Annotated in this window: 416 protein-coding genes, 1 tRNA gene, 1 other RNA gene and 6 pseudogenes (1 of these 424 running past the window's edge); 215 read left to right on the plus strand and 209 right to left on the minus strand. The window is 66.2% G+C overall.

What is annotated here, in order from left to right; all coding sequences use genetic code 11:
- The first annotated feature begins 482 nt into the window (after positions 1-482).
- Genes dnaA through gyrB form a run of 4 tightly spaced genes read left to right on the plus strand, consistent with a single transcriptional unit; the run spans position 483 to position 6,720 of the window.
- Positions 483-2,042: a chromosomal replication initiator protein DnaA gene (gene dnaA, locus PKB_RS00005; protein WP_043247955.1), complete on the plus strand. Its 1,560-nt coding sequence runs from the start codon at positions 483-485 to the stop codon at positions 2,040-2,042.
- A gap of 37 nt (positions 2,043-2,079) precedes the next feature.
- Positions 2,080-3,186, plus strand: coding sequence for a DNA polymerase III subunit beta (gene dnaN / locus PKB_RS00010; protein WP_043247957.1), 1,107 nt, complete (start codon positions 2,080-2,082; stop codon positions 3,184-3,186).
- A gap of 10 nt (positions 3,187-3,196) precedes the next feature.
- On the plus strand, positions 3,197-4,303 hold the full coding sequence (gene recF, locus PKB_RS00015) for a DNA replication/repair protein RecF (protein WP_043247959.1): 1,107 nt from the start codon (positions 3,197-3,199) through the stop codon (positions 4,301-4,303).
- Entirely contained in the window at positions 4,300-6,720 is a 2,421-nt protein-coding gene (gyrB, locus tag PKB_RS00020; RefSeq protein ID WP_043247961.1) for a DNA topoisomerase (ATP-hydrolyzing) subunit B, read from the plus strand. The genes recF and gyrB overlap by 4 nt, the downstream gene beginning before the upstream one ends.
- Before the next feature lie 87 nt (positions 6,721-6,807).
- Here the strand turns inward: gyrB and PKB_RS00025 are convergent, their stop codons facing one another.
- The 5 genes from PKB_RS00025 to glyQ all read right to left on the minus strand — a co-directional run bounded on the left by PKB_RS00025 (position 6,808) and on the right by glyQ (position 12,142).
- Positions 6,808-7,608: an NUDIX hydrolase gene (locus tag PKB_RS00025; protein WP_052355129.1), complete on the minus strand. Its 801-nt coding sequence runs from the start codon at positions 7,606-7,608 to the stop codon at positions 6,808-6,810.
- 164 nt (positions 7,609-7,772) lie between these two features.
- On the minus strand, positions 7,773-8,540 hold the full coding sequence (locus PKB_RS00030) for a lysophospholipid acyltransferase family protein (protein WP_043247962.1): 768 nt from the start codon (positions 8,538-8,540) through the stop codon (positions 7,773-7,775).
- Between the two features lie 15 nt (positions 8,541-8,555).
- Positions 8,556-9,086, minus strand: a complete 531-nt coding sequence (gmhB, locus tag PKB_RS00035) for a D-glycero-beta-D-manno-heptose 1,7-bisphosphate 7-phosphatase (protein ID WP_043247964.1) — start codon at positions 9,084-9,086, stop codon at positions 8,556-8,558.
- Between the two features lie 54 nt (positions 9,087-9,140).
- The gene (gene glyS, locus PKB_RS00040; protein ID WP_043247965.1) at positions 9,141-11,195 is read right to left on the minus strand and encodes a glycine--tRNA ligase subunit beta; all 2,055 of its coding nucleotides are present in this window, start codon (positions 11,193-11,195) and stop codon (positions 9,141-9,143) included.
- A complete protein-coding gene (glyQ, locus tag PKB_RS00045; protein ID WP_043247967.1) occupies positions 11,195-12,142 on the minus strand; it encodes a glycine--tRNA ligase subunit alpha in 948 nt (315 codons plus the stop codon). The genes glyS and glyQ overlap by 1 nt, the downstream gene beginning before the upstream one ends.
- A 171-nt stretch (positions 12,143-12,313) precedes the next feature.
- Here glyQ and PKB_RS00050 point away from each other — a divergent pair, with 171 nt between their 5' ends.
- From PKB_RS00050 to PKB_RS00070, 5 genes are all read left to right on the plus strand, one after another.
- Positions 12,314-12,862, plus strand: coding sequence for a DNA-3-methyladenine glycosylase I (locus PKB_RS00050; RefSeq protein WP_043247969.1), 549 nt, complete (start codon positions 12,314-12,316; stop codon positions 12,860-12,862).
- A gap of 177 nt (positions 12,863-13,039) precedes the next feature.
- Entirely contained in the window at positions 13,040-13,927 is an 888-nt protein-coding gene (locus PKB_RS00055; RefSeq protein ID WP_043247971.1) for a lysophospholipid acyltransferase, read from the plus strand.
- A 17-nt stretch (positions 13,928-13,944) separates the two neighbouring features.
- Positions 13,945-15,258 carry an Nramp family divalent metal transporter gene (locus PKB_RS00060; protein ID WP_043247973.1) on the plus strand — a complete coding sequence of 438 codons (1,314 nt, stop codon included), beginning with the start codon at positions 13,945-13,947 and terminating at the stop codon, positions 15,256-15,258.
- A gap of 56 nt (positions 15,259-15,314) precedes the next feature.
- Complete coding sequence (locus PKB_RS00065) at positions 15,315-15,575, plus strand: PilZ domain-containing protein (RefSeq protein ID WP_043247974.1); 261 nt, start codon at positions 15,315-15,317, stop codon at positions 15,573-15,575.
- Positions 15,576-15,686: 111 nt separating this feature from the next.
- Positions 15,687-16,334: a 7-cyano-7-deazaguanine/7-aminomethyl-7-deazaguanine transporter gene (locus PKB_RS00070; protein WP_043247976.1), complete on the plus strand. Its 648-nt coding sequence runs from the start codon at positions 15,687-15,689 to the stop codon at positions 16,332-16,334.
- 77 nt (positions 16,335-16,411) lie between these two features.
- On the opposite strand, the gene PKB_RS00075 is transcribed toward PKB_RS00070, so the two are convergent.
- From PKB_RS00075 to def, 5 genes are all read right to left on the minus strand, one after another.
- Positions 16,412-16,729: a tetratricopeptide repeat protein gene (locus PKB_RS00075; RefSeq protein WP_043247978.1), complete on the minus strand. Its 318-nt coding sequence runs from the start codon at positions 16,727-16,729 to the stop codon at positions 16,412-16,414.
- Positions 16,730-16,742: 13 nt separating this feature from the next.
- The gene (trkA, locus tag PKB_RS00080) at positions 16,743-18,116 is read right to left on the minus strand and encodes a Trk system potassium transporter TrkA (RefSeq protein WP_043247979.1); all 1,374 of its coding nucleotides are present in this window, start codon (positions 18,114-18,116) and stop codon (positions 16,743-16,745) included.
- A gap of 148 nt (positions 18,117-18,264) precedes the next feature.
- Entirely contained in the window at positions 18,265-19,575 is a 1,311-nt protein-coding gene (gene rsmB / locus PKB_RS00085; protein WP_043247981.1) for a 16S rRNA (cytosine(967)-C(5))-methyltransferase RsmB, read from the minus strand.
- Positions 19,572-20,516, minus strand: coding sequence for a methionyl-tRNA formyltransferase (gene fmt / locus PKB_RS00090; RefSeq protein ID WP_043247983.1), 945 nt, complete (start codon positions 20,514-20,516; stop codon positions 19,572-19,574). The genes rsmB and fmt overlap by 4 nt, the downstream gene beginning before the upstream one ends.
- A gap of 56 nt (positions 20,517-20,572) precedes the next feature.
- Positions 20,573-21,079, minus strand: coding sequence for a peptide deformylase (gene def / locus PKB_RS00095; RefSeq protein WP_043247985.1), 507 nt, complete (start codon positions 21,077-21,079; stop codon positions 20,573-20,575).
- A gap of 137 nt (positions 21,080-21,216) precedes the next feature.
- Between def and PKB_RS00100 the strand changes: the two genes are divergently transcribed.
- The 3 genes from PKB_RS00100 to tsaC all read left to right on the plus strand — a co-directional run bounded on the left by PKB_RS00100 (position 21,217) and on the right by tsaC (position 24,068).
- Positions 21,217-22,242, plus strand: coding sequence for a LysM peptidoglycan-binding domain-containing protein (locus tag PKB_RS00100; protein WP_043247987.1), 1,026 nt, complete (start codon positions 21,217-21,219; stop codon positions 22,240-22,242).
- A gap of 139 nt (positions 22,243-22,381) precedes the next feature.
- Positions 22,382-23,467 (plus strand): DNA-processing protein DprA, encoded by a 1,086-nt coding sequence (gene dprA, locus PKB_RS00105; RefSeq protein ID WP_043247989.1) that lies wholly within the window; start codon positions 22,382-22,384, stop codon positions 23,465-23,467.
- A 43-nt stretch (positions 23,468-23,510) separates the two neighbouring features.
- Positions 23,511-24,068 (plus strand): L-threonylcarbamoyladenylate synthase type 1 TsaC, encoded by a 558-nt coding sequence (gene tsaC, locus PKB_RS00110; RefSeq protein ID WP_043247991.1) that lies wholly within the window; start codon positions 23,511-23,513, stop codon positions 24,066-24,068.
- An 82-nt stretch (positions 24,069-24,150) separates the two neighbouring features.
- Here the strand turns inward: tsaC and PKB_RS00115 are convergent, their stop codons facing one another.
- Entirely contained in the window at positions 24,151-25,128 is a 978-nt protein-coding gene (locus PKB_RS00115; RefSeq protein WP_043247993.1) for an NADPH:quinone reductase, read from the minus strand.
- A gap of 180 nt (positions 25,129-25,308) precedes the next feature.
- Between PKB_RS00115 and hemF the strand changes: the two genes are divergently transcribed.
- Positions 25,309-26,223 (plus strand): oxygen-dependent coproporphyrinogen oxidase, encoded by a 915-nt coding sequence (hemF, locus tag PKB_RS00120; RefSeq protein WP_043247995.1) that lies wholly within the window; start codon positions 25,309-25,311, stop codon positions 26,221-26,223.
- Between the two features lie 61 nt (positions 26,224-26,284).
- Entirely contained in the window at positions 26,285-27,109 is an 825-nt protein-coding gene (aroE, locus tag PKB_RS00125; RefSeq protein WP_043247997.1) for a shikimate dehydrogenase, read from the plus strand.
- Positions 27,110-27,194: 85 nt separating this feature from the next.
- Here aroE and PKB_RS00130 read toward each other — a convergent pair whose 3' ends face one another.
- From PKB_RS00130 to betC, 3 genes are read right to left on the minus strand one after another with little or no spacing between them, the layout of a single operon-like run.
- Positions 27,195-28,751, minus strand: a complete 1,557-nt coding sequence (locus tag PKB_RS00130) for a SulP family inorganic anion transporter (protein ID WP_043247998.1) — start codon at positions 28,749-28,751, stop codon at positions 27,195-27,197.
- A 7-nt stretch (positions 28,752-28,758) separates the two neighbouring features.
- Positions 28,759-29,682: a choline ABC transporter substrate-binding protein gene (gene choX / locus PKB_RS00135; protein WP_043248003.1), complete on the minus strand. Its 924-nt coding sequence runs from the start codon at positions 29,680-29,682 to the stop codon at positions 28,759-28,761.
- 35 nt (positions 29,683-29,717) lie between these two features.
- The gene (betC, locus tag PKB_RS00140; RefSeq protein ID WP_043248005.1) at positions 29,718-31,226 is read right to left on the minus strand and encodes a choline-sulfatase; all 1,509 of its coding nucleotides are present in this window, start codon (positions 31,224-31,226) and stop codon (positions 29,718-29,720) included.
- Between the two features lie 128 nt (positions 31,227-31,354).
- Here betC and PKB_RS00145 point away from each other — a divergent pair, with 128 nt between their 5' ends.
- Positions 31,355-32,260, plus strand: a complete 906-nt coding sequence (locus PKB_RS00145) for a choline sulfate utilization transcriptional regulator (RefSeq protein ID WP_043248007.1) — start codon at positions 31,355-31,357, stop codon at positions 32,258-32,260.
- Positions 32,257-32,601 carry a DOPA 4,5-dioxygenase family protein gene (locus PKB_RS00150; RefSeq protein ID WP_043248009.1) on the plus strand — a complete coding sequence of 115 codons (345 nt, stop codon included), beginning with the start codon at positions 32,257-32,259 and terminating at the stop codon, positions 32,599-32,601. Before PKB_RS00145 ends, PKB_RS00150 begins: the two co-directional genes overlap by 4 nt.
- 6 nt (positions 32,602-32,607) lie before the next feature.
- Here the strand turns inward: PKB_RS00150 and PKB_RS00155 are convergent, their stop codons facing one another.
- A complete protein-coding gene (locus PKB_RS00155; RefSeq protein WP_052355130.1) occupies positions 32,608-32,934 on the minus strand; it encodes an antibiotic biosynthesis monooxygenase family protein in 327 nt (108 codons plus the stop codon).
- Positions 32,935-33,239: 305 nt separating this feature from the next.
- Here PKB_RS00155 and PKB_RS00160 point away from each other — a divergent pair, with 305 nt between their 5' ends.
- On the plus strand, positions 33,240-34,181 hold the full coding sequence (locus tag PKB_RS00160; RefSeq protein WP_043248011.1) for an AraC family transcriptional regulator: 942 nt from the start codon (positions 33,240-33,242) through the stop codon (positions 34,179-34,181).
- Positions 34,182-34,269: 88 nt separating this feature from the next.
- Here the strand turns inward: PKB_RS00160 and gloA2 are convergent, their stop codons facing one another.
- The 3 genes from gloA2 to trpB all read right to left on the minus strand — a co-directional run bounded on the left by gloA2 (position 34,270) and on the right by trpB (position 36,790).
- Positions 34,270-34,653, minus strand: coding sequence for an SMU1112c/YaeR family gloxylase I-like metalloprotein (gene gloA2 / locus PKB_RS00165; protein ID WP_043248013.1), 384 nt, complete (start codon positions 34,651-34,653; stop codon positions 34,270-34,272).
- A 125-nt stretch (positions 34,654-34,778) separates the two neighbouring features.
- On the minus strand, positions 34,779-35,585 hold the full coding sequence (gene trpA, locus PKB_RS00170) for a tryptophan synthase subunit alpha (RefSeq protein WP_043248015.1): 807 nt from the start codon (positions 35,583-35,585) through the stop codon (positions 34,779-34,781).
- Positions 35,582-36,790: a tryptophan synthase subunit beta gene (gene trpB, locus PKB_RS00175; RefSeq protein WP_043248017.1), complete on the minus strand. Its 1,209-nt coding sequence runs from the start codon at positions 36,788-36,790 to the stop codon at positions 35,582-35,584. Before trpB ends, trpA begins: the two co-directional genes overlap by 4 nt.
- A gap of 131 nt (positions 36,791-36,921) precedes the next feature.
- Between trpB and PKB_RS00180 the strand changes: the two genes are divergently transcribed.
- The 4 genes from PKB_RS00180 (at position 36,922) to PKB_RS00195 (ending at position 38,819) form a co-directional block, all read left to right on the plus strand.
- Complete coding sequence (locus PKB_RS00180; protein WP_043248018.1) at positions 36,922-37,809, plus strand: LysR family transcriptional regulator; 888 nt, start codon at positions 36,922-36,924, stop codon at positions 37,807-37,809.
- Between the two features lie 94 nt (positions 37,810-37,903).
- Positions 37,904-38,119, plus strand: a complete 216-nt coding sequence (locus PKB_RS00185) for a dodecin (RefSeq protein ID WP_043248020.1) — start codon at positions 37,904-37,906, stop codon at positions 38,117-38,119.
- 84 nt (positions 38,120-38,203) lie between these two features.
- Entirely contained in the window at positions 38,204-38,428 is a 225-nt protein-coding gene (locus tag PKB_RS00190) for a DUF1161 domain-containing protein (RefSeq protein ID WP_043248021.1), read from the plus strand.
- 151 nt (positions 38,429-38,579) lie between these two features.
- A complete protein-coding gene (locus PKB_RS00195) occupies positions 38,580-38,819 on the plus strand; it encodes a DUF1161 domain-containing protein (protein WP_156957964.1) in 240 nt (79 codons plus the stop codon).
- A 1-nt stretch (position 38,820) separates the two neighbouring features.
- Here the strand turns inward: PKB_RS00195 and PKB_RS00200 are convergent, their stop codons facing one another.
- Together PKB_RS00200 and PKB_RS00205 are read right to left on the minus strand one after the other, a co-directional pair.
- A complete protein-coding gene (locus PKB_RS00200) occupies positions 38,821-39,255 on the minus strand; it encodes a PA0061/PA0062 family lipoprotein (protein ID WP_043248022.1) in 435 nt (144 codons plus the stop codon).
- Positions 39,256-39,321: 66 nt separating this feature from the next.
- On the minus strand, positions 39,322-39,747 hold the full coding sequence (locus PKB_RS00205; RefSeq protein WP_043248023.1) for a PA0061/PA0062 family lipoprotein: 426 nt from the start codon (positions 39,745-39,747) through the stop codon (positions 39,322-39,324).
- 63 nt (positions 39,748-39,810) lie between these two features.
- On the opposite strand from PKB_RS00205, the gene PKB_RS00210 reads away from it, so the two are divergent.
- Both PKB_RS00210 and PKB_RS00215 read left to right on the plus strand, forming a co-directional pair.
- A complete protein-coding gene (locus PKB_RS00210; protein WP_052355131.1) occupies positions 39,811-40,899 on the plus strand; it encodes an aminopeptidase in 1,089 nt (362 codons plus the stop codon).
- 104 nt (positions 40,900-41,003) lie between these two features.
- Positions 41,004-42,089, plus strand: a complete 1,086-nt coding sequence (locus PKB_RS00215; RefSeq protein ID WP_043248028.1) for an aminopeptidase — start codon at positions 41,004-41,006, stop codon at positions 42,087-42,089.
- On the opposite strand, the gene PKB_RS00220 is transcribed toward PKB_RS00215, so the two are convergent.
- Positions 42,086-43,621, minus strand: coding sequence for a 3-hydroxyacyl-CoA dehydrogenase (locus PKB_RS00220; RefSeq protein ID WP_043248030.1), 1,536 nt, complete (start codon positions 43,619-43,621; stop codon positions 42,086-42,088). The two genes, PKB_RS00215 and PKB_RS00220, sit on opposite strands and share 4 nt — an antisense overlap.
- 50 nt (positions 43,622-43,671) lie before the next feature.
- On the minus strand, positions 43,672-45,303 hold the full coding sequence (locus tag PKB_RS00225) for an AMP-binding protein (RefSeq protein WP_043248032.1): 1,632 nt from the start codon (positions 45,301-45,303) through the stop codon (positions 43,672-43,674).
- Positions 45,304-45,486: 183 nt separating this feature from the next.
- Here PKB_RS00225 and PKB_RS00230 point away from each other — a divergent pair, with 183 nt between their 5' ends.
- Complete coding sequence (locus tag PKB_RS00230; RefSeq protein ID WP_043248034.1) at positions 45,487-46,272, plus strand: IclR family transcriptional regulator; 786 nt, start codon at positions 45,487-45,489, stop codon at positions 46,270-46,272.
- 307 nt (positions 46,273-46,579) lie between these two features.
- Here PKB_RS00230 and PKB_RS00235 read toward each other — a convergent pair whose 3' ends face one another.
- From PKB_RS00235 to PKB_RS00255, 5 genes are all read right to left on the minus strand, one after another.
- Positions 46,580-47,710 carry an acyl-CoA dehydrogenase family protein gene (locus tag PKB_RS00235; protein WP_043256760.1) on the minus strand — a complete coding sequence of 377 codons (1,131 nt, stop codon included), beginning with the start codon at positions 47,708-47,710 and terminating at the stop codon, positions 46,580-46,582.
- 10 nt (positions 47,711-47,720) lie between these two features.
- A complete protein-coding gene (locus PKB_RS00240) occupies positions 47,721-48,917 on the minus strand; it encodes an acyl-CoA dehydrogenase family protein (protein ID WP_043248036.1) in 1,197 nt (398 codons plus the stop codon).
- Positions 48,918-48,927: 10 nt separating this feature from the next.
- Positions 48,928-51,009 (minus strand): 3-hydroxyacyl-CoA dehydrogenase NAD-binding domain-containing protein, encoded by a 2,082-nt coding sequence (locus PKB_RS00245; protein WP_043248038.1) that lies wholly within the window; start codon positions 51,007-51,009, stop codon positions 48,928-48,930.
- Positions 51,010-51,282: 273 nt separating this feature from the next.
- Positions 51,283-51,738 carry a GNAT family N-acetyltransferase gene (locus PKB_RS00250; RefSeq protein WP_043248040.1) on the minus strand — a complete coding sequence of 152 codons (456 nt, stop codon included), beginning with the start codon at positions 51,736-51,738 and terminating at the stop codon, positions 51,283-51,285.
- A 44-nt stretch (positions 51,739-51,782) separates the two neighbouring features.
- Positions 51,783-52,715 carry a LysR family transcriptional regulator gene (locus PKB_RS00255; protein ID WP_043248041.1) on the minus strand — a complete coding sequence of 311 codons (933 nt, stop codon included), beginning with the start codon at positions 52,713-52,715 and terminating at the stop codon, positions 51,783-51,785.
- A gap of 94 nt (positions 52,716-52,809) precedes the next feature.
- On the opposite strand from PKB_RS00255, the gene PKB_RS00260 reads away from it, so the two are divergent.
- Positions 52,810-53,091, plus strand: coding sequence for a DUF2218 domain-containing protein (locus PKB_RS00260; RefSeq protein ID WP_043248042.1), 282 nt, complete (start codon positions 52,810-52,812; stop codon positions 53,089-53,091).
- Between the two features lie 30 nt (positions 53,092-53,121).
- Here PKB_RS00260 and PKB_RS00265 read toward each other — a convergent pair whose 3' ends face one another.
- The 3 genes from PKB_RS00265 to PKB_RS00275 form a co-directional block, all read right to left on the minus strand.
- Entirely contained in the window at positions 53,122-53,787 is a 666-nt protein-coding gene (locus tag PKB_RS00265; RefSeq protein ID WP_043248043.1) for an RcnB family protein, read from the minus strand.
- 277 nt (positions 53,788-54,064) lie between these two features.
- Positions 54,065-54,346 carry a type II toxin-antitoxin system RelE/ParE family toxin gene (locus PKB_RS00270; RefSeq protein ID WP_043248044.1) on the minus strand — a complete coding sequence of 94 codons (282 nt, stop codon included), beginning with the start codon at positions 54,344-54,346 and terminating at the stop codon, positions 54,065-54,067.
- Complete coding sequence (locus tag PKB_RS00275) at positions 54,343-54,570, minus strand: CopG family ribbon-helix-helix protein (RefSeq protein WP_043248045.1); 228 nt, start codon at positions 54,568-54,570, stop codon at positions 54,343-54,345. The genes PKB_RS00270 and PKB_RS00275 overlap by 4 nt, the downstream gene beginning before the upstream one ends.
- A gap of 221 nt (positions 54,571-54,791) precedes the next feature.
- On the opposite strand from PKB_RS00275, the gene PKB_RS00280 reads away from it, so the two are divergent.
- Positions 54,792-55,547, plus strand: a complete 756-nt coding sequence (locus PKB_RS00280; RefSeq protein WP_043248047.1) for a phytanoyl-CoA dioxygenase family protein — start codon at positions 54,792-54,794, stop codon at positions 55,545-55,547.
- 11 nt (positions 55,548-55,558) lie between these two features.
- Positions 55,559-55,960: a GFA family protein gene (locus PKB_RS00285; protein WP_043248048.1), complete on the plus strand. Its 402-nt coding sequence runs from the start codon at positions 55,559-55,561 to the stop codon at positions 55,958-55,960.
- Positions 55,961-55,967: 7 nt separating this feature from the next.
- On the opposite strand, the gene PKB_RS00290 is transcribed toward PKB_RS00285, so the two are convergent.
- From PKB_RS00290 to PKB_RS00360, 15 genes are all read right to left on the minus strand, one after another.
- The gene (locus PKB_RS00290; RefSeq protein ID WP_043248051.1) at positions 55,968-57,929 is read right to left on the minus strand and encodes a DUF7844 domain-containing protein; all 1,962 of its coding nucleotides are present in this window, start codon (positions 57,927-57,929) and stop codon (positions 55,968-55,970) included.
- Complete coding sequence (locus PKB_RS00295) at positions 57,926-58,261, minus strand: DUF2388 domain-containing protein (protein ID WP_043248053.1); 336 nt, start codon at positions 58,259-58,261, stop codon at positions 57,926-57,928. The genes PKB_RS00290 and PKB_RS00295 overlap by 4 nt, the downstream gene beginning before the upstream one ends.
- A gap of 39 nt (positions 58,262-58,300) precedes the next feature.
- On the minus strand, positions 58,301-58,597 hold the full coding sequence (locus tag PKB_RS00300; protein WP_043248055.1) for a DUF2388 domain-containing protein: 297 nt from the start codon (positions 58,595-58,597) through the stop codon (positions 58,301-58,303).
- A gap of 116 nt (positions 58,598-58,713) precedes the next feature.
- Positions 58,714-59,031: a DUF2388 domain-containing protein gene (locus tag PKB_RS00305; RefSeq protein WP_043248056.1), complete on the minus strand. Its 318-nt coding sequence runs from the start codon at positions 59,029-59,031 to the stop codon at positions 58,714-58,716.
- A gap of 88 nt (positions 59,032-59,119) precedes the next feature.
- Positions 59,120-59,317 carry a DUF1127 domain-containing protein gene (locus PKB_RS29820; RefSeq protein ID WP_043256762.1) on the minus strand — a complete coding sequence of 66 codons (198 nt, stop codon included), beginning with the start codon at positions 59,315-59,317 and terminating at the stop codon, positions 59,120-59,122.
- 283 nt (positions 59,318-59,600) lie between these two features.
- Positions 59,601-59,807: a DUF1127 domain-containing protein gene (locus PKB_RS00315; RefSeq protein ID WP_043248058.1), complete on the minus strand. Its 207-nt coding sequence runs from the start codon at positions 59,805-59,807 to the stop codon at positions 59,601-59,603.
- A gap of 357 nt (positions 59,808-60,164) precedes the next feature.
- Positions 60,165-61,661, minus strand: a complete 1,497-nt coding sequence (locus PKB_RS00320; RefSeq protein WP_043248060.1) for an acetyl-CoA hydrolase/transferase family protein — start codon at positions 61,659-61,661, stop codon at positions 60,165-60,167.
- Between the two features lie 195 nt (positions 61,662-61,856).
- A complete protein-coding gene (locus PKB_RS00325; protein WP_043248061.1) occupies positions 61,857-63,293 on the minus strand; it encodes an NAD(P)(+) transhydrogenase (Re/Si-specific) subunit beta in 1,437 nt (478 codons plus the stop codon).
- A gap of 1 nt (position 63,294) precedes the next feature.
- Positions 63,295-63,615: an NAD(P) transhydrogenase subunit alpha part 2 gene (locus tag PKB_RS00330; RefSeq protein ID WP_043248063.1), complete on the minus strand. Its 321-nt coding sequence runs from the start codon at positions 63,613-63,615 to the stop codon at positions 63,295-63,297.
- Positions 63,616-63,682: 67 nt separating this feature from the next.
- Positions 63,683-64,801 carry a Re/Si-specific NAD(P)(+) transhydrogenase subunit alpha gene (locus PKB_RS00335; protein ID WP_043248065.1) on the minus strand — a complete coding sequence of 373 codons (1,119 nt, stop codon included), beginning with the start codon at positions 64,799-64,801 and terminating at the stop codon, positions 63,683-63,685.
- A gap of 633 nt (positions 64,802-65,434) precedes the next feature.
- Positions 65,435-66,070, minus strand: a complete 636-nt coding sequence (locus tag PKB_RS00340) for an SCO family protein (RefSeq protein WP_043248067.1) — start codon at positions 66,068-66,070, stop codon at positions 65,435-65,437.
- Between the two features lie 102 nt (positions 66,071-66,172).
- Positions 66,173-67,078, minus strand: coding sequence for a heme o synthase (gene cyoE / locus PKB_RS00345; RefSeq protein WP_043248069.1), 906 nt, complete (start codon positions 67,076-67,078; stop codon positions 66,173-66,175).
- 43 nt (positions 67,079-67,121) lie between these two features.
- Positions 67,122-68,195, minus strand: coding sequence for a COX15/CtaA family protein (locus tag PKB_RS00350; RefSeq protein WP_043248071.1), 1,074 nt, complete (start codon positions 68,193-68,195; stop codon positions 67,122-67,124).
- 47 nt (positions 68,196-68,242) lie between these two features.
- Positions 68,243-68,830: a hypothetical protein gene (locus PKB_RS00355; RefSeq protein ID WP_043248073.1), complete on the minus strand. Its 588-nt coding sequence runs from the start codon at positions 68,828-68,830 to the stop codon at positions 68,243-68,245.
- Positions 68,805-69,584, minus strand: coding sequence for an SURF1 family protein (locus PKB_RS00360; RefSeq protein WP_052355133.1), 780 nt, complete (start codon positions 69,582-69,584; stop codon positions 68,805-68,807). Before PKB_RS00360 ends, PKB_RS00355 begins: the two co-directional genes overlap by 26 nt.
- Before the next feature lie 29 nt (positions 69,585-69,613).
- On the opposite strand from PKB_RS00360, the gene PKB_RS00365 reads away from it, so the two are divergent.
- Positions 69,614-69,823 (plus strand): twin transmembrane helix small protein, encoded by a 210-nt coding sequence (locus PKB_RS00365; RefSeq protein WP_043248076.1) that lies wholly within the window; start codon positions 69,614-69,616, stop codon positions 69,821-69,823.
- Between the two features lie 46 nt (positions 69,824-69,869).
- Here PKB_RS00365 and PKB_RS00370 read toward each other — a convergent pair whose 3' ends face one another.
- From PKB_RS00370 to coxB, 4 genes are all read right to left on the minus strand, one after another.
- Entirely contained in the window at positions 69,870-70,757 is an 888-nt protein-coding gene (locus PKB_RS00370) for a cytochrome c oxidase subunit 3 (protein ID WP_043248077.1), read from the minus strand.
- A 22-nt stretch (positions 70,758-70,779) separates the two neighbouring features.
- Complete coding sequence (locus tag PKB_RS00375) at positions 70,780-71,337, minus strand: cytochrome c oxidase assembly protein (protein WP_043248079.1); 558 nt, start codon at positions 71,335-71,337, stop codon at positions 70,780-70,782.
- An 80-nt stretch (positions 71,338-71,417) separates the two neighbouring features.
- On the minus strand, positions 71,418-73,013 hold the full coding sequence (gene ctaD, locus PKB_RS00380; RefSeq protein WP_043248082.1) for a cytochrome c oxidase subunit I: 1,596 nt from the start codon (positions 73,011-73,013) through the stop codon (positions 71,418-71,420).
- Between the two features lie 10 nt (positions 73,014-73,023).
- Positions 73,024-74,148 carry a cytochrome c oxidase subunit II gene (coxB, locus tag PKB_RS00385; RefSeq protein ID WP_043248083.1) on the minus strand — a complete coding sequence of 375 codons (1,125 nt, stop codon included), beginning with the start codon at positions 74,146-74,148 and terminating at the stop codon, positions 73,024-73,026.
- Positions 74,149-74,519: 371 nt separating this feature from the next.
- Here coxB and PKB_RS00390 point away from each other — a divergent pair, with 371 nt between their 5' ends.
- Entirely contained in the window at positions 74,520-75,158 is a 639-nt protein-coding gene (locus PKB_RS00390; protein WP_043248084.1) for a hypothetical protein, read from the plus strand.
- A 92-nt stretch (positions 75,159-75,250) separates the two neighbouring features.
- On the opposite strand, the gene PKB_RS00395 is transcribed toward PKB_RS00390, so the two are convergent.
- The 3 genes from PKB_RS00395 to PKB_RS00405 all read right to left on the minus strand — a co-directional run bounded on the left by PKB_RS00395 (position 75,251) and on the right by PKB_RS00405 (position 79,066).
- Complete coding sequence (locus tag PKB_RS00395; RefSeq protein WP_043248085.1) at positions 75,251-75,967, minus strand: carbonic anhydrase; 717 nt, start codon at positions 75,965-75,967, stop codon at positions 75,251-75,253.
- Positions 75,968-76,208: 241 nt separating this feature from the next.
- Positions 76,209-77,267: a PA0069 family radical SAM protein gene (locus tag PKB_RS00400; protein ID WP_043248086.1), complete on the minus strand. Its 1,059-nt coding sequence runs from the start codon at positions 77,265-77,267 to the stop codon at positions 76,209-76,211.
- 173 nt (positions 77,268-77,440) lie between these two features.
- Entirely contained in the window at positions 77,441-79,066 is a 1,626-nt protein-coding gene (locus PKB_RS00405) for an inorganic phosphate transporter (protein ID WP_084166542.1), read from the minus strand.
- Positions 79,067-79,359: 293 nt separating this feature from the next.
- Between PKB_RS00405 and PKB_RS30050 the strand changes: the two genes are divergently transcribed.
- Positions 79,360-79,878, plus strand: a complete 519-nt coding sequence (locus PKB_RS30050; RefSeq protein WP_052355134.1) for a PAS domain S-box protein — start codon at positions 79,360-79,362, stop codon at positions 79,876-79,878.
- A complete protein-coding gene (locus PKB_RS00410; protein ID WP_242411204.1) occupies positions 79,866-81,782 on the plus strand; it encodes a putative bifunctional diguanylate cyclase/phosphodiesterase in 1,917 nt (638 codons plus the stop codon). The genes PKB_RS30050 and PKB_RS00410 overlap by 13 nt, the downstream gene beginning before the upstream one ends.
- Before the next feature lie 186 nt (positions 81,783-81,968).
- On the opposite strand, the gene PKB_RS00415 is transcribed toward PKB_RS00410, so the two are convergent.
- Positions 81,969-82,232, minus strand: a complete 264-nt coding sequence (locus PKB_RS00415) for a YheV family putative zinc ribbon protein (RefSeq protein WP_043248088.1) — start codon at positions 82,230-82,232, stop codon at positions 81,969-81,971.
- A complete protein-coding gene (gene prlC / locus PKB_RS00420) occupies positions 82,232-84,277 on the minus strand; it encodes an oligopeptidase A (RefSeq protein ID WP_156957965.1) in 2,046 nt (681 codons plus the stop codon). The genes PKB_RS00415 and prlC overlap by 1 nt, the downstream gene beginning before the upstream one ends.
- A 78-nt stretch (positions 84,278-84,355) precedes the next feature.
- Between prlC and PKB_RS00425 the strand changes: the two genes are divergently transcribed.
- From PKB_RS00425 to PKB_RS00510, 18 genes are all read left to right on the plus strand, one after another.
- Positions 84,356-84,898 carry a gamma carbonic anhydrase family protein gene (locus tag PKB_RS00425; RefSeq protein ID WP_043248091.1) on the plus strand — a complete coding sequence of 181 codons (543 nt, stop codon included), beginning with the start codon at positions 84,356-84,358 and terminating at the stop codon, positions 84,896-84,898.
- 354 nt (positions 84,899-85,252) lie between these two features.
- Positions 85,253-86,140, plus strand: a complete 888-nt coding sequence (locus PKB_RS00430) for a glycine zipper 2TM domain-containing protein (RefSeq protein WP_043248092.1) — start codon at positions 85,253-85,255, stop codon at positions 86,138-86,140.
- A gap of 13 nt (positions 86,141-86,153) precedes the next feature.
- Complete coding sequence (locus PKB_RS00435; protein WP_156957966.1) at positions 86,154-87,956, plus strand: hypothetical protein; 1,803 nt, start codon at positions 86,154-86,156, stop codon at positions 87,954-87,956.
- The gene (locus PKB_RS00440) at positions 87,953-88,999 is read left to right on the plus strand and encodes a hypothetical protein (protein WP_043248096.1); all 1,047 of its coding nucleotides are present in this window, start codon (positions 87,953-87,955) and stop codon (positions 88,997-88,999) included. Before PKB_RS00435 ends, PKB_RS00440 begins: the two co-directional genes overlap by 4 nt.
- A 137-nt stretch (positions 89,000-89,136) precedes the next feature.
- Positions 89,137-89,787, plus strand: coding sequence for an HAD family hydrolase (locus PKB_RS00445; protein WP_043248098.1), 651 nt, complete (start codon positions 89,137-89,139; stop codon positions 89,785-89,787).
- Positions 89,788-90,656: 869 nt separating this feature from the next.
- The gene (locus tag PKB_RS30440; protein ID WP_422613543.1) at positions 90,657-91,286 is read left to right on the plus strand and encodes a methyl-accepting chemotaxis protein; all 630 of its coding nucleotides are present in this window, start codon (positions 90,657-90,659) and stop codon (positions 91,284-91,286) included.
- A 173-nt stretch (positions 91,287-91,459) separates the two neighbouring features.
- Positions 91,460-91,825, plus strand: coding sequence for a response regulator (locus PKB_RS00455; protein WP_043248100.1), 366 nt, complete (start codon positions 91,460-91,462; stop codon positions 91,823-91,825).
- 132 nt (positions 91,826-91,957) lie between these two features.
- Complete coding sequence (locus PKB_RS00460) at positions 91,958-93,790, plus strand: chemotaxis protein CheA (RefSeq protein WP_043248101.1); 1,833 nt, start codon at positions 91,958-91,960, stop codon at positions 93,788-93,790.
- The gene (locus PKB_RS00465) at positions 93,777-94,262 is read left to right on the plus strand and encodes a chemotaxis protein CheW (RefSeq protein WP_043248102.1); all 486 of its coding nucleotides are present in this window, start codon (positions 93,777-93,779) and stop codon (positions 94,260-94,262) included. The genes PKB_RS00460 and PKB_RS00465 overlap by 14 nt, the downstream gene beginning before the upstream one ends.
- Positions 94,263-94,312: 50 nt before the next feature.
- Entirely contained in the window at positions 94,313-96,331 is a 2,019-nt protein-coding gene (locus PKB_RS00470) for a methyl-accepting chemotaxis protein (protein ID WP_043248103.1), read from the plus strand.
- A 151-nt stretch (positions 96,332-96,482) separates the two neighbouring features.
- Positions 96,483-97,331, plus strand: coding sequence for a CheR family methyltransferase (locus PKB_RS00475; protein ID WP_043248105.1), 849 nt, complete (start codon positions 96,483-96,485; stop codon positions 97,329-97,331).
- A gap of 1 nt (position 97,332) precedes the next feature.
- The gene (cheD, locus tag PKB_RS00480) at positions 97,333-97,920 is read left to right on the plus strand and encodes a chemoreceptor glutamine deamidase CheD (RefSeq protein ID WP_043248107.1); all 588 of its coding nucleotides are present in this window, start codon (positions 97,333-97,335) and stop codon (positions 97,918-97,920) included.
- Positions 97,921-97,930: 10 nt separating this feature from the next.
- A complete protein-coding gene (locus PKB_RS00485; RefSeq protein WP_043248109.1) occupies positions 97,931-98,977 on the plus strand; it encodes a protein-glutamate methylesterase/protein-glutamine glutaminase in 1,047 nt (348 codons plus the stop codon).
- Positions 98,978-99,120: 143 nt separating this feature from the next.
- Entirely contained in the window at positions 99,121-101,115 is a 1,995-nt protein-coding gene (gene siaA, locus PKB_RS00490) for a biofilm regulation protein phosphatase SiaA (protein ID WP_052355137.1), read from the plus strand.
- Positions 101,116-101,124: 9 nt separating this feature from the next.
- Positions 101,125-101,667 (plus strand): biofilm regulation protein kinase SiaB, encoded by a 543-nt coding sequence (gene siaB / locus PKB_RS00495; RefSeq protein WP_043248111.1) that lies wholly within the window; start codon positions 101,125-101,127, stop codon positions 101,665-101,667.
- A gap of 24 nt (positions 101,668-101,691) precedes the next feature.
- Entirely contained in the window at positions 101,692-102,072 is a 381-nt protein-coding gene (gene siaC / locus PKB_RS00500; RefSeq protein WP_043248113.1) for a biofilm regulation phosphoprotein SiaC, read from the plus strand.
- 4 nt (positions 102,073-102,076) lie between these two features.
- Positions 102,077-102,877, plus strand: coding sequence for a biofilm regulation diguanylate cyclase SiaD (siaD, locus tag PKB_RS00505; protein ID WP_043248115.1), 801 nt, complete (start codon positions 102,077-102,079; stop codon positions 102,875-102,877).
- A 187-nt stretch (positions 102,878-103,064) separates the two neighbouring features.
- Complete coding sequence (locus tag PKB_RS00510; protein ID WP_043248116.1) at positions 103,065-104,081, plus strand: IS110 family RNA-guided transposase; 1,017 nt, start codon at positions 103,065-103,067, stop codon at positions 104,079-104,081.
- Positions 104,082-104,590: 509 nt separating this feature from the next.
- Here PKB_RS00510 and gbdR read toward each other — a convergent pair.
- Positions 104,591-105,694 (minus strand): choline metabolism transcriptional regulator GbdR, encoded by a 1,104-nt coding sequence (gbdR, locus tag PKB_RS00515; protein ID WP_043248118.1) that lies wholly within the window; start codon positions 105,692-105,694, stop codon positions 104,591-104,593.
- Positions 105,695-106,058: 364 nt separating this feature from the next.
- A pseudogene (locus PKB_RS00520) lies at positions 106,059-107,436 on the minus strand (L-serine ammonia-lyase).
- A gap of 382 nt (positions 107,437-107,818) precedes the next feature.
- Between PKB_RS00520 and choX (PKB_RS00525) the strand changes: the two are divergent.
- The 4 genes from choX (PKB_RS00525) (at position 107,819) to choV (ending at position 111,920) form a co-directional block, all read left to right on the plus strand.
- A complete protein-coding gene (choX, locus tag PKB_RS00525; protein ID WP_422613544.1) occupies positions 107,819-108,694 on the plus strand; it encodes a choline ABC transporter substrate-binding protein in 876 nt (291 codons plus the stop codon).
- Between the two features lie 221 nt (positions 108,695-108,915).
- Positions 108,916-109,854, plus strand: coding sequence for a choline ABC transporter substrate-binding protein (locus tag PKB_RS00530; protein ID WP_043248121.1), 939 nt, complete (start codon positions 108,916-108,918; stop codon positions 109,852-109,854).
- Between the two features lie 41 nt (positions 109,855-109,895).
- Positions 109,896-110,735: a choline ABC transporter permease subunit gene (gene choW / locus PKB_RS00535; RefSeq protein WP_043248123.1), complete on the plus strand. Its 840-nt coding sequence runs from the start codon at positions 109,896-109,898 to the stop codon at positions 110,733-110,735.
- A gap of 6 nt (positions 110,736-110,741) precedes the next feature.
- Positions 110,742-111,920 carry a choline ABC transporter ATP-binding protein gene (gene choV / locus PKB_RS00540; RefSeq protein WP_043248125.1) on the plus strand — a complete coding sequence of 393 codons (1,179 nt, stop codon included), beginning with the start codon at positions 110,742-110,744 and terminating at the stop codon, positions 111,918-111,920.
- Between the two features lie 364 nt (positions 111,921-112,284).
- On the opposite strand, the gene PKB_RS00545 is transcribed toward choV, so the two are convergent.
- The 4 genes from PKB_RS00545 to PKB_RS00560 all read right to left on the minus strand — a co-directional run bounded on the left by PKB_RS00545 (position 112,285) and on the right by PKB_RS00560 (position 116,968).
- The gene (locus PKB_RS00545) at positions 112,285-113,295 is read right to left on the minus strand and encodes an alpha/beta fold hydrolase (RefSeq protein WP_043248127.1); all 1,011 of its coding nucleotides are present in this window, start codon (positions 113,293-113,295) and stop codon (positions 112,285-112,287) included.
- Between the two features lie 160 nt (positions 113,296-113,455).
- Entirely contained in the window at positions 113,456-114,316 is an 861-nt protein-coding gene (locus tag PKB_RS00550; protein WP_043256771.1) for a helix-turn-helix transcriptional regulator, read from the minus strand.
- Between the two features lie 41 nt (positions 114,317-114,357).
- The gene (locus PKB_RS00555; protein ID WP_043256773.1) at positions 114,358-115,776 is read right to left on the minus strand and encodes an aminotransferase; all 1,419 of its coding nucleotides are present in this window, start codon (positions 115,774-115,776) and stop codon (positions 114,358-114,360) included.
- An 88-nt stretch (positions 115,777-115,864) separates the two neighbouring features.
- Positions 115,865-116,968, minus strand: coding sequence for a polyamine ABC transporter substrate-binding protein (locus tag PKB_RS00560; RefSeq protein WP_043248129.1), 1,104 nt, complete (start codon positions 116,966-116,968; stop codon positions 115,865-115,867).
- 194 nt (positions 116,969-117,162) lie between these two features.
- Here PKB_RS00560 and PKB_RS00565 point away from each other — a divergent pair, with 194 nt between their 5' ends.
- The 19 genes from PKB_RS00565 to PKB_RS00650 all read left to right on the plus strand — a co-directional run bounded on the left by PKB_RS00565 (position 117,163) and on the right by PKB_RS00650 (position 139,947).
- On the plus strand, positions 117,163-117,798 hold the full coding sequence (locus tag PKB_RS00565; RefSeq protein WP_043248131.1) for a TetR family transcriptional regulator C-terminal domain-containing protein: 636 nt from the start codon (positions 117,163-117,165) through the stop codon (positions 117,796-117,798).
- 121 nt (positions 117,799-117,919) lie between these two features.
- Positions 117,920-118,663: a response regulator gene (locus PKB_RS00570; protein WP_156957968.1), complete on the plus strand. Its 744-nt coding sequence runs from the start codon at positions 117,920-117,922 to the stop codon at positions 118,661-118,663.
- Between the two features lie 11 nt (positions 118,664-118,674).
- A complete protein-coding gene (locus PKB_RS00575; RefSeq protein ID WP_052355138.1) occupies positions 118,675-119,442 on the plus strand; it encodes a substrate-binding periplasmic protein in 768 nt (255 codons plus the stop codon).
- A complete protein-coding gene (locus PKB_RS00580) occupies positions 119,439-121,643 on the plus strand; it encodes a hybrid sensor histidine kinase/response regulator (protein WP_043248136.1) in 2,205 nt (734 codons plus the stop codon). Before PKB_RS00575 ends, PKB_RS00580 begins: the two co-directional genes overlap by 4 nt.
- A 190-nt stretch (positions 121,644-121,833) precedes the next feature.
- Positions 121,834-123,243, plus strand: coding sequence for an amino acid permease (locus PKB_RS00585; protein WP_043248138.1), 1,410 nt, complete (start codon positions 121,834-121,836; stop codon positions 123,241-123,243).
- A 328-nt stretch (positions 123,244-123,571) separates the two neighbouring features.
- Complete coding sequence (locus PKB_RS00590; RefSeq protein WP_043248140.1) at positions 123,572-124,360, plus strand: enoyl-CoA hydratase/isomerase family protein; 789 nt, start codon at positions 123,572-123,574, stop codon at positions 124,358-124,360.
- Between the two features lie 16 nt (positions 124,361-124,376).
- Positions 124,377-125,537 carry an acyl-CoA dehydrogenase family protein gene (locus PKB_RS00595; protein ID WP_043248142.1) on the plus strand — a complete coding sequence of 387 codons (1,161 nt, stop codon included), beginning with the start codon at positions 124,377-124,379 and terminating at the stop codon, positions 125,535-125,537.
- 12 nt (positions 125,538-125,549) lie between these two features.
- Positions 125,550-127,640, plus strand: a complete 2,091-nt coding sequence (locus PKB_RS00600) for an acetate--CoA ligase family protein (protein ID WP_043248144.1) — start codon at positions 125,550-125,552, stop codon at positions 127,638-127,640.
- Positions 127,641-127,755: 115 nt separating this feature from the next.
- Complete coding sequence (locus tag PKB_RS00605) at positions 127,756-129,366, plus strand: 5-guanidino-2-oxopentanoate decarboxylase (protein ID WP_043248146.1); 1,611 nt, start codon at positions 127,756-127,758, stop codon at positions 129,364-129,366.
- Between the two features lie 54 nt (positions 129,367-129,420).
- Complete coding sequence (locus PKB_RS00610; protein WP_043248148.1) at positions 129,421-130,611, plus strand: pyridoxal phosphate-dependent aminotransferase; 1,191 nt, start codon at positions 129,421-129,423, stop codon at positions 130,609-130,611.
- Positions 130,604-132,022, plus strand: coding sequence for an aldehyde dehydrogenase family protein (locus PKB_RS00615; RefSeq protein ID WP_043248150.1), 1,419 nt, complete (start codon positions 130,604-130,606; stop codon positions 132,020-132,022). Before PKB_RS00610 ends, PKB_RS00615 begins: the two co-directional genes overlap by 8 nt.
- Positions 132,023-132,067: 45 nt before the next feature.
- Positions 132,068-132,772, plus strand: coding sequence for an NAD(P)H-dependent oxidoreductase (locus PKB_RS00620; RefSeq protein WP_043248151.1), 705 nt, complete (start codon positions 132,068-132,070; stop codon positions 132,770-132,772).
- A gap of 374 nt (positions 132,773-133,146) precedes the next feature.
- Positions 133,147-134,082, plus strand: coding sequence for a LysR family transcriptional regulator (locus PKB_RS00625; protein ID WP_043248154.1), 936 nt, complete (start codon positions 133,147-133,149; stop codon positions 134,080-134,082).
- Positions 134,083-134,200: 118 nt separating this feature from the next.
- On the plus strand, positions 134,201-134,401 hold the full coding sequence (locus PKB_RS28895) for a hypothetical protein (protein WP_084166543.1): 201 nt from the start codon (positions 134,201-134,203) through the stop codon (positions 134,399-134,401).
- Between the two features lie 524 nt (positions 134,402-134,925).
- Positions 134,926-135,783, plus strand: coding sequence for a MurR/RpiR family transcriptional regulator (locus tag PKB_RS00630; RefSeq protein ID WP_043248155.1), 858 nt, complete (start codon positions 134,926-134,928; stop codon positions 135,781-135,783).
- A 2-nt stretch (positions 135,784-135,785) separates the two neighbouring features.
- Positions 135,786-136,427, plus strand: coding sequence for a cysteine hydrolase family protein (locus tag PKB_RS00635; protein ID WP_043248156.1), 642 nt, complete (start codon positions 135,786-135,788; stop codon positions 136,425-136,427).
- Positions 136,428-136,441: 14 nt separating this feature from the next.
- Positions 136,442-137,773, plus strand: coding sequence for a glutamine synthetase family protein (locus PKB_RS00640; protein ID WP_043248157.1), 1,332 nt, complete (start codon positions 136,442-136,444; stop codon positions 137,771-137,773).
- Positions 137,757-138,500, plus strand: coding sequence for an N-formylglutamate amidohydrolase (locus PKB_RS00645; protein ID WP_043248158.1), 744 nt, complete (start codon positions 137,757-137,759; stop codon positions 138,498-138,500). Before PKB_RS00640 ends, PKB_RS00645 begins: the two co-directional genes overlap by 17 nt.
- A 103-nt stretch (positions 138,501-138,603) precedes the next feature.
- Positions 138,604-139,947 carry an APC family permease gene (locus tag PKB_RS00650; RefSeq protein WP_043248159.1) on the plus strand — a complete coding sequence of 448 codons (1,344 nt, stop codon included), beginning with the start codon at positions 138,604-138,606 and terminating at the stop codon, positions 139,945-139,947.
- Between the two features lie 188 nt (positions 139,948-140,135).
- Here PKB_RS00650 and PKB_RS00655 read toward each other — a convergent pair whose 3' ends face one another.
- Together PKB_RS00655 and PKB_RS00660 are read right to left on the minus strand one after the other, a co-directional pair.
- The gene (locus PKB_RS00655; RefSeq protein WP_043248160.1) at positions 140,136-141,470 is read right to left on the minus strand and encodes a sigma-54-dependent transcriptional regulator; all 1,335 of its coding nucleotides are present in this window, start codon (positions 141,468-141,470) and stop codon (positions 140,136-140,138) included.
- Positions 141,467-143,224: a sensor histidine kinase gene (locus tag PKB_RS00660; RefSeq protein ID WP_043248161.1), complete on the minus strand. Its 1,758-nt coding sequence runs from the start codon at positions 143,222-143,224 to the stop codon at positions 141,467-141,469. Before PKB_RS00660 ends, PKB_RS00655 begins: the two co-directional genes overlap by 4 nt.
- A gap of 104 nt (positions 143,225-143,328) precedes the next feature.
- Between PKB_RS00660 and PKB_RS00665 the strand changes: the two genes are divergently transcribed.
- Entirely contained in the window at positions 143,329-144,207 is an 879-nt protein-coding gene (locus PKB_RS00665) for an alpha/beta fold hydrolase (protein WP_043248162.1), read from the plus strand.
- A gap of 1 nt (position 144,208) precedes the next feature.
- On the opposite strand, the gene PKB_RS00670 is transcribed toward PKB_RS00665, so the two are convergent.
- Entirely contained in the window at positions 144,209-144,667 is a 459-nt protein-coding gene (locus PKB_RS00670) for a DUF3301 domain-containing protein (RefSeq protein ID WP_043248163.1), read from the minus strand.
- Between the two features lie 125 nt (positions 144,668-144,792).
- On the opposite strand from PKB_RS00670, the gene pdxY reads away from it, so the two are divergent.
- Positions 144,793-145,662 (plus strand): pyridoxal kinase PdxY, encoded by an 870-nt coding sequence (gene pdxY, locus PKB_RS00675; RefSeq protein WP_043248164.1) that lies wholly within the window; start codon positions 144,793-144,795, stop codon positions 145,660-145,662.
- 91 nt (positions 145,663-145,753) lie between these two features.
- On the opposite strand, the gene ybaL is transcribed toward pdxY, so the two are convergent.
- From ybaL to PKB_RS00700, 5 genes are all read right to left on the minus strand, one after another.
- Positions 145,754-147,436 carry a YbaL family putative K(+) efflux transporter gene (ybaL, locus tag PKB_RS00680; protein ID WP_043248165.1) on the minus strand — a complete coding sequence of 561 codons (1,683 nt, stop codon included), beginning with the start codon at positions 147,434-147,436 and terminating at the stop codon, positions 145,754-145,756.
- 183 nt (positions 147,437-147,619) lie between these two features.
- A complete protein-coding gene (locus tag PKB_RS00685; RefSeq protein ID WP_043248166.1) occupies positions 147,620-148,123 on the minus strand; it encodes an acyl-CoA thioesterase in 504 nt (167 codons plus the stop codon).
- A gap of 171 nt (positions 148,124-148,294) precedes the next feature.
- Complete coding sequence (locus tag PKB_RS00690; RefSeq protein ID WP_043248167.1) at positions 148,295-149,053, minus strand: SDR family NAD(P)-dependent oxidoreductase; 759 nt, start codon at positions 149,051-149,053, stop codon at positions 148,295-148,297.
- Positions 149,054-149,226: 173 nt separating this feature from the next.
- Entirely contained in the window at positions 149,227-150,594 is a 1,368-nt protein-coding gene (locus PKB_RS00695; protein ID WP_043248168.1) for a glutamine synthetase family protein, read from the minus strand.
- 79 nt (positions 150,595-150,673) lie between these two features.
- On the minus strand, positions 150,674-152,068 hold the full coding sequence (locus tag PKB_RS00700) for an aspartate aminotransferase family protein (RefSeq protein ID WP_043248169.1): 1,395 nt from the start codon (positions 152,066-152,068) through the stop codon (positions 150,674-150,676).
- A gap of 251 nt (positions 152,069-152,319) precedes the next feature.
- Here PKB_RS00700 and PKB_RS00705 point away from each other — a divergent pair, with 251 nt between their 5' ends.
- Positions 152,320-152,985, plus strand: coding sequence for a GntR family transcriptional regulator (locus PKB_RS00705; RefSeq protein WP_043248170.1), 666 nt, complete (start codon positions 152,320-152,322; stop codon positions 152,983-152,985).
- 5 nt (positions 152,986-152,990) lie between these two features.
- Here the strand turns inward: PKB_RS00705 and PKB_RS00710 are convergent, their stop codons facing one another.
- The 5 genes from PKB_RS00710 to PKB_RS00730 form a co-directional block, all read right to left on the minus strand.
- On the minus strand, positions 152,991-153,203 hold the full coding sequence (locus tag PKB_RS00710; RefSeq protein WP_043248171.1) for a YgdI/YgdR family lipoprotein: 213 nt from the start codon (positions 153,201-153,203) through the stop codon (positions 152,991-152,993).
- 101 nt (positions 153,204-153,304) lie between these two features.
- Positions 153,305-153,706, minus strand: a complete 402-nt coding sequence (locus tag PKB_RS00715; protein WP_043248173.1) for an SMI1/KNR4 family protein — start codon at positions 153,704-153,706, stop codon at positions 153,305-153,307.
- A 146-nt stretch (positions 153,707-153,852) separates the two neighbouring features.
- Positions 153,853-154,710, minus strand: coding sequence for a Tim44 domain-containing protein (locus PKB_RS00720; RefSeq protein WP_043248175.1), 858 nt, complete (start codon positions 154,708-154,710; stop codon positions 153,853-153,855).
- A gap of 128 nt (positions 154,711-154,838) precedes the next feature.
- Positions 154,839-155,609 carry an ABC transporter ATP-binding protein gene (locus tag PKB_RS00725; RefSeq protein ID WP_043248178.1) on the minus strand — a complete coding sequence of 257 codons (771 nt, stop codon included), beginning with the start codon at positions 155,607-155,609 and terminating at the stop codon, positions 154,839-154,841.
- A gap of 8 nt (positions 155,610-155,617) precedes the next feature.
- Positions 155,618-156,373, minus strand: a complete 756-nt coding sequence (locus PKB_RS00730; RefSeq protein WP_052355139.1) for an ABC transporter permease — start codon at positions 156,371-156,373, stop codon at positions 155,618-155,620.
- 124 nt (positions 156,374-156,497) lie between these two features.
- On the opposite strand from PKB_RS00730, the gene PKB_RS00735 reads away from it, so the two are divergent.
- Genes PKB_RS00735 through PKB_RS00755 form a run of 5 tightly spaced genes read left to right on the plus strand, consistent with a single transcriptional unit; the run spans position 156,498 to position 161,024 of the window.
- Positions 156,498-157,235, plus strand: a complete 738-nt coding sequence (locus PKB_RS00735; protein WP_084166544.1) for a sulfotransferase family protein — start codon at positions 156,498-156,500, stop codon at positions 157,233-157,235.
- A gap of 18 nt (positions 157,236-157,253) precedes the next feature.
- Positions 157,254-158,177, plus strand: a complete 924-nt coding sequence (locus tag PKB_RS00740; protein ID WP_043248179.1) for a glycosyltransferase family 2 protein — start codon at positions 157,254-157,256, stop codon at positions 158,175-158,177.
- Positions 158,174-159,178, plus strand: a complete 1,005-nt coding sequence (locus PKB_RS00745) for a glycosyltransferase family 2 protein (RefSeq protein WP_043248181.1) — start codon at positions 158,174-158,176, stop codon at positions 159,176-159,178. The genes PKB_RS00740 and PKB_RS00745 overlap by 4 nt, the downstream gene beginning before the upstream one ends.
- Positions 159,179-159,210: 32 nt before the next feature.
- Positions 159,211-160,269 carry an acyltransferase family protein gene (locus PKB_RS00750; protein ID WP_084166545.1) on the plus strand — a complete coding sequence of 353 codons (1,059 nt, stop codon included), beginning with the start codon at positions 159,211-159,213 and terminating at the stop codon, positions 160,267-160,269.
- Positions 160,269-161,024: a class I SAM-dependent methyltransferase gene (locus PKB_RS00755; protein WP_043248185.1), complete on the plus strand. Its 756-nt coding sequence runs from the start codon at positions 160,269-160,271 to the stop codon at positions 161,022-161,024. The genes PKB_RS00750 and PKB_RS00755 overlap by 1 nt, the downstream gene beginning before the upstream one ends.
- 44 nt (positions 161,025-161,068) lie before the next feature.
- Here PKB_RS00755 and PKB_RS00760 read toward each other — a convergent pair whose 3' ends face one another.
- Both PKB_RS00760 and PKB_RS00765 read right to left on the minus strand, forming a co-directional pair.
- Positions 161,069-161,887, minus strand: a complete 819-nt coding sequence (locus PKB_RS00760) for a 2OG-Fe(II) oxygenase (RefSeq protein WP_236658347.1) — start codon at positions 161,885-161,887, stop codon at positions 161,069-161,071.
- The gene (locus PKB_RS00765) at positions 161,884-162,687 is read right to left on the minus strand and encodes a 2OG-Fe(II) oxygenase (protein WP_052355140.1); all 804 of its coding nucleotides are present in this window, start codon (positions 162,685-162,687) and stop codon (positions 161,884-161,886) included. The genes PKB_RS00760 and PKB_RS00765 overlap by 4 nt, the downstream gene beginning before the upstream one ends.
- A gap of 187 nt (positions 162,688-162,874) precedes the next feature.
- Here PKB_RS00765 and PKB_RS00770 point away from each other — a divergent pair, with 187 nt between their 5' ends.
- The gene (locus tag PKB_RS00770; protein WP_043248187.1) at positions 162,875-164,035 is read left to right on the plus strand and encodes an acyltransferase family protein; all 1,161 of its coding nucleotides are present in this window, start codon (positions 162,875-162,877) and stop codon (positions 164,033-164,035) included.
- 45 nt (positions 164,036-164,080) lie between these two features.
- Positions 164,081-165,946 (plus strand): sulfatase-like hydrolase/transferase, encoded by a 1,866-nt coding sequence (locus PKB_RS00775; RefSeq protein ID WP_052355141.1) that lies wholly within the window; start codon positions 164,081-164,083, stop codon positions 165,944-165,946.
- 10 nt (positions 165,947-165,956) lie between these two features.
- Here PKB_RS00775 and PKB_RS00780 read toward each other — a convergent pair whose 3' ends face one another.
- Both PKB_RS00780 and uvrD read right to left on the minus strand, forming a co-directional pair.
- On the minus strand, positions 165,957-166,538 hold the full coding sequence (locus PKB_RS00780) for a methyltransferase domain-containing protein (protein ID WP_084166546.1): 582 nt from the start codon (positions 166,536-166,538) through the stop codon (positions 165,957-165,959).
- Positions 166,539-166,570: 32 nt separating this feature from the next.
- On the minus strand, positions 166,571-168,751 hold the full coding sequence (gene uvrD, locus PKB_RS00785) for a DNA helicase II (RefSeq protein WP_043248188.1): 2,181 nt from the start codon (positions 168,749-168,751) through the stop codon (positions 166,571-166,573).
- A gap of 176 nt (positions 168,752-168,927) precedes the next feature.
- Between uvrD and PKB_RS00790 the strand changes: the two genes are divergently transcribed.
- The 3 genes from PKB_RS00790 to PKB_RS00800 all read left to right on the plus strand — a co-directional run bounded on the left by PKB_RS00790 (position 168,928) and on the right by PKB_RS00800 (position 174,799).
- The gene (locus PKB_RS00790; RefSeq protein ID WP_052355142.1) at positions 168,928-171,792 is read left to right on the plus strand and encodes an EAL domain-containing protein; all 2,865 of its coding nucleotides are present in this window, start codon (positions 168,928-168,930) and stop codon (positions 171,790-171,792) included.
- Between the two features lie 81 nt (positions 171,793-171,873).
- Positions 171,874-174,069, plus strand: a complete 2,196-nt coding sequence (locus tag PKB_RS00795) for a PA5441 family protein (RefSeq protein WP_043248190.1) — start codon at positions 171,874-171,876, stop codon at positions 174,067-174,069.
- A 7-nt stretch (positions 174,070-174,076) separates the two neighbouring features.
- Positions 174,077-174,799, plus strand: a complete 723-nt coding sequence (locus tag PKB_RS00800; protein WP_043248192.1) for a DUF3142 domain-containing protein — start codon at positions 174,077-174,079, stop codon at positions 174,797-174,799.
- A 107-nt stretch (positions 174,800-174,906) separates the two neighbouring features.
- Here the strand turns inward: PKB_RS00800 and trhP are convergent, their stop codons facing one another.
- Complete coding sequence (gene trhP, locus PKB_RS00805; protein WP_043248194.1) at positions 174,907-176,262, minus strand: prephenate-dependent tRNA uridine(34) hydroxylase TrhP; 1,356 nt, start codon at positions 176,260-176,262, stop codon at positions 174,907-174,909.
- 192 nt (positions 176,263-176,454) lie between these two features.
- On the minus strand, positions 176,455-177,921 hold the full coding sequence (gene zwf, locus PKB_RS00810; protein ID WP_043248196.1) for a glucose-6-phosphate dehydrogenase: 1,467 nt from the start codon (positions 177,919-177,921) through the stop codon (positions 176,455-176,457).
- Positions 177,922-178,028: 107 nt separating this feature from the next.
- Here zwf and hexR point away from each other — a divergent pair, with 107 nt between their 5' ends.
- The gene (hexR, locus tag PKB_RS00815; protein ID WP_043248198.1) at positions 178,029-178,913 is read left to right on the plus strand and encodes a transcriptional regulator HexR; all 885 of its coding nucleotides are present in this window, start codon (positions 178,029-178,031) and stop codon (positions 178,911-178,913) included.
- Between the two features lie 112 nt (positions 178,914-179,025).
- Positions 179,026-179,238: a PA3496 family putative envelope integrity protein gene (locus tag PKB_RS00820; protein WP_043248200.1), complete on the plus strand. Its 213-nt coding sequence runs from the start codon at positions 179,026-179,028 to the stop codon at positions 179,236-179,238.
- Here the strand turns inward: PKB_RS00820 and PKB_RS00825 are convergent.
- Entirely contained in the window at positions 179,192-180,127 is a 936-nt protein-coding gene (locus PKB_RS00825) for a LysR family transcriptional regulator (protein ID WP_156958106.1), read from the minus strand. The two genes, PKB_RS00820 and PKB_RS00825, sit on opposite strands and share 47 nt — an antisense overlap.
- Positions 180,128-180,367: 240 nt before the next feature.
- Between PKB_RS00825 and PKB_RS00830 the strand changes: the two genes are divergently transcribed.
- From PKB_RS00830 to PKB_RS00840, 3 genes are all read left to right on the plus strand, one after another.
- The gene (locus PKB_RS00830; RefSeq protein ID WP_043248204.1) at positions 180,368-181,783 is read left to right on the plus strand and encodes an acetyl-CoA carboxylase biotin carboxylase subunit; all 1,416 of its coding nucleotides are present in this window, start codon (positions 180,368-180,370) and stop codon (positions 181,781-181,783) included.
- Between the two features lie 16 nt (positions 181,784-181,799).
- The gene (gene oadA / locus PKB_RS00835) at positions 181,800-183,608 is read left to right on the plus strand and encodes a sodium-extruding oxaloacetate decarboxylase subunit alpha (protein ID WP_043248206.1); all 1,809 of its coding nucleotides are present in this window, start codon (positions 181,800-181,802) and stop codon (positions 183,606-183,608) included.
- A 135-nt stretch (positions 183,609-183,743) separates the two neighbouring features.
- Positions 183,744-184,082, plus strand: a complete 339-nt coding sequence (locus PKB_RS00840; RefSeq protein ID WP_043256789.1) for a zinc ribbon domain-containing protein YjdM — start codon at positions 183,744-183,746, stop codon at positions 184,080-184,082.
- A gap of 68 nt (positions 184,083-184,150) precedes the next feature.
- On the opposite strand, the gene PKB_RS00845 is transcribed toward PKB_RS00840, so the two are convergent.
- From PKB_RS00845 to PKB_RS00855, 3 genes are all read right to left on the minus strand, one after another.
- A complete protein-coding gene (locus PKB_RS00845) occupies positions 184,151-184,987 on the minus strand; it encodes an acyl-CoA thioesterase (protein ID WP_043248208.1) in 837 nt (278 codons plus the stop codon).
- 71 nt (positions 184,988-185,058) lie between these two features.
- The gene (locus PKB_RS00850; protein ID WP_043248210.1) at positions 185,059-186,090 is read right to left on the minus strand and encodes a DUF5924 family protein; all 1,032 of its coding nucleotides are present in this window, start codon (positions 186,088-186,090) and stop codon (positions 185,059-185,061) included.
- Positions 186,091-186,352: 262 nt separating this feature from the next.
- Positions 186,353-187,267 (minus strand): LysR family transcriptional regulator, encoded by a 915-nt coding sequence (locus PKB_RS00855; protein ID WP_043248212.1) that lies wholly within the window; start codon positions 187,265-187,267, stop codon positions 186,353-186,355.
- Positions 187,268-187,434: 167 nt separating this feature from the next.
- On the opposite strand from PKB_RS00855, the gene PKB_RS00860 reads away from it, so the two are divergent.
- The 7 genes and pseudogenes from PKB_RS00860 to PKB_RS00885 all read left to right on the plus strand — a co-directional run bounded on the left by PKB_RS00860 (position 187,435) and on the right by PKB_RS00885 (position 195,226).
- A complete protein-coding gene (locus tag PKB_RS00860) occupies positions 187,435-188,232 on the plus strand; it encodes a carbon-nitrogen hydrolase family protein (protein WP_043248214.1) in 798 nt (265 codons plus the stop codon).
- A 158-nt stretch (positions 188,233-188,390) separates the two neighbouring features.
- Positions 188,391-189,881 (plus strand): aldehyde dehydrogenase, encoded by a 1,491-nt coding sequence (locus tag PKB_RS00865; protein WP_043248215.1) that lies wholly within the window; start codon positions 188,391-188,393, stop codon positions 189,879-189,881.
- 43 nt (positions 189,882-189,924) lie between these two features.
- Positions 189,925-189,998: pseudogene (locus PKB_RS30445) on the plus strand (hypothetical protein); the annotation flags it as partial.
- A gap of 39 nt (positions 189,999-190,037) precedes the next feature.
- Entirely contained in the window at positions 190,038-191,420 is a 1,383-nt protein-coding gene (locus PKB_RS00870; protein ID WP_043248217.1) for an aspartate aminotransferase family protein, read from the plus strand.
- Positions 191,421-191,608: 188 nt separating this feature from the next.
- Positions 191,609-192,652, plus strand: a complete 1,044-nt coding sequence (locus tag PKB_RS00875) for an ABC transporter substrate-binding protein (protein ID WP_043248219.1) — start codon at positions 191,609-191,611, stop codon at positions 192,650-192,652.
- Between the two features lie 61 nt (positions 192,653-192,713).
- Positions 192,714-194,105 (plus strand): purine-cytosine permease family protein, encoded by a 1,392-nt coding sequence (locus PKB_RS00880; protein ID WP_043248221.1) that lies wholly within the window; start codon positions 192,714-192,716, stop codon positions 194,103-194,105.
- Entirely contained in the window at positions 194,102-195,226 is a 1,125-nt protein-coding gene (locus PKB_RS00885; RefSeq protein WP_043248223.1) for a class II histone deacetylase, read from the plus strand. The genes PKB_RS00880 and PKB_RS00885 overlap by 4 nt, the downstream gene beginning before the upstream one ends.
- A 501-nt stretch (positions 195,227-195,727) precedes the next feature.
- On the opposite strand, the gene PKB_RS28900 is transcribed toward PKB_RS00885, so the two are convergent.
- The 9 genes from PKB_RS28900 to glyA all read right to left on the minus strand — a co-directional run bounded on the left by PKB_RS28900 (position 195,728) and on the right by glyA (position 208,141).
- Positions 195,728-196,168: a lysozyme inhibitor LprI family protein gene (locus PKB_RS28900; protein ID WP_156957969.1), complete on the minus strand. Its 441-nt coding sequence runs from the start codon at positions 196,166-196,168 to the stop codon at positions 195,728-195,730.
- An 11-nt stretch (positions 196,169-196,179) separates the two neighbouring features.
- Positions 196,180-198,771 carry an EF-hand domain-containing protein gene (locus PKB_RS00890; RefSeq protein WP_052355143.1) on the minus strand — a complete coding sequence of 864 codons (2,592 nt, stop codon included), beginning with the start codon at positions 198,769-198,771 and terminating at the stop codon, positions 196,180-196,182.
- 355 nt (positions 198,772-199,126) lie between these two features.
- On the minus strand, positions 199,127-200,326 hold the full coding sequence (gene fdhA, locus PKB_RS00895) for a formaldehyde dehydrogenase, glutathione-independent (protein ID WP_043248226.1): 1,200 nt from the start codon (positions 200,324-200,326) through the stop codon (positions 199,127-199,129).
- A 196-nt stretch (positions 200,327-200,522) separates the two neighbouring features.
- Positions 200,523-201,380, minus strand: a complete 858-nt coding sequence (gene purU / locus PKB_RS00900) for a formyltetrahydrofolate deformylase (protein WP_043248228.1) — start codon at positions 201,378-201,380, stop codon at positions 200,523-200,525.
- A 60-nt stretch (positions 201,381-201,440) separates the two neighbouring features.
- Entirely contained in the window at positions 201,441-202,076 is a 636-nt protein-coding gene (locus PKB_RS00905) for a sarcosine oxidase subunit gamma (protein ID WP_043248230.1), read from the minus strand.
- Between the two features lie 92 nt (positions 202,077-202,168).
- Positions 202,169-205,189, minus strand: a complete 3,021-nt coding sequence (locus tag PKB_RS00910; protein ID WP_043248232.1) for a sarcosine oxidase subunit alpha — start codon at positions 205,187-205,189, stop codon at positions 202,169-202,171.
- A gap of 2 nt (positions 205,190-205,191) precedes the next feature.
- Entirely contained in the window at positions 205,192-205,515 is a 324-nt protein-coding gene (locus PKB_RS00915) for a sarcosine oxidase subunit delta (RefSeq protein WP_043248234.1), read from the minus strand.
- 13 nt (positions 205,516-205,528) lie between these two features.
- Positions 205,529-206,779: a sarcosine oxidase subunit beta gene (locus PKB_RS00920; RefSeq protein WP_043248236.1), complete on the minus strand. Its 1,251-nt coding sequence runs from the start codon at positions 206,777-206,779 to the stop codon at positions 205,529-205,531.
- A 108-nt stretch (positions 206,780-206,887) separates the two neighbouring features.
- Positions 206,888-208,141, minus strand: a complete 1,254-nt coding sequence (gene glyA / locus PKB_RS00925; protein WP_043248238.1) for a serine hydroxymethyltransferase — start codon at positions 208,139-208,141, stop codon at positions 206,888-206,890.
- 384 nt (positions 208,142-208,525) lie between these two features.
- On the opposite strand from glyA, the gene PKB_RS00930 reads away from it, so the two are divergent.
- Entirely contained in the window at positions 208,526-209,542 is a 1,017-nt protein-coding gene (locus PKB_RS00930) for a GlxA family transcriptional regulator (protein ID WP_156957970.1), read from the plus strand.
- 59 nt (positions 209,543-209,601) lie between these two features.
- On the opposite strand, the gene gabP is transcribed toward PKB_RS00930, so the two are convergent.
- The 10 genes from gabP to PKB_RS00980 all read right to left on the minus strand — a co-directional run bounded on the left by gabP (position 209,602) and on the right by PKB_RS00980 (position 221,334).
- Positions 209,602-211,017 carry a GABA permease gene (gene gabP, locus PKB_RS00935; protein WP_052355144.1) on the minus strand — a complete coding sequence of 472 codons (1,416 nt, stop codon included), beginning with the start codon at positions 211,015-211,017 and terminating at the stop codon, positions 209,602-209,604.
- Positions 211,018-211,074: 57 nt separating this feature from the next.
- Positions 211,075-211,860, minus strand: coding sequence for a creatininase (locus PKB_RS00940; protein ID WP_043248242.1), 786 nt, complete (start codon positions 211,858-211,860; stop codon positions 211,075-211,077).
- 42 nt (positions 211,861-211,902) lie between these two features.
- The gene (locus PKB_RS00945; RefSeq protein WP_043248244.1) at positions 211,903-212,991 is read right to left on the minus strand and encodes an ABC transporter ATP-binding protein; all 1,089 of its coding nucleotides are present in this window, start codon (positions 212,989-212,991) and stop codon (positions 211,903-211,905) included.
- Positions 212,992-213,028: 37 nt separating this feature from the next.
- Complete coding sequence (locus tag PKB_RS00950; protein WP_043248246.1) at positions 213,029-213,820, minus strand: ABC transporter permease; 792 nt, start codon at positions 213,818-213,820, stop codon at positions 213,029-213,031.
- A complete protein-coding gene (locus PKB_RS00955; RefSeq protein ID WP_043248248.1) occupies positions 213,817-214,731 on the minus strand; it encodes an ABC transporter permease in 915 nt (304 codons plus the stop codon). Before PKB_RS00955 ends, PKB_RS00950 begins: the two co-directional genes overlap by 4 nt.
- Before the next feature lie 22 nt (positions 214,732-214,753).
- The gene (locus PKB_RS00960) at positions 214,754-215,881 is read right to left on the minus strand and encodes an extracellular solute-binding protein (protein ID WP_043248251.1); all 1,128 of its coding nucleotides are present in this window, start codon (positions 215,879-215,881) and stop codon (positions 214,754-214,756) included.
- 289 nt (positions 215,882-216,170) lie between these two features.
- Complete coding sequence (locus tag PKB_RS00965; protein WP_043248252.1) at positions 216,171-217,514, minus strand: MFS transporter; 1,344 nt, start codon at positions 217,512-217,514, stop codon at positions 216,171-216,173.
- Between the two features lie 276 nt (positions 217,515-217,790).
- Positions 217,791-219,002 (minus strand): M24 family metallopeptidase, encoded by a 1,212-nt coding sequence (locus tag PKB_RS00970; protein WP_043248253.1) that lies wholly within the window; start codon positions 219,000-219,002, stop codon positions 217,791-217,793.
- Between the two features lie 228 nt (positions 219,003-219,230).
- Positions 219,231-219,947 carry a GlxA family transcriptional regulator gene (locus PKB_RS00975; RefSeq protein WP_043248255.1) on the minus strand — a complete coding sequence of 239 codons (717 nt, stop codon included), beginning with the start codon at positions 219,945-219,947 and terminating at the stop codon, positions 219,231-219,233.
- A gap of 10 nt (positions 219,948-219,957) precedes the next feature.
- A complete protein-coding gene (locus PKB_RS00980) occupies positions 219,958-221,334 on the minus strand; it encodes an L-serine ammonia-lyase (protein WP_043248257.1) in 1,377 nt (458 codons plus the stop codon).
- Between the two features lie 168 nt (positions 221,335-221,502).
- Between PKB_RS00980 and PKB_RS00985 the strand changes: the two genes are divergently transcribed.
- Together PKB_RS00985 and PKB_RS00990 are read left to right on the plus strand one after the other, a co-directional pair.
- Positions 221,503-222,153 (plus strand): hypothetical protein, encoded by a 651-nt coding sequence (locus PKB_RS00985; protein WP_043248259.1) that lies wholly within the window; start codon positions 221,503-221,505, stop codon positions 222,151-222,153.
- A gap of 315 nt (positions 222,154-222,468) precedes the next feature.
- Positions 222,469-223,515 carry a threonine aldolase family protein gene (locus PKB_RS00990; protein ID WP_043256793.1) on the plus strand — a complete coding sequence of 349 codons (1,047 nt, stop codon included), beginning with the start codon at positions 222,469-222,471 and terminating at the stop codon, positions 223,513-223,515.
- A gap of 191 nt (positions 223,516-223,706) precedes the next feature.
- Here the strand turns inward: PKB_RS00990 and PKB_RS29490 are convergent, their stop codons facing one another.
- A complete protein-coding gene (locus tag PKB_RS29490; protein ID WP_156957971.1) occupies positions 223,707-223,871 on the minus strand; it encodes a hypothetical protein in 165 nt (54 codons plus the stop codon).
- Positions 223,872-224,298: 427 nt separating this feature from the next.
- Here PKB_RS29490 and fusA point away from each other — a divergent pair, with 427 nt between their 5' ends.
- Both fusA and PKB_RS01000 read left to right on the plus strand, forming a co-directional pair.
- Complete coding sequence (gene fusA / locus PKB_RS00995) at positions 224,299-226,347, plus strand: elongation factor G (RefSeq protein WP_043248260.1); 2,049 nt, start codon at positions 224,299-224,301, stop codon at positions 226,345-226,347.
- A gap of 71 nt (positions 226,348-226,418) precedes the next feature.
- Positions 226,419-226,631 carry a DUF3079 domain-containing protein gene (locus PKB_RS01000; RefSeq protein ID WP_043256795.1) on the plus strand — a complete coding sequence of 71 codons (213 nt, stop codon included), beginning with the start codon at positions 226,419-226,421 and terminating at the stop codon, positions 226,629-226,631.
- Here the strand turns inward: PKB_RS01000 and PKB_RS01005 are convergent.
- From PKB_RS01005 to zur, 8 genes are all read right to left on the minus strand, one after another.
- Positions 226,628-227,275 (minus strand): gamma-glutamylcyclotransferase, encoded by a 648-nt coding sequence (locus PKB_RS01005; protein WP_043248261.1) that lies wholly within the window; start codon positions 227,273-227,275, stop codon positions 226,628-226,630. The two genes, PKB_RS01000 and PKB_RS01005, sit on opposite strands and share 4 nt — an antisense overlap.
- Before the next feature lie 296 nt (positions 227,276-227,571).
- The gene (locus tag PKB_RS01010) at positions 227,572-228,354 is read right to left on the minus strand and encodes a MetQ/NlpA family ABC transporter substrate-binding protein (protein ID WP_043248263.1); all 783 of its coding nucleotides are present in this window, start codon (positions 228,352-228,354) and stop codon (positions 227,572-227,574) included.
- Positions 228,355-228,406: 52 nt separating this feature from the next.
- Positions 228,407-229,072: a methionine ABC transporter permease gene (locus tag PKB_RS01015; RefSeq protein WP_043248265.1), complete on the minus strand. Its 666-nt coding sequence runs from the start codon at positions 229,070-229,072 to the stop codon at positions 228,407-228,409.
- A complete protein-coding gene (locus PKB_RS01020) occupies positions 229,069-230,079 on the minus strand; it encodes a methionine ABC transporter ATP-binding protein (protein WP_043248267.1) in 1,011 nt (336 codons plus the stop codon). Before PKB_RS01020 ends, PKB_RS01015 begins: the two co-directional genes overlap by 4 nt.
- A gap of 198 nt (positions 230,080-230,277) precedes the next feature.
- Positions 230,278-230,658: a hypothetical protein gene (locus tag PKB_RS01025; protein ID WP_043248269.1), complete on the minus strand. Its 381-nt coding sequence runs from the start codon at positions 230,656-230,658 to the stop codon at positions 230,278-230,280.
- Between the two features lie 37 nt (positions 230,659-230,695).
- A complete protein-coding gene (gene znuB, locus PKB_RS01030) occupies positions 230,696-231,484 on the minus strand; it encodes a zinc ABC transporter permease subunit ZnuB (protein WP_043248271.1) in 789 nt (262 codons plus the stop codon).
- On the minus strand, positions 231,477-232,283 hold the full coding sequence (gene znuC, locus PKB_RS01035) for a zinc ABC transporter ATP-binding protein ZnuC (protein WP_043248274.1): 807 nt from the start codon (positions 232,281-232,283) through the stop codon (positions 231,477-231,479). Before znuC ends, znuB begins: the two co-directional genes overlap by 8 nt.
- Positions 232,283-232,786 carry a zinc uptake transcriptional repressor Zur gene (zur, locus tag PKB_RS01040; protein WP_084166548.1) on the minus strand — a complete coding sequence of 168 codons (504 nt, stop codon included), beginning with the start codon at positions 232,784-232,786 and terminating at the stop codon, positions 232,283-232,285. The genes znuC and zur overlap by 1 nt, the downstream gene beginning before the upstream one ends.
- Before the next feature lie 70 nt (positions 232,787-232,856).
- Here zur and PKB_RS01045 point away from each other — a divergent pair, with 70 nt between their 5' ends.
- The 3 genes and pseudogenes from PKB_RS01045 to PKB_RS01055 all read left to right on the plus strand — a co-directional run bounded on the left by PKB_RS01045 (position 232,857) and on the right by PKB_RS01055 (position 236,873).
- On the plus strand, positions 232,857-233,777 hold the full coding sequence (locus PKB_RS01045; RefSeq protein WP_043248275.1) for a zinc ABC transporter substrate-binding protein ZnuA: 921 nt from the start codon (positions 232,857-232,859) through the stop codon (positions 233,775-233,777).
- 188 nt (positions 233,778-233,965) lie between these two features.
- Positions 233,966-236,175 (plus strand): annotated as a pseudogene (locus tag PKB_RS01050) (adenosylcobalamin-dependent ribonucleoside-diphosphate reductase).
- Between the two features lie 11 nt (positions 236,176-236,186).
- Positions 236,187-236,873, plus strand: coding sequence for a TSCPD domain-containing protein (locus PKB_RS01055; RefSeq protein WP_043248278.1), 687 nt, complete (start codon positions 236,187-236,189; stop codon positions 236,871-236,873).
- Between the two features lie 255 nt (positions 236,874-237,128).
- Here the strand turns inward: PKB_RS01055 and PKB_RS01060 are convergent, their stop codons facing one another.
- A complete protein-coding gene (locus PKB_RS01060; RefSeq protein WP_043248279.1) occupies positions 237,129-238,079 on the minus strand; it encodes a homoserine kinase in 951 nt (316 codons plus the stop codon).
- A gap of 34 nt (positions 238,080-238,113) precedes the next feature.
- Positions 238,114-238,404, minus strand: a complete 291-nt coding sequence (locus PKB_RS01065) for a DUF2782 domain-containing protein (protein ID WP_043248281.1) — start codon at positions 238,402-238,404, stop codon at positions 238,114-238,116.
- 74 nt (positions 238,405-238,478) lie between these two features.
- Between PKB_RS01065 and polA the strand changes: the two genes are divergently transcribed.
- A complete protein-coding gene (gene polA / locus PKB_RS01070) occupies positions 238,479-241,220 on the plus strand; it encodes a DNA polymerase I (RefSeq protein ID WP_043248283.1) in 2,742 nt (913 codons plus the stop codon).
- Positions 241,221-241,483: 263 nt separating this feature from the next.
- On the opposite strand, the gene yihA is transcribed toward polA, so the two are convergent.
- Entirely contained in the window at positions 241,484-242,152 is a 669-nt protein-coding gene (gene yihA / locus PKB_RS01075; RefSeq protein ID WP_043248285.1) for a ribosome biogenesis GTP-binding protein YihA/YsxC, read from the minus strand.
- A 188-nt stretch (positions 242,153-242,340) separates the two neighbouring features.
- Here yihA and PKB_RS01080 point away from each other — a divergent pair, with 188 nt between their 5' ends.
- From PKB_RS01080 to PKB_RS01130, 11 genes are all read left to right on the plus strand, one after another.
- Complete coding sequence (locus PKB_RS01080) at positions 242,341-242,631, plus strand: c-type cytochrome (RefSeq protein ID WP_043256799.1); 291 nt, start codon at positions 242,341-242,343, stop codon at positions 242,629-242,631.
- A 43-nt stretch (positions 242,632-242,674) separates the two neighbouring features.
- A complete protein-coding gene (locus tag PKB_RS01085; protein WP_043248287.1) occupies positions 242,675-243,280 on the plus strand; it encodes a c-type cytochrome in 606 nt (201 codons plus the stop codon).
- Positions 243,281-243,434: 154 nt separating this feature from the next.
- The gene (locus PKB_RS01090) at positions 243,435-244,076 is read left to right on the plus strand and encodes a thiol:disulfide interchange protein DsbA/DsbL (protein WP_043248288.1); all 642 of its coding nucleotides are present in this window, start codon (positions 243,435-243,437) and stop codon (positions 244,074-244,076) included.
- A gap of 11 nt (positions 244,077-244,087) precedes the next feature.
- Entirely contained in the window at positions 244,088-244,948 is an 861-nt protein-coding gene (locus PKB_RS01095; RefSeq protein ID WP_043248290.1) for an endonuclease/exonuclease/phosphatase family protein, read from the plus strand.
- On the plus strand, positions 244,948-246,789 hold the full coding sequence (locus PKB_RS01100) for a GGDEF domain-containing protein (RefSeq protein ID WP_043248291.1): 1,842 nt from the start codon (positions 244,948-244,950) through the stop codon (positions 246,787-246,789). The genes PKB_RS01095 and PKB_RS01100 overlap by 1 nt, the downstream gene beginning before the upstream one ends.
- 250 nt (positions 246,790-247,039) lie before the next feature.
- Positions 247,040-247,810, plus strand: a complete 771-nt coding sequence (locus PKB_RS01105) for a DeoR/GlpR family DNA-binding transcription regulator (RefSeq protein WP_043248292.1) — start codon at positions 247,040-247,042, stop codon at positions 247,808-247,810.
- A 12-nt stretch (positions 247,811-247,822) separates the two neighbouring features.
- Positions 247,823-249,658 (plus strand): glutamine--fructose-6-phosphate transaminase (isomerizing), encoded by a 1,836-nt coding sequence (gene glmS / locus PKB_RS01110; RefSeq protein WP_043248293.1) that lies wholly within the window; start codon positions 247,823-247,825, stop codon positions 249,656-249,658.
- A gap of 309 nt (positions 249,659-249,967) precedes the next feature.
- Positions 249,968-250,966: an NAD-dependent epimerase gene (locus PKB_RS01115; protein ID WP_043248296.1), complete on the plus strand. Its 999-nt coding sequence runs from the start codon at positions 249,968-249,970 to the stop codon at positions 250,964-250,966.
- Between the two features lie 45 nt (positions 250,967-251,011).
- Complete coding sequence (locus PKB_RS01120; RefSeq protein WP_043248297.1) at positions 251,012-251,749, plus strand: glycosyltransferase family 2 protein; 738 nt, start codon at positions 251,012-251,014, stop codon at positions 251,747-251,749.
- Positions 251,750-251,752: 3 nt separating this feature from the next.
- The gene (locus PKB_RS01125; RefSeq protein WP_084166549.1) at positions 251,753-253,339 is read left to right on the plus strand and encodes an ArnT family glycosyltransferase; all 1,587 of its coding nucleotides are present in this window, start codon (positions 251,753-251,755) and stop codon (positions 253,337-253,339) included.
- Positions 253,340-253,398: 59 nt separating this feature from the next.
- Complete coding sequence (locus PKB_RS01130) at positions 253,399-254,373, plus strand: SdiA-regulated domain-containing protein (RefSeq protein ID WP_084166550.1); 975 nt, start codon at positions 253,399-253,401, stop codon at positions 254,371-254,373.
- Positions 254,374-254,412: 39 nt separating this feature from the next.
- Here PKB_RS01130 and PKB_RS30450 read toward each other — a convergent pair whose 3' ends face one another.
- Entirely contained in the window at positions 254,413-255,072 is a 660-nt protein-coding gene (locus tag PKB_RS30450) for a lipid-A-disaccharide synthase N-terminal domain-containing protein (protein WP_052355145.1), read from the minus strand.
- 199 nt (positions 255,073-255,271) lie between these two features.
- Here PKB_RS30450 and PKB_RS01140 point away from each other — a divergent pair, with 199 nt between their 5' ends.
- Positions 255,272-255,595 (plus strand): DUF2790 domain-containing protein, encoded by a 324-nt coding sequence (locus PKB_RS01140; RefSeq protein WP_043248299.1) that lies wholly within the window; start codon positions 255,272-255,274, stop codon positions 255,593-255,595.
- A gap of 10 nt (positions 255,596-255,605) precedes the next feature.
- Here the strand turns inward: PKB_RS01140 and PKB_RS01145 are convergent, their stop codons facing one another.
- Both PKB_RS01145 and PKB_RS01150 read right to left on the minus strand, forming a co-directional pair.
- Positions 255,606-256,988, minus strand: a complete 1,383-nt coding sequence (locus PKB_RS01145) for a heavy metal sensor histidine kinase (RefSeq protein WP_043248301.1) — start codon at positions 256,986-256,988, stop codon at positions 255,606-255,608.
- Complete coding sequence (locus PKB_RS01150) at positions 256,985-257,659, minus strand: heavy metal response regulator transcription factor (protein ID WP_043248303.1); 675 nt, start codon at positions 257,657-257,659, stop codon at positions 256,985-256,987. The genes PKB_RS01145 and PKB_RS01150 overlap by 4 nt, the downstream gene beginning before the upstream one ends.
- Positions 257,660-258,115: 456 nt before the next feature.
- Between PKB_RS01150 and PKB_RS01155 the strand changes: the two genes are divergently transcribed.
- From PKB_RS01155 to PKB_RS01165, 4 genes are read left to right on the plus strand one after another with little or no spacing between them, the layout of a single operon-like run.
- The gene (locus tag PKB_RS01155; RefSeq protein WP_156957972.1) at positions 258,116-259,342 is read left to right on the plus strand and encodes a TolC family protein; all 1,227 of its coding nucleotides are present in this window, start codon (positions 258,116-258,118) and stop codon (positions 259,340-259,342) included.
- Complete coding sequence (locus PKB_RS29495) at positions 259,342-259,491, plus strand: hypothetical protein (protein WP_156957973.1); 150 nt, start codon at positions 259,342-259,344, stop codon at positions 259,489-259,491. The genes PKB_RS01155 and PKB_RS29495 overlap by 1 nt, the downstream gene beginning before the upstream one ends.
- 26 nt (positions 259,492-259,517) lie before the next feature.
- On the plus strand, positions 259,518-260,690 hold the full coding sequence (locus PKB_RS01160) for an efflux RND transporter periplasmic adaptor subunit (RefSeq protein ID WP_043248305.1): 1,173 nt from the start codon (positions 259,518-259,520) through the stop codon (positions 260,688-260,690).
- A 15-nt stretch (positions 260,691-260,705) separates the two neighbouring features.
- Positions 260,706-263,837: a CusA/CzcA family heavy metal efflux RND transporter gene (locus PKB_RS01165; protein ID WP_043248307.1), complete on the plus strand. Its 3,132-nt coding sequence runs from the start codon at positions 260,706-260,708 to the stop codon at positions 263,835-263,837.
- A gap of 227 nt (positions 263,838-264,064) precedes the next feature.
- Here PKB_RS01165 and PKB_RS01170 read toward each other — a convergent pair whose 3' ends face one another.
- Complete coding sequence (locus PKB_RS01170) at positions 264,065-265,390, minus strand: OprD family porin (RefSeq protein WP_043248309.1); 1,326 nt, start codon at positions 265,388-265,390, stop codon at positions 264,065-264,067.
- Between the two features lie 643 nt (positions 265,391-266,033).
- Between PKB_RS01170 and PKB_RS01175 the strand changes: the two genes are divergently transcribed.
- Positions 266,034-267,329, plus strand: coding sequence for an MFS family transporter (locus PKB_RS01175; RefSeq protein ID WP_043248310.1), 1,296 nt, complete (start codon positions 266,034-266,036; stop codon positions 267,327-267,329).
- Between the two features lie 6 nt (positions 267,330-267,335).
- On the opposite strand, the gene PKB_RS01180 is transcribed toward PKB_RS01175, so the two are convergent.
- Positions 267,336-268,811 carry an MDR family MFS transporter gene (locus tag PKB_RS01180; RefSeq protein ID WP_043248312.1) on the minus strand — a complete coding sequence of 492 codons (1,476 nt, stop codon included), beginning with the start codon at positions 268,809-268,811 and terminating at the stop codon, positions 267,336-267,338.
- A 274-nt stretch (positions 268,812-269,085) separates the two neighbouring features.
- Between PKB_RS01180 and cfaB the strand changes: the two genes are divergently transcribed.
- On the plus strand, positions 269,086-270,270 hold the full coding sequence (gene cfaB, locus PKB_RS01185; RefSeq protein WP_043248314.1) for a C17 cyclopropane fatty acid synthase CfaB: 1,185 nt from the start codon (positions 269,086-269,088) through the stop codon (positions 270,268-270,270).
- Positions 270,271-270,364: 94 nt separating this feature from the next.
- Here the strand turns inward: cfaB and PKB_RS01190 are convergent, their stop codons facing one another.
- Positions 270,365-270,796 carry a hypothetical protein gene (locus PKB_RS01190; RefSeq protein ID WP_043248315.1) on the minus strand — a complete coding sequence of 144 codons (432 nt, stop codon included), beginning with the start codon at positions 270,794-270,796 and terminating at the stop codon, positions 270,365-270,367.
- A 76-nt stretch (positions 270,797-270,872) separates the two neighbouring features.
- On the opposite strand from PKB_RS01190, the gene PKB_RS01195 reads away from it, so the two are divergent.
- Positions 270,873-271,331: a GNAT family N-acetyltransferase gene (locus PKB_RS01195; protein WP_043248316.1), complete on the plus strand. Its 459-nt coding sequence runs from the start codon at positions 270,873-270,875 to the stop codon at positions 271,329-271,331.
- Here PKB_RS01195 and PKB_RS01200 read toward each other — a convergent pair.
- Genes PKB_RS01200 through folE2 form a run of 4 tightly spaced genes read right to left on the minus strand, consistent with a single transcriptional unit; the run spans position 271,328 to position 274,648 of the window.
- Positions 271,328-272,206, minus strand: coding sequence for a metal ABC transporter substrate-binding protein (locus PKB_RS01200; RefSeq protein ID WP_043248317.1), 879 nt, complete (start codon positions 272,204-272,206; stop codon positions 271,328-271,330). The two genes, PKB_RS01195 and PKB_RS01200, sit on opposite strands and share 4 nt — an antisense overlap.
- Positions 272,207-272,229: 23 nt before the next feature.
- Positions 272,230-273,093 carry a metal ABC transporter permease gene (locus PKB_RS01205; RefSeq protein WP_043248319.1) on the minus strand — a complete coding sequence of 288 codons (864 nt, stop codon included), beginning with the start codon at positions 273,091-273,093 and terminating at the stop codon, positions 272,230-272,232.
- Positions 273,093-273,758: a metal ABC transporter ATP-binding protein gene (locus PKB_RS01210; protein WP_043248321.1), complete on the minus strand. Its 666-nt coding sequence runs from the start codon at positions 273,756-273,758 to the stop codon at positions 273,093-273,095. Before PKB_RS01210 ends, PKB_RS01205 begins: the two co-directional genes overlap by 1 nt.
- Positions 273,755-274,648 (minus strand): GTP cyclohydrolase FolE2, encoded by an 894-nt coding sequence (folE2, locus tag PKB_RS01215; protein WP_043248323.1) that lies wholly within the window; start codon positions 274,646-274,648, stop codon positions 273,755-273,757. Before folE2 ends, PKB_RS01210 begins: the two co-directional genes overlap by 4 nt.
- Before the next feature lie 73 nt (positions 274,649-274,721).
- Here folE2 and PKB_RS01220 point away from each other — a divergent pair, with 73 nt between their 5' ends.
- Positions 274,722-275,642 (plus strand): N-acetylmuramoyl-L-alanine amidase, encoded by a 921-nt coding sequence (locus PKB_RS01220; RefSeq protein WP_043248325.1) that lies wholly within the window; start codon positions 274,722-274,724, stop codon positions 275,640-275,642.
- 12 nt (positions 275,643-275,654) lie between these two features.
- Here PKB_RS01220 and PKB_RS01225 read toward each other — a convergent pair whose 3' ends face one another.
- On the minus strand, positions 275,655-276,062 hold the full coding sequence (locus PKB_RS01225; protein WP_043248326.1) for a hypothetical protein: 408 nt from the start codon (positions 276,060-276,062) through the stop codon (positions 275,655-275,657).
- 125 nt (positions 276,063-276,187) lie between these two features.
- Here PKB_RS01225 and zigA point away from each other — a divergent pair, with 125 nt between their 5' ends.
- Positions 276,188-277,405, plus strand: coding sequence for a zinc metallochaperone GTPase ZigA (gene zigA, locus PKB_RS01230; RefSeq protein ID WP_043248328.1), 1,218 nt, complete (start codon positions 276,188-276,190; stop codon positions 277,403-277,405).
- 127 nt (positions 277,406-277,532) lie between these two features.
- Here zigA and PKB_RS01235 read toward each other — a convergent pair whose 3' ends face one another.
- Entirely contained in the window at positions 277,533-277,898 is a 366-nt protein-coding gene (locus PKB_RS01235; protein ID WP_043248331.1) for a hypothetical protein, read from the minus strand.
- A gap of 74 nt (positions 277,899-277,972) precedes the next feature.
- Here PKB_RS01235 and PKB_RS01240 point away from each other — a divergent pair, with 74 nt between their 5' ends.
- Positions 277,973-278,932, plus strand: coding sequence for a CobW family GTP-binding protein (locus PKB_RS01240; RefSeq protein WP_043248333.1), 960 nt, complete (start codon positions 277,973-277,975; stop codon positions 278,930-278,932).
- A 73-nt stretch (positions 278,933-279,005) separates the two neighbouring features.
- Positions 279,006-280,019: an energy transducer TonB gene (locus tag PKB_RS01245; protein WP_043248335.1), complete on the plus strand. Its 1,014-nt coding sequence runs from the start codon at positions 279,006-279,008 to the stop codon at positions 280,017-280,019.
- 58 nt (positions 280,020-280,077) lie between these two features.
- Here the strand turns inward: PKB_RS01245 and PKB_RS01250 are convergent, their stop codons facing one another.
- Positions 280,078-280,596, minus strand: a complete 519-nt coding sequence (locus PKB_RS01250; protein ID WP_043248337.1) for a nucleoside 2-deoxyribosyltransferase — start codon at positions 280,594-280,596, stop codon at positions 280,078-280,080.
- 2 nt (positions 280,597-280,598) lie between these two features.
- A complete protein-coding gene (locus tag PKB_RS01255; RefSeq protein ID WP_043248339.1) occupies positions 280,599-281,681 on the minus strand; it encodes a calcium:cation antiporter in 1,083 nt (360 codons plus the stop codon).
- Between the two features lie 245 nt (positions 281,682-281,926).
- On the opposite strand from PKB_RS01255, the gene PKB_RS01260 reads away from it, so the two are divergent.
- The 3 genes from PKB_RS01260 (at position 281,927) to PKB_RS01270 (ending at position 285,139) form a co-directional block, all read left to right on the plus strand.
- Entirely contained in the window at positions 281,927-283,012 is a 1,086-nt protein-coding gene (locus PKB_RS01260; protein WP_043248342.1) for a BMP family ABC transporter substrate-binding protein, read from the plus strand.
- 117 nt (positions 283,013-283,129) lie between these two features.
- Positions 283,130-284,089 carry an isopenicillin N synthase family dioxygenase gene (locus PKB_RS01265; protein WP_043248343.1) on the plus strand — a complete coding sequence of 320 codons (960 nt, stop codon included), beginning with the start codon at positions 283,130-283,132 and terminating at the stop codon, positions 284,087-284,089.
- Positions 284,090-284,188: 99 nt separating this feature from the next.
- A complete protein-coding gene (locus PKB_RS01270; protein ID WP_043248345.1) occupies positions 284,189-285,139 on the plus strand; it encodes an adenosine deaminase in 951 nt (316 codons plus the stop codon).
- 276 nt (positions 285,140-285,415) lie between these two features.
- Here the strand turns inward: PKB_RS01270 and PKB_RS01275 are convergent, their stop codons facing one another.
- The 6 genes from PKB_RS01275 to PKB_RS01300 all read right to left on the minus strand — a co-directional run bounded on the left by PKB_RS01275 (position 285,416) and on the right by PKB_RS01300 (position 292,587).
- Positions 285,416-286,945 carry an APC family permease gene (locus PKB_RS01275; protein ID WP_043248347.1) on the minus strand — a complete coding sequence of 510 codons (1,530 nt, stop codon included), beginning with the start codon at positions 286,943-286,945 and terminating at the stop codon, positions 285,416-285,418.
- A gap of 95 nt (positions 286,946-287,040) precedes the next feature.
- Positions 287,041-288,057, minus strand: a complete 1,017-nt coding sequence (locus PKB_RS01280; RefSeq protein WP_043248349.1) for a heme-dependent oxidative N-demethylase family protein — start codon at positions 288,055-288,057, stop codon at positions 287,041-287,043.
- Positions 288,058-288,071: 14 nt separating this feature from the next.
- The gene (locus PKB_RS01285; protein WP_043248350.1) at positions 288,072-289,040 is read right to left on the minus strand and encodes a PDR/VanB family oxidoreductase; all 969 of its coding nucleotides are present in this window, start codon (positions 289,038-289,040) and stop codon (positions 288,072-288,074) included.
- Complete coding sequence (locus PKB_RS01290) at positions 289,037-289,636, minus strand: dimethylamine monooxygenase subunit DmmA family protein (protein ID WP_043248352.1); 600 nt, start codon at positions 289,634-289,636, stop codon at positions 289,037-289,039. Before PKB_RS01290 ends, PKB_RS01285 begins: the two co-directional genes overlap by 4 nt.
- 399 nt (positions 289,637-290,035) lie before the next feature.
- The gene (locus PKB_RS01295) at positions 290,036-291,460 is read right to left on the minus strand and encodes a sigma-54 interaction domain-containing protein (RefSeq protein ID WP_043248354.1); all 1,425 of its coding nucleotides are present in this window, start codon (positions 291,458-291,460) and stop codon (positions 290,036-290,038) included.
- Positions 291,457-292,587, minus strand: coding sequence for a PAS domain-containing protein (locus PKB_RS01300; RefSeq protein ID WP_043248356.1), 1,131 nt, complete (start codon positions 292,585-292,587; stop codon positions 291,457-291,459). Before PKB_RS01300 ends, PKB_RS01295 begins: the two co-directional genes overlap by 4 nt.
- A gap of 296 nt (positions 292,588-292,883) precedes the next feature.
- Between PKB_RS01300 and PKB_RS01305 the strand changes: the two genes are divergently transcribed.
- Positions 292,884-294,530: a SulP family inorganic anion transporter gene (locus PKB_RS01305; RefSeq protein ID WP_043248358.1), complete on the plus strand. Its 1,647-nt coding sequence runs from the start codon at positions 292,884-292,886 to the stop codon at positions 294,528-294,530.
- A gap of 163 nt (positions 294,531-294,693) precedes the next feature.
- Here PKB_RS01305 and PKB_RS01310 read toward each other — a convergent pair whose 3' ends face one another.
- The 3 genes from PKB_RS01310 to PKB_RS01320 form a co-directional block, all read right to left on the minus strand.
- Positions 294,694-294,882: a ribbon-helix-helix protein, CopG family gene (locus tag PKB_RS01310; protein ID WP_043248360.1), complete on the minus strand. Its 189-nt coding sequence runs from the start codon at positions 294,880-294,882 to the stop codon at positions 294,694-294,696.
- A 122-nt stretch (positions 294,883-295,004) separates the two neighbouring features.
- The gene (locus PKB_RS01315) at positions 295,005-295,991 is read right to left on the minus strand and encodes a polysaccharide deacetylase family protein (protein WP_242411205.1); all 987 of its coding nucleotides are present in this window, start codon (positions 295,989-295,991) and stop codon (positions 295,005-295,007) included.
- An 11-nt stretch (positions 295,992-296,002) separates the two neighbouring features.
- Complete coding sequence (locus PKB_RS01320) at positions 296,003-296,539, minus strand: ester cyclase (protein ID WP_043248364.1); 537 nt, start codon at positions 296,537-296,539, stop codon at positions 296,003-296,005.
- 108 nt (positions 296,540-296,647) lie between these two features.
- On the opposite strand from PKB_RS01320, the gene PKB_RS01325 reads away from it, so the two are divergent.
- Positions 296,648-297,562: a LysR substrate-binding domain-containing protein gene (locus PKB_RS01325; protein WP_043248366.1), complete on the plus strand. Its 915-nt coding sequence runs from the start codon at positions 296,648-296,650 to the stop codon at positions 297,560-297,562.
- Positions 297,563-297,605: 43 nt separating this feature from the next.
- On the opposite strand, the gene PKB_RS01330 is transcribed toward PKB_RS01325, so the two are convergent.
- On the minus strand, positions 297,606-298,040 hold the full coding sequence (locus tag PKB_RS01330) for a CBS domain-containing protein (protein ID WP_043248368.1): 435 nt from the start codon (positions 298,038-298,040) through the stop codon (positions 297,606-297,608).
- 249 nt (positions 298,041-298,289) lie between these two features.
- Here PKB_RS01330 and PKB_RS01335 point away from each other — a divergent pair, with 249 nt between their 5' ends.
- On the plus strand, positions 298,290-298,496 hold the full coding sequence (locus PKB_RS01335) for a hypothetical protein (RefSeq protein WP_043248371.1): 207 nt from the start codon (positions 298,290-298,292) through the stop codon (positions 298,494-298,496).
- A 12-nt stretch (positions 298,497-298,508) separates the two neighbouring features.
- Here the strand turns inward: PKB_RS01335 and PKB_RS01340 are convergent, their stop codons facing one another.
- Both PKB_RS01340 and PKB_RS01345 read right to left on the minus strand, forming a co-directional pair.
- Entirely contained in the window at positions 298,509-299,234 is a 726-nt protein-coding gene (locus tag PKB_RS01340; protein WP_043248373.1) for a hypothetical protein, read from the minus strand.
- Positions 299,235-299,643: 409 nt separating this feature from the next.
- Positions 299,644-300,687 carry an LLM class flavin-dependent oxidoreductase gene (locus tag PKB_RS01345; protein ID WP_043248374.1) on the minus strand — a complete coding sequence of 348 codons (1,044 nt, stop codon included), beginning with the start codon at positions 300,685-300,687 and terminating at the stop codon, positions 299,644-299,646.
- 359 nt (positions 300,688-301,046) lie between these two features.
- Between PKB_RS01345 and PKB_RS30455 the strand changes: the two are divergent.
- Together PKB_RS30455 and PKB_RS30460 are read left to right on the plus strand one after the other, a co-directional pair.
- Positions 301,047-301,979: pseudogene (locus PKB_RS30455) on the plus strand (HAMP domain-containing protein); the annotation flags it as partial.
- Between the two features lie 261 nt (positions 301,980-302,240).
- Positions 302,241-302,837: pseudogene (locus PKB_RS30460) on the plus strand (methyl-accepting chemotaxis protein); the annotation flags it as partial.
- A gap of 395 nt (positions 302,838-303,232) precedes the next feature.
- Here PKB_RS30460 and PKB_RS01355 read toward each other — a convergent pair.
- The gene (locus PKB_RS01355; RefSeq protein WP_043248378.1) at positions 303,233-303,718 is read right to left on the minus strand and encodes a flavin reductase family protein; all 486 of its coding nucleotides are present in this window, start codon (positions 303,716-303,718) and stop codon (positions 303,233-303,235) included.
- Between the two features lie 576 nt (positions 303,719-304,294).
- On the opposite strand from PKB_RS01355, the gene PKB_RS01360 reads away from it, so the two are divergent.
- Entirely contained in the window at positions 304,295-305,698 is a 1,404-nt protein-coding gene (locus tag PKB_RS01360; RefSeq protein ID WP_043248380.1) for a purine-cytosine permease family protein, read from the plus strand.
- 483 nt (positions 305,699-306,181) lie between these two features.
- Here PKB_RS01360 and PKB_RS01365 read toward each other — a convergent pair whose 3' ends face one another.
- From PKB_RS01365 to ribBA, 5 genes are all read right to left on the minus strand, one after another.
- Positions 306,182-307,321, minus strand: coding sequence for an ABC transporter ATP-binding protein (locus tag PKB_RS01365; RefSeq protein WP_043248382.1), 1,140 nt, complete (start codon positions 307,319-307,321; stop codon positions 306,182-306,184).
- A 17-nt stretch (positions 307,322-307,338) separates the two neighbouring features.
- Positions 307,339-308,148: an ABC transporter permease gene (locus PKB_RS01370; protein WP_043248384.1), complete on the minus strand. Its 810-nt coding sequence runs from the start codon at positions 308,146-308,148 to the stop codon at positions 307,339-307,341.
- A gap of 6 nt (positions 308,149-308,154) precedes the next feature.
- On the minus strand, positions 308,155-309,111 hold the full coding sequence (locus PKB_RS01375; protein WP_156957974.1) for an ABC transporter permease: 957 nt from the start codon (positions 309,109-309,111) through the stop codon (positions 308,155-308,157).
- Positions 309,096-310,118 carry an ABC transporter substrate-binding protein gene (locus PKB_RS01380; protein WP_043248387.1) on the minus strand — a complete coding sequence of 341 codons (1,023 nt, stop codon included), beginning with the start codon at positions 310,116-310,118 and terminating at the stop codon, positions 309,096-309,098. Before PKB_RS01380 ends, PKB_RS01375 begins: the two co-directional genes overlap by 16 nt.
- Before the next feature lie 328 nt (positions 310,119-310,446).
- Positions 310,447-311,577 (minus strand): bifunctional 3,4-dihydroxy-2-butanone-4-phosphate synthase/GTP cyclohydrolase II, encoded by a 1,131-nt coding sequence (gene ribBA, locus PKB_RS01385; protein WP_043248390.1) that lies wholly within the window; start codon positions 311,575-311,577, stop codon positions 310,447-310,449.
- Positions 311,578-311,650: 73 nt separating this feature from the next.
- On the opposite strand from ribBA, the gene PKB_RS01390 reads away from it, so the two are divergent.
- Entirely contained in the window at positions 311,651-311,944 is a 294-nt protein-coding gene (locus PKB_RS01390; protein ID WP_043256808.1) for a DUF1330 domain-containing protein, read from the plus strand.
- A gap of 136 nt (positions 311,945-312,080) precedes the next feature.
- Here the strand turns inward: PKB_RS01390 and PKB_RS01395 are convergent, their stop codons facing one another.
- The 10 genes from PKB_RS01395 to PKB_RS01440 form a co-directional block, all read right to left on the minus strand.
- Positions 312,081-312,644 carry an NUDIX hydrolase gene (locus PKB_RS01395; protein ID WP_043248392.1) on the minus strand — a complete coding sequence of 188 codons (564 nt, stop codon included), beginning with the start codon at positions 312,642-312,644 and terminating at the stop codon, positions 312,081-312,083.
- A 4-nt stretch (positions 312,645-312,648) separates the two neighbouring features.
- Positions 312,649-313,401 carry a GntR family transcriptional regulator gene (locus tag PKB_RS01400; protein WP_043248393.1) on the minus strand — a complete coding sequence of 251 codons (753 nt, stop codon included), beginning with the start codon at positions 313,399-313,401 and terminating at the stop codon, positions 312,649-312,651.
- A 62-nt stretch (positions 313,402-313,463) separates the two neighbouring features.
- Positions 313,464-313,853: a carboxymuconolactone decarboxylase family protein gene (locus PKB_RS01405; RefSeq protein ID WP_043248395.1), complete on the minus strand. Its 390-nt coding sequence runs from the start codon at positions 313,851-313,853 to the stop codon at positions 313,464-313,466.
- Positions 313,854-313,940: 87 nt separating this feature from the next.
- Complete coding sequence (locus PKB_RS01410) at positions 313,941-314,426, minus strand: flavin reductase family protein (RefSeq protein WP_043248397.1); 486 nt, start codon at positions 314,424-314,426, stop codon at positions 313,941-313,943.
- A gap of 11 nt (positions 314,427-314,437) precedes the next feature.
- Positions 314,438-315,919 (minus strand): aldehyde dehydrogenase, encoded by a 1,482-nt coding sequence (locus tag PKB_RS01415; protein ID WP_043248399.1) that lies wholly within the window; start codon positions 315,917-315,919, stop codon positions 314,438-314,440.
- Entirely contained in the window at positions 315,916-316,749 is an 834-nt protein-coding gene (locus PKB_RS01420; protein ID WP_043248401.1) for an alpha/beta fold hydrolase, read from the minus strand. The genes PKB_RS01415 and PKB_RS01420 overlap by 4 nt, the downstream gene beginning before the upstream one ends.
- A gap of 25 nt (positions 316,750-316,774) precedes the next feature.
- Entirely contained in the window at positions 316,775-317,365 is a 591-nt protein-coding gene (locus PKB_RS01425) for an amino acid synthesis family protein (protein ID WP_043248403.1), read from the minus strand.
- Positions 317,366-317,548: 183 nt separating this feature from the next.
- Positions 317,549-318,742, minus strand: a complete 1,194-nt coding sequence (locus tag PKB_RS01430; protein ID WP_043248405.1) for an MFS transporter — start codon at positions 318,740-318,742, stop codon at positions 317,549-317,551.
- 144 nt (positions 318,743-318,886) lie between these two features.
- Entirely contained in the window at positions 318,887-319,792 is a 906-nt protein-coding gene (locus PKB_RS01435) for a LysR family transcriptional regulator (RefSeq protein ID WP_043248407.1), read from the minus strand.
- Between the two features lie 52 nt (positions 319,793-319,844).
- Complete coding sequence (locus PKB_RS01440) at positions 319,845-321,290, minus strand: SulP family inorganic anion transporter (RefSeq protein ID WP_043248409.1); 1,446 nt, start codon at positions 321,288-321,290, stop codon at positions 319,845-319,847.
- Positions 321,291-321,478: 188 nt separating this feature from the next.
- On the opposite strand from PKB_RS01440, the gene yecR reads away from it, so the two are divergent.
- The 3 genes from yecR to PKB_RS01455 are packed head-to-tail and all read left to right on the plus strand — an operon-like array spanning position 321,479 to position 323,043.
- Positions 321,479-321,958 carry a YecR family lipoprotein gene (gene yecR, locus PKB_RS01445; protein ID WP_043248411.1) on the plus strand — a complete coding sequence of 160 codons (480 nt, stop codon included), beginning with the start codon at positions 321,479-321,481 and terminating at the stop codon, positions 321,956-321,958.
- A 40-nt stretch (positions 321,959-321,998) separates the two neighbouring features.
- The gene (locus PKB_RS01450) at positions 321,999-322,406 is read left to right on the plus strand and encodes a hypothetical protein (protein WP_043248413.1); all 408 of its coding nucleotides are present in this window, start codon (positions 321,999-322,001) and stop codon (positions 322,404-322,406) included.
- Complete coding sequence (locus tag PKB_RS01455) at positions 322,399-323,043, plus strand: BRCT domain-containing protein (RefSeq protein ID WP_043248415.1); 645 nt, start codon at positions 322,399-322,401, stop codon at positions 323,041-323,043. Before PKB_RS01450 ends, PKB_RS01455 begins: the two co-directional genes overlap by 8 nt.
- Positions 323,044-323,130: 87 nt before the next feature.
- Here PKB_RS01455 and PKB_RS01460 read toward each other — a convergent pair.
- Positions 323,131-323,207: transfer RNA gene (locus PKB_RS01460), tRNA-Arg, on the minus strand.
- Positions 323,208-323,867: 660 nt separating this feature from the next.
- Here PKB_RS01460 and gabD point away from each other — a divergent pair.
- The 4 genes and pseudogenes from gabD (at position 323,868) to PKB_RS01485 (ending at position 329,640) form a co-directional block, all read left to right on the plus strand.
- Positions 323,868-325,319, plus strand: coding sequence for an NADP-dependent succinate-semialdehyde dehydrogenase (gene gabD, locus PKB_RS01465; RefSeq protein ID WP_043248418.1), 1,452 nt, complete (start codon positions 323,868-323,870; stop codon positions 325,317-325,319).
- Between the two features lie 195 nt (positions 325,320-325,514).
- Positions 325,515-326,795, plus strand: a complete 1,281-nt coding sequence (gene gabT / locus PKB_RS01470; protein ID WP_043248420.1) for a 4-aminobutyrate--2-oxoglutarate transaminase — start codon at positions 325,515-325,517, stop codon at positions 326,793-326,795.
- Positions 326,796-326,908: 113 nt separating this feature from the next.
- Positions 326,909-328,184 (plus strand): annotated as a pseudogene (locus tag PKB_RS28905) (IS3 family transposase).
- 187 nt (positions 328,185-328,371) lie between these two features.
- Positions 328,372-329,640: an HDOD domain-containing protein gene (locus tag PKB_RS01485; RefSeq protein ID WP_052355147.1), complete on the plus strand. Its 1,269-nt coding sequence runs from the start codon at positions 328,372-328,374 to the stop codon at positions 329,638-329,640.
- Positions 329,641-329,689: 49 nt separating this feature from the next.
- Here PKB_RS01485 and argH read toward each other — a convergent pair whose 3' ends face one another.
- Entirely contained in the window at positions 329,690-331,084 is a 1,395-nt protein-coding gene (gene argH / locus PKB_RS01490) for an argininosuccinate lyase (protein ID WP_043248425.1), read from the minus strand.
- A 230-nt stretch (positions 331,085-331,314) separates the two neighbouring features.
- Between argH and PKB_RS01495 the strand changes: the two genes are divergently transcribed.
- The 6 genes from PKB_RS01495 to PKB_RS01520 all read left to right on the plus strand — a co-directional run bounded on the left by PKB_RS01495 (position 331,315) and on the right by PKB_RS01520 (position 337,310).
- On the plus strand, positions 331,315-332,385 hold the full coding sequence (locus tag PKB_RS01495; protein ID WP_043248427.1) for a sensor histidine kinase: 1,071 nt from the start codon (positions 331,315-331,317) through the stop codon (positions 332,383-332,385).
- Positions 332,386-332,389: 4 nt separating this feature from the next.
- Positions 332,390-333,136, plus strand: coding sequence for an alginate biosynthesis regulator AlgR (algR, locus tag PKB_RS01500; RefSeq protein WP_043248428.1), 747 nt, complete (start codon positions 332,390-332,392; stop codon positions 333,134-333,136).
- A 107-nt stretch (positions 333,137-333,243) separates the two neighbouring features.
- A complete protein-coding gene (gene hemC / locus PKB_RS01505) occupies positions 333,244-334,185 on the plus strand; it encodes a hydroxymethylbilane synthase (RefSeq protein ID WP_043248431.1) in 942 nt (313 codons plus the stop codon).
- A complete protein-coding gene (locus tag PKB_RS01510; RefSeq protein ID WP_043248433.1) occupies positions 334,182-334,946 on the plus strand; it encodes a uroporphyrinogen-III synthase in 765 nt (254 codons plus the stop codon). Before hemC ends, PKB_RS01510 begins: the two co-directional genes overlap by 4 nt.
- A 22-nt stretch (positions 334,947-334,968) precedes the next feature.
- Entirely contained in the window at positions 334,969-336,087 is a 1,119-nt protein-coding gene (locus PKB_RS01515) for a uroporphyrinogen-III C-methyltransferase (RefSeq protein ID WP_043248435.1), read from the plus strand.
- Positions 336,084-337,310: a heme biosynthesis HemY N-terminal domain-containing protein gene (locus PKB_RS01520; RefSeq protein WP_043248437.1), complete on the plus strand. Its 1,227-nt coding sequence runs from the start codon at positions 336,084-336,086 to the stop codon at positions 337,308-337,310. Before PKB_RS01515 ends, PKB_RS01520 begins: the two co-directional genes overlap by 4 nt.
- 51 nt (positions 337,311-337,361) lie before the next feature.
- Here PKB_RS01520 and PKB_RS01525 read toward each other — a convergent pair whose 3' ends face one another.
- The gene (locus PKB_RS01525; RefSeq protein WP_084166552.1) at positions 337,362-338,453 is read right to left on the minus strand and encodes a PQQ-dependent sugar dehydrogenase; all 1,092 of its coding nucleotides are present in this window, start codon (positions 338,451-338,453) and stop codon (positions 337,362-337,364) included.
- A gap of 115 nt (positions 338,454-338,568) precedes the next feature.
- Between PKB_RS01525 and PKB_RS01530 the strand changes: the two genes are divergently transcribed.
- The 3 genes from PKB_RS01530 to PKB_RS01540 all read left to right on the plus strand — a co-directional run bounded on the left by PKB_RS01530 (position 338,569) and on the right by PKB_RS01540 (position 341,288).
- On the plus strand, positions 338,569-339,051 hold the full coding sequence (locus tag PKB_RS01530; protein ID WP_043248439.1) for a disulfide bond formation protein B: 483 nt from the start codon (positions 338,569-338,571) through the stop codon (positions 339,049-339,051).
- 245 nt (positions 339,052-339,296) lie between these two features.
- A complete protein-coding gene (locus tag PKB_RS01535) occupies positions 339,297-339,764 on the plus strand; it encodes an Rsd/AlgQ family anti-sigma factor (RefSeq protein ID WP_043248441.1) in 468 nt (155 codons plus the stop codon).
- 366 nt (positions 339,765-340,130) lie between these two features.
- Positions 340,131-341,288 (plus strand): AlgP family protein, encoded by a 1,158-nt coding sequence (locus PKB_RS01540; protein WP_043248442.1) that lies wholly within the window; start codon positions 340,131-340,133, stop codon positions 341,286-341,288.
- Here the strand turns inward: PKB_RS01540 and PKB_RS01545 are convergent.
- Positions 341,285-341,755: a TIGR02444 family protein gene (locus PKB_RS01545; RefSeq protein ID WP_043248444.1), complete on the minus strand. Its 471-nt coding sequence runs from the start codon at positions 341,753-341,755 to the stop codon at positions 341,285-341,287. The two genes, PKB_RS01540 and PKB_RS01545, sit on opposite strands and share 4 nt — an antisense overlap.
- A 47-nt stretch (positions 341,756-341,802) precedes the next feature.
- Here PKB_RS01545 and PKB_RS01550 point away from each other — a divergent pair, with 47 nt between their 5' ends.
- The 6 genes from PKB_RS01550 to PKB_RS01575 all read left to right on the plus strand — a co-directional run bounded on the left by PKB_RS01550 (position 341,803) and on the right by PKB_RS01575 (position 348,375).
- Positions 341,803-343,716: an ATP-binding cassette domain-containing protein gene (locus PKB_RS01550; protein ID WP_043248447.1), complete on the plus strand. Its 1,914-nt coding sequence runs from the start codon at positions 341,803-341,805 to the stop codon at positions 343,714-343,716.
- Positions 343,716-344,276, plus strand: a complete 561-nt coding sequence (locus tag PKB_RS01555; RefSeq protein ID WP_043248449.1) for a mechanosensitive ion channel family protein — start codon at positions 343,716-343,718, stop codon at positions 344,274-344,276. The genes PKB_RS01550 and PKB_RS01555 overlap by 1 nt, the downstream gene beginning before the upstream one ends.
- Before the next feature lie 36 nt (positions 344,277-344,312).
- Entirely contained in the window at positions 344,313-345,071 is a 759-nt protein-coding gene (locus PKB_RS01560; RefSeq protein ID WP_043248451.1) for a TerC family protein, read from the plus strand.
- Positions 345,072-345,252: 181 nt separating this feature from the next.
- Positions 345,253-345,882 carry a LysE family transporter gene (locus PKB_RS01565; RefSeq protein ID WP_043248453.1) on the plus strand — a complete coding sequence of 210 codons (630 nt, stop codon included), beginning with the start codon at positions 345,253-345,255 and terminating at the stop codon, positions 345,880-345,882.
- A 76-nt stretch (positions 345,883-345,958) separates the two neighbouring features.
- Positions 345,959-347,854, plus strand: a complete 1,896-nt coding sequence (locus tag PKB_RS01570) for a cytochrome c/FTR1 family iron permease (RefSeq protein ID WP_043248455.1) — start codon at positions 345,959-345,961, stop codon at positions 347,852-347,854.
- 68 nt (positions 347,855-347,922) lie between these two features.
- Entirely contained in the window at positions 347,923-348,375 is a 453-nt protein-coding gene (locus PKB_RS01575; RefSeq protein ID WP_043248457.1) for a YaiI/YqxD family protein, read from the plus strand.
- 22 nt (positions 348,376-348,397) lie between these two features.
- On the opposite strand, the gene elbB is transcribed toward PKB_RS01575, so the two are convergent.
- Entirely contained in the window at positions 348,398-349,051 is a 654-nt protein-coding gene (elbB, locus tag PKB_RS01580) for an isoprenoid biosynthesis glyoxalase ElbB (protein ID WP_043248459.1), read from the minus strand.
- Between the two features lie 138 nt (positions 349,052-349,189).
- On the opposite strand from elbB, the gene PKB_RS01585 reads away from it, so the two are divergent.
- Positions 349,190-350,428 carry a sterol desaturase family protein gene (locus PKB_RS01585; RefSeq protein WP_043248461.1) on the plus strand — a complete coding sequence of 413 codons (1,239 nt, stop codon included), beginning with the start codon at positions 349,190-349,192 and terminating at the stop codon, positions 350,426-350,428.
- Here the strand turns inward: PKB_RS01585 and PKB_RS01590 are convergent, their stop codons facing one another.
- Positions 350,429-350,992, minus strand: a complete 564-nt coding sequence (locus PKB_RS01590) for a DedA family protein (protein ID WP_156957975.1) — start codon at positions 350,990-350,992, stop codon at positions 350,429-350,431.
- A gap of 244 nt (positions 350,993-351,236) precedes the next feature.
- On the opposite strand from PKB_RS01590, the gene hemB reads away from it, so the two are divergent.
- Both hemB and ppk1 read left to right on the plus strand, forming a co-directional pair.
- Positions 351,237-352,250, plus strand: a complete 1,014-nt coding sequence (gene hemB, locus PKB_RS01595; RefSeq protein WP_043248463.1) for a porphobilinogen synthase — start codon at positions 351,237-351,239, stop codon at positions 352,248-352,250.
- Positions 352,251-352,269: 19 nt separating this feature from the next.
- Positions 352,270-354,468 carry a polyphosphate kinase 1 gene (gene ppk1, locus PKB_RS01600; protein WP_043248464.1) on the plus strand — a complete coding sequence of 733 codons (2,199 nt, stop codon included), beginning with the start codon at positions 352,270-352,272 and terminating at the stop codon, positions 354,466-354,468.
- A 138-nt stretch (positions 354,469-354,606) separates the two neighbouring features.
- Here the strand turns inward: ppk1 and ppx are convergent, their stop codons facing one another.
- Positions 354,607-356,109 carry an exopolyphosphatase gene (gene ppx / locus PKB_RS01605; protein ID WP_043248465.1) on the minus strand — a complete coding sequence of 501 codons (1,503 nt, stop codon included), beginning with the start codon at positions 356,107-356,109 and terminating at the stop codon, positions 354,607-354,609.
- A gap of 190 nt (positions 356,110-356,299) precedes the next feature.
- Between ppx and trxA the strand changes: the two genes are divergently transcribed.
- The 4 genes from trxA (at position 356,300) to PKB_RS01625 (ending at position 360,681) form a co-directional block, all read left to right on the plus strand.
- Positions 356,300-356,626, plus strand: coding sequence for a thioredoxin TrxA (trxA, locus tag PKB_RS01610; protein ID WP_043248466.1), 327 nt, complete (start codon positions 356,300-356,302; stop codon positions 356,624-356,626).
- A 240-nt stretch (positions 356,627-356,866) separates the two neighbouring features.
- Positions 356,867-358,129, plus strand: a complete 1,263-nt coding sequence (gene rho / locus PKB_RS01615) for a transcription termination factor Rho (protein WP_043248467.1) — start codon at positions 356,867-356,869, stop codon at positions 358,127-358,129.
- 106 nt (positions 358,130-358,235) lie between these two features.
- Positions 358,236-359,702 (plus strand): 4-hydroxy-3-polyprenylbenzoate decarboxylase, encoded by a 1,467-nt coding sequence (ubiD, locus tag PKB_RS01620; RefSeq protein WP_043248468.1) that lies wholly within the window; start codon positions 358,236-358,238, stop codon positions 359,700-359,702.
- Positions 359,703-359,715: 13 nt separating this feature from the next.
- Positions 359,716-360,681 (plus strand): CDP-6-deoxy-delta-3,4-glucoseen reductase, encoded by a 966-nt coding sequence (locus PKB_RS01625; protein ID WP_043248469.1) that lies wholly within the window; start codon positions 359,716-359,718, stop codon positions 360,679-360,681.
- Between the two features lie 45 nt (positions 360,682-360,726).
- Here the strand turns inward: PKB_RS01625 and PKB_RS01630 are convergent, their stop codons facing one another.
- Positions 360,727-361,626 (minus strand): LysR substrate-binding domain-containing protein, encoded by a 900-nt coding sequence (locus PKB_RS01630; RefSeq protein ID WP_043248470.1) that lies wholly within the window; start codon positions 361,624-361,626, stop codon positions 360,727-360,729.
- A 224-nt stretch (positions 361,627-361,850) separates the two neighbouring features.
- Here PKB_RS01630 and PKB_RS01635 point away from each other — a divergent pair, with 224 nt between their 5' ends.
- The 7 genes from PKB_RS01635 (at position 361,851) to PKB_RS01665 (ending at position 370,224) form a co-directional block, all read left to right on the plus strand.
- A complete protein-coding gene (locus PKB_RS01635) occupies positions 361,851-362,969 on the plus strand; it encodes an ABC transporter ATP-binding protein (protein WP_043248471.1) in 1,119 nt (372 codons plus the stop codon).
- Positions 362,970-362,985: 16 nt separating this feature from the next.
- Positions 362,986-363,912 (plus strand): ABC transporter permease, encoded by a 927-nt coding sequence (locus PKB_RS01640; RefSeq protein WP_043248472.1) that lies wholly within the window; start codon positions 362,986-362,988, stop codon positions 363,910-363,912.
- Positions 363,912-364,718 (plus strand): ABC transporter permease, encoded by an 807-nt coding sequence (locus PKB_RS01645; RefSeq protein ID WP_043248473.1) that lies wholly within the window; start codon positions 363,912-363,914, stop codon positions 364,716-364,718. The genes PKB_RS01640 and PKB_RS01645 overlap by 1 nt, the downstream gene beginning before the upstream one ends.
- A 26-nt stretch (positions 364,719-364,744) precedes the next feature.
- The gene (locus PKB_RS01650; RefSeq protein WP_043248474.1) at positions 364,745-365,779 is read left to right on the plus strand and encodes an ABC transporter substrate-binding protein; all 1,035 of its coding nucleotides are present in this window, start codon (positions 364,745-364,747) and stop codon (positions 365,777-365,779) included.
- Between the two features lie 130 nt (positions 365,780-365,909).
- On the plus strand, positions 365,910-367,367 hold the full coding sequence (locus PKB_RS01655; RefSeq protein WP_043248475.1) for an amidase: 1,458 nt from the start codon (positions 365,910-365,912) through the stop codon (positions 367,365-367,367).
- A 23-nt stretch (positions 367,368-367,390) separates the two neighbouring features.
- The gene (locus PKB_RS01660; RefSeq protein WP_043248476.1) at positions 367,391-368,692 is read left to right on the plus strand and encodes a malonyl-CoA decarboxylase; all 1,302 of its coding nucleotides are present in this window, start codon (positions 367,391-367,393) and stop codon (positions 368,690-368,692) included.
- 8 nt (positions 368,693-368,700) lie between these two features.
- Positions 368,701-370,224 carry a malonate--CoA ligase gene (locus PKB_RS01665; RefSeq protein WP_052355148.1) on the plus strand — a complete coding sequence of 508 codons (1,524 nt, stop codon included), beginning with the start codon at positions 368,701-368,703 and terminating at the stop codon, positions 370,222-370,224.
- 94 nt (positions 370,225-370,318) lie between these two features.
- Here PKB_RS01665 and PKB_RS01670 read toward each other — a convergent pair whose 3' ends face one another.
- Together PKB_RS01670 and PKB_RS01675 are read right to left on the minus strand one after the other, a co-directional pair.
- The gene (locus PKB_RS01670; RefSeq protein WP_043248478.1) at positions 370,319-371,269 is read right to left on the minus strand and encodes an IS110 family transposase; all 951 of its coding nucleotides are present in this window, start codon (positions 371,267-371,269) and stop codon (positions 370,319-370,321) included.
- Between the two features lie 275 nt (positions 371,270-371,544).
- Complete coding sequence (locus PKB_RS01675; RefSeq protein ID WP_043248479.1) at positions 371,545-372,522, minus strand: NADPH:quinone oxidoreductase family protein; 978 nt, start codon at positions 372,520-372,522, stop codon at positions 371,545-371,547.
- 157 nt (positions 372,523-372,679) lie between these two features.
- Between PKB_RS01675 and PKB_RS01680 the strand changes: the two genes are divergently transcribed.
- The 4 genes from PKB_RS01680 to PKB_RS01695 all read left to right on the plus strand — a co-directional run bounded on the left by PKB_RS01680 (position 372,680) and on the right by PKB_RS01695 (position 378,144).
- A complete protein-coding gene (locus PKB_RS01680; RefSeq protein WP_043256815.1) occupies positions 372,680-373,084 on the plus strand; it encodes a flagellar basal body-associated protein FliL in 405 nt (134 codons plus the stop codon).
- Between the two features lie 128 nt (positions 373,085-373,212).
- Positions 373,213-374,286 carry an HlyD family secretion protein gene (locus PKB_RS01685; RefSeq protein ID WP_043248481.1) on the plus strand — a complete coding sequence of 358 codons (1,074 nt, stop codon included), beginning with the start codon at positions 373,213-373,215 and terminating at the stop codon, positions 374,284-374,286.
- Entirely contained in the window at positions 374,283-377,015 is a 2,733-nt protein-coding gene (gene rbbA, locus PKB_RS01690; RefSeq protein ID WP_043248483.1) for a ribosome-associated ATPase/putative transporter RbbA, read from the plus strand. Before PKB_RS01685 ends, rbbA begins: the two co-directional genes overlap by 4 nt.
- Positions 377,016-377,019: 4 nt before the next feature.
- Positions 377,020-378,144, plus strand: a complete 1,125-nt coding sequence (locus PKB_RS01695; protein WP_043248485.1) for an ABC transporter permease — start codon at positions 377,020-377,022, stop codon at positions 378,142-378,144.
- Between the two features lie 100 nt (positions 378,145-378,244).
- Here the strand turns inward: PKB_RS01695 and PKB_RS01700 are convergent, their stop codons facing one another.
- Positions 378,245-378,700, minus strand: a complete 456-nt coding sequence (locus tag PKB_RS01700; RefSeq protein WP_043248488.1) for an EVE domain-containing protein — start codon at positions 378,698-378,700, stop codon at positions 378,245-378,247.
- 187 nt (positions 378,701-378,887) lie between these two features.
- Here PKB_RS01700 and PKB_RS30280 point away from each other — a divergent pair, with 187 nt between their 5' ends.
- Positions 378,888-379,019, plus strand: coding sequence for a hypothetical protein (locus PKB_RS30280; RefSeq protein ID WP_156957976.1), 132 nt, complete (start codon positions 378,888-378,890; stop codon positions 379,017-379,019).
- Between the two features lies 1 nt (position 379,020).
- Here the strand turns inward: PKB_RS30280 and PKB_RS01705 are convergent, their stop codons facing one another.
- From PKB_RS01705 to PKB_RS01715, 4 genes are all read right to left on the minus strand, one after another.
- The gene (locus PKB_RS01705) at positions 379,021-379,662 is read right to left on the minus strand and encodes a 5-formyltetrahydrofolate cyclo-ligase (protein ID WP_043248489.1); all 642 of its coding nucleotides are present in this window, start codon (positions 379,660-379,662) and stop codon (positions 379,021-379,023) included.
- Positions 379,663-379,672: 10 nt separating this feature from the next.
- Positions 379,673-379,851: non-coding RNA, 6S RNA (ssrS, locus tag PKB_RS28910), on the minus strand.
- A gap of 31 nt (positions 379,852-379,882) precedes the next feature.
- Entirely contained in the window at positions 379,883-380,197 is a 315-nt protein-coding gene (locus tag PKB_RS01710; protein ID WP_043248491.1) for a cell division protein ZapA, read from the minus strand.
- A complete protein-coding gene (locus PKB_RS01715) occupies positions 380,194-380,403 on the minus strand; it encodes a TIGR02449 family protein (protein ID WP_043248492.1) in 210 nt (69 codons plus the stop codon). The genes PKB_RS01710 and PKB_RS01715 overlap by 4 nt, the downstream gene beginning before the upstream one ends.
- Before the next feature lie 182 nt (positions 380,404-380,585).
- On the opposite strand from PKB_RS01715, the gene PKB_RS01720 reads away from it, so the two are divergent.
- The 10 genes from PKB_RS01720 (at position 380,586) to gcvP (ending at position 392,841) form a co-directional block, all read left to right on the plus strand.
- On the plus strand, positions 380,586-381,140 hold the full coding sequence (locus PKB_RS01720) for a UPF0149 family protein (protein WP_043248494.1): 555 nt from the start codon (positions 380,586-380,588) through the stop codon (positions 381,138-381,140).
- A 9-nt stretch (positions 381,141-381,149) separates the two neighbouring features.
- Positions 381,150-382,484 carry a Xaa-Pro aminopeptidase gene (gene pepP / locus PKB_RS01725; protein ID WP_043248496.1) on the plus strand — a complete coding sequence of 445 codons (1,335 nt, stop codon included), beginning with the start codon at positions 381,150-381,152 and terminating at the stop codon, positions 382,482-382,484.
- Position 382,485: 1 nt separating this feature from the next.
- Positions 382,486-383,670 carry a 2-octaprenyl-6-methoxyphenyl hydroxylase gene (gene ubiH, locus PKB_RS01730; RefSeq protein WP_043248498.1) on the plus strand — a complete coding sequence of 395 codons (1,185 nt, stop codon included), beginning with the start codon at positions 382,486-382,488 and terminating at the stop codon, positions 383,668-383,670.
- A 9-nt stretch (positions 383,671-383,679) separates the two neighbouring features.
- Complete coding sequence (locus PKB_RS01735; RefSeq protein WP_043248499.1) at positions 383,680-384,159, plus strand: DUF4442 domain-containing protein; 480 nt, start codon at positions 383,680-383,682, stop codon at positions 384,157-384,159.
- 23 nt (positions 384,160-384,182) lie between these two features.
- Positions 384,183-385,400, plus strand: a complete 1,218-nt coding sequence (locus PKB_RS01740) for a 2-octaprenyl-3-methyl-6-methoxy-1,4-benzoquinol hydroxylase (RefSeq protein ID WP_043248501.1) — start codon at positions 384,183-384,185, stop codon at positions 385,398-385,400.
- A 118-nt stretch (positions 385,401-385,518) separates the two neighbouring features.
- Positions 385,519-386,520, plus strand: a complete 1,002-nt coding sequence (locus tag PKB_RS01745) for an extracellular solute-binding protein (protein WP_043248502.1) — start codon at positions 385,519-385,521, stop codon at positions 386,518-386,520.
- Between the two features lie 100 nt (positions 386,521-386,620).
- Positions 386,621-388,267 (plus strand): ABC transporter permease, encoded by a 1,647-nt coding sequence (locus tag PKB_RS01750; RefSeq protein ID WP_043248505.1) that lies wholly within the window; start codon positions 386,621-386,623, stop codon positions 388,265-388,267.
- A gap of 73 nt (positions 388,268-388,340) precedes the next feature.
- Positions 388,341-389,423 carry a glycine cleavage system aminomethyltransferase GcvT gene (gene gcvT, locus PKB_RS01755; protein ID WP_043248508.1) on the plus strand — a complete coding sequence of 361 codons (1,083 nt, stop codon included), beginning with the start codon at positions 388,341-388,343 and terminating at the stop codon, positions 389,421-389,423.
- A gap of 51 nt (positions 389,424-389,474) precedes the next feature.
- On the plus strand, positions 389,475-389,864 hold the full coding sequence (gene gcvH / locus PKB_RS01760; protein WP_043248510.1) for a glycine cleavage system protein GcvH: 390 nt from the start codon (positions 389,475-389,477) through the stop codon (positions 389,862-389,864).
- A gap of 100 nt (positions 389,865-389,964) precedes the next feature.
- Entirely contained in the window at positions 389,965-392,841 is a 2,877-nt protein-coding gene (gene gcvP / locus PKB_RS01765; protein ID WP_043248512.1) for an aminomethyl-transferring glycine dehydrogenase, read from the plus strand.
- Between the two features lie 89 nt (positions 392,842-392,930).
- Here gcvP and PKB_RS01770 read toward each other — a convergent pair whose 3' ends face one another.
- From PKB_RS01770 to PKB_RS01795, 6 genes are all read right to left on the minus strand, one after another.
- Positions 392,931-393,260 (minus strand): DUF2388 domain-containing protein, encoded by a 330-nt coding sequence (locus tag PKB_RS01770; protein WP_043248514.1) that lies wholly within the window; start codon positions 393,258-393,260, stop codon positions 392,931-392,933.
- Between the two features lie 314 nt (positions 393,261-393,574).
- Positions 393,575-393,889: a DUF2388 domain-containing protein gene (locus tag PKB_RS01775; RefSeq protein ID WP_043248516.1), complete on the minus strand. Its 315-nt coding sequence runs from the start codon at positions 393,887-393,889 to the stop codon at positions 393,575-393,577.
- 100 nt (positions 393,890-393,989) lie between these two features.
- The gene (locus PKB_RS01780) at positions 393,990-396,395 is read right to left on the minus strand and encodes a tetratricopeptide repeat protein (protein WP_043248518.1); all 2,406 of its coding nucleotides are present in this window, start codon (positions 396,393-396,395) and stop codon (positions 393,990-393,992) included.
- A gap of 115 nt (positions 396,396-396,510) precedes the next feature.
- Positions 396,511-397,791, minus strand: coding sequence for a cytochrome c (locus PKB_RS01785; protein ID WP_043248520.1), 1,281 nt, complete (start codon positions 397,789-397,791; stop codon positions 396,511-396,513).
- A complete protein-coding gene (locus tag PKB_RS01790; protein WP_043248521.1) occupies positions 397,788-399,377 on the minus strand; it encodes a GMC family oxidoreductase in 1,590 nt (529 codons plus the stop codon). Before PKB_RS01790 ends, PKB_RS01785 begins: the two co-directional genes overlap by 4 nt.
- A 2-nt stretch (positions 399,378-399,379) precedes the next feature.
- Positions 399,380-399,898, minus strand: a complete 519-nt coding sequence (locus PKB_RS01795; RefSeq protein WP_043248523.1) for a sugar dehydrogenase complex small subunit — start codon at positions 399,896-399,898, stop codon at positions 399,380-399,382.
- A 305-nt stretch (positions 399,899-400,203) separates the two neighbouring features.
- Between PKB_RS01795 and PKB_RS01800 the strand changes: the two genes are divergently transcribed.
- The 4 genes from PKB_RS01800 to PKB_RS01815 all read left to right on the plus strand — a co-directional run bounded on the left by PKB_RS01800 (position 400,204) and on the right by PKB_RS01815 (position 403,564).
- Positions 400,204-400,998 (plus strand): thymidylate synthase, encoded by a 795-nt coding sequence (locus tag PKB_RS01800; protein WP_043248524.1) that lies wholly within the window; start codon positions 400,204-400,206, stop codon positions 400,996-400,998.
- A gap of 258 nt (positions 400,999-401,256) precedes the next feature.
- The gene (locus tag PKB_RS01805; protein WP_043248526.1) at positions 401,257-402,414 is read left to right on the plus strand and encodes an iron-containing alcohol dehydrogenase; all 1,158 of its coding nucleotides are present in this window, start codon (positions 401,257-401,259) and stop codon (positions 402,412-402,414) included.
- 8 nt (positions 402,415-402,422) lie between these two features.
- Complete coding sequence (locus PKB_RS01810; RefSeq protein WP_043248528.1) at positions 402,423-402,863, plus strand: acyl-CoA thioesterase; 441 nt, start codon at positions 402,423-402,425, stop codon at positions 402,861-402,863.
- The gene (locus PKB_RS01815; RefSeq protein ID WP_043248530.1) at positions 402,863-403,564 is read left to right on the plus strand and encodes a hypothetical protein; all 702 of its coding nucleotides are present in this window, start codon (positions 402,863-402,865) and stop codon (positions 403,562-403,564) included. The genes PKB_RS01810 and PKB_RS01815 overlap by 1 nt, the downstream gene beginning before the upstream one ends.
- Before the next feature lie 64 nt (positions 403,565-403,628).
- On the opposite strand, the gene PKB_RS01820 is transcribed toward PKB_RS01815, so the two are convergent.
- The 6 genes from PKB_RS01820 to yrfG form a co-directional block, all read right to left on the minus strand.
- Positions 403,629-404,048 carry a glycine zipper domain-containing protein gene (locus tag PKB_RS01820; protein ID WP_043248532.1) on the minus strand — a complete coding sequence of 140 codons (420 nt, stop codon included), beginning with the start codon at positions 404,046-404,048 and terminating at the stop codon, positions 403,629-403,631.
- A 109-nt stretch (positions 404,049-404,157) separates the two neighbouring features.
- Entirely contained in the window at positions 404,158-404,658 is a 501-nt protein-coding gene (locus PKB_RS01825) for a surface antigen (RefSeq protein ID WP_043248534.1), read from the minus strand.
- Between the two features lie 578 nt (positions 404,659-405,236).
- Positions 405,237-407,561 (minus strand): FdhF/YdeP family oxidoreductase, encoded by a 2,325-nt coding sequence (locus tag PKB_RS01830; RefSeq protein WP_043248536.1) that lies wholly within the window; start codon positions 407,559-407,561, stop codon positions 405,237-405,239.
- Positions 407,558-408,412, minus strand: a complete 855-nt coding sequence (gene fdhD / locus PKB_RS01835) for a formate dehydrogenase accessory sulfurtransferase FdhD (RefSeq protein WP_043248539.1) — start codon at positions 408,410-408,412, stop codon at positions 407,558-407,560. Before fdhD ends, PKB_RS01830 begins: the two co-directional genes overlap by 4 nt.
- Before the next feature lie 95 nt (positions 408,413-408,507).
- The gene (locus PKB_RS01840; protein WP_043248540.1) at positions 408,508-409,401 is read right to left on the minus strand and encodes a LysR family transcriptional regulator; all 894 of its coding nucleotides are present in this window, start codon (positions 409,399-409,401) and stop codon (positions 408,508-408,510) included.
- 37 nt (positions 409,402-409,438) lie between these two features.
- Positions 409,439-410,107 (minus strand): GMP/IMP nucleotidase, encoded by a 669-nt coding sequence (gene yrfG, locus PKB_RS01845; protein WP_043248542.1) that lies wholly within the window; start codon positions 410,105-410,107, stop codon positions 409,439-409,441.
- Between the two features lie 112 nt (positions 410,108-410,219).
- On the opposite strand from yrfG, the gene nudE reads away from it, so the two are divergent.
- The 5 genes from nudE to PKB_RS01870 all read left to right on the plus strand — a co-directional run bounded on the left by nudE (position 410,220) and on the right by PKB_RS01870 (position 413,551).
- Complete coding sequence (nudE, locus tag PKB_RS01850) at positions 410,220-410,786, plus strand: ADP compounds hydrolase NudE (RefSeq protein ID WP_043248543.1); 567 nt, start codon at positions 410,220-410,222, stop codon at positions 410,784-410,786.
- The gene (gene cysQ, locus PKB_RS01855) at positions 410,783-411,604 is read left to right on the plus strand and encodes a 3'(2'),5'-bisphosphate nucleotidase CysQ (protein WP_043248545.1); all 822 of its coding nucleotides are present in this window, start codon (positions 410,783-410,785) and stop codon (positions 411,602-411,604) included. Before nudE ends, cysQ begins: the two co-directional genes overlap by 4 nt.
- Before the next feature lie 50 nt (positions 411,605-411,654).
- The gene (gene mutM, locus PKB_RS01860; protein WP_043248547.1) at positions 411,655-412,467 is read left to right on the plus strand and encodes a bifunctional DNA-formamidopyrimidine glycosylase/DNA-(apurinic or apyrimidinic site) lyase; all 813 of its coding nucleotides are present in this window, start codon (positions 411,655-411,657) and stop codon (positions 412,465-412,467) included.
- Between the two features lie 76 nt (positions 412,468-412,543).
- Positions 412,544-413,122, plus strand: coding sequence for a lysophospholipid acyltransferase family protein (locus tag PKB_RS01865; RefSeq protein WP_043248549.1), 579 nt, complete (start codon positions 412,544-412,546; stop codon positions 413,120-413,122).
- Positions 413,123-413,206: 84 nt separating this feature from the next.
- A complete protein-coding gene (locus PKB_RS01870) occupies positions 413,207-413,551 on the plus strand; it encodes a hypothetical protein (RefSeq protein WP_043248551.1) in 345 nt (114 codons plus the stop codon).
- 84 nt (positions 413,552-413,635) lie between these two features.
- Here the strand turns inward: PKB_RS01870 and ggt are convergent, their stop codons facing one another.
- From ggt to PKB_RS01900, 6 genes are all read right to left on the minus strand, one after another.
- Positions 413,636-415,339 (minus strand): gamma-glutamyltransferase, encoded by a 1,704-nt coding sequence (ggt, locus tag PKB_RS01875; RefSeq protein WP_043248553.1) that lies wholly within the window; start codon positions 415,337-415,339, stop codon positions 413,636-413,638.
- 133 nt (positions 415,340-415,472) lie between these two features.
- Positions 415,473-415,724 (minus strand): YfhL family 4Fe-4S dicluster ferredoxin, encoded by a 252-nt coding sequence (locus PKB_RS01880; RefSeq protein WP_043248555.1) that lies wholly within the window; start codon positions 415,722-415,724, stop codon positions 415,473-415,475.
- Between the two features lie 123 nt (positions 415,725-415,847).
- Positions 415,848-416,327, minus strand: a complete 480-nt coding sequence (coaD, locus tag PKB_RS01885) for a pantetheine-phosphate adenylyltransferase (protein ID WP_043248557.1) — start codon at positions 416,325-416,327, stop codon at positions 415,848-415,850.
- A gap of 206 nt (positions 416,328-416,533) precedes the next feature.
- Positions 416,534-418,129: a GMC family oxidoreductase gene (locus PKB_RS01890; RefSeq protein WP_043248558.1), complete on the minus strand. Its 1,596-nt coding sequence runs from the start codon at positions 418,127-418,129 to the stop codon at positions 416,534-416,536.
- 46 nt (positions 418,130-418,175) lie between these two features.
- Positions 418,176-418,721 carry a hypothetical protein gene (locus PKB_RS01895; RefSeq protein ID WP_043248560.1) on the minus strand — a complete coding sequence of 182 codons (546 nt, stop codon included), beginning with the start codon at positions 418,719-418,721 and terminating at the stop codon, positions 418,176-418,178.
- A 33-nt stretch (positions 418,722-418,754) separates the two neighbouring features.
- Entirely contained in the window at positions 418,755-420,185 is a 1,431-nt protein-coding gene (locus tag PKB_RS01900; protein WP_043248563.1) for a coniferyl aldehyde dehydrogenase, read from the minus strand.
- Positions 420,186-420,423: 238 nt separating this feature from the next.
- On the opposite strand from PKB_RS01900, the gene PKB_RS01905 reads away from it, so the two are divergent.
- Positions 420,424-421,086, plus strand: a complete 663-nt coding sequence (locus PKB_RS01905) for a TetR/AcrR family transcriptional regulator (protein ID WP_043248564.1) — start codon at positions 420,424-420,426, stop codon at positions 421,084-421,086.
- Between the two features lie 7 nt (positions 421,087-421,093).
- On the opposite strand, the gene PKB_RS01910 is transcribed toward PKB_RS01905, so the two are convergent.
- The 5 genes from PKB_RS01910 to PKB_RS01930 form a co-directional block, all read right to left on the minus strand.
- Positions 421,094-421,504: a GNAT family N-acetyltransferase gene (locus PKB_RS01910; RefSeq protein WP_043248566.1), complete on the minus strand. Its 411-nt coding sequence runs from the start codon at positions 421,502-421,504 to the stop codon at positions 421,094-421,096.
- Between the two features lie 69 nt (positions 421,505-421,573).
- A complete protein-coding gene (locus PKB_RS01915) occupies positions 421,574-422,578 on the minus strand; it encodes a hydrolase (RefSeq protein ID WP_043248568.1) in 1,005 nt (334 codons plus the stop codon).
- A gap of 61 nt (positions 422,579-422,639) precedes the next feature.
- On the minus strand, positions 422,640-423,251 hold the full coding sequence (rsmD, locus tag PKB_RS01920) for a 16S rRNA (guanine(966)-N(2))-methyltransferase RsmD (RefSeq protein ID WP_043248570.1): 612 nt from the start codon (positions 423,249-423,251) through the stop codon (positions 422,640-422,642).
- Positions 423,251-424,747 carry a M16 family metallopeptidase gene (locus tag PKB_RS01925; RefSeq protein WP_043248571.1) on the minus strand — a complete coding sequence of 499 codons (1,497 nt, stop codon included), beginning with the start codon at positions 424,745-424,747 and terminating at the stop codon, positions 423,251-423,253. The genes rsmD and PKB_RS01925 overlap by 1 nt, the downstream gene beginning before the upstream one ends.
- On the minus strand, positions 424,740-426,110 hold the full coding sequence (locus tag PKB_RS01930; protein ID WP_043248572.1) for a M16 family metallopeptidase: 1,371 nt from the start codon (positions 426,108-426,110) through the stop codon (positions 424,740-424,742). Before PKB_RS01930 ends, PKB_RS01925 begins: the two co-directional genes overlap by 8 nt.
- A 148-nt stretch (positions 426,111-426,258) precedes the next feature.
- On the opposite strand from PKB_RS01930, the gene ftsY reads away from it, so the two are divergent.
- The 5 genes from ftsY to PKB_RS01955 all read left to right on the plus strand — a co-directional run bounded on the left by ftsY (position 426,259) and on the right by PKB_RS01955 (position 431,020).
- Complete coding sequence (ftsY, locus tag PKB_RS01935) at positions 426,259-427,692, plus strand: signal recognition particle-docking protein FtsY (RefSeq protein WP_043248574.1); 1,434 nt, start codon at positions 426,259-426,261, stop codon at positions 427,690-427,692.
- Positions 427,689-428,360, plus strand: coding sequence for a cell division ATP-binding protein FtsE (gene ftsE / locus PKB_RS01940; RefSeq protein ID WP_043248575.1), 672 nt, complete (start codon positions 427,689-427,691; stop codon positions 428,358-428,360). Before ftsY ends, ftsE begins: the two co-directional genes overlap by 4 nt.
- Complete coding sequence (gene ftsX / locus PKB_RS01945) at positions 428,360-429,370, plus strand: permease-like cell division protein FtsX (protein ID WP_043248577.1); 1,011 nt, start codon at positions 428,360-428,362, stop codon at positions 429,368-429,370. Before ftsE ends, ftsX begins: the two co-directional genes overlap by 1 nt.
- Positions 429,371-429,483: 113 nt before the next feature.
- On the plus strand, positions 429,484-430,338 hold the full coding sequence (rpoH, locus tag PKB_RS01950; protein ID WP_043248579.1) for an RNA polymerase sigma factor RpoH: 855 nt from the start codon (positions 429,484-429,486) through the stop codon (positions 430,336-430,338).
- Positions 430,339-430,417: 79 nt separating this feature from the next.
- Positions 430,418-431,020, plus strand: coding sequence for a hypothetical protein (locus PKB_RS01955; RefSeq protein WP_043248580.1), 603 nt, complete (start codon positions 430,418-430,420; stop codon positions 431,018-431,020).
- A gap of 3 nt (positions 431,021-431,023) precedes the next feature.
- Here the strand turns inward: PKB_RS01955 and mtgA are convergent, their stop codons facing one another.
- The gene (gene mtgA, locus PKB_RS01960; protein ID WP_043248581.1) at positions 431,024-431,716 is read right to left on the minus strand and encodes a monofunctional biosynthetic peptidoglycan transglycosylase; all 693 of its coding nucleotides are present in this window, start codon (positions 431,714-431,716) and stop codon (positions 431,024-431,026) included.
- 332 nt (positions 431,717-432,048) lie between these two features.
- Here mtgA and PKB_RS01965 point away from each other — a divergent pair, with 332 nt between their 5' ends.
- The 5 genes from PKB_RS01965 to PKB_RS01985 all read left to right on the plus strand — a co-directional run bounded on the left by PKB_RS01965 (position 432,049) and on the right by PKB_RS01985 (position 435,928).
- Positions 432,049-432,423, plus strand: coding sequence for a DUF423 domain-containing protein (locus PKB_RS01965; RefSeq protein ID WP_043248582.1), 375 nt, complete (start codon positions 432,049-432,051; stop codon positions 432,421-432,423).
- A gap of 102 nt (positions 432,424-432,525) precedes the next feature.
- Positions 432,526-432,726, plus strand: coding sequence for a sulfur carrier protein ThiS (thiS, locus tag PKB_RS01970; protein ID WP_043248584.1), 201 nt, complete (start codon positions 432,526-432,528; stop codon positions 432,724-432,726).
- Between the two features lie 57 nt (positions 432,727-432,783).
- Positions 432,784-433,590 carry a thiazole synthase gene (locus PKB_RS01975; RefSeq protein WP_043248586.1) on the plus strand — a complete coding sequence of 269 codons (807 nt, stop codon included), beginning with the start codon at positions 432,784-432,786 and terminating at the stop codon, positions 433,588-433,590.
- Between the two features lie 137 nt (positions 433,591-433,727).
- On the plus strand, positions 433,728-434,399 hold the full coding sequence (gene trmB / locus PKB_RS01980) for a tRNA (guanosine(46)-N7)-methyltransferase TrmB (RefSeq protein WP_236658391.1): 672 nt from the start codon (positions 433,728-433,730) through the stop codon (positions 434,397-434,399).
- 182 nt (positions 434,400-434,581) lie between these two features.
- Positions 434,582-435,928, plus strand: a complete 1,347-nt coding sequence (locus PKB_RS01985; protein ID WP_043248589.1) for a DUF1329 domain-containing protein — start codon at positions 434,582-434,584, stop codon at positions 435,926-435,928.
- Between the two features lie 230 nt (positions 435,929-436,158).
- Here the strand turns inward: PKB_RS01985 and PKB_RS01990 are convergent, their stop codons facing one another.
- The 12 genes from PKB_RS01990 to PKB_RS02045 form a co-directional block, all read right to left on the minus strand.
- The gene (locus PKB_RS01990) at positions 436,159-436,413 is read right to left on the minus strand and encodes a hypothetical protein (RefSeq protein WP_043248590.1); all 255 of its coding nucleotides are present in this window, start codon (positions 436,411-436,413) and stop codon (positions 436,159-436,161) included.
- Between the two features lie 44 nt (positions 436,414-436,457).
- Positions 436,458-436,781, minus strand: a complete 324-nt coding sequence (locus PKB_RS01995) for a DUF3392 domain-containing protein (protein WP_043248593.1) — start codon at positions 436,779-436,781, stop codon at positions 436,458-436,460.
- Between the two features lie 65 nt (positions 436,782-436,846).
- Positions 436,847-438,034 (minus strand): radical SAM family heme chaperone HemW, encoded by a 1,188-nt coding sequence (gene hemW, locus PKB_RS02000; protein WP_043248595.1) that lies wholly within the window; start codon positions 438,032-438,034, stop codon positions 436,847-436,849.
- Positions 438,031-438,624, minus strand: coding sequence for an RdgB/HAM1 family non-canonical purine NTP pyrophosphatase (gene rdgB / locus PKB_RS02005; protein WP_043248597.1), 594 nt, complete (start codon positions 438,622-438,624; stop codon positions 438,031-438,033). The genes hemW and rdgB overlap by 4 nt, the downstream gene beginning before the upstream one ends.
- A complete protein-coding gene (locus tag PKB_RS02010; protein WP_043248598.1) occupies positions 438,621-439,043 on the minus strand; it encodes a DUF4426 domain-containing protein in 423 nt (140 codons plus the stop codon). The genes rdgB and PKB_RS02010 overlap by 4 nt, the downstream gene beginning before the upstream one ends.
- Before the next feature lie 36 nt (positions 439,044-439,079).
- A complete protein-coding gene (gene metW / locus PKB_RS02015) occupies positions 439,080-439,700 on the minus strand; it encodes a methionine biosynthesis protein MetW (protein WP_043248599.1) in 621 nt (206 codons plus the stop codon).
- A gap of 10 nt (positions 439,701-439,710) precedes the next feature.
- Positions 439,711-440,850 carry a homoserine O-succinyltransferase MetX gene (gene metX / locus PKB_RS02020; RefSeq protein WP_043248601.1) on the minus strand — a complete coding sequence of 380 codons (1,140 nt, stop codon included), beginning with the start codon at positions 440,848-440,850 and terminating at the stop codon, positions 439,711-439,713.
- A 69-nt stretch (positions 440,851-440,919) separates the two neighbouring features.
- The gene (locus PKB_RS02025) at positions 440,920-442,887 is read right to left on the minus strand and encodes a dynamin-like GTPase family protein (protein WP_043248603.1); all 1,968 of its coding nucleotides are present in this window, start codon (positions 442,885-442,887) and stop codon (positions 440,920-440,922) included.
- Positions 442,888-442,998: 111 nt separating this feature from the next.
- Positions 442,999-443,295, minus strand: a complete 297-nt coding sequence (locus PKB_RS02030) for a DUF167 domain-containing protein (RefSeq protein ID WP_043248605.1) — start codon at positions 443,293-443,295, stop codon at positions 442,999-443,001.
- Between the two features lie 138 nt (positions 443,296-443,433).
- Entirely contained in the window at positions 443,434-444,027 is a 594-nt protein-coding gene (locus tag PKB_RS02035; RefSeq protein WP_043248606.1) for a YggT family protein, read from the minus strand.
- 10 nt (positions 444,028-444,037) lie between these two features.
- Positions 444,038-444,856: a pyrroline-5-carboxylate reductase gene (gene proC, locus PKB_RS02040; RefSeq protein WP_043248608.1), complete on the minus strand. Its 819-nt coding sequence runs from the start codon at positions 444,854-444,856 to the stop codon at positions 444,038-444,040.
- A 17-nt stretch (positions 444,857-444,873) separates the two neighbouring features.
- On the minus strand, positions 444,874-445,563 hold the full coding sequence (locus tag PKB_RS02045) for a YggS family pyridoxal phosphate-dependent enzyme (protein ID WP_043248610.1): 690 nt from the start codon (positions 445,561-445,563) through the stop codon (positions 444,874-444,876).
- Positions 445,564-445,636: 73 nt separating this feature from the next.
- Between PKB_RS02045 and pilT the strand changes: the two genes are divergently transcribed.
- The 5 genes from pilT to PKB_RS02070 all read left to right on the plus strand — a co-directional run bounded on the left by pilT (position 445,637) and on the right by PKB_RS02070 (position 451,097).
- Positions 445,637-446,671 carry a type IV pilus twitching motility protein PilT gene (pilT, locus tag PKB_RS02050; RefSeq protein ID WP_043248613.1) on the plus strand — a complete coding sequence of 345 codons (1,035 nt, stop codon included), beginning with the start codon at positions 445,637-445,639 and terminating at the stop codon, positions 446,669-446,671.
- A 92-nt stretch (positions 446,672-446,763) separates the two neighbouring features.
- Entirely contained in the window at positions 446,764-447,906 is a 1,143-nt protein-coding gene (gene pilU, locus PKB_RS02055) for a type IV pilus ATPase PilU (RefSeq protein WP_043248615.1), read from the plus strand.
- Positions 447,907-448,005: 99 nt separating this feature from the next.
- The gene (locus tag PKB_RS02060; protein ID WP_043248616.1) at positions 448,006-448,410 is read left to right on the plus strand and encodes an NINE protein; all 405 of its coding nucleotides are present in this window, start codon (positions 448,006-448,008) and stop codon (positions 448,408-448,410) included.
- Between the two features lie 144 nt (positions 448,411-448,554).
- Positions 448,555-449,928 (plus strand): pyridoxal-phosphate dependent enzyme, encoded by a 1,374-nt coding sequence (locus PKB_RS02065; RefSeq protein ID WP_043248618.1) that lies wholly within the window; start codon positions 448,555-448,557, stop codon positions 449,926-449,928.
- Positions 449,925-451,097, plus strand: coding sequence for a cystathionine gamma-synthase (locus tag PKB_RS02070; RefSeq protein ID WP_043248620.1), 1,173 nt, complete (start codon positions 449,925-449,927; stop codon positions 451,095-451,097). Before PKB_RS02065 ends, PKB_RS02070 begins: the two co-directional genes overlap by 4 nt.
- Before the next feature lie 120 nt (positions 451,098-451,217).
- Here PKB_RS02070 and PKB_RS02075 read toward each other — a convergent pair whose 3' ends face one another.
- The gene (locus tag PKB_RS02075; protein WP_043248622.1) at positions 451,218-452,489 is read right to left on the minus strand and encodes a dihydroorotase; all 1,272 of its coding nucleotides are present in this window, start codon (positions 452,487-452,489) and stop codon (positions 451,218-451,220) included.
- Positions 452,486-453,071 carry the 3' portion of an aspartate carbamoyltransferase catalytic subunit gene (locus PKB_RS02080; RefSeq protein WP_043248624.1) on the minus strand. 419 nt of this gene lie beyond the right edge of the window, so 586 of the gene's 1,005 nt are visible here — the last part of the coding sequence; its start codon lies beyond the right edge, outside the window — the gene reads right to left on this strand; the stop codon is at positions 452,486-452,488. Before PKB_RS02080 ends, PKB_RS02075 begins: the two co-directional genes overlap by 4 nt.

The following is a 453,071-nucleotide window of genomic DNA, read 5'->3' on the forward strand; positions in this document are numbered from 1 at the left end:
TTTAAAGAGACCGGCGATTCTAGTGAAAAGCCAGCGGCAGGTCAATTTCCAACCAGCGTGCCCGATGAAATAGAAAGTAAGAGGAGATTTTTTGAATAAAGGATTGTGAAAGCGATTGATGTTGGTGGAGCATTTTTGTGTGGATAAGTCATTTCCGGCCGCACTGGCTGCGATGATTAGGCAAGGACAGCTCTGTCGATTGCAGGTGGGCTCATTGTGCTTCCCCTGTGGGCAAGCTGGGGGTGAAAGGCGTTGTTGTCCACAGCTGACTTGCCAACAGAGTTCTCCCTGGACTTCTTCCCAGGCCTTAATGGTGGTTATCCACAAGTTTTCGGGTGTTCCAGTGGCTGGTGCCTGTGCATCATTAAGGTCTTGATTTTGCTTGCCCACTTGTTGATTTCTCGTGTGGATAAGTCTGTAAGGGAGGGCTACAATAGGCGTTTCCTTTGGCTCCGTGCCTTCGAAACCCTTGGGGGATACCCGTGTCCGTGGAACTCTGGCAGCAGTGCGTGGAATTGCTCCGCGACGAGTTGCCATCCCAACAATTCAATACCTGGATCCGCCCATTGCAGGTGGAAGCCGACGGCGAGGAGCTGCGTGTCTACGCACCGAATCGCTTCGTGCTCGACTGGGTCAACGAAAAATACATGGGTCGCCTGCTCGAGCTCCTTGGGGAGCGCGGCAATGGGCAGATCCCGGCGCTCTCCTTGCTGATCGGCAGTCGCCGCAGCCGCGCGCCGCGTCCGGCACTGGTGCCGCAAAGCCACGCCATGCCGGCGCCGACCATCACTCCGCAGCCGACTCCAGCTCAGGTGCGTGCGGCCAAGGCCCAGGCCTACCAGGCCGAAGCACCCGCTCAGGAAGAAGCAGCCGCGCGCGTCCAGCAGATGCAGCTGAACGTGCAGGAGCCGATACCGGACATCGACGAGTCGAGCCCGAGTATCGATCCGCTCGCTGCAGCCATGCCAGCGCCTGCGGTGCGCACCGAGCGCAACGTGCAGGTAGAAGGTGCGCTCAAGCACACCAGCTACCTGAACCGCACCTTTACCTTCGAGAACTTCGTCGAAGGTAAATCCAACCAGCTCGCGCGCGCCGCGGCCTGGCAGGTTGCAGACAACCTCAAGCATGGCTACAACCCGCTCTTCCTTTATGGCGGCGTGGGCCTGGGCAAGACGCACCTGATGCACGCTGTGGGCAACCACCTGCTGAAGAAGAACCCCAATGCCAAGGTCGTGTACCTGCATTCCGAGCGATTCGTGGCGGACATGGTCAAGGCGTTGCAGCTGAACGCGATCAACGAGTTCAAGCGCTTCTACCGTTCGGTTGACGCGCTGCTGATCGACGATATCCAGTTCTTCGCGCGCAAGGAGCGCTCCCAGGAGGAGTTCTTCCACACCTTCAACGCGCTCCTCGAGGGCGGCCAGCAGGTGATCCTCACCAGCGACCGCTATCCGAAGGAGATCGAAGGCCTGGAAGAGCGCCTCAAGTCGCGCTTTGGCTGGGGCCTGACGGTAGCCGTCGAGCCTCCGGAGCTGGAGACTCGCGTGGCGATCCTGATGAAGAAGGCCGAGCAGGCCAAGGTCGAGCTGCCTCACGACGCCGCTTTCTTCATTGCGCAACGCATTCGCTCCAATGTGCGTGAACTGGAAGGTGCACTGAAGCGGGTAATCGCGCATTCGCACTTCATGGGGCGCCCGATCACCATCGAGCTGATCCGCGAGTCGCTGAAGGACCTGCTGGCTCTGCAGGACAAGCTGGTGAGCATCGACAACATCCAGCGCACTGTCGCCGAGTACTACAAGATCAAGATCGCCGACCTGCTGTCCAAGCGCCGTTCGCGCTCGGTCGCTCGTCCGCGCCAGGTCGCCATGGCGCTGTCGAAGGAACTGACCAACCACAGCCTGCCGGAAATCGGCGTGGCCTTCGGCGGTCGGGACCACACCACTGTGCTACATGCCTGTCGTAAGATCTCTCAATTGAAGGAATCCGACGCGGACATCCGCGAGGACTACAAGAACCTGCTGCGTACGCTGACCACCTGAGGCCAAGCTGCAGCCCCACAAGGCAAGGGAATAGACCATGCATTTCACTATTCAACGCGAAGCTCTGTTGAAACCCCTGCAACTGGTCGCTGGCGTGGTGGAACGCCGCCAAACGCTGCCGGTTCTTTCCAACGTCCTGCTGGTAGTCCAGGGCCAGCAGCTGTCGCTTACCGGTACCGACCTCGAGGTCGAGCTGGTTGGTCGCGTCAATCTGGAAGAGTCGGCCGAGCCGGGCGAGATCACTGTCCCGGCACGCAAGCTGATGGATATCTGCAAGAGCCTGCCTTCGGATGTGCTGATCGATGTGCGCGTCGATGAGCAGAAGCTCGTTATCAAGGCCGGTCGCAGCCGCTTCACGCTGTCGACCCTGCCGGCCAACGACTTCCCGACTGTCGAGGAAGGCCCGGGTTCGCTGACTTTCAGCCTGGTGCAGAGCAAACTGCGTCGCCTGATCGACCGCACCAGCTTCGCCATGGCCCAGCAGGACGTGCGCTACTACCTCAACGGCATGCTGCTCGAGGTATACGCCGGCACTCTGCGCGCCGTGTCCACCGATGGTCACCGCCTCGCCATGTGTTCGCTGAGCGGTGCTGTGCCGGAGGCGCAGGATCGTCACCAGGTTATCGTTCCGCGCAAGGGCATCCTCGAGATGGCCCGTCTGCTCACCGAGCAGGACGGCCAGGTCGACATCGTTCTCGGCCAGCACCACATCCGTGCTACCACCGGCGAGTTCACCTTCACTTCCAAGCTGGTCGACGGCAAGTTCCCTGACTACGAGCGTGTTCTGCCGAAAGGCGGTGACAAGCTGGTTATCGGTGATCGTCAGCTACTGCGCGAGGCGTTCAGCCGTACCGCCATTCTCTCGAACGAGAAATACCGCGGCATTCGCCTGCAACTGTCTTCCGGTCTTCTTAAGATCCAGGCGAACAACCCGGAGCAGGAAGAAGCGGAAGAAGAAGTGCAGGTTGATTACAACGGCAGCAGCCTGGAGATCGGCTTCAACGTCAGCTATCTGCTCGACGTATTGGGCGTGATGGGCACCGAGCAGGTTCGCATGATCCTCTCCGATGCCAACAGCAGCGCCCTGGTCCAGGAAGCTGACAATGACGACTCCGCTTACGTCGTCATGCCGATGCGGCTCTGACGTTCACTGAATGTCACTGACCCGCGTCTCGGTCACCGCGGTGCGCAACCTGCACCCGGTGACCTTCTCCCCCTCTCCCCGCATCAACATCCTCTACGGCGAAAACGGCAGCGGTAAGACCAGCCTGCTCGAAGCCATCCACCTGCTCGGCCTTGCCCGTTCCTTCCGTAGCCTGCGGCTCAACCCTGTCATCCAGTACGAACAGCCAAGCTGCACGGTCTTCGGCCAGGTTCAGCTCGGCAATGGCATGAGCAGCAATCTCGGTGTGGCTCGTGATCGCCAGGGTGAGTTCCAGATTCGTATCGATGGGCAGAACGCGCGCAGTACGGCGCAACTCGCCGAAACCTTGCCGCTGCAGCTGATCAACCCGGACAGTTTTCGTCTGTTGGAAGGTGCGCCGAAGATTCGCCGGCAGTTCCTCGACTGGGGAGTGTTCCACGTGGAACAACGCTTCATGGTCGCCTGGCAGCGGCTACAGAAGGCGCTGCGCCAGCGGAACTCGTGGCTCCGGCATGGTAAACTGGACGGTGCTTCGCAAGCTGCGTGGGACCGCGAGCTGTGCACTGCGAGTGAAGAAATCGATGCCTATCGGCGGTCCTATATCCAGGCGCTCAAGCCGGTCTTCGAGCAGACCCTCGGCGAGTTGGTCCAGCTGGACCAGCTCACCCTGAGTTATTACCGCGGTTGGGACAAGGATCGCGAGCTGAGCGAAGTGTTGAACAGTAGCTTGCTACGCGACCAGCAGATGGGACATACCCAGGCTGGACCGCAGCGTGCCGATTTACGGATTCGACTGGGCAGTCATAACGCGGCAGAGATCCTGTCGCGAGGGCAGCAGAAGCTGGTGGTTTGCGCCCTCAGGATTGCCCAGGGTCACCTGATCAATCAGGCCAAGCGAGGACAATGCGTCTACCTGGTAGACGACCTGCCCTCCGAACTGGACGAGAAGCACCGTCACTCGCTGTGCCGGTTGCTTGAAGATTTGGGTTGCCAGGTATTCATCACCTGCGTCGACCCTGAACTATTGATGGACGGCTGGCGAACGGACACGCCGGTTGCCATGTTCCACGTGGAACATGGGCATGTCTCTCAGACCACCCCCGGGAGTGAAGAATGAGCGAGAACAATACGTACGACTCTTCCAGCATCAAGGTGCTGAAGGGGCTGGACGCGGTACGCAAGCGTCCAGGCATGTACATCGGCGACACGGACGATGGCACCGGCCTGCACCACATGGTGTTCGAGGTGGTGGACAACTCCATCGACGAGGCTCTGGCTGGCTTCTGCAGCGAGATCAGCATCACCATCCACACCGATGAGTCGATCACCGTTCGCGATAACGGCCGTGGTATTCCGGTCGATATCCACAAGGAAGAAGGGGTTTCGGCGGCCGAGGTCATCATGACCGTACTGCACGCCGGCGGTAAGTTCGACGACAACACCTACAAGGTTTCCGGCGGTCTGCACGGCGTGGGTGTGTCCGTGGTCAACGCACTCTCCGAAGAGCTGCGCCTGACCATTCGCCGTGAAGGCAAGGTCTGGGAGCAGATCTACCACCACGGCGTTCCGCAGTTCCCGCTGCGCCCGGTCGGTGAGACCGAAGGCTCGGGCACCGAAGTCCACTTCAAGGCTTCCGCCGAGACCTTCAGCAACATCCACTTCAGCTGGGACATCCTGGCCAAGCGTATCCGCGAGCTGTCCTTCCTGAACTCCGGCGTCGGCATCGTCCTGCGCGACGAGCGCTCCGGCAAGGAAGAATTGTTCAAGTACGAAGGTGGCCTGCGCGCCTTCGTCGAGTACCTGAACACCAACAAGACCGCGGTGAACCAGGTCTTCCACTTCAACACCCAGCGCGAGGAAGATGGCGTTGGCGTGGAGATCGCCCTGCAGTGGAACGACAGCTTCAACGAGAACATCCTCTGCTTCACCAACAACATTCCACAGCGTGACGGTGGTACCCACCTGGCGGGCTTCCGCTCCGCCCTCACCCGCCACCTGAACAACTACATCGAGCAGGAAGGCCTGGCGAAGAAGTACAAGATCGCCACCACCGGTGACGATGCCCGCGAAGGCCTGACCGCGATCATTTCGGTGAAGGTGCCGGATCCGAAGTTCAGCTCGCAGACCAAGGACAAGCTGGTTTCCTCGGAAGTGAAGACTGCCGTGGAACAGGAAATGGGCAAGTACTTCGCCGACTTCCTGCTGGAGAACCCCAACGAGGCCAAGGCAGTGGTCGGCAAGATGCTCGACGCCGCCCGCGCCCGTGAAGCCGCGCGCAAGGCCCGCGAGATGACCCGCCGCAAGGGTGCGCTGGACATCGCCGGTCTACCAGGCAAGCTCGCCGACTGCCAGGAGAAGGACCCCGCCCTCTCCGAGCTGTACATCGTGGAAGGTGACTCCGCGGGCGGTTCTGCGAAGCAGGGCCGTAACCGCAAGACCCAGGCGATCCTGCCGCTCAAGGGCAAGATCCTCAACGTCGAGAAAGCTCGCTTCGACAAGATGCTGTCCTCCCAGGAGGTCGGCACCCTGATCACCGCGCTGGGCTGCGGTATCGGTCGCGAGGAGTACAACATCGACAAGCTGCGTTACCACAACATCATCATCATGACCGATGCTGACGTCGACGGTTCGCACATCCGTACCCTGCTGCTGACCTTCTTCTTCCGCCAGCTGCCCGAGCTGGTCGAGCGCGGCTACATCTACATCGCGCAGCCGCCGCTGTACAAGGTGAAGAAAGGCAAGCAGGAGCAGTACATCAAGGACGACCTGGCCATGGAGGAATACATGACCCAGTCGGCCCTCGAAGAGGCCAGCGTGCACGTCAACGAAAGCGCCCCGGGCCTGTCCGGCGAAGCGCTGGAGAAGCTGGTCAACGAATACCGCGCGGTGATGCGTACCCTCTCCCGCCTCTCGCGCCTGTACCCGCAGGACCTGACCGAGCACTTCGTCTACCTGCCGCGTATCGACGTCGAGCAACTGGGCGACCAGGCTGCGATGCAGGGTTGGCTGGAGCAGTTCCAGGCACGCCTTAAGGGCTCGGAGAAGTCGGGTCTGACCTATACCGCCAGCCTGCGCGAAGACCGCGAACGTCACCTGTGGCTGCCGGAAGTTGAAATGGTCGCCCACGGCCTGTCCAACTACGTCACCTTCAACCGCGACTTCTTCGCCAGCAACGATTACCGCTCGGTAACCGACCTGGGCGCCAAGCTGAACAGCCTGATGGAAGAAGGCGCCTATGTGCAGAAGGGCGAGCGCAAGAAGGCGGTCTCGAGCTTCAAGGAAGCTCTGGACTGGCTGATGGCCGAAGGCACCAAGCGCCATAGCATCCAGCGATACAAAGGTCTGGGTGAGATGAACCCGGAGCAGCTGTGGGAAACCACCATGGACCCGAACGTGCGCCGCATGCTCAAGGTAACCATCGAGGACGCCATCGCTGCCGACCAGATATTCAACACCCTGATGGGCGATGCCGTGGAGCCGCGCCGCGACTTCATCGAAAGCAATGCCCTGGCGGTGTCGAACCTGGACGTCTAAGCGCCCTGCCCAACCCGGGCGTGCGCGCCCGGTGTTTGACGAAGCCCCTGCCCGGAACTCCGGCCAGGGGCTTTCGTTTTTCCGGGGTTAGAAAGCGGCGCCGGGGCGCAGCGGGAAACTCGCCTCGGGATAGCCTGCATCCTCGGGGATGCGCAGGTGGCGGATGCCGGCGATCTCTTCCAGCCAAGGTTGCACGCTGCAACGGGGACGCGTGCGAGCCATCGCCAAAGCCTGCACGACGGTGTCGATGCCGTGGAATAGCCGTAGGTTTTGCGCCGTGACGAATACCAGGCTGCGCCGGCCCGCCTCGCCTTCTGCCAGTGCCTGATGGGGAGTGATCCACAGGGAGTCCACGGCTTCGCCTCCATCGTGCCGGGCGCTCTGCCCGGCCGGCGCGGCTGCGAGAAAGAAGCGGGTGTCGAAGCGTTTGTCGAGAAAGTCCGGGGTTACCCAATGGGCGAAAGGTTCGAGCAGGTCGGTGGCGAGAAGGAGATTCTCGGCCTCCAGCATTTCGAACAGGCCGGTAGCGTCCAATTGCAGGCGCAATTGCCAGCGCGCCCTCAGTCCGCTCACGTCCGCCTCGCTCAACAAGCTGGTGACGCCCGCCCTTCTAGCCAGCAACAGACCGCTTTCCTCGAAGACTTCACGGATGCCCGCTACGCGGAAACGTAGCTCGTCATCACCCAAGGATTCCGCGCCGCTGCAGCGAGCCCGCAAGGCGGAATGGCCGTCTGTGCTTTCTATCTTGCCGCCGGGGAATACGAGAGCGCCGGGACAGAAGCCGACCTGCTGGTTGCGCACCAGCATCAGGACCTCCAACCCTCCCCCGTTGTGCGCTTCGCGAATGAGCAAGACGGAGGTGGCTGGGCGTGGATTTTGGCTGGTCATGGCGTGGCTCTTCCCTGGCGTCTGCCTTGAGCTTATAGGTCGCCAGGGACACGCGCACAGGGCGTATCGGACAAAGCCCAGATGGCGGCTGCCGCAACGGGCGATCACGCCGCAGAAACGAAAACAGGGCCCTTGGGCCCTGTCTCTGGAATCGCTCTAGCGGGTCAGGCGACGTCGGCCTGGGCGCTCGCTTGCGGCGGCAGTTCGCCGATCCCGCGCAAGGCGTTGGCTACCCATTCCTCGGCGCGCTGGTTGAGCTCGGCGATAGCACGCGGGCCTTCGCCCTCGGCGTACATCAGCGGGCCGATCATCACCTCGATGGTGCCCGGATGCTTGGCCCAGCCGTTCTTCGGCCAGCAGTGGCCGGCGTTGTGCGCGATCGGCAGTACCGGCAGGTTGGCGTTCACTGCCAGGGCGGCGCCGCCGCGGGAGAACTTGCCCATTACGCCAGTGGGGATGCGCGTGCCTTCCGGGAAGATCAGCACCCAGGCGCCCTGCTGCAGGCGTTCGTGGCCCTGCTTGGCGAGCTGCTTGAGGGCGACCTTGGGTTGGCTGCGGTCGATGGCGATTGGCTTGAGCAGTGCCAGCGCCCAACCGAAGAAGGGCACGAAGAGCAGTTCGCGCTTGAGCACCTGGCTCAGCGGCGCGAAGTAGCCGGACAGGAAGAAGGTCTCCCAGGTGCTCTGGTGCTTGGAGAGGATCACGCAGGGTTTCTGCGGGATGTTCTCCAGGCCGCTCAGGCGGTAGCGCACGCCGACCATGTGCCAGGCCAGCCAGACGGCGAAGCGGCACCAGCGCTGGACGACGAAGCGATAGCGCGCCTCGAACGGCAGGAGGGGGGCGAGCAGCAGGCTCAGGGTGCCCCAGGCGAAGGCGCTGAACGACAGCAGCAGGTAGAAGAGGACGGTTCTGGTGGCCTGCACTATCGACATGTTCAGCGCGACTCCTTAGGTCAAGAGGTGTGCGGCGACGGCCGCAAGATCGTCGAAGACCAGCGTGCCTTCGGGCAGCGGCTTGGCCAGGGTTCGTTCGCCCTTTCCGGTTTTCACCAACACGGGCTGACAATCGACGGCCAGGGCCGCCTCCAGGTCACCCTTGCTGTCGCCAACGAACCAGACGCCCTGCAGCGGCCGATCATAATGCGCGGCGATCTGCCGGAGCATACCCGGCTTCGGCTTGCGGCAGTCGCAGCCTTCGTCGGGCCCATGGGGACAGTAGACGATCAGGCCGAGTTCCCCGCCCTGCTCCGCCACCAGCTCGCGCAGGCGCGCGTGCATGCTTTCCAGGGTCGCCAGGTCGTAGTAGCCGCGGGCGACGCCGGACTGGTTGGTGGCCACTGCCACGGTCCATCCCGCCTGGCTCAGGCGAGCGATGGCAGCGATGGCGCTGGGGATCGGAATCCACTCGTCGAGGGACTTGATGTACTCGTCGGAGTCGAGGTTGATGACGCCGTCGCGGTCGAGGATCAGTAGCTTCATACGGTTCAAATCGGGGCCGGTTCCGCGCAGGGTGCGCGGAACCGGGTACCCGTATCAGCCCAGCAGGGAGATGTCGGCGACGCCGAGGAACAGCCCGCGCAGCTTCGCCAGCAGCGCGTAGCGGTTGGCCCGCACGGCGGCATCGTCGGCGTTGACCAGGACTTCCTCGAAGAAGGCGTCCACCGGCGCGCGCAGGGCGGCCAGGCGGGCCAGGGCGGCGCGATAGTCGCGAGCCTGGGCCAGCGGAGCCACTTCGCCTTCGGCACCGGCCACGGCGTCCGCCAGGGCGCGCTCGGCGTTTTCCTGCAGGCGGTTGCAGTCGACTTGCGCCGGTACTTCACCTTCGGCCTTGGCCAGGATGTTCGACACACGCTTGTTGGCGGCGGCCAGGGCTTCAGCTTCCGGCAGCTGACGGAACGCCTGCACGGCTTGCACGCGCTGGTCGAAGTCCAGTGGCGCGGTCGGGGTCAGGGCGCGAACGGCTTGGTACACCGCGACGTCCACACCTTCGTCTTCGTAGCGCGCACGCAGGCGGTCGAAGATGAAGTCCTGCACCTGGGCGGCCAGGCCTTCGGCCTTGACCTTGTCGCCGTACTGGCCGATGGCGAAGGCGATGGCTTCACCCAGGTCGAGGTCGAGCTGCTTCTCGATGAGGATACGCAGCACGCCGAGGGCGGCGCGGCGCAGGGCGTACGGGTCCTTGCTGCCGGTGGGCAGCATGCCGATGCCGAAGATGCCGACCAGGGTGTCGAGCTTGTCGGCCACGGCCACGGCAGCGCCGGTCAGGGTGCTCGGCAGTTCGGCGCCAGCACCGCGCGGCATGTACTGCTCGTTCAGCGCGAGGGCGACGTCCTTGGCTTCGCCGCCGGCGGTGGCGTAGTAGTAACCGGCGATGCCCTGCATCTCCGGGAACTCGCCGACCATCTCGGTGGCCAGGTCGCACTTGGACAGGATGCCGGCACGGGCGGCGTTCTTCGCGTCACCGCCGATGCGCTCGGCGATGAAGGCGGCCAGGGCGGAAACGCGCCGGGCCTTATCGAACACGGTGCCGAGCTGGGCCTGGAAGACCACGTTCTTCAGGCGCTCGTTGAACTGCTCGAGCGGCTGCTTCTGGTCCTGCTTGAAGAAGAACTCGGCGTCGGTCAGGCGCGGGCGCACGACCTTCTCGTTGCCGGAGACGATGTGCTCCGGTGCCTTGCTCTGCACGTTGGCCACGGTGATGAAGCGCGGCAGCAGCTTGCCGTTGGCGTCCAGCAGGCAGAAGTACTTCTGGTTGTCCTGCATGGTGGTGATCAGGGCTTCCTGCGGCACGGCGAGGAAGCGCTCCTCGAAGGAGCAGACCAGCGGCACCGGCCACTCGACCAGGGCGGTCACTTCGTCCAGCAGGTCGGCCGGCACCACGGCGGTGCCCTTCTGCTCGGCAGCGAGTTCGGCGACGCGCTTGGCGATGATTTCGCGGCGCTCGGCGAAGTCGGCCAGCACGTGGGCGCTGCGCAGGTCTTCCAGGTAGTTGGCCGGGCTGGTGATCAGCACGTTGTCCGGGTTGTGGAAGCGGTGGCCGCGGGACTCACGACCGGCTTTCTTGGTGAGGATCTCGCAGTCGACGACGTCGTCGCCGAACAGCATCCCCAGCCACTGGGTCGGACGGACGAACTCTTCGCGGCGGGCGGCCCAGCGCATGCGCTTGGGAATCGGCAGCTCGTTCAGCGAGGTCTCGACGATGCTCGGCAGCAGGCCCACGGCCGGCTGGCCGGCGATGCTCTGGCTGAACTTGAGCTTCGGGCCGCTCTTGTCGATCTGCTCGAGGTCGACGCCGCATTTCTTGGCGAAGCCCAGCGCAGCCTGGGTCGGGTTGCCGTTGGCGTCGAAGGCGGCCTGCAGCGGCGGGCCGTCGAGGTTCACGGTGCGGTCGGGCTGCTGCACGGCGAGCTGGTCGATCTGCACGGCCAGGCGGCGCGGCGCGGCGTAGTAGCGGGCGGCCGAGTAGGTCAGGCCGGCGGCCTTCAGGCCTTTCTCGATACCGGCGAGGAAGGCTTCACCGAGGCTTTTCAGGGCTTTGGGTGGCAGCTCTTCGGTGCCCAGTTCGACGAGGAAATCCTTCGCGCTCATTATTCGGCCTCCTTCAGCTTGGCCAGTACTTCGTCACGCAGTTCGGGGGTGGCCATGGGGAAGCCAAGGCGCGCGCGGGCCTGCAGGTAGCTTTGCGCCACGTTACGGGCCAGGGTGCGCACGCGCAGGATGTAGCGCTGACGCTCGGTCACCGAGATGGCGCGGCGGGCGTCCAGCAGGTTGAAGGTGTGCGAGGCCTTGAGGACCATCTCGTAGGTCGGCAGCGGCAGTTGCAGCTCGATCAGGCGGTTGGCTTCGCTTTCGTAGAAGTCGAACAGCTCGAACAGCTTCTCGACGTTGGCGTGCTCGAAGTTGTAGGTCGACTGCTCCACTTCGTTCTGGTGGAACACGTCGCCGTAGGTGACCTTGCCGAAGGGGCCGTCGGCCCAGACCAGGTCGTACACCGAGTCGACGCCCTGGATGTACATGGCCAGGCGTTCGAGGCCGTAGGTGATCTCGCCGGTGACCGGGTAGCACTCGATGCCGCCGACCTGCTGGAAGTAGGTGAACTGGGTGACTTCCATGCCGTTCAGCCAGATTTCCCAGCCCAGGCCCCAGGCGCCGAGGGTCGGCGATTCCCAGTTGTCTTCGACGAAGCGGATGTCGTGCACGAGCGGGTCGATGCCGATGGCTTTCAGCGAACCCAGGTAGAGCTCCTGGAAGTTCTCCGGGTTCGGCTTGAGGACGACCTGGAACTGGTAGTAGTGCTGCAGGCGGTTCGGGTTCTCGCCATAGCGGCCGTCGGTGGGGCGGCGGCTGGGCTGCACGTAGGCAGCGTTCCAGGTTTCCGGGCCGATGGCGCGGAGGAAAGTGGCGGTGTGGAAGGTACCGGCGCCAACTTCCATGTCGTAGGGTTGCAGCACCACGCAGCCCTGGTCTGCCCAGTATTTTTGCAGGGCGAGGATCAGGTCCTGGAAGGTGGGCACGGCGGGCGTAGTCTGGCTCACGAAAATCACCTGTGCTGGGTATGCGTCGAAAACCGCGCAGTATACCCGAAGCCGCATGCCGCTTGGGGTTTCCGCGCTTTCAGGGCGACCGCCGCTATCGCATTAGGCTGTGTTTTTATACAGTGCGTCGGCTATAGTGATTGCCTTCCCAACCCTTCGAGGCCGACTGCCATGCCCCGCTGCTTCTGGTGCAACGACGACCCGCTGTACATCGCCTACCACGACACCGAATGGGGCGTGCCGTTGAGGGATGCGCAGAAACTGTTCGAGCTGCTGCTCCTCGAGGGCGCCCAGGCCGGGTTGTCGTGGATCACCGTGCTGCGCAAGCGTGAGCGTTACCGCGAGGTGCTGTTCGGCTTCGACCCCGAGCGCCTGGCGCGCATGAGCGACGAGGAGATCGAGGAGCGCATGCAGGACCCGGGCATCATCCGCAACCTGGCCAAGCTCAAGGCCGCCCGGCAGAACGCCCTGGCCTGGCTGGCCCTGCCCGATCCGGTGGAGCTGCTGTGGTCTTTCGTTGGAGACCAGCCGAAGGTCAACCATTTCAGCGGACGCGGCGATGTCCCGGCGGTGACGCCCGAGGCCGAGGCCATGAGCAAGGCGCTGAAGAAGGCCGGCTTCACCTTCGTCGGTCCGACCATCTGCTACGCCTTCATGCAGGCCAGCGGCATGGTGATGGACCACACCACCGATTGCGACCGCTACGCAGAGCTATCCTGACGCCGGTCGAGGAGCCTGTAGGAGCGCGCCATGCGCGCGATTCGCGGCCATGGGCCGCTCCTAGGGGTGTGAAAGGGTGAGACCAATCCCCTCTCTATCGCCCCAATCGGAACGTGCGTTTCGCCTTCGGTCATCCGCGCTGGTTAAAATGCGCGCATTCGTCTGAAGGAGCATTCCGTGGAGAAATTCAAAGGCGCACTGGTGGTGGGATTCCTGCGGTTGTTCGCCATGTTGCCGTGGCGCGCGGTCGGGGCCCTGGGCGCGGGCATCGGCTGGCTGATGTGGAAGCTGCCCAACCGCTCCCGCGAGATCGTGCGGATCAACCTGACGCATTGCTTCCCCGAGCTGTCGCCGGCCGAGCGCGAGAAGCTGGTCGGACGCAGCCTGATGGACATCGGCAAGACGCTCACCGAAAGCGCCTGTGCCTGGATCTGGCCACCGCAGAAGTCGCTGCAGTACATCCGCGAAGTGGAAGGCATGGAGGTGCTGGAAGAGGCCCTGGCCTCGGGTGACGGCGTGGTCGGCATCACCAGCCACCTGGGCAACTGGGAAGTGCTCAACCACTTCTATTGCTCCTACGCCAAACCGATCATCTTCTACCGCCCGCCGAAGCTGAAGGCGGTGGATGAGCTGCTGAAGAAGCAGCGCGTGCAGCTGGGCAACCGCGTGGCGCCGTCCACCCCGGAAGGCATCATCAGCGTCATCAAGGAAGTGAAGCGAGGCGGCTGCGTCGGCATTCCCTGCGACCCTGAGCCGGACCTGGGCTCGGGGCTCTTCGTGCCCTACCTCGGCACCACCGCGCTCACCAGCAAGTTCGTGCCCTCCCTGCTCGCGCGGGGCAAGGCCCGCGGGGTGTTCTTCCATGCCGTGCGCCTGCCCGATGGCAGCGGCTACAAGGTGATCCTCGAGGCGGCACCGGCGGACATGTACGACAAGGACATGGAAGTCTCGGTGGCCGCCCTGAGCCGCGAACTGGCCCGTTACGTACGCGACTACCCGAGCCAGTACATGTGGACCATGAAGCGCTTCAAGAAGCGCCCGGAAGGCGAAGCCAAGTGGTACTGAGCTGAAGGAGCAGCCGCATGCTGGGATTGCCGACCACCGCCACTGCGCCCTTCTGCCCGTCCGAGGTCAAGGGTAGCGTCGTCGTCTCGCCCAGCGCGCCGCTGTGGAAGCGCATCCTGCAATTCGCCGGGCCCGGCCTGCTCGTGTCCATCGGCTACATGGACCCGGGCAACTGGGCGACGGCCATCGAAGCCGGTTCGGGCTTTGGCTACCAGCTGCTGTTCGTGGTCCTGCTTTCCAGCCTCGCCGGCATGGTCCTGCAATGTCTGGCGATGCGCCTGGGCATCGTCAGCGGGCAGGATCTGGCGCAGCTCTCGCGGCAACGCTACAGCCCGGCCGTAGCCAGGGGGCAGTGGCTGCTGGCAGAGCTGTCGATCATCGCCACCGACCTTGCCGAAGTACTCGGCTGCGCCCTCGCCTTCCACCTGCTGCTGGGCGTCAACCTCACCGGCGGCATCCTCCTCACCGCCCTCGACACCCTGATCGTCCTTGGCCTCAAGGGGCAGCGCTTCCGCCACCTCGAAGCCATCATGCTGGGCCTGATCCTCACCATCAGCGCCTGCTACGCGGTCGAGCTGCTGCTGATCAAGCCGCATTGGCCGGACGTGGCCATCGGCTTCCTGCCCAGCTGGCAGGCGGTCAGCGCCCGGGAGCCGCTGTACCTCGCGATCGGCATCCTCGGCGCCACCGTGATGCCGCACAACCTCTACCTGCATTCCTCCATCGTGCAGACCCGCGCGGTTTCCGGCAGCCAGGGCAAGGCCTCGGCGATCCGCCTGGCGCGACTGGATACCATCGTGTCGTTGAGCCTTGCGCTGCTGATCAACGCCGCCATCCTGATTCTCGCCGCGGCGGCCTTCCACGAAACCGGGCACGCCGACGTCACCGAGATCCAGGACGCCTACCGTCTGCTCGAACCCCTGGTCGGCGCCGGCCTGGCCGCCATCCTGTTCGGCGTGGCGCTGCTGGCTTCCGGGCAGAGTTCGACCTTCACTGGCACCATCGCCGGCCAGGTGATCATGGAAGGCTTCCTGCAGATGAAGATTCCGTGCTGGCAGCGTCGCCTGATCACTCGTGCCCTGGCGCTGATCCCGGCGCTGATCGGCGTGCTGCTGCTGGGCGACAAGGCGGTGGGCAAGCTGCTGGTGTTCAGCCAGGTGGTGCTCAGCCTGCAACTGCCGTTCGCCCTCTGGCCGCTGATCCGCTTCACCAGCGACCGCGCGTTGATGGGCGAATTCGTCAACAGCCGGCTGACCCAGGCTTTGGGCTGGCTGCTGTTCGTGGTCATCAGTGGCGCCAACCTGTGGCTGCTGGGGCAACTGTTCGCTTGACCTGCGCCGCCATATCGGGCGGACTATGCCGCTGACCTTCCGGACGGATGCCGAGCATGGCGAATCAGAGGCAGTACCCGCGTACCCCGATGAAGTGCAGGATCAAGATCGCCCACGCGAGTTTCGGCGAGATTTTCGGCCACACTCGCGACCTCTCCGACGGCGGCGTCTATGTGCGCCATGAAGCCCTCGCCGGCCTGCCCGCCGGCACCCGCGTGACCGGCCAGGTGCAAGACCTTCCGATCGAGGCGCCGGTGTTGCAGATGGAAGTCACCCGCACCGACGCCGAAGGCGCGGGCTTGCGCTTCGTCGAGTGAAGCGCCCGACGAAGAACCTGACTTTCGGGTCCGTTATTCGCTAGAATACGCGCCGCTCGGCATAGGGCCGGGCATGGGTTCCCTCACCCCATCGATGAAAAAGGACCACGCATGTCTGCCTTTTCCCCGGCGGCACGGCGCAACGCGCTGGCCGGCCTGATCGTTTTCCACATCATCATCATCATCGCCAGCAACTACCTGGTGCAGCTGCCCATGACCCTGTTCGGCTGGCAGACCACCTGGGGTGCGTTCAGCTTCCCGTTCATCTTCCTGGCCACCGACCTCACCGTGCGCCTGCTCGGCAAGGGCCCGGCGCGGCGCGTCATCGCCCGCGTGATGCTGCCCGCGCTGCTGGCCTCGTACGTGGTTTCGGTGCTGTTCCAGGATGGCGGCTACCGAGGCTTGGCGGCGCTGGGCGAATTCAATACCTTCGTCGGGCGCATCGCGCTAGGCAGCTTCTTCGCCTACGCGCTGGGGCAGATTCTCGACATCCAGGTCTTCGATCGCCTGCGCAAGCTCCGCCAGTGGTGGATCGCCCCGGTCGTGTCGACCCTGTTCGGCAACCTGATGGACACCTTCGCGTTCTTCTCGGTGGCCTTCTGGCACAGTGCCAACCCCTTCATGGCCGAGCACTGGGTGGAGATCGCCAGCGTCGATTACGCGGTGAAGCTGAGTGTCAGCCTGATTCTCTTCGTGCCGCTCTATGGCGTGCTGCTGAACGCCATTCTGCGCCGCGTGCAGCGGCCGGCGCTGGCCTGAAGGTCGGCGATTCCCTGTAGGAGCGAACCTTGTCCGCGAATCGCGGGCATGGCCCGCTCCTACAAAGGGCGGTGCGGTTAGCTGTTCTGCGCCTTGTCGAGCTTGCGCAGGAATACCGTCATTTCCTTTTCCGCCTGCTTGTCGCCGTGGGCCTGGGCTGCGGCCAGGCCATCGGCCCAGGCGGCGCGGGCGCCATCGAGGTTGCCTTCGGCCTGCAGCGCCTTGCCCAGCAACTTCCAGGCTGCCGAGTACTTCGGGTCCTGCTCCACGCAGCGGCGCAGATGAACCGCTGCCCTGGCGGCTTCGCCGGCATCCAGGTAGCCCTTGCCGAGGCCAAAGCGCAGCAGCGGGTTATCCACGCCTTTGGCGAGCATTTTTTCCAGTCCTTCGAGCATCGCCTGCCCTCCTTCAGAAGAACGTCAGACCGGCCTGGAACAGCCGCTCGATGTCACGGATGCGCTTCTTGTCGACCACGAACAGGATCACGTGGTCGCCGTGTTCGATCAGCAGTTCGCCGTGGGCGATCAGCACTTCCTCGTCGCGGATCACTGCGCCGATGGTGGTGCCCGGCGGCAGGTTGATCTTGCTCAGCGGGCGGCCGATGACCTTGCTCGATTTCGGGTCGCCGTGGGCGACCATTTCGATGGCTTCGGCGGCGCCACGGCGCAGGGAATGCACGCTCTCGATGTCGCCGCGGCGCACGTGGGTCAGCAGGGTGCCGATGGTGGCCAGCTGCGGGCTGATGGCGATGTCGATCTCGCCGCCCTGGACCAGGTCGACGTAGGCCGGGTTGTTGATGAGCGTCATCACCTTGCGCGCGCCCAGGCGCTTGGCCAGCAGCGAGGACATGATGTTCGCCTCGTCGTCGTTGGTCAGGGCGAGGAAGAGGTCGGTTTCGCCGATGTCTTCCTCCAGCAGCAGGTCACGATCCGAGGCGCTGCCCTGGAGCACGATGGCGCTGTCCAGGTTGTCCGAAAGATGCCGGCAGCGCGCCGGGTTCATCTCGATGATCTTCACCTGGTAGCGGTTCTCGATGGCCTCGGCCAGGCGTTCGCCGATGTTGCCGCCGCCGGCGATGATGATCCGCCGGTAGTTCTCCTCCATCCGCCGCATCTCGCCCATCACCGCGCGGATGTGGGCCTTGGCAGCGATGAAGAAGACCTCGTCGTCGGCCTCGATCACGGTGTCGCCCTGGGGGATGATCGGCCGGTTGCGCCGGTAGATGGCCGCCACGCGGGTGTCCGCGTTGGGCATGTGCTCTCGAAGTTGGCGCAACTCCTGGCCTACCAGTGGGCCGCCGTAGTGCGCCTTGATGCCAACCAGCTGCGCCTTGCCTTCGGCGAAGTCGATCACCTGCAGCGAGCCGGGGTATTCGATCAGCCGCTTGATGTAGTTGGTGACCACCTGTTCCGGGCTGATCAGCACGTCCACCGGAATGGCCTCGTTGTTGAACAGGCCGCTGCGGGTCAGGTACGCCGCCTCGCGCACGCGGGCGATGCGGGTCGGCGTGTTGAACAGGGTATAGGCCACCTGGCAGGCGACCATGTTGACCTCGTCGCTGTTGGTCACCGCCACCAGCATGTCGGCGTCATCGGCGCCGGCCTGGCGCAGCACCGTGGGGAAGGAGGCCTTGCCCTGCACCGTTCGGATGTCGAGGCGGTCGTTGAGGTCGCGCAGGCGCTCGCCGTCGGTGTCGACCACCGTGATGTCGTTGGCTTCGCTGGCCAGGTGTTCGGCGAGGGTGCCGCCGACCTGCCCGGCACCGAGGATGATGATCTTCATTGCGGCTTCCTATGCCTATTCACTGGGGCTCGCGAGCTAGAGCGAGACTAGGAAGGCGGTGGTTTTGAAAGCGCAGTTCACTCTAGTGAATGAGCATTTCGAAATCGTCGCCTGACGCCGTATCGCCGACGCGCAGCAGCCCCCGAACCTATCGGGCGGAAATCTTGATCAGCTTGGCATAGTAGAAACCGTCGTGTCCGCCTTCCTGCGGCAACAGCTGGCGACCGTGGTCCTGCTTCAGCCCCCAGGGGCCGGCGAGATCCAGCTCACGGGCGCCGGGCGTGCGGGCAAGGAAGGCGGCGATCGACTCGCGGTTCTCCTGCGGCATCACCGAGCAGGTGGCGTAGAGCAGGATGCCGCCCACTTCCAGGGTCGGCCAGAGCGCGTCGAGCAGCTCGCCCTGCAACTGCGCCAGGGCTGGAATGTCTTCGGCGGCGCGGGTCAGCTTGATGTCCGGATGGCGGCGGATCACGCCGGTGGCCGAGCAGGGCGCGTCGAGCAGGATGCGCTGGAACGGCTTGCCGTCCCACCAGGCGGCGGTGTCGCGGCCGTCGGCGGCGATCAGCTGGGCGTCCAGCTGCAGGCGTTGCAGGTTCTCGCGCACGCGCACCAGGCGGGATTCTTCCAGGTCCACGCCAAGCACGCTGGCCAGGCCCGGTTCGGCTTCCAGCAGGTGGCAGGTCTTGCCGCCGGGGGCGCAGCAGGCGTCGAGCACGCGCTGGCCGGGGGCCAGTTCGAGCAAATCGGCGGCTAGTTGCGCAGCTTCGTCCTGCACGCTCACGCGGCCTTCGGCGAAACCCGGCAGCTCGCGCACGTCGCACGGCTGGTCGAGCTGGATGCCGTCGCGGCTGAAGGCGCAGGCCGTGGCGTCGAATCCAACGGTCTGCAGTTCGGCCAGGTAGGCGTCACGGGTGCCTTGGCGGCGGTTGACCCGCAGGGTCATCGGCGGATGCGCGTTGTTCGCCGCGCATACGGCTTCGAACTGTTCTGGCCAGGACTGCTTGAGGGCCTTCTGCAGCCAGCGCGGATGCGCGAGGCGTGCAGCTGGGTCGCGGTCGATGTCCGCCAGCAGCCCTTCGCTTTCGCGCTGGGCGCGGCGCAGCACGGCGTTGAGCAGGCCCTTGGCCCAGGTTTTCTTCAGCTTGTCCGCGCAGCCGACGGTCTCGCCGATGGCTGCGTGCGGGGGAATGCGGGTGTAGAGCAACTGGTAGAGGCCGACCAGCAGCAGCGCCTCGACGTCACGGTCGCCAGCCTTGAACGGCTTCTGCAGCAGGCGCGAAGCCAGGGCTGCGAGGCGCGGTTGCCAGCGCGCGGTGCCGAAGGCCAGCTCCTGGGTCAGGCCGCGGTCGCGCGGAGCGACCAGCTCCAGCTGCGGCGGCAGCGAGCCACCCAGCGAGGCGCGGCCGGCGAGCACGGCAGTCAGGGCGCGGGCGGCGGCGAGGCGCGGGCTGGTGCTCATTGGCCGAGCACCTGGCCGGAGGCGAACTGCTCGCGACGGCTGTTGAACAGGTCGGCGAAGGCCAGCGGCTTGCCGCCGGGCAGCTGCACGCGAGTCAGCAGCAGGCTGCCTTCGCCGCAACCTACCAGCAGGCCGTCGCGGCTGGCGTCGAGGATCTTGCCGGGCTCGCCCTTGCCTTCGCCCAGGCGCGCGGCCCAGACCTTCAGGGTTTCGCCGTTGAGCGTGGTGTGGCAGACCGGCCAGGGATCGAAGGCGCGCACGCGGCGCTCCAGCTCGGCGGCCGGCAGGCTCCAGTCGAGTTTGGCTTCTTCCTTGTTCAGCTTGTGCGCGTAGGTGGCCAGTGCATCGTCCTGGACCTCGCCCTGCAACGTGCCGGCAGCCAGGCCGGCGATGGCTTCGATCACCGCCGGCGGGCCGAGGCGCGCGAGGCGGTCATGCAGGCTGCCGCCGGTGTCTTCGGCGGAAATCGGGGTAGCGATCTTGAGCAGCATCGGCCCGGTGTCCAGACCGGCTTCCATCTGCATCACGGTGACGCCGCTCTCCGCGTCGCCGGCTTCCACCGCGCGCTGGATCGGCGCCGCACCGCGCCAGCGCGGCAGCAGCGAGGCGTGGCTGTTGATGCAGCCCAGGCGCGGGATGTCGAGCACCACCTGCGGCAGGATCAGGCCGTAGGCGACTACCACCATCAGGTCCGGCTGCAGGGCGGCCAGTTCGGCCTGGGCCTCTTCGTTGCGCAAGGTCGGCGGCTGCAGCACCGGCAGGCCGTGCTCCACGGCGAGCTGCTTGACCGGGCTGGGCATCAGCTTCTGCCCGCGGCCTGCCGGGCGGTCCGGCTGGGTGTAGACGGCGACGATCTGGTGCGGGGTGTCGAGCAGGGCCTTGAGGTGCTCGGCGGCGAAGTCCGGGGTTCCGGCGAAGACGATGCGCAATGCTTGGCTCATGCGGGGCTCGCTGAATGAAAAAAGGCTTGCCGGAGCAAGCCTTTGGGGATGGGGCGTCAGGCGCGCTGGCGGTGCTGCTTTTCCAGCTTCTTCTTGATCCGGTCGCGCTTGAGGCTGGACAGGTAGTCGACGAACAGCTTGCCGTTGAGGTGATCGCACTCATGTTGGATGCAGACGGCCAGCAGGCCATCGGCGATTTCCTCGAAGGCCTTGCCGTCGCGATCCAGCGCCTTGATGCGCACGCGCGTCGGGCGATCGACGTTCTCGTAGAAGCCGGGCACCGAGAGGCAGCCTTCCTGGTATTCGCCCATCTCTTCGGTGAGCGGCTCCAGTTCCGGGTTGATGAACACGCGCGGTTCGGACTTGTCTTCGGACAGGTCCATCACCACGATGCGCTTGTGCACGTTCACCTGCGTGGCGGCCAGGCCGATACCGGGCGCCTCGTACATGGTTTCGAACATGTCGTCGACCAACTGGCGAACAGCGTCGTCGACCCGCTCGACCGGCTTGGCGATCGTGCGCAGGCGCGGATCGGGGAATTCGAGAATGTTCAGAATGGCCATATGCGTTTGTGATGCACTTGTGGAATAAAGTAAAAATCGGCTGCTAATATGCTGAGCAGCATCGAAAAACGCTGAAAAGCCCGGTAGGGGCGGCTTTGCGGCGTTTCAGGGGTACACATAATAAAGGGATTCACCGCATGAGGAAAACACTACTCGCCGTGCTGCTGCTTGCGGCAGGCAGCGTGGCGCAGGGTGCCGTAGAGCTCAGGGACGGCCATCCGGATCGCTATACCGTGGTCAAGGGTGACACTCTCTGGGATATCTCGGGCAAGTTCCTGAGCAAACCCTGGAAGTGGCCGGAAATCTGGCAGGTGAATCCGCAGATTCGCAACCCGCACCTGATCTACCCGGGGGACGTACTGAGCCTGGTGTACATCGACGGCCAGCCGCGCCTGGTCCTGGGCCGCGGCGCGTCCCACGGCACCATCAAGCTGTCGCCGAAAGTGCGCAGCACGCCTATGGCCGAGGCCGTGCCCACCATCCCGCTGGACAAGATCAACGCCTTCCTGCTGTCCAACCGCATCGTCGACAGTGAAGGTGATTTCGAAAAGGCCCCGCACATGGTTGCCGGTGATGCCGAGCGCGTGGTCAGCGGCGCCGGTGACCGCGCCTATGCGCGCGGCGACTCGCTGGTAGAGCAGGGTAGCTACGGCATCTTCCGCCAAGGCAAGACCTACACCGACCCGGACACCAAGGAAGTCCTCGGCATCGACGCCATGGACATCGGTAGCGCCAACGTCACCGCCAAGGAAAACGACGTCGCCACGCTCAACCTGACCCGTTCCACCCAGGAAGTGCGTCCGGGCGACCGCCTGTTCCCCACCGAGGAGCGTGCGGTCACCACGGTGTTCATGCCCAGCGAGCCGAAGACCCCGATCAAGGGCACCATCATCGACGTGCCGCGCGGCGTGACCCAGGTCGGCAAGTACGACGTGGTAACCATCGACAAGGGCGCGCGCGACGGCCTCGAGGAAGGCAACGTGCTGGCCATCTACAAGCTGGGCGAGACGGTGCGTGACCGCGTCGACGGCGACCTGGTGAAGATGCCCGACGAGCGCTCCGGCCTGGTGATGATCTTCCGCACCTACCACCGCCTGAGCTACGGCCTGGTGCTCACCGCCAGCCGCTCGCTGGAAGTGCAGGACAAGGTGCGCAACCCCTGACGCACCAAGTTCTTCGAGAACCCCGCTTCGGCGGGGTTCTTTGTTTCTGGCCTTCCGGCTTTTCCGAGCGGTCCGACAGGCACCCGCCCATCCGGACGGCATAGTCGGGCGTTCCGCCCGCGACCGAAGGAACGCCGCCATGCCCTCTCCCGCCGAACTCGAAGCCCGCCTGCGTCTGCACGTATTGCCCGAATTGGGGCCTCGCCGCTTCGTTGCGCTATTGGCAGCCTTCGGCTCCGCCTCCGCCGCCCTCAGTGCCCCCGCTGCCGCCTGGCGCTCGCTGGGGCTGCCGATGATCTGTGCCGAGGCGCGTCGCAGCGAACCGGTGCGTGGGCGTGCGGCCGCAGCGCTGCGCTGGCTCGAGCAGGAGGGATGCTACCTGCTGCTGTCGGATCAGGAGGATTACCCGGCGCTGCTCTCGGAGCTGTCCGACGCCCCGCCGCTGCTGTTCGTCGAAGGTAAACCCGAGGTGCTGCAGCGTCCGCAGCTGGCCGTGGTCGGCAGCCGCCGTGCCAGCCATCCGGGGCTGGACACCGCGAAGTCCTTTGCGCGAGCGCTGGCCGGTGGCGGCTTCGTCATCACCAGCGGGCTGGCCCTGGGCATCGATGGCGCCGCCCATGAAGGCGCGCTGGCCGCAGGCGGCGCGACCGTCGCCGTGCTCGGAACCGGCCTCGAACACATCTATCCGAATCGCCATCGCTCACTGGCGCGACGCATCGTCGAAGGCGGCGGTGCGCTGGTCAGCGAATTGCCGCTGGATAGCCCACCGAATCCGTCCAACTTCCCGCGGCGCAATCGCATCATCAGTGGGCTCTCCCTTGGCGTGCTGGTGGTCGAGGCCAGCCCCTCCAGCGGTTCGCTGATCACCGCTCGCCTGGCCGCCGAGCAGGGCCGCGAGGTCTATGCGATCCCCGGTTCCATCCACCACCCCGGCGCGCGCGGCTGTCACGAGCTGATCCGCCAGGGGGCGAGCCTGGTGGAAAGCGTCGAGCACATTCTCGAAGGCCTGCAGGGCTGGACCCAGAGCGAATGCGCTGCGCCCGAACCGAAGGCGGAGCGCGCCCATCCCCTGCTCGCCCTGTTGCGCGCCGCGCCCCACAGCAGCGAAGAACTGGCGCTTGCCAGTGGCTGGGAATTGCCCCGCCTGCTAGTGGAGCTGACCGATCTCGAACTGGCCGGCCGCGTGGCCTGCGAGGCCGGCGTCTGGGTGCATCGCGGTGGCTGAGCACGTAAACTTCCGCGCATTCGAATTTCCCCGGAGTTTGCCGATGATCAGCAGTTGGCGTGTAAAGCGTGCGGCCAAAATAGTGCGCGATGGGGGCGTCATCGCCTACCCGACCGAAGCGGTCTGGGGGCTGGGTTGCGACCCTTGGAATGAAGACGCGGTGTACCGCCTGCTCGCGATCAAGGCGCGACCGGTGGAGAAAGGCCTGATCCTGGTCGCCGACAACATTCGCCAGTTCGACTTCCTCCTCGCCGACCTGCCGCAGGCCTGGCAGGAGCGCCTGGCCGCCAGCTGGCCGGGCCCCAACACCTGGCTGGTGCCGCACCAGAACCGCCTGCCCGAGTGGATCACCGGCCAGCACGACAGCGTTGCCCTGCGTGTCACCGATCATCCGCTGGTGCGCGAGCTCTGTGCCCTCACCGGGCCGCTGGTATCGACCTCGGCCAACCCCGCCGGCCGCCCGGCGGCGCGCTCGCGGCTGCGGGTCGAGCAGTACTTCCGTGGCGAACTGGCCGGCGTGCTGGACGGCAAGCTCGGCGGTCGCCGCAATCCCAGCCTGATCCGCGATCTGGTGACCGGCCAGGTCGTCCGCCCGTCGTAACTGTCTCCTCGTAGGAGCGAGCTTGCTCGCGAATGCTTCGTGCGATGCGGGTTCGCGAGCAAGCTCGCTCCTACAACTGGCCCTACGGAAGCAGAATGGTCGATCCAGTAGTACGCCGCGCCGCCAGCTCAGTCTGTGCCTTGGCTGCATCCGCCAGGGCGAAGCGCTGGTTGATCTCGACCTTGATCTTGCCGCTGGTGAGCATGCCGAACAGGTCTTCGGCCATTGCTTGCAGGCGTTCCGGCGTATTCGCGTAGCCGAACAGGGTCGGGCGGGTGACGAACAGCGAGCCCTTCTGCGCGAGGATGCCCAGGTTCACCCCGTCCACCGCGCCCGAAGCATTGCCGAAGCTGACGATCAGCCCGCGCTGCGCGGCGCAGTCGAGGGAAATCGGCCAGGTGTCCTTGCCCACCGAGTCGTAGACCACCGGGACCTTCTTGCCGTCGGTGAGCGCCAGCACGCGCTCGACCACATTCTCATGGCTGTAGTCGATGGTTTCCCAGGCGCCGTGGGCCTTGGCCAGCTCGGCCTTGGCCGCGGAGCCGACGGTGCCGATCAGTTTCACGCCCAGGGCCTTGGCCCACTGGCAGGCGATAAGGCCGACGCCACCGGCCGCCGCGTGCCACAGCACGGTCTGGCCGGGTTGGGCGTTGTAGGTCTGGCGCAGCAGGTACTGCACGGTGAGGCCCTTGAGCATCACCGCGGCGGCGGTTTCGAAGCTGATGCTGTCCGGCAGCTTGACCAGGTTGGCTGCCGGAAGTACGTGCAGTTCGCTGTAGGAGCCCAGCGGCCCGGTGGCGTAGGCGACGCGGTCGCCGACCTTGACGCCACTGACCTCGCTGCCCACCGCATCCACCTCGCCGGCACCCTCGGTGCCCAGCCCGGAGGGCAAGGCCGGCGCCGGGTAGAGGCCGCTGCGGTAGTAGGTGTCGATGAAGTTCAGGCCGATGGCGCGGTTGCGCACGCGAACTTCCTTCGGCCCCGGCTCGGCGGGGGTGTAGTCGATGTACTCGAGGACTTCCGGGCCGCCGGTGCGGGCGAACTGGATACGCTTGGCCATGTCGATCTCCTGCGACGCGCAGCGTCCGCTGTAGGACGCTGCTTTGAGAAAAGTCTTTCATCCAAGCCGGCCTGTTGATCGCCGTCAAGCACGGGATGCCTGGCGGGGATGCTATGCTTGGCCCCCTTTTTCGGCCTGCGGCCCACGCGCCGCGCGGCTTTCCCGCTCCAAGGTGATTCCGTGACCGACCGTATCGAGGCCGTGAAGGCCTACCTGCTCGACCTGCAAGACCGCATCTGTGCCGCGCTCGAAGCCGAAGACGGCGGCGCGCGCTTCATCGAGGACGCCTGGCAGCGCCCGGCCGGCGGCGGTGGCCGTACCCGGGTGATCGGTGACGGCGCGGTGATCGAGAAAGGCGGGGTGAACTTCTCCCACGTGTTCGGCGCCGGCCTGCCGCCGTCGGCCAGTGCGCACCGTCCGGAACTGGCCGGCCGCGGCTTCCAGGCACTGGGCGTGTCGCTGGTGATCCACCCGCGCAATCCGCATGTGCCCACCTCCCACGCCAACGTGCGCTTCTTCATCGCCGAGAAGGAAGGCGAGGAGCCGGTCTGGTGGTTCGGCGGCGGCTTCGACCTGACGCCCTACTACGGCCACGAGGAAGACTGCGTGCACTGGCACAAGGTCGCCCGCGACGCCTGCGCGCCCTTCGGCGAGGACGTCTACCCGCGCTACAAGGAATGGTGCGACCGCTACTTCCACCTCAAGCATCGCCACGAGCCGCGCGGCATCGGCGGGCTGTTCTTCGACGACCTGAACCAGTGGGACTTCGACACCAGCTTCGCCTTCCTGCGCGCCATCGGCGATGCCTACATCGAGGCCTACCTGCCGATCGTGCGCAAGCGCAAGGACACTCCCTGGACCGAGCAGCAGCGCGAATTCCAGGAATTCCGCCGCGGCCGCTACGTCGAGTTCAACCTGGTCTACGACCGTGGCACCCTGTTCGGCCTGCAGTCGGGCGGGCGCACCGAGTCGATCCTCATGTCGTTGCCGCCGCAGGTGCGCTGGGGCTACGACTGGAAGCCGGAGCCGGGCAGCGAGGAAGCGCGGCTGACCGAATACTTCCTGCAGGACCGCGATTGGCTCGCGGGTCATTGATGGGCTGAGCACAGCCAAGCCCGTCGCCGTTATCCACAAGAAGAAACTTCCCAGGAATTCCATGGACCGCTATTGCGTCTTCGGCAACCCCATCGGCCACAGCAAGTCGCCGCTGATCCACAGCCTGTTCGCCCAGCAGACCGGCCAGGCGCTCACCTACGAAGCGCTGCTGGCGCCGCTGGACGACTTCACCGGGGCGGCCCGCGCCTTCTTCGCCGAGGGCCTGGGTGCCAACGTCACTGTGCCGTTCAAGGAAGAGGCCTATCGCCTGGCCGACGAGCTGAGCGAGCGCGCCCGTCGTGCCGGCGCGGTGAACACCCTGAAGAAGCTCGATGGCGGCCGCCTGCTCGGCGACAACACCGACGGCGCCGGCCTCAACCGCGACCTGGTGGTGAACAATGGCGTGGCCCTCTCCGGCAAGCGCGTGCTGGTGCTCGGCGCCGGCGGCGCGGTGCGCGGCATTCTCGAACCCTTCCTCGGCGAGCGTCCGGCCGTGCTGGTGGTGCTCAACCGCACCGCCGCGAAAGCCGAGCAGCTGGCCCGTGAGTTCGCCGACCTGGGCGAAGTGCGCGCCGGCGGTTTCGACCTGCGCGAGGAGGCCTTCGACGTCATCGTCAATGGCACCTCGGCGAGCCTCGCCGGCGAGCTGCCGCCGATCGACCCGGCGCTGATCCGCAAGGGCCACACGGTCTGCTACGACATGATGTATGGCAAGGAAACCACCGCCTTCAATCGCTGGGCTGCCGAGCAAGGTGCGGCGCGCTGCATCGATGGCCTGGGCATGCTCGTGGAGCAGGCCGCCGAAGCCTTCCAGCTGTGGCGCGGCGTGCGCCCGGATTCGCAGCCGGTGTTGGCCGAACTGCGCCGCCTGCTCTGCTCTTCGTAGGAGCGAGCTTGCTCGCGAACAGGCTCCGGTGCGAGGCCATTCGCGAGCAAGCTCGCTCCTACGGGTTCCGTGCGCTGGGAATCCCCTACTCCACCCGCAACACCGCTCCTTCGCCCATCTGCCTGGCCAGCTCGTCGCGCACCCTCGGGCGCGCGTTGCGCAGGACCAGGTGGCGCCCCTCCCCGGCCAGGCGCCGGGCTTCCTGTTGCAGCATGTGCGCGCCGGCGAAGTCGATGAAATTGACGTGCTGCGCGTCCAGCACCAGGCGCCGGCCGCGGCTGGCCTGGATCAGCCGCTGCAGGTAGTCGCAGGCGCCGAAGAAGATCGACCCCTCGACCCGCAGGACCTCCTCGCCGGTGGCTTCCCAGCGCTCCACGCGCGGCTGCGAGGTGCGCCGCAGGTACAGCAGCAGCGAGGCCAGCACGCCGAGGTAGATCGCATTCTGCAGCGGCAGCAGCAGGGTCGCCGCTGCGGTCAGCGCCATCACCAGGAACTCGCTGCGGCTGCCGCGCCAGAGGGCACGTAGCGCCGGGCGATCCACCAGTCCCCAGGCGATCAGCAGGATGCCGCCGGCCATGGCCGGCAGCGGAATGTGGGTGATCAGGCCGGCGCCGGCCAGCGCCAGCGCGGCGACCCAGAGTGCGGAGAAGACCCCGGCCAGCGGAAAGCGCGCGCCCGCCTCCAGGTTCAGCCCTGAGCGGGTGAAGGAGCCGGCCGAGAGACTGGCGGAGAACCAGGGCCCGAGCAGGTTGGACAGGCCCTGGGCGCGGATTTCCTGGTTGGCGTCGAGAAACTGCTGGCTGTGTGCGGCCAGCGAGCGGGCGATGGACAGGCTGGTGACCAGGCCGAGCAGGCCGCAGGCGAGGGCGCCGGGAAGCAGTTCGGCGATGGTCCTGGCATCGAAGTGCAGTGGGCTGAAGGGTGGCAGCGCGCTGGCGAACGCCTGGACTCGAGCGACCCCGGCGAACCACTGCGGCAGCGCCCAAGTGGTCAGGCTGGCGACCAGCAGGCCGAGCATCAGGGCCGGCCAACGCGGTCGCAGCCAGCGGCAGAGGAGGCTGACGGCTAGGCTGAGCAGTCCGATCACAAGCGAGGGCGCATCGCCTTCACCCAGGTGTTGCATCAGCAGGTGCGTGCCATCCAGCGCGCTGCCCTGGCTATGGACTTCCACGCCGAGCAGGTACGGCAGTTGTCCGAGAGCGATCACCAGCGCCGCGCCCAGGGTGAAGCCGAGCATCACCGAGTGCGAGACGAAATTCAGCAACACGCCGAAGCGCAGGGCGCCCAGCGCCCATTGCAGGAGACCGGCGAGGAAGGTCAGCAGCAGCACGAGTTGCACGTAGCTTTCGCTGCCCGGTGGCGCCAGGGGCGCCACCGTCGCGTAGAGCACCACCGAGATCGCCGCCGTCGGCCCGCCGACCATGTGCCGCGACGAGCCCCACAGGCAGGCGATCGCCACCGGCAGCATGGCCGCGTAGAGCCCGTACTGCGGCGGCAGCCCGGCGATCAGCGCGTAGGCGATGGACTGCGGCAGCGCCAGCACCGCGCCGGCGAAGCCGACCCAGGCCTCCTGCGCCATTGCCCGCGGGCCGAGGCGCGGCAGCCAGGCGAGGAACGGCAGCAGGCCGTGGAGGCGGCGCATCGAGGGCTTACAGCCGTGCCTGAACGGCGCTCAGGGCGTCGCCGCCGTCGCGGGTCTTCACACCGTCCAGCCACTTGCCCAGGGCCTGCGGATTGGCCTTGATCCAGGCCTTCACCGCTTCGGCATTGGCGACGTTCTTCTCCAGCACCTGGGCCATCACCGCGTTCTCCATCGGCAGGTCGAAGCTCAGGTTGGCCAGCAGCCGCGCGCTGTTCGGGCACTGCTGGGCATAGCCGTTGCGGGTCAGGGTGTAGACGCTGCCGGTGGCGCCGAAGTACCTGTCGCCGCCGGCGAGGTACTTCATGTCGTACTTCACGTTCATCGGGTGTGGCGTCCAGCCGAGGAAGACGATCCAGCGCTGGCGCTTAACGGAGCGACCGACCTCCGCGAGCATCGCCTGCTCGCCGGACTCCACCAGTTTCCAGTCGCCCAGGCCGAACTCGTTGCCGCCGATCATTTTCTGGATCGACTGGTTGGCCGGTGCGCCGGAGCCGATGCCGTAGAGCTTGCGGTCGAACTTGTCGGCGTACTTCTGCAGGTCGGCGAAGCTCTTCACGCCGCCGTCGTAGACGTAGCTCGGCACGGCCAGGGTGAATTCGGTGCCCTCGAGGTTCTTCGCCAGTTGCTGGACCTGGCCGCTGGCGACGAACTTGTCGTGGTAGCTCTGCTGCGCCGGCATCCAGTTGCCGAGGAAGGCGTCCACCTGGGCGTCGCGCAGGCCGCCGTAGATGATCGGCACCGAGAGGGTGTCGACCTTGGCCTGGTAGCCGAGGCTGTCGAGGAGGAAGCTGGCCACGCCGTTGGTGACGGCGATGTCGGTCCAGCCCGGATCGGCCAGCTTGACGGTGGTGCAGGCGGCGTCCTCGGCGTGGGCGCCCTGCCCGGCCAATGTCACGGCGCCGGCCAACAGCAATGCGGATAGCTTGGTCATGCTCTCTCTCCCCTCGGCTTTCTCGGTTGTGGTTATCAGGGCTTGGGATAACGGGCGCGGCGCTCCAGGTCGTCCAGGTCGATGTGGTTGCGCATGTACTGCTGGCTGGCGTCAACGAAGGGCTGGTGGTCCCAGCTGGTGCGCTTGCCCTGGCTCAACGCGGTATCGACGAAGCGCCGGCGGCGCTGGCTGGCCAGGACCTGGGCGGTGATCGCCGGGATGTCCCAACGCTGCCGCGCCTCCGCCAGGAAGGCCTCGAACAGCTCGCGATGCGAGGCCGAGCCGGCCAGGTTCTCCAGCTCGCGCGGGTCGTTCTGCAGGTCGAAGAGCAGGCAGGGGTCCTGCTCGGAGTAGACGAACTTGAAGTCGCCACGCCGGATCATCATCAGCGGGCTGAGCGTCCCTTCGGCGGTGTACTCGCCGATCACCTCGTCGTGCCCGCCCTGCCCTTGCAGGTGCGGCAGCAGCGAGTGGCCGTCCAGATCCAGCTGCGCCGGCAACTCGCCGCCGGCCAGCTCGACCAGGGTCGGAAGCAGGTCGAGGGTGGACACCGACTCGCTCACGCGGTGCGCGGCGAAGCGCTTGGGCGCGCTGATCAGCAGCGGCACGCGGGCGGCCATCTCGAACCAGTGCATCTTGTACCAGAGGCCGCGCTCGCCAAGCATGTCGCCGTGGTCGCCGGAGAACACCACCAGGGTGTCTTCGTCCAGGTCGCATTCCTCCAGGGTCTTGAGCAGCGCGCCGATCTGCGCGTCGACATAGCTGCAGGCGCCGAAGTAGGCACGACGGGCGTCGCGGATCTTCTCCGCCGGCAGCGGCTTGTCCCAGAGGTCGATGACCTTGAGCAGGCGTTGCGAGTGCGGGTCCTGCTCGTCCTGCGCCAGCTCCACCGAGGGCATGGGGATTTCCTCGTCGCGGTAGAGGTCCCAGTACTCGCGCGGAATGGTGTAGGGGTCGTGCGGGTGGGTCATGGAGACCGTCAGGCAGAACGGCCGGTCGGCGTGTTCGCGCACGTGGTCGTAGAGGTACTGGCGCGCCTTGAACACCACTTCGTCGTCGAAGTCGAGCTGGTTGGTGCGCACGCAGGGCCCGGCTTGCAGCACCGAGGACATGTTGTGGTACCAGCTCGGGCGCACGTCCGGCTCGTCCCAGTTCACCGCCCAGCCGTAGTCGGCCGGGTAGATGTCGCTGGTCAGGCGCTCCTCGTAGCCGTGCAACTGGTCCGGCCCGCAAAAGTGCATCTTGCCCGACAGCACCGTGCGGTAGCCGAGACGGCGCAGGTGGTGGGCGTAGGTGGGCACGTCGGCGGCGAAGTCGGCGGCGTTGTCCCAGGCGCCGATCCGCGTCGGCAGGCGGCCGCTGACCAGGGTGAAACGCGAGGGCGCGCACAGCGGGCTGTTGCAGTAGGCCGAGTCGAATACCACGGCCTTTTCGGCCAGGCGCATCAGGTTGGGCATGCGGATCGGCGAGGCCGGGTCATGCAGCGGCAGCAGCGGCGCGGCCATCTGGTCGGCCATGATGAAGAGGATGTTCGGGCGTGGCATGGCGGGACTTATCCTATGCACGATTGTTATGGGATAGTGCTGTGGATGAGTGTCACGCCACGTCTGACGGGGGTAAAGCGCATGCCAGGACATGCTTCGGATAACGCCAGCTTATGGATGGAATACCCATGAGCCTGCCCCTGGAGCTGCTCCGCGTGTTCGAGTGCGCGGCCCGCGAGCAGGGCTTCACGGCCGCCGCCGCCGAACTGGGCAGCAGCCAGCCGGCGGTCAGCCAGCAGATCAAGCGCCTGGAGAAGCTGCTCGGCGTGCGGCTGTTCGACCGCGTGCACCGGGGCATTGTGCTGACGGAAAGTGGCCAGCTCTTGCAGCAACATGTGCAGGCCGGGCTGGCCGAGCTGGAAGCGGGCGTAGCGGCGGTCAGCGCCCGGCAAAGCCAGGAGGTGCTGCAGGTGGCCACCGACTTCGCCTTCGCCGCCTACTGGCTGATGCCGCGCCTGCCACGCTTTCGCCAGCTGCATCCGCAACTGGACGTCAGCCTCCTGAGCAGCGAGCGCAGCCCGAGCAGCCTGCGCAGCGACGTCGACGTGGCCATCGCCTTCGGCGACGGGCGCTTCAAGCATGGCGAGGCGCTGCTGTTGTTCGGCGAGGAAGTCTTCCCGGTGTGCAGCCCGCGCCTGCTCGGCGAGCGCCAGGCGCCGCTGCCGCTGGAAGACTTGCAGAGACTGCCGCTGCTACACCTCAAGTCCGAAGCGCACAGCCGCTGGTTCGACTGGCCCGCGCTGTTCCGCGCGCTCGACCTGCCGCGCCCGCCGGAAGCCTCCGGGATGCGCTTCGACAACTACACCCTGCTGGTGCAGGCAGCCATCGCCGGGCAGGGTGTCGCCATCGGCTGGGGACACCTGGTCGACGAACTGCTGGAGCAAGGGTTACTGTGCCGGCCGGTCCGCGAAAGCGCCGTCTCGCGCTACGGTTATTACGCCGTGCAGCCCGAGCGCAAGCGTCGTGCGCGCCTGGTGCAGCCCTTCATCGACTGGCTGCATGACGAACTGAAAAGGGAGAGCCCCGCACCGTGACCGGCTTCGACGAAATCGCCATCCAGGGCTTCCACGCCCACGTCTACTACGATGCCGCCACCCTGGAGCAGGCCCGCGCCCTCTGCGAGGAAGCGGCCCGGCGCTTCCCGCTGCAGATGGGGCGCATGCACCAGAAACCGGTGGGGCCGCATCCGGACTGGAGCTGTCAGCTGGCGTTCGCGCCTGAAGTGTTCGCGGACCTGGTGCCCTGGCTGGCGTTGCACCGCGGCGGGCTGGTCGTGTTCATCCACCCGCAGACCGGGGACGAACTGGTGGATCACCGCGACCGGGCGATCTGGATGGGGGCCGTGCGGCCGTTGGATCTGACTTGCCTGATGTGAGCGGGCTCAGCTGGCCTCGCGATAGGTGTGGCCGAGCGAAGGCGCTTCATCGATGCATGCCTGCAAGCTGAGTGCGTGACGCTCGAAGATTTCCCCCAGCAGGTGCTGTTCCGGCAGCTCAAGGTAAGCCTCCAGGCTGGCGCTATCGGCCCAGCGTCCGCGCAGGCGCCAGACATCGCTGGTGGTGGCCGGCAGCTGGACTTCGTAGGACTGGCAACCGGGCAGCTGGTGGGCGGCGCTGATCAGGCGGTCGAGCAGTTCGGCGAGCGCCGCCTCGTGGCCGGGGCGGGACTGGATCAGAAGCTGATGTTCGAGTGGGCGTCGAATGGCCATGCGTGATTCCTCCTGTCCCGGGCACTACGAACGGGAATGGCCCGGTTGCGCCAGAGTAGGACCCGGGCACCAGGAGGCGGTAGATGGATGCTGTCGGCTTCTTGCCTGATCCTGCGCAAGTCGGTGCCGCTTGCCCTATGAGGTCGATTCCCTTGCTTCCGGCCCATGTTGCAGGCCTTGCGCGGCGCAGGGCTTGTCCATTCCTGCCGATTGCTTGCCCGATCCTCCAGCGCCTGTCGTCCTGTCACACCCCTCGCGCGGCCGTCGGCGTAAGCTTGGCAGCGCCACTTTCGGAGGCCCCCCGCATGTCGCAGTCGTCCGCCCTGTACGATCCCGTCGCCGCCAGCCGCCAGGAACTGGCCGATATCATCGAACGCCATTGCGCCGGTGCTGGCGTCCACGAAACCGCTATCGACGCGCTTTCACTGGCGCGCATGAACCAGCCCAGCGAAGGTCGTATGCCGACGCTGTACCGCCCGGCGCTGTGCGTCATTGCCCAGGGCAGCAAGGAAATCCGCGTCGGCCCCGAGCTGTACCGCTACGACGAGCTCAACCTGCTGGTGGTGTCAGTGACCCTGCCGGTATCCGGCATGGTGATCGAGGCTTCGCCGGACAAGCCCTACCTGTCGCTGCGCCTGGACATCGATCCGGGCGAGCTGACCCGGCTGATCGCCGACGCGGGCCTGGCCGGCAGCACGCCGCGCCCGGCGAGCCGCGGCATCTACCTGCAGCGCCTGGACACCACGGTGCTCGACGCCCTGCTGCGGCTGATGCGCCTGCTCGACACCCCGCGCGACATCCCGATGCTGGCGCCGCTGTTCATCCGCGAGATCCTCTACCGGCTGCTGCGCGGGCCGCAGGGCCACCTGCTGCACGACCTGGCGATGACCGACAGCCAGACCCACCGCGTGACCCGCGCCATCGAATGGCTCAACCGCAACTTCGACAAGGCGCTGCGCATCGAGGACCTGGCCCGCGAGGTGAACCTGAGTCCGTCCACCCTGCACCACCGCTTCAAGGAAGTGACCGCGCTCAGCCCGCTGCAGTACCAGAAGCAGCTGCGCCTGCAGGAGGCGCGCCGGCTGATGCTTTCCGAAGGGCTGGAAGTGGCGGTGGCCGGGCATCGCGTCGGCTACGAAAGCCCCTCGCAATTCAGCCGCGAATACAGCCGCCTGTTCGGCGCCCCACCGCTGCGCGACCTGGCGAGCCTGCGTAGCGCGTTGGGCGACGCTGCGATGCCGGCGTGACGCGATGCTTTTGTAGGAGCGAGCTTGCTCGCGAATGGCCTCGTGCCGAAGCGGTTCGCGAGCAAGCTCGCTCCTACGAAGAGATTCCTCAGCGCTCGTAAAGCTCCAGCGGCAGATCGTCCGGATCGGCGAAGAAGGTAAAGCGCTTGCCGGTCAGTTCGTCGAGGCGAATCGGCTCGCAGCGCACGCCATGGCCTTCCAGCTCGGCCACCGCCGACTCCAGGTCGTCCACCGCGAATGCCAGGTGACGCAGGCCCTGCGCCTCGGGATACGACGGCCGCGAAGGCGCGCCGGGGAAGGAGAACAGCTCCAGCTGCACATCACCCAGGGCCAGGTCGAGCTTCCACGAGTCGCGCGCGGCGCGGTACGTCTCGGCGACGATGCGCAGGCCGAGAATCTCGCTGTAGAAGCGCTTGGAACGCGGGTAGTCGGAGCAGATCAGGGCGACGTGGTGGACGCTGTGCAGCTTCATGGGCGAAGACTTCGATCAAGAACGGAGGGCCTATCCTGCCAGCCGTGCGCACGGGGTCAATCCCGAGGCGCAGAAACGAAAAAGGCGGCGCATCGGCGCCGCCTTTCTCATTTTCGGCCAGCTGCTCAGCGCGCGTTGCGCACGCCTTCGGCCAGTTCGCGGCACAGGCCCAGCACGCCTTGTACGGCGGCGGCGGAGCTTTCGGCGTTGGCGATCTTGTCCACCAGGGCCGAGCCGACCACCACGCCGTCGGCCAGGCGGGCGATGCTCGCCGCGTGCTCCGGGGTGCGGATGCCGAAGCCGATGGATACCGGCAGGTCGGTGTGGCGGCGCAGGCGGGCCACGGCTTCCTCGACGTGGTCCAGGGTCGCTGCACCGGCGCCGGTCACGCCGGCCACCGAGACGTAGTAGACGAAGCCCGAGCTGCCTTCGAGCACGGTCGGCAGGCGGTTGTCGTCGGTGGTCGGGGTGGTCAGGCGGATGAAGTCGATGCCGGCGGCCTGGGCCGGGAAGCACAGGTCTTCGTTATGTTCCGGCGGCAGGTCGACCACGATCAGGCCGTCGACGCCGGCTTCCTTCGCGTCGGCGATGAATTTCTCAACGCCGTAGTAGTGGATCGGGTTGAAATAGCCCATCAGCACCAGCGGGGTGGTGCTGTTGGAGGCGCGGAATTCGCGGACCATCTTCAGGGTCTTGGCCAGGTTCTGGCCGTTGCCCAGGGCGCGGATGTTGGCCAGCTGGATCGCCGGGCCGTCGGCCATCGGGTCGGTGAAGGGCATGCCCAGCTCGATCACGTCGGCGCCGGCTTCGGGCAGGCCCTTGAGGATGTCCAGCGAGGTCGAGTAGCCCGGGTCGCCGGCGGTGATGAAGGTCACCAGGGCGGCGCGGTTCTGCTGTTTCAGTTCGGCGAAGCGGGTCTGCAGGCGGCTCATGCTTTCTGCTCCTGTTGCATGTGGTGCATTACGGTCTGCATGTCCTTGTCGCCGCGGCCGGACAGGTTGATCACCATCAGGTGGTCCTTCGGCAGGGTGGGCGCGCGCTTGAAGGCTTCGGCCAGGGCGTGGGACGACTCCAGGGCCGGGATGATGCCTTCGAGGCGGCAGCAGGTGTGGAAGGCTTCCAGCGCCTCGTGGTCGGTGATCGAGGTGTACTGGACGCGGCCGATGTCGTGCAACCAGGCGTGTTCCGGGCCGATGCCGGGGTAGTCCAGGCCGGCGGAGATGGAGTGCGCGTCGATGATCTGGCCGTCCTCGTCCTGCAGCAGGAAGGTGCGGTTGCCGTGCAGCACACCTGGGACTCCGCCGTTCAGGCTGGCCGCGTGCTTGCCGGTCTCGATGCCGTGGCCGGCGGCTTCGACGCCGATGATCTCCACGCTCTGGTCATCGAGGAAGGGGTGGAACAGGCCCATGGCGTTGGAGCCACCGCCGATGCAGGCGACCAGCGAATCGGGCAGGCGTCCTTCCTTCGCGGCCATCTGCTCGCGGGTTTCCTTGCCGATCACTGCCTGGAAGTCGCGGACCATCGCCGGGTACGGGTGCGGGCCGGCCACGGTGCCAATCAGGTAGAAGGTGTTGTGGACGTTGGTCACCCAGTCGCGCAGGGCTTCGTTCATCGCGTCCTTGAGGGTGCCGGTGCCGGCGGTGACCGGGATCACCTCGGCGCCCAGCAGCTTCATGCGGAAGACGTTGGCCTGCTGGCGGTCGATGTCGGTGGTGCCCATGTAGACCACGCACTGCATGCCGAAGCGCGCGGCCACGGTGGCGGTGGCCACGCCGTGCATGCCGGCGCCGGTCTCGGCGATGATGCGTTTCTTGCCCATGCGCTTGGCCAGGAGGATCTGGCCGATGCAGTTGTTGATCTTGTGCGCGCCGGTGTGGTTCAGCTCTTCGCGCTTCAGATAGATCTTCGCGCCGCCGAAGTGCTCGGTCAGGCGCTCGGCGAAATACAGCGGGCTCGGGCGGCCGACGTAGTCGCGCTGGAAGTAGGCCAGCTCTTCGATGAACGCCGGGTCGTCCTTGGCCTTCTCGTATTCGCGGGCCAGGTCGTGGATCAGCGGCATCAGGGTTTCGGCGACGTACTGGCCGCCGAAGCTGCCGAACAGGCCCTTGGCGTCCGGGCCGGTGCGCAGTGAAGACATGGGAAAGCTCCTGTCGTGTCATGGGCAGGCGCAACGGGCCTGCAGGATGGGCTCAGGATACGGCTGCCGGCCCCGGCGGAAAAGCGATAAGATCGCCACAACTTGTCAGGAAAACTCACAGGTTAATCGCCATGAGCCGTGACCTTCCCCCGCTCAACGCACTGCGCGCCTTCGATGCCGTGGCTCGCCTCGGCAGCTTGAGCCGCGCGGCCGACGAACTGCATGTCACCCACGGCGCGGTGAGCCGGCAGCTGCGACTGCTCGAGGATCAGCTCGGGGTGAGTCTGCTCGTCAAGGATGGGCGCGGCGTAAAACTCACCGATGCAGGGCGTCGCCTGGGTGAGGCCAGCACCGATGCCTTCGAGCGCCTGCGCCGGGTCTGCGGCGAGCTGCGCCAGGGCGGCGGCGAAGGTCCCTTCGTCCTCGGTTGCCCGGGTAGCCTGCTGGCGCGCTGGTTCATCCCGCGCCTGGACCGACTCAATCGCGAGCTGCCGGAGCTGCGCCTGCAGCTGTCCGCCAGCGAAGGCGAGCTGGACCCGCGGCGCGGCGGCGTAGGCGCCACCTTGTTGTTCGCCGAGCCGCCGTGGCCGGCCGACATGCGCGTCTTCGAGCTGGCGGTCGAGCGCATCGGTCCTGTGCTCAGCCCCCGCCATCCGCGCTTTGCCGAGCTGCGCCAGGCCGGCCCCGCGACCTTGCTGGACGAACCCTTGCTGCACACCACCTCGCGCCCGCAGGCTTGGCCGCAATGGGCGACGACTCAAGGCCTGGATGCAAGCAAGCTGCGCTTGGGCCAGGGTTTTGAGCATCTCTACTACTTGCTGGAAGCGGCGGTAGCTGGATTGGGCGTGGCCATCGCCCCGCAGGCGCTGGTCGCCGATGACCTGGCGGCTGGCCGTCTGGCGGCGCCCTGGGGCTTCGTCGAGACGAAGGCGCGGCTGACCCTGTGGACCCCGCTGCGCCAGCCCGACCCGCGCGCGGCGCAGCTGGCCGACTGGCTGCGTGCGGCGTTTCACGACTGAAGGCGGGCGGTTTGCCGCCTTCGGGGGGCTCTACTACTGTCCAAGGAGGTACCCGCGCCTTGCGAGCATTCCTGCCTGAGAGAGGAGAGCCTCCATGTCCAACCATCACACCTACAAGAAGATCGAACTGGTCGGTTCCTCCCACACCAGCATCGAAGACGCCATCGGCAACGCGCTGGCCGAGGCGAACAAATCGGTGAAGAACATGGAGTGGTTCGAGGTGGTGGAAACGCGCGGGCACATCGTCAACGGTTCCGTCGGTCACTACCAGGTAACGCTGAAGATCGGCTTCAAGATCGCCGACAGCTGATCGGCGCGGGCCGACGAGATTCCGGGGCGACCCGGTCCATGCCCTGCGGGGCGTCATGCAAGCAATGAACGAGGGAGCGTTTTCATGAAGAACTGGTTGTTGGCCGTGGGTCTGTTGGCCATTGGGGGACAAGCCTTGGCGGCGGCGAAGCCGTGCGAGGAACTGAAGTCTGAGATTGATGCCAAGCTCAAGGCCAAGGGCGTTTCCGGGTACAGCCTGGAAGTGGTCGACAAGGGTGCCGCCGGTTCGGCCAAGGTGGTCGGCACCTGCGACGGCGGGCGCAAGGAGATCGTCTACTCGCGCAAGTGAAGGGTGCTTGCGCAGCGAAACCGGGGTACCGCGAGGGCCCCGGTTTTTCTTTGCCCGTTGCCAGGGCGCACCTTGATGGCACTCTGTCGCCGCCGGGCGGTCTGTCGTTAGGATAGGCAGCGCCCCGTGGTGGGGCTGACGAGGGAATGCCATGACCGTGAGCAAGATCGCCGTGCTGTTGCTGGCCGTGGCCTGCGCGAGTGTCGCGCAGGCGAAGACCAAGCCCTGCGAGGAACTCAGGAAGGAAATCGAGACCAAGATCCAGTCCGCCGGGGTGACCTCCTACACCCTGGAGATTGTCACCGACAGCGAAGTGAAGGACCCCAACATGGTGGTCGGCAGTTGCGAAGGTGGCACCCGCAAGATCGTCTACCAGCGCAACGACGACTGACTCAGAACAGGCGGCAGTCCTGCCGCCCCTGGAAGTTGGTGCGGGCGACCACCTGGCCATTGGCGTCGGTCAGCAGCGCCAGCGCCTTGCGCAGCTGCGGGCGCAGTTCCAGGCGATAGCGCTGGCCGGCGGCGAAGCCGTCGTAGGTCAGCCAGACGCGGCAGGTGATCTCGATGGTGTTGTCGCTGTTCGCCAACCCACCTCCGCCGCCCCCGGGAACTTCGTACTGGTAGCGCACTTCGAGCTCGTGCTTGCCCGGCGGCACCTGGAAATAGCGGCCATCGCGCAGCACCTGGTTGTCGAGGCGCTGGGCGAGCAGGGTGTGGGCTGGTTGGGTGTAGAGCTCGACCCAGGCCATGCCCGGGTCGTGTTTCGGTAACGGCCCGGCGCAGGCGCCGAGCAACGGCAACAGGAACAGCAGCGACGATTTGCGCATGACAGCGGCGCTCGTGAGGGGTAATGCATTCAGCATACCCCTTGGTGATCGCCCCGGTGCGCGCGATCAGGCCTTCTCGCAGCGCCCCGCCTGGCCGCTGGCGAGTTCGTTGTCGTCGTTATCGTAGAGCCGCGCCCAGGGATGGAAGCCGACGCTGCCGGTGCGCAGGCGATAGCGCTGGCCGGCGCCGAAGTCGTGGTACTTCAGGGTCAGCTGGCAATCGCGCCAGAGGCTTTCGGAGACGGCGTTGGCGGCGCCGATATCGGCCGGCTGGACCTGGAACTGGAAGCGCACGCGCAGCTCGTGCTGGCCGGGGTCGACCTCGAAGTAGCGCGAGGAGGACCACGGCTTGCCGTCCACCGCCAGGGCCGCCAGGTCGCTCTGGCTGTTAGTGTCGAGGTCGACCCAGGCGCGGTTCGGGTCCGGTTTCGGCAGCATCAGCGAGCAGCCGCTCAGCGCGAGCAGGCCGCCTGCCAGAATCAGCGGGCGCATGGGGTTCACTCCTGTGGGTCTTGTCGTAGGGCGGCGCAGAGGGCCTGTGCTAAGGTGCCGCGCATGCCATCCCGCCTGCGTATAGCGTTACTCGACCGCCGATTGCCCCGCTGGGTTCCCTGCCTGGCCTTCGTCCTGCTGGGCGGTTGCTCCAGCGTGCAGTACTACGCGCAGTTGGGCAGTGGCCAGCTCAAGCTGTTGAGCGCCCGCGAGCCGGTGGCCGACGTGGTCGCCGACCCGTCCCGCGATGCCCGGCTGCGCGAGCGCCTGGCGCTGTCCCAGCAGGCGCGTGACTTCGCCAGTGCAACCTTGGGCCTGCCGGACAACCACAGCTATCGCCTGTACAGCGACATCCAACGTCCCTATGTGGTGTGGAACGTCTTCGCCACGCCGGAGCTGTCGCTGCACCCGCTGACCCACTGCTTCCCCATCGCCGGCTGCGTGGCTTATCGCGGCTACTACGGCGAGCCTGCCGCCCAGGGCGAAGCGAAGCGCCTGAAGGCGCAGGGCTGGGACGTCTACGTTGGCGGCGTGGAGGCCTACTCCACCCTTGGCTGGTTCGACGATCCCATCCTCAGCAGCATGCTGCGCTGGGACGACCAGCGCCTTGCCGAGACGATCTTCCACGAGTTGGCGCACCAGCGTTACTACCTGCCCGGTGATACCGCCTTCAACGAGTCCTATGCGAGCTTCGTCGAGCAGGAAGGCGGCCGCCGCTGGCGCGCCTCCCGTGGTTTGCCGCCGGAAAACGGACTTGCCGTGCGTCAGCGCGAAGGCCTCACCCGCCTGGTGCTGGATACCCGCGAGCGCCTCGACAAGCTCTATGCCAGCAGTCAGTCGGATGAAGCCAAGCGCGCCGGCAAGGCCGCCGAGTTCGAGCGCATGCGCAGCGAGTACCGCGCGCTCTGCCTGCGCGAGTGGGGCGGCAAGTGTCCGTACGACGCCTGGATCAACGGCCCGATGAACAACGCCAAGCTGCTGCCCTTCGGTCTCTACGACCAGTGGGTGCCCGCCTTCGCCACGCTGCTGCGCCAAGTCGGCGGCAATTGGCCGGCATTCTATGCGCGGGTCGAAAAGCTCGGCGCCCTGCCCGCCGCACAGCGCAAGGCGAAGCTCCAGCAGCTGAAGTCCGGGCAGCCGGTGAGCTTCTGAATCTGCGCTAGCTTTACCTGCAGGGGCCATTGCAGTCGGGGCCCCGAACCTCGGTCCATCTCGGACCCGCCCGGCCCCGGTTACTCGGGCAGAGGTGCGCCATCATGGGAGGATCCCGATGTGCCCTGCTCTGCCTTGGCCTGCCGCTGCTGGTGGCCTGCGCCGGCCAGAGCTACCTGCAGCAAATGCGTGAGGGAGAGACGCAACTGCAGGCGGACCGCGAGCCGCTCAGCGCGGTGCTCGCCGATCCTCGCACCGATCCGCGCACACGCCAGCTGCTGCTTGCAGCGGCTGACGCGCGCGAGTTCGCCAGCCATCGACTCGCCCTGCCGGACAACCCGAGCTACCGCTCCTACGTCGACCTGCACCGCGACTACGCGATGTGGAACCTGTTCGCCACCAGCGAGTTTTCCGTCGAGCCGCACCGCAGCTGTTTCGCCGAGGTCGGCTGTATCGGCTACCTGGGTTTCTATCATCCCGGCGATGCCGAGCGAGCCGCGACGGCGCTGCGCGAGCAGGGGCTGGAGACCTACATAGGCACTTCCGAATCCTTCGTGATTCCCGGCCACAACGACGCACCCATCCTCAGCACCATGCTGAGCGACGACCGCCATCTGGCCGAGCTGATCTTCCACGAGCTCACCCACCAGCGCCTGTACGTGGCCGGCGACAGCGCCTTCAACGAGTCGCTCGCCAACTTCGTGCAGCAGGAAGGCTTGCGCCAGTGGCTGGCGGCGCATGGGCGGGCAGCGGGCGCCGACGTCGCCCGCGCACAGCGCGACGTGCTGACCGAGCTGGTCCTGGAGACCCGAGCGCGTCTGCAGAACCTCTATGCCAGCGGACTGCCGCCCGAGCAGCTGCGTGAGCGCAAGGCTGCCGAATTCCAGCGCCTGCGCGACCACTATCACCTGCAGATGTCCCTGCACTGGGGGGGCAAGGGGCTCTACGACGCCTGGGTCGATGCGCCGCTGAACAACGCTTCGCTGGCGCCTTTCGGCATCTACGACCAGTGGGTGCCGGCGTTCGCCGCGCTGTACCGGCAGGTTGGCGGCGACTGGACTCGCTTCTTCAGCGCCGCGAGCGTCCTCGCCGCGCAACCCTCCGCCCAGCGCCTGGCGCGGTTGGGCGCCTTGCGCGCCGAGGAGCTGGCGCTCAAGGCGGCGCCGCCGCGCCTGGCCGGTTCCGGCTAGTCGGCGGCGTCCGGGGCGTGCAGCGGCAGGTCGAGCTGCACGCGGCGGCGCAGCCAGGGGCTGGGCCGGTAGCGCGGCTCGCCGTAGCAAGCCAGCAAGCCCTGGAGGATGGTGAGGATGCGCGCCGCGCCGTAGTGCTCGCCGAAGGCCAGCGGGCCGAACGGATAGCCGAGCGCGAGCTGCACCGCGCGGTCCAGCGTGACCGGCGTGGCGATGCCGCGCTGGGCGATCTCGCAGCCGAGGTTGACGATGCTGGCGATCACCCGCTGGGTGATGAAGCCGGGCGAGTCGTTGATCACTTCTACTGGCACGCCGTCCGCGCCCAGCGCCTGGCGGGCCTGGGCTTCCAGTTGCGGGTCGAGGGCGGGCTGGCGCATCAGCACGCGACGCTTGTCCAGCTCGCCGAAGCTCTCCAGCGCGAGACTGCGCTCCGCCGGCAGGCCCAGGGCGTCGATGCGCGTGCTGGCGTCTTCGCCCAGCGGGGTGACCAGGCAGATGGCGCGCGCCGAGGGAGCTTCGGCGCTTTCGAGGATCACGCCGGCCTGGGTCAGCAGCTGGCCGACGTGGTGGCGCAGGTCGGGGTCCTGGCTGTCGAGCCAGAACGGCCGGTCGAGCGTTACCGGCAAGGGGCGCGGCTCCTCCTCCCGCAGTTGCTGGCCGTCCTGGTAGCGGTAGAAGCCTTCGCCGGACTTGCGACCGAGCAGCCCGGCGGCGACTCGTTGCGCCGCGAGCGGCGACGGCAGGTAGCGCGGGTCCTGGTAGAACTGCTGGTAGAGCGACTCCATCACCGCCTGGGAAACGTCCAGCCCGGTGAGGTCGAACAGCTCGAACGGGCCCATGCGGAAGCCCGCGCCGTCGCGCAGGATGCGGTCGATCTGCGCGGCGCTGGCGATGCCCTCGCCGAGGATGCGCAGGGCCTCGGTGCTGTAGGCACGGCCGGCGTGATTGACGATGAAGCCGGGGCTGTCCGGGCTTACCGCGGGGAAGTGCCCGGCCTGCTCGGCAAGACTGCACAGGCGCGCAATCACTGCGTCGTCGGTGCGTTGGCCGCGCACCACTTCGACGATGCGCATCAGCGGCGCCGGGTTGAAGAAGTGGAAGCCGGCGACCCGCTGCGGCCGGCGGCAACGCGCGGCAATGCGGGTGACCGACAGCGACGAGGTGTTGCTGGCGAGCACGGCGTCATCGCTGACGCGTGCTTCCAGCTCGGCGAACAATGCCTGCTTGGCGTCGATGTCCTCGACAATGGCTTCGATCAGCAAGTCGCAGCCGGCCAGCTCGTCGAGGCTGTGCGCCGGCTGCAGGCGATGCAGGGTGGCGGCCAGCGTGTCGGCGTCGATCTTGCCTTTGGAGGCGGCGCGCTCGAGCAGCTCGCGGTTGAACGCCAGCGCCTGCTGGATGCTCTCGGCGCGGCTGTCGTAGAGCTTCACCGGCACGCCGGCGCTGGCGAACAGCTGGGCGATGCCGCGGCCCATGGCGCCGGCGCCGATCACACCGATGCGCTGGAAAGCGGGAAGGGAGCTGGAAGGCATGCGCAGGGCGCCCTCGTCTGACTGGCCTGTCTCAACCTTAGTCGCTGAGTTCACGAGGCGTCGCTCCGTTGCCGTTCGCGGTCGCGCAGTTCGCGGCGGAGCATCTTGCCCACCGAACTCTTGGGCAGCTCGTCGAGGATCTCGACCTGGCTGGGCACCTTGTAGCCGGTCAGGTGTTCGCGGCAGTGGGCGATGATCGCGGCGGCATCCAGCGCCGGGTCGCGCAGGCTGACGAAGAGCTTCACCGCCTCGCCCTTGCGCGCGTCCGGCACGCCGATGGCGAGGCACTCGCGGATGCCCGGGTGGCGCATCGCGGCATCCTCCACCTCGTTGGGGAAGACGTTGAAACCGGAGACCAGGATCATGTCCTTCTTGCGGTCGACGATCTTCAGCAGGCCGTTGGCGTCCTGCAGGGCGATATCGCCGGTGCGCAGCCAACCGTCGGCGTCGAGCACCTGGGCGGTTTCCTCCGGGCGCTGCCAGTAGCCGAGCATCACCTGCGGGCCGCGCAGGCACAGCTCGCCGGGCTCGTCCACGGCGCAAGGGTTGCCTTCCTCATCGAGGATGCGCACCTCGGTATCGACCAGCGCCGCGCCGACGAAGCCTTCGCGATAGGGCGTCAGACGGGTGTTGGTGCACACCACCGGCGACGCCTCGGTGAGGCCGAAGCCTTCCAGCACGGGCGCGCCGGTGAGCGCCTGCCAGCGTCGGCCGACTTCCAGGTTGAGCGGCCCGCCGCCGCTGGTGACCCACTTCAGGTGGCTGAAATCGATGCTGGTGAAGTCCGGGTGGTTCATCAGCCCGACGAACAGGCTGTTCAGCCCGCTGAGCAGGCTGAACGGGTAGCGGCGCATGGCGCCGATGATCTCGTCGAGGTTGCGCCCATCGCGGATCACCACCGTGTGCAGGCCCATGCCCACCGAGCTCAGGCAGTTCGTGGCGAAGGCCATGATGTGGTAGAGCGGCAGAGGCGCGATGCGCACGTCGGTGGCCGGGTCGAGCAGGCCGGGGCGCATGAACAGTTCGAGGGTCTGGATGACGTTGGCCAGAAGGCTGTGGTGGGTCAGCATGGCGCCCTTGGAAACGCCCGTGGTGCCGCCGGTGTATTGCAGCAGCGCAAGGCGCTCCAGGCCCGGTTCGGCGTCCAGCGGCGGCGCTTCGGCGCCCAGGCGCAGGGCCTGCATGAAGCGCGTGGCGTCGGGCTCGTCGCAGGCGTATTGCGGCTGCTCGATGTCGTCCACCGAGGTCAACAGCAGCTGGCGCACGGCGCTGTCGCCCTGCACCTTGCGCAGCAGCGGCAGCAGGCGGTCGAGCAGCAGGATGGCCACTGCGCCGGAGTCGCGCAGCTGGTGCGTGAGCTCGCCGGCGGTGTACTGCGGATTGGTGTTGACCAGCACCAGGCCGGCCTTGAGCGCGCCAAAGGCGGCGATCGGGTACTGCAGCGAATTGGGCAGCATCAGCGCCAGGCGCTCGCCCGCCTGGAGGCCGGCGCAGTGGCGCAGGTAGCGGGCGAAGGCGTCGGAGTGGCGTTCCAGCTCGGCGAAGCTCAGGCTGCTCGGCCCGCAGGAGAAGGCCGGTCGCTCGGGGTGCTGGCGCGCGGCATCGCGCAGCAGGTCGTGGACATTCTGGTAGGCGTGCTCGGCGATTTGCCTGGCGACGTAACCTTCGGCAGTGATGGGCACGATCAGCCCTCCGCTAGTGAATTATTGTTTTACTCTGCGAAACACAATGTCGAAATCGATGTTATGCGATAGGCTTTGGTGGTGCAATGACCACTCGTGCTGCTGTCTGCGCCGGGTCGATCTGCTATCGTTCGCCCCGCGCCGGAACTGGCTCCGGCGCCCTTTTTCATCCGCCGAGGCAGCATGAGCGACGACATCGAAGACACCGGCACGCCCAAGGACCGCAAGTTCGTCGAGGCCCTGGCCCGCGGCCTCGACGTGCTGCGCGCCTTCACCCATGGCTCGGTGGTGCTGGGCAACCAGGAAATCGCGCGGATCACCGGGCTGCCCAAGCCCACCGTGTCGCGCATGACCTACACGCTCACGAAGCTCGGCTATCTCGCCTACTCGCAGCAGCACGAGAAGTACCAGCTCGACTCCGGCGTGCTCGCACTCGGCTACGCCTACGTGTCGAACCTGCGCGTGCGCCAGCTGGCCAAGCCGTACATGGATGCCTTCGCCAAGCGCACCAACACCACCGTGGGCCTGACCTGCCGCGACTGGCTGTCGATGATCTACGTGGAGAACTGCCGTCCGCCGGAAGCGACGTCCCTGCGCATGGATGCCGGCGTACGCCTGCCGCTGGCGACCACAGCCGCCGGCCGCGCGTATCTCGCGGCGACCCCGGAGCAGGAGCGCGAACACCTGCTGCAGGCGCTGGAAGCCCGCCACGAAGGCGACTGGTCGGTGCTGCGCGCCTCGCTGGAGCGTTCCTTCGAGGAATACCGTGAGAACGGCTTCTGCCTGTCTCTCGGCGATTGGGACCGCAACGTCCGCGCCGCCGGCGTACCGCTGCGCCTGGCCGACGGCGGGCTGATGGCGCTGACCTGCGGCGCGCCCTCCTTCCAGCTCAGCGAGGAAACCCTCAAGGGCTCGCTGGCCCACGAGCTGGAGATGCTGGCGCGGGATATCGAGAGCCTTGGCGCCTGATCGGTCCTTGTAGGAGCGCGCCATGCGCGCGATTCGCGGCCATGGGCCGCTCCTACAGCATCCACGAAAGCGCTCCTGTAGGAGCGGACCTCGTCCGCGATAACCGGAATGCCCGGCGCTGGCGCGGAATATCGAGAGCCTCGGTGCCTGATCGATCCTTGTAGGAGCGCGCCATGCGCGCGAATCGCGGCCATGGGCCGCTCCTACAACATCCACGGAAGTGCTCCTGTAGGAGCGGACCTTGTCTGCGATAACCGGAATGCCCGGCGCGATTCGCGGATGAGATCCGCTCCTACAGGTTCTGCCGTCAGGCGACTTCCATCAGCTTCGCGTAGGCCTTCAGGTGGTGGTCGTCGTCGCCGAGCTGGTGGCTGAAGCTCACCAGGCGCTTGGCGTGGTGCGCGAGCACGTATTCCCAGGTCATGCCGATGCCGCCGTGCAGCTGGATCGCCTGCTCGGCGATGAAGCGCCCGGCGCGGGTGACGATGAACTTGGCCGCCGCCAGGGTGCGGCTGCGTTCGGCGCTGTCCGGCTGGTCGGCCACGCAGGCGGCGAGGATGGCCATGCTGGTGGCCTGCTCCAGCTCGCTGCGCATGTCGACCATGCGGTGCTGCAGCACCTGGAACTTGCCGATCGGCACGCCGAACTGCTTGCGCGTCTTCAGGTAGTCGAGGGTCAGGTCGCAGGCTTCCTGCATGCTGCCCAGGGCCTCGGCGCACTGGCCGGCGATGGCGCGCCCTTGCTGGTATTGCAGCGCGGCCAGGGCTTCGCCAGGAACACCGACCGCCTCACCCAGCGCGCCGTCGAGGAACAGATCGCAGGCGCCCTGCCCGTCGATGGTCGGATAGGCGCGGCGCTGCACGCCGGGCTGGTCCGGATCGACGAGGAACAGGCCGATGCCCTGCTCGTCCCGCGCATTTCCGGCGGTGCGTGCCGACACCAGGATCGCCGTGGCGCTCTGCCCGCCGATCACCACCGCCTTGCGCCCGCTGAGCTTCCAACCGGCGCCCGCGGTTTCCGCGCGGGTCTGTACGTCGTGCAGCTGGTAATGGCTCTGCGGCTCTTCCAGGGCCACGGCGAATTGCGCTTCCGCGCTGGCTATGCGTGGCAGCCAGTGGTCCTTCTGCGCGTCGCTGCCGAGCTGGGCGATCAGGCCGCCGGCGTGCACCACCGATTGCAGGTAGGGCTCCAGGCACAGGCCGCGGCCCAGTTCGGTGAGCACCAGCATGCTGTCCACGCCGCCGCCGAAGCCGCCGTAGGCCTCGGGCAGGGACACCGAGGTCAGCCCCAACTCGCCGAGCTGGCGCCAGAAGTCGGCGCTGTAGCCCAGCGCGCTTTCGCTGAAAGCTTCGCGCTTGTCGAAGGGGTATTCGTCGCGCACCAGGCGCGCCGCGGTGTCCTGCAGCATTTGCTGCTCTTCGCTGAGTTTGAAGTCCATGCTCATGCCCTCACAGCTCGAGAATCATCTTCGAGACGATGTTCTTCTGGATTTCGTTGGAGCCGCCGAAGATCGACAGCTTGCGCAGGTTGAAGTACTGGCTGGCAGGCGCCGTCGAGTAGTCGGCGTGCAGCGGCTCGACGCCCTTATCCAGGTCGAATTCGTCTTCGATGAAGGGCAGCGCATAAGGCCCGAGCACCTTGCGCAGCAGGTGACTGATGGCCTGGCGGATCTCGGTGCCCTTGACCTTGAGGATCGAGCTTTCCGCACCCGGCACGCCGCCTTCGCGGGCAGCGGCGAGGATGCGCAGGGTGCTCATCTCGATGGCCATCAGCTGCATTTCGACCTCGGCCACCTGGGCGCGGAACAGCGGGTCTTCCAGCAGCGGCTTGCCATCGCACAGCTCGCGGCTGGCCACGCGCTTGAGGTGCGCGAGCACCGCCTTGGACGCGCCGATGCCGGCGAGGCCAGTGCGTTCGTAGGTGAGCAGGTACTTGGCGCAGGTCCAGCCTTCGTTCTCGCGGCCGACCAGGTTTTCCACCGGCACCTTCACGTTGTCGAAGAAGACCTCGTTGACCTCGTGGTCGCCGTCCAGGGTGATGATCGGCCGCACCGTGATGCCGGGGGTCCGCATGTCGATCAGCAGGAAGCTGATGCCGCGCTGCTGCTGGGCCTCCGGGTCGGTGCGGACCAGGCAGAAGATCCAGTCGGCGTGCTGGCCGAGGGTGGTCCAGGTCTTCTGGCCGTTGACGATGTAGTGGTCGCCGTCGCGCACCGCGCGGGTCTTCAGCGAGGCCAGGTCGGAACCGGCGCCCGGCTCGGAGTAGCCCTGGCACCACCAGTCGGTGCCGTCGAGGATGCGCGGCAGGAAGTGCGCCTGCTGCTCGGGCGTGCCGAACTTGATGATCACCGGGGCGACCATGTTGACGCCGAAGGGGATGGTGCGTGGCGCACCGAAGGCGGCGCACTCCTCCTCGAAGATGTGCTTCTGCACGACGTTCCAGCCGGTGCCGCCGAATTCCTCCGGCCAGTGCGTGGCGTACCAGCCCTGCTCGTTGAGCAGGCGCTGCCAGCGCTGGTGATCGGCCTTGCCCAGGTGCTTGCCGAGGCGGACCTTGGTGCTGATGTCCTGCGGCAGCTTGGTGCTCAGGAAGGCGCGGACTTCGTCGCGGAAGGCCAGCTCTTCGGGGGTGAAATGAATGTCCATGGGTGGCTCCTTAGAGATCAGCGAAGCGGCGGCCTTCGGCCACCAGGCGTTCGAGCAGCGGCGCCGGTTCCCACCAGGCGCCGAAGCGCTGGTGGAACTCGCGGATGCGTTGCAGCACGTGGTCCAGGCCAAGGCGGTCGGCGTGGAACAGCGGGCCGCCACGCCAGGCCGGGAAGCCATAGCCGTTGAGGAAGATCAGGTCGACGTCGCTGGCGCGCTGGGCGATGCCCTCGTCGAGGATGCGCGCGGCTTCGTTGACCAGCGAGAAGAGGCAGCGCTCGACGATGTGCTCGTCGCTCACCGGCTGGCGGGTGATGCCGCGCGCGGCGGCGGACGCTTCCAGCATCGCCTGCAGCGCAGGGTTCTCCTGCGGCGTGCGCGAGCCTTCTGGATACAGGTAGAAACCGGCTCCGGTCTTCTGCCCGAGCATGCCGGCGGCGTACAGGTGGTCGAGCACCGTGGGCAGGGTCTGGCCGGGTTTGAGGTTCGGTCGCTGGCGCGCGCGGATCGCGTGGCTGATGTCGAGGCCGGAAAGGTCGCGTACCGCCAGCGCGCCCATGGCCATGCCGAAGTCGCGCAGCGCCTTGTCCACCTGCGCGGGGCTGGCGCCCTCCTCCAGCAGGAACTCGGCCTGGCGACCGTACTGGAAGATCATGCGGTTGCCGACGAAACCGTCGCACACGCCGACCGCCACGGCGATCTTCTTCAGGCGCTTGCCGATCTGCATGGCGCTGGCCAGCACTTCGGCGCTGGTGGCCTTGCCGCGTACCACTTCGAGCAGCCGCATGACGTTGGCCGGGCTGAAGAAGTGCAGGCCGACCACGTCCTGCGGGCGTTGGGTGAAGGCGGCGATTTCGTCGAGGTCCAGCGACGAGGTATTGCTGGCGAGGATGGCGCCGGGCTTGCACACCGCATCCAGGCGCTCGAAGACCTGGCGCTTCACTTCCATGCTCTCGAACACGGCCTCGATCACCAGGTCGACGTCGGCCAGGGCTTCGTAGTCGAGCACGCCCTGGATCAGGCCCAGGCGTTTTTCCATGGCCTCGGCGCTGAGGCTGCCGCGCTCGACGCTGGCCTGGCAGGTGCCGCGAGCGCGTTGCAGGGCGCCGTCGAGGGCCGACGGGTCGATTTCCAGCAACTTCACCGGGATGCCGACATTGGCGAAGCACAGGGCGATGCCGACGCCCATGGTGCCGCCGCCGATCACTGCTGCGCTGCGTACTTCGCGTACCGGTGTGTCGGCCGGCAGGCCGGCGATCTTCGCGGCTTCGCGCTCGGCGAAGAAGGCATGGATGAGTGCCGCGCGCTGTGGCGATTCCAGGCACTGCTGGAACAGCTCGCGCTCGCGCTTCAGTCCATCGGCCAACGGCAACTGCGTGGCGGCTTCTACCGCCTCGACGCAGCGCAGCGGCGAGAACAGGCCGGGCATGCGCTTCTCGACTTCGGCGCGCTTGGCGGCGATCAGGGCGGCGTCGCCTTGCACTTGGCGCTCGCCGGTGCGGCGAGGACCGCGCGCTTCGTCCAGCAGGCGACGAGCGCAGGCCAGGCCGGCTTCGGCGAGGTCGCCTTCGACGATCGCGTCGAGGATGCCGTACTCCAAGGCCTGTGGCGCTTTCACCGGGTTGCCGGAGACGATCATCTCCAGCGCTTTCTCGACGCCCACCAGGCGTGGCAAACGCTGGGTGCCGCCGGCGCCGGGAAGTAGGCCGATCTTCACTTCCGGCAGGCCGACCTGGGCATCGACCAAGGCGACGCGGTAATGGCAGGCGAGCGCCACTTCCAGTCCGCCGCCCAGGGCGGTGCCGTGGATCACGGCCACGCTCGGCTTGCTCGAAGCTTCGATGGCCTCGACCACCTCCGGCAGCGAAGGCGCCTGCGGCGGCTTGCCGAACTCCTTGATGTCGGCGCCGGCCATGAAGGTACGGCCTTCGCAGACGAGCACCACGGCGCGCACAGCGGCATACGCCTCGGCCTCGCGGAAGGCCCGCAGCAGTCCGTCGCGGACCGCGTGGCCCAGGGCGTTGACCGGGGGATTGTCGACTTTGATCAGGGCCACGTCGCCTTGGCGCTCGACCCGTACCACCTGGGACATGCTCGTAATCTCCGTTGTAATTTTGTTGTTTAACGGAATCATGTTTCGCTGTGCAGAATATAAAGATCATTCTTGCTTGTCGAGAGACTAGGCGAGTGCCATCGGACGAGCTGCATTTGTAGGAGCGAGCTTGCTCGCGAATTGTTTGGGTGCCGGGTGGATTCGCGAGCAGGCTCGCTCCAAGCGGAACCCCGTGTCTTCGCGGGTATCTCGCGTGCATGAAAAAGCCGCCGGCCCGGCGATGCGGGGCGGCGGCTTTGGTGTTGCGCCGGGTCAGGCCGGGCGGCGCATGTCGATGTGCGGGATGTCGTCTTCCAGGTACACGTCGCCTTCGGCCTGGAAGCCGTAGCGGCCGTAGTAGCCCTGCAGGTGCGCCTGGGCCGAGAGGTAGACCGGCCGCCCCGGCCAACGCCGGGCCGCCTCGTCGAGGGCATGCTCCATCAATTGGTGGCCAAGGCCGCGGCCGCGGCCGGCGGCAGCGGTGATGACACGGCCGATCACCACTTCGCCGCTGTGCGTCTCCGGGTCGAGCAGGCGCAGGTAGGCCAGCATCTGCTCGCCTTCGTGGGCGGTGAGGTGGCAGGTGTCGCCTGCGAGATCCTGGCCATCGATGTCCTGGTAGGGGCAGGTCTGCTCGACCACGAAGACCTCGCAGCGCAGGCGCAGGATCGCGTACAGCTCCTCCTTGCTCAGTTCGCTGTGATGCTTGCAGCTCCAGGTCAGGTCCATGGCGTGAATCTCCGGCAGGTGGCTAGGGAAAGCGCATCATCCTCTCACGCCGGGCGTGAGCGCACAGCCGTTTCCCGCTGCACCGGCGCGATGCCGCCGAGGTGCCGGCGCAGCGCCTCGATGGCCACCTTGACCTTGGCCGGCTGGGCATCGCGGCGTGGCGTGACGGCGTAGATGCCGAAGCTCGGCAACGTCCACTGCGGCAGCAGGCGCACCAGCCTGCCCTCCTCCAGCGCCTCGCGGACTTCGGGTTCCGGCTGCAGGGAAATGCCCAGGCCGTCGAGGGTGAACTGGCGCAGGGCGATCATGCTGTTGGCGGCGACCCGGGGCTCCAGGCGCAGCCGGCAGCTCTCCTCGTCCGGGCCGTTGAATTGCAGCGTATGGGCCTGGCCACGGGTGTTTAGCGACAGCCAGTCGACCTGCTGCAGCTGCTGCGGATGATCGATGGGGCCACAGCGGCGCAAGTAAACCGGCGCCGCGCAGACCAGGTTGTTCCATTCGGCGAGATGGCGCGCCACCAGGCTGGAGTCGGCCAGGTTGCCGACGCGGATGGCGAGGTCGATGCGCTGCTCGATCAGGTCGATCTGCTCGTCGTGGAAGAACAGTTGCAGGCGCAGTTGCCGATGATTTTCCAGCAACGGCCGGAGGGCCTCGGTGATCAGCTTTCCGGAGAAGCCAACCGGCGCGGCCAGACGCAGCTCGCCAACCGGCGCTTCCCGCCACTCGCCCAGGCGCTGCTCGGCTTCCTCGGCGATGGCCAGCATCTCGGCGCAGCTACGATAAAAGGCAGCGCCGGCTTCGGTCAGGGTGAGCTTGCGGGTGGTGCGGTGCAGCAGCGTGACCTGGGCGTGGGCCTCCAGCTTGCGGATCTGCTGGCTGACCGCCGAGGGCGTCATGCCAAGGGCTTCGGCGGCCGCTGCCATGGAGCCACGTGCGACCACGGTGGCGAAGATGGCCATGCCCTTGAGGTTGTCCATTGTGAAGCTCCGCTAAACAGTGAAAGGCAAATTAGCCGGTTTTTGCGCGGATTGCTTCTGTCTAGGATGCGACTTCCGAAAAAGGAGAGAGAAAATGCTGACGTCCCACGCTGACGTGACGACCCCCGATGGCGCCCGCTATCTGAAGCGCCTGTGCAACCACTTCGCCCACAAGCTGCCGGTGGAGCTGAGCGAGGATCGCGGCGTGCTGCGCTTCGACTTCGGCACCTGCTATCTGCACGCCGATGCAGCGGCTCTGCACCTCAAGGCCGAAGCCGCCGACGGCGAAGCGCTGGCGCGCCTGCAGCAAGTGGTGGTCAGCCACCTCGACCGCTTCGCCTGGAAGGAAGGTCAGCTGCCGGTCGAGTGGCGCTGAACCTGCACCCCCCCCCCCGCCCGGCCAGCCTCAGCGCTGGCCGGCGATGATCTGCTGGATCAGCCCGCTGGCCAGCTCGATCAGCAGATAGTTGCCATCCACATCCATCCACTGCGAACCACGGGCTGGTGGCGGTAGCTGGTGCATCCGCCAGTCTTCCACGTAATAGCGGTGCTCACGGTAGTCCGGCGGCAGGTATTGCCCGGTCGCCCAGTGACGGCGCTCGGCCTCGTGCCGGCGCTGCGCTTCTTCCCATTGCCGCTGGCGCTCTTCCTGTTGATGGCGCTGGGACTCTTCCCACTGCCGTTCTCGCTCTTCGTGCTCGCGCCGTTGCTGCTCTTGCCATTGGCGCTGCTGCTCGGCCTGGCGGCGTTGCTCTTCCTGCCAGCGGCGCTGCTCTTCCTGTTGCCGCCGCAGGGCTTCCTGACGCTGCTGTTCCTCGAACCGCCGCCGGCGTTCTTCCTGCTGCCTTTGTTGCTGCTCGGCCTGTTGCCGCTGCTGCTCCTGTTGCTGGCGTTGGCGCTCCTGCTGCTGACGCTGCTGCTCCTGCCATTGGCGCTGTTGTTCCTGCTGCTGCCGCTGCTGGTCTTGCCATTGCTGTTGCTGCTGGGCGTCGTTGCCGTTCCAGGCGAGTGCGCCGGCGGCGGGCAACAGCAGGCTCAGGCCCAGGGCGCTAAGGGAGAGGTTCTTGGACATGGTCGTCGGTCGCGAAAAGGAAAAGTGGCGGAGGCGCCGGGAAAAGTGGCCAGTAGGCGGCCGGAACTGAGTTCCCGGTTTTCGGGAAGTTCCGCCAAGGTGTAAACGGCAGCGTCAGGTTCGAAATACTATTTGTTACCGTTCGGTCACTCTAAATGCATTTATGAGTTATCGGGTCACATAAAGATCAATTCAATTGGAAATGCTCAATTGATCGCAATTTGTATAAAATAGCAAAGTCAATACTTTGAAATATCTTGTAACCGTGTGGCCACTTTTACCCCGAGTTTTCCACAGCATCGATGCGCAAAATTTGTACATCGCGGCCCTTTACCCGGTACGCGGCTTGGTAAGGCCAACGTTCGAGCAGCAATTCGCGCACCCCGGGCACTTCGCTCGGCTGGCCGACACTGCTCAGGCTGAGATCGGCCAGCGCCTTCACCTGGCTGACCATGTCCTGGATCGCCCGGAGGGCCTTCTCCGGGCCGACCAGCACCACGTAGTGGTCGTACAGGCCGTCCAGGTCGGCGGCCGCCTTGTGCGTCCACTGCAGGCTCATGCCAGCCCCCATTTGCGTTCGATTTCCACGTGGTCCAGCAGATGCCCGGCATTGGCGTCGGCCAGCCCCTCGTCGATGGCTGCGACGTGCCAGGCCTGGCGCTCCAGGTACTGCGCCAGGGCCTGGCGCAGGTGGTACGGGCGGTCCCGATGGGTGGCGCGGGCCAGCTGATCCAGGGCTGCGGCCAGGGTGTCATCGGCACGGAAGGAGATTACGGTGGTCAATTTATGAACAGTCCGTTTACGCTATATACAGAGTTTACAACGATAACAGAAGTATACGAATCAAGCACTTGGAAGGATTGATCGCATCGCGGAATGCGGCTGGGAAAGGGCGGCAGCGAGAGGTCGTGGGAATGGAGAGGCGCCGCCGATTGCCGATGGCAATCCAACCCGCGCATGCTGGCGATTGATATCCAGCCGTCCTGCGGAATAGGAGAAATGCCATGGCTGAGGAGGTCCTACCCGTCGGCGAAGCACTGCGAGGCCTGCACGACGACGGCTTCATCCCGCTGCGTGGATTGCTGGATGCCGCGCAAGTTGCCGAGGTGCGCGCGTTGATCGACGCGCTGAAGCCGATCCACTGGGACTACGAGGGCCTGGTCGATCACTACAAATGCGTGTTCAACCGCTCCCCGCGCTGGCTGCCGTATCTCGATCCGCCGGGCCTGATCGAGATCGCCGAGGCGGCGCTCGGCGCGGATTGCCACGTGATCGGCCAGACCGCCTGGCGCTGCCACCCGGGCTTCATTGGCGCGGAGATGCACCTGGACTACTTGCCCATGGCGTTGCCGGCGGAATTGCTCGCCAGTGGATTCGAGCTACCGATGTTCCTCTGCACCGCGCAAATTTACCTGGACGACATAGATGCGGACCTTTGCCCGACCCGGGTGATCCCGGGCAGTCACCGCGCCGGACACGCTCCCTGGCCGGACGAGGAAAGCTGGTGTGGCCGCACGGCCGAACCCGTGCTTTGCCAGGCAGGTGATTGCCTGTTGTTCCGCAGCGAACTCTGGCACTCCGGCAGCCGCAACCTGAGTCCGCGCACGCGCTACCTACTGCAGGTGCACTATGGCCGGCGCATGGTGGCGCAGAAGTTCTCCCCTTATCTCGACTGGCGCTTCAATCCCGAAGTGCTGGTCGCCTGCACACCCCGCCAACGCCGCCTGCTCGGCGATCACCAAGCCGCGGAATACGACTGAGGAGATTCGAGATGACGCAGACCCACCAGGGTGGCTGCCATTGCGGCGCGCTGCGCTACAGCTTCACAGCATCGCTGGACGACGTCGCCCATTGCCACTGCTCGATCTGCCGGCGCACCACCGGCGGCACGCTGGTGACCTGGGCGACCATTCCGCGCACGGCCTTCGCCTGGCTACAGGGCAGCCCGGCCTGCTATCACTCCAGCCCCGGCAATCACCGCTACTTTTGCGCACAGTGCGGCGCCCAGCTGATCTTCGAGACGGACCGCACGCCCGAGACCCTGGACGTCACGGTCAGCAGCCTCGACCACCCGGAATCGGCGCCGCCAAGCAGGCACATCTGGGTGAACAGCCGGCTGCCCTGGCTGCACATGGACGATGGTTTGCCCGAGGAGCAGGAAGAGCAGCTTTAGACGGGGCTCAAGGCAGCTCGAAGCCGCCCGCGGCCTTGTGCAGTTCGCGCAGGTGCGCGCCGAGCTGCTTGAGGTTGTCTTCCAGCGCCTTCAGCTCGTCGCGGCGTTCGGGGCTGAGCAGGGCGCGGATTTCCTGGTCCAGGTTGTTGCTCAGCTGACGTAGCCGCGCCTGGCGCTCCTGGGTCTGTTGCTGCAGGCGCGAGGACTCGCCTGGCTGCGGCAGGCCGTAGCCGCTGTCGAGCAGCTCCGCCGGCTGGCTGAGGAAGCCGCTGTCGTCGAGGATCTGCTGCAGCGTCTTGCCGGCGGCGACGAGTTTCGGATCGCCATTCGCATCGTCACGGTGACCGAGGTAGAGGCGCTTGAGCTCGTCCTGGGCCAATTGCAGCTGGCGGCGCAGCGAAGCCTGTTCGAGCAGCAGCAGGGCGGCGCTGGCGCGAAGATCGGCCTTGGCGAACCAAGTGCGGCGTTCGCTGGCGGGGAGGGCGAGCCAGTCCTCGACCCGCGTCTGCGGGACGTCCAGGTGCTGGCGCAGCACCTCGAACATCGCCTGGTAGCGGTCGCGGAAGGAGTCGAAGCGATAGCCCAGGCGAAGCGCGCGCTTGGGATCGTCGAGCACGCTGGCATCCGCCAGGCCGCGGTTCTCGAGGATCTGCAGCAGGCCGTTGGGGGTGATGCTGTCGAGGTCCTGCAGGCGCGCGTCGGGGACGCCACTGCGCAGCAGCTTGAGCGACTCCACGGCGCAATTGTTGGAGATGAAGTAGTAGTTGCCGTCGTAGCTCCAGTGCACCTGCATGGCGCGCCGGACCAGCTCGTCGATCTGCTCGCGGCTGAGCTTGAGCGGCACCGAGGCCAGGCTGCGCAGCTCGATCTTGGTGTATTCCTCGATCACCTGGGACAGCGGCAGGACGAACAGGCGCGACGGATAGGAGCCGGTCAGGCCGTCCCAGCTGGACAGTTGCAGGTCGCCGACGAAGGCGCGGAAGGACAGCACCAGGTGCTGGTCCAGGTCCAGCCGGCAGTCCGGCCCGCGCGGCCGTCCGGGGGCGCAGACCACCAGGCGCAACATGGCGTGGCCCCAGCGGCTCATCCACTGGTCATTGGCTTCGGCGAGCAGGTAGTCGACCTCGTAGACACGCTCCGGATCGAGCTGGCCCAGCGGCTGGCGGCCGAAGTCGCGGCCGGCGTTGAGGTACGCCAGCGGCGCCGAGCAATCCGACTTCTGTGGCCGCTCACCGAAGCGCTCCGCGTAATAGCGGTACAGCGCTGGTCGACGGCAGGCGTAACTCGGATCGAGGACGAAGTACTCCATGTTCACCGCGACGAACTCGCGCGGGTTGCTCAGCTCGTAGCGGTCCGGGCTGCGCAGCAGGAAACGGTTCTCGCCGTCGCGCTGGCCGTGCTTGCCGGCGCTTTGCGGCCAGCCGGCGAGGTCGAGCAGGCGCGGGTCGTCGGAGAGGGTGAAGCGGCGTTCGGCCTGACCGCGGCAGGCAGCGCCTTCGCCTATGCGGCCGATGGTCTCGCGCTGCTGCGTGCAGCGGCGGATCAGCGTGGCATCGGCGGGGCTCCAGAGGCGCGCACGGTCGTACAGGTGCGTCAGCTCATGGACCACAGTGGCGAGCAGTTCGCGACGAAGAGTGCCGTGGCTACGGCCGGTCTTGCGAGTGGCTGCGCTGCCGTCAGTGAGGGCGCCAAGGTAGCGGCGGCTGAGCGCGATGGCGCCCGGACGCATGGCCTGGCCGATGCCGTCGCCCGGCAGGTCGTCGCGCCATTCGATGGTGACGTTGCGGTCCAGGGCGTCCTTGAAGGACGCCGGGAGCAGCTGCTGGACGTCATCCAGCAACTGCTGGCTGGCCTGGCGCTGCGCCGGGGCTAGGCCGTCGTCGCGTAGTTCCAGGCGCAAGGCGGCCTGGGAGCTGGTGGCGACGAACAGGGTCAGCGCCACCAGCCAGCGGCGGCCTAGCGGGATCACAGAGCGAGGATGGCTTCGGCGAGCTGCTGGTCGGAAGCGTCACGGGCTTCGGGCATGCGCTCGCGCACGGCCTTGAACGCAGCTTCCAGCTGGGCACCGCGGATCGCGCCGTCGCTGGCTACGAAGCTGGCTGCGTCGTCGTGGGCTTCGCGGACGATCTTCATGTCACGGATCGAGGTGGTGGTGTCGGACGTGAAGTCCAGGCTGCGGCCGGTGGCGTTAGTGCTGATGTTGAACAGGCGCACGACGGAGTGAGCCTGGGCGCCGGTAGCGCAAGCGGCGAGCAGCAGGCCGACGAGAAGAGAGCTCTTGGAAAAGGCACTAAGACGCATGGGAAAACTCCGAAAGGGCAGCGGCGGCTGCCTAATCACTTATTGGGCAAGGATGGCTTCGGCCAGTTCCCGATCGTTCGCCGCCAGCGTCGGATGCTGCTTGCGCAGCCAGCGCAACGCCTGTTCCAGGCGCACTCCGCGTACCTGGCCATCCGTGGCGACGAAGCTTGCCGCGTCATCGCGGGCGGCCCCGAGGAGCTTGTTTTCGAAAGGCGTGCTGGTGACCTTGCTGGTCACGTAGCTGCTGCCGGCGCCGAACATGGTCGTCTGATCGAACGCCAGCGCGGGCGCAGCGAAACAGAGGCCGGTGAGCAGCAGAAGCGGGAGGCGCGTCATGGGCTTTGGCAATCGGAAAAGCACGGCCGCCAAGGCTAACGGAATGCGCAGGCGAGAGCCAGCGCAGGACGCTCGGTGGCCGGCGTTGCCGGCGCATCCGAGCACCCCGGGAAGGGTCAGATGACGAGAATCGCCTGCGCCAGTTGCAGGTCGTTGGCGGCCAAGGTCGGCAGCTTGCTGCGGATGTGGCGAAGAGCGGCTTCCAGGTGTGCGCCACGGACTTCTCCGCGTGAGGCGACGAAGGCGGCCGCATCGTCACGCGCCTCCAGCACGATCTTGTCGTCCTTGAAGGAGTTACTGACGTTGGTGGTGCCATCGGAGCTCGCCTTGGTGGCATCTACCGTCATATCGGTGGTGACGATGAAACTGGTGGCGAAAGCGCCACTGGCGCAGGTAAGCAGGGCGGCGGCTGTAAGCAGGCGCAGACGGTTCATGAGGACACTCCTGTCGAAAAGACCAGCGCGGCCAAAGCTGCCGCGACACCACGCAGACTAGCGGAGCCCCGCCCGAGCGACCAGCCGGTCAGCGCCAGAAAGGCTTCGAAAGCTCGGATTCACGCTGGCACCGGTCGATCCCTGCGTCGGCCAATTCCCGCTCGCCGAGCTGGGCGAGTTGGTGGCGGGTGCGGGTGTTGCGCAGCCACAGTCCAAACCGTACCTGCAGGCGTGGAATCAGCTTGATCAGGTGGTGATCTGTGCTGCTGTGAATTGCCCTTTCCATGTCGGCTGCCTCCAGTCCTATTGAGGGGCAGTACAGCTTCGCGCTGAGGAGATGGTCGCGGCAGGGGCAGGGAGGGGATATTCGGGAGGAACAGTCGAGCTGTTGCACGAACTGTTGCACCTGCCTAGCGCCCAACTGTTGTGGGCCGGAATTGGTGATGAAGATCAAGGATGGGGTGCCAGAAATGGCACGGGCCGCTCCTTTGCAGTGAGCGGCCCGTTGCAGGCTACCGGTACAGTCCGCTAATGCGATTGCGGACCATAACAGTTTTTAGCTGTATCGCTTACTTCCAGAACGGCTTGTTCAGCTCGGCGTAGCGCTGGGATTCGCTGATGCCGGCGTCGGCCAGCAGGCGGGAATCCAGGCGAGCCAGTTGGCGGCGGCTCTCGATGCGGCGCTGCCACAGGCGCACGGTGCCGACCAGGCCACGGTGAGCGGTAGAAGAAGTGCGGATGTTGCTGACGGTAGCGGAACCGAGGGTACGTTCCATGATTTTCGTCCTTCCCGCTTGTGGCGGGCAGTGGGTTACGGAAGTTGTTGAAACATATCTTCTGACTTTTTGGTCAGCTGATACAGGTACAGTTGCTCTGAATTAAATAGCGTCAGCGAATTGTTTTGGCGAACTGTAATGGCGATTTTGGGGCGAACTGTACCGCTGCGCTCCATTGTGGTGCGCAGTTGGCGGGAAATTCGGATTTTTTAGCGGGGTCTGCCAGGGCGGCAGTGGGGGGAGTGGAACAGTCGAGGCGGGACAAAAAACTGTTCGGAAGTGTTTTTACGTGGTTTTTTTTTGCCTGTCCACCCTTGCGGGCCATTCTTTGCGAAATGGCCCGCAAGGTCTGCGGAATCAGCCGGCTGCGAGCATGTGGCCGCGTTCTTCCAGGTTGATGTGCCAGCCCATGGCCTCGCGCAGGATGTGCGGGGTGTGGCCGCCGCGGGCGCAGGCCGCTTCGAAGTAGCCGAGCAGGGCGTCGCGGTAGGACGGATGCACGCAATTCTCGATGATCACCTTGGCGCGCTCTCGCGGTGCGAGGCCGCGCAGGTCGGCCAAGCCCTGCTCGGTGACCAGGATGTCGACGTCGTGCTCGGTGTGGTCGACGTGGCTGACCATGGGCACCACGCTGGAGATGTTGCCGCCCTTGGCGATGGACTTGGTGACGAAGATCGCCAGGTGCGCATTGCGGGCGAAGTCGCCCGAGCCACCGATGCCGTTCATCATCTTGGTGCCGCCGACGTGGGTCGAGTTGACGTTGCCGTAGATGTCGAACTCCAGCGCGGTGTTGATGCCGATGATGCCCAGGCGACGCACCACTTCGGGGTGGTTGGATATCTCCTGCGGACGCAGCACCAGCTTGTCCTTGTAGCGCTCCAGGTTGCCGAAGACGTCGGCGTTGCGGCGGGTCGACAGGGTGATCGAGCTGCCCGAGGCGAAGCGCAGCTTGCCCGAGTCCATCAGGTCGAAGGTCGAGTCCTGCAGCACTTCGGAGTACATGGTCAGGTCTTCGAAGGGCGACTCCATCAGGCCGCACATCACCGCGTTGGCGATGCTGCCGATGCCTGCCTGCAGCGGCGCGAGGTTCTTGGCCAGGCGGCCGGCGTCCACTTCACGTTTGAAGAAGTCGATCAGGTGGTTGGCGATGGCCTGGGTCTCGTCGTCCGGCGGCAGCACGGTGGAGGGCGAGTCCGGCTGATTGTTGATGACGATGGCAACGATCTTCTCCGGAGGGATCGGGATCGCGGTGCTGCCGATGCGGTCGTCGACCTTGGTCAGCGGGATCGGCGTGCGGGTCGGCCGATAGGTCGGGATATAGATGTCGTGCAGGCCTTCCAGGTTGGTGTGGTGCGCGAGGTTGATCTCGACGATCACCTGCTTGGCGAAGATTGCGAAGCTGGCGGAGTTGCCCACCGAAGTGGTCGGCACGATGTGGCCTTCCTCGGTGATGGCTACGGCCTCGATAACCGCGATGTCCGGCAGCTTGAGCTGGTGGTTGCGCAGCTGCTCGACGGTTTCCGACAGGTGCTGGTCGATGAACATCACCGAGCCGTCGTTGATCGCCTTGCGCAGGGTGCTGTCGACCTGGAAGGGCATGCGCCGGGCGAGTACGCCGGCTTCGGTGAGGTGCTTGTCGAGGTCGTTGCCCAGGCTCGCACCGGTCATCAGGCTGATCTTCAGCGGCTGCTGCTTGGCGCGCTGGGCGAGGGCCTCGGGCACGGCCTTGGCTTCGCCGGCGCGGGTGAAGCCGCTCATGCCGACGGTCATGCCGTCCTGGATCAGGGCTGCAGCCTGGTCCGCAGTCATCACCTTGTCCAACAGGGAGGGCAGGCGCACGCGATCACGGTACATGGAAAAACCTCGGGCAGTAGGGGTGTACGAGGCGGCCAGTCTAGGGACTCGGCGATTTTTCGCCCTTATACCAAGGTCGCAAAATCGCCCCGCCGGGGCCTTCCTTACTACCAAAGTCCAGCGTGCTTTCCGTTGTCCGAAAGCAAGACACCGGCGCGAGGCCGGTGTCTTGGGGATGGACGGTAGGACAGTCGATTATTCGACGGCCTTGACCATGTCCTCGATGACCTTCTTGGCGTCGCCGAAGACCATCATGGTCTTGTCCAGGTAGAACAGTTCGTTGTCGAGGCCGGCGTAGCCGCTGGCCATCGAGCGCTTGTTGACGATCACGGTCTTGGCTTTGTAGGCCTCGAGGATCGGCATGCCGGCAATCGGCGACTTCGGATCGTTCTTCGCGGCCGGGTTGACCACGTCGTTGGCGCCGAGCACCAGGACCACGTCGGTCTGGCCGAACTCGGAGTTGATGTCCTCCATCTCGAACACTTGGTCGTAGGGCACTTCGGCCTCGGCGAGCAGGACGTTCATGTGGCCCGGCATACGACCGGCAACCGGGTGGATGGCGAACTTCACGGTGACGCCGCGGTGGGTCAGCTTCTCGGCCAGTTCCATCAGCGCGTGCTGGGCACGGGCCACTGCCAGGCCGTAGCCGGGGACGATGATCACGGTGTCGGCGTTGGTCAGCAGGAAGGAGGCGTCGTCGGACGAACCGGACTTCACCGGGCGAGCTTCCTTCGCGCCAGCCGGGCCGGCGTCGTCAGCGCTGGCGCCGAAGCCGCCGAGGATGACGTTGAAGAACGAGCGGTTCATCGCCTTGCACATGATGTACGAGAGGATGGCGCCCGAAGAGCCCACCAGCGAACCGGCGATGATCAGCATCGAGTTGTTCAGCGAGAAGCCGATACCCGCTGCGGCCCAGCCGGAGTAGGAGTTCAGCATCGACACCACGACCGGCATGTCGGCGCCGCCGATCGGGATGATGATCAGCACGCCAAGGATGAAGGCCAGGGCCAGCATCAGGGCGAAGGCGGCGATGTTGCCGGTGAACATGAACACCAGGCCCAGGCCCAGGGTGGTCAGGCCCAGCACCAGGTTGAGCATGTGCTGGCCGCCGAACTGTACCGGTGCGCCCTGGAACAGGCGGAACTTGTACTTGCCGGAGAGCTTGCCGAAGGCGATCACCGAACCGGAGAAGGTGATGGCGCCGATGGCCGCGCCGAGGAACAGCTCCAGGCGATTGCCGGAGGGGATGGTGTCGCCCAGGTGCTCGACGATGCCCAGGGACTGCGGCTCGATGACGGCGGCGATGGCGATGAATACCGCGGCCAGGCCGATCATGCTGTGCATGAAGGCGACCAGCTCGGGCATCTTGGTCATTTCAACGCGCTTGGCCATGATCGAGCCGGCGCTGCCGCCGATCAGCAGGCCGACCAGCACGTAACCGATGCCGGTGGTGGCGATCTCTGCGCCCAGCTTGAACACCAGGGCCACGGTGGTGACCACCGCGATACCCATGCCGATCATGCCGAACAGGTTGCCGCGACGCGAAGTGGTCGGGTGCGACAGGCCCTTCAGCGCCTGGATGAAGCAGACGGAGGCGATGAGGTAGAGGAGGGTGACGAGGTTCATGCTCATGTCAGTGCTTCTCCGCCTGCGCTTTCGGCGCCTTCTTCTTGAACATTTCCAGCATGCGGCGGGTTACCAGGAAGCCACCGAAGACGTTGACGGCGGCCAGGGCCACGGCCAGGGTGCCCATGATCTTGCCCAGCGGGGTGACTGTCAGCGCGGCGGCCAGCATGGCGCCGACGATGACGATCGCCGAGATGGCGTTGGTTACCGCCATCAGCGGGGTGTGCAGGGCAGGGGTGACGTTCCATACCACGTGGTAGCCGACGTACACGGCCAGCACGAAGATGATCAGGTTGTAGATCCCATGGGAGATCAGCATTTCTTCCATCGTCTTTCACCGGTCTCGAGGCCGGGCTAAGCGCCCGGCGGGTTCTTCTTTATTAGTAGCGCTGGACTCAGCCGTTCTTGCGTACGGCCTGGCCGTCGCGGCACATCAGGCAGGCGGCGACGATGTCGTCTTCCAGGTTGACCTTGAAGCCTTCGGCCGAGAGGGTCAGCTTGAGGAAGTCGAGCAGGTTGCGCGCATACAGGGCCGAGGCGTCAGCCGGGACCATGGCGGCCAGGTTGGTGTGGCCGACGAGGGTCACGCCATGCTTGATCACCACCTGACCGGCTTCGGTCAGCGGGCAGTTGCCGCCTTGGGCAGCCGCCAGGTCGATGACCACCGAGCCCGGTTTCATTTCCTGCACAGTGGCTTCGTGCAGCAGGGTCGGCGCCTTGCGGCCCGGGATCAGCGCGGTGGTGATGACGATGTCGGCCTGCTTGGCGCGCTCGTGCACGGCCTTGGCCTGGCGCTCCATCCAGGACGCGGGCATCGGGCGGGCGTAACCGCCGACCCCTTCCGCGCACTCGCGCTCTTCGTCGGTCTCGTAGGGCACGTCGACGAACTTTGCGCCGAGGGACTCGATCTGCTCCTTCACCGCCGGACGCACGTCCGAAGCCTCGATCACCGCACCCAGGCGCTTGGCCGTGGCGATGGCCTGCAGGCCGGCGACGCCGGCGCCGAGGATCAGCACGCGGGCGGCCTTAACGGTGCCGGCGGCGGTCATCAGCATCGGCATGAAGCGCGGGTAGTGGTTCGCCGCGAGCATCACCGCCTTGTAGCCGGCGATGTTGGCTTGCGACGACAGCACGTCCAGGCTTTGCGCACGGGAAGTACGCGGCGCCGCTTCCAGGGCGAAGGCGGTGATGCCGCGTTCGGCCATGCGCGCGATGTTGTCGTTGTCGAAGGGATTGAGCATGCCGATCAGCACGGCGCCCGGCTTCATCTGGGCCAGTTCGGCTTCGCTGGGCGCGACGACCTTCAGCACCAGCTCGGCGCCAAAGGCGTCGGCGGCAGTGCCGATCTTCGCGCCGGCGGCTTCGAAGGCGCTGTCCGTCTGGCTGGCGTTTACGCCGGCACCGCTCTGGACGACGACTTGATGGCCTTGGCCGACAAGCTTCTTGACGGTTTCCGCGGTAGCGGCGACCCGTGTTTCACCGGCATGGGTCTCGAGGGGAACACCGATCAGCACTCACAAATCTCCTGCGTGATTCTTGAGTAGTCCGGCGCTCGTAGGCGGCCGGGGTATCGAACGGGTAGCGGATGCTTCAACGAAAGGGCGGAACCCGTTTGGCGTCGGCATTTTGCAATCGAACCACCGAGGCGGCAAGGCGTTCTGGAGTGAGACAAAAAAAGAACTACAAGTCACGTTGTGGCCCGTAGTCCTCCATTCACGGTAAGGGTCGCACCAGCCCTGGCTTTTAGCCTAATTGCCGATTGTGACCGGGGAAAAACGCTATCCCTGGTGTGAATGGTCGCTCATCAGAACACCCGGAAACCCGGTGAGAGGCCCGCCAATCCTGCCTCAGGCACATGTATAGGTGTTAATTAATGTTTTTAATCCGAAATATGAGTGATCACTGATAGCTGGAATTCTGTAGCAGATTTTTTACATTGACTACGGGGTCAGGAAAATCCCCGGAAGCGCTTGGTAGTGCATGTTTCCTGGCTTCCTGCCCAGTGTGTAGTGCGCAGTCGAATTTCAGACTAGTTCAAAGGTGTGCAGTCAGGTGGTTAAAAAAAAGAACGGCCGCCTTCAGGCAGCCGTTCTTCGGGTGTGGCAAAGCAGTGCGCTGAATGGGCGGACTGCCGGGTGGGGAATGCCTCAGTCGGTGCCAGCCAGCACCTTGGGCAGCTGTTCGGCGAGCTTGGCGTTGTTCAGCGGAGCGCGGATGAAGCCGTGCTGGGTGCCGTCCGGGCCGATGATCACCAGGTTGCCGCTGTGGTCGACGGTGTAGTTGGGCTTGCTGGTGTCGGCCGGGATGTAGGGAATGCTCATGGCATTGGCCAGTTTCTGGATGGCGTCATCGCTGCCCACCAGGCCCTGGAAGCCGGCGTTGAAGAAGCCCAGGTATTCCTTGAGGCGCGCCGGGGTGTCGCGGTGCGGGTCGACGCTGACGAAGACCACCTGCAGCTTGTCGCGCATTTCCGGCGACAGCTTGCCCTGCAGCTCGCGCAGTTGCGCCAGGGTGGTGGGGCAAACGTCCGGGCAGAAGGTGTAGCCGAAGAACAGCAGATGCCAGCGGCCCTTGAGGTTGGCAGTGTCGAACGGTTTGCCGTCCTGGTCCTGGAAGGTCAGCGCGGGGACTTCGCGGGACTGCGGCAGCAGCACGATGCCGGCGTCGAGCAGCACAGTCGGGTCGATGCGGTGTTGTTCGGTGAGCACTTTGTGCACGGTGAGGCCGAGGATGAGCGCGACTATGGCAACCAGGATGAGGACAGTCTTGTTGACTCGGGACATGGGGTTCTCGTGGGTCGGGAGCGGGTGAGTGCCGTCGGGGAGCGTTCGCGAGCAAGCTCGCTCCTACGAGATGGAGTGGGCTTGCTCGCGAACCCCCGACTGTCAGAGCGCCACGTGGACGGGCAGGTAATGGTCCACCAGCAGGGCGATGAACAGCAGGAAAAGGTAGGCGATAGAGTACTTGAAGGTACCGATTGCCGCATGGGGCCTGCTGTCGCGGTAGAGCGCCCAGGCCCAGTCGAGGAAGCGCGCGCCCAGGGCGAGGGCGGCCAGCAGGTAGATCAGGCCGCTCATGTGGATGGTGAAGGGCATCAGGCTGACGGCGAACAGCACCAGGCTGTAGAGCAGGATGTGCAGCTTGGTGTAGTGCTCGCCGTGGGTGACCGGGAGCATCGGGATCTCGGCCTTGGCGTACTCGTCCTTGCGGTGCAGGCACAGCGCCCAGAAGTGCGGTGGGGTCCAGGCGAAGATGATCAGCACCAGCAGCAACGGCTCGGCTGACAGGTGCCCGGTCACCGCCACCCAGCCGAGCATCGGCGGGGCTGCGCCGGCCAGACCGCCGATGACGATGTTCTGCGGCGTGGCGCGTTTCAGGAAGCCGGTATACAGGGCCGCGTAACCGAGCAGCGAGGCCAGGGTCAGCCAGGCGGTCAGCGGATTGGTGAAGGCCAGCAGCAGGCTCATCCCGGCCAGCGCCAGGATCAGGGCGAAGCCCAGGGCCACGCTGGGCGAGACTCGGCCTTCGACCAGCGGACGGCGATGGGTGCGCGCCATGATCGAGTCGATGCGCCGGTCCACCACGTGGTTGACCGCTGCCGCCCCGCCGGCACACAGGCCGATGCCGAGGTTGCCGAACAGCAGCACCTGCCAGGCGACGCCGCCGCGAGTCGCGAGCAGCATGCCGATCAGCGAGGTGATCAGCATCAGCAGGACCACCTTGGGCTTGGTCAGTTCCAGGTAGTCGCGCCAGCCGGGTTGGCTGCGGGTGCTGCTGAGTACGCTGGCCATGCTCGAATCTCCGTTCGTTGTCGTCGTCCCGCCGTGACGGGGTTCAGCCTTGCGAGGGATAGGCTACCGGCCGCTCCAGCGGCAGCAGAGGACGTGGTTGCTTGCTGCCCGCCGCGCTTGTCACCTGGACCGGCGCGCGCAGTCGGTAATTGACCAGCACCAGTGTCAGCAGCAGGCAGGCGCCGCCGCCGTTGTGCGCTACCGCTACCGGCAGTGGCAGATGCAGCAGCACGTTGCTGATGCCCAGGCCCACTTGCAGCGACAGCGCCAGCAGCATCAGCGCGGTCAGGTAGATCTGCCCGACCCGCTGCAGACGCCAGGCCAGCACCAGCAGCACCGCGACCACGCAGAAGGCGCCCATGCGGTGGGTCATGTGGATGGCCGTGCGGGCGTCGCTGTCGAGTTGTCCGCCGAGGTAGTTCGGTCCGATGTGCTGGGTCAGGTGGAAGCCGTTGGCGAAGTCCATTTGCGGCCACCACTGGCCGTGGCACATCGGCAGGTCGATGCAGGCCACCGCCGCGTAGTTGCTGCTGGTCCAGCCGCCGAGGGCGATCTGCAGCACCACCAGGGCCAGGGCGAAGGCCGCCAGCCGCCGGGGAGCACCTTGGCGCTGCAGTGGTTGCACTGCGCCGGAGAGGCGCAGGCTAAGGAGGAACAGCAGCGAGAGTGTGGTGAACCCGCCGAGCAGGTGCGCGGTAACTACCTGCGGCCAGAGTTTCAGTGTCACCGTCCACATGCCGAAGGCGGCCTGGGCGATCACCACGCCGAGCAGTGCGAGCGGCAGACGCAGCGGCTGGCCGTCACGGCCACGACGCAGCAGCGCATGGATGGCCAGGCCGCTGATGAGCAGGGCGAGGGTGCCGGCGAAGTAGCGGTGGATCATCTCGTTCCAGCCCTTCTGCGCCTCGACCGGTGCTTCCGGGAAACGCGCCTCGGCGTGGGCCAGCTGTGCTTCGCTGCTCGGGACGTGGATGAACCCGTAGCAGCCCGGCCAGTCCGGGCAGCCGAGGCCGGCGTGGGTCAGCCGCGTGTAGGCGCCGAGCAGCACCACCACCAGGGCCAGCGCGGTGGCGAAGGCGGCGACGTGGAAGCCGGGTTTGCGTGCACTGTGCGTCATTCAATGCTCCGGTTTCTTGTTGTCCGAGGCGGCGCGTGGCCGCGGTTTCAGCCGATGTGCGAGAGCTTCAGAAGCTGCAGCATGTCGCCGAGGATGGCCTTGCCGTTGCTGCCGGCGGGGTAGCGCAGCACCAGGTTGCCGTGGGGGTCGACGATCCACAGTTGCGGGGCGGTGCCTTGCTGCAGGCTGGCGTCCTGGGCGCCGGTATCCAGGGCGAAGCGCTTCAGGCGCGGGTAGTCCTTGTCCAGCTGCGCCTGGAACTCAGCCGGTAATGGCTGGGCGGCGGCGAGCACGTGTTCGGCGCGGTTGGCATCGCGGTTCAGGCCGATGTTGATCTGCCGTGCGAGGTAGACCAGCTGCTGGCAGTCGGCGGCGCAGACGGCGGGAGCGGTCACCAGCAGTTGCCAGCGCTGGCTGGCTGCGTCCTGGCGCACGCCAAGGTCGGCCGGCGTCTTGCCGTTGGCGATCAGCTCGCCATGGTAGCTGCGGCTCTGCGGGACCCAGAAGTTGAGCTTGTACATGCTGGTGGCCAGGATCATCGGGCCGAACACGACGGCGAGGATCAGGATCAGCTGCAGGCGTCCGCGGTTGCGGCGGCGCAGCTGGGTGTCATCGAGGGTCAGGCTGGGGTTCATGGCGGGTCATCTCCCGTGCGCGACGGATGCCGAGGTAGAGGTAGAGGGCGAGCAGTGCGGTGGCCATGGCGAACCACTGCACGGCATAGCCGGTGTGCCGCTCGGGCGAGACGGCGACCACCGGCCAGTTGGTGTCGAAAGCGGCGTCGCCCGGTTCCAGGCGCAGCTCCAGGGGCAGCCCGTTGCGGCCCACGGCCTGCCAGACGCTGGCAGGGTCGACGCGAGTGATCAGCCGTGGCCAGGCCTGGCTTTGTCTGTCGGCCAATTGCAGGCCGCCGGGCGGGGCGACGTAGGTCCAGGCATCCAGCAGTTGATCGCCGGTGGGCGTGTCGAAAGCTGGCGCGATGCGACGGTTGGTCCAGGGCAGCCAGCCGCGGTTGACCAGCAGCCAGAGGCCGCTGGGTTTGTCGTAGAAGGGTTGCAGCAGCTCGACGCCGGCGGCGCCGTCGCGGGTGCGGTTGTCCAGCAGCAGGCTGTGCTGGGCATCGAAGCGGCCTTGCAGGCGTACTCGAACGTAAGCCGGGTCGGATTGGCCTTGCAGTCGCGCGGCGGGGATGGGGGCGGCTTCGCGACGCGCCTCGAAGGCTGCCAGCATCACGCGTTTTTCGGCGGCGCGGGAAAGCTGCCAGCAGCCCAATGCAACCAGCAGCGGCAACAGCGCCAGGACCACGAGGGTCGGCGCGAGGCCTGGCCGGAAGACCGCCGCCAGCCCGTGGCGCGGGCGGGAGTCGATGGCGTGCTGGCTATACTGCAAGTTACCCCCTCAGCAATCGGAGCCACGCAATGCTCAAGGCCGCGATCGTCGTTCTTCTGCTGGCCACCGTGGCCAGCCTGTTCAGCGGGCTGTTCTTCCTGGTCAAGGACGAGGGGCACGGTTCTCGGGTGGTGAACGCCCTGACCGTGCGCGTGATCCTCGCTGCCCTGACCCTCGCCCTGGTCGCCTGGGGCTTCTACTCCGGCCAATTGGCCAGTTCCGCACCCTGGCACTTCTGATTCGACACGCTGAAGCGGGGCGGCCAAATGGCCGCCCCGCTGGTTTTCACAGCACGTAGACGAAGATGAACAACCCGATCCACACCACGTCCACGAAGTGCCAGTACCAGCTGGCCGCCTCGAAGCCGAAGTGGTGCTCGGCGTCGAAGTGCCCGCGTAGGATGCGGATCAACATGATGCTCAGCATCAGCGCGCCTATGGTCACGTGGGCGCCGTGGAAGCCGGTGAGCATGAAGAAGGTGGTGCCGTAGATGCCCGAGCCGAGGGTCAGGCCCAGTTCGCTGTAGGCCTCGTGGTACTCGTGGGCCTGCAGGAACAGGAAGCACACGCCTAGCAGCACGGTCAGCGCCAGCCAGAGTTTCAGCGGGCCGCGATGGTTCTTCTTCAGCGCGTGGTGGGCGAAGGTCACGGTGAAGCTGGAGCTGACCAGCAGGATGGTGTTCACCAGCGGCAGCTTCCAGGGCTCGATGACTTCCTTCGGCGGCGGGAACAGCTTGTTGTCCGGGTTGTTCAGCAGCGGCCAGGTGTACTGGAAGTTCGGCCAGAGCATGTGGGCGATGCCCTTGTGACCCTCGCCGCCAAGCCAGGGGCCGGCGAAGTGGCGGATGTAGAAGAGGGCGCCGAAGAAGGCGGCGAAGAACATCACCTCGGAGAAGATGAACCAGCTCATGCCCCAACGGAACGAGCGGTCCATCTGCGGGCTATACAGTCCCGCGCGGCTTTCCTTGATGACGTGGCCGAACCAGCCGAACAGCATGTAGGCGACGATCAGTCCGCCAGCGAAGAGGATCCAGGGCCCGTGGGAGGCCTTGTTGCCGGCGCTGTAGTCGTTCATCCAGGTGCCTACGCCGAACAGCGTGGTGAGCATGCCGATGGTGGCGATGATCGGCCACTTGCTCTGGGCGGGAACGTAGTAGGGATCGTGGGTTGCCATCGTTGTCGTTCTCCTGGGCCGGTCAGCGGTCGTTGCTTGCCACTGGCGGCTTGCGTGCGGTGATGTCGAACAGCGTGTAGGCGAGCGTGATGCGGTGGATGTCCTTGGGCAGGTCGCGGTCGACGATGAAGCGCACCGGCATCTCGATGCGCTCGCCCGGCTTGAGCACCTGCTGGGTGAAGCAGAAGCATTCGGTCTTGTGGAAGTACTTCGCCGCTTCCGACGGCGCGATGCTTGGGACTGCCTGGGCGGTCATCACGCGGTCGCTGGGGTTCTGCGCGACGAACAGCATCTGGTTCACGGCGCCCGGATGCACCGTGATCATTTCGCCCTCGGGGTGGAACTCCCAGACCATGTCGACGTTGTTGTTGGCGACGAAGTCGACCTTCACCTTGCGCGTGTCGTCGACCTGCTGGCTGGCGCCCTGGTACGCGCTGCCGGCGGTCTTGCCGTTGATCCCCAGGGTCTTGCAGAGGACGTTGTACATCGGCACCAGGGCGAAGCCGAAGGCGAACATGGCCACCACCACGAGCAGCAGCCGGGTGACCAGTTTGCGGGTTTCGATAGTGCCGTCGCTCATGTGTCTGCCTCCTGTAGGAGCGAGCCTGCTCGCGAATGAGGGCGATGCTCGCGAGCAAGCTCGCTCCTACGGGGTTGGTCTCATTTCACTTCCGGCGGGGTGCTGAAGGTGTGGTACGGAGCCGGCGAAGGCACCGTCCACTCCAGGCCTTCGGCGCCGTCCCACGGCTTGGCCGGGGCTGGTTTGCCGCCGCGAATGGTCTTGATCACGATGAACAGGAACAGCAGCTGCGTGGTGCCGAAGAGGAAGGCGCCGATCGAGGAGACCATGTTGAAGTTGGCGAACTGCAGGTTGTAGTCCGGAATCCGCCGCGGCATGCCGGCAAGGCCGAGGAAGTGCATCGGGAAGAACGCCATGTTCATGCCTATGAAGGACAGCCAGAAGTGCAGCTTGGCCAGGGTCTCGTCGTACATGTGGCCGGTCCACTTGGGTATCCAGTAGTAGACCGAGGCGAAGATGCCGAAGATCGCCCCGGGCACCAGCACGTAGTGGAAGTGCGCCACCACGAAGTAGGTGTCCTGGTACTGGAAGTCCGCCGGGGCGATGGCCAGCATCAGGCCGGAGAAGCCGCCGATGGTGAAGAGGATGACGAAGGCCACGGCGAACAACATGGGCGCCTCGAAGGTCAGCGAGCCCTGCCACATGGTCGAGGCCCAGTTGAACACCTTCACCCCGGTGGGCACGGCGATCAGCATGGTGGCGTACATGAAGAACAGCTCGCCCACCAGCGGGATGCCGACCACGAACATGTGGTGCGCCCAGACGATGAACGAGAGGAAGGCGATGGACGCGGTGGCGTAGACCATCGAGGTGTAGCCGAACAGCGGCTTGCGGCTGAACGCCGGGATGATCGAGCTGACGGCGCCGAACGCCGGCAGGATCATGATGTACACCTCGGGGTGGCCGAAGAACCAGAACACATGCTGGAACAGCACCGGGTCACCGCCACCGGCGGCGCTGAAGAAGCTGGTGCCGAAGTGGATATCCATCAGCATCATGGTCACGCAACCGGCCAGCACCGGCATCACCGCGATCAGCAGGAAGGCGGTGATCAGCCAGGTCCAGACGAACAGCGGCATCTTCATCAGGGTCATGCCCGGCGCGCGCAGGTTGAGGATGGTGGCGACCACGTTGATCGCGCCCATGATCGAGCTCATGCCCATCATGTGGATGGCGAAGATGAAGAAGGTCACGCTGTGCGGGGCGAAGGTGGTCGACAGCGGCGCGTAGAAGGTCCAACCGAAGTTCGGGCCGCCGCCGGGCATGAACAGGGTGCTGACCAGCAGGCCGAAGGCTGCCGGGAGCAGCCAGAAGCTGAAGTTGTTCATGCGCGGCAGGGCCATGTCCGGCGCGCCGATCATCAGCGGCACCATCCAGTTGGCCAGGCCGACGAAGGCCGGCATCACCGCGCCGAACACCATCACCAGACCGTGCATGGTGGTCATCTGGTTGAAGAAGGCCGGCTCGACGATCTGCAGGCCCGGCTGGAACAGCTCGGCGCGGATCACCATGGCGAACGAGCCGCCGAGGAGGAAGGCGCAGAAGCTGAACCACAGGTACAGGGTGCCGATGTCCTTGTGGTTGGTGGTCAGGACCCAGCGCATCAGGCCCTTGGCCGGACCGTGGTGGTGTTCGCCGGCATGCGAATGCTCGGGATGGTCGATCACAGCGCTCATCGCAGGCTCCTTATTTTTGCTTCTGCTTGTAGGCCACCACTTCTTGCGGGGTGACCATGTCGCCGTCGTTGTTGCCCCAGGCATTGCGCTCGAAGGTGATCACCGCAGCGATGTCGACTTCCGAGAGCTGCTTGCCGAAGGCCGCCATGGCGGTGCCGGGTCGGCCGTTGAAGACCGTTTCCAGGTGACCTTCCTTCGGCCCGGTGACGGTCTTCGAGCCCTTGAGCGCCGGGAACATCGGCGGCATGCCCTGGCCTTCGGGCTGGTGACAAGCAGCGCAGACGGTGTGGTAGACCTTGTCGCCGCGGGCGACCAGCTCTTCCTTCGTCCATTCCTTGCTGGTCAGCTCCTTGAGCTTGGCGGCTTCTTCCTTGCGCGCGGCCAGCCACTTGTCGAAGTCGGGCTTGGATTTCACGTCGACCACGATGGGCATGAAGCCGTGGTCCTTGCCGCAGAGTTCGGCGCACTGGCCGCGGTAGACGCCGGGTTGGTCGACCTTGGTCCAGGCCTCATTGACGAAGCCGGGGATGGCGTCGCGCTTGACCGCGAAGGCCGGCACCCACCAGGAGTGGATGACGTCGCTGGAGGTCACCAGGAAGCGCACCTTGACCCCGGCCGGCAGTACCAGCGGGTTGTCGACCTCGAGGAGGTAGTGCTCGTCCTTCGGATCCTTGTTGTGGATCTGTTCCTGGGGCGTGGCCAGGTTGCTGAAGAACTCGACGTCCTGGCCCAGGTACTTGTACTGCCACTTCCACTGGTAGCCGGTCACCTGCACGTCCAGCTCCGGCTCGGAGGTGTCGTACATGTGGATCAGCGTGCGCGTGGCCGGAACGGCCATGACCACCAGGATCAGGAAGGGCACCACCGTCCAGAGGATTTCCACCAGGGTGCTTTCGTGGAAATGCGCCGGCTGTTGGCCGGTGGAGCGGCGGTGGACGATCATCGACCAGAACATGGCGCCGAATACGACGATGCCGATGACCACGCAGATCCAGAAGATGGTCATGTGCAAGTCGAATACGGAGTGGCTGACCTCGGTCGCCCCCTGCGTCATGTTCACTGTCCAGGCGGCATGCGCCGGGCCCAGTGCGAAGAGCAACAGAAAGCCCATCCAGGTGTGTGGATGTCGCAGCATTCGGGTTCCCCTTATCGTTGTTCTTATCCCGCCGGCAATAAGCCAGCGGCCAAGGGAGCGACCGCCAAGACAGCAAACTTTGACCGTCGAGCCTCGGCACGTAAGGCAGGCCGGGTCCATCAGGTTTGGGTGTGTCGAGTCGGAGTATAGACAGGGGTTGCGACATAACAACGCAGCGTAAAAAAGCCGCTGCAAATTGCGAATGATGCTCTCAAGGCCACGGATGGTGCGGCTTTGAGCTACCATGCTGGCTGATTGATATGTCTGGACAGCATAAAGGTTTCGCCATTATTACGATCCAGTCTTAGCTGTGCCCCAGGCAGGGCTAAGGTCTTTCTTCATCTTCCAAATCGAGTTGTCTTGGAGTTGTCATGAAAACCGCTGCACTGCGTGAACTGATCCAGCAAGCCCACGAGTTGGAAACCCGCAACGGCCACCTGGCCCGACTGATCCAGACTCAGATGAACAGCCTGCATCCGAGCATCAACCTGTCAGGCGAGGATGCCGCAGGCGTGCTGACCCGTTTCGTCCATGCCTATGTCGAACAGGTGCCGGAGTTCCTCGAAGCGGCGGCCAACGTGGCGCGCGACGCGGGTATCGAGGACAGGATCAAGCCGGTGCTGAAGGTCGCCGAGCAGTTCTTCCTGACCCCGCCGTCGCTGCTCGATGGGCACGACGGCCTGGACGCGCTGCTGGACGAGGCCTACCTGGCGCATCGCCTGGTGGAAGAGGTGAACGATCGCTATATCGCCCACTTCGGCCAGCCGCTGATTCCGCTGGATACCACCGTGGCCAACGTGGTGGCCCACCAGTTGATCGGCGAGCCCTTCGCCAACCAGCTGGACGAGGCTGTGCACCAGGCGGCGAAGTCGATGCTCGAGGAAAGCATCTTCAACAGCCCTACCGCGCAGGCCTACCGCGCTCGGCTGAGCGATCCGCAGACGGTTTCGGCGTGGAAGCAGTGGCCGTGCCTCTCGCGTCGCTTCGGCGTCGAGCTGCACTTGAACTGAGAAGAGAGGTGCCGACCATCGCCCGCGGGGCGCGGTCGGCCATCGAGGAGAGACCGGGCATGGCGAGCAGCGCCAATGCCCGGTTTTTTCATTTACGACGGGCTGTAGCGCGGACGCGGGGTAGCCATCGGGATCGAGCCCTCGCCGTCGAGCGGGCGGAAGCGACCTTGCTCGGCGTCGTAGGCCTTGATCTGGCTGGTCTCGATGTCATAGACCCAGCCGTGGATGAACAGCTGGCCGCTGGCCAGGCGCGCGGCGACCGAGGGATGGGTCTTCAGGTGGTCGAGCTGGGCGACCACGTTTTCCTCGGTGAGGATGCCCAGGGTCTCGTGGTTGGCGCAGCCGCAATTCTGCTCTACCACGATCTTGGCCACTTCGGCATGGCGCAGCCAGGCCTTGACGGTCGGCATGCGTTCGAGGGTCTTCGGGTCCATCACCGCCTTCATGGCGCCGCAGTCGGAGTGGCCGCAGATGATGATGTGGTGCACGCCCAGGGCCATCACCGCGAATTCGATGGCAGTGGAGACGCCGCCATTCATCTGCCCATAGGGCGGCACCACGTTGCCGACGTTACGGGTGACGAAGAGGTCGCCCGGCGAGCTCTGGGTGATCAGCTCGGGGACGATGCGCGAGTCGGCGCAGGTGATGAACATGGCGCGTGGGTTCTGCTCATGGGCCAGCTTCTTGAACAGCTCTTCCTGCTGCGGGAAGACTTCATGGCGGAAGTGCTGGAAGCCGTCGACGATGCGGCGCAGCGCTTCATCCGCGGTCTCAGTGTTGTGCTCTTCACTGTGCGTTTTGTCGTTCATGTAGGAGCCTCGGAGAGTGACTATGAATTTTCCCATGCTTGCCGACGCTCTTTTCCTGCACAAAAGGCACACGCTGTCGGAATAGTTCTGGCGAATTGGCATTGGGCGGCGTAACGGATAGCCGAATCAGACGAACTTTCCGTATCCGTCTTCTTGAGGTCAACCCACCCTGTCTATCCGTCCGTCAGCGTGTGCGCGGGACGCGGGCTCATCCTCGCTTGCCAGCATGACGATCGCGCGATCAGAACAGGCTCATCTGCGCACGAGGCACGCTGAACAGCGAGCAGTCCAGCCCGCCGTAGTCACGCTGGTTAAGCCCCAGGCGGCGTACCGCCAGGCGGAAGCGCTTCTCCAGAAGGTCGGCGAACACGCCTTCGCCGCGCATGCGGGCGCCGAAGCGGCTGTCGTAATTCTTGCCGCCGCGACTCTGGCGAATCAGGCTCATCACGTGTGCGGCGCGCTCGGGGAAGTGCGCCTGCAGCCACTCTTCGAACAGTTCGGCGATTTCCAGCGGCAGGCGCAGCAACACGTAGCCGGCCGAGCGCGCGCCATTGTCGCGCGCCGCCTCCAGCAGGCTCTCCAGTTCGCTGTCGTTGATCATCGGAATCATCGGTGCGCAGAGCGCACTGACCGGCACGCCATGCTCGTGGAGGGTGCGCATGGCGCGCAGGCGCGCGGCTGGCGCTGCGGTGCGTGGCTCCATGATGCGCTTGAGCTCGTTGTCCAGGGTGGTGAGGCTGAAGGCCACGCTGACCAGGTTGAGGCTCGCCAGCTCTTCGAGCAGGTCGAGGTCACGGACGATCAGCGAGCCCTTGGTGATGATGTGCAGCGGATGGCGGAAGCGCAGGAGGATTTCCAGGGCCTGGCGGGTCAGGCGCTGTTCGCGCTCCAGCGGCTGGTAGGCGTCGGTGTTGATGCCCAGGGCGATCGGCTGCGGCACGTAGCCGGGCTTGCTGAGTTCTTCTTCCAGGCGTTCGGCGAGGTTGGTCTTGGCGATCAGCCGGGTCTCGAAGTCGATGCCCGGCGACAGGTCCCAGTACGCGTGGCTGGGCCGCGCGAAGCAGTAGATGCAGCCATGCTCGCAGCCACGATAGGGGTTGATCGAGCGGTCGAAGCCGACATCCGGCGACTGGTTGCGGCTGATGACCGTCTTCGCCGTCTCCCGGCGCACTTCGGTGGCGCGGCAGGGCGGCGCCTCTTCCTGGTACCAGCCGTCGTCCTCCGTCTCGCTGCGAGTCGGGGCGAAGCGGTTGTGCGGGTTGCTGGCGGTGCCGCGACCGCGGGGCGGGAGAGTGGGCATGGGCGGGCTCCGAGAAATAGCTGTATATAAATACAGTATTTTCACTCGCATGCCAGCACCTGGCGATAGGTGGCTGATTGCTCTTCGTAGGAGCGAGCTTGCTCGCGAATTGCCTCGGCGCAAGGCCGTTCGCGAGCAAGCTCGCTCCTACAAGATCATGTTCGGTGCGTTTTTCAGATCAGCGCGCGCAGCAGCCAATACAGCCCCGCTGCCAGGCCGATGGCCGCCGGCAGCGTGAGCACCCACGCCAGCAGCATGTTGCGGATGGTGTGCCACTGCAGGCCGGAGCCGTTGGCGGTCATGGTGCCGGCGACGCCTGAGGAGAGCACCTGGGTGGTCGACACCGGTAGGCCGAAGTGGTCCGCCGCGCCAATGGTCAGCATCGCCATCAGTTGCGCGCTGGCGCCCTGGGCATAGGTCAGCGGTTCCTTGCCGATGCCCTCGCCGACGGTGGTGACGATGCGTCGCCAGCCCACCAGGGTGCCCAGGCCGAGGGCCATGGCCACGGCGACCTTGACCCACGACGGGATGAACTGGACGGTGCGCAGGCTGTGTTCGCGCACGGCTTGCAGGGTGCTCCAGGCGTTCGGGTCGAAGAGCTGCTCGGTGCGGTCAAGCTGGCGGATGGTTTCCACGCTCAGGTACAGGCCGTTGCGCAAGGCCAGCACCTCCTCCTCGGGCAGCGGTTCGCCGGCGACTCGCCTTTCCAGGCGGTCGCCGACTTCGTGCATCTGCGCCGCCAGGGCCGGCAGCACTTGCGGCTGGAGCTGGCCGCCGCGCTCGTAGTCGAGCAGTACCTGCTGTGGATCGGCTGGCGCATCCACCGTCGCCAGGCGTTGCAGCTGGGCCTCGGCCTGGCGAGTCAGGTCGAGCAATTGGCGGATCTCGTCGGCGCTTTGCCCGTGATTGATGGCGAACCCCAGCGGCAGCAACGCGGCGAGGATCAGCATGATGAGTCCTATACCCTTCTGGCCGTCGTTCGAGCCGTGGGCGAAGGACACGCCTGTGCAGGTCAGGATCAGCAGCGCGCGGATGCCAAGGGGCGGCGGCTTGCGTCCCTCGGGGGCGAGGAACAGCGCACGCTGGCGCACCGCCAGGCGCATGCCGAGCAGCAGCAGGGCCGCGCCGGCGAAGCCGATCAGCGGTGACAGCAACAGCGCATAACCGACCTTGAGCAGCTGCGCCAGGGCGCTGCCGCCCAGGCCGATGACGCCGGCCATGGCGCCGTGGGCGAGGCCGACGCCGACGATCGAGCCGATCAGCGTATGCGAGGAGGACACCGGCAGGCCCAGCCACCAGGTGCCCAGGTTCCAGAGGATGGCCGAGACCAGCAGGGCGAAGATCATCGCCAGCCCGTCGTTGCTGTCCAGGTGCAGCAGCAGGTCTAGCGGCAGCAAGGTGACGATGCCGAAGGCCACCGCGCCGCTGGAGAACAGCACGCCCAGCAGGTTCCACAGCCCGGACCAGCCGACCGCCCACTGCGGGCGCATCGCGTTCGTGTAGATGACGGTCGCCACGGCGTTCGCGGTGTCGTGGAAGCCGTTGATGAACTCGAAGCCCAGGGCGATCAGCAGGGCCGTCGCCAGGACCAGCAGGGACAGGTTCGGCCGCAGCTCGCCGCCGCTGGCATGCACGTCGTACCAGAGGCTGCCGAAGGTGAACAGCAGCCCACCAGCGAGCAGCAGGAAATACAGCAGGTGCCCCGTCGGCGTTGCGGCTTCGCGCAGCACCGGATTGACTGGCATGCGCGAGATGCGCGACGCGCGCAGGGTGTCGAGCAGCAGGTAGCGGTCAAGCATGGCGAGCGCGCCCGGCGACGGCGGAGCGACCTCGAGCAGTCGCGCGGAGAGAGTGGGCTAGCGGGGCGTGCACGGAGGACTCCTGTCCAGGAACGCTAATAGCCTAGTCCGCCTCATTGCGCCCGTGGCAGGGAGGGCGACTTTTCTTCATTCGGCGATAGTCGCAGTCGACTATATGTCAAATGGCTATTAGTCTTGGCGGGCATTCCGCCACTACGCTCAATATTGATGTGCTGGCGTCATGTGCACCCGAAGGACAGTTTCGAGCTCCGCTTCAGCAGGGGATGCCTGCGATGACCAACCCACAACTCCCAGACGCACTGCCGCAGATCCTGGAACAGGCGATCGACGGCGTCATCGTGCTCGACGAGAGCAACTGCGTGCTGCTGTTCAACGCAGCCGCCGAGCGGCTCTGGGGTTATTCCCGGGACGAGGTGCTTGGGCGAGATGTCGGCCTGCTGCTGCCTGACGAGGTGCGCCCGCGCCTGGACGCGCCGCTCGACAGCGAGGCCATCGTCGGCAGCCGCAGCGAAGTACCCATGCAGCGCCGCGACGGCAGCTGGCTGTGGGGATCGATGTCGATCTCGCGCATCGACGTGCAGGGTCGCCGCCTGCTGACCGCCTTCGTCAAGGACTGCACCTTGCAGCGCCGCCAGCGCGAGCAGATGGACGTGCTCTCGCTGGCCGCCAACGAAACCGACAACGCGGTGATAGTCACCGGTCGCGACTTCGAGGGCCCGCCGGTAGCCTGCGCCATTGGCAGCGCGCCGGTGGCGGGGTGTTCCGGCGCGAGGAGCTGGTGCGCGACCTGATCGGCCGACCGCTGTGGTGCTCGGTGGTGGCCAACCCCATCCTCGATGCGCGCGGGGAGCCGACCCATTCGGTGATGCTGCTCACCGACATCACCCACACGAAGCTGCACGAAGTGCTGCAGAACAAGGTGCTCGACGCCCTCGTGCGCGAAGTGCCGCTGGTGGCGGTGATGGACCTGGTGTGCCGCGAGGTTGAGCGCATCGCGCCGGAGGTGAAGGCCTCGATCCTGCGGGTTGATGTCAATGGTCGCTTGCGTACGCTAGCGGGGCCGAATCTGCCGGACAGCTACTCGCAAGCCATCGACGGGGCGCCCATCGGACCGCGCACGGGCAGCTGTGGTACAGCCGCCTATCGCGGCGAACCGGTGCTGGTCAGTGACATCGCCACCGACCCGCTGTGGGACGACTACCGCCATTTGGTGCCTGCAGGCCTGATGGCCTGCTGGTCGAGTCCGATCAAGAACAGCGAAGGGCGCGTCATCGGCACCTTCGCCTTCTACTACGAACAGAACCGCGGGCCGGACGAGCTGCACCTGCGCCTGGTCGACGTCAGCCTGCACCTCTGCGCGCTGGCGCTGGAGCGCGACGAGGCGCGCGCGCACATCCGCCAGCTGGCCTTCTACGACGCGCTCACCGGACTGCCCAACCGCAGCCTGCTGATGGCCGAGGCGGAGCAGGCGATCAGCCGCTGCGACGCGGAAGGCGCCGAACTGGCGGTGCTGTTCATCGACCTGGACCGCTTCAAACAGATCAACGACTCCCTCGGCCACCCGGCCGGCGACGAGCTGCTGCGGTTGGTAGCCGCGCGGCTGCAGGCGGTGGTCCGCGAGCAGGGCTTGGTAGGGCGCCTTTCGGGCGACGAGTTCGTCGTCGTGCTGCCGAACTGCGACGGCCTGCAGGCAACGCAGGTCGCCGAGCGCCTGCTCGCCCGCCTGGCGGTGGCGCACCGGGTGGCCGGGGTCAGCCTGATCACCCTGGCGAGCGTGGGCATCAGCCTGTACCCGAGCAACGGCCAGGACATGGAAACCCTGCTGCACCGCGCCGACATGGCGATGTACCAGGCCAAGAACGGTGGCCGCGGCAGTTTCCGCTTCTTCAGCGAAGAGATGAACCAGCGCGCACAGGAGCGCCTGGCGCTGGAAAGCTCCCTGCGCGAAGCGGTGCGTCACCAGACCCTGAGCCTGCACTACCAGCCGCAGGTGCGCCTGCACGACGGCAGCATCCACGCGGTGGAGGCGCTGGCGCGTTGGCGCCATCCGCAAATGGGCGCGGTGGCGCCGAGCCGTTTCATCCCGCTGGCCGAGGAGTGCGGGCTGATCGGCGAGCTCAGCCAGTGGGTGCTGCGCGAAGCCTGCCGGCAGCTGGCCGACTGGCGCCAGCGCGGCATCGAGATCCCGGCGGTGGCGGTGAACCTGTCGCCTTCGGACTTCCACGACCAGGATCTTCCGCACAACCTCGACGTGCTGCTGCGGCGCCACGGCCTGAGCGGCTCGGACCTGGTGGTGGAGATCACCGAAGGCATGCTGCTGGACAACCATCCGACCACCCTGGCGACCCTGCACGCGCTGGCCGAACTGGGGGTGCGCCTGTCCATGGACGATTTCGGCACCGGCTATTCGAGCCTCAGCTATCTGCACCGCCTGCCGATCAGCGAGCTCAAGCTCGACCGCAGCTTCGTCGCCGACCTGGCCGGAGGCGGCACGGCGCTGGCGCTGACCGACGCGGTGATGAACATCGGCCGCAGCCTGGAGCTGACGGTGATCGCCGAGGGCGTGGAGGAAACGCGGCAGCTGGAGATGCTGCACCAGCAGGGCTATCCGGTGGCGCAGGGCTATCTGTTCTCGCGCCCATTGCCGGCGGCGGCGCTGGAGGAATGGATGTTGCGGCGGGTGATGGCGTCGTAGGCAGGAGCTTCGCGAACCGCTCCCTGTAGGAGCGGCCCATGGCCGCGATTCGCGCGCATGGCGCGCTCCTACACGGGATATAGGTGCGGGGATTTTCGCGGATGAATCCGCTCCTACAGGATGACGTCGGCCGTTCCGATCACGCCGAACAGCCCCCTCTCCCGCTTGCGGGAGAGGGAATCAGCCTTACGGCTTCTTCAGCTTCGGATTGGGGAAGAACTGCACGCCCTGCACCTTGGGATCAGCCGGCTTCTTCAGGCCGCTGACGTTGACCCGCGTGGTCAGCTCCTTGGGCACCGACTGGCCCTGGGCGTTGAGCGTGTCGGCATAGCCGCAGGCCACGCATTCGCGGTGCGGCACACCTTCTTCGTCCCACATCACGATCTTGTCTTCGGCGCTGCACGCGGGGCACACCGCTCCGGCGATGAAGCGCTTCTTGATCTCGCTCATCACGCGGCCTCCTCGGTCAGCCCGGAGTGGCGCAGCAGGGCATCGATGGAGGGCTCTCGGCCGCGGAAGGCGACGAACAGTTCCATCGGCTCCTGGGAGCCGCCCTTGGCCAGGATCGCCTCGCGGAAGGCGTTGCCGGTCTGCGGGTTGAACACGCCTTCTTCCTCGAAGCGCGAGAAGGCGTCGGCGGACAGCACTTCGGCCCACTTGTAGCTGTAGTAACCGGCCGCGTAACCGCCGGCGAAGATGTGCGCGAAGCTGTTGGCGAAGCGGTTGAACTTCGGTGGGCGCATCACCGCGACTTCGTCGCGCACGCCTTCCAGCACGTCGAGCACGCTACGGCCGTCGCCGTGGGTGACGTGCAGCTCGAAGTCGAACAGCGAGAACTCCAGCTGGCGCACCATCATCAGGCCGGACTGGAAGTTCTTCGCCGCCAGCATCTTCTCCAGCAGGTCCTGCGGCAGCGGCTCGCCGCTCTCGTAGTGGCCGGAGATCAGCGCCAGGCCTTCGGGCTCCCAGCACCAGTTCTCCATGAACTGGCTCGGCAGCTCCACCGCGTCCCAGGCAACGCCGTTGATGCCCGAGGCGCCGACGTGCTCGACGCGGGTCAGCAGGTGGTGCAGGCCGTGGCCGAACTCGTGGAACAGGGTGGTGACTTCGTCGTGGGTCAGCAGCGCCGGCTTGCCGCCGACCGCCGGGGTGAAGTTGCACACCAGGTAGGCCACCGGGGCGATCATCTGTCCGCTGGCGTCGCGGCGACGGTCGCGGGCGCCGTCCATCCAGGCGCCGCCGCGCTTGTTGGCGCGGGCGTAGAGGTCGAAGTAGAAGCGGCCGACGTGCTGGCCGTTTTCCTCGATCTCGAACAGGCGCACGTCCGGGTGCCAGCGCTCGAAGTCGTGCAGCTCGCGGATCTGGATGCCGTAGAGCTTCTGCACGATGGCGAACAGCCCGGAGAGCACTTTATCCACAGGGAAGTAGGCGCGCAGGGTTTCCTGCGAAACGCTGTAGCGCGCTTCGCGCAGCTTCTCGCCGAAGTAGCCGGAATCCCAGCTCTGCAGCGGCTTGCAGCCTTGCTCGGCGGCGTAGGCCTGGAGCTGCTCCAGGTCCTTCTGGGCAAACGGCTTGCTGCGCACGGCGAGGTCGCGCAGGAAGCTCAGCACCTGCTCCGGCGTCTCGGCCATCTTGGTCGCCAGCGACAGCTCGGAGAAATTGGCGAAGCCCAGCAGACGAGCCAGCTCCTGGCGCAGGTCGAGGATTTCCTGCATCACCGGACCGTTGTCGTTCTGCCCGGCGTTCGGCCCCTGGTCGGAGGCGCGGGTGCAGTAGGCGGCGTACACCTCTTCGCGCAGGGCGCGGTCGTCGGCGTAGGTCATCACCGCGTAGTAGCTGGGGAATTCCAGGCTGATCAGCCAGCCGTCCAGGCCCTTGGCTTCGGCGGCCTGCTTCATCTGCGCCTTGGCCGAGTCGGTCAGGCCGGCCAGCGCGTCCTCGTCGGTGACGTGCTTGGTCCAGGCCTGGGTGGCGTCGAGCAGCTGGTTGGAGAAGCGGCTGCCCAGTTCCGACAGGCGCGCCTGGATTTCGGCGTAGCGCTGCTGCTGGTCGGCCGGCAGGTCGATGCCGGACAGGCGGAAGTCGCGCAGGGCGTGTTCGAGGATGGTCTTCTGTGCCACGTCGAAGCTGGCCGCGGCGGGGCTGGCGGAGAGCCCTTCGTAGGCCTTGAACAGCTCGCGGTTCTGGCCCAGTTCGGTCCAGTAGGCCGACAGCAGCGGCAGGCAGCCTTCATAGGCTTCGCGCAGCTCGGCGCTGTTGCACACGGCATTGAGGTGGCTGACCGGGCTCCAGGCCGCGCCCAGGCGCGCGTGCAGCTCGTCGATGGCCAGCACCAGGCCGCTCCAGCTCGGGTTCGCGCCCTGTTCGGCGAGGATGCGCGCAATGGCCGCACGATTGTCGGCGAGGATCTGCTCGATGGCCGGCTTCACGTGCTCGGGGCGGATGGCGGAGAAGGGCGGCAGGTCGTAGGACTGCAGAAGGGGGTTCGCGCTCACGGTGGCAACCTTGGCTTGAGGAAACACCCGGCCATCTTAAATACAATCGCTGTCATCCGCAGCTGAAGGAAAGCTATCGTGACCATTCGCACCTACCAGGGCAAAACGCCATCCCTCGGCGAGCGCGTCTTCGTCGACCCCAGCGCCGTGCTCATCGGCGACATCGAGATCGGCGCCGACAGCTCCGTATGGCCGCTGGTCACCGTACGCGGCGACATGCACCGCATCCGCATAGGCAGCCGTACCAGCATCCAGGACGGCAGCGTGCTGCACATCACCCACGCCGGCCCCTTCAACCCGGACGGCTTCCCGCTGACCATCGGCGACGAAGTCACCGTCGGCCACAAGGTGCTGCTGCACGGTTGCACCATCGGCAACCGCATCCTGGTGGGCATGGGCTGCATCGTCATGGACGGAGCGGTGATCGAGGACGAAGTCATCCTCGGCGCCGGCAGCCTGGTGCCGCCGGGCAAGGTGCTGGAAAGCGGCTTCCTCTACGTCGGCAGCCCAGCGAAGAAAGCCCGCCCGCTGACCGACAAGGAGCGCTCGTTCTTCGCCTACACGGCCGGCAACTACGTGAAGCTCAAGGACCAGCACATCGCCGAGGGCTATGGCGAGTGAGGGGACTCTTTGGCTGTAGCCCTTAAGCCGTAAGCGTTCCGCTCAATACGTGCAGGCGAGCCAAATGAGGTTTGGTGGGGCATCTCGGTGATGGGTGAACCACAGCATCGGTTCCGCGACGGTTCCAATCAACGCAAGGGGCTCGGTCGTTGCGCCACTATTTGGATGGCTAAATAATGGCGTTTATCGAGAGCATTCCAATGATTTGACGTCAAAAAGATATTGTTTTGCCATCACTTGGTGATGTCTAATCCGCCGTGCCTCCAGGGAAGTGAAGCATTGGTAGACCCAAGTCGTGCCTTCTGCACTCTGCAGCTCCTGGAGCCTTCTTTTCGGTCCAAGGAGATTTTCGCAATGGGGTTTGCACGCAAGGCCAGCATTTCCGTACTCGTGGCTACCATCGGTTTTTCGTCCGGCTGCGCAAACATGTCGGACAACGAGTGGGTGAACAAGGAGAACATTGGCACGCTGGTCGGCGCGACCGCTGGGGTGTTGATCGGTAGTCAGGTCGGCCAGGGTAAAGGTCGCACCGCTGCCATGCTGATCGGCGCACTGGCCGGCGGCGCCTTGGGCAAGACGATTGGCGCGAAGATGGACGAAAACGACCGCCAAGCCCTGGCCTTGCAGACCCAGCAAGTGCTCAATGCCAGCGGCGATGGCCAGGCCACTACCTGGACCTCCAGTCACAGCGGCGCTACTGCGCAGATCACTCCGGTCAAGACCCAAACCGAGTCGCGCCAGGTCACCGTCAAACGCCTGCCAAAGGTACAGACGGTGTCGAACATGACCGTCCTCAACAAGCCTTTCCGTACCCTGAAGTCTGCCAATCTGCGAAATGCGCCAAGCGATTCCGCAGAGAAAGTCGGTGGCTTGCAGGCCAATGCGACCTTCATGGCCATGGGCCGGACCGACAATAACTGGATCGTGGTCGGCCGTCGTGGTGTGACCGTCGGCTATATCTACGCGCCGCTTACCGCTCCAGTGAGCGCCGTCGCGCCTGCCGTGCCTTCGGCTGGCACAACTAACGTCGCCTCCGTGGCTCCGGCGACTGACCTGGACGCCCTGGACGACAAGAAAGCCAAGGCAGATGGCTTCGATCTGGACGCCGTCCCAGTGCAGGAAACCATGGCTGCGCAGACCACTTGCCGTACCGTCAATTACGACATTGATGCCCAAGGCAGCCACGAGCAGCAAACCGTCAAGGCCTGCCAGGCTGGCGATGGCGCCTGGGAACTGATCTGACGGAGCGCTATCGATGAAAAAATTGGCTATCACGCTAAGCCTTCTCGCCCTCTCCGGGGCGGCGCAGGCTGAGAGTTACCGCCTGGCCTACTCGAAGGCCGAGAACGTCGAAGTCTTTGTCGATCATCCGGCAGGACAGCCTTGGTGCAGCCAGCAGTTGGAGCTACGTTTCGTTTTCGCTGCCAAACCGGCGCAGCCGTCGGTTGATCGGCTGATGCCCAAGCTTGGTGGGTTGCTGAACGGCCAATGCCCCAGCGCCACCTCACTGACCTGGAAGAGTGTCGATAGTAATGGCGCCGGTTCTGCCAGCGGCAGTGCCAGCAAGGCCACTGGCTGGGCCGCAGTTCTGAAGCAGCCAGCCCCGACGGTCGCCGCTAGCGCTCCGGTTGGCGCCGCCGCCACGCCGGCTCCCGAGGCCGCCCCTGCGGCCCCGGCGCCTATCGTCAAGCCCGAAGCGCTGGCGCCTGCCTCGCCGGCAGCTGTGGTCGCACCCGTGCCTCCGGCTCCGGTCGCCGAGCAGGCGTCCGCGAATGGCATGCCTAGCGACTTCGCCGTCAACGGCTGGAAGCCCCCATTGGAGGACGAGGTACTCAAGGCAACCGATTTCTTCGTCCAGGTACAGGACCAGAGCGGCTGTCGTTTCCGAATCACGCGCAAGCTCGATGGCAATTCGCAGTACCTCAGCGCCCAGTCCAGTGGCGTGACCTGCGGCCCAGACGGTTATGCCAGTGGCACCGGGCAGCTGACGCTGATGCGCTCCGATGGTGTTGAAATTGGCAGTTATCGCGGTGGATTCCATCGCGGCATTCCATTCAACCGCGAGGTGCCCCCGCTTCCCATCGTCGCCTTCGACGGGAACCACAACGCCTACCTGCTGTTGTTCAGCGAGCCCAGTACCCGTGTGCACTATCTGGTGCGGGCCGACGCCGGTTGGGATGGTCGTTGGGATTTGGATAACCAGCCGCTGATCGCGCTGACCGACAATCTCGATCTGTTCCGCAAGATCGAGAGCATCCGCAGTAGCCTGCTCTATGGCCTGAGCAAGCTCGACAAGGCACTGCCGAAGACCAGCAGCGTGAGGTTCTACGCCGTCCGCGACCTGCCCAACGGCATGCTGAAGGGTGACCGCGACCAGTGGCTGTACGAAGTCAGCGCCGACCGGGGTTGGAGCAGCAAGGCGTGGGATTTCAACCCCCAGTACGCGCACAACTGGCTGTTCGATGCCGAGGCCAAGGCTGCCAGGCAGCAGCGCGAGCTCGAGGCTCAACGTCAGCGTGAGGAGCAACTCAAGCGCGAACAACTGGGCTACCAGGCCGAGCAGCAACTGCGCCTCTACGGCGAGTTACGCAAGGAGGCTAAGAACCCCCGAGAGCTCTACTCGCGCATTCTCAGCGATGTCAGCTACTCAGCTGTTGGTGGCAGCGGATACGCGAGCCTGGTGACTGGCGGAAACGCGAATCTGAGCCAGATCGTGCGCATTAGCGGCAAGAGCGACGAAGGCTGGAAGGTGGACTACCCCTACGAAGCTCTACTCAGTGCCGATGACGCGAGTAAGAGTCCAGAAAAGGGATGGTTCCTGGTCAAGGGCAAAGTCAGCCTCGACAGCGAAAAACGCGACAAGGACGATCTGCCATTGACCCTGATCGCGGCGAGCAGTTTGCAGCCCTGCGGCGAAGAGGGCTGCACCGATCTGCGAGACCCGCTAAAGCTGGTGCGGCAACAGGTGGGCGACGATCAGTGGACCCCTGAAGGCGCCAGGGAAACCATCAAGCAGGCCTGGCCGGACCGGGTTGTGGATCAAGGGGAGGCAGAATGATGCAGAAGAAAGTACTGATCCCGGCAGGTCTCGTGGTGCTGGCTGTTGCCGGTTACTTCGGGCTCGGCGCGTACAGCAGCAAGCTGGCGCAGAAGAAGCTGGAGGACTGGGTCTACGATCAGAACCTCGGCGACAGCCTGAGCTGGGAGTCGGTCAGCGCCTCGCCTCTGGGCGGCACCGTAACCATCAAGGGTGTCGAATTCAGCGCGGCGGCCGGCAGCGACCTGGAGTTGCGCGCAAATCGCGTGCAGCTCTCCGAGTTGATCGACGAAAACAACCGCACCCGAGCGCGCATCAAGATCGAAGGTGTTTCGGCTTCGCCGAAGCTGCTTGGCTTGATGCGGCAGTACGGCAGCTTCGGCGGATATGGCATGGGCGTCGCCGCCTATGGTCCGCTGCTCAGCAGCGGACGCAATGAGCTCAAACCGTTCGATCTGACGCTTTACGTCGACGCCAACGATGACGAAGGCACCTTGGAGTCGGACTTCAGCCTCAATCTGCCGGAACTGGCCTCCGTCGAGATCCACTATGGCCTTGCTAACCTGAAGGACTTCAATCGCGGTATGCGTCGTCTGCAGGACAGTCTCGATCAGTTGCGCAAGAACCCGGGGTGGCTGGGGGCTTCCCTCGCCGACACCGGTGCTGATCTGGAAAGCATGATGGGGCGTGCAGAGCTGAGTGAAGTCAGCTTGAGCCTGAAGGACAATGGTCTCGTCAAGCGGAGCGTTGCATTGCAGAAACGCTATGGCACTCCGCTGGACCCCACTGCCGGTGATGCCGATAAGCAGCGTGACGAGTATTTCGAAAAGACCCTGCGCACGTTCGGCAAGAATTGCGAAAGCGGTTTGCGCGATTCGGCGCCCAAGCTGATCGACCTGTGCGAGATTGCCGTTGATGTGGCTAACGGCAAGAGCCGTGGCATCTCCTTCAACGTCAAGCCGGACGAGCGTGTACGTCTTGCTGACCTGGAGCGGCTTCGTGCGGGCGGCCCGGCCAGCAAGCGCCTGGTTGAGCGTCTCAATCCGGAAGTCAGCGCGCTCTGAGCCGAGCCGGCACGGCGGGTAATCCGCCGTGCCGGTAGAACTTCTGAGTTGTTCGGCGCTCGTCGGATATCGCGTCGCTTGCTGCCGTGTCGCGAAGTATCCTTTCCGGCTCACAGGCGCTGCCGGAGTTTGGCCCGATGCATTACCAGAACATCCTCTTCGACCTCGACGGCACCCTCACCGACCCGCGCGAGGGCATCACCCGGTCGATCCAGTACGCCCTGGCCCAGCTCGGCATCGACGAGCCGGACCTGCGCCAGCTGGAGCATTTCATCGGCCCGCCGCTGCTGCAGTGCTTCATGAGTTCCTATGACTTCGACGAGGCGCGCGCCTGGGAGGCGGTGAACCATTACCGCGCGCGCTTCAAGGATGTCGGGCTCTACGAGAACCGCGTTTTCGAGGGCGTTGGCGAGCTGCTCGAACTGCTCGGCGGGCAGGGCCGCACGCTCTATATCGCCACCAGCAAGCCGACCGTGTTCGCCGCCGAGATCGCACGGCACTTCGATTTCGCCCGGCACTTCAAGGTGATCTACGGCAGCGAGCTGGATGGCACGCGCACCAACAAGGTCGAGCTGATCGAGCACCTGCTCGCCTGCGAGGGCCTGGACCCTACGCGCACGCTGATGATCGGCGACCGCAAGCACGACCTGATCGGTGCGCACCGCAATGGTTTGCGCGCCGCCGGTGTCGGCTACGGCTTCGGCAGCCGCGAAGAGCTGATGGCCGAGAACCCGGCGCATTACTTCGCCAGCCTGGGCGAGTTGCGCGAGGCTTTTGCAGCCGGCTGAGGGCCGGCCGCGATCGCGGACTTCATGCCGGCTCTGCGGCAAGAGTGTTAAGTCGTTGAAACACAAGTGACCGGTGGTGCCGCTGCGAGCGCCGCCGGCGTCAGCATTCCAGGCCAGGAAGACCACCATTCGTCGGCTGAATAGTGCCGCTTGAGTCCTCGGCAAGTAGAAATTTTCTCGACATATCAAGGGTCTGGCTCAGTCGCCGAGGCAATGGCGCCAAATTGACATCATTTCCTGCTCCTCTACCTTTCCACGAGCCCGCCGATGGTCTTCTCAGGCAAGGACTGCAACTGAGCAGTGGAGAGTCGAGCATGCGTGATCTACCCCTTGATCCAGCTACCCGGACGGGTGCGAGTCCCTCCCGTTTGCTGCCGATGGTGCTGGCATCGCTGCCCTGGATCGTGGTGGCGTTGCTCGCGTGGCTAGGCCTGCCGCTGTGGCCCCTGCTGCTGCTCGGCTGCCTGGGTAGCCTGGCCATCGGCTAATTCGCCACGAACGCGGCGCCCGCTGAGGAACGCGGTCAGGAGCTGCTCGATCCGAATCAGCTGCCGCGCTGGCGCCAGGTGCAGGACGTCGCGCAGGAGCAGCTGGGTGCGGTCGACGGCCATGTCCGGCAGATCGACAACATCCTCCAGCAGGCCATCGGCCGCCTCACCGCGAGCTTCCATTCCCTCGCCGAGCGCATCGACACCCAGCGCGGCCTGTCCCATTCGCTGATCGAGCGCTACGACGGTCGCGGCCATGTGGATGACGCCATCAATTTCCAGGAATTCGTGCAGACCACCCAAAGCACCCTGGCGCTGTTCGTCGAGGCCACGCTGGAGACCAGCCGCACCTCGCAACAGCTGGTGCAGCGCATGGATCGGGTGACGCACAAGATCAGCGAGATCCTGCAGTCGACCCAGGACATGGACGCCATCGCCAAGCAGACCAACCTGCTCGCCCTCAACGCCGCCATCGAGGCCGCGCGGGCCGGCGAGAGTGGCCGTGGTTTCGCCGTGGTGGCAGATGAGGTGCGGGCACTCTCGACCCGTTCCACGCACTTCTCCGAAGCCATCCGCCAGCACGTCGACGTGGTCTACCGGGAGATCAAGGATGCCGAGGGCGCCATCGCCCAACTGGCCGAGAAGGACATGTCCTTCGCCCTGGATTCGAAACAGAAGATCCAGCGCATGTTCGACGATCTGGAAGCCATGAACAGCCATACGCTGAAGGTCATCCACGAGCTGGACCGGATTTCCCTTGAAGTCGGGCAGGGCGTCGATGCCGCTGTCACCGCGCTGCAGTTCCAGGACATGAGCAGCCAGCTGCTCGGGCAGATCGGCAAGCACGGCGCGCGCCTGGGCGATCTGGCCACGGCGCTTGGCGCGCTGGGCGTGCAGCCGCCGCAGGAGTGGCGTGAGCGCCTGGACCGCCAACTCGAGGAGCTCAAGCGTCCGTTGGCCAATCCGGTGGCGCAGAGCTCGCTGAACGCCGGCGAAGTCGAGTTGTTCTGAGGCGGATTCCAGGCGGGCAGCGCTTCCGACGGATTGCTGACGCCGGTCGTTGGACAGCTTGTAACAAGATGCTTCACTTCTGATGGCTTGGTGATATCGGGCGGCTGTGCCGCCCACGCAGGAGCGGTACCGGGTAGGCGCCCGGGAACATGGAAACCCGCAAGGAGAGAGTCATGGGCAAGCAGATCCTGATCGTCGACGACTCCGCGTCGATCCGCCAGATGCTCAGCTTCACCCTCAAGTCCGCCGGCTACGAGGTGGACGAGGCGGTGGACGGCAAGGACGGCCTCGGCAAGGCGCAGCGCAAGGCCTACAACCTGGTGTTCACCGACCAGAACATGCCGAACATGGACGGCCTTTCGCTGATCCGCAGCCTGCGCGACATGGGCAGCTACCGCAGCGTGCCGATCCTCATGCTCACCACCGAATCCAGCGACGCGATGAAGCAGCAGGGCCGCACCGCCGGCGCCACCGGCTGGCTGGTGAAGCCGTTCGATCCGCCGAAGCTGCTGGAAGTCACCCGCAAGGTCCTCCCCTGAACCCCCATTGATCGCGCGGGAGCCATCCTGCGCAGTCCCTTGGCGCCTCCGCGCCGCTGATGGAGATGGGCAGATGAACATGAGCAGGGCTGCGACGCGCTCGCGGCAGGCCGCCCCGACGGATGACGAAGCATGAACCAGGGCATGAGCCAGTTCCTCCAGGTGTTCTTCGAAGAGACCGATGAGCACCTCGCCACCCTCGAGCTGCTGCTGATCGGGCTGGACCTGGAGCAGCCGGACGCCGAGACGCTCAACGGCATCTTCCGCGCCGCCCACTCGATCAAGGGCTCCAGCGGCATGTTCGGCTTCGACGACCTGACCGCCGTCACCCACGAGCTGGAAACCCTGCTCGACCGGATCCGCTGCGGGCACACCGCGCTGCACCCGGACATGATCACGGTCTTCCTGGAAACCCGCGACCTGCTGCAGCGCCTGCTCGACGTGCAGCGCTACCAGCGCCCCGATCCCGACCTGCCGGTGCAGGCCTGCGTCGAGCGCCTGCGCGCCTGGCTGCAGGAGCCGGTCGCCACCCCGGAGGCGGACGCCGCCTTCGGCCTCTTCGACGAGGCCCCTGGCGCTCCTGCGGCAGAGGAAGAGGACTTCGGCTTCTTCGATGAAGCACCCGGAGCGCCGACCGCCCAGGCGGACGAGGCTTTCGGCTTCTTCGACGACGCCCCCGGCAGCCCGGCCGCGCCTGTGGCTGCGCCGCCTGCGGTCGTCAAACCGGTGGCCGCCAAGGCGGCACCCGTGCGGCCCGAGGTGCGCGGCGAGGGCGAGTCCAGTTCGATCCGCGTGAGCGTCGAGAAGATCGACAGCCTGATCAACCTGGTCGGCGAGCTGGTGATCACCCAGGCCATGCTCGGCCAGCTCAGCGAAGGCCTCGCCCCGGGCTGCCACGAGCGCCTGCAGCAGGCCCTGGCGCAGCTCGAGCACAACACCCGCGACCTGCAGGAATCGGTGATGTCGATCCGCATGCTGCCGATCAGCTTCATCTTCAGCCGCTTCCCGCGCCTGGTGCACGACACCTCGCAGCGCCTGGGCAAGCAGGTCGAGCTGCACCTGCACGGCGAGCACACCGAGCTGGACAAGAGCGTCATCGAGAAGCTCAGCGACCCGCTCACGCACATCGTCCGCAACAGCATCGACCACGGCATCGAGACCCCCGCCGAGCGTGTGGCGGCAGGCAAGCCGGCCAGCGGTTCGGTGAAGCTTTCGGCCAGCCACCAGGGCGGCAGCATCGTCGTCGAGGTATCCGACGACGGCCGTGGCCTGTCGCGCGAGCGCATCCTCGCCAAGGCCCGCGAAAGGAACCTGCCGGTGCATGACGGCATGAGCGACGCCGAGGTCTGGCAGCTGATCTTCCTGCCCGGCTTCTCCACCGCCGAGGCGGTCACCGAGCTGTCCGGGCGCGGCGTCGGCATGGACGTGGTGAAGCGCAACATCCAGGCCATGGGCGGTCGCATCGACCTCGATTCGGCGCCGGGCATGGGCACCCGCCTGACCATCCGCCTGCCGCTGACCCTGGCCATCCTCGACGGCCTGATCGTCGCGGTGGCGGACGTGAACTACGTGATCCCGCTGACCTACATCGTCGAGTCGCTGCAGGCCCGCGCCGACGACGTGCGCGGCATGGCCGGCGAGGACTCCGCGGTGATCCGCGTGCGCGGCGAGTACCTGCCGCTGTTCTCCCTGCAGGACCTGCTGCACATCGGCGGCGAAGTGCTGCCGCCGGAGCGCGCCATCGTCGTCATCCTCGAGTCCGAGGGGCGCAGCTTCGCCCTGCAGGTGGACGAGCTGGTCGGCCAGCAGCAGGTGGTTATCAAGAGCCTGGAACAGAATTTCCGCCGGATCGACGGCATCACCGGCGCCACCATCATGGGCGACGGCAGCGTCGCCCTGATCCTCGATGTCGATGCCTTGCCGCGCCTGGCGGCGCGAGGAGAGAACCTGCATGAGCACAGTTGAAGCGCACCAGGCGGGCAGCCTGGCGCAGGAGTACCTGACCTTCACCCTGGGCCGCGAGGAGTACGCCATCGACATCCTCCGCGTGCAGGAGATCCGCGGCTACGACCAGGTCACCGCGATTGCCAATGCGCCGGCCTTCATCAAGGGCGTGATCAACCTGCGGGGAGCGATAGTCCCCATCGTCGACCTGCGCATCAAGTTCAACCTGGCCGACGTCGGCTACGACCAGTTCACCGTGGTCATCATCCTCAACGTCGGCCGGCGCATCGTCGGCGCGGTGGTCGACTCGGTGTCGGACGTGATCGCCCTGGCCGCCGAAGAGGTGAAGCCGCCGCCGGAATTCGGCTCCAGCTTCGACACCGAATACCTGCTCGGCCTGGCCACCGCGGGCGAACGGATGCTGATCCTGGTGGACATCGAAAAACTCATGACCAGCCGCGAGATGGCGCTGGTCGACGAAGCCGCGGCCTGATCGCGGACGCCAACAACTGCACGCAGCTTCAAGCGCAGAGGAACGAGAAGATGGGACTGTTCAACGCACACGCCGTGGCGCAGCAGCGCGCCGATCGCATCACCGCTGTCCTCCAGTCGCTGGCCGAGGGCCGTCTCGACGCCGCCATCGGCGAGGCGCCGGCGCCCGGCTACGAACGCCTCTACGAAGGCCTGCGCGAAGTGCAGAAGGTGCTTCGCCAGCAGCGTATCGAGCAGGAGCAGGTGCAGGTGCTGGAAGCGGGCCTGGCGGAGATGACCCGCCAGCACGACGCCGGCTGGATCGACGAGGTGATCCCGGTGGCCAGGCTCGACGGCCGCCCGGCGCGCATCGCCCAGGGCATCAACGAGCTGGTGGCGGCGCACATCGCGGTGAAGATGCGCGTGGTCGCGACGGTCACCGCCTATGGCCGAGGCGATTTCAGCGTCGACATGGACCGCCTGCCGGGCAAGAAGGCGCAGATCACCGAGGCCATCGACGGCGTGCGCGACGCGCTCAAGGCCAATGCCGATGCCGCGGACTACAACGCGCGGATCAAGAGTGCGCTGGATAACGTCTCGGCCAACGTGATGATCGCCGACAACGACCTCGACATCATCTACATGAACCGCACCGTGAGCGAGATGCTCAGCCGCGCCGAGGCGGACATCCGCAAGCAGCTGCCGAACTTCAACGCCAGCAAGCTGATGGGCGCCAACATCGACATCTTCCACAAGAACCCGGCGCACCAGCGCAACATGCTGGCGCACCTGAGCGCGCCGCATAAGGCCGAGCTCAGCCTGGGCGGGCGGCGCTTCGCCCTCGACGTGGTGCCGGTGTTCAACGATGCCGGCCAGCGCCTGGGCTCGGCGGTGCAGTGGACCGACCGCACCGAGGAGTTCCGCGCCGAGCAGGAGGTTTCGCAGCTGGTCGAGGCGGCCGCCGCCGGCGACTTCAGCAAGCGCATCGACCAGGCCAACAAGGAAGGCTTCTTCCTCAAGCTGGCCACCGGCCTGAACAGCCTGGTAGACACCGCCGACAAAGGCCTGAAGGACGTTTCGCGGATGCTCGCTGCGCTGGCCCAGGGCGACCTCACCCAGCGCATCGAGGCCGACTACCAGGGCACCTTCGGCGAGCTCAAGGACTACTCCAACAACACCGCGCAGAGCCTCTCGCGGATGCTCGGGCAGATCCGCGAAGCGGCCGACACCATCAACACCGCGGCCGGCGAGATCGCCAGCGGCAACACCGAGCTGTCGACCCGCACCGAGCAGCAGGCCTCCAGCCTGGAGGAAACCGCCTCGAGCATGGAAGAGCTGACCAGCACCGTGAAGCTCAACGCGGAGAACGCGCGGCAGGCCAACTCGCTGGCGGTGAACGCATCGGAAGTCGCCACCGAGGGCGGCAACGTGGTGCAGAAGGTGGTTGGCACCATGTCGGCAATCAACGACTCGGCACGCAAGATCGCCGACATCATCGGGGTCATCGACGGCATCGCCTTCCAGACCAACATCCTCGCGCTGAACGCGGCAGTGGAAGCGGCACGTGCCGGTGAGCAGGGGCGCGGTTTCGCTGTAGTAGCGGGTGAGGTGCGTACGCTGGCGCAGCGTTCGGCGGCGGCGGCCAAGGAGATCAAGACGCTGATCTCCGACTCGGTGGACAAGGTGGAGAGCGGCAACACCCTGGTGGCCCAGGCCGGCCAGACCATGAGCGACATCGTGATCGCGATCAAGCGGGTGACCGACATCATGGCCGAGATCGCCGCGGCCAGCGCCGAGCAGAGCAGCGGTATCGAGGAGGTCAACAGCGCGGTGTCGCAAATGGACGAGATGACCCAGCAGAACGCCGCGCTGGTGGTAGAGGCGGCGGCCTCGGCCGAAGCCCTGCAGGAGCAGGCCGGCATGCTCAACCAGTCGGTCGCGGTGTTCAAGCTCGACGACCTGCCCCGCGTGGTCCCGCTGGCGGCGGCACGTCCGGCGCCGGTCGCCGCACCGCAGCCGAGTTCGCGTGCTGCACGCGGCCTGGCCAAGGTTGGCCGGGCGAAGAAGGATGAGGATTGGGAGGAGTTCTGACGGGCGTTGCGACTTCGTGACGGCCATTCGGCCGGCACCAAGGTGCTTTTCGTAGGAGCGAGCTTGCTCGCGAACGGACCCCGCTGCGGAATTCGTTCGCGAGCAAGCTCGCTCCTACAGGTTCCCCGATGGCCGGCAAAGGAAAGCAGTCATGAGCGGTATCACCCTGCCGAACCCCGGCGGCCACGAGTTCCTCTACACCCGCCGCGACTTCCTGCAGGTGCGCCAGGTGCTCTACCGGCGCACCGGCATCAGCCTGTCCGAGAGCAAGGAGCAGCTGGTCTACAGCCGCCTGTCCCGGCGCCTGCGGGCGCTGCGCCTGGACAGCTTCGGCGCCTACCTCGCCTACCTGGCGGAGAACGACGAGGAGTGGCAGCAGTTCGTCAACGCGCTGACCACCAACCTCACCGCCTTCTTCCGCGAGCGGCATCACTTCGACACCCTCGCCACCCTGGCACGCGATCCCGCGCGCCGGCATCGGCCGCTGCGCTTCTGGTCGTCCGCCTCCAGCACCGGCGAGGAGCCGTACTCGATGGCCATGACCCTAGTCGAGGCCTTCGGCAGTTTCCAGGCACCGGTACAGATCCTTGCTTCGGACATCGACACCCGGGTGCTGGATACCGCGCGCCAGGGCATCTATCCGCTGGACCGCGTGGAGTCCCTGGAGCTGGCGCGCAAGCAGCGCTTCTTCCAGCGCGGCAGCGGGCCCAATGCCGGCAAGGTGCGGGTGGTGCCGGAGCTGCGCGAGCTGGTGAGGTTCCAGCAGATCAACCTGCTCGATGCGCGCTGGGACGTGCAGGGCGAGTTCGACGCGATCTTCTGCCGCAACGTGATGATCTATTTCGACAAGCCCACCCAGACCGCCCTGCTCGAACGCCTGGTGCGCCTGCTGCGGCCGGACGGACTGTTCTTCGCCGGCCATTCGGAGAACTTCGTGCACGCCGGCCACCTGGTGCGCGCCGTGGGCCGCAGCACCTACCAGCGCGTGGCGGCCCGTTGAGATGGGCGCGGCGCAGCTCAACCGCTACCACGACCCGCGCTTCGGCCGCGAGGCGGTCAAGCTGTTGCCCGGCGAATGCTTCGCCACCGCCGACGACTTGCTGCTGGTCACGGTGCTCGGTTCCTGCGTCTCGGTGTGCCTGTACGACACGATCAACAAGCTGGGCGGGATGAACCATTTCATGCTGCCCGGCGATACCGGCACCAACCCGCTGCTGTCCAGTTCGGCGCGCTACGGCGTGCATGCGATGGACCTGCTGATAAGCCAGCTGCAGCGCCTAGGCGGGCAGCGCCGGCACTTCGAGGCCAAGGTATTCGGCGGCGCCTCGGTGCTGCAGAACCTCAGCGCCGACGTCGGCCAGCGCAACGTCGATTTCGTCCTCGACTACCTGCACACCGAACAGATTCCGGTCGTTGCCCAGGACCTGCTCGACGTCTATCCGCGCAAGCTCTACTTCTTTCCCGCCAGCGGCCGCGTGCTGCTGCGCAAGCTGCATGTGCTGGCCAACGACACCGTGCTGCAGCGCGAGTCCGACTACCAGCGCGTGCTCAGCACCCGGGCGCGCGACGGTGGCGTCGATATTTTCTAGGAGGTGCGCGATGCCGGCGAAAGTACTGGTGGTGGATGACTCGGCGCTGATCCGCAGCCTGCTCAAGGACATCATCCAGGCCGACCCCGAGCTGCAGTGGGTCGGTGGCGCGCCGGACGCCTACGTCGCCCGTGACCTGATCAAGCAGCATGCGCCGGACGTGCTGACCCTGGACGTGGAAATGCCGCGCATGGACGGCCTGACCTTCCTCGACAAGCTGATGAAGGGCCGGCCGACGCCGGTGGTGATGGTCTCGTCGCTTACCGAAAAGGGCTCGGAGGCGACCTTGCGGGCGCTGGAGCTAGGCGCCGTCGATTTCGTCGCCAAGCCGCGCCTGGGCATCGCCGAAGGCATGCAGGCTTATGCCGAGGAGATCCGCGCCAAGCTCAAGGCCGCCGCCCGCGCGCGGGGCGGCCAGCGGCGCGCGGCGCCCACGCCTTGCGCGGCCCTCGGGCCGTTGCTGAGCACCGAGAAGATCATCGCCATCGGCGCCTCCACTGGCGGCACCGAGGCGATCAAGGAAGTCCTGCTCGGCTTGCCGCCGGACTGCCCGGGGACGGTGGTGACCCTGCACATGCCGCCGGGCTTCACCCGATCCTATGCCGAGCGGCTGAACCGGCAGACGCGCCTGCAGGTGCGCGAGGCTGGCGACGGCGACCGCATCCTCCCCGGCCAGGTGCTGATCGCTCCGGGCGACTATCACCTGTGGGTCGAGCGCAGCGGCGCCAACTACGTCGCCCGGCTCAACCAGGCGCCGGCGGTCAACGGCCATCGGCCGGCGGTGGACGTGCTCTTCGACTCCCTCGCCCGCTGCGCCGGGCGCAACCTGCTGGCGGCGCTGCTCACCGGCATGGGCAAGGACGGCGCCCGCGGCCTGCTGAATATCCGCCAGGCCGGCGGCTTCACCGTCGCCCAGGACGAAGCCAGCTGCGTGGTCTACGGCATGCCCCGCGAGGCGGTCGAGCTGGGCGCGGTGCAGCAGGTGCTGCCGCTGGAAGCGATAGCTGGCGCACTTTTGCTACAGGCTCGACATAGCGGCGGCGGCAATCGCGTCTAGAATTCCCGGGTCAATTGCGTGGCGTCAAAACAATGGCAATCTGATGTCAATATGCGTTGCCTGCGTTCTTGTACGGCTGCACAATTACGTTTTCGCCAAAAGAACGACACTAGATTCGGCGATCGGGACTTCTGGGGACGGCCATGGCGGCAAGGTGGGGGTTGCGCGGCAAATCGGTAGTGGCGCTATTGCTGGCCTGCGTTCTGGCGCTGGTGCCCGCCGTGCTGCTCGGCTGGAAGGCGATGGAGGACATCCGTACCCACTTCGGTCTGGCGTACGCGAAGAACTTCACCCTGCTCAACCAGCAGAAGATTCTCGCGCCGGTGATCCGCGAGCTGTCGCTGTCGCGGCGTCTCGCCGAGTCGGTGGTGACCCAGGACTGGCTGCTCGAGGAAGGCAATTCCGAGCGCCGCACGCGCTTCTTCCGCGAGGCCGAAGGCTACCGCGGTGATCTCGGCGAGTATTCCTACTTCGTCATCGTTGATGCTTCCCGCCACTACTACTTCAACGACTCCACCGCGCCGCTGTCCAACGCCCCGCGCTACACCCTGAGCGCCGACGACCCGCAGGACAGCTGGTACTTCGCGACCATGCGCAGCGATGCGCCGTACAACATCAACGTCAACTACGACGCCAAGCTGCGCGCCACCAAGGTCTGGTTCAACGTCCAGGTGATCGCCGGCAACCGCAAGGTCGGCCTGGCCGGCGGCGGGCTGGACCTGACCAACTTCCTCGACCAGTTCATCTCGCGCCGCGAACCGGGCGTGACCGCGATGATCGTCGACGCCGACGGCGCCATCCAGGCGCATCCGGACAAGCAGCTGATCGCCTACAGCTCCGGCGCCGGAACCGGGGGCGGCGCGCAGCACAAGGTGTTCGACCTGCTCGGCAGCGACGACGAGCGCCGTGGCCTGCGCGGAGTGATGGACGACGCCCAGGCGCATCCCGGCGAGGTGCGCACCTTCTGGGCGACCCTTGGCGGCAAGCGCCAGCTGCTGGCCACTGCCTACATTCCCGAGCTGCGTTGGCATGTGCTCAGCGCCGTCGACCTGCACGCCGCGCAGGTGCTCGACAGCCGCTGGATCTGGCCGCTGGTGGGCACCCTTGTTGGGCTGCTGGCGATCCTCCTGCTGGGCTTTGCCTACACCGTCGAACTGCTGGTGCTCAAGCCGCTGCGCGGCCTGCGCCAGTCGGCCAAGGCGATCGCCGCCGGGAACTACGACAGCCCCCTGCCCAAGGCGCGCGGCGACGAGATCGGCGAACTGTCGGTGGCGTTTTCGAGCATGGCCGAGCAGGTCCGCCGGCACACCGAGGACCTCGAGGACAAGGTGCGCCAGCGCACCCAGGCGCTGGAGCTCGCCAACCGCGAGATGGCCGCGGCGCAGAAGAAGATCGGCGACTCCATCGACTACGCCAGCCTGATCCAGCGCGCGATCCTGCCCGACCGCCAGCTGCAGGCATCCCTCGGCGCCCACCATTTCGTCCTGTGGAAACCGCGCGACGTGGTCGGCGGCGACTTCTACATCTACCGCGAAGGCACTGCCGACAGCCTGATGGGCGTGGTCGACTGCGCCGGCCACGGCGTGCCCGGCGCGCTCATGACCATGCTCGCGCTGGCCGCCATCGACCACGCCATCGACAGCGTGCAGAGCCACGACCCGGCGTCGATCCTGCGCGAGACCGACCAGGTGATCCGCGGCATGCTCAGCCAGGAGCAGGTTACCCAGGCGCTGGCCACGAACATGGACGCCGGTTTCGTCCGCATCGACCACGAACGCCGCCTGCTGCACTTCGCCGGGGCGAAGATCTCGCTGTTCGCCAGCAACGGCGAGGAGGTCCGCGAGTACAAGGGCGGCCGCCGCGCCATCGGCGACAAGCGCCAGGGCGAATACGAGAACGTCGAGCTGGCGCTGGAGCCGGGCTGGACCTTCTACCTGTGCACCGACGGCTTCCTCGACCAGGCCGGCGGCGAGCACGGTTTCGGCTTCGGCAACAGCCGCTTCGCCGCCCTGCTGCGCGAGCATTCGCGCCTGCCATTGGCCGAGCAGGCGCGGGTATTTGCCGCTACCCTGGCCGACTACCAGGGCGAGCGGCCGCAACGCGACGACATCACCATCCTGTCCTTCCGCTTCGAGTAGGAGTGCGCCATGCAGACACTTGACCTGTTGGCCATGCGTGAAAGCTACACCCGGCAACGTATCCTGCTGTGCTTCAACGGGCCCATCTCGCGGAGCCTGATCGAGGAGATCGGTCATGCCCTGCGCAACTACATGCAGGCCGAGCAGGCCCATCCCAGCGAGGCCATGGATGTCTTCGCGGTGTACATCGAGATGACCCAGAACATCCGCCACTATGCGGCGATGCGCGGCTACGGCGAGCAGGACGCCTCGGCCACCGTGGCCATCGCCCGCAACGACGACGGCCACTACGTGGTATCCGCCGGCAACCTGGTGGAACTGGAAGACGGCCAAAGCCTGGTGCGCAGCATCGAGGCCATCGCCGACCTCGACAAGGTGCAGCTCAAGGCTGCCTACAAGGAGCAACTGCGCCGGCCGCGCGATGCCGAGGCCACCAGCGGCGCCGGGCTCGGCCTGCTGGACATCGCCCGCAAGTCGAGCGAACCGCTGCAGACCACCCTTACCGAACAACCCGACGGGCGCGCCTTCTTCAGTCTGCGCGCCGTGATCTGACCACGGCTTCAGGAACACAACGCCATGAGCGACCTTCACATCACCGGCACCCAGTCCACTCCGTCGATCAATGGCGACTGGCAGGCCGGCGTCCTGGCCATGCAGGGCGACTCCTATCCCGAGAACTCCTACGAACTCTTCGGCCAGGTGATCGAGTGGGTCGAGCGCTTCCTCGCCCAGGAAAGCCGCCCGCTGAGCCTCGACCTGCGCCTGCTGTACCTGAACACCAGCTCGATCAAGGCGATGATGGACATCTTCGACCTGCTCGAGGAAGCTCACGGCAAAGGCCGCCAGACCCAGGTCAGCTGGCACTACGACCGCCGCAACGAGCGCGTCGCCGAGCTGGCCGAGGAATTCCGCGAAGACTGCACCTTCCCCTTCGTCATACAGCCCTACGACGAGTGACGCCATGAACAGCGAACGCGAGCTGGACCTGTTGATCGAGGAATTGCTGGCCGACCCGGAATACGTCGGCCATCCGCTGCGCGAGGCCCTGCTCCTCAAGCACCAGCAGTCCCTCGAACAGCTCGCGCGGCTGGAGCGCATCGCGCGCATTTCCGACGGCTTCCAGTCGATGGCGCGGGCGCAGAACAGCACGCTTTCCGAGCGCTACCACAAGCAGCTGCGGCAGCTGGAAAAGGTCGCGCGGATCTCCGATCGCTACCAGAACATGATGCGCGACCTGAACCTCGCGCTGAAGGAAGCCTCCACCCACGATCCACTGACCGGCATCGGCAACCGCCGCCTGCTGATGGAGCGCCTGCGCGAGGAAAGCGAGCGCGCCCAGCGCTCCGGCAAACCCTATGTGCTGGCGATCCTCGACGTGGACCACTTCAAGAACGTCAACGACAACTGGGGTCACGAAGTCGGCGACCGCGTGCTGGTGGAAATCGGCCGCGCCATGCAGGCGGCGCTACGCCAATACGACCTCTGCGGCCGCTGGGGCGGCGAGGAATTCCTCCTGCTGCTGCCGGAAACCCGCCTGGTGGACGCCGGCCAGGTGATCGACCGCGTGCGCAACGACATCCGTTCGCTGGCCGTGCGCGTGGGCACCGACGCGCTGTCGGTGACGGCGAGCTTCGGCGTCGCCGAATACCGCCTGGGCGAGAGCTACTCCCAGACCCTCAGCCGCGCCGACGCGGCGATGCTCGAAGCCAAGCGCAGCGGCCGCGACAAGTGCGTGGCGAGCAGCGTGGCGGAAGGCGCCTGAGCCAATTCCCACTCCCTTGTAGGAGCGGATCTCATCCGCGAATTTCCCACACAGGAGCGAGCGAGCTTGCTCGCGAACCGCACGGCACGACTGCTGAGCCTGTAGGGCAATGAAATGGACTCCTCCCTCCTACGGCGTCAAGCGCCAGACTGATGGTGTAGCCACAAGTCCCGGAGGGGGAGTCAGCATGAACATTAGTCGCGTTGGTCTGGATCTGGCAAAGCAGGTATTTCAGGTGCACGGCGTCGATAGCCACGAGCGCGTGGTGTGCCGGCGGCAGCTCAAGCGGGCGCAGATGCTGGATTTCTTTCGCCAGCTGGCACCCTGCCTGGTGGCGATGGAGGCCTGCGGCAGTGCGCACTATTGGGCGCGAGAGCTGCAGGGGCTGGGGCACGAGGTCCGCTTGATTGCACCGCAGTTCGTCAAACCTTACGTCAAGGGTGACAAACACGATGCCCACGATGCCGAAGCGATCTGCGAGGCGGCCAGCCGTCCGAGCATGCGCTTTGTGCCGGTGAAGAGTGCGCAGCAGCAGGCCGGGCAGTCCGTGCATCGCATTCGCAGCCGTCTGGTCCGGGCCCGTACGGCACTGTGCAACGAAATTCGCGGCTTGCTCGGCGAATTCGGCCTGATCGCCAGCCGACGCGGGCGCGCGGCGACGGTCGAACTGCTCGAGACGGTCACCGCTGCTGAGCCGGTGCCCTCGCCGGCGCCGATGGGCGAGTTGTTGAGCGGCTTGAAAGAGGAGTTGCAGGCGCTGGATGCCCGCATCGAGCGACTGGAGCGAGTGATCAAGCGCAGTGCGCGCGAGGATGCGCGCATCCAGCGCCTGCTGGCCGTGGAAGGCATCGGCCCGCTCACCGCCAGCGCGGTGGTGGCAGCGGTCGGCGATGCCCGGCAATTCCGCACGGCGCGTCAGTTCGCGGCCTGGCTGGGCCTGGTGCCACGGCAACACTCCACGGGCGGGCAGCAGCGCCTGGGCGGGATCACCAAGCGTGGCGATACCTACCTGCGCACCCTGTTCACCCATGGCTCCCGCTCGGTCGTACGCTGTTGCGCCAACAAGACCGATGCTCGCAGTCGCTGGCTGCAAGGCCTGTTGCAACGATGCAATGCCAACGCCGTCGCCGTTGCCCTGGCCAACAAGAATGCCCGGATCGTCTGGGCCCTGCTCAGTCGGGAAACCACCTACCAACCCGCCTGAGCGTTACCGGCAACACCGCTGTAGAAACGCTCCACCACGATTGCACAGTGAATGGCATTGATGACGAACCGGTCGAACCGGCCTGTATGAAACCTGGGTTATCCGCGGGCTCCCTGCTGCCGTGAAGCAAAGCCGTTAGGGCGATCAGACATACAGGCGCGCATTTCATCAGGGCTCGGGAGCTGCCACACCGCTCCATGAAGCCGGATATACGGACGCAGTCGTACCTAGGTTCGAAATCCCCGCCAAACACTGGCAAACCGGGAGGAGTCCATATACGAATAACCTCAAGGGGGTTATCCGCCATTCTCTTGCGGGGCTGTGGCGCATAACCGCGTTCGCGGTTATGCGCCCTACGGGGGATCGGTGCGGGGATTCTCGCGGATGAATCCGCTCCTACAGGATTGCGCCGAACGCCTCCCTCTCCCGCTTGCGGGAGAGGGTTGGGGAAAGGGAACGCCGTTCGCGAGCAAGCTCGCTCCTGCAGGTATTCCCCGGTGTGGCGCGCGTCAGACCCTGATGCTGGCGAAGGTCGATTCGCCCTGCGCCTGGCTCAGCGCCGAGATTGCCGAGGAGTGAGGCATCAGTGCGAGGTCCTGGGGAATCGGCATGACCATCACTGGCTGGCCGATCGGCTGGCCCTGGCGCTCGTCGCGCGGCGGGATGCCGAAGTACTCGCGGTAGCACTTGGAGAAGTGCGGGGTGGAGACGAAGCCGCAGACCGAGGCGACTTCGATGATCGACATCGAGGTCTGCTTGAGCAGCTGGCGCGCGCGGATCAGGCGCAGCTTCAGGTAGTAGCGCGACGGCGAGCAGTGAAGGTACTTCTGGAACAGCCGCTCGAGCTGGCGCCGCGAGACGTTGACGTAGACCGCCAGCTCGTCGAGGTCGATCGGCTCTTCGAGGTTGGCCTCCATCAGCGCGACGATTTCCTGCAGCTTCGGCTGGTTGGTGCCGAGCATGTGCTTGAGCGGCACGCGCTGGTGGTCCTGCTCGTTGCGGATGCGTTCGTAGATGAACATCTCGGAGATCGCTGCCGACAGCTCGCGGCCGTGCTCGCGGCCGATCAGGTGCAGCACCATGTCCATTGGCGCGGTGCCGCCGGAGGAGGTGAAGCGGTTGCGGTCGATGGAGAACAGGCGGGTGCTCATGGCCACGCGCGGGAAGGCTTCCTGCATCGCTGCCAGGCATTCCCAGTGCACGCTGCAGTCGTAGCCGTCGAGCAGGCCGGCGCGGGCCAGCGCCCAGCTGCCGGTGCATACGGCGCCGAGCTTGCGGCCCAGGCGCGCCTGGGTCTGCAGGAAGCTGACGTGTTCGCGGGTGACGCTGCGCTGGATGCCGACGCCGCCGACCACGATCAGGGTGTCCATCGCCGGGGCGTTGTCGGCGCCGGCGTCGGGAGTGATCTGCAGACCGTCGCTGGCCCAGACCTGGCGGCCGTCGAGGCTGATGGTGTGCCAGCGGTACAGCTCGCGGCCGGAGAGCTGGTTGGCCATGCGCAGCGGTTCCACCGCGGAGGCCAGGGAGATCAGAGTGAAGTTGTCCAGCAGCAGGAAGCCGATGGACTGCGGAGCTCGGTTTTGCGGGGGAACTCCGGTGTTGTAAGCATTCATGATGCCGATCTCCTCACGCTAGTCACGGTGCCCGGGGCGGGGCTTTCTTATGGTTGTTTTGTGCAAGGTGCGACCAACCGGTCATCGCCTTTGATTAAAACAAGGCAAATGCCGTGCCTAACTTGATTGTGCGTTCAATAAAAAAAGAAAACGACCGCTGTAGGCCGCTTTTGAGAGCGCGGATGCGACCAGGGAAATGTCGCTATTACCTAAGGAATGGGGCGCCTGGGGACTTTGGTAGCACTCGGTTCGGCGGCGCCGAGTGCCGGCATTTTCGGAAAGTAACGTCTGTCAGACATGCCCGAAAGTCGGGCGGCGCTGCGCCAAAAGGTGGCGCAGCCGCCCGCGGATGAACGAAATCAGGTCAGCACTCGATGCTGCTGACGGCCAGGCCGCCGCGCGAGGTTTCCTTGTACTTGTCGTGCATGTCGGCGCCGGTGTCGCGCATGGTGCGGATCACCTGGTCGAGGCTGATGAAGTGCTGGCCGTCGCCGCGCAGGGCCATCTGTGCGGCGTTGATGGCCTTCACCGCGGCGATGGCGTTGCGCTCGATGCACGGCACCTGGACCAGCCCGCCGACCGGGTCGCAGGTCAGCCCGAGGTTGTGCTCCAGGCCGATCTCGGCGGCGTTCTCGACCTGCTCGGGGCTGGCGCCGAGGACTTCGGCGAGGCCGGCGGCGGCCATCGCGCAGGCCGAGCCGACTTCGCCCTGGCAGCCGACTTCGGCGCCGGAGATCGAGGCGTTCTTCTTGCAGAGGATTCCCACGGCGGCGGCGGCGAGGAAGTAGTTCACCACGTCGTCGTCGGAGGCATCGGGGTTGAAGCGCATGTAGTAGTGCAGCACCGCCGGGATGATTCCCGCCGCGCCGTTGGTGGGCGCGGTGACCATGCGCCCGCCGGCGGCGTTCTCCTCGTTCACCGCGAGGGCGAACAGGTTGACCCACTCCATGGCGCTCAAGGTCGAGCCGATGACGTTGGGCTTGCCGATCTCCAGCAGGTTGCGGTGCAGGCGCGCGGCGCCGGCGCTGCACGTTGAGGCCGCCGGGGAGGATGCCTTCGTGACGCAGGCCGGCATCGACGCAGTCGCGCATGGCCTGCCAGATGTGCTTGAGGCCCTCGCGGATCTCTGTCTCGCTGCGCCACATGCGCTCGTTGGCGAGCATCAGCTCGGAGACGCGCAGGTTGTGGCGGCGACACAGCTGCAACAGCTCGGCGGCGCTGTCGAAGTCGTAGGGCAGGCGCGTGTGGTCCTGGTCGAGGGCGCCGGAGGCGGCCTGCTCGGCATCGACGACGAAGCCGCCGCCGATGGAGTAGTAGGTGTCTTCATGCAGCACCTGGCCGCCTTCGTAGGCGAGCAGGGTCATGGCGTTGGGGTGGTAGGGCAGGTTCTCGTCGAGCAGGCGCATGTCGCGCACCCAGTCGAAGGGAATGCGCCGCTCGCCGGCCAGGTTCAGCTCGCCACTGTCGAGCAGGGCGGCCATGCGCGGAGCGATCTGCGTGGGGTCGATGCGATCGGGCCATTCGCCCATCAGGCCCATGATCACGGCGCGGTCGGTGCCGTGGCCGACGCCGGTAGCGGAGAGCGAGCCGTAGAGCTTCACCTCGATGCGCTCGATGCGGCCGAGCAGCTGGCGCTCGCGCAGGGCGCCGACGTAGAGGGCGGCGGCGCGCATCGGTCCGACCGTGTGCGAGCTGGAGGGGCCGATACCGATCTTGAACAGGTCGAACACACTGATGGCCATGCCGGACTCCGCGGAAACTGGGCGTAGGGGTGGGCCGCTGGGCGCGCCCTCGATGCGCCGCATGATCGGCCGTTCGCGCTCGACGCCGGCGTCCGGCACCGACCCGGCCTTATCCAAAAGCGCCGTCGCTTGCGACACGATCGAGCAAGCGGGGATAAGGGCCGGTAATTCGGCGAGTGCCCATAAATGTGGGGCAGTCCCGATAGAGGGAATTCATTCGTCGACAGTCCTAGCCCTTGGGGTGTTTCATGGAAAAAGGGCGACGAACGGCTATGGTTGCGTTCCCGGGCCCGTGCTCGATCCCTTCCCGCAATGGCTAGAGGCTGACCTCATGAAGTGTCTTCGGTTGTCGCTGTTGGCGTTACCCGTTCTCTGCGCCGGCCTGGCCCAGGCCGCCGAACCGCCGTCCTGTGCCCATGTGCGTTTCGCCGATGTCGGCTGGACCGATATCACCGTCACTACCGCCGTCACCCGGCTGCTGCTCAGCGAGCAGGGCTATCGCACCCAGGTCGAGCGGCTGTCCGTGCCCGACACCTACAAGGCCATGGCCGAGAAGCGCATCGACGTCTTCCTCGGCAACTGGATGCCGAGCATGGCCAACGACCTCAAGCCCTTCGCCGACAAGGGCCAGGTGCAGACCGTGCGGGCCAACCTCGAGGGCGCCAAGTACACCCTGGCGGTGCCGCAGTACGCCTACGACGCCGGCCTGAAGAGCTTCGCCGACATCGCCAAGTTCAAGGACCAGCTGGGCGGCAAGCTCTACGGCATCGAGCCGGGCAACGACGGCAACCAGCTGATCAAGAAGATGATCGCGGAGAAGGCCTTCGGCCTGGGCGACTTCAAGCTGGTGGAATCCAGCGAGGCCGACATGCTCGCCTCGGTCAAGCGTGCCGGCGTGCTCAAGCAGCCCATCGTCTTCCTCGGCTGGGAGCCGCATCCGATGAACACGCGCCTGCAGATGCACTACCTGGATGGCGGCGACCAGTACTTCGGCGCCAACTATGGCGGTGCGACCGTCTATACCAACGTCAGGGCGGGCTATCTTGATGAGTGCCCGAACGTCGCGCAGCTGTTGCGCAACCTGAAGTTCGACCTGGATATGGAGAACAAGCTGATGGACGCGGTGCTCAACGAGCGCAGCAATCCGCGGCAGGCGGCGAAGGATTGGCTGCAGGCAAATCCGCAGGTGCGCGAGGCCTGGTTGAAGGGTGTCGCACCCCGCGCGCAGAGCGCTTCCAAAGCGCTCGTTCAGCAGTGAAAGAGGCGTCCCGCGAGCGTCTGCGCGGGGTGCCGGAACTGGATGCGACACCCCTGGTGCTGAATGCGACTTCGCCTGCACTGGTTGCGACGCACCCGGTATCCGGCGCAATCGTCCTGTTCCATGATCGTTTCCGAATCGACGAAGAAAGGGCCCGCTACCCGGCGGAGCCCTACCAAGAAATCCACGCAGATCGCCCTACCCCGCAGAGGAGTTCGCTCATGAAAGGTTGCAAGTCTTTGCTGCTGGCTGTGTCCCTGAGTGCGCCGCTGGTGGTTCAGGCCGCTGAACCTGAGTCGTGCGGCACGGTCCGTTTCGGTGACGTCGGCTGGACCGACATCGCCGTGACCACCGCTACGACTCGCCAAGTGCTGGAATCGCTTGGCTACACCACCAAAGTGACTTTGCTTTCCGTACCAGTGAACTACAAGTCGCTGGCCAACAAGGACCTCGACGTGTTCCTCGGCAACTGGATGCCGAGCATGGCCAACGACATCAAGCCCTACGCCGACGCCGGCACGGTGGAAACCGTGAAGGCCAACCTGGAAGGCGCCAAGTACACCCTGGCCGTTCCGGACTACGTCTACAACGCAGGCCTGAAGAGCTTCGCCGACATCAGCAAGTTCTCCGACAAGCTCGAAGGCAAGCTCTACGGCATCGAGCCGGGCAACGACGGCAACCGCCTGGTTCAGGGGATGATCGACAAGAACCAGTTCAACCTCGGCAAGTTCAAGCTGGTCGAGTCGAGCGAGGCCGGCATGCTGTCCCAGGTGCAGCGCGCCACCCGCCGCAACCAGTGGGTCGTGTTCCTCGGCTGGGAACCGCACCCGATGAACACCCGCTTCAAGATGAACTACCTGTCCGGCGGTGACGACGTGTTCGGTCCGAACTACGGCGGTGCGACCATCTACACCAACGTGCGCAAGGGTTACCTGCAGGAGTGCAGCAACGTTGGCCAGCTGCTGAAGAACCAGTCCTTCACCCTGGACATGGAAAACAAGCTGATGGACGCCGTGCTCAACGAGGGCAAGAAGCCCGAAGACGCGGCAAAGGCCTGGCTGAAGGACCATCCGGAACTGCTCGATGCCTGGCTGGCTGGTGTCACTACGCGTGACGGCAAGCCGGCGCTGGAAGCCGCAAAAGTCGCTTTCGCCAAGTGACGGCGGTCGGTTGCAACCAACCTGCTTGATGGGCCCGCATTATGTTTCTGACTGAACACAAGCTCCCCCTCGGCGAGCACATCGCCTCATTCGTCGATTGGCTGACCCGTAACGGGGCAGCCTTCTTCGACAAGATTTCCGATGTGCTCGAGTTCCTCATCCACGGCGTCACCGGCGGTCTGCTGTGGTTCAACCCGCTGGTGCTCACCGCCTTGATCGTGGGGTTGGTGCACTTCATCCAGCGCAGCTTCGGCCTGACCTTGTTCGCCCTGGCCTCGCTGCTGCTGATCCTCAACCTGGGCTACTGGCAGGAGACCATGGAGACCCTGGCCCAGGTGATCTTCGCGACACTGGTATGCGTGGCCATCGGCGTTCCCCTGGGCATTGTCGCGGCGCATAAGCCGTGGTTCTACACGGCGCTGCGTCCGCTGCTGGACCTGATGCAGACGGTGCCGACCTTCGTCTACCTGATCCCCACGCTGACGCTGTTCGGCCTGGGTGTGGTTCCGGGTCTGATTTCCACGGTGATCTTCGCCATCGCCGCGCCCATCCGCCTGACCTGCCTGGGTATCCAGGACGTGCCGGCGGAGCTGTTGGACGCCGGCAAGGCCTTCGGTTGCTCGCGCTGGCAGCTGCTCAGCCGCATCGAGCTGCCGCATGCCATGCCGAGCATCGCCGCCGGTATCACCCAGTGCATCATGCTGTCGCTGTCGATGGTGGTGATCTCCGCTCTGGTCGGTGCCGACGGTCTCGGCAAGCCGGTGGTGAACGCGCTGAACACCGCGGACATCTCACTGGGCTTCGAAGCCGGTCTGTCCATCGTCCTGCTCGCCATCCTGCTCGACCGGGTGTGCAAGCAGCGCTCGCTGCGGGGGAGGTAAGCAACCATGCCTGCGATCAAGTTCGAAAACGTGGATGTGATTTTCGGCACCCACACCAAGGAAGCGATCCGCCTGCTCGACCAGGGCATGGGCCGCGAAGAGATCCTCAAGCGCACCGGCCAGGTGCTCGGCGTGGAGAACGCCTGCCTGGACGTCAACCGCGGCGAGATCTGCGTGATGATGGGCCTGTCCGGCTCCGGCAAGTCGAGCCTGCTGCGCTGCATCAACGGCCTCAACAAGGTCAGCCGCGGCAAGCTGCTGATCGAGCACGAAGGCCAGCAGGTGGATATCGCCAACTGCTCGCCGGCGACGCTCAAGACCATGCGCACCAAGCGTATCGCCATGGTCTTCCAGAAGTTCGCCCTGATGCCCTGGCTGACCGTCGCCGAGAACATCGGCTTCGGCCTGGAAATGCAGGGCCGCCCGGCCGCCGAGCGGAAGAAGGTGATCGACGAGAAGCTCGAGCTGGTCGGCCTGACGCAATGGCGCGACAAGCGTCCGGACTCGCTGTCCGGCGGCATGCAGCAGCGCGTCGGCCTGGCCCGCGCGCTGGCCATGGACGGTGACATCCTGCTGATGGACGAGCCCTTCTCGGCCCTCGACCCGCTGATTCGTCAGCAGCTGCAGGACGAACTGCTGGTGCTGCAGCGCAAGCTGCACAAGACCATCGTCTTCGTCAGCCACGACCTCGACGAGGCGCTGAAGATCGGCACGCGCATCGCGATCATGAAGGACGGGCGCATCATCCAGCACGGCAAGCCCGAGGAAATCGTGCTCAGCCCGGCGGACGACTACGTGCGTACTTTCGTCGCCCACACCAACCCGCTCAACGTACTGTGCGGTTCCAGCCTGATGCGTGGCCTCGACCAGTGCCGCCACGAGGCCGACGAGGTGTGCCTCGACCAGGGCCGCGACTGCTGGATCGGTCTCACCGAGACCAACCAGGTGAAGAGCGCGCGCCAGGGCAGCAACATCATCGACCTGCAGCGTTGGCAGCCGGGCGACCCGGTGGAGAAGCTCAAGCACGAGCCGACCCTGGTGGACGTCAGCATCCGCATGCGCGACGCGCTGCAGATCCGCTACCAGACCGGCCACAAGCTGGTGCTGCAGGAACAGAACCGCGTAGTGGGCGTGCTCGGCGACAGCGAGCTGTACCACGCGCTGCTGGGCAAGAACCTGGGCTGACGGGGCCCGGGCACTTCCGACGCCGGGGCCTCCCGCAAGGGGGCCGGCGTTTTTCATGGTGGCGCATTCCTCCTGTAGGAGCGGCCCATGGCCGCGAAATCGTAGGCATGGCTCGCTCCTACATAACTTCTGGGTCCCCGCGTTCGCGGGGATGACGTAGAGAGAAAACGCGGCGCGATCCTGTAAGAGCGGGTCTTGTCCGCGAATCGCGCGCATGGCGCGCTCCTACAGGGTGACATCGGCGTGGATAGATTCGCGGATGGTGGCGTAGGGCGAATGACCCCGAAGGGGTTATCCGCCGCCCAAACGAAAACGCCGGCGTCCCTCGCGGGAAGCCGGCGTTTCTCCTGTCACCGACGAGGGCTTAGTGCTTGACGTCCGCCAGGCCCTTGAGCAGTGCCGCGTGGAAGGTCTGCGGGTCCTGGATCTGCGGGGCGTGGCCGAGGTTGTCGAACTCCACCAGGGTCGCGTGGGGGATCGCCTGGGCGGTGCGTTTGCCCAGCTCCGCGTAGTTGCCCAGCTTGTCGCGCAGTTCCGGCGGCGCTATGTCCTTGCCGATCGCAGTGTTGTCCTTGGTGCCGATCAGCAGCAGGGTCGGCGCCTGGATCTGGCCGAATTCGTAGACCACCGGCTGGGTGAAGATCATGTCGTACTGCAAGGCCGAGTTCCACGCCACGCGCTCGTGGCCGGTACCGTTGTAGAGGCCGGCGAGCATGTTCACCCACTTGTCGTACTCCGGCTTCCACTGGCCGGCGTAGTAGGTCGCCTGCTCGTATTTGCGGATGCTGTCGGCGTTGGTCTTCAGCTCGCGCTCGTACCACTGGTCCGGGGTACGGTAGGGCACGCCGAGGGCTTTCCAGTCTTCCAGGCCGATGGGGTTGACCAGCACCAGCTGCTCGACCTGCTGCGGGTACATCAGCGCATAGCGGGTGGCGAGCATGCCGCCGGTGGAGTGGCCGAGCATGGTCACCTTGCCGTGCACCTTGAGCTTGTCCAGCAGGGCGTGGGTGTTGGTCGCCAACTGCTGGAAGCTGTACTGGTAGTGTTCCGGCTTGGTCGACTTGCAGAAGCCGATCTGGTCCGGTGCCACCACGCGGTAGCCGGCGCCGGTGAGGGCGGCGATGCTGGCTTCCCAGGTGCCGGCGCAGAAGTTCTTGCCGTGCAGCAGCACCAGGGTGCGACCGTTGGGTTTGGCCGGCTTCACGTCGATGTAGGCCATGTGCACGTGCTTGCCCTGGGAGACGAAGCTGAAGTGTCCCACCGGATAGGCGTAGTTGAAGCGCTCAAGTTCAGGGCCGTAGGTCACCTTGGTTTCGGCGGCGTGCAGCGGCAGCGCGGCGGCCAGCAGAAGGGCGGGGAGCCAGCGTCGGAACATGGGATTTCCTCGGAAGGGCGATTGGGCAATGCGTAAGGATGCCTGCGCCCGTGGGGCGGCTACAAGTGCGGCGAAGTCCCCTGTAGGCGCGAGCTTGCTCGCGAACCATCGCGCTGCGGGAGCCTTCGCGAGCAAGCTCGCTCCTACGAAAAGCGGCGCGTCAGGCCGAACCGGCGCGGGTCAGCCAGTCGATGAACAGCGAGAACAGCTCCGCCTGGGAGTTGATTTCCAGCTTGGTGTAGAGGTGCTTGCGGTGCATGCGCACCGTCTCCGGCGAGATGTCGAGCACGCGTGCGCTGGACTTCACCGAGTGGCCGCGCAGCAGCAGGTGGGCGATCTCGCGCTCGCGTTCGGTCAGGCAGTCGCCGCCGAAGTTCATGAAGGCCGCGCGGATATGCCGGTTCAGCGCCGCCGTCGGCTGCGCGCCGGGCTCGCCGCCGGCCAGCAGCAATTCGAGGCCGCCGCTGCGTTCGAACTGGCGGCACAGCTCGCGCACCAGCGGCAGGGCAGCGCGCAGCAGTTCGGTGTGTTCGTCGCTGAAGCGCGCGCCGCTTTGCCCCTGGTAGACGCACAGGGAAAGCTTGCGCTGGCCGTCGAGGTCGACGATGTAGTGGCTGTCTTCCACCGAGCCGCACTTGAGGTAGTAGGTCTTGTAGTACTCGCTGTTGAAGAAGTCGTCCGGGGCGATTTCCGCCAGCGGGTAGAAGCCCTCGGCGAGGCCGTCTTCCATGGCCAGGCAGAACGGATCGAGCAGGTAGCCGCGCACGTAGTAGCGCTCGGTCAGCGGCTCGCGGTATTCCTCGGAAATGCCGTGCTGGAACAGATGGCGCGGCGGCTGGCCCTTGCTCTCGAGGCCGAACAGCGAGGATTCGATGGGCACCAGCGCGCTCAGCGCCTCGACCAGGCGGGCCGGGAATTCCGCCGTGGCCACCGCGGCCATGGCGCGCGCCAGCCCCGCATGCCAGGCATGCAGGGCTGGGGTGTCGAGAGGTGTGACCGGTGTGCTCATGGCCGGCAGCATACTGGTGCCGCCGACCAGGAGCAAAGCGCCGCCTCCGCGCATCAGTGCCCCGCGTAGTCGCCGCTGCGTTTCAGGTCCTCGGCGGTTTCGAGGATCGCCTCGCGCAGGGTGTCGACGATCTCGTCGACCTGTGCGTGGGTGATGGTCAGCGGTGGCGACATCACGTTCAGGTGCACGATCGGGCGCACCAGCAGGCCGCGCTTCTGCGCGCGCAGGTGGATCTTCTCGCCGATGTTCAGCTCCTCCGGGAACAGCGTCTTGCTGCGCTTGTCGGCGACGAACTCGACGCAGGCCATCAGCTTCTGGCAGCGCACGCTGCCCACCAGCGGCAAGCCGGCCAGTTCCTGCAGGCGCTGCTCCAGGTAGCTGCCGACATCCTTGACGTGCTCCAGCAGATTTTCGCGCTGGATGATCTCGATGTTCTTCAGCGCCGACACGCAGCTGACCGGGTGGCCGCTGTAGGTGAAGCCGTGGCTGAAGCAGCGGCCCTGGTTCGGCTCGGCGATCACCTTCCAGATGCGGTCGGAGAAGATGCATGCGCCCAGCGGCAGGTAGCCGGAGGTCAGGCCCTTGGCGGTGGTGATGATGTCCGGCTGCATGCCGAACACGTCTTCGGAGGCGAAGAACGCGCCCAGGCGGCCGAAGGAGGTCACCACCTCGTCGGCGACGTAGAGCAGGTCGTACTTCTGGCACACCTCCCACATGCGCTTGTGGTAGCCAACCGGCGGGATGATCACGCCGCCCGAGCCCATGATCGGCTCGGCGAAGAAGGCCGCGACATTGTCGGCGCCCAGCTCGAGGATCTTGTCTTCGAACTCCTTGACCAGGAATTCGAGGAAGTCGCCTTCGGTCATCCCTTCCGGCGCGCGGTAGGGGTTCGGGCAGGAGATGTGGTGGATGAAGTCCTTGAGGAAGTCGAACTCCGCCGGGTGGTCGGCGACCTTGCCGCCGAGCGACATGGTGAGGAAGGTCGAGCCGTGGTAGGCGTTGACCCGGCTGATGATCTGCTTCTTGGAATGCTTGCCGCGGCAGTTCTGGTAGTACTGGATCAGCCGGTAGGCGGTGTCCACGGCGGTGGAGCCGCCGGTGGTGAGGAACACATGGTCGAGGTCGCCCGGGGCCAGTTCGGCGAGCTTCTCGCAGAGCTGGATGGCGGTGACGTTGGCCATGTCGCAGAAGGGGTTGGAGTAGGCCAGTTGGCGCACCTGGTCGGCGATGGCTTCGGCCATCTCCTCGCGGCCCAGGCCGATGTTGGTACACCACATGCCCCCGACGGCATCCAGGTAGCGGTTGCCCTTGGTGTCGTAGATGTACGCGCCTTCGCCGGCGGCGATGTTCAGAGCACCGTTTTCGCGGTGGTCGTCGAACACGTGGTAGCCGTGGACGTAGTGGGCCTTGTCGGCGGCGACCAGTTTTTCGTCGTCGAACTGGGCGAAGAAGGCAGTGGATGGGCTGGTCATGGCAATACCTCGATCTTGCGGTTTCATCTCTTTCTTTCCTTTTGCCTGGCCCCGCCGTCGGGTGGCGGGGCACAGGGATTCCTGAACGTCAGGTTCCGGTCTTCACCGCGGCCCAGGTGCGGGTGATCAGGCGGGTGGCCTTGAGCCCCTGGACCTTCTGGGTGAACAGCCGGGCACGGGTCTCGGCGTCCGGGTAGATCGCCGGGTCATTGCGCACCTGCTCGGCGAGCAGCGGCTTGGCCGCGCCGTTGCTGGTGGCGTAGCGGATGTAGTCGCTGACGTCGGCGGCCACCTTCGGCTGCAGCATGTATTCGATGAACTTGTGCGCGTTGGCCACGTGCGGCGCGTCGGCAGGGATGTAGAAGTCGTCGAACCAGATCAGCGAGCCTTCCTTGGGCACGAAGTAGCCCAGCTTGACCTTGGCCCCGGCCTCGTCGGCGCGGGCCTGGGCGGTGGCGTAGTCGCCGGACCAGGTCATGGCCATGCACTGGTCGCCGTTGGCCAGGCCGTTGAGGTAGCTGGTGGAGTCGAACTTGCGGATATACGGACGGATCGACGTCAGCAGGTCCTGGGCGGCCTTGAGGTCGGCCGGGTCGGCGCTGTTCGGGTCGCGCTTGAGGTAGGTCAGCGCCAGCGGGATCACGTCGGTGGGCGAGTCGATGATGGTCACGCCGCAATCGGCGAATTTCGACACCACCTTCGGATCGAACAGCATCGCCAGCGAGCCGATGGGCGCGTCGGGCATGCGTTGCTTGATCTTGTCGATGTTGTAGGTGATGCCGTTGCTGCCCCAGGTGTAGGGCGCCGAGTACTTCACGCCCGGATCGTAGTGCTCCAGGTGCTTGAGTACTTCGGGGTCGAGGTTGTTCCAGCTGGGCAGCTGGCTCTTGTCCAGCGGCTGGAACACGCCGGCCTTGAGCAGCGGCGGCACCAGGGCGGCATTGATGACGACCAGGTCGTAGCCGGAACGCCCCGGCAGCAGCTTGCCCTGTACCGTCTCGTAGGAATCGAAGGTGTCGTAGATCACCTTGATGCCGGTGGCCTTCTCGAAGTCGGCGATGGTGTGCTCGCCGATGTAGTCGGTCCAGTTGTACAGCCGCAACGTGTTGGCGCCGTCGGCATCCGCCGCGTGGCCGAACAGCGGACTTAGCGCGAAAACCGCGCCCAGAGCTGCTGCAAGAGTCTTGTACATGTCACTCCCACCTATGGTTGTTGTTCGGGTCGTGCCGGCCCACTGTCCGCCGACCGGCCTTCGCGGGCCATTCCCCGAATGGGTGGGTGTGGCTGATATGCTGTTGCGCATTGCGGCGAAACCCGCCGATGATCGGCGTCCGCGCCTGGTGGCGCGGGTTCTCCACAGGCCATGCGCGACAGGAGCGGTAGGCGATGAACCAGGAAGTGCGCTTTTCCCGGCTGGAACCCGAACAGCGCAAGGCGCTGCTGATCGAGGCGACCCTGGCGTGCCTGAAGCGCCACGGCTTCCAGGGCGCGTCGATCCGCAAGATCTGCGCCGAGGCGGGTGTCTCGGTGGGGCTGATCAACCACCACTACGCGGGCAAGGACGAGCTGGTCGCCGAGGCCTACCTGACCGTCACCGGTCGGGTCATGCAGCTGTTGCGCGAGGCCATCGCCGAAGCCGCACCGGATGCCCGCGCGCGCCTGTCGGCGTTCTTCCGCGCCTCCTTCAGCGCCGAACTGCTCGACCCGCAACTGCTCGATGCCTGGCTGGCCTTCTGGGGCGCGGTGAAGACCGCCGAGGCGATCAACAAGGCCCACGACCACTCCTATGGCGAGTACCGCGCGCTGCTGGCGCAGGCGCTGAACCAGCTGGCCGAGGAGGAGGGCTGGAAGAATTTCGACGCCGAGCTCGCCGCCATCGCCCTGTCCGCGATGCTCGACGGGCTCTGGCTGGAGTCCGGGCTGAACCCCAGCACCTTCACCCCGGAGCAGGGCGTGCAGGTCTGCGAGGCCTGGGTCGACGGCCTGCAGGCCGGCGGTCGGCAACGCTTCACCCGGCGCTAGCCGAGTTATTGATCGCGCGTTCAGCTACCGCTACTCTGCGCGGTCTTGTGGGAAGGTTCCCACACCGCTGTTCCTCTAATAAGAATTCCGCCGCGACCTCGCCGGCGTCCGCAGCAGAGTATTGGCGATGGCTCCCCGTGTACTGATCGTCGACGACGATCCGCTCATCCGCGAACTCCTCCAGTCCTACCTCGCCGGAGAGGGCTACGAGGTGGCCTGCGCGAGCACCGCCGAAGCGGCGGAAAGCGCGTTGGCCGAGGCCGAGCGCGACGGCCCGCCCTTCGACCTGGTGCTGCTGGACATCCGCCTGCCCGGCAAGGACGGCCTGACCCTGACCCGCGAACTGCGCGTGCGCTCGGAGGTGGGCATCATCCTCATCACCGGGCGCAACGACGACATCGACCGCATCGTCGGCCTGGAATGCGGCGCCGACGACTACGTGATCAAGCCGCCGAACCCGCGCGAGTTGGTGTCGCGGGCGAAGAACTTGATCCGCCGCGTGCGCCATGCGCGCAGCCCGGCGCCGACCGCCGCAGTGCCGCGCCAGCAGCTCAAGCGCTTCGCCCACTGGCAACTGGATGCCGACCGCCGCCGCCTGGTCGACCGTGACGGCAGCGAAACCCCGCTGACCCACGGCGAGTTCCAGCTGCTCAGCGTGTTCCTGCGCAACAGCGGCCACACCCTGAGCCGCGACCAGTTGATGGACCAGATCCGCAACCGCGAATGGCTGCCCAACGACCGCTCCATCGACGTGCTGGTCGGCCGCCTGCGCCGCAAGCTGCGCGACGACCCGGCCGAGCCCGAGCTCATCATCACCATCCACGGCGCCGGCTACCTGTTCACCGCCGCGCCGAGCGACGCCTGAGCCACTGCGCCATGCGTTGGTTGCTGTTCCTTGCCTTGCTCTGCGCAGGCCTGGCGCCGGCCGCCGAACGCATCCGCTATTGCGACTACCCGGTGTACCCGCCGGTGTCCTGGAGCGACGGCCAGGAAGTGCGCGGGCTGGCGCCGCAGGTGGTGAAGGCGGTGCTCGGCGGGCTCGGCTACGACGTGCAGGTAGTCAACCTGGGCAACTGGAAGCGCTGCCTGCTCGATGCCGCCGCCGGGCGCGTCGATGTGGTGCTCGCCTACCGCACCGAACAGCGCGACCAGGGCCTGTTGTTCGCCAATACGCCGGTGCTGCGCGAGGAAGTCGCGCTCTTCTACAACCGCCGCAAGCCGGTGCGCTTCGAGCGTCTCGACGACCTCGCGCAGTACCGTGGCGGGCTGTTGTTCGGCGAGAGCTATGGGGCCGACTTCGACCGCTTCGTCGCCAGCCACGACACCATCGAGTACGTCTCCGACAGCACGCAGAATTTCGGCAAGCTGATCCGCCAGCGCATCGACTTCATCCCCTACGAGCGGCGCACCGGAAGGCTGCTGGTCGAGCGCCTGCCGGGCGGCGCGAACATCGTCGACACGCCGCGACCGATCACCGTCGACTACCTGCGCCTGGCGGTTTCGCGGCATTCGTCGCTGGTGCGGCGTCTGCCCGAGATCGATACCGCCCTGCAGCATCTGGCGGCCGACGGCAGCCTGGCGCGCTGGCTGGACGAAAGCGAGCGCGACTATCGCGCCATGCTCGCCAGGGGCGCCACGCCATGAGGGCCCTGCGCACGCCCGGCCCGCTGGCCCGGCGCCTGCTGCTGCGAGTGTTGGCCTTCAGCCTGTGCTTCACCCTGCTCGCCGGCGGCGTGCAGCTGTACCTCGAATACCGCCGCGAGATGCACGACATCGACACGCGCCTGGAGCTGATCCGCAGCGGCTACCTGGCCAGTTTCGAGCGCAGCCTGTGGGACCTCAACCAGGTCCAGCTGAACGTTCAATTGCATGGCCTGGTGGACTTCCCGGACATCGCCTGGGCCAGCCTCGCCAGCCCGGACTTCAACCTGATCCAGGGTGACATCCAGGCGCCCGGTCCGCTGCGCGTCGAGCACTTCCCACTGGGCTACCAGCCGCCCGACGGCGAGCAACGCGCCCTGGGCGAGCTGGTCGTGGCCATCGACCTGGGCGCCATCTACCGCCGCCTGTGGCTCGGCGGGTTGAGCAATTTGCTGTGGATGGGGCTGTTCCTCTGCGGCCTGGCGGTGGCCCTGAGCTGGCTGTTCCACAGTCTGGTGACGCGCCACCTGGAGCGCATGGCCGAATTCGCCGGGCGCATGGCCGGCGGCGACCTGCAACGACCGCTGCGGCTGGACAAGCGCATCCGCGCCGAAGACGACGAGATTGACACCGTGGCCCATGCACTGGACGACATGCGCCAGGCCCTGGGCGAAGAGCGCGCCGAGCTGCAGCGCCAGGTCGAGCGGCGCACCGACAGCCTGCGCCGCGCCAAGGACGAAGCCGAGGCGGCCAACCAGGCGAAGACGCGCTTCCTGGCAACCATGAGCCACGAGATCCGCACCCCGCTCAACGGCATCCTCGGCATGGCCGAACTGCTGCGCGACGCGCCCCTGGGCGAGCTGGAGCGCAAACGCCTGCATGCCCTGTACAAGGCCGGCGAAGGGCTGCTCGCGGTGCTCAACGAAGTGCTCTATTTCGCCCGCCTGGAGGACGGCGCCAGCCTGCCCGAGCCGTTGGATTTCGAGCTCGGCGAACTGCTCGACGAAGTCCTGACCCTGCTCGAACCGCGTGCTGCGGGCAACGCGACGCAGCTGTCGTTGCATCTCGATCCGGCCGTGCGCCAACGCTGCCGTGGCGCCGAGCAGTTGCTGCGGCAGGTGCTGAGCAACCTGGTGGCCAACGCGGTGAAGTTCACCGAAGGCGGCGAGGTCCGCCTGGAAGTGAGCCTGCTGGCGGAGGAGGGCGAGGCGCAGCGCCTGCGCTTCGCCGTGGTCGACGACGGCATCGGCATTCCCGAGGCGGTGCAGGCGCGCATCTTCGAGCGCTTCACCCAGGCGAGCGAAGAAGTGGCGCGGCGCTATGGCGGCAGCGGCCTCGGCCTGGCGATCAGCAAGCGCCTGGTGGAAGCCATGGGCGGCTGCATCGGCGTGCAAAGCCGGGAAGGCGAGGGCAGCACCTTCTGGTTCGAACTCGAACTGTTGCCGGCCAGCGCGCCCGCGTCGGTCGTCGCACCTGTACCGCGTACCGATCGCGCCCTGCGCGTGCTGCTGGTGGAGGACGTACCGCTCAACCGCGAGGTGGCCGAGGGGCTGCTGAAGCGAGATGGCCACAGCGTCTGGCTCGCCGAGGACGCCGAGCCGGCGCTGCGCCTGTGCCGCGAGCAGGTCTTCGACCTGATCCTGCTGGACATGCACCTGCCGGGCATGGGGGGCGTCGAGCTGTGCCAGGCGATCCGTGCGCAGGCGGACGGGCGCAACCGCGAGGTGCCGATCCTCGCCTTCACCGCCAGCGTGCAACCCGCGCTGGTGCGGCGCTACTTCGATGCCGGGATGCAAGGCGTGCTGGCCAAGCCACTGCGGGTGGACGACCTGCGCCGTGCGCTGGCGGAGTTGCACGAGCCAGGTGCGGAAGCGCCGGCGGATGGCGTGCTCGACGAACAGGTGCTGGCGACTCACCGCGAACTGCTCGGCGAACATCGGGTGCGCGAGCTGTTCGGCATCTTGCGCGAATCGCTGGCGCAGCAACTGCCGATGCTGCACGAGGCGCTGCGAGCCGAGGACAGCACCGAAGCCGCCAGCCTCGCCCACCGCCTGGCCGGCAGCTGCCAGTCCATGGGCCTGCGCGGCCTGGGCGATTGCCTGCACGCGCTGGAAGAAGCGGCATTGGCCGGAGAGCCGCTGCAAGGCTGGGCGGAAAAGATCGACGCGCAACGCGCCGCTGCCGAGCCGCATTTGCAGCCGTAGGGCGCGGTTGCGACAAATTCCTTACAGCTTTTTACATCTTCGATCCCGCCGTACAACGCCGTCTTACATCGCCTTCCAATAATCGGGGGCATCCGTGCTCGAGCCACGGCCTCTGACAGATTGGAGATAACAATAATGATCCAACGTAGAGTTCCGCTTCGCCGCGCCTGCCGTTTCCCGGAGGTGCGCCATGTCTGATTCGAAAGATCGTATCCAGCTCACCCGCGCGCTGAAGAGCCGCCACATCTTCATGCTGTCCCTCGGTGGGGTGATCGGCACCGGCCTGTTCATGGGCGCCGGCGTCACCATCAACCAGGGCGGCCCGGCTGGCGCCGTGCTGGCTTATCTGGTCGCCGGCCTGCTGATGTACCTGGTGATGGTCTGCCTTGGCGAGCTGTCGGTGCAGATGCCGGTTTCCGGCTCCTTCCAGGCCCACGCCACGCGCTTCATCGGTCCGGCCACCGGCTTCATGATCGGCTGGGTGTACTGGATGAGCTGGGCCTCCACCGTCGGCCTGGAATTCACCGCCGCCGGCATGCTGATGACCCGCTGGTTCCCCGAGGTGCCGATCTGGATCTGGTCGGGCTTCTTCGTGGTCGTGCTGTTCTCCCTCAACGCCCTGGCCACCCGCGCCTTCGGCGAGGCCGAATACTGGTTCTCCGGGATCAAGGTGGCTGCCATCCTCGGCTTCATCGTGGTCGGCCTGCTGGTGATCTTCGGCGACATCCACCTGAAGAGCGGCGAGCCCGCACCGCTGATGCACAACCTGATCGGCGACAGCCTGTTCCCCAACGGCCTGTCTGCGGTGTTCGCGGTGATGATGACGGTGGTCTACGCCTTCCAGGGCTGCGAGATCATGGGTGTCGCCGCCGGCGAGACCGACCAGCCGGAGAAGAGCATCCCGCGCGCCGTGCGCAACGTGGTGTTCCGCGTGCTGATCTTCTACGTCCTGGCGATCCTGGTGCTGGCCGCCATCGTGCCCTGGCAGAAGGCCGGGCTGATGGAGAGCCCCTTCGTCCAGGTGTTCGACATGGTCGGCATTCCCTATGCCGCCGACCTGATGAACTTCGTGATCCTCACCGCCATCCTCTCGGTGGGTAACTCCGGCCTGTACGCCTCGACCCGGATCCTCTGGGCGATGTCGAAAACCGGTATGGCGCCCAAGGCGCTGTCCAAGCTCAGCGCCCGTGGCGTGCCGCTGTATGCGCTGCTGATCAGCCTGGCCTTCGCCCTGCTGTCGCTGCTGACCAGCGTGGTCGCCGCCGACACCCTGTTCATGGTGCTGATGGCGGTGAGCGGCATGGCCGGCACCGTGACCTGGATCGTCATTGCCTACGCCCAGTACCGCTTCCGCCGCGAGCACATGGCCAAGGGCGGCACCGTGGCCGACCTCAAATACGCGGCGCCGCTGTTCCCGCTGATCCCGCTGGCCTGCATCGCGATCTGCTGCGCGCTGTTCGTGTTCCTCGCCCTGGACCCGACCCAGCGCCCGTCGCTGTACTGGGGCTTCGGCTTCATGGCGGCCTGCTACCTGGCGTACTACGTGCTCCAGCGCAAGCGCCCGCAGGGGGTGAGCGAGGCGGTGCCGAGCATCGGCTAAGCCTGCCGCACAAAAGAAGCCCCGCACTGCGGGGCTTCTTTTTTTCGTAGGAGCGAGCTTGCTCGCGAACGGACTTGCCCGGCTGCTGCGGTGCAATGCGGTTCGCGAGCAAGCTCGCTCCTACAAGGGCTTCTGCCGATTGTTCGAAGTTGTAACAGGCCCCGCCGTCTTCCCCCTTCTTTCCCTGTAGCCCCCGCACCACGCGGCCTTCGCGCCATCGGTCGGGGCGTTACAAGCCACCCTTTCGGGTGCATTGCCGTCTTGCTGAACACTTGTTTAGTATTGTCGCCATCACCCGCCCTCATGCGACAACAACAACGAGGCCAGCATGACTGACGCATCCCTGCTCAGCCGGGTCCAGGACGGTATCGCCTGGATCACCCTGAACCGCCCGCAGCAGCGCAACGCGCTCGACGTCCCCACCCTCAAGGCCCTGCTCGCCCTGCTCGACGCCCATGAAGCCGACCCGGCCGTGCGCGTCCTGGTGCTGACCGGCAGCGGCCGTGGCTTCTGCGCCGGCGCCGACCTCGCCGAATGGGCCGAGGCCGAGGCCCGCGGCGAGCTGGAAAGCTACGGCTGGACCGAGACCGCCCACGCCCTGATGACCCGCCTGCACACCCTGGACAAGCCGACCATCGCCGCCATCAACGGCACCGCCGTCGGCGCCGGCATGGACCTCTCGCTGTGCTGCGACTTCCGCATCGCCGCCGCCTCCGCGCGTTTCAAGGCCGGCTACACCGGCATGGCCTACAGCCCCGACGCCGGCGCCAGCTGGCACCTGCCGCGGCTGATCGGCAGCGAAGCCGCCAAGCGCCTGCTGTTCCTCGACGAACTGTGGAACGCCGAACGCGCCCTGGCCGCCGGCCTGGTCGGTGAAGTCATCGCCGACGAGCAACTGCTCGACGCCGTGGGTGAATTCGCCGCGCGCCTGGCCGCCGGCCCGACCTTCGCCTTCGCCCAGACCAAACGCCTGATCCGCGACGGCGCCAACCGCTCGCTGGCCCAGCAGCTGGAAGCCGAACAGGCCGCCGGCCTGCTCTGCGGCCGCAGCGAGGATGCCGCCGAAGCCCTGCGCGCCGTGGCCGACAAACGTTCCCCCCAATTCAAAGGCCGCTGAGCGGCGAGGTGATTCCATGGACTTCAAACTGACCCAGGAACAGGAAATGCTCGTCGAGGCGGTCAAGGCCTTCGTCGAGAAGGAACTGCTGCCCCACGAGGAAGAAGTGGACCGCGCCGACGCCGTGTCCCCGGAGCTCGCCGCGCAGATTCGCGGCAAGGCCATCGCCGCCGGCTTCTACGCCTTCAACATGCCCGAGGAAGTCGGTGGCGGCGGCCTCGACTACCTGTCCCAGGCGCTGGTCGAGCGCGAGCTGTCCAAGGTCTCCTGGGCGCTGCACGTGTTCGTCGCGCGGCCCTCGAAGATCCTCATGGCGTGCAAGGGCGAGCAGATCCAGGACTACCTGCTGCCGGTGGTGCAAGGCGAGAAGATCGACTGCTTCGCCCTCACCGAGCCGGGCGCCGGTTCCGACGCCAACTCGATCAAGACCCGCGCCGTGCGTGACGGCGACGACTTCGTGCTGAACGGCGCCAAGCACTTCATCAGCCACGCCGGCCACGCCGACTTCGCCATCGTCTTCGCGGTGACCGACAGCTACGAGCGCAACGGCAAGAAGCGCAACGCCGTGACCGCCTTCCTGGTCGACAAGGGCACCCCGGGCATGACCGTGCGCCGTGGCCCGCGCTGCGTCAGCAACAAGGGCTACCACACCTACGAAATCTTCTTCGACGACTGCCGCGTGCCGGCCTCCAAGGTCCTCGGCGAAGTCGACAAGGGCTGGGAAGTGGCCAACGCCTGGCTCACCGCCGGCCGCGTGATGGTCGCCGCCAACTGCGTCGGCCAGGCCCAGCGCGCGCTGGACCTGGCGCTGCAGTGGTCGGCCGACCGCAAGCAGTTCGGCCAGGCCATCGGCAGCTACCAGGGCATCTCCTTCAAGCTCGCCGACATGGCCACGCAGATCCGCGCCGCCGAGCTGATGACCCTGCACACCGCCTGGAAGATGGACCAGGGCAGCATGACCGACGGCGAGGCCGGCATGGCCAAGCTGTTCGCCAGCGAAGTGCTGGGCAAGGTCGCCGACGAAACCGTGCAGATCTTCGGCGGCATGGGCCTGATGGACGAAGGCCCGGTGGAACGCATCTGGCGTAACGCGCGCATCGAGCGCATCTGGGAAGGCACCTCGGAAATCCAGCGCCACATCATTTCCCGCGAACTGCTGCGCCCGCTGCTGCGTTGATCGGTGATCGCCATGAGCCAACGTGAAAACCTCAAGCGCCTGCTGGCCCCGAAGCACCTGGCCTTCATCGGCGGCCGCAGCATGGCGCGCGCGCTCAAGCGCTGCGCCGAAGGCGGCTTTGCCGGCCAGATGTGGCTGGTCAACCCGCAATACGACGAACTCGAAGGCGTGCCCTGCGTGCGCAGCATTGCCGAACTGCCGGAAGGCCCGGACGCGGTGTTCGTCGCCACCAACCGCGACCTGACCCTGCAGGCCGTCGCCGAACTGGCCGCCAAGGGCGCCGGCGGCGCCATCTGCTACGCCTCCGGCTTCGCCGAGACCGGTGCCGAGGGCGAAGCCCTGCAGGCGCGCCTGCTCGAAGCGGCCGGCGACATGGCCCTGCTCGGCCCGAACTGCTACGGCCTGCTCGACTACCTGCACGGGTCGGCCCTGTGGCCGGTGGCCCACGGCGGGCACATCGTCGAGAAGGGCGTGGCGGTGCTGACCCAGAGCGGCAACTTTGCCTACAACCTGTCGATGAGCGACCGCTCGCTGCCGATCGCCTACATGGCCTCGGTGGGCAACCAGGCGCAGCTGGGCGTTTCCGAACTGATGGACGTACTGCTCGACGAGCCGCGCGTCACCGCCATCGGCCTGCACCTGGAAGGGCTGAAGAACGTCCCCGGATTCGCCCGCGCAGCCCACAAGGCGCTGCAGAAGGGCATCCCGATCATCGCCCTGAAGACCGGCGTGTCGCAGATCGGCGCGGAACTCGCGCTCAGCCACACCAGCTCGCTGGCCGGCTCCGACGCACTCTACGATGCGCTCTTCGATCGCCTCGGCGTGATCCGTGTAAGCGGCCCGGTGAGCTTCATCGAAACCCTCAAGGCCGCCGCCTGCGGCAACCTGCCGGCCGGCCCGAGCCTGGCCGCGCTGGCCTGCTCCGGCGGCGACGCCGGGCTGATTGCCGACTACGCCGAACGCAACGGCCTGAGCCTGCCCAAGCTGGTCGAAGCGCAGCGCACCGAGCTGGCCCAGGTGCTGCCGGACTACGCCAACATCGCCAACCCGCTGGACTTCACCACCGCCATCTGGGGCGACGGTCCGGCGCTGGACAGGATGCTCGACAGCGCTCTGCAAACCGAAGCCGACGCCGCGCTGCTGGTGCTCGATTACCCGGGCGAAGAGACCGGCGAACGTCCGCAATGCGACCTGCTGCTGGAGCTGTACTGCGCGGCGCTGAAGCGCCACGACAAGGTCGGCTTCATCGCCTCGGCGCTGCCCGAACTGCTGCCAGCGCATGCCCGCGAACTGCTGCACGGCCACGGCGTCGCCGCACTGCAAGGCGTGGAAGACGGCCTCGCCGCCTGGGGCCGCATCGCCCACTACCGTCAGCGCCGCGAGGTGCTGCTGGCGCGTGGTGAAGCGGCGCTCGTGCCGTTGTGCCCGCAAGCGCTGGAAGGCCAGGGCCGCCTGCTCGACGAGTGGCAATCCAAGCAACTGCTGAAGCCCTTCGGCCTGCCGCTGCCGGCCGCCGTGCTGAGCACTCCTGGCCAGGCCCGCGAGGCTGCCGCCGACCTCGGCTATCCGCTGGTGCTCAAGGCGGTCAGCGCCGACCTGCCGCACAAGACCGAAGCCGGTGGCGTGGCGCTCAACCTGCGCAACGAGGCGGCCCTGGAAGCAGCGTTGTTCGACATGCGCGAGAACCTGGCGAAGCACGCGCCCAATGTGGCCTTCGACCAGGTCCTGCTGGAGCGCATGGCGAGCCCGCCGCTGGCCGAGCTGATCGTCGGCATCAAGCGCGAGGTTGGCTTCGGCCTGGCCCTGGTGCTGGGCGCCGGCGGCATTCTCGTCGAGCTGCTCAAGGACAGCCGCAGCCTGCTGCTGCCGACCACCGACGCGGCCATCCGCGACGCCCTGCACAGCCTGCGCAGCGCGCCGCTGCTCACCGGCTTCCGCGGTCGTCCGGCGGTGGACATGGACAAGCTGGTCGATGCCATCCGCGCGGTGGCCGACTTCGCCTGCGAGCACGCCGACAGCCTGGTGGAACTGGACGTCAACCCGCTGCTGGTGAACGCCGAAGGCGCGGTCGCGGTAGACGCCCTGGTTCGTACTGCCGAATGAAACATCCCCTGTAGGAGCGAGGGGGGCGCCTAGCCCTTGCTCGCGAACCCGACCCCGCTACGGGGCTGTTTGCGAGCAAGCTCGCTCCTGCGAAATAACGATTCGAGGAGTGAACATGCAGAACAACAACACCCTCACCGGCGGCCAGGCCCTGGTCCGCCTGCTCGCCAACTACGGCGTCGACACCGTATTCGGCATCCCCGGCGTACACACCCTGGAGCTCTATCGCGGCCTGCCCGGCAGTGGCATCCGCCATGTGCTGACCCGCCACGAGCAGGGTGCCGGCTTCATGGCCGACGGCTACGCGCGCGTGAGCGGCAAGCCCGGCGTGGCCTTCATCATCACCGGTCCGGGCGTGACCAATGCCGCTACCGCCATCGGCCAGGCCTATGCCGACTCCATCCCGATGCTGGTGATTTCCAGCGTCAACCACACCGCCAGCCTGGGCAAAGGCTGGGGCTGCCTGCACGAGACCCAGGACCAGCGCGCCATGACCGCGCCCATCACAGCGTTCTCGGCCGTTGCCTTGAGCGCAGAGGATTTGCCCGAGCTGATCGCCCGCGCCTACGCGGTGTTCGACAGCGAGCGCCCGCGCCCGGTGCACATCTCGGTACCGCTCGATGTACTCGCCGCACCCATCGCCCGCGACTGGACCAACGAAGTCGTGCGCCGCGCCGGCCGTGGTCTGCCGAGCGCCGATGCGCTGCGTCAGGCTGTGGATAAGCTCGCTGCCGCCAAGCGCCCGATGATCATCGCCGGCGGCGGTGCACTGCATGCCGCCGACGCCCTGGCTGCGCTCAGCGAGCGTCTGGCCGCGCCGCTGTTCACCAGCGTCGCCGGCAAGGGCCTGCTGGCGCCGGAAGCACCGCTCGCCGCTGGTGCCACGCTCTGCGTGCAGGCTGGTTGGGACATGATCGCCGAGGCCGACGTGGTCCTCGCCATCGGCACCGAGATGGCCGACACCGATTACTGGTGCGAGCGTCTGCCGCTGACCGGCGAGGTGATCCGCGTCGATGTCGACTCGCGCAAGTTCAATGACTTCTACCCGAGTGCCGTGGCGCTGCTGGGCGATTCGAAAGCCACCGCCGAAGCGCTGCTCGCTGCGCTGCCGGCTGCTGCCCGTGATGCTTCCGGCGCCCGTGACCGCGTCGCCCAGCTGCGCAAGCAAATCGACGGCAGCCACGCGCCGCTGCAGCTTATCCACAAGGCGATCCTCGAACGCATCGCCAAGGTGCTGCCGGACAACGCCTTCATCGCCAGCGACATGACCCAGCTCGCCTACAGCGGCAACTACCTCTACCCGAGCAAGGCCCCGCGCGGCTGGCTGCACCCCACCGGCTACGGCACCCTCGGCTACGGCGTGCCCGCCGGCATCGGCGCCAAGTTCGGCGCGCCGGAGCGTCCGGGCCTGATCCTGGTGGGCGATGGCGGCTTCCTCTACACCGCGCAGGAACTGGCTACCGCCACCGAGGAACTGGATAGCCCGCTGGTCGTGCTGCTGTGGAACAACGATGCGCTCGGGCAGATCCGCGACGACATGATCAGCCTCGACATCGAGCCCATCGGCGTCCTGCCGCGCAACCCGGACTTCGCCCTGTTGGCTCGCGCCTACGGCTGCGAAGTGCGTCAGCCGCAGAGCCTGGACGAGCTGGAGCGCGAGCTGTGCGAAGGCTTCGCCCACCCGGGCGTGACCCTCATCGAACTGAAACACGCCTGCGCGAAGTAGGCCCCGTTGCACCCGCCGGGGCCCAGGCCCCGGCGCATTGAAGGACTCCCCCTCATGCGCTTCTCGAACTTCACCCAACGCATCGCCGGCGACGGCGCTGCCGCCTGGGACATCCACTACCGCGCCCTGGCGCGCATGGAGCAGGGCGACGACATCCTCCTGCTGTCGGTCGGCGACCCCGACTTCGACACCCCGGCGCCCATCGTGCAGTCGGCCATCGACAGCCTGCTCAGCGGCAACACCCACTACTCCGACGTGCGCGGCAAGCGCGGCCTGCGCGAAGCCATCGCCCGCCGCCACACGCAGCGCAGTGGCCAGGCCGTGGACGCGAACAACGTCGTGGTGCTGGCCGGCGCACAGTGCGCGCTTTATGCCGTTGCGCAATGCGTACTGAATCCGGGCGACGAGGTGATAGTCGCCGAGCCCATGTACGTCACCTATGAAGCGGTGTTCGGTGCCTGCGGCGCCAAGGTCGTGCCGGTGTCGGTGCGCTCCGAGCACGGCTTCCGCGTGCAGGCCGAGGACGTGGCGAAACTCATCACCCCGCGCACCCGCGCCATCGCCATGAACAGCCCGCACAACCCCTCAGGCGCCAGCCTGCCGCGCGCCACCTGGGAGGCCTTGGCCGCGCTGTGCGTCGAACATGACCTGTGGATGATTTCCGACGAGGTCTACAGCGAGCTGATCTTCGACGGCGAGCACGTCAGCCCGGCCAGCCTGCCAGGCATGGCCGAGCGCACCGCGACCCTCAACAGCCTGTCCAAGTCCCACGCCATGACCGGTTGGCGGCTGGGCTGGGTGGTCGGTTCCGAAGCGCTCTGCGGGCACCTGGAAAACCTCGCCCTGTGCATGCTCTACGGCTTGCCGGACTTCATCCAGGATGCCGCCTGCACCGCCCTGGAAGCGCAGCTGCCGGAACTGGAAGCCATGCGCGAGGCCTACCGCCAGCGCCGCGATCTGGTCCTCGACTGCCTGCAGGACTGCGTCGGCCTGCGCGCCCTGCGTCCGGACGGCGGCATGTTCGTGATGGTCGACATCCGCCCCACCGGCCTCTCGGCGCAAGCGTTCGCCGACTTGCTGCTGGATCGCTTCGGCGTCTCGGTGCTGGCCGGCGAAGCCTTCGGCCCCAGCGCTGCCGGACACATCCGCCTGGGCCTGGTGCTCGGCGCCGCGCCGCTGCGCGAAGCCTGCCGCCGTATCGCCCTGTGCGCCGCCGAACTCTTGCAGGAGAAACGCTATGCATGACCGCCTGAAGCTCTACATCGACGGGGCCTGGGTGGCGCCCCAAGGGCAGGGCCTGGCCGAGGTGCAGAACCCGGCCACCGAGGAAGTCATCGGCCGCGTACCGCTGGGCGCCGAAGCCGACGTGAACCGCGCGGTGGACGCCGCGCGCCGCGCATTCCCGGCCTGGTCGACTACGCCGTCCCACGTGCGCGCCGGCTACATCCGCGCCCTGGCCGAACAGCTGAAAGCACGCGCCGACGAGATGGCCGCGCTGATCACCGCCGAACTGGGCATGCCGGTGCAGTGGTGCCGCATGGTGCAGGTCGACGGTCCGATCGAGGGCCTGGAAAGTTACGCGCCTCTGGCTGCTCACATGGACGAAGTGCGCGAGGTCGGCAACTCGCTGATCGTGAAGGAAGCGGTCGGCGTCTGCGCCTTCATCAACCCCTGGAACTACCCGCTGCATCAACTGATCGGCAAGCTCGCCCCGGCCCTGGCCGCCGGCTGCACCGTGGTGGTGAAGCCGAGCCAGGACACTCCGCTGCACGCCTTCCTGCTGGCCGAGATGATCGACGCCATCGGCCTGCCGGCCGGGGTGTTCAACCTGGTCAGCGGCCCCGGCTCGAAGGTCGGCGAGGCGCTGTCGCGGCATCCCGATGTGGACATGGTGTCCTTCACCGGGTCGACCACTGCAGGCATTCGCGTGTCCGAGGCTGCGGCGCCGACGGTCAAGCGCGTGTGCCTGGAGCTGGGCGGCAAGTCGCCGTTCCTGATCACCGCTGATGCCGATCTCGCAGCCGCCGTGCGCCATGGTGTGCAGGACGTGATGATCAACTCCGGGCAGACCTGCACTGCGCTGACCCGCATGCTGCTGCCGGCCAGCCGTTACGCCGAAGCACTGGAAATCGCCCGTGCCGAAGCCGAGGCGTTGAAGCTCGGCGACCCGCTGGATGCGGACAGCTTCCTCGGCCCGATGTGCTCGGCCGGCCAGCGCCGCACCGTGCTGGACTACATCCGCATCGGCCAGGAAGAGGGTGCGCGCCTGATCTGCGGTGGCGCTGATCGCCCCTTCGGCCTGGAGCGCGGCCACTACGTGCAGCCGACGGTGTTCGCCGACGTGAACAACCAGATGCGCATCGCCCGCGAGGAAATCTTCGGCCCGGTGCTCTGCCTGATTCCCTACGCCGACGAAGCCGAAGCCCTGCAGATCGCCAACGACTCGCCGTTCGGCCTGTCCAGCGCGGTCTGGGCCGGCGACCGCGAAGACGGCCTGCGCCTCGCCCGGCAGATGCGCGCCGGCCAATGCTTCGTCAACGGTGGTGCCTTCAACTACCGCGCGCCCTTTGGCGGCTACAAGCAGTCCGGTAACGGCCGCGAATGGGGCGAGCAGGGCTTGCACGAGTTCGTCGAGCTCAAGGCCATCCAGCTCTGAAGTACGGGGAGGGCAGGGCCCTCCCCTCAGCATCCAAGGATTCCCATGAACGTACTCATCGTCCACGCCCACAACGAACCCCAGTCCTTCAGCACCGCGCTGTACCAACTGGCCGAGGAAACCCTGCGCGGCCAGGGCCACGAGGTGAAGACCTCGGACCTCTACGCGATGAACTGGAACCCGGTGGCCAGCGCCGCCGACTTCGGCAACCGCACCAACCCGGACTACCTGGTGTACGCCCTGGAACAGCGCGAAGGCGCCAAGGCCAAGACCATCGCTGCCGATATCCAGGGCGAGCTGGACAAGCTGCTCTGGGCGGACCTGGTGATCTTCAACTTCCCGATCTACTGGTTCTCCGCGCCGGCCATCCTCAAGGGCTGGTTCGACCGCGTGCTGGTCTCGGGCATCTGCTACGGCGGCAAGCGCTTCTACGACCAGGGCGGCCTGGCCGGCAAGAAAGCGCTGGTGACCGTGACCCTCGGCGGGCGCGACCACATGTTCGGCGAAGACGCGATCCACGGCCCGCTGGAAGACATGCTGCGGCCGATCCTGCGCGGCACCCTGGCCTACACCGGCATGAGCGTGCTGCCGCCCTTCGTGGCCTGGCACGTGCCCTACATCAGCACCGAGGCGCGCCAGGACTTCCTGCGCCAGTACCAGGAGCGCCTGCAGCGCCTGGAGCAGGACCAGCCGCTGGAATTCGTGCGCCTGGATCAGTTCGACGAGCGCCTGTACCCGCTGCCGCGTTGAGCTGAGGCGGCGGATAACCGCTTCGCGGTTATTCGCCCTACGTTTCCGCCTGGATTCCCCCTGTAGGAGCGGCCCATGGCCGCGATTCGCGCGCATGGCGCGCTCCTACAGGGGTATTTCAGTGTCCGTGAACGGATAAGCGCGCCCACGAAAAAGGGCGCACATCATCGAGACATGCGCCCTGGAGGAAAGGGTCAGTCGCTGCAGCCAGGTATGCGCGGGGGGAGAGTTGGCAAGCGGCGGGTGTGCCGGGTGCCAGACGATGGGAGTTGTACAGCCCACCGTTGCTGCAGCGACTTGGTTGCCACTATACGTGGCAACGGTTGTAGGAAAATGTCCCTATACTGCGATTCAGTTTTGCGGATGGGGCAACAGTGGACACTCTACATGCGATGCGGGTCTTCACCCGCGTGGTCGATTCCGGCAGCTTCACCGCCGCTGCGAATGCCCTGGGGCTTTCCACGGCCCAGGTGTCGCGGGTGGTTTCGGATCTCGAAGGCCACCTGCAGGCGCGCCTGCTGCACCGCACCACCCGGCGCCTGGCGCTGACCGAGACCGGCGGGCGCTACCTGCAGCGCTGCCGCGAGATCCTCCTCGACGTGGATGAAGCCGAGGCCGAAGCCAACGGCGCGCACCTGCGTCCGCGGGGCCGTCTGCGCGTGCATTCGCTCACCGGCCTGGGCCAGCAGCACCTGATTCCGCTGATCTCGCGCTACGGCGAGCAGCATCCGGAGGTCTACATCGAGCTGACCCTGGCCCAGCGCCAGCCGGACATCCTCGAGGACGGCCAGGACGTGGTCATCACCCGCGACCGCGAGCTGCCCGACTCCGAATATGTCGCCCAGACACTCGGCACCATCTACAGCGTGCTTTGCGCCAGCCCTGGCTATCTCGCCCGGCATGGTACGCCGCGCGCTGTCGAAGACCTTCGCGAGCACCGCTGCCTGCGCTTGCAGGACCCGACCTTTCCGGAAGGCTGGGCTTTCGACGAGAACAACGAGGGTAGCGTGATCCGCCCGCGCGACACCTTCATGGTCAACGTCGCCGAAGCCCTCGCCGGCGCTGCCCGCGCCAATATGGGCATCTGCCTGCTGCCCAGCTACGTGGCTGCTCCGGCGTTGCGCCAGGGCGAACTGGTGCGGGTACTGCCCGAACATCGCCTGCACGTGCGGCAGATCTTCGCGCTCTATCCGTCGCGGCGATTCCTCGACGCGAAGATTCGGACCTGGGTCGAGTTCCTCAAGGAGGAATTGCCCAGCGCTTTCGATGCCGACGAGCGCGTGCTTAACGACGCGAAACACTGGGCTTGAACGATTGTTGCTCAATAGGCAATGGTCTATTGGTTAGCTTGCTATTTTTCTGGCTGTCACGGAGTCGTAACCTTTGTCTCGCCCCCAACGAGCGGGGCCAATCAAAGGTTCGAAAATCATGTCCCGTAAACTTGTTGTTGCTGCCCTGCTGTCCGTTTGTTCGCTGTCCTTCGTGCAACTGAGCTTTGCCGAAGAGTCCCGACTGATGACCGACAAGATGGTCAAAGCCAACGAGGCCGCCATCGCCGCTTCCAAGCAAGCAGGCGACGCCGAGCGGACCGCCGGCCAGGCCGCCGCCAAGTCCCACACCGATTCCTGATCGGCGTACTTTCCCCCGGGAAGGCCGGTGCGTGAGCCGGAATTCCCAATGCCTTGCGCCCCGTACGAAACGCGGCGCTTTTTTATTCGGCAGTCGGCGAATGACTTTTACACAAAATGAAAAGGTCTTTCGCCAGAACCGGCATTGATGCGAAATAGATAGGTCAATAAACTTGCCCATATTCGCCGGCCTGTTCCCTCTTCTTGCGTGACGGCCCGCCGCAATTCTCGCCACCCGGCGAGCGCCCGCAAGCATCACAGGGCACGACTTCCTGACGCCGATTTCAGATTGCTCCAATCGACGTCTCCTCAAGGCCGCTGACTTCAGCGGCCTTTTTTTTGGTCGTGCGGCGGCCGATCTGCCATTCATCGCCCACTCCAGAAGCAGAGATTCCCTGTAGATAACCATTCCAGAGCCCTCGGAGGCTGTTGGCCCGGAAATGTAGTGAAGTAAACATAAAAATAGATATTGCCGTTATCTGAAATTTTCACTACAAAACATCCACAACATCCAAGGAAGCTGCCATGCCCAGCCTCAAAGATCGCCTCGCTTCGCCGGAAGTCGTCCTGACCCCGGCCGAACGCAAGGTCCTGCGTGCTCTCCTCGACGATTACCCGCGCCTGGGCCTCGGCCCGATGGCGCGCCTGGCCCGGCAGGCCGGAGTCAGCGATCCGACCATCCTGCGGCTGGTGAAGAAGCTCGGCTTCGGCGGCTACGCCGATTTCCAGGAAACCCTGCTCAGCGACGTCGACGATCGCCTGCGCTCGCCGAGCACCTTGCTTGCCGAACGCCGCGAGCGCATGGAGGACGCCGACGCCTGGTCAGGCTACCTGGCTAACACACGCGACAACCTGCAGCACACCCTTGGCCTGACCCAGGCTGATGACATCCGCTTGCTGTGCGACTGGCTGCTCGACCCGCGCTTTCGCGTGTTCTGCCACGGCGGCCGCTTCAGTCGCTTCCTCGCCGGCTACCTGGTCACCCACCTGCGGCTGCTGCGCGGTGGGTGCCTGTGGCTGGACGACGGCATGGCGCTGCCCGACCTGCTGCACGACATGGATCGCCAGTCGCTGCTGGTGCTGTTCGACTACCGGCGTTACCAGGCCCAGGCCCTGCTCGTTGCGCAGACCGCCAAGGCGCGTGGCGCTCGCGTGGTGCTGTTCACCGATATCTACGCCTCGCCACTGCGCGAACTGGCCGACCTGATCGTCAGCGCGCCGGTGGAGTCGAGCTCGCCGTTCGACTCCCTGGTCCCCGCCATGGCACAGGTCGAAGCGCTGGTCGCCAGCCTGGTGGCGCGCAGCGACAACCAACTGGATGAACGCCTGGAGGTCATCGACCAGTTGCGTTCCGCCTTCAACACCCATCTGCTCGAGGAGTGATCATGTTCAGCCTGCCCCACGCGTCTCCGCGCGATTTGCCCTATCGCCGGGGCGAGACCGCGATCCTGTTCGTCGACATGCAGAACGCCTGGGTCGTGCCCGGCCGCGATGCACACGTCGATCCTGACAAGGCGCGTTACTTCTACGATCGCGTGCAACGCCAGGTGATTCCCAACCAGCAACGCCTGCTGGCGGCCATGCGCGAGGCAGGGCAGGACGTGCTGCACACCATCATCGAGAGCCTCACCGCCGACGGTCGCGACCGCTCCCTCGATCACAAGCTGTCGGACATGCACCTGCCCAAGGGGCATCCGGATGCCCAGGTGATAGACGCGCTGGCGCCGACGGAGAACGAGATCGTGCTGCCCAAGACCTCCTCCGGTGTCTTCAACTCCACCGCCATCGACTATGTGCTGCGCAACCTGGGGGTGCGCCACCTGATCGTCTGCGGCGTGGTCACCGACCAGTGCGTGGACATGGCCGTGCGCGACGCCGCCGACCGCGGCTACCTCGTAACCCTGGTCGAGGACGCCTGCGCCACCCATACCGCCGAGCGCCACCAGGCCTGCCTGGAGGCCATCAAGGGTTACTGCTGGATCGCCGACACCGACACCGTGCTGGCGCGTATCGCCAGCCTCGACTGACCGCGGAGCATGCCATGAGTCATTCCACCGGGCCGCTGCCCCTGAGCAGCTTCGTAACCACCGACCTCGCCGGTATCACCCGCGGTCGATCATTGCCTACCTCGGCAGTCGCCGATCAACTGGCCAGTGGCTGCGGCTGGGTGCCGGCGAACAGCGCGCTGACCCCCCAGGACATCATTGCCGAAGACAATCCCTGGGGCAGTCATGGCGACTTGCGCCTGCTGCCCGATCCGCTCAGCCATCTGCGCGTGGAGCAGGGACCCGACCCGCTGGCGCCGGCGCTGGACTACTACCATGGCGATCTGGTGGAAACCGATGGCACGCCATGGCCGGTGTGCCCGCGCACCCTGCTGCGCGAGGAAATTGCCCGCTACCGCGAACTTGGCCTTCAGGTCACGGCTGCCTTCGAACATGAATTCACCCTGCTGGGCCTGCCGCAGGCAACCGGGGGCGCCTTCTCGCTGCAGGCCCAGCGTGCCGCGGGTAACTTTCCCGGCTGGGTGCTGAGCGCGCTGGAACAGGCTGGGGCCGATCCCGAGATGTTCCTCCCGGAGTACGGTCGCTTGCAGTACGAGGTGACTTGCCGGCCGACCCAGGGTGTGGTCGCCGCTGATCGTGCGGTGAATGTCCGCGAGGTGACCCGCGAGATCGCCCGGCAGATGGGCCTGGGAACCTGTTTCTCGCCGCTGCGTGCGCCGGGTGAGGTGACCAACGGCGTGCATCTGCACCTGAGCCTGCAGAGCCTCGACGGCACGCCTCGCTTCTACGACGCCGAGCAGCCGCACAACCTTTCGGAACTGGCCCGCCACTGGGCCGCCGGGGTGCTGCGTCACCTGCCGGCGCTGTGCGCGCTGACCGCACCGACAGCCGTCTCCTATCTGCGCCTGAAACCGCATCACTGGAGCGCCGCCTACGCCTGCCTGGGCCTGCGCAACCGCGAGGCGGCGCTGCGCATCTGTCCGGTGGTCAGCCTCGGCGGCAAGCCGCTGGCGCGGCAGTTCAACCTGGAATTCCGGCCGATGGACGCCACCGCCTCCCCACACCTGGCCATGGCCGCCGTGCTTATCGCCGGCCGCCTGGGGGTACAGGAGCGTTTGCCTCTGCACGCGGTGGCCGATGTCGATCCGGATTCGCTCGACGCCAGCGAGCGCGAGGCGCTGGGCATCCGGGCATTGCCCGGGACCCTGGAGCAGGCCCTGCAACTGCTGCAGGACGATCATGCCCTGTGTGCGCAGCTGCCGCCTGCCCTGCTGCAGACCTACTTCGCGATGAAACGCCAGGAGCTGGCGCTGACCCGTGACCTCACCGACGACCAGGTGTGCGATCGCTATGCCAGCCTCTACTGAACGCGGAATCTACCGCGACCCGCCCTTGCGCCTGATCAACCCCCAGGGGCGCAGTCCGGTGCTGCTGGTCTGCGAGCATGCCAGCCGGTACATCCCGGCGGAGCTTGAACAGCTTGGGCTGGATGAGGCGGCGTCCCGCGAGCATATCGCCTGGGACATAGGCGCCCTGGCGCTGGCCGAGACACTGGCCGAGCGCCTTGACGCGCCGCTGTTGGCTGCCGGCTACTCGCGCCTGCTGATCGACCTGAACCGTCCGCTGACGGCGCCCGACAGCATCCCCGAACACAGCGAGATCTATCCGATTCCGGGCAACCGGGGATTGTCCGAGGCCAACCGGATCGAGCGCCAGCGACAACTGTTCGAGCCTTTCCACCGGACCCTGGGCGAGCTCATCGACCAGCGCCTGGCGGACGGTCTGCCGCTGCGTCTGGTCGGCGTGCACAGCTTCACGCCGTGTTACCGCGGCGTGCAGCGACCCTGGGAGGCCGGCGTGCTGTTCGGCCGTGCCGAGCGCTACGCGCGGCGGATCATCGAAGGGCTGCGCCGGGATGGCGGCGAGATCGGCGCCAACCAACCCTACGACATTGATCCGGCCGAGGACATGACGGTGCCGGTGCATGGTGACGAGCGCGGCATCGACGCCGTGCTGATCGAAATTCGCAACGATGGACTGCGCGATCCTTCCGGGGTCGCGGCCTGGGCCGAGCGTCTTTACCCCTGGCTCTGAGGGAGGGCCGGCGTGCCGGCCCGCATAGAACAACAAGAAACGCGCTGTCGTGCTCGCGGCGCCCCCGACAACGATAAAGCTGCCGTATCGAGAGGACCCCTCCATGGCCATCGAACAGTTTGGCTACCAACAACAGCTCCGCCGCAGTCTTTCCCTCAGCGACCTGGTCATCTACGGGATGATCTTCATGATTCCCATCGCGCCATTCGGCGTGTACGGCTGGGTTCACGCCGATTCCCAGGGCATGGTGCCCATGGCCTACCTGGTGGGGATGCTGGCGATGCTCTTCACCGCCCTCAGCTATGGCGCCATGGCCCGCGCCTTCCCCATCGCCGGATCGGTCTACTCCTATGCCCAACGTGGCATACACCCGCATGTCGGCTTCATCGCGGGCTGGGTGTTGCTGCTCGACTACCTGATGATTCCACCCTTGCTCTACGTGTTCAGCGCGCTGGCGCTCAACCACCTGTATCCGCAGGTACCCAAGCTCGCCTGGATGCTCGGCTTCCTGGTCTCGGCGACACTGGTGAACCTGCGCGGCATCACTTTCGCCGCACGCTTCAACCTGCTGTTCCTGATCGCCGAGATGATCGTGCTGGGCATCTTCCTGGTGGTCGGCTACCACGCCCTGGAAGGCGGCATGGGCAATGGTCGACTGACCTTGGCGCCGCTCTACCAGCCGGAGCACTTCGATCTCGGCCTGGTGATGCGTGCGGTGTCCATCGCGGTCCTGTCTTTCCTTGGCTTCGACGCCATTTCCACCCTGGCCGAGGAGGTCAAGGGCGACCCGGCGCGACAGATCGGCCGCGCCTCGCTGATCGCCCTGTTCGTCATGGGCGGCATCTTCGTCCTGCAGACCTGGTTGGCTACCGATCTGGCTGCCGGCATGACCTTCCAGTCGGCCGACACTGCCTTCTACGAGATCGCCGAGGCGGCTGGTGGCAAGTGGCTCTCCAGCCTGACTGCCGTGGCTACCGCGTTGGCTTGGGGCGTGACTGTGTCCATCACCTCGCAGGCCGCGGTCTCGCGCCTGCTCTACTCCATGGCCCGCGATGGACGCCTGCCGCGCCCCCTGGCCAAGGTCCACGAGCGCTACAAGACCCCGCATGTCAGCCTGTACCTGGTAGCCGTTCTCTCCCTGGGCATCGGCATCGCGTTCCTGGATGCGCCGGACGTGCTCACGTCGCTGGTCAATTTCGGTGCGCTTACCGGCTTTTGCCTGCTGCATCTGGCAGTGATCAATCACTACTTCATCCGCCAGAAAAGCGGGAAGGTGGTGCGCCACCTGCTGTGCCCGCTGATCGGACTGGTGATCATCGGCTACGTGCTACTGAGCATGAGCCCCGATGCCCAGTACCTCGGCCTGGCCTGGATTGCCGTTGGCCTGGTCTACCTGGCGGTGCTGCACAAGCGCGGCAAGGCCGGGGAGCTGGCGGCAGGGCTGTGATCCGACTCTAGTTGAGCCTGATGGCGGCCCTGCCACCTCGGTGCGGGGTCGTTTGCGAGCGGGCCCGCTCCTACGTGGCTTCTGGGTCCCCGCGTTCGCGGGGATGACGCCGAAAAGCACGAAATTCAAGGCCGTCTCTCCCGCGAACGCGGGAGCCCAAAAGACAGTTGCTCCTACGGCAGCAGCTGTCAGTCCTCGCCGAGGAATTCTGCGCGGCTCAGCCCGTGGCGCTGCATCTTCTCGTTGAGGGTGCGGCGCGGCAGGCCGAGCAGTTCCATCACCGCCTTGATGTCACCCTTGCACTGGCTCAGCGCCTGGCGGATGCACTCGGCTTCGTAGGCTTCCATGCGTTCGAGCAGGCCGTTGCCGGCCGGCGCCGTCAGCTCGGCTTCGCGGTCCAGCCCGAGGACGTGGCGTTCCGCCGCGTTCACCAGTTCGCGCACGTTGCCCGGCCAGTCGTGGGCCAGCAGACGCGCCAGTTCGGCGGTGGAGAGTGGCGGCGCTTCACGGCCGAGCTTTTCGCCGGCCAGGTGAGTGAAGTGCTCGAACAGCAGGGGGATGTCCTCGCGTCTTTCGCGCAGCGGCGGCAGGCGCAGTTCGGCGACGTTCAGGCGATACACCAGGTCTTCGCGGAAGCGCCCGGCGCGGGCCTCTTCCAGCAGGTCGGGCTTGGTCGCGGCAATCACTCGCAGGTCGACGCGGATGCTCTGGTTCGAGCCCAGGCGTTCCAGCTGATGTTCCTGCAGCACGCGCAGCAGCTTGACCTGCTGGGCCAGCGGCATGCTCTCGATCTCATCGAGGAACAGGCTGCCGCCGTTGGCGTGTTCCAGCTTGCCGATGCGCTTGCCCTGGGCGCCGGTGAAGGCGCCGCTCTCGTGACCGAACAGCTCGCTCTCGAACAACTGCTCGGGAATGGCTGCGCAGTTCAGCGCGACGAAGGGCTTGTCGGCGCGCGGACCGAAGTCGTGCAGGCAGCGCGCGACCAGTTCCTTGCCGCTGCCGGTTTCGCCGCGGATCAGCACGTTGACCGGCGTGCCGGCCAGCGCCAGCACTTGCCGGCGCAGGTTTTCCATCGGCCGCGACACGCCGAGCAGGCGCGATTCCACGCGGTCCTTGAGCGCCGCCTGCTCGCGCAGCTGGCGGTTCTCCAGCACCAGGCGGCGCTTCTCCAGCGCGCGGCGCAGGCTGTCGAGCAGGCGTTCGGGAGTGAAGGGTTTCTCGATGAAGTCGTAGGCGCCGTTGCGCATGGCCTGCACCGCCATGGGCACGTCGCCGTGGCCGGTGACCATGATCACCGGCAGGTCGCGGTCCAGCTGCTGCAGGCGTGCGAGCAGGGCCAGGCCGTCCATGCCGGGCATGCGCACGTCGCTTACCACTACGCCGGGGAAGCCGCGCTCGAGCGTCTTCAGGCACTCCTCGGCGTTCTTGCACAGGCGCACTTCGAAGCCGGAAAGCTGCAGCCATTGCTGCACCGCCTCGCGGATGGCGGCTTCGTCATCGACGAATATCACGTGTTCGGTCATGGCTCTTCGCTTGCGGCAGGCAGCACGAGGCGGAACAGCGCACCGCCTTCGGGCCGGTTGGCGGCCTCCAGGCGGCCGCCGAGTTCATGGACGATGCCGTAGGATACCGCCAGTCCCAACCCCAGTCCTTCGCCCACCGGCTTGGTGGTGAAGAAGGGATCGAAGACGCTGGCCAGGTGTTCGGCGGCGATGCCCGGGCCGTTGTCGGCGATGTCCAGGCACCAGTCGCCATCCTCGCGGCGCAGGTGGATGGCTATGTGCGGGTGCTCGATGCCGGCCAGCGCATCCAGGGCGTTGCGCAGCAGATTCACCAGCACCTGTTCGAGGCGGATGGCGTCGCCAAGCACCCAGGCCGGTACGCTGAGTGTCTGGCTGACTTCTACCTGATCGGCACGAATGCGCACGGCGAGCAGTTGCAGCGCCTGGTCGAGCACGTGGCCGAGTTCGATGCGTTCGCGCAACCCGCCGGGCGTCTTGCGGGCGAAGGTCTTCAGGTGGCCGGTCAGTGCGGCCATGCGCTCCAGCAGTTCGTCCACGCGGGCCAGCGCGGTGCGTGCTTCGTCCGCACGGCCGGCGTCGAGCAGCAGGCGCACGCTGGCCAGGTGCATGCGTTGGGCGGTCAGCGGCTGGTTGATCTCGTGGGCGAGGGCGGCCGACATCTGCCCCAGCGCTGCCAGCTTGGCTGCCTGGACGAGCCCGTCCTGCGCGGTACGCAAGGCTGCGGTGCGTTGCTCGACCAGCTGCTCCAGCTCTTCGCGACTGCGCTGGCGCAGGCGTTCGATGCGCCGCCGCTGCTGCAGCCAGAGGAACAGGAAGACCAGCGCCAGCCAGGTGCCGGCGGCAGCGAGGCGGGCGCTCATGACGTTGCTCTGGATGTCTTTCGCATCGCGCAGCAGGTGCAGCGTCCAGCCATCCTCGGCGAGGGTGATCGACTGCCAGAGGAAGTCCGTCTCGCCCTGTTCGGTGCTCACCCGCACCAGTTGGCTGCCGTCGCCCAGCGGCTCGAGGGTGCGGTGGCGCAGCGGGCTCAGCGGCTGGCGGTCGTACTGGCGAGTCTCCGCCAGCTCCAGGCGGGCGAAGGTGTCCAGCGGCTGTAGCTCTCGGTAGCGCCAGCCGTCGTGATTGGCGAGGAAGACGATGCCTTTGGCGTCGCTTACCAGCACCCGGTCAGGCGTCTGGCTCCATTGCCGTTCGAGGTCGGGGAATTCCAGCTTTACCACCATGGCGCCGAGGAAGCGCCCGGCCCCATCGCGCACCGCGTTGGACAGGAAGTAGCCGGGGATGCCGCTGGTCACGCCGACCGCGTAGAAGCGCCCGGTGCCCTGGGCGAGGGTCTGGCGGAAGTAGGGGCGGAAGGCATAGTTGTGGCCGACGTAGCTGGTCGGCAGGTCCCAGTTGCTCGCCGCCACCGCCAGGCCGTCGCGGTCGAGCAGTTCCAGAGTCGAGGTGCGCGCGGCCGCGTTGACCTGTTGCAGCTTGAGGTTGAGCGCCTGTTGCCGCTCGCTGTCGACCGGGCCGGCCAACGCCTGGCGGATATCCGGGTCCAGCGCGAGCACCGCCGGCAGGCTGCGGTAGCGTTCGAGCAGGGTGCGCAGGGAGCTGGCGTAGAGGCCCAGCTGTTCATGCGCCGCTTCCGCCTCGACGAGCAGGGCACGCTGGCGTGCGTGATGCCCGGCCCAGTACACCGACAGCGCGAGGCCGGCGAGCACCAGCAGGCTCGCGAAAATCAGGCGCAGGGGGCGGGAAGCGGACATGGCGGCGCGCGGGTGACGGACGGAGCGCGACCATAGCACGTCCGGCCCCTGGCCCGGCGCCATCGCCACTGGCTACACTGCGCGCCCCTGAGGAGAAACCTTCGATGCAGCTGATCGCCTGGTCCCATTCCTGTTCCGCCGGCTTCACCCTGCGCGGCTGGCACAGCGAGCCCAGCGGCAAGCCGTTGCTGCACTTCCTGCATGGCAACGGTTTCTGCACCCGCGCCTACGAGCCGATGCTCAAGCGCCTGGCGCAGGACTTCGACCTCTGGCTGTGCGATGTCCAGGGCCACGGGGACAGTGACCACGGCGGACGCTTCCACGGTTGGAACCGCAACGCCGAAATGGCGGTGGAAGCCTTCGAGGCCGGTCGCGGCATCTTCGGCGACGTGCCGCGCTACGCCTGCGGGCACAGCTTCGGCGGCGTGCTCAGCAGCCTGATCCTCGGCCGCCATCGGGACCTGTTCACTCGCGCCGTGCTGCTCGATCCGGTGCTCTTCACACCGGCGATGATCGGCGTGATGGCGCTCTCCGAGGTGCTTGGCCTTCACGAGCGGCGCACCATGGTGCAGAAAGCGAAGAACCGGCGCAGCCAGTGGCCGGATCGCGCCGCCGCCTACGCCGGGCTGCATGGCCGCGGCATCTTCAAGGGCTGGGCCGACGAGGCGCTGCAGGCTTACGTCGAGTACGCGATCAAGGTGGGAGAGGGCGGTGCCGAACTGAAGTGCCGGCCGAGCCGCGAGGCGGAAATCTTCAGCTCATTCCCCAAGCGCCTGTGGCCTTCGCTGGCCAAGGTGGTGACGCCGACCCAGGTGATCTTCGGCGAGAAGACCTATCCGTTCGTGCCCAAGGCGGTGGCGCGCTGGTGCGCGCTGAACAGCCACGTGAGCGGCCAGAGCGTCGCCGGCGGGCACTGCTTCATGCAGGAACATCCCGAGGACAGCGCCGAGCGGGTCGCGCGCTTCCTGCTCGGTCACGAATGAGTCAGTCGCCGACTTTCTTGCTGGTGTGATTGCGCCGCCACTCGTCGAGGTGCACGACCTCGGCCTTGTGCTGCGGCGCCGGTAGCGCGGCGGGCGGCGGGACTTCGCGGATCATGTCGATGGCCTGGGCGGCTTCCTGCGCCTGCGGCTCGTAACGGAAGGCTTCCAGTTCGACCGGGCCGGGACGCTGGCCGAACATGGTGATGCTGCCGTTGTAGCGGTCCTGGCCAGTGGCGGTGAACTCGAAGGCGTACTCGCGTGCCAGGCAAAGCACGCCTCGGCTGTTGCGGCGCACGCGCAAGGTGCGCAGTGCCACGACTTCGTCGAGCAGCTCCACGCCTTCGCGCGCGCAATGCTGGCGGGCGAGCTGCAGCGCGCGTTCGCGAATGCCATGCACGCGCCACCACCAAGCCCCGGCGGTGGCGAGCAGGAGGAATGCGAAAAGGTTACCCAAGGTCACTTCAAGGCTCCGCTCGGGAATCGGCGCACCAGCTTACCCAGTCTGCACTCCAGCGGCGAGAGCCGTTTGTTCCCAAGGACGTGAATTGCGCCCCATACTGACGCATCCCGTTTCAGGACCTCGTCATGCAGCCGCGTACGCCCCACGTTCTCGCCATCCAGTCTCACGTCGTCTTCGGTCATGCCGGCAACAGCGCGGCCGTCTTCCCCATGCGCCGTATCGGGGTCAACGTCTGGCCGCTGAACACAGTGCAGTTCTCCAACCATACTCAGTATGGCCACTGGACCGGCCAGGTGCTGCCGCCGGAGCAGATTCCTTCGCTGGTCGAGGGCATCGCCCAGATCGGCGAGCTGGGCAATTGCGACGCGGTGCTTTCCGGCTATCTCGGCAGCGCCGATCAAGGCCGGGCGATCCTCCAGGCGCTGGCGCAAATCCGCGAAGCCAACCCGCGCGCCATCTATCTGTGCGACCCGGTCATGGGGCATCCGGAGAAGGGTTGCATCGTGGCGCCCGAGGTCGGTGAATTCCTCCTCCAGGAAGCCGCCGCGGTGGCTGACTACCTGTGCCCCAACCAGTTGGAGCTGGACAGCTTCTGCGGCCGCAGCCCGCAATCCCTGGCCGACTGCGAGGCCATGGCCCGCAGCCTGCTGGAGCGCGGCCCGAAGGCAGTGCTGGTGAAGCACCTGAACTACCCGGGCAAGCCCAGCGACGCTTTCGAGATGCTGCTGGTCAGCGCCGAAGGAAGCTGGCACCTGCGCCGCCCGCTGCTGGCCTTCCCGCGCCAGCCGGTGGGCGTCGGCGACCTGACCTCCGGCCTCTTCCTCGCCCGCCTGCTGCACGGCGACGAGCCCTGCATGGCGCTGGAGTTCACCGCCGCCGCGGTGCATGAAGTACTGCTGGAAACCCAGGCCTGCGGCAGCTACGAACTGGAGCTGGTGCGTGCCCAGGACCGCATCGCCCACCCTCGCGTGCGCTTCGAGGCCCGCTCGCTTTAAGCGCCTCTCGTAGGAGCGGACCTTGTCCGCGAACCTGCTCCCGTACTACGTTGGTGCGAGGCTGTTCGCGGATGAGAGCCGTTCCTACAGATCAAGCCGACTGCGGCATCTCCGGCTCGTGCCGGACGGGCGTTTCCTCCACCCGCTGAGCCATGCCCTGTGCGATCTCGCGTTCGCCCATGATCACCAGGTTGGCGCCGCTCTGCTCCAGGTACTCCACCTCGGCGTCGAAGTGCGCGCGGGCGATGATTTCCAGGTCGGCGCGGGCGCTGCGCGCCTGGCTGGCGATCTGCCCGGCCTCGAAGCCGTTGGGGATGGCGATCAGCAACCAGCGCGCGCTGGCCAGGTTGGCCTGGTTCAGCACGTCCAGGTTGGCGGCGTTGCCGACCACCACGCTGAGCCCACGCTCGCGCAGCTCGGCGGCTTTCTCGCGCTTGTCCTCGATCACCACCAGTGGTGTGCCTTCGCCTTGCAGGCGAGCGCTGATCAGCTCGCCGACCCGGCCGTGGCCGACCAGGATGGCGTGGTCGTGCTCGCGCACCGGTGGTGGCAGGTCCTCTTCGACGCTCGCGCCCTGGGTGGGCTGTGCTTCTTCCCGGCGCGCCTGCAGGCGCTCGATGGCGATGAACAGCAGCGGGTTGACCAGGATCGACAGGATCGCGCCGGCCAGCACCAGGTCGCGGCCCTGTTCGGGCAGCAGGTGCAGGCTGACGCCCAGGCCGACCAGGATGAAGGAGAACTCGCCGATCTGCGCCAGGCTTGCGGCGATGGTCAGCGCGGTGTTGTTGGGGTGGCCGAACATCCGCACGATGAAGTAGGCGGCGATCGACTTGCCGAACACGATCACCAGGAAGGTCGCCAGCACCGGCAGCGGCTCGTGAATCAGGATCGCCGGGTTGAACAGCATGCCCACCGAGACGAAGAACAGCACGGCGAAGGCGTCGCGCAATGGCAGCGAGTTTTCCGCCGCCTCGTGGCTCAGCTCCGACTCGTTGAGGATCATCCCGGCGAAGAAGGCGCCGAGGGCGAAGGACACGCCGAACAGCACCGCCGAGCCGTAGGCGATGCCCAGGGCGATGGCCAGTACGGCGAGGGTGAACAGCTCGCGCGAGCCGGTCGCGGCGATCCGCTCAAGCACCCATGGCACCAACCGGCGGCCGCCAAGAATCATCACGGCGACGAAGGCCGCGACCTTGCCGAGGGTCAGCAGGATCGGCAGCAGCACGCCGCCGCTGGTCTCGCCGGAGCCGCTGAGGGAGCCGGCCAGCGCTGGCAGCAGCACAAGAGTGAGGACCATGGCCAGGTCCTCGACGATCAGCCAACCGATGGCGATGCGCCCGCGCTGGGTGTCGATCAGCTGGCGCTGTTCCAGGGCGCGCAGCAGCACGACGGTACTGGCCACCGAGAGCGCCAGGCCGAACACCAGGCCACCGCCGAACGGCCAGCCCATGAACCAGGCCAGGCCCATGCCGAGCAGGGTGGCGACACCGATCTGCACCACCGCGCCGGGAATGGCGATGGCCTTCACCGAGAGCAGGTCCTTGAGCGAGAAGTGCAGGCCGACGCCGAACATCAGCAGGATCACGCCCAGTTCGGCGATTTCCTGCGACAGCGCCTGGTCGGCGACGTAGCCGGGGGTGAACGGGCCGGCCAGCACGCCGGCGAGCAGGTAGCCCACCAGCGGCGAGATGCGCAGGCGTTGGGCCAGGGCGCCGAGGACGAACGCCAGGACGAAGCCGGCGGCGAGGGTGGTGAGCAGCGGGGTGTGGTGCATCGTCTGGGCTCCGGGCACGCAGGGAGCGACCGTGCTGGAGAGCGCCGGTCGCTCGAAGGTGGATCACGGGGGCAAACCCGCGCTGGGGAAGTCTAGGCCCGGAAAGACGCTCGCGCCCGGCCGGGCAGCAAGGTTAACCCGTTGAAGCAGCGGAGCTTTTCGTTTTGCCAGAACGAATTCTTGTCAGGAAATGTCGGTCTTCTCGTCCCATTCCTCGCGCAGTGCCTGGTAGCGCTGCTCGAGCTCCTGGCGCAGTTGGCGGCGCTGCTGGGCCTGGACGTAGCGGCGCTTCTCCTCGCGGGTCCGCGGCTGCAGCGGCGGCACTGCGGTGGGTTTGCGCTCGTCATCCAGCGCCACCATGGTGAAGAAGCAGCTGTTGGTGTGGCGCACCGATTGCTCGCGGATGTTCTCGGTGACCACCTTGACGCCGATCTCCATCGAAGTGCGCCCGGTGTAGTTGACCGAGGCGAGGAAGGTCACCAGTTCGCCGACATGGATCGGCTCGCGGAAGATCACCTGGTCGACCGACAGGGTAACCGTGTAGTGCCCGGCGTAGCGGCAGGCACAGGCATAGGCGACTTCGTCGAGGTACTTGAGCAGGGTGCCGCCGTGGACATTGCCGGAGAAGTTGGCCATGTCGGGGGTCATCAGGACGGTCATGCTGAGCTGGTGGTTGCCGGGTTCCATAGCGATCTCGCAGGCGGGTGAGGGGAGCAGGACTGGACGCACGCAAGGGCGTCCGGCGACACAATCCTTTCTACATCCCGCCGGGCGCCGCGGCCAGCATTGCCCGCGACGCGCCGTGCGATAGCCGGACGAACAGCCTGCCGGGCCCGGCGAGCCCGGCAGTGGGAGGGTTCAGCGACCGGCAGAAAGGCCGAAGTCGATGGCCAGGTCCGCGCCGGTGATGGCCTCCGCCTGCGAGCTGCAGAGGAACCAGACCAGGTCGGCGACTTCTTCCGGGCGGATGAAGCGCGCTGCCTTGCCCTGCGGGTAATCGCGCAGCAGGGCGCGCTTGTAGGCGTCGGGGTTGCCCTGGCCGTAGCGCTCGGCCTGGTAGTCGAGCATCGGCGTGGCGATGTCCGCTGGCGAGATGGCGTTGACCCGCACGCCTTCCTCCGCCAGTTCCAGCGCCAGGGTACGGGTGAGCATGGTCAGCGCGGCCTTGCTCGCACAGTAGGCCGCCGAGCCGCGATAGGCCTGGCGCCCGGAGTCGCTGGAGATGTTGACGATGCAGCCGCGGCTTTCCTTCAGGTAAGGCGTGGCGGCCTGGCACATGTAGAAGGGGGCCTTGAGGTTGACGCCCAGCACCAGGTCGAAGTCGTCTTCGTTGAACTGTTCCACCGGGCCTTCACGCCAGACCCCGGCGGCGTTGATCAGGGCATCCAGGCGCCCGGTGCGGGCGAGGATGTCGGACATCAGGCTCTGGCAGTTATCCGCGCGGCGCAGGTCGGCGACCGCGCTGGCGTCCAGCGGCACCTGGGAGTTGAGGGCGTGCAGCCCGCTCTTGTCGACGTCGGTGGCGGCGATGCGCCAGTGGCTCTGGGCGAAACGTTTCGCGATGGCCTTGCCGAGGCCGCCGGCGGCGCCGGTGATCAGAACAACGGGGGTGCTCATCGTGCGGGTGATCTCCCTGCCTGATAAGGGAAAGGCGCCCCGCCAGGCAGCGACGGGACGCCTCAAGGACAAGGGCCGCACGCGCGGCCCTTGTATCTACTGACCAAGAAAAGACCAGAATCTTCGCTTTGCCAGGGTAATTTTTTCGTAAATCCCGTGGGACGTTCGTCGCCTTACGCGTGGGTCAGATACCAGCGCCAATCCTGCTCGCCGACCTCGCTGACGAACTGTCGGAATTCTTCCCATTTGATCGCCAGGAAGATCTTCAGGAACTCCTCGCCGAAGGCCTCTTTCGCCCAGGCGGATTGCTCCAGAGTGCGCAGCGCGGTCAGCCAGTCGGTCGGCAGCGTCTCGCGAGCCTGCTCGTAGCCGTTGCCAACGATCGGCTCGCCCGGCTCGATCTGCTCGCGGATGCCCTTGTGGATGCCGGCCAGGATGGCTGCGGCGGCCAGGTAAGGGTTGGCGTCGGCGCCGCAGATGCGGTGTTCGACGTGGCGGCTCTTGGCCGGCCCGCCCGGCACGCGGAAGGACACGGTGCGGTTGTTCACGCCCCAGCTCTTGGCCAGCGGCGCGTAGCTGTTGGCCTGGAAGCGGCGGTAGGAGTTGGCGTTGGGGCAGAAGATCGCCAGCGCGTCGTTGAGCGTGGCCATCATGCCGCCGATGGCGTGGCGCAGCAGCGGGGTGCCGTGCGGGTCTTCGCTGGCCATCAGGTTGTTGCCCTGCTCGTCGGCCAGGCTCACGTGCATGTGCATGCCGCTGCCAGCCAGGTCGCCGAACGGCTTGGCCATGAAGCAGGCGATCAGCCCGTGCTTGTTGGCTACGCCCTTGACCAGGCGCTTGTAGCGCACGCCTTCGTCGACGGCGCGCAGGGCGTCGAAGCGGTGCTCCAGGGTCAGCTCGACCTGGCCAGGCGCGTACTCGGAAATGGCGGTGCGCACCGGCAGGCCCTGGGCTTCGCAGGCGGCGTAGAGGTCGTCGAGGAACGGCTGCAGCTGTTCCAGCTCGTAGACGCCGTAGACCTGCGGCGCCTGCGGGCGCACGCCGTTGGCCTGCAACGCCGGTTGCGGCCGGCCGCTGGCGTCGCGGTTCTTGTCCAGCAGGTAGAACTCCAGCTCCACCGCCATCACCGGGTGGAAGCCGTCGGCCTTCAGCCGGTCGATGGTGCGCGCCAGCACATGGCGCGGGTCGCCGGGGGTCGCCGGCAGGCCCTGGGTCGGGTGCATGCTCACCTGCACCTGGCCGGTAGGCACTGCGCGCCAGGGCTGCAGGGTCAGCGAACCGGGGATCGGGAAGGTCCAGCAGTCGGCGTCGGCGACTTCCCAGACCAGGCCGCTGGCCTCGACGTCTTCACCCTGGATGGTCAGCGAAAGGATGGAACTGGGCAGCGGGCGGCCGTTCTCGAAGATCGCCAGCAGTTCGTCGCGGTGCAGCAGCTTGCCGCGCGGGATGCCGTTGGCGTCGATCAGCATCAGTTCGATGCTGCGCACGGCGGGATTCTGTTCGAGGAAGTCGCGGGCTTCCTGGGGATCGGCGAATTGCATGGTGGTCCTCGGTCGGCGCGTGGCGCCGGAATTTCTTGCGCAGGAACGAGCAGGCTCGCTCCTGCGGGTAGGGTTTCGATCAGGCCTCGCGAGCGCCCGGAATGGCCAGCAACTCGGTAATGCCGGCGTCCAGGGTGGCGATCAGCTTGTCGACGTCGGCCGCGCTGGTGGATGGGCAGCAAAGGGTCATGTTGTGGAAGGGCGTGATCAGGATGCCGCGGTTGATCAGGTAAAGGTGCAACGCCATCTGCAGTTCGTCGTGGAAGGCGGCCTCGGCTTCGGCGCCGGTACGCGGCGAGACCGGGCAGAACTGGAATTCGCTGCGCGCGCCCAGTTCGGTCACCGACCACTTCAAGTCGTGCTTGGCGATCAGGCTGCGGAAGCCATCGGCCAGGCGCTTGGCCAGCGGCAGCATGTGGTCGTAGGCCGCCTGGGTCATCACCTCTTCGAGGTTGGCGCGCATGCAGTGCATGGCCAGGGCGTTGGCCGAGAGCGTGGTGCCCATGCCGCTGTGGCCGTGGCCATGGCTGTCTTCCTGGGCCTGCTTGCGCGAGGCGAGCATGCGCTCGGCCATTTCCGCGCTGCAGCCGAAGATGCCGCAGGGCACGCCGCCGGCGATCGGTTTGCCGACCACGAAGAAGTCCGGGTCGAGGTTCCACAACTTGGTGCAACCGCCGATATCGGTGGAGATAGTGTGGGTTTCGTCGATGATCAGCAGGCTGCCGTACTTGCGGGTCAGCTCGCGGCACTTCTGCATGAAGCCCGGATCGGGCAGGACCATGCCGATGTTGGTCATCGCCGGTTCGCACAGCAGGGCACAGACGTCGCCCTGGGCCAGCGCAGCTTCCAGCGCCTCGACATCGTTGAACGGGATCGAGCGGCTGTACTGGGTCAGGTCGTAGGCCTGTCCGACCAGGCCGGAGCGCGGCACGGTCTCGCCGTCGCGGTAGCGCACCATCACGTCGTCGACGGTGCCGTGGTAGCAGCCGTCGAACACCAGCAGCGTCTTGCGCCCGGTGACGGCGCGCGCCCAGCGCAGCACGTAGCGGTTGGAGTCGGTGGCGGTGGCGGTCACCTGCCAGTACGGCAGGCCGAAGCGCTCGGCGAGCAGCTCGCCGCAGACCACGGCGTCTTCGCCCGGGAGCATGGTGGTCAGGCCGTTGTTGGCCTGCTCGGCGATGGCGCGGGCCACCGGGTCGGGCGAGTGGCCGAACATGGTGCCGGTGTCGCCCAGGCAGAAGTCGATGTACTCGTGGCCGTCGACGTCATAGAAACGCGCGCCCTTGGCACGTTCGACGAACAGCGGGCAGGGCGTCGACCAGTCGGCCATCCAGTGCATCGGCACGCCGGCGTACAGCGAATTGCGCGCACGCTCGGCGAGCGCGACGGATTTGGGGTTCTGGTCCAGGAAACGCTGCCGCTCTTTGGCGGTGAAGGTTTCGACGGCCTGTTGGGAGATTCCGCTGGCGGTCATCTTGCACACCTCGTTTGTTTTTCTGCACATCATCCTCATTTGTGATCACAAAAATGTCAATACAGGTTGAGGAATGCCTGATAATCTCCCCTTCAGATGTTTTTGTGATCACAAATGGAATCGACCCTTTTCGCGCCGGCCGTGCGACGGAACGGGCATTCGGATGCAATGAGGTAACACCGAGATGATGCACAACTGCAGCCTGACCTTCGCCCAACTGCCGGCGCCGCCGGTCCGCGCGGAGTGATCCCATGGCCGACAACCTCCAGGAACAGCTCTACCAGAACCTGCGCCAGGCCCTTTTGAGCGGGCGCTTCCAGCCCGGCGAGCGGTTGAAGATCCGCGACCTGGCCGACGAATGGGGCACCAGCCCGATGCCAGTGCGCGCTGCCTTGCAGCGGCTGGTCGCCGAGGGTGCGCTGGAGGGCGAGCCACAGCGCTCGCTGCGCGTCCCTGTGATGACGCGCGAGCGCTTCCTGCAGATCCTGCAGATCCGCCAGTCGCTGGAAGGCTTGGCCGTGGAGGACGGGGTGCCGCGCTTGCGCACGGCGGACCTGGAGGTGCTGAAGACCTGCACCGAGCTGATGGAAGAAGCCGTGCAGCGCCGCGACGTGCAGGCCTACCTGGAGCACAACAGCCGCTTTCACCTGACGCTCTACCGCGCCTGCGGCAATCCCACGCTGCTACGCATGATCGAGGCGCTGTGGCTGCAGGTCGGGCCCTTCTTCAACCGGCTGTTCACCGAGGCGGACCTGTCCCAGCGCCTGAACGACTTCCATGAGCACGCCCTGGAGGCGATTCAGCGCGGCGACGCCCAGGGCGCGCGCGCCGCCATCGAGCAGGACCTGGCCTACTTCGGTCAGTACCTGCTCAATCTGCTCGCGCTGGAGTCTGGGGGGCGGCGGGATGTCCGCTGAGGGCGTCAGATCGACTTGATGTAGCGGACGTTGTCCTTCTTGATCAGGATGGTCTGTCCGTTCAACTGCTCGAATTCGTAGTAGTCGTTGTATTTGTCGAAGTCAGCGTGGTCCTTGACCAGGACTTCGCTGCCATCCTGCAGCGACACCACGGCCTTGTTGGCACAACCGGCAAGGCCGAGCAGCAGCACGCTGAGGAGAAGGAATTTCGCTTTCATAGAGTCTCCACGGGACAGCGCAGATCGACCAAGGCGAAGGAGACGATCTGCGGGACTGCCGGTGTGACAACCCGTCCGCGGGGAAATTCAGAAAAATCGGATCAAGTGTCGAGCCACACGTCGCGCGCCCAGGTCCACACCGAGTCCCAGGTCTCCTCGGTGAGCTCTCCGTCGGCCCAGAGCACCACTTCGCCGTCCTGGCCCACGGCGTAGTAATCGTCGCCATCGGCGCACAGCGGGATGAACTCGCGCGGCAGGCCCATGGCCCAGGCGACGGCAGCGACTTCGGGCAGGTACGTGTGCGATTGCGGATCGGTGACCGTAACCGGTTCCAGGCGCCCGTAGACCACGTCGCTGACTTTGAGCAGGAACTCGCGGAACTCCGCAGGTATGCCGATCAGCAGTTCCTCTTCGATCTCCACCAGCAGCTCTTCGTCCGGCAGCTCCAGCGGCACCGGAACCGGCTCGTTGAGTTCACGCAATTGCTCGATCACATCTTCCACGGCAGGAACCTCTCGATTGACTGGCGCGCTTTATACAGTAGTAGCCTGCTCCCGGCGCAAGATCGTTGCCGGCCAGGCAGGCTGACCAGCGGCGCGCCCAAGAAAAAGCCCGGCAGGTGCCGGGCTTTTTCTTGCTACGTAGGCGATCAGCCGTTCTGGCGGATACCGGCCAGCAGCCAGGGTTGGTCCTGGCCCTGGGCGCGTTCCATGCGCCAGCTTTCGCTGAAGGTCTCGCCCTGGTCGAAGCGCGAGGTCTTGGAGACGCCGCTGAAGGTCAGGGTGGCGATGGTCTTGTCGGCCTGGTCGTCGACGCCTTCCAGTTGCACCTGCAGGTTGTCGATGTAGGTGGACTGGTAGCCGTCGCCCAGCTCGGCGCGCTCCTGCTTCAGCCACTGCAGCATCTGCGGGGAGACGAACTCGGCGATCTTGTCCATCTCGTTGGCGTCCCAGTGCTGCTGCAGCGCCAGGAAGTGCTCACGGGCTGCGCCGACAAAACGCTTCTCGTCGAACCAGGCCGGGGCGCTGATCACCGGGCGCGCGGCCGGTTGTGCGGAACCGCCGAATACCGACGGCTGCGCCGGCATTTCACGCTGCATGGGCGCATGGCCAGCCATCGCCGGTTGGGCGTGCTGACGGCGACGAGCGGCGATGAAACGGAAGGCGATGAACGCGACCAGCGCGATCAGCAGCATGTCCAGCAGCTGCATGCCCTGGAAGCCGTCGCCCATGAACATGGAGGCGAGCAGGCCGCCGGCGGCGATGCCGGCCAGCGGGCCGAGCCAGCGCGAAGCGCCACCAGCGGCGGCAGCACCTGCAGCTGCACCGGCGGCCGGCGCGGCGACGCCCGGAGTGGTCGGCGCGGTGTTCGGTTGTACCTGACGGGTCTGGTGGCTCGGCGCCGAGCCCATGCTCTTGCCGCCACCGAAACGTTTGGCGGCATTGACGTCGAGGCTGAGCGTCACGGCGACACAGAAAGCCATGGCAAGGCTGATGAAGCGCTTCATCGTGGTCATTCTCTTGGTTGGAATACGACGCGCGCCATGTTGCCCAGCATTGCCCCCAGCGGCCAGCCGGATTTTGTTTCGGGCTTTTGCCCCTGCCGGCTAGAGGGCTTATCCGGCAGGGTTGTAGGTCATGTCTGGGGCGGAGCTTCCGCCTGAGCTGCTTTGAGTAGGCGTTCGGCTTTCTGCATTTCGCGAACGGCAATCCTCACCGTTTCCTGATAGCCATCAAGCACATAATTGACTTCGCCGCATACGATGGACTTGCCGCGCTCAATCCAGAGCGCTCGATGGCAGAGGCCGCGAATGGCCTCCATGCTATGCGAGACCAGGATAACGGTCTTGCCCTGTTCGATTTTCCTTTTCATCGCGGCGTGCGACTTCTCTCGGAAGCTTTGATCGCCGACGCCAAGCACTTCGTCGATCAGCAGAATATCCGGATCGGCATGGATGGCCACGGCAAAGCCGAGGCGTGCGCGCATGCCAGTGGAGTAGGTGCCAACGGGGCGCTCGAAGAATTCACCCAGCTCGCTGAATTCGTAGATGTCGTCCATCTGCCGACGAATCTGTTCACGCGTCATGCCTAGCAAGAGGCCGCTGATGACGACGTTGTCGCGTCCGGACAGCTCGGGTTTGAAGCCGACGTTCAGGGCCAGCAGGCTGGCATTCAGCCGCTTGCGGCGCTGCAGGCTCCCGCGGTCAGGGTCGACGATGCCGGCGATCAGGCGCAGCAAGGTGCTCTTGCCGGCGCCGTTGTTGCCGATTACCCCCAGTGTTTCGCCTTCGTAGAGATCGAAGCTGACGTCCTTCAGCGCCCAGAACGACTCGTAACGCAGCATCCCGACGCGCTGCCGGTAGGAAAGGCCGATGTTTTCTGCCCGCAGGATCACTTCAGAGGACATGTTTCACCTCAGTACAACAGCTTGGGATAACGGCGGTCGTTGCGGTGAAGGATCCACAGAGACAGGCCGAGAAGCGGCAGGCTGACCAGCAATACGTAGAGCTGTTCACTCCACGCCGGCCACTGATTGTGCAGCAGCACATCGCGGTAGGCCGTGATCATGGTGGTCATCGGGTTCAGGCTCAGCAGCGGCGCCATGGACGGTGGGATCTCATGAATGCTGAAGAACACGCCGGACATGAACATCATCAACATGAGCACGTTGTCCACCACCTGCCGTAGGTCAGGCACGAACGGCAGTATCGACGCCAGCAGGAAACCGAAGGCAATCGTATAAAGCAACTGGTTGACCATCAGCACTGGCAGCGCCAGCCATTCGGCAGAGGGGCGGTAACCACTGCCGAGCAGGAACGCGATCAGCAGCGTCAGGATGATCAGGAATTTAACCGTGTTGCTGAGAATCGGGATCAGCGCGAACACGTATTTGGGGACATGAATCTGCTGGATGAGCCCGGCGTTACCCTGAATCGCGTTGCTGGCCTGGCGCACCGAACCGTCGAACCATTTCCAGGCGACCATGCCGCTGAGCAGCAGGGGAACATAGCCAGGGCGGCTGTGGCCCAGGGCTAGACCAAAAACGATATAGAACGCGCTCATGTACATCAGCGGTTCGAGGATCCACCAAAGAAATCCAAGGAAGCGCCGCGCTACTTCGGTGCGCAGATCGCTGTAGACGCCGAATAGGATGATGTCCCTGTGATTCATATGATTCTTGTTGGATTGAAAAGGGCTGGGTATTTAAACACAATGCCACTCAAGCAGCGCATCGAGCCAGTTCCGAGCAAGATGTGCCGAGAACGCGCTAATTGATAACAAAAACGAGTTGGTAATGCGCTTATTCGATTTCCTCTTCGGCTTCTCCCGCAAGTCCTCCGAAGCTCCCAGTGACCTGGTATTGACGGTCGTAGGCATGCATCGCAGCGGCACCAGCTTCCTGACCGGCTCGCTGCAACAGGCGGGCCTCGAACTGGGCAAGCACAGTACCTGGAACCCCCATAATCTCAAGGGTAATCGCGAGAATGGCGATATCGTCGCCTTCCACGACTCGCTGCTTGGTGCCCGTGGTTTCGCCTGGGACAATCCGCCAAACGAAGCCATCGACTGGACTGAAGAAGAGTACGCGTCCGCCCGCGAGCTGATCGCCTCCTACGACGGAGCCAAGCGCTGGGGGTTCAAGGATCCCCGCGCGCTGCTGGTGATGGACGGTTGGCAGCAGCTACTGCCTGAGATGCGCTTCGTCGGAATCTTCCGTCACCCGTCGGCAGTGGCCGATTCGCTCCATGCTCGGGGCGGGATGCCACGAGAGCAGGCGCTGAAGCTCTGGCAGGCATACAACCAGCAACTGTTGGCATTGCATCGGCGGAAGGCGTTCCCGGTTCTGTGCTTCGACGAGGACGAGCACGTCTTGCACCGCAAGCTCGATAAGGTCATGCGCAGCTTCGGGTTGGTTCCCCCCAGCGAGGACCGCTTCTTCAGCTCCGAGCTCAAGCACCATGAGGGTGCCCAGGAGCCCCTTTCGGCGGAACTGGAAGCCACTTATCGCGCCCTGCGTGCCATTGCCTATTGAATCGAGAGGAGCGGCGTCATGCCCTTATTCCGCCGAGCCCCCCGCCTGAGCGTCGTGGTCATCGTCTACAAGATGCCCGACCAGGCCGACAAAACGCTCCACTCGCTGAGTCCCGCGTACCAGCAGGGCGTCAACGAGCGTGACTATGAAGTCATAGTGGTGGAGAACCACTCCGATCGCCTTCTGGGTGCAGAACGCGCTGTGCGGCATGCAGGCAACGTCCGTTATTTCCATCGCAACGAGACCGAGCGTACGCCGGTGCATGCGATCAATTTCGGTGCCTCCGTAGCGCGTGGTAGCCATCTGGCGATCATGATCGACGGTGCCCGCATGTTGTCGCCAGGCGTGATTCGCCATGCCCTGGACGCCTTCCGTCTGGCGCCTGAAGCTGCAGTTTCCGTCCCTGGCTATCACATCGGTCACAAGCTGCAGCAGGTGGCGGTGAACGAGGGCTATAACGAGGATGCCGAACATGTGCTGCTGCAGGGCATTGAATGGCCGAGCAACGGTTATCGGCTATTCGACATCGCGGTGCTCAGCGGTTCCTGCCAGGGCGGTTTCTTCCAGGCGAACTACGAAAGCAACTTCATCGGCATGTCGCAGCGAAAGTGGAAGGCACTGGGCGGCGTGAACCCGCGCTACAACGATTTCGGAGGCGGCAACGCCAACCTCGATCTGTACAAGCGATTGCTCGAATATCCCGACACGCCGTTCTACTTGCTCTACAGCGAAGGCTCGTTCCACCAGTTCCATGGGGGTGTCACTACTGGCACTCTGCGCGAGGAGCGCGATCGGGTGTACAAGCTGCTCGACGAGCAGGACAAGCAGATTCGAGGCGAGAATCGAACCCCGCCGAGCGTGAGGCCGATCCTGCTGGGGACGGTTCATCCGCACATCTACCGATTCCTCGACCATTCGCTCAGCCGGGTGAAATCCGCATGACTTCGCATACCGATCTGAAACCCTTGCTGTCGATCATCGTCATCGCTTACGACATGCCGCGACAGGCGCTCAACACTCTAATCAGTCTGTCGCCGGGATATCAGGAAGGCGTCGACGCCGGCGATTACGAAGTCATCGTTGTCGAGAATCGTTCCCGCCGGAACATGGATGCCCAGGCGATTTCCCAGCTGCCTGGCAACTTCCGCTATTTCCTGCGGGACGAACCGGGCGTATCGCCGGCGGGGGCGATCAACTTTGGCTTCTCCCAGGCGCGCGGACGCTACATCGGTCTGATGATCGATGGCGCGCGGATGGTGACGCCCGGGGTTGTGCAGTACGCCTTGATGGCCTTCCGAATGACACCGGAAGCCATGGTGGTGGTGCCTGGCTATCACCTGGGGGAGGACGACCAGCAGTACCACCTGACCAAGGGATACACCGAAGCAGTCGAACAGCAGTTGCTGGCAAATATCGGCTGGCCTTCAGCGCCTGGCAGTGGCTACCGGCTATTCGATGTCAGCTGCTGGAGTGCGGCCAATCCCCATGGCTACTTCCACCCCTTCATGGAATGCAACTGCCTATTCATGGACGCCGAGATATTCCGCGACATCGGCCAGGCGGACGAGCGATTCGCCATGGCGGGGGGCGGGAGCCTGAACCTGTTCATCTATCGCAAAACGGCGATGCACCCCCGCACCCGCTCGGTGATGCTGGTTGGCGAAGGTTCGTTCCACCAACTGCATGGCGGGGTGACGACCTCGGAATTCGAGGGGCGTGACGACCTGCTCAAACAGCAGAACGACCAGCTCTGCGAGCTCTTGGGCTACCCGTTCCGCTCGCCGACGCTGGAGCCGATTCTGCTCGGGCAGGTGAAGGCGCCGTCAATGCGCTACATGCACCGCTCGATCGAGCGGGGCATGGACCGAGTCAAGCGCTGTGCGATGCGCAAGGAGGACCCGTTCGCGGATCAGGCGAAAAAGATTGCAGAGACTAGCGCGTGAGTGGGGGGCCTCGACTACGGGTTCTGGATGACTTGCGCGGCATCGCCATTCTGCTTGTGCTGGTTATGCATGCCGTAACAGCGGTCTTTGGAACAAGCCGCCCTGCTGGAGCCCCGTTCTGGAGTGCGTTTGTCTATGCCGGTGGAAGCGGGGTTACTCTGTTCTTCATGTTAAGCGGGATACTGGTCAGCCGACCATTTCTCCGGGCTGCTCGCGATGGAGCATCAATTAATCTGCTCGACTACGGAGTGCAACGGGCCTTGCGAATCCTGCCGTTGTACTATTTGGTGGGGATGCTGGGGATGTTGTGGACCGGTACGTTGGAGCAGGCATTCAACGTGCTGACCTTCCGCGCCAACAATCTGGACGTAGGTGAATACAGCACCGTCTGGTGGAGCTTGCAGACAGAGGTCCAGTTTTATTTGATCTTGCCATTGGCATTCCTGGTCTATCGGGCGATTGGCGGGCGTTGGTTATTCCCATTGCTAATGATCGTAAGCTTTGCGGTTGTTCTGGCATTTATATTCGGGCGAATATCGATGTCATCTGCGGAGCGCGCCGTTAATCTGACGATGTCATTTCTGGGCCGATCTCCGGCGTTTATTGCAGGCGTTCTGATAGCCTATCTGTATGAGCGAGGCTCTGTCCCGAATTTACCGGCACCTGTCGCATGGCCGCTTCTAATAGGTGGGGTCGTGCTGCTGCAAATGGTGCTGCAGCATCTGCTTGATACCTGGGGGCCATTGTTCGCATTGCGATATCCACCAGCAATCCTCCTGGAAGCCGTTGCCTGGTCGTTCATCGCTCTCGTCGCTTTGGCTTCGGGACGACCGCTCATTGGGCGCGCCAGTGGTTTTTTACGTTATTTGGGGCGAATCTCGTTTTCATTGTATTTGCTTCATATCCCGATCCAGTACGTGCTGTTGTCCGAACGTAGCAGGCTGGACCTAAAGAATGACCATGCCGTTCTAGTACTGATTCTGTTGTGCTCTGTTCTGGCTTCACACGTGACCTATTGGATGATCGAGCGCCCAATGCTTCGGCTGAAGAATCGTCTGAGGCCCAATCCCATTGTTCCGGAGATTGTGTAATGACCAACGTCTACCTTCCGCCTTCCATCCGTCATTTCGATCCTCTGCGCATGGTCTTCAGCACCTGGGTCGACCATATCCCGTTCGGCTACGACATCGTGGCGGCCGTGCGTCCCAAGATGCTCGTCGAACTGGGAACGCATAACGGAATGTCGTATTTCACCTTCTGCCAGTCGATGAAGGAGAATGACATCGACGGTGTGTGCTATGCGGTGGATACCTTCGAAGGTGATGTGCACTCCGACAAGTACGATGAGTCGGTCTTCACCTCGGTGAGTAATCACAACCGGCAGAACTACTTCGGCTTTTCCTATGTGTTGCGAATGCTGTTCGAAGAGGCGCTGCGGCACTTCGACAATGAGACTATCGATCTGCTGCACATCGACGGTTTGCACACTTATGAGGCGGTCAGCGAAGACTTCGCTAATTGGTATCCGAAGGTCCGGCCCGGCGGCATCATCCTGTTCCATGATGTCATGGCTCGCCTGCAGGACTTCGGCGCCTGGAAATTCTGGGAGGAGCTTCGTGGGAAGCACGAGACCTTCACCTTCAATCATGGTTTCGGTCTCGGGGTGCTGCGTAAGCCGGGTGGTGACCGTAGCCAGGATTCCGAATTGATCAAGCTGCTGTTCGACAATCCGTCGGATGAGCGCGCGGCCAAGCTAAGGGCTTTCTATGTTCATGCCGGCAGGCATTTGGAAAACATGCGCAAGGTAAAGCGCATGAACAATGCTCCCAAGCCCGTAGAGGGTTGAACGAAGAGCACCTCGCCGCTTGCAGGCGAGGTGCCACGATCCAGCTAGTGCCGATAGGCCTCCGGCAGGTCTTGCCAGAGGGTAGCGTTGCCGTTGGGTAGTTCTTCTTCCCGTGGTCGGTTCGTGTAGTAGTACAGCGCGATCGAACGGCGATAGATGCCGTCCGGGCAGTTGAGCGGATGCGGATGCCCGTGGTAGGAGTCGGCGCTGGTGGTGAAGATCACGCAGCGGTTCAGCACGGGCAGAACTCGTTTGGGCGGCCCTTGCATTTCGGCGTCCCACAGCTCCAGATGCCCACCCCACTCTTCCTTCCAGTCGGGATTGAGATAGAGCAGGAAGTTCAGGCGTCGGTCGAGGCTGTACTTGCGGTGGTTGGCGAAGTCCGCATGGATCTTCAGTAGACCGCCACGAGCGATCTGGTGGATGCCGGCGCCTAGCAATTCGGGATCGGAAATCAGCGCGCGGATCCCGGTCAGCTGAGTGAGGGCGTCCAGGAACCCCTTTGAATTGAGCTCCCAGATCAGCTCCCGATAGACAGAGGGCATCGCCAGGATGTCCTTGAGGTGGCGTTTATCTTTCTGGACGTAGCCATCACCTTGGGGCTCGCGATAGGTACCGTCGATCCATTGGGCCTTCGCCTGATCAATCGGGTACTGATCAATCAGCGCCTGCGCGACGTCATCCGGCAGAAAGTTATCGATGACGATATGCGGGAACGGCTGGTTATCCACGTAGGTTCGGTTGAGCGCCCCGAACTCGCTCTTGAGTCGTTCGTGATCCAGCAGGGTCGGGCGGTTGGCAAAGACAGAGGGTGTGTCTGCACGAGTGGGCTCTGCCAGCCATTTTCTGAGGAGTTGCCTCACGCGTCATGCTCCTTCTGATCAGGCAGTTCTCGCCAGTCCGTGGAAAAGCCAGGCTGTGCTTCCCCTTCTGGGCGACCGTTGGTGTAGTAGTACAGAGCAAGCGACTTGCGATAGGTGCCATCCGGGCAGGTGAGAGGATGCGGGTGGCCATGAAAGGAGGTGGCGGTGGTGCTAAACACGACACAACGATTGACTACCGGGAGCACGCGTCTGGGTGGGCCTTTCATCTCGCCATCCCAGAGCTCCAGGTGGCCGCCCCAGTTCTCCTGCCAGTTCTCGTTGAGATAGAGCAGGAAGTTCAGGCGACGATCGAGACCGAACTCGCGGTGAGTGGAAAAATCAGCATGCACCTTGAGAAAACCGCCTCGACCGATCTGGTGGATGCCTGCACCACGCAGGTTCGGATCCGGAATCAGGTTGGCGATGCCGGTCAGTGCGGCGAGGGCGCCGAGAAATGCATGGGAATTGAGCTCCCAAAACAGCTGGCGGTAGGTCGGTGGCATCTGCAGGCTGTCGCGGATATTGCGCTTGAGCAGCTGTACATATTCGCCGCTGGACTTGTCCTTGTGCGATGCGTCGTTCCACAACGGACTGTGTTGGTCGTGGGGATACTCCTTCAGCAGCCGATCCAGCACCGCAGGGGGCAGGAAATCGTCAATGACGATGTGGGGATACGGGGAGTTGTTCTGGTATTGCTTGGCCAGGCCTGCGAGTTGGGCGCCGAGAGAGTCGTAGTCGAGCAGCAGCCCGGCGTCGGCCGCGGGATAATGTCTTCGCGATGGGAAGAGTGTTTTAATCATTGTTCTTGTTTTCCGTTGGGGGCCGAAAGTACCGGCTTCCTGTGATTCGGATACATCATGCGCACCGTAGCTTGTTGGCCCATCGGAGCATTGAGCCATGAACCGCGAGGTGTTTGCCAGCCTTCGCCGGCACAATGCTAATGTCGGTCCACTTGGACATAAGAATAATGATTGGAAGCAATAAAACGTGCTGAATGTGACGGGAAATTCGGGAATCAAACGCTCTCGAGAGCATCTGGCTCAATGCGAGTCTGTTCGTGGCCTGGCCATCCTGCTGGTGTTTGCCTTTCATTTCCTGGGCGATGTCTATGGCTACAAGATGCGCCCGGATGCGTCTTATCTGTCCAGCTTCCTGTTCGGTGGCGACACCGGCGTCTCCCTGTTCTTCGTTCTCAGCGGATTCCTTCTGACTCTGCCGTTCTTCAGCGGCACCCCGCTCAAGCTCGGTAAGTACCTGCGTAACCGGGCTTTGCGCATCTTGCCGATGTATTACTTGATGGTCCTCGTGGCCGGCTGGTGGACCGGGCAGTGGCAGCAAGTTCCGAAGGCGTTGGCGTTCCAGGAACTCAAGATCTCAGAGCTATTCCCCATGGGGGCGGTTTGGTGGAGCCTGGTCGTAGAGGTCCAGTTCTACCTGCTGCTGCCGTGCATCTTCCTGCTGGCCCAGCACAAGTTGGGACGTTGGTTGCTGCTGCCGCTGCTGGCTGCGGGAATCCATATCTACTGGCAGATCAGCCAAGTGCCGCTGGATCAGCTGAATCAACTGGATGGCTGGGTGAACTACCGTAATACGTTGCTTGGGCGTTGGCCGCTGTTCGGCGTTGGAGCGATGCTGGCTTGGACGCATGTCTGGCTTGGTCCGCGCCTGCAAGCGAGTCAACTGGCCAGCCGGCGTTGGCCTGGGTCACTGGTCCTGCTGTTGGCGTTGCTGCTGCTGGCGGTGGTCCTGCACCGACGGGTTGCTTACCTCGGAGCTTTTCCGGCGCATGCACTGTGGTTCAGCCATTACTTGCTGGAGGCCATCGGCTGGGGGATCTTTCTCTTTGCGCTGCTCCACCTGCGCCCGCTCGGTAGCGCCTTGCTCGTCAATCCCATCTTCCATCGTGCAGGGCTCTGGTCGTATTCACTGTATCTGGTCCATACCTCAGTGCTGTTTTTGGTCGGGGGCCGGATCGCGAGAAAGCTGGGGCCGCTGAGCGACAATCCGCAGTTACTGATCGCCGTGGGACTAGGGCTTCTGGCATTGTCCTGTGCGATATCGGCTGCAACCTACCACCTTGTCGAGCGACCGTTCCTCAATCTTAAGAAGCGCCGCTGGCGCACTGTGGCCGCGCCGGTACAGGGATGATCCGGAGCTGCGCCCTATTGTTCATTGCCGGGGGAAGGCTGAATCATGTTGTTGTTGCCAGGTGCTCTACGCGCTACGTTCGCTCTTTGCCTGCTGGTCCTCGGCGGGACTCCGATGCTGCTCCAGGCTGCAGAAAACCGTCCCAACATCCTGTTCATTCTTACCGATGATCTTGGCATCAACGACATCGCGTCCTGGGGCGATGGCCAGGCACCAACTCCGACTCTCGATGCCCTCAGCCGGCAATCGATCCGTTTCCGCCAACATTACGTCGACAGCACATGCTCGGTCAGTCGCGCAGCGCTACTGACTGGCCGCGTGCCGGTTAGCATCGGCTTCGAGCCTGACGGCCTAGGCCTTTCGCCCGATCTGCCCACGCTGCCCAAAGCGCTTAAGCAACTGGGTTATGCAACCCACCACATCGGCAAATGGCACGTGGGCGAGGGACTGGAGTATCCGCAGATCGAGCCAAGCAACCAGGGTTTCGACGACTGGCTGGGGATGATGAACCACTTTGTCTTGCAGGGTCCTGGTCCAGACGGCAAGCCGTTGGGGCGTCGCCCGACGTATTACGATCCGTGGCTGCAGGAGAACGGTGCACCGCCAGTTCGGCACAAGGGGCACCTCGACGACCTACTCACCGATCGCGCCATTGCGCTCATGGAGCATCCGACATCGCGGAAGCCCTGGTTCATCAACCTCTGGCTACTGTCGCCTCACAAACCGATCCAGCCATCGCAGAGCTTCGCCGCGAAGTTCCCGAATACGCCCGAAGGTAAGTACCTGGCGCTCCTCGCCCAGTTGGACCACAACGTCGCCCGTCTGCTTGATGCGCTGGAGCGCAGCGGTCAGTCCGGCCGGACCATCGTGGTGTTCGCCAGTGACAACGGCAGCCCCAATGAAAATCGCAACAGCAACTTTCCATTGATCGGAACCAAGGCTACTTACTTCGAGGGCGGCGTACGGGCTCCCCTGCTGGTGCGCTGGCCGGGGCACACTGGCAACCGGGACATCACGATCGCCACGCACGAAATGGACCTCTTCCCAACGTTGGTCACTTTGGCCGGGGGCAAGGCCCCCAAAGGGCTAGATGGTCGAAACTTGGAGCCGCTTCTGGAGAGCGGCGCGGCACCGCGTCCGCTGGAATTGTTCTGGGCCGCTGACAATCCATTCAAAGGCATGAGTTACGGCGGGCATCTGCCCGGCAAAGGCCTGTTCTATCGCAACTGGGGTGGTGAATTGAGCAGTGCTGCGGTAACCGGTCCACTACTGCCGGGCGTACCGCGCACGACCAAGCACGAGGAGTTCGCGCGCGAGCAGACGTCTTCGATGATTAGGCAGTGGGAGCTGAAGCACCGGCCACTCCCGCTAGCCTGGAAGAAGCCTGCCGACGGCAAGCCTGGCGTTTTGACTGGCCGTGATCTGCAACGGTCGCCAGTGTTTGGCAGCTATGCAATCGGCATGGGACTAGGTCCTGCAAGGCCCGACCATTCGCAGACACTGCTGGATCAACCTGGTCTGTGGAAGGTCGTGTTGGATGAAAAGGGTCGGGTCCGTATTGAGCACAGCGGCAAGTCGTTCATTGGCCAGACGCTTGTGCTGGATCGCGGCTGCAATGCATTGGTGGTGACTGGATTTGTCCATCCCATGGCTACCTACCCGTTCCCTGCTCAGGCCAGTGCTCACTTGACGGTCTATCTCAACGGCAAGGTGCTGCTGGATAGCAGTGATCTCATTGTCCGCCCGGCTGATCCCAAGTTGCTCGCCAACCCGACCTACATCGGTGCCGCGGCTGACGGGTCGCAGCCATTCGGCGGCACCATCAGCCGGCCGGTAGTAGTGGGCAAGCAACTCATGCCCGAGCAGGAGGGCTACCGCCTCGCCGACATGGAGCGGGCGGTTTGTCACTGAGGCTGGTGGGTCAGGCGTTAGCCAGCTTACGGTGTACGCAGTTGCAGAAGTGCTGCCACTTTCGATAGCGCTCCTCATACGCCGTCATGTCCGGTTGGTGTCCCTTGAAGCTGACGCCAACGATGGTATGCGGCATTTCTTCGCGCAGGCCGTGATAGCCGACGTGGCTCAAGTCGAATGATTTCAGTAGCGAGCGGAAGCCTTCGGGCGTAAAACGCCAGTAATCGTTCGGATAGCCGTGGATGGGGAAATCCATCACCGAACTCATGATCAGCGTGCCGCCGGGTTTGAGGATGCGGAGCACCTCGCTGATGGCCTGGCGCGGGTACTCGACGTGTTCGAGGGTGTCCATCAGTACCACGGTGCCGGCTACCGCATCGGGTAAGTCGATCTGGTGCAGGTTGAGCACCTTGTCGACGCCGGGGCCAGGACGCATGTCGCAGCCGACGTACTCGCGCCCCGGGAACAGACTCCGCAAATCTTCCAGCTCAGGATTGTCGTGCACCTGCAGGGCGCCGAACTCGAAGATTGGCTCGGTCAGGGGCAGAGTTTCTGCAGCCAGCTGAACGAAGCGACGAATGTCCTTACGCATAGAGCGATGTCCTTGTCTTTGTTGTTATCGAATCAGACGGCTTCCAACTTCGCATACCCCAGCATCAGCCACTTGCTGCCTTCGCTGTCGAAGTTGACCTGCACCCGGGCCTGGGCGCCGGAGCCTTCGAAGTTGAGGATCACGCCGTCGCCGAACAGCGGGTGGCGGACGGTCTGGCCGAGGGAGAAGGGGGTGTCGGGGACGCCGGCGCCGCTGAACAGGTTGCCGCTGCGCTGGTTGCCCGACAGCGGGCGGCTGACCGAGTTGGACAGGCGCACTTCCTGGATCAGGCTCGGCGGGATTTCGCGGACGAAGCGCGAGACCTTGTTGTAGGTCTCGCTGCCGTAGAGGCGGCGGGTTTCCGCGTAGGTCATCACCAGGCGTTGCATGGCGCGGGTGATGCCGACGTAGGCGAGGCGGCGTTCCTCTTCCAGGCGGCCGGGCTCTTCCAGGCTCATCTTGTGCGGGAACAGGCCTTCTTCCATGCCGGCGAGGAACACCAGCGGGAATTCCAGGCCCTTGGCGCTGTGCAGGGTCATCAGCTGCACGCTGTCCTCGAAGGCGTCGGCCTGGGTGTCGCCGGACTCCAGTGCGGTGTGGTCGAGGAAGGCCACCAGCGGCGGCACGTCCTCTTCGTCCGGCGTCTCGAAGGCGCGGGCGGCGCTGACCAGTTCTTCCAGGTTTTCTACCCGGGCCTGGCCTTTCTCGCCTTTCTCTTCCTTGTGGTAGGTGATCAGCCCGGACTCCTCAATGACCGTCTGGGTCATCAGGTGCAGCGGCATCTCTTCGACTTTCTGCGCCAGCAGGTCGACGGTTTCGAGGAAGCCGTTGAGCGCGCTGGCGGCGCGGCCGGCCACGGCCTTGGCGGCGATCACGTCATTGATTGCACGCCACATGGAGGTGCCGTTCAGGCGCGCGGCGTTGCGGATGGCCTCGACCGTCTTCTCGCCAATCCCGCGTGGCGGGATGTTGATCACTCGCTCCAGCGCGGCGTCGTCGTCGCGCAGGCGGATCAGACGCAGGTAGGCGAGGGCGTTCTTGATCTCGGCGCGCTCGAAGAAGCGTTGGCCGCCGTAGATGCGGTAGGGAATCTTCTCGCGCAGCAGCGCCTCTTCCAGCACCCGCGACTGGGCGTTGGAGCGGTAGAGGATGGCGATTTCGCTGCGCTTGAGGCCGTCCTTGCGCAGGGCGTCCTCGATGCTCTCGACGATGTAGCGGGCTTCGTCGTGTTCGTTGAAGCCGGCGTAGAGGGTAATTGGGTCGCCATCGACTCCGTCGGTCCAGAGTTCCTTGCCCAGGCGCCCCTGGTTGTTGGCGATCAGGGCGTTGGCGGCCTTGAGGATGGTGCCGGTGGAGCGGTAGTTCTGCTCCAGGCGGATGTCCGCGGTGCCGGCGAAGTCGTCGGCGAAGTGCTGGATGTTCTCGATCTTCGCACCGCGCCAGCCGTAGATCGACTGGTCGTCGTCGCCCACCACCATCAGGCTTTCGCCGCCCTTGGCGAGGAAGCGCAGCCAGGCGTACTGCACGGCGTTGGTGTCCTGGAACTCGTCGACCAGGATGTGCCGGAAGCGTCGTTGGTAGTGCGCCAGCAGGCCCGGGTTGTTGCGCCACAGGTCCAGCGAGCGCAGCAGCAGCTCGGCGAAGTCGACCACGCCGGCGCGCGCGCAGGCCTCTTCGTAAGCCTCGTAGACCTTGACCATGGTCGCCAGGTAGAGGTCGCCGCTGGCCTGAATGTTCTGCGGCCGGTTGCCCTCGTCCTTCTGCCCGTTGATGAACCACTGCGCCTGGCGCGGCGGCCAGCGCTGCTCGTCCAGGCCCAGCTCGCGGACCACGCGCTTGACGATGCGCAGCTGGTCGTCGCTGTCGAGGATCTGGAAGTTCTCCGGCAGCCCGGCCTCCTGCCAGTGCGCGCGCAGCAGGCGGTGCGCCAGGCCGTGGAAGGTGCCGACCCACATGCCGGCCGGGCTTATGCCCAGCAGCTGCTCGATGCGCGCGCGCATCTCCGCCGCGGCCTTGTTGGTGAAGGTCACCGCCAGGATGCTGTGCGGCGAGGCGTGCTCGACCTGGATCAGCCAGGCGATCCGATGCACCAGCACGCGGGTCTTGCCGGAGCCGGCACCAGCCAGCACGCGTTGCTGGCCGAGGGGCGCGGCGACGGCCTGGCGCTGGGGATCGTTGAGGGAGTTGAGCAGGAGGGAGAGGTCGTCATTCATGGTCGGGCATTCTACCGATGGCGGCGAAAGCCGGGCAAACTCAGGCGCCATTCGGTGACGCCCGACAAAAGTTCGGTAACTTGCTGGCAAAATGCTCATTTTTCGCCCTTGGGCGACCCCCGAGCCTCGGTTATGCTCCGCCGACGCTAGGCAGCACACTACAAGAATAATCGCCTATGACCGCATACCTAGACACGCCGGCGGTGCCGTTCAGCCACACGGACATCCGCCAGCAATACGCCCGCGAGATCGCCATCGAGCGAACTCGGCTGCTGTACCAGGGCTCGCGCGTGCCGACCCTGCTCATGCTGCTCAACGGCCTGGCCCTGGCCGGACTGCTGTGGGACCGCCAAGGCGCGCTGCTGCTCAGCGGCTGGCTGGTCTGGCTGGTAGTGCTGGCTGTTCTGCGACTGATCCAGGTTTCCGCCTTCCATACCGCGAGCGAAGAACGCCAGGCCGATCCGCACTGGCTGCGCGCCTTCCTGTTCGGCGCCGGTGCCTCCGGCCTGACCTTGGCCTTCGCCGCCATCGTGCTTGTTCCGGCCGACGCCTTCCTGCAACAGGCGCTAGTCTTCGGCCTGATCGCCGCGGCGATCCTCTCCGCGAGCGTCGCCTACGCGGTGAGCCTGCCGGCCTTCCTGACCTTCTCCCTGCCATGCCTGTTGCCGGCCATCGGTTATCTGCTGCTGCGGGGAAATGGCTTGCAGCAGGGCTGGGGCTTGCTCGGGGTGATCCTGCTGTCGGCCCTGCTGGTGGTGGCCTGGCAGATCAACCGACTGGTCCAGGGCAGCCTGTTGCGGCGCTTCCAGACCCTGGCGCTGGTCGACCACCTGGAGCAGGCCAAGGGCCGCACCGAGCGGCTCAACGCCGACCTGGGTCGCGAAGTCGAGCAACGCCGCAGCGCCGAGCGTGCCCTGCGCAGTGCGCGCGACCTGCTGCAAGCGCGGGTCGAGGCCGGCACCCTCGAGCTGAGCGACAGCCAGGCGCGCCTGGCCCTGGCGCTGGAAGCCAGCGAGTTGGGCCTGTGGGACTGGAACCTGGAAACCGACGAGGTGCACCACTCGCGCCTGGAAGAAATCTTCGGGATCAGCCAGGACGAGGTGCGCAGCGTGCGCGCCGACCTGCGTCCGCGCCTGCATCCGGACGACGTGCCGCTGCTGCGCCGGGCCCTGGTCAACCACCTCAAGGGCCGCAGCGACGGCTATTGCATCGAGTACCGGGTGCGCCATGCCGACGGCCACTGGGTCTGGGTCGAGGACCGTGGCCGGGTCATGCAGCGCGATGCCCGCGGCAAGGTCACGCGGATGGTCGGCACCCGCTGCGACATCAGCGCGCGCAAGCGTCGCGAAGAAGAGCAGCGGCTGGCGGCAACCGTGTTCGAGGCGGCCAGCGAGGGCATCGTCATCCTCGATCCGGAATACCGCCTGCTGGCGGTCAACCAGGCGTTCAGCCGGGTCACCGGGCACCGAGCGGAAGACGTCATCGGCAAATTCGCGGCGCGCCTCTCAGGCAATACCGATACCCTGCGCCAGTACCTGCAGATCCGCGAGGAGCTGGAAGAGGTCGGCAGCTGGCAGGGCGAGCTGCTGGAAACCCGCAAGAACGGCGAGATCTACCCGCAGTGGCTGCAACTCAACGTGGTGCGCGACAACCGCGGCCAGGTGGCGCATGTGGTGGGCTTCTTCGCCGATCTCACGGCGCGCCGCGACGCCGAGGAACGCCTGCGCTACCTGTCGCACTACGACGAACTGACCGGGCTGGCCAATCGCGGGCTGTTCAAGCAGCGCCTGCACGATGCCGGGCAACGCGCGCGGCAGAACGGCCGCAGCCTGGCCCTGCTGCTGATCGACATGGACCGCTTCAAGCTGCTCAACGACAGCCTCGGCCACGAGGTCGGCGACCAGTTGCTGCGCCAGATCGCCCGGCGCCTGACGCAGACGGTGCCCGAAGCCGATACCATCGCCCGGCTGTCCGCCGACGAATTCGCCGTGCTGATCGACTCCTACTCCAGCCTCTCGGCGCTGGCGCGGCTGTCCAGTCGCCTGCTGACCAGCCTGCGCATGCCGATGAGCGCGGGCGGCCAGGAGCTGGTGGTCAGCGCCTCGCTGGGTATCAGCCTGCTGCCGGAGAACGCGCGGGAGATTTCCGCGCTGATGAGCCAGGCGAACATGGCCATGCAGCATTCCAAGCACCTGGGCGGCAACACCTTCCAGTTCTTCACCGACAACCTGCAGGCGAGCACCGTGGAGCGCCTGCAGATGGAAGTGCAGCTGCGCAAGGCGATCGAGGAAGGGCAGCTCGAGGTGTACTACCAGCCCAAGCTGAACCTGGCCAACGAGCGCCTGGACAGCGCCGAGGCGCTGGTGCGCTGGCGCCATCCGCAGCTGGGCATGGTGCCGCCGGGCGAGTTCATCGCCCTGGCCGAGGAAACCGGGTTGATCGGCGCCATCGGCGAGTTCGTCCTGCGCCGCGCCTGCCGCCAGCTGCGTGACTGGCAGGCGCAGGGAATGGGCGATCTGCGGGTATCGGTGAACCTTTCGGTGCACCAGCTTCGCCAGGGCAACCTGATCAGCCTGGTGCGTACCGTGCTCGACGAAACCGGCCTGGCCCCGCAGTGGCTGGAGCTGGAGCTGACCGAAAGCCAGCTGCTGGAAAACGTCGAGAGCGTCTGCGCGACCTTCCGCCAGCTGCGCGAGATGGGCGTGAAGCTGGCCATCGACGACTTCGGCACCGGCTATTCCTCGCTCAGCTACCTCAAGCGCTTCCCGGTGGACTACGTGAAGATCGACCAGACCTTCATCCGCGACCTTTCGGCGCAGGGCGAGGACGCGGCCATCACCCGCGCCATCATCGCCATGGTCCACAGCCTGGAGCTGAAGGTGGTGGCCGAGGGCGTGGAACGCCAGGAGCAGCTGGATTTCCTGCGCCAGCACCAGTGCGACGAGATCCAGGGCTACCTGATCAGCGTGCCGCTGGCGGCCAGCGCCTTTGCGGAATTTCTCCGGCGCGTGCCGCTGGGCGACGTGCAGCACGCGCATTGAGCGGGCCTGGCGCGGTAAGATCCTGTCCTTTCGAGCTCGACCGACCCGCGCACCGCGCGGCCCCAGGACAAAGGATCTTGCATGCGCCCGTACGGATTGCCCCTCCTGGCACTGACGCTGAGTGTGCTCATCGCACAGCAGGCACAGGCCAGCAGCGACGACTCCTGCTACCCCAGCTGGAACCTCAAACGCGACACCCTGGACATCTGCAACAGCGTGCCCTTCCTCAGTCCGGGCAACGACAGCCGGGTCAACCTGCAACTGCTGCTGGCCGATGACGGCCGCGCCAGCCTGCCGCAACGCGCTCCAAGCGACGACGAGCAGCAGCTCGGCTATGGCCAGGTGCCGTTCCCGCTGAGCCGGCTGTTCGACGATGCCCCCGCCGCCGACGGCGCTGCCGATGCGGCCGTCGTGGCCAAGCCGGCCGCGCCGCTGGCTGAACTGGCCGCTCGCCTGGGCTTGCCAGCCGATGCCGTACCGGCGGACAGCGAACGCTTCGCCAATGGCGAAGGCAGTCGCTGCCGCAGCAACAACCCGCTGACCGCGCAGGAATTCCTGGCGCAGCTGCTGGCCGTCGACATGCCGGCGAACGAGCGCCAGGCACTGGGCCGCGCCCGCCTGGACCTGCTGCAGGGCTGCCAGTGGGACGAAACCCAGCTCGGCAGCTTGCTGCCGGGCGATGTGCAGTCGCCAGCGGGGCGCGATTTCGCTGGCTACCTGCAGGGCATCGGCGCCTTCTATAGCGGCCGCTTCGCGCCGGCGCGTCAGCAATTCCAGGCACTGCTCGACAGCCAGCAGCCCTGGCTGCGCGAGACGGCCCGCTACATGCTCGGTCGCAACCAGCTGAACCAGGCGCAGCAGAACGCTTTCGACGAGTGGGGCTACCCCGACTTGCGCAAGGTCGACCAGGGTGCGCTCAAGGTCGCAGAGAGCGACTTCAAGGGCTACCTGGAGGCTTATCCACAGGGCCGCTACGCCGCTTCGGCGAAAGGCCTGATGCGCCGTGTCTACTGGCTGCTGAACGACCAGCAGCGCCTGGCCGGCGCCTATTCCGAACTGTTCGCCCAGCCGGAAGTGGCCGATAGCAGTGCCGACCTGGCCCCGCTGATCGCCGAGGTGGACAACAAGTTGCTGGTCAGCGCGCATCCGGCGGACGTTCGCGCGCCGCGCCTGCTCGCAGTGCTAGACCTGATGCAGATGCGCCACCACGACGCCGGCGAAAGCCGCGCCCTCGACTGGGCCGGGTTGCAGGCGCAAAAGCCGCTGTTCGCCGATGTTCCAGGGTTGCACGACTACCTGCTGGCGGCCTGGCAGCTGTACGTCGAGAACGCACCGGACAAGGCGGCTGCCCAGCTGCCGCAGAATCCGCCGGACAAGCTCGACTACCTCGCCTTCAGCCAGCAGACCCTGCGCGGTTTCGCCCTGGAGGCCGGCAATGACTGGCTCGGCGCGGAGAAGCTATGGCTGCAGCTGCTGCCCCTGGCACACCAGCCCCTGCAGCGCGAACAGCTGGAGCTGGCGCTGGCCTACAACTACGAACGCAGCGACCGCCTGGTGAAGGTGTATGCCGAGCAATCGCCAGTGCGCACCCCGGCTATCCGCGAACTGCTGTTGCGGCACATCGCCGGCCCCGAGTTGCTGCGCCAGCAGGTGAAGTCGGAAACCGCCCCGGCGGAAGAACGCGATACCGCGCTCTTTACCCTGCTCTACAAGGACCTGCTGCACGGCCATTACGCGAATTTCGTCAACGATCTCGCCTTGCTGCCGCCGGAGCCATCGACCAAGCCGCTGGGTGCCAGCCTGGGCGTTCTTTATGGCAACGGCGTGCCGCTGACACTGTTCCAGTGGAGCGGCGGCAAAGGCACTTCGGGCTACGACTGCCCCCCGCTGCGTGACCTCGCCGTAGCCTTGCAGCAGAGCCCGCAGACGCCGCAGGCGCTGAACTGCTTCGGCGAGTTCATCCTGCGCAACAATCTCGACGGCTTCGCGCTGGACAGCCAGCCCCGTTCGCACGAACTCGGCGGCAGCCAGACGCAGTTCGAAGGGCCGCTGTACTCGCGCCTGGACGGCTACCTGAAGGTGATCGACGACGCGCAGGCCGTCGGCGACGACAAGGCCTACGCGCTGTATCGCGCAATCAACTGCTATGCACCCAGCGGCTACAACGGCTGCGGCAAGCAGGACATCCCGCCGGCGCAGCGCAAGCGCTGGTTCCGCGAGCTGAAGACCCAGCACGCCGACACGGCCTGGGCCAAGTCGCTGAAGTACTACTGGTAAGGCGCCGATGGATCGGGCCTGGAGAGCGCTGGCGCTGGGCCTGCTGATGCTGGGGGGCGGCCGTGTTGGTGCCGCGACTGTCGATGCCGCCGACTACGACGCCTTCTGGTTGTGGGGCGGCGTTTCGGCGCAGCCGGTACTGCGCCAGGCGCGCACCCTCTATGTATTGCAGGGGCAGGTCAGTGCGCCGCGCGGCGCACCGGACCAGCCCGCGCACCTGCATGCCCAGGGCATTGCCGTTCCGCGGCTGAAGCAGGGCGAAGTCTGGGTGGTCTACCGCGCCCACAGCCTGCGCTGGAGCGCGGAAAGCTACGCGACCCTGCTGGCGCAATTGCGGCGCTGGCGTGAGGCGGGCAATCCGGTGGTCGGTGTGCAGATCGATTTCGATGCAAGAACCCGCTATCTCGCCGAATATGCCGGCTTCCTCGGTGACTTTCGCCGCCGTTTACCAGCTGACTACCGCTTGAGCATCACCGGCCTGCTGGACTGGAGCAGCAACGCAGAACCGGCCGCCATCGACCAGCTAAAGGGCGTGGTGGATGAAGTGGTGGTGCAGACCTACCAGGGCCGCCGGACCATCCCCGACTACGAGCGCTACCTGCCGCGCGTGGCTCGCCTGCAGCTGCCGTTCCGCATTGGCCTGGCGCAATACGGGGAATGGCAGGCACCGGACTACCTGGCACGCAGCCCCTGGTTCAGGGGCTACGTGGTGTTTCTGCAGAACCCCTGACGCACAGCTCTTCGTAGGAGCGAGCTTGCTCGCGAACGGTGTTCAGCCTTGCTCCGGTTCGCGAGCAAGAGCTAGGCGCCCCCTCGCTCCTACAAAAGCCAAAGCATTCAGCCGCCGCATTTCCCGCAGGAGCCGCTGCATCCCTTCTTGGCCTGGGGTTCGTGCAGGTCGCGCATCAGCAGTGCGTGGCTCAGGTCCAGCTCGGCAGGCAGCGGCAGGGAGACCACATGACCGTCTCCGGGGGCCACGGCGATGGCCTCTCCCTTGGCGTTCTCCAGGCGCTGCAGGCGCAGTGTGTGATTGCCGGACGGGGTCATCAGCTCGAGGCTGTCGCCGACCGCGAAGCGGTTCTTCACGCGCACTTCGGCCAGGTCGCCGCGCCATTGGCCGGTGAATTCGCCGACGAACTGCTGGCGCTCGGAGCGCGAGCTGCCGTGCTGGTAGTTCTGGTACTCGTCGTGCACGTGGCGACGCAGGAAGCCTTCGGTGTAGCCCCGGTGGGCGAGGGACTCCAGCTCGCTCATCAGGCCGCGGTCGAAGGGGCGACCAGCCACGGCATCGTCGATGGCCCGGCGATAGGCCTGCGCAGTCCGCGCTACATAGAAGTGCGACTTGGTGCGGCCTTCAATCTTCAGCGAATGCACGCCCATCTCCGCCAGCCGCTGCACATGCTGGATCGCACGCAGGTCCTTGGAATTCATGATGTAGGTGCCGTGCTCGTCCTCGAATGCGGCCATCAGCTCGCCGGGACGGTTGCCTTCTTCCAGCAGGAACACCTCGTTGGTGGGCGCGCCTTGGCCCAGGGTCGGTTCGCGCACCAGTTGGCCGAGTTCGTCCTCGTTTGCCGGGTGGGCCTGGTATTCCCAGCGGCAGGCATTGGTGCAGGTGCCCTGGTTGGGGTCGCGGCGGTTGATGTAGCCGGAGAGCAGGCAGCGCCCGGAGTAGGCCATGCACAACGCGCCGTGAACGAAGACTTCCAGCTCCATGTCCGGGACCTTCTCGCGGATCTCGCCGATCTCCTCCAGCGACAGCTCGCGGGAGAGGATCACGCGGCTCAGGCCCTGGTCGCGCCAGAAGGCCACGCTGGCCCAGTTGACGGCGTTGGCCTGCACCGAAAGATGAATGTTGGCGGTGGGGAAATGCTGGCGAACCAGCATGATCATGCCGGGATCGGACATGATCAGTGCGTCTGGCCCGAGTGCGAGCACCGGCTCCAGGTCGGCCAGGAAGGTCTTCAGCTTGGCGTTGTGCGGGGCGATGTTCACCACCAGGTAGAAGCGCTTGCCCAGGGCGTGGGCTTCGGCGATGCCGATGGCGAGGTTGGCCAGGTCGAATTCGTTGTTGCGCACCCGCAGGCTGTAGCGCGGTTGCCCGGCATAGACGGCGTCGGCGCCGTAGGCGAAGGCGTGGCGCATGGCTTTCAGCGAGCCGGCGGGGGAGAGCAGTTCGGGGGCTTGGAGCATGATGGCGCGGCACTTGTGGATAAAGTGCCGCACTCTAGCGGCGACGCTGCGGGCGGGTGCTGAGCCGGATCAATGTTGCGGTGGAATGCCGCAGACGAAGTGCTTTTCGTAGGAGCGAGCTTGCTCGCGAACGCTCGGGTGCGCCGAAGGTTCGCGAGCAAGCTCGCTCCTACAAGTAGATGACGGACGCGATTACTCCAGCCAGCGGCGCCCCTGCAACTCCAGCAGCATCTGCGCCTGTTCCGGGCCGTCGCTGCCGGCGGGGTAGTTGCGCGGGCGCTGGTAGTACTCCTGCCAGCCGGCGATGATCGGGTCGACCCAGCGCCAGGCTGCCTCCACTTCGTCGCGCCGCATGAACAGGGTCGAATCGCCCTCGATCACGTCCAGCAGCAGGCGCTCGTAGGCGTCCCAGCGGCGCTTGCCACGGCTGGCCTGGGCGAGGTTGAGGTCGAGCTCCACCGGTTCCAGTTGCATGCCCCGGCCGGGAGTCTTGGCCATCAATTGCAGGCTGATGCGTTCTTCCGGCTGCAGCCTTATCCACAGGCGGTTGGCGGGGCCTGTGCCGTCGCCGATCAGGTCGTGGGGCACCGGCTTGAACTGGATGACGATCTCCGAGCGCTTCTTCGCCATGCGCTTGCCGGTGCGCAAGTAGAAGGGCACGCCGGACCAGCGCCAGTTGTCGATGTCGGCGCGCAGGGCGACGAAGGTTTCGGTGTCGCTGTCGTTGTCCACCTGCTTCTCGAACCAGTAGGCCGGTACTTCCTGCCCGCCGATGTGCCCGGCGCCGTATTGGCCGCGCACGGTGCGGTCCTGCACGTCTTGCCCGGCGATCGGTCGCAGCGCGTGGAGAATCTTCAGCTTCTCGTCGCGCACCGACTCGGCGTCGAAATGCACCGGCACTTCCATGGTCAGCAGGCAGAGCAGCTGCAGCAGGTGGTTCTGCACCATGTCGCGCATTGCCCCGGCGTGGTCGTAGTAGGCGCCACGGTTCTCCACGCCGAGCGTCTCGTTGACGCTGATCTGCACGTGGTCGATGTAGGCGCTGCGCCACAGCGGCTCGAACAGGGTGTTGGCGAAGCGCAGGGCGAGCAGGTTCTGCACCGTCTCCTTGCCCAGGTAGTGGTCGATGCGGAATACCCGCGACTCGTCGAAGACCGCGCCTATCGCCTGGTTGATCGCCTGAGCGGATTCCAGCGAATGGCCCAGCGGTTTCTCCAGCACGATGCGCGCCTGCGGGCCGGCCAGGCCGGCGAGCTTGAGATGCTGCGCGATGGGCGCGAACAGGTCCGGCGCGGTGGCCAGGTAGTGCACCAGGACGCGCTCGGCGCTGTGTTTCAGGCGCTGGCGCAGGCGGCCGAAGTCGGCGCTCTGCGAGGCATCCATGGCGAGGTAGTCGAGGCGCGCGGCGAAGCTCTGCCAGTCGGCGGCGTCGAACTCGGCGCGCGCCACCTGCGCCCGGCAATGCCGCTCGGCCAACGCCAGGTACTGCTCCGGAGTGCGGGCGCTGCGGGCCAGGGCGAGGATGCGGGTGTCGGCCGGCAGGCGATTTTCGCGATGCAGGTGATAGAGCGCCGGCAGCAGCTTGTGCAGGGCGAGATCGCCCGTGCCGCCGAAGACCAGGATGTCGCACGATAGGGGAAAATCAGATTTTTCAGACATCTTCGGGAACTGCTCCGCCACTTATTGCCTGGGCGTGACCGCCTGATTTGTAGTATAACTACAGGCTTACTACATCCCAGCCGCCGATCATAGCCGAGTCCAGCCCAGTGAACCTGTTGCAGCACATTGCCCAGTCGCGTCATCTGCTTCGCAAGTCGGAACTCAAGGTCGCCGACCACGTGATGCAGGACCCTGCCTCTGTCATGCACAGCTCCATGGCGGACCTCGCCCACGGCGTCGGCGTCAGCGAGCCGACCATCGTGCGCTTCTGCCGCGCCATCGGCTGCTCGGGCTTCCAGGACCTCAAGCTGAAGCTCGCGCAGAGCCTGGCCGCCGGCGCCAGCTTCGGGCAGTTCGCGATCAACGAGAACGACTCGGTCACCGACTTCAGCCTGAAGATCTTCGACACCACGCTGCACTCGTTGATGGAAGTGCGCGAGAAGCTCGACACCCACGCCCTGGAGCGCGCCATCGCCGCCATCGCCCATGCCCAGCGCGTGGAGTTCTACGGCTTCGGTGCTTCCGGTGCGGTGGCTGCGGATGCCCAGCACAAGTTCTTCCGCCTGCTGCTCTCGGCAGCGGCCTATTCCGACCCGCATATGCAGGCGATGTCGGCGGTGACCCTCAAGCCTTCCGACGTGGCCATCTGCATCTCGCAGTCCGGCCGCTCCAAGGACCTGCTGGTGACCGCCAACCTGGTCCGCGAGGCTGGTGCCACGCTGATCACCCTGTGCCCGAGCCAGACTCCGCTGGCCGACCTCGCCACCGTCAACCTGGCAGTCGACGTCCACGAGGACACCGACATCTACACCCCGCTGACCTCGCGTATCGCCCACCTGGTGGTGATCGACGTGCTGGCCATGGGCGTGGCCATGGCGCGCGGTCCGGACCTGGTCAACCACCTCAAGAGCGTCAAGCGCAGCCTGCGCAGCCTGCGGCTGTCGCCCAAGGTCGTGAAGAGCCACGAGGAGCGCCCGGAAGAGGCGTCCTGATCCGGCGCCGACCGCTGGTCGGCGTCACCGGCTGTTCACTGCCGCGTCCTCGAACTGTCATGCACTGGCACCATGCTGGCGTCTCCAGCCCTTCGGCTTTGGGAGATGCGAGATGCAACGCCATATCGACGATACCCAGCTCCTGGATAGCAAGACCCGCCGCAAGCTCGAGGATCAGCGCCGCATGCAGTTCCGCCGCGCGATCGAAGAGCGCCTCGAATCGCAGCGACTTGATCGCGAATTTTCCGATTATCCCGACCTGATCGCCGTGAACTACCTCAAGTCGGCGAAGGGTTCGGCGAGAAGCGCTCGGCCAGCTGGCTGATCAGCGCACGCTCTTCCCGAATGAAGCCGACGAACGCCTGAGCCACCGGGCTCAGGCGTTTGCCGCGTGCGTGCACCAGACACCAGCTGCGGTACAGCGGCAGCTCTTCCACGGGCAGCTCGCGCAGCAGCCCGGAGCGGATTTCGCGGCTCACCGCATGGCGCGGCAGCAGCGCCAGGCCAAGGCCGGCCAGAACCCCTTCGCGGGAGCCTTCCAACGAAGCGAATTCCAGCGTGTGCGGGAAGTGCGCGCGCTTCTGCTGGAAGTGTTCCTCGCAGGCCTTGCGGGTTCCCGAACCGGGTTCGCGGACCAGCAGCGGCCAGGGCTCCAGGTCCTTCAGCGACAGCTTGGCGGCGCTGCACAGCGGGTGGTCCGGCGGCGCTACCGCGACTATCGGGTTGTTCAGGAAGGGCAGGAATTCCAGCGCCATGTCCTGCGGCACCAGGGACATGATCACCAGGTCGTCGCGGTTGTCCGAGAGGCGCTTGATCACCTGCGCGCGGTTCACCACCGTCAGGTGCAGGCTGACGTCCGGGTGCTGCGCCTGGAAGGCAGCGAACAGGTGCGGGGTGATGTACTTGGCGCTGGACTCCACCGCCAGGCGCAATTGGCCCTGCAGCGAGCCCTTGAGGTCGGAAAGCTGCATGTCGAGCACTTCCAGGCGCTGGAAGATGTCGTTGCTGGCGCGCAGCAGGGCGTCGGCGGCGTCCGTCTGGTAGAGCTTCTTGCCGATGTATTCGAACAGCGGCTGGCCGACCAGCTCTTCCAGCTGGCGAATCTGCAGGCTGACCGCCGGTTGGGTCAGCGCCATTTCCTCGGCAGCGCGACTGTAGGAACGGCTTTCGCACACTGCACGAAACACCTGCATCTGACGAAGTGTCATGCGCATCAATGACTTACGCATTTCCAGCAGCTCCCCGAAGGATAGTTCTGACTGAATATAAGTCAAAAGTTATGGCTATCCCAATAAATATTGATTTTGGTTAATTCTCCTTCCCGCGTAGGGTAAAAACACGCCGGAAGCCAGGCTCCGGCATGCGACCAACCGACGCGGAATCCAAGCCGCGACGGATTGCCGATTGGTTTTTTGCGCCGGGGTCCATAAGGCCCGGGCCGAGGGAAAGCCGAAGTGATCAAGAAAATCCTGATCGCCAACCGGGGAGAGATCGCTGTCCGCATCGTGCGTGCTTGCGCCGAGATGGGCATCCGTTCGGTGGCCATCTACTCCGAAGCCGACCGTCACGCCTTGCACGTGAAGCGCGCCGACGAAGCCCACAGCATCGGCGAGGACCCGCTGGCCGGTTACCTGAACCCGCGTGCCCTGGTGAACCTGGCGGTGGAAACCGGCTGTGACGCCCTTCACCCGGGCTACGGTTTCCTCTCGGAGAACGCCGAGCTTGCGGAAATCTGCGCCGAGCGCGGGATCAAGTTCATCGGCCCGTCCGCCGAAGTGATCCGCCGCATGGGCGACAAGACCGAAGCCCGCCGCAGCATGATGGCTGCCGGCGTGCCTTGTACCCCGGGCACCGAAGGCAACGTCGCCGACCTCGCCGAAGCCCTGCGCGAAGCCGAGCGCATTGGCTACCCGGTGATGCTCAAGGCCACTTCCGGCGGTGGCGGCCGCGGCATCCGCCGCTGCAACAGCCGCGACGAACTGGAACAGGCTTTCCCCCGCGTGATCTCCGAAGCCACCAAGGCCTTCGGCAGCGCAGAGGTGTTCCTCGAGAAGTGCATCGTCAATCCGAAGCACATCGAAGCGCAGATCCTCGCCGACTCCTTCGGCAACACCGTGCACCTGTTCGAACGCGACTGCTCGATCCAGCGCCGCAACCAGAAGCTCATCGAGATCGCCCCGAGCCCGCAGCTCACCCCCGAGCAGCGCGCCTACATCGGTGACCTCGCCGTGCGCGCGGCCAAGGCCGTGGGCTACGAGAACGCCGGTACCGTGGAGTTCCTGCTCGCCGATGGCGAGGTGTACTTCATGGAGATGAACACTCGCGTGCAGGTGGAGCACACCATCACCGAGGAAATCACCGGCATCGACATCGTCCGCGAGCAGATTCGCATCGCTTCCGGGCTGGAATTGTCGGTGAAGCAGGAAGACATCATCCACCGCGGCTTCGCCCTGCAGTTCCGGATCAACGCCGAGGACCCGAAGAACAACTTCCTGCCCTCGTTCGGCAAGATCACCCGCTACTACGCGCCCGGCGGCCCCGGCGTGCGTACCGACACGGCGATCTACACCGGCTACACCATTCCGCCCTATTACGACTCCATGTGCCTGAAGCTGATCGTCTGGGCACTGACCTGGGAGGAGGCGCTCGATCGCGGCCTGCGCGCGCTGGACGACATGCGCGTACAGGGTGTGCGGACCACCGCGCCGTACTACCAGGAAATCCTGCGCAACCCGGAATTCCGCTCCGGCCAGTTCAACACCAGCTTCGTCGAGAGCCATCCGGAACTGACCCAGTACTCGATCAAGCGCAACCCGTCGCACCTGGCCATCGCCATCGCCACTGCCATCGCCGCCCACGCCGGCCTGTAGGGGAAGGATTCAGAACATGAGCAAGAAAGTCACAGTCACCGATACCATCCTGCGCGACGCCCACCAGTCGCTGCTGGCCACCCGCATGCGCACCGAGGACATGCTGCCGATCTGCGACAAGCTCGACCGCGTCGGCTACTGGTCGCTGGAAGTCTGGGGTGGCGCCACCTTCGACGCCTGTGTCCGCTTCCTCAAGGAAGACCCGTGGGAGCGTCTGCGCAAGCTCAAGGCCGCGCTGCCGAATACCCGCCTGCAGATGCTCCTGCGCGGGCAGAACCTGCTCGGCTACCGCCACTACAGCGATGACGTGGTTCGCGCTTTCGTCGCCAAGGCCGCGGTCAACGGCATCGATGTGTTCCGCATTTTCGACGCGATGAACGACGTGCGTAACCTGCGTGTTTCCATCGAGGCGGTGAAGGCTGCCGGCAAGCATGCCCAGGGCACCCTCTGCTACACCACCAGCCCGGTGCACACCATCGATGCCTTCGTGAACCAGGCTAAGGCCATGGCGGCCATGGGCGTGGATTCCATCGCCATCAAGGACATGGCCGGCCTGCTGACCCCGTTCGCCACCGGCGAACTGGTCAAGGCACTGAAGAGCGAGCAGAGCCTGCCGGTGTTCGTGCACTCCCACGACACCGCCGGCGTCGCCAGCATGTGCCAGTTGAAGGCCATCGAGAACGGCGCCGACAACATCGACACCGCCATCTCCAGCATGGCTTGGGGCACCAGCCACCCGGGCACCGAGTCGATGGTCGCCGCGCTGCGCGGCACGCCCTATGACACTGGCCTGGACCTGGAGCTGCTGCAGGAAATCGGCCTTTACTTCTATGCCGTGCGCAAGAAGTACCACCAGTTCGAGAGCGACTTCACCGGCGTCGACACCCGCGTGCAGGTCAACCAGGTGCCGGGCGGCATGATTTCCAACCTGGCCAACCAGTTGAAGGAGCAGGGCGCCCTCAACCGGATGGACGAAGTGCTGGAAGAGATCCCGCGCGTGCGCGCCGACCTCGGCTACCCGCCCCTGGTGACCCCGACCTCGCAGATCGTCGGCACCCAGGCGTTCTTCAACGTGCTGGCCGGCGAGCGCTACAAGACCATCACCAACGAGGTGAAGCTGTACCTGCAGGGCCGCTACGGCAAGGCCGCCGGCACCATCAACGAAGAGCTGCGTCGCCAGGCCATCGGCAACGAGGAAGTCATCGACGTGCGCCCGGCCGACCTGCTCAAGCCCGAGCTGGACAAGCTGCGCGCCGAGATCGGCAGCCTGGCGCAGTCCGAAGAGGACGTGCTGACCTACGCGATGTTCCCGGACATCGGCCGCAAGTTCCTCGAAGAACGCGCCGCCGGCGCCCTGAAGCCGGAAGCGCTGCTGCCGATCCCCAGCGGCAACGGCGTGGCCGCTGCCGGTGGCGAGGGCGTGCCGACCGAGTTCGTCGTCGACGTCCACGGCGAGACCTACCGCATCGACATCACCGGTGTCGGCGTGAAGGGCGACAACAAGCGCCACTTCTACCTGTCCATCGACGGCATGCCGGAAGAGGTGGTGTTCGAGCCGCTCAACGAGTACGTCGCCGGCGACAGCAGCAAGCGCCGCCAGGCCAGCGCGCCGGGCCACGTCACCACCGCCATGCCGGGCAACATCGTCGACGTGCTGGTGAAGCAGGGCGACAGCGTGAAAGCCGGCCAGGCCGTGCTGATCACCGAAGCCATGAAGATGGAAACCGAGGTGCAGGCCGGTATCGCCGGCACCGTGAAGGCGATCCACGTAGCCAAGGGTGACCGCGTCAACCCGGGCGAAGTGCTGATCGAGATTGAAGGCTGACCGACGGACAGACGGGTCTCTAGGTTCAGTCACCGGGGGGAGCACGATGCTCCCCCTTTTTTATGGCGGCGCCAAAAACAGGCAAAGACCTTATATAATCCGCGGTCTTTGAATCACCCCATGCGAGAGAACGCCGTGAGCCAGCTGCCGCCCTGCCCGAAATGCCATTCCGAATTCACCTATGAGGACGGCGCGTTGCTGGTCTGCCCCGAGTGCGCCCACGAGTGGTCGGCCGATGCCGCCGAAGGCGATAGCGACGCCAAGGTCATCAAGGATTCCGTCGGCAATGTGCTGCAGGACGGCGACACCGTGACGGTCATCAAGGACCTCAAGGTCAAGGGCTCGTCCCTGGTGGTCAAGGTCGGCACCAAGGTGAAGAACATCCGCCTGGTCGATGGCGACCACGACATCGACTGCAAGATCGACGGCATCGGCGCGATGAAGCTGAAGTCGGAGTTCGTGAAGAAGGTCTGAGCCTTCCCCGAACCATGAAAAAGCCCGGCCAAGTGCCGGGCTTTTTTCGTTTCACGGCGCGGGCCGCGTCACTGCTTGTAGTAGACGATCTGGTTGCTGGTGGCGAGCAACTCGCCGGCTTCGCTCCACAGCTCGGCGCTCTGGTCGAAATAACCATTGCGGAAGGCCTGGCCGCGCGCTTCGCCGAGCAGGTAGCCGTCGCCGACCTCGGCCAGTTGCTCGGCATCGGTATGGAAATAGGTGGTGATCGACACGGTGCCGGCCGGCACGGGTGTGGCGCGGCGTAGCCAGACGCGCGGGTAGAAGATGTCGCTCATCGCCGCCAGGGACGGGAAGTCGAGCGGGCGCTGGCCGGCATCGCGCAGCCAGAGCTGGGTGCGGCTGTGCTCGCCGCTGCCGTCCCATTTCGTCGGGAATGCGCCGCTGATTGCGCGCATTTCGTATTGGCCGACCCAGGCCACCCCCTTGCCGCTGGTGTTCATCGGCTCGCACTCGGCTGGCGCAGGCGCGCTGGGATGTTGCAGGTCGACATTGCTCCAGGTCTCGCGGCGCAGGGCAGTGACGGCGGTGCCGGTAGAGGTCACCTGGCGTTCGCCGTTGGCGTCGGTCTGGCTCAGCTGCAGCATCCAGTGCTGGGTGGAGCGATTGGTGCGCACCGGCGTCGCTTCGATGCTGAAGGCGCCGGCTTCGATGGCCGCAGCGAAGTTGACGGTCAGCGACAGCGGGCTGCCGAGCAGCTGCGGATGGCGCAGCACGGCCTGCAGCATGACGGCTGCGGTGATGCCGCCGAACGGACCGACCATGTTCCAGTAATCGGCGCTGGTGGCGCCGTGGAACAGGTCGGGATACTGCGCGTCGGCCTCCAGGGCCAGGGCGCGGTCGAAGGGGTGCAGGGCGTCGGTCATGGCGTCGTCTCGGCTCGGGTGTCCCGGTCTTTTAGGGGACGGCCCGGGCCGCGGTCAAGCGAACCGACGGGTCAGGGCGTGACCTCGAAACGCAGCGTGCCGATCACCTGGCCGACCTCGGTGACCACCTGCACCTGCCAGCGCCCGCTGGGGTCGCCGGGGAAGTTCTGCTTGTGGGTCCAGGCGCGGTAGCCGGCCTCGCGGCCGCCGTGGATGTCCAGGGCGATGCGGTCGACTTCCTTACCGTTCTGTCGCCAGACGTGGTAGATGCGCTCGTCCAGCCCGCGCGGCGCGCTGATCGCGGTATAGGCGTAGAGCCCCTGGCTGCGAATCTGCGCGACGCTGATCTGCTCCAGGCTGTCGCCCGGGGTGCGCTGGCTGTTGTCGAACTGCTCGGTGAGCGCCATCTCGGTCATCCACAGGGTCGAGGGCGGCACCCAGGCGCGACCGAACCAGCCGGCGGCGCCGATGCACAGCGTCAGGCCGAGAAGGGCCACCCAGCGCCACCATTTGTGGATGCCCACCGACACCACCAGGCTCGGGAAGGACAGCGCCACGGCGATGCCCAGGGCCCATTTGTAGCTCTCTGGGGTGCTCAGCTGGAGGATGATCGGCAGCGCCGTGAGCAGCACGGCGAACAGCGTCAGGGTGTGGTAGCCGAGGAAGGTCCAGCGCCGCCCGGCCAGCCACTTGTAGTAGACCGGGTCGGTGATGGAGATCAGCCCGGCGATCGCCAGGGCGCCAGTGAACACCGCCTGGCCGCTGTTCCAGGTGGTGGTGACGAAGAAGAAAGGCAGGACGAAGAACAGGCTTTCCTGGTGGATCAGCTGGGTCGCGTAGCGCAGCAGGCCCGGCGGCACTGACCAGCCGAAGCGCTTCCTCACCCGCTCGGTGAGCAGGTTCTCGAGCATCAGCCAGAGCCAGCTGACCAGCATGACGATGGCCATGGCCCGGGCGAAGCCGGCGCGATGGCGGTCGACCATCATGAAGCTGAACAGCCCCGAGCAGAAGCCGAACAGCGCGACCACATGGGGGTAGCGTTCGAGGAGCGAGAGGACCAGCGCGATCACGCGCTGCACGCGGTTTTTCCAGGCGGCCAGCATGACGGGTGCGAAGCAGAAAACGAGAAGGGCGGCGATTGTACCCCTTGCACCGCGCGGCGTGCAGCCGGGGAAGGACGGAGGGTAGGGGCTTTGGGATATCGCGCCGATCCACCCGTAGGGCGCATAACCGCGTTCGCGGTTATGCGCCGAAGATCGGCAGGAAAACGGCGGATAACCCTTTCAGGGTTATTCGCCCTACAGGGGCGGCATTCGCGTTGGGCGGTTCGCGAGCAAGAACCAGGCGTCCCCCTCGCTCCTACGTTCAGTCCGGCGCTTTGCCGCCCAGCTCGCCGCGCGCGTACTCGACGAACAGCTGCGCCGGCTTGGTCAGCTGCGCACGCTTGAGCCAGGCGGCGACCAGGCCGGAGGCGCTGACGTCTTCGGCGATGTTCACCATCACCACCTTCTTGCCGTCGTAGGTGCATTCGGAGTGCGGCCGGGTCACCAGCACCGAGAAGCCGAAACCCTGGCCGACCATGCCGCGCACCATCTCGATGGAGGGCGAGCTGAAGGCGATGTTCGGGGTCAGGCCGAGCTCCTCGAAGATGCTCACGAAGTAGGTCCGGCTGGGCTGCACGTCGAGCAGGATCATCGGCTCCAGCACCAGGTCGCGCAGCGACACCTGGGCCTGCTGGGCGAAGCGGTGGTCGGCCGGGAGCAGCGCGTAGGGGCGTTGCGCCGGCATCAGCGGTTCGGTCTCGATGGTGCCGTCGAGGTCGTGGCGGTAGAGGAAGGCGAGGTCGAAGCGCCCGGCGGTCAGGCCTTGCACCAGCTCCTGCTGCTCGCCGTCGCGGATGCGGATTTCCACGCCCGGATAGCGTTCGCGGAAGCCGGCGATCAGCCGTGGCAGGTACAGCGGCGCCACCGTCTCGAAGCAGCCGAGGTCGATCTGCCCGGCGACCACGTCGTTGTCGGCCAGGGCGTTCTGCTCGAACTCGTGGGCCATGCGCAGCAGTTCCTGGGCCTTGCGGTAGAAGCGCGCGCCGGCGGGGGTCAGGGACACGCCCTGGGCGTGGTGGCGAATGAACAGCTGCACGCCGAAGCTCTCTTCCAGGCCCTTGATCGCCGTCGAGATCGACGGCTGGGCGATGTAGAGCTTGCGCGAGGCCTCGGCCACGCTGCCGCATTCCACGGTGGTCACGAAATACTTCAATTGCCGCAAGGTGTAGGAAGCCACAGCCAACCTCGGTGTTTCTCGTTGTATCGCGCCACGATACCGCTTCGCGCGCGGCGCGAGGCGAGGATTTTCATCGACAGGGACGACATTTTTCATGGCCAGGGCCGCGCCAGGCCGCCGGCATACTCCCTGCACATTCCCCGCTCGACAGGACAAGGAGCAGCAGCATGCAACTGGCTATCTGGCAAACCCAAGGCCATCCCGCCGACCCGGCCGCCAACCTGGCAGCGCTCGAGGCACGGCTGGCCGAAGTGGCGCGTATCGGCGGCGAACTGCTGCTGTGCCCGGAGCTCTGGCTGTGCGGCTACAACGTGGCGGATCAGCTCGCCGACCTGGCCGAGCCCGCCGATGGCCCCTCGGCGCAACGCATCGCCGAGCTGGCGCGACGGCATGGCGTAGCGGTTTGCTACGGCTACGCCGAGCGGCATCCCGAAGGCAGCCGGCCTTACCTCAGCGTGCAACTGATCGATGGCGAAGGGCGGCGCCTGGCGAATTACCGCAAGACCCACCTGTTCGCCGCCGAGCAGGAGCTGTTCAGCCCCGGCGACAGCCTGCCGCCGCCCGTGCGCCTGGGCGCCTGGAACATCGGCCTGCTGCTGGGCGTCGAGCTGGAATACCCCGAGGCGGTGCGCAGCCTGGTGCTGGGTGGCGTCGATCTGCTTCTGGTGCCGACTGCGTTGACACCCGAGTACGCCGTCGTGGCCCAGTCGGTGGTGCCGGCGCGCGCAGTGGAAAACCAGATATTCGTCGCCTACTGCGACCGTTGCGGCGAGGAGCGCGGCCTGGAGTTCCTCGGCGGCTCCCGGGCGGTCGGCCCGGACGGCCAGGCCCTGGCCTTCGCCAACGGAGCCGAGAGCCTGCTTCTGGTGCGCCTCGACCCGGCCCGGCGCGGCAAGCTGGCCGAACGTTTCCCCTATCTGCCGGGCCGCCGTCCGGCGCTCTACGGCGCGCTGGTCGAGGCCTGAGGGTGCCGCACTGCAAGCGGGCGGGCGCTCCGTTTCAGGGCGCGTCTGACCAGCTTTTTCATATACCCCGAAGACAAATTTAATAATTTTCCTGGGCCGGGGCTTGGGCGACCATCTGGACCATCAAGAACAAGAATGCCTGCGAGCAGGAGTGCCCTGTGTACCAACTCAATGACTGGCAGCAGCGTGCAGCGCGCCAGACCTTCATCGACACCGCCCTGATCGGCGGCCGTCGCGTCGCCGCCGCCGACGGCGCCACCTTTGCCTCCATCGACCCGGCGACCAATCGCCTGCTGGCCAACGTCGCCGCCTGTGGCTCCGCCGAAGTCGACGCCGCCGTGCGCAGCGCACGCCAGGCCTTCGAGCATGGCCCCTGGGCTCGCATGGCGCCGCGCGAGCGCAAGGCCGTGCTGCTCAAGCTTGCCGAGCTGATGATGGTCCATCGCGATGAGCTGGCCCTGCTCGACTCGCTGAACATGGGCAAGCCGGTGATGGACGCCTGGAACATCGACGTGCCCGGCGCCGCCGGCGTCTTCTCCTGGTACGCCGAAGCCCTCGACAAGATCTACGACCAGGTCGCGCCGACCGCACAGAACGCCCTGGCCACCATCACCCGCGCGCCGCTGGGCGTGATCGGTGCCGTGGTGCCGTGGAACTTCCCGCTCGACATGGCCGCCTGGAAACTCGCCCCGGCCCTGGCCGCCGGCAACTCCGTGGTACTCAAGCCCGCTGAGCAGTCGCCGTTCTCCGCCCTGCGCCTGGCCGAGCTGGCTTTGGAAGCCGGCCTGCCGGAAGGTGTGCTGAACGTCGTGCCGGGCCTCGGCGAGCACGCCGGCAAGGCCCTCGGCCTGCACCCGGAAGTGGACAGCCTGGTGTTCACCGGCTCCACCGAAGTCGGCAAGTACTTCATGCAGTATTCCGCGCAGTCGAACCTCAAGCAGGTCTGGCTGGAGTGCGGTGGCAAGAGCCCGAACCTCGTGTTTGCCGATTGCCGCGATCTCGATCTTGCGGCTGAAAAAGCGGCCTTCGGCATTTTCTTCAACCAGGGGGAAGTCTGCTCGGCCAACTCCCGCCTGCTGGTGGAGCGCTCGATCCACGACGAATTCGTCGAGCGCCTGATCGCCAAGGCCCGCGACTGGGCCCCGGGCGACCCGCTGGACCCGTCCAGCCGCGCCGGCGCCATCGTCGACGCCAAGCAGACCGCGAGCATCCAGCGCTTCATCGAGGAAACCCGCGCCACCTCCGCGCAACTGGTGTGCGGCGGCCGTCAGCTGACCTTCAACGGTTCCAGCAACTTCATCGAGCCGACCATCTTCACCAACGTCGACCCGCAGCAGCGCCTGGCCCGTGACGAAGTCTTCGGCCCGGTGCTGGCGGTGACCGCCTTCGACAGCGAGGAAGAGGCCCTGCGCCTGGCCAACGACAGCCCCTTCGGCCTGGCCGCCTCGGTGTGGAGCGACGACCTGCACCGCGCCCACCGTGTCGCCTCGCGCCTGAACGTGGGCACCGTCTCGGTGAACACCGTGGATGCGCTGGACCCGGCGATCCCCTTCGGTGGCGGCAAGCAGTCCGGTTTCGGCCGCGACCTCTCGCTGCACTCGTTCGACAAGTACACCCAGCTGAAGACCACCTGGTTCCAGCTGCGCTAAGACACCGAGGTCAGGTCGCCGGCGCTATGCTCGGCGACTGACCGAACCGCTCGAGACGGCCGGTGAGACTGCCCAGGTAAGTCCGTCGCCCTCGATCCCCTGCAAACCCCTCAGGCCGGCTGCCGATGCACCGCCGAGGGAACTAGGAGACAGTCGATGACCGACAAGAACATCCCCCAGCGTGCAACCAGTGACTTCCAGGCAGCCGACGCGGCCCACCACATCCACGCGTTCCTCGACCAGAAGGCGCTCAACGCCGAAGGCCCGCGTGTGATGGTGCGCGGCGAGGGCCTGTATCTCTGGGACAACGATGGCAACCGCTACCTCGACGGCATGTCCGGCCTGTGGTGCACCCAGCTCGGCTACGGCCGCAAGGACCTGACTGCCGCGGCCAGCGCGCAGATGGACCAGCTGTCGTACTACAACATGTTCTTCCACACCACCCACCCGGCGGTGATCGAGCTGTCCGAGCTGCTCTTCAGCCTGCTGCCGGGCCACTACAGCCACGCGATCTACACCAACTCCGGCTCCGAATCGAACGAAGTGCTGATCCGCACCGTGCGCCGTTACTGGCAGATCCTCGGCAAGCCGCAGAAGAAGATCATGATCGGCCGCTGGAACGGCTACCACGGCTCCACCCTGGCGGCCACCGCGCTGGGCGGCATGAAGTTCATGCACGAAATGGGCGGCATGATCCCCGACATCGCGCACATCGACGAGCCGTACTGGTTCGCCCACGGCGGCGACCTGACCCCGGCCGAGTTCGGCCTGCGCGCCGCTCGCCAGCTGGAAGAGAAGATCCTCGAGCTGGGCGCCGAGAACGTCGCCGGCTTCATCGCCGAGCCGTTCCAGGGCGCGGGCGGCATGATCTTCCCGCCGGAAACCTACTGGCCGGAAATCCAGCGCATCTGCCGCAAGTACGATGTCCTGCTGTGCGCCGACGAAGTGATCGGCGGCTTCGGCCGTACCGGCGAGTGGATGGCCCACCAGCACTTCGGCTTCGAGCCGGACACCCTGTCCATCGCCAAGGGCCTGACCAGCGGCTACATCCCCATGGGCGGCCTGGTGCTGAGCAAGCGCATCGCCGAAGTCCTGGTCGAGCAGGGCGGCGTGTTCGCCCACGGCCTGACCTACTCCGGGCACCCGGTTGCAGCCGCCGTTGCCGTCGCCAACCTCAAGGCGCTGCGCGACGAAGGCATCGTCACCCAGGTGAAGAGCGAAACCGGCCCGTACCTGCAGCAGTGCCTGCGCGAAGTCTTCGGCAACCACCCGCTGGTCGGCGACGTGCAGGGGGCCGGCCTGGTTGCCGCGCTGCAGTTCGTCGAGGACAAGGCGACCCGCAAGCGCTTCGACAACGAGAACGACATCGCCTGGCGCTGCCGCACCATCGGCTTCGAGGAAGGCGTGATCATCCGCTCCACCCTCGGCCGCATGATCATGGCTCCGGCGCTGGTCGCCGGCCGCGCGGAAATCGACGAGCTGGTCGACAAGACCCGCATCGCCGTGGACCGCACCGCGAAGGAAATCGGCGTGCTGTAACGCCGCTGTCTGCCGGGTTCCCGCGAACGCGGGAGCCCGGCGACACACTCCGAACAGGGAAGCTCTGAACGAATAACAACAGCGCCGCGAGCCCCATGAGGCCCGCGCGATGGAACCGTTTTGCCGCACGTTCGGCAACTGCCCCGTACCTCCACCAACAACGCCTGACCGGCAGTGGGAGTCGTTCCATGAAATCGTCCTTGCGTTCCACCCTTGCCTGCGCCGTTCTCGCCGCAGTGACCGGCGCCGCCCAGGCGCAACCGCAGAACCTCACCGTCATCTCCTTCGGCGGCGCCACCAAGGCCGCGCAGGAGCAGGCCTACTTCAAACCCTTCGACGCCAGCGGCGCCGGCAACGTGGTCGCCGGCGAGTACAACGGCGAGATGGCCAAGGTGAAAGCCATGGTCGACGTCGGCAAGCCGACCTGGGACGTGGTCGAGGTGGAAAGCCCCGAACTGCTGCGCGGCTGCGACGAGGGCCTGTTCGAGCGTATCGACCCGGCAGCCATCGGCAACCCGGCCGACTTCGTGCCCGGCACCCTCAGCGAGTGCGGCGTGGCCACCTACGTCTGGTCGATGGTCATGGCCTACAACAGCGCCAAGCTGGCCAAGGCGCCGGCCTCCTGGGCGGACTTCTGGAACGTCAAGGACTACCCCGGCAAGCGCGGCCTGCGCAAGGGCGCCAAATACACCCTGGAAGTGGCCCTGCTGGCCGACGGCGTGAAGCAGGAAGACCTCTACAAGGTGCTCTCGACCCCCGCCGGCGTCAGCCGTGCCTTCGCCAAGCTCGACCAGCTCAAGCCGTACATCCAGTGGTGGGAAGCCGGTGCGCAGCCGCCGCAATGGCTGGCCGCCGGCGACGTGGTGATGAGCGCCGCCTACAACGGCCGCATCGCCGCCGCGCAGAAGGAAGGCGTGAAACTGGCCATCGTCTGGCCGGGCAGCCTCTACGACCCGGAATACTGGGCGGTGGTGAAGGGCACCCCGAACAAGGCACTGGCCGAGAAATTCATCGCCTTCGCCAGCCAACCGCAAACGCAGAAGGTGTTCTCCGAGAACATCCCTTACGGCCCGGTGCACAAGGGCACCATGGACCTGCTGCCGGCCGACGTGCAGGCCGCGCTGCCGACCGCCCCGGCCAACCTGAAGGACGCCCGTGCCGTAGACGCCGCCTTCTGGGTCGACCACGGCGAAGAGCTGGAACTGCGCTTCAACACCTGGGCGGCCCACTAAGCCGCCCGCTTCACCGCGCTGCCCGGTTCACCGGGCAGCGCCCTGCCTTGCGAGAAAGACAATGACAACGACGCAAAACTCGGCGTCGACGCTGGAGCTGAGCACCATTCAGCCCATCGCCGCGCACGAACGGCATGGTCGCGCCCGCGATCTCTTCACCATCTGGTTCGGCAGCAACATCATGCTGCTCACCGTGGTCACGGGGGCGCTGGCCGTCACCGTGTTCAAGCTCTCCTTCGTCGCCGCGCTGCTGGCGCTGGTGCTCGGCAACCTGGTCGGCGGCATCTTCATGGCCCTGCACTCGGCGCAGGGCCCGCAGCTGGGCGTGCCGCAGATGGTGCAGACCCGCGGCCAGTTCGGCTCCTTCGGCTCGCTGCTGGTGGTCGCCCTGGTGGTGATCATGTACCTGGGCTTCTTCGCCTCGAACCTGGTGCTCGGCGGGCAGACCCTGAGCGCGCGCTTCCCGGTGGTCAGCACCAACGCCGGCATCCTGCTGGTCGGAGTGGTCAGCGTGATCGCCACCGTCTTCGGCTACCGCCTGATCCACGGCTACACCCGGCTGATGTCCTGGCTGTCCGGCGGCGTGCTGCTGCTCAGCTTCGTCTGGGTGCTGTTCGTCCACGGCCTGCCGGCGGACTTCATGCAGCGCAACGGCTTCAACCTGCCGGGCTTCATGGGCGCACTGTCGATCGCCGCGCTCTGGCAACTGGCCTACGCGCCCTACGTTTCCGACTACTCGCGCTACATGCCGCAGGACACCGGTTCGCGCACCGCCTTCTGGTCCAGCTACTGGGGCTGCTGCCTGGGCTCGATCCTGCCGATGGTGCTGGGCGTGATGGTTGGCCTCGCGGCGGACGGCGGTGATGTGGTCGCCGGCCTGATCGGCATGACCGGCGGCTTCAGCGCGGTGATGGTGGCGGTGTTCTCCATCGGCATCGCCGCGACCAACGCCATGAACCTGTATTGCGGCACTCTCTCGGCGATCACCGTCGGCCAGACCCTGATCCCGAGCTGGAACGCCAAGGCCGGCTGGCGCGCCTTCATCGCCCTGAGCCTGTTCGGCGGCTCGCTGGCGCTTGCCCTGCTCGGCCAGGACAACTTCATGGCCAACTACACCAACTTCATCCTGCTGCTGCTCTACGTGCTGGTGCCCTGGAGCGCGATCAACCTGGTCGACTACTACCTGGTCGCCCACGGCAAGTACGACGTGCTGTCGTTCTTCCGTCGCGACGGCGGCATCTACGGCACCTTCAACTGGACCGCAGTTAACTGCTACGTACTGGGCATCCTGGTACAGGTGCCGTTCATGTCCACCGAGCTGTACACCGGCGTGGTGGCCAAAGCCATGAACGGCGCGGACATCTCCTGGATCGTCGGCCTGGGCGTGGTCTCGCCGGTCTACTGGCTGTTCAGCCGCAAGCGCCAACGCGCCCTCGCCGGAGCCCGCGCATGAGCCGCCGCACCGGATTCTTCTTCGACGAACGCTGCTTCTGGCACGCCGCCGGGCTGCACGTGCTGGTCCTGCCGGTCGGGGGCTGGTTGCAGCCGCCGGCCGGCAGCGGCCATGCCGAGTCGGCGGAGAGCAAACGCCGGCTGAAGAGCCTGATGGACGTCTCGGGCCTGAGCGACAAGCTGAAACTCTCCAGCGCACCGATGGCCAGCGAGGAGGACCTGCTGCGCGTCCACCCGGCCGACTACCTGGCACGCTTCAAGGCCATGAGCGACGCCGGCCACGGCGAGCTGGGCGAAGAAGCCATGGTCGGCCCCGGCACCTATGAGATCGCCCGGCAATCAGCAGGTCTCGCCATCGCGGCGGTGGAAGCGGTGCTCAGCGGCGAGCTCGACAACGCCTACGCCCTCTCGCGTCCGCCGGGCCACCACTGCCTGGCGGATCGCGGCATGGGCTTCTGCTACCTGGCCAACATCGCCGTGGCGGTAGAAGCGGCCAAGGCCCGCCACGGCCTCAAGCGCGTCGCCGTGCTGGACTGGGACGTGCACCACGGCAACGGCACCCAGTCGATCTTCTACGGCCGCGACGACGTACTGACACTGTCGATCCACCAGGCCAACTGCTTCCCGACCGATTCCGGCTATGTGGAAGAAAGAGGCGAGGGCGCCGGGCTCGGCTTCAACCTCAACGTCCCGCTGTACCCAGGTAGCGGCGACGACGCCTACCGCCAGGCGATGGAGCGCGTGATAGTCCCGGCCCTGGAGCAATTCCAGCCCGAACTGATCGTGGTCGCCTGCGGCTTCGACGCCAACGGCGTGGACCCACTGGCCCGCATGCTCGCCCACAGCGAAACCTTCCGCGCCATGACCCGAAGCATCCGCGAAGCAGCCGAACGCCTGTGCAAAGGCCGCCTGGTGCTGGTCCACGAAGGCGGTTACGCCGAATCCTATGTGCCCTTCTGCGGCCACGCGGTGATCGAGGAACTGGCCGGCGTCCGCACCGAAGTGACCGACCCCTTCCTGCCGATGCTCGAAGGCCAGCAGCCGGATGCGGATTTCCGTGCGTTCCAACGTGGGGCGATCGAGCGGATGGTGGAGGAGCTGGGCCTGGCGAACGGCGTATAACGCTCCGCGTTATACGCCGTTTGGCCTTCGTGGCAGGCGGCGCCGAACCTAAGCGGAGCATTGCGGCGGGAGATCGCCAGGTTCGGCCAAGGTGCTGGATTGGAGATGGGTGTAGCGGCGTATAACCGCGAACGGTTATACGCCCAAAGTTCTTTGGTGGCGTGGATATAGACTAAGTGTTTATCTTTCGCTCAGCCTTTGAGAGTATCGAAGTTAAGTGTGTACGGGCTCTCAAGTAGTGGCGAGAGTTTTGCCAAATATAGACTATCTTCAAGCAAGTACATTCAGATTTATTATTTGGCACCCTAGTGTTCATAAGAAATAGGTCCTCTGCAGCAGTCGTTGTCAATTTCTATATGCTGCGGTGGCATTTCTGTAGTGTGTTCGTTGATTTTTCTTTCTTTGTCATTTCTATAAAATCCTACTTCTTCAATTCGGCGTATGCTGAGGCTTTGCTGTCGTCGCTCACCTAGTGTTATCTACTTGTCTATAGTGAGTAGATCACTCTCCAGACAGCTCTCTCAATTCTTGCATTCGTTGTATGTTGATTTTCATTGGGCATGTATAGCGCATAGGTTCGCCGACATAATTCCCGGCTAGCTCGCAGTGGAAATTCCTATATTTCAGCCAGGATCTTTGAGAATCTTCAAATTTCTTTGCATCTACGGGAGATGTGTTGAGTATTTTTGAGTAAATCTTTTTGTAAAGAAGGTTGATCTCCTTTTTTGTATTTTTATAAACGAACTCTGTGCACCCGCTTATTGCGCTATCAATTATTTTTCCAGAATCATTTATGCAGGAGTTGTAAGCAGCCAAGTAGTCAGCTCTCATTAGGTCTTCGGATAGAGCATGATTTTGAAATGCAAGTAAAATTGCTGCTGCTGAAAGGGTTTTAATAAAAATTCTAAAATGCGTGCTAAGAGCCACGGTTCTTTTCTCCACTCACAGCCTTCTTAGTAATCACCAAGGCCAACTTTCTGCAGAAGCAATCTTAGGTTGTTGGTAGATTCTTGGTTTCCGCTATTTGCGTTTCCGGAGTAATAGGACATTTCCCCATTCGAAATTCTGCCGTCATATATACTTCTCCCGGCTGGGGTTGAGATTGAAGCCCATTCTTTTGATGCGGCATATTGTGCATCATCAACGGAGCCTCTTCCGTCTTCAACGAATCTTGCCAAGACACCGCCGCCAGCTTTTTTGAATAGATATTCAGAGAAGACACGCTCCTGCATGTGTTCATCATATAACTCGTCGCCGGAAAGCCCCATGGATCTCTTCGCAGTCTTGAGGGTTGCTATCACTGTTTGATATTTTCCAGTTGCAAACATTCTGTTTCTGTTTGTTCCGGGCAATTCATCTGTGTCGATTATTTCGTCAATGGTTTTGTTGGTCACAGTCCCTGTTGGTGGGTGCAGGAACGAGAATCCTACCCGCCCATCTGGTACATCCTTTGTTCCCGTGTTGTATGACTCATAGTTACCTTCTCCATGCGAGATAATGTCGCCGATTTTTCTAATTAACCTCTCTAGACTGCCAAGATTTTTTGCAAGTGAAGTAAGAAAGCCAATCGGATGAAAATGCCAAACCCGCCCATCCACCGGCAGCCCCACTTTCCCAGCCACGTCATTCCACCAGCACATCTGTTCAATTCGACGCTTTCCAGAGATCCAATTGGTATGCGGGGTCGACGGGCTATGGCCAAGAATCTCGTCCAGCTCGTTCCACTTCTGCGGAATCCAGTGCCATTCGTTTTCGCAGTGGATCACCAGGCGGGAAATCGATTGCGCATGGGCGGGTAGTTCGAGGGCCTTTTGCAGTTCATCGGCGGTCATCCGGCCGTCGCGATTGCGGTCGATGATCTCGAACAGCCGGCTGCGTAGCGGGCCCTGGTCTGACAGGTCGGCCATCTGGCTGTAGCGTTCGCGGGCTTGCTCGTTCAGCCGCTCCATCGTGGTTTGTTGCCGGTAGGCGACGCAGCGCTGGGGCGTGTCGCGGTTGCAGATGACGTCGTAGCCGGGCCATTCCCAGGGGCTGGCCCACTGGGCGTCGGCCTCGACCTTCACCCAGCCGGACTGCAGCTGGTTGTGCTCGTCGTGCAGCAGGTTGTCCAGGCGGTACCAGGTACAGGCCTTGCGACCATCCTTTGCCGGGATGGTGAGCTTGTGTTCGGGTTTCAAGCCGTCGAGCAGGCTTTTCGGCAGGTAGAGTTCGGCGGCGCTGCGTGGAGTGTCGCTGTCGACGAATGGGTACCGCGCGGCGCTGAGGTCGGCCCGATCCGGCGCTATCGGCGTGCCCTTGGGTACCTGCAGCCAGGTCTTGCCACTGGCGGGTAGGCGCTTGGCCCACTCGCGGCAGAAGTGGATAAAGCCACCGACATCCTGGCCGCTGAACGCTTCCAGGTGCAGTTGCCGAGTCGGCTCATCGGCGTAGCAGAAATGGTAGGTGCCCAGGTGGCCGATCAGGGCGCCGGCCTTGATCGGCACCGGTTCGTCGAGCACCACGCAGCGGTCCCGTTCCTGCGGTTCCGGTTCGCTCAGCAGGGAGTCGAAGTGGACGTACTGGTTGACCCACTCCAGCTTGCGGCAGGCACCTTCGCCGCTGAGGCGCACCACCGTACCAAGAGGCAGTTTCATCAGCCGGTGAGCGTGGGCATCGGCGCTGGCGAGCACCTCGAGCTCGTGGGTGGCGCGGTATTCGCCGCCATCGAGCGGGGCGAGATGACTGAATCGGACATAGCCCTGCAACGCCCCGTCGCTCAGCAATTGCCGGGGACCGGCGAGGTTCTCCAGCTTGCGGTAGCTGCTGGTGCCGCTGACGGTCACTTCCGTGCCGCGGGCCAGGCCGGAAATGATCGCGCCACCGTTCGGGCCGATCCGCGTGCGTAACCAGACCAGGCCATCGAGACCAGGCACATGGTCCTGAACCGACTCCCTGACCCGCAGAAACTTACCGGGCGGCCAGAACGCCGGTCGCTGCAGGCTCTTGTCCGCCTGGTACACCGACCAGTCCTGCAGGTGCATGTACAGGCTGTAGAAGGTCAGGCTCGGTGGGGTGTCGTCGCTACCGGCGATCTTCGGTGCCTGCAGGCGATGGCGCACCAGTACGAAGTTGCGAGTGAACGGCCGTTGCGCCGGCTGGCGGTTGACGGTGAATTCGCTGGTGGGTGATTGGCTGTCGATGCGATAAGCCACCACCTCGCCGTCGGCCAGGCAGCGCACAAAGGATTGATCGAGGATGCCCGCCGTACCGGCATCGAAATGCACGCCGGCATGCCAGATGCCATTGCGCCCCAACGGGTAGTAGCCACCCTTGGCGTAGGCCAACTCGGTCAGTTGCCGCAGTGGATCGGCCTTGCTGCCGAACGGATGGCTCCATTGCCGTACGGCAGGCAGGTGCATGTACTCGTGGCTGTCGGCCCACTGCTCGCCTGGTAAAGGCGCGTAGATTGGCAGCTTGAGAGGCTCGCCTTCGCGTTGTGTAGCACGTGCTGCATTGACGGCGTTGGCTGCGGCGGCAGCCAGTGCGCTGAGAGAGGGGGTAGCCATGACATCTCCTTTGTTCGCTGGATGACACGAGCAGCAGAGGCGTCGGTGAGGTCCGGACGGGCGAAAATCAGGGGGGCAAAGGCCTTCTGTGCTCGAGGTCGCGGATGCTTTCAGGCGTGGAGGCGGGGTGTCTTTCGGGTGCGTCTGAGGGGGTTGTAAGAGATTTCCTGTTCCCGACAAGGATTGACCTAAGGCGGGTTGAGGGAGGTTCGCGAGCAAGCTCGCTCCTACGAGGAGCAGGCGTTTTCGTGCCGGGCGCTGTGGGATATCCACAGACAAAAAAAGAGGGAGCCCGAAGGCTCCCCTGGAGAGAAACCGCGGCGGGGGGCGCCGCGGTCGGAGCGCTTGCCGTTTTTTAGGCGGCGCGGAACAGGTTGTGCGGGTCGATGACGAATTTCTTCGGCACGCCTGCGTCGAACTCGCCGTAGCCTTTCGGCGCGTCGTCGAGGGTGATGACTTCCACCCCGACGATGTCGGCGATCTTGATGCGGTCCCACATGATTGCCTGCATCAGCTGGCGGTTGTACTTCATCACCGGGGTCTGGCCGGTGTGGAAGCTGTGCGACTTGGCCCAGCCCAGGCCGAAGCGGATGCTCAGGCTGCCGTGCTTGGCGGCTTCGTCCACCGCGCCCGGGTCCTCGGTGACGTACAGGCCGGGGATGCCGATCTTGCCGGCTACCCGCACCACGCCCATCAGCGAGTTCAGCACGGTGGCCGGAGCCTCGTGCTGCGAGCCCGAGTGGCCGTGACCACGCGCCTCGAAGCCCACCGCATCCACCGCGCAGTCCACTTCCGGCTCGCCCAGCAGATCGGCGATCTGCTCGTGCAGCGGGGTGTCCTTGGACAGGTCGGCGATTTCGAAGCCCTGGGCCTTGGCGTGGGCCAGGCGGGTCGGGTTGACGTCGCCGACGATTACCACCGCGGCGCCCAGCAGGCGGGCGGAAGCAGCGGCAGCCAGGCCGACCGGACCGGCACCGGCGATGTAGACGGTGCTGCCCGGGCCAACGCCGGCGGTTACCGCGCCGTGGTAGCCGGTGGGCAGGATGTCGGACAGGCAGGTCAGGTCGCGGATCTTCTCCATCGCCAGGTCGCGGTTCGGCAGCTTCAGCAGGTTGAAGTCGGCGTAGGGGACCATGACGTATTCGGCCTGGCCACCGACCCAGCCGCCCATGTCGACGTAGCCGTAGGCGCCGCCGGCACGCGACGGGTTGACCGTCAGGCAGACGCCGGTGTGCTGTTCCTTGCAGGTGCGGCAGTGACCGCAGGCGACGTTGAAAGGCACGGAGACCAGGTCGCCGATCTTCATGGTTTCCACGCCACGGCCGATCTCCACCACCTCGCCGGTGATTTCGTGGCCGAGCACCAGCCCTTCTGGCGCGGTGGTACGGCCGCGCACCATGTGCTGGTCGGAGCCGCAGATGTTGGTGGACACCACGCGCAGGATCACCCCGTGATCGATCTGCTTGCCCTGTGGGTCCTGCATCTTCGGATAGGGGATGTTCTGGACTTCGACCTTACCTGGGCCGAGATAAACCACACCACGATTACCAGACATACGCATTCCTCATTGTCGTTGTGGGCACAAATGCGCGGCGCGATGGCCGTGCGGTTTTGCACTGGGATGTCGTCTGTTGCGCGACAGGGCCGGAGTACAGCTGGCAGCCGGCGGGTCTGTCGGTGTTGCTCGGGTCGTGCGGCGTATAACCCGGAGGGTTATACGCCCTACGTTGTGATCTGCAGCGGAGTAGCGTTCACAGCACCACGGTGCGATTGGCGTTGAGAAACACCCGTCGCTCGATGTGGAAGCCCACGGCCTTGGCCAGGGTCAGGCACTCGACGTCGCGGCCCTTGGCGATCAGGTCCTCGGGGTAGTGGGCGTGGTCCACCGGCTCGACGCCCTGGGCGATGATCGGGCCCTCGTCGAGGTCGTTGTTGATGTAGTGGGCGGTGGCGCCGACCAGCTTGACGCCCTTCTGGTACGCCTGGTGGTACGGCTTGGCGCCCTTGAAGCCGGGCAGCAGCGAGTGGTGGATGTTGATCGCCCAGCCGTCCAGCTTGCGGCACAGCTCGGGGGAGAGCACCTGCATGTAGCGGGCGAGGATCACCAGTTCAGCGCCGCTCTCCTCGATCACCTGCCAGACCTTGGCTTCCTGCGCGCCCTTGTCGTTCGGGTCGAGCGCGAAGTGGTGGTAGGGGATGCCGTGCCAGCGCGCCAGGGGTTCCAGGTCCGGGTGGTTGGAGATCACCGCCACCACGTCCATCGGCAGCTGGCCGATGCGCTGGCGGTAGAGCAGGTCGTTCAGGCAGTGGTCGGCCTTGGAGACCATGATCACCACCTTGCTGCGGTAGCCCGCCGGGGTCAGCTCGGTCTTCATCTGGAAGGGCTCGACGCGCTCGGCCAGGCCTTCGCGGAAGCTGGCCTCGTCGAAGCCGGCCGGGGTGCGGAACTCCACGCGGATGAAGAAGCGCTGGGCCAGGCGGTCGTCGAAGGAGTGGTGCTCGGTGACGTAGCACTGCTGTTCGAACAGGTAGCGCGTCACCACGTCGACGGTGCCCAGCAGGCTCGGGCTGTCGGCGGTGAGGATCCAGGTATCGGGGGTGCGGCTCATGGCGGGGCTCCGGTCGAGACGCGGGGGAAGCGGGCCGTGCACGGCCCGCCTGCCGGGAAGTTACGCGGCGATCTGCAGGCCGTACTCGGCGCTGGCGTCCTGCAGCCAGAGCCAGAAGTAGTCGGCGAAGCTGCGGCGCACCACCAGCTCCCAGGTGTCCTCGGCGGTGTGACGGATCACGCACTGCGACTTGGCGAAGATGGTGCCGACTGCCTTGCCGACCGGGAAGTTGCTCGGGTGCAGGTCGTAGCTGGTGGACTTCATCAGCAGCTCGCGCACGTTCGGGCCGCTCAGTTCGAGCAGGGTCTGCCCGCCGCTGACGTTGACCACCGAGTAGTGCAGCTCTTCGCCGAGGGTTTTACGCAGCTTCTGTTCCACGGCGAATTCCTCGCCGCCGGCGACGATCAGCAGCCACTCGTCCGGGCCGAGCCATTGCAGCGAGACGTCGCCCTTGGCCACCAGGCCCAGGGCTACCGGTAGTTCCAGGCCCAGGGCTTTGTGCACGCCTGCGGCGAAGGCGGCGTCATGGGCGTCGCCGCGCAGGGTCAGGTGGCCGAGCAGCTTCTTCTCGCGCAGGGTGATGCCGGCTTTCGGGTTGCCCCGGCTGGCGAGCTTGTCCAGCTCGGCGTGGTGCAGCGGGGTCTCGACTTTCACCCCGGCTTCGGGGCGTTGCTGGTAGACGTTTGCCTTGCTCATTCGTATTCACCTTGGGACGCCGTGCGTCCGCGAATCCTGTCTGTCCGGTGCGCGGCGCGCTCCCTCGGGGAGCGCGGCGGCGAGGGGAAAACTCAGTCGACGTTCTGGCGCTCGCCTTTCGGGTCGTAGAACACCGAGCTGCAGATTTCCGCCTCGATCACCCGGCCGTCGGCCAGCGGTGCGTAGACCTTCTCGCCCATGCGCTTGAGACCGCCCTTGACCACCGCCAGGGCGAAGCCGTAGCCGAGGCTGCTGCTCATGTAGCTGGAGGTGACGTGGCCGACCATGTTCATCGGGATCGACTGCTGCGCGGTGAACACCAGCTGCGCACCCTCGGGCAGGACTTCCATCGGGTTGGTGGGCTTGAGGCCGACCAGCTGCTTGCGGTCTTCACGCAGGCAGTCGACGCGGTTCATGCCCCGCCAGCCGATCCAGGAGAACGGCTTGGTGCGGCCCACGGCCCAACCCATGTTCAGGTCGTCCGGGGTCACCGAGGCGTCGGTGTCCTGGCCGACGATGATGAAGCCCTTCTCGGCGCGCAGGACGTGCATGGTCTCGGTGCCGTACGGGGTCAGGTTGTACTTCTTGCCGGCCTCGACGATGGCTTCCAGTACGCCCATGGCGTAGTTGGCCTGGACGTTCACCTCGTAGGAGAGCTCACCGGTGAAGGAGATCCGGAACACCCGTGCCGGTACGCCGGCGACCTTGCCTTCCTGCCAGGTCATGAACGGGAAGGCTTCCTTGTCGAGGTTGATGTCGGTGACCTCGGCCAGCAGCTTGCGGCTGTTGGGGCCGGACAGGGTCAGGGTGGCCCAGTGGTCGGTGACCGAGGTGAAGTACACCTTCAGCTCCGGCCATTCGGTCTGGTGGTACAGCTCCAGCCATTCCAGCACGCGGGCGGCGCCGCCGGTGGTGGTGGTCATGACGAAGTGGTTGTCCGCCAGGCACGCGGTCACGCCGTCGTCGAAGACCATGCCGTCTTCCTTGCACATCAGGCCGTAGCGGGCCTTGCCCACGTCCAGCTTGGTCCAGGCGTTGGTGTAGACGCGGTTGAGGAACTCGCGGGCGTCCGGGCCCTGGATGTCGATCTTGCCCAGGGTCGAGGCGTCGAGCAGGCCGACCGACTCGCGCACGGCACGGCACTCACGGGCCACGGCGGCGTGCATGTCTTCGCCGGCTTTGGGGAAGTACCAGGGGCGCTTCCACTGGCCGACGTCCTCGAACTCGGCGCCGTTCTTCACGTGCCAGGCGTGCAGGGCGGTGAAGCGCACCGGCTCGAACAGGTGGCCGCAGTGACGGCCGGCGACCGCGCCGAAGGTCACCGGGGTGTAGTTCGGGCGGAACATGGTGGTGCCGGTCTCGGCGATGCTCTTGCCCTGGGCGCGGGCGGCGATGGCCAGGCCGTTGATGTTGCCCAGCTTGCCCTGGTCGGTGCCGAAGCCCAGCGCGGTGTAGCGCTTGACGTGCTCGATGGACTCGAAGCCCTCGCGGCAGGCCAGTTCGATGGCGGCGGCGGTGACGTCGTTCTGCGGATCGACGAACTGCTTCGGCGCGCGCGAGGTGGGTTTCTCGTGCGGGACCTGGAACAGCGCGACGGTCGGCTCCTCGACACGCTCGGGCGCCTTCGGCAAGTCACCTGCGACGGCCTTGAAGCCGGCGTCCTCGGCGGCCTGGGTGCCGGCGTTGTAGCCGTCCTGCAGGGTGTCGGCGAGGCGGAACACGCCGTTCACCGCACCGGCGCAGATGCGCTTCTGCAGGCCTTCGCCGGGGACGAAGGCGAGGATGTCTTCACGCCACTCGGGCTTGCCGCCCAGGTGCGAAGCCAGGTGCACGACCGGGCTGTAGCCGCCGGAGCTGGCGATCAGGTCACAGTCCAGCCAGTCGCCAGGAGCGGTGACTTTCAGGCGGATCGGGTCGATGGCGGCGATCTTCGCGCCAGTCACGCGCTTGCTGCCGCGCGCTTCGATGACCGAGCTGCCGGTGATGACGCGCATGCCGCGCTTGCGGGCTTCTTCCACCCATTCGCCACGCGGGTTGGCGCGGGCGTCGGCGATGGCGACCACTTCCAGGCCGGCTTCCTGCCAGTCCAGGGCCACGCGGTAGGCGTAGTCGTTGTTGGTCGAGAGCACCAGCTTCTTGCCCGGTGCCACGCCGTAGCGGCGTACATAGGTGGAGACGGCGCCGGCCAGCATGTTGCCCGGCAGGTCGTTGTTGCCGTACACCAGCGGACGCTCGTGGGCGCCGGCGGCCAGCACGACGCGCTTGGCGCGCACGCGGTGGACGCGGTGGCGAACCTGGCCCAGCGGGGCGGTTTCGCCCAGGTGGTCGGTGCGGCGTTCGTGGATGGTGAGGAAGTTGTGGTCGTGGTAGCCGTTGACGGTGGAGCGCGGCAGCAGGACGACTTCCGGCAGGCTCTGCAGCTCGGCGACGACCTGCGCGACCCATTCGGCGGCGGGCTTGCCGTCGAGGGTTTCGCGGGTGTCGAGCAGGCTGCCGCCGAACTCTTCCTGTTCGTCGGCGAGGATCACGCGGGCACCGCTACGCGCAGCGGCCAGGGCGGCGGCCAGACCGGCAGGGCCGGCGCCGACGATCAGCACGTCGCAGTGACGGTTCATCCAGTCGTAGCTGTCCGGATCGACCTCGGTGGGCGCGCGGCCCAGGCCGGCGGCCTTGCGGATGTACTTCTCGTAGGTCAGCCACATGGACTGCGGGTACATGAAGGTCTTGTAGTAGAAGCCGGGCGGCATCATCTTGCCGCCGACCTTGCCGAACACGCCCATCAGGTCGTTCTGCACGTTCGGCCAGCCGTTGGTGCTGCTCGATACCAGGCCGGCGTACAGCGCCTGCTGGGTGGCGCGCACGTTCGGCACCTGGGTGGCTTCGCGGGAGCCGATCTGCAGGATGGCGTTCGGCTCTTCGGCGCCGGCGGCGACGATGCCGCGGGCACGGGAGTACTTGAAGCTGCGGCCGACGACGTCGACGCCGTTGGCCAGCAGGGCGGCGGCCAGGCTGTCACCGGCGAAGCCCTGGTATTGCTGGCCGTTGAAGGTGAAGGTCAGCGGCTTGCTGCGGTCGATGCGACCGCCGCGGGAAAGGCGATTGATCTGGCTCATGTTCAGGCCTTCTCGACTGCGGGCTGGACGGGCGACTTCTTGTCGGCGGCGGTGACGCTGGGTTTCTCGCCGATCTTGTAGGTCTCGAGGATTTCGTAGGTCACGGTGTGGCGGGTGACGTTGAAGTACTGCCGGCAGCCGGCGGCGTGCACCCACAGCTCGTGGTGGATGCCGCGCGGGTTGTCGCGGAAGAACATGTATTCACCCCACTCGGCATCGGAGCAGGCCGCCGGGTCCAGCGGGCGCGGGATGTGCGCCTGGCCCTTGGCGTGGAATTCCTCTTCGGAGCGCAGTTCGCCGCAATGGGGGCAGAAGATGTGCAACATGGTGATAGCCCTCTTAGTGCGCTACGGCTGCAGCGCCGTGCTCGTCGATCAGCGCGCCGGTATGGAAACGTTCGATGGAGAAGGGCGCCGCCAGCGGGTGCGGTTCGCCGGTCGCCAGGGTGGCGGCGAAGACGTTGCCCGAGCCGGGGGTGGCCTTGAAGCCACCGGTGCCCCAGCCGCAGTTGAAGAACAGGTTCTTCACCGGGGTCTTGCCGATGATCGGGCAGGCGTCCGGGGTGGTGTCGACGATGCCGCCCCACTGGCGGTTCATGCGCACGCGGGACAGCACCGGGAACATCTCGACGATGGCCTGCAGGGTGTGCTCGATCACCGGGTAGGAGCCGCGCTGGCCGTAGCCGTTGTAGCCGTCGATGCCGGCGCCGATGACCAGGTCGCCCTTGTCCGACTGGCTGATGTAGCCGTGCACGGCGTTGGACATGATCACGCTGTCGATGATGGGTTTCAGCGGTTCGGAAACCAGCGCCTGCAGCGGGTGCGATTCGATCGGCAGGCGGAAGCCGGCGAGCTTGGCCATGTGCCCGGAGTTACCGGCGGTGACCACGCCGACGCGCTTGGCGCCGATGAAGCCGCGGTTGGTCTCGACGCCGATCACCGCGCCGTCCTGCTTGCGGAAGCCGATGACTTCGGTCTGCTGGATCAGGTCCACGCCCAGGGCGTCGGCGGCACGGGCGAAGCCCCAGGCCACGGCATCGTGACGGGCCACGCCGCCACGGCGCTGCACGGTGGAGCCCATGATCGGGTAGCGGGCGCTCTTGGTGCAGTTCAGGTAGGGAATCTCTTCGGCCACCTGCTGCGCGTTGAGCAGCTCGCCATCCACGCCGTTCAGGCGGTTGGCGCTCACGCGGCGTTCGCCGTCGCGCATGTCCTGCAGGGTGTGGCAGAGGTTGTAGACGCCGCGCTGGGAGAACATGACGTTGTAGTTGAGGTCCTGCGACAGGCCTTCCCACAGCTTCATCGCGTGCTCATAGAGCAGCGCCGACTCGTCCCACAGGTAGTTGGAACGGACGATGGTGGTGTTGCGCGCGGTGTTGCCGCCGCCCAGCCAGCCCTTCTCCACTACCGCGATGTTGCGGATGCCGTGTTCCTTCGCCAGGTAGTAGGCGGTGGCCAGGCCGTGCCCGCCGCCGCCGACGATGACCACGTCGTACACGGGCTTGGGCGTCGGCGTGCGCCACATGCGCTGCCAGTTCTCGTGGTGGCTCAGTGAGTGCTTGAACAGGCCGAAGCCGGAATAGCGTTGCATGTGGGTGCTCCTGGTATTTCTGCTCAGTCCCGTGGGAGCGAGCTGGCTTGCGAAGGTAGTGTCGGGTTCGCGAGCAAGCTCGCTCCTACGGGCAATGCCGCGGGAATTTCAACGATAGACCGGGTAGTCGGCGCAGAGGCCGGCGACCTGGGTGGCCACCTTGGCCTCGACGTCGGCGTCGCCCAGGTGGTCGAGCACGTCGCAGATCCAGCCGGCCAGCTCGCGGCACTGGGTTTCCTTGAGGCCACGGGTGGTGATGGCCGGGGTGCCGACGCGAATGCCCGAAGTCACGAAGGGGCTCTGCGGATCGTTGGGGACGGCGTTCTTGTTGACGGTGATGCCGACGCGGCCGAGGGCGGCGTCCGCTTCCTTACCGGTCAGGCCCTGCTTGACCAGGCTGATCAGCATCAGGTGGTTGTCGGTGCCGCCGGAAACCACGTCGTAGCCGCGGTCGATGAAGACTTCAGCCATGGCCTTGGCGTTCTTGATGACCTGGGCCTGGTATTCCTTGAAGCCGGGCTCCAGCGCTTCCTTGAAGCACACCGCCTTGGCGGCGATCACGTGCATCAGCGGGCCGCCCTGGGCGCCGGGGAATACGGCGGAGTTGAGCTTCTTCTCGATCTCTTCGTTGCTGCGCGCCAGGATCAGGCCGCCGCGCGGGCCGCGCAGGGTCTTGTGGGTGGTGGTGGTGACCACGTCGGCGTAGGGCAGCGGGTTCGGGTACAGGCCAGCGGCGACCAGGCCGGCGACGTGGGCCATGTCGACGAACAGCAGCGCGCCAACCTTGTCGGCGATGGCGCGGAAGCGCGGGAAGTCGAGGGTCTTGGAGTAGGCGGAGAAGCCGGCGACGATCATCTTCGGCTTGTGCTCGACGGCCAGGCGCTCGACTTCGTCGTAGTCGATCAGCCCGGTCTTGGTGTCCAGGCCGTACTGCACGGCGTTGTACAGCTTGCCAGAGGACGAGACCTTGGCGCCGTGGGTCAGGTGACCGCCGTGGGCCAGGCTCATGCCGAGGATGGTGTCGCCAGCGTTCAGCAGGGCCAGGTAGACGGCGCTGTTGGCCGAGGAGCCGGAGTGCGGCTGGACGTTGGCGTAGTCGGCGCCGAACAGCTGCTTGGCGCGGTCGATGGCCAGCTGCTCGACCTTGTCGACATGCTCGCAGCCGCCGTAGTAGCGCTTGCCCGGATAACCCTCGGCATACTTGTTGGTCAGGCCGCTGCCTTGTGCCTGCATGACGCGCTTGCTGGTGTAGTTCTCCGAGGCGATCAGCTCCAGGTGGTCTTCCTGGCGGGCTTCCTCGTCGGCCAGCGCGGCGAAGAGTTCGTCGTCGTAGCCCTGGATCTGGTCATGCTTGCTGAACATCGCGGTCTCCGTGCGACAACCCGGTGTCGCCTGTGGGTGGAGGCTGCCCTGACCGGTCCTGGCTTTCCGGAATCGCCGTTGGGGGCGTTCCGGGCGGGGGAGCCGAACCGGTCGGTATTAGCCAGTTGCATCCGATTGTGCTCAATACCCCTGTAACCCATTTGCCTGTTTGCGACGTCAAAATGCCCAAACTGACCCGGTCTGCGCCGCTGGTCCGTCGCCGCCGTGAGCGGGGCGCCGCCGCCGTCCGCCGTTGGGTGTAAGCTAGTCGGCGGCATGCTCTTCGCATGTCGCAGAACAACAAGAAACGATGTGCTGTCCTGACTGCCTTTTCCGTTTCCGAGAAGTCCCGCCGCGACAGTCAGTGCAGTGGAGGTAATGCAGATGGCAAACGCCGCCCAGGCCCCCGATCGCGAACGCCGCCCCGACAGCGTTCCGGCTACAGGCACGAAGACCTTCGGCTTCCTGCTGATTCCGAATTTCACCACCATCGGCTTCGCTTCCGCGGTGGAAACCCTGCGCATGGCGAACCTCGCCGCGCGCCGCCCGCTTTACCGCACCTTGCAGATCAGCGCCGATCCCGAGCCGGTGCAGGCCAGCAATGGCATGCGCCTGGTGCCCGACTACAGCATCGAGAACGCGCCGCGCCTGGATGCGCTCTTCGTGGTCGGCTCCAACCCGATCCCGGAGAAGAATGACCGGCGCCTGCTCGACTGGCTGCGCAAGCTCGCCCACCACGGCGTGCCGCTGGGCGGCATCTGCACCGGCAGCCACCTGCTGGCCAGCGCCGGGTTGCTCAAGGACTACCGCTGCACCATCCACTGGGAAGACATCGAGCAGCTCAAGGAGCGCTTCCCCGGCATCGTCATCTCCAACCAGCTGTTCGAGCTGGACCGCGACCGCTACACCTGCTCCGGCGGCACCGCGGCCATGGACATGACCTTGCAGCTGATCGCCCGCGAGCCGGGCGGCGTGGAGATCGCCACCAAGGCCGCCGAGCTGCTGCTCTGCGACCGCATGCGTGGCTCCCGCGAGCAGCAGCGCATCCCGCTGCGGCAGAAGCTCGGCAGCGCCCAGCCGAAGCTGAGCCAGATAGTCGCGATCATGGAAGCGAACCTGGAGGAGCCGCTGGAGCTGGACGAGCTGGCGCAGCTCAACGAGGTGTCGGTGCGCCAGCTGGAACGGCTGTTCCACAAGTACCTGCAGCGCACTCCCAGCCAGTACTACCTGGAACTGCGCCTGAACCGCGCCCGCGACCTGCTGCTGCGCAGCGAGGCGCAGATCCGCGAGATCGCCCTGTCCTGCGGCTTCACCTCGCCGGCGCACTTCTCCAAGTGCTACAGCCGCTTCTTCGGCTGCTCGCCGCGCGGGCAGCGCAAGCAAAGTCCGCTAGGCGCCTAGGGCAGGAAACGAAAAAGCCGCACCCCAGGGTGCGGCTTTTCGTTGTGCGACAAATCGCTTCAGCGCAGTTCGGCGCTGGCGAGTCCTCGGGCGGCGCGGCTGCGTCCCTTGCGATTGTCCAGCAGCCCCAGGCAGAGGATGACCACCGCCAGCATCCCGGTGGCGAGGACCTCCGCGCGGTGCTCCGGCATCGCCAGCATGATGCCCAGCACCGCCAGGATGAACAGGATCACCAGCCAGGTCAGCCAGGGATACAGCCACATGCGGAACTCCAGGGGCTGGCCCGAGGCGACCAGCTTGCGGCGCATGCGCAGTTGCGACACGGCGATCACCAGGTACACCAGCAGGGCAACGGCGCCGGAGCTGGCGAGCAGGAAGGCGAAGACCTTCCCCGGGGCGAAGTAGTTGATGATGGTTGTGAGGAAGCCGACCGTGGTGCTGGCCAGCACGGCGACGTAGGGCACCGCCTTGGGCGAGGTGGTCTGCAGGAAGCGTGGGCCGTCGCCGCGCTTGCTCAGCGAGAAGACCATCCGCGAGGCGGTGTAGATCGCCGAGTTCAGGCAGCTGGCCACGGCGACCAGCACCACGATGTCGACGATCAGCTTGGCGTGCGGGATGTTCATGATTTCCAGGGCGCGCTGGTAGGAGCCGACCTCGGTGAGCAGCGGGTCGTTCCACGGCACGATGGAGACGATCAGGAAGATCGAGACGATGTAGAAGATGCCCATGCGCCAGACCACCGAGTTGGTCGCGCGGGTGATCTGCCGCGCCGGGTTCTTCGACTCGGCGGCGGCGATGGTGACGATTTCCGTGCCCATGAAGCTGAACACCGTGGTCAGCAGCGCGCCGAGCACCGCGCTGAAGCCGTTGGGCATGAAGCCGCCGTGTTCGCGGCTGAGCGCCAGCACGCCGGCAACTTCGCGGCCGGGTAGGCCGCCACTCAGGGCGAAGCCGCCGAGGACGATGAAGCCGACCACCGCGATCACCTTGAGCAGGGCGAACCAGAACTCGAACTCGCCGTAGCGCGCCACGCTGAACAGGTTGGTCGCGGTGAGCAGGGCGGTCACCGCGAGGGCGAACTGCCAGGTCGCCACGGCGGGGAACCAGGCATTGAGGATGGCCGCCGCGGCGACCGCCTCCAGCGGGATCACCAGCACCCAGAACCACCAGTACAGCCAGCCGATGGAGAAGCCCGCCCAACGCCCGATGGCGCGCTCGGCGTAGGTGGAGAAGGAGCCGGTGTCGGGGGAGGCCACGGCCATCTCGCCGAGCATGCGCATCACCAGCACCACCAGGGTGCCGGAGATCAGGTAGGCGAGGATCGCCGCCGGCCCGGCGGAGGCGATGGCGTGGCCGGAGCCGACGAACAGGCCCGCGCCGATGGCGCCGGCGATGGACAGCATGGTGACGTGGCGTTGCTTCAGTTCGGCGGCGAGGGCCGGTCCGCCCTGACCGCCGGGGATGGCTGTGGACATGATGGTTACCCTTGAATTCTTGTTGGATTGGGTACTGCTCGGATGCCGTGATCGCTATCAGCTGTCTGGTGCGAAAGCCTCCTGGACGGCGGCGGCGATGCCTTCGGTACACACGCGCAGGATCAGCTCGCCCTTCTCCCGGCTGGCGCCCTTGGCCGAGGACAGGGTGCCGCAGGCCGGCGTGCGCTCGGGGATGACCGGGAACACGTCATAGGGGGGGAAGGTCGCCGGCGGGTGGTCGACCACCTTGTCCATGTCCACCAGGTGCGGGTACAGGGCCAGCATCAGCGAGGTCTCGAAGACGCCGCCGTGCTCGATGTCCCAGCCAAGGAAACCGTCCGGGTAGAGCTCGGCGATTACCTGCGGGTCGCGAATGAAGTCCCAGTAGGACAGCACCACCACGCGGAAGTCGTCGATGCCGGCGTAGCGCAGTTCGCGCAGGGCCAGGTCGATGCCCTCGACGATGAACATGGAGTTCTCGTAGTGCCCGTTCATCAGCACCAGGCGGCGCGCGCCGTGCCGTGCCAGCTCGCGGATGATGTCCTGCACGGTGCCGGTCAGGGTCGCCCCGTCGAGGCTGGTGGTGCCGGGGAAGTGGTTGCCGCCGCCGGACTTCTGCTGCGACTTGTAGCCGTACTGCAGGCCCGGCAGCACCAGCGCGTCGATGCGTTCGGCGACCCGCTGGCAGACGGCGGTGGGCAGCAGCACGTCGACGTTCATGCACATGTGGTGGCCGTGCTGCTCCAGCGCGCCGACTGGCAGCAGCAGGACGCAGTCGCCCTGGCCGATCCTGGCCGCGTACTCCTTCCAGGACAGCTCTCCCACGAAAACACTCTTGCTCATCGCTACTTCTCCAACAGTGACCGGCCGCGGCCGGAGTCTTCATTACTCGCTGCGCAGCACCAGCGCGCTGGCGCTGTCCCAGGCGGCGAATACCTTCTGTCCACTCTGCAGGCCGAGGCCGTCGTATTCGGCGTGCGGCTTCTGCACCTGCAGCTCCAGGCCGCTGGCGGTCTCCAGGTGGACGTTGACCATCGAACCGACGAACTCCTCGCCGATGACGTGGCACTCCAGGCGGTTGGCCAGGGTCGGGCGCTCGCCGAGCTGGATCAGGTCGGCACCCAGGCACAGGTTCACCGCTTCTCCGGGCAGCAGGTTGCGGTCCTTCGGCGGCCGCGCGAAGAAGGCGCCGTGGACCGACTTGATGCGCACCAGCCCGGAGGCATCGAAGCCTTCGACGCTGCCGCCGAGGATGTTCTTGCCGCCGACGAATTCGGCGACGAAACGGTTGCGCGGTTCGCGGAAGACTTCCTGGGGCGTGCCGATCTGCTCGATCCGCCCGCGGCTCATGATCACCACCCGGTCGGCCATGGCGAAGGCTTCGGACTGCGAGTGGGTGACGTAGACGAAGGTGATCCCCAGGTCTTTCTGCAGGCCGGTCAGCACGCCCTGCATGCGCACGCTCAGGTGTGCGTCGAGGGCGCTCAGCGGCTCGTCGAGCAGCAGGATCGGCGGCTCGGTGACCAGCGAGCGGGCCAGGGCCACGCGCTGGCGCTGGCCGCCGGAGAGCTGGGCGATGTCGCGCCGGGCGAACTCCGCCAGGCCCAGGCGTTCCAGCCAGTGCAGCGCCTTCTTGCGCCGCTCGGCCTTGGCCATGCCGCGCATCTTCAGACCGAACTCGACGTTTTCCAGCACGTCGAGGAAGGGGAACAGCGCCAGGTTCTGCCATACCAGCGGGGTATCGCGTTCCCAGGAGCGCAGGTCGTTGATCCTTTCGCCATTGAGGCGGATCTCGCCCTCGCTGGGCTTCTCCAGGCCGGCGAGCATGCGCAGCGTGGTGGTCTTGCCACAGCCGCTGGAGCCCATGATGGCGACGAACTCGCCCTTGTAGATTTCCAGGTTCATGCGCTCGACGGCGACGAAATCGCCGAAGTGCTTGACCACGTTATCGAACACGACCAGCGGTTGGTTCATGGTGGGTTACCTGCGAAGCGTTGGATTGTCGGTGGCTTCAGGCCGGCTTGCGGCGGCGCATCAGCAGCATCTGGGCGAGGATCACCAGCGCCGTGGTGGTGACGAACACCAGGCTGCCGATGGCGTTGATGGTCGGGCTGACCTGGCCCTGCAGGGTGTTGAGGATGCGCACCGGCACCGTCTCGTTGAGGCCGGAGACGAACCAGGCGACGGCGAACTCGTCGAACGACACCGCCATGGTCACGAAGAGCGCGGCGCACAGGCTCGGCGCGGTGAACGGCAGGATCACATGGCGCATCGCCTGCCACTGGCTGGCGCCGAGGTTCCAGGCGGCCGATTCGAGCACCGGCTCCATCTGCGCCAGGCGCATGCGCACCACCGCCATGGCGAAGGGCGCGCACATCACGATGTGGCTGATCATCACCGCGTGCAGTTCGCCGGACAGGCCCACGCGGGAGAGGAACGCCAGCATCGCCAGGCCCATGATCACCACCGGGATGGTCGGCGGCAGCAGGGCCAGGGCCATGTACAGCGACTTGCCGAAGAAGTGGTAGCGGAAGTCGGTGTAGGCCGCGGCGAAGCCGAGGAAGGTCGACACCAGCGACACCACCAGCGCCACCTTCAGGCTGTTGCGCAGGGCCTGCCAGACCGCCGGGTCGCTGGCGATGGCCTGGTACCAGTGCAGGCTGAACCCGCCCAGCGGCAGCGACGGGAAGCGGTCGGCGTTGAAGGAGAAGACGAAGCTGCCAAGGATCGGGGTGAAGATGAAGAGGAACACCAGCCCCACGTAGCCGCGCAGCAGGAAGTTGATCAGGCGATGCTCGTTCATGCGCGCCTCCGGTAGGCGAAGCGGACCGCGGCGAAGGCCACCAGCAGGAGGGTGGCGATCATCATGCAGGCGATCACCGCCGCGCGCGGCCATTGCTGGCCGGCCTTGGTGGTGTCGGCGATCAGAGTGCTGAGGGTCGGCGGCTGGCCGCCGCCCAGGTACAGCGGGCTGACGAAGTCGCCGAAGCAGAGGATGAAGCAGAACAGCGCGGCCACCACGATGCCGACGCGCGCCGACGGCAGCACCACCTGCAGCACGGTGCGCAGCCGGCCGCAGCCGAGGTTGTGCGCGGCCTCGACCAGCGAACGGTCGAGATACATCAGGCTGAACAGCTGTAGCACCACCGCCAGCGGCAGGCACAGGGTGAAGTAGCCGACGAAGGTGCCGAAGCTGCTGTTGAGCATCGGCAGCGCGCCTATCCCGAGCTGGCCGAACAGGGCATTGAGGATGCCGTTGTCGGAGAGGAACACCTGCCAGGAGTAGGTCCGCACCAGGTAGCTGGTGAAGAAGGGCGTGACCAGCAGCAGGATCGCCAGTTGCCGCGCCGAGGCGCGGAACTTGAAGGCGATGGCGTAGGCACAGGGGAAAGCCACCAGGCTTATCAGCAGTGTCGCCCCACTGGCCATTGCCAGCGTGTGCAGGTAGGCGTCCCAGAAGTAACCGCGACTGAGCACGTAGCTCCAGTTCAGCCACTCGAAGCTCGGCTGCATGCGGAAATTGCGCACCACCCAGAAGCTGATGGTGAGCAGGAACGCCAGCGGGAAGACGAAGAACGCCAGCTGCCAGACCAGCATCGGCAGGGAGAAGGCGAGGCCGTACCAGGGGCCCTGGGCGCGCCGGCGCCCGGCCGAGGCCGGCGGGGTGCCGACCTCGACCAGGGACGGGGCGGTTTGCAGCTTGCGAAGCGTCATAGCCGTTGCCTCCGCGTGCCCGTCAGGCGCCCTTGTATTCCGACCAGAAGTCGTTCCACTCCTCCAGGCCCTGCTGCACAGGGAGCTGGCGGTAGTGGATGCGTCCTTCGCGGATGTCGTCCATGACGTTGCGCTGGCCCAGCAGCATGCCCTGGCGCTTCGCCTCGGCCGGATCGACCTGGTTGAGCAGCGCCCAGCCGCGCTGGCTGGGGATCAGCGCCGGGTAGGCGAGCATCTTCGCCGACTTCACCTGGCCCTGCGGCGAGGTGATGTACTGGATGAACTTCTTCGCCAGTTCCGGGCTGCGCGCGTTGCGGGCGATGCAGTACGACTCGCTCCACTGCAGGCCGCCTTCCTCGGGGATGACCGTCTTCACTGGCGCGCCGGCGCGCTGCAGCACGCCGGTGATCCAGTCGCCGATGCCGCACATGGCGTGGATCTGGCCGTTCTTCAGCGAAGAGAAGGTGCCGCCGTAGTCGAAGAAGCCACCGATTTGCGGGCGCAGGCTCATCACCTTCTTCTGCACGGCTTGCCAGTGCGCGGCGTCGATGTCGTAGGGCTGCTTGTTGCCGGTATACAGGCTGAGCTGGCCGAGGTTCGGCAGGTGCCAGTCGAAGTGCCCGACCTTGCCTTTCAGGCTGTCGTCCCAGAAGGCCGAGTAGCTGCGCACCTTGGCCTCGGGCACCAGCTGGGTGTTGTAGGCGATGCCGAGGAAACCGAAGCGGATCAGCACCGAATACAGCTGGTTGCCGTCCCAGTGGCCGGGAAAATGCTGGAACTCCGGGAAATAGTCGTCGAACGGATAGTCGGCGGGGTCGAGGCGCTCGATGTAGTCGGCGGCCTTGAGCTGCTGCACGTACTCGGCGTCGGAGAGGATCAGGTCGAAGGTGCCGGGCGGCGACTGCGAGATCAGACCGAGCATGTTGTCGCCACCGGTGTAGTACTTGGCGCGGACCTTGACCCCGTGCTCGCGCTCGAAGTCGGCGACGATGTCCGGTTCGGCGTGCCCGGCCCAGGCCAGGATCACCAGCTCCTTCTCGGCGGCGAAGGCGCTGCGCGTCGGGAGCATGCTGGCCAGCGCCGCGCTGCCGGCGAGGACGCCGGTGCCGATGAGGAAATTGCGTCGTGAAAGGTCGGTACGGTTCTTCATTGTTCTTCTCTCCTGCAGTGTGGAAAGGTGCTGTGCCGTTTGTTCCTGGCCTTCCTGGTGCCTGTCGCTTTGCTCCTGACGTGCGCGTAGAGCCCGCCAGGCGCTTGGCAAGACAGGCAACGGATTCAAGGGGGGGGGCTGCTGGCGCTGGGCGCGCCAGGGTCGGGGGACCGCTCTGCGAAGGGCAGGCGGTCTTCTGTTGATGGGTATTGCAGCAGAAGCCGCCGCACGTCTTTTGTCTGAATCCGACCCGAAGTTGGCAGGATTCAGGGGCGCGCGGCGGCCGCGCTCAGTCGGCCATCGGCCGGTACGCCGTTTCGCGCACGCAGAGCATCGCCAGCAGCGCGACGCCCGCCGCGGCCACCAGCATCCAAGCCGGCGCCAGCTTGTTGCCGGTGAGGCTGATCAGCCAGGTGGCGATGAAGGGCGCGGTGCCGCCGAACAGCGCGTTGGCGGTGTTGAAGCTGAAGGCGAAGCCGGTGTAGCGCACGCGGGTCGGGAAGATTTCCGCGAGGAAGCACGGCAGGGTGCCGTCGTTCATCGCCAGCATCAGGCCGAAACCGATCTGGATCAGCAGGATGAACGCGAAAGCGGCGTTGCCGAGCAGGCCGAACAGCGGCACGGTGAGCGCCAGGAACAGCAGCGAGGCAGCCACCAGCATGGTCTTGCGGCCGAAGCGGTCGGACAGCTTGCCCATCAGGAAGATGAAGCCGATGTAGGTGGCCAGCGACACCGTCGATGCGAGGAAGGAATCGCTCTCGCTCATGCCCATCTCGGCCGACAGGTAGGTCGGCATGTAGCTGAGGATCAGGTAGAAGGCCACGGCGTTCAGGCAGGTTGCCCCAATGGCTACCAGCAACTGCCGGCGATAGCGGCCGAACAGCAGGCTGATGGGCGCGCGGTGCTCGCCCTGCTTGCTTTCCATGGCCTGCTCCATCTCGCGGAACTTCGGTGTGTCGGCCAGGTGCAGGCGTATGTAGCGGCCGATCAGGCCCAGGGGCGCGGCGAGCAGGAATGGCAGGCGCCAGCCCCATTCGTGCAGCTGGGCGCTGTCGAGGTGGGCATACAGCTGCGAGGCGAACAGCGAGCCGACCAGCAGGCCGGCAGCGGTGCTAGCCGGCACCAGGCAGGTGTAGAAGCCGCGCTTGCGGTCGGGGGCGTATTCGGCGAGGAAGGCCGAGGCGCCGGCATACTCGCCGGAAGCAGAGAAACCCTGTACCAGGCGGATTGCCAGGAGCAGGCCGGGCGCCAGCAGGCCGACCTGGGCGTAGCTGGGCAGCAGGGCGATGCAGAAGGTCGAGCCGGACATGATCAGGATCGACAGCGAGAGTGCGTTGCGGCGGCCGAATCGATCGCCGATGTGGCCCCAGACGATGCCGCCGATGGGGCGCACGATGAAGGACAGGGCGAATACCGCGAAGGTCGCGAGCAGGCCGGAAGTCTTGTCGGTCTGCGGGAAGAACACCACGGCGATGACCGCGGCGAGGTAGCCGTAGGCGGCGTAGTCGAACCACTCGACGAAGTTGCCCATGAAGGCTGCCGAGGCGGCTCGGCGCAGCACGCGGCGTTCTTCGCTGAGGGGAGCGTTCATCGACGCGGTGCCGTAGGAAAGGGGTTGCTCGGACAGGCTCATTGCGCACCTCCACGGCAGGCGGCTGCCCGGGGTGCGTGGGATTCAGTGTAGCGACGCGCGTCGCGGGTGTCGGGAGCGCCAGCGGCGCCCGGAGAGAAAGTGACCATTGCCCATACCTCTGTTTTGTTATCGAAATGGCGGTTCGGCAGCGGGTGGTGATAGGTGCGCGGATACGGCTGGGCGCAGGGTTGTTGTTATTCGATCGGCACCGTCCTGAGGGCGGGATGGAGGAAAGGGTGCCGGCGCGTCGATGAGTCGACGCGCGGCGGTTTCAGGTCACTTGCGGATGATGTTGCGCTCCGGCCCGTACGGGAACCGGGTGATGTTCTCCGCGCCGTTCTCGGTGACGATCAGGATGTCGTGCTCGCGGTAGCCGCCGGCACCCGGCAGGCCTTCCGGCAGCATGATCATCGGCTCCATCGACACCACCATGCCCGGCTCGAGCACCGTGTCGATGTCCTCGCGCAGCTCCAGGCCCGCCTCGCGGCCGTAGTAGTGGCTGAGGGTGCCGAAGGAGTGGCCATAGCCGAAGGTGCGGTACTGCAGCACGTCGTGGCGCAGGAAGATTTCGTTCAGTTCCTTGGCGATGTCGCTGCAACGCATGCCCGGCTTGATCAGCTTCAGGCCCGCCTCGTGCACCTCGACGTTGATCTGCCACAGGCGCAGGTGCTCGTCGGAGCAGTGGTCGAGGAACAGGGTGCGCTCCAGCGCGGTGTAGTAGCCGGCGATCATCGGGAAGCAGTTCAGGCTGAGGATGTCGCCCTTGTTCACCTTGCGCGAGGTCACCGGGTTGTGCGCGCCGTCGGTGTTGATGCCGGACTGGAACCAGGTCCAGGTGTCCATCAGCTCGCCGTCGGGGAAGCGCTTGGCGATCTCGCGGACCATGGCCTGGGTCGCGTGCAGCGCCACTTCGTATTCCGGCACCTGGTCGCGCAGGGCTTCGACCACGGCGGCGCCGCCGATGTCGGCGACCTGGGCGCCATGGCGGATGATCGCGTGCTCTTCCGCGGACTTGATCATGCGCATGCGCATGCAGGGCGCGGCGACATCGACCAGCTCGGCGCCGGGGTAGCGCGCGGCCAGCTTGTCGCGGTTCTGCAGGTTCAGGTGGTCGAACTCGATGCCGATGCGGCCGGCCTTGGGCAGTGCCTGCTGGATGGCGACGAAGTAGTTGTCGCGCTGCCAGTCGGTGTAGACGATGTTGTCGCTGCCCTGGGTGCGGCGCCACGGCTGGCCGCCGTCGATGTTGGCGCTGATGCTCACCACGGCGTCCTGGGTCACCACCAGGGCGTAGGGACGGCCGAACGAGCAGTAGAGGAAGTCGGAGTAGTAGTTGATGTTGTGGTAGGAGGTGAAGACCGCGGCATCGATGTTCTCCGCCGCCAGGTGCGCGCGCAGCTTGGCCTGGCGGTTGGCGTATTCCTGCGCGGAGAAGGTCGAGCGGACCTGCTGACCATTGCGGATCCGGAGCGTCTGGGGCATTTGCATGGCGTAAATCCTCGCTGCTTCTTGTCAGTCGACGCGCCTTTCTGGCGGGTCGTTGGATGGCATTGCAGCAGAACCCCGGGACGCTCTTTTGCACGATTCCGACCCGAAATTGGACGTATCCGCTCACCCCGCCGAGGCCCTGGTCGGGCAAAAAAACGCGGACGAAAAAAAGGCCCGACGCGTGCTGCCGACACGCGCGGGCCTGTGGTGCAACTCGTTGTCAGGAGGTCAGTGCAGCACCGGGTGCCGTTCGTGGGTCGGCGGGCGGCCGTAGTGCTCGCGGTAGCAGCGCGCGAAATGCCGCGAGCAGGCGAAGCCGCAGGCCCGGGCGACATCGGTCAGCGGCCGGGCATCGCGGCGCAGCAGCTGGCGCGCGTGGGCCAGGCGCAGGCGCTGGTAGTAGCGCGCCGGGGTGCATTGCAGGTAGCGCTGGAACAGCCGCTCGACCTGGCGCCGGGACAACCCCAGGGTCGCCGCCAGTTGCGTCAGCTCCATGGGCTGGGCGAGGTGTGCGCGCATCAACGCGATGGCGCGCTGCAGGCCGGCGTGGGGCGGGCCGCCGGTATTCGACGGGCCCTGGCTGCGCTCGACGTCGAGGATGGCGCGCACCGCCTCGGCCATTTCGCTGCCCTGGCGGTGGCCGATCAGTTGCAACAGCGCGCTGGCGCTGTCCGGGCCCTCCGTGGCATTCGCCGGACGGCAGCCGTCCGGGCCGCAGAGCACCAGCAGGTCCGCCGGCGGGCGTGCCAGCAGGGGCGCTTCGGCGTTCACGCACAGGCCATTGCCGGCGCGGATCGACTTGCCGTCGACGCTCAGCAGGGTCCAGCCGAAGCTGCTTTCGCCGGCCAGCAGGTTGGCCTGGCGCAGGGGTTCCAGGGCCACGGCCAGGGCGAGCAGGTCGAAGCCGTCCTGAAGGAGAAAGTTCACATGGGCGGATGCGTTCATGGCCGGGTCCTCAACACTCGATGCTGCTGACGGCCAGGCCGCCGCGCGAGGTTTCCTTGTACTTGTCGTGCATGTCGGCGCCGGTGTCGCGCATGGTGCGGATCACCTGGTCGAGGCTGATGAAGTGCTGGCCATCGCCGCGCAGGGCCATCTGTGCGGCGTTGATGGCCTTCACCGCAGCGATGGCGTTGCGCTCGATGCACGGCACCTGGACGAGGCCGCCGACCGGGTCGCAGGTCAGCCCGAGGTTGTGCTCCAGGCCGATCTCGGCGGCGTTCTCGACCTGCTCGGGGCTGGCGCCGAGGACTTCGGCGAGGCCGGCGGCGGCCATCGCGCAGGCCGAGCCGACTTCGCCCTGGCAGCCGACTTCGGCGCCGGAGATCGAGGCGTTCTTCTTGCAGAGGATTCCCACCGCGGCGGCGGCGAGGAAGTAGTTCACCACGTCGTCATCGGAAGCATCGGGGTTGAAGCGCATGTAGTAGTGCAGCACCGCCGGGATGATCCCCGCCGCGCCGTTGGTGGGCGCGGTGACCATGCGCCCGCCGGCGGCGTTTTCCTCGTTCACCGCGAGGGCGAACAGGTTGACCCACTCCATGGCGCTCAAGGTCGAGCCGATGACGTTGGGCTTGCCGATCTCCAGCAGGTTGCGGTGCAGGCGCGCGGCGCGGCGCTGCACGTTGAGGCCGCCGGGGAGGATGCCTTCGTGACGCAGGCCGGCATCGACGCAGTCGCGCATGGCCTGCCAGATGTGCTTGAGGCCCTCGCGGATCTCTGTCTCGCTGCGCCACATGCGCTCGTTGGCGAGCATCAGCTCGGAGACGCGCAGGTTGTGGCGGCGACACAGCTGCAACAGCTCGGCGGCGCTGTCGAAGTCGTAGGGCAGGCGCGTGTGGTCCTGGTCGAGGGCGCCGGAGGCGGCCTGCTCGGCATCGACGACGAAGCCGCCGCCGATGGAGTAGTAGGTGTCTTCATGCAGCACCTGGCCGCCTTCGTAGGCGAGCAGGGTCATGGCGTTGGGGTGGTAGGGCAGGTTCTCGTCGAGCAGGCGCATGTCGCGCACCCAGTCGAAGGGAATGCGCCGCTCGCCGGCCAGGTTCAGCTCGCCACTGTCGAGCAGGGCGGCCATGCGCGGGGCGATCTGCGTGGGGTCGATGCGGTCCGGCCATTCGCCCATCAGGCCCATGATCACGGCGCGGTCGGTGCCGTGGCCGACGCCGGTAGCGGAGAGCGAGCCGTAGAGCTTCACCTCGATGCGCTCGATGCGGCCGAGCAGCTGGCGCTCGCGCAGGGCGCCGACGTAGAGGGCGGCGGCGCGCATTGGCCCCACCGTGTGCGAACTGGAGGGGCCGATACCGATCTTGAACAGGTCGAACACACTGATGGCCATGCCGGACTCTCCTCGAATGGCAATACCGCTTGTGCCGATTCTCGGTCCGACTGCGACAACAAAGATGTCCGTTCCCGACCCGAAAATGCACCCATCCACCGGAGCGATCGGCTGCCCGCGGGCGCCGCCAGCAGCTAGAATGCCGCCACTGTCAAAACCGAGGACGCCATGAAACGCTCCCTGATCCTGCTCAGCGCCCTGATGATCGGCGCGACCCTCCACGGCTGCGGCGGTGGTGACGACAAGGCCAAGGCTGCCAAGGCCGCCGTGCCGGCCGACAGTTGCACCGGCCATCCGCTGGAGGTCGCCCTGCCGCCGCAGAAGACCCTGTATGGCTATCCCTTCATCTCGCGCAAGTGCGGCTACAACGACGCCACCCTGGTCTACGGCAACGCCGACGGCAGCCTGCACCTGGAAGTCAGCCTGGTCGACACCGGCATGCCGGCGCCGGCCCAGGACGCCAACAGAGCCCAGGCCATCGCCTACCGCGACGCGCAGAACAAGCTGCGCGACATGACCCACTCCAGCCTCACGCTGCTCAACAAGACCCGCGAAACCGCGCTGCAGAACGGCACCGCGGACAAGTTCGGCGGCGAGGACTACCTGCCGGTGATCGACACCACCCGCATGGGCGACCCGCTCGGCGTGGTAGCACCGGCCAAGGGTGACACTGGCGACGCGACCCTCACCGGTCTGATCAAGGGCCGTTACGTGCTGACCATCACCAGCCCGGACAAGCCCAACGGCGGCAACACCCAGGCCATGCGCCAGCTGTTCGTGCCGATCGTCGAGCAGATGAAGCTGACGGCGCTGCCGTAGGGTGCCGTGGCGCATGACCGCAACGGTCATGCGCCCGAGGCTCTTCGTAGGAGCGAGCTTGCTCGCGAACCTCCCACCGCGAATGCCGAGCCTGTAGGGCGAATAACGCAAGGCGTTATCCGCCATCGTCCTGGCGCCGACGTTTGACGGCGGATAACCACTACGTGGTTATTCGCCCTACGGGATCTCCGTCGCACACGGACATTCCCCTGTAGGAGCGGCCCATGGCCGCGAATCGCGCGCATGGCGCGCTCCTACAATCCCTCCGATTTCGCTACGCTGCCTGCGGATGACTTTTTCCCGAGGCAGCTTTCGATGTTCGACAACTCCCAGCAATTCGCCAGCGACAACTATTCCGGTATCTGCCCGGAAGCCTGGGCGGCCATGGCCGAGGCCAACCGCGGTCATGAGCGTGCCTATGGCGACGACCAGTGGACGGCGCGCGCCTCCGATCACTTCCGCGAGCTCTTCGAGACCGACTGCGAGGTGTTCTTCGCCTTCAACGGCACCGCCGCCAACTCCCTGGCCCTGGCTTCGCTGTGCCAGAGCTACCACAGCGTGATCTGCGCCGAGACCGCCCACGTCGAGACCGACGAGTGCGGTGCGCCGGAGTTCTTTTCCAACGGTTCCAAGCTGCTGCTGGCGCGCACCGACGCCCAGGGCAAGCTGACCCCCGAGGCGATCCGCGAGATCGCCCTGAAGCGCCAGGACATCCACTATCCCAAGCCGCGCGTGGTGACCATCACCCAGGCCACCGAAGTCGGCACCGTGTATCGCCCCGAGGAGCTGAAGGCGATCAGCGAAACCTGCCGTGAGCTGGGCCTGCACCTGCACATGGACGGCGCGCGCTTCTCCAACGCCTGCGCCTTCCTCGATGCCTCGCCGGCCGAGCTGACCTGGAAGTCCGGCGTCGAGGTGCTCTGCTTCGGCGGCACCAAGAACGGCATGGCGGTGGGCGAGGCCATCCTGTTCTTCAACCGCGAGCTGGCCGAAGGCTTCGACTACCGCTGCAAGCAGGCCGGCCAACTGGCCTCGAAGATGCGCTTCCTCGCCGCGCCCTGGGTCGGCGTGCTGCAGGACGACGCCTGGATGCACTACGCCAGGCACGCCAACCAGAGCGCGCGCCTGCTGGCGCAACTGGTCGCCGACGTGCCGGGGGTGAGCCTGATGTTCCCGGTGGAGGCCAACGGCGTGTTCCTGCAGATGTCCGAGCCTGCGCTGGAAGCCCTCCGCCAGCGCGGCTGGCGCTTCTACACCTTCATCGGCGCCGGCGGTGCGCGCTTCATGTGCTCCTGGGACACCGACACCGCGCGGGTCGAGGCGCTGGCGCAGGACATTCGCGCGGTGATGGGCGCCGCCTGAGTTGTCCACGGAATCCGTGGAAATCCCTGTGCGCAGCCTGTGGTCGGGCTGTGCGCAGAGCGCTGTAGGGCGCGCCAGGCCTGGCTTTGGGGCAATCGACGGAGAGCTGTTCGACGCCGTGAAAGTTGCCCCCGAAAGCTGTTGGCCCTTCTGTGGATAAGGTGTGAGTGAACGGCGCCCGGGCAGGTCCTTCAGGGCTTGCGCCGGGCTGTACGTTTTTTGACCTTATTTTCGGCGATCGCCTTGATTTTCAAGGCTTTGCGAAAGCGCGGCGAATGCCTCGCAGTTGCCCACAGTGGCTGTGGAGCGGACTGCCAGAAAGCTGTGGAAAAGCTGTCGGTGGATAGCTGCAGCACGCATGCTCCGTGAGCTTCGCCTGAGTGCTCAAAATTTCACCAAAAGCCCGTGGTAAAGGGGAGCGCTTGGAATTTCGGCGAAAACCCACCTGCCGGCTGTCCACGGAAGCTGTGGGTCCGCTTGTGACAAAGCTGTGGATAAGGTCCGCTCGGACAGGCTCCTCGGGGCCTCCCGGGGATTGCTCGAAAAACCACCGCGAAAATCGCTGAAAAGCCCGTGCGACGCGGTGTTCGATCTGCATCGACAAGTGCCTTCGGCTTGTCCACAAGTGCTGTGGAGTCACACTTCAGCAAGCTGTGGAAAACCTGTGTCGAAAGCGCTGCCATGTGCATGCCTGCTGGGGTGCCTGCGGCTGGCGATTTTTGCCCAGGAAGCGCCGGATGGCCTGCCTATACTTCCCGATACCCCTGCCTCGGGAGGTTTCCCATGTCGAACTATTCGGTCGAACAGATCCGTACGGTCGCCCTGGTCGGCCATGGCGACACCGGCAAGACCCTGCTCGCCGAGGCCCTGCTGCAGCGCAGTGGCGCCATCCCCGCGATGGGCTCTCTGGAGCGCGGCGACACCCTGTGCGACGCCGATCCCATGGAGCGCGACTACCACCATTCGCTGTCCGCGGCGCTGGTCCACCTCAGCCATGGCGATGCGCACATCCAGCTGATCGACACGCCCGGCTTCCCCGATTTCATTGGCCACGCGCTGTCGGCACTGGCGGCGGTGGATACCGCCCTGGTGGTGGTGAACGCGCAGAACGGCATCGAACTGAACACCCGGCGCATGATGCACTGGGCCGGCGAGCGCGGGCTGTGCCGGATGCTGGTGGTGAACAAGATCGACGCCGAGCGCGTTGACCTGCCGGGGCTGCTGGCCGACCTGCGCGAAGCCTTCGGCAAGGAAGTGCTGCCGCTGAACCTGCCGGCCGGCGGTGGCACGCGGGTTTCCGACTGCTTCTTCGCGCCGGACGGCGATGCCGATTTCTCCTCGGTGGAGGAGGCCCACCAGGCGCTGGTCGACCAGGTCGTCGAGGTCGATGAGGAGTTGATGGCGCGTTACCTGGAACAGGGCTCGATCCAGCCGGAGGAGTTGCACGAGCCCTTCGAGCGGGCACTGCGCGAAGGGCACCTGATTCCCCTGTGCTTCGTCTCGGCGCGCAGTGGCGCCGGAGTGGGTGAGCTGCTCGACGTGCTGGCGCGCCTGGCGCCGAACCCGACCGAGGGCAATCCTCCGCTGTTCGAGCGGGTCGACGAGGCCGGTGGGGTGACTGCGTTCCGCTCGCGCCCCGATCCCGATGCCCATGTGCTGGCCCACGTGTTCAAGGTGGTGATCGACCCTTTCGTGGGGCGCATGGGCGTCTTCCGTGTGCACCAGGGCACTGTGCGCCGCGACATGCAGCTGTTCGCCGGCGATGGTCGCAAGCCGTTCAAGGTCGGCCACTTGCTGCGCCTGCAGGGCCGACGGCATGAAGAGGTGCCGCAGCTGATCCCCGGTGACTTCGGTGCGCTGACCAAGATCGACGAGCTGGAGTTCGATGTGGTCCTGCATGACTCCCATGACGAGGACCACATCCGCCTGCAGCCACTGGACTTCCCCGTGCCCATGCAGGGCCTGGCCATCGAGGCGAGCCGCCGCGGCGACGAGCAGCGCCTGGCCGAGGTGCTGCAGCGGCTGCTGGCCGAAGACCCCTGCGTGCGCCTGGACTACAACGCCTCGACCCAGGAAACCGTGCTGCGCGGCATGGGCGAGTTGCATCTGCGCTACCTGCTGGAGCGCCTGACCGGCAGCTACAAGCTGGAAGTCAGCACCCGCCCGCCGAGCGTGCCCTATCGGGAAACCGCGACGCGCCCGGCCGAAGGCCACAGCCGGCACAAGAAGCAGACCGGCGGCGCCGGGCAGTTCGGCGAGGTCTTCCTGCGCATCGAGCCTCTGCCGCGCGGGGCCGGCTTCGAGTTCGTCGATGCGATCAAGGGCGGGGTGATCCCCGGGCAGTTCATTCCCTCGGTGGAGAAGGGCGTGCGCTCGGCACTGGCCGCAGGCCCGCTTGCCGGCTTCCCGGTGGAGGACGTGAAGGTCACGGTGTACGACGGCAAGAGCCACTCGGTGGACTCCAAGGACATCGCCTTCCAGAACGCCGGGCGCAAGGCCATGCTCGACGCCCTGCGCAATGCCGGCGGCATGGTGCTGGAGCCGGTGGTGAGCATCGCGGTGACCACGCCTGACGCCAACCTCGGCGATATCACCGCCGACCTCACCGGCCGCCGCGGCCAGGTGCTGGGCACCGAGCCGCTGTCGGCGCGCGTGGCCATGGTGCGCGGCCAGGTGCCGCTGGCGGAGCTGGACGGCTACGCCAACCGGCTGAAGTCGATCACCGCCGGGCAGGGCTTCTACACCCTGGAGGCGAGCCACTACAGCGCCGTGCCGCAGGATGTGCAGCAGCGGCTGTCCAGCGGCTACAAGGCGGTGCAGGAAGAAGACTGATCCAGGACAAGCCATCGCTTGTCGGCAAGGCGTTGAATGGACTCGACGCCCTGCTTGTGGACAACTTCACCATGGCCAAGAAATTCCCCCTGAACCCCAGCCACCCCGAGCGCATCTGCTGGGGTTGCGACCGCTATTGTCCGGCCAATGCCATGGGCTGCGGCAACGGCGCCAGCCGCACCCAGCATCCGGTGGAAGTATTCGGCGAGGACTGGGCCGATGATGCCGGCTGGGGGCTCGACGCCGCTCCATTGCCGGCCCCCGAACCGCGCACCGAGCGCTAGGACGACACCTTGCCGCAGCAGCGCGCCAGCAGGGCTTCGAGGTTGAGGTCGGGCATGGCGCAGGCGCGCAGCGCGCTGACTGTCTGCTCGACATAGTCGCGCGTGGTGCCGAAGTGGCCCTGGGCGCTCTCGAAAACGCGCTGCACGATGCAGTCCGGCAGCGAGCCGGCGTAGCTGGGCAGGTGGCGCTCGAGGACGAAACCCAGCGCGCGTACCCGGCTACCGTCGTCCAGGCGGCAGTTCAGCCATTCCGGGCGGTAGGAGGCGTAGGGCATTTCGCGCTGCCAGAGGGCGAAAAGGTTGGCGTCGAGCCCGTCGTCGGGCAGCCGGTAGGCGAAGCCCGAGCAGGAACCGCCGCGATCAAGACCAAGCACCAGGCCGGGCATTTCCGGAGTGCCACGGTGCGTCAGCGACCACAGGTAGAGCCCGCGGTGGTAGCCATGCACCCGCGCGCGGCGGGCCTCGGCCACCGGGAACTCCGGGCGCCAGATCAGCGAGCCATAGGCGAACAGCCAGACGGGTCCGCCGCCGTGGTCGGCCATGGTGATTTCCAGCGAGGCGCGCAACTGCTCCGCGCTGTGTCGTTCCGGTGCCCCCAGCACCGGCGGATAGAAGGGATCGTCGGGCGTATCGGACGAATTCATGCGTAACCCCCCAGCTACAACACGCTGTCAGAAAAGTTAGCGGATGTAGGAATCTGACTGAAGGGGTTGCCCGGCAAGACACCTTTAACCGGACGAATGGTGGGGAAAAGAAGAAAAAAGGCCGCTCTCCCCTGCCTGAGTATGGAAAAGCGGCCTGAAAACAACTTCTGAAGGCCCTTTATAGAGGCTGCGTATTGCAGCGGTTTTACAGCCGAAACCGTCAGACCTGGCTTTCAGACATAAAAAAGCCCGACGCTGAGGTCGGGCTTCTTCGGTAGGACGGGTCGTACAGGCGATCAGAACGCCGGCACCACGGCGCCCTTGTACTTGTCCTGGATGAATTTCTTCACTTCCGGGCTGTGCAGGGCGGCGGCCAGTTTCTGCATGGCGGCGCTGTCCTTGTTGTCCGGACGGGCGACCAGGATGTTCACGTAGGGCGAGTCGGAACCCTCGATGGCCAGGGCGTCCTTGGTCGGGTTCAGCTTGGCTTCCAGCGCGTAGTTGGTGTTGATCAGCGCCAGGTCGACCTGGTTCAGCATGCGCGGCAGGGTCGCGGCTTCCAGCTCACGCACCTTGATCTTCTTCGGGTTGCCGACGATGTCCTTCGGGGTGGCGGTGATGCTCTTGTCGTCCTTGAGGGTGATCAGGCCGACCTTGGCCAGCAGCAGCAGGGCGCGGCCGCCGTTGGTGGCGTCGTTGGGGATGACCACGCTGGCGCCTTCGGGCAGTTCGTCGAGCTTCTTGTACTTGCTGGAGTAGGCGCCCAGCGGCTCGATGTGCACGCCGGTGACGGCGACCAGGTCGGTGCCCTTGGACTTGTTGAACTCGGTCAGGTACGGCTGGTGCTGGAAGAAGTTGGCATCCAGGTGCTTCTCGGCGACCTGGGTGTTCGGCTGCACGTAGTCGGTGAACTCCTTGACCTTCAGCTCCACGCCTTCTTTGGCCAGCATGGGTTTGACGAAATTGAGGATCTCCGCGTGCGGAACCGGGGTAGCGGCGACGCTCAGGGTGTCGGCGGCCTGGGCCAGCGGGGCCGAGATGGCCGCGGCGGCGGCGAAGGCGGCAAGCAGTTTTTTCATTGTTCGCTCCTTTTGGGACTTTTTCTGTGCCCGCGGATGGCGGGCCTTGCGGTTATTTGCGGGAAAAATGGACCACCAGCTTGTCGCCGACGGTCTGCAGTACTTGCACCAGCACCACCAGCATGACGACGGTGAGCAGCATCACGTCGTCCTGGAAGCGTTGGTAGCCATAACGGATCGCCAGGTCGCCGAGGCCGCCGGCGCCGACCACGCCGGCCATTGCGGTGTACGACACCAGGGTGATGGCGGTAACGGTGATGGCGGCGATGATGCCCGGACGGGCTTCCGGCAACAGCGCGTTGACGATGATCTGGCGAGTGCTGGCGCCCATCGCCTGGGTCGCTTCGATGATGCCCTTGTCGACTTCGCGCAGCGCGGTTTCCACCAGGCGCGCGAAGAACGGCGTGGCGCCCACCACCAGCGGCGGGATGGCGCCGGCGACCCCCAGCGAGGTGCCGACCAGCAGCAGCGTCACCGGGATCAGCACGATCAGCAGGATGATGAACGGCAGCGAGCGCAGCACGTTGACCACGAACGCCAGCACGCCGTAGATGCCGCGGTTGGCGAACATCTGCTTGGGCCCGGTGAGGAACAGCAGCACGCCCAGCGGCAGGCCGAGGATCACGGTGAACAGCAGCGAGCCGCCGAGCATCCAGAAAGTATCGAGGGTGGCCTGGAGGATCTCCGACCAGTCGATGTTCACGAAGAAGTCGCTCATGCGCGCAGTACCTCCACATGGACTTCGGCGGCGTTCAGCTGGCCCATGGCGGCGTCGATGTCACCGCCGACCAGCGCCAGGGTCAGCTGCCCGTAGGGTTGGTCCTTGATGCGGTCGATGCGCCCGGCAAGGATGCTGTAGTCCACGCCGGTCTGGCGCGCGACCGTGCCCAGCAGCGGGGCGTAGGTCGCCTCGCCGCGGAAGGTCAGGCGCAGGATGCGGCCGGGGACGTGGGCGAAGTCGTCGTGCTGCTCGTCCTCGTCGACCCGCTCGGCCTCGAAGACGAAGCGCCGGGTGGTGTCGTGCTGTGGGTGCAGGAAGACGTCGGCCACATCGCCCTGTTCGACGATGCGCCCGCCGTCCATCACCGCGACGCGGTCGCAGACGCGGCGGATCACGTCCATCTCGTGGGTGATCAGGACGATGGTCAGGTTCAGCTCGCGGTTGATCTCCGCCAGCAGTTGCAGGACCTGGCCGGTGGTCTGCGGGTCGAGGGCGCTGGTGGCCTCGTCGCAGAGCAGCAGCTTGGGCCGGCAGGCGAGGGCGCGGGCGATGCCGACGCGTTGCTTCTGGCCTCCGGACAGCTGCGCCGGGTACTTGCGGGCATGGGCTTCGAGGCCCACGCGCTTGAGCAGTTCGTCGACCCGCGTGGCGATCTCGGCGGCGCTGTAGCTGCCGGCGAGCTTCATCGGCATGGCGATGTTCTCGGCGACGGTCTTGGAGGCCAGCAGGTTGAAGTGCTGGAAGATCATCCCGACGCTCTGGCGGAAGCGGCGCAGGCCGTTGGCGTCGAGGGCGGTGATGTCCTCGCCGTCGATGAGGATGCGCCCGCCGCTGGGCTCTTCGAGGCGGTTGATCAGGCGCAGCAGTGTGCTCTTGCCGGCGCCGGAGTGGCCGATCAGGCCGAACACCTGGCCGGCTTCGATGCTCAGCCGGGTCGGCTGCAGGGCCGGGATGTCGCGTCCGGCGACGCGGTAGGTCTTGTGGACGTCGTGGAATTCGATCACGTGGCGAACCTTGTGGGTGCGTCGATGTGGGGAAGGGGTCGGCTGCCGGGTCGTCTCTGGCAATCGAGCATAGGCGGTCAGCCAAAACCGGGCATTTTACCCTGCTTTTCTTATGGCTGATTAATCTTTGTTCAGATAAGCACTGAGCAAATTGGAATAAGGCGGGATAAAGCGGCTACTTCGAGGGTAAGGCGCGCCTCAGGGCGCGCACTTGACCGGGCTGGCTTCGGCCGGATGGGCGATGCCGTTGACGTCGGCGGCCAGGGCCGGCGCTTTGGGCATCAGCGAGCGAGCACGCGCCAGGGCGTTGGTGGCGCCGTTGACGTCACCGGCCTGCAGGGCCTCGCGGCTGCGCTTGATGTAGGCGTCGGCCAGGCGCTGGCGGCGTTCGGCCAGTTGCGCGGCATTTTCGTGCTCCTGGCCCAGTTGCAGTTGCGCCTGTTCCAGCTGGCCGGCGGCCAGGGAGGTTTCGAAGGCGCTGGCGGCCGGCGCCGGAGCCTGGGTGGACTGGCTCTGGCAGGCACCCAGCAGCAGGGCGACGGAGAGAATGGACAGCACGCGGAGGGCGAGCGACTTCATGCCTTGGGCTCTCGGTTGATCAAAAAATCGACAAATTCTACACCGTCCGCCGGGGCAGGACAAAGCTCAGCAGGAACATGCCTGCCGCGCTGACCACGATGGACGGTCCGGCGGGGGTGTCCTTGAACCAGGACAACGACAGCCCGGCGCACACCGCGACTATCCCCACCAGCGTGGCGCCTAGCGCCATTTGCTCCGGACTGCGTGCATGGCGCTGGGCGGCGGCGGCGGGAATGATCAGCAGCGAAGTGATCAGCAGCACGCCGACGATCTTCATGGCCACCGCGATGACGATGGCGATCAGCAGCATCAGCGCCAGTCGAATCGCCGTCACCGGCAGGCCTTCGACGCGCGCCAGCTCCTCGTGCACGGTGATCGCCAGCAGCGGTCGCCACAGCCAGGTGATCAGCGCCAGCACCAGGGCGCTGCCGGCGACTATCCACAGCAGGTCGGTGCGGCTCACTGCCAGCAGGTCGCCGAACAGGTAGCCCATGAGGTCCACACGGACTTCCTTCATGAAGCTCAGCGTCACCAGGCCGAGGGACAACGTGCTGTGCGCGAGGATGCCCAGCAGGGTGTCGGCGGCCAGCGGCTGGCGCTGCTGCAGGGTCACGAGCAGCACGGCCAGGAGGATGCAGCCGACGGTCACCGCCAGGGTCGGGCTGACGTCCAGCAGGAAGCCCAGGGCAACGCCGAGCAGGGCGGCGTGGGACAGGGTGTCGCCGAAATAGGCCATGCGCCGCCAGACCACGAAGGAGCCGAGCGGGCCGGCGACCACTGCCAGGGACAACCCGGCCAGCAGCGCGTAAAGGAGGAAATCAGCCATGGTTGCAGTCGGGGCCGTGCTTGTGGACCGGAGTCAATTTGCCCTGGATGGCCAGCTTGGCGCCCTGCGGCACCACCTCGCCATGCAGGTTGTGGGAGTGGTCGTGATGGTGGTGGTAGACCGCCAGGCTGCGCGCATCCTGGCCGAACAGCTCGACGAAGGCCGGGTCGCCGCTGACCTGCTCGGGGTGCCCGGAGCAGCAGACGTGGCGGTTCAGGCAGACCACCTGGTCGGTGGTGCTCATCACCAGGTGCAGGTCGTGGGAAACCATCAGCACGCCGCAGCCGAGGCGGTCGCGCAGGCGGGTGATCAGGCGGTACAGCTCGGCCTGGCCGGCGACGTCGACACCCTGCACCGGCTCGTCGAGCACCAGCAGCTGCGGCTTGCGCAGCAGCGCGCGGGCCAGCAGGACGCGTTGCAGTTCGCCTCCGGAGACGGTCTGCAGCGGCTTCTCCAGCACGTGCGCGGCGCCCACTTCCTTGAGCGCGGCCAGCGCCTGCTCGCGGCCGACGCCGGGCACCAGGCGCAGGAAGCGCAGTACCGAGAGCGGCAGGGTCGGATCGACGTGCAGCTTCTGCGGCATGTAGCCGATGGACAGTTTCGGCTGGCGCCAGACGGTGCCGCTGTCGGGCTTGAGCAGGCCGAGCACGCTGCGCACCAGAGTGGTCTTGCCGGCGCCGTTGGGGCCGATCAGGGTGACGATCTCGCGCGGGGCGATGCTCAGGCTGACGTTCTGCAGCACCGCCTGGCCGTCGTAGCGCACGCCGACTCCCTCGAGTCGCACCAGGGCCTCGCTCATCACGCCTCCTGCTTGGGCGCGCAGGCCGCGCAGAGGCCGACTACTTCGACGGTCTGCGTCTCGACCTGGAAGCCGACGCCCTGGGCGCCGGCGATGATGGCCTGGCTGATGGCCGGCTGTTCCAGCTCGATGGCGGTGTGGCAGGTACGGCAGATGAGGAACTGGCCCTCGTGGGCATGCTCCGGGTTGATGCAGCCGATGAAGGCGTTGAGCGAGGCGATGCGGTGCACCAGGCCGTTTTCCAGGAGGAAATCCAGCGCCCGGTAGACGGTCGGCGGCGCGGCGCGGCGGCCGTCTTCCTCGCTGAGCACGGCGAGAATGTCGTAGGCGCCCAGCGGCTTGTGGCTCTGCCAGACCAGTTCCAGCACGCGTCGGCGCAACTCGGTCAGGCGCACGCCCTGGCGCGCGCAAAGCGCGTCAGCCTCGGCCAGGGCGCCGGCGACGCACGAGGCGTGGTCGTGCGGGCGGCAGGCGAGGGGCGTATTGGGCATCAACTTGTACATGCGGCTAGGTCGCTCGGGTTCGGAGACGTTATTATATTACTCTTTACCTCCCTGCCCGTGTGAGTTCGCCGTGACCCTGCGCCCATTTGCCCTGCTCTCCGCCGCCTGCGCCCTGTTCCTGAGCCTTGGCGCCCGCGCCGAGGTGACGGTGCTGACCAGCATCAAGCCGCTGCAGCTGATCGCCGCCGCCGTCCAGGACGGCGCCGGCACCCCGGACGTGCTGCTGCCGCCGGGCGCCTCGCCGCACAGCTACGCGCTGCGCCCGTCCGATGTCCGCCGCCTGCGCGAGGCGCAGCTGTTCTACTGGATCGGCCCGGACATGGAGGTGTTCCTCGACAAACCGCTGCAGGCGCGCTCGGCGCCCAGCGCGGCGCTGCAGGACCTGCCCGGCATGCACCTGCGCAAGTTCGTCGACTTCAGCCACATGACCCAGGCCGACTACGAGGATCACGACCACGATCACCGCCCCGGCTCGGTGGACGCGCACCTCTGGCTGCTGCCCGCCAATGCCCAGCTGATCGCCGCGCGCATGGCCGAGGACATGGCCATCGCCGACCCGGCCAACGCCAGCCGCTACCAGGCCAACCTCAAGGCCTTCGACGAGCGCATGGAGCAGCTGGACGCCCGCCTGAAACAGCGCCTGGCGCCGCTGGCCGGCAAGCCGTACTTCGTCTTCCACGAGGCCTTCGACTACTTCGAGGAAGCCTACGGCCTGCATCATGCGGGCGTCTTCGCCGTCTCCGCGGACGTCCAGCCGGGCGCCAAGCACGTGGCAGCGATGCGCGCGGAACTGCAGAAGACCGGCCCGGCCTGCATCTTCAGCGAACCGCCGATCCGCCCGCGCCTCGCCGACACCCTCAGCGCCGGCCTGCCGGTGCGCCTGGCCGAGCTGGACGACCTCGGCGTGACGGTCAAGGTCGACGCCAACGGCTACGAGAACCTGCTGGGCAACCTGGCCGGCGAGTTCGCCGGGTGTCTGGAAAAGCTCTGATCGGAGCGAGCCTTTCGTAGGAGCGAGCTTGCTCGCGAACCTGGCTCCTCTGAGGGGTCGTTCGCGAGCAAGCTCGCTTTTACAAGGAATGAAGCCGCCGGTTAGAGGGATGTCGGAATTTGCTCTACATTCATCTGTGCGCTACGGCAGGCACAAGATATTGATGCCAGTCAGTAGTTGATAACTAGATGTTGCGTACGGTGGTCGGATTTCGCGCCAACCACCCAGCCAACAGGAGGTTACTCAGCGGATGGCCAGGACCGATGCACGCCCACGCGGCGCCGACCAGGGGATGCCGCCCCTGCAACCGGCTTCCCAGGACATCTGGGACAGCAAATACCGCCTCAAGCAGAAGGACGGCACGCCGGTCGACGACAGCGTCGATGCGACCTGGCAGCGCGTCGCCCGCGCACTGGCCGACATCGAGGCCGACCCGGCGACCCGCGAGCACTGGTACGAGCGCTTCCTCTGGGCCCTGCGCCACGGCGCCATTCCGGCCGGGCGGATCATCTCCAATGCCGGTGCGCAGGCGTTCAAGCCGGCCACCTCGACCATCAACTGCACCGTCTCCGGGATCATCCACGACTCCATGGACGACATCCTGCAGAAGGTCCACGAGGCCGGGCTGACGCTCAAGGCCGGCTGTGGCATCGGCTACGAGTTCAGCACCTTGCGCCCGCGCGGCGCCTACGTTTCCGGCGCCGGCGCCTATACCAGCGGGCCGCTGTCGTTCATGGATATCTACGACAAGATGTGCTTCACCGTGAGCTCGGCCGGCGGTCGCCGCGGCGCGCAGATGGGCACTTTCGACGTCGGCCATCCGGACGTGCGCGAATTCATACGCGCCAAGCGCGAGGACGGCCGCCTGCGCCAGTTCAACCTCAGCCTGCTGGTCACCGACGGCTTCATGCAGGCAGTGGAAAGCGACGCCGACTGGCCGCTGGTGTTCCCGGTGCACCACAAGGAGCGCGGCGAGATCGACCTGGACGACCCGGCCAAGGTGCTCTGGCGCGACTGGCCGGTGCACGACGACTACGTGGTTGGCGAGGACGGCCGGGTCGCCTGCAAGATCTACGGACGGGTCAAGGCGCGGCACCTGTGGGACATGATCATGGTCTCCACCTACGACTACGCCGAGCCGGGCTTCATCCTCATCGACCGGGTCAACGAGCTGAACAACAACTGGTGGTGCGAGGCAATCCGCGCTACCAACCCCTGCGGCGAGCAGCCGCTGCCGCCGTACGGCTCCTGCCTGCTCGGCTCGGTGAACCTCACCGGCTTCGTCGTCGAGCCCTTTGGCGAGGAACCACGCTTCGACTGGGAGCGCTACCGCGAAGTGGTGCGCGTGTTCACCCGCATGCTCGATAACGTCGTGGAGATCAACGGCCTGCCGCTGGCGCAGCAGCGCGAGGAAATCCTCGGCAAGCGCCGACATGGCATGGGCTTCCTCGGCCTGGGTTCGACGCTGACGATGCTCAAGCTGCGCTACGGCAGCCCGGAGGCCTGCGTGTTCACCGAGGAGGTGGCGCGCGAGATGGCGCTGGTCGGCTGGGAAGTGGCGCTTGACCTGGTGCTAGAGAAAGGCGCCGCGCCGGTGCTGGTTCAGGAATATGAAGTTACCGCCGAGATGCTGCGCAAGCGCCCGGAGATGGCGACCGATGGCTACAAGATCGGCGACAAGGTGCCCGGCCGCATCCTCCACGCGAAGTATTCCCGCTACATGCAGCGCATCGCCGAACATGCGCCGCAACTGGTCGAGGCGCTGGCCCGCCACGGTGCGCGCTTCACCCATCACAGTTCGATCGCGCCCACCGGCACCATCAGCCTGAGCCTGGCGAACAACGCCTCCAACGGCATCGAGCCCAGCTTCGCCCACCACTACTCGCGCAACCTGATCCGCCCCGGGCGCAAGACCAAGGAGAAGATCTCGGTTTACAGCTACGAGTTGCTCGCTTACCGCGCGCATGTCGACGCCAAGGCCGTGCCCGATGCCGAGAGCGAGCGCCATCGCCTGCCGGACTACTTCATCACCGCCGACGACGTCAGCCCGCAGCAGCACGTGGACATCCAGGCCGCGGCGCAGAAGTGGGTCGATTCGTCGATCTCGAAGACCGCCAACGTGCCCACCGACTACCCCTTCGAGCAGTTCAAGGACATCTACCTGTACGCCTGGCGCCAGGGCCTGAAGGGCTGCACGACCTTCCGCTTCAACCCGGCGGCCTTCCAGGGCGTGCTGGTCAAGGACGCGGACCTGGAGCGCACGCTCTACCGCTTCCAGCTGGAAGACGGCAGCACGGTGGAGCTCAAGGGCAACGAGGAAGTCGAGTACGACGGTGAGATCCACACCGCCGCCAACCTGTTCGATGCCTTGAAAGAAGGCTACTACGGCAAGTTCTGAGGAGGCCCGCGATGGCAGTGAAGATCGGTCAGAAGATCAAGGGCTTCGAAGTGGTGGACGTGGTCGAGGAGCGCGCCCGCGCCGAGGCCGCCGCCGCGGCGTCGGTGGTGAAGATGGACGAGACCCTGCAGCGTCCGGAGATGCTGGTGGGGGCGACCTACAAGATCAAGTCGCCGCTGTTCGAGCACGCGCTCTACGTGACCATAAACGACGTGGTGCTCAACCCCGACACGCCCTACGAGCAGCGCCGGCCCTTCGAGATCTTCATCAACTCGAAGAACATGGACCACTTCCAGTGGATAGTGGCGCTCACCCGCATCATGTCGGCAGTGTTCCGCAAGGGCGGCGACTGCACATTCATGGTCGAGGAAATGAAGGCAGTGTTCGACCCGCGCGGCGGCTACCTCAAGCGCGGCGGCGTCTATATGCCGTCGATCGTGGCTGAAATAGGCGCGGTGATCGAGCGCCACCTGATCGCCATCGGCCTGATGCAAGGCCCGGAAATCGACCAGGAACAACGCCTGTACCTCGCGGAAAAACGCGCGGCCTACGAAGCAGCCCAGGGCACCAACAAGGCCGAACCCGGCGAAGGCTTCCCCACCGGCGCCCAGCTATGCGGCAAGTGCAGCACGATGGCGGTAGTGCAAATGGACGGCTGCGCGACCTGCCTCAATTGCGGGCATTCGAAATGTGGGTGAGCCGGCCGTACGCGACGCATGCGTCGCGCCGGCGAACGACCGGCCATGGATGGCCGGGCTGGGGTTGAGCTTGAGCAGAGGAGTCACGACAGGGATGTCAGCTCCAGATTGGATCTTCACGCCCGCTTGCATCCCGCCACACAAAACCCTGTAGGAGCGAGCTTGCTCGCGAACCGAACTGCACTGCAGCAGCGGGGAAATCCATTCGCGAGCAAGCTCGCTCCTACGAAAGGCGGGTCTCGCCGGTGAGTACCGTTACAACGCAAACGGCAGATGAATCTCCACCTTCTGCCGATGCGCCAGGCGACGTTCGAACTCGCCCGGATCGTGGATCAGCACATCCTGCCCGGCGAAGGCTTCGGCGGCGATCAGGCGGGAAAGCCAGAAGCGCACGCAGGCCACGCGCAGCATTTCCGGCCATAGCTCCGCTTCCAGCGCGGTAAAGGGGCGGCGGCTGGCGTAGGCGCCTAGCAGGGCGCGGGCGCGCGGGCCGTCGAGGGTGCCGTCGGCGTGGGAGCACCAGTCGTTCACGGTGATCGCCAGGTCGTAGAGCATCCAGCCGGAGCAGGCGTTGTAGAAGTCGATCACCCCGGCCAGGTGCGGTCCGTCGAACAGCACGTTGTCGCGGAACAGGTCGGCGTGCAGGTTGGCGCGCGGCAGTTCGGGTTGCTCGGCGAGCAGACGGGCGATCTCTTCCAGGGCGCTGTCCAGCAGCTCGCGCGGCGCGGGCGCCAGGTGCGAGGACAGCGCCTCGCCCTGATGCAGCATCCAGCTCAGGCCGCGGTCGCTGGGGCGTTCGATGACGTGTTCGCGGCTGGCCAGGTGCAAGCGCGCCAGCAGAGTGCCGACCTCGCTGCAATGGTGCGTGTTGGGCTGGCGCTCGTGGCGCCCCGGCAGGCGCGGTTGCAGCAGCGCCGGCTTGCCTTCGAGCTGGCGCAGCGCCTCGCCGTCGCGGGTGCGCAGGGCGTACGGCACCGGCAGGTCGGCTTCGTGCAGCAGGTCGAGCAGTTCGACGAAGTACGGCAGGTCCTGCACGGGGCCGCGTTCGACCAGGGTCAGGACGAATTCGCCCTGCTCCAGGCTGACGAAGAAGTTGCTGTTCTCCGAGCCCTCGCTGATGCCCTGGAAGTCGTGCAGGCGGCCGAGGCCGTAGGGGGCGAGGAAGGCTTCCAGGGTGGAGCGCTCGAGAGGGGTGAATACCGACATGCTCAGACCTCGTGAGCGCTAAACGGTGAATGGATTACCAGCTGAAGATCTGCCACTGGGGGATGAGCTTTTCCGGCTGGTCGGAGCGGATGAAGTTGCCGTCGCTGCCATCCTGGCGCACCAGGAAATACGGCTTGCCATGCTTGGGCGTGACCTTGATGGCATAGAGGAATCCGTTGATGCGGTATTCCTGGATGGTCTTGTCGCCCTCCTGGCGGATGGTCACGTCGGGTTCGGGCGTCGGCGCTGCCTCGTCGGCGGCCAGAGCAGCAAGGGGTGCAGCGGCCAGCAGGGCGGCCAACAACCAGCGTTTCGAACTGCGCATGATAACCTTGTTCCTTTGTTGAATTGGCTAGGGTCATTCTAGCCCCTGGCCTCCGGAAAAGGTTGATTCCCCTCATGAGTCAAGCACCCCTCGTCCTCGTGGACGGCTCTTCCTACCTGTACCGCGCCTTCCATGCCCTGCCGCCGCTGACCACCTCCAAGGGCATGCCCACGGGCGCGGTGAAGGGGGTGCTGAACATGCTCAAGAGCCTGCGCCGGCAATATCCCGGCAGCCCTTTCGCGGTGGTCTTCGACGCCAAGGGCCCGACCTTCCGCGACGAGATGTTCGCCGAGTACAAGTCGCACCGTCCGCCGATGCCGGACGAGCTGCGGGTGCAGATCGAACCGCTGCATGCCTCGGTGCGTGCGCTTGGTTTGCCGCTGCTGTGCGTTGAAGGTGTGGAAGCCGACGATGTGATCGGCACTCTGGCCCGCAGCAGCGCCGCGCTGTCGCGCCCGGTGGTGATCTCCACAGGCGACAAGGACATGGCGCAGCTGGTCGACGGGCACATTACGCTGGTCAACACCATGACCGGTAGCACGCTGGACGTGGATGGCGTGAAGGAGAAATTCGGAGTCGGTCCTGAGCTGATCATCGACTACCTGGCGCTCATGGGCGACAAGGTCGACAACATTCCCGGCGTGCCGGGCGTCGGCGAGAAAACCGCGCTGGGTCTGCTCACCGGAGTGGGCGGCGGCCTCGACGTGCTCTACGCCAACCTCGACAAGGTCCCCTCGCTGCCGATCCGCGGCGCCAAGGGCCTGCCGGCCAAGCTCGAGGAGAACCGCGAGCAGGCCTACCTCTCCTACAAGCTGGCGACCATCAAGACCGACGTCGTGCTGGACGTCGAGATCGACGCGCTGCATCCGGGCGAGCCGGACCGCGAGGCACTGATCGAGCTGTACCGCGAGATGGAGTTCAAGAACTGGCTCGACGACCTCCTGCGCGAAGCCAAGGACGCCGGCGAAGCACCGGCTGAAGAGGCGCCCGCGCAAGCCGAAGCACGCTACGAGACGGTGCTGGAGCAGGCCGCATTCGACGCCTGGCTGAAGAAACTGCAGGCCGCCGAGCTCTTCGCCTTCGACACCGAAACCACCAGCATCGACGCCCAGCAGGCGCAACTCGTGGGCGTTTCCTTCGCGGTGGAAGAGGGCGAGGCTGCCTACGTGCCGCTGGCGCACAGTTACATGGGCGTGCCCGCCCAGCTGGATCGCGACGCCGTGCTGCGCGCCCTCAAGCCGCTGCTGGAAGACCCGAAGAAAGCCAAGGTCGGCCAGCACGCCAAGTACGACATCAATGTCCTGGCCAATGCCAGCACGCCCATCGCGGTGCAGGGCGTGGCCTTCGACACCATGCTCGAGTCCTACGTGCTGAACGCCACGGCGACCCGCCATGACATGGACAGCCTGGCGCTGAAGTACCTAGGCCACAGCACCATCCGTTTCGAGGACATCGCCGGCAAGGGCGCCAAGCAGCTGACCTTCGACCAGATCGCCCTGGAGCAGGCCGGCCCCTACGCGGCGGAAGACGCCGACGTGACCCTGCGTCTGCACCGCACCCTGTGGGAAAAGCTGCAGGCCATTCCTTCGCTGGCCAAGGTGCTGCAGGACATCGAAATCCCGCTGGTGCCGGTGCTGGCGCGCATTGAGCGCAATGGCGCGCTGGTCGATGCCCACTTGCTCGGCATGCAGAGCCACGAGCTCGGCGAGAAGATGGTCGAGCTGGAGCGCAAGGCTTTCGAGCTGGGTGGCGAGGAGTTCAACCTCGGCTCGCCCAAGCAGCTCGGCGCCATCCTCTACGAGAAGCTCGGCCTGCCAGTGTTGGCGAAGACCGCTACCGGCCAGCCGTCGACCGCCGAAAACGTCCTCGCCGACCTCGCCGAGCAGGACTTCGAGCTGCCCAAGGTGATCATGCAGTACCGCTCGCTGAGCAAGCTCAAGAGCACCTACACCGACAAGCTGCCGGAACAGATCAACCCGCGCACCGGGCGCATCCACACCAGCTACCACCAGGCCGTGGCGGCCACCGGGCGGCTATCGTCCACCGACCCGAACCTGCAGAACATCCCGATCCGCACCGCCGAAGGCCGGCGGATCCGCCAGGCGTTCGTCGCGCCCAAGGGCTACAAGCTGGTATCCGCCGACTACTCGCAGATCGAGCTGCGCATCATGGCCCACCTGGCGATGGACGAAGGCTTGCTCGACGCGTTCCGCCATGACCGTGACGTGCACCGCGCCACCGCGGCCGAGGTCCTCGGCATTCCGCTGGAAGAGGTCACCGCCGAGCAGCGCCGCCGCGCCAAGGCCATCAACTTCGGCCTGATCTACGGCATGAGCGCCTTCGGCCTGGCCAAGCAGATCGGCGTCGACCGCAAGGAAGCTCAGGCCTACATCGATCGCTACTTCGAGCGTTATCCGGGCGTGCTGGCCTATATGGAGCGCACCCGCGTACAGGCTGCGGAGCAGGGCTTCGTCGAGACGCTGTTCGGGCGTCGGCTGTACCTGCCGGAAATCGCCTCGAAAAACGCGGTCATGCGCAAGGCGGCCGAACGCACGGCGATCAACGCGCCCATGCAGGGCACCGCCGCGGACATCATGAAGCTGGCGATGGTGGCTGTGGATAACTGGCTGCAGGAAAGCGGCGTCGACGCGCGCGTCATCCTCCAGGTGCACGACGAACTGGTGCTGGAAGTGCGCGAGGAACAAATCGAAGCCGTATCGGCCAAATTGCGTGAGCTGATGGGCGGGGCCGCCCGTCTTGAGGTACCGCTCATCGTCGAAACCGGCAGCGGTTCCAATTGGGATGAAGCCCACTGACGAACGGTCGTAGGCCCCGAATTCCGGGGCCTTTGGCGCTATTGTCAAGCCCCGGAAATGGGGGAATAGGAAATTTCTTTGTGACGGGCTGAACTTTCCTGCAAGGGCGCAGGTCAGAACTTGTGAATGGCTGGAGAAGCCCTTCGATGCTCCTTTGCAGTGTTTAGTGTTGGCAGAATCCAGGACCCCGCCCTAGCGGTCCGGACTTAAACCCCGAACTTCCCCCTCCCCATACGAAGCTCGGGGTTTTTTTTGTCCGCGCGTCAGCCCTCGACGCCGGATGCTTCCTCTTCTTCCCCTTCCTCAAGCAGCCCCAGCCAACCGGCCAGGACCAGCTGTGCCTCTTCCACACCCTGGCGCTTGGGCGCCGAGAACAGCTGCAGCGTGGCGACATCGCCCCAGCCGGCGAGGATTTCCTTGCGCACCTTCAGCAAAGCGTTCTTCGCCGCGCCGTAGGCGAGCTTGTCGGCCTTGGTCAGCAGAACGTGGATCGGCAGGCGACTGGCCTGGGCCCAGTCGAGCATCAGGCGGTCGAAATCGGTCAGCGGATGGCGGATATCCATCAGCAGCACCACGCCGGCGAGGCTCTCGCGGCTGCTCAGGTAGGCCTCCAGGTGTTGCTGCCAGTGCAGCTTCAGCGGGATCGGCACCTTGGCGTAGCCATAGCCGGGCAGGTCGACCAGGCGGCGCTCGTCGTCCAGGCGGAAGAAGTTCAGCAGCTGCGTACGCCCGGGGGTCTTCGAGGTGCGCGCGAGATTGGCATGGGTAAGTGCATTTAGCGCGCTAGACTTCCCAGCATTGGACCTGCCGGCGAAAGCGACCTCCAGGCCGGCGTCTTCCGGGCACTGGTCGACCTTGGCGGCGCTGATGAGGAAAGTGGCTTGCTGGCACAGGCCGAGGATGGGGTTTTTCGCAGGGGTTTTGAGGGACATTGAGTGCTTCCGCGGCGGGTGCGACTAGGTGTCGCGGCGGCCGGTTTCGTTTCCGTTTCGATTGCCGAAGTATATAATGCCGCGGATTTTGTGTGCGCTTTATCCCCCAGGGTCGGGCGCCACGGGAACGCGAAAATCAACCGGCCGTGCAAGAAGAACGCGGACGTTCCCTCCCGATGAGGATGATCATGAAGAAACTGCTGTTCGCAGCCGCAGTCGTTGCGCTGGCTTCCAGTGCCCAGGCGGCTCAGGATCCCGAAGCGGTATTCAACCGTGCCTGTGGCGCCTGCCACGCCGGTCAATTGCCGATGGCCCCGAAGAAGGGTGACGCGGCAGCGTGGAAACCACGCCTGGACAAGGGCATGGACACTCTGGTGCAGCACGTTACCAACGGCTTCAACGCCATGCCGCCACGCGGCTTGTGCACGGACTGCAGCGCCGAGGATTACAAGGCGATCATCCAGTGGATGTCCAAATAGCCTGGGCCACTCTCTAACACTCATAGCCGTAATGGATTAGCTGATGAACAAAATTATCGTGAGTCTGCTGTTGACCCTGGGACTGACCGGCCTGGCCCACGCCGCAGGCGATGCCAAAGCGGGTCAGGCGAAAGCTGCCGTATGCGGCGCCTGTCATGGCGCGGACGGCAACAGCGCGGCGCCCAACTTCCCGAAACTGGCCGGCCAGGGCGACAAGTACCTGCTCAAGCAGATGCATGACATCAAGAGCGGCAAGCGCACCGTGCTGGAAATGACTGGCATCCTGAACAACGTCAGCGATCAGGACATGGAAGACATCGCCGCCTACTTCTCCAGCCAGAACATGAGCATCGGCGCGGCCGATCCCAAGCAGGTCGCCCACGGCGAAGAGCTGTTCCGCGGTGGCAAGCTCTCCGAAGGCATGCCTGCCTGCATCGGCTGCCACGCGCCCAACGGTGTGGGCAACGTGCCCGCCGGCTTCCCGCGTCTGGGCGGCCAGCATGCCGCCTACGTAGCGAAGCAGCTGACCAACTTCCGCGAAGGCGAGCGCACCAACGACGGCGACAGCATGATCATGCGCAGCATCGCCGCCAAGCTGTCCAACAAGGACATCGCGGCCATCTCGAGCTATATCGAAGGCCTCCACTGAGGCCTCGCGCCGGGTTGTTCGCCGGTAAAGAAAAAAGGGTGGCCCAGGCCGCCCTTTTTCGCATCTGTCGCCACTACAATGCTGAAACCGTTTGCCCGGGCCCAGGTCCAAGGCCCGCCGCGCCGCGGTACCCGATCCCGCTAAGGAGTGAACTATGCGTAACCTGATTTTCACCGCCGTACTGGCTTTTGCCGGCCTGTTCGGTCTCAGCGCGCAAGCCGCCGAGTTCGAAGCTGGCAAGCAGTACACCGTGCTGAGCACACCGGTTCCGGTGTCGCAGCCCGGCAAGATCGAGGTGGTGGAGCTGTTCTGGTATGGCTGCCCGCACTGCTATGCCTTCGAGCCGAGCATCAATCCGTGGATCGCCAAGCTCCCGGCTGACGTCAACTTCCATCGCATTCCGGCCATGTTCGGCGGCATCTGGAACGTTCACGGCCAGCTGTTCCTGACCCTCGACGCCATGGGCGTTGAGCACAAGGTGCACACCGCCGTATTCGATGCCATCCACAAGGAAGGCAAGAAACTGGCGACCCCGGAAGAAATGGCCGACTTCCTCGCCGGCCAGGGCGTAGACAAGGACAAGTTCCTCAGCACCTACGACTCCTTCGCCATCAAGGGTCAGATCGAGAAGGACAAGAAACTGGCCATGGCCTACCAGATCAGCGGCGTACCGACCATGGTCATCAACGGCAAGTACCGCTTCGACATCGGTTCGGCCGGCGGTCCGGAGAAGGCGCTGGAACTCGCCGACTTCCTGATCGCCAAGGAACGCGAAGCGGCCAAAGGCGCCCAGTGAGGTAGCCATCGATGCTGCGCCGGTCGAGCAAGCAGCGTGTAGCGGAGGCCCGCTCCACGCGGGTCAATCCCCACGGAGGCGAGCGCACTTATCCTGGTGACGGGCGCCTGCGCTTGCTCAGTTTCAACATCCAGGTCGGTATCAGCACCGAGCGTTACCATCACTACCTGACCCGCAGCTGGCAGCACCTGCTGCCGGCTGCCGGTCGCGCCAGCAATCTGCAGCGAATCGGCGACCTGCTCGCCGGCTATGACCTGGTGGCCCTGCAGGAGGCCGATGGCGGCAGCCTGCGTTCCGGCTACGTCAATCAGGTCGAACACCTGGCCCAACTGGGGGCTTTCCCCTACTGGTACCAGCAGCTCAATCGCAACCTCGGGCGCCTGGCGCAGCACAGCAACGGCTTGCTCAGCCGCCTGCAGCCGAACCTGCTGGAAGACCATCCGCTACCGGGCCCGCCCGGACGCGGCGCCATCCTCATGCGCTTCGGCGAAGGCGAGAACGCCCTTGCCGTGGTGATGATGCACCTCGCCCTCGGCGCCCGTACCCGCACCCGCCAGCTCGCCTATATCCGCGAGCTGCTGCAGGGCTACCGGCACCAGGTGCTGATGGGTGACATGAACACCCATGCCAACGATCTTTTGGAAAGCTCACCGCTGCGCGACCTGGGGCTGATTGCACCGCAGGTCGAGGCGACTTTCCCCAGCTGGCGCCCGCAGCGCTGCCTGGACCACATATTGCTAAGCCCCGAGTTGACCCTGGAGCGGGTCAGCGTGTTGCCGCAGCCGATTTCCGACCACCTGCCGGTGGCCGTGGAGATCCGCCTGCCGGCCGCTTGCCGGGACGACTCCGCGCTTTCTCTCAGAGGCGTTTGATGAGCCGCGACGATACACAGCGCTGGAAAGAGAAATACCTCGCCAACATCGAGCAGCAGGAACGCCTGGAACAGCGCTGGGAGGCACGCGTCGACCTCATGCGCCGTGGCCTGGTGCGCAGCAGCCTGGCGGCCGAAGGCAGCGACAAGGCGGTCGACCAGTGCATGCAGGAACTGCGTGAACTGCTGCGCCGCAAGGACATCGACTCGGGCCTCGCGCGGCTGATCCCGCGCCTGGAAAAGACCGTACTGGACTCCGAACAGCGCCGACAGCAGCGGGTCAAGCAGAACGTCGCCGCGCTGACCCAGCTGGCCCAGCAGTTGATGAGCCTGGAAGAGCTGCCGCGCGACGTGCGCCTGCCGTTGAAACTCTTCGCCCGCGACCTCGAGGCCCGCGCCAGCCAGTCGCGCGAGATACCGGTGCTGCTGGGCGAACTGGGCAACCTGCAACGGCGGGTGCTCGATCAACTGGCCGCGAATACCGACGGGCCACGTCCGGGCTTGCTGCAGCGTCTTTTTGGCGCTCGTGATGAAGAAGAGGAAGCCGGTGCAGCTCCAGCCGCCTTAGAGGCGTCTGCCGAGGAGCCCGCGCCCGCAGCAGCGCCAGAAGTGCGTGCGGTACAAGCCACGCCTGCTGCGCCGGAGCTTGAGCACCCTGCGGCAGCCGCGCCGGCGCCGTCTTCCGTGCTGGATGCTCTGCCGCTGCCCTCCGAGCTGATTCCGAGCACCTCGCGTCCGGTGGTGTTGGATGGCGAAGGCGAGCAGCGCTACGCCCTGCCGCCAATGCCCGAACCTGGCTACAGCGCGGTGGCGCCGCATATCGAGGCCAGCCTGCTGCACCTGCTCGACCAACTGCAGCTGCCGAGTTCGCATAAGCCCCAGGCGCTGGCCCTGCGCGGGCGCATCGAGGGCAGCCTGAACTGGTATGAGCTGGTTCCGGTGCTGGACGACCTGGCGGTGCTGGTGCTGGCACTGAACGACAGCGGTCAGCAGGCCTTCGAAGGTTATCTGCATCAGCTCAACGAGCGCCTGAGCACCTTCCTCGATAGCCTGGGCGCAGTGCGCCAGGGGCAGGACGAAGGTTCCGCCAGCGCCCGCGAGCTCGACGCCGAATTGCGTCACCAGGTCAGCGGGCTGCAGGACAGCGTGCAGCAGGCTACCGACCTGGACTCCCTGAAACGCTCGGTGGAAGAGCGCCTGGAAGGCCTGCTCGGCAGCATCGAGCGGCACCGCCAGGAGCGCGAGATACGCGAGCGTGAGGCCGGCGAACGCCTGCAGGCGCTGGTCGCGCGTGTCGCCTCGATGGAAGAGGAAGCGCAGACCTTCCAGGCGAGCATCGAGGATCAGCGGCAGAAGGCCCTGACCGACCCGCTCACCGGCTTGCCCAACCGTGCCGCGCTCAGCGAGCGCATGGAGCTGGAGGTGGCGCGGGTCCAGCGTTTCGGTGGCGATCTGTTGCTGGCGATGCTCGACGTCGACCACTTCAAGCGCATCAACGACGACTTCGGGCACCTGGCCGGCGACAAGGTCCTGAAGATCATTGCCGGCGAGCTGGCCAAGCGCCTGCGCAAGACCGACTTCATCGCCCGCTTTGGCGGCGAGGAGTTCGTCGTGCTGCTGCCGTCCACGTCGCTCGACGGCGGGCGCCAACTGCTCGAATCGCTGCGCGGCGCGGTGGAGAAGATCCCCTTCCACTTCAAGGGCGAACCCCTGAGCATCACCTGCTCGATCGGCGTGACAGCCTTCCAGGGCGGCGAGCGCAACGACGCCGCTTTCGAGCGCGCCGACCAGGCCCTGTACCGTGCCAAGCGCAGCGGGCGCAATCGCCTGGAACTGGGCTGAGGCGTAGGGCGCATAACGCTCCGCGTTATACGTCGTTTAGCCGTGGCTCCCCGGAGATGGACCTGGCGGTGATGGGTTCGACAGGCTCCGTCATGGAGCTGCCGATACGCGAGGTGAGGCGGGGGGCAACCCAACAAACCGCGAACGGTTGTACGCCCTACGCGCAACCTTCCATCTTCCGAACTTGACGAATGAAAGATCCTGGGTTTTGATTCGCATCTATAACTTACGAATCGAAACTAAATCCTTCATGTCGAAACGCAACACGCCCCAGCGCCGCCACGACATCCTTGCCCTGCTCAGCCAGCAGGGCGAGGTAAGTGTGGATGACCTCGCGCGGCGCTTCGCCACCTCCGAAGTCACCATCCGCAAGGACCTGGCGGCGTTGGAGAGCAACGGCCTGCTGCTGCGCCGTTATGGCGGCGCGGTACCGATGCCCCATGAGCTGCTCGGCGAGTCCAGCCCGCCGCTGTCGCCCTACAAGCAGGCCATCGCCCGCGAGGCGGCGGCGCGCATTCGCGAACACGCACGGATCATCATCGACAGCGGCAGCACCACCGCAGCGCTGATCCCCGAACTGGGCCACAAGCCAGGCCTGGTGGTGATGACCAACTCGCTGAACGTCGCCAACGCCCTGCGCGAACTGGAGCGCGAGCCGGTGCTGCTGATGACCGGCGGCACCTGGGACCCGCATTCGGAGTCCTTCCAGGGCCAGGTGGCGGAGCAGGTGCTGCGTTCCTACGATTTCGATCAGCTGTTCATCGGCGCCGCGGGCCTCGACCCCGAGCGCGGCACCACCACTTTCAATGAACTGCTCGGGCTGAGCCGGGTCATGGCGGAGGTCGCCCGCGAGGTGATCGTCATGGCCGAGGCGGACAAGCTCGGGCGGCGCATGCCCAACCTGGAGCTGCCGTGGAGCAGCATCCAGACCCTGATCACCGACGAACGCCTCAGCGACGAGGCGTGCGCCCGGATAGAAGCACGCGGCGTCACTGTCGTACGCGCGCGTTGCACGGACTAAGGAGAACTCCCCATGTGTGGAATCGTCGGCGCCATCGCTGAACGTAACGTCACTCCCATCCTCGTCGAAGGCCTCAAGCGCCTCGAATACCGCGGCTACGACAGCGCCGGCCTGGCGCTGATCGATGTTGCCGGCAGGCTCGAACGCCGCCGCCGCGTGGGCAAGGTCGCCAGCCTGGAACAGGCACTTGCCGAGCAGCCGCTCAGCGGCGCGCTGGGCATCGCCCACACCCGCTGGGCCACCCACGGCGTGCCGAGCGAGGCCAACGCCCACCCGCACTTCTCCCACGACCGCGTGGCGGTGGTGCACAACGGCATCATCGAGAACCACGAGGAGCTGCGTGAATTCCTCAAGGGCGAAGGCTACGTCTTCACCTCGCAGACCGACACCGAGGTCATCGTCCACCTGCTGCACCTGCGCCTGCGCGAGCTGGGCGACCTGACCCTGGCACTGAAGGCCGCAGTGCAGGAACTGCACGGTGCCTACGGCCTGGCGGCGATCTGCCTGGACCAGCCGGACCGCATCCTCGCCGCGCGCAGCGGCAGCCCGCTGGTGGTTGGCCTGGGCCTGGGCGAGAACTTCCTCGCTTCCGACCAGTTGGCCCTGCGCCAGGTCACCGACCGCTTCATCTACCTGGAAGAGGGCGACATCGTCGAACTGCGCCGCGACAGCGTGCAGATGTGGGATGTCGCCGGTAACCCGGTGCAGCGCGAAGTGGTGCGCTACCACGACGGCGCCGAGGCTGCCGACAAGGGCGCCTACCGCCACTTCATGCTCAAGGAGATCCACGAGCAGCCGTCCGTGGTGCAGCGCACCCTGGAAGGTCGCCTGGGCGCCCAGCGCGTGCTGGTGGAGAACTTCGGCCCGGACGCCGCGGCGCTGTTCGCCAAGGTGCGCAACGTGCAGATCGTCGCCTGCGGCACCAGCTACCACGCGGGCCTGGTGGCGCGTTACTGGATCGAGGAGCTGACCGGCATTCCCTGCCAGGTCGAAGTGGCCAGCGAGTTCCGCTACCGCAAGGTGGCCGTGCAGCCTGACGCACTCTTCGTCACCATTTCCCAGTCCGGCGAGACCGCCGACACCCTGGCCGCGCTGCGCAGCGCCAAGCAGATGGGCTTCCTCTCCAGCCTGGCGATCTGCAACGTCGCCACCAGCTCGCTGGTGCGCGAGTCGGACATGACCCTGCTGACCCTGGCCGGCCCGGAGATCGGCGTGGCCTCGACCAAGGCATTCACCACCCAGCTGGTTGCCCTGCTGCTGCTGACCCTGGCCATCGGCCAGGTGCAGGAGCGCCTGGAAGCGGGCATCGAGGCCGAGCTGGTTGAGGCCCTGCGCCGCCTGCCGACGCGCCTGGAAGAAGCCCTGGCGATGGACAAGGTGGTGGAGAAGGTCAGCGAGCTGTTCGCCGAGAAGAACCACACCCTGTTCCTCGGCCGCGGCACCCAGTACCCGGTGGCGATGGAAGGTGCGCTCAAGCTCAAGGAGATCTCCTACATCCACGCCGAGGCCTACCCCGCCGGCGAGCTCAAGCACGGTCCGCTGGCCCTGGTCGACGCCGACATGCCGGTGGTCACGGTAGCGCCGAACAACGAGCTGCTGGAGAAGCTCAAGTCCAACCTGCAGGAAGTGCGGGCCCGCGGCGGCGAGCTGATCGTCTTCGCAGAGGCAAACAGCGGCCTGGGCAACGGCCCGGGGACGCGTGTCGTGAGCATGCCGTCGATCCACGACTGCCTGGCGCCGATCCTCTACACGGTGCCGCTGCAGCTGCTGTCGTACCACGTCGCCGTGCTCAAGGGCACCGACGTCGACCAGCCGCGCAACCTGGCCAAGTCGGTCACCGTGGAGTGACCACACAGGCGCCGGCAGCCAAGGCTGTCGGCGCCGATGTCGGGTAATTTTTTTTGATGTTTACAAATCTTTCACTAATCCTTCTCTAATCTGTCAGATTGATACGCCAGGCTCAGCCCTCCGGCCGTACCGGGAGTGCGGAATGCCCCGGATTGGCACGAGAGCCCGGACGAGCATGACCAAGAACCGACGGCAAGTCGGTCACAACAACTGCTCAATCTTCTGGCGACGCATGAAAGACAGACTTCTCCCGCCCGCTGGCGGAAGCCTCCCGACCCGTTCAGCGGCGCTTGCTGGGGGCGCTATCCGATGAAATTCCTCGTTACCGGCGCTGCCGGCTTTATCGGTTATCACACCGCCGATCGCCTGTGCCGCGAAGGCCACGACGTGGTCGGCCTGGACAACCTGAACGACTACTACAGCGTCGAACTCAAGCATTCCCGCCTCGACCTGCTGCGTCGTCACGCCAATTTCCGCTTCGAGCGCCTCGACCTCGCCGACGCCCAGGGCCTGGCCGAACTGTGCCGCCGCGAAGGCTTCGAGCGAGTGATCCACCTGGCTGCGCAGGCCGGCGTGCGCTATTCGCTGGAAAAGCCGGGGGTCTACGCCGACTCCAACCTGGTCGGCTTCGTCAACATTCTCGAAGCCTGCCGGCAGAACGCCGTCGGGCACCTGGTCTACGCCTCGAGCAGTTCGGTGTACGGCATGAATACGCCGATGCCGTTCACCACCGATGCGCCCGTGGACCAGCCGGTGTCGCTGTATGCCGCGACCAAACGGGCCAACGAGCTGATGGCGCATACCTATGCGCACCTCTACCGCCTGCCGGTGACCGGGCTGCGCTTCTTCACCGTGTACGGTCCCTGGGGCCGTCCGGACATGGCGCTGTTCAAGTTCACCCGCGCGATCCTCGATGGAAAGCCAATCGATATCTACAACAACGGCGAGATGTCCCGCGACTTCACCTACGTCGATGACGTGGTCGAAGGCCTGTGCCGTATCCAGGCGCTGCCGCCGCAGGTCGGCGAGCAGGGCGAGGCCCCGGCGGCGCTCTACAACATCGGCCGTGGCGAGCCGGTCCGCCTGCTCGACATGGTCGAGTGCGTGGAACGGGCGCTGGGGCGCAAGGCGATCCGCAACTACCTGCCGCTGCAACCGGGCGACGTCCTGCAGACCTGGGCCGATGTAGATGCCCTGGCGCAGCGCACCGGTTTCCGCCCCGCCACGCCGCTGCAAGTCGGTATCGAGCGCTTCGTGCAGTGGTATCGCGACTATTACGAGGACGGCGCCGCACGCTCCCCAGCCTGAGCGCGGCGCCTGACGACAACTCCAGATTTCAAGGTAGGCAGAAGTATGTCCAACCCCTACGTATCGGTGCTCATCCCGGCCAAGAACGAGGCCGAGAACCTCCCCACGCTGCTCAACGAAGTGCGCCAGGCGCTGAGCGGCGAGGACTTCGAAGTGCTCGTGGTCGACGACGGCAGTACCGACAACACCCGCGCCGTGCTGCAGGACATGCAGCGCGACGGCTACACGCAACTGCGCGTGCTGAGCCACACGCGTTCGCTCGGGCAGAGCACCTCGGTCTTCCACGCTGCCGAAGCGGCGCGCGGCCAGTGGCTGGCGACCCTCGACGGCGACGGCCAGAACGACCCGGCGGACATCCCCGGCATGCTCGCCATCGTCCGCGCCCCCGATTGCCCGGCCGACCTCAAGCTGATCGCCGGCCACCGCGTGAATCGCAAGGACACGGCCAGCAAGCGCTGGGCCTCGCGCTTCGCCAACCGCCTGCGCGGCAAGCTGCTCAACGACCACACCCCGGACACCGGCTGCGGTCTCAAGGTGATCGAGCGCGAAGCCTTCCTGCGCCTGCCGTATTTCGACCACATGCACCGCTTCATCCCCGCGCTGATCCAGCGCCACAAGGGCAGCATGCGCGTGCACCCGGTCAACCACCGTCCGCGCAGCGCCGGGGTTTCCAAGTACGGCAACCTGGACCGCGCGCTCGTCGGCATCCTCGACCTGTTCGGTGTCTGGTGGCTGATCCGCCGTACCCGCCTGGACGTGACCGCCCGCGAACTGGAGCGCTGATCCATGGCCGGCACCGGCGATTCGCAACGTCCGCTGAGCCGGCTTGCGGGGGCCGAGAGCGGCCCTGGCTCGCTGTGGTCCCGCCTGCAACGCAACCCCTGGCTGCTCCTGCTGCTCGCCGCGCTCCTGCTGGGCGCCGGCCTGGGCTTGCGGGTGCCGAGCAACGTCGACGAGGAGCGTTTCCTCGGCGTCGCCCTGGAGATGCTGCAGACCGGCAACTGGCTGGTGCCGCACCGCGCCGGTGAAATCTACGGCGACAAGCCGCCGCTGTTCATGTGGCTGGTGGGCTCGCTCGTGCGCCTGGGCGTGAAGCCGACCCTGGCGTTGTTCCTCCCGGCGTTCTTCGCCGGCATCGTCGGCACCGCCTGTCTCTACGACATCGCCCGGCGCCTGTGGAACCGCCGCGTCGGCCTGATCGCCGGGCTGCTGTTCCTGGCCACCTATCAGACCCACGCGGTGCTGCGCGACGGCGGCATCGACGGCCTGTTGTTCCTGTGGATATCCCTGGCGCTCTACGGCCTGCTCCGCCACCTGCTGCTCGGCCCCGCCTGGCGCTGGTACTACCTGGCGTGCGCGGCCATGGGCCTGGGCATCATCAGCAAGGGCGTGGGCTTCCTCCCGGCCCTGCTGCTCATCCCCTATGCATTTGCGGTGCGGCGTGGCTGGTCCGGCGTCGTGCGCATGCCTGGCCAGGCCGGCCGCTGGTGGCTGGGCCTGCTGGTGACGCTGGCCGCCATCGCAGTCTGGCTGGCGCCGATGCTTATCTGGGCGTCACTCGACGGCGGCGCCGACGGTCGTGCCTACCTGAACGACATCCTCCTGCAGCAGACCGCCAAGCGATATGCCAATGCGTGGCAGCACCAGGAGCCGTTCTGGTACTTCTTCGTGAAGGTCATCCCGCAGTACTGGTTGCCGCTGCTGCTGACGCTGCCCTGGATGGTGCCGGCCTGGCGCCGCGAACTCGGCAAGCACAAGGGGCGCTTCCTCGTCCTGTTGGGCTGGGTGGCGCTGGTGCTGCTGTTCTTCACCCTCAGTTCGGGCAAGCGCAAGCTGTACATCTTCCCGGCGCTGCCCGGTCTGGTGCTGGCCATCGCGCCGCTGATGCCCTGGTTGCTGCGCCGCTGGTTCGCCGGCCGCCCGCGGGCGCGGAAGATCTTCGTCGGCGTGGCGGTGGTCTGGTTCGTCGCCTGGTTCGCCCGTGGCTTCATCGAGCCGCTGCGCGACGGCGGTAACGATCGTCAGCAGCTGATGGCCGAGGTGGCCCGCGAGTCGCAGGGTGCCGAACTGGTCCTGACCAACTGGCGCGAAGGTCACTGGCTCTACGCCCAGCAGCCGATCGTGCATTTCGGCCTGGATACGCCGAGCCAGGCGGAAAAGGCGGCGATGTGGCTGCGCCAGCATCCCCAGGCCGTGGCCATGGTGCGTGCCGATGACATCGACCGCTGCTTCCGCCGCGAACTTGCCAAGCCGGTGGAGGGGCACCACGAGGAAGACTGGTTCCTGGTGCGCGAGGATGCCGACAACGGCCAGTGCCACGACGACAGCCAGTACTCGATTCACGAATTCGCCTGGAAGAAGCCGCTGTCCTGAGTCTACCCGCCGGCATACCGGCGGGCGCTGCCGTACCTGATAACAATAAGGAGAATGCCGTGAACGCTGCGCTGGATCGCCACGCCGACGAGAAAACCGCCCCGAACCTGCCCAAGAGGCGCTGGCGGCGGCTTCTGCCCTGGGGGCTCGGCCTGGGCCTGTTGGCCGCCGGCGCAGTGGTCGTCCATCAGCACTGGCATCAGCGCGCCTACTACTACTTCTCCACCCAGGCCCACGCCGCCGACGTGGCGGGGCGCAACATCTGGCTGCCGGGCTACCGGGTCGCCATCGACGGCAAGCCGGTGAAGGGCATCGACAGCGACCTCTCGGCCATCGCCTACGACTACGATCACGATCGCCTGCTCGGTGTGACCAACGCCGGCGCCATGCGGGTGGTGGTGATCAGCAAGACCGGCGAGCTCCTCGCCGAGTATCCGATGCACGGTTTCGAGGACGTCGAAGGCATCACCTACCTGGGTGACGGGCTGGTGGCGGTGGCCGACGAGAGATTCCAGCAGCTCGACCTCTTCCGCCTGCCGGAGCAGCCGGGGCAGACCATCGAGGCCAAGGATGCGCAGTTCATCGTGCTGGACCTCGCGCCGAACATCCACAACAAGGGCTTCGAGGGCGTGACCTACGATGCGCTCGGCGATCGCCTGTTCGTTGGCAAGGAACGCGATCCCATGCAACTGCTGGAGGTCTCCGGCGTGCGCGCCAGCCTGTCCGGCGGCAAGCTGCAGCTCAAGGTCAGGAACCTCACGCCCTGGCTCGACAAGCGCTTCTTCGGCACCGATATCTCCGACCTGCACTACGACACCAAGACCGGCCACCTGCTGGTGCTGAGCGAGGAATCGCGGCTGATCGTCGAGTTCGACGACCAGGGCCAGGTAGTGAGCTTCCGCACGCTGCTCGGCGCCCCCTACGGCGAGTTGCAGCACAGCACCCCGCAGGCAGAGGGCCTGACCATGGATGCCGACGGCAACCTCTACGTGGTCAGCGAGCCGAACCTCTTCTACCGCTTCGAGGCACGCTGAGCGCGTGCCTGGGGGCGCGCCGGGCGCCCCTTTCAGCGATCAGTTCAGTTCCGAGCCCTGGGGGCTGCCTTCGGCGCGCGCGGCGCGGCGGATCAGTGCCAGGTTGCGCAGGTAGACCACGATGCCGAACGACTGGCCGAGGATGATGATCGGGTCGCGCTGGGCGATGGCGTAGCAGAACAGCATCACGCTGCCGAGCATCGACATGTACCAGAAGTGGATCGGGTTGACCGGGCGATGGGCGCGTTCGGAGAACCACAGCTGCAGCACGAAGCGGCCGGTGAAGACCACCTGGCCGACCATGCCGATGACCGTCCACAGCGGGTCGGCCTGGGTGATGGCGTGGATGATCGGCTCCGGCTTGGACACCCAGCCCAGGGCGATGGCTGCGCCCGACAGGCTCAGCCAGGGCCAGAGGAAGAACGGCGGCTGGCCGCCGGAGTGGCGCCGGTCGAGTTCCAGGTTGCGCAGGTAGATGGCCAGGCCCGCCATCTGGCCGAGGCTGATCACCAGGTCGCGCTGGTGCGTGGCGTAGGCCAGCAGCAGCACCGCGCCGGCGCAGCTGAAGTACCAGAAGTGCACCGGCATGAGGCTCTTGCGAGCGCGTTCGGAAAGAATCCACTGCACCAGGAAGCGCGCGGAAAAGGCAGCCTGTGCCAAAAGGCCGACCACGAACCAGACTGGATTGATCCCGCTCAACGAACTCTCCTCATGCACAGGCTTGCAGAACGCGCCACCAGCGGCCTGGCGGCGCGCGACAGTTTACCCTGTCGAGCATTGCAATTCGTCGGCCCTGCACTGCCGATGAGCGGATAACCGAATCGTCATTCGCCGCTCAGCGTGCCGTTAGGGGGCTTTTCTTATCGTGGGACCCTCATCCACCACCGAGGTCCCTCCCATGAAAACCGCTCGACTCTTCCTGTTTGCCGGCCTGGCCGGTCTTTCCTTCCTGGCCCAGGCCGAAAGCGGCGGCGACCGCACCTTCGCGCGCATGCAGCAGAACCTCCAGGCGGCCACTCAGAACACCCGCGAAGAAGCCGTCGCCGGCAACTTCGAGCCCTATCGCTACGGCATGAACCTGGACATCGCCGAAGTGCTCGAAGTGACCCATGGCCAGGGTTGCGGCGTGGTGCCGGTGCGCATGCGCTACCTCGACTCCCAGGGTGCAGAGCAGCGCCTGGAGTATCGCAGCGAGCGCGTCAGCTGCAGCCGCGGGCTCTGAATGGCGCGCGTCAAACCGGCCCGGGGAAGACCAGCTCGAACCGGGTCGGGCCTTGCGGCCGGCTGTCCACGGTCACCGCGCCGCCATGCAGGCTCATGATCGAGCGGACGATGGCCAGCCCCAGGCCGGTACCGCCTTCGCTCCGGGTGCCGTGCTCGTTGGCCCGGTAGAAGCGCTCGAATAGCCGCGCGAGATGACGCTCGGCGATACCCGTGCCGGGATTGCTGACGCTCAGGCAGACCCCCTTTTCACCCCGACGAATCTCGACGTCGATGCGTTGCCCTTCCGGGGTATGGCGGATGGCATTGGAAAGCAGGTTGGAGAAGGCCCGCTGCACCATCAGCCGATTGCCGAGAATGTCGGCTTCGCCCCGCAGCCTGATTTCCAGGCGCTTCTCCTCGGCGGCGAAGAGGAACACTTCGCTCACGCGCCTAGCCTCTTCGCCAAGACACAGTGGTTCGAAAGGCACCTGCGCCTGGCTGACCTGGGCCAGGAACAGCATGTCGGTGACGATGCGCGACAGGCGCTGCAGCTCTTCCACCCCCGAAACCAGCACCGCCTCGTACTCCTCGACCGAGCGGCTGCGCGCGAGGGTGACCTGCGCCTTGCCCAGCAGGTTGCTGATCGGCGAGCGCAGCTCGTGGGCGAGGTCATCGGAAAACTGCGTCAGCTGCTGCACGCCGTCGTCCAGGCGATGCAGCATGACATTCAGCGCCCGGGCGACTTCGCTCAACTCCCTGGGTAGGCGTTCCAGCGGAATGCGGTGGCTGAGGTCCTCGGTGGAGGTGCGCAGGGCGATCCGGCGAAAACGCCGCAAGGGCGACAGGCCGCGCTGCACGGCATGCCAGCCGCCCAGCCCGACGATCAGCAGCAGGAAAGGTACGCCAGCCAGTACCGAGTCGCGGAAGGCACCAAGCAGCGCATCGTCTGCGCTGCGTTCCTGAGTGAGCAAGACGCGCACCGGCGTGCTGTCGCCGAGCCGGGCGATGCTGCTGGCGGTGAGCAGCCGCTTGCCGTCGGCGGCACTCCAGCTGTGGAAGTCGAGAGCGCCGGAGACCGTCAGGCGTTCCAGCATGCCGCGTCGGGCCGCGGGGCCGGTGTCCAGCAGCAAGGTGCCGTCCGACTCCACCGGCAGCAGGGTCAGGGCGAAATCGTCATGCCCGGCGATCAGGTCCAGCAACTCGTGTGGATTGCCCATCAGGGACCGGCTGTCGGCGCTTGCGGCCAGCCCATGGCGAACCTGCTGCAGCTTGTCGGCCAGCTCGTCGCGGGCGCGGCGCTGCAGCTCGTGGTCGAGCGCGGCATAGGCCAGCAGCGCCAGCACCACCACCAGGCCGGCGCACAGCAGCGCCATGCTCAGGCCCAGGCGCGACGAGAGGCTGGCCGGCTTCATTCGCGGGCCTCGAGCACGTAGCCGACGCCGCGCCGGGTGTGGATCAGCGGGGTGTCGAAGGGATCGTCGACCTTGATCCGCAGGCGGCGGATGGTGACCTCGACGACGTTGGTGTCGCAATCGAAGTTCATGTCCCACACCAGCGAGATGATCTGCGTGCGGCTAAGCACCTCGCCGCTGCGGCTCATCAGCAGGTGCAGCAGGGCGAACTCCTTGGTCGTCAGGTCGATGCGCCGGCCGTCGCGATAGGCGCGGTGGCGCGCCGGGTCGAGCTCCAGCCCGGCGACATTCAGTACCGCCGGAGCGGACACCCGCTCGCCGCGCCTTAGCAGGGTACGTACCCGGGCGAGCAATTCGGGGAACTGGAAAGGCTTCACCAGGTAGTCGTCGGCGCCCAGTTCCAGGCCGCGTACCCGCTCGTCCAGGCGCCCGCGTGCGGTGAGCATGAGGACGCGGGTGTCGTTGTCCTGGCGCAGCTGGCGCAGGACCTCCCAGCCGTCCATCTGCGGCATGTTCACGTCGAGGATGACCAGGTCGTAGGCGCCTTGTCGCGCCAGGTGCAGGCCGTCTACGCCGTTGTTCGCGCGGTCGACGACGAAGCCGCTCTCACTCAGGCCCTGGTGCAGGTAGTCGGCCGTCTTTGTTTCGTCCTCTACAACTAGGATGCGCATTCGTTACATGACCTTTATGTGTGGATGCTGAAGAGCTCATTGTTGTTTTTCTTTTCGGCTGCTGTTTATACGGGTCGACGTCTTGTCGAAAGGGGCGCGAGGTTAATGTCTGTAGCCGCTTCAGGGTCAATGCGGGCAACGGTTATCGGGTGTTTCAGGATGTTGCCTTGTCGGGTTATTAATTCTGTAAATATATGTTTTTACGTGTATTTTTATGAATTAAAAGTTTGCCTGGTGAGGTGTTATTTGCATTTTCGTCAGATATTAACTCGGCGTATTGCGGCGTTAATCTTAATTACGGATTTGTAATTGCCTGGTCACCTTGGAGATAGATCTCGGAACTTACCGTTGGCGCAATTCGCAGCGAGACCGGAATAGGCGTTCAGCGGAGCAACCGCAGAAGGCGCCGGCAAGAGGCCGCGATTCTCGTTTCAAGGTCGTTTCCAGAGGTGTGCCGTGCTTCATCGTCCAGGCCAGGCGCTGTGGTCGCTGTTCCTGATTCCCCTTTGCCTGCTGGCGCCTTCGCTCCAGGCCCGGACCCTGGGCTTCGACGAGGCGCTGCGCAGCGCCTACGCCAGCAATCCCGAACTCAGCGCCGCCGGTCGCGCCATCGGCATCGCCGAAGGTGAGCGGCAGCAGGCCGGCTTGCTGCCCAACCCGACGCTGTCCTGGGACACCGAGGACACCCGCGCCGACAGCGCCATCACCAGCCTAAGCCTGAGCCAGCCGATCGAGCTGGGTGGCAAGCGCGGCGCGCGCGTCGCCTTGGCCGAGCGTGGGCAGGAAATCGCCGCCGTTGAGCTGGAGATCCGTCGCAACACCTTGCGCGCCGAGCTGCTGGAAGCCTTCCAGGCGGCATGGCGGGCCCAGGAGCGCGTACGCCTTGGCGACCTGTCGGCAGCGCTGGCACAGCGTGGTCTCAGTGCTGCCGAGGCGCGGGTGCGGGCTGGCAAGTCGGCGCCGCTAGAGGCGACCCGCGCCCAGGTGCAGCTCAGCGAGGTCCGCTTGGAGCTGCAGCGCGCACGGGTGGAGCGCGACGACATCTATCGTGTCCTGGCCAGCCTCATGGGCCAGGCCGAGCCAGACTTCGCCGAAGTCGGCAGAGCCGAGTCCACGCCGGCTCCGGAGCCGATGCCTCTGCTGCAGCGCCTGGACGACACGGCTGAAATGCGCCTGGCGCGCCTGCAGATCGATCAGCGCGACGCATCCGTGAAGCTGGCCCGCACCCAGCGCGTGCCCGATCTCGATGTCACCCTCGGCAGCCAGTACGACCGCGTGGCCCGCGAGCGGGTCAACCTGGTCGGGCTGTCCATGCCGCTGCCGCTGTTCGATCGCAATCAGGGCAACCTGCTCGCCGAGACGCGCCGGGCCGACCAGGCCCGCGACCTGCGCAACGCCAGCGAGCTGCGCTTGCGCCGGGAAACCCGCCAGGCCATCGACCTGTGGCGTACAGCGCAGGACGAGGTGCGAACCCTGCGCGACAGCCAGCTGCCCGCCGCACGCCAGGCCGTGGACAGCGCCACCCGCGGCTTCGAGATGGGCAAGTTCGGTTTCCTCGAAGTACTCGACGCGCAGCGCACCCTGCTCGCCGTGCGCGACCAGTACCTGCAGGCGCTCGCCCGCCTGGCCGAGGCGCGCGGGCGCACCGAGCGCATCTACGGCGACCTGGCGGCGCCGCGCTGATGCGCTGGCTGGCCGGCCTGCCGCTCGGCCTGACCGCGGCGCTGGCGCCGGGCAGCGGCGAGCACCTTCCCTTCCAGGCCGGCGCTGTCGCCGAGCACTGGTGCATCCATGACCTGTTCCGCGCCCTGGGCGTGATCGTTGGCGCCTGAGGCCGCGGGACCTTCCGGGGGTATCCATGAAACCGAAACAGATGAAGATCGCCGTCGCCGGGCTCCTGCTGCTGGCGCTGGGCGGCGTGGCCGGAATGACGCTGGGCCGTGTCGCCCAGGCGCCAGACGTACATGCCGACGGCGAGCAACACTCGACGAACACCGGCGAGGGGCATGACGAAGACGAGGGCTTGCGCCTGAGCGACGAGCAACTGCGCGCGGCCGGTGTCGAGCTGGCCACTGCCGCGCCGAGCGAGCTGGCCGGCCGCCTCATCCTGCCCGGCGAGATCGCCTTTGACGCCGACCGCACCGCGCACCTGGTGCCGCGGGTGAGCGGGGTGGTCGAGCAGGTTGCCGCCGAACTCGGCCAGGCGGTCAAACGCGGTGACTTGCTGGCGGTGATCGCCAGCCCGCAACTGTCTGACCTGCGCAGCGAGCGGGCGGCGGCGCAGCGGCGCGTGGAACTGGCGCGCGTCACCCTGGCCCGCGAGCGGCAGCTGTGGGAGGAGAAAGTCTCCGCCGAACAGGATTACCTGCAGGCGCGGCAGGCGTTGCAGGAAGCCGAGATCGCCCTGGGCAATGCGCAGCAGAAGCTCGGCGCCCTCGGCAGCGCCGGCGGCAATCGCTATGAGCTGCGCGCGCCTTTCGACGGTGTCGTGGTGGAGAAGCACCTGGTGCCTGGCGAAGTGGTTGGCGAGAGCACTGCGGCCTTCACCCTGTCCGATCTGTCGCGGGTCTGGGCGACCTTCAACGTGGCGCCGCGCGACCTTGCCCAGGTGCAGGTCGGCAAGCTGGCGGAGGTCGAGGCGAGCGACCTGGGCAAGCGGGTGCAGGGGCGGGTGATCCGCGTCGGCAACCTGCTGGGCGAGCAGTCGCGGATGGCCAGCGCCCACGTGCTGCTGGACAACCCCGATGGCGCCTGGCGACCGGGGCTGCCGGTGCAGCTCTCGCTGGCGGGCACGGCACGCCAGCCGGCAGTCAGCGTTCCGCAGAGCGCGTTGCAGACTCTGGAGCAGCAGACCGTGGTGTTCGTCCGCCGCGACGGCGCTTTCGTCGCGCAACCGGTGCGCCTGGGGGTGAGTGACCAGGGCCAGGTGGAGGTTCTGCAGGGCCTGGTGGCCGGCGAGCAGGTCGCCGCCGCTGGCAGCTTCGCCCTCAAGTCGGAGCTGGGCAAAGCCAGCGCCGAACACTCCCACTGACACCGAGTGTCCAGCATGTTCGAACGCATCCTCCGTTTCGCCATCGAGCAGCGCTATCTGGTGCTGCTCGCCGTTCTCGCCATGGCTGCCCTTGGCGTCTTCAGCTACCAGAAGCTGCCGATCGACGCGGTGCCGGATATCACCAATGTCCAGGTGCAGATCAACACCGCCGCCGCCGGCTACTCGCCGCTGGAGACCGAGCAGCGCATCACCTATCCCATCGAGACCGCGATGGCGGGCCTGCCGGGGTTGCAGCAGACGCGCTCGATCTCGCGCTCCGGCTTGTCCCAGGTGACGGTGATCTTCGCCGACGGCACCGATCTCTACTTCGCCCGCCAATTGGTGAACGAGCGCCTGCAACAGGCCCGCGAGCAACTGCCCGAAGGCGTCGAGGCGGCGTTGGGGCCGATTTCCACCGGCCTGGGCGAAATCTTCCTGTGGACCATCGAAGCCGCCGAAGGCGCGCGCAAGGAAGACGGTACGCCCTACACGCCAGGCGACCTGCGGGTCATCCAGGACTGGATCGTCAAGCCGCAGCTGCGCAACGTGCCGGGTGTTGCCGAGATCAACACCATCGGCGGCGAGGCGCGGCAGTTCCAGGTCGCTCCCGACCTGCAGCGGCTGGCCGCGCATCGCCTGACCCTGGCCGATCTGCTGGCCGCGCTGGAGCGCAACAACGCCAACGTCGGCGCCGGATACATCGAGCGCAACGGCGAGCAGTTGCTGGTGCGCGCGCCGGGGCAACTGGGCGGGCTGGAGGACATCGGCAACATCGTGGTCAGCCGCCTCGACGGCACGCCGATCCGCGTCCGTGACGTGGCCCAGGTGCAGATCGGCCGCGAGCTGCGCAGCGGCGCAGCTACAGAGAATGGCCGGGAAGTCGTGCTGGGCACGGTGTTCATGCTGATCGGCGAGAACAGCCGCGAGGTCGCCCGCGCGGTGGGCGAGCGTTTGCAGCAGATCAACCGAAGCCTGCCGGCGGGTGTGCAGGCGGTGCCGGTCTACGACCGCACGCAGCTGGTGGACAAGGCCATCGCCACGGTGAAGAAGAACCTGGTCGAGGGCGCGGTGCTGGTCATAGCCGTGCTCTTCCTGTTCCTCGGCAACATCCGCGCGGCGCTGATCACTGCCATGGTGATCCCGCTGGCGATGCTGTTCACCTTCACCGGCATGTTCGCCAACCGCGTCAGCGCCAACCTGATGAGCCTGGGCGCATTGGACTTCGGCATCATCGTCGATGGCGCGGTGGTCATAGTCGAGAACGCCATCCGCCGCCTGGCCCACGCGCAACGCCAGCACGGCCGCCTGCTGACCCTGGGCGAGCGCCTGCACGAAGTCTTCGCCGCCTCGAAGGAGGCGCGCCGCGCGCTGGTGTTCGGCCAGCTGATCATCATGGTGGTGTACCTGCCGATCTTCGCCCTCACCGGGGTCGAGGGGAAAATGTTCCATCCCATGGCCTTCACCGTGGTGATCGCCCTGGCCGGCGCCATGCTGCTGTCGCTGACCTTCGTCCCGGCGGCCATCGCCATCTTCGTCAGCGGCCGCGTGCAAGAGGAAGAGAACGCTCTGATGCGCCGCGCACGCGAAGCCTACGAGCCGGTGCTGGGCTGGGTGATGGGCCGGCGCGCCGGCGTCTTCGCCGCAGCTGTCGTACTGGTGCTGGGCGCCGGCCTGCTGGCGTCGCGCCTGGGCAGCGAGTTCGTGCCCAGCCTCAGCGAGGGCGATTTCGCCCTGCAGGCCCTGCGCGTGCCGGGCACCAGCCTGACGCAGTCGCTGGAACTGCAGCAAAGCCTGGAACGGCGCATCCTCGAACGGGTGCCGGAGGTCGAGCGCGTCTTCGCCCGCACCGGCACCGCCGAGATCGCTTCCGACCCCATGCCGCCGAACATTTCCGACGGCTATCTGATGCTCAAACCCAACGCGCAGTGGCCGGACCCGAAGAAGCCGCGCGAGCAACTGATCGCCGAGATCCAGCAGGCCGCCGCCGAAGTGCCGGGCAGCAACTACGAGCTGTCGCAGCCGATCCAGCTGCGTTTCAACGAGCTGATCTCCGGTGTGCGCAGCGACGTGGCGGTGAAGGTTTCCGGTGACGACATGGGCGTGCTGGAGGCGACTGCCGGGAAGATCGCCGCCGCGTTGCGCAAGGTCCCCGGTGCGTCCGAGGTGAAGGTCGAGCAGACCGGCGGCCTGCCGGTGCTGACCCTGGATATCGACCGCGAACGCGCTGCGCGCTTCGGCCTGAATGTCGGCGACGTGCAGGATTTCATCGCCGTGGCCGTCGGAGGGCGCCAGGCCGGCACGCTGTTCGAGGGCGACCGGCGCTTCGATCTGCTGGTGCGCCTGCCGGATGCGTTGCGCAGCGATGTCGATGGCCTGGCGCGCCTGCTGCTGCCGGTTCCGGCCGGCGCGGATGGGCGCATCGGCTTCATTCCCCTCGGCGAGGTGGCGCAGGTGCGGATGGTGCAGGGGCCGAACCAGGTCAGCCGGGAAGACGGCAAGCGCCTGGTGGTGGTCAGCGCGAACGTGCGTGGCCGCGACATCGGTTCCTTCGTCGCCGAGGCGCAGCAGCGTCTGGATGCCGAGGTGCAGGTGCCGGCCGGCTACTGGACCACCTGGGGCGGCCAGTTCGAGCAGTTGCAGTCGGCGGCCAAGCGCCTGCAGATCGTGGTGCCGGTGGCGCTGCTGCTGGTCTTCGTGCTGCTGTTCATGATGTTTGGCAACGTCCGCGACGGCCTGCTGGTGTTCACCGGGATTCCCTTCGCCCTCACCGGCGGGGTGGCGGCGCTGTGGTTGCGCGACATTCCGCTGTCGATCTCGGCGGGTGTCGGCTTCATCGCCCTGTCCGGGGTGGCGGTGCTCAACGGCCTGGTGATGCTGGCCTTCATCCGCAATCTGCGTGAGGAGGGGCTCGGCCTGGACGCGGCGATCCGCGAGGGCGCGCTGACCCGCCTACGGCCGGTGCTGATGACCGCGCTGGTGGCGTCCCTGGGCTTCGTGCCCATGGCCCTGGCCACCGGCACGGGTGCCGAAGTGCAACGTCCGCTGGCGACCGTCGTGATCGGCGGCATCCTCTCGTCCACCGCGCTGACCCTGCTGGTGCTGCCGGCGCTGTATCGCTGGGCGCACCGCCGCGCCGAGGACGCCTAAACGCAGGCAAAAAAAAGGCGCCCGCGGGGTGGGCGCCTCAGGGGCCGTCTCTTACCAAAGGAGCGTGGTCGCTTCCGAGAGGGCCGTCAGTTCACGGATGAATGGCTGACCTGCACATTGAAACCCGGTGGGCCTAACAGGAAGCTGAGGCGTAAATGACGATTCTGATAGGCGTTTCGCGCTCGCATGAAAAAGGCCCCCGCAGGGGCCTTTTCGTTGCCTGGATTTCAGAGCACTTGCAGCGGGTATTCGACTATCACGCGCGTTTCGTCCAGGTCCGATTCGAAGGCGCTGGCGCGGGTGGTGGCCTGGCGGATGCGGAATGACAGGTCCTTGAACTGGCCGCTCTGCACCACGTATTTCGCCTCGATGTTGCGCTCCCAGCGCTTCTGGTCGGTCAACGGGTTGCCGTTTTCGTCGCGGCGCATGTAGGTGGCGTTGGCATGGCTGTAGTCGGCATCGGTGCCCTTGCCGTAGCGGGTCATGAAGCTCAGGCCCGGGACGCCGTAGGCGCTCATGTCGATATCGTAGCGAAGCATCCAGGAGCGCTCTTTTGGGGCGTTGAAGTCGCTGTACTGGATCGAGTTGTCCAGATAGATGCTGTCGGAGTGACGCAGGTAGTCGAAGTCGTTGTTGCCGTTGTTGCGCTGGTGGCTCAGGGCGAGGCTGTGGGCGCCGAAGCGTACGCCGAGCTTGCCGCTCCAGATGTTGGTGTTGAACTCGCCGAGCAGCTCGCGGCCGCCGTCGTCCACCGACTTGTAGTAGTTCAGTGCGCCGAACAAGGTGAGGTCGTCGGCCAGCGGATATTCCATCGAGGTGCCGGCGTAGTACTGCTTCCAGGTGTCTTGCAGGCGGCTGCCGTAGAGGCTGACGCTGAAGGTGTCGGTCAATGCGTAGTCGCCGCCCAGGTAGTCGAGGGATGCGGCGTCCACCGGGCCTGCATAGGTGGTGGCGAAACCGCCGCGTATCCGGCGCTCGGCCGGTTGGCTCATCGAGTGCAGGCGTCCGGCCTGCAGGCCGAGGCCGTCGATGCTGGTGTTGTTCAGGGTCACGCCGCGGAAGGTTTCGGGCAGCAGGCGTGAGTCACCGTAGTGCGCCACCGGGGTTGCCGGGAAGACGTCGCCGGCTTTGATCACGGTGTCGAACAGGCGCACCTTGGCGGCGCCGCCGGCCTTGGCATATTCGCTCTCGGTGCGGCCCTGGTCGTCTACCGGCAATACGCCGAAGGAGCCCTGTCCGCCGTTGCGCCCGTCGCCGCTGTCCAGCTGGAAGCCGAGCGTGGCGAAGGCATCGACGCCGAAGCCGACGGTGCCCTGGGTGAAGCCGGACTGGAAGCGGCCGATCAGGCCCTGTGCCCAGGCTTCGGAGTAGCCGTTGCCCTTGGGGCTGGACTGGCCTTTGCGGTCGTCGCGGTTGAAGTAGAAGTTGCGGTTGAGGATTTCCAGGCTGCTGCCTTCGAGGAAGCCCTCGGGCTTTTCCTCTGCGCCTGCCAGCGGGCTGGTGAGGCCGGCGGCGAGCAGGGTGAGGGCCAGGGGAATGTTCCGCTGTGTCATCGATCGCTCCAGGAGTGGGCGGCTGCGCGCGTGCGCGCCGCGTTGTCGTTTTGCGTCCGCGAACGGCTGGCGCCGCGCGGGCGGAGTCCATCCTGATGACGGCGGGATAACCCGAAGATGAGCGACGAATGACAATTCCGTCAGCTGGGGAACCGGCGGACAGGCGAAGAGTCGGGCTGGATGCTGGAGCGAAGGGGAGAGGCGGAGGAGGGGATCGTCATCCCCCCGGTGCCTGCGCGTCCGGGGGTGTGGACGGGGCACCGAGGCTGCGCGGCAGGAGCCGCCCTACATGGGGAAGGTAACGTCCCGGTCTTGTGGACAAGGACGAGAACCCTGCGGCCCACCGAGGGGTACCTGACATGGAGTCCCAGCAGGCACGGCAGGGTGGCGAAACGATAGAAGGCACCCTCCCGGCGGTCAATCGGAAAAATCGAATGGATGTTCGATATTCGCCCTTTGAATACCCCGGATCGGCGAATTTCGAGGGGCTTTCGTTAGCTGGCTATCGGCACCCGACTATACTCGTTACCGAATGTGTCGGCGTTTTTGCCTTGCGCCAGAGCGCCGCCGACCCGATCCCGGCGGTCACAGGGAGGTCCGTCGAGCCCGCTCCGATAATGTCCTTACCTACAAGAGAGCTCGTATGAACACTGTTCACTACTCAGCCGAGGAACGCTCCCGGCGGATCTTCGCCATCGTCGGTGCCTCCTCGGGCAACCTGGTGGAGTGGTTCGACTTCTACGTCTACGCCTTCACTGCCCTGTACTTCGCCCACGCCTTCTTCCCCTCGGACAACCCCACGGTGCAGTTGCTGAACACCGCCGGGGTATTCGCCGCGGGCTTCCTGATGCGCCCGATCGGCGGCTGGATGTTCGGCCGCATCGCCGACCGCGCGGGGCGCAAGACGGCGATGATGATTTCGGTGCTGATGATGTGCGGCGGCTCCCTGGCCATCGCAGTGATGCCCACCTACGAGAGCATTGGCGTGCTGGCGCCGGCCGGCCTGTTGCTGGCGCGGTTGTTCCAGGGGCTCTCGGTGGGCGGCGAATACGGCACCAGCGCGACCTACATGAGCGAGGTCGCGCTCAAGGGCCAGCGCGGTTTCTTCGCCTCTTTCCAGTACGTCACCCTGATCGGCGGCCAATTGCTGGCGGTGCTGGTGGTGGTGATCCTGCAGCAGCTGCTGAGCAACGACGAGCTGCGCGCCTGGGGCTGGCGGATTCCCTTCGTGGCCGGTGCGATTACCGCGGTCATCGCCTTCTACCTGCGCCGTTCGCTGAGCGAGACGGCCAAGGACGAGAACCTCCATCGCAAGGAATCCGGCACGCTCACCGAGCTGTTCACCCACCACAAGCGCGCCTTCTTCACCGTGCTCGGCTTCACCGCCGGCGGCTCGCTGATCTTCTACACCTTCACCACCTACATGCAGAAATACCTGGTCAACACCGCCGGGATGGACGCCAAGACCGCCAGCGGCGTGATGACCTTCGCGCTGTTCGTCTACATGTGCCTGCAGCCGGTGTTCGGCTCGCTCTCCGACCGCATCGGGCGCAAGACCTCGATGCTCTGGTTCAGCGTCCTGGGCATGCTCTGCACCTGGCCGATCCTCAGCGCGCTGAAGACCGTGCACAGCCCGGTGGCGGCCTTCGGCCTGATCATCCTGGCGCTGGCCATCGTCAGCCTCTACACCTCGATCAGCGGGCTGATCAAGGCCGAGCTGTTCCCGCCGCAGATCCGCGCGCTGGGCGTCGGCCTTTCCTATGCAGTGGGCAACGCGATCTTCGGCGGCTCGGCGGAATACGTGGCGCTGTGGCTGAAGAGCATGGGCGTGGAGGAGTACTTCTACCTCTACGTCTCGGTGCTGTGCGGCGTGGCGCTGGTGGTCTGCCTGCTGCTGCCGGACCTGCGCAAGGTCAGCTACCTCAACGACGAGGACTGACCGCGCTCAATCGGCCTTGCCGCGCAGCTTGCTGTTCGGCAGGCCGAGGGCGATGAATAGGGCCAGCAGGCCGACGCCGGCGTTGACCAGGAACAGCTGGCGGAACACCGCGCCCAGCGCTTGCCGGCGGTCCTCATGGCCAGGGCCGCCGAGGCTGCTCAGCAACTCGTTGACCGCGACGCCGTGGCCCAGGCCTTCGCCTGTTGCCAGGGGCTGCAGCATGGCCAGCAGAATCGCCGACATCAGGGCGACGCCCACCGCGCCGCCGAGTGAGCGGAACAGCGTGACGTTGCTGGTGGCTACCCCGAGGTAGCGCTGCTCCACCGCGCTCTGCGCGGCGACCAGGGCCGTTGGGAATTGAGTACCGGCGGCGATGCCGAAGAGCAGCATGAGCACCGCGGAAGGCAGCGCCGCACCCGGCGACGTCAGCGCCATCCCTGCGACGGCGCAGGGCAGCAGCAGGGCGCCGGCAAGGATCTGTGGCTTGTAGCGGCCGATCACGGCGGTCAGGCGACCGCAGCAATAGGCACCGATCGGCACACCCATGGCCAGCGGCAGGAGGTGCAGCGCGGCGCTGTCGGCGCCGGCGCCGGTTACCGAATGGAAGCGCAGCGGCACCAGCACCGAGAGCGAAATGACCTGGAAGCTGGCGAAGAAGCCGACCAGCCAGCTCAGGGTGGCCGCGCGGATGGCGAACAGGTGCATGGGCACCAGCGGCTCGCTGAAGCGCCGCTCATGCAGAATGAACAGCACCAACAGGACCAGCGCCCCGGCGAACAGCCCGAGCATCTGCGGATCGCGCCAGTCCGCGCCCTGGCCGACCTGGGTGATTGCCAGCAGCAGGCTGCCGAGCCCGGCGATCATCAGCGTGGTGCCGAGGTAGTCGATGCGCGGCCGATGGCCCGGCACCGGCAGGCCGACGAGGGTGCGTCGCGACACCTTGAGGGCGACCAGGCCCACCGGCAGATTGATCAGGAACACCCAGCGCCAGGACAGGTACTCGGTTAGCAGCCCGCCCAGCACCGGGCCAGCGATGCTAGCCACCGCGTACATGCTGCTGAAGTAGCCCTGGTAGCGACCGCGTTCGCGCGGCGGGACTATGTCGCCGATGATCGCCTGGCTGACCGACATCAGCCCGCCGGCGCCAATACCCTGCAGCACCCGCGCCAGCACCAGCTGTTCCATGCTCTGCGCCAGGCCGCAGAGCAGCGAGGCGATGGTGAACAAGGCGATGGCGAAGAGCATCAGCCGGCGGCGGCCGTAGAGGTCGCCGAGCTTGCCGTAGATGGGCATGGAGACGGTCATCGCGACCATGTAGCCGGAGATCACCCAGGCAAGCAGGTCGAAGTCGCCGAAACCGGCGGAGATAGCCGGCAGCGAGACCGCGACTATGGTCTGGTCGAGGGCGCCGAGGAAGATCGCCAGCATCAGCCCGACGAGAATGGTGCGCACCGGCGGACGCGGCTGGCTGAGGGTATTCAAGGAGGCCCCCTGGGCGACGAGGCGAAAACGATGGGACAGCACGGGGATTGGGCAGTCTAACGAAATGTGGCTACGCCAGGTGCGTCGGACTTTTGCGATTTCGACAAGGCTCTGTTTCGACGTTGGCAAAAGACGCATGAAAATCACCTGCTACGCTTTTCCAGCGCTTCGTTCGCACCTGCCGCCCACCTCGATGGAAAACTGCCCGGAACGCCCCTAGACGAAGGCTATGCGGTTCCGATCTATAGTTTTCTATATGTGCCAGGAGGATTGCATGAAAGCCAATCTGCCCTCTGAGTTGCTGTCGTTGCAATTGCCTCTGCGTATCCGCATCGGCGAGAGCCAGGCCTTCGACCTCGGCCCGGAGCCACGGGTGACGTTGATCGTGCGCGACCCGACGCTGCTCAGCGAGATCGCCCAGCCGAGCCTCGACGTGCTCGGGCGCGCTTACGTCGAGAAACGCATGGACATCGAAGGGCCGATCAGTGAAGTGATCGCCATGGGCTATGCCCTCAGCGAGGCGCTGGGTGGCGACGAGGGCTCGACCGACTATGTCCACGAAAGCCACGACAAGGCTACCGACGCCGAAGCGATCCACTATCACTACGACCTGTCCAACGACTTCTACCAGCTCTGGCTGGACCCGGAGATGGTCTACTCCTGCGCCTATTTCGAGACCGGCCACGAGGACCTCGCCACGGCCCAGCTCGCCAAGCTGCGCCACCTCTGTCGCAAGCTTCGGCTCAAGCCGGGCGAGAGGCTGCTCGACGTCGGTTGCGGCTGGGGCGGCCTGGCACGTCTGGCGGCCCGCGAGTTCGGCGCGCAGGTGCACGGCATCACCCTCAGCGAGGAGCAGCTCAAGCTCGGCCGCGAACGGGTCAAGGCCGAAGGTCTGGAAGACAAGGTTCACCTGGAGCTGCGCGACTACCGCGACCTGCCGCGCGACGGCCGCTACGACAAAGTGGTCAGCGTGGGCATGTTCGAGCATGTCGGCCACGCCAACCTGGGCATCTACTTCCAGCACCTGTACGACGCCGTGCGCCCGGGCGGGCTGGTGATGAACCACGGCATCACTTCGCAGCACGTCGACGGGCGTCCAGTGGGCCGCGGCGCCGGCGACTTCATTGGCCGCTACGTCTTCCCCCACGGCGAACTGCCGCACCTGTCGCTGGCGGTGGCGCGGATGAGCGAGGCCGGGCTGGAGGTAGTCGACGTCGAGGGCCTGCGCCTGCATTACGCGCGCACCCTGGAGTTCTGGAGCGCCAACCTGGAGGCGAAACTGGCCGAGGCCGCGAGCCTGGTGCCGGAGACGGCGCTGCGCATCTGGCGCCTTTACCTTGCCGGTTGCGCCTATGGCTTCCAGAAGGGCTGGGTGAACCTGCACCAGATTCTCGCCAGCAAGCCCCATGCGGACGGCAGCCACGAGGTGCCCTGGAGCCGCGGCGATATCTACGTCTGAACCTGCTTTTGTAGGAGCGAGCTAGCTCGCGAATGGTCTTGTGCCGGATCAGTTCGCGAGCAAGCTCGCTCCTACGAAGGGAAATGCCCCCCGCTCAACGCCGGGCGATTTCTATCCAGTCTTCCGCGCGCAATGCCGGCGGCACGCCCTCGGCCCGCGCGGCATCGAAGGCCGCCTGCCAGCGTTTGGCCGAGCAGTTCTGCGCGTAGTTGGCTGCCAGGCCTTCGACTCGATTCAGTGCGGCGTCGGTGGCCGTACCCGGCGGCGGGTTCGCTCCCAGGCGCTCGACCATGAGGCGGGCTTGCAGGGTCTTTTCGGAGATATCCACGCAGCGGCTGAACTGGGCGTCGCTCATGCCGGGGTAGGGTGAGTCCTGGGTGCGCAGCGCATCCACCAGCCGAGTGATCCCGATGATGAGCAGGAAGGCAGCGAACAGCAGGGCGACGACGGCGGTGCCGATCAGCACCAGCAGCGTCTCGATGGCCCATTCCTTTTCATGGCGATGCAGTTGCTTCCAGATGCCCAACGTGACCTTCCTTCACTAGGGTCTGTCAGAATGGCCCACTCTAGCCAGCCATTTCGTGCGTTGCCAGGAGCCTTGCGTGTCCGCCCTCGAACTTCGTGAACTGCCCCTCGACCAGGCGCCCTGGGCGCTCCTGTTGCTCGCCGATCCCAGCCGCGAGCAGGTCGAGCGCTACCTGGCGAACTCGCGCCTGCTGGCGCTGTGCGAGGGCGATGCGGTGCGCGGCGTGCTGGCGCTGACGCCGGTGAGCTGGGGCGTGCTGGAAATCACCAACCTTGCGGTCGATGAGGCGTGGCAGGGCCAAGGGTTGGGCAAGCGCCTGCTGGCGGCGGCCATCGATGCCGCGCGCGCCGCCGGTGCGCTGCGCCTGGACATCGCCACCGGCAACTCCAGCCTGGCGCAGCTCGGGCTCTACCAGCGCATGGGCTTTCGCATCTGCGCGGTGGAGCCCGATTACTTCACGCTCAACTACCCCGAGCCCATCGTCGAGAACGGCATTCCCTGCCGCGACCGCCTGCGCCTGAGCCTGGTGCTCTAGGGCTTGCCGGCCAGCGCCCGGTAGAGGGTGTCGACGTTGTCGCGGTACAGCCCCAGGTAGGTGCTGGCCGGGCCGTCGCTGGCGAGGGCGTCGGAGTGCAGCGTGCCGCCGATGGCCGCGCCGCTTTCCTCGGCGATCTGCTGCATCAGCCGCGGGTCCTTGATGTTCTCGACGAAGACCGCGCGGATGTGTTGCTCGCGGATCTGCCGCACCAGCGCAGCAACGTCGCTGGCCGAGGCCTCGCGCTCGGTAGACAGGCCCTGTGGCGCCAGCAGCGTCAGGCCGTAGGCCTGGCCGAGGTAGCCGAAGGCGTCATGCGAAGTCACCAGGCTGCGGCGGTCGGCCGGCAGGTTGCCGAGCTTGCCTTTGGCATAGGCGAGCAGTTCGTGGGCCTGCTTCAAGTAGGCCGCGGCGTTGCGCTGGTAATCGGCGGCGTTGGCCGGGTCGACCTGGGCCAGGGCCTTGGCGATGTTGCCGACATAGATATCGGCGTTGGCCAGGTTGTTCCAGGCGTGCGGGTCGGGGATGGTCTGGCCGTCCTCCTCCAGGCTGCGCGGGATCACGCCGTGGCTGGCCTGGATCACCGTCGCGCGGGTCTCGGTGCTCTTCACCAGGCGGTCGAGCCAGGGCTCGAAACCCAGGCCGTTCTCCACGATCAGGCTCGCCTGGCGTACCGCACGGGCGTCGTCCGGCGTGGTCTCGTAGGTGTGCGCATCGCTATCGGGACCGACCAGGTTGCTCAGCTGGATGTGCTCGCCGCCGACCGCGCGGGTCATGTCGGCGAGGATGCTGAAGCTGGTCACCACCTTGAGTTTCTCGGCGGCGGACAGCGACAGGGGCAGGCAGAAGGCGAACAGGAGCAGCAGGGCACGCATGGGGAAACTCCTCGATAGGGATGTCATTGCGGAATGGGCAGCAGGCCGCGGCGCAACAGGCCGTGCACCGGGCCGAGGAACACCGAGAACAGGTAGAACAGGCCGGCGCAGAGGACGATGGCCGGCCCGCTGGGCAGCGACCAGGCGTAGGACGCCGCCAGGCCGAGCCACACCGAGAGCGCGCCGAAGCCGGCGGCGAGCGCCAGCAGCAGCGGCAGGCGGCGGCTCCAGAAGCGCGCGGCGGCGGCCGGCAGCATCATCAGGCCGACCATCATCAGCGCGCCCAGGGCCTGGAAGCCGATGACCAGGTTGAGCACCACCAGGCCGAGGAACAGGCCGTGGGCGAATGGTCCAAGGCGGCTGACGCTGCGCAGGAACAGCGGGTCGAGGCTGTCCAGCAGCAGGCTGCGGTAGATGACCGCGAGCAGCAGCAGGCTGAGCGTGGCGACGGCGAGCATGCCCATCAGGGTCGTGCGGTCCACCGCCAGGGCCGAACCGAACAGCACTTCCAGCAGGTTCAGGCGCTTGCCGGCGAGGCCCAGCAGGAGCACGCCGCTGGCCAGCGAGATGGGGTAGACGGCGGCCAGGCTGGCGTCCTCGCGCAGCCCGGTGTGGCGCGTCACCCAGGCGGCCAGCCCGGCCACCGCGAGGCCGGCGCCGAGGCCGCCGAACGTCAGCGCCGGCAGCGACAGTCCGGCCAGCCAGAAGCCGATGGCGGCGCCGGGGAGGATGCCGTGGGCGATGGCGTCGCCGATCAGGCTCATGCGCCGCAGGATGAGGAACAAGCCGAGCGGCGCAGCGCTCAGGGCCAGGGCCATGCCGCCGAACAGGGCGCGACGCATGAAGGCGAATTCGCAGAAGGGCTGCCAGAGCGCGTGCAGGATCATCACGCCACCCAGGCCAGGTCGCGCCGGGCGATCAACTTTTGGCTGCTGCCGTGGCGGCAGCCCTCGGCGGCGATGCGCAGGCAGTCAGGCACGTGCTCGCGCACCCGCGCCAGGTCGTGGCAGACCAGCAGCAGCGTGCGGCCTTCCTCCTGCCAGGCGGCGATGCGTTGCCAGAGCAGCGCCTGCCCGGCTTCGTCGAGGCAGGCGTCGGGCTCGTCGAGCAGCAGCAGGGGGCAGTCCATCAGGCTCAGGCGAGCGAGCAGGGCGCGCTGCAGCTGGCCGCCGGAAAGCGCCGCCAGCGGGCGCTGTTCCAGGCCTTCGAGGTGCCATTCGGCGAGGGCTTCGCGGAGTTTTTCGCGGCGCGCGGCAGTGGGCAGGCGGCTGTTCCAGAAGCCGGCACCGACCAGTTCGCCGAGGCTGATCGGAAACTGCCGGTCGAGCGCCTGCTGCTGCACCAGGTAGCCGATCTCGCGGGTGCGCAGCTCGACGCGCACGCGCCCGGCCAGGGGCTTCTGCAGCCCGGCGAGGACCTTCAGCAGGCTGCTCTTGCCGCAGCCGTTGGCGCCGATCACGGCGGTCAGGCTGCCGGGGGCGAGGTCGAGGTTCAACGGCGGTGTCAGCGGCAGGCGCGGCGGCCCCCACTGCAGGGACTGGCAATGGATCATGCGACCTCCCGGCGCCACTGGCTGCGGGCCACGGCGTCATGGGCGTGGAGACTTTCGGCGTGCACCACCTGCAGCGAGAAGGCGCGCACGTCCGCGTGCCCGGCGAGGGCCAGGTGCAGGCGCCGTGCGGCGTCTTCGCAGAACATCGGGTTCTGCCCGTTGGCGAGGGCGAAGGCCTGTTCGTCGGCGCGCTTCACGGCGGTCTGCACGGCAGTGCCAAGGCTGGCTTCGGCGAGGTCGATCAGTGCCTTCAGGGGCAGCTGTTCGAGGTCGTCGCGCAGTTCGATCCGCAGCTCGGCGAAGCTGCGCTGGCTGTGCGGCGTGGCGACTATCCCGGCGCTGCTGCCGAGCCACGCGTGCACGGCCTCGCGGCTCGGCGTGCGTTCGGCGAAGTCGGCGGCGAAGCGCTGCTGGATCAGCTGACGCGCCAGGGCCGCCGAGCACGGGCAGGTGGAGGAGTAGGGCAGGCGCAACTGCAGTTCCAGCCGCAGGCCCTGGTCGTCGAGCTGCGCGTGGACTTCGCAGGGATAGGTCTTCCAGCCGTGCAACCGGCTGACCAGCGCCGCGCGTTCGAGCAGCAGGTCGAAGCCCAGGCGCAGGCTGGCGCGGTGCGACAGGCCGGTGTGGCTGGCGAGGAAGTCGTCGAGGACCTGGCGCAGCAGCGAGGGCGTCAGCTCGTCCTGCGCCAGGCGGGCCAGCGCCAGGTACAGGCGCGACATATGGATGCCGCGCGCGTTGCTGTCGTCGAGGCTGACGCCGGCGTCGGCGAGCGCGCTCAGGCGTTCGCCGTACAGACGAAGGGGCAGGGCGATGCCCTGCATGCCAACCCAGTCGAGCGCGAGCTGGGCGGGCGCGGCCTGGGTGGCGATATCCGGGAGGAAGGCGGTCATGGGAATGGCTGGCGATAGTGAATGTTATAATATAACGTATTGCTTCCCGATCCTTCCTGCAACCACCTCCACCATGAATCGACGCCGCCTGCTGCAGAGCCTGCTCGCCAGCGCCGCCTGGCTACCCGCCCTGGACGCCTTCGCGGGCGCCCGCCTGCTCGACGCCCGTGCCTTCCATTCGGCCGACGGCTTGCGCCTGGTGCTCGACCTGCGTGTGCAGAGGCGCCTGGTCGAAGCACCGGTCAGCTCGACGAGAGCTGCCGGCAAGGGCCGCGACATCGTGGTGGTGGTCGATGCCGGCCACGGCGGCAAGGACCCGGGTGCGCTCGGCTCGCGCGGCGAAAGGGAGAAGGACGTGGCGCTGCTGATCGCACAGAACCTGGCCAGGCGGATTGAGCGTCAGCCCGGCTTCAAGGCGCGGCTGGTGCGCAACGTCGACGTGTTCATCCCGCTGCGCCAGCGCGTGGAAGTGGCGCGGCGCTGCAATGCCGACATGTTCGTCTCGGTGCATGCCGACGCCGCGCCCCGGCGCACGGCTTCCGGCGCTTCGGTGTTCGCCCTCTCCGAACACGGCGCCACCTCGACCCTGGCGCGCTTCATGGCCGAGCGCGAGAACGGCGCCGACCTGATCGGCGGGTCCAGCAACCTGCCGCTCAAGGGCAAGGACCCGGTGCTGGCCGGGGTGATCCTCGACATGTCGATCAACGCCACCATCGCCTCCAGCCTGGACCTCGGCCACAGCGTGCTGCGCAGTCTCGGCGACATCACCCGACTGCACCAGGAGCGCGTCGACCAGGCCGGCTTCGCCGTGCTCAAGTCGCCGGATATCCCGTCGATCCTGGTCGAGACCGGCTTCATCTCCAACGACGCGGACTGCCGACGGTTGCACGACGCGCGGCACCAGCAGCAACTGGCCGAGGCGATCTTCGATGGCCTGCACCGCTATTTCCGCCAGCGCCCGCCGCAAGGCAGCCTGCTGGCGGGATTGGCGTAAAGCGTTCGCGGGCTAGCGCACCTGCTGGCTGCAGCCGCTGACCCGGCCGCAGCTGAGCTTCGCCTGGCCGCCGCTGGAACTGCTGAAGCGGCTGATGTTTGTCCAGCCGATGCCGCGGCTGGAGCCGATCCACACCTGGCCGTCGCTGGAGACGCCGCTGAAGAAGGTGATCTTGCCGTAGCGCGTGCCGGTCTGCGCCCAGTCCAGGCCGCTGCCCGCATCGAAGCCGCGCAGGTAGGTGTCGTGGCCAAGAGTGGCGACGCTGTAGTGGCTGCCGTCCCTTTCCATGCACGCCAGCACGTTGGCCAGCCAGGCGCAGGCGGCCGTCGCCATGCCGGGGAAGGGCAGCGGCGCGGTGCCTTCGGCGTGTGCCAGGGGCGCGGCCAGTAGCAGGCAGCAGGCGAGGAGGGTGGCTTTCATCGGTGGGCTCTGCGGACGGGTCGCTATCTATGGCACGGCGGCCGTTGGCGGGGAAGCGGATTGTTCGAAGTGAGATGTTATATTATAACATCGTGCTTCGTCGTGAACCTGATCCGTGCCTCCCCATGAAAGAACCGACCGTAAAGCAACGCCTCCCCGTCACCGTCCTGTCCGGCTTCCTCGGCGCCGGCAAGAGCACCCTGCTCAACCAGGTGCTGAAGAACCGCGAGAATCGCCGCGTGGCGGTGATCGTCAACGACATGAGCGAAATCAACATCGACGGCGCCGAGGTACAGCGCGACGTCAGCCTCAACCGCGCCGAAGAGAAACTAGTAGAGATGAGCAACGGCTGCATCTGCTGCACCCTGCGCGAGGACCTGCTGGAAGAGGTGGCGCGCCTGGCTGGCGAAGGCCGCTTCGACTACCTGCTGATCGAGTCCACCGGCATCTCCGAGCCGCTTCCGGTGGCCGAGACCTTCACCTTCCGCGACGAGCAGGGCCGCAGCCTGTCCGACCTGGCGCGGCTCGACACCATGGTCACGGTGGTCGATGGCTTGAACTTCCTGCGCGACTACCAGGACGCCGACAGCCTGGCCAGCCATGGCGAAAGCCTGGGCGAAGAGGATCAACGTTCGATCGCCGACCTGCTGATCGAGCAGGTGGAGTTCGCCGACGTCATCCTGGTCAGCAAGATCGACCTGATCTCCACCGATGAACGCGAGGAGCTGCTGGCGATCCTGCGCCGGCTCAACCCCGAGGCGGACATCCAGCCGATGCTGATGGGCCAGGTGCCGCTGGAATGGATCCTCGACACCAGGCGCTTCGATTTCGAGCGTGCGGCCCAGGCGCCGGGTTGGCTCAAGGAGCTGCGCGGCGAGCACGTCCCGGAAACCGAGGAGTACGGCATCGCCTCCAGCGCCTACCGCGCGCGCCGGCCGTTCCATCCGCAGCGCTTCCACGACTTCCTCGCGCGCACCTGGGACAACGGCCGGCTGCTGCGATCCAAGGGCTTCTTCTGGCTCGCCAGCCGTTACCGCGAGGCGGGCAGTTGGTCGCAGGCCGGTGGGCTGATGCGCCATGGCTTGGCTGGGCGCTGGTGGCGTTTCGTCCCGCAGTCGCGCTGGCCGGAGGACACGCAGGCGCTGCAACAGGTGCTGCGGCACTGGCAGGCGGATACGGGGGATTGCCGGCAGGAACTGGTGTTCATCGGCCAGGGCATCGACTTCGCGCGCCTGCATGCCGAACTCGATGCCTGTCTGCTGGACGATGCGGAGTTTGCCGCCGGGCCGCGCGCCTGGGTGCGCCTGGCCGATCCGTTCGAAGCCTGGACGGTGGAAGCCTGAAGGACAAAAAAAATGGGCCGCCAGTGGCTGGGGGGCCCCTCCCCAAGATCTTTGCTGGCGTGGGGTGCCAGTGGGTGTGAGGTACCCGCGAGCAGTAGAGCAGTTCAGGATGACAGTGACGTGACGGTCATTTTCCAGACTGCCACTGGCCGTTGCTCTGGCTTTCGCAGAACGGCTGGAGGAAGCGCGCGTCGCTGGCCACGCCGTAGTAGTGGATGTCCTGGCGATAGGGCGAATTCGCCACCTGGGCATTGCTGCACACGCCGAACGCGCCGCTCGGGCAACTATCGGCATAGGTGACCTCGACCTTCTGGTCCTTCAGCTGCGGCTGGCAGAAGCCCTCATGGAACAGCTTCGCCGGGATGCTGCGGTTCTGCTGGCAGACCTTCACATCGAGGCGGTCGCCACGGCTGTGCACCACGCAGGCTTCGGCGTGGGCCAGGGCGGGCAGGATGGAGAGGCTGGACAGCAGGAGGAAGGCCGGCAGACGCATGGGGCGGGGGTCCGATTTGCGAAGCGGCGACTCTAGCGCTTTTCCCCGCCGCCGTCAGGCCGCACCATAGGCAGATGCTCGAACAGATTCCTACACATGTGATCGGCGGCCCACTTGGCGCCGGCAAGACCAGCCTGATCCGCGACCTGCTGCGCCAGCGCCCGGAGGGTGAACGCTGGGCGGTGCTGGTCAACGAATTCGGCCAGGTCGGCCTGGACGCCGCGCTGCTCTCCACCGATGCCGACGGCGTGGCCCTCGGCGAAGTGGCCGGCGGCTGCCTCTGCTGCGTCAACGGTGCGCCCTTCCAGGTCGGCTTGGCGCGCCTGCTGCGCAAGGCTCGGCCGCAACGGCTGTTCATCGAACCTTCGGGGCTGGGCCACCCTCGCACCCTGCTGCGGCAACTGGGCGAGGCGCCCTGGCGCGGCGTGCTGGCGCCGCAGCCGTTGCTGCTGGTGCTCGACGCGCAAGCGCTGGCGGCGGGGCAAGCGCTGCCCGAAGCCCAGCGCGAGGCGCTGGCCGATGCCGAACTGCTGGTGCTGAACAAGAGCGAAGGACTGGACGATGCGACCAAGGCGCGCATCCGTGCCGGTCTGCCGGAAGTGGCGGTGCGCTGGACGGAGCAAGGCCACGTGCCGCTGCAGGCGTTGCCGAGCCGTGCTGTTGATGCGGCGATTGCCGCGGAGCTACCGGCGGCAATGAACGAAATACCGGTCCTGCTGACCCGAGAGACGCCCATTCGGCAGGTTCATGTCGAGGACGGCAGATCCGCCGTGGGCTGGCGGCTGCATCGCGATTGTCGTTTCCATCGCGACGCTGTGGATAACTGGCTCGCGTCGCTGGGCGATCTGGTGCGGGCCAAGGCGGTGCTGCATTGCGCGGAGGGCTGGCTGTCCTGCAATCGGGTGAGCGGTGACGAAGCCTGGCAGCCCAGCGCCTGGCGCAAGGACAACCGCGTCGAGCTGATCTTCGCTACCGACGCCGATCCTGACGCGCTGGAGGCGGGATTACTGGCCTGCCTACAGACGCCGGAGTAGGTGCAAGGTTGCCCTACAGAAAATACTGAATGATAATAATTATCAGATCACAGTCATTTCGCAGGCACTCCCCATGTCGCCATCCCCTTCACGCTCGTTGGCGGGCGCCGCTATAGCTGCGTCCTTCGACGATCACCCGTCGTCCACCGCCGTGGACGAGGGGCTCGCGTTGCCATGCGTCAGCGCGCAGCGCAGCGGTGAAGTCAACCTGCACCTGGTGGACTGCTCGGGGGCCCGACGCGACGAAGAGGTCGACCTCGCCGAAGAAGTGCTGATTCCCTATGCGGCGCCCGTGGAGGGTGTCGAGGAAAACGAAGAGGTCTCGCAGAACGGTCGCTGGTGGCGCTCCTCCGGCATGGCCGTCGCCTTGCACCTGGGCATTGTCGCCGGCCTGGTCTGGCTGGCGCCGTCGCCTGCCGAGCTGAAGCTTGGCCGCGGCGAGGTGCCGAGCATGCAGGTCAGCGTCGTGCAGTTACCGGCCAAGCAGGAACAACAACCGCCGGCTGCCGCACCCGAGCCGCAGCAGGTACAGCCGGAGCCGCCGCCACCGGTGGTCGAGCCGCCCAAGCCGGAGCCGCCGAAGCCCGCGCCCAAGCCGCCGGAGAAGGCGGTGCCGAAGAAGTCGCCCAAGCCCAAGCCGAAACCCAAGCCTGCGCCCGAACCGGTGCAGGAAGCGCCCGCCCAGCCGGCACCGCCCGCGCCGGCGCCCAAGCCTGCTGCGCCTGTGGTCGGCGAGAGCACGCCCGGTGCCCAAGCCGCGCCGACCGGCACCTCGGGCCCGGCCGGCCTGCCCACCGGCAGCCTCGACGACAGCGACATCAAGCCGCTGCGCATGGATTCGCCGGTCTACCCGCCGATGGCCAAGCGCCGGAGCATCCAGGGCTACGTGAAAGTGCTGTTCACCGTGACCAGCGATGGCCGCATCGAGGACATCCAGGTGCTGGAATCCTCGCCGCCGCGCGTTTTCGACGACGCCGTGCGCCAGGCCATGGGCCGCTGGCGCTTCGAGCCGCGGGTGAGCGGCGGGCAGATCACCGCGCGCCAGGCCACTCGGACCATCCGCTTCAACCTCCAGGGGCTGCGCTGAGTCAGTGCCCCCTGAAACGAAAAACGCGCCTTCGGGCGCGTTTTTCGTTTTACCGGCCTCACTCCGCCGGCTTGAGGTCCTGGCTCAACAGCTCCAGCGCCTCGCGCGGGCCGCCGGCGACTATCTGGGTGGGCACCGCCAGCATCAGGTTCAGCGGCAGGCCGAAGGCTTCCAGCACGTTGCCGTCGCGGTCGCGGTCGGGTTCCGTGCCGAGCCATTCCGGGTACTTGCGGCGCATGCGCTCGGGGTAGCTGCTGGCGTCGGGCATGTAGCCGTACAGCGGCTTGCCCAGCGCGGCGGCGTAGCCGACCTCGAAGCAGGTGCCGCTGTCCGGCTCGCTGCCGCGGAACGACGCCAGGTTGGCCAGCACGCAGTCGGCCGCGTCGAGCAGCTTGAGGTTGGCGCGGTAGATCCAGATCGCCTGCTGGTGCGGGTCGGTGATTTCCTCCGGCACCTGCACGTCGAGCGGAAACAACCCCTCGAAGCCGTACTCGGCGCACAGCGCCTTGAGCCGCGGGCCGTACTCGGCGGCGTCGGGGCGGAACACGTCGGGGCCGGCCAGGTAGATCTTCAGCATGTTCACAATCCCATGAGCGAGAGCATCAGGAAGGTCGCGAAGAGCACGAAGTGGGTCATGCCCTCGATGGCGTTGGTCTTGCCGTCGTGCAGGTTGAGCCCGGCGACGATCAGGGTGATGAACATCATGCCGGTCTGCAGCGGGGTCATGGCCATCTGGATCGGCTGGTCGCGGAACAGCGCCAGCGCCTCGATCACTGGCACCGTGAGGATCACCGTGGACAGCGAGGCGCCCAGGGCGATGTTGACCACCGGCTGCATGCGGTTGGCCAGCGCGGCGCGCAGCGCGGTGAGGATCTCCGGGCTGGCGGAGATCGCCGCCACCAGCAGCGCCGGCACGATCGGCGGTACGCCGCTGCCTTCCAGGCTGACGTCCAGGGCTTTCGACATCACCTCGGCGAGCGCGCCGATCAACACCACGCCGACCACCAGCAGGCCCATCGACTGGCGCACGCTGCCGTGCGCCTCGTGGCCGTCGTGCCCCTCGCCGTGGGCGGCGTAGTTGTAGCTGAAGAAGTAGCTGTGCTGGCCGGTCTGCATGCGCAGGAAGAGCGCGTAGAGCATCACCATGCAGCCGATGGTGAAGAACGAGTAGAGCTTCCACTGCGCCGCCGGGATCAGCTCGGGTACCACCATGGAGACACCCACTGCGGTGAGGATCATGGTCACGTAGGTCTTGCCCGAGTCGTCGTTGTACGACTGCTCGCCGTACTTCAGGCCGCCGAGCAGCGCGGCCAGGCCGAGGATGCCGTTCATGTCCAGCATCACCGCCGCGTAGATGGTGTCGCGGGCCAGGGTCGGCGAATGGTTGTGGCCCATCATGATCGCCAGGATGACCACCTCCACCAGCACTGCGGCGAGGGTCAGGATCATGGTGCCGTAAGGCTCGCCGACCTTCTCGGCGAGGATCTCGGCGTGGTGCGCGACGCGCAGCGAGACGCTGACGATCGAGGCCAGCAGGACCACCGCGACCACCCCGGCGAGCGTCTTGCCGCCTTCCAGCAGGCTGTGTTCCAGGGGGTAGACCACCAGCGCGAGGAGCGCGGCGAGGAGGAGGAATTTTTCGTCTTTGAGCAGGCGCAACATGCCGGGGGATATCCGTTCCGGTGGACAAGGCGCCCATCTTAGGCAAAGCCCGGGGCCTTGCCCACCGCGCACCAGCAGGTGGCACGGTTGCACCAACCCAAGCCGTGCGAGGCCTTTGAAAAGCGCGCCGGGCGCCTGCGGCGCGGCACTTGTCCACCTGGTCAGGTTATTGCATCGGGCGCTTCGCCCGGAGGGCAGCCCGTCCTCCGTTCCCGACACTGCATCGACAGGAGCGTCCCCGCATCATGAAGAACAAGACCCTGAACACCCTGCTGCGTGGCCTGGTTCTGGCCATGGGCCTTGGCGCCGGCGTTGGCGCGGCGGTGGCCGAACCGCTGAAAGTCGGCTTCGTCTACGTCGGCCCGGTCGGCGACCACGGCTGGACCTACCAGCACGAGATGGGACGCCGCGAGCTGGCCGAGCACTTCGGCGACAAGGTGCAGACCACCTTCGTCGAGAACGTTGCCGAGGGCGCCGACGCCGAGCGGGTCATCCGCAACCTGGCCAAGGACCACTACGACCTGATCTTCTCCACCTCCTTCGGCTTCATGAACCCCACCGCCAAGGTCGCCAAGCAGTTCCCCAAGGTGGTCTTCGAGCACGCCACCGGCTACAAGCAGGACAAGAACCTCGGCACCTACCTGTCGCGCTCCTATGAGGGCCGCTACGTCGGCGGCTACCTGGCGGCGAAGATGACCAAGACCCACAAGATCGGCTACATCGCCTCCTTCCCGATCCCCGAGGTGATCCGCGACATCAACGCCATTCAGCTCGCGCTGGACAAGTACGACCCGCAGGCCGAGCTGAAGGTGATGTGGGTGAGCACCTGGTTCGACCCGGGCAAGGAAGCCGACGCGGCCAACGCGCTGATCGACCAGGACGTCGATGTGGTCTTCCAGCACACCGACAGCCCGGCGCCGATCCAGGCTGCCGAGCGCCGTGGCGTCTACGCCGTGGGCTACGCCTCGGACATGCAGCACTTCGGGCCGAAGACAGTGCTCACCTCCATCGTCAACGACTGGGGCCCGCACTACATCAAGACCACCCAGGCGGTCATGGACGGCACCTGGAAGCCGCAGGACTTCTGGGGCGGCCTGGCCGAGGACACCATCGTCCTGCCGCTGAACAAGGACGTGCTGCCGGCCGACGTGCAAGGCGAGGCGAGCAAGCTGATTGCGGACATCAAGAGCGGCGCCTTCCACCCGTTCACCGGCCCGATCAAGGACCAGAGCGGCAAGGAGCGCATCCCCGCCGGCGCCGTGGCCAGCAACGCCGACCTCGCGGCGATGGACTACTACGTGCAGGGCATCAAGGCCGAGCTGCCGAAGTAACCGCTGCACCTTCCCCCTGTAGGAGCGGACCTCGTCCGCGATAGCCGGAGAATCCGGCGCGATTCGCGGATGAGATCCGCTCCTACGAGAAAAGCAGGTTTTGCACGAGACCGACCCATGGACCGCCTACCCATCATCGACATCGCCCCGCTCTACGGCCGCGACCAGTCCGCCTGGCCCGCCGTGGCCCGGCAGATCGACAGCGCCTGCCGCGAGTGGGGTTTCTTCTACATCACCGGCCACCCGATCGCGGCGAAGCGCTTCGCCGACCTGCTGCAGGCGGCGAAGACCTTCTTCGCCCAGCCGGCGGCCGAGAAGCTGAAGATCGACATCACCCAGAGCCGCAACCACCGCGGCTACGGCGCCATCGCCACGGAGCAGCTCGATCCCGAGCTGCCCAGCGACTTCAAGGAAACCTTCGACATGGCCCTGAACCTGCCGGCCACGCACCCCGACGTGCTCGCCGGCAAGTCCTTCTACGGGCCCAATCGCCACCCGGACATGCCCGGCTGGGAGGCGCTGCTGGAGGCGCACTACGCCGACATGCAGGAGCTGGCCAAGACCGTGTTGCGCGCGCTGGCCATCGCCCTGGGCATCGAGCGCGACTTCTTCGACCGCCGCTTCGTCCAGCCGGTCAGCGTGTTCCGCATGATCCATTACCCACCGGCTGCTGCGCGGCAGAGTGCCGACCAGCCCGGCGCCGGCGCGCACACCGACTACGGCTGCGTGACCCTGCTGTACCAGGACGATGCCGGCGGCCTGCAGGTGCAGAACCGCCAGGGCCAGTGGATAGACGCGCCGCCTATCGAGGGCAGCTTCGTGGTCAACATCGGCGACATGATGGCGCGCTGGAGCAACGACCGGTATCGCTCCACGCCGCACCGGGTCATCAGTCCCGAGGGCGTGGATCGCTACTCGATGCCGTTCTTCGCCGAGCCGCACATGGATACGCCCATCGAGTGCCTGCCCGGCTGCTTCGACGCGGACAACCCGCCGAAGTACCCGCCGACTACCTGCGGCGAGTGGCTGACCTCGCGCTTCGCCGCGACCTACGCCTACCGGAGGGCTGAAATGTAGGAGCGCGCCATGCGCGCGATTCGCGGCCATGGGCCGCTCCTACGGGAGAGGTCCGGACGTGCGATAATTCCTACGATTGCCTGATAACGAGATCGCACCATGTCCGATTGGCTCAATGCCCTGCCCAAGGCCGAACTGCACCTGCACCTGGAAGGCACCCTGGAGCCCGAACTGCTGTTCGCCCTGGCCGAGCGCAACAAGGTGGCGTTGCCCTGGGGCGACGTCGAGACCCTGCGCAAGGCCTACGCCTTCAACAACCTGCAGGAGTTCCTCGACCTCTACTACGCCGGCGCCGACGTGCTGCGCACCGAGCAGGACTTCTACGACCTGACCTGGGCGTACCTGCAGAAGTGCAAGGAACAGAACGTCATCCACGTCGAGCCCTTCTTCGACCCGCAGACCCACACCGACCGCGGCATTCCCTTCGAAGTAGTGCTGCGCGGCATTCAGGGCGCGCTCAAGGACGGCGAGAAGCAGCTGGGCATCGGTTACGGCCTGATCCTCAGCTTTCTCCGCCACCTGTCCGAGGAAGAAGCCTTCAAGACCCTGGAGCAGGCCATGCCCTTCCGCGACGCCTTCGTCGCCGTCGGCCTCGACAGCTCCGAAGTCGGCCACCCACCGAGCAAGTTCCAGCGTGTGTTCGATCGCGCCCGCGCCGAGGGCTTCCTGACCGTCGCCCACGCTGGCGAGGAGGGTCCGCCGGAATACATCTGGGAGGCCCTGGACCTGCTCAAGATCGAGCGCATCGACCACGGCGTGCGCGCCATCGAGGACGAGCGCCTGATGCAGCGCATCATCGACGAGCAGATCCCGCTGACCGTCTGCCCGCTGTCCAACATCAAGCTCCGCGTGTTCGACCACATGCGCGACCACAACATCCTGCAGATGCTCGAGCGCGGGGTGAAGGTGACGGTCAACTCGGACGATCCGGCCTACTTCGGCGGCTACGTCAACGAGAATTTCCAGGCCATGCGCGAGCACCTGGGCATGACCGAAGCCCAGGCCAAGCGCCTTGCGCAGAACAGCCTGGATGCGCGCCTGGTGAAGTGATCGCCTGAGTGGCGTGGCGGACGTTTTTTCGCAGGAGCGAGCTTGCTCGCGAACGGACTTCCCGGCGACTCCTTTGCTGGGCGGTTCGCGAGCAGGGACTGGGCGTCCCCCCTCGCGCCTACAGGTGCGGCATTTAACCTGGAATAAAAAACGGGCCTGCCAATCGGGGATGGCAGGCCCGTTCGCAAACCACTTGGCAGCGGCGCGGGAGGGTTCTCGCGCCGCCGCCTGACGCAGCCCCTCAGGCGTATGGCCCGAATTGCGTCAGGGTTGCGATCAAGCGGGTTCGGAAAGCGCGCCCGTAGCGCGCCCGGATCGTTGGCGGCCGGAAATCCGGTGGGCGTCGCCAGCCGGCGCGGTGCCCTTGTCGTAGGGCTTGGCCAGCAGCATGTAGAGCAGCCCGGCGCCCAGCACCACGGCGGTGGTGAGGATCATCGAGTAGTTCATGTACCAGGGCGCGTCCGGGGTGCGCGGCCAGACCATGTTGACGATCGCGGCGACACCGTAGACCAGCGCGGCGACGTTCACCGGCACGCCCCACTTGCCCAGGCTGAACTGGCCGCTGGGCGACCAGCCCTTGGCGCGGGCTATCAGCGCGGCGATCACGATCAGCTGGAAGGACACGTAGATGCCGATGGCGGCGAAGCCGACGATGGTGGCTACCGCGTCGGCCATGAACAGGCCCAGGCAGACGATGGCGGCGGGCATCACGCCGGCGACGACCAGCGCGACGGCCGGCACGTGGTTGGCGTTGAGGCGCGAGAGCTGCTTGCTGCCGACGATCATCTCGTCACGCGCATAGGCGAACAGCAGGCGGCTGGCGGCGGCTTGCAGGCTGAGCACGCAGGACACGAAGGAAACCATGACGACGGCCATCACCAGGCGCGAGCCGACCGGGCCGAAGGCGTTGGCCAGGATGGTGGTCACCGGGTCGGTGTCCTCGCCGTGGATCACCCGCTGGATGTCCGGCACCGAGAGGATCAGCGCGAGGCAGGCGAACATCGCCGCGGCACCACCGATGTAGATGGTCATGCGCATGGTTTTCGGGATCATCTTGCCGGGGTTCGGGGTTTCCTCGGCGACGTCGCCGCAGGCTTCGAAGCCGTAGTACTGGAACAGGCCCGCCAGGGAAGCGGCGAGGAAAGCCGGCCAGTAGGAGCCGTCGATCTTGATGTCGAAGGTGTTGAACAGCACCGAGAACGGCTGGTGGCGCTCGAAGATCAGCAGGTAGCCACCGACCAGCAGGGCGCCGACCAGCTCGCAGAGGAAGCCGAACATGGCCACGCGGGCGAGCAGCTTGGTGCCGCTGAGGTTGAGCACGGTGGACAGCGCGATCAGGCCCAGGGCGATGCCGATGGCGGCGTTGCCGTGCATCTCGAAGCCGAGCATGACCGCCATGTACGGCGCGGCGCCCACGGCGATGCCGGCGATGGAAGTGCACAGCGCCCAGGCATAGACCCAGCCGACCATCCACGCCCAGCGCTTGCCGACCAGGCGACGCGCCCAGGGATAGACGCCCCCGGAAATCGGGAACTGCGAGACCACTTCGCAGAACACCAGGCACACCAGCATCTGGCCCAGGCCGATCAGCAGGTAGGTCCAGAACATCGGCGGACCGCCCGCGGCCAGGCACAGGCCGAACAGGGTGTAGACGCCCACGACGGGCGACAGGTAGGTGAAGCCGAGGGAGAAGTTCTCCCACAGGCTCATGCTGCGTTCGAAGTTGGAGCTGTAGCCGAGGGCAGCGAGCTGCTCGGCATCGGAATCGGTTACGCCAGCGGCACGCTTGGCAGGGGACCCACTCATCGTTGTTTCCTCTCAGGGGGTAATGGGCAGAGCTGAAGCGACCGGCGAGTCTCACGGCCTCGCCGGTTTGTCCCTTTTCGGGTTGTCGTTGTCGGTTACTTGCCGTCGTCGTATTTCGAGAGCCACTCCACCGCCGCGTCGCGGTAGCGGGTGAAGCCCTTGTAGTCGACCAGTTCCTGGTTCAGCGACTTGAGCACGCGGTGCATGCGCTTGGCCCAGGCCGGGTTGGTGGCGATGTCTTCCAGGTTCAGCAGGTAGGTGCGGATCGGGAAGACGATGGCGTTGCTGCGCGGCAGGCGGTGCAGCGGCTGCAGCTCGATGCGCAGGTAGACCAGCTTGCCGGCGTTCTCGGCGGTCACGGTGGTGCGGTCCGGGGCCCACTCCGGCAGGCTCTCGGCGGACACGTCCAGGCGCGGGTTGACGGTCAGCGACCAGTTCAGGCGGCGCACCGGGTGGCCGTTGCGCAGGCGCAGGAGGAACTTCAGCGCGCGGTCGAGCATGCCGGTTTCCTTCACCAGCGGCACCGGGCCGTGGAACTCGTGCCAGGCCATGCCGAGGTTGAAGCGCAGCGAGTAGTCGGCACGCTGGGTGGCGATGCCGGCGCCCCAGTACAGGGTGCCGTCACGCTCTTCCTGCAGCACCCAGTCGCCCTGGGCCTGGCGGGTGACGTACTCCATCGGCTCGTAGGGCAGGGTGGACGGATCGCCGAAGGTGAAGGTGTCGTCGATGTTCAGCAGCTTGTTGGTCCAGTGCCAGCGCGTACCGTCCTTCTCCAGCGAGAAGTACTCCGGATAGTCCTTGGCGTAGGACTCCATGATCAGTTCGAGCAGGTCCCACTGCGCCTCCATCATGTGCGGCGCGGAGACGTAGTGCATGCCCGGGTCCTTCTCCAGGGTGATCGCACGGTCGCGGCACTCGCTGATGTAGTGCTCGTCGATGTCGAACACCGCGCGGAAGGCGCCATCGCCGACCGAGACGTGCGGCTCCAGGTTCATCGAGTACATGTACTCGTCGTCCGGGAAGGGCCAGGGCGCGCGGGCGATGCACTCGGGGCTGTTCGCGTAGGTGTAGTCGTCGCGGTAGGTTTCGTCGGGGCGGAATTGGATGCTCATGGGCGTTCTCCGGCTCAGCAGTCGATGACCAGCCGCGAGCACTTGGCACGCGACACGCAGGGCATGATCTTGGTGTTGGCGGCCTTGTCCTCGTCGGACAGCCAGTCGTCGGTGTGCAGGATCTCGCCGTCCAGTTCGAGGACGCGGGTCTCGCACATGCCGCAGGCACCGCCGCGGCACAGGTAGGGGATCTCGTGGCCGGCGGCCTCGGCGGCTTCCAGCAGGCTCTGGTCGGGCGACACGTCGATGGTCGCGCCGCTGCGCGCCAGGGTGACGCTGAACGCCTCGCCGACGCTGCCTTGTTCGAGGAAGCGTTCGTAGTGGATGTGGCTGTCGGTCCAGCCGTGGGCGCGGGCCGCGTCGAGGGTGCCCTGGATCATGCCCTCGGGGCCGCAGACGTAGACGTCGCTGCCCAGCGGGCGGTCGGCCAGCACGGCGCTGATGTCCAGGCGCTCGCCGCGGTCATCGCGGTACAGGCGCACGGCATCGCCGTACTCGCGGACCAGCTCTTCGCCCAGGGTCGCATGGGCGTCGCCGCGCACCGCCAGGTGCACTTCGAAGGGCGTGCCGCGCAGGCGCAGCTCGGCCAGCTGCGAGCACACCGGGGTGATGCCTACGCCGCCGGCGATGAACAGGTGCAGGCGCGCGTGCTTGCTCAGCGGGAACAGGTTCACCGGGCGGAGGATTTCCAGCTCGTCGCCTTCCTTCACCACGTCATGCATGTGCTTCGAGCCGCCACGGCCCTCTTCCACGCGACGCACGGCGATCTGGTAGGCGCTGGCGTCGTAGGGCGAGCTCATCAGCGAGTAGGCGTTGCGGTAGGTGCCGGTTGCATGGGGCATCAGCACCACGACGTTGCTGCCGCCGGAGAAGGGCGTGAGGTGCGCGCCATCGGTGGACACCAGGGTGAAACGCTTGATCTCCGGGGTGACCTGCTCGATGCGGGCGACGCGGACGTTGAGGGTTCCGGTGGACTGGCTCATGTGTCGAGCTCCTCGGCTGCCGGCAGTTCGCCGGGGACTTCGGCGTCGGCCTTGACCGCCTGGAAGGCGGCGAGGCGGCGGGAGTAGTGGTCGCGCACCACCAGCGTCCGCGCGCAGTGCGGGCAGGTGAACACGCGCTGGGTGACGTTCTCGGTGTAGCCGTCGCAGTGCACGCACCAGACGCGACGCACGAACGAGCCGCAGTGCTCGCGCAGCACTTCGTCCTTGTTCAGGTTGATCGCGGTGGCGGCCTGCATGGCGGTGCCGATGAAGCTTTCCGAACCCGCCAGGTACAGGCGGGTGCCCATGCGCGACTCGCCGAGCAGGGCGTGCAGGTCCTCGACCAGAGAGCGGTTGCTCGGATAGACCTGCAGCTCGACGTCGCCGAGGTCGCGCAGCGCGGCCAGGTGGTTCTGCCCGGAGAAGGTCTCGGTGGAATACAGCACGCGGATCGGCGCGGTACGCGGCATCTGCGCGAGCAGCCGAAGCATGGCGCTGCCGCCGCTGCCCTGGCCGGCGACGATGTGGTGGGTGCCGCCGGCAAGCGGCTCGAGACGGTCGTATACCGGCCGGCTCTTGATACCTGTGATGAGCATTTTTGTTGTGCCTCCAGAACTGCCGGGCTCCTCGGTCGGGAAAGCCAGGCGCGATTCGAGGACCCGTGCACGGTCACGGGTCGAAGGAGGTAGAGCACAGGCTGTGCCAATATTTTAAGTAATTGAAATTAAAGGATTTATTGATTCATCTGCGACCAAGGGTGTAAGCAGAAATGACAACGGTCGTAGGCAAAACTGCAGCGTTCAATGTGTGCGGATACGCCGTTGTAGGAGCGGACCTTGTCCGCGAATAGCGCGGCACAGTGTTCCCTTGTAGGAGCGGCCCATGGCCGCGATCGCGCGCATGGCGCGCTCCTACAGGGAAGCTTTGGAGCGGGGAATTTCGCGGATGAATCCGCTCCTGCAGGATGGCGCCGAGCATTGCGCTCGCGCCGAGCCTCAATCCCGCTGCAACTTCCGAATCAGCGTGCCGACGTCGATACCCAGGTGCTGCGCGGCCTTGCGCTTGCTGCCGCACAGGCGCACGGCGTGGAGGATCACCTGGCGTTCGAAGTGCTGCACCTGCGCCTTGAGCGGCTCGTCGCTGCCCATGGCGATGGGCAAGGGCTCGTCGTCGCTGGCCGGCAGCGTCATGCCGAGCAGTTCCGGCGGTAGGTGGTGATCGTCTGCCACATCGTCCGCCAGCACCGCCAGGCGTTCGAAGATGTTCACCAGCTCGCGGATGTTGCCGGGGAAGTCGTAGCCCAGCAGGCGCTGGCGGCAGGCTGTGGATAGCCGTAGCGGTGGCTGGCGGTCGCGGTTGATGCGCGCCAGGAGAATGTCCATGAGCACCGGCAGGTCGTCGCGGTGGGCGCGCAGCGGCGGGATGTCCACCGGCAGCACGGCCAGGCGGTAGTAGAGGTCGGCGCGGAACAGCCCGGCGGCGACCAGCGCCCTGAGATCCTTGTTGGTGGCGGCGATGACCTGCACCTGGACCTTCTTCGACAGCGGCGAGCCGACCGGCTGGATGGTGCCGTCGTCGAGGAACTTGAGCAGCTTGGCCTGCACCTGCAGCGGGATTTCGCCGATCTCGTCGAGGAACAGCGTGCCGCCGGAGGCGCTTTCGATGTAGCCGCGCTTGCCCTGCTGCAGCGCGCCGGTGAAGGCGCCACGCTCGTAACCGAAGACCTCCGACTCGAACAGGCTTTCCGGAATGCTCGCGCAGTTCACGTCGATGAAGGGCCGGTCGCCCCAGCCGGCGGCGCGGTGGATGTGCCGGGCGATGGCGGTCTTGCCCACGCCGGGCTCGCCGAGCAGCAGCAGGCGCGCGCGGCGGCGGAAGGCGCGCACGCCCATGTCGGCGATGCTGGAGAGCAGCGGCGACATATGCAGCGCGCTGTCCTGCGGATCGCCCAGGCTCGCCGGGGTGTCCGGCAGGCTTGGCGCGCTGGCGCGGCTGGCGCTCTCGCGGGCTTCGTATTCGTGCTGGATCAGCAGGGTGTAGGGCTTCTCGTAGGCGCCGACCGGCACGCTCTGCACGCGGGTCAGGAACAGCCGGCCGTCGCGCGAGCGGGTCAGCGCGCTCTTGCCGCCGCGCCGCACGGCCTGCAGGAAGTCGTCGAACTGCAGCGCCGAGCGCTGGAAGAAGTCGCTGTCGGCCAGGCCCAGCACGTCCTGGCGGGCGACACGGTTTATACGCTCGGCTGCCAGGTTGAGGAAGCGCACCCGCGAGTCGCCGTCGCAGACGATCAGGGCCTCGCCGAAGCCGTCGAGCAGGGCGTGCAGCGCCGGGGTCTCCAGCAGCGCGGCGAGCATCTCGGCGCTGACGTTGACCGACGAGCGCATGCCCATGCGCATGGGCGCGAAGAAGCCCTCGCCGTTCATGGATGCAGTTCCGCCGGCCGGCGTTCGACGCCGTCGGGGCGCAGCACTATCACGCGCCAGGCCTGGTGTTCGCGGATCAGGATGCGCGAGCAGTGGCTGTCGAAGGTGCGGTAGCTGCCGTACTGGTCGGGCAGGTCGAGGCGCTGCCAGGTGCGTTCGGGCAGCGGCAGGCGGTCGAGGGTGGCGGCCACGCCGGCGGCGCGGGTGATGCCGAAGACCTGCTCGAAGGCGGCGTTGCGCCATTGCGGCTGGGCGTCTTCGTCGATCACCAGGACCGCGTCGGGCACGGCGTCGAACACCCGGCGCAGGGACTCGATGCGCTGCTCGGCGTCGTGCTGCATGCGCAGTTCCTGGCTGACGTCGCGCAGGCTGCCCCACATGCGCAGCAAGCTGCCGTTATGGATGCTGGCGCGCACGTCGTTCTCCACGTAGGCCGGCGAGCCGTCGTGGCGGCGGTCCACCGAGAGCGCGCCGTCGACGTGGAACTCGGCTTCGATCAGACGCCGCACGAACTCCTCGTTGGCCGGGCTGCGCGGCCAGTAGAGGCGCACCGGCTGCTGGCTGAAGTCGACGTCGGCGGGCATCTCGTAGATCGCCGCCATGGCGCGGTTGCACATGCGCCAGTAGGAGCGGTTCTCGAACACCTGGCGGACGATCTCGTCGGGCGTCTGGCGGATATCCACAGGCTCGTCGAACTCGATGCACCAGTAGGCGACCTTGGCGCTGTAGAGCATCTGGCTCATCACTTCGTTGGCGTTCTGCAACTCGCCCAGGCGCCGGCTGATGCCGCCCAGCGGCATCTTCACCAGGTGCAGGCGGGCGGGCTGGCCGTCGCGCCACTGCAGCACGCCGCTGGCCAGCACCGGCAGCAGGCCGCCGCTGTGGCGGATCAGGGTCAGCTCCAGGTCCTGCACGCGCTCGTCGGCTGGCGGATTGGCGAACAGCTGCTGCAGGGTGCGCACCGACTCGGCGGTGTAGACCTGCTCGATGCCCTGGCCGGGCAGGCTGCCCGGCGGGTAGCCGAGCTGGTCGCTCTGCTCGGCGGACACCTCGAGGAAACGTCCGTCCGAAGCGATGCTGTCGGCCAGCAGCAGGCCGCGATCGGACAACAGGCGTAGCGGGTCCATCTATGTTTCTCCATACGGGATAGCGGCGGTCGACGCGGTGGGGCGACGGCCATCCTGGCATCCAGGCAGGTTGCGTGCCAGGCGCGCGGGCCCGCTGCTGTGGGGGGCGGCTGGCCAGGGTGTATGCAAATCTGCAGCACTGTTGGCGAATGCGCAGCGTATTGCAACGAAGGTAGCGGCTGTTCGCCAGCCCGTCAGTCGATGGGCGACGAAGGGGTTTGCTGGCGGAAAACGAGTAAACTTTGATTAACATGTGATGTTAATGTGATGTGCATTCTTCGACGAAGGAGCGGAGCATGATCGCCATACGCGAAGCCTGGCAGGCCGGCCTGCTGCAAGGGCGGCACTGGCCGCGCAACCTGCTGGCGGGAGTGATAGTCGGGGTGGTCGCGCTGCCGCTGGCCATGGCCTTCGCCATCGCTTCCGGCGTGAAGCCCGAGCAGGGCCTGTACACCGCGATAGTCGCGGGCCTGGTCGTGTCGCTTTGCGGCGGCAGCCGAGTGCAGATCGCCGGGCCGACCGGCGCCTTCATCGTCATCCTCGCCGGCATCACCGCGCGCTACGGCGTGGACGGTCTGCAGCTGGCCACGTTGATGGCCGGGGCGATCCTCCTGCTGCTGGGCGTCAGCCGCCTGGGCAGCGTCATCAAGTTCATCCCCGACCCGGTCATCGTCGGCTTCACCGCCGGCATCGGGGTGATCATCTGGGTCGGCCAGTGGAAGGACTTCTTCGGCCTGCCGGCGGTGGGCGGCGAGCATTTCCACCAGAAGCTCTGGCACCTGCTGCAGGTGCTGCCGCAGCTGCACCTGGCGACCACCCTGCTGGCCCTGCTGGGGCTGGCGACGGTGCTCTACGGCCCGCGCCTGCCCTACCTCTCGCGAGTGCCCGGGCCGCTGCTGGCGATGGTCCTGGTGAGCCTGCTGCAGACGCTGTTCCAGTTCGACGGCGTGGCCACCATCGGCAGCGCCTTCGGTGGCATCCCGCGCGGCCTGCCAACCCCGAGCCTGCCGGAGATCACGTTGCCGCGCGTGCTGGAGCTGATCGGCCCGGCCTTCGCCATCGCCATGCTTGGCGCCATCGAGTCGCTGCTTTCGGCGGTGGTCGCCGATGGCATGGCCGGCACGCGCCACGACTCCAACCAGGAACTCATCGGCCAGGGCATCGCCAACCTGCTGGCGCCGCTGTTCGGCGGCTTCGCCGCTACCGGTGCCATCGCCCGCACCGCCACCAACATCCGCAACGGCGGCAGCAGCCCGCTGGCCGGCGTGGCCCATTCGGCGACCCTGGTGCTGATCGTGCTGTTCCTCGCCCCGCTGGCCTCGGGCATTCCCCTGTGCGCGCTGGCGGCGATCCTCTTCGTGGTGGCCTGGAACATGAGCGAGGCCCGCCACTTCGTGCGCATGGTCCGCCGTGCTCCCCGGCCCGACGTGGCCATCCTGCTGATCACCTTCGGCCTGACGGTGTTCAGCGACCTGGTGATCGCGGTGAACATCGGCGTGATCCTGGCCATGCTGCTGTTCATGCGGCGCATGGCCTCGGCGGTGGAAGTGTCGCAGCAAGGCGACGCCGAACTGCAGGGCGAGTTGCCCAACGCGCTGCCGCCGGGCGTGCTGGTATACAGCATCGAAGGCCCGCTGTTCTTCGGCGCCGCCGAAACCTTCGAGCGCGCCCTCCAGCAGACCCACAGCGACCCGCGCCTGCTGGTGATCCGCCTGCGCCATGTGCCCTTCATGGACATCACCGGCATGCAGACCCTGGAGGAAGTGATCCAGCAGCTGCGCAAGCGCGGGGTCACGGTGAAGCTCTGCGAGGCGAGCGCGCGGGTCAGGCACAAGCTGGTGCGCGCGGGGATCATCGAGGCGGTGGGGCGGCAGAACTATCACGCCACCTTTGCCCTGGCGTTGGCGGCCTGCGAGCAGCGTGAAGAAGCGGGCGCCCCGTAGGCGCGGATCTCATCCGCGAACGGCCTTGCACGGTGTCCCCTTGTAGGAGCGGCCCATGGCCGCGATTCGCGCGCATGGCGCGTTCCTACAGGTGGGTATTGGCGCGGGGATCTTCGCGGATGAATCCGCTCCTACAGGGGCCATGCGCGGTAACGCGCCCGGCTCAGTCCTTTTCCGCGTTCCCGCCCTTCGGCTGGCTGGCGTAGCTCACGCCATGGCTTTCCAGATAGTCGCGGATCAGCTGGCGGACCACCTGCGAGGGCGTCAGGTCCTGGCTGGCGCAGAGTTCCTCGAAGGCCTTCTTCTTCTGCGGGTCGATCAGCACGGTAAGGCGTGCGGTGCGGTTTTCCATGGGCCGGTCTGCTTGCTCGGATGCGGATGTGCATCGAATTCTAATGCCGCGCTCCGCCGGCTGCCATGGCACGGCGCCCGTTCCGCAGGCGGCACTCCTGGCGAGCGCCGCCTGCGTGGCATTCAGATGACCTCGCTTTCGCGCAGGCTCGCCGGGCTGGCGAGGGTGAAGCGGGCGATCTCGTCCTTGCGCAGGAAGGCCACGCTCGGATGTTGCCGCGCGTAGGTCAGGAATTCGTCCCACACCCGCGCCATCTGCGGCGTGCCGCTGATGCGGTCGTGGGCGCTGAGGGACATCATGCGCCGCCGGCTGCCGGCCTCCTCGTAGAGCTGGTCGAACTCGCCGCGGATCTGTGCGAGGAACTGCTGCGGCGAGTAGTTGCGCCCTTCGACGAGCAGGATGTCGTTGTTGCGCAGGGTGTAGGGCACCACCACGAAGTCCTTGCCGTTGACCGGCTCGACGAAGGGCTCGTCCCGGCTCAAGTCGTCGATGTGGTAGAGGTAGCCCAGCTCCTGCAGCAGCGACAGCGTGTTGGGACCGCGGCGCAGCCAGTTGCAGTTGTAGCCCTGCGGGCGCTGGCCGGTGACCGCCTCGACCATGTCGCGCGCGGCGATCAGGAAGGCCCGTTCCTCGTCGCGCGGCATGGCGTACTGCGAGCTCCAGCGCGGCCCGTGGCCCGCCGCCTCGTGGCCGCGACGGACGATCTCGCGGGCCAGCTCGGGGTGCTTCCGCACCGCCTCGCCGATCATGTGCGAGGTGACCTTCACGCCATGCTTGTCCCACAGGTCGAGTAGCCGTGGGATGCCTTCGCGGTAGCCGTAGGCGAACCAGCTGTTGGCCGCCGCATCGGCCGGCACGCTGGCCGGGAAGTCGACCCTCGGGAAGGGGCTGTCGGTGCCCTTTAGCGGCTGGCCGCCCGCCTCGAACTGCATGGAGATGGAGATCACTAGGCGGACGCCGTCGGGCCAGAAGCCGCCCTTGCCGGGTTTTGGCTGCACGGCCGGGGTGGTTGCCGAGGCGGTCTGGGCGACGGCGGCGCCGGCAGCGAGCACGCCGACGCCGCCGAGGAAGGTGCGGCGTCCGACGCCGCCGCTGGAAGGCTGGTCCATGGTCATGCTCCTCAGCCGCCGAGCACGCCGAGTTGGCGCAGCAGGGTCAGGTTGTCCTCGATGTGCCAGTTGTCGGCGATGCGCCCGTCGACCACCCGGTAGATGTCGGTGGCGATGAACTCCACCGTCTGGCCTTTTCCCTGGACCTGCTGGAAGCGCCCGCTGAAGTGGCCGCGGAACCGCAGGTGGACGACCACGCGGTCGCCGGCGACCAGCAGTTGCTCGATGTGGCAGTCGAGGTCGGGAATGGCGGTCTTCATCGTCTTCGAGGCCTGCAGCGGCCCTTCGATACCCTGCACGCGGCCGGCGGGAAGGGTGCGGTCGGTGAAGTCGGCGGCCAGGGCGGCGCGCGCCAGCGCCGGGTCGCCGCTGTTCCAGAAGCTGGCGTAGCGGCGTGCGGCGAGGATCTGCGCGTCGCGCTGGGCGGCCGGCAGCGAGGCGTCGGCAATCACCTGGGCAGGTTCGAGCAGGGCGGGTTCGGCGTGCGCCTGGGCGGCGATGCCGGTGAGCAGGGCGAGGCTGGCGAGGGTGGAACGCAGGCGGTTCATGGCGGCTCCTCAAGGGCTGCGGTGGGGACGCGCCTATTGTTGGTTGCCGATTCGTGGGGAAATACGCTATTCGGGAAGATGCATTCTTTCTGAAAAGCGAAGGATTCGATGATCGATAACCTGCCCGCCCTGGTCGCATTCGACCGTATCGTCCGCAGCGGCAGCCTCTCCGCCGCGGCGCGCGAGCTGGACCTCTCCCTGGCCGTGGTCAGCAAGCGTCTTGCGCAGCTGGAGGCGGGGCTGGGCGTACGCCTGCTGCAGCGCACCACCCGGCGCCAGACGCTGACCGAGGAGGGCGCGCTATTCCATGCCAGCGTGGTGCGCATCCTCGCCGAGCTGGAAGCCGCGCAAGCGCTGCTCGGCCAGCGTCGCGAGACGGTGAGCGGCCTTTTACGCCTGGGCGCGCCCGTAGACCTGGGACGACGCTGGATCGCGCCCATCGCCGGCGACTTCCAGCGCCTGCATCCGCAGCTGGATATCCAGCTGGAGCTGGGCGACTCGCTGGCCGACCTGCTTGACGACGGCCTCGACCTGGCGGTCCGCGTCGGCAGCCTGGCCGATTCCTCGCTGATCGCCCGCCCGCTGGCGGACAACTACCGCGTGCTCTGCGCTGCGCCGGCCTACCTGCGTGAATGCGGCGAGCCGCAGCACCCGGCGCAGCTGGCCGAGCACCGCTGCCTGCTCAACAGCGACCAGCCGCGCGGCGAATGGCGCTTCAGCGGGCCGGACGGCGAGCGTGTCGCGGTGAAGGTGCGCGGGGCGCTGGTGAGCAACGATGGTGGCGCGGTGCAGGCTTGGGCGCTAGCCGGCATGGGCATAGCGCTGAAGTCGATCTGGGATGTCGGCGACGCCCTGGCCGCCGGGCAGCTGCAGCGCATCCTGCCTCACTACCGCGCGCCCGAGGCACCGCTGCATGCGCTCTATCCGCATGCCGGACACCTGGCACCGCGGGTGCGGGTGTTCGTCGACTACCTGCGCGAGCGACTGGCAGCGGCCTGGCGCTGGGACGGGGCGGCGGGATGAAAAAAGCCCCGGCGTGGCCGGGGCTTTCGGGAGGCGGTGATCGTCATTCGCCGCGAATGTATTGCTCCAGCTGCTGGATGAGCGCGGCCTGTTCGGCGATGGCTTCCTTGACCAGGTCGCCGATCGACAGCAGGCCGATCAGCTTGCCGTTCTCCACCACCGGCAGGTGGCGCAGGTGGCGGTCGGTCATCAGTTGCATGCAGGTGTCGACGTTCTGCTGCGAGTCCACCGTGACCACCGGCGAACTCATGATGGTCTTCACCGGCGTGCCGACCGAGGAACGGCCCTGCAGGACCATCTTGCGCGCATAGTCGCGCTCGCTGATCACACCCACCACCACCCCGTTGTCCACCACCGGCAGGGCACCGACGTTCTTCGCCGCCATCACCCGGAGGGCGTCGAGCACCATCTCCTGCGAGCCGATGGTGTGTACTTGCTGTTCCTGTTTGGTGTGGAGGATCTGCGCAACGGTCTTCATTCAGGGTGTCCCTCGGTGGCTGGCTGGGGGCGCTGGGCGCTGGGTAGGCAACAGGATCGTCAGGCGACGGACGGCGGGCAACACCGCGCAATCCATCGCTTCGATAGCGAAACCTCATGCGTCACACTTGAGTGTATAGCTCGCGCGCCCGCGGCTTGCCCGGCGAGCGACCCGCGCAGTTCCCGACGCGACCGCAACGCCTTAGCATGTGCGCCCCGCAACAATCCCTCGCCGATCGAGGCTGCCCCCATGAACGACGACGACATCGACCTCCCCGAACCGGAACATGACCACCTGCTGGACCACGAATTCCACGACCTGCCCGAGACCGGTGAGGACGACGCCACCGGCCTGCTGGACGATCTTGAGGAAACGGTCGAGGAGGAAGGCGAGGAAGACGCGGCGCTCGACGACTGGGACGAGGACGACTCCGACGCCCACTGGCACGACGACTGAGCCGGCCCCCGGCTACTGACCGGTGAGCCGGCGGTACTCCGTCTGGTACTGGTCGAACGGCAGGTTGCTGCGCTGCAGTTTCTGCAATTGCTGCTCGCGCCCGTCATTGACCGCCACGGGCTTGCCCAGGTGCTCGCTTCCGGCCAGTGACTGCCCGGGTCCCGGTGCCGGCTTGGCCTTGGCCGGCTCCTGCTCGGGGCTGGTGGCTGGCGGCGCGGGCAGGGGCTCGCGCTTGGCGATGCGCTGGGCGCTGGTGAGTTCGTTGATGATTTCCGCGGAGATGGTCTTGATCTGGCCCTGCACCGATTCCGGCTCGTCGGATTCGCTTTCATAGCGGCGCGAGCCGAGCAGACGACCGCTGGGGCCATCGGCGAAGCGCACGTCGACACGCATCACCGCATCGCCCAGGTCGCCGCCAGCCGGGCCGGCCTGCTGCAGGCGCTGCACTTCGACGACCAGCAAAGTGGCGGCCTGGGCGCCGCTGGGCAGCGAACCGACCTGTTCGCTCAGTTGGTAGTCCGCGTCGCTGGCGGCCTGCTGCAGGGCGCGCCGCCAGGCGCCGGTCAGGCGCGGCCAGTTCGGACGGGCGGTGATCGACGGATCGCCTTGGAAGCTCACGAGCAGATGGTTCTGGGTATCGGCGTAGGTCCTGATCGGCGACATGCCGTCGTCCTTCTTGACCTCTGCCGCGCAGCCGGCAAGTCCGGCCGCCAGGAGCACGACGAATAGGGTGCGCACGGTGAACTCCTTTTTTCTTGTAAGAGGGATATCCACTCACGGCTGGAGATGTGTGGGGCAGGTGCTTAAGACTAGTCGGCGCCAGGCGTTCTCGCTGTCCGGTCATCGCCGATTTTCGCCGCGGGTCATGACCCCCCTCAGCGCGCTACCCACCGGTCGGGCGATTTCAGCCAGCGAGACCGCCCGGGCCCCGATCTGCAAGTCGAGGCCAAATTCCGCCAGTACGGCGTCGGCCAGCACCAGGGGGCGGGCGTGTCATGGGCTTCGGCCCAGAGGCCGAGTGATGCATCACGTAGGCGGATATCCTGGGCAATAAGGGAACCGGCGTTGAGGGACGGTCTGGCCGCGGGGCCTATGAAAAAGCCCGCGCAAGGCGGGCTCTTTTCAGTGCATTCGGCACAGTCGGCACTCAGCGGAAGGCCGGCACCACGTGCTTGATGAAGAGTTCCAGGGACTTCTTCTTCTCGGCGTACGGCAGGCTGTTGTCCGCCCAGAAGCTGAACTCGTCGACGCCCAGCTCCTGGTAGTGGCGGATGCGCGCGATGATTTCCTCGGGGGTGCCGATCATGGTGTTCTTGCGGATGTTTTCCAGCTCGAACTCCGGACGATCCTTGAACTTCTCTTCCGGGCTGGGCGGCAGCAGGCCGTTGACCGGGGTCTGCTTGTTGCCGAACCAGGCGTCGAAGGTGCGGTAGAAGCGCGAGATGGCGGCGGCGCCGACCTTCCAGCCGTCCGGATCGTCCACGGTATGCACGTGGGTGTGGCGCAGGACCATCAGTTGCGGGCGCGGCACGCCGGGGTTGTTGGCCAGGGCGGCTTCGAACTTGTTCTTCAGGTCGACCACTTCCTCGTCGCCCTTCATCAGCGGGGTGACCATCACGTTGCAGCCGTTGGCCACCGCGAAGTTGTGCGAGTCCGGGTCGCGGGCGGCGATCCACATCGGCGGGGTCGGCTTCTGCAGCGGGCGCGGCGAGGAGGTCGAGGTGGGGAATTTCCAGATCTCGCCGTCATGGGCGACGTCGCCCTGCCACAGCGCCTTGACCACGGGGACCATCTCGCGCAGGTACTTGCCGCCGTCGGTGGCCGGCATGCCGTTGGCCATGCGGTCGAATTCGTACTGGTAGGCACCGCGCGCCAGGCCCACTTCCATGCGGCCGTTGCTGATCACGTCGAGCAGGGCGCATTCGCCGGCGACGCGGATGGGGTGCCAGAAGGGCGCGATGATGGTGCCGGCGCCCAGGCGGATGGTCTCCGTGCGCGCGGCGAGGTAAGCCAGCAGCGGCATCGGGCTCGGCGAGATGGTGTATTCCATGGCGTGGTGTTCGCCGATCCACACGGTGCTGAAGCCACCGGCCTCGGCCATCAGGGTCAGTTCGGTGAGTTCTTCGAACAGCTGGCGATGGCTGGGTTGCTCGTCGTAGCGCTCCATGTGCACGAACAGGGAAAATTTCATATCGCTTACCTCGAACCTTTCTTGTATCCGGGCTTGCGGCCCGGCGGATGGGGAGGCGCGGAGGGGCGCGCCACGGAATTCGGGGATCGGCACGGTCATGGCGGGCTGCCATCACGGTGCTGGGTTTCCATGGATTATTGGTATACCATAATACGGAATATCTGCAAGGCGTTTCTGCCCAGCGTGCAGCCAAGGAAGAAAGGATGAATCTCAAAAAGAAACTGATCCTCGCCTTTTCCGCCATCGCCAGCCTGCCGGTGATCCTCGTCGCCGTACTGGTGATCCTCAACCTGCGCAGCGAGGCGCGGCAAAGCTTCATCGACGGCAGTGGCCGCGAGATCCGCCAGGTGGAGAACGCCATGCAGCTGTTCTTCGATGGCATCACCCAGAATGTCGAGTACCTGGCCAGCCACCCGCAGATGCAGGCCATCGACGGCAGCCTCAAGCAGTTCATCGGCGCCGACGCGCCGCAGCACCCGGCTGGCCCGCTGGACCGCCAAGTCTTCGACCTGTTTGCCGGTCTGGCCCACAGCCACCCGGACTATGCCTACGTTTCCGTCGGTACCCGCGACGGCGGCTACGCCTTCTGGCCCGGCGACGACCAGCTCGCCAGCTACGACCCGCGCACCCGTCCCTGGTACCAGGCGGCCATGGCCCAGCCGGGCAAGACCCAGCGCACCCACGCCTACTACTGGGCGGCGGACAAGGTGGCGCTGGTGAGCACGGTGCGCACCTTCGGCAACCGCCTGGGCGAGCAGGGAGGGGTGGTCAACATCGATGTCTCGCTCAAGCGCCTGACCGACATCGTCAAGGGCATCAAACTGGGCAGCAGCGGCTACCTGATGCTGATGGAAGGCGACGGCACCATTCTCGTCGACCCCAACCAGCCGGAGCACAACTTCCAGAAACTCGGCGAGCTGGGCGCGAACTACGCGCAGCTGGCACGCGCCGAGAAGGGCCTGGTGGAAGTCACCATCGACGGCGAGCGCTACCTGGCCAACGTCTGGCCGTCGGAGGCGCTGGGCTGGCGCTTCGTCGGTGTGATCAAGGAAAGCGAGGTGATGAGCGCGGCGACCCGCCTGACCTGGGGCGTGGCGCTGATCGCGGCGATCATCGCCCTGGCGTTCGCCGGCGTCGGCGCGCTCTTCGCCGGCCTGGTGGTGCGCCCGGTGCGCGCGGTGGCCGAGGGCCTGGAGGGCATCGCCCAGGGCGACGGCGACCTGACCGGTCGCCTCGCCGTGCGTGGGCGCGACGAGACGGCGCAGCTCGCCGGCTGGTTCAACCAGTTCCTCGACGCGATCCGCCGCCTGGTGCAGAACATCGGCCAGGCCGCGGCGAGCATCCACCAGAGTTCCGGCAGCTCCCGCGAAACCTCCCAGGCCCTGGCCGATACCGCCGCACGCCAGCGCGAGGCGGTGGACATGGTGTCCACGGCATTCAACGAGATGGTCATGACCGCCAACGAGGTGGCCCGCTCCTGCAGCCAGGCCGCGGACTCCGCCGAGAGCGGCCAGCGCCAGGCCCACGACGGCCAGCAGCAGATCGACGCGGCGGTGGACAGCGTCGGCCGCCTGAGCGACGAGATCGCCCACTCGGCCGACGCCATGCGTCAGTTGGAGCAGGACAGCAACGACATCCAGTCGATCCTTGGCACCATTCGCTCGATCGCCGAACAGACCAACCTGCTGGCGCTCAACGCCGCCATCGAAGCCGCCCGTGCCGGCGACCAGGGCCGCGGCTTCGCGGTGGTGGCCGACGAGGTGAGGGCGCTGGCGCGGCGTACCGCCGAATCGACTGGCGAGATCGATGCGCTGCTGGGCAACCTGGCGCGCCGCACCCACGACACCGGCAAGCAGATGCAAGCCAGCCTGGAAGCCTCGCAGCGCACGGTCGGCTCGATCCGCGAGGCCCGCGCCTGCTTCGGCGCCATCCGCGAATCGGTGGACGTGATCCGCGACATGAATGCGCAGATCGCCACGGCGGCGGAAGAGCAGCACCAGGTGGCCGAGGAGATCAACCGCCACATCAGCCAGATCCACCGCGACGCCCAGGAAGTCGCCGGCCTGGCCGACGCCACGCGCGGGGATGCGCAGGTGTTGAACGGTCTGTCGGATGAGTTGAATCGGCTGGTTTCGCGGTTCAGGACTTGAGGGGATTTGAGTGGCGGCGGATAACCACTTCGTGGTTATTCGCCCTACGTGGAACCTCCGCGCACCGCTCTTCATCACGTCATTCCCGCGAACGCGGGGAACCAGAGACGGGCTTGCTCCTGAACGATTGTGCTGGTGATTGATCCAGCTCCCTCTCCCTAACCTTCTCCCGCGAGCGGGAGAGGGGGCTGATCGGCGTGGCCGGAAGGTGCGGCGTCATCCTGTAGGAGCGGATCTCATCCGCGAAAATCCCCGCACCAACACCCCCCTGTAGGAGCGCGCCATGCGCGCGAATCGCGGACAAGGTCCGCTCCTACAAGTAAGCCCAAACGCAAAAAAGGCGCTGCGTCATCGACGGCAGCGCCTTTTCGGATTCTTGCGGGGGCGTTGGCGGTTCAGGCCATCGCCGGCAGCGCACCCATCTTGCCGCGGCAGTAGACCATCGGCTGCACGCGCTGCTCGGGGACGATCAGGTTCTTCACCGCGCCGACCATGATCGCGTGGTCACCGCCTTCGTATTCGCGCCACAGCTCGCATTCGATCACGGCGGTCGCGCCATCCAGGACGGGGTTGCCCAGCTCGCTCAACTGCCATTCGATGCCTTCGGCCTTGTCCTTGCCCTTCTTGGCGAAGCTGTAGGCTTCGCGCTGCTGCTCGGCGGAGAGCAGGTGGATGGCGAACTGCTTGCGGCGGATCAGCACCGGGTAGGAGTCGGAGCTGTAGTTCGGGCAGAACAGCACCAGCGCCGGGTCCATCGACAGCGAGCTGAAGGCGCTGGCGGTCAGGCCCACCAGGTGGCCTTCCTCGTCCAGGGTGGTGATCACAGTCACGCCGGAGGGGAAGGAGCCCATGACTTGCTTGTAGACGTTGGCGTCGATCATTGCGGGTACCTGCTGCCAGCTGGGTGGCGGGTTGGACGAGGTTCTTTCGTCTGATGGTATACCGTAATACTGAAAGTTCAAGCCCCCGGGATGCCGTTAGTCGGATCTCTCCGCTGCCTGTGCCATATGGGAGAGGCCGCATGCGGTCTGACTTTCAGGGTGATTTCGGGTGCTCGACAGGGGCTTGAGGGGCCGTTGTATGGCCGGTCCGTTGCGCGGAAAACGCTTGCCTGAAGTTTGGAATACCATAATATGGTCTTCAGTTTGCGGCGCCTGCCACCCTAGGGGACTGCGCTGCGACACGGCTTTTCCGTGTGGCTTTCGAACAAAGACAAGAAGCAAGGCAAAACGATGCTGTCCAATACGCACTTCCGCTGTGCCCGTATCCGGGTCTGGTACGACTCTCCCAGGTTATCTCCGCGCGTGGACCCAAGCTCCGCCGCCCGGCCCTTCGCGGCCTGAACCCTGTCACCCGTTTCCTGACTGTCCGCGCCCGTCGTGGTCTGCCCTTGGCCGTGCCTGCGCACGCGCCGTGGCGATCCGTGGCCGCGCCGATGATCCGCTGCGAGTCCGAAGATGTCCCAGTCCCCGTCCACCCCGCTCATCGAGAACCACACCGTCGACTACGTGCCGCCAGCCGAACGCCATGGTCGCGCGCGTGACCTGTTCACCCTGTGGTTCAGCACCAATATCGCTCCCCTGCCGGTGGTGACCGGCGCCATGGTCGTCCAGGTCTACCACCTGGACCTGCTCTGGGGCCTGCTGGCCATCGTCCTCGGCCATGTGCTGGGTGGCGTCGGCATTGCGCTGGCCTCGGCCCAGGGGCCACAACTGGGCATCCCGCAGATGGTCCAGAGCCGGGGCCAGTTCGGCCGCTACGGCGCGCTGCTGATCGTGTTCTTCACCGCGCTCATCTACGTCGGCTTCTTCATTTCCAACATCGTCCTGGCGGGCGAGTCGATCCACGGTATCGCCCCCTCGATACCGCTGCCCGCGGGCATCCTGCTCGGTGCGCTGGGTGCGACCGCCATCGGCGTGATCGGCTACCGCTTCATCCACACCCTCAACCGCATCGGTACCTGGGTGATGGGCGGCGCGTTGCTGGCCGGCTTCGCCTACATCTTCGGCCATGAGCTGCCGGCGGACTTCTTCACGCGGGGTGGCTTCAACCTCTCCGGCTTCCTCGCCACCCTGTGCCTGGGCATCATCTGGCAGATCAGCTTCTCTCCCTACACCTCGGACTACTCGCGCTACCTGCCTGCCAGCATCGGCATCGCAAAGCCGTTCTTCGCCACCTTCTTCGGCGCGGTGCTGGGCACCAGCCTCTCGTTCAGCTTCGGAGCGGTGGCGGTGCTGGCGACCCCGGAAGGCACCGAGGCGATGGCCGCCGTGAAACAGGCCACCGGCGTATTCGGCCCGGCGCTGATGGTGCTGTTCCTGCTCAACATCATCAGCCACAACGCCCTGAACCTGTATGGCGCGGTGCTCTCCATCGTCACCTCGATCCAGACCTTCGCCAGCACCTGGACGCCCAGCGTGCGACTGCGCGTGGTGCTGTCTTCCGTGGTGCTCGGTGGCAGTTGCCTGGTGGCGCTGAGCGCCTCGGCGAACTTCATCTCGCAGTTCATCGGGCTGATCCTGACCCTGCTGCTGGTCCTGGTGCCCTGGGCCTCGATCAACCTGATCGACTTCTACCTGATCAAGCGCGGCCGCTACGACATCGCCTCGATCTTCCGTGCCGACGGCGGCATCTACGGCCGGGTCAACCCGCACGCGATCACCGCCTACTTCATTGGCATCCTGGTGCAGCTGCCGTTCGCCAACACCGCGCTCTACGTCGGCCCGTACGCCAACTACCTGTCGGGCGTGGACCTGTCCTGGCTCGCCGGCCTGCTGGTGACCTGCCCGCTGTATTACTGCCTGGCGACCCGCGGCCAGTCGAGCGAAGGAGTACAGGGCGTGCTGGGCTTGGCCGAATAAGTTTCTACCGTTCCACCTCTCCGCCCCGTCCTGTGCAGCAGCTCTGACGGGGCTTTTTTTGCCTGGCGAAAAGCAGGGCGTACAACCGTTCGCGGTTCTACGCCGTTTAGCCTTGCGTATCGCCGTGCCGTGGCTGTGCGTTGCGGATTCGAGGTGCCCGTTTGATCCCGAGTGGGCCGTTTGCCATGGTCGATCGGCGTATAACGCGGAGCGCTATACGCCCTACGCCAATCCTGCCTTCGGGGTAGGGCGTACAACCGTTCGCGGTTATACGCCGCTTCACCTTGCGTATCGCCGAGCCGTGGCTGCGCCTTGCGGATTCACGGCGCCCGGTTCTACCTCGAGAATGCCGGCCTTCACGGTCAAGCGGCGTATAGCGCGCAGCGTTGCACGCCCTATGTCTGGCGCGCCCCGCTCTTTTCTGCAGGCGAAAAAAAGCCCCCGGCCGCCACAGCGGCCGGGGGCGCAAGGGACATCAGGGAATCAGTGCGCGCCCTTGATCAGGTCGCTCTCGTTCCACTCGCTGTAGACGCAGGCATCGGCCGCGGCCCAACGCACGCGCACCGGGCTCCCCGGGTGCAGCGGCTGGGTGCCGGACAGCGCCTTGAGGGTCATCGGCGTGCCGCCGGCGGTAACCACGCTGCAGGTCTGGCTTTCGCCGAGGAACACCACTTCCTGCACTGTCGCGCCTATCTCGTTCCAGCCGGCGGCCAGCGGCTGCGCGGCGGCCTGTTCGGCGGTCAGGGCAAGGGCTTTTTCCGGGCGGACCATCAGCACCAGCTCCTGGCCTTCGCGCAGGTTGGCGGTCGGGCGGATGCCCAGCACGCCGTTCTCGAAGCGCGCCGCGGCGTTGCCCTGGGCCTGCACGCGGAGGAAGTTGGAGTTGCCGAGGAAGGACGCGACGAAGGTGTTTGGCGGGTTCTGGTAGAGGTCGTAGCCGCTGCCCAGGCCGACGATCTTGCCGTGGCTGAAGATCGCGATGCGCTGCGACAGGCGCATGGCTTCTTCCTGGTCGTGGGTCACGTAGACGATGGTGATGCCCAGGCGACGGTGCAGGTGACGCAGCTCGTCCTGCAGGTCTTCGCGCAGTTTCTTGTCCAGCGCGCCGAGCGGTTCGTCCATCAGCAGGATGCGCGGTTCGTAGACCAGCGCGCGGGCGATCGCTACGCGCTGCTGCTGGCCACCGGAAAGCTGCGCCGGGCGACGATGGGCGAACTTCTCCAGCTGCACCAGCTTGAGCATGGCGTCGACACGACGCTCGCGGTCGTCGCCCTTCAGCTTGCGGATGTCCAGCGGGAAACCGATGTTGTCGCGCACCGACAGGTGCGGGAACAGCGAGTAGCGCTGGAACACCATGCCGATGTCGCGCTTGTGCGGCGGCACGTTCACCAGCGACTTGCCTTCGACCAGGATCTCGCCGCTGCTGGGCGTCTCGAAGCCGGCCAGCATCGACAGCGTGGTGCTCTTGCCCGAGCCGCTGGAGCCGAGGAAGGTGAGGAACTCGCCGTCCTGGATCTCCAGGTTGATGTCGTCCACCGCGGCGAAGTCGCCGTAGTGCTTGTTCAGGTTGCGCAGGCTGACCAGGGTGCGGGGCTGTGCGGATTCTTGGATGACGGCACTCATTGTTGTTCTCCTCGCGCTCAGGCGCTGACTTCATTGCGCCGGCGCAGCACGGCGGCGGCGAGCATAACCAGGACGGACAGGCCGATCAGCAGCGTCGAGGCGACGGCGATCACCGGGGTCAGGTCCTGGCGCAGGGTGGTCCACATCTTCACCGGCAGGGTCTGCAGGGTCGGGCTGGCCATCATCACGCTGAGCACCACCTCGTCCCAGGAGACGAGGAAGGCGAACAGGCCGCCGGCGACCAGGCCCGGGCGGATCGCCGGGAAGGTCACCTTGAACACCGCCTGCAGGCGCGAGGCGCCGCAGATCACCGCCGCGTCCTCGATCGACTGATCGAACAGCTTCAGCGAGTTGATGATCGAGATGATGGTGAAGGGCAGGGCGACTATCACGTGGCTGACCACGAAGGCGAACAGCGTGCCGGTGTAGCCGAGCTTGAGGAACAGCGCATACACCGCCACGGCGATGATCACCAACGGCACGATCATCGGCAGGGTGAACAGCCCGTAGAGCAGTTCGCGGCCGGGGAACTTGCCACGCACCAAGGCGAAGGCGGTCGGCATGCCGAGGGCCACCGCGCAGATCGTGGTCAGCACCGCGACCTTGAGGCTGGCCAGGGCTGCCTGCATCCACTCGGGGTTGGAGAAGAACTGCGTGTACCACTTCAGGGTCCAGCCCGGTGGCGGGAACACCAGCCACTGCGAGGAACCAAACGACAGCAGCACGATGAACACGATGGGCAGCAGCAGGAACAGGGCGATGGCCGCTGTGACCAGGTAGAGCCCGCCGCGCAGGCGCGGGCCCATGGCATTGGGGGAGAGCAGCATGGCGGCTTACCTCGCGTTGCTGGCGCCGACCGGGGATTCCGGCTGCACTTTCAGGTAGACGTAGAACAGCACCAGGGTGATCAGGATCAGCAACGCCGCGGCGGCGCTGGCCAGGCCCCAGTTCAGGAAGGACTGCACCTGCTGGACGATGAACTCCGGCAGCATCATGTTCTGCGCGCCACCGAGCAGCGCCGGGGTGACGTAGTAACCCAGGGACATGACGAAGACCATCAGGCCGCCGGAGAACAGCCCTGAGCGGCACAGCGGCAGGAACACCCGGAAGAAGTTGGTCCACGGACTGGCGCCGCAGATGGAGCCGGCTTGCAGCACCATCGGGTCTATGGCGGCCATGGTCGCCTGCAGTGGCAGGACGATGAACGGGATCATGATGTAACTCATGCCGATCACCACACCGGTAAGGTTGTGCACCAGTTCCAGCGGCTGGTCGATGATGCCCAGGGCCATCAGCACCTTGTTGATGACGCCTGAGGCCTGCAGCAACACCAGCCAGGAGTAGGTGCGCGCCAGCAGGCTGGTCCACATCGACAGCAGCACGATGTTCAGCAGCCAGCGGCCCCAGCCGCGCGGCACCAGGGTGATCGCCCAGGCCAGCGGGAAGCCCAGCAGCAGACTGATCAGGGTGACCAGGCCGCCAACCGCGAAGGTGTTGAACAGCACCCGCGAATAGGCCGAGTTGGCGAACAGCTGGGCATAGTTCTCAAAGCCCGGAGTGGGTTCGAGCACGCCGCGCAGCAGCAGGCCGATCAGCGGGGCGAGGAAGAACAGGCCGAGGAACAGCAGGGCCGGCAGCAGCTTGGCCGAACCGCGCCAAGGCGAAACGCTGTGCTGCTGCGGCTTCATCGACGACCTCTTTTCGACCGCGTCGGCGGCGCGCGAGGCGCCGTCGACGGGAGTGGCAGGGCGGCCGTGGGGAGCGGCCGTCATCTTCACTTGACCAGCCATTCGTTCCACCGTGCCGCGATGGCCGGGCCGTTCTTGGCCCAGTACGCGTAATCGAGGGTGATCTGATCCTTAGCGTAGGCCGTCGGCAGGTTGGGGGCGAGATCGCCCTTGAGCTGGCCGACACTGTCGAGGTTGACCGGGGCATAGGCGGTCAGGTTGGCGAAGTCGGCCTGGCCCTTGGCGCTGCTGGCTTCGGCCAGGAATTTCATGGCCGCGTCCTTGTTCTTCGAGCCCTTGGGAATGACCAGGAAATCGGCCATGACCAGGTTCTGCTTCCAGCTCACGCCGACCGGGGCGCCGTCCTGCTGCAGGGCGTAGACGCGGCCGTTCCAGAACTGGCCGAGGGTCGCTTCGCCGGAGGCCAGCAGTTGCTGGGATTGGGCGCCGCCGCCCCACCAGACGATGTCCTTCTTGATGGTGTCGAGCTTCTTGAAGGCGCGGTCGAGGTCCAGCGGATAGAGCTTGTCGGCGGGCACGCCGTCGGCCAGCAGGGCCAGTTCGAGCACGCCGGGGCTCGGCCACTTGTACAGCGCGCGCTTGCCCGGATACGTCTTGGTGTCGAACAGCGCGGTCCAGTCCTGCGGCGCCTTGCCGCCGACTTTTCCCTGGTTGAAGCCCAGGACGAAGGAGAAGTAGAAGGAGCCGACGCCATGGTCGGAGATGAAGCGCGGGTCGATGCGGTCGCGCTTGACGGTATTGAAGTCCAGTGGTTCCAGCAGGCCCTCGCTGGCGGCGCGAAGGGCGAAGTCAGCCTCGACGTCGACCACGTCCCACTGCACGTTGCCGCTCTCGACCATGGCCTTGAGCTTGCCGTAGTCGGTAGGGCCGTCCTGCACCACGGTAATGCCGCTGGCCTTGCTGAAGGGCTCGGCCCAGGCCTGCTTCTGGGCGTCCTGGGTAGTGCCACCCCAGCTGACGAAGCTGATGCTGTCGGCTGCGCTGGCGGCGCCGGCCAGACCCAGGGAGGCAGCGAGTACCGCTGCCACTGCACGTTTCTTGAACACCATCTACTTGCCCTCTTTCTTGTGTTTGTAGGAGGGCGGGCTTTTCGTGCCCGCTCATCTGGAGCAATGGCCTCGGGGGCCTGGCCGGTCGGTGGGGCGGTCCTCGAGGGATGCCCTGGCAGTGTTCGGCCTACGGAGTTCCATATTATGGTATTCCAAACTTTCTGCAAGCCTCCGGACGGGCGAAGGCTGCGCATGACTGCGTATGGCGGCCCCTCCGGTGGCCTTGACGCTCCTGCGCCTGAGCGTCAATTCACTGATTTACCTGGGATTTGTCAGCGCGCCTGGAGGCGGTGGGCTTGGACGACGGCCAGCGGGCGCCGACCGATGGTCATGCCTCGCTGGCTGGCTTCCAGTCGTCGAAAGGCACGCTTTCCACGACTTCCAGGCCGTAGCCCGTAAGACCGGCGTACTTCAGCGGCGGCCCCAGGTGGCGCAGCTTGCCGACTCCGAGGTCCTGGAGGATTTGCGCGCCGGTGCCGACTTCCGAATAGATGCGCGACTGCGATCGGGTGAACGGCCGGCTCGGCTGGGTCAGCTGCGGTACGCGCTCCAGGAGGGCCTGCGAGGATTCGTGGTTGGCCAGGACTATCACCACGCCGCGGCCTTCCTCGGCCACGCGTTGCAGCGCCGCCCACAGGGTCCAGTTCTTCGGCCCGGCGTACTCGGCGCCGACCAGGTCGCGCAGCGGGTCGATCACGTGGACGCGCACCAGCGTCGGCTCGTCGTGGGTGATCTCGCCCATCACCATGGCCATGTGTACGCCACCTTCGATGCGGTCCTCGAAGGTGACCAGGCGGAAGGTGCCGTGCACGGTTGGCAGCTCGCGTTCGCCGATGCGCTGCACGGTGTGCTCGGTGCTCAGGCGGTAGTGGATGAGGTCGGCGATGGTGCCGATCTTGATCCCGTGCTGCCGGGCGAAGGCTTCCAGTTCGGGGCGGCGGGCCATGCTGCCGTCGTCGTTCATCACTTCGACGATCACCGACGCCGGTGTCAGCCCGGCCAGGCGTGCCAGGTCGCAGCCGGCCTCGGTATGCCCGGCGCGGGTGAGCACGCCGCCCTCGCGGGCGCGCAACGGGAAGATGTGACCGGGCTGCACCAGGTCTTCGGCGCGGGCGCCCGGCGCTACCGCCACCTGCACGGTGCGCGCGCGGTCGGCCGCGGAGATGCCGGTGGTCACGCCGGTCGCGGCTTCGATGGATACCGTGAAGGCCGTGGAATAGGCGCTGCCATTGCTCGGTACCATCTGTTCGAGGCCCAGGCGCAGGCAGTGCTCCTCGGTCAGCGTCAGGCAGATCAGTCCGCGCGCCTCGCGGGCCATGAAGTTGATAGCTTCGGCGTTGCAGAACTCGGCGGCCAGCAGTAGGTCGCCCTCGTTCTCGCGGTCTTCGTCATCCACCAGCAGCACCATGCGGCCCTGGCGGAAGTCTTCGATGATTTCTTGGGTGGTGTTGAACGGCATGTCGAGCTCCGGGTGGCAGGAATGAACTTATGGTATACCATCAGACGAAATGAGCCATCGCCGTGAGGTAACCATGAAGGCCTACTGGATCGCCCATGTGGACGTAACCGACCCTGATCAGTACAGCCAATACACGAGCCGCGCGCCTGCCGCGTTCGCCCGGTACGGAGGCCGAATGCTCGCTCGCGGCGGCCGCTCCCAGGCGATGGAAGGGCGCGAGACACCGCAGCGCAGCGTGGTGATCGAGTTCGATTCCTACGAGCAGGCGCTGGCCTGCTACCACTCGGCGGAATACCAGGAAGCCTGCGCCAAGCGGCAGGGCGCAGCGAAGGCCGAGGTGATCATCGTCGAGGGGGTGGAGCCTTGAGGTGAGGGGCGCGGGATCGAGCGATCTCCGCTTGGACGGCGGCGTATGACCGCGAACGGTGTACGGCCCCACCTGCAGGAGCGGGCCATGTCCGCGAATCGCGGAGAAGGAGATCATGCCACAGGCCGGCGGGCCCTCAGCGGATGAAGTGGATCTTCCCGCAGTCGTCGTTGCCCATGTAGATGCCGTACACCCCTGCCTGCCGCTCCTCGATGTAGCGCTCGAGGATCTGCCGGATCGCCGGGTAGTAGATCTGCTCCCAGGGGATTTCCTCGGGGGCGAAGAAGCGCCGGTCCAGGGTCTCCGGGCCGAATTCGTCGGCGATCTCCAGGACCTGGGCGCGGAAGATGATGTACACCTCGCTGATTCTCGGCACGCTGAAGATGGAGTAGGGCGAAAGGATCTCCGCGCGCACGCCGCTTTCTTCCCAGACTTCGCGCAGGGCCGCCTGCTCGGTGGTTTCGCCGCTTTCCATGAAACCGGCGGGCAGGGTCCAGGTGCCGGGGCGCGGAGGGATGGCTCGCTGGCACAGGAGATAACGGCCATCGCGCTCGATGATGCAGCCGGCGATGACCTTGGGGTTCTCGTAGTGGATGTAGCCGCAGCCGCCGCACATCAGCCGCTCATGGGTGTCCCCGGGCGGCTGGCGACGTTCCATCCGGTCGCCGCCGCATTGCGGGCAGAAGCGCGGCGCAGGCATGGCATCAGCGCCCTATGCGCGGCTCTTTGATGACGATGGGGGTGGCGATGTCGCGGACCTTGCCACCCTCTTCCTGCTTGGACTTCAAGTAGTCCAGTGCCACCTTTGCCGCCGCGCGCACGTGGTCCACCGAGGCTTGGTGCGCTGCCAGCGGGTCGCCGCTCTTGATCGCCGCGACGATCTTTTCCATCTCCTGGTTGCTTGCACCGCGGCGGTTGGCCTGGGATACCGAGGTGGCGCGCAGGTAGCTGATGCGCGCCTGCAGCTGGCGCAGCTGGGTGGCCGCGATGCGGTTGCCCGAGCCTTCCAGCAGTACGTCGTAGAAGCCCTGCACCGAATCCAGAACCTGCTGCAGGTCGCCGGTTTCGAGCGCCTCGCGGTTCTCGTCGAGGGCGCGCTCCAGGGCGCGGATGTCCTTGGCCTTGGCGTTCAGGGTGAACAGCTGGACGATCATGCCCTCGAGCACGCAGCGCAGCTCGTAGATGTCGCAGGCGTCTTCCAGGGTGATGATGGCGACGCGCGGACCCTTGGCGTCGGCGAATTCGACCAGGCCCTCGGACTCCAGATGGCGCAGCGCTTCGCGTACCGAGGTACGGCTGACGCCCAGGCGGTCGCAGAGGTCGCGCTCGACCAGGCGGTCGCCCGGCAGCAATTGGAAGTTGAGGATGGCGCCGCGCAGCTTGTCCAGCACAATCTCGCGCAGGGTCACGGGGTTGCGGTTGACCTTGAAGCTATCGTCGAGGGGCAAGCGTTTCATGTGGTCCGCTCTGGTTATGGCTGTCCGTAGGGATGAAGCGAGTCGGCCGGATCGTTCGCGGTTCAGCTCTGGGCTTCGGCCTCGGCCTCGGCGAAGGCCTCGCGGGCGATGCGGAAGCTGTCGACTGCCGCCGGCACACCGCAGTAGATGCCGACCTGGAGCAGGATCTCGCGAATCTGCTCGCGGCTCAGGCCGTTGCGCAGGGCGCCTCGGATGTGCAGCTTCAGTTCGTGCGGCCGGTTGAGGGCCGAAATCATCGCCAAGTTTATCATGCTGCGTTCCTTGAGCGATAAGCCCTCGCGGCCCCAGACGTGGCCCCAGCAGTACTCTGTGACTAGCTCCTGCAGGGGCTTGCTGAAATCGTCGGCGTTCTGGATCGAGCGGTTCACGTAGGCCTCGCCCAGCACCTGGGTGCGGATCGCCAGGCCCTTCTCGTATTTCTCGTTGCTCATCGGAGTGTCCTCTTTAGACCGTCGTGGGCGCGGCAATGAAAAAAAGGCCGCTGCCGAGGGAGGTGGCGAGCGGCCTTGAAACCTTTGTCAGGTGATCTGCGGCAAGGCACCGAGCTTGCCGCGGTGGTAAATCATCGGCACCACCTCCTGCTCGGGCAGGATCAGGTTCTTGACCGCTCCGACGATGATCGCGTGGTCGCCGCCGTCGTACTCGCGCCACAGCTCGCACTCGATGATCGCCGTGGCCTTGGCCAGCAGCGGGTTGCCCAGCTCGCTCAAGTGCCAGTCGATGCCCTTGGCCTTGTCCTTGCCCTTCTTGGCGAAAGCGTAGGCCTCGGCCTGCTGGTCGGCGCACAGCAGATGGATGGCGAACTGCTTGCTGTCGCGCAGGATCGGGTAGGTGTCGGAGGCGTAGTTCGGGCAGAACAGCACCAGCGCCGGGTCGATCGACAACGCGCTGAACGCGCTGGCGGTGATACCGACGATCTCACCATCGGCATCCAGCGTGGTGACCACGGTGACGCCCGACGGGAAGGAGCCCATGACTTCCTTGTAGATTCCGGGTTCGATCATGGTGGTTCTCCTCAACGCATCACGAAGGGGTCGGGCATAGGCGCCTGCGAGAGGTTGATCCACACCGTCTTCAGTTCGGTGTAGGCCAGCACCGAGTCGATGCCGCTCTCGCGGCCGTAGCCGCTCTGGTGGAAGCCGCCGATCGGCGCCATGGCCGAGACCGCGCGGTAGGTGTTGACCCAGATGATTCCCGAGCGCACGTCGCGCGCCAGGCGATGGGCGCGGCCTAGGTCGCGGGTCCAGATGCCGGCGGCCAGGCCGTACTGCGAGTCGTTGGCCAGGGCCAGGGCTTCGGCTTCATCCTTGAACGGGATGACCGATGCGACGGGGCCGAAGACCTCTTCCTGCATGATGCGCATGGAGTGGCTGTCGCAGGCGAACAGGGTCGGCTCGTAATACCAGCCATCGCCCTTGCCCTCGGGACGCTTGCCGCCCATCAGCAGGCGTGCACCCTCGGCGTTGGCCGCGGCCACCAGGCCTTCGACCACGGCGAGTTGCTGCGCGGTGGCCATGGGGCCCATCTCGCTGGCGTCGTCCTGCGGGTTGCCGATGCGGATGCGCTTGGCGCGCTCGATCAGGCGGGAAACGAATTCGTCGTAGATCTCTTCCTGCACCAGCAGGCGCGAGCCGGCCACGCAGCTCTGCCCGGTGGCGGCGTAGATTCCGGCGACAGCACCGTTGATGGCGCTGTCCAGGTCAGCGTCGGCGAAGATGATGTTCGGCGACTTGCCGCCCAGTTCCAGGGACAGCTTGGCGAAGTTTTCCGCGCTGCTGCGTACCACGTGGCGCGCGGTGGCGGCGCCGCCGGTGAAGGCGATCTTGCGCACCAGTGGATGGCGGGTCAGTGCTGCGCCGGTGCTGGGGCCGAAGCCGGTGACCACGTTGACCACTCCCGCCGGGATCCCGGCTTCGAGGGCCAGGCGTGCCAGTTCGAGGATGGTCGCCGAGGCGTGCTCGGAGGGCTTGAGCACGATGGTGTTGCCGGCGGCCAGCGCCGGGGCCAGCTTGATCGCGGTGAGGTACAGCGGGCTGTTCCAGGGGATGATCCCGGCGACCACGCCCAGCGGCTCGTGCACCGTGTAGGCGAACAGGTCCGGCTTGTCGAGCGGCAGGGTGCCGCCTTCGAGCTTGTCGGCCAGACCCGCGGTGTAGTGGAAGAACTCCGGCAGATAGCCGACCTGGCCGCGGGTCTCACGGATCAGCTTGCCGTTGTCGCGGCTTTCCAGCTGGGCCAGGTGTTCCTTGTTCTCGGCGATCAGGTCGCCCAGGCGGCGTAGCAGCTTGCCGCGGGCGGTGGCGCTGAGCTTGCGCCAGGCGGGGTTCTCGAAGGCCTTCTGCGCGGCCTGCACGGCGCGCTCGACGTCCTCTTCGGCGGCGTCGGGCAGCTCGGCCCAGGGCTTGGCGCTGGACGGGTCGAGGCTTTCGAAGGTCTTGCCGGAAAGTGCATCGACCCATTGGCCGTCGATGCACATCTGGAAGCGGGCGAGTGTCATGCGACTATCCCCTTGATCGAATTCTGTTGGCTCATGGCCTGCTGCAGGAAGTCCAGCAGAACCTGGTTGACCAGGCGCGGCGACTCCACTGGCATCATGTGGCGTTGCTCGTCGAGCACCGCGACCTGCGCACCCGGAATGCGGGCAGCGAGTTGACGGGCCATCTCCGGCGTCGAGCCGGGGTCCAGCTCGCCGGTCGCGACCAGGGTCGGTACGCGAATGCTGCCCAGGTCTTCTGCTCGATACATGTCCTGGGTGGCGAACAACTCGTAGGTCGTGAGGTAGCCCTGCGGATCGTTGCTCGCCAGGGTCTGGCGGATCGCGGCGATCTGCGCCGGGTTGGCCGCCTGGTACTCCCGGCTGAACCAGCGCGACAGGGCGGCCTCTGCGTTGGCATCCGGGCCGTGTTCGGCGGCCTGGCGGGTGCGCTCGATGACCCCGGCGCGCTGCTCGGCGCTCCGGTTGAACACGCTGTTGAGGATCACCAGGCCTTCCAGCTGCTCCGGGTGATGCAGCGCGAAGGCGCGGGCGACCAGGCCGCCCATCGAGAAGCCGATCACCGTCGCTTGGGGTACCTGCAGGTGTTCCAGCAGTTCGCGCAACTGCTCGGCGTAGCCGACCAGCCCGGTGCCCGGCTGCGGGCGCGGGCTGGCGCCGTGGCCGAGCATGTCGTAGGCAATGACCCGGTACTGCGGGGCCAGGCCGACGATCTGCCCGCCCCACATTTCCTTGTTCAGGCCCACGCCGTGGATCAGCACCACGGGGTGGCCTTCGCCGGTCTCCAGGTAGCTGGTGCCGGCCGGTGTCAGTTCAGCGGTGAGCCGAATCATGGAACGCTCCTGCCTAGGCCCTGGATCACTGGGCCTTCTCGGCGGCCAGTTCTTCCAGGTCGATGTAGCGGTTGCCGATGCGCGGATGCAGGCGGCCGCCGTCGGCGGCGCCCAGGACCACGACGATCTCGTCGGCGCGCGGCGCGTCCTCGATCTGCATCTCCAGGGTGATGTAGTGCGAGCGCAGGCCCTCGTCGTCCTTGTGCATCATCGGGATCTGGATCGAGGTGCCCGGGCCGCCGCGCTTGTTGGTGAAGCTCAGGTAGCTCTTGGCATTCACCGCCTGGCGGTAGTGATTGCCGAAACGCAGGGTGTGGATGACCGCCGAAGCGTGCTCGATTTCGCCGTCGGCGCCGACCACGGCGGCCTTGCCGTAGGCCTCGATCTTGTCAGCACCGCCGATCAGCGCGGTCAGGCGCTCGACCATCAGCGCGCCCAGGTCGGAGCAGTTGGCGCGGATCTCCGGCTTGAGGTCCTCGACGAAGCCGCGGCCGGCCCAGGGGTTCTTGATCACCACGGCCAGACCGGCCATCGAGACGGGCTTGTCGGTCGCCTTGCCACCTTCGATGAAGGTCTCTTCGACGTAGCTGACGATCTTGCGAATTTCGAAGCTCATGAAGCACTCCTCTGCGTTTCTGTGCGATTTGGTCTGATGGTATACCATAATATTGAATATGCAAGAGGCAGCAGGGGGCGGAGCCGGGGATTGGGCGACGGATGGTGTAGGAAATCTCTGTGGCGGCGGTGCCCGAAAACGACAAAGCCCGCCAACAGGCGGGCTTCGGGGCTTCCGGGGCGCTCAGCCGCGCTTGCTGGCGAACAGGAAGAGCAGCAATGCCAGCCCCGGCAGGCCGGCGCCGAGCAGGGCCACGCCAGTCCAGCCGAAGTGCTCGTAGAGCGGACTGGCGATGGCCGAGCCCATGGCGCCGCCGACGAAAATGCTGGTCATGTAGAGGGCGTTCAGGCGTGCCCGGCTGAGCGGCTCCAGGGTGTAGATGGTGCGCTGGCCCAGCACCATGTTCAGCTGCACGGCGAAATCAAGCAGGATTGCCGCCAGCACCAGGCCGAGCCAGCCCGGTCCCGGCACCAGCAGGCTCCCGGCCAGTGCCAATGGAGCAAGCAGCAGCGCTGCAAGGGTGGCCGGACGGGTGTGCCCGGCGTCGGCCAGGCGACCGGCGATGGGTGCTGCGATGGCGCCCACCGCGCCGACCAGGGCGAAAAGCGCAATCTGCGTCTGGTCCAGGCCGGCGTGGCGCATCAGCTCGATCGGCGAGGCGCTCCAGAACAGGCTGAAGCTGGCGAACATCAGGCCCTGGTAGAGCGCACGCTGGCGCAATGTCGGAAAGCGCCGCAGCAGGTGCCATAGCGAACCGAGCAGTTGGCCATAGCTGGTGCGATGGCTGGGCGCGTGGCGCGGAATGGTTAGGGCGATGGTCAGGCCGATGCCGATCATCAGCACCGCGGCGCCGAAGAACACCGTGCGCCAGCCGAAGTGCCCGGCCACCAGGCTGGCCAGCGGCCGCGCCAGCAGGATGCCGAGCAGCAGGCCGCTCATGATGTTGCCCACCACCCGGCCGCGCGAGGCTTCCGGCGCCAGGTGCGCGGCCAGCGGGATCAACATCTGCACCGACACTGAGCTCAGCCCGAGCAGCAGCGACAGCAGCAGGAAGGGGCCCGGCGCATGGCAGGTGGCGGCCAGCAGCAGGCAGACGAAAGCGGCGCCGGTGGTCAGCAGCATCAGTCGACGGTTCTCCAGCAGGTCGGCCAGCGGCACCAGCAGCAGGAGGCCGGCGGCGTAGCCGATCTGTGTGAGCGCGACTATCAGGCTGGCCTGGCGCGGCGCGAGGCCCACGTCCGGAGCGATCAGCTCGATGATTGGTTGCGCGTAATAGAGGTTGGCGACTATGGCGCCGCAGCAGAAGGCGAACAGCAGCACCAAGGAGCGCGGCAGGCTATGGGTGGGCGCCAGTTCGGCGGTCATGGCGCTGTTCATGGGCGGGATCTCGGCGAGGACAGGGGATGCATGGAAGAGCCTCCTGAAGGCATGCGTGCAATGAGTGTCGCAATGCTGGGCCGTGGCGCCGGGAGGGAGAACCCGTCGCCCGCGCAAAGGGATTTTGCGCCGCTTCGAAAGCTCTCAGTAGACCGCCGCCAGCCGCTCCTCGACGAAGGCGATGAAGGCGCCGATACGCGCCGATGAGCGTTGCCCCGGCAGGTAGAGCGCGCTGATGGCGCTGCTGGACTGGTTAGGGTTGATCCGGTAGTCCGCCAGGACTCGCACCAGGCGCCCGGCGGCCACGTCCTCGCGCACCAGCCAGTCACCGAGCAGGGCCAGGCCATTACTGCCGATGGCGGCCTGGCGCAGGGCGTCGGCGTTATTGCTGCGCAGGCGACCGCGAACGGCGACCTGCAACTGCTCGTCGTCGTGGCAGAAGCGCCAATACTGGCGGGCATCGCCGAAGTCCAGGCACAGGCAATCGTGCTTGGCCAGGTCTGCTGGCGTTTCCGGCGTTCCGTGGGCCTGCAGGTAGGCGGGGCTCGCCACCAGCCAGCGCTCGAACTGGCCGAGGCCGCGCATCACCACGTCATCGCTGCGTAGCATGCCGCCCAGGCGGATCGACAGGTCGATCCGCGCGCTGAGAAGGTCGACGACCTCATCGCTGAGGATCAGAGTCAACTCCAGGCCGGGATGGCGCGCGAGGAAGCCGGACAGGTTTGGCAGGATCAGGTGCCGGCCGAACTCCACCGGCATGCTCACGCGCAGCGGTCCGCGCGCCTCCTCGCCGCGGTCGGCGACCAGCGCGTCGGCCTCGGCCAGCGTGTCGAGGATGTGCAGGGCCCGCGCGTGATAGGCCTGGCCGGCCTCGGTGACGGTGACCTGGCGGGTCGAGCGGTTGAGCAGGCTGACGCCCAGCTCCTGCTCCAGCGCATCCATCGCCCGCGTGACCGAGGAGGTGGCGATGCCCAGGCGCCGTGCGGCCGGGGAAAAGCCGCCGGCGTTAACCGTTTCGACGAAGAGCCTGAGGGCGGCCAGCTTGTCCATCCGGAGTCCTCGGTGGGGGAGGGAAGAGCGGCGAGTATAAGGCGCGCGTGCCTCACTTGTGCTCCACGCCGGCCCGCTTGAGCAGCTGCTTGCAGCGCTCGGACAGATGCACCACACGCAGTTGTTTGCCGGCCTTGGCATAGCGCTCGCGTAGAGTCTTCAGCGCGGCAATGGCCGAGTAGTCGACGAAGCTCAGGTGGCGGCAGTCCAGCGTCACTTTTGCCGGGTCGCCGGCAGGATCGAACTGGTTGAGGAAGGGCGTGCTGGAGGCGAAGAACAGCGTGCCGTGCAGCTGGTACAGCTTGCTGCCGTCGGCTTCCAGGTGCGTGTCGGCGTACAGCTCGCGGGCGTGCTTCCAGGCGAAGTCCAGCGCGGCGATGACGATGCCGCAGAGCACTGCGACGGCCAGGTCGGTGAAGACGGTAATGATGGTCACCGCCGCGATCACCAGCACGTCGCTCGCCGGCACCTTGTTCCACACGCGCAGCGAGCCCCAGGCGAAGGTCTGCTGCGACACCACGAACATCACCCCTACCAGCGCGGCCAGCGGGATGCGCTCGATCAGCGGGGAGAGGAACAGCACGAAGAGCAGGATCATCACCCCGGCGACGATCCCGGAGACCCGGCCACGGCCGCCGGAGCTGAGGTTGATGACGGTCTGCCCGATCATCGCGCACCCGCCCATGCCGCCGAACGCCCCGGACACCAGGTTGGCGGCGCCGAGGGCCACGCACTCGCGGTCCGGGAAGCCGCGGCTTTCGGTGATCTCGTCGGTGAGGTTGAGGGTCAGCAGGGTTTCCAGCAGGCCGACCAGCGCCATCAGCAGCGCATAGGGGGCGACGATGCGCAGGGTTTCCAGGTTCCACGGCACCTGCGGAAGCGCGAAGCTCGGCAGGCCGCCGGCGATGTGCGCCATGTCGCCGAGGGTGCGCGTCGGCAACCCGCCGAAGTGAGTGAGCAGGCCGACGCTGAGGATGGCTGCCAGCGCCGGCGGTATCGCACGGGTCAGCTTCGGCAACAGGTAGACGACCGCCATGGTCAGGGCCACGAGGCCGAGCATCAGATACAGCGGCATCCCGCTGAGCCAGGCCCCGTCACGCTTGAAGTGCTCCAGCTGCGCCAACGCGATGATGATCGCCAGCCCATTGACGAACCCCAGCATCACCGGGTGCGGCACCATCCGCACCAGCTTGCCCAGGCGCAGCAACCCGAAGGCGATCATCACCAGTCCGCCGAGCACGACGGTAGCCAGCAAGTACTGCACGCCGTGCTGCACGACCAGGGCAACGATGACCACGGCCATTGATCCGGCCGCCCCGGAAACCATCCCCGGCCGCCCACCGAAAAGCGCGGTCAGCGTGCAGATGAAGAAGGCGCCATAAAGCCCCATCAGCGGATTGAGATGGGCGACCAGGGCAAAGGCGATGCACTCGGGCACCAGGGCGAAGGAGGTGGTGAGTCCGGCCAGGACATCGGCGCGCAGGCGGGCGGGTTTCATGGCGTACCAGATCCGGTTGGGCGAAGAAAAATGCGGGGGGCGGATGGTACGGAAACGGGGACGCTGGGGCCAGCCGGAGGGCGCTTGAATTAGGCGGCGCTCGTGTCTGGCAGCCCGCTTATTTCTGAGCGGATGACGCCGATCTTTGGGTGGTGGCAGAATGCCTTGACTCAGACAAGGAGGTCGCAATGCGCCCAATCTCTATCGCCACACTCATGCTGGCGATTGCCCTCACCGGCGGCTGCGCCGTCAAAAAGAACTTCTACGCCACCGGCGGCAGCCGCGCTGACGGTACGGTCGACATGGCGTATGACTTCGCCCAGTTCGAGCAGCCGGTCGTCAACATGGATCAGGCCCAGAACATCGCCCAGCAGAAGTGTGCGGTTTGGGGTTATCGCGAAGCTGAAGCTTTCGGCGGCAGTACCACCAATTGCAATCAGCGCGACGGTTTCGGCACCTGCGTCGCCGGCCAGGTGGTGATCAAGTACCAGTGTGTCGGCGACCTCGACGCCCCAAAAGTGAGCCAGGTCCGCACGCCCTCCGCGCCCATCGACGGTTCTCTCAGCAAGGATCAGTGGCAACAGCAGCAACTCCAGCAGCTCAACCAGCAATCAGGCCTGAGCTATGACGAATATCAACGCCGTTATCGGCAGATCATGGGGCAATAGAGTCTGCCGGCATTCGCTGGGTTGAATATGAGGGGCATGGATGACGCAACACACTTTCAAACGCTCCATCGAGGAGCCGCTGCGTTCGGGGCTGGACTGGAAAAACACCTGGACGGACGTGGATCAGGGCCTGATCCATTGCTGGGAAACCGGCCGCCGGCGGGCTGTTGCCGAGCCGCAACTGGCCGAGGCCTGCCGCGCCGACGAACTTCCTCCTCTGGGATGGAAGGGTGGCGTCGTTAAGTTGCTTAAGAAGTCGGACAAGCCCGGCTCGTATAAATACCTGGCGGAATGGCAGGGACTGCGCGGGGAGGATCTTTCTATCGATCTTTCTCAGGAGGTCTCGCTCGTCTGCTCGAAGACAGGGATGACGGTGATCTTCACCTCAGACCTGTCGAAACTGGCTGGCCCCGGCGGAAGCGATGAGGGAGAGGACGACAATGGTTGATCTGCATCGGGAATTCACCGGGAGCCGTTTCTTTCATGAAGATCGGATAGACAGGCGCTCCGCCGATGCTTTGGTCGGCCTTGCCGCAGGTATTACCGCGGACGGCCATATCAACCAGCAGGAGGCGGAATTCCTGCAGGACTGGATCGCAAGCAACCTTGTGCATCTGGAAGATCCGGTGATCAATCTTCTGTACCGCCGCCTTTCGGACATGCTTGAGGATGGTGTGCTGGATGCCGAAGAGTCGGCGGAGTTGCTACAGACGCTCCGAGGCTTCGCCGGCCTGACTGCCGCGAAGCCCAGGGTTAGCGACAACGTCTTCGTCCCGTCCAATAGCCTGCCGCTCGACCAGCCCACTCCCGAACTGGTTTGGAATGGGCGCCTGTTCCTGTTCACCGGCGTCATGGCCTACGGCCCGCGAAAAGACTGCGAGGCGATGGTAGTCGAGCGAGGTGGTCAGATAGCTCCAGGGGTGAGCAAGAAGATTCACTACCTGGTCGTCGGCGAGATCGGCAACGAGCAATGGCTGCATAGCAGCTACGGGACGAAGATCAAAAAAGCGGTGGAGCTGCGGGAGAATGGCAGCCCGCTGGCGATCATCAGTGAGCAGCATTGGCAGGCAGCTCTCTTCAGCTGAGTAGCAGGCAGCGCTTTATCGGTGATACGAAAAAGCCCGCTCGAGGCGGGCTTCTTGGGGCTTCCAGCGTGGCTGGGAGCGAGCAGATGGCGCATCCGGCGGGATTCGAACCCACGACCCCTGCCTTCGGAGGGCAGTACTCTATCCAGCTGAGCTACGGATGCAGATGCCGCGGGGTGCGCGGCAGGCGGCAATCATACTCATGTCGTGCCTGGGCGTCCAATAGCAGTACGTTCGTTCATGATATCGAACGAAATGCGCCGTTGGTCGGTGAAGGCGCTCGGCAAAGGCTTTGCAACCTGATACTTTCGTTGATTTTCTCGAACGAGCTCTTGCCCTTTGCAGTCGAGGGCCCTAGGATTTCGTTTGAGATTTCAAACGCCCGAAAACCGCAACGACAGGAGACCGGGGAATTGGCATCACAGCAGCCGGCCACGTGCCTGCGAGATGACATTCTTCCGATGTGCCAACCGCTTGTCCCGAGTGACAGCAGGTCCCTGTGCGGCTTCCGTCGATCAGCGTACCGGAAGGTTGTGGCAGCGGCGTTTTCTCGGTTTCAACCAAGGATCTTCGCGTGAGCGCTTTCGAGCAGACCGGGCAATGGGCTCGGCCTGCGTTTGGCGTGTCCGCGTGCTGGATGAACTAAGAGCCGTTCATCCAGCGATCGCCCATTGAAGTGGCGAAGGCCGTCGGTGGCGCCGGCGGAGTTCGGTCAGGGCGATTGAACGGCAGGGGCGGATGCCTCTCCAATCCCAGACAACAAGACAGGCGGGGACTCGAGGTAGACCCGCCGTCGACAGGCTTTCCTCGAAAGGAGACAGGTCATGCAACTCAATGATGCCAAGCTGTTCCGCCAACAGGCCTACATCGATGGTTCCTGGGTCGATGCCGACAGCGGCCAGACCATCAAGGTCAACAACCCGGCCACCAACGAGATCATCGGCAGCGTGCCGAAGATGGGCGCCGCGGAAACCCGCCGCGCCATCGAAGCCGCCGAGAAGGCCCTGCCGGCCTGGCGTTCGCTGACCGCCAAGGAGCGCGCCAACAAGCTGCGCCGCTGGTTCGAGCTGATGATCGAGAACCAGGACGACCTGGCTCGCCTGATGACCATCGAGCAGGGCAAGCCGCTGGCCGAAGCCAAGGGCGAGATCGCCTACGCCGCTTCCTTCCTCGAGTGGTTCGCCGAAGAAGCCAAGCGCGTATACGGCGACACCATTCCGGGTCACCAGCCGGACAAGCGCCTGATCGTGATCAAGCAGCCGATCGGCGTGACCGCGGCGATCACCCCGTGGAACTTCCCGTCCGCGATGATCACCCGTAAAGCCGGCCCGGCCCTGGCCGCCGGTTGCACCATGGTGCTCAAGCCCGCTTCGCAGACCCCGTACTCCGCCCTGGCCCTGGCCGAACTGGCCGAGCGCGCCGGCATTCCGAAAGGCGTGTTCAGCGTGGTCACCGGCAGCGCCGGCGAAGTCGGCGGCGAGCTGACCGGCAACCCGATCGTGCGCAAGCTGACCTTCACCGGCTCGACCGAAATCGGTCGCCAGCTGATGGCCGAATGCGCCAAGGACATCAAGAAGGTGTCCCTGGAGCTGGGCGGCAACGCTCCGTTCATCGTGTTCGACGATGCCGACCTGGACGCCGCCGTCGAAGGCGCGCTGATTTCCAAGTACCGCAACAACGGCCAGACCTGCGTCTGCGCCAACCGCCTGTACGTGCAGGACGGTGTGTACGACACCTTCGTCGAGAAGCTGAAGGTCGCCGTGGCCAAGCTGAACATCGGCAACGGCCTGGAGCAGGGCGTGACCACCGGTCCGCTGATCGATTCCAAGGCAGTGGCCAAGGTCGAAGAGCACATCGCCGACGCGGTTGGCAAAGGCGCCAAGATCGTTGCCGGTGGCAAGCCACACGCCCTGGGCGGCACCTTCTTCGAGCCGACCATCCTGGTCGACGTACCGAAGAACGCCCTGGTGTCGAAGGACGAGACCTTCGGCCCGCTGGCTCCGGTGTTCCGCTTCAAGGACGAGGCCGACGTGATCGCCATGTCCAACGACACCGAGTTCGGCCTGGCTTCGTACTTCTACGCTCGCGACCTGGGTCGCGTGTTCCGCGTCGCCGAAGCGCTGGAATACGGCATGGTGGGTATCAACACCGGCCTGATCTCCAACGAAGTGGCGCCGTTTGGCGGCATCAAGGCCTCGGGCCTGGGCCGCGAAGGTTCGAAGTACGGCATCGAGGACTACCTCGAGGTCAAGTACCTCTGCCTCGGCGGTATCTGATTTCCGTGGGCGCGAAGGTGGCAGGCAAGAGCTGATAGCCACCCTCGCGTCGGCGTTTTCCGGTGGTGGCACCGGACTACCCATCCGGCGGGCCGCAAGTGCCTCGACAGTCGATCATCGTATGCTGTCGTGTGACGCTTCTCCCCGTCTTCATCCTTTGAGCAGGCCGACCGATGAGCGGCCACTGAGGAAGCTATGACCAAAACCAACGAATCCCTGCTGAAACGCCGTCAGGCCGCCGTACCGCGCGGTGTTGGCCAGATCCACCCGGTCGTTGCCGAGCGCGCCGAGAACTCCACCGTGTGGGACGTCGAAGGTCGTGAATACATCGACTTCGCTGGCGGCATCGCCGTACTGAACACCGGCCACCTGCACCCGAAAGTGGTCGCGGCCGTTCAGGAGCAACTGACCAAGCTGTCGCACACCTGCTTCCAGGTTCTGGCGTACGAGCCCTACATCGAGCTGGCCGAAGAGATCGCCAAGCGCGTTCCGGGCAACTTCCCGAAGAAGACCCTGCTGGTCACCTCCGGCTCCGAAGCCGTTGAAAACGCCGTCAAGATCGCTCGCGCTGCCACCGGCCGCGCTGGCGTGATCGCCTTCACCGGCGCCTACCACGGCCGTACCATGATGACCCTGGGCCTGACCGGCAAGGTCGTTCCGTACTCCGCTGGCATGGGTCTGATGCCGGGCGGCATCTTCCGCGCCCTGGCTCCGTGCGAGCTGCACGGCGTGAGCGAAGACGAGTCGATCGCCAGCATCGAGCGCATCTTCAAGAACGACGCCCAGCCGCAAGACATCGCTGCCATCATCATCGAGCCGGTTCAGGGCGAAGGTGGCTTCTACGTCAACTCCAAGCCCTTCATGCAGCGTCTGCGCGCCCTGTGCGACCAGCACGGCATCCTGCTGATCGCTGACGAAGTACAGACCGGCGCTGGCCGTACCGGCACCTTCTTCGCCACCGAGCAGCTGGGCGTGGTACCGGACCTGACCACCTTCGCCAAGTCCGTTGGCGGCGGCTTCCCGATCTCCGGCGTCTGCGGCAAGGCCGAGATCATGGACGCCATCGCTCCCGGCGGCCTGGGCGGCACCTACGCCGGTAGCCCGATCGCCTGCGCCGCGGCCCTGGCCGTGCTGAAGGTGTTCGAGGAAGAGAAACTGCTGGAGCGTTCGCAAGCTGTCGGCGAAACCCTGAAAGCCGGTCTGCGCGAAATCCAGGCCAAGCACAAGGTGATCGGTGACGTACGCGGCCTGGGTTCGATGGTCGCCATCGAGCTGTTCGAAGGCGGCGACGTGCACAAGCCGGCTGCCGAGCTGGTCAGCAAGATCGTTGTCCGTGCTCGCGAGAAGGGCCTGATCCTGCTCTCCTGCGGCACCTACTACAACGTCATTCGCTTCCTGATGCCGGTAACCATCCCGGACGCTCAGCTGCAGAAAGGCCTGGCCATCCTGGCCGAGTGCTTCGACGAACTGGCCTGATAAGGCTCGGTTCCGAGAACAAGGAGAAGGCCCGCGCAAGCGGGCCTTTTCTTTTTCCGGTGTCCCGTCCTGAATAAGGTTTACACCTTCGCCCTTATTTCAGGAGAGCCCCGATGGCAGAAGGTGTTCGTCGCAGCCAGCGTGATTACACGCTGGCTTTTAAACTGGCGGTGGTCGACCAGGTCGAAAAAGGGGAAATGAGCTACAAGGAGGCTCAGGCCCGCTATGGCATCCAGGGCCGCTCGACGGTGCTGGTGTGGTTACGCAAGCATGGCCGGCAGGACTGGAACCAGGGCGCCTCCCTTCGAAAGGCTCGGAGCCCGGATATGAATACCCCGATATTGCCGTTGACCCCGGAACAACGCATCAAGGAACTCGAGCAGCAGCTTGAGGTGATGAGCCAGAAGGCGCAGTTCTTCGAGGCCGTGGTGAATGTGCTGGAGAATGACTACGGCGTTTCGATCGTAAAAAAGCGTCCCGGCAAGTCCTCACGCAAAGGCAAGTCCAAGCGCTGAGTGTTAGCAGGGCTTGCCAGTTCATGGGCATCAGCCGCCAGGCGTACTACCAGCGCAACCGGGCGGCGGATCAGCGCAGCCAGCAGGATCGACAGATCGCCCAGTTCGTGCGGCAGGTGCGGATGCGTCAGCCGCGCCTGGGAGCACGCAAGCTGCATTATCTGTTGCAGCACGGATGCGTCAGCCGCGCCTGGGAGCACGCAAGCTGCATTATCTGTTGCAGCAGCAAGCGGAAGCCGCGTTGCGAGTTGGGCGCGATCGCCTGTTCCGGGTGCTGGCCGAGCACCGCCTGCTGGTTCGACCCAAGCGGGCGTACCACAAGACCACCCACAGTTTTCACCGGTTCCATCGCCATCCCAATCTGCTCAAGCCAGGGCCGCAACAGGTCTTGCCCGATGCGCCGGAGCGCGTCTGGGTTGCCGACATCACCTATCTGCCCAGCCAGAGCGGCCCGCTGTACCTGAGCCTGGTCACCGACGCCTATTCGCGCAAGATCGTCGGCCATCACGTCCACGACAGCCTGCACGCCGAGTCGGTGGCCCATGCCTACAGCCAGGCCCTGCGGCGCCGCACGACGCAGGAACCCCTGGTGCATCACTCCGACCGAGGAATTCAGTACTGCTCGGGGCTTTACCAACGCCTGCACGCGCAGCACGGAGCAATCTGCTCGATGACCGACGGCTACGACTGTTACCAGAATGCGCTGGCTGAGCGCGTCAACGGCATCCTGAAGAACGAGTTGCTGGAGCATCCTCCCGCCGACCTCGCGCAGGCGCGCCGCATGGTGCGTGAAGCCGTCGACATCTATAACCGCGAGCGCCCTCACCTGGCCCTGAAATACAAAACGCCCGATGCGGTGCATCGGGCGTTTTGAGGTCTGGAGCATGGCCTGAGAGGTGTAAACCTATTTCAGGACTAGACACGGCGCAGGTGCGCCTTTGGTCTTCTCCCGGCGCGACATGTCGCCCGCTATCCTGTGCTCCATCGGCCTTCCTTGACCGGGGCCTATGGTATGCGGATAGCCACTCGGTTAAGGTGCGCGCACTTGAGAGAGGACCTCCATGACAGCACTCAACGCCGGGCCGGGCGTCCTGGTCGCGGCAACCGATCCCTGGAACCGCGAGTTGCTCGGCCAGCTGGTGCTGAGCGTGCGCGGCGATGCGCACATCGACTTCTGCGAGGACGGCCAGCAAGCCATCGAGCACTGCACGCAGCGGACTTACGGCCTAGTGCTGGCCGAGCAGGAGCTGCCCGGCAGCGATGGCATCGACCTGCTGCGCTTTCTGCGCCGCCGGCAGCGGGGCTCCGTCTCACCCGATTTCATCCTGATCAGCGCCAAGGCCGATGCCGCCAGCGTGCGCGCGGTGCTGCCGCTGGCGCCGACCGCCTACCTGGTCAAGCCATACAACGCCGAGGACCTGCGCCAACGCCTGCGCACGCTCCTGCTCGAGCCTGGGCAGGAAGTCAGTACCGCGGCGCCGCAGCCTGTCAGCGGCAGCCTTGCGGCCTTTCTTTCCGCGGCCCGTGATGCCGGCGAAGGCGCACCCATGCTGGCTGAAGTCGGTGCCGCCCTGAGCCGTTGCCTGAACAGCGAAGAGACGACGCTGGACAAGCTCGAACAGGAGTTCGGTCGCGATCCGCAGGTCACCGGTTGCCTGATAGCCGCCGCCAACAGCGCCGCGCGGCACGTCGGCATGTCTTGCCTGACCCTCGGTCAGGCGTTGTCCCGCCTCGGTCTGGCGCAGGCCTGCAACCTCGCGCTGGGGCTCAGCCTGAAGCAGGTCGCGCAACTTGCCGAACCTCGCCTGAGCGAGCGCGCCGAGCTGTTCTGGAGTCTGTCTCAGCGCACGGCTGATGCCGCACAGGCCCTGGCCGAGGCGCTGGATGTCGACGCGCCGCGCTGCTACACCGCCGGCCTGCTGCATTGCCTGGGCGACCTCGCGGTGCTGCGCACCCTGGAGGAATGGTTGCAACGCGGCGGTGAGCTGAGCGACGAGCAGATCGGCGAAAGCCTGCGCGGCTTTGGTGCGGCGTTCGGTTCGACCTTGCGCACCCGCTGGCGCTTGCCGCTGGAGTTGCGCGGACTGATCGCCGCGGCCTACGGCATGAGTAGTGGGGTGTTCTCGCGCAAGGCGCTGATCCTCAACCTGGCGGCCAAGGCAGCGCGTTTGCCGGCATCCCAGAAGGCTCGGCTGAAGGAAGAGAAGGCGCTGCGCATGCTCAACCTGGAACCCGCGCAGTTGAAGCTGCTGCAAGGCTTCTGCACTGCGGCGGAGCCCGAGCCTGAGCCGGAAGCAGAGCCGGAACCCGGCCAGGAGCCGGCGGAATGAAAACGGCCGCGCCCAGGGGGGCGCGGCCGTTTTTATCGGCGCCGCTGTATCAGCGCTGAGCGAGCAGCGCCTTACCGCGCGCCACAGCTGCGCGAACCTGGGCCGGCGCGGTGCCACCGATGTGGTCGCGGGCGTTCACCGAACCTTCCAGGGTCAGCACGGCGAAGACGTCGTCGCCGATCTGGTCGCTGAACTTGCGCAACTCGTCCAGGCTCATCTCGGCGAGGTCCTTGCCGCTGTCCACGCCGTATTTCACCGCGTGGCCGACGATCTCGTGGCAGTCGCGGAAGGGCAGGCCCTTGCGCACCAGGTAGTCGGCCAGGTCGGTTGCGGTGGAGAAGCCGCGGCGGGCTGCCTCGCGCATGATCTCGCGCTTGGGCTTGATGGCCGGGACCATGTCGGCGAAGGCGCGCAGGCTGTCGCGCAGGGTGTCGGCGGCGTCGAACAGCGGCTCCTTGTCTTCCTGGTTGTCCTTGTTGTACGCCAGCGGCTGGCCCTTCATCAGGGTCAGCAGGCCGGTGAGGTGGCCGAACACGCGGCCGGACTTGCCGCGAACCAGCTCGGGCACGTCGGGGTTCTTCTTCTGCGGCATGATCGAGGAGCCGGTGCAGAAGCGGTCGGGCAGGTCGATGAACTGGAACTGCGCGCTGGTCCAGAGCACCAGCTCTTCGGAGAAGCGCGACAGGTGCATCATCGCCAGGGACGCGGCGGCGCAGAATTCGATGGCGAAGTCACGGTCGGAAACGCCGTCCAACGAGTTGCCGGAGATCGCTTCGAATCCGAGCAGTTCGCAGGTGATTTCCCGCTGGATCGGGTAGGTGGTGCCGGCCAGCGCGGCGCTGCCAAGGGGCATGCGGTTGACGCGCTTGCGGCAGTCGACCAGGCGCTCATAGTCGCGGCTGAGCATCTCGAACCAGGCCAGCAGGTGGTGGCCGAAGGTCACCGGTTGTGCGGTCTGCAGGTGAGTGAAGCCGGGCATGATGGTGTCCGCTTCGGCTTCGGCCAGGCCCAGCAGGCCCTGCTGCAGGCGGGTGACTTCGGCGAGGATCAGGTCGATCTCGTCGCGCAGCCACAGGCGGATGTCCGTGGCCACCTGGTCGTTGCGCGAACGGCCGGTGTGCAGCTTCTTGCCGGTGACGCCGATGCGGTCGGTCAGGCGCGCCTCGATGTTCATGTGCACGTCTTCCAGGTCGACACGCCAGTCGAAGGTGCCAGCCTCGATCTCGGACTGGATCTGCTTCAGGCCGTCGACGATGGCGTCGCGTTCGGCTTCGGTCAGCACGCCGGCCTTGGTCAGCATGGTCGCGTGGGCGATGGAGCCCATGATGTCGTGGCGGTAGAGGCGCTTGTCGAAATCGACGGAGGCGGTGAAGCGGGCGACGAAGGCGTCGACGGGCTCGCTGAAGCGGCCGCCCCAGGACTGGTTGGTCTTCTCTACGCTCATGAATTTCTCTCGCGAAAACGGGCAGATGCGCGACGCACCTGCATGACGGGCAAAGTCCGACGATAATAGCAGGCTGAGGGGCAAAACCGGCGCGCGCATCGACGCACGCCGCGCGATATCTGGAGTCGGCTGCACGGGGAGCGGGGCGCAGTCGACAAATTCGGCGTTCGATACTGCCTGGCGAAGCGGGTTCGCTTGCCCTGGCTGAGAGGCTTGCGGAAACTGCGCTGATGCCAACACATGCCAAGACCGGCTCGAAGCCGGCAATCCAAGACGACTTCTTCATCCCCGAACTCTGTCAGCCCGAAGCGCTGTTCAGCCTGGTGCTGTTGGCCGAGCTGCTGGTGCTGGTGCTGGTGCTGGCCGAGCCCATGACGCCCGGCTTCAACTGGGTGCGGCTGGCCCTGGCGTCGCTGTTCGTGCAGTGGATAGTCCTGCTCTCCGCCGCGTTGCTGTGCCGGCTGCGGCCGCTGATGGCGCGCTGGCCGGCGTGGGGGTCGGGGCTGGCCGCCTGCCTGCTGGTGGTGCTGCTGACCCTGGGCTGCACGGCGGTGGCCGACTACTACTCCCTCGGAGGACCGCTGTCGATCAAGGGCGAGGTCAACCTCTACCTGCGCCATGCGTTGATCGCCCTCATCATGTCGGCTCTGTTGCTACGCTACTTCTACCTGCAGAGCCAGTGGCGCAGGCAGGAGCAGGCCGAGCTGCGCGCGCGCATCGAGTCGTTGCAGGCGCGCATCCGCCCGCACTTCCTGTTCAACAGCCTGAACAGCATCGCCAGCCTGATCGAACTGGACCCGGGCAAGGCTGAGCAGGCGGTGCTCAATTTGTCCGACCTGTTCCGCGCCAGTCTGTCCAAGCCGGGGACTTTAATTTCCTGGGGGGAGGAACTGGAGTTGGCCAGGCGCTATCTTTCCATTGAGCAGTATCGCCTGGGGGACCGGCTGCAACTGGACTGGCAGGTGAGTGGCGTGCCCGATGGGGTGCCCATCCCGCAACTGACCCTGCAGCCGCTCCTGGAAAATTCGTTGATTTATGGTATCCAGCCGCGCATCGAAGGCGGCCTGGTGAAGGTTGAGGCGGACTACCGTGACGGTGTGTTCCAGTTGTGCGTGAGCAACCCGTACGACGAGTCGACGCAGACGCTGCCCACGAAAGGCACCAAGCAGGCGCTGCAAAATATCGCAGCGCGCCTCGCGGCACTTTTCGGGCCAAAAGCAAGTCTGAGCGTCGAACGCCGTGACGGACGGCACTACACCTGTCTACGCTATCCATGTGCGCGTCTCATGCAGGAAGCCTGAGCTTATGAATGTCCTTATCGTCGACGACGAACCCCTGGCGCGAGAGCGCCTGGCCCGACTGGTGGGGCAACTGGACGGCTATCGCGTCCTGGAGCCTTCGGCCAGCAATGGTGAAGAAGCGCTGGCGCTGATCGACAGCCTGAAGCCGGATATCGTCCTGCTGGATATCCGCATGCCCGGTCTAGACGGGCTCCAGGTTGCCGCCAAGCTCTGCGAGCGCGAGGCACCGCCCGCCGTGATCTTCTGTACGGCCCACGACGAGTTCGCCCTGGAAGCCTTCCAGGTCAGCGCGGTGGGCTACCTGGTGAAACCGGTGCGAACCGAGGATCTCGCCGAGGCCTTGAAGAAGGCCTCGCGGCCCAATCGCATCCAGCTCGCCGCGCTGACCAAGCCGCCCGCCGCTGGTGGCCCCGGCCCGCGCAGCCATATCAGCGCGCGGACCCGCAAGGGCATCGAGCTGATCCCGCTGGAAGACGTGATCTTCTTCATCGCCGACCACAAGTACGTGACCCTGCGCCACGCCGGCGGCGAAGTGCTGCTGGACGAGCCGCTGAAGGCGCTGGAAGACGAGTTCGGCGAACGCTTCGTGCGTATCCACCGCAACGCCCTGGTTTCCCGCGAGCGTATCGAGCGACTGCAGCGTACGCCGCTGGGGCACTTCCAGTTGTACCTCAAGGGCCTCGATGGCGACGCGCTGACCGTCAGCCGCCGTCACGTCGCCGGGGTGCGACGTCTGATGCATAACCTCTGAGTGTGCCGTAGCGGGCGCGGTTGGCGCCCGCTTTGGTGTCGCAGGGGGGAAAGTCAGGGGCTGGAAGCCTGTTATCATCCTCGGCAGTCCTTTGCCCGGAATTGCCCATGTCCTCCCGCGAAATCCGTATCGCCACTCGCCAGAGCGCTCTGGCCCTGTGGCAGGCCGAATACGTCAAGTCCCGTCTGGAACAGGCCCACCCCGGCCTGCGCGTGACCCTCCTGCCAATGACCAGCCGCGGCGACAAGCTGCTCGACGCGCCGCTGGCGAAGATTGGCGGCAAGGGTCTGTTCGTCAAGGAACTGGAAACCGCCCTGCTGGAGAACGAGGCCGACATCGCCGTGCACTCCATGAAGGACGTGCCGATGGACTTCCCGCAGGGGCTCGGCCTGTACTGCATCTGCGAGCGCGAAGACCCGCGCGACGCCTTCGTCTCCAACACCTACGCCAGCCTCGCCGAGCTGCCCGCCGGCAGCGTGGTCGGCACCTCCAGCCTGCGTCGCCAGGCGCAGCTGCTGGCCAGCCGGCCGGACCTGCAGATCCGCTTCCTGCGCGGCAACGTCAACACCCGCCTGGCCAAGCTCGACGCCGGCGAATACGACGCCATCATCCTCGCCGCCGCAGGGCTGATCCGCCTCGGCTTCGAAGCGCGCATCCGTTCCAGCATCAGCGTCGAAGACAGCCTGCCGGCAGGCGGCCAGGGTGCCGTGGGCATCGAATGCCGTACCGCCGACAGCGAAATTCACGCACTGCTCGCGCCCTTGCACCATGCCGATACCGCACTGCAAGTGACCGCCGAGCGCGCCCTGAACAAACGCCTCAACGGTGGCTGCCAGGTGCCCATCGCCTGCTACGCCATCCTCGAAGGCGGCAGCCTGTGGCTGCGCGGCCTGGTCGGCCAGCCTGACGGCACCCAACTGCTGCGCGCCGAAGCGCGTGCGCCGCTGGCCGAAGCCGAGGCGCTGGGCGTGAAGGTCGCCGAGGACCTTCTGGACCAAGGTGCGCAGGCCATCCTCACTGCCGTCTATGGCGAGGCCGACCCGCAGTGAGCCGCTGGCGCCTGCTGCTGACGCGCCCGCAGGAAGAATGCGCGGCGCTGGCCGCCAGCCTCGCCGAGCACGGCGTCGCCAGCGCCAGCTTGCCGCTGTTGGCCATCGAACCACTGGACGAAACCCCCGAGCAGCGCAGCCTTCTGCTCGACCTGGATCGTTACTGCGCGGTGGTGGTTGTCAGCAAACCTGCCGCGCGCCTCGGCCTTGATCGCCTCGACCGCTACTGGCCACAGCCGCCAGCCCGGCAGGCGTGGTTCGCCGTGGGCGCTGCCACTGCAGCTATCCTCGATGACTACGGTCTGTCCGTGCGCTACCCGATTTCGGGCGATGACAGCGAGGCTCTTCTGAGCCTTCCAGAACTGGAGCAGGCCTTGCAGGTTCCCGATCCGCGAGTGCTCATCATGCGTGGCGAAGGTGGCCGAGAATTTCTCGCCGAACGCCTGCGCGGCCAAGGCGTGACGGTGGATTATCTGGAACTCTACCGGCGCACCCTGCCGGCCTACGCGCCGGGCGAGCTGCTGCGCCGCGTTCGTGACGAGCAGCTCAATGCCTTGCTGGTGAGCAGCGGTCAGGGGCTGGAACATCTGATTGAGCTGGCTTCCGAGGATTGGCCGGTGCTGGCCGGATTGCCGTTGTTCGTGCCCAGCGCACGCGTGGCAGAGGCTGCGCGCCAGGCTGGTGCACAGCATGTGATCGACTGTCGCGGGGCGAGCGCCGCGGCACTGCTGGAGGCGCTCAGGAGCGCCAACAAAGAATAATTTTCGAGCGAAGGATGGATCTGTGAGCGAAACCGTCACTCCCCAAGAGACTCCGCAAAGCACCGTTTCCGAGCCGACTCCGGCGACCCCCGGCAAGGGCGGCAACGGCCTGGCCCTGCTGGCGCTGCTGATCGGCCTGGCCGGCCTGGGCGCCGGCGGTTGGGGCTTGCTGCAGGTGCAGAAGCTGCAGGCTCGCGACCAGGCCCGCTCGGCGCAGATCGAGGAATCGCGTGGCCAGGCCCAGGCGCTGCTGCAGCACGACCAGCAACTGGAGAAGCGCCTCGACGCGCTGCCCAACGCCGACGAGCTCGAAGCGCGCCGGCGCCTGGTGGTCGAGCTGCAGGGCGACCAGCAGCAGCTGGAGAAGCAGCTCAAGCAGGTACTCGGCCAAAGCCGCCAGCAGTGGCGCCTGGCTGAAGCCGAGCACCTGCTGCGCCTGGCCGCACTGCGCCTCTCGGCGCTGCAGGACATCGCCAGTGCGACCCAGCTGGTGCAAGGCGCCGACGACATCCTGAGGGCGCAGAACGATCCCGGCGCCTTCGCCGCTCGCGCTCAACTGACCAAGAGCCTGGAAACCCTGCGCAGCCTGCCGGAGCCGGACCGCACCGGTCTGTTCCTGCAACTGGGCGCGCTGCAGGAGCAGGCGGCTCAGCTGCAGCCGCTGGAACCGAGTTTCAAGGAAGGTCCGAGCAACGCCGCCACCACCGCCTGGGGTGACGGCAGCAACACGCTGGATCAGTGGTGGGAGCGCATCTCGCGCTACGTGCGCATCGATTTCAATGCCGGTCACGACATCCGCCCGCTGCTCTCCGGGCAACAGCTCACCCGTGTGCGTCTGGCCCTCAATCTGGCGCTGGAACAGGCCCAGTGGGCGGCCTTGAACGGCAAGCAGGAGGTCTACCAGCAGTCGCTCAAGCAGGCACGCCAGATTCTCAACGACTTCTTCAACAGCGACCTTGCCGATAGCCGCGCCCTGGGCATGCGCATCGACGAACTGGCACAGCAGCAGGTCGGCGTGCAGCCTCCGGACCTGACGCCGGCCCTCACCGCCCTGCAGGCCTACCTGGTCCACCGCGATGAAGCAGCCATCGACCAGCAGACCGCTCCGGCTGCAGCGCCCAAAGCGGAGAGCCAGCCATGAGTCGGGTCTATGTGCTGGTCCTGGCGCTGGTGCTCGGCGCCACCTTGGTCGGGCTGGCCATCGCCGAGCAGTCGGGCTACGTACTGATCGCCTACAAGAGCTTCCGCTACGAATCGAGTCTGTGGACCTTCCTTGCCCTGCTCGTACTGCTCTGGGTCCTCTATCTGGCGGTGCGTCTGGTGCTGCGGTTGCTCGGCGTTTCGGGGCGTGTGGTCAATCCCTGGTCGCGCTTCAACCGTAGCCGTCGCGCCGAAATGGCCGAGGAGCATGGCCAGCGCGACCTCGCCGAAGGCCATTGGGCACAGGCTCTGCGTCATCTACGTCGCGCTGCCGAGCTGGGCGAGCGCAGCCTGCCGAGCTACCTCGGCGCGGCGCGCGCGGCCAACGAACTGGCACGTTTCGACGAGTGCGACGAACTGCTCGACCGCGCCCAGGCACGTCAACCGGGCGCAGCCCTGGCGGTTGGCCTGACCCGTGCGCAACTGCTGATCAATCGCGGCGCCTTCGAGCCGGCGCGTGGCGTGCTGGTGAAGCTCCACGAGGAGCACCCGAAACACCCGACGGTGCTGCGCCTTCTGCAGCAGCTGTACGTCAGTCTGCACGACTGGAGCGCGCTGCTGGCGCTGCTGCCTGAACTGCGCAAAGAGCGCGTGCTGGCCAATGCCGAACTTGCCGATCTGGAGCGCCGCACCTGGGTCGCCGCGCTGGAAGCGGCGGGGGAGCAGGGCGTTGGCCAGGGCGAAACTGCGCTGCAGCCGCTGACGCAAGTCTGGAATGGCCTGCCCGGCAACCTGCGCGCGCAGCCGGCACTGCTGGCTACCTACGCGCAGCAGCTGTTGCGCCTGGGCGCGCCCGCGGAAGCGGAGAAGGTGCTGCGTCAATCCCTCAAGGAGAACTACGACGAGCGCCTGGTCGCCCTCTACGGACAGGCGCATGGCGCCGATCCGGGCCGCCAGCTGCAGACCGCCGAGGCCTGGCTGAAGAAGCGCCCGGATGACGCCGTGCTGCTGCTGAGCCTTGGGCGGCTGTGCCTGGCCGACAAACTCTGGGGCAAGGCCCGCGAGTACCTGGAAGCCAGCCTGAATCGCCAGCGCAGCCCGGAAGCCTGCGCCGAACTGGCGCGCCTTTTGGCGCACCTGGGTGAGGTGGAGCGCAGCAACAAGCTGTTCCAGGAAGGATTGGGTCTGCTCGGGTCGCCGACGCGCACGCTTGTGCAGATCTGATCTGCAAACCATGAAAAACGGCGCCCTCGGGCGCCGTTTTCGTTTCTGCTTTCAGCGCTTTCCGACGTAGCTCACCCGGTACACCGCACCGGCCATGTCGTCGCTGATCAACAGCGAGCCGTCCGCGGCCACCTGCACGTCGGCGGGGCGCCCGAGGACCGTTCCGTCCGCTTGCAGCCAGCCGTCGACGAAGACCTGCTGGTCGGTGGGGGCGCCGCTGGCATCCAGGGCGAGGCGCATGACCCGGTAGCCGACCTTGCTGCTGCGGTTCCAGGAGCCATGTTCGGCAATGAAAAGGCTGCCGGCGTAATCGGCGGGGAACTGCCGGCCCTTGTAGAAGCGGATGCCCAGGGCCGCGACGTGCGCGCCGAGTTTCACCACTGGCGGCGTGAAGGCCGAGCAGGGGCGTTGGGCCAACTCCGGATCGGGAATGTCGCCGGCATGGCAGTCGGGGTAGCCGAAGTCCTCGCCGCTGGTATCGAGGCGATTGAGTTCGTCGTCGGGGCGGTCGTCCCCCAGCATGTCGCGGCCGTTGTCGGTGAACCACAGCGTGCCCTGTTCGTCCCAGTCGAAGCCAACGCTGTTGCGGACGCCGTAAGCGATCACTTCGCGCTCGCTGCCGTCTGCGTTCATGCGTTGCAGGTTGGCGTAGTGCTCGGGATCCGGGCGGCAGATGTTGCAGGGTGCGCCTACCGGCACGTAGAGCTTGCCGTCGGGGCCGAAGGCGATGAACTTCCAGCCGTGGTGCGTTTCGCTGGGGAATTCGGCTGGGAGCGGTTTCGGCGTGGGCGGATCGTCGAGGTGCGCTTCGATGTCGCGCAGGACCAGGATTCGGCTGACCGCCGAGACGTACAGGTCGCCCTTGTGGAAGGTCACGCCGACCGGCAGTTGCAGCCCGTTGGCGATCACCTTTGGCCGGCTGTCGCCCGGTCGCAACGCATACACATTGCCGGCCTGGTTGCTGCCAACGAAGAGGGTGCCGCGTTCGCCCAGGGCCATTTCGCGGGCATTGGGCATCTGGTCGCTGAGCAGTTCGATGCGAAAGCCGGGCGGCACGCGAAGATGCGCTAGTACATCCTTGCCGTCGGCGTGGGCCAGGGGCGCGAGCAGGAGAGAGGCGAGCAAGACCAGCGGACGATGCATGGTAGGAAATCCCCGATCACTGTCCCGCCCAGTCTAGCCCGCTGCCTTGAAAGGTCTGCGGACTTTCCTCTACCGTAGCGGCCTTTCCGCACAAGCCTCGCTTTCTGGAGCCGCCATGAACCTGGCCAGCCCGCGTTCCCTGTTCTTCCTCGCCTTCCTCGCCTGTGCCGCCATGCTCGGCACCGGGTTCTATCTCCAGTACATGATCGGCCTGGAGCCGTGCCCGCTGTGCATCCTCCAGCGAATCTTCTTCGCCGGCGCCGGGCTTTTTTCGCTGATCGCCGCGCTGCACGGCCGTGGTCGTCGCGTCTACTCCATCCTGGTGCTGCTCTGCTCGCTGGGCGGCGCAGGCACTGCCGGCCGGCAGATCTGGCTGCAGACCCTGCCGCCGGACCAGCTGCCGTCCTGCCTGCCACCGCTGGACTACATGATGGAAACCATGCCCTACGCGAAGATCATCTGGACCATGTTCCACGGTTCGGCCGATTGCGCCGAGGTCACCTGGACCCTGCTCGGCCTGAGCATTCCGGAATGGAGCCTGCTGGCCTTCGTCGGCTTCGCCCTGTTAGCACTCTTCCAACTGCTGCGGCGCGGCTGATCGTCGCCCCCAGAGTTCGTCGAAAGCCGCGGGGCCAGAGCTGTCGCGGCTTGCCGATTAAACGCTCGTATGAACTTTTCCGCCGGTCGCGTCTTGAAGGCCGCATTGCGTGGGCATAATCTGGTTTTCCGCTCCGCTGAGAAACAGCCCGCTCCAGGACTGCATTCCGGCGGACAACCGCATTCGACAGAGCTGTGTCCCACGGGCGGACAGGCCGGGACTGCGACAAGGGAAGCGAGGACAACATGCTCGAAAGCTGCCGTAATGCCCAGGAACGTTGGGGTGGTGTGCACCAGTTGGTCGACCGCTGGTTGCGTGACCGTCAGGATCTGGTCCAGGCCTTCGACGCGCTAGGTGGCCTGCAAGCGCCGAAGTCGAATGGCGAGCAACTGCAGGGTTTCTGCCAACTGCTGCTCGACTATGTCTCGGCCGGTCATTTCGAAGTCTACGAACAGCTCATGAGCGAGGCGCAGGCCTTCGGCGACACGCGCGGCCTGGAACTCGCCAAGCAGATCTATCCACGCCTCGAAGCCATCACCGCGGCGGCCCTCAATTTCAATGACCGTTGCGACAATGGCGATTGCCGCGAAGGCACCTGCCTGACCAGCGAGCTCAAACAATTGCGTCAGCAACTGCACGAGCGCTTCGAGCTGGAAGACTGCCTGATCGAAGTCCTGCACAACGCACACGAGCAGCGCGCCGCTGCGGTTTGATCCGCAGCTCGCAGCAACGAAATAGAGGGCGCGAATCCGCAAGGTTTCGCGCCCTCGTCGTATCTGCACCGCTGCCGCAACTGCCTGAATCCTCGAAGGAAATCGCAACGAAACGCGGCTCCCCGAAAGGGCTTGCGAGCAATCTGGGCAGTGTCGCCAAAGCCTTCATGAGTAGATTCGGCATCGCATGTCGGCGTCGCAATCCATAAAGGCTCGACGAGCACGGAAAGCCGAAGTGGATTCCTGCGACAGGCGAAAAAGGCTGGCGATGTTGTGTGGCGCGGGCTGCAGCGCAATCAGGACGTTGGCGAGAGGCCGTGCGCGGGTCTAGTATGGGCGCAACTAACGTCCGCCAGGAGGCGCGTCATGTCGGCTAACAAGAAACCCGTCACTACCCCTTTGCATCTGCTCCAGCAACTTTCCCACAGCCTGATCGAGCACCTCGAGTCCGCTTGCAAACAAGCCCTCGTGGATTCCGAAAAGCTCCACGCCAAGCTGGAAAAGCAACGCGCCAAGGCGCAGGACAAACTGCACAAGGCGCGCACCAAACTGCAGGAAGCCGGTAAGGCCGGCAAGGCCAAGGCGCAGGCCAAAGCCAAGTCCGCCATCGACGAACTGGAAGAAGTGCTGGAGACCCTGAAGGCTCGCCAGGCCGACACCCGCACCTATATCGCCAACCTGAAGCGCGATGTGCAGGAAAGCCTGAAGCTGGCCCAGGGCGTAACCAAGGTGAAGGAAGCTGTCGGCAAGTCCCTGTCGACTCGCCAGCCGGCTGCAAAAACTCCCGCCGCCAAGCCGGTCGCCAGAGCCGCTGCGAAGCCTGCCGCCAAGCCGGTTGCTAAACCTGCTGCTGCGAAGCCCGCCGCCAAGCCGGCTGCTAAAGCCGCTGCTGTGAAGCCCGCCGCCAAGCCGGTCGCCAAAGTCGCTTCTGCGAAGCTCGCCGCCAAGCCGGCTGCTAAAGCCGCTGCTGCGAAACCTGCCGCCAAGCCGGTCGCTAAAGCCGCCGCTGCGAAACCTGCCGCCAAGCCGGCTGCTAAAGCTGCTGCTGCGAAGCCCGCCGCTAAACCCGCTGCTAAAGCTGCTGCTGCGAAGCCCGCCGCCAAGCCGGCCGCTAAAGCTGCTGCTGCAAAACCTGCCGCCAAACCGGCCGCTAAAGCTGCTGCTGCGAAGCCCGCCGCCAAACCGGCTGCTAAAGCCGCTGCTGCGAAACCTGCCGCCAAACCGGCCGCTAAAGCCGCTGCTGCGAAACCCGCCGCCAAGCCGGCTGCAAAACCCGCTGCTGCTAAACCGGCCGCGAAACCCGCTGCTGCTAAACCGGCCGCGAAACCTGCTGCCGCTAAGCCTGCCGCGAAACCCGCTGCTGCCAAGCCCGCCGCGAAGCCGGCTGTTGCACCGACCGCTCCCGCTGCGACCCCGGCCCCGACCGCTGCTGCTAAGCCTGCCGCTCCGGCTGCTGCTCCGGCACCGGCCGCTGCTCCGGTAGCGCCGAGCGCTCCGGCCGCCACCCCGAGCAGCGCTTCCTAAGTCGCTGCTCTCGCCGCTGCGATGCGCAAATGTTCCAGCGCATCGCGGCGTTGCTTTCCTGCCTCGCCAGCACAGCCGCGCAACCAGCTTTCCAGATCGCCTCGCCCCTCTTCGCCCCACTCCCGTCCGGCTTTCGCCAGGCGCTCCAGTTGCAGCCGTTCGGCGCGCAACTCCAGGGCCTTCAGCGCTTCGCGCAACTCCGACAGATGCGAGTCAGTTTGCGCTTGGGTGCGCCATTGCTGGCGTAGCTCGCGCATGGGTTTCACCACACCTTGCTGCCAGTCCGTGGCGACCTCGCCCAGGCGTTCTAGGCGTTGCTCGGAATAGGCCAGTCCGCGACCGCCGAACCAGGCCCCGGCGAGCAGCAGGCAGACGTCTGCGCCGGCTTCCTGCAGTTCGAGGCAAGCTGCGTCCACACCCGCTCGTGCGTAAAGATTGACGGCAAACGACCAGATATCTTCTGTCATAAGGCTCCCACAGCTACTGATGGACGAAGCTGATACACTCCGCCGCCATGATCCGACTGCAAAATCTTACGCTACAGCGTGGCCCCCAGCGCTTGCTGGAAGGTGCCGAACTCACCCTGCACGCAGGCCAGAAAGTGGGCCTGATCGGTGCCAATGGTGCCGGAAAATCCAGCCTGTTCGCCTTGCTGCGTGGCCAGCTCGGCCAGGACGCCGGCGACTGCCAGATTCCGGCGGATTGGCGCATCGCGCACATGCGCCAGGAAGTGGACACCCTCGAGCGTCTCGCCGTCGACTACGTCCTCGACGGCGACGTGCGCCTGCGCGAAATCCAGGCACAGCTGGCCGTCGCCGAGCAGGCGCACGATGGCACCGCCGTGGCGCGCCTGCATACCGAGCTGGACAACGCCGACGGTTATACCGCCGATGCCCGTGCGCGCAAGCTGCTCGCCGGCCTGGGATTCAGCCCCGAGCAGATGGAGCGCCGTGTCGGCGACTTCTCCGGTGGTTGGCGGATGCGGCTGAACCTGGCGCAGGCGCTGATGTGCCCGTCCGAACTGCTGCTGCTCGACGAGCCCACCAACCACCTCGACCTCGACGCCATCCTCTGGCTCGAGGAGTGGCTCAAGGGCTACCCGGGCACGCTGATCCTGATCTCCCACGACCGCGACTTCCTCGATGCCGTGGTCGACAACGTGGCGCACCTCGAACAGCGCAAACTGACCCTCTACCGCGGCGGCTACTCGGCTTTCGAGCGCACCCGCGCCGAACGCCTGGCGCAACAGCAGCAGGCGTACGAGAAGCAGCAGGCGCAGCGCGCGCACATGGAAAAGTACATCGCCCGCTTCCGCGCCCAGGCCACCAAGGCGCGCCAGGCACAGAGCCGCATCAAGGCCCTGGAGCGCCTGGAAGAGCTGGCTCCGGCCCACGTCGATTCGCCCTTCGACTTCGTCTTCCGCGAGTCGGACAAGATCTCCAGCCCGCTGCTCGACCTGTCCGAAGCGCGCTTGGGCTACGGCGAAAAGACCGTGCTGGAAAAGGTCAAGCTGCAGCTCGCCCCCGGCGCGCGCATCGGCTTGCTCGGCCCCAACGGCGCGGGTAAGTCGACCCTGATCAAGACCCTGTCCGGCGACCTGTCGCTGCTCGCAGGCCACCTGGGTTGCGGCGAGAACCTCGCCATCGGCTACTTCGCCCAGCACCAGCTCGATTCGCTGGATGCCAAGGCGAGCCCGCTGCTGCATCTGCAGCGCATTGCGCCGGGCGAACGCGAGCAGACGCTGCGTGATTTCCTCGGTGGCTTCGACTTCCGCGGCCCGCGCTGCGACGAGCCGGTGCTGAACTTCTCCGGTGGCGAGAAGGCGCGCCTGGCCCTGGCGCTGATCGCCTGGCAGAAGCCCAACCTGCTGCTGCTCGACGAACCGACCAACCACCTCGACCTGGAAATGCGCCTCGCGCTGACCATGGCTCTGCAGGAATTCTCTGGCGCCGTGGTAGTCGTGTCGCACGATAGGCACCTGCTCAAGAGCACCACCGACGAATTCCTGCTGGTGGCCGACGGTCGCGTGCAGAGCTTCGATGGTGACCTCGACGACTACGCCCGCTGGCTGGTCGACTTCCGCGCCCGCCAAGCTCCGGCCGGCACTGCGGCTGCACCTGCCGGCGAAAAGACCGACAAGCGCGCCCAGCGCCAGGCCGCAGCCGCACTGCGCCAGCAGCTGGCGCCGCACAAGCGCGAGGCGGACAAGCTGGAGAAGGAGCTCGGCGGCATCCACGACAAGCTCGCCGTGCTCGAAGAGAAACTCGGCGATAGCGCTCTCTACGAGGCTGCGCGCAAGGACGAACTGCGTGACCTGCTGGCCCAGCAGGCGACCCTGAAGACGCGCGAGAGCGAAGTCGAGGAAGCCTGGCTTGAAGCTCTGGAAACCCTGGAGAACCTGCAGGCACAGCTGGAGGCCAGCGAGTAATGGACGACCTGCCGCTGCTCGTCGCCTGGAGCGAGCCGCTGCTGCGTGGCCTGCAGATCATCCTCATCCTGCTGCTCGCCTGGGGCCTGCAGCGCATGGTGGCGCGCGGGCTGAACCGCCTGGCGCAGAGTTACCCGATCCCGCACGAGCTGCTGCTGCCGCTGCGCGGCGGGGTGCGCTGGCTGATCATGGGCTCGGCGCTGATGATGGTGCTGGAGCGCCTGGGCGTGTCCGCCGAGGTGCTGTGGACCGCGCTGACCGGTTTCGTCGCAGTCGCCGCGGTGGCGTTCTTCGCCATCTGGAGCGTGCTCTCCAACCTGTTCTGCGCGGTGCTGATCTTCACCGTCGGGCCGTTCCGCCTGGGCGATCTGGTGGAGGTCATAGATTCGGCCGACAAGCCGGGTGTGAAAGGCCGCGTCACCGCCATCAACCTGCTTTACACCACCCTCGAGGAAACCTTCGAGGATGGCACCAGCGCCTTGCTGCAGGTGCCCAACAGCCTGTTCTTCCAGAAGGCCATCCGCCGTTGGCGAGGGCCTGGACTGAGCAGCGGACGATAACGACAACAACCCCTTCCCTAACGGATAGCACGCACTATGGAATGGCTCACTAGCCCCGAAATCTGGGTCGCCTTTCTGACCCTGACAGCCCTGGAAATCGTCCTTGGCATCGACAACATCATCTTCATCTCGATCCTGGTCGGCCGCCTGCCGGTGGCGCAGCAGCCGAAGGCGCGCTTCTTCGGCCTGGCCCTGGCGATGGGCACGCGGATCCTGTTGCTGCTGTCGATCACCTGGGTGATGCGCCTCACCGCCGACCTCTTCACGGTGCTCGGCCAGGGTATTTCCGGGCGTGACCTGATCCTGTTCTTCGGCGGTCTGTTCCTGCTGTTCAAGAGCACCATGGAGATCTTCCACAGCCTCGAAGGCGCGGAAGAAGGCGAGCAGAGCGCCGGCAAGAGCCGCGGCTTCATGGCAGTGATCGTGCAGATCGCGATCATCGACATCATCTTCTCGCTGGACTCGGTGATCACCGCCGTGGGCCTGGTGCAGAACGTGCCGGTGATGATCGCCGCCATCGTCATCTCGGTCGGCGTGATGATGCTCGCCGCGGGCACCATCAGCGAATTCATCGAGCGCCACCCGTCGCTGAAGATGCTCGCGCTGTCCTTCCTCATCGTGGTCGGCACCGTGCTGGTGGCCGAAGCCTTCGAGGTCCACGTGCCGAAAGGCTACGTCTACTTCGCGATGGCCTTCTCGCTAGGCGTGGAAGCATTGAACATCCGCCTGCGCGGCGCCCTGGCGCGCAAGCGCGGCGAAGAGCCGGTGAAGCTGCGCAAGGCCCTGCCGAGCTGATCGGCGCGTCCTGACGAAGAAGCCCGGCCCAGCGCCGGGCTTTTTCTTTTCGTAGGAGTGAGCTGCGAGCCCCATTGGCGAGCAAGCTCGCTCCTACGGGGTGGTGTGCGGACCCGCCGCTGAGGCACACTGGCTGCCCGTAACAAGATATTGCGCCCGCGCCGGCGCATCGAGGTTCGTGATGCTGCTCAGTACCTGGTCCGCCTTCTTCGTCGCCTGCTGGGTGATCAGCCTGTCGCCTGGCGCCGGGGCCATCGCCTCGATGTCCTGTGGCCTGCAGTACGGCTTCTGGCGCGGCTACTGGAACGCCCTCGGCCTGCAGATCGGCCTCGCTCTGCAAATCGCCGTCGTCGCCGCCGGCGTCGGCGCGCTGCTGGCGACCTCGGCGCTGGCCTTCGCCGTAATCAAGTGGTTCGGCGTGGTCTACCTGGCCTACCTCGCCTGGAAACAGTGGACCGCCGCGCCACAGGTCATGCAGGCGGATGCCGAGCGTCCCATCGGCCGGCCGCTGAGCCTGGTGCTGCGCGGTTTCCTGGTCAACGCCAGCAACCCCAAGGCGGTGGTTTTCATGCTCGCGGTACTGCCGCAGTTCGTCGATCCGCACCGGCCGATGGCAGTGCAGTACGTGATCATGGGCGCGACCATGATCTGCGTGGACCTGATCGTCATGGCCGGCTACACCGGATTGGCCGCGCGAGTGCTGCGCGCGCTGCGTTCGCCTCGCCAGCAGCGGCTGATGAACCGTACTTTCGCCAGCCTGTTCCTCGGTGCCGCGGCACTGCTCGCGACCGTTCGCCGCGCCCCCGTGTAACTCGACGGGCGCCAACTAGGCGGGCAGGGGATGGCGGAGTAACATTGGCGCTTTCCATTCTCAATATCGTTTCGCTATGCGCCTTCCAAGGATTCTCGTCTGGCTGCTGCCAGCGCTGTGTGCCGTGAGTTTCGGGGCCGTGGCCGATGCCCCTGCCGATCCCTCCCAGGCCTTGCACTTGCTGAGTTACCTCGCCGCCGACTATCCGCCCACTGTGAGTGCCGGGCAGGTGGTCGATCCGACCGAGTACAAGGAGCAGCTCGAGTTTTCCGCCAAGCTGCAGACGCTGCTGCTGGCCCTGCCGGCGCGTCCCGAGCGCGCTGCGCTGGAGCAGGGTGTCGGCGTCCTGCGCCAGGCCATCGAGCAGCGTCGGCCGGGCGCTGAAGTCGCACAGTTGGCGCGACATCTGGAAGCCCGCGTGGCGGATGCCTATCAGGTCGTGCAGACCCCGGCGATCACCCCCGATCCCGCCCGTGGCGCACCGATCTTTGCCCAGCAGTGCTCGGTCTGCCACGGCGACCTCGGCAAGGGCGACGGCCCGGCGGGCATCGGCCTGCAGCCGCCGCCGGCCAACCTCACCGAGCGCGCGCGCCTTGACCAGCTGAGTCTCTATGACCTGCGTACCGTCATCGGCCTCGGCGTCGCCGGAACCGACATGCCGGCCTTCGCCGACGAACTGGACGAGCGCCAGCGCTGGGACCTGGCCGCATACGTCGCCGGCCTGAGCGCCGCCGATGCCAAGCCAGATGCCGCGCATGCCTATCCCCTGGCTAACCTGGCCACGCAGACGCCGGCAGACATCGTCGCGCATGAAGGTGAAGCTGCTGCGCAAAGCTTCCGGGCGCTGCGCGCGCATCCGCCGCTGGAGCAGCGCGGCCCGGGACAGATGATCGACTACACCGCCGCAACGCTGGAAAAGAGCTTCGCGACCTACCGACAGGGCGATCACGACCAGGCCTACGACCTGTCCGTCGCTGCCTACCTGGAAGGTTTCGAACTGGTGGAGAGCTCCCTCGACAACGTCGATGCGACCCTGCGCAAGGCCACCGAGAAAGAGCTCATGGCTTACCGCCAGACGCTGCGTGACGGTCTGCCGGAGGCTCAGGTGGCTCAACAGCTGGAGCGCGCCAAGAGCAAGCTCGCCGAGGCCGCCAAGGCCCTCAGTGGCGACTCCCTGAGCGGCACCATCAGCTTCGTTTCGGCGTTGCTGATCCTGCTGCGCGAAGGCGTCGAGGCCATCCTGGTGCTGGCCGCCATCCTTGCCTTCCTGCGCAACACCGGTCAGGAGAGCGCGGCGCGCGGCGTACACATCGGCTGGGGCCTGGCCTTTGTCGCCGGCTTCGCCACCTGGGCGGTGGCCGCCTACGTGATCGACATCGGCGGCGCGCAGCGCGAGCTGATGGAAGGCTTCACCTCGCTGTTCGCCTGCGTGATGGTGCTATGGCTCGGCGTGTGGATGCACGACCGTCGTCACGCCGCCGCCTGGCAGGACTACATCCGCAGCAGCCTGGTCGGCGGCGGCGGCCGTTTCGGCTTTGCCGTGCTGGCGTTCTTCTCGGTGTACCGCGAGCTGTTCGAGGTCATCCTGTTCTACGAAACCCTCTGGCTGCAGGCCGGTCCAGCCGGGCACAACGCCGTGATCGCTGGCGCCGGCACCGCCGTGGTGCTGCTCATCGGCCTGGCCTGGGTGATCCTGCGTGGCTCGGCGAAGCTGCCGCTGAGGCTGTTCTTCACGGTCAACGCCGCGCTGCTCTGCGCTCTGTCGGTGGTGTTCGCCGGCCATGGCGTGGTCGCGTTGCAGGAAGCCGGGGTGATCGGCACCCGTCCGGTGCCTTTCTTCGACTTCGACTGGCTGGGCATCAAGGCCGACGCCTGGTCGCTGTCGGCCCAGGGTTTGGCCCTGCTGGCGGTCTTCGTGCTCTACGGGCGAAGTCTTCTGGCGGAGCGCCGCAAAGCGGCCGTGCTGTCCTGACGGCAGCGCCGCTAACACCCGACGGCCAGTGCGATACTGGCCGTCGTCATTTTTGGGGAAACGAATTCATGCGTATCTGGATCGATGCCGACGCCTGTCCGCGCGCGGCGAAGGAACTGGTGGCCAAGTTCGCCTTGAAGCGCAAGCTGGAGGTGGTGATGGTCGCCGGCCAACCGGTGGCCAAGCCGGCGTTCGCATGCGTGCGCCTGGTTGTGGTGCCCAGCGGTATGGACGCCGCCGACGACTACCTGGTGGAGCAGGCCGAGCCGGGCGACCTGGTGATCTGCAGCGACGTGCCGCTGGCCGACCGGCTGGTGAAGAAGGGCGTCGATGCGCTCGACCCGCGCGGCCGCGAGTTCGACGCGAAGAACATGGGCGAACGCCTGGCCATGCGTAACCTGTTCACCGATCTGCGCGAGCAGGGTCAGGTCGGCGGCGGTCAGGCGGCGTATGGCGAAAAGGACAAGCAGGCGTTCGCCAATGCCCTGGACCGGCTGCTCACCCGCTTGAACAAGGGCTGAACCTTAGGATCCAGTCGCGTCGTCAGGCCAGCTCCAGCACGCGGTCGACCAGCTTGTTGATGCCGCTGGCCGCTTCGGCGATGGACTGCGCGAGCATGTAGGCCGGGGTGGTCACCAGCTTGTGGTGGACGTCTTCGACGATGCCGTCCACTGCGCAGTCGATGTGCTTGGCGCCCATGCGGGTCAGCGCGGCGGCGGTTTCGGCGTCATTGCCGATGGTGCATTCGACTCCCGGGCCGTAGATGCGCTCGGCGATGGCCGGGGCAATGCACAGCAGGCCGACCGGCTTGTGCGCGGCGGCGAAGGCTTTGGCCAGCGCCAGCACATCGGGCTGCACTTCGCACTGGTCGCCGGCGAAAGCGAAGTTGCTGAGGTTCTTCGCCGCGCCGAAGCCGCCGGGCACGATCAGGGCGTCGAAGTCCTCTACCCGCGCTTCGCGGATGTCCTTGATCTCGCCACGGGCGATACGCGCGGACTCCACCAGCACGTTGCGGCTCTCGGGCATTTCCGTGCCGGTCAGGTGGTTGAGCACGTGGTGCTGGACGATGTTCGGGGCGAAGCACTGCACCACGGCGCCACGCTGGGACAGGCGCAGCAGGGTGATGACGCTCTCGTGGATTTCGGCGCCGTCGTAGACGCCGCAGCCGGAGAGGATGACGGCAACTTTCTTGTGCATGGAGCTACTCCTGTTTCGGGGCGTGCCGGGTGGGCGAGTCGCTGTCGCGATATGCCGGCCGGGTTGTCACCAGCGGACGTTGTGCCGTGGCGCCAGGGGATTAGGATCGGCCCATAAGCATAACGATTCGGGCGCGCCATGAACTACGTCCTCTACGCAGTACCCTTCTTCTTCCTGCTGATTGGCCTGGAATTGCTCGCCGACCGCTGGCGCGGCTTGTCCACCTACCGCCTGAGCGACGCGCTCAACAGCCTCAGCGCCGGCGTGCTCTCGACCACCAGCGGGTTGCTGACCAAGGGCCTGGGGCTTGTCACCTACCTGTTCGCCTGGCAGCACCTGGCGCTCTTCGAGCTGTCGGTGCATAGCGCCTGGGTCTGGGTGTTCGCGTTCGTCTTCTACGACTTCTGCTACTACTGGAACCACCGCCTGGGCCACGAGCGCAGCATCCTCTGGGCTGCACATTCGGTGCATCACCAGAGCGAGGAGTACAACCTCAGCACCGCGCTGCGGCAGACCAGCACTGGCTTCCTCTTCGGCTGGATCTTCTACCTGCCGATGGCGGTCGTCGGCGTGCCGCCGGTGGTGTTCGTCAGCGTTGCGGCGATGAACCTGCTCTACCAGTTCTGGGTGCACACCCGGCATATCCCCAAGCTTGGCTGGTTCGAGTGGATCTTCATCAGCCCGTCCAACCACCGCGTGCATCACGCGCAGAACCCGATCTACATGGATCGCAACTACGGCGGCGTGTTCATCGTCTGGGACCGCCTGTTCGGCACTTTCCAGGAGGAGCTGGACGAGGAGCCAGTGGTGTTCGGCGTCACCGTGCCGCTGGCGAGCTGGAACCCGTTGTGGGCGAACCTGCAGGTCTACGCCTCGCTGTGGAAGGACGCGCGCCGTGCGTCGAGCCTGTGGGACAAGCTGCGCATCTGGTTCATGCGCACCGGTTGGCGGCCTGCCGACGTGGCGGCGCGTTATCCACAGGAGAAGCCGGACCTGGCGCGCTTCCGCAAGTTCGACGTGGCGCTGCCGCGCAGCTGGCAGTGGTACGCGGCGCTGCAGTTCGTCGTCTATGTCGTCGGCGGCACGCTGATGCTGGGGTTGGGGGAGGGCTGGAATCTGACTGCGTTGCTGCTCGGCTGGGGTTGGATGCTCTTCGGCCTGTTCGCCATCGGCTGCTGGCTGGAGCGCCGGCCCTGGGCGTTGGGCATGGAGCTACTGCGTCTGGCGCTGAATCCGCTGCTACTGGGGGCGATAGCGCACAGCCTGAACCTGGCGCTGCCGGCCCAGGCGATCTGGGCGCTGGCAGGCTACACGCTGGTCAGTCTGCTGGGTGTCTGGGCGATCCGCCGGGACGGGCGGCAGGTGCAGGCCGCCTGATCAGGCGCCGTTGCGGCTGTTCTTGAAGCGGCGGTGCAGCCAGAGCAGCAGGCCTACTGCGAGCAGGCCGCCAAGCACCAACAGCTCATACTTCTTGATGTTGCCCAGCACGCCTTCCAGGACGCTGCCGAAGTAGTACGCTGCCGTGCCGAGGGCGCTGGCCCAGACGATGGCGCCGAGGCCGTTGAGCAGCAGGTAGCGGGCCGGCGGATAGCCGGACAGGCCGATGGCCACCGGCATCACGGTACGCAGGCCATAGACGAAGCGGAAACTCAGCACCCAGACGTCGGGGCGCCGGCGCACGTGCTCCAGGGCGCGGTCGCCGAGCTTCTGCCAGCGCGGCCTGCGCGCGAGCAGCTTGCGACCATGGCGGCGGCCCAGGAAGTACCACAGCTGGTCGCCCGCGTAGCTGCCGAGGAAGGCAACGGCGATCACGTATTCGAGCTGCATGTAGCCACGGAAGGCGAGGAAACCGGCCAGCACCAGAATGGTCTCGCCCTCGAAGAAAGTGCCGAGGAACAGAGCGAGGTAGCCGAAGTCCTGCAGGAATTGTTGGAGCATCATCGAGGCAGCGCAGCGAAATGAACGCGAAGCCTAACGCGGTTGTGGGCGCGGGGGAAGCAGTCCTCCGCCGGGTTGCTGGCCCTTGCATGGCCCAGCCCGCCTACTTTCGTCGTATCCTGCGGTTCTACGGCCCTGCGACCAGATGCCGCGACCTTGAGTCGCTGTTACCCCCTGTTACCAATCGGTCATAATCCGGGACTATAACTGTCACACTGTGCCCGTCCCTCGGGCCCTGGAGTACGCCGTGAGCTTCATTTCCGCCGAACGTGCCTTCCCCTTCACCCGCCTGCGCCGCAACCGCCGCGACGAGTTCTCCCGTCGCCTGGTGCGCGAGAACCGTCTGAGCGTCGACGACCTGATCCTTCCGGTGTTCGTCCTCGACGGCAAGAACCAGCGCGAAGCGGTGGCCTCGATGCCGGGCGTCGAGCGCCTGTCCATCGACCTGCTGCTGAAGGAAGCCGAGGAACTGGTCGAACTGGGCATCCCGGCGCTGGCGCTGTTCCCGGTCACTCCGCTGGAGAAGAAGTCCCTCGACGGTGCCGAGGCATTCAACCCGGACGGCATCGCCCAGCGCGCCACCCGCGCCCTGCGCGAGCGCTTCCCGGAGTTGGGGATCATCACCGACGTGGCCCTGGACCCGTTCACCACCCACGGCCAGGACGGCATCCTCGACGAGAACGGCTACGTGCTGAACGACGAGTCGGTCGATGTGCTGGTCAAGCAGGCGTTGTCCCACGCCGAGGCTGGCGCCCAGGTGGTCGCCCCCTCGGACATGATGGACGGCCGCATCGGCGCGATCCGCGAGGCCCTGGAGTCCACCGGGCACATCAACACCCGGATCATGGCCTACTCGGCCAAGTACGCCAGCGCCTACTATGGCCCGTTCCGCGACGCGGTCGGCTCCGCCGCCAACCTCGGCAAGAGCAACAAGGCCACCTACCAGATGGACCCGGGCAACAGCGACGAAGCCCTGCACGAGATCGCCGCCGACCTCGCCGAAGGCGCCGACATGGTGATGGTCAAGCCGGGCATGCCCTACCTGGACATCGTGCGCCGGGCCAAGGACGAATTCCGCGCGCCGACCTTCGTCTACCAGGTCAGCGGCGAGTACGCGATGCACATGGCGGCCATCCAGAACGGCTGGCTGAGCGAGGCGGTGATTCTCGAATCCCTTCTGGCTTTCAAGCGTGCCGGTGCCGATGGCATCCTCACCTACTTCGCCAAACGTGCAGCAGAACAACTGAAAAGGGGCGGCTGACGCCCGAAAGAGACTTGCGATGAATACCGAAGGCCAAACCGCTACCGACCTGATCGAAACCGAAGTCACAGTCACCGAAACCCCGGTGGTTCCCGAGACGTCCGCCGAGGTCGCCGTCGAGGTGCCCGCCGCGCCGGCGATCAACGTCGACGACAGTGCCCTCTACATTCATCGCGAGCTCTCGCAGCTGCAGTTCAACATCCGCGTGCTGGAACAGGCGCTGGACGAGTCCTATCCGCTGCTCGAGCGCCTGAAGTTCCTGCTGATCTTCTCCAGCAACCTCGACGAGTTCTTCGAGATCCGCGTCGCCGGCCTGAAGAAGCAGATCACCTTCGCCCGCGAACAGGCCGGCGCCGACGGCCTGCTGCCGCAGCAGGCCCTGGCCCGCATCAGCGAGCAGGTGCACGAGCAGGTCGCCCGCCAGTACAGCATCCTCAACGACATCCTCCTGCCGGAGCTGTCCAAGCACGGCGTGCGCTTCATCCGCCGCCGCTACTGGACGCCGAAGATCAAGGCCTGGGTCCGTCGCTTCTTCCGCGACGAGATCGCGCCGATCATCACCCCCATCGGCCTCGACCCGACCCACCCGTTCCCGCTGCTGGTGAACAAGAGCCTGAACTTCGTGGTCGAGCTCGAGGGGATGGACGCCTTCGGCCGCGACTCGGGCCTGGCGATCATTCCGGCGCCGCGCTCTCTGCCGCGGATCATCCGCCTGCCCGAAGACGTGGCCGGGGAGGGCGACAACTATGTCTTCCTGTCCTCGATGATCCACGCCCATGCCGATGACCTGTTCGCCGGCATGAAGGTGAAAGGCTGCTACCAGTTCCGCCTGACCCGTAACGCCGACCTCTCGGTGGACGCGGAAGATGTCGAGGACCTGGCCCGCGCGCTGCGCGGCGAACTCTTCTCGCGTCGCTACGGCGATGCGGTGCGCCTGGAAGTGGTCGATACCTGCCCGACGCACCTGTCGAACTACCTGCTCAAGCAGTTCGGCCTGGCCGAAAGCGAGCTGTACAAGGTCAGCGGTCCGGTCAACCTGACCCGCCTGTTCAGCGTCACGGGCCTGGCCAGCCACCCGGAGCTGCAGAACGCGCCGTTCACTCCGACCATTCCGAAGCTGCTGCAGAAGAAGGAGAACATGTTCGGCGTGCTGGCCAAGCTGGACGTGCTGCTGATGCACCCCTTCGAGTCCTTCACCCCGGTGATCGACCTGCTGCGGCAGGCCGCCAAGGACCCGAGCGTGCTGGCTATCAAGCAGACGCTGTATCGCTCCGGCGCCAACTCCGAGATCGTCGATGCGTTGGTGGAAGCGGCGCGAAACGGCAAGGAGGTCACGGCGGTGATCGAGCTGCGCGCGCGTTTCGACGAAGAGTCCAACCTGCAACTGGCCAGCCGTCTGCAGCAGGCCGGCGCAGTGGTGATCTACGGTGTGGTCGGCTTCAAGACCCACGCCAAGATGATGCTGATCCTCCGTCGCGAGGACGGCGAGCTGCGCCGCTACGCACACCTGGGCACCGGCAACTACCACGCCGGCAACGCCCGTCTGTACACCGACTACAGCCTGCTAACTGCGGACGTGGCGCTGTGCGAAGACCTGCACAAGCTGTTCAACCAGTTGATCGGCATGGGTAAGACCCTGCGCATGAAGAAACTCCTGCATGCGCCCTTCACCCTGAAGAAGAACCTGCTGGAGATGATCAACCGCGAGGCCGCCCAGGCTGCCGAGGGCAAGCCGGCGCACATCATGGCCAAGGTCAACTCGCTGACCGACCCGAAGGTCATCCGCGCGCTGTACAAGGCCAGCCAGGCCGGCGTGAAGATCGACTTGGTGGTGCGTGGCATGTGCTGCCTGCGTCCGGGCGTTCCGGGCGTCTCGCACAACATCCAGGTGCGCTCCATCATCGGTCGTTTCCTCGAGCACAGCCGCATCTACTACTTCCTCAACGGCGGCGACGAGAAGCTCTTCCTCTCCAGCGCCGACTGGATGGAGCGTAACCTCGACATGCGCGTCGAGACCTGCTTCCCGGTGGAGGGCAAGAAGCTGGTGATGCGCGTGAAGAAGGAGCTGGAGCTCTATCTCGCCGACAACACCCAGGCCTGGGTACTGCAGTCCGACGGCAGCTACCAGCGCCTGTCGCCGACCGGCAACCAGAACCCGCGCAACGCCCAGGCGATGCTGCTGGAGCGCCTGTGCACGCCGGTGATCAGCGCGCGCTGATCGCCGCGTAATGAAGAAGCCCCGCCGCCTCGCGCCGGGGCTTTTTCTTGGCCGCGGATCGCTCTCGCCGCTCCGGGGCCGGAACGAAAAAAGGCCCTGCAGCTTGCGCGGCAGGGCCTTTCTCTCGGGGCTTCGGGCTCAGCTGACGCTGAGCTGGTAGCCCACGCGCTGCAGCCAGCCGGCTTCCTGCTCGAAGTCGGCCTGGGTCAGCGGGTTGGCTTCCAGCCAGCCGGCCGGGAAGCGCAGCTCCAGGCTGCGCGCGCCGGCCTGCAGGGTCACTTCGGGCATGGTCTGGGTGCCGCGGATGTGATGGAAGAGGATGGCGAAGCGCAGGATGATGCACAGGCGGATCAGTTTGTCGCCCTCGACACCCAGATCGTTGAACTTGTCCGCCGGGATGTTGCGGCGGTGGCCGCGCACCAGCAGCGCGAGCACCAGTTGGTCCTCGCGGGAGAAGCCGGCAAGGTCGGAGTGCTCGATCAGGTAGGCGCCGTGCTTGTGGTAGTGGTAGTGGGCGATGTCCAGGCCCAGCTCGTGGACCCGCGCGCCCCACACCAGCAGTTCGCGATGGCCTTCGTCCTGCAATTGCCAGGCATCGGCGACCTGATCCAGTGCGGCCAGCGCCTTGGCTTCGACCCGAGCGGCCTGGTCGGCATCGACGTGATAGCGCTCCATCAGGGCGCCGATGGTGCGCTCGCGGACGTCCTCGTGCTGGTGGCGGCCGAGCAGGTCATAGAGCACGCCTTCGCGCAGGGCGCCTTCGGAGTGGGTCATCTGCTTGAGTTCGAGGGCGTCGAACAGCGCCTCGACGATGGCCAGGCCCGCCGGGAAGATCGGCCGGCGGTCGGGCTTGATGCCGTCCAGTTCGAGCTTCTCGACCTCGCCCAGCTTGAGCACCTTGCGCTTGAGCCAGGCCAGGCCTTCGGGATTGATCTCGCCATTGCCGTGGCCGCCGGCCTGGATCGCCAGGCCCACCGAGCGGATGGTCCCGGAGGCGCCGACGGCCTCGTCCCAGCCAAGGCGGCGCAGGCTGTTCTCGATGCCCATCAGCTCGAGGCGCGCGGCGGTGTAGGCCTGGGCGTAGCGAGCAGGGGTGATCTTGCCGTCATTGAAGTAGCGCCGGGTGAAGCTGACGCAGCCCATCTGCAGGCTTTCGCGCAGCAGCGATTCGAAGCGCTGGCCGACGATGAACTCGGTGCTGCCGCCGCCGATATCGACGACCAGGCGGCGGCCCGGGTTGTCCGGCAGGGTGTGCGACACGCCGAGGTAGATCAGGCGCGCTTCTTCGCGGCCGGAGATGACTTCCACCGGGTGACCGAGGATTTCTTCGGCGCGGCGGGTGAATTCGGTGCGGTTGCGTGCTTCGCGCAGGGCGTTGGTGCCGACCACGCGCACCGAGCCCGGCGGCATGCCGTTGATCAGTTGGGCGAAGCGGCGCAGGCAGTCGAAGCCGCGTTGCATGGCTTCTTCGCTGAGCATGCGTTCTTCATCGATGCCGGCGGCCAGCTGAACCTTCTCGCCGAGCCTTTCGAGAATGCGGATCTCGCCATGATCGGCCTTGGCCAGGACCATGTGGAAGCTGTTGGAGCCCAGGTCGAGAGCGGCGATCAGCGGGAAGGTCTTGGCGGGGGTATGAGGCATCTTGAAAAGGTCCGGTAATTAACCTCGACATCCTGCCACGATAGGGCTTGGGTGCCAACGAAAGGCGCCGGGTCGATCGACTTTGGCCGGCTGGGCGATAGGCACACTCAATCGCCTGTGCCTTCCGGTGTGGATCGAGGCGGGCTATGATGGGCCCACTTTTTCGCATCCGACTCCACGGAGAGATTTCATGAGCGAACATATCGTCAGCGTTACCGATGCCAGCTTCGAGCAGGATGTGCTGAAGGCCGAAGGCGCCGTACTGGTCGACTACTGGGCCGAATGGTGCGGTCCCTGCAAGATGATCGCGCCGGTACTCGACGAGATCGCCAAGGACTATCAGGGCAAACTGAAGGTCTGCAAGCTGAACATCGACGAGAACCAGGAAACCCCGCCGAAGTACGGCGTGCGCGGCATTCCGACCCTGATGCTGTTCAAGGGCGGCAACGTCGAAGCGACCAAGGTCGGTGCACTGTCCAAGTCGCAACTGGCTGCCTTCCTCGACAGCAACATCTAAGTTCGAGTTGAAGAAAAAACCCCGCTGAAATGCGGGGTTTTTTTATGGGCGTCCCCTAGACGCCCCTAAATCACGGTGTTACATTCGGCCCGCACCCTGCATCAGGTTGCCCCTTCAAGCCGTCGCCGACGCACTTCCTATTCGAATTTCAATGCGATCCTGTCGTCACTCTGCGGCACGGCATTTCAAGCATTCACGCTTGTTTCCTTCATTCTTTCTTTTCAATAACACCTCCCTCTTATGAATCTGACCGAACTCAAGCAAAAGCCGATTGCCGAACTGCTGGAAATGTCCGATGCCATGGGCCTGGAAAACATGGCTCGTTCGCGCAAGCAGGACATCATCTTCGCGCTGCTGAAGAAGCACGCGAAAGGTGGCGAGGAAATCTCCGGTGACGGCGTGCTGGAGATTCTCCAGGATGGCTTCGGCTTCCTGCGCTCCGCCGACTCCTCGTACCTGGCCGGCCCGGACGACATCTACGTCTCGCCCAGCCAGATCCGCCGGTTCAACCTGCGCACCGGGGACACCATCGTTGGCAAGATTCGTCCGCCGAAGGAAGGTGAGCGTTACTTCGCGCTGCTCAAGGTCGATTCGATCAACTTCGATCGTCCGGAGAACGCGAAGAACAAGATTCTCTTCGAGAACCTGACCCCGCTGTTCCCGACCAAGCGCCTGACCATGGAAGCCGGCAACGGCTCCACCGAGGACCTCACCGGCCGGGTGATCGACCTCTGCGCTCCGATCGGCAAGGGCCAGCGCGGCCTGATCGTCGCACCGCCGAAAGCCGGTAAGACCATCATGCTGCAGAACATCGCGTCCAACATCACGCGCAACAACCCCGAGTGCCACCTGATCGTCCTGCTGATTGACGAGCGCCCGGAAGAAGTGACCGAGATGCAGCGCACCGTGCGCGGCGAAGTGGTCGCCTCCACCTTCGATGAACCGCCGACCCGCCACGTGCAGGTCGCCGAGATGGTGATCGAGAAGGCCAAGCGCCTGGTCGAGCACAAGAAGGACGTGATCATCCTGCTCGACTCCATCACCCGCCTGGCGCGTGCCTACAACACCGTGATCCCGAGCTCCGGCAAGGTGCTCACCGGTGGTGTCGACGCCCACGCCCTGGAGAAGCCCAAGCGCTTCTTCGGCGCCGCGCGCAACATCGAGGAAGGCGGTTCGCTGACCATCCTCGCCACCGCGCTGATCGAAACCGGCTCGAAGATGGACGAGGTGATCTACGAGGAGTTCAAAGGCACCGGTAACTCGGAGCTGATCCTCGACCGCCGCATCTCCGAGAAGCGCGTCTTCCCGGCCATCAACATCAACCGTTCGGGCACCCGTCGCGAAGAGCTGCTCACCGGTGAGGAAGAGCTGCAGCGCATGTGGATTCTGCGCAAGATCCTCCACCCGATGGACGAGATCGCCGCCGTCGAGTTCCTGCTCGACAAGCTGCGTCAGACCAAGACCAACGACGAGTTCTTCGACTCGATGAAGCGCAGCAAGTAAGCGCCGTTGTTCGACGTGAAGGCCGGGGAAACCCGGCCTTCGTGTTTCTGCGAGCCGTTGTTAACGGCTAAACTGTCGCATCTTCGCCTTCATCATCGAGATCTCCATGCAGTATCGCGATCTGCGCGAGTTCATCGCCGCCCTCGAGCAGCGTGGGCAGCTCAAGCGCATCCAGGTGCCGGTTTCCCCCGTGCTGGAAATGACCGAGGTGTGCGACCGCACCCTGCGCGCCAAGGGCCCGGCCCTGCTGTTCGAGAAACCCACCGGCTTCGACATGCCGGTACTCGGCAATCTCTTCGGCACGCCCGAGCGGGTCGCCCTGGGCATGGGCGCCGAGGATGTCGGCGAGCTGCGCGAAATCGGCAAGCTGCTGGCTTTCCTCAAGGAGCCCGAGCCGCCCAAGGGGCTGAAGGACGCCTGGTCCAAGCTGCCGATCTTCAAGAAGGTCATCAACATGGCGCCCAAGGTCCTGCGCGACGGGCCCTGCCAGGAAGTGATCGAGGAAGGCGAGGCCGTCGACCTGACCAAGCTGCCGGTGCAGACCTGCTGGCCAGGCGACGTCGGACCGCTGATCACCTGGGGCCTGACCGTCACCCGCGGCCCGAACAAGGAGCGGCAGAACCTCGGTATCTACCGCCAGCAGGTGATCGGCCGCAACAAGGTGATCATGCGCTGGCTCAGCCACCGCGGCGGCGCGCTGGACTACCGCGAGTGGTGCCAGAAGCACCCGAACACGCCTTACCCGGTGGCCGTGGCCCTGGGCGCCGATCCGGCGACTATCCTCGGCGCCGTCACCCCGGTGCCGGACAGCCTCTCCGAATATGCCTTCGCCGGCCTGCTGCGCGGGCACAAGACCGAGCTGGTGAAGTGCATCGGCAATGACCTGCAGGTGCCGGCCAGCGCCGAGATCGTCCTCGAAGGGGTGATTCATCCCGGCGAGATGGCCGACGAAGGTCCCTACGGCGACCACACCGGCTACTACAACGAGGTCGATCGCTTCCCGGTGTTCACCGTCGAGCGCATCACCCGTCGGCAGAAACCGATCTACCACAGCACCTACACTGGGCGGCCGCCGGATGAGCCGGCGATCCTCGGCGTGGCGCTGAACGAAGTCTTCGTGCCGATCCTGCAGAAGCAGTTCCCCGAGATCACCGACTTCTACCTGCCGCCCGAAGGTTGCTCGTACCGCATGGCGGTGGTGACCATGAAGAAGCAGTATCCGGGGCACGCCAAGCGCGTAATGCTGGGTGTCTGGTCGTTCCTGCGACAGTTCATGTACACCAAGTTCGTCATAGTCACCGACGACGACGTCAATGCGCGGGACTGGAACGACGTGATCTGGGCGATCACCACGCGCATGGACCCCAAACGGGACACGGTGATGATCGACAACACTCCCATCGACTACCTCGACTTCGCCTCGCCGATCTCCGGCCTGGGCTCGAAGATGGGCCTGGACGCCACCCACAAGTGGCCGGGCGAGACCAGCCGCGAGTGGGGCCGGGTCATCGAGAAGGATGCGGCGGTGACGCGCCGGATCGACGAGATCTGGGCCAGCCTGGGGATCGATTGATGGGGACCGTGTCGTGCGCGTGACCCTGCAACCTTCCGGCGCCAGCTTCGAGGCCCAGCCCGGCGAGCGCATCCTCGATGCCGCGCGGCGCCTGGGGTTCGACTGCCCGCAAAGCTGCCGTAACGGCAACTGCCACATCTGTGCCGCGCTGCTGGTGGAAGGCAGCGTGCGCCAGGATGGCGAGGTGCGCGACCACGGCGAGTTGTTCACCTGCCTGGCCGAACCTCTGGAAGACTGCGTTCTGCACTGGGATGGCGTGCTCGCTCCGGGCGAGCTGCCGGTGCGCAAGCTGGCCTGCCAGGTGACCCTGTGCGAAGCGGTGGGCGGCGACGTCTGGCGTGTGCGCCTGCGCGCACCGGCCGGTAAGCCGCCGCGCTACCACGCCGGGCAGTACATGCTGATCGAGCGTCCGAGCGGCGCTTCCGCGTTCTCCATGGCCTCTGCGCCGAACGAGGGGCGCGACCTGGAGCTGCACATCCTGACCCGCGAGAACAGCGCCATCGAGCTGATCGAGCAGCTGCGGCGCGAGCGCATCGCCCGCGTGCAACTGCCCTTCGGCGATGCGCACCTGGCCGAGCTGCCCGCCGGCCCGCTGGTGCTGATCGCCGCCGGCACCGGGATGGCGCAGATGCACAGCCTGATCGAGCATTGCCGCGCCCAGGGCTTCGCCCATCCGGTGCACCTGTACTGGGGTGTGCGCCAGCCCGAGGACTTCTACGCGCTGCCGCACTGGGACGAATGGAAGAGCCTGCCCAACCTGCACCTGCACAAGGTGGTCAGCGATCCGGTGGAGTGGGACGGTCGCCGCGGCCTGCTGCATGAGGCGGTCTGCGAGGACTTCGCCGATCTCGCCGCGCTCACGGTCTACGCCAGCGGTTCGCCGGCGATGGTCTACGCGACGCTCGATGCGTTGGTGGCGGCCGGGATGGATGCGCACCAGATGCGCGCCGACGTCTTCGCCTACGCGCCACGCGACTGAGCCGGGCAGAACGCCTTGTCCGCGAATCGCGGATGAGATCCGCTCCTACGGCAGAGCCGACGGAAACTCCGCCGCCAGGATCTCCGCCAGCCATGCACTGAACCACTCGATGTCGGCGCTGCTCGGCCCCGGCGGAATCAGCAGCTGATAGCTCTCCAGGCGTACCTGGTTCGGCAGCGGCCGCACCAGCGCGCCGGATTCCAGCTCCTTGCGCACCAGCACCTCGTTGGCCAGGGCGATGCCGGCGCCGGCTTCGGCCATCGACAGCGCGTGGTCGTTGCTGACGTAGAGCACATCCGAGGTGACGCGGATATCCAGGTGATTGGCGGCGAACCAGGCGTTCCACCATTCGCCGTCGTCGACGTGGATCAGCTCGTGATTCACCAACTCCTGCGCGCCGCCCAGCGGGCCGTGCTGCGCCAGGTAGCCCGGCGAGCACACGGGAAAGACCTGCGGGTGGAGCAGGGTGGCGTGGCTTTGTGGGTATTGCCCGGGCATGCCGTAGACGATGCCCAGGTCGGCGCTCTTGCCGTCCACTTCGCTGAAGGTCGGGTTCGGCTCGATCGCCACTTTCAGCCCCGGGCGTTGCTGGCGCAGGGCTTCCAGGTGCGGCATCAGCCAGCGCTTGGCGAAGGCCGGCACCACCAGGATCTTCAGCCAGCGCGCCGAACCGCCTGGGGTCAGTTCCAGGCTGGCCTCGGCGATCTGCTGCAGCGCTGTGGATATCTTCGCGTAGTAGCGCTGCCCGGCCGGGGTCAGGGTCACGCCGCGCGGCGTGCGTTCGAGCAGCTGCACCCCCAGCCACTCCTCCAGCAGGCGCACGTGGCGGCCGATGGCCGGCTGCGTGACGTGCAGCGCCTGCGAAGCGGCGACGTAGCTGCCCAGGCGCGCGGCAGCCTCGAAGGCGCGTACGGCGTTGAGCGGAGGAAGGCGCGGAGTTGCCATTAGGAAGGGTCCGAGTTTGTTGTTAATTTTTTTAACATCGACTGTAAGAAAATTGAGCTTTTTGCTCAACCGCAATCTGGCCACACTCGCCCCCAGCAGCCTCACCACAACATCCGCCGCTCACGGCGAACCGCTGCAGAAGTGCGTTTTCCCCAGTCCTGCCAGAACAAATACAAGCCCCGCCATGCCCAGGCATCGACGGGGAGGGAACCGGAGGTATTTCCATGAATGCCCTGCACAACCTGCAGACGGCCGCCGTCTCCATCCGCTCGGTGCGCAAGGTCTACGGCGACCCGGACAGCGGTCCGGTAGCGCTGAAGAGCGTCGACCTGGATATCCGCGACAACGAATTCTTCACCCTGCTCGGCCCTTCCGGCTGCGGCAAGACCACCTTGCTGCGGATGATCGCCGGCTTCGAGTTCCCCACCTCCGGCGAGATCCGCCTGTACGGCGAGAACATCGCCGACCGGCCGCCCTATGCCCGCCCGGTGAACACCGTCTTCCAGCACTACGCGCTGTTCCCGCACATGACCATCGCCGAGAACCTGGCCTTCGGCCTGGAATCGCACCCGATGGGCCAGCGCCTGGGCAAGGCGGCGGTCGCCGAGCGGGTTCGCGAGATGCTCGCCCTGGTGCAGATGGAGCGCTTTGCCGAACGCCGGCCGACCCAGCTCTCCGGCGGCCAGCAACAACGCGTGGCCCTGGCCCGCGCGCTGGCGCCGCATCCGAAGGTGCTGCTGCTCGACGAGCCGCTCTCGGCGCTCGACCTCAAGCTGCGCCAGGCCATGCGCGAGGAACTGAAGACTATCCAGGGCAAGACCGGGATCACCTTCATCTTCGTCACCCACGACCAGGAAGAAGCCCTGACCATGTCCGACCGCATCGCCGTGCTCGCCAATGGCGAGGTACAGCAGGTCGGTCGCCCGGCGGACATCTATGAGCAGCCGCGCAACCGTTTCGTCGCCGACTTCATCGGCGAGACCAACTTCCTCCCGGCGCAGGTCGCCGAGCTGGCCGACGACCAGGCACTGTTCCGCATCCCGGGCGGACATGCGCTGCGCGCGCAGAGCCGAGACGGCCTGCGCGCGGGGGCCGAGGTGACTCTGTCGATCCGCCCGGAGCGCCTGCGTCTGGTGGATGCCGACAGCCCCGAGGCGACCCCCTGCAGCCTGGTCGAGCAGATCTACCTGGGCACCGACCTGCAGTACCAGGTCAGCCTCGCCGACGGCACCCGCCTGCGGGTGCGCGCGCCGAACAGCGCCGGGCAGAGCCAGCGTTTCGCTCCGGGCCAGCGTCTCGGCCTGCAGTTCGACCGCGACAGCGCCAGCGTGCTGCTGGACTAAAGCCGAGGAACTCGCCATGACATCCCTCACCACTCGCCCCGGCAACGCCCTGGAGCGGCGCCGGGCGCTGGGCAACATCCTCGGCGTCTCGCCGGCGCTGCTCGCCATCGGCCTGTTCCTGGTGGTGCCGATCCTCATCGTGGTCGCCTACTCGCTGATGCAGGCCAACCCCTACGGCGGGGTCAACCACGCGTTCAGCACCGAAGCCTACGTCTCGCTGCTGTTCGAGCGGCAGATGGACGACAGCCTGGCCTTCGCCGACTCCTACCTGGTCATCGCCCTGCGCTCGCTGGGTATCGCCACGGCGACCACGCTGATCACCCTGCTGGTCGGCTTCCCGGTGGCGGTCTGGCTGGCCATGCAGCCGGCCAAGCGCCGCGGCCTGCTGATCTTCCTGATCACGGTGCCGTTCTGGGCAAACCTGCTGATCCGCACCTACGCCTGGATCCTGCTGCTGCGCGGCACCGGCGTGATCAACAACGGCCTCATGGGCCTGGGCCTGATCCAGCAACCGCTGCCGCTGCTCTACAACGAAGGCGCGGTGCTGCTTGGGCTGGTCTACACCTACGCGCCCTTCGTGGTGCTGCCGATCTATTCGACCCTGGAGAAGATGGACATGCGCTTGCTCGAAGCCGCCCAGGACCTCTACGCCGGGCGCCTGCGCACGCTGCGCAAGGTGGTCCTGCCGATCGCCCGGCCGGGCATCCTGGCCGGCGCCATCCTCACCTTCGTGCCCTGCCTGGGCGCGATGATCGCCCCCGAGCTGCTCGGCGGTGGGACCAAGATGATGCTCGGCAACCTGATCTTCCGGCAGTTCAGCGACTCGCGTAACTGGCCCTTTGGCGCGGCCCTGTCGCTGGTGCTGATGGCGGTGGTGATGCTCGCCCTGACCTTCTACGCCATGCGCGCCGAACGCCTGCGCGTTGCCCGGGGAGGTGTGTGATGCTCGCTCTGCTGCGCAAGCGCCGTCTTGGCGTACAGGACTTCCCCGGCTTTGGCGGGTTCAGCTTCCTGTTCTACCTCTACCTGTACGCGCCCATCGTGGTACTGGTGATCTACTCGTTCAACGCCAACCAGTCGGCCACTGTCTGGACCGGTTTCAGCCTCGACTGGTACCGCGCCGCCTTCGCCAACCAGGCGCTGCGCGCGGCCGCCGGCAACAGCCTGCTGATCGCCGTGTGCGCCAGCATGATCGCCACCGCCATCGCCACCCTGGCCGCGCTGGGCACCTCGCGCGGGGCCAAGTTCAAGGGCATGCGCCTGTCGATGGGCACCATCATGCTGCCGCTGGTGCTGCCGGAAATCGTGGTCGGCGTCGCCACCCTGGCGCTGTTCTCCAGCCTCGGCGTGTCCCTGGGCTACGGCAACCTGATCATCGCCCACACGGTGTTCTGCATCCCCTTCGCCTTCCTGCCGATCCGTGCCCGTCTCGAGGACATGGACCTGTCGCTCGAGCAGGCCGCCTCGGACCTGTACGCCGGGCCCTGGCGGACCTTCCGCAAGGTCACCCTGCCGCTGCTGATGCCGGGCATCTTCTCCGGGCTGATGCTCGCCTTCATCGTCTCGCTGGATAACTTCGTGATCTCGATGATGGTCTCCCAGGCCGGCACCACCACCTTGCCGATCTTCATCTTCGGCCTGCTGCGGATGGGCGTCACACCGGACGTCAACGCGGTGTCGACGCTGATCCTCGGGGTCTCCGTGTTCTTCGTCAGCCTGTCCTTCCTGCTCGGCAAATCCAAAGCCTGAGCGCCACGCCAACACCAGGAGTCACAATGAGCAAGTCGATCGCAGTCATCGCCGCCACCCTGTCGCTGAGCCTAGCCGGGGCGGCCAACGCCGCCGGGCAGGTCAACGTCATCAGCTGGAGCGGCTACTTCTCGCCGCAGATCATCGAGAAGTTCGAGAAGCAGACCGGCATCAAGGTCACGGTGGATTCCTACGACTCCAACGAAACCCTGCTGGCCAAGCTGAAGCAGGGCGGCAGCGGCTACGACGTGGCCATCCCCTCGCACCAGTTCGTGCCCATCCTGGTCCACGAGAACCTGTTGGAGCGCTTCGATCCGGCGAAGCAGCCGTACTACGCGAACATCGTCGACAACCTGCAGAAACCGAGCTGGGACCCGGAGGGTGGCTACTCGGTGCCCTTCATCTGGGGCACCACCAGCGTGGTGCTGGACACCGCGCTCTACAAGGGCCCGACCGACAGCTACAAGGTGCTCTTCGAGCCGCCCCAGGAGCTGCAGGGCAAGGTCAACATGCTCGACTCGGTGAACGAGGTGATGGACTCCGCCAGCCTCTACCTGGGCATCCCGCTGTGCAGCGAGGACCCCAAGCAGGTGCAACAGGTGCTGAACCTGCTCAAGGCGCAGAAGCCGTTCGTGAAGACCTACAGCTCCAAGGCCGGCTCGGTGCGCGAGAACCTGGCCTCCGGCGAGACCTCGATGTCGCTGTTCTGGGGCGGCTCGTCGCTGCGCGCCCGCGAGATGAAGCCGAGCCTGAAGTACCTCTATCCGAAGGAAGGCGTGGTGGCCTGGGTGGATAACATGGTGATCCCCAAGGGCGCCAAGGATCCTGAAGCGGCGCGCCAGTTCATCGCCTTCATGAGTCAGCCGGAGAACTCGGCGATGACCCAGAACTTCCTCAAGCACCAGAGCCCGATCAAGGGCACCGACGCCTTCCTCGCCCCGAGCCTGAAGGACGCGCCGGAACTGCACATCCCCGAGGGCACCAAGGTGGTCTTCAGCAAGACCTGCGGCGAAGGCGCCATCCGCCTGGCCGACCGCCTGTGGACCAACCTGATGCGCTGAGTGCCACCCGGGCCCCGTTCGCGGGGCCATCCTGAATAACCTGTACATCGCCCGGTGCGCCGTGGCGCGGGCCTGCTCGCGCCGCGATCGCCTAATGGGCACTGCCGGAAACATGAAGAAGGCCCGATCCATGAGCCAGAACCCGAACCTCAGCGAACTCGTCCAGCTCCAGGCCCATGAGCTGGCGCAACGCATCCGTCTGCGCCAGGTGTCCTGCCGCGAAGTGATGAGCGATTACCTCGCGCACATCGAACGCTTCAACCCGGCGGTCAACGCCCTGATCAGCCTGCAACCGGCCGAGCAGCTGCTGGCCGAGGCCGATGCCCGTGACGCGGAGCTGGCGCGCGGCGAGTACCGTGGCTGGATGCACGGCCTGCCGCACGCCATCAAGGACCTCTCGCTGACCCGCGGCATCCGCACCACGCTCGGCTCCCCGTTGTTCAGCGACTTCATGCCCGAACGCGACGGCATCATGGTCGAGCGCATCCGCGCCGCCGGCGCCGTTCTCATCGGCAAGAGCAACACCCCGGAATTCGGCCTCGGCTCGCAGAGCTACAACCCCATCTTCGGCGCTACCGGCTGCGCCTACGACCCGACCCGCACGGCTGGTGGCAGCAGCGGTGGTGCCGCAGCGGCGGTGGCCCTGCAACTCGTGCCGGTGGCCGACGGCAGCGACATGATGGGCTCGCTGCGCAACCCGGCTGCCTTCAACAACATCTTCGGCTTCCGTCCATCCCAGGGCCGCGTGCCCTTCGATGACAGCGCCGACCTGTTCTTCGACCAGCTCGGCTACGAAGGCCCCATGGCCCGCAGCGTGCGTGACCTGGCCCTGCTGCTGTCGGTGCAGGCCGGCGGCGATGCGCGTGCGCCGCTGTCGATTTCCGAGTCCGGCGCGGCCTTCACTGGCTCGCTGGAGCGCGACTTCAACGGCGCCCGCCTGGGTTGGCTGGGCGACCTCGGTGGCCATCTGCCGATGGAGCGCGGTGTGCTGGAACTGTGCGAGCGCTCGTTCGCCGATTTCGAATCCATCGGCTGCAGCGTCGAGCCCTGCGCCCTGGGCTATTCCGCCGAGCGCCTGTGGGACTGCTGGCGCACCTTGCGGCACTTCTTCGTCGCCGGTTCCCTGGGCGGCCTCTACGCTGACCCGGCCAAGTGCGAGCTGCTCAAGGAAGAGGCGCGCTGGGAAGTCGAGCACGGCCTGTTGCTGTCGGGCATGGACGTGTACCGCGCGACCGTTGCGCGCAGCGACTGGTACCGCGCCATCCAGTGCCTGTTCGAACATTACGACTACCTGCTGCTGCCCAGCGCCCAGGTCTTCCCCTTCGACAAGACCCAGCACTGGCCGCGGGAGATCGCCGGCCGCGCCATGGACACCTACCACCGCTGGATGGAGGTGGTGATCCCCGGCACCTTGTCCGGTTGTCCGGTGGCCAACGTACCGGTCGGCTTCAATCAACAGGGCTTGCCCATGGGCCTGCAGATCATCGGCCGGCACCAGGCCGACATGGCCGTGCTGCAACTCGCCCACGCCTATGAGCAGGCCAGCAACTGGTACCGGCGCTGCCCGCCGCCGCTGTTGGCGCAGTAGGGCGCGTCGACGAAGGAGGCCCCATGAACGTCAGCTTCTTCCAGGAACTCTTGCAGAGCATCAGCGAGCGCGGCCGGCAGTTGCTGGAGTCGCGCGAGCCGACGCCGATCAGCGCGGCGACGCTGGTGGAAGCCAGCCGCCGGTTGCTTTCCGGGCACGGCGAGGCATCCGGCGTGGCGCTGGCGCGGCAGGTGCTGTGCGCCTATCGCGATTGCCCGGAGGCGCAGCAGAAAGCCTTCTTCGACAACCTGCTGAACGACTTCGCGCCGCCCCGCGAGGCATTGGCCGAGGCCTGCAAACGCTACCTGGAAAACCCCGGCGCCGAGCAGGTCACCGCACTCTTCGAGGCCTGCGAACCGCCGCGCCAGGAACTGTTCCGCCGCCTCAACCAGGCCCCCGGCGGCACCGCCGAGCTGATCGCCATGCGCAACCTGCTGCTGCGTGAACTCAAGGCCCGTCCGGAACTGGCAGCGGTCGACTACGACCTGCAGCACCTGCTGGCGTCCTGGTTCAACCGTGGCTTCCTGGTGCTGCGCCGCATCGACTGGTCGACCCCGGCGGCGATTCTGGAAAAGATCATCCGCTACGAAGCGGTGCACGCCATCAAGGACTGGGACGACCTGCGCAGCCGCCTGCAACCGGCTGATCGCCGCTGCTTCGGCTTCTTCCACCCGGCGCTGCCGGAGGAGCCGCTGATCTTCGTCGAGGTGGCGCTGACCCGCGAAATGCCTGGCGCCATCGCTGAAATCCTCGAGCAACAGGGCGAGGCCGCCGAGGCGCCGGACACCGCCGTGTTCTATTCGATCAGCAACTGCCAGGACGGCCTGCGCGGCATCTCCTTCGGCAACTTCCTGATCAAGCAAGTTGTCGAGGAGCTGGCTCGTGAAGTGCCGGGGCTCAAGCAGTTCGTCACCCTCTCGCCGGTGCCCGGCTTCCGCCGTTGGCTGGACAGCCGCGCCGCCGAGCCGCAGGTCGCCGAATGCCTCAAGGCGCTCAAGCCCGATGCGCCACCCCCCCCGCGTCTGGAGCAGCCGTTGCTGGCGCTGGCCGCCGAATACTTCCTCAACGCGAAGAACGCCGAGGGGCGGCCGCTGGACCCGGTGGCGCGCTTCCACCTGGGCAACGGCGCGCGCCTGGAGCGCCTGAACTGGCGCGGCGATCTCTCCGCCGGCGGCCTGCGCCAGGCCGCCGGGCTGATGGTCAATTACCGCTACGAACTGCGTCAGATCGAGAAAAACCACGAAGCCTATGCCAACCAGGGCTCGGTGATCGCCGCCAACGAGGTCAAGCGACATCTCGCCCCACCGGCCAAGCCACGCCGCTAGGAACCGCCATGAACCAGAGCCTTTTCGCCGCCATCGGCGAGCACCTGCCGAAAGACCTGAACAAAGCCTTCATCCGCACGCCCGAGGGCGGCGGCTACAGCTATGCCGAGATGCTGCGCAGCAGCTCGCAGTTCGCCCACGCCCTGGTCGAGCTCGGTGTGCGGCCGGGCGATCGCGTCGCCGTGCAGGTCGACAAGAGCCCCGAGGCGATCATGCTCTACCTCGGCACCCTGCGTGCCGGCGCGGTCTACCTGCCGCTGAACAGCGGCTACACCGCCGACGAACTGGCCTACTTCCTCGGCGATGCCGAGCCCACGCTGTTCGTCTGCGCACCGGCCTTTGAAGAAGAGGCCAAGGCGCTCGCCGAACGCTGCGGCGTGGCCCGTGTGGCCACCCTCGGCAAGCGCTGCGACGGCAGCCTGATGCAGCAGGTGCAGGGCAAGCCGGGGCGCTTCATCGACGTCGAGCGCACGGCCGACGACCTCGCCGCGATCCTCTACACCTCCGGCACCACCGGGCGCTCCAAGGGCGCGATGATCAGCCACGGCAACCTGGTCTCCAACGCCCGCGCGCTGGTCGAAGCCTGGGCGATCACCGCCGAGGACTGGCTGCTGCACGCGCTGCCGATCTTCCACATCCACGGCCTGTTCGTGGCCACCAACAGCCTGCTGATGGCCGGCGGTTCGCTGCTGTTCGTCGAGAAGTTCGATGCCGCCGAAGTGCTGCGCCTGCTGCTGCAAGTGAACTTGCTGATGGGCGTGCCGACCTTCTACACCCGCCTGCTCGACCAGGACGGCCTGACCCGCGAAGCGGTGGCGCACATGCGCCTGTTCGTCTCCGGCTCGGCGCCGCTCACCGCCGAGACGCACAAGGCGTTCCGCGAGCGCACCGGGGTGGCAATCCTCGAACGCTACGGCATGACCGAAACCGGCATGAACACTTCCAACCCGCTCAATGGCGAACGCATCGCCGGCACCGTCGGCTTCCCGCTGCCGGGCGTCGAACTGCGCATCACCGACCCGACCGCGAAAGAGCCGACGCTGCTGCCGCAGGGCGAGCCGGGGATGATCGAAGTGCGCGGCGCCAACGTCTTCCGCGGCTACTGGCGCATGCCGGAAAAGACCGCCGAGGAACTGCGCGCGGACGGCTACTTCATGACCGGCGACATCGGCCTGATCGATGACAAGGGCTACGTGCAGATCGTCGGGCGCAGCAAGGACATGATCATCAGCGGCGGCTACAACGTGTACCCGAAGGAGTTGGAGCAGATCATCGACACCCTGCCGGGCGTCGCCGAGTCGGCGGTGATCGGCGTGCCGCATCGCGACTTCGGCGAAGGCGTGACGGCGGTGGTGGTGGCCAAGCCTGGCGAGGCGCCGAGTGAAGCTGCGATTTTCGCCGGCCTGGACGGCAAGCTAGCGCGCTACAAACAACCCAAGCGCGTGATGATCGTCGACGCGCTGCCGCGCAACGTGATGGGCAAGGTGCAGAAGAACCAGCTGCGCGAGCAGTTCAAGCAGCTTTACACCTGAGGCTGGGTCGGATGGGTTTCGCTTCGCTCAACCGTATCCTGCGAACATGAAACAGCCCCGCCTGGGCGGGGCTGTTTCATTCCTGTAGGAGATTCTATGTCAATGACGGCTCCTGCTTTGGAGGCTGGTAGCTGGTCTGGGATTGCATCAGGGCAAAGGCAATTCGGGCCAATTTGCGGGCGAGGATAGTCAGGGCCTCGATCTTCTTCAGGCCGCGCGCCAGGTAGCTTTGGTAAAGGGCCTGCCAGCGCTGCGTGCGCGCTGCCGCCATGGCCGCGTTGTGGAGCAGCCGACGGATTTCAGGGTCCCCTTGCTTGGTCAGCTTTCGACGGCCGCTATAGCGGCCGGACTCCTTGAGCCGCACATCCAATCCGATAAAGGCGATGAAGGCATCGCTATTGCGAAAACGTCCCCGCAGAAATGCCAGGTTCAGGGCCGCTGCCGTCAGCGGTCCGATCCCTTCGATGGCCTGGCAGCGCTTGCTTTGCTCCATTAGGCCAGCCTCTCGCAGCGCCTGTTGAATCTCTTTCTCCAGGCGTGACTCCAGTGTGGCCATTTGCTTGAGAACAGGCTTCAGCGCCTTGGCCAGGGAGCGATCCTGGGAAAAGCTCTGGCGTAACGAGATGGCGCTACGGACCAGTGCGGCACGCCGATGCAGCAGTGTCTGCAGGCGGCAGTAGGCCTTGCTCGGTGGCTGCCAAGGCTCCAGTTGCGCTTGTTCGTGGGTCAGGTAACGGGCCAGCAACAGGGCATCGCTGCGATCATCCTTGTTTCGCCCGCCAATCCCCTTGCGGTAGTTGCTCAGGCGAAAGCCATTGATGACGTAGATCCGATGTCCCCGCGCATGCGCCAGGGTCGCAACATCCATGTGATAGGTGCTGGTCGCTTCGATCGCGATGGCGCAGCAGGGAGGAAGGGTTTTCAGCCAGGCCTTGATAGTGCGGACGTCATTGGCCAGTTCGAATACCTCGCCCGAGCGTGTATCGCAGAGGCTCAGCGACTCCTTGGCGACATCGATACCGATAACCGGAACTTGGCTTGTCATGGGGTTCTCCGACAGTGAAGATGGTCCAATCTGTCGGGAGCTCACATTGGCGCAGGCTTGCCGGTATTGTCGGTTTGAGCGGCTACTCAATCCGATGGATTCCTTATCGGCGCTTGTCGTGAGCGGGTGGGTGGGGGAAGTCTCCTACCGTCTGGCTTGCAGAAGCGGATCTTGTCCCTCCACACCCCGACAGGTTCCTACCCTAACGCCATACAAGCGGACCTTGTCCGCGAGAAATCGCGGATGAGATCCGCTCCTACAGTGGGCGCAAGGGCTCAGCGCACCTGCACCACAACCTTGCCGACAGCACGGCGCTGGCCCAGGTGGTTGATGGCGTCGGCCGCCTTCTCCAGCGGATAGGTCTGCGACACCAGCGGCTTCAGCTTGCCCTCGCCGTACCACTGGAACAGCTGCTGGAAGTTCGCCGCGTTGTCCTGCGGTTGGCGCTGGGCGAAGGCGCCCCAGAACACGCCGACCAGGGAGGCGCCCTTGAGCAGCGGCAGGTTGGCCGGCAGCGAGGGGATGGTGCCGCTGGCGAAACCGACCACCAGCAGGCGGCCGTTCCAGGCGATGCTGCGGAAGGCTTCCTCGAAGAAGTCGCCGCCCACCGGGTCGTAGATCACGTCCACGCCCTGGCCACCGGTGATTTCCTTGAGCTTGTCCTTCAGGCTGCCTTCGCTGTAGTTGATCAGCACGTCGGCACCGGCGGCCTTGGCCACTTCCAGCTTGGCGTCGCTGCTCGCGGCGGCGATCACCTTGGCACCCATCGCCTTGCCGATCTCCACCGCGGCCAGGCCAACGCCGCCGGAGGCGCCGAGCACCAGCAGTGTCTCGCCCGGTTGCAGGTTGGCGCGCTGCTTGAGTGCGTGCATCGAGGTGCCATAGGTCATGCCGAAGGCGGCGGCGGTGGTGAAGTCCATGCCGGCCGGGATCGGCAGCACGTTGTAGCCGCCCACCGCGACCTGCTCGGCGAAGCTGCCCCAGCCGGTGAGGGCGATGACCCGGTCGCCGACCTTCAGGTGCGAGACCTTCTCGCCAACCGCGGCGACCACGCCCGCGGCTTCGCCGCCCCGGGCGGAGGGGAAGGGCGGCTTGAACTGGTACTTGCCCTCGATGATCAGCGTGTCGGGGAAGTTGACCCCCGCTGCATGCACGTCGAGCAGGACCTCGTTCTTCTTCGGCTCGGGGCTGGCGATGTCTTCCAGCACCAGGGTTTCGGCGGGGCCGAAGGCTTTGCACAGCACGGCTTTCATCGGGGCGGACTCCTTGCGGGTGAGGCGGGCAGTGTAGGAGTGGGCAGGCGGGGGGCAAATCAGTATGGTCCCGGCTTATGCCGCTGCATAACCGCTGGGCTTGGGCGGCGCGCCGAGTCTGGCTATGCTTGCCGGCATCATTTCTGGAGAAGTCGCCTTGAGAGCCCTGATCGCCCTGTTGCTGGTCCTGTTCCTCGCCCCCGTGATGGCGGAGGAGGAAGCCAAGCCGGAAGACGCCAACAAGCCCTTGTTCGTCGACCTCACTCCGGCCCTGGTGGGCAACTACGGCAGCGGTCCCAAGCTGAAGTACTTCAAGGCAGACATCGCCCTGAAGGTCGCGGGCAAGGAGACGGCGGACAAGGTCGAGCACCACGAGCCGCTGATCCGCAACCAGCTGATCATGCTGTTCGCCCAGCAGACCGACGAAACCCTCGGCAGCGTCGAGGCCAAGGAAAAGCTGCGCCAAGAGGCGCTCAAGCAGGTGCAGACGGTCCTCAAGGAGGAGGAAGGCAAGCCGCTGGTGGACGACCTGTTGTTCAACAACCTGATCGTCCAGCCCTGATCTGACACAGGAAATAGTCGTCATTTTCAGCGATTCGGGTCGCGTCTGACCTGAATCAAGGCCATTGCCTCTCTCTTCTCGGAAGATCCCTACACGATTGGTCGAAAGGCCGTTCAAGAGAGGGTGCGATGAAGGGAAATTCAAAACGCTGGCTGGTTCGTGGCGCGGTTCTTGTGGCCGCTGCCTTGGTGGCCGCATTGGCTTGGCACATGTTGAAGCCGAAAGGCCTCGGCGACGGCTTCGCCAGCGGCAACGGGCGCATCGAGGCGACCGAGGTCGACGTGGCGACCAAGCTCCCCGGGCGCATCGCCGAGATCAAGGTCGACGAAGGCGACTTCGTGAAGACCGGCGACCTGGTGGCGCGCATGGACACCCAGGTGCTCCAGGCGCAACTGGCCCAGGCCCAGGCCGAGGTACGCCAGGCGCAGAACGCCAAGCTCACCGCCGAATCCCTGGTGGCCCAGCGCAACAGCGAGAAAAGCACCGCGGAGGCGGTGGTCGCTCAGCGCCAGGCCGAACTCACCGCTGCGCAGAAGCGCTTCAGCCGTACCGAGCGGCTGGTGGCTCGAAATGCCCTGCCGCAGCAGCAACTGGATGACGACCGCGCCGTGCTGCAAAGCGCCCAGGCAGCGCTGTCGGCAGCACGCTCGCAGGTCATCTCCGCGCAGGCGGCAATCGAGGCCGGACGTTCCCAGGTGATCGAGGCGCAGTCGGCCATCGAGGCGGCCAACGCCAGCGTCGCCCGCCTGCAGGCAGACATCGACGACAGCCTGCTGCGCGCCCCGCGCGACGGGCGGGTGCAGTACCGGGTGGCACAGCCGGGCGAGGTGCTGCCGGCGGGCGGCAAGCTGCTCAACATGGTCGACCTCACCGACGTCTACATGACCTTCTTCCTTGCCGCGCCCCAGGCTGGGCGTGTGCAACTTGGCCAGGAGGTGCGCCTGGTGATAGATGCAGCGCCGCAATACGTGATCCCTGCGAAGGTCTCCTACGTGGCCAGCGTCGCGCAGTTCACGCCCAAGACCGTGGAGACCGCCAGCGAGCGCGAGAAGCTGATGTTTCGCGTCAAGGCACGCCTCGATCCGGCGCTGTTGGCGAAGTACGTCACCTACGTGAAGACCGGCGTGCCGGGCATGGCCTACTTGCGCCTCGACCCTGATGCGCAGTGGCCGGACAACCTGCAGATCAAGGTTCCGCAATGAACGCGCCGCAGCCGGTCGCCCGTCTGCACGGGGTCTCGCTGCGCTATGGCCGAACCGCCGCGCTGGACGACGTCACCCTGGAAATCCCGGCCAACCGCATGGTCGGCCTTATCGGCCCGGACGGCGTCGGCAAGTCCAGCCTGCTGGCGCTGGTCGCCGGCGCGCGGAAGATTCAGGAGGGCGAAGTCCATGTGCTCGACGGTGACATGCGCGATGCGCGCCACCGTCGCCGCGTCTGCCCGCGCATTGCCTATATGCCGCAGGGCCTGGGCAAGAACCTCTACCCGACGCTGTCGGTGTTCGAGAACGTCGATTTCTTCGGCCGCCTGTTCGGCCACGACAAGGCCGAGCGCGAACGGCGTATCGCCGACCTGCTGCAGAGCACCGGGCTCGCACCCTTCGCCGAGCGGCCGGCGGGCAAGCTCTCCGGCGGCATGAAGCAGAAGCTCGGGCTGTGCTGCGCGCTGATCCACGACCCCGACCTGCTGATCCTCGACGAGCCCACCACCGGCGTCGATCCGCTGTCGCGCAACCAGTTCTGGGAACTGATCGGGCGCATCCGCGCCGGCCGCCAGGGCATGAGCGTGCTGGTGGCGACCGCCTACATGGAGGAGGCCGAGCGCTTCGACACGCTGGTGGCGATGGACGACGGCAAGGTGTTGGCTTCCGGCACACCGGCCGAGTTGCGCGAACGCACGGCAACCCAGAGCCTGGAAGCGGCCTTCGTCGCCCTGCTGCCTGCGCGCAAGCGCGCGGGTCACCAACAGCTGGTCATTCCGCCGCGCGAGCAAAGCCAAGGCGCCCCGCAGATCGCCATCGAGGCCGAGGGGCTGACCTGCCGCTTCGGCGATTTCGTCGCCGTCGACCGCGTCAGCTTCCGTATCGAGCGCGGGGAAATCTTCGGCTTCCTCGGTTCCAACGGCTGCGGCAAGTCGACCACCATGAAGATGCTCACCGGCCTCCTGCCGGCCAGCGAGGGGACGTGCGCGCTGTTCGGCCAGCCGGTGAACGCCAACGACATGGAAACGCGCCGGCGCGTCGGCTACATGTCCCAGGCCTTCTCGCTGTATGCCGAGCTGACGGTGCTGCAGAACCTGGAGCTGCACGCGAAGCTGTTCCACCTGCCGAGCGAGGAAATCGGCCCGCGCGTGGAGGAAATGCTCGCGCGCTTCGACCTCGGCAAGGTCCGCGACGAGCTGCCCGGCAGCCTGCCGCTGGGCATCCGTCAGCGCCTGTCGCTGGCCGTGGCGGTTATCCACAAGCCGGAAATCCTCATCCTCGACGAGCCCACCTCGGGCGTCGACCCGGTGGCCCGCGACGGCTTCTGGCAGCTGATGGTCGAGCTGTCGCGGCGCGACGGGGTGACCATCTTCATCTCCACCCACTTCATGAACGAGGCGCAGCGCTGCGACCGCATCTCGCTGATGCACGCCGGCAAGGTACTCGACAGCGACACGCCGCAAGGGCTGATGGCCAAGCGCGGCCTGCCGACGCTGGAAGCGACTTTCATCGCCTATTTGGAAGAGGCAGCAGGTGCCGCGCCTGTCGCCACTCCGGTGGCCGAGCCGACTGCGGCGCCGGAAGGCCTCAAGCCGCAGCGCCAGCGCTTCAGCCTGCTGCGCCTGTTCAGCTATGCGCGGCGCGAGTCGATGGAGCTGCGCCGCGACCCGATCCGCCTGACGCTCGCCCTGCTGGGCACGGCGCTGCTGATGTTCATCATCGGCTACGGCATCAATATGGACGTGGAGAACCTGTCCTACGCCGTGCTCGACCGCGACCAGACCACCACCAGCCAGGCGTATTCGCTGAACATCGAAGGCTCGCGCTACTTCGTCGAACACGCGCCCATCCAGAGTCCCGACGAGCTGGGCCGACGCCTGCGCAGCGGCGAACTGAGCCTTGCCGTGGAGATACCGCCGAACTTCGGCCGCGACCTCAAGCGCGGTGACAATCCCGCCATCGGCGTGTGGATCGACGGCGCCATGCCGCAGCGCGCGACCACCGTGCAGGGCTACGTGCAGGGGCTGCACCTCGCCTATCTCGCCGACCTCGCCCGGCAAAGCGGCAACCCCCAGGCCAGCGCGGCGGCCAGCACCGAGGTGCGCTACCGCTACAACCCCGACGTGGAAAGCCTCAAGGCCATGGTGCCGGCGGTGATCCCGCTGCTGCTGATCATGATCCCGGCGATGCTCACGGCGCTGGGCGTGGTGCGCGAGAAGGAGCTGGGCTCGATCACCAATCTCTACGTGACGCCGGTGACGCGCCTGGAGTTCCTCCTCGGCAAGCAGCTGCCCTACGTCGGCATGGGCATGGTCAACTTCGCGCTGATGCTGCTGATGGCGTTGCTGCTGTTCCAGGTGCCGCTCAAGGGCAGCTTCCTCGCTCTGAGCCTTGGCGCGCTGCTGTACGTGATCGCCAGCACCGGCCTCGGCCTGCTGCTGTCGACCTTCATGAAGAGCCAGATCGCCGCGGTGTTCGGTACCGCCATCGCCACCATGGTCCCGGCCATCCAATTCGCCGGTCTGATCCATCCTGTATCGTCGCTGGAAGGGGCGGGGGCCTACTTCGGCAAGCTCTACCCGACGTCGCACTTCCTGATCATCAGCCGTGGGGCTTTCTCCAAGGCGCTGGGCTTCGCCGACCTCTGGCCCTACTACCTGCCGCTGCTATTGGCGATCGCCGTGCTGACCCCGCTCAGCGTGCGGCTGCTGAAGAAGCAGGAGGACTGAGCCGATGCGCAGCCTGCTCAACATCTTCAACCTGGGCATCAAGGAATTCCGCAGCCTGAGCCGCGACTACGCGATGCTGGCGCTGATCGCCTGGGCCTTCACCCTGGGCGTCTACAGCTCGGCCACCGGCATTCCGGAGACCCTGCACAACGCGCCCATCGCGGTGGTCGACGAGGACCAGTCGCAGCTCTCCTCGCGCATCATCAACGCCTTCCAGGCTCCGTATTTCCGCACGCCGGAAATGATCGACCACGGCCGCATGGACCGCGGCATGGACACCGGGCTGTACAGCTTCACCCTGGACATCCCGCCGAACTTCCAGCGCGACGTGCTGGCCGGGCGGCAGCCGGCGATCCAGGTCAACGTCGACGCGACCCAGACTGCCCAGGCCTTCTCCGGCGCGGGCTACATCCAGAACATCGTCGCCACCGAGGTGAGCGAGTTCGTCAGCCGCTACCGTTCCGACCCGAGCATGCCGGCGCAGCTGGCAGTGCGCATGGAGTACAACCCGAACCTGACCCAGGCTTGGTTCGGCGCGGTGATGGAGGTGATCAACCAGATCACCATGCTGTCGATCATCCTCACCGGCGCGGCACTGATTCGCGAGCGCGAGCACGGCACCGTCGAGCACCTGCTGGTGATGCCGCTGTCGGCGTTCGAGATCATGCTGGCCAAGGTCTGGTCGATGGGCGCGGTGGTGCTTGGGGCGGCGGCCCTTTCGCTGCTGCTGGTGGTGCAAGGCTGGATCGGCGTGCCGTTGAGCGGCTCGCTGGCGCTGTTCCTGTTCGGCGCCGCGTTGCATCTGTTCGCCACGACTTCCATGGGCATTTTCTTCGGCACCCTGGCGCGCTCGATGCCGCAGTTGGGGCTGCTGGTGATCCTCACGCTGATTCCGCTGGAGATCCTCTCCGGCGGCACCACCCCGCGCGAGAGCATGCCGGAGCTTGTGCAGAACATCATGCTGGCGGCGCCGACCACGCACTTCGTCAGCCTGGCCCAGGCCATCCTGTTCCGCGATGCCGGGTTGTCCATCGTCTGGCCGCAGCTGCTGGCGATCGTCGGTATTGGCGCGGCCTTCTTCGGCGGGGCGCTGTGGCGGTTCCGCCGGACCATCGGGCAGATGGCGTGAACCGCACAGGCTGGCACGGCCTCTTGTAGGAGCGAGCTTGCTCGCGAACGGCCTCCGCAGCGGGGCATTCGCGAGCAAGCTCGCTCCTACGAAAAACGCTTCAGCGTTTGGCCAATCCGAGGATGATGTTCCACTGCTCGTCGGTGACCGGCATCACCGACAGGCGGCTGCCTCGCTGCACCAGCGCCAGCTCTTCCAGGCCGGCGGCGGCCTTGATCGCACCGAGCGGCAGCACTTCACGGAAGGCTTCCACGAAGCTCACGTCACGCGCGCTCCAGGGGTTTTTCTCGGCACTGGCCTTGGCGTCGTGATAGGGGCTTTGCGGGTCCAGCGCCGTGGGATCGGGGTAGGGCTCGCCCTCGATCTGACCAATACCGGCGACGCCCGGTTGCGGGCAGCTCGAATGGTAGAAGAAGAACTGGTCGCCCGGCTGCATGCTGCGTACGAAGTTGCGCGCCTGGTAGTTGCGCACGCCATCCCAGCGCGCTTTTGCTAGGCGCTTCAGGTCGTGGATCGACAGTTCGTCGGGTTCCGATTTCATCAGCCAATACGGCATGATCCTTGCTCCATTTTCGCCGTTTTTGTAGGAAGAGGCTGACTCCGACGACCGGGTCCGGCATGCAATTGCGGGACGCTTCCCATTGTCGGAGAATGCCGCCGATTTTCAGCTTGGCACGCGCCGGACGGACCAAAAACCACCGCCGGCCATCGTTGACAGTTTGCCTGGAAGGGGGAGGCAATCGATGAAGCGTAAGCCTGATCTACTGTGGGTGCTGGTCATTCTGTTCGGCCTGGGGGTTGTCACCACCGGTTACACCCAAAGCCTTTGGGACCGTCAGGGCGACGTGCCGGTCCAGGTGACCAAACAGCCCTGATTCACTCCGCGTGGCGTCGCAGGGATCGCGGCGTCGCAGCGAGCGCACCATACCAGCCCGCGTCTGTGACTATGCCCTGCAGGGGCACATCCCAGCTGGCCAGGTCCAGCCTGTCCACCTTCTGGCATTCATGCGCCAGGCCCAAAAGTGTCGGTTTGCGCCAGATTCTGCGCTGTCCCAGGTAAGCCAGGGTGCGGTCGTAGAAGCCCTTGCCCATGCCCAGGCGCCCACCGTCCTCATCGAATCCGACCAGCGGCAACAGCACCAGGTCCAGTGTCCAGGGTGCGCGCTGCTGGTGACGGTTGCGTTGTGGTTCGGCGATTCCGAAGCGGTTGCGCGTCCAGCGTTCGCCATTGCCGATGCGCTGGAAGGTCATGTGCGTGTGCGGCCAGCGGCTGAGCACCGGCAGGTAGGTCGCCTTGCCGCGCTTCTGTGCGGCCTTCAGCAGCGGACGGGGATCGATCTCGCCGTCGGCGGGCAGGTACAGCGCAATGTGGCGGGCGCGGCGAAACAGCGGATGCTGCGCCATCTGGCGTTGCAGATCGCGGGCGGCCTGGCGTTGCTGTTGCGGAGTGAGTGCGCGTCGGGCCTGGCGTAGCAGGCGGCGCAGGGCGGCGCGGGAGAGATCGTGGGCGTGGATCATGGAGAAGGAAAAGCTCCCCGGAAATGCCGCTGTCGGGTTAGCCCTTGAACCCGAAAGTTCAAGGTGGCGGTTGCAGTAGGCTTTAAGGCTTTCCGTCGTGCGGACATGCACACCAGCCCAACTGGCAACCTCCGTTGTTGCGATTATCGGCTCAGGGACATCACCGACTGGCCAACACACCAGGGAGCGTGGCCAGTATACCCCAGGGTTTCTTCGCCGGTCAGTCTTCACTCCCGGCTTGATCGGTGGTAAGGGCGCGGTCGACGCGGTCGAGCAGTTCGCGCACACGCTCGCGTGTCGAACTGTTGTCGATGTCCTGGCGCTCCTGCCGATGCAGCAGGTCGTGGGTGATGTTCAGGGCGGCCATCACGGCGACGCGATCGGCGCCGATGACTTTTCCGCTTGAGCGAATCTCGCGCATCTTGCTGTCCAGATAGCGCGCGGCGCTTTCCAGGTTGACGCGTTCGTCGGCGGGGCACGTGATGCAGTATTCCTTGTCGAGGATCTGCACATTCAGGGTGTTCGTCTGGCTCATGAGTCCTGCTCCAGGGCTTTCAGGCGCAAAATCATCGCTTCGACCTTGTGGCGCGCCAATTCGTTCTTCTCGATCAGATGAGCGCGCTCTTCGCGCCAGTTCTTCTCGTTCGCCCGCAGCAACCGGTTCTCCGCCTTGAGCTGTTCCAGGCGCTGGAGCAGCAGGTCGAATTTGGCGATCAGCGCGTGCAGGTCGGCGTCTTCCATGGGCTCTCGCTTGGACAAGGGATGACCGGAAACTATATAGGGTGCCGCGCCGCCAGGGTCAACGCGACGACCGTCCGACGCGCCGCCGCATGGTCTGCGCACGTCCGGCGGTGCTAGGATAGCGGCTCTCATTCTATGCGTAGCGCCCGATGGCGCCTAGCGTCGATATCAGGTCCCGCACGATGTCCACAACCACTTCCGCCTATACCGCTTTCACCGCTCTGCTCGCCGAAGCCGCGCTGCCCATTTCCCCCGCCGAACTGCACGGCAACCTGCTTGGCCGCGTCTGCGCCGGTGCCGGTTTCGACCAAGGCGAATGGCAGCTGGCCGCCGCCGAACTGCTCGGCGGCGAACCGAACGAGCGCCTGCAGGCAGCGCTTGGCGGCCTGCTCGGCATGGTCGAGCAGGACTTCCGCAGCGGCGAGATGGCCGTGGTGCTGATGCTCCCCAACGATGACGCGCCGCTGGCCGAGCGCGCCCAGGCCGTCGGTCAGTGGTGCCAGGGCTTCCTCGCCGGCTTCGGCCTGGCGCTGCGCCAGCCGAGCCTGTCCGACGAAGCCGACGAAGTGCTGCAGGACATCGCCGCCATCGCCCAGGTCCAGGGTCAGCTGGAAGACTCCGAGGACGGCGAAAGCGACTATATGGAAGTTCAGGAATACCTGCGGGTCGCCCCGCTGCTGCTGTTCTCCGAATTCGGCAAGGTGCCGGCGCCGACCGAGAAACCCTCCCTGCACTGAGGTAGCTGCATGATCCGTATCGCCAAATCGGAATTCGCCCGTCGGCGCAAGGCGCTGATGGCGCAGATGGAGCCCAACAGCATCGCTATTCTGCCGGCGGCGCAGATGTTCATCCGCAACCGCGACGTCGAGCACGTCTACCGCCAGGACAGCGACTTCCAGTACCTCACCGGCTTCCCCGAGCCGGAAGCGGTGATGGTTCTGATTCCCGGTCGCGAGCACGGTGAATACGTGCTGTTCTGCCGCGAGCGCGATCCGGAGCGTGAACTCTGGGACGGCTTGCGTGCCGGCCAGGACGGCGCGACGCGCGACTTCGGCGCCGACGATGCCTTCCCCATTGGCGATATCGACGACATCCTCCCCGGCCTGATCGAAGGCCGCGACCGCGTCTACTACGCGCTGGGTGCTAACCCCGAATTCGACCGCCGGCTGATGGACTGGATCAACGTGATCCGCTCCAAGGCCCGCCAGGGCGCACAGCCGCCGAACGAGTTCGTCGCCCTCGACCACCTGCTTCACGACCTGCGCCTGTACAAGAGCGCAGGCGAAGTGAAGGTGATGCGCTATGCCGCCGAGGTTTCCTGTGGCGCGCACATCCGCGCCATGCAGGCCTGCCGTCCGGGGCTGCACGAATTCCACCTGGAAGCCGAGCTGGAATACGCCTTCCGCCTGGGCGGCGCGAAGATGCCGGCCTACGGCTCGATCGTCGCCGCCGGCCGCAACGCCTGCATCCTGCACTACCGGGAGAACGACGCGGTGATCAAGGACGGCGACCTGATCCTGATCGATGCCGGCTGCGAGATCGACTGCTACGCCAGCGACATCACCCGCACCTTCCCGGCCAACGGCACCTTCAGCCCCGAGCAGAAGGCGATCTACGAGCTGGTGCTGGAAGCCAACATGGCGGCCTTCGACTACATCGCCCCGGGACGTCACTGGAACGAAGCCCACGAGGCCACCGTGCGGGTCATCACCGCCGGCCTGGTGAAGCTCGGCCTGCTCACAGGTGACGTCGACGAGCTGATCGCCAGCGAAGCCTACAAGGCCTTCTACATGCACCGTGCCGGCCACTGGCTGGGCATGGACGTGCACGACGTCGGCGAGTACCGCGTTGGTGGCGAGTGGCGCGTGCTCGAGCCGGGCATGGCGATGACCGTCGAGCCGGGCATCTACATTTCCCCGGACAACACCGACGTGCCGAAGAAGTGGCGCGGCATCGGCGTGCGCATCGAAGACGACGTGGTGGTGACCAAGACCGGTTGCGAAGTCCTCACCAATGGCGTGCCCAAGACCGTCGCCGAGATCGAGGCCCTGATGGCCGAGGCCAAGGCCCGGGCCGCCTGAGATGCAACGCGCAAACCTGGCGATCATCGGTGGCGGCCTGGTCGGTGCCAGCCTGGCGCTGACCCTGCAGGCCGGCGCCCGGGCACGCGGCTGGCGCATCGTGCTGATCGAGCCCTTCGCCCCCGGCGACGCTTACCAGCCCAGCTATGACGCGCGCTCTTCGGCGCTGTCGTTCGGCAGCCGGCAGATCTACGAGCGCCTGGGCCTGTGGCAGCACATCGCCCAGCGCAGCGCGCCGATCATGCAGATCCACGTGTCCGACCGCGGGCGCTTCGGCTCCGCGCGACTGACCGCGGTGGAAGAGGGCGTGCCGGCGCTCGGCTACGTGGTGGAAAACGCCTGGCTCGGCCAATGCCTGTGGCAGGCGCTCGATCATGAAGTGGTGAGCTGGCGCTGCCCGGCCGAAGTGCGGCGCATGGACGCCCTGGCTGATGGCTACCGGCTGACCCTGGACGACGACTCGCAGCTGGACTGCGACCTCGCCGTGCTGGCCGATGGCGGCCGCTCCGGCCTGCGCGAGCAGCTGGGCATCGGCGTGCGCCGCGAGCCCTACGGGCAAGTCGCGCTGATCGCCAACGTCAGCCCGACCGAGGAACACCGGGGCCAGGCTTTCGAACGCTTCACCGAACACGGGCCCATGGCCCTGCTGCCGCTGCCGGAAAACCGCTGCGCGCTGGTCTGGACTCGCGCCCCGCGCGATGCCGAGCGTCTGCGCGACGTGCCGGAGCGGCAATTCCTCGACGAATTGCAGGCCGCCTTCGGCTATCGCCTGGGCGGCTTCCGCCAGGTCGGCGCGCGCTATTGCTATCCGTTGGCGCTGACCGAAGCGGAAGAGCAAGTCCGTCCGCACCTGGTGGTGCTGGGCAATGCCGCGCACAGCCTGCACCCGATCGCCGGGCAGGGCTTCAACCTGTCGCTGCGCGATGCCCAGGCCCTGGCCGACCGCCTGCTGACCGAGAGCGCCGCGCCCGGCGATTTCGCCGTGCTGCAGCGCTACCTCGATGGCCAACGCCTCGACCAGCAAATGACCGTCGGCTTCTCCGATCGCGTCACCCGCCTGTTCTCCAATGCCCAGCCGATGCTGGCCACCGGACGCAACCTGGGCCTGCTCGGCCTCGACCTGCTGCCGCCGGCCAAGCGCTGGTTCGCCCGCCAGGCCATGGGCCTGGGCGCCCGGCCGGTCTAGGGAGAGCGGATGTCGTCGAAGATGGCGCGTCGCGCCCGCCTGCTGCGCATTGGCCTGAACCTCTACCCGCCCTACATCGGCGCCGGCGTGCGCGTGCGCCACATCAGCCCGGACTTCCGCGAAGTGCGGGTGAAGATGGTGCTGTCCTGGTTCAACCGTAACTACGTCGGCACCCAGTTCGGCGGCAGCCTGTACAGCATGACCGACCCCTTCTTCATGCTCATGCTGATGGAGAACCTGGGGCGCGATTACATCGTCTGGGACAAGGCCGCCAACATCGAATTCATCACCCCCGGCAAGGGCCCGGTCTACGCCGATTTCCGCATCGACCATAGCCTGCTGGACGAAGTCCGGGAGCAGACCGCCGGCGGCGCCAAGTGCCTGCCGCGCCTGCACGCCGAGGTGCGCGACAGCGAGGGCACGCTGGTTGCGCGGGTACAGAAGACCCTTTACGTCAGACTCAAGCCGCGCCTGCGTCAGGCCGGCTGATGGACAAGGAACAAGGAGTGCAGATGCACGCGGATCTGGTGATCGTAGGCGCAGGCATGGTCGGCAGCGCGCTGGCCCTGGCATTGCAGGGCAGCGGCCTGGAGATCCTGCTGGTGGACGGCTCGCCGCTGAGCGTGAAGCCCTACGACCGCAACGCCCGTTTCGAGCCGCGCGTCAGCGCCCTGTCCGAGGCCAGCCGACGCATCCTGCAGCGCCTGCATGCCTGGGACGGCATCCTCGCGCGGCGCGCCGAAGCCTATCGGGACATGCACGTGTGGGACGGCTCCGGCACCGGCCAGGTGCACTTCAGCGCCGCCAGCGTGCATGCCGACGTGCTCGGCCACATCGTCGAGAACCGCGTGGTGCAGGACGCGCTGATGGAGCGTCTGCACGACTCGACCATCGGCCTGCTGCCCAACGCGCGCCTGGAGCAGCTGCGCCACTCCGGCGACGACTGGTTGCTGACCCTCGCCGACGGCCGGCAGATCCGCACGCCGCTGGTGATCGCCGCCGACGGCGCCAACTCCGCCGTGCGCCGCCTGGCCGGCTGCGCCACCCGCGAGTGGGATTACCTGCATCACGCCATCGTCACCAGCGTACGTTGCGAACAACCGCACCAGGCCACCGCCTGGCAGCGTTTCACCGACGACGGCCCGCTTGCCTTCCTGCCGCTGTCGCGCGACGGCGATGCGCGCTGGTGCTCGATCGTCTGGTCGACCACGCCGGAAGAGGCCGAAAAACTGATGGCGCTCGATGACGAGGGCTTCCGCGTCGCACTTGGCCGCGCCTTCGAGCAGCGCCTGGGCAACGTCGAGCATGTCGATCCGCGCCTGTGCATCCCGCTCCGTCAGCGTCACGCCAAACGCTATGTGGAGCCGGGCCTCGCGCTGATCGGCGACGCCGCGCACACCATCCACCCGTTGGCCGGGCAGGGCGTGAACCTCGGCTTCCTCGATGCCGCGGTGCTCGCCGAAGTGCTGCTGCATGCCCATGCGCGTGGCGAGAGCATTGCCGACGAGCGCGTGCTGAGCCGCTTCGAGCGCCGTCGCATGCCGCACAACCTGGCGATGATGGCCGCGATGGAAGGCTTCCAGCGCCTGTTCCAGGCCGACCCGCTGGGGGTGCGCTGGCTGCGCAACGCCGGGTTGCGCCTGGTCGACCGCCACCACGAGGCAAAGGGCCTGTTCGTTCGCCAGGCGCTCGGGCTATCGGGCGACCTGCCGGCGCTGGCTCGCGTCTGACGCGCTGCGACCCTCGGTCGCGGCGCGGCGCAACACCCCGACACAAAGGTCCACTCCGGCGGTAAATGAGTTTCCCTATCATTTGGGACCCTTATTTCGCCGCCCAAGGACTCGCCCTATGTCGGTTCGCCAAGGCCTTCTCGCTTCCCTCGCCCTTCTTGCCCTGCCAGCCGCCGCCCAGGCCGCCGATGAAGTGGTGGTCTATTCCTCGCGTATCGACGAGCTGATCAAGCCGGTGTTCGACGCCTACACGGCGAAGAGCGGGGTGAAGGTGAAGTTCATCACCGACAAGGAGGCGCCGCTGATGGCGCGGATCAAGGCCGAGGGCGCGAATACCCCGGCCGACCTGCTGCTCACGGTGGACGCCGGCAACCTCTGGCAGGCGGAGAAGATGGGCATCCTGCAGCCCTTCGACTCGCCGACCCTGGACGCCAACATTCCCGCGCAGTACCGCTCCGGCACCGACAGCTGGACCGGCCTGTCGCTGCGCGCGCGGACCATCGTCTACTCCACCGAGCGGGTGAAGCCGGACGAGCTGTCCACCTACGAAGCACTCGCCGACAAGCGCTGGGAAGGCCGCCTGTGCCTGCGCACGGCGAAGAAGGTCTACAACCAGTCGCTGACCGCGACCTTGATCGAAACCCATGGCGAGCAGAAGACCGAGGAAATCCTCAGGGGCTGGGTCGGCAACCTGGCCACCGACGTATTCTCCGACGACACCGCGCTGCTCCAGGCCATCGCCGCCGGGCAGTGCGACGTCGGCATCGTCAACACTTACTACTATGGGCGTCTGCACCAGCAGAAGCCGGACCTGCCGATCAAGCTGTTCTGGCCGAACCAGGCCGACCGCGGCGTGCACGTGAACCTGTCGGGCATCGGCCTGACCAAGCACGCGCCACACCCCGAGCAGGCGAAGGCGCTGGTGGAGTGGATGACCGGTCCCGAGGCGCAGGCACTGTTCGCTTCGATCAACCAGGAATTCCCGGCCAACCCGAAGGTCGCACCTTCCGAAGAGGTGGCGGCCTGGGGCAGCTTCAAGGCCGACAGCATTCCGGTGGAAATCGCCGGCAAGCGCCAGGCGGAGGCGATCAAGCTGATGGATCGCGCCGGGTGGAATTGAGGTTGGCTTTCCCAGTAGGAGCGAGCTTGCTCGCGAACCCGAGCCGCGTGCCGAAGCGTTCGCGAGCAAGCTCGCTCCTACGAAGGGCAACGGCATAGCCATGCTCCTTCGCTGGCGCCTCGTCTCCTTCGCCCTCGCTGCCCTCGTCCTCCTGCCGCTCAGCGTATTGGCCCTGAGCTGGAGCGACATCGACGGCGAGATCTGGGCGCACCTGTGGGACACCCAGCTGCCGCGTCTGCTCGGCAACAGCCTGCTGCTGGTGCTGGGCGTCGGCATCGGCGTCGTCGTCCTGGGCACCAGCCTGGCCTGGCTCACCACGCTCTGCGAGTTTCCCGGAAGACGCTGGCTGGACTGGGCGCTGATGCTGCCGTTCGCCATCCCTGCCTATGTGTTGGCGTTCGTCTTCATCGGTTTGCTGGACTTCGCCGGCCCGCTGCAGAGCCTGCTGCGTGAAGTCTTCGGCAGTGGCCTGCGGCTCCCGCGGGTGCGCTCCACGGGTGGGGTGATCCTGGTCCTCACGCTGGTCTTCTATCCGTACGTCTACCTGCTGGCGCGTGGCGCCTTCCTTGCTCAAGGGCGTGGGCTCAGCGAAGCGGCGCGGGTGCTCGGGCTGTCGCCGTGGCAAGCGTTCTGGCGCGTGGCCCTGCCGATGGCACGACCTGCCATTGGCGCCGGGCTGGCCCTGGCGATCATGGAAACCATGGCCGATTTCGGTGCCGTGGCAGTGTTCAACTACGACACCTTCACCACGGCGATCTACAAGACCTGGTACGGCTTCTACAGCCTGTCGAGCGCCGCGCAGCTGGCGAGCCTGTTGCTACTCGGAGTGTTTCTCGCGCTCTTTGCCGAACGACGCTCGCGAGGCCGTGCGGTGACGGCAAGCGAGCGGCCGCGGAGCGCGCCGCTTTATCACCTGCGCGGGATCAGGGCGTTCGCTGCCAGCGCCTGGTGCGGGCTGGTGTTCGCCTGTGCGTTCGTCGTTCCGCTGATGCAGTTGCTGGTGTGGTGTTGGCAGCGCGGTCGCTTCGACTTCGACGAGCGCTACCGCGAACTCGTACTGCACAGCCTCTGCCTGGGTGCCGCCGCGGCTGTGCTGACGGTGGCTGCCGGATTGCTGCTGGCCTTCGCCCGGCGCCAGGCGCCGGTGCCGGCGGTGCGCGCGGCGGTGGGCATCGCCAACCTCGGTTATGCCTTGCCCGGCGCGGTGCTGGCGGTGGCGATCATGCTGGCCTTCAGCTGGCTGGACAATCACTGGGTGATCCCGCTTTCGCTAGCGCTTGGCGGCGCCGGCAAGCCGCTGCTGCTGGGTAGCCTCGGTGCGTTGCTGCTGGCTTACCTGATCCGCTTCCTGGCCGTGGCACAGGGGCCGCTGGAAAGCACCCTGGCGCGGATTCGGCCGTCGCTGGTCGAGGCATCGCGCAGCCTTGGCGTCGGTGGATTCGAAATGTTCCGGCGCGTCCAGTTGCCGCTGCTGGCGCCGGGCTTGCTCAGCGCCGCGCTGCTGGTATTCGTCGATACGCTCAAGGAAATGCCGGCCACCCTGCTGATGCGCCCCTTCGGCTGGGACACCCTGGCGGTGCGCGTCTTCGAGATGACCAGCGAGGGCGAGTGGGCGCGCGCCGCGCTGCCGGCCGTGAGCCTGGTGCTGGTCGGTCTGCTGCCGGTCGCCTTGCTGATTCGTCGATCGGCGATGGCCGCAACGTCGCCTCAGTCGGCCATCGGGCACGGTGTCCAGCACCCCGCCTAGCGGCTACAATGCGCCCGTTTCGTGCGGGCCGCCCACGCGCTCCGCATTCGCCATTCCCGGAAGGAGACAACCCATGGGACAGCGCACCCCGCTCTACGAGCTGCATGTCGCCCTAGGCGCCAAGATCGTCGATTTCGGCGGCTGGGACATGCCCCTGCATTATGGATCGCAGGTCGAAGAGCACCACCAGGTACGTCGCGACTGCGGCGTATTCGATGTTTCCCACATGACCGTGGTGGACGTCTCCGGCCCAGAAGCCAAGGAATACCTGCAGCACCTGCTGGCCAACGACGTCGAGCGCCTGCAGACGCCCGGCAAGGCGCTGTACAGCGGCATGCTCAACGAGCAGGGTGGGGTGGTCGACGACCTCATCGTCTACCTGGGCGTGTTCGGCTATCGCCTGGTGGTCAACGCCGCCACCCGCGACAAGGACATGGCCTGGCTGCAGGCCCGCGCCGAAGGTTTCGAGGTGACCCTGCACGAGCGCTCGGACCTGGCCATGCTGGCCGTCCAGGGCCCCAGCGCGCGGGACAAGACCGCCGCCCTGGTGAGCCCATCGCGCGCCACCCTGATCCACGAACTCAAGCCCTTCCAGGGCAAGGCCGACGGCGACTGGTTCATCGCCCGCACCGGTTACACCGGCGAAGACGGCCTGGAAATCATGCTGCCGGCCGATGAAGCGCCAGGCTTCCTCAACGAGCTGGTCGGCGCCGGCATCGCCCCGGCCGGCCTCGGTGCGCGCGACACGCTGCGCCTGGAAGCCGGCATGAACCTGTATGGCCAGGACATGGACGAGAGCGTCTCGCCGCTGTCGGCCAACATGGGCTGGACCATCGCCTGGGAGCCGCAGTCCCGCGACTTCTATGGCCGCCGCGCGCTGGAAGCCCTGCGCGCCGCCGGCAACCAGCCCAAGCTGGTCGGCCTGGTGCTGGAGGAGCGCGGCGTGCTGCGCGCCCACCAGGTGGTGCGGGTCGCCGGCATCGGCGACGGCGAGATCACCAGCGGCAGCTTCTCCCCGACGCTCGGCAAGTCCATCGCCCTGGCGCGCCTGCCGGCGGCCACCGGCGACCGCGCCGAGGTGGAAATCCGTGGCAAGTGGTACCCGGTGCGCGTCGTTCAGCCGAATTTCGTGCGCCATGGCAAAGCCCTGATCTAAATTGCATAGGCGACCGGTGGTCGCCGCTGCCCAGTCCCCGAGGAAAACAACATGAGCAACATTCCCGCCGAACTGCGTTATGCCGCCAGCCACGAGTGGGCGCGCCTGGAAGCCGACGGTAGCGTCACCGTGGGCATCTCCGACCACGCCCAGGAAGCCCTGGGCGACGTGGTCTTCGTCGAACTGCCGGAGCTTGGCAAGCAGCTGGCCGCCGGCCAGGAAGCCGGTGTGGTGGAGTCGGTGAAGGCCGCCTCGGACATCTACGCCCCGGTGGGCGGCGAAGTCATCGCCATCAACGAAGCGCTGGCCGACACCCCGGAAAACGTCAACAACGATCCCTACGGCTCCTGGTTCTTCAAGCTCAAGCCGAGCAACCCGGCCGAGCTGGACAAGCTGCTCGACGCTGCCGGCTACGCAGCCGCCAGCGAAGCGGACGCCTGATCGGCGATTCGTCCACAAGGCCCCGCTTCGGCGGGGCCTTGTCGTTTGGGCTGGCCTATCCTGTCCTGACCGTCGCGCTTTCCCGTTCGAGGTCCAGGTCATGTCGCAAAGCCCTTCGCTGTCCCAGCTGCAGCAGCCCGATGCCTTCCTCAGCCGCCACCTCGGCCCCGATGCCGCCGAACAGCAGGCGATGCTCGATGCCCTGGGCGTCGCCAGCCTCGACGAGCTGGTGGTGCAGACGGTGCCGCCGGCGATCCGCCTGAACCGCCCGCTGGAACTGCCGGCCGCACTCGACGAACGGGGCGCGCTGGCGAAGCTGCGCGGCTATGCCGAGCAGAACCAGCTGTGGACCAGCCTGATCGGCACCGGCTACTACGGCACGCTCACGCCCACGGTGATCCTGCGCAACGTGCTGGAGAATCCCGGCTGGTACACCGCCTACACGCCCTACCAACCGGAAATCGCCCAGGGCCGCCTGGAGGCGCTGCTGAACTTCCAGCAGCTGACCATCGACCTCACCGGCCTGGACCTCGCCAGCGCCTCGCTGCTCGACGAGGCCACCGCCGCCGCCGAGGCCATGGCCCTGGCCAAGCGCGTGGCCAAGGCGAAGAGCAACCTGTTCTTCGTCGACGCCAACTGCCATCCGCAGACCATTTCCGTGGTGCGCACCCGTGCCGAGGCCTTCGGCTTCGACCTGGTGGTGGATGAGCTGGACAAGCTTGCCCAGCACGAAGTGTTCGGCGCGCTGCTGCAGTACCCGGACAGCCGCGGCGAAGTCCGCGACTTGCGCCCGCAGATAGATGCGCTGCACGCCCGGCAGGCCATCGCCTGCGTCGCTTCCGACCTGCTCAGCCTGCTGCTGCTCACGCCGCCGGGTGAGCTGGGTGCCGACGTGGTGCTCGGCAGCGCCCAGCGGTTCGGCGTGCCCATGGGCTACGGCGGGCCGCACGCAGCTTTCTTCGCCACCCGTGACGAGTTCAAGCGCGCCATGCCGGGGCGGATCATCGGGGTGTCCAAGGACGCTCGCGGCAACACTGCGCTGCGCATGGCGCTGCAGACCCGCGAGCAGCACATCCGCCGCGAGAAGGCCAACTCCAACGTCTGCACCTCGCAGGTGCTGCTGGCCAACATCGCCAGCCTGTATGCCGTCTACCACGGTCCGCAGGGCCTCAGGCGCATCGCCCAGCGCGTGCACCGGCTCACCGCGATCCTCGCGGCCGGCCTGCAGGCCAAGGGCATCAAGCGGGTCAACGCGCACTTCTTCGACACCCTGACCCTGGAGGTCGGCGCGCAACAGGCGGCGATCCTCGAGCGCGCCCGCGCGGCCCGCTACAACCTGCGTGTCGTCGGCGAACAGCGCCTGGGGCTGAGCCTGGACGAAACCTGCGACGCGACTACTGTCGCCGACCTGTTCGACATCCTCCTCGGCGCCGGGCATGGCCTGGACGTGGCAGCGCTGGATGCCGGCGCCGTCGCCGAGGGCATTCCCACCGCGCTGCAGCGCCGTTCGGGCTACCTGGCGCACCCGGTGTTCAACCGCCACCACAGCGAGACCGAGATGCTGCGCTACCTGCGCCAGCTCGAGGGCAAGGACCTGGCGCTGAACCAGGCGATGATCCCGCTGGGCTCCTGCACCATGAAGCTCAATGCCACCAGCGAGATGATCCCCATCACCTGGCCGGAGTTCGCCAACCTGCATCCCTTCGTGCCGCGCGAGCAGGCCGAGGGCTATCGCCTGCTGATCGACGAGCTGGAGTCCTGGCTGCGCGCGATCACCGGCTTCGATGCCATCTGCATGCAGCCCAACTCCGGTGCCCAGGGCGAGTACGCCGGGCTGCTGGCGATCCGCAAGTTCCACGAGAGCCACGGCGAGGGCCACCGCAACATCTGCCTGATCCCCTCTTCGGCGCACGGCACCAACCCGGCCTCGGCAATCATGGCGAGCATGCGCGTGGTGATCGTCGAGTGCGACAAGGAGGGCAACGTCGATCTCGACGACCTCAAGCGCAAGGCCGCCGAAGCCGGCGCCCAGTTGTCCTGCCTGATGATCACCTACCCCTCGACCCACGGCGTGTACGAGGAGGGCATCCGCGAGATCTGCGAGGTTATCCACAACCATGGCGGACAGGTCTACATGGACGGTGCCAACCTCAACGCCCAGGTCGGCCTGGCGCGTCCGGCGGACATCGGCGCCGACGTCTCGCACATGAACCTGCACAAGACCTTCTGCATCCCCCACGGCGGCGGTGGGCCGGGCATGGGCCCGATCGGCGTGAAGAAACACCTCGCGCCCTTCGTCGCCAACCACCCGGTGATCCGCATCGAGGGGCCGAACCCGCTGAACGACGCGGTCAGCGCGGCGCCCTGGGGCAGCGCGAGCATCCTGCCGATCAGCTGGATGTACATCGCCATGATGGGCCCGCAGCTGGCCGACGCCACCGAGGTCGCCATCCTCAACGCCAACTACCTGGCGAGCCGGCTGGAGGGCGCCTTCCCGGTGCTCTACAGGGGACGCAACGACCGCGTGGCGCACGAATGCATCCTCGACCTGCGCCCACTCAAGGCGCAGACCGGGATCAGCGAGGAGGACGTGGCCAAGCGCCTGATGGACTACGGCTTCCATGCCCCGACCATGTCCTTCCCGGTGCCCGGCACGCTGATGGTCGAGCCGACCGAGAGCGAGTCGAAACACGAGCTGGACCGCTTCATCGAGGCGATGCTGAGCATCCGCGCGGAGATCGGCAAAGTGGAAAACGGCGAATGGCCGGCCGAGGACAACCCGCTGAAACGCGCACCGCACACGCTCGCGGACGTGACCGGAACCTGGGAGCGCCCCTATACGTTGGCCCAGGCGGTGACGCCCACCGAGCACACCCGCCTGTTCAAGTACTGGCCGGCGGTGAACCGGGTGGACAACGTCTACGGCGACCGCAACCTGTTCTGCGCCTGCGTGCCGCTGGACGATTACCGCGAGTGAGCGGCGTAGGAGCGGATCTCATCCGCGAAGGCCAAGGCACGGGCTTTGCCCGCGCATCGCGGACAAGGTCCGCTCCTACAGGTTGTGGGTCAGCGCGATGGTTCGTCCGGCTCGGCCAGGATCGCGTTGGCCAGCTCCATGTCGCTGCGTTGCTGCAACTGCGGATGGTCCTGGCGCAGGCGCTGCAGCGCCGCCTCCAGATATGGCCCGCGAATGGCGCCGTCGCTGGCCACGTAGCTGCCGGCGTCTTCGCGCGCAGCCACCAGTAGCTTCTTGTCGCCCTTCTTGAAGGTCAGGTAGGTCGACGCAGTGGTCGCGCCGGACGAGATGACGTCGCGCCAGAAGTCGTCGGCCATGGCCGAGCCGAGGGGCAGCAGGCAGAGGAGGGTGCAAGTGGCGGTCAGTTTGGTCATGCGCATCGGATGTACTCCTGGTAAGTCCGCATGACTTTTGGAAAGCGCAGGGTTCCCGAGGGTTCGGCAAAACTTCCAGGCGGTCGCGCCGGGCCCCTTTGTAGGAGCGGACCTTGTCCGCGAATCGCGCGCATGGCGCGCTCCTACAGGCTGGAATTGGTGCGGGGACATTCGCGGATAAGATCCGCTCCTACCGGGGTGACGCCTACGCCAAACCGCCACGTGGGACGAGAAACCCATGCTGCAACCGGCCTCGATCAAGCGCGGTGCCGAACCGGGCGACGACAGCATGGGTTTCGTACCTCAACCGATCCTACGCTTCACTCCTGGTCGGCCAGGATCGCGCTGGCCAGCTCCATGTCGCTGCGTTGCTGCAGTTCCGGATGCTCGCTGCGCAGCTGCTGCAGCTGGGCTTCGAGGTAGGGGCCGCGGATGGCGCCTGCGCTGGCGACGAAGCTGCCGGCGTCGTCGGCCAGCGGGCCTACGAGCTTGTGGTCGCCGTTGCTGGTCAGGTAGCTGGAAGCGGTGGTGGCGCCGGTCGAGATCAGGCTGCGCAAGCCGTCGTCGTCGGCGAGGGCGGCAGTGGCGGGCAGGGTGAAGAGGGCGGTGGCGAATACCGCCGTGGAAATGCGCATGGAGACTCCGAGGGGTTGTGCGTTCGCGCCCCTCAGAGTGTTCGGCGGCCGGCGAGTTCCGGGCCGTTCGGCGGATCGCGCCGACGGCCCGTGGGCCGACTCACTCGCCCTTCAGCGCCGGGTCGTCCGGGTTCTGCTGCTCCAGCTCGGCGAGCTGCATCTGCACCTTCTCCAGCTGGCCCATTTCGCGCAGGTAGCCGATCAGCGCGAGGCGCGCAGAGCGGTTCTGCGGATTGCGCTGCAGCAGTTGCTCCAGCTCGTGGCAGGCGGCGTCGGCCTGGCCACTGTCGTGCAGGCCGATGGCCAGGATGTAGCCGAACTGTGCGTCGTCCGGGCTCAGTCGCGCCGCTTCGCGCAGCTCCTTGAGCGCTGCGTCGCGCTGCCCCTGGCGCACCAGCGAGAGGCCGAGGGCGTGGTGCAGCAGGCCCGAGCGCGGGTGCTGCTTGAGCGCCGCATCGAGCAGCTGGCGGGCTTCGTCCTTGCGCTGCGCGGCGTCCAGCCACTGGTAGAGGCTGACGGTCGCCGGCAGGAAGTTCGGATCACGCTTGATCGCCGCGCGCAGCGCCGGCTCCACGTCGGTGTCGCGGCCCAGCAGCTGATAGAGCATGGCGCGGTTGAGGTTGGACTCGGCGCGCTCGGCCAGGCTCAGCTGGGCTTCCTCGTATTCCTTCACACCCTTGTCGAACGCAGCGCCCAGGTTCGCGCGCAGCTCAGGCGGAAGTTGCAGCAACTGCCAGACGGCGGTCAGGCGTACCGCGCGCACCGGGTCGTCCAGCAGCGGGGTCAGCATGATCGGCAGGTTCTGCGGCGGCGACAGGGCGGCCAGCGCTTCGATGGCTGCGTTGCGCACCAGCGGGTCGGCATTGCCCAGTGCCTGGCTGGCCAGGGCCGCCGAACGCGCGCTGGGATAGGCCGGCAGTTCGGCGAGCAGGGTGGCGCGGCGGATCGCCGGCAGGTCCGGTGTCGCCAGCAACAGGTGCAGGCCGCGAGCGGCGCCGGGCTGGCCCTCGCGGGCGCGCCAGAGGCCGTCGTCATAGCGCGGCGCGGGGTTGCTGGAAGGCGCCGGTTTCTTCGTCGCCGCGCTGCCGTACCAGAGCTCGAACTGCTGGGCGATCTTCGCCGAGGCGCTGTCGCGGTGGCAGCCCAGGCAGGCGTCGGGAGCGCCGATCTTCTGCGCGTGCTCGGGGTTGGGGATGCTGAAGCTGTGGTCATGCCGGTAGTGGTTGACCATGTAGTACTTGCCCGGCATGTGGCAGGAAGTGCACTGCGCGCCCGGGGTGCCGGGCTTGTGGTGGTGGTGTTCGGGCGAGTCGTAGTTCTTCGCCTGCAGCCCGGCACCATCGATGCCTTCGCGCACTGGCTTGCCGGCGACGTTGTGGCACTGCAGGCAGACGCCATTGCCGGCGATCTTCACCTCGCCGCTGTGCGGGTTGTGGCAGTCGGTGCACTTCACGCCCTTGGCGAACATCTTGCTCTGGGTGAAGGAGCCCCATTCGAAGACCTCGTCCTTGATCTTCCCGTCGATCTGGTAGAGCTCGCGGGTCAGCAGGCTCGGCAGGTAGTCGTCCATGAACCGGCGATTGTGCTGGAAGCCGTCGCCCAGCGGCGCGCGGCGGGCGTGGCAGCGCGCGCAGGTTTCCACCAGGTCGCTGGCGGCGGTGCTGGCGGTAAGCGGTTTGTCGAAGCCCTTGGACGCGCTCTTGTCGGGCTTGGTCGCCCACTCCAGGTGCTTCGACGCCGGGCCGTGGCAGGCCTGGCAGCCGACGCCGAGGCTCTGCCAGTGGCTGGCGAAGCTGTCCTTCTGCGCGTCGAAATTGCGCTTGAAGTCGGTGGTGTGGCACTCGATGCACATGAAGTTGGCGTTCTGCGCCGGACGCGTCCAGTGCAGCTCGTCCTTGAAGTCGATGCGCTCGCCGGGGTTGAGCTGGAACCAGCGGTGCTTCTGCGTATCCCAGGCGACGCCGAGGGCCTGCAGGCGGCCGCCGGGGTATTCCAGCAGGTACTGCTGCAGCGGGGCGACGCCGAAGGTGTAGGCGACCTTGAAGTCGGCCGGCTTGCCGTCGTTGCCGGGGGTGTTGACCCAGTATTCCTCGCCCTTGCGGAAGAAGCGGGTGGTCTCGGTCTCGCCCTTGAACTTCACGTCGGCGAAGTCACCGAGGACGTTGGACTCGCTGGCGGTCTGCATCGCCTTCTGGTGATGAGAACCCTGCCAGTCCTTGACCTGCGCCTGGTGGCAGCCCTGGCACTGTTGCTCGTCGACGAAGCTGGCAGGCGGTGTGGCGGCAACCGTGGGAACGGGAGTGGGCGCAGCGGGTTTCACGGCCGGCGCGGTGGCGGGCGAAAGGCGCTGCGGTTCACTGTGCTCCATCTTCCACCAGAGGCCCGCGCTGGCGATCAGCAGCACGCCGATGGCGGCGGCGATCAGGCGCCGCGCCAGTGGGTTGGAAGGTGCTGGCGAAGGTTTTGCGGTGGAACGGCTGGCTTTGTTCTTGTCGGACTTCGGCATGCACACATCCGTTGTTCTGGCAGGCTTGAATCAGGGTGGCGGAAGCTTCAGTGACTGCCAGGGGGTTGTCAAACCCGCTCAATGGGTGGGGCGGCGGGCGCCGCCCCAGCATCCCTCAGGGCTGGCGGATCGCCGCTACGCGCGCACTGTCGACCTTGACCGCGGGATTGCCGAACTGCCGCGTGACGTAGTTCACCAGTGTCGCGATCTGCTCATCGTCGAGGCTGCCGGCGAAGCCGGGCATGAACACGTCGTCATCGCCGACCTTGCGCTGCACGCCGCCCAGCACCACCTGCACCAGGTTGTCCGGCTGCAGGGCACCGACCGTGCTGTTGTGGCTGAGCATCGGGTAGTAGCCGTCGGGCGTGCCGCCGCCGCTCCAGGTATGGCAGCTGGCGCAGTTGCCAAGGAACAGCCGGGCGCCGTCGTCGTGGGTCTGCGGGTCGAACGCCTGGCCGCGCAGCTCGACCACCGCGGCGGCGGGCTCGCCCCAGGCGAAGCGTGGCTTGCGTTCGTCGTCGTTGACCGCCTTGACGCTGCGCAGGTAGGTGGCCATGGCGTGCAGGTCGGCATCGCTCAGGTACTGGAAGCTGTGCTGCACCGCCTCGGCCATGGGGCCGGCGGCCTGGGCTTTGCCCGGTACGCGGCCGGTCTTGAGGTACTGCACCAGTTCGGCGTCGCTCCAGCCGCCAATGCCGCTGTGGGTGTCGGGGGTGATGTTGAAGGCGTACCAGCCGCCCAGGGTCGCGCCGGCGAGGAAGTCGCGGCCCTTCTCGTCCAGCGCCTTTTCCTGGAAGGCCAGGCCGCGCGGCGTGTGGCAGGTGCCGCAGTGCGCCAGGCCCTGGACCAGGTAGGCGCCGCGGTTCCAGGTGTCGCTCTGGCCGGTGTTCGGCCGGTAGACGTGGTCCTCGTGGAACAGTGCATTCCAGATCGCCAGCGGCCAGCGCATGTCCAGCGGCCAGGCGATCTCGCTGTCGCGATTGGGCTCGGCCACCGCCTGCACGCCGCCTTCGAGGAAGTAGGCGTACAGCGCCTTCATGTCGTCGTCGGTGATTCGCGCGTAGGCGGTGTAGGGCATCGCCGGGTAGAGGTGCATGCCGCCCTTGGCCACGCCTTCGCGCAGGGCGCGGGCGAAGTCTTCGTAGCTGTAGCTGCCGATACCGGTCTTCGGGTCGGGGGTGATGTTGCTCGAATAGACGTTGCCCAGCGGCGTGGCCAGCGGCAGGCCCCCCGCGGGGGGCTTGCCGTCCGGCGCGGTGTGGCAGGCGGCGCAGTCGCCGGCGCGGGCCAGGTACTCGCCGCGCTTGAGCAGCTCGGCCGGCGCGGTGTCCGAGGCACTGGCAGCATGGGCGAACAAGGGCGCGGCGAGCAGGGCGAGGAAGGCGTATCGCTTCATGCGCTGGCCTCCTGCTTCAAGTGTTCGGCGAGGCGCAGGGCGAGCGCGGCGATGGTCAGGGTGCAGTTCACCGAGCCGACGGTGGGCATCACCGCGCTGCTGGCGACGAACAGGTTGGGGTGGTCGTGGCTGCGGCAGTCCTTGTCCACCACCGAGTCCTTCGGGTCGTCGCCCATCAGGGTGGTGCCGGTGATGTGGTTGTTGTTGGCGAAATCGTCGATGAATTTCACCTCGCTGCCGCCGAGCAGCTTGGCCGCATGGGTATAGACCTCGCGGGTGTGCACCGCGCTTTTGCGCACGTAATCGTCCATCGCGTAGGTGAATTCCGGCTTGGGAATACCCAGGGCGTCGCGCTCGCTGGCGCTGGGCACGATGCGGTTTTCCGGGTGCGGGAGGATTTCGTGGAAGCTGTCGAAGCGGACGAAGCGCGCCGCGCGGTCGCGGATCTGCGCGTCCAGTTCACGGCCGAGCAGCAGCGGGCCCTTGCGGATCAGTTCGGCGGCCACCTCGTCGGTACGCGAGAGGTTGGACAGGTGGATCTTCTTCGAGGCGTATTCGCTGCGGAAGGCGCCGTCGCGGAAGCCGACCATCGAGGTCATCTCCTGCGGCCCGCGGCCCGGCCAGAGCTTCTCGCTGGCATAGAACTGCACGGCGGTGCCGGGGTGGTCCATGAGGTTGCGGCCGACCATGTCCGAGCTGTTGCCGACCTCGGACATGAGCATCAGCTTGGGCGTCTCGATGCCGTTGGCGGCGAGGATGAAGGTGTCGCCCTCGACGCGCGTCTCGTTGCCTTGCGGGTCCTTGTACAGCGCCGCGACTATCTTGCCGTCGTCGCCCTTCTCCAGATTGAACACCACGGCGTTCTCGATCAGCCGGGCGCCGGCTGCCTCGGCCTTGTCGACGTGGACGATGCCGTTGTACATGGCGCCGATCGGGCAGATCGGCATGCAGTTGTTGTTGCCGCAGCAGGTCGGCCGGTTGTCGTAGGGGCGGCTGTTGCGCGCCACCGGCTCGGTGACCACGCGGTAGCCGTTGGCGTTGAGCAGGGTCTTGATGCGCTGCTCGTTCCACGACAGCGGCAGCGGCGGCATCGGGTAGGGCTGGCTGCGCGGCGAGCCGAGCTCCTCGTCGCCGGGGCCCCAGACACCCAGTTCCTCTTCGGCGCGCTGATACCAGGGTTCGAGCTCGCTGTACTCGATGGGCCAGTCGCGGCCGACGCCGTAGAGCGTATTCAGCTTCAGGTCGTTGGGCAGGAAGCGCCAGGCGGAAGCCGCCCAGTGCCAGGTGGTACCGCCGACCGCGCGGATGTACTGCACGTCGTACGGATGCTCGCCCTTCTGGATCAGGTAGTGGTTGTCGGGGTGGTATTCGGGGTGCGGCGCGTGGGCTGTGGACGGGTAGGGCGCCTGGTTGTCGGATTTGTCCGGCTGGTTGCGGAAGCGCTCGACGATCTCCCAGCGCGACAGGCGCGGGCCGGCCTCGAGGATCAGCACGTCCTTGCCGGCCAGGGCGAGCTGGTGCGCGACCAGGGCGCCGGCGACGCCGGAACCGACCACCACATAATCGGCGCGTTGCGTGTCGGCCATGCTCAGATCTCCCGCTCGACGGGCTGCGCGGCCCAGTAGCCGGGCTTGTTTGCGCAATAGCTGCGCGGCACCAGGACATCGTCCACGGCCTTGAACATCAGGGCGTTCTCGTAAGTAACCAGGGTGGCGTCGTCATCCTCGCCGATCACGCCCAGGTACCAGCCGCCGAGGATCTGCCGGGCCAGCCATTGCTGGCGCTCGCTCCAGCCCTGCGGGGAGACGCCCAGGTGCGCCTGCAGTTCGTCGAGGCTTTGCTTGAGCGCGGCGTCGCGCTGGGAGAGGGCGTCGAACAGGCGCTGGCCGATGCGCGGGTCGAGGTTGGCGCGACCGGTCAGGTGCCGCGAGATGTTCATGAAGGCGGCCAGTTCGGCGTCATGCAGGGGCGTCAACGCGGCCCAGGCCGGGGCCGCCGGACCGAGCAGCAGGCTGCCCGCGGCGGCGGCTGTGCAGGCGACCGCCAGCAGGCGGCGGCGCGAGAGCGGGAACGCGGGCATGGGCGCCGTCGGGTTCTCGTCGAACATGCAGACCTCTCTTTCAACAGGCGAACGGTGATCAGGCGCGGCTTTGTTTCTATATGAATGCTGCCGCTTGGTTCTGAGTTTTTTGTGGCTGATTTCGGAGGATATCTTCGGAGTATTACTGCAAGAGCGGAAACCGAAAGGTTTCAGTCGGTCATCGAAGGAGGCTGCCGTCCGCTCCGTCGGCCGGGCTGGCGATGCCGGGCCGCGACCCTTAGTATTGCCGTTTGTCCAGATTCTGCAGGGCGGGTCCACCCGCCGCCGGCCCCTTCCAAGCGGTGCCGCAGACCCTACCGACCAGGCTTTCGATGAAACAGTACCTCGACCTCATGCGCCACGTGCGCGAACACGGCACCTTCAAGAGCGACCGTACCGGCACCGGCACCTACAGCGTGTTCGGCCACCAGATGCGCTTCGACCTGAGCGAAGGCTTCCCCCTGGTGACCACCAAGAAGTGCCACCTCAAATCGATCATTCACGAGCTGCTGTGGTTCCTCAAAGGCTCGACCAACATCGCCTACCTGAAGGAAAACGGCGTCTCGATCTGGGACGAGTGGGCTGACGAGAACGGTGACCTCGGCCCGGTCTATGGCTACCAGTGGCGCTCCTGGCCGGCGCCGGACGGCCGCCACATCGACCAGATCGCCAACCTGATGACGATGCTGAAGAACAACCCGGACTCGCGCCGGCTGATCGTCTCCGCCTGGAACCCGGCGCTGATCGACGAGATGGCCCTGCCGCCGTGCCACGCGCTGTTCCAGTTCTACGTCGCCGACGGCAAGCTCAGCTGCCAGCTGTACCAGCGTTCGGCCGACATCTTCCTCGGCGTGCCCTTCAACATCGCCAGCTATGCGCTGCTGACCCTGATGGTCGCGCAAGTGGCCGGCCTGCAGCCGGGCGAATTCATCTGGACCGGCGGCGACTGCCACCTGTACGCCAACCACATCGAGCAGACCGACCTGCAACTGACCCGCCAGCCGCTGCCGCTGCCGACCATGAAGCTCAACCCGCAAGTGAAGGACCTGTTCGACTTCCGCTTCGAGGACTTCGAGCTGATCGGCTACGAGTCCCACCCGCACATCAAGGCGGCGGTCGCCGTCTGACCTGCTCCCTGTGTGACAAGGCCGGCGCAATGCCGGCCTTTTCGTTTCTGCGGCCGATTGTGCGCTGGCCTGGTCTTCGTAAGCGCGCGCCGATGACCTGTGCTTTCGAGCAGGCATTTCATTCCCTCAGTGAATAATCGTTTCGCCTGGCGGTACAGGGTTTCGTCATGGTGCAGCACATTGCTATGCTCCCCCGGCTGGCCGCAGCGCTGCGGCCTACGGATTTTCCGCAGTACAACGACAAGATCGGGGACCGTCATGCAGCCTTTCAGCTTCGCCACCACCGCGCAGATCCTCTGCGAAAGTGGTTCCGCCGTCCGCCTGGGCGAACTCTGTCGCGAGCGCGGCGCCAGTCGCGTGTTGCTGGTCAGCGATCCGGGCATCACCCGCCTGGGAATGCTCGACGGCGTGCTGCCGGGCTTCGCCAGTGCCGGCGTGGCCATCGAAGTCTTCGACCAGGTGCTTGCCGATCCGCCTGAAAGCGTGGTCCTGCAAGCGGTGGCGCAAGCGCGTTCGATGGGAGCGCAACTGGTCGTCGGCTTCGGCGGCGGCAGCTCCATGGACGTCGCCAAGCTGGTCGCGCTGCTGGCCCATCCGCAGGCGATCCAGGGCCTCGGCGAGGTGTTCGGCGTGGGCAATGCGCGTGGCCCACGGCTGCCGCTGATCCAGGTGCCGACCACCGCCGGCACCGGTTCGGAGGTCACCCCCATCGCCATCGTTACCACCGGCGAAACTACCAAGACCGGAGTGGTCAGCCCCTACTTGCTGCCCGACCTGGCAGTGCTCGACGCCGACCTGACCCTCGGCCTGCCGCCGTCGGTAACCGCCGCCACTGGCATCGACGCCATGGTCCACGCCATCGAGGCTTACACCAGCAAGCTGAAGAAGAACCCGCTGTCCGACCTGCTGGCTCGCGAGGCGCTGCGCCTGCTCGCCGGCAATCTCGACGAAGTGGTGCGCAACGGCGCCAACCGCGAGGCGCGCCAGGCCATGCTGCTGGGCGCCTGCCTGGCCGGGCAGGCGTTCGCCAACGCGCCGGTGGCAGCCGTGCATGCGCTGGCCTATCCGCTGGGCGGGCACTTCCATATCCCCCACGGCCTGAGCAATGCGCTGGTGCTACCGGAGGTGATCCGCTTCAACGCGGCGTCGGCGGCGCCGCTTTACGCCGAGCTGGCGCCGCTGCTGCTGGGCTCGCGCCTGCAAGCAGGTGGCGACCTCACCGAGCAGTTCATCGCCGAGCTGGCCGAGCTGAGCCCGCGCAGCGGCCTGCCGTCGCGGCTGCGTGATGCCGGGGTGCCGGAGGAACGCTTGCCGACGCTGGCGCGCGACGCCATGCTCCAGCAGCGCCTGCTGGTCAACAACCCGCGCGAAGTGAGCGAGGCCGACGCCCTCGCCATCTACCGCGCCGCCTACTGAGGAAGCCGATGAGCCAGGAACATCCCAGCCGCAGCGATTACCGGCACTTCCAGCCGATCACCACGCGCTGGCACGACAACGACGTCTATGGCCACGTGAACAACGTGACCTACTACGGCTTCTTCGACACCGCGGTGAACACCTACCTGATCGAGAGCGGCGGGCTGGATATCCACGATGGCGAGGTGGTCGGCTTCGTGGTCAGTTCCAGCTGCGACTACTTCGCCCCGGTGGCCTTCCCCGAGCGCATCGAGGTGGGACTGCGGGTCGGCAAGCTGGGCAACAGTTCGGTGCAGTACGAGCTGGCGGTGTTCCGCGCCGGCGAAGAGCTGGCCTGCGCCGCCGGGCGCTTCGTGCATGTCTTCGTCGAGCGCGCGAGCAATCGCCCGGTCGCGATTCCGCCGCCGCTGCGCGAAGCCATGCAGGCGTTGCTGATCGAGCAGCCCTGATGGAGGCGCAGCCGTCCTACCGCCTGCTGCGCATCGACTTCACCGATGACCAGGCGTGCGCCTTCTGCCCGAACCGCCTGACCACCGGGATCGGCCGGGTGCTGGTCGACGACGCGGGCAAGGAGGTTTTCGCCGGCCCGGTGTGCGCGAAGAAGCACGCGCGCAACGCCGGCGAGAAAGTCCCTGATCTCACCCTCGCCAGCTTCGAGCCCGACAGCGGCAAGGCCGCACCCACGCCGGGGACGAAGCGCAAGGCGCCGGCCGAACGGCGTGCGCCGCGCGTATCCGACGAGGAAGCGCAGCGCCAACGCGCGATCAGCTACCTGCTGCTGCGCGCCGAGAAGCTCGCCGCTTACAAGGGCATGTGCTTCGGCAGGCTGCAGGAGGTCTACGAGCGTTATCGGGCGCGCGGGCTGTCGGAGAACGACCAGACCTATCTGCAGAACCTGATGGCCAAGGTCGAGCGCGAACGGCCGGAGTATGGCTACGCCAACCTGCAGGCGCTGTATGCCTGTCACTTCTGGATCGAGCGTTTCCTTGGCGAGGAAGACAGTGGCTTCATCCGTGGCCTGCGTCATTACCTGCGCACCCACCTGTACCTGAAGCCGGCGCAGATCGAGGGCCTGAACAAGTGGTTCGAGCGCCGCGAGGGCATGATTTCCATCAAGCCCGATGCCTTCCAGCTGCCCGAAGAAGCCTGACGATCCCGTGCTGAAACGAAGAAGCCCCCCGATTGGCGGGCTTCTTCACATGGCGCCTGAGGGATCAGTCGCGATGTTTGTTCTTGTGCTTGTGTTTGTGCTTGTGGCCGCCCGAATGGTCGTGATCGTTGTCATCGGCCATCGAGTTGCCCAGCGCGCCGCCTGCCGCACCGCCCAGGCCGGCACCGATGGCCGCGCCGGTGGAGCCGCCGACCTTGTTGCCGATCACCGAGCCGCCGGCCGCGCCCAGGCCGCCACCGATGGCTGCCTCGGTCTTCTTGCCGTCCTTCGCGCTCATGGCGCCGCCGGCCGCACCGCCGACGCCGGCGCCGATGGCCGCGCCGGTGCTGCCGCCCAGGGCTCCGCCAACCACGTTGCCGAGGGCGCCGCCCAGGCCGCCGCCGACTGCGGCGTTGGTGTTGTCATCGGCCATTGCAACGCTGGCCAGCAGGCTGAGAGTCAGTACCGAGAGAGTCTTGCGCATGTTCAAACCTTGCTAGGAGGGGAGGTAGAACGATTGTTCCGGACATGAAACAGCCGGGCAAGGGTGCCCGGCTGTTCGGTGCTGGAGAATTAATCCTGCCTGAGCTGGATCAATCCCAGTCGCGATGATGGCGGTGGTGGTGCTTGTACCAGCCGCGGTGACGGCCACGGTCGTGCCAGTGGCGATCGTCGTCGTAGTAGCGCGCGTGACGGTAGCCGCGACGGCCATCGTAATCGTCGTCGTCATCGCGGTTGCTGTCGGCGTAGTGGTTGCCCAGCGCACCGCCGGCGCCGCCGCCCAGGGCCGAGCCGATCAGGCCGCCGGTGGAGCCGCCGACCTTGTTGCCGATCACCTGGCCGCCCGCCGCGCCCAGGCCGCCGCCGATGGCAGCTTCAGTCTTGTTGCCGCGATGGGCGCCAACGGCGCCACCGGCTGCGCCGCCGACACCAGCACCGATGGCAGCACCGGTGCTACCACCCATGGCCTGGCCGACGACGGAGCCCAGTACCCCGCCCAGCGCGCCACCGACGCCTGCACGGGTGTCGCCGTCCGCGAAGGCGGTACCACCGACCAGCGCAAGAGACAGCATGAGCATCGAGGAGTACTTCATAGAGAGGTTCTCTACTGTGTGGATGTTGGCGGCGATGCTGGGGTTGTCAGAAACGCCTTACAAGCGTCAGCCGACGAATGACGCGACTTGCATCAAAAAATGCAAGTATTTGATTTGAGGTCAGAACTTTTTCTAATTCAGCCTGTCTGAGTGTTGTTCCGAGGTCTTGAATGTCGCGTGATTTACTCACAATTTGCCATTGAAATGATGGCTTCTCACGCAGATCCCGGTTCCTGCCCGTTTTATCCCTTCAGATGTTTCTTACATAGCTTCGCAACGGTTTTCCGGGTTGTGCGGGATGCGCATGCGCGTTCCTGCAGGGAGGCGCCGGACTTTACGCGCACGCCGAACTGCCCCCTCTCCCTTCAGGGAGAGGGCTGGGGAGAGGGTTGCGGACTTCGACGATGCGCCGGCGTTGGGCCTGACTCCGTTCCCCCTCCCTAACCCTCCCCCGAAAGCGGGAGAGGGGACTGATCGGCAGAGCGGGTTGTGCTGTCGTCATCCGGTTGATTGGGTTCGCGAGCAAGCTCGCTCCTACAAGGTGGCGCCGCGGACTTCGCGGCTGCGCCCAACGACCCTCAGAGAATCCGGCTGGCGTCCTCGCGCGCGGCTTCCAGGCGCACCGCGACGAACTTCGAGGTCGGCGTGAAGCTGCCCTCGCCATGGCTTTCCAGCGGCACCAGTGGGTTGGTTTCCGGGTAGTAGGCGGCGGCCTGCCCCTCGGGGACGTCGAACGCCAGCAGGGTGAAGTTGCTCACCCGGCGCTCCACGCCGTCGCTCCACAACGAAACCATGTCGATCTTCTGCCCCGGCTCGAAGCCCAGGCGGCGGATGTCCGCCTCATTGGCGAAGACCACCTCGCGCTGCCCGCGCACGCCTCGATAGCGGTCGTCCAGGCCGTAGACGGTGGTGTTGTACTGGTCGTGGGAGCGCAGCGTCTGCAGGATCAGGTCGGGCTTCTCGCCGGTCTGGCGCACCTGTTCGGGCAGCAGGTCGGCGGGCAGCACGCTGGCGGCGAAATTGGCCTTGCCGGTGGCGGTAGTCCAGCGCCGTTCGCCAGCCGAGTTGCCGAGGTGGAAGCCGCCCGGGTTGGCCACGCGGCGATTGAAGTCGGCGAAACCGGGAATGGTGTCGGCGATCAGGTCGCGGATACGGTCGTAGTTGGCGATCAGCGCGTCCCAGTCCACCGGATGGTCGCCCAGGGTGGCCTTGGCGATGCCGGCGACGATCGCCGGCTCCGAGCGCATCTGCTTCGACAGCGGCTCCAGCTGGCCGTAGGAGGCGTGGATCATGCTGAACGAGTCTTCCACCGTGACCGCCTGCGGGCCGCCGGCCTGGCGGTCGATGTCGGTGCGGCCCAGGCACGGCAGGATCAGCGCGTCGGTGCCGCAGGTCAGGTGGCTGCGGTTGAGCTTGGTGCTGATGTGCACGGTCAGCGCGCAGCTCTCCAGCGCCTGGTGGGTGCGCGGGCTGTCCGGGGTGGCCTGGGCGAAGTTGCCGCCCAGCCCGATGAAGACCTTGGAGCGGCCTTCGAGCATCGCGTTGATGGCTTCCACGGTGTTGTGCCCGTTGTGCCGTGGCACGCGGAAGTCGAAGCGTTTCTCCAGGGCATCGAGCAGCGCCACCGGCGGCCGGTCGTTGATGCCCATGGTGCGGTCGCCCTGCACGTTGCTGTGGCCGCGCACCGGGCAGAGGCCGGCGCCGGGGCGGCCGACGTTGCCGCGCAGCAGTTGCAGGTTGACCACTTCCTGGATGGTCGGCACCGAGTGGCGGTGCTGGGTGAGGCCCATGGCCCAGCAGGCGATGACCCGCTCGGCGCGGCGGTACATGGTGGCTGCTGTTTCGATCTCGGCCAGGCTAAGGCCGGACTGCTCGACGATGTGCTCCCAGGGGGTGGCGTCCACTTCCGCCAGGTAGGCGTCGACGCCGTCGGTGTGTTCAGCGATGAAGGCATGGTCGAACACCGCCGGCTCGCCCTTGGCCTGGGCTTCGCGCTCCCACTGCAGGAGGAACTTGGCCATGCCGCGCACGGCGGCCATGTCGCCGCCCAACGCCGGGCGGAAGAACGCGGTGTTCAGCGGCCGCGAACCGTTGGAGAGCATCTCCAGGGCGTGCTGCGGATGCTGGAAGCGCTCCAGGCCGCGCTCCTTCAGCGGGTTGAAGGCCACCACCTGGGCGCCGCGCTGCACCGCTTCGCGCAGCGGTTCGAGCATGCGCGGATGGTTGGTGCCGGGGTTCTGGCCGAAGACGAAGATGGCGTCGGCGTGTTCGAAGTCGGCGAAGGTCACGCTGCCCTTGCCGACCCCGACGCTGCGCCCGAGGGCCACGCCGCTGGCCTCGTGGCACATGTTCGAGCAGTCCGGGAAGTTGTTGGTGCCGTAGGCGCGGACGAACAGCTGGTAGAGATAGGCCGCCTCGTTGCTGGCCCGGCCGGAGGTGTAGAACTCGGCCTGGTCGGGGCTTTCCAGGGCGCGCAGGTGCTGACCGATGAGGGCGAAGGCGTCGTCCCAGCTCACCGGCACGTAGCGGTCCTGGGCGCGGTCGTAGCGCATCGGCTCGGTCAGCCGGCCCTGGTACTCCAGCCAGTAGTCGCTTTGCTGGCGCAGGGCGCTGACGCTGTGGCGGGCGAAGAAGGCCGCGTCGACGCGGCGCTTGGTGGCTTCCCAGTTGACCGCCTTGGCGCCGTTCTCGCAGAACTTGACGCGGCCGTCCTCGGGCGAGTCGCCCCAGGCGCAACCGGGGCAGTCGAAGCCGCCGTTCTGGTTGGTCTTGAGCAGGGCGCGCAGGTTCTTGAACGGCTGCTTGCTGTCCAGCCAGAAGCGCGTGACGGAGATGAGCGCGCCCCAGCCGGCGGCGGCGCCCTTGTAGGGTTGGTAACGGGGGTTGATCGGTTGCAGGCTCATGGGCGGTCGGGTCGTCCGTGGGCGTCCGGCGCGGGGCTGTAGACCCGCGGTGCGCTGTGGTGGGGAAGGTGGATCAGGTTCAGGTTGTGCTTGCGCGCCCAGTTCACGGTCAGCGCGCTGGGCGCGGAAAGGCTGACCAGGGTGGCGATGCCGGCGCGCACGGCCTTGTGGATAAGCTCCAGGCTGCAGCGGCTGGTGACGACCACGAAACCGTCGCGGCCGTCGAGGTGTTGCCGCTTGATCGCGCCGATCAGCTTGTCGAGGGCGTTGTGCCGGCCGATATCCTCGCGGCACAGGCGAATCTCGCCAGAGCCATCGACATAGAGCGCCGCGTGCAGGGCGCCGCTGCGCCGGGCCAGGTCCTGTGCCTGGTCGATGCGCTGGCGCAGGTTCTGCAGGTGCGCTGCCGGCGGCAGGGCGGCGGGCTCGAGGACGCGCAGCGTGGGCAGCGCCTGCTCCAGGGCTTCCACCCCGCACAGGCCGCAGCCGCTGGTGCCGGCCAGTTGCCGGCGCTGGCGCTTGAGGGCCCAGAAGGCGCGGTTGGCGATCTGCACTTCGGCGCTGATGGCGTCGCCGAGGCGGTTCAGGCGGACGTCATAGATGTCGTCGATGGAGTCCACCAGTCCGCTGCTCAGGCTGAAGCCGTGGACGAAGTCCTCGAGGTCGGCCGGGGAGACCATCATCACCGCCTGGCTGAGGCCGTTGTAGGCAATCGCCAGGGCGGCCTCTTCGGCCAGCACGGCGCTGCCAAGGCTGCTCGCATCGGACAGTTCGGCGTAGCTGTAGCCGCCGTCGGCAACGGCGGGGGGGCCGTCGTCGGGTGACGCCGGGCGGGGGGGCGGGCAAGGCATGGGCGGGGCCCTGTTTTCTAGTAGTGGAGCCAGCCTAGGCCGCTCTACGCAGGGCGTCTAATCGGTAGTGCCGATACTGTGATAGACGCGCTCTATCACTGCTCGTCGGATTCGAGCAGGCGCCGGGCCTCTTCGAAGCAGGCGTCGGCCAGCGCCGAGCGTGGTTCGGAGTGGCGCAGGATCAACCCGAGCGGCGCCAGGGTCCGCGCATCCTCGATCGGCACCAGGCGCAGGTGGCTGTCGCGGCCTTCCAGGCCGCTGCCCAGGGGCATCACGGCGCAGCACAGGCCGCGCTCCACGGCTTGCAGCAGCTGGTGCACGGCATCGGTTTCCAGGCGGATGCGAGGCGTCAGTCCGTGGCTGCGGAAACCGTGGTCGATGGACTGGCGGAAGTGCATGCCGCTCGACATCAGCCCCAGCGGCAGCTCGGCCAGGGCCTTCCAGCCCAGGCTGTGGCCGTCGATGGCGAAATGCCGTTGGTCGTACAGCAGGCCCATGCGCGTGTCGGCGAGCACCAGGCTGTCGAAGTGCGTGCTGTCCAGGCGCTCGAGGTAGGACAGGCCGAGGTCCAGCTGATTGCGGCCGAGGCCTTCGAGGATCTGCTCCGAGCTCAGGGCGAACAGCTGGAAGCGCAGCTCCGGATGGCGCTCGGCGAACAGGCCGATCAGTTGCATGGGGTCGAAGCCGGCCAGCGGCACCACGCCCAGGCGCAGGGTGCCGACCAACTGGCCGCGGCAGGCTGCGGCCTCGGCATACAGGCCGTCATGGGCGGCAAGCAGGCTGCGCGCCCAGGCCAGCACGCGCTCGCCGGCCTCGGTGAAGCCCTCGAAACGCTGCCCGCGGCGCACCAGCTCCAGGCCCAGCTCCTCTTCCAGCGAGCGCAGGCGCATGGACAGCGTCGGCTGGGTGACGTGGCAGCGCGCGGCGGCCTGGCCGAAGTGGCGGGTCTCGTCGAGCGCGCAGAGGAATTTCAGTTGCTTGATGTCCATGGGGGTTTCCCGGCGGGAGGGGTGGTTCAAGCTGAATCTACGGGTGCAATCCATCCAGCAGTGCGCGGTAGTCCTCCACCGCGGCGAACTCGGCGGTGTCCTTGGGCCCCTGGCGGCTGTCCGGCTCGCGCACCGCGAGCAGATGGCCGATGCCAAAGGCGCGGGCGCTGCGCAGGATCGGCAGGCTGTCGTCGATGAACAGGGCGCGCGCCGGGTCGAAGCCGAGGTCGGCGTGCAGCGCCTGCCAGAACTGCGGGTCTTCCTTGGGGAAACCGTAGTCGTGGGAGCTGATCAGGCGTTCGAAATAGGGCGCCAGCTCGATCCGCTCCATCTTCAGCGACAGTGAATCGCGGTGCGCGTTGGTGATCAGCACCACGCGCTTGCCGGCGTTGCGCAGGGCGGCGAGGAAGGTGTCGGCGTCCGGGCGCAGGGCAATCAGGTGCGCGACCTCGCGCTTGAGGTCGCGGATCGACAGTTTCAGTTCGCGGCTCCAGAAATCCAGGCAGTACCAGTTCAGTTGGCCGGCATGGTCGCGGAACAGCGGCAGCAGCTCGGCATCGGCCTGCGCGCGAGTGACGCCATGGTGTTCCGCGTAGCGCTGCGGCAGGTGTTCCAGCCAGAAATGGTTGTCGAAATGCAGGTCGAGCAGGGTGCCGTCCATGTCGAGCAGGACGGTGTCGATCGCGGACCAGTTCAGACTCGGCATGGGCGGCTCTGTGGCAGTGCGTCGCCTGGTGCGGCAATAGCGCCAGCTTCGACACGGAGAGTAGGAAAAGGCGGGTATCATAGCCGACCCGGTCCCGCCCAGGAGTCGTCCCATGCGTCAGAAACCCACGGTGCTCGCTCGCGAAATCGTCGCCAAGAGCCGCCTGTTCGCCGTCGAAGAACTGGAGCTTCGTTTCGCCAATGGCGTCGAGCGCACCTACGAGCGGCTGGTGGGCAAAGGCCAGGGTTATGGCGCGGTGATGGTAGTGGCGCTGCTGGATGGCGAGAACGCAGTGCTGGTGGAGGAATACTGCGCTGGCGTCGACGAGTACCAGCTGTCGCTGCCCAAGGGCCTGGTGGAGCCGGGCGAGGACGTGCTGGCCGCGGCCAACCGCGAACTCAAGGAGGAAGCGGGCTACGGCGCCCATCGCCTCGAGTACATCACCGAGCTGTCGCTGTCGCCGGGCTACATGAGCCAACGCATCCAGGTGGTGCTGGCGCGCGACCTCTATGAAGAAAGCCTGCCGGGCGACGAGCCGGAGCCGCTGCGGGTCGACCGCATCAGCCTGCGCGAACTGTCGAGCCTGGCGAAGAACGCCCAGTTCAGCGAAGGACGGGCCCTGGCCGCGCTCTACCTGGTGCGCGACCTGTTGATCGAACGAGGAGAATTCCAGGCATGAGCCACGCTTTCCTGCCCACGGTGATCGAACTGGTGCGCCGCGCCGGCGACGCCATCCTGCCGTTCTGGCGCAGCGACCTGGCGGTCGAGAGCAAGGCCGACGCCTCGCCGGTGACTGCCGCCGACCTGGCCGCGCACCAGATGCTGGCCGCCGGCCTGCGCGCGCTGGCGCCGGAGATTCCGGTGCTGTCCGAAGAGGACTGCGGCATCGCCCTGGCCGAGCGCGGCCAGTGGCAGCGCTGGTGGCTGGTCGATCCGCTGGACGGCACCAAGGAATTCATCGCCGGCAGTGAAGAGTTCACCGTCAACGTCGCCCTCATCGAGAACGGCCGGGTGGTCTTCGGCGTGGTCGGCATTCCGGCCAACGGCCGTTGCTACTACGGCGGCGCCGGGCTGGGCGCGTGGCGCGTCGAGCGTGATGGCGAGCCCGAGGCGATTGGCGTGCGCGAGAATCCCGAGGAAGCCTTCACCGTCGTTGCCAGCAAGCGCCACTCCAGTCCGGCGCAGGAGCGTCTGCTGGCCGGCCTGGGCGAGCGTTTCGGCGACCTGTCGCTGGCCAATATCGGCAGCTCGCTGAAGTTCTGCCTGCTCGCCGAGGGTGCGGCGGACTGCTATCCGCGCCTGGCGCCGACCTCGCAGTGGGACACCGCGGCGGCCCAGGGCGTGCTGGAAGGCGCTGGCGGCGAGGTGCTCGATCTCAAGGGCGAGGCATTTACCTACGAAGCGCGCGAGGATTACCTCAACGGCTCCTTCCTGGCCCTGCCGAAGACCGCTGCCTGGCGCGATGAACTGATCCAGCTGGCGCGCGCGCTGGACTGATCACACATCCCTTATCACCTGCAGACCGGACATCGGCGCCCTGACTTCCCATGCCTGAATTACCCGAAGTCGAAACCACCCGCCGGGGCATCGCGCCCTACCTGGAAGGCCAGCGCGTCACCCGCGTGATCGTCCGCGACCGGCGCCTGCGCTGGCCGATTCCGGAAGACCTCGACGTGCGCCTGTCCGGGCAGCGCATCCTCAAGGTCGAGCGGCGCGCCAAGTACCTGTTGCTGCAGGCCGAGGCGGGCACGCTGATCAGCCACCTGGGCATGTCCGGCAACCTGCGCCTGGTGGAGTGCGGGCTGGCGCCGGCCAAGCACGAGCACGTCGATATCGAGCTGGAATCGGGCCTGGCACTGCGCTACACCGACCCGCGGCGCTTCGGCGCCATGCTCTGGAGCCAGAATCCGCTGGAGCACGAGCTGCTGCGCAACCTCGGGCCGGAGCCGCTGACCGACGACTTCGAAGGCGAGCGCCTGTACCAGCTCTCGCGCGGGCGGAGCATGGCGGTCAAGCCGTTCATCATGGACAACGCGGTGGTGGTCGGTGTGGGCAATATCTACGCCACAGAGGCGCTGTTCGCCGCCGGCATCGACCCGCGCCGCGAAGCCGGGACCATTTCTCGGGCGCGCTACTTGAAGCTCGCCGAAGAGATCAAGCGCATCCTGGCGATCGCCATCGAGCGCGGCGGCACCACCCTGCGCGACTTCATCGGTGGCGACGGCCAGCCCGGTTACTTCCAGCAGGAGCTGTTCGTCTACGGCCGAGGCGGGGAGTTCTGCAAGGTCTGCGGCAGCACCCTGCGCGAAGTGCGCCTGGGCCAGCGCGCCAGCGTCTACTGTCCGCGCTGCCAACGCTGAGCGGCGCGTTTTCCGTTATTTCTGGGGCCGCGGGGTCATCCGTTTGCGCCCCCCATAACTACAAGAAGGTTCATCGATGTCCGGCAACTACCTGCCTCGCAATCCCTTTGCCGAGTGGCTCGGCCGCAACATGCTGAAAGTCGCCGGTTGGCGTATCGAGGGCGCTCTGCCAGCGCTCGACAAGTTCGTCGTGATTGGCGCGCACCACACGTCCAACTGGGACTTCATGGCCTTCCTCGCGGTGAAGTTCGTGCTGCGCCTGAATGCCCGCTGGTTCGCCAAGCACACCCTGTTCCGCCGGCCGTTCGGCAACCTGCTGCGGCGCTGGGGCGGCATCCCGATCCAGCGGCACCTCAAGCAGAACACCGTCGAGCAGGCCGTGCAGGCGTTCCACGACAGTCGCGAGCTGATCTTGATCATCTCGCCGGAAGGTACGCGCAAGAAGGTCGAGCGCTGGAAGATGGGCTTCTACCATATCGCCCGCGGCGCCGGCGTTCCGGTGGTGCTGGCGGCGCTGGATTACGCCAACCGACGTATCGTCATCGGCGAACCCTTCTGGCCGACCGGCGACGAAGCCGCCGACCTGCAGCGCATGCTCGCGTTCTACCGGCCCTTCGTTCCGAAAAAGCCTGAGTACGCATTCCTCGGCGGTTGAAGGCCGTCACGCTGACAACCCGCGCGGCGCTGATATAGTTAATGGCAGTCTGCCTGCCAACTCTGCATAAAAAGGACTTACGCCATGAACCTGTTTCGCGCCCTGGCCGCTGTTCTGGCCCTGACCCTCGGCCTGTCGACCCTGCCTCTGCAGGCCGCCGATATGTCTGCGGGCAACGTCTCCAGCGGTGACCCCGTCTACAGCGTGGACACGCCGCCGTTCTACAGCATGCTCGGCGACCTGATCATCGCCCGTCCGCTGCTGCTCGGCGCCACCGTGATCGGCACCGCGGCCTTCATCGTCAGCCTGCCGTTCACCGCCCTGGGCGGCAACGTCAAGGAAGCCGGCCAGGCCCTGGTCATCGATCCGGGCAAAGCCACCTTCGTACGCTGCCTGGGCTGCACCGAAAGCGGCTACAAGCAGGACTGACCCTGCGCGCGCCGACCGCCCGGCCGGCGCCACTCTCCCGAATTTCCGAGGCCCCCTGCATTCGCAGGGGGCCTTTTGTCGTCTTCAGTAGTGCACCGTGGTCCCGGCGGCCAGGCCAATGCCGCGCGGGTCGCTGGCGGCATCCACGTCGCCGTTCTTCTTGTTCCACAGCAGCACTTGCTGGTTGCCGTAGCTGCGCCCGACATCCTTGAGCGTGTAGCCGCGTGCGGTGAGGTCGGCCTTTTGCGCGTCGGTGAAGGTGCGCGGTTCGTGCTCCAGCACATCGGGCAGGTACTGGTTGTGATAGCGCGGCGCGGACACCCAGTTCTGCACCGCGCGGCCATCCAGGTACTGCAGCATGGCCAGCAGCACCATGCTGGGGATGCGGCTGCCGCCGGGCGTGCCGAAGGCGGCGAGCTCATTGGGGCTTTCGATGAAGCTCGGGCTCATGCTCGACAGCGGGCGCTTGCCGCTGGCGATGGCATTCGCCGCACTGCCGGCCAGGCCGTAGGCGTTGCTGCCTTCGATATCGGCGGCGAAGTCGTCCATCTCGTCGTTGAGCACCACGCCGGTACCGGGTGGGGTGAAGGCCGAGCCGAACGGCAGGTTCACCGAGAGGGTGGCGGCCACCGCATTGCCCTGTTCGTCGATCACTACGAAGTGCGTGGTGTGGTCGCCTTCGCGCCAGGTCGGCTTGGGCGGCAGGCTGGCGCTGGGCGTGGCGCGGTTCGGGTCGATGCCGGCGGCCAGGCGCTTCAGGTAGTCCGGGGCGAGCAGTTGTTGCACCGGGTTGGCGATGCGGTCCGGGTCGCCGAGCATGCTGCGGTCGTGATAGGCGCGGCGCAGGACCTCGGCGACATAGTGCACGCGCTGGGTCGGCTCGGCCTTCTGCCAGGGCAGCTGGGCGAGCATGCCGAGGCTCTGCGCCAGGGCCACGCCGCCGGCGGAGGGCGGTGGCGCGCTGATGAGTTCGCGGCCGTCGGCCAGCGGATAGCGCAGCGGCTGGCGCTCGACCACCTGGTAGCTGCGCAGGTCTTCCAGGCTCCAGATACCGCCGGCGGCGCGCACGCCTTCCACCAGTCTGTCGGCGGTTTCGCCTTCGTAGAAGCCGCTGCGGCCATAGCGCGCCAGGCGCTCCAGGGTCTTCGCCAGGTCCGGCTGGCGCAGCAGGTCCCATTCCTCGGGCAGGTTGCCCTGCTGCAGGAAGACGCGGGAAGTCTCGCGGTCCTTGCGCATGGCTTCCAGGCGGCCTTCGGCACGATCAATGTAGACGCGGTCGATGGATACGCCGTCGGTGGCCAGGCGGATCGCCGGCACCAGGTTGTCGGCCAGCGGCTTGCGGCCGAAGCGGCTGGTGATCTCCGCCAGTGCTGCCGGCAAGCCGGGGATGGCGGCAGCCAGCGGGCCGTTCAGCGACAGCTCCGGCTGAACCTTGCCGTTGCGCATGTACATCTGTGCGCTGGAGGCCAGTGGCGCGCGCTCGCGGGCATCGATGAAGCGGTAGGTGGGCTTGGGGCCGGCCTGGCGCAGGAGGAAGAAGCCGCCGCCACCCAGGCCGGAGCCGTAAGGCTCGACGACGGCCAGGGCCGAGGCAATGGCGACTGCGGCGTCGAAGGCGTTACCGCCGCCAGCGAGGGTTTCCAGGCCGGCGACCGTGGCCGCCGGATGGGCGCTGGCGACGGTGGCCTGGGCGACCGGCTGCGCCGAGGCGTGCAGGGCAGCGGTGCCGAGGAGGAGCAGGGCGCAGAAGCGCGAAAGGACATGCGGATTGCGGTTCAACAGGGACATGGCATCTCACGAATCGTCAGGCAGCCCCGGACTGGCGTCCGGGAAAAACCGCGGGAGCGAAATGGGAGGATAGACAATCCCGCCGCGCGACGGTTGTCGTAAACCCTGGAACTCCTGTCGCGACGGGCGCGGATCAGGCCTTGCCGGTGAGCTTGAGGTACTTCTGCATCAGCTCGTCCTTGCTCTCGACGTGGCTCTCGTCGAGGGGGATGCAGTCGACCGGGCAGACCTGCTGGCACTGCGGCTCGTCGTAGTGGCCGACGCACTCGGTGCACAGGTTCGGGTCGATCACATAGATCTCCTCGCCCTGGGAGATGGCGCCGTTCGGGCACTCGGGTTCGCAGACGTCGCAGTTGATGCAATCGTCGGTGATTTTCAGGGACATCGAATAACTCCGACCATGTCCGGAGGCATGGCTGTCAGCAAGGGAAATGCTGCAATTTTGCCGCATTGGCGTGCGCAGTGCACGCCGGCGGATCAATTGCCGCCATTCCTGGCGGCGGATGTCTCAGCGCTTGAAGCGCTCGGCGAGGGCCTGGGCTACCGCGGGGTGCACGAACTTGGTGATGTCGCCACCCAGCGCGGCAATCTCGCGCACCAACGTCGAGGAGATGAAGGAGTACTTCTCCGACGGGGTGAGGAACATGCTTTCCAGGTCGGGTGCGAGCTGGCGGTTCATGTTGGCCAGCTGGAACTCGTACTCGAAGTCCGACACTGCGCGTAGGCCGCGCAGCAGGATGTTCGCGTTCTGCTCCTTGGCGAAGTGCGCGAGCAGGGTCGAGAAGCCGACGACTTCGACGTTGGGCAGGTGCGAGGTGACCTGGCGGGCCAGTTCGACGCGTTGTTCCAGGGGGAACAGCGGGTTCTTCTTGGGACTGGCGGCGACGGCGATGATCACCTGGTCGAACAGTCGCGAGGCGCGTTCGACGAGGTCGGCATGGCCTTTGGTAATGGGGTCGAAAGTACCCGGGTACAGCACTCGATTCATCGCAGCGTCCTGGTGATTCAAGGGTCAGGCGGGGGCGTGGGCGGGGCTGGATGGTAACGCAGCGGGCCGGCAGGGCCAAGCAAAGCAGGTAGTGCGTTTCGACGCGCACTACCTGTGCCGGCCCGGCGAATGCGACCAATCGGTCGCAAAGGCGCGGGGCAGAGCCATTGAGCCAGCCGTCTCGGACCTTCGTCCAAGGGTGGGGCTCAGGCCTTGCCCAGGCGCTGGACGAGGCCGCTGGCCAGTTGCGCGGTCAAACCATAGACCGAAAGCTGCGGGTTCGCCCCGATGCTGGTGGGGAACAGCGAGCCGTCGTGGATCGACAGGTTCTGCAGCTGGTGGTGACGGCCGAGGCTGTCGCACACCGCCTGCTTCGGGTCCTCGCCCATGGCGCAGCCGCCCATCACGTGGGCGCTGCCCAGGCGGGTGCGGTACAGCTCCAGGCTGAGGCCGTCGATGATGGTGCGCGCTTCGGCGAGGGTCTTCGCATAGCCGGCGTCGTTGTGCAGCGGCAGCACTTCGCGGGCGCCGGCGGCGAACTGGACTTCGGCCATGGTGTGGAAGGCGCGGCGGATGCCGTCCCAGGTGTAGTCGGTCATCCTGTAGTCGAGCACCGGGGTGTCGTCGCCGCGCAGGCTCACCGTGCCCTCGGCGCTGTCCGGGTGGAAGCCGTCGCGCATCAGGGCGAGGATCATGTTGGTATGCGGCAGTTGCTCCATGCGCAGGGCGTTGTCGATGCCGAAGCGGCCGAGCAGGGTGGCCGCGAGCGCCGGCTGCAGCGGCGGTACTTCGAGCTTGTAGGACATGTGCCCGCGGGTGCCGTCGTTCCACTGGAAGTGGTCGGAGTAGATCGACTGCGGCGCGCCGTAGAAGGGGTTGACCACTTCGTCGAACAGGGCGGCGCTGAAGTTCACCACGTGCAGGAAAGTGCGCTTGCCGACCCGGCCGTTAGGGTCCGGCGCCTTGGAGCGCATGAGGATCGCCGGGGTGTTGATGCCGCCGCCGGCCAACACATAGTGGCGCGCCTTGACGGTGATCTTGCGGCCGGTGGGCGCCACGCAGCGCTCGTCCATGGCCACGCATTCCAGGCCGCTGACCTTGTCGCCGTCGATCAGCAGGCGGTTGGCGCGGGCGAGGTAGAGCAGCTCGCCGCCCTTGTCGAGGGTCGCCGGGATGGTGGTCACCAACATCGATTGCTTGGCGTTGGTCGGGCAGCCCAGGCCGCAGTAGCCGAGGTTCCAGCAGCCGCGCACGTTGCGCGGGATGACTTTCCAGTGATAGCCGAGCTTCTCGCAGCCGCGGCGGATCACGTCGTTGTTGAAGTTCGGCGGCATGATCCAGGGTGCCACGCCCAGGCGCTCTTCCATCTTGGCGAACCAGGGCGCCATCTCGGCCGGGCTGTGGCCCTTGACGCCGTGCTCCTTGGCCCAGTGCTCCAGGGTCGGGTCGGGGGTGCGGAAGCTGGAGGTCCAGTTGACCACGGTGGTGCCACCCACGGCGCGGCCCTGGAGGATGGTGATGGCGCCATCCTTGCTCATCCGGCCGATGCCTTCCTGGTACAGGGTGGAGTAGGCCTCGGGTTCCATCAGTTTGAAGTCGGAGCTGGTCTTCAGCGGGCCTTCCTCGACGATCAGCACCTTGAAGCCGGCGGCGCTGAGGATTTCCGCGGTGGTGCCGCCGCCGGCGCCGCTGCCGACGATGACCACGTCGGCTTCCAGGGTCAGGTCCTGCTCCAGGCGCGAGCCGTCATGGACTTTCCAGCCGCGGGCCAGGCCTTCGGCGAACAGATCGGGTACAGGCATCGGTAGGTCTCTCGGGAATTCTTGTTGTAGTAGCCGGGGCGATCGATCAGATCTTCGGCGGGCCGGGGTAACCGCAATGCGCCCAGGATTCCGGGCGGCCGTACCAGGCCATCATCACCAGCTGCAGCAGCGAGCCGTGGCCCATCTTCAGCAGGCCGAGGGAGCTGTTCTCCCAGCGCTGCAGGAAGTGCCGCAAGTCATCGGCGCTGGCCTTCTCCCAGCTGCCCCAGACGCCGGTGAGCGGGCCGCGGGTGACCGGCAGGGCGAGCACGTCGAACAGCTGCCGGGTGAGCTTGAGCATCTCCGGCGACAGGTGGTCGAGGGTGTGGTCGAGCCCGGCGAGAGTGCCCTGCACGGCCTCGGCCATGTGTTCGGCCGCCACCGCGCCGGTGAGCATCACCGGGATCAGGGCGCGCAGGAACGGCAGGTCGGAAGCGCGCAGGGCCTTCATGCCGCCGGCCGGCGCGCTGTCCGAGCAGCCGCTGAGGGTGGCGGTGACGCCGGCCGTGGCGAGGAAGGCCCCGCCGAGCAGGCCGATCTTGAGCACGCCGCGCCGGGAGAGTCCCGGCGCGCTCAGGGAGGTGTCTGTCATTCTTGTTGTTTCACCTTGGTTTTGCGCTGTGGCTCAGCGGATGAACAGCTTGTAGACCAGCTTCTGCAGCGACTTGCCGTAGGGTGGGTAGATCACCTTGGCGGCGTTGAAGCGCGGCTTGCTGAACACGCCCTTGGCCTTGGAGAAGGTCAGGAAACCTTCGTGGCCGTGGTAGTGACCCATGCCCGAGGGGCCGACGCCGCCGAACGGCATGTCGTCCTGGGCCACGTGCAGCAGGGTGTCGTTCAGGCACACGCCACCGGAGTGGGTGTGCGCCAGCACGTGCTCCTGCTCGCGCTTGTCGTAGCCGAAGTAGTACAGCGCCAGCGGGCGCGGACGCTCGTTGATGTAGGCCAGCGCCTCGTCCAGGCCCTTGTAGGGGATGATCGGCAGCAGCGGGCCGAAGATCTCGTCCTGCATCACCTTCATCTCGTCGTCGACGTTCAGCAGCAGCGCCTGCGGCAGGCGGCGGCCATCGCCTTCGGGGAGCACCGGGACGATCTTGGCGCCGCGCGCTTCGGCATCGCTCAGGTAGCCCTTCAGGCGCGAGAGCTGGCGCTCGTTGATGATCGCCGTGTAGTCCGGGTTGTTCTGCACGCTGGGGTAGAAGCCCTGCACCACTTCGCGGTAGGCGCTGATGAACTCCTCGACGCGCTGCTGCGGCACCAGCACGTAGTCCGGCGCCACGCAGGTCTGGCCGGCGTTGAGCGACTTGCCGAAGGCGATGCGCTCGGCGGCGTCCTTGATCGGCACGCTGTCGGAGACCAGCGCCGGCGACTTGCCGCCCAGCTCCAGGGTGACCGGGGTGAGGTTTTCCGCGGCGGCGCGCATCACGTGCTTGCCGACGCTGGTGGCGCCGGTGAACAGCAGGTGGTCGAAGGGCAGCTTGGAGAAGGCCACGCCGACATCGACTTCACCCTGGACTACGGCAACCAGGTCCTCGGGGAATATCTTCGCCAGCAGGTCCTTGAACACCTGGGCGGTGGCCGGGGTGGACTCGCTCATCTTGATCATCACCCGGTTGCCGGCGGCCAGCGCGGCAGTCAGCGGGCCGACGGCGAGGAAGATCGGGTAGTTCCACGGCACGATCACGCCCACCACGCCGAGCGGCTGGGAGATCACCTTGGCCGAAGCCGGCATGAACTGCATGCCGACGCTGCGGCGCGACGGTTTCATCCAGCGCGCCACGCGCTTGCGGGCGTAATGCACGCCGTGCAGGCCGGGCATGATTTCGGCGAGCAGGGTTTCGTCGGCCGAGCGGTTGCTGAAGTCGCGGGAGACCGCGTCGATGATCGCCTGCTGCTCGTTGACCAGCAGGTCGGCCAGGCTCTTCAGCCATTGCTGGCGCTGCCCGGCGGTGGGCATGGGGTTGCTGCGGTAGGCCTGGCGCTGGCGCTCGAGCAGGGCTTGCAGTTGATCGATGTCTTGTTGCGTCTGCTGCAGGTAGGCGATGTCGGCGACCATGGCGGGCTCCTCGGCGGACCGGCTGGGGAAGCGCTCCGCAGGGGCGGACGCTTCGCGTTGTGCTTGTCGCTGGATTTTTAGAGCAATTGCTCTAAAGTGTCAAATAGCATGCCGCGCCCCGTCATTTCGGCCCACCCATCCAAATGCTGGCGCCCGCCGCCGGGTGTTACGCCGGCTGCATCCGGGGTAGCAAAGCGTGTACCTTTGCCCTCGCCGCAACCGTGAACCCGAGTACCGCATGGCTCCCCGCATCAAGACCCGCGACCGCATCGTCCAAGAGAGCCTGGCGCTGTTCAACGCCCAGGGCGAACGCAGCGTGACCACCAACCACATCGCCGCGCACCTGGGCATGTCGCCGGGCAACCTGTACTACCACTTCCGCAACAAGCAGATGATCATCGCGGAGCTGTTCGCCGAATACGAAGCGCTGGTCGATAGCTTCCTGAAAGTGCCGGAAGATCGAACCCTGACGGTGGCGGACAAGGCCCACTACTTCGAAGCGCTGCTGGCGGCGATGTGGCGTTACCGCTTCCTGCACCGCGATCTCGAACACCTGCTGGAAAGCGACCCCGATCTGGCGGCGGCCTATCGCGCGTTCGCCCGTCGCGCACTGCTAAACGCCAAGGCGGTCTACCGCGGCTTCGTCGATGCCGGGATCATGAAGATGGACGAGATCCAGCTGGAGGCGCTGGCCCTCAACGCCTGGATCGTCCTTACCTCCTGGGTGCGCTACCTGTGCACTACTCGCGAAGTCGCTGGCGATCTCAGTGAGGAACTGCTGCGGCGCGGCATCTACCAGGTGCTGGCGCTGGAGAGCGGCTACCTCGTCGAGTCGTCGCGGGCGGCCGTCGAGCAGCTCGCCGAGCGTCTCTACGTGCCGCTGAGCGATATCGGCACGTAACTCCCACCTAGGTTTTACGCGGCCCCGGCACCAGTGGCTTGCGCAATTCCAGGCCGTGACGGCGGAAGAAACCCTCGACCCCATCGGTGGCGTCCGTGTACAGGCGGGTGCGCGGGTGGTCGTCGATGAAGCGCCGCAACAGCGTCCGGCCGATCCCTTGGGCCTGGCGCCCGGGCAACACGGCCAGCTCGGCGAGCCAGGTGGTCTGGGCGTTCTCCTGCTCGGCGCGGAGCATGCCGACCACGTGTTCGCCTTCCTGCGCCAGGAGCACGTAGTCGGATAGTGCGAAGAGATCGCGCAGCTCGCCGAGGCTGGCCGGGTGGCCCCAGCCGATGGCGCGGTAGAGCGCGATCAGGTCGGCGCACTGGGCCTCGTCCAGCAGTGGATCGCGCAGGATGTGGAAGACGGCATCGCTCATGATTCGCCTCCTTTTGTTCCAGCCTGGACCCAATGCCGCCGAACCGGCCTGACATTGGTCAAGGCATCGTCAGCCGCCGCTGCCGTGCAGCGCCAGCAGCCAGGCGGGGATGCGTCTTTCCAGGTAATAGTCGGGGCGCGCTGGCGTGCCGCCGATGAAGCCAACGTGGCCGCCGCGTTCGAGCAGTTGCAGTTCGGTGCTGGATGACAGCTCCGCCACCGCCGGGATGCTGCCGGCGTCGATGAAGGGGTCGTCGCTGGAGTGGATGATCAGCGTCGGCGTGTGGATACCGCCCAGGTAGTAGCGGCTCGATGCGCGCCGGTAGTAGTCGTGGGCGTCGGCGAAGCCGTGCAGCGGCGCGGTGACCCGGCCGTCGAAGTCCCAGAAGGTGCGCATGCCGTCGAGCGGGCCGAGGCGTTCCAGCGCGGCCAGGTTCTCCACTGAACCGCGCTCGGCGAATGCGCGCTGTTTAGTGCGGACGTAGGACGTCAGCTCGCGCATGAAGTGCGCCTGGTAGACGCGCGAGAAGCCGATGCCGATGCGGTCGGCGCAGCGGTCCAGACGGAACGGCACCGACACTGCGACTGCACCGCGCAATGGGCTGTCCGCCCCGCGCTCGCCGAGGTACTTGAGCAGCACGTTGCCGCCCAGCGAGTAACCCACGGCGTAGAGCGGTGCCAGTGGCCGCTTGGCGCGCAGGTGCTCGATGACCGCCGCCAGGTCCTCGCTGACCCCCGAGTGGTAGCCGCGCGCCAGGTGATTCGGCTCGCCCGAGCAGCCGCGCCAGTTCAGCGCCACGCTGGTCCAGCCGAGCCCCTGCACGGCTTGCTGCAGGCCGCGTATGTAGTGCGAGTCGGACGAACCAGTGAGACCGTGGACGGCCAGCACCAGCGGCGTGCGCGCATTGTGTGGGCCATGCCAGTCGAGATCGATGAAATCGCCGTCCTCCAGCCACAGCCGTTCGCGCTCACGCTGCAGCGCGGGGCCCTTGCGCAGCAGGGAACCGTACAGCGTCTGCAGGTGCGGGCCGGGGAGCCACCAGGCCGGTTCGAAGGGAAGGCTGGATGTCTGCATGGTCGATGTGGCGTGAAGGGATGCGGCAAGTCTATGCAAGGCTTGCCGATATCGCCGCCGATCAGGGGTTCTGTCGTTGCCAGAGGGCGTAGTGCACGTTGCCCGCCTGCTTCTCGCGGTGCAGGCGCCAGTTGCCGGGCAGGCCGAGGCTGGACGGGACGCTTTCGCTCTCGGTGTAGATCCAGGCGTTGTCCGCCAGCCAGCCGTTTTCCTCGAGCAGGCGGCAGGCGTTCTGCAGCAGGTCCTGGTGGAACGGTGGGTCGAGGAACACCAGGTCCACCGGCGCCGTGGCCGGCTTGGCCAGGTAGGCGAGGGCGTCCTGCAGCTGCACGTCGCCGAAGTCGCACTTGAGGGTGGCCAGGTGGCCGCGCAGGGCGGCCACGGCTTCGCGGTTCAGGTCCAGGGCCAGGCCGCTGGCGGCGCCGCGCGACAGTGCTTCGAGGAACAGCGCACCGCTGCCGGCGAAGGGGTCGAGCACGCGGGCGCCCGGCACGTAGGCCGCCAGCCAGTTGAACAGGGTTTCGCGCACGCGGTCCGGCGTCGGGCGCAGGCCCGGCCCCTCGGGGAAGGCGAAGCGCCGGCTGCGCCATTCGCCGCCGATGATGCGCAGCTGGCCCTGGCCGCCGTGCTGGCGGCCGTTGGCTTGGGCGGGAGCCTTGGGTCTTCTGTTCATCAGTGCTCCGGTACGCCGAGGGGCTGTTCGGCCGGTTTGTCGGTGGGGGGCGGCAGGGGCTTCTGCGGCACTGTCGGGCCGGCAGTGACGATGACGAAGGCGTCCGGGTCGAGGTGGCGCTGCATGGCCGCCTTGACCTGCTCGACGCTCAGCCCTTGGACCTGGGTGAGGAAGGTTTCCAGGTAGTCGGACGGCAGGTCGTAGAAGCCGATGGCGCCCAGCTGCGCGACTATGTCGCCGTTGCTCGCGGTGGACAGCGGGAAGCTGCCGGCCAGCTCGCGCTTGGCGTCGTCCAGTTCCTTCTGCGTCGGGCCGCTCTTGAGGTAATCGCGGACGATGTCCTGGACCAGCTTGAGCGTGCCTTCGCTGAGCTCGGCGCGGGTCTGCAGGGCGATGCTGAACGGCCCGCGCGCCTGCATGCCGGTGAAGCCGGAAGAGACGCCGTAGGTCAGCCCGCGCTTCTCGCGCACCTGGTCCATCAGACGGGTGCCGAAGCCGCCACCGCCGAGGATCTGGTTGCCCAGGTAGAGCGCGGCGTAGTCTGGGTCATTGCGGGTGATGCCGAGTTGGGCCAGCAGCAGGTGGGTCTGCTTGGACGGGAACTCGATGTGGGTGACGCCCGCCTTGGGCACTTGCGGCGCGACCGTCGGCGGCAGTGCCGGACCCTTGGGCAGCGAGGCCGATACCTGGGCGGCGATGGCCTCGGCCTCGGCGCGGCTGAGGTCGCCGACCAGCGCGATCACGCTGTTGCCGGCGGCGTAGGCCTTCTGGTGGAAGGCGCGCAGCTGGGCGGTGGTGATCTTCGGCACCGAGTGCTCGTCGCCGTCGCTGGAGCGTGCGTAGGGGTGGTCGCCATAGAGCTGCTTGAACAGCGCGAGGGCGGCCAGCTTGCCGGGGTTCTGCTTCTGGTATTCGAAGCCGGCGAGCACCTGGTTCTTGATGCGGGTCAGCGCCTCTTCGGGGAAGGTCGGCTGGCCAATCACCTGGTCGAACAGTTTCAGGGCGGCGTCGCGCTTGTCCTTCTCGCTGAGGCTGCGCAGGCCGGCCAGGGCCATGTCGCGGTAGGAGCCGTTGCTGAAGTCGGCGCCCAGGTCCTCGAAGCCGGCGGCGATGGCGCTGGTGTCCTTGCCCGGCACACCTTCGTTGAGCATGGCGTTGGTCAGCATGGCCAGGCCCGAAGCATCGCCGTCCTGGCTGCTGCCGGCGGCGAAGATCAGGCGCAGGTCGAACATCGGCAGTTCATGAGCCTCGACGAAGAGCACGCGAGCGCCCTCGGCGGTGGTCCAACGCTGGATGTCCAGCTTGCGGTGGCCGGGCTGCTTGCCGGCCGCTTCGGCCAGCGACTGCAGGCCGGTCGGTGCGGCGCTGGCGGGTTGCGGTGCGATGGCCGGGGTGTTGCCGCCGGCGGTGCGGCTGACGCAGAACGCCAGTCCGGCGACCAGGAGCAGCACGATCAGGCCGAGCAGGCCGTAGCGCAGGCCGTTTCGTTCACTCATCGCTGTTCTCCTTGTCGCTTTCGGCTTGCGGCAGCACCTGGGCCTGGGTCAGGCGGGTGCGGGTGAAGTAGGTGCGGGCGGCGTTGCGGATGTCTTCGGCGGTGACCTGACGGATCGCCTCGAGGTCCTCGTCGGCCATGCGCCAGGGCAGGCCGACGCTTTCCAACTGGCCGATGCTGCTGGCCTGGGCGGCGATGGAATCGCGCTCGAACACCAGGCCGGCGATCATCTGGGCGCGCACGCGCTCCAGTTCCGCCTGGCTGGGCGGGGTGGTCTTGAGTTCGTCGAGCTGCTGCCAGAGCGCCTTTTCCACCTCGTCGAGGGTCTTGCCCTTCTGCACGTTGGGCGTGGCGCTGAGGATGAACAGGCTGTCGCCGCGAGCGAAGGCATCGTAGGAGGCAGAGGAACCGGCCACCAGCTCCGAGCCACGCTCCAGGCGCTCGGACAGGCGCGCGCTATAGCCGCCGTCGAGCAGGGCCGCGATCAGGCGCAGGGCGTGGACTTCGCGCGGCTTCTCGCTGCTGCCCAGGGACGGCACGTTGAAGCCCATGATCAGGCTGGGCAACTGCGTGCGCACATGCAGGGTCAGGCGGCGCTCGCCGGGTTCGGCGATCTCCAGCGGCTTGCGAGCCGAGGGCAGGGCGCGTCGCGGGATATCGCCGAACCAGCGCTGGGCGAGGGCCTTGACCTCTTCGGGCTGGACGTCGCCGACCACCACCAGGGTGGCGTTGTTCGGGGCGTACCAGGCCTTGTACCAGGCGCGCAGGTCGTCGATGTTCATGCGCTGCAGGTCGGCCATCCAGCCGATGGTCGGGGTGTGGTAGCCGCTGGACAGGTAGGCGGCGGCCTGGAAACGCTCGAAGGCGAGGGCGCTGGGCTTGTCCTCGGTGCGCAGGCGGCGTTCTTCCTTGATGACCTCGATCTCGCTCTTGAACTGGTCGGCCGGCAGCGTCAGGTGTGCCATGCGGTCGGCTTCCAGCTCGAAGGCGACCGGCAGGCGATCCTTGGCCAGGACCTGGTAATAGGCGGTGTAGTCGTCGGTGGTGAAGGCGTTCTCCTCGGCGCCGAGGTCGCGCAGCACGCGCGAGGCCTCGCCCGGGCCGAGCTTGCTGCTCCCCTTGAACATCATGTGTTCGAGGGCGTGGGACAGGCCGGTCAGGCCGGGCGTCTCGTAGCTGGAGCCGACCTTGTACCAGAGCTGGGAGACCACCACCGGGGCGCGATGGTCTTCGCGAACCACCAGCTTCAGTCCGTTGTCCAGTACGTACTCGTGGGTCGGTTGCGGCTCGGCGGCCAGCGCGAAGAGGGGCAGGCAGAGGCCGCCGCAGAGCAGGCCGAGCGCGCGGCGTGCGGGATTTTTCATGATCGACAGATCCTGTCTGATGGCCCGAAGGGTCCGGGGGCGACTGTCCGGCAGCCGCCTAACCCCGGCGGGCGAGGAGATGCTAGGATACCCATCCGTTTTCCGGGCGGCCACGTCCCGTGCCGCTCCCTTGAGATGCAAGCCATTCATGTTTGGTTCCAACGACGACAAGAAGGCCCCGCAGGGCGGGGAGAAGAAAGGTCTGTTCAGCTGGTTTCGCAAGAAACCCAACGAGGCCGAATCCGTAACGCCTGCCGAGTCCGCCGAGGCGGCTCCCGCGCAGCCGGAACAAGCGCCCGTCGCGCCGGTTGAGCCCGCACAGCAGGAACACATTCCCGCCGCCCCCACCGAGCCAGCGCCTGCTGTCCAGTCCGCGCCTGTGGTCGAAGCGCGGCCGTCGGTAGCGCCAGTGCAGCCGGTCGAACCGGTAGTGCAACCGACCATCGCCCCCGCGCCCATTGCACAGCCCGAGCCGGTTGCCGCTGCACATGCACCGATCGTCGAGCCGGCTCCCTTGCCAAGCGCGCCGATAGTCGCCGAAGTCGCTGCTCCGGTTGCTCCGGTTGTCGAGCCTGTCCCGGCTCCGGCTCCGGTCGTCGAGGCAGCGCCCGTCGTTGCCGAGAAGCCGGCAGCTCCCGCGGAACCGGCCAAGGTCGGCTTCTTTGCCCGCCTGAAACAGGGCCTGTCGAAGACCAGCGCCAGCATCGGCGAAGGCATGGCCAGCCTGTTCCTCGGCAAGAAGGCCATCGACGACGACCTACTCGATGAGATCGAGACTCGCCTGCTGACCGCCGACGTCGGCGTCGAGGCGACAACCACCATCGTGCAGAACCTGACCAAGCGCGTGGCGCGCAAGGAACTGGCCGACAGCGAGGCGCTGTACAAGGCCCTGCAGGAAGAGCTGGCAGGCCTGCTGCGTCCGGTGGAGCAGCCGCTGGCCATCGAGTCCGGCAAGCAGCCCTACGTGATCCTGGTCGTCGGTGTGAACGGCGTGGGCAAGACCACCACCATCGGCAAGCTGGCGAAGAAGCTGCAGCTCGAAGGCAAGAAGGTCATGCTCGCCGCCGGCGACACCTTCCGCGCCGCGGCGGTGGAACAGCTGCAAGTGTGGGGCGAGCGCAACAACATCGCGGTGATCGCCCAGCACACCGGCGCGGACTCGGCCTCGGTGATCTTCGACGCGGTGCAGGCGGCCAAGGCCCGTGGCATCGACGTGCTGATCGCCGACACCGCCGGCCGTCTGCACACCAAAGACAACCTGATGGAAGAGCTGAAGAAAGTGCGCCGGGTGATCGGCAAGCTGGACGAGACGGCTCCCCACGAGGTCCTGCTGGTGCTGGACGCCGGCACCGGGCAGAACGCCATCAACCAGGCCAAGCAGTTCAACAACGCCGTGGCCCTCACCGGCCTGGCCCTGACCAAACTGGACGGCACCGCCAAGGGCGGGGTGATCTTCGCCCTGGCCAAACAGTTCGGCCTGCCGATCCGCTACATCGGCGTCGGCGAAGGCATCGACGATCTGCGCACCTTCGAGGCCGACGCCTTCGTACGAGCATTGTTCGAGACCCGGGAGATCGCATGATTCGCTTCGAGCAGGTCGGCAAACGCTACGCCAATGGCCATGTCGGCTTGCACGAGATCTCGTTCCGCGCACACCGCGGCGAGATTCTCTTCGTCACCGGCCACTCCGGCGCCGGCAAGAGCACGCTGCTGCGACTGATCCTGGCGATGGAGCGGCCGACCTCCGGCAAGCTGCTGCTCGGCGGGCAGGACGTCTCGCGCATCTCCACCGCGCAGATTCCCTTCCTGCGCCGGCAGATCGGCGTGGTCTTCCAGAACCACCAACTGCTCAACGACCGCACGGTGTTCGAGAACGTGGCGCTGCCGATGCAGATCCTCGGCCTGCCCAAGGCGGAGATTGCCCGTCGGGTCGAAGCAGCGCTGGACCGGGTCAGCCTCAAGGAGAAGGCCCAGGACTTGCCGTCCGACCTCTCCACCGGCCAGCAACAACGCGTCGGCATCGCCCGCGCGGTGGTGCACCGCCCGGCCCTGCTGCTCGCCGACGAACCCACCGGCAACCTCGACCCGCGCCTGGCTTCCGAGATCATGGGGGTGTTCGAGGACATCAACCGTCTCGGTACCACGGTGCTGATCGCCAGCCACGACCTGGCGCTGATTGCGCGCATGCGCCACCGCATGATCACCCTGCAGCGCGGGCGGATCATCGCCGATCGCGAGGAGGAGGCCTGATGAGCGCCAGCGAACAACTGCCGCACGGCCCGGAAGAGGGCACCCAGGCGAAGAAGGGCCGCGAGCGCGTGGAGAAGGAATCCAGCGACTGGGGCCAGCTGTTCAACGCCTACGCGGAAAGCCACCGGGCGAGCCTGGTGGACAGCCTCAAGCGGATGATCAGCCATCCCTTCGGCAGCTTCTTCACCTGCCTGGTGATGGGCATCACCCTGAGCCTGCCCATGGGCCTGTCGCTGCTGCTGGGCAACGTCGAGCGCCTTGGCGGCTCCTGGCAGCGCGCGGCGCAGATTTCCCTGTACCTCGACATCAAGGCCACGGAGAACCAGGGCCAGGAGCTGCGCGAACAGATCGAGCGCATGCCCGACGTGATCGAGGCGCAACTGATCAGCAGCGACGAGGCGCTCAAGGAGCTGCAGGAGCAATCGGGTCTGGGCGAGGCGCTCAAGGAGCTGCCGGACAACCCGCTGCCGGCGGTGATCTCGGTAACGCCCAAGCAGATCGACAAGAATCAGCTCGATGCCCTGCGTCAACGCCTGTCCGAGCTGCCGGGTGTACAACAAGCTCAACTGGACCTGGTCTGGGTCGAGCGGCTGTCGGCCATCCTCAAGCTCGGCGACCGCTTCGTCTTCGGCCTGACCGTGCTGCTGGTGCTGACCTTGCTGCTGGTGATCGGCAATACCATTCGTCTGCACATCGAGAACCGTCGCAACGAGATCGAGGTGATCAAGCTGGTCGGCGGGACCGACGGCTATGTACGTCGCCCCTTCCTTTATATGGGCGCGCTCTACGGCCTGGGCGCGGGCGTGTTGTCCTGGGCGCTGCTGGAGTTCGGCCTGGACTGGCTGAACGCCTCGGTGGTCAATCTCGCCGGCCTCTATGGCAGCGATTTCGCGCTGGCCGGCGTGCCGCTGGGCGATGGTCTTTCGCTGACCATTGGTGCGGTGCTGCTGGGCTGGATCGGCGCCTGGCTGGCTGTCGCGCGGCACCTGCGGGAGCTCGCTCCTCGCTGAAAACTATCTGAATTCCTGGTGGCGGCAGTGGGGTGTAAAGGAACTTTTACACCCGCTTGCAGTCAGATCGCCCAGTGCTACACTGCGCGAGTTTCGTGAATCGGAGGATTCGCATGACCAATTCCCTGCAACCTGTTTATGCCCTGGTTCCCGGTGCAAACCTGGAATCCTACGTGCACTCTGTGAACAGCATCCCGCTGTTGTCGCCGGAGCAGGAGCGCGAGCTGGCCGAACGCCTCTTCTACCAGCAAGACCTTGAGGCGGCACGGCAAATGGTGCTCGCTCACCTGCGTTTCGTGGTGCACATCGCCCGGAGTTATTCGGGCTACGGCCTGGCCCAGGCCGATCTGATCCAGGAAGGCAACGTCGGCCTGATGAAGGCCGTGAAGCGTTTCAACCCGGAAATGGGTGTTCGCCTGGTGTCCTTTGCCGTGCATTGGATCAAGGCGGAAATCCACGAGTTCATCCTGCGCAACTGGCGGATCGTGAAAGTCGCGACCACCAAGGCGCAGCGCAAGCTGTTCTTCAACCTGCGCAGCCAGAAGAAGCGTCTGGCCTGGCTGAGCAATGACGAAGTCGAGCGCGTGGCCGAGAGCCTGGGCGTCGAAGCCCGGGAAGTGCGCGAGATGGAAAGTCGCCTGAGCGGACAGGACATGGCCTTCGACCCGGCGGCCGACGCCGACGACGAAAGCGCCTACCAGTCGCCGGCACACTACCTGGAAGACCATCGCTACGACCCGGCACGCCAGTTGGAGGAAGCGGACTGGAGCGACAGCTCCACCGCCAGCCTGCACGAAGCGCTGGAAGGCCTGGACGAACGCAGCCGCGACATCCTCTACCAGCGTTGGCTGGCCGAGGAGAAGGCGACCCTGCATGACCTGGCGGCCAAGTACAACGTGTCTGCCGAGCGCATCCGTCAGCTGGAAAAGAACGCGATGAACAAGCTCAAGGGGCGCATCGAGGCCTGACCGCCCGCTGCACCGCTAGACTGAAAGCCGCACCCCTCGGGGTGCGGCTTTTTTCTGCCCGTCATTTCCCGGAGAGCGCATGCCCCGCCTACGTCCCGCCCATGGCTTGATCCTGCTGGCCTTCGCTGCACTGGCTTTCGCTGCCGGCCTGTGGGTATCGCGTTCGCACGCACCGCTGCCGCCGCCAGCCTGGCTGGAAGGTTGGCAACGCGAAGTCTTCGCGCCCCAGGCCGACGACCAGCTCACCCTCGGCCAGCTCAATACCTGGCAGGCCGGTGAGCTGTGGCTGAGCGGCGACAGTGACGGGCCCCGGCTGAACTACCGCGCGACCCTCGACACCCCCGACGGCGCCTGGCGCATGGAGGCCGAGCTTGCGCTCAGCGATGCCGAACGCGCCAGCCTGCGCAAGGCGACCGGCGATGCTGCGGCGAACAGCGACCAGCCGTTGAGCGAAGACATGCTGCATCAGTTGCAGGGCCAGGCGGTGGCCTCGGTGCTACTGGCGCCGCAGGGGCCTCTCAGCGTCGGCCGGTTGGTAGCTAGCTTCGGGCCGCCACGTCTGCGCCTGCAGACGCCCCACGGCGAGGCGTGGATCTACCCTGAGCGCGGCCTCACGCTGATGCACCGCAATGGCGAGCTGCTGTGGCTGCAGGTCGTCCCGCGCGAAGCCCTATCGCACTGAGGCTCAGCGCAGGCGCTCCAGGTAGTCGTGGCCGCCGAGCTGCCACATCTGCCGGTTGATCCAGGCCGCGCGCTGGCGCACGTAGGGGCTGGGGCGGGCGGCGCTCCACTTGCGTGGGTTGGGTAGAACGGCGGCGAGCTGCGCGGCCTGCTGCGCGGAAAGCCTGCCCGCATCGACACCGAAGTGATGACGTGCGGCGGCCTGGGCACCGAACACGCCGTTGTCCCATTCCGCGCTGTTGAGGTAGACCTCGAGGATTCGCTCCTTCGGCCAGAAGGTTTCCAGCAGCACGGTGAACCAGGCTTCCAGCCCCTTGCGCAGCCAGCTGCGGCCGGGCCAGAGGAACAGGTTCTTGGCCGTCTGCTGGCTGATGGTGCTGGCGCCGCGCACGCTCTTGCCGCGCTCGTTGTGCGCCAGTGCCTGCTCGATGGCGGGCATGTCGAAGCCATGGTGCTCGGCGAACTTCTGGTCCTCGCCGGCGATCACCGCGATCTTCAGGTTGTCGGAGATATCGTCCCAGCTCTGCCAGTCGTGCTGCACATCGATGGGCTGGCCGTTGAACCAGGACTGCACCTTGCGTTCGAGCATCAGCATGCTCCCCGGCGGCGGCACCCAGCGCAGCACAACGACCACGACGACGCTGGCGGCGACGAACCAGAGGGTGAACTTGAACAGGCGGCGGAGCAGGATGCGCATGTCAGGGTCTGTTGACGTTTCGCCGCGAGCCGCGTTGCTGCGACAAATGGCGCCAGGTTAGGCGCGGGACGCAGGGAATGGCGCCCCCCTTTTCAAGTCCCGCAACGACGCATGGCGCCATTTGCCGCGCAACCCGAAGGGACAGGCCATTTTTTGCGCGGTGCTGCGTTACTCGTCGTTCATTTGGAATGACCAAACCACTCTCCTCGTGCCTTGCCCCGCGCAAAAGATGGCTCCGTCGCGGTCGCGTCGATACGTTAACAGACCCTGATCTATGCCCGGGCAATAGTGCCGGTCATTATAACGGGCTCGACCTTCCTGGGAGTTTGCTCATGTTGCGTACTTTCCTGCTGTTCGCTGCCTTCTTCGGTTTCACCGGAGTGGGCCTCGGCGCCTTCGCCGCTCACGGCCTGAAGAATCGCCTGAGCGCCGACTACCTGGCGATCTTCCAGACCGGCGTGCACTACCAGATGCTCCACGCCCTGGCGCTGTTCGGCGTGGCACTGCTCTCGACCCAGCTCAGCGGCCGGCTGATCGCCGCTTCGGGCTGGCTGTTCGTCGCCGGGATCCTGGTCTTCTCCGGCAGCCTCTACCTGCTCACCTTGACGGCCACGCCGGTGCTGGGCGCAATCACCCCGATCGGTGGGCTCTGCTTCCTCGGCGGTTGGCTGTGCCTGGGCCTGGCCGCGTGGCGACTGACGGCCTGACCCGAACGTCAGATTTAGTACCGGGCGCACAGCGGGCGCCTTGGTCAATGCCGGCGATCGGGCTAGAATGCCGACCCCCTCGAACCGCGACGGTCCTCTGCCATGCGAATCCAGTTGAACGGTGAACCCTACGAGCTGCCCGACGGCCAGAACGTCGCCCACCTGCTCGAACGCCTGGAGCTGGTCGGACGCCGCGTCGCGGTCGAACTCAACCTGGACATAGTGCCGCGCAGCCAGCACGCCGCCACCGCCCTCAAGGACGGTGACCAGGTCGAAGTGGTGCATGCCATCGGCGGCGGCTAGGCCGTCGCCCCGAAGAATCAGGCCCCGCCCCACCCGCTTTTGCTGAGGAACGATCCGATGAGCCAAGCCTCTTCCACCCTGCCGGTCGACAAGCCCTTCACCCTGGCTGGACGCACCTATGCGTCGCGCCTGCTGGTGGGCACCGGCAAGTACAAGGATCTCGACGAGACCCGCCGCGCCATCGAGGCGTCGGGCGCGGAGATCGTCACCGTGGCGGTGCGCCGCACCAACATCGGCCAGAACCCCGACGAGCCGAACCTGCTCGACGTGATCCCGCCGGATCGCTACACCATCCTGCCGAACACGGCCGGCTGCTACGACGCCATCGAGGCGGTGCGTACCTGCCGCCTGGCTCGTGAACTGCTGGACGGCCACAACCTGGTCAAGCTGGAAGTGCTGGCCGACCAGAAGACCCTGTTCCCCAACGTCGTGGAAACCCTCAAGGCCGCCGAAGTGCTGGTCAAGGACGGCTTCGACGTCATGGTGTACACCAGCGACGACCCGATCATCGCCCGCCAACTGGCCGAGATGGGTTGTATCGCGGTGATGCCGCTGGCCGGCCTGATCGGTTCCGGCCTGGGCATCTGCAACCCCTACAACCTGCGCATCATCCTCGAAGAAGCGACCGTTCCGGTGCTGGTCGATGCCGGCGTGGGTACCGCTTCCGACGCGACCATCGCCATGGAGCTGGGCTGCGAGGCCGTGCTGATGAACACCGCCATTGCCCACGCGCAGAACCCGGTGATGATGGCCGAGGCGATGAAGCACGCCATCGTCGCCGGTCGCCTGGCCTACCTGGCCGGGCGCATGCCGCGCAAACTGTACGCCAGCGCCTCCTCGCCGATGAGCGGCCTGATCGGCTGATCCCGGCCTGGCGCCCGCAGCGGGCCGGTTCGCCTCGTCGAGCCGGCCCGTCTTCACTTTCACTGCCGACGTTTTTCCAAGGTCCGAACATGAGCGATAGCCAACAGCCCCAGGCCGAGCAGGCCACTGACCGCCCGCTGCGCACCATCAAGAGCTTCGTGATGCGCGCCGGACGCATGACCGAGGGCCAGCAACGCGGCCTCGACCAGGGCTGGCCGCGTTTTGGCCTGGAACTGGCCGACGGCCTGCGTGACTTCGACCAGGTGTTCGGCCGCTCGGCGCCGCGCACCTTCGAGATCGGCTTCGGCATGGGCCACGCCACCCTGGAGATGGCCGCTGCTGCGCCGGAGCAGGACTTCATCGGCGTCGAGGTGCATCGCCCTGGCGTCGGCGCGCTGCTCAACGGCATGCTGACGCAGGACCTGACCAACATCCGCGTCTACAGCTGCGACGCCCTGGAAGTGCTGCGCGATTGCGTGGCCGACGCCAGCCTCGACCGCGTGCTGCTGTTCTTCCCCGACCCGTGGCACAAGGCGCGCCACCACAAGCGCCGCATCGTCCAGCCGGCCTGGGCGGAGCTGGTGCGCAGCAAGCTGAAGATCGGCGGCGTCCTGCACATGGCCACCGACTGGGAGCAATACGCCGAGCACATGCTCGAAGTGATGAACGCAGCTCCCGGCTATCGCAACCTGTCGCCGGACAACACCTACGTGCCGCGCCCGGAAGAGCGCCCGGTGACCAAGTTCGAGCGCCGCGGCGAGCGCCTCGGGCACGGCGTGTGGGACCTGAAGTTCCAGCGCGTCGACTGATTTCCGCAAGACCCGAAAGGCCTGCCCGCGCAGGCCTTTTTCATGGAAGAAAGACCAGACCGGGACCACCCGGCGGCCAGGATGGCCACCTCACCTCGCAAGCTGAATCTCGAAACCAGCGGCCTTGAGCCGCCACGACAATAACAGCGACGGGACGGACGCCCGCCGCAAAGGAGACTGCTGTGCTGAACAAAGTTGCCATACTGCTGCTGGCTGCCGCCTGCGCCACTGCCGCGCAGGCCAAGGTCGACGCAACCCAGGCCGCGCGCCTGGGCCAGGAGCTGACGCCGCTGGGTGGGGAAAGGGCCGGAAACGCCTCGGGCAGCATTCCGCCCTGGACCGGCGGGATCACCGCGCCGCCGGCGGGCTACACGCCTGGCATGCACCACCTCGATCCCTTCGCCGCCGACAAGGAGGCGTATCGCGTCAACGCGCAGAACCTGGCGCAATACCGCGACCTGCTGACGCCCGGCACCCAGGCATTGCTGCAGGAGAACCCGGACTTCTACCTGCGGGTGTTCCCCAGTCGTCGCAGCGCGTCGCTGCCCCAGCGGATCTATGACGCCACGCGCTTCAATGCCGAACATGCCGAGCTGATCGCCGACGGCAATGGCATCCAGGGGGCCGCTGCCGGCACGCCGTTCCCCATTCCGCAGAATGGCCTGGAAGTCATCTGGAACCACATCACGCGCTACCGCGGTGAGCAGCTGCACATGGTGACCAACCAGGCCGCGGTGCTCGCCAGCGGCAGCTACAACCTGCTGAAGATGGAACGCGACGCCTACTTCGTCTACGGCCGCGAAGGCATGAGCCCGCAGGACCTGAACAACACCCTGTTCTTCTACAGGTACACGGTGGTGGCGCCGTCCAAGCTGGCCGGCTCGGCGCTGCTGGTGCAGGAAACCATCGACCAGGTCCTGGCCACCCGCCGCGCCTGGCGCTTCAACCGCGGCGACCGCCGCGTGCGCCGCCTGCCCAGCCTGGCCTACGAGAGCGCTCAGCCGGACACCTACGGCCTGGCGACTGCGGATACGGTGGACGTCTACAACGGCGCGCCGGATCGCTACGAGTGGAAGCTGATCGGCAAGCGCGAAATGCTGGTGCCGTACAACAGCTACCAGGTGCACCAGAAGGGCCTGCCGTATGAGCGCATCCTGGGCGCGAAGACCCTCAATCCCGAGCTGCTGCGCTACGAGCCGCACCGCGTCTGGGTGGTCGAGGCGAGCCTGCGCACCGGTTACAGCCATCCCTTCGCCAAGCGCCGCTTCTACCTCGACGAAGACAGCTGGCAGATCCTCGCCAGTGATCTCTACGACGCCCAGGGCAAGCTGATCCGCGCCCAGGAAGTGCACCCGGTCAACTACTACGACGTGCCCATGGTCTCGAGCACCGTGGAAGCGCTGTACGACTTCGAAGGGCACCGGTACTTCGTCGACGGCCTGGACAACAACGAGCCGATGTACGACTTCCGAGCAAACCTGAACCCGCGCGACTTCACCCCGCAAGCGCTGCGCCGCGACGGCAACTGACGCTGCTGTTCGTAGGAGCTCGCTCGCGAACGCTTTTGCGTCAGGCGGGTTCGCGAGCAAGCTCGCTCCTACAAGAGACTTCCGGTGTGGCGGCGTGCAACCGCGAGCGACCGTGCCCTGCGCGGATTGACTTATCCCCGTCGTTCCCGCGAACGCGAGAATCCAGTGACGCCGATGCGAATCCGCTGGGTCCCCGCGTTCGCGGGGATGACGCAGAGAGGCGTTCGGGCTCAGTCGATCAGTTCGGCGCCGACCACGGTGATGTCCGGCAGGCTCAGCGGCGCCGGAGTGATCTGCAGGTACTTGATGCTGCTGCGCGGGATCAGCAGCAGATCGCCGTCCACCTCGATGCTCAGGCAGGGCGATTCCAGTTGCTTGCGAATGCCCCGCGCCACTTCCACGGGGTCTTCGGCCTGTTGCGGGAAGCGCAGCGCCAGGCGCTGGCCGTCGATGAAGTGCAGGTAGAGGTGCTTGATCGGTTTCATGGCGTTCCCCAGGTCCGTGACGGGCACTGGGGAAACACTAGCAGTCAGCTGCGGTCGGCGATCATGCCGATGACGAAGAACAGCAACAGCAGCACCGGCGCCAGGGTGTAGTTGTTGAAGTAGTTCAGGCCATGGGCGAGCCAGGGCGTGACGAAGACCATCGCCAGGCCGTAGCCGACGGCGCAGATGAGCACGAACAGCAGGGTGCGGAAGACGAAGTTGAGGCTGCCGATGCGCTGCTGGATCCAGGCATTGATCGCCGGCCCGAACAGCACCAGCAGGGTGGCCATGATCGCCAGGGCGATGTCGGACAGATGGCTGCGGCTCCAGCGGGAGGCGCTGGCGATCAGTTCGAGGGCGAAGTCCATGCAGGCTCCTTGGATTGGCTATCGCCGGGGGAGTTTACACGTCCCCCGGCGTGCCTGGACACGGTTCAGGCCAGGAAGTGCTGCAGCAGGTCGTTGAGGAACAGCTGGCCGCGTTCGGTCGGGCGCAGGCGCTCGTTGTCGTCGGCGAGCAGGCCCTTGGCGCGGGCTTCGCGGCAGGCTTCGGCGATGCTTTGCAGCGGCTGGCCGGTGCGTTCTTCGTAGAGGCTGCTGGGTACGCCTTCGACCAGGCGCAGGGCGTTCATCATGAACTCGAAGGGCAGGTCGTCCGCTTCCAGTAGGCGCTCGCCGGCCTGGAAGGGCTTGTCCGGGTTCAGGTAGTCCTTTGGCAGGCGGGTCTTCCAGGTGCGCAGGATGCGGCCTTCCGGGCTGCTCAGCTTGGCGTGGGCGCCGGCGCCTATGCCGAGGAAGTCGCCGAAGGTCCAGTAATTCAGGTTGTGCCGGGCGCGCTTGCCGTCGCGGGCGTAGGCGGAGGTCTCGTACTGGACGAATCCGGCCTCGGCCAGGCGTGCCTGGCCGGCTTCCTGGATTTCCCAGAGCGCGTCGTCCTCCGGCAGCTCCGGCGGCTGGCTCCAGAACACCGTGTTCGGCTCCATGGTCAGCTGGTACCAGGACAGGTGCGTCGGGTTCAGGGCGATGGCTTGTTCCAGGTCGGCGAGGGCGTCGGCCACGCTTTGCTGCGGCAGGCCGTGCATCAGGTCGAGGTTGAAGTTGTCGAAGCCGGCCTTGCGCGCCATGTCTGCCGCACGCACGGCTTCGTCGCCGTCGTGGATGCGGCCGAGGGCCTTGAGCTTCTCGGCCTGGAAGCTCTGCACGCCGATGGACAGGCGGTTGATGCCGAGGCTGCGGTAGTCGGCGAACTTGGCCTGCTCGAAGGTTCCGGGGTTGGCTTCGAGGGTGATCTCGATGTCGTGCTCGAACCCGACCTGGCGTTCCAGCCCCTCGAGGATGTGGCCGAGGGCGCTGGCGGAGAACAGGCTTGGGGTGCCGCCGCCGAAGAAGATCGAAGTCAGCTTGCGGCCGTGCACGTGGCGCTCGTCGGCCTTCAGGTCGGCGAGCAGTGCCTCGACGTAGGCATCTTCGGGTAGCTCAGGGCCGGCGGCGTGGGAGTTGAAGTCGCAGTACGGGCATTTGCGCACGCACCAGGGGATGTGCACGTACGCGGACAGCGGTGGCAGGCGGAAGCCGGAAACCACCGGCCCGGCGTCGAGCCCGTGGCTTCCTGCCTGGCTCATAGACCCAACCGTTGCTTCAGCAGGGCCATGGCGCGGGCGCGGTGGCTCAGCTTGTTCTTCTGTTCGGGCGGCAGTTCGGCGCTGGAGCAGTTGCTCTCCGGCACCCAGAACAGCGGGTCGTAGCCGAAGCCGTGCTCGCCGCGCGCTTCGCGCAGGATGCTGCCTTGCCAGAGGCCTTCGCAGAGGATCGGCAGCGGGTCGTCGGCATGACGCACCAGGGCGAGCACGCTGACGAACTGCGCGCCGCGCTGGTCGTCCGGGACGTCCTTGAGGGCGTCGAGCAGCTTGGCATTGTTCGCCGCGTCACCCTTGCCGTCGGCATAGCGCGCCGAGTAGATGCCCGGCGCGCCGCCGAGGTAGTCCACCGCCAGGCCCGAGTCGTCGGCCAGCGCCGGCAGGCCGGAGATGCGCGCGGCATTGCGGGCCTTGAGGATGGCGTTCTCGACGAAGGAGAGGCCGGTTTCCTCGGGTTCCACGCTGCTGAACTCGCCGATCGAGCGCACCTTCACGTGGGCGCCGAGCATGGCCTGGAGTTCCTTGAGTTTGCCGGCGTTGTGACTGGCCAGCACCAGTTGGTCGAGCTTGATCATTCGTCTGGGAAGACTTCCTGGGTGAATTCGAAGCTTTGCGGCGCTTCTTTGCCGGCCTTGACCGTGATGCTGAAGGTCAGGGTGTCACGGCTGTCGATGGTGAATTGCGCCAGGTGGTAGACGGCGCCTTCCTCGGCCACGCGTTTGAAGGTCAGCGGGATTTCCTGGCTCAGCAGGTTCTTGGCGCTGCCGCTGACGATGGCATCGACCGGCTTGCCGTTGGCGTCCAGCGGCACGATGTTGATCACGCCCTGGTTCTTGCTGCGGACCACGCCGACCGCCTGGGCGATCTTCGGTTGCAGGAAGCTCGAGTTGTAGACGCTGTAGTGGACCTGGATATCGCCCAGGCGTTGGACCTGCTCGGCAAAGGCCGGCATGGCGAGGAACAGGCAGAACAGCAGGGAGGCTAGGCGGCGCATGGTTTTCTTCTCCTGGGTTCAGAACCCGCAAGCGCCTCAGACGGCGATGCGGGCATCCGGCACCCCTGGACCGCTAACCCGGTAGATGCCGATCTCACCCAACAGATTAGGCCAAACTCGGCAGACCCAGCGATGACGGTGGTCACGGTCCACGGCCAGGCGATCCAATACGCGCAGGCGCTTCTCGCGGCACAGCGCCTCGAAGTCCTTGAAGGTGCAGAAGTGGATGTTCGGCGTGTTGTACCAGGTGTACGGGAGGAACTCCGACACCGGCATACGGCCGTTGCGCAGAAGGTACCAGCGGCAGTTCCAGTGGCCGAAGTTGGGGAAGGTGATGATGCAGGTCTTGCCGACCCGCAACATCTCTTCGAGGATCTTGTCGGGGTAATGCACGGCCTGCAGGGCCTGGGTCATGACGACCACGTCGAAGCTGTTGCTGGCGAAGCTGCCCAGGCCCTTGTCGAGGTCCTGCTCGATGACGTTGACCCCGCGTTCGATGCACTTGGCGATGTTTTCGCCGTCGATCTCCAGGCCGTAGCCGGTGACCTGCTTGTGCTTGCCCAGCCAGGCCAGCAGTTCGCCGTCGCCGCAGCCGAGGTCGAGTACCCGGCTGCCGGCGGGGATCCAGTCTTGGATGATTTCCAGGTCGGCGCGCATGGCGTTCCTTTTATACGCTGATGCGGTTCATGTAACCGCTGAAGGCTTGCAGGTAGCGGGGGATCGGCATGAGGAAGGCGTCGTGGCCTTGCGGGGCGTCGATCTCCAGGTAGCTGACGTTCTTCTTCGCCGCGATCAGGGCGTCGACGATTTCCCGCGAACGCGCCGGCGAGAAGCGCCAGTCGGTGGTGAAGGACATCAGGCAGAAGTCCGCCTTCACCCCGGCGAGGGTGCGGGTCAGGTCGCCGCCGTGCGCCGAGGCCGGATCGAAGTAGTCCAGCGCCTTGGTCATCAGCAGGTAGGTGTTAGCGTCGAAGCGGGTGGAGAACTCCTCGCCCTGATAGCGCAGGTAGCTCTCGACCTGGAACTCGACGCTCTGCAGGTCGTAGTTGAGCTTCTCGGACTTCAGGTCGCGGCCGAATTTCTCGCCCATGGCGTCGTCGGACAGGTAGGTGATGTGCCCGACCATGCGTGCCAGGCCCAGGCCACGGCGCGGGATCACGCCTTTTTCCTGGAAGTGGCCGCCGAGGAACTCCGGGTCGGAAAGGATCGCCTGGCGCGCCACTTCGTTGAAGGCGATGTTCTGCGCCGAGAGCTTGGGCGCGCTGGCGATGCACAGGCAGTGCCGCACGCGCTCCGGATAGGCGATGGTCCACTGCAGTGCCTGCATGCCGCCCAGGCTACCGCCTACCACCGCGGCCCACTGCTGGATGCCCAGGCGATCGGCCAGGCGGGCCTGGCTGTTGACCCAGTCTTCCACCGTGACTACCGGGAAGTCGGCGCCGTAGACGCGGCCGGTTTCCGGATTGACGCTGGTCGGTCCGGTGGAGCCGTTGCAGCCGCCGAGGTTGTTCAGCGCGACGACGAAGAACTTGCGGGTGTCGATGGGCTTGCCGGGGCCGATGGCGCTATCCCACCAGCCCGGCTTGCGGTCATCGGTGCTGTGGTAGCCCGCGGCGTGGTGATGGCCGGAGAGCGCATGGCAGATCAGCACGGCGTTGCTCGCCGTGGCGTTCAGTTCGCCGTAGGTCTCGATCACCAGCTGGTATTCGGGCAGTGTCTTGCCGCAGGCCAGTAGCAGTGGCTCGCTGAAGTGCAGCGTCTGGGGCGAAACCAGACCGACGGAATCTTCGGGGAAGACTGTGGGCATCGACCCAGCTCACGAAAAAAAGGAGGGCGCCAGTCTAAAGAGCACCGCCCCCTGCGGCAAGCCGCCGGCTCAGGCGCGTTGCGAGCCGGGCAGGGATACCACGCGTGCCTGGCGCTGCAAGGGCGAAGGGCGGCGCAGCAGACGGAGGATATCGGAGGCTTCGGCGAGCTGCTTTTCCAGCTCCTGCTGGTAGCGCTCCATGAGCAGCGCGCGCTGCCGCGCCTGCTGGGTTTCCTGGGCCAGGGCCTTGAGGCGCAGCATGTGGGTTTCCAGCAACTGCTTGTTCTCGAGGGTGTACTGCATCAGCGGCATGAGCGCATCGCCGGCCCACTGGTCGACGTCTTCGCGCAGGCGCTGGTGCAGGAGGATCACTTCCTGGGCCAGGGTGGCGAAGAAGCGCCGGGTCAGCACGCGCTGTTCGGTGAGCAGGGTCTTCAGGTGCAGGCGGAAACGGTCGGCCTTGGCCTGCAGGCGGGCCAGTTCGTCCAGGTAGCGCTCGACATTCAGGCGCGGCGCGTCCAGTCCGTGAAGCGGGTTTTCCTGGTTGTGTCGCAGGTAGATGGCTTCGACCATGCGATTGGCCAGCCCGGCTTCGTGGGCCAGGGTGTGCAGGTCGCCCTCGACGGCATGGAAGAACGCCAGGATCGCCTGGTTGATGCCCAGGGTCGTCCAGCTGCCGGTGAGTTTCGCGCGCGCCCGCGCCAGGTGCTGCTCCAGGCGTTCGGCGCTCACCGTCTGGCGTAGCAGCTCACCCTGGCGGCGCAGCAGGCGCTGGTTGGTCTTCAGGTTGAGCAGGCGGCGATGGTGCAGGCTGTGGTCGTCCTTGGTCCGCGCGGTCAGCTCGAACAGCAATTGGCCGTTGTCCTGCTGCTGGCCGGCGAGCATCTGCTGCTGGTCGCGGACCCGCTCCAGGCGGTGGCGCAGGGTGTGTTGGCTGTTGTTCAGCAGGGCCAGCACCTGGTTGACCACCGCGTCCTCTACCAGGCGTTCCTTCTGCGCGACTATGCGCTCGCAGAGCAGCGTCTCGAGGTCCTCGAGCTGGCTGCGGGCGAGCAGTTCGCGGTCCTTGCGCACCTTGGCCAGCAGCGCCTGCTTGGCCGACAGCGGCAGGACGTCCTCGCGGTCGATACCCAGCTGGCGGGCGGTGATGTCGCGGATGCGCTGGATGGCGTTGTTGACGAAGGCGTCACCGGCGAGATCGTCCCAGAGCACGTCGATCTTGTTCAGTACGGCGTACAGGTTGCACTGCCCGTCTTCGCCGAGCTGGTGCACATGGTCCTGCCAGATGGCCATATCGGAAGCGCTGACGCCGGTGTCGGCGGACAGAAGGAAGATCACCGACTGCGCGGCGGGCAGCATAGACAGGGTCAGCTCGGGCTCGCTGCCCAGCGCGTTCAGCCCCGGCGTGTCGAGGATGCGCAGGCCCTGGCGCAGAAGCGGGTGGTCGAAGTTGACCAAAGCGTGACGCCACGCCGGAACCAGCACCATGCCGGGGCGCCCGGCGCTTTCCAGCATGTCCGGCAGGAAGCCGAGCTGGATCGCCTGTTCCACCGGCAGCGCCTTGGTCCGCGCCACCTGGGCGAAGGCCTGGGCCATGTTGGCCGGGTCGGAGGTGTCCAGCGGGATGTTCACCCAGTGCCGCGGCACGCGCTTGAACTGGGCGATGCTGGCGTCGGCGACACGGGTCTCGATGGGCAGCAGGCGGATGTATGGGCGTTCGGAGTTCGTGTCGAAGAACAGCTCGGTCGGGCACATGGTGGTGCGCCCGGCGTGGGACGGCAGCATACGCTGGCCGTAGTCGGCGAAGAACAGGGCGTTGATCAGCTCGGTCTTGCCGCGGGAGTACTCGCCCACGAAGGCCAGGGTGATGTGGTCCAAGCGCAGCAGGCGCAGCGCGCGCTCCAGGCGATTCTCGATGTCCGGCGAATTCAGCCGGCAGCGCTCCAGCCAGGTCCGATAACGGGTGATGTCCCGGATCAGGTCCCGCTTCCAGGTGACGTATGCGTCGATCTGCTGAGTGAGACGTTCCATGCTCATCCAGGCGGTTCCTATGGCTGGCGCATCCTGCGCAGGGGGGAATGGCGGGATTATGCGACGAAGTCGTATGGCGTCAATTGGCCTTCATCACATTCCGGCATGTAAGGTCGGTCAATGTGACCGAGCGGTAATCCCCAGCTCCGCCGGAAGCTGCGTCGGGCGCGGGATGCGCACGCGCTTCTGGCGGTTCAGCTCGCCACTTTCGAGCACGACCGTGCTCTTCGGAACGCCAAAGGCCTTGCCGAGGAAGGCCAGGAGATGCGCATTGGCCTTGCCTTCGACGGGGGGCGCGGTGAGGCGGATCTTCAGGCGCTCGCCATGCAGCCCGGCGAACTCGTCGCGGCTCGCCTTGGGCTGCAGGTGGACGTCGAGGAGCAGGTCCTCGCCGTCCCAGCGATAGAAGCTCATTTGCTTACCTGTCTCATGGAGCTCGCGAGCTAGAGCGAGACGAGGCGGAAACAGCCGGGGATGCGCAGTTTACATGCAGTAAATGAGCAATCACCGGCTGTTTCCAACGCTGTATCGCCGACGCGCAGCAGCTCCCTTTTACATGAAGGGGCTCAGAATTTGCGGCATGCGGGTCATGGCCGCCAGGTTGCCGATCACCAGCATGTCGATCAGTTTCAGCGCAATGAACGCGAAGATCGGCGAGAGATCCAGCCCGCCGAGGTTCGGCAGCAGCTTGCGGAAGGGAGCCAGCATCGGTTCGCAGATCTGGTTCACCAGCTGCGCGCCGGGGTTGTAGCTGCCCGGGGCGACCCAGGAGAGGATCACGCTGACGATCAGGGCGAAGAAGAACACCTTGAGGAACAGCGAGGTCACCGCGATCACCGACCACACCAGCAGTTGCAAGATGAAGCCGCCGACGCCGTAGCCCATCAGCAGCAGGGTGACGATCATCAGCACCAGCTGCACCAGGATGGCCAGCACCAGGGAGGCCAGGTCGATACCGCCGAAGCCCGGAATCACCCGGCGCAGCGGGTTCAGCAGCGGCTTGGTGGCGCGCACGATGAACTGGCTGAGCGGGTTGTAGAAGTCGGCGCGCACCAGCTGCAGGATGAAGCGCAGCAGGACGATCAGCAGGTACAGACTGCCGAGGGTCTGGATGACGTAGATGGCGGCGGTGGAAAGTCCGGTCATGGAAGGCTCCTCATTGCCCCAGTTGTTCGGCCAGCTCGGCCGAGCGGTGGTCGGCGGCGTTCAGCGCGCGCTCGACCAATGCTTCGAATCCATTCGCCTGGAAGGCAGTGATGGCGGCCTCGGTGGTGCCCTTGGGCGAGGTCACGCGGCGGCGCAGTTCGGCCGGGTCGACGTCGCTGGCGAGCGCCATGCGCGCGGCGCCCAGGGCGGTCTGCAGGGTCAGGCGGGAAGCCACTTCATGGCTCAGCCCGAGCTTCTCGCCGGCGGCAGTCATGGCTTCCATCAACAGGAAGAAGTACGCCGGGCCGCTGCCGGAAACGGCGGTGACCGCGTCGATCTGCTTCTCCTCGTCCAGCCACAGGGCGATGCCCACGGCGCCCAGCAGTTGCTCGGCCTGCTTGCGCTGCGCGGCGCTGACCTGGGAGGTGGCGTACAGGCCGCTGGCGCCTTCGCCGAGCAGGGCCGGGGTGTTGGGCATGCAGCGCACCAGCAGTTCGGTGCCCAGCCAGCGCGACAGGCTGGCGCAGGGGATGCCGGCGGCGATGGAAACGATCAACTGGCCCGGTTCGAGCAGCGCGGCCAAGGGCTCGCAGACCTGCTTCATGACCTGCGGCTTGACCGACAGGACGACCACGTCGGCGCCGGCGATGGCGCTGGCGTTGTCCTCGAAGACCTCGATGCCGTGCTCCGCGGCGATCTTCGCGCGCTGGTCGGCGCCCGGGTCGCTGGCGCGGATCTGCTTGGCGGGTACGCCCTGGGCGCGCAGTCCACCGATCAGGCTGGCGGCCATGTTGCCGGCGCCGATGAAAGCGATGCGGGTATTGCTCATGGAATGCTTTCCTTTATCTAAGGGTGGGTGCCGTAGTCGCGTGCGCCGAACAGCGCGGTGCCGATGCGTACCCAGGTGGCACCTTCGGCGATGGCGGCTTCGAGATCATGGCTCATGCCCATGGACAGGGTGTCCAGGCCGAGATCCAGCGTAGTCATGAGTTCGCGCAGGCGGGCAAAAGCCGCGCGCTGGGCGGCGACGTCCTCGGTGGGTTCGGGAATCGCCATCAGCCCGCGCAGTTTCAGGTTTGGCAGGGCAGCAACGGCGCGGGCCAGCTCCGGCAGTTCCGCGGCGCTGCAGCCGGACTTGCTGTCCTCGCCGCTGACGTTCACCTGCAGGCAGACGTTGAGCGCCGGCAGGTGCGCCGGACGCTGAGCGGAGAGGCGCTCGGCGACCTTCAGGCGATCGACCGAATGCACCCACTGGAAGTGCTCGGCGATGGGGCGGGTCTTGTTCGACTGGATGGGGCCGATGAAGTGCCAGGTCAGCGGCAGGTCAGCCAGTTCGGCTTGTTTCGCCAGCGCCTCCTGCAGGTAGTTTTCGCCGAAATCGGCCATCCCGGCGGCATATGCCTCGCGCACGTCCGCGGCCGGTTTGGTCTTGCTCACCGCCAGCAGATTCACGCCCTCGGGATCGCGTCCCGTAGCTTGCGCCGCCTCACGGATGCGTGCGCGAACCTTTGCAATATTCTCTGCTATCGTGGACATTACCTGCGCTCTACGGCCCGGCTGCTGCAAGATCAGCGGCATTCTACCTGCTTGCATTGGATTGGGGAGTCCCATGGATATTACCGAGTTGCTCGCCTTCAGCGCCAAGCAAGGCGCTTCGGACCTGCACCTCTCGGCCGGCCTGCCGCCGATGATCCGCGTCGACGGCGATGTTCGCCGGATCAACCTGCCGCCCCTCGAGCACAAGCAGGTCCACGCGCTGATCTACGACATCATGAACGACAAGCAGCGCAAGGATTTCGAGGAATTCCTCGAGACCGACTTCTCCTTCGAAGTCCCTGGCGTCGCGCGTTTCCGGGTCAACGCCTTCAACCAGAACCGCGGCGCGGGTGCGGTGTTCCGGACCATTCCCTCTAAGGTCCTGAGCATGGAAGACCTGGGCATGGGCGAGGTGTTCAAGCGCATTGCCGACGTGCCGCGCGGCCTGGTGCTGGTCACCGGTCCGACCGGTTCGGGCAAGTCGACCTCGCTCGCAGCGATGCTCGACTACCTGAACAACACCATGTACAGCCACATCCTCACCGTCGAGGACCCGATCGAATTCGTCCACGAATCGAAGAAATGCCTGGTCAACCAGCGCGAGGTGCACCGCGACACCCTCGGCTTCAACGAGGCGCTGCGCTCGGCCCTGCGTGAGGACCCGGACATCATCCTGGTCGGCGAGATGCGCGACCTGGAAACCATCCGCCTGGCGCTGACCGCCGCGGAAACCGGCCACCTGGTATTCGGCACCCTGCACACCACCTCCGCGGCCAAGACCATCGACCGTATCGTCGACGTGTTCCCCGCCGAGGAGAAGTCCATGGTCCGTTCCATGCTCTCCGAATCGCTGCAGGCGGTGATCTCGCAGACCCTGCTGAAGAAGATCGGCGGCGGCCGTGTCGCGGCCCACGAGATCATGATCGGCACCCCGGCGATCCGTAACCTGATCCGCGAGGACAAGGTGGCGCAGATGTACTCGGCGATCCAGACCGGCGGCGCGCTGGGCATGCAGACCCTCGACATGTGCCTCAAGGGGCTGGTCGCCAAGGGCCTGGTGACCCGCGATGCAGCCAAGGAAAAAGCCAAGATTCCGGAAAACTTCTGAGTCGTCGGGCCTAGCGCCCGGCGCAGGGAGCGCGCCACACGCCGCCGCTCCGTTGAAGTCGCACTGAGCGCGTGAACCACACGGGTACGACCATGGAATTCGAGAAACTTTTACGCCTGATGGTGGAGAAGGGCGCCTCCGACCTTTTCGTCACTGCTGGCGTGCCGCCGTCGATGAAGGTCAACGGCAAGGTCCTGCCGGTCACCAAGAACCCACTGTCGCCGGAGCAGACCCGCGAGACCGTGCTGTCGGTGATGAACGAGCAGCAACGCCGCGACTTCGCCGAGAACCACGAGTGCAACTTCGCGATCAGCGCGCGCGGCATCGGCCGTTTCCGCGTCAGCGCCTTCTACCAGCGCAACCTGGTGGGCATGGTGCTGCGTCGCATCGAGACCAACATCCCGACCATCGACGACCTCAAGCTGCCGGAGATCCTCAAGAAGCTGGCCATGACCAAGCGTGGCCTGGTGATCTTCGTCGGCGCCACCGGTACCGGTAAGTCCACCTCGCTGGCGGCGATGATCGGCTACCGCAACAAGAACTCCACCGGGCACATCATCTCCATCGAGGATCCGATCGAGTACATCCACCAGCACCAGGGCTGCATTGTCACCCAGCGCGAAGTGGGCCTCGACACTGACTCCTTCGAAGTAGCGTTGAAGAACACCCTGCGCCAGGCGCCGGACGTGATCATGATCGGCGAGGTGCGTTCGCGCGAGACCATGGACCACGCCGTGGCCTTCGCCGAAACCGGCCACCTGTGCCTGGCGACGCTGCACGCCAACAACGCCAACCAGGCGCTGGAGCGGATCATCCACTTCTTCCCCGCCGACCGGCACGGGCAGGTGTGGATGGACCTGTCCCTCAACCTCAAGGCGATCGTCGCCCAACAACTGGTCCCGACGCCGGACGGCAAGGGCCGCCGCGCGGTGATCGAGGTGCTGCTGAACACCCCGCTGGCCGCCGATCTGATCCGCAAGGGCGAGGTGCACGAGCTCAAGCCGCTGATGAAGCGCTCCACCGAGCAGGGCATGCAGACCTTCGACCAGGCGCTGTACCAGCTGTACTCCCAGGGCGAGATTACCTACGAAGACGCCCTGGCCTACGCCGACTCGGCGAACGACCTGCGCCTGATGATCAAGCTGGGGTCGGAAACCGACGCCGACCACCTGTCGACCATGACCCAGGGCCTGACCCTGGAGATGGACGAAGACCCCAACCGCCGCTTCCGCTGATCCCCGCCGCCCGTCGACGGGCCGCCTTCTCCCGTTCCTTGCCGCGGATGCTGTACCCAGCGTCCGCGTCATTCCGCTTTCGTCGCGCAGGAGTGCCGCATGTCCAATTCCCCCGATACCCACAGCAAGCTGATCGGCTACCTGCTCTGGCTGTTCGGCTTCACCGGCTCGCACCGCTTCTACTATGGCAAGCCAATCAGCGGGACCATCTGGTTCTTCACCCTCGGACTGTTCTTCATCGGCTGGATCATCGACCTCTTCCTTATCCCGTCGATGGACGACGAGGCCGACCTGCGTTATCGCAGCGGCGCACTGGACTACAGCGTGGCCTGGATCCTGCTGACCTTCCTCGGTGTGTTCGGCGTGCACCGCATGTACATGGGCAAGTGGCTCACCGGCATCCTCTACCTGCTCACCGGCGGCCTGTTCCTGCTGGGCGTGCTATACGACTTCTGGACCCTCAACGCCCAGATATCCGAACGCAACGGACCGCAGCGCCTGTAAGGAATCCCTGCCAGAAAGCCCGCCACCCGGCGGGCTTTTTCGTCGTGCCAGCCTGGCGAGGGCAGCACCCCCGGCCTAAGGTGGGGACAGACCCAGAAGGCCGCGCCGGCGGGCAATCCCCACGGCGCCAGAAGGAGCTGCGCCATGAGCAACGATTCCCGCCCCGCTGTACTGGACCTGATCGGCAACACACCCCTGGTTCGCGTTACCCGCTTCGATACAGGCCCCTGCACGCTCTTCCTCAAGCTCGAGAACCAGAACCCCGGCGGCTCCATCAAGGACCGCATCGGCGTGGCCATGATCGAGACGGCCGAGCGCGATGGCCGCCTGAAACCCGGCGGCACCATCGTCGAAGCCACGGCCGGCAACACAGGCCTGGGCCTGGCGCTGGTCGGCCGCGCCAAAGGCTACCGGGTGGTGCTGGTGGTGCCGGACAAGATGTCCAGCGAGAAGGTGCTGCACCTCAAGGCCATGGGGGCCGAGGTGCACATCACCCGCTCCGATGTCGGCAAGGGCCACCCCGAGTACTACCAGGATGTCGCGGCGCGCCTGGCTGCGGAAATCCCCGGCGCCTTCTTCGCCGACCAATTCAACAACCCGGCCAACCCCCTGGCCCACGAAACCAGCACTGCTCCGGAAATCTGGCAGCAGACAGGCCATGACCTCGACGCCATCGTCGTCGGTGTCGGCTCGGCCGGTACCCTCGCCGGACTCACGCGCTTTTTCCAGCGGGTGCAGCCAAAACTGGAGTTCGTCCTCGCCGACCCGGTGGGCTCGGTGATGGCCGAGTACGTGCGCAGCGGCACCCTCGGTGAAGTCGGCTCCTGGGCGGTGGAGGGAATCGGCGAGGATTTCGTTCCCTCCATCGCCGACCTCTCCAGCGTGCGCCACGCCTACTCCATCAGCGACGAGGAGAGCTTCGCCCACGCCCGCGAGCTGCTGCGCGCCGAGGGTATTCCTGGCGGCTCTTCAACCGGCACCTTGCTAGCCGCGGCGCTGCGCTATTGCCGTGAGCAGACAGAGCCCAAGCGTGTGCTCAGCTTCGTCTGCGATACCGGTACGCGCTACCTGTCCAAGGTCTACAACGACCAGTGGATGACCGACCAGGGCCTGCTGCAGCGCAAGCACTACGGCGACCTGCGCGACCTGATCGCGCGGCGCTTCGAGGATGGCCGGGTGGTCAGCGTCGGGCCCGGCGATACCCTGCTGACCGCCTTCCAGCGCATGCGCCTCGCCGATGTCTCGCAGCTGCCGGTGCTGGAGCAGGGCAAGCTGGCCGGGGTCATCGACGAGTCCGACATCCTGCTTGGCGTGCACGCCGACGCCACGCACTTCCGCAAGCCGGTGGCCAGCGCCATGACCACCCACCTGGAAACCCTGGCCCCGGACGCCAGCCTCGCCGAACTGCAGGCCGAACTGGATCGCGGCCTGGTCGCGATCATCGCCGACAGCAGCGGCTTCCACGGCCTGATTACCCGATTCGATCTGCTCAACCACCTCAGGAGAACGCTCGCATGAGCCAGGATTCGCACCAGCCGCGCGGTTTCGCCACGCGGGTCATCCACGCCGGCCAGGCGCCCGACCCCTCCACCGGCGCGCTGATGCCGCCGATTTACGCCAACTCCACCTACCTGCAGGACAGCCCCGGGGTGCACAAGGGCCTGGACTACGGCCGCTCGCACAACCCTACGCGCTGGGCACTGGAGCGCTGCGTGGCGGACTTGGAAGGCGGCAGCAAGGCGTTTGCTTTCGCCTCAGGGCTGGCAGCCATCTCGGCCACCCTGGAACTGCTCGACGCCGGCTCGCACATCGTTTCCGGCAACGACATTTATGGCGGCACCTTCCGCCTGTTCGAGCGCGTGCGGCGGCGCAGCGCCGGGCATGACTTCAGCTTCGTCGATCTCACCGACCTGTCGGCCATCGAGGCGGCCCTGCGGCCGGAAACCCGCATGGTGTGGATCGAAACCCCGAGCAACCCGCTGCTGCGCCTGGCCGACCTTGAGGCCATCGCCCGCCTGTGCCGCAGCCGCGGCATCCTCTGCGTGGCCGACAACACCTTCGCCAGCCCGCGTATCCAGCGTCCGCTGGAGCTGGGGTTCGATGTGGTGGTGCACTCGACGACCAAGTACCTGAACGGCCACTCGGACGTCATCGGCGGCATCGCCGTGGTCGGCGACAACCCGGAGCTGGCCGAGCGCCTGGGCTTCCTGCAGAACGCCGTGGGCGCCATCGCCGGCCCCTTCGACGCCTTCCTCACCCTGCGCGGCGTTAAGACGCTGGCCTTGCGCATGGATCGCCACTGCAGCAATGCGCTGGAGCTGGCGCAGTGGCTGGAGCGGCAGCCGCAGGTGAAGCGTGTGCATTACCCGGGGCTGCCGTCGCACCCACAGCACGAACTGGCCAAGCGGCAGATGAACGGCTTCGGCGGGGTGATATCCATCGACCTCGCCACCGATCTGGCTGGCGCCAAGCGTTTCCTGGAGAACGTGCAGATATTCGCCCTGGCCGAGAGCCTGGGGGGCGTCGAGAGCCTGATCGAACACCCGGCGATCATGACCCACGCCACTATCCCGCCGGCGACCCGAGCGGAGCTGGGCATTGGCGATGGCCTGGTGCGGTTGTCGGTGGGGGTGGAGGATGTGGAGGACCTGCGCGCCGATCTGGCGCAGGCGCTGGCCACGATCTGACGTCGACGCCTCGTAGGAGCGGACCTTGTCCGAGATTCGCGCGCACGGCGCGCTCCTACAATCGACGCAGGTGCCAAGAAAAAGCCCGCCAGTCGGCGGGCTTTTTGATGCCTGGGAGGCTCAGATCGCGTGGACGATGTGTCCATCCACCAGGGTGCAGCGCACCGCACCCGGCAGCAGGTGGCCGCTGAACGGGCAGTTGTGCCCGCGCGAGTACCAGCTTTCGCCAACCAGGGTCTGGCCTTCGGCCTCGAACAGCACGAGGTCGGCGGCCTGGCCCACGGCGACTCGGCCGGCCGGCAGGCGCAGGGCGTTCGCCGGGCCGCTGGAGAGGCGCGCGAGCAGCGTCGGCAGGTCGAGCAGGTCGTCCTGCACCAGGGTCATGGCCAGCGGCAGCAGCAGTTCGACGCTGCTGATGCCCGGTTCAGTGGCGGCGAAGGGGGCGTTCTTGGCATCGAACTCGTGGGGCTGGTGGTGGCTGGCGATGGCGGTGATCACGCCGCTCTTCACCGCTTCGCGCAGGGCGTCGCGATCCTTGCGGGAACGCAGCGGCGGTTGCACGTGGTAGAGGCTGGAGAAGTCCGAGAGCGCCTCGTCGGTGAGGATCAGCTGGTACAGCGCGACATCGGCGGTCACCGGCAGCCCGCGAGCTTGGGCCTGGGCGATCAGTTCCACGCCACGGGCGCTGGTGAGCTGGCTGAAGTGCGCACGCACGCCGCTTTGCTCGACCAGCAGCAGGTTGCGCGCCAGGGCCACGGTTTCGGCGGTTTCCGGAATGCCGGCCAGGCCGCGGAAGGCAGCGGTGGGGCCGTCGTGGGCCAGGCCACCTTCGGCCAGTTCGGCGTCCTGGGAGGTGAAGATCACCGTCAGGTCGAAGGTCGCGGCGTACTCCAGGGAGCGCAGCAACACGCGGTTGCTGGCCATCGGCGCCAGGCCGTTGGTGAAGGCGACGCAGCCGGCGCCGCTCAGGGCCGCCAGTTCGGACAGCTGCTCGCCGGCCAGGCCGCGGGTCAGTGCGCCGATCGGGAAGACCTTGGCATTGCCGGCCTCGCGAGCGCGGTCGAGGATCAGTTCGGCTACGGCGGTGGTGTCGAGCACCGGCTTGGTCTGCGGCGGGCAGCACAGGCTGGTGACGCCACCGGCCGCGGCGGCGCGGGTTTCGCTGTCGATATTGCCCTTGCGGCTGTAGCCCGGTTCGCACAGGGCGACGTTGAGGTCGACCAGGCCGGGCGCGGCGACCAGGCCGGCGGCGTCGATCGCCTGGGCGGCATGGAAGTCGGCCGGGGCGTCGCCGAGAGCGATGATGCGGCCGGCTTCGATGTGGATGTCGCAGACCTTGTCCAGGCCGCTGGCCGGGTCGATCAGGCGGGCGCCGTGAATGCTGACGGTCATTGCGCGTCCTCCTGTTCCAGCTGGCGTTGGGCGTTCTGCCCGCTCATGGCCATGGACAGCACGGCCATGCGGATGGCGATCCCGTAGGTCACCTGGTTGAGGATCACCGATTGCTCGCCATCGGCGACGGCGGATTCGATTTCCACGCCGCGGTTGATCGGGCCCGGGTGCATGACGATGGCGTCGGGCTTGGCCAGCTTCAGGCGCTTCTGGGTCAGGCCGTAGAGCTTGAAGAACTCGCCTTCGCTGGGCAGCAGGCCGCCGGCCATGCGCTCGCGCTGCAGGCGCAGCATGATCACCACGTCGACGTCCTTGAGGCCTTCGTCGGCGTTGGTGAACACCTTGACCCCGTAGGTCTGCTCAAGGCCCACCGGCAGCAGGGTGCGCGGGGCGATGACGCGGATGTCCGGGCAGCCCAGGGTCTTCAGCGCCAGCATGTCGGAGCGCGCCACCCGCGAGTGCAGGATGTCGCCGACGATGGCTACCGAGAGGTTCTCGAAGCTGCCTTTGTGGCGGCGGATGGTGAGCATGTCGAGCATGCCCTGGGTCGGGTGGCCGTGGCGGCCGTCGCCGCCGTTGATC

This window comes from Pseudomonas knackmussii B13, from assembly GCF_000689415.1.
GTDB classification, from domain to species: Bacteria; Pseudomonadota; Gammaproteobacteria; order Pseudomonadales; family Pseudomonadaceae; genus Pseudomonas; species Pseudomonas knackmussii.

Coding starts and splice junctions, on each gene's coding strand:
- PKB_RS01675 (WP_043248479.1), bottom strand. CDS start 372,522: ATGAAAGCCGTGCTGTGCAAAGCCTTCGGCCCCGCCGAAACCCTGGTG.
- PKB_RS01015 (WP_043248265.1), bottom strand. CDS start 229,072: ATGAGCGACTTCTTCGTGAACATCGACTGGTCGGAGATCCTCCAGGCC.
- PKB_RS01310 (WP_043248360.1), bottom strand. CDS start 294,882: ATGGAAAACCGCACCGCACGCCTTACCGTGCTGATCGACCCGCAGAAG.
- PKB_RS01065 (WP_043248281.1), bottom strand. CDS start 238,404: ATGCGCAGTTCGAAACGCTGGTTGTTGGCCGCCCTGCTGGCCGCTGCA.
- PKB_RS00765 (WP_052355140.1), bottom strand. CDS start 162,687: ATGATTAAAACACTCTTCCCATCGCGAAGACATTATCCCGCGGCCGAC.
- PKB_RS00945 (WP_043248244.1), bottom strand. CDS start 212,991: ATGAACCAACCGCTGGTCGTGTTCGATAACGTGGTCAAGCACTTCGGC.
- PKB_RS01790 (WP_043248521.1), bottom strand. CDS start 399,377: ATGGCCGACACGCAACGCGCCGATTATGTGGTGGTCGGTTCCGGCGTC.
- PKB_RS01025 (WP_043248269.1), bottom strand. CDS start 230,658: ATGAAGTCGCTCGCCCTCCGCGTGCTGTCCATTCTCTCCGTCGCCCTG.
- gloA2 (WP_043248013.1), bottom strand. CDS start 34,653: ATGAAGCTGCACAGCGTCCACCACGTCGCCCTGATCTGCTCCGACTAC.
- PKB_RS00280 (WP_043248047.1), top strand. CDS start 54,792: ATGGCTGAGGAGGTCCTACCCGTCGGCGAAGCACTGCGAGGCCTGCAC.
- def (WP_043247985.1), bottom strand. CDS start 21,079: ATGGCCATTCTGAACATTCTCGAATTCCCCGATCCGCGCCTGCGCACG.
- PKB_RS01300 (WP_043248356.1), bottom strand. CDS start 292,587: ATGGACCCGCTACGCCTGTTGTCCGATCGCGGCCTGCTGCTGGCCGAC.
- PKB_RS00800 (WP_043248192.1), top strand. CDS start 174,077: ATGGATCGGGCCTGGAGAGCGCTGGCGCTGGGCCTGCTGATGCTGGGG.
- PKB_RS01555 (WP_043248449.1), top strand. CDS start 343,716: ATGGACGACCTGCCGCTGCTCGTCGCCTGGAGCGAGCCGCTGCTGCGT.
- PKB_RS00075 (WP_043247978.1), bottom strand. CDS start 16,729: ATGCTCGAAGGACTGGAAAAAATGCTCGCCAAAGGCGTGGATAACCCG.
- PKB_RS01055 (WP_043248278.1), top strand. CDS start 236,187: ATGGCAGTGAAGATCGGTCAGAAGATCAAGGGCTTCGAAGTGGTGGAC.
- PKB_RS01100 (WP_043248291.1), top strand. CDS start 244,948: ATGAGCCGCGACGATACACAGCGCTGGAAAGAGAAATACCTCGCCAAC.
- PKB_RS00455 (WP_043248100.1), top strand. CDS start 91,460: ATGGGCAAGCAGATCCTGATCGTCGACGACTCCGCGTCGATCCGCCAG.
- PKB_RS00285 (WP_043248048.1), top strand. CDS start 55,559: ATGACGCAGACCCACCAGGGTGGCTGCCATTGCGGCGCGCTGCGCTAC.
- PKB_RS00990 (WP_043256793.1), top strand. CDS start 222,469: ATGTTCGACAACTCCCAGCAATTCGCCAGCGACAACTATTCCGGTATC.
- PKB_RS00545 (WP_043248127.1), bottom strand. CDS start 113,295: ATGTTCCGACGCTGGCTCCCCGCCCTTCTGCTGGCCGCCGCGCTGCCG.
- PKB_RS01260 (WP_043248342.1), top strand. CDS start 281,927: ATGAAGAACAAGACCCTGAACACCCTGCTGCGTGGCCTGGTTCTGGCC.
- algR (WP_043248428.1), top strand. CDS start 332,390: ATGAATGTCCTTATCGTCGACGACGAACCCCTGGCGCGAGAGCGCCTG.
- gcvT (WP_043248508.1), top strand. CDS start 388,341: ATGGGACAGCGCACCCCGCTCTACGAGCTGCATGTCGCCCTAGGCGCC.
- yrfG (WP_043248542.1), bottom strand. CDS start 410,107: ATGCCGAGTCTGAACTGGTCCGCGATCGACACCGTCCTGCTCGACATG.
- PKB_RS00965 (WP_043248252.1), bottom strand. CDS start 217,514: ATGAGCCTGTCCGAGCAACCCCTTTCCTACGGCACCGCGTCGATGAAC.
- PKB_RS01430 (WP_043248405.1), bottom strand. CDS start 318,742: ATGAACAGCGCCATGACCGCCGAACTGGCGCCCACCCATAGCCTGCCG.
- PKB_RS00190 (WP_043248021.1), top strand. CDS start 38,204: ATGAAGAACTGGTTGTTGGCCGTGGGTCTGTTGGCCATTGGGGGACAA.
- ftsE (WP_043248575.1), top strand. CDS start 427,689: ATGATTCGCTTCGAGCAGGTCGGCAAACGCTACGCCAATGGCCATGTC.
- PKB_RS00920 (WP_043248236.1), bottom strand. CDS start 206,779: ATGCAACGCTATTCCGGCTTCGGCCTGTTCAAGCACTCACTGAGCCAC.
- PKB_RS01120 (WP_043248297.1), top strand. CDS start 251,012: ATGTCCAACCCCTACGTATCGGTGCTCATCCCGGCCAAGAACGAGGCC.
- PKB_RS00215 (WP_043248028.1), top strand. CDS start 41,004: ATGGGAGGATCCCGATGTGCCCTGCTCTGCCTTGGCCTGCCGCTGCTG.
- PKB_RS01285 (WP_043248350.1), bottom strand. CDS start 289,040: ATGAGCCAGTCCACCGGAACCCTCAACGTCCGCGTCGCCCGCATCGAG.
- PKB_RS00705 (WP_043248170.1), top strand. CDS start 152,320: ATGGCCGACAACCTCCAGGAACAGCTCTACCAGAACCTGCGCCAGGCC.
- PKB_RS01390 (WP_043256808.1), top strand. CDS start 311,651: ATGAAGGCCTACTGGATCGCCCATGTGGACGTAACCGACCCTGATCAG.
- PKB_RS01890 (WP_043248558.1), bottom strand. CDS start 418,129: ATGCCTGTACCCGATCTGTTCGCCGAAGGCCTGGCCCGCGGCTGGAAA.
- PKB_RS00185 (WP_043248020.1), top strand. CDS start 37,904: ATGTCCAACCATCACACCTACAAGAAGATCGAACTGGTCGGTTCCTCC.
- PKB_RS29820 (WP_043256762.1), bottom strand. CDS start 59,317: ATGGAAAGGGCAATTCACAGCAGCACAGATCACCACCTGATCAAGCTG.
- PKB_RS01910 (WP_043248566.1), bottom strand. CDS start 421,504: ATGAGCGATGCCGTCTTCCACATCCTGCGCGATCCACTGCTGGACGAG.
- PKB_RS01700 (WP_043248488.1), bottom strand. CDS start 378,700: ATGCCGTATTGGCTGATGAAATCGGAACCCGACGAACTGTCGATCCAC.
- PKB_RS00195 (WP_156957964.1), top strand. CDS start 38,580: ATGACCGTGAGCAAGATCGCCGTGCTGTTGCTGGCCGTGGCCTGCGCG.
- PKB_RS00355 (WP_043248073.1), bottom strand. CDS start 68,830: ATGAACCCCAGCCTGACCCTCGATGACACCCAGCTGCGCCGCCGCAAC.
- PKB_RS00530 (WP_043248121.1), top strand. CDS start 108,916: ATGAAAGGTTGCAAGTCTTTGCTGCTGGCTGTGTCCCTGAGTGCGCCG.
- aroE (WP_043247997.1), top strand. CDS start 26,285: ATGGACCGCTATTGCGTCTTCGGCAACCCCATCGGCCACAGCAAGTCG.
- mutM (WP_043248547.1), top strand. CDS start 411,655: ATGCCTGAATTACCCGAAGTCGAAACCACCCGCCGGGGCATCGCGCCC.
- betC (WP_043248005.1), bottom strand. CDS start 31,226: ATGCCACGCCCGAACATCCTCTTCATCATGGCCGACCAGATGGCCGCG.
- uvrD (WP_043248188.1), bottom strand. CDS start 168,751: ATGAATGACGACCTCTCCCTCCTGCTCAACTCCCTCAACGATCCCCAG.
- PKB_RS00690 (WP_043248167.1), bottom strand. CDS start 149,053: ATGAGCACCCCCGTTGTTCTGATCACCGGCGCCGCCGGCGGCCTCGGC.
- PKB_RS00320 (WP_043248060.1), bottom strand. CDS start 61,661: ATGTACCGTGATCGCGTGCGCCTGCCCTCCCTGTTGGACAAGGTGATG.
- PKB_RS00415 (WP_043248088.1), bottom strand. CDS start 82,232: ATGAGCGAGATCAAGAAGCGCTTCATCGCCGGAGCGGTGTGCCCCGCG.
- recF (WP_043247959.1), top strand. CDS start 3,197: ATGTCACTGACCCGCGTCTCGGTCACCGCGGTGCGCAACCTGCACCCG.
- PKB_RS01775 (WP_043248516.1), bottom strand. CDS start 393,889: ATGCGCATTTCCACGGCGGTATTCGCCACCGCCCTCTTCACCCTGCCC.
- fmt (WP_043247983.1), bottom strand. CDS start 20,516: ATGAGCCAAGCATTGCGCATCGTCTTCGCCGGAACCCCGGACTTCGCC.
- pdxY (WP_043248164.1), top strand. CDS start 144,793: ATGCAGCCGCGTACGCCCCACGTTCTCGCCATCCAGTCTCACGTCGTC.
- PKB_RS00315 (WP_043248058.1), bottom strand. CDS start 59,807: ATGGAACGTACCCTCGGTTCCGCTACCGTCAGCAACATCCGCACTTCT.
- metX (WP_043248601.1), bottom strand. CDS start 440,850: ATGCCCACAGTCTTCCCCGAAGATTCCGTCGGTCTGGTTTCGCCCCAG.
- ribBA (WP_043248390.1), bottom strand. CDS start 311,577: ATGCCGTTCAACACCACCCAAGAAATCATCGAAGACTTCCGCCAGGGC.
- PKB_RS01535 (WP_043248441.1), top strand. CDS start 339,297: ATGCTCGAAAGCTGCCGTAATGCCCAGGAACGTTGGGGTGGTGTGCAC.
- PKB_RS01915 (WP_043248568.1), bottom strand. CDS start 422,578: ATGCAGACATCCAGCCTTCCCTTCGAACCGGCCTGGTGGCTCCCCGGC.
- ftsY (WP_043248574.1), top strand. CDS start 426,259: ATGTTTGGTTCCAACGACGACAAGAAGGCCCCGCAGGGCGGGGAGAAG.
- PKB_RS00860 (WP_043248214.1), top strand. CDS start 187,435: ATGCAACTGGCTATCTGGCAAACCCAAGGCCATCCCGCCGACCCGGCC.
- ctaD (WP_043248082.1), bottom strand. CDS start 73,013: ATGAGCGCTGTGATCGACCATCCCGAGCATTCGCATGCCGGCGAACAC.
- glmS (WP_043248293.1), top strand. CDS start 247,823: ATGTGTGGAATCGTCGGCGCCATCGCTGAACGTAACGTCACTCCCATC.
- PKB_RS01545 (WP_043248444.1), bottom strand. CDS start 341,755: ATGACAGAAGATATCTGGTCGTTTGCCGTCAATCTTTACGCACGAGCG.
- PKB_RS01830 (WP_043248536.1), bottom strand. CDS start 407,561: ATGAGCCTGCAACCGATCAACCCCCGTTACCAACCCTACAAGGGCGCC.
- trpA (WP_043248015.1), bottom strand. CDS start 35,585: ATGAGCCGCCTGCAGACCCGCTTCGCCGAACTGAAACAGCAGAACCGC.
- PKB_RS00650 (WP_043248159.1), top strand. CDS start 138,604: ATGGCCATCGAACAGTTTGGCTACCAACAACAGCTCCGCCGCAGTCTT.
- PKB_RS01905 (WP_043248564.1), top strand. CDS start 420,424: ATGGCTCCCCGCATCAAGACCCGCGACCGCATCGTCCAAGAGAGCCTG.
- hemW (WP_043248595.1), bottom strand. CDS start 438,034: ATGAGCCAGGCAGGAAGCCACGGGCTCGACGCCGGGCCGGTGGTTTCC.
- trpB (WP_043248017.1), bottom strand. CDS start 36,790: ATGTCTTCACTGCGCACCGGCCCGGACGCCAAGGGCCTGTTCGGCAGC.
- PKB_RS00645 (WP_043248158.1), top strand. CDS start 137,757: ATGCCAGCCTCTACTGAACGCGGAATCTACCGCGACCCGCCCTTGCGC.
- purU (WP_043248228.1), bottom strand. CDS start 201,380: ATGAGCCGCACCCCCGATACCTGGATCCTCACCGCCGACAGCCCGAGC.
- PKB_RS00465 (WP_043248102.1), top strand. CDS start 93,777: ATGAGCACAGTTGAAGCGCACCAGGCGGGCAGCCTGGCGCAGGAGTAC.
- PKB_RS00850 (WP_043248210.1), bottom strand. CDS start 186,090: ATGCTGGCCGCCTGGAAAAACCGCGTGCAGCGCGTGATCGCGCTGGTC.
- PKB_RS01060 (WP_043248279.1), bottom strand. CDS start 238,079: ATGTCGGTATTCACCCCTCTCGAGCGCTCCACCCTGGAAGCCTTCCTC.
- PKB_RS01870 (WP_043248551.1), top strand. CDS start 413,207: ATGAACCTGTTTCGCGCCCTGGCCGCTGTTCTGGCCCTGACCCTCGGC.
- PKB_RS01435 (WP_043248407.1), bottom strand. CDS start 319,792: ATGGACAAGCTGGCCGCCCTCAGGCTCTTCGTCGAAACGGTTAACGCC.
- ppx (WP_043248465.1), bottom strand. CDS start 356,109: ATGCCTCATACCCCCGCCAAGACCTTCCCGCTGATCGCCGCTCTCGAC.
- PKB_RS00700 (WP_043248169.1), bottom strand. CDS start 152,068: ATGACCGCCAGCGGAATCTCCCAACAGGCCGTCGAAACCTTCACCGCC.
- PKB_RS01450 (WP_043248413.1), top strand. CDS start 321,999: ATGACGCAACACACTTTCAAACGCTCCATCGAGGAGCCGCTGCGTTCG.
- rbbA (WP_043248483.1), top strand. CDS start 374,283: ATGAACGCGCCGCAGCCGGTCGCCCGTCTGCACGGGGTCTCGCTGCGC.
- PKB_RS00605 (WP_043248146.1), top strand. CDS start 127,756: ATGCAGAACAACAACACCCTCACCGGCGGCCAGGCCCTGGTCCGCCTG.
- elbB (WP_043248459.1), bottom strand. CDS start 349,051: ATGCACAAGAAAGTTGCCGTCATCCTCTCCGGCTGCGGCGTCTACGAC.
- PKB_RS00775 (WP_052355141.1), top strand. CDS start 164,081: ATGTTGTTGTTGCCAGGTGCTCTACGCGCTACGTTCGCTCTTTGCCTG.
- PKB_RS01255 (WP_043248339.1), bottom strand. CDS start 281,681: ATGTTGCGCCTGCTCAAAGACGAAAAATTCCTCCTCCTCGCCGCGCTC.
- siaC (WP_043248113.1), top strand. CDS start 101,692: ATGAGCGACCTTCACATCACCGGCACCCAGTCCACTCCGTCGATCAAT.
- PKB_RS00390 (WP_043248084.1), top strand. CDS start 74,520: ATGAAAACCGCTGCACTGCGTGAACTGATCCAGCAAGCCCACGAGTTG.
- PKB_RS01375 (WP_156957974.1), bottom strand. CDS start 309,111: ATGGCTGGTCAAGTGAAGATGACGGCCGCTCCCCACGGCCGCCCTGCC.
- PKB_RS01335 (WP_043248371.1), top strand. CDS start 298,290: ATGAACGACGACGACATCGACCTCCCCGAACCGGAACATGACCACCTG.
- PKB_RS00070 (WP_043247976.1), top strand. CDS start 15,687: ATGTCTGCCTTTTCCCCGGCGGCACGGCGCAACGCGCTGGCCGGCCTG.
- PKB_RS01590 (WP_156957975.1), bottom strand. CDS start 350,992: ATGATGCTCCAACAATTCCTGCAGGACTTCGGCTACCTCGCTCTGTTC.
- PKB_RS01660 (WP_043248476.1), top strand. CDS start 367,391: ATGAACGTCAGCTTCTTCCAGGAACTCTTGCAGAGCATCAGCGAGCGC.
- siaD (WP_043248115.1), top strand. CDS start 102,077: ATGAACAGCGAACGCGAGCTGGACCTGTTGATCGAGGAATTGCTGGCC.
- fusA (WP_043248260.1), top strand. CDS start 224,299: ATGTCGAACTATTCGGTCGAACAGATCCGTACGGTCGCCCTGGTCGGC.
- PKB_RS01800 (WP_043248524.1), top strand. CDS start 400,204: ATGAAACAGTACCTCGACCTCATGCGCCACGTGCGCGAACACGGCACC.
- PKB_RS00510 (WP_043248116.1), top strand. CDS start 103,065: ATGAACATTAGTCGCGTTGGTCTGGATCTGGCAAAGCAGGTATTTCAG.
- PKB_RS00970 (WP_043248253.1), bottom strand. CDS start 219,002: ATGCAAATGCCCCAGACGCTCCGGATCCGCAATGGTCAGCAGGTCCGC.
- PKB_RS00955 (WP_043248248.1), bottom strand. CDS start 214,731: ATGACGCTTCGCAAGCTGCAAACCGCCCCGTCCCTGGTCGAGGTCGGC.
- PKB_RS01900 (WP_043248563.1), bottom strand. CDS start 420,185: ATGGTCGCCGACATCGCCTACCTGCAGCAGACGCAACAAGACATCGAT.
- ubiH (WP_043248498.1), top strand. CDS start 382,486: ATGCAACGCGCAAACCTGGCGATCATCGGTGGCGGCCTGGTCGGTGCC.
- PKB_RS00590 (WP_043248140.1), top strand. CDS start 123,572: ATGACTGACGCATCCCTGCTCAGCCGGGTCCAGGACGGTATCGCCTGG.
- PKB_RS01320 (WP_043248364.1), bottom strand. CDS start 296,539: ATGAACCGCCTGCGTTCCACCCTCGCCAGCCTCGCCCTGCTCACCGGC.
- pilT (WP_043248613.1), top strand. CDS start 445,637: ATGGATATTACCGAGTTGCTCGCCTTCAGCGCCAAGCAAGGCGCTTCG.
- PKB_RS00460 (WP_043248101.1), top strand. CDS start 91,958: ATGAACCAGGGCATGAGCCAGTTCCTCCAGGTGTTCTTCGAAGAGACC.
- oadA (WP_043248206.1), top strand. CDS start 181,800: ATGAGCAAGAAAGTCACAGTCACCGATACCATCCTGCGCGACGCCCAC.
- PKB_RS00235 (WP_043256760.1), bottom strand. CDS start 47,710: ATGGACTTCAAACTCAGCGAAGAGCAGCAAATGCTGCAGGACACCGCG.
- PKB_RS00665 (WP_043248162.1), top strand. CDS start 143,329: ATGCAGCTGATCGCCTGGTCCCATTCCTGTTCCGCCGGCTTCACCCTG.
- PKB_RS01115 (WP_043248296.1), top strand. CDS start 249,968: ATGAAATTCCTCGTTACCGGCGCTGCCGGCTTTATCGGTTATCACACC.
- siaA (WP_052355137.1), top strand. CDS start 99,121: ATGGCGGCAAGGTGGGGGTTGCGCGGCAAATCGGTAGTGGCGCTATTG.
- PKB_RS00950 (WP_043248246.1), bottom strand. CDS start 213,820: ATGAACGAGCATCGCCTGATCAACTTCCTGCTGCGCGGCTACGTGGGG.
- PKB_RS01795 (WP_043248523.1), bottom strand. CDS start 399,898: ATGTTCGACGAGAACCCGACGGCGCCCATGCCCGCGTTCCCGCTCTCG.
- PKB_RS02075 (WP_043248622.1), bottom strand. CDS start 452,489: ATGACCGTCAGCATTCACGGCGCCCGCCTGATCGACCCGGCCAGCGGC.
- PKB_RS01805 (WP_043248526.1), top strand. CDS start 401,257: ATGCAGCCTTTCAGCTTCGCCACCACCGCGCAGATCCTCTGCGAAAGT.
- PKB_RS01550 (WP_043248447.1), top strand. CDS start 341,803: ATGATCCGACTGCAAAATCTTACGCTACAGCGTGGCCCCCAGCGCTTG.
- PKB_RS29495 (WP_156957973.1), top strand. CDS start 259,342: ATGCGCTGGCTGGCCGGCCTGCCGCTCGGCCTGACCGCGGCGCTGGCG.
- PKB_RS01265 (WP_043248343.1), top strand. CDS start 283,130: ATGGACCGCCTACCCATCATCGACATCGCCCCGCTCTACGGCCGCGAC.
- PKB_RS01095 (WP_043248290.1), top strand. CDS start 244,088: ATGCTGCGCCGGTCGAGCAAGCAGCGTGTAGCGGAGGCCCGCTCCACG.
- PKB_RS01275 (WP_043248347.1), bottom strand. CDS start 286,945: ATGAGTGGGTCCCCTGCCAAGCGTGCCGCTGGCGTAACCGATTCCGAT.
- PKB_RS01405 (WP_043248395.1), bottom strand. CDS start 313,853: ATGAGCAACGAGAAATACGAGAAGGGCCTGGCGATCCGCACCCAGGTG.
- PKB_RS01990 (WP_043248590.1), bottom strand. CDS start 436,413: ATGAAACCGATCAAGCACCTCTACCTGCACTTCATCGACGGCCAGCGC.
- PKB_RS00180 (WP_043248018.1), top strand. CDS start 36,922: ATGAGCCGTGACCTTCCCCCGCTCAACGCACTGCGCGCCTTCGATGCC.
- PKB_RS00245 (WP_043248038.1), bottom strand. CDS start 51,009: ATGTCCCAGGTGGTACGGGTCGAGCGCCAAGGCGACGTGGCCCTGATC.
- siaB (WP_043248111.1), top strand. CDS start 101,125: ATGCAGACACTTGACCTGTTGGCCATGCGTGAAAGCTACACCCGGCAA.
- PKB_RS00885 (WP_043248223.1), top strand. CDS start 194,102: ATGAGCCGCCGCACCGGATTCTTCTTCGACGAACGCTGCTTCTGGCAC.
- PKB_RS01085 (WP_043248287.1), top strand. CDS start 242,675: ATGAACAAAATTATCGTGAGTCTGCTGTTGACCCTGGGACTGACCGGC.
- PKB_RS00405 (WP_084166542.1), bottom strand. CDS start 79,066: ATGCTTGACCGCTACCTGCTGCTCGACACCCTGCGCGCGTCGCGCATC.
- PKB_RS00210 (WP_052355131.1), top strand. CDS start 39,811: ATGCCATCCCGCCTGCGTATAGCGTTACTCGACCGCCGATTGCCCCGC.
- PKB_RS01440 (WP_043248409.1), bottom strand. CDS start 321,290: ATGAAACCCGCCCGCCTGCGCGCCGATGTCCTGGCCGGACTCACCACC.
- PKB_RS00240 (WP_043248036.1), bottom strand. CDS start 48,917: ATGGACATTCATTTCACCCCCGAAGAGCTGGCCTTCCGCGACGAAGTC.
- PKB_RS01150 (WP_043248303.1), bottom strand. CDS start 257,659: ATGCGCATCCTAGTTGTAGAGGACGAAACAAAGACGGCCGACTACCTG.
- PKB_RS00205 (WP_043248023.1), bottom strand. CDS start 39,747: ATGCGCCCGCTGATTCTGGCAGGCGGCCTGCTCGCGCTGAGCGGCTGC.
- PKB_RS00115 (WP_043247993.1), bottom strand. CDS start 25,128: ATGGCCAAGCGTATCCAGTTCGCCCGCACCGGCGGCCCGGAAGTCCTC.
- glyA (WP_043248238.1), bottom strand. CDS start 208,141: ATGTTCAGCAAGCATGACCAGATCCAGGGCTACGACGACGAACTCTTC.
- PKB_RS01895 (WP_043248560.1), bottom strand. CDS start 418,721: ATGACAGACACCTCCCTGAGCGCGCCGGGACTCTCCCGGCGCGGCGTG.
- PKB_RS01975 (WP_043248586.1), top strand. CDS start 432,784: ATGAGCCAAGCCTCTTCCACCCTGCCGGTCGACAAGCCCTTCACCCTG.
- gabT (WP_043248420.1), top strand. CDS start 325,515: ATGACCAAAACCAACGAATCCCTGCTGAAACGCCGTCAGGCCGCCGTA.
- PKB_RS00060 (WP_043247973.1), top strand. CDS start 13,945: ATGCTGGGATTGCCGACCACCGCCACTGCGCCCTTCTGCCCGTCCGAG.
- PKB_RS00980 (WP_043248257.1), bottom strand. CDS start 221,334: ATGGCCATCAGTGTGTTCGACCTGTTCAAGATCGGTATCGGCCCCTCC.
- PKB_RS01495 (WP_043248427.1), top strand. CDS start 331,315: ATGCCAACACATGCCAAGACCGGCTCGAAGCCGGCAATCCAAGACGAC.
- gabD (WP_043248418.1), top strand. CDS start 323,868: ATGCAACTCAATGATGCCAAGCTGTTCCGCCAACAGGCCTACATCGAT.
- PKB_RS01415 (WP_043248399.1), bottom strand. CDS start 315,919: ATGACACTCGCCCGCTTCCAGATGTGCATCGACGGCCAATGGGTCGAT.
- PKB_RS00890 (WP_052355143.1), bottom strand. CDS start 198,771: ATGGCTACCCCCTCTCTCAGCGCACTGGCTGCCGCCGCAGCCAACGCC.
- PKB_RS00370 (WP_043248077.1), bottom strand. CDS start 70,757: ATGGCAACCCACGATCCCTACTACGTTCCCGCCCAGAGCAAGTGGCCG.
- PKB_RS00255 (WP_043248041.1), bottom strand. CDS start 52,715: ATGGACAACCTCAAGGGCATGGCCATCTTCGCCACCGTGGTCGCACGT.
- PKB_RS00555 (WP_043256773.1), bottom strand. CDS start 115,776: ATGACCAGCCCATCCACTGCCTTCTTCGCCCAGTTCGACGACGAAAAA.
- PKB_RS01370 (WP_043248384.1), bottom strand. CDS start 308,148: ATGCTGCTCTCCCCCAATGCCATGGGCCCGCGCCTGCGCGGCGGGCTC.
- PKB_RS01815 (WP_043248530.1), top strand. CDS start 402,863: ATGGAGGCGCAGCCGTCCTACCGCCTGCTGCGCATCGACTTCACCGAT.
- proC (WP_043248608.1), bottom strand. CDS start 444,856: ATGAGCAATACCCGCATCGCTTTCATCGGCGCCGGCAACATGGCCGCC.
- PKB_RS00795 (WP_043248190.1), top strand. CDS start 171,874: ATGCGCCCGTACGGATTGCCCCTCCTGGCACTGACGCTGAGTGTGCTC.
- PKB_RS01530 (WP_043248439.1), top strand. CDS start 338,569: ATGAACCTGGCCAGCCCGCGTTCCCTGTTCTTCCTCGCCTTCCTCGCC.
- PKB_RS00485 (WP_043248109.1), top strand. CDS start 97,931: ATGCCGGCGAAAGTACTGGTGGTGGATGACTCGGCGCTGATCCGCAGC.
- PKB_RS01735 (WP_043248499.1), top strand. CDS start 383,680: ATGTCGTCGAAGATGGCGCGTCGCGCCCGCCTGCTGCGCATTGGCCTG.
- PKB_RS00330 (WP_043248063.1), bottom strand. CDS start 63,615: ATGGAAGAAATGCTGATCTCCCATGGGATCTACAACCTGATCATCTTC.
- dprA (WP_043247989.1), top strand. CDS start 22,382: ATGCCCTCTCCCGCCGAACTCGAAGCCCGCCTGCGTCTGCACGTATTG.
- PKB_RS01090 (WP_043248288.1), top strand. CDS start 243,435: ATGCGTAACCTGATTTTCACCGCCGTACTGGCTTTTGCCGGCCTGTTC.
- ggt (WP_043248553.1), bottom strand. CDS start 415,339: ATGTCCCTGTTGAACCGCAATCCGCATGTCCTTTCGCGCTTCTGCGCC.
- PKB_RS01575 (WP_043248457.1), top strand. CDS start 347,923: ATGCGTATCTGGATCGATGCCGACGCCTGTCCGCGCGCGGCGAAGGAA.
- tsaC (WP_043247991.1), top strand. CDS start 23,511: ATGATCAGCAGTTGGCGTGTAAAGCGTGCGGCCAAAATAGTGCGCGAT.
- PKB_RS00635 (WP_043248156.1), top strand. CDS start 135,786: ATGTTCAGCCTGCCCCACGCGTCTCCGCGCGATTTGCCCTATCGCCGG.
- PKB_RS02060 (WP_043248616.1), top strand. CDS start 448,006: ATGTCCAATTCCCCCGATACCCACAGCAAGCTGATCGGCTACCTGCTC.
- PKB_RS00915 (WP_043248234.1), bottom strand. CDS start 205,515: ATGTTGCACATCTTCTGCCCCCATTGCGGCGAACTGCGCTCCGAAGAG.
- PKB_RS00375 (WP_043248079.1), bottom strand. CDS start 71,337: ATGAGCGACGGCACTATCGAAACCCGCAAACTGGTCACCCGGCTGCTG.
- coaD (WP_043248557.1), bottom strand. CDS start 416,327: ATGAATCGAGTGCTGTACCCGGGTACTTTCGACCCCATTACCAAAGGC.
- trhP (WP_043248194.1), bottom strand. CDS start 176,262: ATGCTCCAAGCCCCCGAACTGCTCTCCCCCGCCGGCTCGCTGAAAGCC.
- PKB_RS00050 (WP_043247969.1), top strand. CDS start 12,314: ATGCCCCGCTGCTTCTGGTGCAACGACGACCCGCTGTACATCGCCTAC.
- PKB_RS01770 (WP_043248514.1), bottom strand. CDS start 393,260: ATGCGCATGACCAAACTGACCGCCACTTGCACCCTCCTCTGCCTGCTG.
- PKB_RS00160 (WP_043248011.1), top strand. CDS start 33,240: ATGTCGCAGTCGTCCGCCCTGTACGATCCCGTCGCCGCCAGCCGCCAG.
- PKB_RS00880 (WP_043248221.1), top strand. CDS start 192,714: ATGACAACGACGCAAAACTCGGCGTCGACGCTGGAGCTGAGCACCATT.
- PKB_RS00340 (WP_043248067.1), bottom strand. CDS start 66,070: ATGTCCCGAGTCAACAAGACTGTCCTCATCCTGGTTGCCATAGTCGCG.
- gbdR (WP_043248118.1), bottom strand. CDS start 105,694: ATGAATGCTTACAACACCGGAGTTCCCCCGCAAAACCGAGCTCCGCAG.
- PKB_RS00960 (WP_043248251.1), bottom strand. CDS start 215,881: ATGAAGAACCGTACCGACCTTTCACGACGCAATTTCCTCATCGGCACC.
- PKB_RS01780 (WP_043248518.1), bottom strand. CDS start 396,395: ATGCCGAAGTCCGACAAGAACAAAGCCAGCCGTTCCACCGCAAAACCT.
- PKB_RS01635 (WP_043248471.1), top strand. CDS start 361,851: ATGAATGCCCTGCACAACCTGCAGACGGCCGCCGTCTCCATCCGCTCG.
- PKB_RS00025 (WP_052355129.1), bottom strand. CDS start 7,608: ATGACCAGCCAAAATCCACGCCCAGCCACCTCCGTCTTGCTCATTCGC.
- PKB_RS01695 (WP_043248485.1), top strand. CDS start 377,020: ATGCGCAGCCTGCTCAACATCTTCAACCTGGGCATCAAGGAATTCCGC.
- PKB_RS02030 (WP_043248605.1), bottom strand. CDS start 443,295: ATGAGCTTCTATCGCTGGGACGGCGAGGACCTGCTCCTCGACGTCCAC.
- gabP (WP_052355144.1), bottom strand. CDS start 211,017: ATGTCCACAGCCATCCCCGGCGGTCAGGGCGGACCGGCCCTCGCCGCC.
- PKB_RS01165 (WP_043248307.1), top strand. CDS start 260,706: ATGTTCGAACGCATCCTCCGTTTCGCCATCGAGCAGCGCTATCTGGTG.
- PKB_RS00600 (WP_043248144.1), top strand. CDS start 125,550: ATGAGCCAACGTGAAAACCTCAAGCGCCTGCTGGCCCCGAAGCACCTG.
- argH (WP_043248425.1), bottom strand. CDS start 331,084: ATGAGCGTAGAGAAGACCAACCAGTCCTGGGGCGGCCGCTTCAGCGAG.
- PKB_RS01170 (WP_043248309.1), bottom strand. CDS start 265,390: ATGACACAGCGGAACATTCCCCTGGCCCTCACCCTGCTCGCCGCCGGC.
- PKB_RS01395 (WP_043248392.1), bottom strand. CDS start 312,644: ATGCCTGCGCCGCGCTTCTGCCCGCAATGCGGCGGCGACCGGATGGAA.
- PKB_RS00975 (WP_043248255.1), bottom strand. CDS start 219,947: ATGAACGCATCCGCCCATGTGAACTTTCTCCTTCAGGACGGCTTCGAC.
- gcvH (WP_043248510.1), top strand. CDS start 389,475: ATGAGCAACATTCCCGCCGAACTGCGTTATGCCGCCAGCCACGAGTGG.
- PKB_RS00655 (WP_043248160.1), bottom strand. CDS start 141,470: ATGACCGAACACGTGATATTCGTCGATGACGAAGCCGCCATCCGCGAG.
- cheD (WP_043248107.1), top strand. CDS start 97,333: ATGGGCGCGGCGCAGCTCAACCGCTACCACGACCCGCGCTTCGGCCGC.
- pilU (WP_043248615.1), top strand. CDS start 446,764: ATGGAATTCGAGAAACTTTTACGCCTGATGGTGGAGAAGGGCGCCTCC.
- PKB_RS00435 (WP_156957966.1), top strand. CDS start 86,154: ATGAAAAAATTGGCTATCACGCTAAGCCTTCTCGCCCTCTCCGGGGCG.
- cysQ (WP_043248545.1), top strand. CDS start 410,783: ATGAGCCACGCTTTCCTGCCCACGGTGATCGAACTGGTGCGCCGCGCC.
- PKB_RS01365 (WP_043248382.1), bottom strand. CDS start 307,321: ATGAGTGCCGTCATCCAAGAATCCGCACAGCCCCGCACCCTGGTCAGC.
- PKB_RS01995 (WP_043248593.1), bottom strand. CDS start 436,781: ATGGACTTCGCCCTCGAACTGATCGCCAGCGCCTCCCGCTGGAGCCGC.
- PKB_RS01160 (WP_043248305.1), top strand. CDS start 259,518: ATGAAACCGAAACAGATGAAGATCGCCGTCGCCGGGCTCCTGCTGCTG.
- PKB_RS02065 (WP_043248618.1), top strand. CDS start 448,555: ATGAGCAACGATTCCCGCCCCGCTGTACTGGACCTGATCGGCAACACA.
- PKB_RS01315 (WP_242411205.1), bottom strand. CDS start 295,991: ATGGACCAGCCTTCCAGCGGCGGCGTCGGACGCCGCACCTTCCTCGGC.
- PKB_RS01840 (WP_043248540.1), bottom strand. CDS start 409,401: ATGGACATCAAGCAACTGAAATTCCTCTGCGCGCTCGACGAGACCCGC.
- PKB_RS01250 (WP_043248337.1), bottom strand. CDS start 280,596: ATGCTGAAGATCTACCTGGCCGGCCCCGACGTGTTCCGCCCCGACGCC.
- PKB_RS02035 (WP_043248606.1), bottom strand. CDS start 444,027: ATGACCGGACTTTCCACCGCCGCCATCTACGTCATCCAGACCCTCGGC.
- yihA (WP_043248285.1), bottom strand. CDS start 242,152: ATGTCCCTCAAAACCCCTGCGAAAAACCCCATCCTCGGCCTGTGCCAG.
- PKB_RS00305 (WP_043248056.1), bottom strand. CDS start 59,031: ATGAACCGTCTGCGCCTGCTTACAGCCGCCGCCCTGCTTACCTGCGCC.
- trkA (WP_043247979.1), bottom strand. CDS start 18,116: ATGAAGATCATCATCCTCGGTGCCGGGCAGGTCGGCGGCACCCTCGCC.
- PKB_RS01930 (WP_043248572.1), bottom strand. CDS start 426,110: ATGAAAAATCCCGCACGCCGCGCGCTCGGCCTGCTCTGCGGCGGCCTC.
- PKB_RS00740 (WP_043248179.1), top strand. CDS start 157,254: ATGCCCTTATTCCGCCGAGCCCCCCGCCTGAGCGTCGTGGTCATCGTC.
- PKB_RS01000 (WP_043256795.1), top strand. CDS start 226,419: ATGGCCAAGAAATTCCCCCTGAACCCCAGCCACCCCGAGCGCATCTGC.
- PKB_RS01455 (WP_043248415.1), top strand. CDS start 322,399: ATGGTTGATCTGCATCGGGAATTCACCGGGAGCCGTTTCTTTCATGAA.
- fdhA (WP_043248226.1), bottom strand. CDS start 200,326: ATGTCTGGTAATCGTGGTGTGGTTTATCTCGGCCCAGGTAAGGTCGAA.
- PKB_RS00685 (WP_043248166.1), bottom strand. CDS start 148,123: ATGGAACCCGGCAACCACCAGCTCAGCATGACCGTCCTGATGACCCCC.
- PKB_RS00870 (WP_043248217.1), top strand. CDS start 190,038: ATGACCGACAAGAACATCCCCCAGCGTGCAACCAGTGACTTCCAGGCA.
- PKB_RS00660 (WP_043248161.1), bottom strand. CDS start 143,224: ATGTCCGCTTCCCGCCCCCTGCGCCTGATTTTCGCGAGCCTGCTGGTG.
- PKB_RS01880 (WP_043248555.1), bottom strand. CDS start 415,724: ATGTCCCTGAAAATCACCGACGATTGCATCAACTGCGACGTCTGCGAA.
- ybaL (WP_043248165.1), bottom strand. CDS start 147,436: ATGCACCACACCCCGCTGCTCACCACCCTCGCCGCCGGCTTCGTCCTG.
- polA (WP_043248283.1), top strand. CDS start 238,479: ATGAGTCAAGCACCCCTCGTCCTCGTGGACGGCTCTTCCTACCTGTAC.
- PKB_RS02010 (WP_043248598.1), bottom strand. CDS start 439,043: ATGCGCCGCCTAGCCTCCCTGCTGTTCTGCCTGTTCCTCGCCATGCCG.
- glyS (WP_043247965.1), bottom strand. CDS start 11,195: ATGAGCGCGAAGGATTTCCTCGTCGAACTGGGCACCGAAGAGCTGCCA.
- nudE (WP_043248543.1), top strand. CDS start 410,220: ATGCGTCAGAAACCCACGGTGCTCGCTCGCGAAATCGTCGCCAAGAGC.
- zur (WP_084166548.1), bottom strand. CDS start 232,786: ATGTACAAGTTGATGCCCAATACGCCCCTCGCCTGCCGCCCGCACGAC.
- PKB_RS00200 (WP_043248022.1), bottom strand. CDS start 39,255: ATGCGCAAATCGTCGCTGCTGTTCCTGTTGCCGTTGCTCGGCGCCTGC.
- PKB_RS01820 (WP_043248532.1), bottom strand. CDS start 404,048: ATGCGCAAGACTCTCTCGGTACTGACTCTCAGCCTGCTGGCCAGCGTT.
- PKB_RS01825 (WP_043248534.1), bottom strand. CDS start 404,658: ATGAAGTACTCCTCGATGCTCATGCTGTCTCTTGCGCTGGTCGGTGGT.
- PKB_RS01280 (WP_043248349.1), bottom strand. CDS start 288,057: ATGAGCATCCAATTCCGCCCCGACGAAACCTACCGCGACGACTACACC.
- metW (WP_043248599.1), bottom strand. CDS start 439,700: ATGCGCGCCGACCTGGAAATCATCCAAGACTGGATCCCCGCCGGCAGC.
- cfaB (WP_043248314.1), top strand. CDS start 269,086: ATGAAAGCCAATCTGCCCTCTGAGTTGCTGTCGTTGCAATTGCCTCTG.
- PKB_RS00780 (WP_084166546.1), bottom strand. CDS start 166,538: ATGCGTAAGGACATTCGTCGCTTCGTTCAGCTGGCTGCAGAAACTCTG.
- PKB_RS01745 (WP_043248502.1), top strand. CDS start 385,519: ATGTCGGTTCGCCAAGGCCTTCTCGCTTCCCTCGCCCTTCTTGCCCTG.
- PKB_RS00730 (WP_052355139.1), bottom strand. CDS start 156,373: ATGAATCACAGGGACATCATCCTATTCGGCGTCTACAGCGATCTGCGC.
- PKB_RS01425 (WP_043248403.1), bottom strand. CDS start 317,365: ATGAGCTTCGAAATTCGCAAGATCGTCAGCTACGTCGAAGAGACCTTC.
- PKB_RS01925 (WP_043248571.1), bottom strand. CDS start 424,747: ATGAGTGAACGAAACGGCCTGCGCTACGGCCTGCTCGGCCTGATCGTG.
- PKB_RS01345 (WP_043248374.1), bottom strand. CDS start 300,687: ATGAAATTTTCCCTGTTCGTGCACATGGAGCGCTACGACGAGCAACCC.
- PKB_RS00940 (WP_043248242.1), bottom strand. CDS start 211,860: ATGAGCAAGAGTGTTTTCGTGGGAGAGCTGTCCTGGAAGGAGTACGCG.
- PKB_RS01485 (WP_052355147.1), top strand. CDS start 328,372: ATGACAGCACTCAACGCCGGGCCGGGCGTCCTGGTCGCGGCAACCGAT.
- PKB_RS01520 (WP_043248437.1), top strand. CDS start 336,084: ATGAGTCGGGTCTATGTGCTGGTCCTGGCGCTGGTGCTCGGCGCCACC.
- folE2 (WP_043248323.1), bottom strand. CDS start 274,648: ATGACCGCCTTCCTCCCGGATATCGCCACCCAGGCCGCGCCCGCCCAG.
- PKB_RS00130 (WP_043247998.1), bottom strand. CDS start 28,751: ATGCGCCGCCTCCACGGCCTGCTGCCGTTCCTCGCCTGGCTGCCGCGC.
- mtgA (WP_043248581.1), bottom strand. CDS start 431,716: ATGCGCATCCTGCTCCGCCGCCTGTTCAAGTTCACCCTCTGGTTCGTC.
- PKB_RS01270 (WP_043248345.1), top strand. CDS start 284,189: ATGTCCGATTGGCTCAATGCCCTGCCCAAGGCCGAACTGCACCTGCAC.
- PKB_RS01355 (WP_043248378.1), bottom strand. CDS start 303,718: ATGATCGACGCCAACGTCTACAAGCAAGTCATGGGCTCCTTCCCCTCC.
- PKB_RS01715 (WP_043248492.1), bottom strand. CDS start 380,403: ATGGAAGACGCCGACCTGCACGCGCTGATCGCCAAATTCGACCTGCTG.
- PKB_RS00445 (WP_043248098.1), top strand. CDS start 89,137: ATGCATTACCAGAACATCCTCTTCGACCTCGACGGCACCCTCACCGAC.
- PKB_RS01105 (WP_043248292.1), top strand. CDS start 247,040: ATGTCGAAACGCAACACGCCCCAGCGCCGCCACGACATCCTTGCCCTG.
- PKB_RS01225 (WP_043248326.1), bottom strand. CDS start 276,062: ATGAAAGCCACCCTCCTCGCCTGCTGCCTGCTACTGGCCGCGCCCCTG.
- coxB (WP_043248083.1), bottom strand. CDS start 74,148: ATGCTGCGACATCCACACACCTGGATGGGCTTTCTGTTGCTCTTCGCA.
- PKB_RS00145 (WP_043248007.1), top strand. CDS start 31,355: ATGAGCCTGCCCCTGGAGCTGCTCCGCGTGTTCGAGTGCGCGGCCCGC.
- gcvP (WP_043248512.1), top strand. CDS start 389,965: ATGTCGCAAAGCCCTTCGCTGTCCCAGCTGCAGCAGCCCGATGCCTTC.
- PKB_RS00400 (WP_043248086.1), bottom strand. CDS start 77,267: ATGCCCACTCTCCCGCCCCGCGGTCGCGGCACCGCCAGCAACCCGCAC.
- PKB_RS00640 (WP_043248157.1), top strand. CDS start 136,442: ATGAGTCATTCCACCGGGCCGCTGCCCCTGAGCAGCTTCGTAACCACC.
- PKB_RS01240 (WP_043248333.1), top strand. CDS start 277,973: ATGCTCGAACAGATTCCTACACATGTGATCGGCGGCCCACTTGGCGCC.
- PKB_RS01710 (WP_043248491.1), bottom strand. CDS start 380,197: ATGAGCCAGACGAACACCCTGAATGTGCAGATCCTCGACAAGGAATAC.
- PKB_RS01785 (WP_043248520.1), bottom strand. CDS start 397,791: ATGAAGCGATACGCCTTCCTCGCCCTGCTCGCCGCGCCCTTGTTCGCC.
- PKB_RS01330 (WP_043248368.1), bottom strand. CDS start 298,040: ATGAAGACCGTTGCGCAGATCCTCCACACCAAACAGGAACAGCAAGTA.
- PKB_RS01645 (WP_043248473.1), top strand. CDS start 363,912: ATGCTCGCTCTGCTGCGCAAGCGCCGTCTTGGCGTACAGGACTTCCCC.
- cyoE (WP_043248069.1), bottom strand. CDS start 67,078: ATGGCCAGCGTACTCAGCAGCACCCGCAGCCAACCCGGCTGGCGCGAC.
- PKB_RS00470 (WP_043248103.1), top strand. CDS start 94,313: ATGGGACTGTTCAACGCACACGCCGTGGCGCAGCAGCGCGCCGATCGC.
- PKB_RS00300 (WP_043248055.1), bottom strand. CDS start 58,597: ATGACGCGCCTCCCGCTTCTGCTGCTCACCGGCCTCTGTTTCGCTGCG.
- PKB_RS01570 (WP_043248455.1), top strand. CDS start 345,959: ATGCGCCTTCCAAGGATTCTCGTCTGGCTGCTGCCAGCGCTGTGTGCC.
- PKB_RS00905 (WP_043248230.1), bottom strand. CDS start 202,076: ATGAGCAAGGCAAACGTCTACCAGCAACGCCCCGAAGCCGGGGTGAAA.
- PKB_RS01965 (WP_043248582.1), top strand. CDS start 432,049: ATGTTGCGTACTTTCCTGCTGTTCGCTGCCTTCTTCGGTTTCACCGGA.
- PKB_RS00575 (WP_052355138.1), top strand. CDS start 118,675: ATGCGTTGGTTGCTGTTCCTTGCCTTGCTCTGCGCAGGCCTGGCGCCG.
- PKB_RS00825 (WP_156958106.1), bottom strand. CDS start 180,127: ATGCGCATGACACTTCGTCAGATGCAGGTGTTTCGTGCAGTGTGCGAA.
- PKB_RS00985 (WP_043248259.1), top strand. CDS start 221,503: ATGAAACGCTCCCTGATCCTGCTCAGCGCCCTGATGATCGGCGCGACC.
- PKB_RS00270 (WP_043248044.1), bottom strand. CDS start 54,346: ATGAGCCTGCAGTGGACGCACAAGGCGGCCGCCGACCTGGACGGCCTG.
- PKB_RS01380 (WP_043248387.1), bottom strand. CDS start 310,118: ATGGTGTTCAAGAAACGTGCAGTGGCAGCGGTACTCGCTGCCTCCCTG.
- choX (WP_043248003.1), bottom strand. CDS start 29,682: ATGACCAAGCTATCCGCATTGCTGTTGGCCGGCGCCGTGACATTGGCC.
- PKB_RS00580 (WP_043248136.1), top strand. CDS start 119,439: ATGAGGGCCCTGCGCACGCCCGGCCCGCTGGCCCGGCGCCTGCTGCTG.
- PKB_RS01400 (WP_043248393.1), bottom strand. CDS start 313,401: ATGAAACGCTTGCCCCTCGACGATAGCTTCAAGGTCAACCGCAACCCC.
- PKB_RS01750 (WP_043248505.1), top strand. CDS start 386,621: ATGCTCCTTCGCTGGCGCCTCGTCTCCTTCGCCCTCGCTGCCCTCGTC.
- PKB_RS01705 (WP_043248489.1), bottom strand. CDS start 379,662: ATGATCCACGCCCACGATCTCTCCCGCGCCGCCCTGCGCCGCCTGCTA.
- PKB_RS01685 (WP_043248481.1), top strand. CDS start 373,213: ATGAAGGGAAATTCAAAACGCTGGCTGGTTCGTGGCGCGGTTCTTGTG.
- PKB_RS30280 (WP_156957976.1), top strand. CDS start 378,888: ATGAAGCGTAAGCCTGATCTACTGTGGGTGCTGGTCATTCTGTTCGGC.
- PKB_RS02025 (WP_043248603.1), bottom strand. CDS start 442,887: ATGAGCATGGAACGTCTCACTCAGCAGATCGACGCATACGTCACCTGG.
- PKB_RS01420 (WP_043248401.1), bottom strand. CDS start 316,749: ATGATTCGGCTCACCGCTGAACTGACACCGGCCGGCACCAGCTACCTG.
- PKB_RS00820 (WP_043248200.1), top strand. CDS start 179,026: ATGCAACGCCATATCGACGATACCCAGCTCCTGGATAGCAAGACCCGC.
- PKB_RS01220 (WP_043248325.1), top strand. CDS start 274,722: ATGAATCGACGCCGCCTGCTGCAGAGCCTGCTCGCCAGCGCCGCCTGG.
- PKB_RS00620 (WP_043248151.1), top strand. CDS start 132,068: ATGAACGTACTCATCGTCCACGCCCACAACGAACCCCAGTCCTTCAGC.
- thiS (WP_043248584.1), top strand. CDS start 432,526: ATGCGAATCCAGTTGAACGGTGAACCCTACGAGCTGCCCGACGGCCAG.
- PKB_RS01955 (WP_043248580.1), top strand. CDS start 430,418: ATGCCCCGCCTACGTCCCGCCCATGGCTTGATCCTGCTGGCCTTCGCT.
- PKB_RS01560 (WP_043248451.1), top strand. CDS start 344,313: ATGGAATGGCTCACTAGCCCCGAAATCTGGGTCGCCTTTCTGACCCTG.
- PKB_RS00430 (WP_043248092.1), top strand. CDS start 85,253: ATGGGGTTTGCACGCAAGGCCAGCATTTCCGTACTCGTGGCTACCATC.
- PKB_RS01720 (WP_043248494.1), top strand. CDS start 380,586: ATGTCCACAACCACTTCCGCCTATACCGCTTTCACCGCTCTGCTCGCC.
- PKB_RS00230 (WP_043248034.1), top strand. CDS start 45,487: ATGAGCGACGACATCGAAGACACCGGCACGCCCAAGGACCGCAAGTTC.
- PKB_RS02045 (WP_043248610.1), bottom strand. CDS start 445,563: ATGTCCACGATAGCAGAGAATATTGCAAAGGTTCGCGCACGCATCCGT.
- PKB_RS00440 (WP_043248096.1), top strand. CDS start 87,953: ATGATGCAGAAGAAAGTACTGATCCCGGCAGGTCTCGTGGTGCTGGCT.
- PKB_RS00155 (WP_052355130.1), bottom strand. CDS start 32,934: ATGGCCATTCGACGCCCACTCGAACATCAGCTTCTGATCCAGTCCCGC.
- PKB_RS00755 (WP_043248185.1), top strand. CDS start 160,269: ATGACCAACGTCTACCTTCCGCCTTCCATCCGTCATTTCGATCCTCTG.
- PKB_RS00395 (WP_043248085.1), bottom strand. CDS start 75,967: ATGAACGACAAAACGCACAGTGAAGAGCACAACACTGAGACCGCGGAT.
- PKB_RS00550 (WP_043256771.1), bottom strand. CDS start 114,316: ATGCTGCCGGCCATGAGCACACCGGTCACACCTCTCGACACCCCAGCC.
- rho (WP_043248467.1), top strand. CDS start 356,867: ATGAATCTGACCGAACTCAAGCAAAAGCCGATTGCCGAACTGCTGGAA.
- PKB_RS01145 (WP_043248301.1), bottom strand. CDS start 256,988: ATGAAGCCGGCCAGCCTCTCGTCGCGCCTGGGCCTGAGCATGGCGCTG.
- zigA (WP_043248328.1), top strand. CDS start 276,188: ATGAAAGAACCGACCGTAAAGCAACGCCTCCCCGTCACCGTCCTGTCC.
- trxA (WP_043248466.1), top strand. CDS start 356,300: ATGAGCGAACATATCGTCAGCGTTACCGATGCCAGCTTCGAGCAGGAT.
- PKB_RS00260 (WP_043248042.1), top strand. CDS start 52,810: ATGCTGACGTCCCACGCTGACGTGACGACCCCCGATGGCGCCCGCTAT.
- gyrB (WP_043247961.1), top strand. CDS start 4,300: ATGAGCGAGAACAATACGTACGACTCTTCCAGCATCAAGGTGCTGAAG.
- PKB_RS00695 (WP_043248168.1), bottom strand. CDS start 150,594: ATGCAATTCGCCGATCCCCAGGAAGCCCGCGACTTCCTCGAACAGAAT.
- PKB_RS30050 (WP_052355134.1), top strand. CDS start 79,360: ATGACCAACCCACAACTCCCAGACGCACTGCCGCAGATCCTGGAACAG.
- PKB_RS01810 (WP_043248528.1), top strand. CDS start 402,423: ATGAGCCAGGAACATCCCAGCCGCAGCGATTACCGGCACTTCCAGCCG.
- PKB_RS01650 (WP_043248474.1), top strand. CDS start 364,745: ATGAGCAAGTCGATCGCAGTCATCGCCGCCACCCTGTCGCTGAGCCTA.
- PKB_RS28895 (WP_084166543.1), top strand. CDS start 134,201: ATGTCCCGTAAACTTGTTGTTGCTGCCCTGCTGTCCGTTTGTTCGCTG.
- PKB_RS01655 (WP_043248475.1), top strand. CDS start 365,910: ATGAGCCAGAACCCGAACCTCAGCGAACTCGTCCAGCTCCAGGCCCAT.
- dnaN (WP_043247957.1), top strand. CDS start 2,080: ATGCATTTCACTATTCAACGCGAAGCTCTGTTGAAACCCCTGCAACTG.
- znuC (WP_043248274.1), bottom strand. CDS start 232,283: ATGAGCGAGGCCCTGGTGCGACTCGAGGGAGTCGGCGTGCGCTACGAC.
- PKB_RS00710 (WP_043248171.1), bottom strand. CDS start 153,203: ATGAAAGCGAAATTCCTTCTCCTCAGCGTGCTGCTGCTCGGCCTTGCC.
- PKB_RS01360 (WP_043248380.1), top strand. CDS start 304,295: ATGTCCCAGTCCCCGTCCACCCCGCTCATCGAGAACCACACCGTCGAC.
- PKB_RS01005 (WP_043248261.1), bottom strand. CDS start 227,275: ATGAATTCGTCCGATACGCCCGACGATCCCTTCTATCCGCCGGTGCTG.
- PKB_RS00100 (WP_043247987.1), top strand. CDS start 21,217: ATGAGGAAAACACTACTCGCCGTGCTGCTGCTTGCGGCAGGCAGCGTG.
- PKB_RS01525 (WP_084166552.1), bottom strand. CDS start 338,453: ATGCATCGTCCGCTGGTCTTGCTCGCCTCTCTCCTGCTCGCGCCCCTG.
- PKB_RS00720 (WP_043248175.1), bottom strand. CDS start 154,710: ATGAAGCGCTTCATCAGCCTTGCCATGGCTTTCTGTGTCGCCGTGACG.
- PKB_RS01235 (WP_043248331.1), bottom strand. CDS start 277,898: ATGCGTCTGCCGGCCTTCCTCCTGCTGTCCAGCCTCTCCATCCTGCCC.
- PKB_RS01210 (WP_043248321.1), bottom strand. CDS start 273,758: ATGATCCATTGCCAGTCCCTGCAGTGGGGGCCGCCGCGCCTGCCGCTG.
- PKB_RS00325 (WP_043248061.1), bottom strand. CDS start 63,293: ATGAGCATGAACCTCGTCACCCTCCTCTACCTCATCGCCTCCGTCTGC.
- PKB_RS00875 (WP_043248219.1), top strand. CDS start 191,609: ATGAAATCGTCCTTGCGTTCCACCCTTGCCTGCGCCGTTCTCGCCGCA.
- PKB_RS01290 (WP_043248352.1), bottom strand. CDS start 289,636: ATGCTCATCACAGGTATCAAGAGCCGGCCGGTATACGACCGTCTCGAG.
- PKB_RS01565 (WP_043248453.1), top strand. CDS start 345,253: ATGCTGCTCAGTACCTGGTCCGCCTTCTTCGTCGCCTGCTGGGTGATC.
- PKB_RS00065 (WP_043247974.1), top strand. CDS start 15,315: ATGGCGAATCAGAGGCAGTACCCGCGTACCCCGATGAAGTGCAGGATC.
- PKB_RS01670 (WP_043248478.1), bottom strand. CDS start 371,269: ATGACAAGCCAAGTTCCGGTTATCGGTATCGATGTCGCCAAGGAGTCG.
- PKB_RS01175 (WP_043248310.1), top strand. CDS start 266,034: ATGAACACTGTTCACTACTCAGCCGAGGAACGCTCCCGGCGGATCTTC.
- PKB_RS00295 (WP_043248053.1), bottom strand. CDS start 58,261: ATGCGTCTTAGTGCCTTTTCCAAGAGCTCTCTTCTCGTCGGCCTGCTG.
- PKB_RS00930 (WP_156957970.1), top strand. CDS start 208,526: ATGGCAAACGCCGCCCAGGCCCCCGATCGCGAACGCCGCCCCGACAGC.
- choV (WP_043248125.1), top strand. CDS start 110,742: ATGCCTGCGATCAAGTTCGAAAACGTGGATGTGATTTTCGGCACCCAC.
- hemC (WP_043248431.1), top strand. CDS start 333,244: ATGTCCTCCCGCGAAATCCGTATCGCCACTCGCCAGAGCGCTCTGGCC.
- PKB_RS00725 (WP_043248178.1), bottom strand. CDS start 155,609: ATGTCCTCTGAAGTGATCCTGCGGGCAGAAAACATCGGCCTTTCCTAC.
- PKB_RS00845 (WP_043248208.1), bottom strand. CDS start 184,987: ATGACCGACGCCCTGCACCCCTTCGACCGCGCCCTGGCCCTGGAGGCC.
- PKB_RS00610 (WP_043248148.1), top strand. CDS start 129,421: ATGCGCTTCTCGAACTTCACCCAACGCATCGCCGGCGACGGCGCTGCC.
- ubiD (WP_043248468.1), top strand. CDS start 358,236: ATGCAGTATCGCGATCTGCGCGAGTTCATCGCCGCCCTCGAGCAGCGT.
- PKB_RS01010 (WP_043248263.1), bottom strand. CDS start 228,354: ATGAAAAAACTGCTTGCCGCCTTCGCCGCCGCCGCGGCCATCTCGGCC.
- PKB_RS01305 (WP_043248358.1), top strand. CDS start 292,884: ATGATCGCCATACGCGAAGCCTGGCAGGCCGGCCTGCTGCAAGGGCGG.
- PKB_RS00030 (WP_043247962.1), bottom strand. CDS start 8,540: ATGTCGATAGTGCAGGCCACCAGAACCGTCCTCTTCTACCTGCTGCTG.
- yecR (WP_043248411.1), top strand. CDS start 321,479: ATGCGCCCAATCTCTATCGCCACACTCATGCTGGCGATTGCCCTCACC.
- PKB_RS01410 (WP_043248397.1), bottom strand. CDS start 314,426: ATGATCGAACCCGGAATCTACAAGGAAGTCATGGGCTCCTTCCCGTCG.
- PKB_RS00745 (WP_043248181.1), top strand. CDS start 158,174: ATGACTTCGCATACCGATCTGAAACCCTTGCTGTCGATCATCGTCATC.
- znuB (WP_043248271.1), bottom strand. CDS start 231,484: ATGGCTGATTTCCTCCTTTACGCGCTGCTGGCCGGGTTGTCCCTGGCA.
- PKB_RS01325 (WP_043248366.1), top strand. CDS start 296,648: ATGATCGATAACCTGCCCGCCCTGGTCGCATTCGACCGTATCGTCCGC.
- PKB_RS01585 (WP_043248461.1), top strand. CDS start 349,190: ATGAACTACGTCCTCTACGCAGTACCCTTCTTCTTCCTGCTGATTGGC.
- PKB_RS01205 (WP_043248319.1), bottom strand. CDS start 273,093: ATGATCCTGCACGCGCTCTGGCAGCCCTTCTGCGAATTCGCCTTCATG.
- ppk1 (WP_043248464.1), top strand. CDS start 352,270: ATGAATACCGAAGGCCAAACCGCTACCGACCTGATCGAAACCGAAGTC.
- PKB_RS00790 (WP_052355142.1), top strand. CDS start 168,928: ATGACCGCATACCTAGACACGCCGGCGGTGCCGTTCAGCCACACGGAC.
- PKB_RS00365 (WP_043248076.1), top strand. CDS start 69,614: ATGCTCAAGGCCGCGATCGTCGTTCTTCTGCTGGCCACCGTGGCCAGC.
- fdhD (WP_043248539.1), bottom strand. CDS start 408,412: ATGCCTTGCCCGCCCCCCCGCCCGGCGTCACCCGACGACGGCCCCCCC.
- PKB_RS01125 (WP_084166549.1), top strand. CDS start 251,753: ATGGCCGGCACCGGCGATTCGCAACGTCCGCTGAGCCGGCTTGCGGGG.
- PKB_RS00565 (WP_043248131.1), top strand. CDS start 117,163: ATGAACCAGGAAGTGCGCTTTTCCCGGCTGGAACCCGAACAGCGCAAG.
- PKB_RS00350 (WP_043248071.1), bottom strand. CDS start 68,195: ATGACGCACAGTGCACGCAAACCCGGCTTCCACGTCGCCGCCTTCGCC.
- PKB_RS01630 (WP_043248470.1), bottom strand. CDS start 361,626: ATGGCAACTCCGCGCCTTCCTCCGCTCAACGCCGTACGCGCCTTCGAG.
- zwf (WP_043248196.1), bottom strand. CDS start 177,921: ATGTCTGAAAAATCTGATTTTCCCCTATCGTGCGACATCCTGGTCTTC.
- PKB_RS00585 (WP_043248138.1), top strand. CDS start 121,834: ATGTCTGATTCGAAAGATCGTATCCAGCTCACCCGCGCGCTGAAGAGC.
- PKB_RS00475 (WP_043248105.1), top strand. CDS start 96,483: ATGAGCGGTATCACCCTGCCGAACCCCGGCGGCCACGAGTTCCTCTAC.
- rpoH (WP_043248579.1), top strand. CDS start 429,484: ATGACCAATTCCCTGCAACCTGTTTATGCCCTGGTTCCCGGTGCAAAC.
- PKB_RS01665 (WP_052355148.1), top strand. CDS start 368,701: ATGAACCAGAGCCTTTTCGCCGCCATCGGCGAGCACCTGCCGAAAGAC.
- PKB_RS00595 (WP_043248142.1), top strand. CDS start 124,377: ATGGACTTCAAACTGACCCAGGAACAGGAAATGCTCGTCGAGGCGGTC.
- ftsX (WP_043248577.1), top strand. CDS start 428,360: ATGAGCGCCAGCGAACAACTGCCGCACGGCCCGGAAGAGGGCACCCAG.
- PKB_RS00265 (WP_043248043.1), bottom strand. CDS start 53,787: ATGTCCAAGAACCTCTCCCTTAGCGCCCTGGGCCTGAGCCTGCTGTTG.
- PKB_RS01740 (WP_043248501.1), top strand. CDS start 384,183: ATGCACGCGGATCTGGTGATCGTAGGCGCAGGCATGGTCGGCAGCGCG.
- PKB_RS01865 (WP_043248549.1), top strand. CDS start 412,544: ATGTCCGGCAACTACCTGCCTCGCAATCCCTTTGCCGAGTGGCTCGGC.
- PKB_RS00560 (WP_043248129.1), bottom strand. CDS start 116,968: ATGTACAAGACTCTTGCAGCAGCTCTGGGCGCGGTTTTCGCGCTAAGT.
- rsmB (WP_043247981.1), bottom strand. CDS start 19,575: ATGAGCACCAGCCCGCGCCTCGCCGCCGCCCGCGCCCTGACTGCCGTG.
- PKB_RS00910 (WP_043248232.1), bottom strand. CDS start 205,189: ATGAGCCAGATCAATCGCCTTTCCCGCGGCGGTCGCATCGACCGCAGC.
- pepP (WP_043248496.1), top strand. CDS start 381,150: ATGATCCGTATCGCCAAATCGGAATTCGCCCGTCGGCGCAAGGCGCTG.
- gmhB (WP_043247964.1), bottom strand. CDS start 9,086: ATGAAGCTACTGATCCTCGACCGCGACGGCGTCATCAACCTCGACTCC.
- rdgB (WP_043248597.1), bottom strand. CDS start 438,624: ATGATCAAGCTCGACCAACTGGTGCTGGCCAGTCACAACGCCGGCAAA.
- PKB_RS02070 (WP_043248620.1), top strand. CDS start 449,925: ATGAGCCAGGATTCGCACCAGCCGCGCGGTTTCGCCACGCGGGTCATC.
- PKB_RS01200 (WP_043248317.1), bottom strand. CDS start 272,206: ATGCGTGCCCTGCTGCTCCTGTTCGCCTTCTGCCTGCCCCTGTCGCTG.
- PKB_RS00250 (WP_043248040.1), bottom strand. CDS start 51,738: ATGGACCTGACCTGGAGCTGCAAGCATCACAGCGAACTGAGCAAGGAG.
- PKB_RS01140 (WP_043248299.1), top strand. CDS start 255,272: ATGAAAACCGCTCGACTCTTCCTGTTTGCCGGCCTGGCCGGTCTTTCC.
- choW (WP_043248123.1), top strand. CDS start 109,896: ATGTTTCTGACTGAACACAAGCTCCCCCTCGGCGAGCACATCGCCTCA.
- PKB_RS01540 (WP_043248442.1), top strand. CDS start 340,131: ATGTCGGCTAACAAGAAACCCGTCACTACCCCTTTGCATCTGCTCCAG.
- PKB_RS01245 (WP_043248335.1), top strand. CDS start 279,006: ATGTCGCCATCCCCTTCACGCTCGTTGGCGGGCGCCGCTATAGCTGCG.
- PKB_RS01080 (WP_043256799.1), top strand. CDS start 242,341: ATGAAGAAACTGCTGTTCGCAGCCGCAGTCGTTGCGCTGGCTTCCAGT.
- PKB_RS00220 (WP_043248030.1), bottom strand. CDS start 43,621: ATGCCTTCCAGCTCCCTTCCCGCTTTCCAGCGCATCGGTGTGATCGGC.
- PKB_RS01295 (WP_043248354.1), bottom strand. CDS start 291,460: ATGAACGGCGAGGGCTTCTTCGCGCCCATGCGCATGGGCATGCGCTCG.
- PKB_RS00615 (WP_043248150.1), top strand. CDS start 130,604: ATGCATGACCGCCTGAAGCTCTACATCGACGGGGCCTGGGTGGCGCCC.
- PKB_RS00735 (WP_084166544.1), top strand. CDS start 156,498: ATGCGCTTATTCGATTTCCTCTTCGGCTTCTCCCGCAAGTCCTCCGAA.
- PKB_RS00630 (WP_043248155.1), top strand. CDS start 134,926: ATGCCCAGCCTCAAAGATCGCCTCGCTTCGCCGGAAGTCGTCCTGACC.
- rsmD (WP_043248570.1), bottom strand. CDS start 423,251: ATGAACAGAAGACCCAAGGCTCCCGCCCAAGCCAACGGCCGCCAGCAC.
- PKB_RS01640 (WP_043248472.1), top strand. CDS start 362,986: ATGACATCCCTCACCACTCGCCCCGGCAACGCCCTGGAGCGGCGCCGG.